Source organism: Citrobacter sp. MGH105 (assembly GCF_001037485.2).
Lineage (GTDB): Bacteria > Pseudomonadota > Gammaproteobacteria > Enterobacterales > Enterobacteriaceae > Citrobacter > Citrobacter portucalensis.
The window spans coordinates 1,374,360-1,835,732 of sequence record NZ_CP073048.1; the positions used below are offsets into that span (position 1 = coordinate 1,374,360).

Annotated in this window: 425 protein-coding genes, 8 tRNA genes, 6 pseudogenes and 1 riboswitch (2 of these 440 running past the window's edge); of the genes and pseudogenes, 272 read left to right on the top strand and 167 right to left on the bottom strand. The window is 52.2% G+C overall.

Annotated elements, in window-relative coordinates; all coding sequences use genetic code 11:
* The 4 genes in view from qseE to glnB are tightly spaced (at most 60 nt apart) and all read left to right on the top strand, a layout consistent with a single transcriptional unit that may run on beyond the window.
* Positions 1–530, top strand: the 3' end of a protein-coding gene (qseE, locus tag SK35_RS06425) for a two component system sensor histidine kinase QseE/GlrK (protein WP_103286014.1). Its footprint begins 901 nt before the window's first position; only the last 530 of its 1,431 coding nucleotides appear in the window; its start codon lies off the left edge, out of view; the stop codon is at positions 528–530.
* 22 nt (positions 531–552) lie between these two features.
* Positions 553–1,296 carry a two-component system QseEF-associated lipoprotein QseG gene (gene qseG / locus SK35_RS06430; RefSeq protein WP_032944248.1) on the top strand — a complete coding sequence of 248 codons (744 nt, stop codon included), beginning with the start codon at positions 553–555 and terminating at the stop codon, positions 1,294–1,296.
* A complete protein-coding gene (gene glrR, locus SK35_RS06435; RefSeq protein ID WP_304502732.1) occupies positions 1,296–2,630 on the top strand; it encodes a two-component system response regulator GlrR in 1,335 nt (444 codons plus the stop codon). Before qseG ends, glrR begins: the two co-directional genes overlap by 1 nt.
* A gap of 60 nt (positions 2,631–2,690) precedes the next feature.
* Positions 2,691–3,029 (top strand): nitrogen regulatory protein P-II, encoded by a 339-nt coding sequence (glnB, locus tag SK35_RS06440; RefSeq protein WP_002914032.1) that lies wholly within the window; start codon positions 2,691–2,693, stop codon positions 3,027–3,029.
* A 101-nt stretch (positions 3,030–3,130) separates the two neighbouring features.
* Here the strand turns inward: glnB and hmpA are convergent, their stop codons facing one another.
* On the bottom strand, positions 3,131–4,321 hold the full coding sequence (gene hmpA / locus SK35_RS06445; RefSeq protein WP_048215767.1) for an NO-inducible flavohemoprotein: 1,191 nt from the start codon (positions 4,319–4,321) through the stop codon (positions 3,131–3,133).
* A gap of 326 nt (positions 4,322–4,647) precedes the next feature.
* Between hmpA and glyA the strand changes: the two genes are divergently transcribed.
* Positions 4,648–5,901 (top strand): serine hydroxymethyltransferase, encoded by a 1,254-nt coding sequence (gene glyA, locus SK35_RS06450; protein WP_003835277.1) that lies wholly within the window; start codon positions 4,648–4,650, stop codon positions 5,899–5,901.
* A 92-nt stretch (positions 5,902–5,993) separates the two neighbouring features.
* On the opposite strand, the gene hcaD is transcribed toward glyA, so the two are convergent.
* The 5 genes from hcaD to hcaE are packed head-to-tail and all read right to left on the bottom strand — an operon-like array spanning position 5,994 to position 10,211.
* Entirely contained in the window at positions 5,994–7,196 is a 1,203-nt protein-coding gene (hcaD, locus tag SK35_RS06455) for a phenylpropionate dioxygenase ferredoxin reductase subunit (protein WP_048215768.1), read from the bottom strand.
* Between the two features lie 9 nt (positions 7,197–7,205).
* A complete protein-coding gene (hcaB, locus tag SK35_RS06460) occupies positions 7,206–8,018 on the bottom strand; it encodes a 3-phenylpropionate-dihydrodiol/cinnamic acid-dihydrodiol dehydrogenase (protein ID WP_048215769.1) in 813 nt (270 codons plus the stop codon).
* Positions 8,015–8,335: a 3-phenylpropionate/cinnamic acid dioxygenase ferredoxin subunit gene (hcaC, locus tag SK35_RS06465; protein ID WP_003037633.1), complete on the bottom strand. Its 321-nt coding sequence runs from the start codon at positions 8,333–8,335 to the stop codon at positions 8,015–8,017. The genes hcaB and hcaC overlap by 4 nt, the downstream gene beginning before the upstream one ends.
* Positions 8,335–8,853, bottom strand: a complete 519-nt coding sequence (gene hcaF, locus SK35_RS06470) for a 3-phenylpropionate/cinnamic acid dioxygenase subunit beta (protein WP_048215770.1) — start codon at positions 8,851–8,853, stop codon at positions 8,335–8,337. Before hcaF ends, hcaC begins: the two co-directional genes overlap by 1 nt.
* A complete protein-coding gene (gene hcaE / locus SK35_RS06475) occupies positions 8,850–10,211 on the bottom strand; it encodes a 3-phenylpropionate/cinnamic acid dioxygenase subunit alpha (RefSeq protein ID WP_048215771.1) in 1,362 nt (453 codons plus the stop codon). The genes hcaF and hcaE overlap by 4 nt, the downstream gene beginning before the upstream one ends.
* A 135-nt stretch (positions 10,212–10,346) precedes the next feature.
* On the opposite strand from hcaE, the gene hcaR reads away from it, so the two are divergent.
* On the top strand, positions 10,347–11,240 hold the full coding sequence (gene hcaR, locus SK35_RS06480; protein WP_048215772.1) for a DNA-binding transcriptional regulator HcaR: 894 nt from the start codon (positions 10,347–10,349) through the stop codon (positions 11,238–11,240).
* 3 nt (positions 11,241–11,243) lie between these two features.
* Here hcaR and SK35_RS06485 read toward each other — a convergent pair whose 3' ends face one another.
* Complete coding sequence (locus tag SK35_RS06485; protein ID WP_048215773.1) at positions 11,244–12,437, bottom strand: ROK family transcriptional regulator; 1,194 nt, start codon at positions 12,435–12,437, stop codon at positions 11,244–11,246.
* Positions 12,438–12,551: 114 nt separating this feature from the next.
* Between SK35_RS06485 and SK35_RS06490 the strand changes: the two genes are divergently transcribed.
* The 4 genes from SK35_RS06490 to SK35_RS06505 all read left to right on the top strand — a co-directional run bounded on the left by SK35_RS06490 (position 12,552) and on the right by SK35_RS06505 (position 19,409).
* On the top strand, positions 12,552–15,818 hold the full coding sequence (locus tag SK35_RS06490; RefSeq protein WP_048215774.1) for a DUF5107 domain-containing protein: 3,267 nt from the start codon (positions 12,552–12,554) through the stop codon (positions 15,816–15,818).
* Positions 15,819–15,890: 72 nt separating this feature from the next.
* Positions 15,891–17,330 (top strand): sugar porter family MFS transporter, encoded by a 1,440-nt coding sequence (locus SK35_RS06495; RefSeq protein WP_048215775.1) that lies wholly within the window; start codon positions 15,891–15,893, stop codon positions 17,328–17,330.
* On the top strand, positions 17,330–18,172 hold the full coding sequence (locus tag SK35_RS06500; RefSeq protein WP_048215776.1) for an aldose 1-epimerase: 843 nt from the start codon (positions 17,330–17,332) through the stop codon (positions 18,170–18,172). Before SK35_RS06495 ends, SK35_RS06500 begins: the two co-directional genes overlap by 1 nt.
* An 88-nt stretch (positions 18,173–18,260) precedes the next feature.
* Positions 18,261–19,409 (top strand): 3-phenylpropionate MFS transporter, encoded by a 1,149-nt coding sequence (locus SK35_RS06505; protein ID WP_048215777.1) that lies wholly within the window; start codon positions 18,261–18,263, stop codon positions 19,407–19,409.
* Here SK35_RS06505 and csiE read toward each other — a convergent pair.
* From csiE to SK35_RS06540, 7 genes are all read right to left on the bottom strand, one after another.
* Positions 19,404–20,681: a stationary phase inducible protein CsiE gene (gene csiE, locus SK35_RS06510; protein WP_032944230.1), complete on the bottom strand. Its 1,278-nt coding sequence runs from the start codon at positions 20,679–20,681 to the stop codon at positions 19,404–19,406. The two genes, SK35_RS06505 and csiE, sit on opposite strands and share 6 nt — an antisense overlap.
* Before the next feature lie 884 nt (positions 20,682–21,565).
* Positions 21,566–22,165 carry a KpsF/GutQ family sugar-phosphate isomerase gene (locus SK35_RS06515; RefSeq protein ID WP_048215778.1) on the bottom strand — a complete coding sequence of 200 codons (600 nt, stop codon included), beginning with the start codon at positions 22,163–22,165 and terminating at the stop codon, positions 21,566–21,568.
* Complete coding sequence (locus SK35_RS06520; protein ID WP_008785469.1) at positions 22,162–23,799, bottom strand: FGGY-family carbohydrate kinase; 1,638 nt, start codon at positions 23,797–23,799, stop codon at positions 22,162–22,164. The genes SK35_RS06515 and SK35_RS06520 overlap by 4 nt, the downstream gene beginning before the upstream one ends.
* A 17-nt stretch (positions 23,800–23,816) precedes the next feature.
* Positions 23,817–24,770, bottom strand: coding sequence for an ABC transporter permease (locus SK35_RS06525; RefSeq protein ID WP_003037658.1), 954 nt, complete (start codon positions 24,768–24,770; stop codon positions 23,817–23,819).
* 1 nt (position 24,771) lies between these two features.
* Positions 24,772–25,761, bottom strand: a complete 990-nt coding sequence (locus SK35_RS06530) for an ABC transporter permease (RefSeq protein ID WP_008785467.1) — start codon at positions 25,759–25,761, stop codon at positions 24,772–24,774.
* A complete protein-coding gene (locus tag SK35_RS06535) occupies positions 25,754–27,262 on the bottom strand; it encodes a sugar ABC transporter ATP-binding protein (protein ID WP_047358245.1) in 1,509 nt (502 codons plus the stop codon). The genes SK35_RS06530 and SK35_RS06535 overlap by 8 nt, the downstream gene beginning before the upstream one ends.
* Positions 27,263–27,365: 103 nt before the next feature.
* Positions 27,366–28,349, bottom strand: a complete 984-nt coding sequence (locus SK35_RS06540; RefSeq protein WP_003037665.1) for an autoinducer 2 ABC transporter substrate-binding protein — start codon at positions 28,347–28,349, stop codon at positions 27,366–27,368.
* Positions 28,350–28,769: 420 nt separating this feature from the next.
* On the opposite strand from SK35_RS06540, the gene SK35_RS06545 reads away from it, so the two are divergent.
* Entirely contained in the window at positions 28,770–29,408 is a 639-nt protein-coding gene (locus tag SK35_RS06545) for a DUF1007 family protein (RefSeq protein WP_048215779.1), read from the top strand.
* Entirely contained in the window at positions 29,399–30,379 is a 981-nt protein-coding gene (locus SK35_RS06550) for a nickel/cobalt transporter (protein WP_048215780.1), read from the top strand. The genes SK35_RS06545 and SK35_RS06550 overlap by 10 nt, the downstream gene beginning before the upstream one ends.
* Positions 30,380–30,482: 103 nt before the next feature.
* Here SK35_RS06550 and suhB read toward each other — a convergent pair whose 3' ends face one another.
* Positions 30,483–31,286, bottom strand: coding sequence for an inositol-1-monophosphatase (suhB, locus tag SK35_RS06555; RefSeq protein ID WP_003835237.1), 804 nt, complete (start codon positions 31,284–31,286; stop codon positions 30,483–30,485).
* A gap of 118 nt (positions 31,287–31,404) precedes the next feature.
* On the opposite strand from suhB, the gene trmJ reads away from it, so the two are divergent.
* The 11 genes from trmJ to sseB all read left to right on the top strand — a co-directional run bounded on the left by trmJ (position 31,405) and on the right by sseB (position 40,182).
* Complete coding sequence (trmJ, locus tag SK35_RS06560; protein ID WP_003835235.1) at positions 31,405–32,136, top strand: tRNA (cytosine(32)/uridine(32)-2'-O)-methyltransferase TrmJ; 732 nt, start codon at positions 31,405–31,407, stop codon at positions 32,134–32,136.
* A 239-nt stretch (positions 32,137–32,375) separates the two neighbouring features.
* Positions 32,376–32,867 (top strand): Fe-S cluster assembly transcriptional regulator IscR, encoded by a 492-nt coding sequence (gene iscR, locus SK35_RS06565; RefSeq protein ID WP_003037674.1) that lies wholly within the window; start codon positions 32,376–32,378, stop codon positions 32,865–32,867.
* A gap of 112 nt (positions 32,868–32,979) precedes the next feature.
* Complete coding sequence (gene iscS / locus SK35_RS06570) at positions 32,980–34,194, top strand: cysteine desulfurase (RefSeq protein ID WP_003835233.1); 1,215 nt, start codon at positions 32,980–32,982, stop codon at positions 34,192–34,194.
* 26 nt (positions 34,195–34,220) lie between these two features.
* Positions 34,221–34,607 (top strand): Fe-S cluster assembly scaffold IscU, encoded by a 387-nt coding sequence (gene iscU, locus SK35_RS06575; RefSeq protein ID WP_002913991.1) that lies wholly within the window; start codon positions 34,221–34,223, stop codon positions 34,605–34,607.
* A gap of 20 nt (positions 34,608–34,627) precedes the next feature.
* The gene (iscA, locus tag SK35_RS06580; RefSeq protein WP_003835203.1) at positions 34,628–34,951 is read left to right on the top strand and encodes an iron-sulfur cluster assembly protein IscA; all 324 of its coding nucleotides are present in this window, start codon (positions 34,628–34,630) and stop codon (positions 34,949–34,951) included.
* A gap of 108 nt (positions 34,952–35,059) precedes the next feature.
* Positions 35,060–35,575 (top strand): co-chaperone HscB, encoded by a 516-nt coding sequence (gene hscB, locus SK35_RS06585; protein ID WP_003835201.1) that lies wholly within the window; start codon positions 35,060–35,062, stop codon positions 35,573–35,575.
* A 15-nt stretch (positions 35,576–35,590) separates the two neighbouring features.
* Positions 35,591–37,441 carry a Fe-S protein assembly chaperone HscA gene (gene hscA, locus SK35_RS06590; RefSeq protein WP_003838439.1) on the top strand — a complete coding sequence of 617 codons (1,851 nt, stop codon included), beginning with the start codon at positions 35,591–35,593 and terminating at the stop codon, positions 37,439–37,441.
* 1 nt (position 37,442) lies between these two features.
* The gene (gene fdx / locus SK35_RS06595) at positions 37,443–37,778 is read left to right on the top strand and encodes an ISC system 2Fe-2S type ferredoxin (protein WP_003037690.1); all 336 of its coding nucleotides are present in this window, start codon (positions 37,443–37,445) and stop codon (positions 37,776–37,778) included.
* An 11-nt stretch (positions 37,779–37,789) separates the two neighbouring features.
* Positions 37,790–37,990, top strand: a complete 201-nt coding sequence (iscX, locus tag SK35_RS06600; RefSeq protein WP_003037694.1) for a Fe-S cluster assembly protein IscX — start codon at positions 37,790–37,792, stop codon at positions 37,988–37,990.
* A gap of 61 nt (positions 37,991–38,051) precedes the next feature.
* Complete coding sequence (gene pepB / locus SK35_RS06605) at positions 38,052–39,335, top strand: aminopeptidase PepB (protein ID WP_048215781.1); 1,284 nt, start codon at positions 38,052–38,054, stop codon at positions 39,333–39,335.
* A 70-nt stretch (positions 39,336–39,405) separates the two neighbouring features.
* Positions 39,406–40,182: an enhanced serine sensitivity protein SseB gene (gene sseB, locus SK35_RS06610; protein ID WP_016157136.1), complete on the top strand. Its 777-nt coding sequence runs from the start codon at positions 39,406–39,408 to the stop codon at positions 40,180–40,182.
* Positions 40,183–40,225: 43 nt separating this feature from the next.
* On the opposite strand, the gene sseA is transcribed toward sseB, so the two are convergent.
* Positions 40,226–41,071 (bottom strand): 3-mercaptopyruvate sulfurtransferase, encoded by an 846-nt coding sequence (gene sseA, locus SK35_RS06615; protein ID WP_048215782.1) that lies wholly within the window; start codon positions 41,069–41,071, stop codon positions 40,226–40,228.
* Positions 41,072–41,277: 206 nt separating this feature from the next.
* Between sseA and SK35_RS06620 the strand changes: the two genes are divergently transcribed.
* From SK35_RS06620 to SK35_RS06680, 13 genes are all read left to right on the top strand, one after another.
* Complete coding sequence (locus tag SK35_RS06620) at positions 41,278–46,212, top strand: alpha-2-macroglobulin family protein (RefSeq protein ID WP_048215783.1); 4,935 nt, start codon at positions 41,278–41,280, stop codon at positions 46,210–46,212.
* The gene (pbpC, locus tag SK35_RS06625) at positions 46,213–48,525 is read left to right on the top strand and encodes a peptidoglycan glycosyltransferase PbpC (RefSeq protein WP_048215784.1); all 2,313 of its coding nucleotides are present in this window, start codon (positions 46,213–46,215) and stop codon (positions 48,523–48,525) included.
* Between the two features lie 148 nt (positions 48,526–48,673).
* Positions 48,674–49,105 (top strand): nucleoside-diphosphate kinase, encoded by a 432-nt coding sequence (gene ndk / locus SK35_RS06630; RefSeq protein WP_003037710.1) that lies wholly within the window; start codon positions 48,674–48,676, stop codon positions 49,103–49,105.
* A gap of 290 nt (positions 49,106–49,395) precedes the next feature.
* Positions 49,396–50,562, top strand: a complete 1,167-nt coding sequence (locus SK35_RS06635) for a bifunctional tRNA (adenosine(37)-C2)-methyltransferase TrmG/ribosomal RNA large subunit methyltransferase RlmN (RefSeq protein ID WP_008785455.1) — start codon at positions 49,396–49,398, stop codon at positions 50,560–50,562.
* A 283-nt stretch (positions 50,563–50,845) separates the two neighbouring features.
* The gene (rodZ, locus tag SK35_RS06640) at positions 50,846–51,838 is read left to right on the top strand and encodes a cytoskeleton protein RodZ (RefSeq protein ID WP_048215785.1); all 993 of its coding nucleotides are present in this window, start codon (positions 50,846–50,848) and stop codon (positions 51,836–51,838) included.
* A 26-nt stretch (positions 51,839–51,864) separates the two neighbouring features.
* Positions 51,865–52,983: a flavodoxin-dependent (E)-4-hydroxy-3-methylbut-2-enyl-diphosphate synthase gene (ispG, locus tag SK35_RS06645; RefSeq protein WP_003037720.1), complete on the top strand. Its 1,119-nt coding sequence runs from the start codon at positions 51,865–51,867 to the stop codon at positions 52,981–52,983.
* Positions 52,984–53,093: 110 nt separating this feature from the next.
* Entirely contained in the window at positions 53,094–54,368 is a 1,275-nt protein-coding gene (gene hisS / locus SK35_RS06650) for a histidine--tRNA ligase (RefSeq protein ID WP_003835173.1), read from the top strand.
* A 13-nt stretch (positions 54,369–54,381) separates the two neighbouring features.
* Complete coding sequence (locus SK35_RS06655; protein ID WP_003835172.1) at positions 54,382–55,002, top strand: YfgM family protein; 621 nt, start codon at positions 54,382–54,384, stop codon at positions 55,000–55,002.
* A 10-nt stretch (positions 55,003–55,012) separates the two neighbouring features.
* Positions 55,013–56,191 (top strand): outer membrane protein assembly factor BamB, encoded by a 1,179-nt coding sequence (gene bamB, locus SK35_RS06660; RefSeq protein WP_008785453.1) that lies wholly within the window; start codon positions 55,013–55,015, stop codon positions 56,189–56,191.
* Positions 56,192–56,309: 118 nt separating this feature from the next.
* Positions 56,310–57,782: a ribosome biogenesis GTPase Der gene (gene der / locus SK35_RS06665; protein ID WP_003835168.1), complete on the top strand. Its 1,473-nt coding sequence runs from the start codon at positions 56,310–56,312 to the stop codon at positions 57,780–57,782.
* A 300-nt stretch (positions 57,783–58,082) separates the two neighbouring features.
* On the top strand, positions 58,083–59,624 hold the full coding sequence (locus SK35_RS06670; RefSeq protein ID WP_003835166.1) for a peptide MFS transporter: 1,542 nt from the start codon (positions 58,083–58,085) through the stop codon (positions 59,622–59,624).
* Between the two features lie 63 nt (positions 59,625–59,687).
* A complete protein-coding gene (locus tag SK35_RS06675; RefSeq protein ID WP_048215786.1) occupies positions 59,688–60,770 on the top strand; it encodes a Gfo/Idh/MocA family oxidoreductase in 1,083 nt (360 codons plus the stop codon).
* Between the two features lie 52 nt (positions 60,771–60,822).
* On the top strand, positions 60,823–61,038 hold the full coding sequence (locus SK35_RS06680) for a zinc ribbon domain-containing protein (RefSeq protein WP_048215787.1): 216 nt from the start codon (positions 60,823–60,825) through the stop codon (positions 61,036–61,038).
* Here the strand turns inward: SK35_RS06680 and xseA are convergent.
* Positions 61,035–62,408, bottom strand: coding sequence for an exodeoxyribonuclease VII large subunit (gene xseA, locus SK35_RS06685; RefSeq protein ID WP_048215788.1), 1,374 nt, complete (start codon positions 62,406–62,408; stop codon positions 61,035–61,037). The genes SK35_RS06680 and xseA overlap by 4 nt on opposite strands.
* 160 nt (positions 62,409–62,568) lie before the next feature.
* Between xseA and guaB the strand changes: the two genes are divergently transcribed.
* Both guaB and guaA read left to right on the top strand, forming a co-directional pair.
* Positions 62,569–64,035, top strand: coding sequence for an IMP dehydrogenase (gene guaB / locus SK35_RS06690; protein ID WP_003037756.1), 1,467 nt, complete (start codon positions 62,569–62,571; stop codon positions 64,033–64,035).
* A gap of 63 nt (positions 64,036–64,098) precedes the next feature.
* Positions 64,099–65,676: a glutamine-hydrolyzing GMP synthase gene (gene guaA, locus SK35_RS06695; protein WP_048216398.1), complete on the top strand. Its 1,578-nt coding sequence runs from the start codon at positions 64,099–64,101 to the stop codon at positions 65,674–65,676.
* Positions 65,677–65,793: 117 nt separating this feature from the next.
* On the opposite strand, the gene SK35_RS06700 is transcribed toward guaA, so the two are convergent.
* From SK35_RS06700 to SK35_RS06715, 4 genes are all read right to left on the bottom strand, one after another.
* Positions 65,794–66,333, bottom strand: a complete 540-nt coding sequence (locus SK35_RS06700; RefSeq protein WP_048215789.1) for a DUF5384 family protein — start codon at positions 66,331–66,333, stop codon at positions 65,794–65,796.
* A gap of 15 nt (positions 66,334–66,348) precedes the next feature.
* A complete protein-coding gene (locus SK35_RS06705) occupies positions 66,349–66,864 on the bottom strand; it encodes a glycine zipper 2TM domain-containing protein (RefSeq protein WP_048215790.1) in 516 nt (171 codons plus the stop codon).
* Positions 66,865–67,146: 282 nt separating this feature from the next.
* Positions 67,147–68,025, bottom strand: a complete 879-nt coding sequence (gene mscS, locus SK35_RS06710; RefSeq protein ID WP_032944199.1) for a small-conductance mechanosensitive channel MscS — start codon at positions 68,023–68,025, stop codon at positions 67,147–67,149.
* A 364-nt stretch (positions 68,026–68,389) separates the two neighbouring features.
* Entirely contained in the window at positions 68,390–68,593 is a 204-nt protein-coding gene (locus tag SK35_RS06715) for a YfgG family protein (RefSeq protein ID WP_071692595.1), read from the bottom strand.
* A gap of 350 nt (positions 68,594–68,943) precedes the next feature.
* On the opposite strand from SK35_RS06715, the gene SK35_RS06720 reads away from it, so the two are divergent.
* On the top strand, positions 68,944–71,214 hold the full coding sequence (locus tag SK35_RS06720) for a bifunctional diguanylate cyclase/phosphodiesterase (RefSeq protein ID WP_048215792.1): 2,271 nt from the start codon (positions 68,944–68,946) through the stop codon (positions 71,212–71,214).
* Here SK35_RS06720 and ppx read toward each other — a convergent pair.
* From ppx to purM, 4 genes are all read right to left on the bottom strand, one after another.
* Positions 71,194–72,735 carry an exopolyphosphatase gene (ppx, locus tag SK35_RS06725; RefSeq protein WP_048215793.1) on the bottom strand — a complete coding sequence of 514 codons (1,542 nt, stop codon included), beginning with the start codon at positions 72,733–72,735 and terminating at the stop codon, positions 71,194–71,196. The genes SK35_RS06720 and ppx overlap by 21 nt on opposite strands.
* Before the next feature lie 4 nt (positions 72,736–72,739).
* Positions 72,740–74,806 (bottom strand): polyphosphate kinase 1, encoded by a 2,067-nt coding sequence (gene ppk1 / locus SK35_RS06730; RefSeq protein WP_032944192.1) that lies wholly within the window; start codon positions 74,804–74,806, stop codon positions 72,740–72,742.
* Positions 74,807–75,022: 216 nt separating this feature from the next.
* Positions 75,023–75,664, bottom strand: coding sequence for a phosphoribosylglycinamide formyltransferase (purN, locus tag SK35_RS06735; protein WP_008785442.1), 642 nt, complete (start codon positions 75,662–75,664; stop codon positions 75,023–75,025).
* Positions 75,661–76,698: a phosphoribosylformylglycinamidine cyclo-ligase gene (gene purM, locus SK35_RS06740; RefSeq protein WP_020996702.1), complete on the bottom strand. Its 1,038-nt coding sequence runs from the start codon at positions 76,696–76,698 to the stop codon at positions 75,661–75,663. The genes purN and purM overlap by 4 nt, the downstream gene beginning before the upstream one ends.
* A 295-nt stretch (positions 76,699–76,993) precedes the next feature.
* Between purM and SK35_RS06745 the strand changes: the two genes are divergently transcribed.
* The 4 genes from SK35_RS06745 (at position 76,994) to SK35_RS06760 (ending at position 81,417) form a co-directional block, all read left to right on the top strand.
* Positions 76,994–78,424, top strand: a complete 1,431-nt coding sequence (locus SK35_RS06745) for a 6-phospho-beta-glucosidase (protein ID WP_048215794.1) — start codon at positions 76,994–76,996, stop codon at positions 78,422–78,424.
* A gap of 183 nt (positions 78,425–78,607) precedes the next feature.
* Positions 78,608–79,234, top strand: a complete 627-nt coding sequence (gene upp / locus SK35_RS06750; protein ID WP_003835110.1) for a uracil phosphoribosyltransferase — start codon at positions 78,608–78,610, stop codon at positions 79,232–79,234.
* 96 nt (positions 79,235–79,330) lie between these two features.
* Complete coding sequence (gene uraA / locus SK35_RS06755; protein ID WP_003835107.1) at positions 79,331–80,620, top strand: uracil permease; 1,290 nt, start codon at positions 79,331–79,333, stop codon at positions 80,618–80,620.
* 95 nt (positions 80,621–80,715) lie between these two features.
* On the top strand, positions 80,716–81,417 hold the full coding sequence (locus SK35_RS06760; RefSeq protein ID WP_211924219.1) for a DnaA inactivator Hda: 702 nt from the start codon (positions 80,716–80,718) through the stop codon (positions 81,415–81,417).
* 35 nt (positions 81,418–81,452) lie between these two features.
* Here the strand turns inward: SK35_RS06760 and arsC are convergent, their stop codons facing one another.
* Together arsC and bepA are read right to left on the bottom strand one after the other, a co-directional pair.
* Positions 81,453–81,812 carry an arsenate reductase (glutaredoxin) gene (gene arsC / locus SK35_RS06765; protein WP_048215795.1) on the bottom strand — a complete coding sequence of 120 codons (360 nt, stop codon included), beginning with the start codon at positions 81,810–81,812 and terminating at the stop codon, positions 81,453–81,455.
* Between the two features lie 123 nt (positions 81,813–81,935).
* Positions 81,936–83,399, bottom strand: a complete 1,464-nt coding sequence (gene bepA / locus SK35_RS06770) for a beta-barrel assembly-enhancing protease (protein WP_048215796.1) — start codon at positions 83,397–83,399, stop codon at positions 81,936–81,938.
* A 226-nt stretch (positions 83,400–83,625) separates the two neighbouring features.
* On the opposite strand from bepA, the gene SK35_RS06775 reads away from it, so the two are divergent.
* From SK35_RS06775 to iadA, 4 genes are all read left to right on the top strand, one after another.
* A complete protein-coding gene (locus tag SK35_RS06775) occupies positions 83,626–84,690 on the top strand; it encodes an AI-2E family transporter (protein WP_003037941.1) in 1,065 nt (354 codons plus the stop codon).
* Between the two features lie 166 nt (positions 84,691–84,856).
* Entirely contained in the window at positions 84,857–85,516 is a 660-nt protein-coding gene (locus SK35_RS06780) for a nucleoside recognition domain-containing protein (RefSeq protein ID WP_032944189.1), read from the top strand.
* A 1-nt stretch (position 85,517) separates the two neighbouring features.
* Positions 85,518–85,979: a YjiG family protein gene (locus SK35_RS06785; RefSeq protein ID WP_003835099.1), complete on the top strand. Its 462-nt coding sequence runs from the start codon at positions 85,518–85,520 to the stop codon at positions 85,977–85,979.
* Positions 85,980–85,990: 11 nt separating this feature from the next.
* Positions 85,991–87,154 (top strand): beta-aspartyl-peptidase, encoded by a 1,164-nt coding sequence (gene iadA, locus SK35_RS06790; protein ID WP_048215797.1) that lies wholly within the window; start codon positions 85,991–85,993, stop codon positions 87,152–87,154.
* Between the two features lie 107 nt (positions 87,155–87,261).
* Here iadA and bcp read toward each other — a convergent pair whose 3' ends face one another.
* Positions 87,262–87,732 carry a thioredoxin-dependent thiol peroxidase gene (bcp, locus tag SK35_RS06795; RefSeq protein ID WP_003835095.1) on the bottom strand — a complete coding sequence of 157 codons (471 nt, stop codon included), beginning with the start codon at positions 87,730–87,732 and terminating at the stop codon, positions 87,262–87,264.
* Positions 87,732–88,304, bottom strand: coding sequence for a glycine cleavage system transcriptional repressor (locus tag SK35_RS06800; protein ID WP_003037954.1), 573 nt, complete (start codon positions 88,302–88,304; stop codon positions 87,732–87,734). The genes bcp and SK35_RS06800 overlap by 1 nt, the downstream gene beginning before the upstream one ends.
* 145 nt (positions 88,305–88,449) lie before the next feature.
* Here SK35_RS06800 and dapA point away from each other — a divergent pair, with 145 nt between their 5' ends.
* From dapA to ypfH, 6 genes are all read left to right on the top strand, one after another.
* Positions 88,450–89,328 carry a 4-hydroxy-tetrahydrodipicolinate synthase gene (gene dapA, locus SK35_RS06805; RefSeq protein WP_003037957.1) on the top strand — a complete coding sequence of 293 codons (879 nt, stop codon included), beginning with the start codon at positions 88,450–88,452 and terminating at the stop codon, positions 89,326–89,328.
* 16 nt (positions 89,329–89,344) lie between these two features.
* On the top strand, positions 89,345–90,379 hold the full coding sequence (bamC, locus tag SK35_RS06810; RefSeq protein ID WP_003835088.1) for an outer membrane protein assembly factor BamC: 1,035 nt from the start codon (positions 89,345–89,347) through the stop codon (positions 90,377–90,379).
* A 111-nt stretch (positions 90,380–90,490) separates the two neighbouring features.
* Positions 90,491–91,204: a phosphoribosylaminoimidazolesuccinocarboxamide synthase gene (gene purC / locus SK35_RS06815; RefSeq protein ID WP_003835086.1), complete on the top strand. Its 714-nt coding sequence runs from the start codon at positions 90,491–90,493 to the stop codon at positions 91,202–91,204.
* Between the two features lie 128 nt (positions 91,205–91,332).
* Complete coding sequence (gene ypfJ, locus SK35_RS06820) at positions 91,333–92,199, top strand: KPN_02809 family neutral zinc metallopeptidase (protein WP_003037967.1); 867 nt, start codon at positions 91,333–91,335, stop codon at positions 92,197–92,199.
* 15 nt (positions 92,200–92,214) lie between these two features.
* Positions 92,215–94,230 carry a tRNA(Met) cytidine acetyltransferase TmcA gene (locus SK35_RS06825; protein ID WP_048215798.1) on the top strand — a complete coding sequence of 672 codons (2,016 nt, stop codon included), beginning with the start codon at positions 92,215–92,217 and terminating at the stop codon, positions 94,228–94,230.
* A 73-nt stretch (positions 94,231–94,303) separates the two neighbouring features.
* Entirely contained in the window at positions 94,304–95,002 is a 699-nt protein-coding gene (ypfH, locus tag SK35_RS06830) for an esterase (RefSeq protein WP_008785432.1), read from the top strand.
* Between the two features lie 103 nt (positions 95,003–95,105).
* Here ypfH and SK35_RS06835 read toward each other — a convergent pair whose 3' ends face one another.
* From SK35_RS06835 to SK35_RS06845, 3 genes are read right to left on the bottom strand one after another with little or no spacing between them, the layout of a single operon-like run.
* Positions 95,106–95,306 carry a YpfN family protein gene (locus SK35_RS06835; RefSeq protein ID WP_003835080.1) on the bottom strand — a complete coding sequence of 67 codons (201 nt, stop codon included), beginning with the start codon at positions 95,304–95,306 and terminating at the stop codon, positions 95,106–95,108.
* Between the two features lie 27 nt (positions 95,307–95,333).
* Complete coding sequence (dapE, locus tag SK35_RS06840; RefSeq protein ID WP_048215799.1) at positions 95,334–96,461, bottom strand: succinyl-diaminopimelate desuccinylase; 1,128 nt, start codon at positions 96,459–96,461, stop codon at positions 95,334–95,336.
* Between the two features lie 3 nt (positions 96,462–96,464).
* A complete protein-coding gene (locus SK35_RS06845) occupies positions 96,465–96,821 on the bottom strand; it encodes an ArsC family reductase (protein WP_003835078.1) in 357 nt (118 codons plus the stop codon).
* 389 nt (positions 96,822–97,210) lie between these two features.
* On the opposite strand from SK35_RS06845, the gene ypfM reads away from it, so the two are divergent.
* Entirely contained in the window at positions 97,211–97,270 is a 60-nt protein-coding gene (gene ypfM, locus SK35_RS06850) for a protein YpfM (RefSeq protein ID WP_001386977.1), read from the top strand.
* 75 nt (positions 97,271–97,345) lie between these two features.
* On the opposite strand, the gene acrD is transcribed toward ypfM, so the two are convergent.
* Together acrD and narQ are read right to left on the bottom strand one after the other, a co-directional pair.
* Positions 97,346–100,459, bottom strand: coding sequence for a multidrug efflux RND transporter permease AcrD (gene acrD / locus SK35_RS06855; protein ID WP_048215800.1), 3,114 nt, complete (start codon positions 100,457–100,459; stop codon positions 97,346–97,348).
* A gap of 184 nt (positions 100,460–100,643) precedes the next feature.
* Positions 100,644–102,341: a nitrate/nitrite two-component system sensor histidine kinase NarQ gene (gene narQ / locus SK35_RS06860; protein ID WP_048215801.1), complete on the bottom strand. Its 1,698-nt coding sequence runs from the start codon at positions 102,339–102,341 to the stop codon at positions 100,644–100,646.
* A 260-nt stretch (positions 102,342–102,601) separates the two neighbouring features.
* On the opposite strand from narQ, the gene aegA reads away from it, so the two are divergent.
* The 3 genes from aegA to SK35_RS06875 all read left to right on the top strand — a co-directional run bounded on the left by aegA (position 102,602) and on the right by SK35_RS06875 (position 106,480).
* The gene (gene aegA / locus SK35_RS06865; RefSeq protein ID WP_048215802.1) at positions 102,602–104,581 is read left to right on the top strand and encodes a formate-dependent uric acid utilization protein AegA; all 1,980 of its coding nucleotides are present in this window, start codon (positions 102,602–102,604) and stop codon (positions 104,579–104,581) included.
* Positions 104,582–104,737: 156 nt separating this feature from the next.
* On the top strand, positions 104,738–105,313 hold the full coding sequence (gene nudK, locus SK35_RS06870; RefSeq protein ID WP_008785426.1) for a GDP-mannose pyrophosphatase NudK: 576 nt from the start codon (positions 104,738–104,740) through the stop codon (positions 105,311–105,313).
* A 123-nt stretch (positions 105,314–105,436) separates the two neighbouring features.
* Complete coding sequence (locus tag SK35_RS06875; RefSeq protein ID WP_048216399.1) at positions 105,437–106,480, top strand: DUF1176 domain-containing protein; 1,044 nt, start codon at positions 105,437–105,439, stop codon at positions 106,478–106,480.
* On the opposite strand, the gene tkt is transcribed toward SK35_RS06875, so the two are convergent.
* Positions 106,470–108,464, bottom strand: a complete 1,995-nt coding sequence (gene tkt / locus SK35_RS06880) for a transketolase (protein ID WP_048215803.1) — start codon at positions 108,462–108,464, stop codon at positions 106,470–106,472. The genes SK35_RS06875 and tkt overlap by 11 nt on opposite strands.
* Before the next feature lie 280 nt (positions 108,465–108,744).
* Between tkt and maeB the strand changes: the two genes are divergently transcribed.
* The 18 genes from maeB (at position 108,745) to eutR (ending at position 126,050) form a co-directional block, all read left to right on the top strand.
* Complete coding sequence (gene maeB, locus SK35_RS06885; protein WP_003835063.1) at positions 108,745–111,024, top strand: NADP-dependent oxaloacetate-decarboxylating malate dehydrogenase; 2,280 nt, start codon at positions 108,745–108,747, stop codon at positions 111,022–111,024.
* Positions 111,025–111,184: 160 nt separating this feature from the next.
* Positions 111,185–111,520, top strand: coding sequence for an ethanolamine utilization microcompartment protein EutS (gene eutS / locus SK35_RS06890; protein WP_003037995.1), 336 nt, complete (start codon positions 111,185–111,187; stop codon positions 111,518–111,520).
* Between the two features lie 12 nt (positions 111,521–111,532).
* Positions 111,533–112,012 carry an ethanolamine utilization acetate kinase EutP gene (gene eutP, locus SK35_RS06895; RefSeq protein ID WP_003037998.1) on the top strand — a complete coding sequence of 160 codons (480 nt, stop codon included), beginning with the start codon at positions 111,533–111,535 and terminating at the stop codon, positions 112,010–112,012.
* Positions 111,990–112,688: an ethanolamine utilization acetate kinase EutQ gene (gene eutQ / locus SK35_RS06900; RefSeq protein ID WP_032944171.1), complete on the top strand. Its 699-nt coding sequence runs from the start codon at positions 111,990–111,992 to the stop codon at positions 112,686–112,688. The genes eutP and eutQ overlap by 23 nt, the downstream gene beginning before the upstream one ends.
* Before the next feature lie 9 nt (positions 112,689–112,697).
* Complete coding sequence (eutT, locus tag SK35_RS06905; protein ID WP_003835057.1) at positions 112,698–113,501, top strand: ethanolamine utilization cob(I)yrinic acid a,c-diamide adenosyltransferase EutT; 804 nt, start codon at positions 112,698–112,700, stop codon at positions 113,499–113,501.
* Positions 113,498–114,514 (top strand): phosphate acetyltransferase, encoded by a 1,017-nt coding sequence (gene pta, locus SK35_RS06910; RefSeq protein WP_008785422.1) that lies wholly within the window; start codon positions 113,498–113,500, stop codon positions 114,512–114,514. Before eutT ends, pta (SK35_RS06910) begins: the two co-directional genes overlap by 4 nt.
* A gap of 42 nt (positions 114,515–114,556) precedes the next feature.
* Positions 114,557–114,850, top strand: coding sequence for an ethanolamine utilization microcompartment protein EutM (gene eutM, locus SK35_RS06915; RefSeq protein ID WP_003835054.1), 294 nt, complete (start codon positions 114,557–114,559; stop codon positions 114,848–114,850).
* Between the two features lie 114 nt (positions 114,851–114,964).
* On the top strand, positions 114,965–115,252 hold the full coding sequence (gene eutN, locus SK35_RS06920; protein WP_003038011.1) for an ethanolamine utilization microcompartment protein EutN: 288 nt from the start codon (positions 114,965–114,967) through the stop codon (positions 115,250–115,252).
* A gap of 11 nt (positions 115,253–115,263) precedes the next feature.
* Positions 115,264–116,667, top strand: coding sequence for an aldehyde dehydrogenase family protein (locus SK35_RS06925; RefSeq protein ID WP_003835050.1), 1,404 nt, complete (start codon positions 115,264–115,266; stop codon positions 116,665–116,667).
* Positions 116,668–116,679: 12 nt separating this feature from the next.
* The gene (gene eutJ, locus SK35_RS06930; protein WP_008785421.1) at positions 116,680–117,519 is read left to right on the top strand and encodes an ethanolamine utilization protein EutJ; all 840 of its coding nucleotides are present in this window, start codon (positions 116,680–116,682) and stop codon (positions 117,517–117,519) included.
* The gene (eutG, locus tag SK35_RS06935) at positions 117,509–118,696 is read left to right on the top strand and encodes an ethanolamine utilization ethanol dehydrogenase EutG (RefSeq protein ID WP_008785420.1); all 1,188 of its coding nucleotides are present in this window, start codon (positions 117,509–117,511) and stop codon (positions 118,694–118,696) included. The genes eutJ and eutG overlap by 11 nt, the downstream gene beginning before the upstream one ends.
* Positions 118,697–118,815: 119 nt before the next feature.
* Positions 118,816–120,048 carry an ethanolamine utilization protein EutH gene (gene eutH, locus SK35_RS06940; RefSeq protein WP_003835043.1) on the top strand — a complete coding sequence of 411 codons (1,233 nt, stop codon included), beginning with the start codon at positions 118,816–118,818 and terminating at the stop codon, positions 120,046–120,048.
* A complete protein-coding gene (gene eutA, locus SK35_RS06945) occupies positions 120,045–121,448 on the top strand; it encodes an ethanolamine ammonia-lyase reactivating factor EutA (RefSeq protein WP_048215804.1) in 1,404 nt (467 codons plus the stop codon). Before eutH ends, eutA begins: the two co-directional genes overlap by 4 nt.
* 11 nt (positions 121,449–121,459) lie before the next feature.
* Positions 121,460–122,821, top strand: a complete 1,362-nt coding sequence (gene eutB / locus SK35_RS06950) for an ethanolamine ammonia-lyase subunit alpha (protein WP_003038029.1) — start codon at positions 121,460–121,462, stop codon at positions 122,819–122,821.
* A 20-nt stretch (positions 122,822–122,841) separates the two neighbouring features.
* Complete coding sequence (gene eutC / locus SK35_RS06955) at positions 122,842–123,738, top strand: ethanolamine ammonia-lyase subunit EutC (RefSeq protein WP_008785418.1); 897 nt, start codon at positions 122,842–122,844, stop codon at positions 123,736–123,738.
* A gap of 9 nt (positions 123,739–123,747) precedes the next feature.
* Complete coding sequence (gene eutL, locus SK35_RS06960; RefSeq protein ID WP_003838537.1) at positions 123,748–124,407, top strand: ethanolamine utilization microcompartment protein EutL; 660 nt, start codon at positions 123,748–123,750, stop codon at positions 124,405–124,407.
* 11 nt (positions 124,408–124,418) lie between these two features.
* Positions 124,419–124,949, top strand: a complete 531-nt coding sequence (eutK, locus tag SK35_RS06965) for an ethanolamine utilization microcompartment protein EutK (protein ID WP_048215805.1) — start codon at positions 124,419–124,421, stop codon at positions 124,947–124,949.
* 48 nt (positions 124,950–124,997) lie between these two features.
* On the top strand, positions 124,998–126,050 hold the full coding sequence (eutR, locus tag SK35_RS06970) for an HTH-type transcriptional regulator EutR (RefSeq protein WP_003835032.1): 1,053 nt from the start codon (positions 124,998–125,000) through the stop codon (positions 126,048–126,050).
* 95 nt (positions 126,051–126,145) lie between these two features.
* Here the strand turns inward: eutR and hemF are convergent, their stop codons facing one another.
* Both hemF and amiA read right to left on the bottom strand, forming a co-directional pair.
* Entirely contained in the window at positions 126,146–127,045 is a 900-nt protein-coding gene (gene hemF / locus SK35_RS06975) for an oxygen-dependent coproporphyrinogen oxidase (protein WP_048215806.1), read from the bottom strand.
* Between the two features lie 2 nt (positions 127,046–127,047).
* The gene (gene amiA / locus SK35_RS06980; RefSeq protein ID WP_003038046.1) at positions 127,048–127,917 is read right to left on the bottom strand and encodes an N-acetylmuramoyl-L-alanine amidase AmiA; all 870 of its coding nucleotides are present in this window, start codon (positions 127,915–127,917) and stop codon (positions 127,048–127,050) included.
* Positions 127,918–128,129: 212 nt separating this feature from the next.
* Here amiA and SK35_RS06985 point away from each other — a divergent pair, with 212 nt between their 5' ends.
* The 10 genes from SK35_RS06985 to cysM all read left to right on the top strand — a co-directional run bounded on the left by SK35_RS06985 (position 128,130) and on the right by cysM (position 136,532).
* Positions 128,130–128,555: a GNAT family acetyltransferase gene (locus tag SK35_RS06985; protein WP_003038048.1), complete on the top strand. Its 426-nt coding sequence runs from the start codon at positions 128,130–128,132 to the stop codon at positions 128,553–128,555.
* Entirely contained in the window at positions 128,542–128,991 is a 450-nt protein-coding gene (locus SK35_RS06990) for a DUF2919 domain-containing protein (RefSeq protein WP_008785415.1), read from the top strand. The genes SK35_RS06985 and SK35_RS06990 overlap by 14 nt, the downstream gene beginning before the upstream one ends.
* 59 nt (positions 128,992–129,050) lie before the next feature.
* On the top strand, positions 129,051–129,626 hold the full coding sequence (locus SK35_RS06995; RefSeq protein ID WP_048215807.1) for an RpoE-regulated lipoprotein: 576 nt from the start codon (positions 129,051–129,053) through the stop codon (positions 129,624–129,626).
* A 93-nt stretch (positions 129,627–129,719) separates the two neighbouring features.
* Complete coding sequence (gene yfeX, locus SK35_RS07000; RefSeq protein WP_048215808.1) at positions 129,720–130,619, top strand: porphyrinogen peroxidase; 900 nt, start codon at positions 129,720–129,722, stop codon at positions 130,617–130,619.
* 172 nt (positions 130,620–130,791) lie between these two features.
* Positions 130,792–131,583 carry an SDR family oxidoreductase UcpA gene (gene ucpA / locus SK35_RS07005; protein WP_003835020.1) on the top strand — a complete coding sequence of 264 codons (792 nt, stop codon included), beginning with the start codon at positions 130,792–130,794 and terminating at the stop codon, positions 131,581–131,583.
* Positions 131,584–131,740: 157 nt separating this feature from the next.
* Positions 131,741–132,757, top strand: a complete 1,017-nt coding sequence (gene cysP, locus SK35_RS07010; protein ID WP_003835019.1) for a thiosulfate/sulfate ABC transporter substrate-binding protein CysP — start codon at positions 131,741–131,743, stop codon at positions 132,755–132,757.
* On the top strand, positions 132,758–133,591 hold the full coding sequence (cysT, locus tag SK35_RS07015) for a sulfate/thiosulfate ABC transporter permease CysT (protein WP_003038061.1): 834 nt from the start codon (positions 132,758–132,760) through the stop codon (positions 133,589–133,591). It abuts the gene before it with no gap.
* On the top strand, positions 133,591–134,466 hold the full coding sequence (gene cysW, locus SK35_RS07020; protein ID WP_048215809.1) for a sulfate/thiosulfate ABC transporter permease CysW: 876 nt from the start codon (positions 133,591–133,593) through the stop codon (positions 134,464–134,466). Before cysT ends, cysW begins: the two co-directional genes overlap by 1 nt.
* Positions 134,456–135,553, top strand: a complete 1,098-nt coding sequence (gene cysA, locus SK35_RS07025) for a sulfate/thiosulfate ABC transporter ATP-binding protein CysA (protein WP_003038066.1) — start codon at positions 134,456–134,458, stop codon at positions 135,551–135,553. Before cysW ends, cysA begins: the two co-directional genes overlap by 11 nt.
* Positions 135,554–135,620: 67 nt before the next feature.
* Complete coding sequence (gene cysM / locus SK35_RS07030; protein WP_048215810.1) at positions 135,621–136,532, top strand: cysteine synthase CysM; 912 nt, start codon at positions 135,621–135,623, stop codon at positions 136,530–136,532.
* Positions 136,533–136,613: 81 nt separating this feature from the next.
* Here the strand turns inward: cysM and SK35_RS07035 are convergent, their stop codons facing one another.
* The gene (locus SK35_RS07035) at positions 136,614–137,330 is read right to left on the bottom strand and encodes a type 1 glutamine amidotransferase (RefSeq protein WP_048215811.1); all 717 of its coding nucleotides are present in this window, start codon (positions 137,328–137,330) and stop codon (positions 136,614–136,616) included.
* A 13-nt stretch (positions 137,331–137,343) separates the two neighbouring features.
* Positions 137,344–138,636, bottom strand: a complete 1,293-nt coding sequence (gene ptsJ / locus SK35_RS07040; RefSeq protein WP_048215812.1) for a MocR-like B6 salvage transcription factor PtsJ — start codon at positions 138,634–138,636, stop codon at positions 137,344–137,346.
* Positions 138,637–138,718: 82 nt separating this feature from the next.
* On the opposite strand from ptsJ, the gene pdxK reads away from it, so the two are divergent.
* Positions 138,719–139,585: a pyridoxine/pyridoxal/pyridoxamine kinase gene (pdxK, locus tag SK35_RS07045; protein WP_048215813.1), complete on the top strand. Its 867-nt coding sequence runs from the start codon at positions 138,719–138,721 to the stop codon at positions 139,583–139,585.
* Positions 139,582–139,821, top strand: a complete 240-nt coding sequence (locus SK35_RS07050; RefSeq protein WP_008785406.1) for a hypothetical protein — start codon at positions 139,582–139,584, stop codon at positions 139,819–139,821. Before pdxK ends, SK35_RS07050 begins: the two co-directional genes overlap by 4 nt.
* Positions 139,822–139,969: 148 nt before the next feature.
* Here SK35_RS07050 and crr read toward each other — a convergent pair whose 3' ends face one another.
* From crr to cysZ, 5 genes are all read right to left on the bottom strand, one after another.
* Entirely contained in the window at positions 139,970–140,479 is a 510-nt protein-coding gene (gene crr, locus SK35_RS07055; protein ID WP_000522253.1) for a PTS glucose transporter subunit IIA, read from the bottom strand.
* 40 nt (positions 140,480–140,519) lie between these two features.
* Positions 140,520–142,247 (bottom strand): phosphoenolpyruvate-protein phosphotransferase PtsI, encoded by a 1,728-nt coding sequence (gene ptsI, locus SK35_RS07060; RefSeq protein ID WP_008785405.1) that lies wholly within the window; start codon positions 142,245–142,247, stop codon positions 140,520–140,522.
* 45 nt (positions 142,248–142,292) lie between these two features.
* On the bottom strand, positions 142,293–142,550 hold the full coding sequence (gene ptsH, locus SK35_RS07065) for a phosphocarrier protein Hpr (protein ID WP_002913505.1): 258 nt from the start codon (positions 142,548–142,550) through the stop codon (positions 142,293–142,295).
* 383 nt (positions 142,551–142,933) lie between these two features.
* Complete coding sequence (gene cysK, locus SK35_RS07070) at positions 142,934–143,905, bottom strand: cysteine synthase A (protein WP_003038091.1); 972 nt, start codon at positions 143,903–143,905, stop codon at positions 142,934–142,936.
* Positions 143,906–144,068: 163 nt separating this feature from the next.
* Positions 144,069–144,830 carry a sulfate transporter CysZ gene (gene cysZ / locus SK35_RS07075; protein ID WP_057066948.1) on the bottom strand — a complete coding sequence of 254 codons (762 nt, stop codon included), beginning with the start codon at positions 144,828–144,830 and terminating at the stop codon, positions 144,069–144,071.
* A gap of 230 nt (positions 144,831–145,060) precedes the next feature.
* On the opposite strand from cysZ, the gene zipA reads away from it, so the two are divergent.
* From zipA to SK35_RS07090, 3 genes are all read left to right on the top strand, one after another.
* Positions 145,061–146,074: a cell division protein ZipA gene (zipA, locus tag SK35_RS07080; RefSeq protein ID WP_048215814.1), complete on the top strand. Its 1,014-nt coding sequence runs from the start codon at positions 145,061–145,063 to the stop codon at positions 146,072–146,074.
* Positions 146,075–146,145: 71 nt separating this feature from the next.
* A complete protein-coding gene (gene ligA, locus SK35_RS07085; RefSeq protein WP_048215815.1) occupies positions 146,146–148,161 on the top strand; it encodes an NAD-dependent DNA ligase LigA in 2,016 nt (671 codons plus the stop codon).
* Between the two features lies 1 nt (position 148,162).
* The gene (locus tag SK35_RS07090; protein ID WP_003038102.1) at positions 148,163–148,381 is read left to right on the top strand and encodes a DUF3820 family protein; all 219 of its coding nucleotides are present in this window, start codon (positions 148,163–148,165) and stop codon (positions 148,379–148,381) included.
* Here the strand turns inward: SK35_RS07090 and SK35_RS07095 are convergent.
* Positions 148,378–149,376 carry a bile acid:sodium symporter family protein gene (locus tag SK35_RS07095; RefSeq protein WP_003038103.1) on the bottom strand — a complete coding sequence of 333 codons (999 nt, stop codon included), beginning with the start codon at positions 149,374–149,376 and terminating at the stop codon, positions 148,378–148,380. The genes SK35_RS07090 and SK35_RS07095 overlap by 4 nt on opposite strands.
* Before the next feature lie 89 nt (positions 149,377–149,465).
* Here SK35_RS07095 and SK35_RS07100 point away from each other — a divergent pair, with 89 nt between their 5' ends.
* The 3 genes from SK35_RS07100 to SK35_RS07110 all read left to right on the top strand — a co-directional run bounded on the left by SK35_RS07100 (position 149,466) and on the right by SK35_RS07110 (position 152,385).
* On the top strand, positions 149,466–150,392 hold the full coding sequence (locus SK35_RS07100; protein WP_032944140.1) for a LysR family transcriptional regulator: 927 nt from the start codon (positions 149,466–149,468) through the stop codon (positions 150,390–150,392).
* 428 nt (positions 150,393–150,820) lie between these two features.
* Positions 150,821–151,912: a YVTN family beta-propeller repeat protein gene (locus SK35_RS07105; protein ID WP_048215816.1), complete on the top strand. Its 1,092-nt coding sequence runs from the start codon at positions 150,821–150,823 to the stop codon at positions 151,910–151,912.
* A gap of 77 nt (positions 151,913–151,989) precedes the next feature.
* Entirely contained in the window at positions 151,990–152,385 is a 396-nt protein-coding gene (locus SK35_RS07110) for a DUF302 domain-containing protein (RefSeq protein WP_048215817.1), read from the top strand.
* A 117-nt stretch (positions 152,386–152,502) separates the two neighbouring features.
* Here the strand turns inward: SK35_RS07110 and SK35_RS07115 are convergent, their stop codons facing one another.
* From SK35_RS07115 to SK35_RS07125, 3 genes are read right to left on the bottom strand one after another with little or no spacing between them, the layout of a single operon-like run.
* On the bottom strand, positions 152,503–152,841 hold the full coding sequence (locus SK35_RS07115; RefSeq protein WP_048215818.1) for an SH3-like domain-containing protein: 339 nt from the start codon (positions 152,839–152,841) through the stop codon (positions 152,503–152,505).
* The gene (nthA, locus tag SK35_RS07120; protein ID WP_048215819.1) at positions 152,838–153,473 is read right to left on the bottom strand and encodes a nitrile hydratase subunit alpha; all 636 of its coding nucleotides are present in this window, start codon (positions 153,471–153,473) and stop codon (positions 152,838–152,840) included. The genes SK35_RS07115 and nthA overlap by 4 nt, the downstream gene beginning before the upstream one ends.
* Complete coding sequence (locus tag SK35_RS07125) at positions 153,470–153,817, bottom strand: SH3-like domain-containing protein (RefSeq protein WP_053071036.1); 348 nt, start codon at positions 153,815–153,817, stop codon at positions 153,470–153,472. The genes nthA and SK35_RS07125 overlap by 4 nt, the downstream gene beginning before the upstream one ends.
* Positions 153,818–154,282: 465 nt before the next feature.
* Here SK35_RS07125 and SK35_RS07130 point away from each other — a divergent pair, with 465 nt between their 5' ends.
* Positions 154,283–154,699 (top strand): MerR family transcriptional regulator, encoded by a 417-nt coding sequence (locus SK35_RS07130; protein ID WP_048215820.1) that lies wholly within the window; start codon positions 154,283–154,285, stop codon positions 154,697–154,699.
* A 465-nt stretch (positions 154,700–155,164) separates the two neighbouring features.
* Here SK35_RS07130 and SK35_RS07135 read toward each other — a convergent pair whose 3' ends face one another.
* Positions 155,165–155,815 (bottom strand): hypothetical protein, encoded by a 651-nt coding sequence (locus SK35_RS07135; protein ID WP_048215821.1) that lies wholly within the window; start codon positions 155,813–155,815, stop codon positions 155,165–155,167.
* A gap of 205 nt (positions 155,816–156,020) precedes the next feature.
* Here SK35_RS07135 and SK35_RS07140 point away from each other — a divergent pair, with 205 nt between their 5' ends.
* From SK35_RS07140 to SK35_RS07155, 4 genes are all read left to right on the top strand, one after another.
* Positions 156,021–156,290: a YdgH/BhsA/McbA-like domain containing protein gene (locus SK35_RS07140; protein ID WP_048215822.1), complete on the top strand. Its 270-nt coding sequence runs from the start codon at positions 156,021–156,023 to the stop codon at positions 156,288–156,290.
* A 325-nt stretch (positions 156,291–156,615) separates the two neighbouring features.
* A complete protein-coding gene (gene xapA / locus SK35_RS07145) occupies positions 156,616–157,449 on the top strand; it encodes a xanthosine phosphorylase (protein ID WP_048215823.1) in 834 nt (277 codons plus the stop codon).
* A gap of 56 nt (positions 157,450–157,505) precedes the next feature.
* The gene (locus SK35_RS07150) at positions 157,506–158,762 is read left to right on the top strand and encodes a nucleoside permease (protein ID WP_048215824.1); all 1,257 of its coding nucleotides are present in this window, start codon (positions 157,506–157,508) and stop codon (positions 158,760–158,762) included.
* Positions 158,763–158,860: 98 nt separating this feature from the next.
* Positions 158,861–159,745 (top strand): LysR family transcriptional regulator, encoded by an 885-nt coding sequence (locus SK35_RS07155; protein ID WP_048215825.1) that lies wholly within the window; start codon positions 158,861–158,863, stop codon positions 159,743–159,745.
* Positions 159,746–160,354: 609 nt separating this feature from the next.
* On the opposite strand, the gene SK35_RS07160 is transcribed toward SK35_RS07155, so the two are convergent.
* The 4 genes from SK35_RS07160 to SK35_RS07175 form a co-directional block, all read right to left on the bottom strand.
* Positions 160,355–160,430, bottom strand: a tRNA-Lys gene (locus tag SK35_RS07160).
* A 4-nt stretch (positions 160,431–160,434) separates the two neighbouring features.
* Positions 160,435–160,510: transfer RNA gene (locus SK35_RS07165), tRNA-Val, on the bottom strand.
* A 47-nt stretch (positions 160,511–160,557) separates the two neighbouring features.
* Positions 160,558–160,633 (bottom strand) — tRNA-Val (locus tag SK35_RS07170).
* 46 nt (positions 160,634–160,679) lie between these two features.
* Positions 160,680–160,755: transfer RNA gene (locus tag SK35_RS07175), tRNA-Val, on the bottom strand.
* 258 nt (positions 160,756–161,013) lie between these two features.
* Between SK35_RS07175 and gltX the strand changes: the two genes are divergently transcribed.
* A complete protein-coding gene (gltX, locus tag SK35_RS07180) occupies positions 161,014–162,429 on the top strand; it encodes a glutamate--tRNA ligase (protein WP_048215827.1) in 1,416 nt (471 codons plus the stop codon).
* 56 nt (positions 162,430–162,485) lie between these two features.
* On the opposite strand, the gene SK35_RS07185 is transcribed toward gltX, so the two are convergent.
* Positions 162,486–162,878 (bottom strand): MerR family transcriptional regulator, encoded by a 393-nt coding sequence (locus SK35_RS07185; protein ID WP_003834896.1) that lies wholly within the window; start codon positions 162,876–162,878, stop codon positions 162,486–162,488.
* Position 162,879: 1 nt separating this feature from the next.
* Entirely contained in the window at positions 162,880–163,242 is a 363-nt protein-coding gene (locus SK35_RS07190; RefSeq protein WP_003028277.1) for a YfeC-like transcriptional regulator, read from the bottom strand.
* A gap of 221 nt (positions 163,243–163,463) precedes the next feature.
* Between SK35_RS07190 and SK35_RS07195 the strand changes: the two genes are divergently transcribed.
* A tRNA-Ala gene (locus SK35_RS07195) sits at positions 163,464–163,539 on the top strand.
* A 42-nt stretch (positions 163,540–163,581) separates the two neighbouring features.
* Positions 163,582–163,657, top strand: a tRNA-Ala gene (locus SK35_RS07200).
* Positions 163,658–163,807: 150 nt separating this feature from the next.
* Here SK35_RS07200 and nupC read toward each other — a convergent pair.
* Positions 163,808–165,010, bottom strand: coding sequence for a nucleoside permease NupC (nupC, locus tag SK35_RS07205; RefSeq protein ID WP_003834893.1), 1,203 nt, complete (start codon positions 165,008–165,010; stop codon positions 163,808–163,810).
* Between the two features lie 273 nt (positions 165,011–165,283).
* Between nupC and SK35_RS27110 the strand changes: the two genes are divergently transcribed.
* Together SK35_RS27110 and SK35_RS07210 are read left to right on the top strand one after the other, a co-directional pair.
* Complete coding sequence (locus tag SK35_RS27110) at positions 165,284–165,358, top strand: hypothetical protein (protein ID WP_418219455.1); 75 nt, start codon at positions 165,284–165,286, stop codon at positions 165,356–165,358.
* A complete protein-coding gene (locus SK35_RS07210) occupies positions 165,355–166,593 on the top strand; it encodes an Nramp family divalent metal transporter (RefSeq protein ID WP_008785392.1) in 1,239 nt (412 codons plus the stop codon). Before SK35_RS27110 ends, SK35_RS07210 begins: the two co-directional genes overlap by 4 nt.
* 32 nt (positions 166,594–166,625) lie before the next feature.
* On the opposite strand, the gene ypeC is transcribed toward SK35_RS07210, so the two are convergent.
* Positions 166,626–166,952, bottom strand: coding sequence for a DUF2502 domain-containing protein YpeC (gene ypeC, locus SK35_RS07215; RefSeq protein WP_003834889.1), 327 nt, complete (start codon positions 166,950–166,952; stop codon positions 166,626–166,628).
* A 137-nt stretch (positions 166,953–167,089) separates the two neighbouring features.
* A complete protein-coding gene (gene mgrA, locus SK35_RS07220; protein ID WP_048215828.1) occupies positions 167,090–168,079 on the bottom strand; it encodes an L-glyceraldehyde 3-phosphate reductase in 990 nt (329 codons plus the stop codon).
* 182 nt (positions 168,080–168,261) lie between these two features.
* Here mgrA and SK35_RS07225 point away from each other — a divergent pair, with 182 nt between their 5' ends.
* On the top strand, positions 168,262–169,914 hold the full coding sequence (locus tag SK35_RS07225; RefSeq protein ID WP_048215829.1) for an alpha-keto acid decarboxylase family protein: 1,653 nt from the start codon (positions 168,262–168,264) through the stop codon (positions 169,912–169,914).
* Here SK35_RS07225 and SK35_RS07230 read toward each other — a convergent pair whose 3' ends face one another.
* The gene (locus SK35_RS07230) at positions 169,915–171,150 is read right to left on the bottom strand and encodes an ion channel protein (RefSeq protein ID WP_032944118.1); all 1,236 of its coding nucleotides are present in this window, start codon (positions 171,148–171,150) and stop codon (positions 169,915–169,917) included.
* Between the two features lie 204 nt (positions 171,151–171,354).
* Between SK35_RS07230 and glk the strand changes: the two genes are divergently transcribed.
* On the top strand, positions 171,355–172,320 hold the full coding sequence (glk, locus tag SK35_RS07235; protein WP_003028256.1) for a glucokinase: 966 nt from the start codon (positions 171,355–171,357) through the stop codon (positions 172,318–172,320).
* 26 nt (positions 172,321–172,346) lie between these two features.
* On the opposite strand, the gene SK35_RS07240 is transcribed toward glk, so the two are convergent.
* The 3 genes from SK35_RS07240 to SK35_RS07250 all read right to left on the bottom strand — a co-directional run bounded on the left by SK35_RS07240 (position 172,347) and on the right by SK35_RS07250 (position 175,939).
* A complete protein-coding gene (locus SK35_RS07240) occupies positions 172,347–173,369 on the bottom strand; it encodes a hypothetical protein (RefSeq protein WP_048215830.1) in 1,023 nt (340 codons plus the stop codon).
* Between the two features lie 123 nt (positions 173,370–173,492).
* A complete protein-coding gene (locus SK35_RS07245) occupies positions 173,493–174,227 on the bottom strand; it encodes a LytR/AlgR family response regulator transcription factor (protein WP_003834866.1) in 735 nt (244 codons plus the stop codon).
* A 14-nt stretch (positions 174,228–174,241) separates the two neighbouring features.
* Positions 174,242–175,939 carry a sensor histidine kinase gene (locus SK35_RS07250; protein WP_008785387.1) on the bottom strand — a complete coding sequence of 566 codons (1,698 nt, stop codon included), beginning with the start codon at positions 175,937–175,939 and terminating at the stop codon, positions 174,242–174,244.
* A gap of 387 nt (positions 175,940–176,326) precedes the next feature.
* Here SK35_RS07250 and alaC point away from each other — a divergent pair, with 387 nt between their 5' ends.
* Positions 176,327–177,565: an alanine transaminase gene (gene alaC, locus SK35_RS07255; protein WP_048215831.1), complete on the top strand. Its 1,239-nt coding sequence runs from the start codon at positions 176,327–176,329 to the stop codon at positions 177,563–177,565.
* Between the two features lie 67 nt (positions 177,566–177,632).
* Here alaC and ypdK read toward each other — a convergent pair whose 3' ends face one another.
* On the bottom strand, positions 177,633–177,704 hold the full coding sequence (gene ypdK / locus SK35_RS07260) for a membrane protein YpdK (protein ID WP_010723117.1): 72 nt from the start codon (positions 177,702–177,704) through the stop codon (positions 177,633–177,635).
* Positions 177,705–178,047: 343 nt separating this feature from the next.
* On the opposite strand from ypdK, the gene SK35_RS07265 reads away from it, so the two are divergent.
* Positions 178,048–178,662 (top strand): lysozyme inhibitor LprI family protein, encoded by a 615-nt coding sequence (locus SK35_RS07265; protein ID WP_032944115.1) that lies wholly within the window; start codon positions 178,048–178,050, stop codon positions 178,660–178,662.
* Between the two features lie 41 nt (positions 178,663–178,703).
* On the opposite strand, the gene lpxP is transcribed toward SK35_RS07265, so the two are convergent.
* On the bottom strand, positions 178,704–179,624 hold the full coding sequence (gene lpxP, locus SK35_RS07270; RefSeq protein WP_048215832.1) for a kdo(2)-lipid IV(A) palmitoleoyltransferase: 921 nt from the start codon (positions 179,622–179,624) through the stop codon (positions 178,704–178,706).
* A gap of 439 nt (positions 179,625–180,063) precedes the next feature.
* On the opposite strand from lpxP, the gene SK35_RS07275 reads away from it, so the two are divergent.
* Positions 180,064–180,306: a DUF2545 family protein gene (locus SK35_RS07275; RefSeq protein ID WP_008785383.1), complete on the top strand. Its 243-nt coding sequence runs from the start codon at positions 180,064–180,066 to the stop codon at positions 180,304–180,306.
* 109 nt (positions 180,307–180,415) lie between these two features.
* On the opposite strand, the gene pgtP is transcribed toward SK35_RS07275, so the two are convergent.
* Positions 180,416–181,807, bottom strand: a complete 1,392-nt coding sequence (gene pgtP, locus SK35_RS07280) for a phosphoglycerate transporter PgtP (RefSeq protein ID WP_003834854.1) — start codon at positions 181,805–181,807, stop codon at positions 180,416–180,418.
* A gap of 414 nt (positions 181,808–182,221) precedes the next feature.
* Between pgtP and pgtC the strand changes: the two genes are divergently transcribed.
* From pgtC to pgtA, 3 genes are read left to right on the top strand one after another with little or no spacing between them, the layout of a single operon-like run.
* The gene (pgtC, locus tag SK35_RS07285; protein WP_122973797.1) at positions 182,222–183,421 is read left to right on the top strand and encodes a phosphoglycerate transport regulator PgtC; all 1,200 of its coding nucleotides are present in this window, start codon (positions 182,222–182,224) and stop codon (positions 183,419–183,421) included.
* Between the two features lie 11 nt (positions 183,422–183,432).
* Positions 183,433–185,427: a two-component system sensor histidine kinase PgtB gene (gene pgtB / locus SK35_RS07290; RefSeq protein WP_187426984.1), complete on the top strand. Its 1,995-nt coding sequence runs from the start codon at positions 183,433–183,435 to the stop codon at positions 185,425–185,427.
* A complete protein-coding gene (pgtA, locus tag SK35_RS07295) occupies positions 185,417–186,664 on the top strand; it encodes a two-component system response regulator PgtA (RefSeq protein ID WP_048215834.1) in 1,248 nt (415 codons plus the stop codon). The genes pgtB and pgtA overlap by 11 nt, the downstream gene beginning before the upstream one ends.
* A 105-nt stretch (positions 186,665–186,769) precedes the next feature.
* Here pgtA and SK35_RS07300 read toward each other — a convergent pair whose 3' ends face one another.
* A complete protein-coding gene (locus tag SK35_RS07300; protein ID WP_020996692.1) occupies positions 186,770–187,309 on the bottom strand; it encodes a DUF2058 domain-containing protein in 540 nt (179 codons plus the stop codon).
* Positions 187,310–187,680: 371 nt separating this feature from the next.
* On the opposite strand from SK35_RS07300, the gene SK35_RS07305 reads away from it, so the two are divergent.
* Both SK35_RS07305 and SK35_RS07310 read left to right on the top strand, forming a co-directional pair.
* On the top strand, positions 187,681–189,579 hold the full coding sequence (locus tag SK35_RS07305) for a methyl-accepting chemotaxis protein (protein WP_048215835.1): 1,899 nt from the start codon (positions 187,681–187,683) through the stop codon (positions 189,577–189,579).
* Between the two features lie 186 nt (positions 189,580–189,765).
* Complete coding sequence (locus tag SK35_RS07310) at positions 189,766–190,398, top strand: DNA-binding protein (RefSeq protein ID WP_048215836.1); 633 nt, start codon at positions 189,766–189,768, stop codon at positions 190,396–190,398.
* A 203-nt stretch (positions 190,399–190,601) separates the two neighbouring features.
* Here SK35_RS07310 and SK35_RS26825 read toward each other — a convergent pair.
* Positions 190,602–190,943, bottom strand: a pseudogene (locus SK35_RS26825) (GNAT family N-acetyltransferase); the annotation flags it as partial.
* 95 nt (positions 190,944–191,038) lie between these two features.
* On the opposite strand from SK35_RS26825, the pseudogene SK35_RS07315 reads away from it, so the two are divergent.
* From SK35_RS07315 to SK35_RS07330, 4 genes and pseudogenes are all read left to right on the top strand, one after another.
* Positions 191,039–191,761: pseudogene (locus SK35_RS07315) on the top strand (IS3 family transposase); the annotation flags it as partial.
* A 276-nt stretch (positions 191,762–192,037) separates the two neighbouring features.
* Positions 192,038–193,174, top strand: a complete 1,137-nt coding sequence (locus tag SK35_RS07320) for a radical SAM/SPASM domain-containing protein (protein WP_075551238.1) — start codon at positions 192,038–192,040, stop codon at positions 193,172–193,174.
* Between the two features lie 12 nt (positions 193,175–193,186).
* Positions 193,187–195,142 carry an aminotransferase class III-fold pyridoxal phosphate-dependent enzyme gene (locus SK35_RS07325; RefSeq protein WP_082193817.1) on the top strand — a complete coding sequence of 652 codons (1,956 nt, stop codon included), beginning with the start codon at positions 193,187–193,189 and terminating at the stop codon, positions 195,140–195,142.
* 155 nt (positions 195,143–195,297) lie between these two features.
* On the top strand, positions 195,298–195,852 hold the full coding sequence (locus SK35_RS07330) for a glutamate ligase domain-containing protein (RefSeq protein ID WP_156174791.1): 555 nt from the start codon (positions 195,298–195,300) through the stop codon (positions 195,850–195,852).
* Between the two features lie 35 nt (positions 195,853–195,887).
* Here SK35_RS07330 and SK35_RS07335 read toward each other — a convergent pair whose 3' ends face one another.
* The 12 genes from SK35_RS07335 to SK35_RS07390 form a co-directional block, all read right to left on the bottom strand.
* Entirely contained in the window at positions 195,888–196,061 is a 174-nt protein-coding gene (locus SK35_RS07335) for a hypothetical protein (RefSeq protein WP_156174792.1), read from the bottom strand.
* Between the two features lie 708 nt (positions 196,062–196,769).
* Entirely contained in the window at positions 196,770–197,096 is a 327-nt protein-coding gene (locus SK35_RS07340) for a TA system toxin CbtA family protein (protein WP_007869731.1), read from the bottom strand.
* A 20-nt stretch (positions 197,097–197,116) separates the two neighbouring features.
* Positions 197,117–197,434: a type IV toxin-antitoxin system YeeU family antitoxin gene (locus tag SK35_RS07345; RefSeq protein WP_007869729.1), complete on the bottom strand. Its 318-nt coding sequence runs from the start codon at positions 197,432–197,434 to the stop codon at positions 197,117–197,119.
* 13 nt (positions 197,435–197,447) lie between these two features.
* A complete protein-coding gene (locus SK35_RS07350) occupies positions 197,448–197,675 on the bottom strand; it encodes a DUF987 domain-containing protein (RefSeq protein ID WP_013098172.1) in 228 nt (75 codons plus the stop codon).
* 8 nt (positions 197,676–197,683) lie between these two features.
* Positions 197,684–198,160, bottom strand: coding sequence for a RadC family protein (radC, locus tag SK35_RS07355; protein WP_013098171.1), 477 nt, complete (start codon positions 198,158–198,160; stop codon positions 197,684–197,686).
* Positions 198,161–198,175: 15 nt separating this feature from the next.
* A complete protein-coding gene (locus tag SK35_RS07360; RefSeq protein WP_013098170.1) occupies positions 198,176–198,634 on the bottom strand; it encodes an antirestriction protein in 459 nt (152 codons plus the stop codon).
* Between the two features lie 103 nt (positions 198,635–198,737).
* On the bottom strand, positions 198,738–198,977 hold the full coding sequence (locus SK35_RS07365) for a DUF905 domain-containing protein (protein WP_007869725.1): 240 nt from the start codon (positions 198,975–198,977) through the stop codon (positions 198,738–198,740).
* 23 nt (positions 198,978–199,000) lie between these two features.
* Positions 199,001–199,822: a DUF932 domain-containing protein gene (locus SK35_RS07370; protein WP_007869723.1), complete on the bottom strand. Its 822-nt coding sequence runs from the start codon at positions 199,820–199,822 to the stop codon at positions 199,001–199,003.
* A 126-nt stretch (positions 199,823–199,948) separates the two neighbouring features.
* Positions 199,949–200,245 (bottom strand): hypothetical protein, encoded by a 297-nt coding sequence (locus SK35_RS07375; protein WP_015386464.1) that lies wholly within the window; start codon positions 200,243–200,245, stop codon positions 199,949–199,951.
* A 43-nt stretch (positions 200,246–200,288) separates the two neighbouring features.
* Entirely contained in the window at positions 200,289–200,561 is a 273-nt protein-coding gene (locus SK35_RS07380) for a hypothetical protein (RefSeq protein ID WP_007869719.1), read from the bottom strand.
* Between the two features lie 56 nt (positions 200,562–200,617).
* On the bottom strand, positions 200,618–201,355 hold the full coding sequence (locus SK35_RS07385) for a DeoR family transcriptional regulator (RefSeq protein ID WP_013098169.1): 738 nt from the start codon (positions 201,353–201,355) through the stop codon (positions 200,618–200,620).
* A 260-nt stretch (positions 201,356–201,615) separates the two neighbouring features.
* Positions 201,616–202,500 (bottom strand): GTPase family protein, encoded by an 885-nt coding sequence (locus SK35_RS07390; protein ID WP_007869717.1) that lies wholly within the window; start codon positions 202,498–202,500, stop codon positions 201,616–201,618.
* Between the two features lie 81 nt (positions 202,501–202,581).
* Here SK35_RS07390 and SK35_RS07395 point away from each other — a divergent pair, with 81 nt between their 5' ends.
* The gene (locus SK35_RS07395; RefSeq protein WP_007869714.1) at positions 202,582–203,541 is read left to right on the top strand and encodes a hypothetical protein; all 960 of its coding nucleotides are present in this window, start codon (positions 202,582–202,584) and stop codon (positions 203,539–203,541) included.
* Here SK35_RS07395 and SK35_RS07400 read toward each other — a convergent pair.
* Positions 203,538–204,536: a hypothetical protein gene (locus SK35_RS07400; RefSeq protein WP_228099692.1), complete on the bottom strand. Its 999-nt coding sequence runs from the start codon at positions 204,534–204,536 to the stop codon at positions 203,538–203,540. The two genes, SK35_RS07395 and SK35_RS07400, sit on opposite strands and share 4 nt — an antisense overlap.
* Positions 204,537–204,765: 229 nt before the next feature.
* A complete protein-coding gene (locus SK35_RS07405; protein WP_013098166.1) occupies positions 204,766–204,957 on the bottom strand; it encodes a helix-turn-helix transcriptional regulator in 192 nt (63 codons plus the stop codon).
* 560 nt (positions 204,958–205,517) lie between these two features.
* Here SK35_RS07405 and SK35_RS07410 point away from each other — a divergent pair.
* Positions 205,518–206,638, top strand: a protein-coding gene (locus SK35_RS07410; protein ID WP_085950818.1) for an IS3-like element ISSen4 family transposase whose coding sequence is annotated in 2 segments (ribosomal slippage) — positions 205,518–205,776 and positions 205,776–206,638 — 1,122 coding nt in all. Because the reading frame shifts where the segments join, the coding sequence is not laid out codon by codon here.
* A gap of 80 nt (positions 206,639–206,718) precedes the next feature.
* Here the strand turns inward: SK35_RS07410 and SK35_RS07415 are convergent.
* Together SK35_RS07415 and SK35_RS07420 are read right to left on the bottom strand one after the other, a co-directional pair.
* The gene (locus SK35_RS07415; RefSeq protein ID WP_004152118.1) at positions 206,719–207,000 is read right to left on the bottom strand and encodes a helix-turn-helix domain-containing protein; all 282 of its coding nucleotides are present in this window, start codon (positions 206,998–207,000) and stop codon (positions 206,719–206,721) included.
* A 243-nt stretch (positions 207,001–207,243) separates the two neighbouring features.
* Complete coding sequence (locus SK35_RS07420) at positions 207,244–207,507, bottom strand: hypothetical protein (RefSeq protein WP_015386469.1); 264 nt, start codon at positions 207,505–207,507, stop codon at positions 207,244–207,246.
* Between the two features lie 14 nt (positions 207,508–207,521).
* On the opposite strand from SK35_RS07420, the gene SK35_RS07425 reads away from it, so the two are divergent.
* From SK35_RS07425 to SK35_RS07510, 18 genes and pseudogenes are all read left to right on the top strand, one after another.
* Complete coding sequence (locus SK35_RS07425) at positions 207,522–207,785, top strand: transposase (protein WP_004118209.1); 264 nt, start codon at positions 207,522–207,524, stop codon at positions 207,783–207,785.
* Positions 207,742–207,846 (top strand): annotated as a pseudogene (locus SK35_RS07430) (transposase domain-containing protein); the annotation flags it as partial. The gene SK35_RS07425 and the pseudogene SK35_RS07430, both read left to right, overlap by 44 nt.
* Before the next feature lie 184 nt (positions 207,847–208,030).
* Positions 208,031–208,551: pseudogene (locus SK35_RS07435) on the top strand (IS1 family transposase); the annotation flags it as partial.
* Between the two features lie 77 nt (positions 208,552–208,628).
* Positions 208,629–209,552 carry an IS5-like element IS903B family transposase gene (locus tag SK35_RS07440; RefSeq protein WP_011787825.1) on the top strand — a complete coding sequence of 308 codons (924 nt, stop codon included), beginning with the start codon at positions 208,629–208,631 and terminating at the stop codon, positions 209,550–209,552.
* Positions 209,553–210,402: 850 nt separating this feature from the next.
* Positions 210,403–210,705 carry a propanediol utilization microcompartment protein PduA gene (pduA, locus tag SK35_RS07445; RefSeq protein WP_011918380.1) on the top strand — a complete coding sequence of 101 codons (303 nt, stop codon included), beginning with the start codon at positions 210,403–210,405 and terminating at the stop codon, positions 210,703–210,705.
* Complete coding sequence (pduB, locus tag SK35_RS07450) at positions 210,702–211,517, top strand: propanediol utilization microcompartment protein PduB (RefSeq protein ID WP_011787820.1); 816 nt, start codon at positions 210,702–210,704, stop codon at positions 211,515–211,517. Before pduA ends, pduB begins: the two co-directional genes overlap by 4 nt.
* A gap of 24 nt (positions 211,518–211,541) precedes the next feature.
* Positions 211,542–214,085, top strand: a complete 2,544-nt coding sequence (locus tag SK35_RS07455; protein ID WP_011787819.1) for a glycyl radical protein — start codon at positions 211,542–211,544, stop codon at positions 214,083–214,085.
* 138 nt (positions 214,086–214,223) lie between these two features.
* A complete protein-coding gene (locus SK35_RS07460) occupies positions 214,224–215,144 on the top strand; it encodes a glycyl-radical enzyme activating protein (RefSeq protein WP_011787818.1) in 921 nt (306 codons plus the stop codon).
* 34 nt (positions 215,145–215,178) lie between these two features.
* Positions 215,179–216,006 carry an MIP/aquaporin family protein gene (locus SK35_RS07465; protein WP_011787817.1) on the top strand — a complete coding sequence of 276 codons (828 nt, stop codon included), beginning with the start codon at positions 215,179–215,181 and terminating at the stop codon, positions 216,004–216,006.
* 71 nt (positions 216,007–216,077) lie between these two features.
* Positions 216,078–216,368, top strand: coding sequence for a BMC domain-containing protein (locus SK35_RS07470; RefSeq protein ID WP_011787816.1), 291 nt, complete (start codon positions 216,078–216,080; stop codon positions 216,366–216,368).
* Positions 216,369–216,461: 93 nt separating this feature from the next.
* Complete coding sequence (locus tag SK35_RS27115) at positions 216,462–217,262, top strand: BMC domain-containing protein (RefSeq protein ID WP_251365185.1); 801 nt, start codon at positions 216,462–216,464, stop codon at positions 217,260–217,262.
* Between the two features lie 4 nt (positions 217,263–217,266).
* On the top strand, positions 217,267–217,902 hold the full coding sequence (locus tag SK35_RS07480) for a phosphate propanoyltransferase (RefSeq protein WP_011787814.1): 636 nt from the start codon (positions 217,267–217,269) through the stop codon (positions 217,900–217,902).
* A gap of 22 nt (positions 217,903–217,924) precedes the next feature.
* Entirely contained in the window at positions 217,925–218,395 is a 471-nt protein-coding gene (pduM, locus tag SK35_RS07485) for a microcompartment protein PduM (protein WP_224326736.1), read from the top strand.
* A gap of 4 nt (positions 218,396–218,399) precedes the next feature.
* The gene (locus SK35_RS07490; RefSeq protein WP_011918378.1) at positions 218,400–218,678 is read left to right on the top strand and encodes a EutN/CcmL family microcompartment protein; all 279 of its coding nucleotides are present in this window, start codon (positions 218,400–218,402) and stop codon (positions 218,676–218,678) included.
* A 32-nt stretch (positions 218,679–218,710) separates the two neighbouring features.
* A complete protein-coding gene (locus SK35_RS07495) occupies positions 218,711–219,220 on the top strand; it encodes a heme-binding protein (RefSeq protein ID WP_011787811.1) in 510 nt (169 codons plus the stop codon).
* Positions 219,217–220,611 (top strand): aldehyde dehydrogenase family protein, encoded by a 1,395-nt coding sequence (locus tag SK35_RS07500; protein WP_011787810.1) that lies wholly within the window; start codon positions 219,217–219,219, stop codon positions 220,609–220,611. Before SK35_RS07495 ends, SK35_RS07500 begins: the two co-directional genes overlap by 4 nt.
* A 15-nt stretch (positions 220,612–220,626) precedes the next feature.
* On the top strand, positions 220,627–221,739 hold the full coding sequence (locus SK35_RS07505; RefSeq protein WP_011787809.1) for a 1-propanol dehydrogenase PduQ: 1,113 nt from the start codon (positions 220,627–220,629) through the stop codon (positions 221,737–221,739).
* A 367-nt stretch (positions 221,740–222,106) separates the two neighbouring features.
* Entirely contained in the window at positions 222,107–222,988 is an 882-nt protein-coding gene (locus tag SK35_RS07510; RefSeq protein ID WP_011787829.1) for a PocR ligand-binding domain-containing protein, read from the top strand.
* Between the two features lie 526 nt (positions 222,989–223,514).
* Here SK35_RS07510 and SK35_RS07515 read toward each other — a convergent pair.
* From SK35_RS07515 to SK35_RS07540, 6 genes and pseudogenes are all read right to left on the bottom strand, one after another.
* The gene (locus SK35_RS07515; RefSeq protein WP_011787828.1) at positions 223,515–224,546 is read right to left on the bottom strand and encodes an IS630-like element ISSpu2 family transposase; all 1,032 of its coding nucleotides are present in this window, start codon (positions 224,544–224,546) and stop codon (positions 223,515–223,517) included.
* A gap of 98 nt (positions 224,547–224,644) precedes the next feature.
* A pseudogene (locus tag SK35_RS07520) lies at positions 224,645–224,881 on the bottom strand (reverse transcriptase); the annotation flags it as partial.
* Positions 224,871–225,410: an SLATT domain-containing protein gene (locus tag SK35_RS07525; RefSeq protein ID WP_045307589.1), complete on the bottom strand. Its 540-nt coding sequence runs from the start codon at positions 225,408–225,410 to the stop codon at positions 224,871–224,873. The gene SK35_RS07525 and the pseudogene SK35_RS07520, both read right to left, overlap by 11 nt.
* A gap of 591 nt (positions 225,411–226,001) precedes the next feature.
* Complete coding sequence (locus SK35_RS07530) at positions 226,002–227,201, bottom strand: tyrosine-type recombinase/integrase (protein ID WP_007851503.1); 1,200 nt, start codon at positions 227,199–227,201, stop codon at positions 226,002–226,004.
* Between the two features lie 175 nt (positions 227,202–227,376).
* A tRNA-Arg gene (locus SK35_RS07535) sits at positions 227,377–227,451 on the bottom strand.
* Positions 227,452–227,526: 75 nt separating this feature from the next.
* On the bottom strand, positions 227,527–228,468 hold the full coding sequence (locus tag SK35_RS07540) for a formate/nitrite transporter family protein (RefSeq protein WP_048215842.1): 942 nt from the start codon (positions 228,466–228,468) through the stop codon (positions 227,527–227,529).
* A 288-nt stretch (positions 228,469–228,756) separates the two neighbouring features.
* Between SK35_RS07540 and mlaA the strand changes: the two genes are divergently transcribed.
* Positions 228,757–229,512 carry a phospholipid-binding lipoprotein MlaA gene (gene mlaA / locus SK35_RS07545; protein ID WP_003028190.1) on the top strand — a complete coding sequence of 252 codons (756 nt, stop codon included), beginning with the start codon at positions 228,757–228,759 and terminating at the stop codon, positions 229,510–229,512.
* Between the two features lie 59 nt (positions 229,513–229,571).
* Here mlaA and fadL read toward each other — a convergent pair whose 3' ends face one another.
* Complete coding sequence (gene fadL / locus SK35_RS07550) at positions 229,572–230,903, bottom strand: long-chain fatty acid transporter FadL (RefSeq protein ID WP_048215843.1); 1,332 nt, start codon at positions 230,901–230,903, stop codon at positions 229,572–229,574.
* 371 nt (positions 230,904–231,274) lie between these two features.
* Between fadL and SK35_RS07555 the strand changes: the two genes are divergently transcribed.
* From SK35_RS07555 to sixA, 4 genes are all read left to right on the top strand, one after another.
* Entirely contained in the window at positions 231,275–231,559 is a 285-nt protein-coding gene (locus tag SK35_RS07555; protein WP_003834838.1) for a YfcZ/YiiS family protein, read from the top strand.
* 178 nt (positions 231,560–231,737) lie between these two features.
* On the top strand, positions 231,738–233,048 hold the full coding sequence (gene fadI / locus SK35_RS07560; protein WP_008785369.1) for an acetyl-CoA C-acyltransferase FadI: 1,311 nt from the start codon (positions 231,738–231,740) through the stop codon (positions 233,046–233,048).
* Positions 233,048–235,195 (top strand): fatty acid oxidation complex subunit alpha FadJ, encoded by a 2,148-nt coding sequence (fadJ, locus tag SK35_RS07565; protein ID WP_048215844.1) that lies wholly within the window; start codon positions 233,048–233,050, stop codon positions 235,193–235,195. The genes fadI and fadJ overlap by 1 nt, the downstream gene beginning before the upstream one ends.
* Before the next feature lie 208 nt (positions 235,196–235,403).
* Entirely contained in the window at positions 235,404–235,889 is a 486-nt protein-coding gene (sixA, locus tag SK35_RS07570) for a phosphohistidine phosphatase SixA (protein ID WP_003028179.1), read from the top strand.
* A gap of 74 nt (positions 235,890–235,963) precedes the next feature.
* Here the strand turns inward: sixA and smrB are convergent, their stop codons facing one another.
* Positions 235,964–236,515 (bottom strand): endonuclease SmrB, encoded by a 552-nt coding sequence (smrB, locus tag SK35_RS07575; protein ID WP_003839296.1) that lies wholly within the window; start codon positions 236,513–236,515, stop codon positions 235,964–235,966.
* A 166-nt stretch (positions 236,516–236,681) separates the two neighbouring features.
* Between smrB and prmB the strand changes: the two genes are divergently transcribed.
* The 6 genes from prmB to SK35_RS07605 are packed head-to-tail and all read left to right on the top strand — an operon-like array spanning position 236,682 to position 241,232.
* A complete protein-coding gene (gene prmB / locus SK35_RS07580) occupies positions 236,682–237,614 on the top strand; it encodes a 50S ribosomal protein L3 N(5)-glutamine methyltransferase (protein ID WP_003028173.1) in 933 nt (310 codons plus the stop codon).
* 39 nt (positions 237,615–237,653) lie between these two features.
* Positions 237,654–238,739: a chorismate synthase gene (gene aroC / locus SK35_RS07585; RefSeq protein WP_003834825.1), complete on the top strand. Its 1,086-nt coding sequence runs from the start codon at positions 237,654–237,656 to the stop codon at positions 238,737–238,739.
* A gap of 3 nt (positions 238,740–238,742) precedes the next feature.
* Positions 238,743–239,567 (top strand): penicillin-insensitive murein endopeptidase, encoded by an 825-nt coding sequence (gene mepA / locus SK35_RS07590; protein WP_032944099.1) that lies wholly within the window; start codon positions 238,743–238,745, stop codon positions 239,565–239,567.
* Complete coding sequence (locus SK35_RS07595; protein WP_048215845.1) at positions 239,567–240,376, top strand: sulfite exporter TauE/SafE family protein; 810 nt, start codon at positions 239,567–239,569, stop codon at positions 240,374–240,376. The genes mepA and SK35_RS07595 overlap by 1 nt, the downstream gene beginning before the upstream one ends.
* A complete protein-coding gene (locus SK35_RS07600) occupies positions 240,376–240,924 on the top strand; it encodes an elongation factor P hydroxylase (RefSeq protein ID WP_003834819.1) in 549 nt (182 codons plus the stop codon). The genes SK35_RS07595 and SK35_RS07600 overlap by 1 nt, the downstream gene beginning before the upstream one ends.
* A gap of 32 nt (positions 240,925–240,956) precedes the next feature.
* Complete coding sequence (locus SK35_RS07605; protein WP_003028163.1) at positions 240,957–241,232, top strand: YfcL family protein; 276 nt, start codon at positions 240,957–240,959, stop codon at positions 241,230–241,232.
* A gap of 114 nt (positions 241,233–241,346) precedes the next feature.
* On the opposite strand, the gene mnmC is transcribed toward SK35_RS07605, so the two are convergent.
* A complete protein-coding gene (gene mnmC / locus SK35_RS07610; RefSeq protein WP_048215846.1) occupies positions 241,347–243,347 on the bottom strand; it encodes a bifunctional tRNA (5-methylaminomethyl-2-thiouridine)(34)-methyltransferase MnmD/FAD-dependent 5-carboxymethylaminomethyl-2-thiouridine(34) oxidoreductase MnmC in 2,001 nt (666 codons plus the stop codon).
* A gap of 159 nt (positions 243,348–243,506) precedes the next feature.
* Here mnmC and fabB point away from each other — a divergent pair, with 159 nt between their 5' ends.
* Entirely contained in the window at positions 243,507–244,727 is a 1,221-nt protein-coding gene (fabB, locus tag SK35_RS07615; RefSeq protein WP_048215847.1) for a beta-ketoacyl-ACP synthase I, read from the top strand.
* A 230-nt stretch (positions 244,728–244,957) separates the two neighbouring features.
* Positions 244,958–246,136 carry an MFS transporter gene (locus SK35_RS07620; protein ID WP_003834805.1) on the top strand — a complete coding sequence of 393 codons (1,179 nt, stop codon included), beginning with the start codon at positions 244,958–244,960 and terminating at the stop codon, positions 246,134–246,136.
* Here SK35_RS07620 and flk read toward each other — a convergent pair.
* Positions 246,133–247,134, bottom strand: a complete 1,002-nt coding sequence (flk, locus tag SK35_RS07625) for a flagella biosynthesis regulator Flk (protein ID WP_048216403.1) — start codon at positions 247,132–247,134, stop codon at positions 246,133–246,135. The two genes, SK35_RS07620 and flk, sit on opposite strands and share 4 nt — an antisense overlap.
* A gap of 108 nt (positions 247,135–247,242) precedes the next feature.
* Between flk and pdxB the strand changes: the two genes are divergently transcribed.
* The 15 genes from pdxB (at position 247,243) to hisP (ending at position 261,523) form a co-directional block, all read left to right on the top strand.
* Positions 247,243–248,379: a 4-phosphoerythronate dehydrogenase PdxB gene (gene pdxB, locus SK35_RS07630; protein WP_048215848.1), complete on the top strand. Its 1,137-nt coding sequence runs from the start codon at positions 247,243–247,245 to the stop codon at positions 248,377–248,379.
* A 68-nt stretch (positions 248,380–248,447) separates the two neighbouring features.
* Complete coding sequence (locus SK35_RS07635) at positions 248,448–249,461, top strand: aspartate-semialdehyde dehydrogenase (protein ID WP_048215849.1); 1,014 nt, start codon at positions 248,448–248,450, stop codon at positions 249,459–249,461.
* A complete protein-coding gene (truA, locus tag SK35_RS07640; RefSeq protein WP_003028142.1) occupies positions 249,461–250,273 on the top strand; it encodes a tRNA pseudouridine(38-40) synthase TruA in 813 nt (270 codons plus the stop codon). Before SK35_RS07635 ends, truA begins: the two co-directional genes overlap by 1 nt.
* 24 nt (positions 250,274–250,297) lie before the next feature.
* Complete coding sequence (locus SK35_RS07645) at positions 250,298–250,957, top strand: DedA family protein (RefSeq protein ID WP_003028140.1); 660 nt, start codon at positions 250,298–250,300, stop codon at positions 250,955–250,957.
* Between the two features lie 149 nt (positions 250,958–251,106).
* Positions 251,107–252,021, top strand: a complete 915-nt coding sequence (accD, locus tag SK35_RS07650) for an acetyl-CoA carboxylase, carboxyltransferase subunit beta (protein ID WP_003834797.1) — start codon at positions 251,107–251,109, stop codon at positions 252,019–252,021.
* 192 nt (positions 252,022–252,213) lie between these two features.
* Complete coding sequence (folC, locus tag SK35_RS07655; protein ID WP_048215850.1) at positions 252,214–253,482, top strand: bifunctional tetrahydrofolate synthase/dihydrofolate synthase; 1,269 nt, start codon at positions 252,214–252,216, stop codon at positions 253,480–253,482.
* Complete coding sequence (dedD, locus tag SK35_RS07660) at positions 253,472–254,140, top strand: cell division protein DedD (RefSeq protein ID WP_003834793.1); 669 nt, start codon at positions 253,472–253,474, stop codon at positions 254,138–254,140. The genes folC and dedD overlap by 11 nt, the downstream gene beginning before the upstream one ends.
* A gap of 213 nt (positions 254,141–254,353) precedes the next feature.
* Positions 254,354–254,842, top strand: a complete 489-nt coding sequence (cvpA, locus tag SK35_RS07665) for a colicin V production protein (RefSeq protein ID WP_048215851.1) — start codon at positions 254,354–254,356, stop codon at positions 254,840–254,842.
* Between the two features lie 33 nt (positions 254,843–254,875).
* Positions 254,876–256,393 carry an amidophosphoribosyltransferase gene (gene purF / locus SK35_RS07670; RefSeq protein WP_003028127.1) on the top strand — a complete coding sequence of 506 codons (1,518 nt, stop codon included), beginning with the start codon at positions 254,876–254,878 and terminating at the stop codon, positions 256,391–256,393.
* A gap of 96 nt (positions 256,394–256,489) precedes the next feature.
* A complete protein-coding gene (locus tag SK35_RS07675) occupies positions 256,490–257,059 on the top strand; it encodes a UbiX family flavin prenyltransferase (RefSeq protein WP_048215852.1) in 570 nt (189 codons plus the stop codon).
* 287 nt (positions 257,060–257,346) lie between these two features.
* A complete protein-coding gene (argT, locus tag SK35_RS07680) occupies positions 257,347–258,129 on the top strand; it encodes a lysine/arginine/ornithine ABC transporter substrate-binding protein ArgT (protein ID WP_006683634.1) in 783 nt (260 codons plus the stop codon).
* 247 nt (positions 258,130–258,376) lie between these two features.
* Positions 258,377–259,159: a histidine ABC transporter substrate-binding protein HisJ gene (gene hisJ, locus SK35_RS07685; protein WP_003028120.1), complete on the top strand. Its 783-nt coding sequence runs from the start codon at positions 258,377–258,379 to the stop codon at positions 259,157–259,159.
* Between the two features lie 186 nt (positions 259,160–259,345).
* Positions 259,346–260,032, top strand: a complete 687-nt coding sequence (locus SK35_RS07690) for a histidine ABC transporter permease HisQ (protein WP_003028118.1) — start codon at positions 259,346–259,348, stop codon at positions 260,030–260,032.
* On the top strand, positions 260,029–260,736 hold the full coding sequence (hisM, locus tag SK35_RS07695) for a histidine ABC transporter permease HisM (protein WP_003028116.1): 708 nt from the start codon (positions 260,029–260,031) through the stop codon (positions 260,734–260,736). The genes SK35_RS07690 and hisM overlap by 4 nt, the downstream gene beginning before the upstream one ends.
* A gap of 13 nt (positions 260,737–260,749) precedes the next feature.
* Positions 260,750–261,523, top strand: coding sequence for a histidine ABC transporter ATP-binding protein HisP (gene hisP / locus SK35_RS07700; protein WP_003028114.1), 774 nt, complete (start codon positions 260,750–260,752; stop codon positions 261,521–261,523).
* A 33-nt stretch (positions 261,524–261,556) separates the two neighbouring features.
* Here the strand turns inward: hisP and SK35_RS07705 are convergent, their stop codons facing one another.
* The 4 genes from SK35_RS07705 to yfcG form a co-directional block, all read right to left on the bottom strand.
* Positions 261,557–262,072, bottom strand: coding sequence for a GNAT family N-acetyltransferase (locus tag SK35_RS07705; RefSeq protein WP_075551241.1), 516 nt, complete (start codon positions 262,070–262,072; stop codon positions 261,557–261,559).
* A gap of 71 nt (positions 262,073–262,143) precedes the next feature.
* Positions 262,144–263,037 (bottom strand): TIGR01777 family oxidoreductase, encoded by an 894-nt coding sequence (locus tag SK35_RS07710; RefSeq protein ID WP_003834782.1) that lies wholly within the window; start codon positions 263,035–263,037, stop codon positions 262,144–262,146.
* 20 nt (positions 263,038–263,057) lie between these two features.
* A complete protein-coding gene (gene folX / locus SK35_RS07715; protein WP_003028107.1) occupies positions 263,058–263,420 on the bottom strand; it encodes a dihydroneopterin triphosphate 2'-epimerase in 363 nt (120 codons plus the stop codon).
* Positions 263,421–263,474: 54 nt separating this feature from the next.
* On the bottom strand, positions 263,475–264,110 hold the full coding sequence (yfcG, locus tag SK35_RS07720; protein ID WP_020996685.1) for a GSH-dependent disulfide bond oxidoreductase: 636 nt from the start codon (positions 264,108–264,110) through the stop codon (positions 263,475–263,477).
* Positions 264,111–264,244: 134 nt separating this feature from the next.
* On the opposite strand from yfcG, the gene yfcF reads away from it, so the two are divergent.
* Genes yfcF through yfcD form a run of 3 tightly spaced genes read left to right on the top strand, consistent with a single transcriptional unit; the run spans position 264,245 to position 266,107 of the window.
* Positions 264,245–264,889, top strand: a complete 645-nt coding sequence (gene yfcF, locus SK35_RS07725) for a glutathione transferase (protein ID WP_048215854.1) — start codon at positions 264,245–264,247, stop codon at positions 264,887–264,889.
* A gap of 55 nt (positions 264,890–264,944) precedes the next feature.
* Positions 264,945–265,496, top strand: a complete 552-nt coding sequence (gene yfcE, locus SK35_RS07730) for a phosphodiesterase (protein ID WP_048215855.1) — start codon at positions 264,945–264,947, stop codon at positions 265,494–265,496.
* Between the two features lie 56 nt (positions 265,497–265,552).
* A complete protein-coding gene (gene yfcD, locus SK35_RS07735) occupies positions 265,553–266,107 on the top strand; it encodes an NUDIX hydrolase YfcD (protein ID WP_003834775.1) in 555 nt (184 codons plus the stop codon).
* Between the two features lie 56 nt (positions 266,108–266,163).
* On the opposite strand, the pseudogene yfcC reads toward yfcD, so the two are convergent.
* The 3 genes and pseudogenes from yfcC to ackA form a co-directional block, all read right to left on the bottom strand.
* Positions 266,164–267,684: pseudogene (yfcC, locus tag SK35_RS07740) on the bottom strand (putative basic amino acid antiporter YfcC).
* Between the two features lie 199 nt (positions 267,685–267,883).
* Positions 267,884–270,025 carry a phosphate acetyltransferase gene (pta, locus tag SK35_RS07745; RefSeq protein WP_003834771.1) on the bottom strand — a complete coding sequence of 714 codons (2,142 nt, stop codon included), beginning with the start codon at positions 270,023–270,025 and terminating at the stop codon, positions 267,884–267,886.
* Positions 270,026–270,100: 75 nt separating this feature from the next.
* Positions 270,101–271,303, bottom strand: coding sequence for an acetate kinase (gene ackA, locus SK35_RS07750; RefSeq protein ID WP_003834770.1), 1,203 nt, complete (start codon positions 271,301–271,303; stop codon positions 270,101–270,103).
* Between the two features lie 339 nt (positions 271,304–271,642).
* Between ackA and yfbV the strand changes: the two genes are divergently transcribed.
* The 4 genes from yfbV (at position 271,643) to SK35_RS07770 (ending at position 275,256) form a co-directional block, all read left to right on the top strand.
* On the top strand, positions 271,643–272,098 hold the full coding sequence (gene yfbV, locus SK35_RS07755) for a terminus macrodomain insulation protein YfbV (protein ID WP_003028087.1): 456 nt from the start codon (positions 271,643–271,645) through the stop codon (positions 272,096–272,098).
* A gap of 83 nt (positions 272,099–272,181) precedes the next feature.
* The gene (locus tag SK35_RS07760) at positions 272,182–272,676 is read left to right on the top strand and encodes a YfbU family protein (protein ID WP_003028086.1); all 495 of its coding nucleotides are present in this window, start codon (positions 272,182–272,184) and stop codon (positions 272,674–272,676) included.
* Positions 272,669–273,346 (top strand): sugar phosphatase, encoded by a 678-nt coding sequence (locus SK35_RS07765; RefSeq protein WP_008785348.1) that lies wholly within the window; start codon positions 272,669–272,671, stop codon positions 273,344–273,346. The genes SK35_RS07760 and SK35_RS07765 overlap by 8 nt, the downstream gene beginning before the upstream one ends.
* Before the next feature lie 77 nt (positions 273,347–273,423).
* Positions 273,424–275,256, top strand: a complete 1,833-nt coding sequence (locus SK35_RS07770; protein ID WP_032944084.1) for an SLC13 family permease — start codon at positions 273,424–273,426, stop codon at positions 275,254–275,256.
* 63 nt (positions 275,257–275,319) lie between these two features.
* Here SK35_RS07770 and yfbR read toward each other — a convergent pair whose 3' ends face one another.
* Together yfbR and alaA are read right to left on the bottom strand one after the other, a co-directional pair.
* Positions 275,320–275,919, bottom strand: a complete 600-nt coding sequence (yfbR, locus tag SK35_RS07775) for a 5'-deoxynucleotidase (RefSeq protein ID WP_003028083.1) — start codon at positions 275,917–275,919, stop codon at positions 275,320–275,322.
* 83 nt (positions 275,920–276,002) lie between these two features.
* The gene (alaA, locus tag SK35_RS07780) at positions 276,003–277,220 is read right to left on the bottom strand and encodes an alanine transaminase AlaA (protein ID WP_003028082.1); all 1,218 of its coding nucleotides are present in this window, start codon (positions 277,218–277,220) and stop codon (positions 276,003–276,005) included.
* A gap of 927 nt (positions 277,221–278,147) precedes the next feature.
* Here alaA and lrhA point away from each other — a divergent pair.
* The 14 genes from lrhA (at position 278,148) to nuoN (ending at position 294,846) form a co-directional block, all read left to right on the top strand.
* A complete protein-coding gene (gene lrhA, locus SK35_RS07785; protein ID WP_003834760.1) occupies positions 278,148–279,086 on the top strand; it encodes a transcriptional regulator LrhA in 939 nt (312 codons plus the stop codon).
* Positions 279,087–279,713: 627 nt separating this feature from the next.
* Positions 279,714–280,157 (top strand): NADH-quinone oxidoreductase subunit NuoA, encoded by a 444-nt coding sequence (gene nuoA / locus SK35_RS07790; protein ID WP_003028077.1) that lies wholly within the window; start codon positions 279,714–279,716, stop codon positions 280,155–280,157.
* Between the two features lie 15 nt (positions 280,158–280,172).
* A complete protein-coding gene (gene nuoB / locus SK35_RS07795; RefSeq protein ID WP_003028075.1) occupies positions 280,173–280,835 on the top strand; it encodes an NADH-quinone oxidoreductase subunit NuoB in 663 nt (220 codons plus the stop codon).
* An 85-nt stretch (positions 280,836–280,920) separates the two neighbouring features.
* The gene (gene nuoC, locus SK35_RS07800) at positions 280,921–282,723 is read left to right on the top strand and encodes an NADH-quinone oxidoreductase subunit C/D (protein WP_003834757.1); all 1,803 of its coding nucleotides are present in this window, start codon (positions 280,921–280,923) and stop codon (positions 282,721–282,723) included.
* Positions 282,724–282,725: 2 nt separating this feature from the next.
* On the top strand, positions 282,726–283,226 hold the full coding sequence (gene nuoE / locus SK35_RS07805) for an NADH-quinone oxidoreductase subunit NuoE (RefSeq protein WP_003028069.1): 501 nt from the start codon (positions 282,726–282,728) through the stop codon (positions 283,224–283,226).
* A complete protein-coding gene (gene nuoF / locus SK35_RS07810; protein WP_003834753.1) occupies positions 283,223–284,560 on the top strand; it encodes an NADH-quinone oxidoreductase subunit NuoF in 1,338 nt (445 codons plus the stop codon). The genes nuoE and nuoF overlap by 4 nt, the downstream gene beginning before the upstream one ends.
* A gap of 80 nt (positions 284,561–284,640) precedes the next feature.
* Entirely contained in the window at positions 284,641–287,367 is a 2,727-nt protein-coding gene (gene nuoG, locus SK35_RS07815) for an NADH-quinone oxidoreductase subunit NuoG (protein WP_032941985.1), read from the top strand.
* Entirely contained in the window at positions 287,364–288,341 is a 978-nt protein-coding gene (gene nuoH, locus SK35_RS07820; RefSeq protein WP_048215856.1) for an NADH-quinone oxidoreductase subunit NuoH, read from the top strand. Before nuoG ends, nuoH begins: the two co-directional genes overlap by 4 nt.
* 14 nt (positions 288,342–288,355) lie before the next feature.
* Complete coding sequence (nuoI, locus tag SK35_RS07825; RefSeq protein ID WP_003028062.1) at positions 288,356–288,898, top strand: NADH-quinone oxidoreductase subunit NuoI; 543 nt, start codon at positions 288,356–288,358, stop codon at positions 288,896–288,898.
* Between the two features lie 11 nt (positions 288,899–288,909).
* Positions 288,910–289,464, top strand: coding sequence for an NADH-quinone oxidoreductase subunit J (gene nuoJ, locus SK35_RS07830; RefSeq protein ID WP_003028059.1), 555 nt, complete (start codon positions 288,910–288,912; stop codon positions 289,462–289,464).
* Positions 289,461–289,763: an NADH-quinone oxidoreductase subunit NuoK gene (gene nuoK / locus SK35_RS07835; protein WP_000612644.1), complete on the top strand. Its 303-nt coding sequence runs from the start codon at positions 289,461–289,463 to the stop codon at positions 289,761–289,763. Before nuoJ ends, nuoK begins: the two co-directional genes overlap by 4 nt.
* Positions 289,760–291,601, top strand: a complete 1,842-nt coding sequence (gene nuoL, locus SK35_RS07840) for an NADH-quinone oxidoreductase subunit L (protein ID WP_003834744.1) — start codon at positions 289,760–289,762, stop codon at positions 291,599–291,601. Before nuoK ends, nuoL begins: the two co-directional genes overlap by 4 nt.
* A 251-nt stretch (positions 291,602–291,852) precedes the next feature.
* A complete protein-coding gene (gene nuoM / locus SK35_RS07845) occupies positions 291,853–293,382 on the top strand; it encodes an NADH-quinone oxidoreductase subunit M (RefSeq protein WP_003027692.1) in 1,530 nt (509 codons plus the stop codon).
* 6 nt (positions 293,383–293,388) lie between these two features.
* Positions 293,389–294,846 carry an NADH-quinone oxidoreductase subunit NuoN gene (nuoN, locus tag SK35_RS07850; protein WP_048215857.1) on the top strand — a complete coding sequence of 486 codons (1,458 nt, stop codon included), beginning with the start codon at positions 293,389–293,391 and terminating at the stop codon, positions 294,844–294,846.
* Positions 294,847–294,904: 58 nt separating this feature from the next.
* Here the strand turns inward: nuoN and SK35_RS07855 are convergent, their stop codons facing one another.
* Positions 294,905–295,909, bottom strand: coding sequence for a chemotaxis protein (locus SK35_RS07855; protein WP_048215858.1), 1,005 nt, complete (start codon positions 295,907–295,909; stop codon positions 294,905–294,907).
* A 64-nt stretch (positions 295,910–295,973) separates the two neighbouring features.
* The gene (rbn, locus tag SK35_RS07860; protein ID WP_048215859.1) at positions 295,974–296,891 is read right to left on the bottom strand and encodes a ribonuclease BN; all 918 of its coding nucleotides are present in this window, start codon (positions 296,889–296,891) and stop codon (positions 295,974–295,976) included.
* Between the two features lie 67 nt (positions 296,892–296,958).
* Here rbn and SK35_RS07865 point away from each other — a divergent pair, with 67 nt between their 5' ends.
* The 9 genes from SK35_RS07865 (at position 296,959) to pmrD (ending at position 305,319) form a co-directional block, all read left to right on the top strand.
* Complete coding sequence (locus tag SK35_RS07865) at positions 296,959–297,420, top strand: GNAT family N-acetyltransferase (RefSeq protein WP_008785342.1); 462 nt, start codon at positions 296,959–296,961, stop codon at positions 297,418–297,420.
* Positions 297,421–297,483: 63 nt separating this feature from the next.
* The gene (gene elaB / locus SK35_RS07870) at positions 297,484–297,789 is read left to right on the top strand and encodes a stress response protein ElaB (RefSeq protein ID WP_003027683.1); all 306 of its coding nucleotides are present in this window, start codon (positions 297,484–297,486) and stop codon (positions 297,787–297,789) included.
* Between the two features lie 104 nt (positions 297,790–297,893).
* Positions 297,894–299,192 (top strand): isochorismate synthase MenF, encoded by a 1,299-nt coding sequence (gene menF / locus SK35_RS07875; RefSeq protein WP_048215860.1) that lies wholly within the window; start codon positions 297,894–297,896, stop codon positions 299,190–299,192.
* 87 nt (positions 299,193–299,279) lie between these two features.
* Positions 299,280–300,950, top strand: a complete 1,671-nt coding sequence (menD, locus tag SK35_RS07880) for a 2-succinyl-5-enolpyruvyl-6-hydroxy-3-cyclohexene-1-carboxylic-acid synthase (RefSeq protein ID WP_048215861.1) — start codon at positions 299,280–299,282, stop codon at positions 300,948–300,950.
* Positions 300,947–301,705, top strand: coding sequence for a 2-succinyl-6-hydroxy-2,4-cyclohexadiene-1-carboxylate synthase (gene menH, locus SK35_RS07885; protein WP_048215862.1), 759 nt, complete (start codon positions 300,947–300,949; stop codon positions 301,703–301,705). Before menD ends, menH begins: the two co-directional genes overlap by 4 nt.
* A gap of 14 nt (positions 301,706–301,719) precedes the next feature.
* Positions 301,720–302,577 carry a 1,4-dihydroxy-2-naphthoyl-CoA synthase gene (gene menB / locus SK35_RS07890; protein ID WP_003027671.1) on the top strand — a complete coding sequence of 286 codons (858 nt, stop codon included), beginning with the start codon at positions 301,720–301,722 and terminating at the stop codon, positions 302,575–302,577.
* Positions 302,577–303,539: an o-succinylbenzoate synthase gene (menC, locus tag SK35_RS07895; protein ID WP_048215863.1), complete on the top strand. Its 963-nt coding sequence runs from the start codon at positions 302,577–302,579 to the stop codon at positions 303,537–303,539. The genes menB and menC overlap by 1 nt, the downstream gene beginning before the upstream one ends.
* A complete protein-coding gene (menE, locus tag SK35_RS07900) occupies positions 303,536–304,960 on the top strand; it encodes an o-succinylbenzoate--CoA ligase (RefSeq protein ID WP_048215864.1) in 1,425 nt (474 codons plus the stop codon). The genes menC and menE overlap by 4 nt, the downstream gene beginning before the upstream one ends.
* A gap of 95 nt (positions 304,961–305,055) precedes the next feature.
* A complete protein-coding gene (gene pmrD, locus SK35_RS07905; RefSeq protein ID WP_048215865.1) occupies positions 305,056–305,319 on the top strand; it encodes a signal transduction protein PmrD in 264 nt (87 codons plus the stop codon).
* Between the two features lie 2 nt (positions 305,320–305,321).
* Here the strand turns inward: pmrD and arnF are convergent, their stop codons facing one another.
* The 8 genes from arnF to nudI form a co-directional block, all read right to left on the bottom strand.
* Entirely contained in the window at positions 305,322–305,708 is a 387-nt protein-coding gene (gene arnF / locus SK35_RS07910) for a 4-amino-4-deoxy-L-arabinose-phosphoundecaprenol flippase subunit ArnF (RefSeq protein WP_048215866.1), read from the bottom strand.
* Positions 305,708–306,043, bottom strand: a complete 336-nt coding sequence (arnE, locus tag SK35_RS07915) for a 4-amino-4-deoxy-L-arabinose-phosphoundecaprenol flippase subunit ArnE (RefSeq protein WP_003834709.1) — start codon at positions 306,041–306,043, stop codon at positions 305,708–305,710. Before arnE ends, arnF begins: the two co-directional genes overlap by 1 nt.
* Positions 306,040–307,698, bottom strand: coding sequence for a lipid IV(A) 4-amino-4-deoxy-L-arabinosyltransferase (arnT, locus tag SK35_RS07920; protein ID WP_048215867.1), 1,659 nt, complete (start codon positions 307,696–307,698; stop codon positions 306,040–306,042). The genes arnE and arnT overlap by 4 nt, the downstream gene beginning before the upstream one ends.
* The gene (gene arnD / locus SK35_RS07925; RefSeq protein ID WP_008785331.1) at positions 307,695–308,597 is read right to left on the bottom strand and encodes a 4-deoxy-4-formamido-L-arabinose-phosphoundecaprenol deformylase; all 903 of its coding nucleotides are present in this window, start codon (positions 308,595–308,597) and stop codon (positions 307,695–307,697) included. Before arnD ends, arnT begins: the two co-directional genes overlap by 4 nt.
* On the bottom strand, positions 308,594–310,576 hold the full coding sequence (arnA, locus tag SK35_RS07930; protein ID WP_048215868.1) for a bifunctional UDP-4-amino-4-deoxy-L-arabinose formyltransferase/UDP-glucuronic acid oxidase ArnA: 1,983 nt from the start codon (positions 310,574–310,576) through the stop codon (positions 308,594–308,596). Before arnA ends, arnD begins: the two co-directional genes overlap by 4 nt.
* Complete coding sequence (gene arnC / locus SK35_RS07935) at positions 310,573–311,556, bottom strand: undecaprenyl-phosphate 4-deoxy-4-formamido-L-arabinose transferase (protein WP_008785329.1); 984 nt, start codon at positions 311,554–311,556, stop codon at positions 310,573–310,575. Before arnC ends, arnA begins: the two co-directional genes overlap by 4 nt.
* 2 nt (positions 311,557–311,558) lie before the next feature.
* Positions 311,559–312,698 (bottom strand): UDP-4-amino-4-deoxy-L-arabinose aminotransferase, encoded by a 1,140-nt coding sequence (gene arnB / locus SK35_RS07940; protein ID WP_048215869.1) that lies wholly within the window; start codon positions 312,696–312,698, stop codon positions 311,559–311,561.
* Positions 312,699–312,982: 284 nt separating this feature from the next.
* Complete coding sequence (nudI, locus tag SK35_RS07945; protein WP_048215870.1) at positions 312,983–313,408, bottom strand: nucleoside triphosphatase NudI; 426 nt, start codon at positions 313,406–313,408, stop codon at positions 312,983–312,985.
* Positions 313,409–313,725: 317 nt separating this feature from the next.
* Between nudI and SK35_RS07950 the strand changes: the two genes are divergently transcribed.
* Both SK35_RS07950 and SK35_RS07955 read left to right on the top strand, forming a co-directional pair.
* Positions 313,726–314,268 (top strand): YfaZ family outer membrane protein, encoded by a 543-nt coding sequence (locus SK35_RS07950; RefSeq protein ID WP_048215871.1) that lies wholly within the window; start codon positions 313,726–313,728, stop codon positions 314,266–314,268.
* A 79-nt stretch (positions 314,269–314,347) separates the two neighbouring features.
* Positions 314,348–315,544, top strand: a complete 1,197-nt coding sequence (locus SK35_RS07955) for a nicotinamide mononucleotide deamidase-related protein YfaY (protein ID WP_048215872.1) — start codon at positions 314,348–314,350, stop codon at positions 315,542–315,544.
* A gap of 38 nt (positions 315,545–315,582) precedes the next feature.
* On the opposite strand, the gene SK35_RS07960 is transcribed toward SK35_RS07955, so the two are convergent.
* The 4 genes from SK35_RS07960 to glpA form a co-directional block, all read right to left on the bottom strand.
* The gene (locus tag SK35_RS07960) at positions 315,583–316,512 is read right to left on the bottom strand and encodes an Rpn family recombination-promoting nuclease/putative transposase (protein WP_048215873.1); all 930 of its coding nucleotides are present in this window, start codon (positions 316,510–316,512) and stop codon (positions 315,583–315,585) included.
* Between the two features lie 183 nt (positions 316,513–316,695).
* Complete coding sequence (glpC, locus tag SK35_RS07965; protein WP_048215874.1) at positions 316,696–317,886, bottom strand: anaerobic glycerol-3-phosphate dehydrogenase subunit GlpC; 1,191 nt, start codon at positions 317,884–317,886, stop codon at positions 316,696–316,698.
* The gene (glpB, locus tag SK35_RS07970; protein ID WP_048215875.1) at positions 317,883–319,142 is read right to left on the bottom strand and encodes a glycerol-3-phosphate dehydrogenase subunit GlpB; all 1,260 of its coding nucleotides are present in this window, start codon (positions 319,140–319,142) and stop codon (positions 317,883–317,885) included. The genes glpC and glpB overlap by 4 nt, the downstream gene beginning before the upstream one ends.
* Positions 319,132–320,760, bottom strand: coding sequence for an anaerobic glycerol-3-phosphate dehydrogenase subunit A (gene glpA / locus SK35_RS07975; protein WP_048215876.1), 1,629 nt, complete (start codon positions 320,758–320,760; stop codon positions 319,132–319,134). The genes glpB and glpA overlap by 11 nt, the downstream gene beginning before the upstream one ends.
* Before the next feature lie 270 nt (positions 320,761–321,030).
* On the opposite strand from glpA, the gene glpT reads away from it, so the two are divergent.
* Both glpT and glpQ read left to right on the top strand, forming a co-directional pair.
* The gene (gene glpT, locus SK35_RS07980) at positions 321,031–322,389 is read left to right on the top strand and encodes a glycerol-3-phosphate transporter (protein WP_048215877.1); all 1,359 of its coding nucleotides are present in this window, start codon (positions 321,031–321,033) and stop codon (positions 322,387–322,389) included.
* Positions 322,390–322,392: 3 nt separating this feature from the next.
* Entirely contained in the window at positions 322,393–323,460 is a 1,068-nt protein-coding gene (gene glpQ / locus SK35_RS07985) for a glycerophosphodiester phosphodiesterase (RefSeq protein ID WP_048215878.1), read from the top strand.
* Between the two features lie 61 nt (positions 323,461–323,521).
* Here the strand turns inward: glpQ and SK35_RS07990 are convergent, their stop codons facing one another.
* A complete protein-coding gene (locus SK35_RS07990) occupies positions 323,522–324,400 on the bottom strand; it encodes a LysR family transcriptional regulator (RefSeq protein ID WP_048215879.1) in 879 nt (292 codons plus the stop codon).
* Positions 324,401–324,560: 160 nt separating this feature from the next.
* On the opposite strand from SK35_RS07990, the gene SK35_RS07995 reads away from it, so the two are divergent.
* Positions 324,561–325,751 (top strand): MFS transporter, encoded by a 1,191-nt coding sequence (locus tag SK35_RS07995; protein WP_032944048.1) that lies wholly within the window; start codon positions 324,561–324,563, stop codon positions 325,749–325,751.
* Between the two features lie 3 nt (positions 325,752–325,754).
* Here SK35_RS07995 and yfaE read toward each other — a convergent pair whose 3' ends face one another.
* The 4 genes from yfaE to ubiG form a co-directional block, all read right to left on the bottom strand.
* On the bottom strand, positions 325,755–326,009 hold the full coding sequence (gene yfaE / locus SK35_RS08000; RefSeq protein WP_003027609.1) for a ferredoxin-like diferric-tyrosyl radical cofactor maintenance protein YfaE: 255 nt from the start codon (positions 326,007–326,009) through the stop codon (positions 325,755–325,757).
* Entirely contained in the window at positions 326,009–327,139 is a 1,131-nt protein-coding gene (nrdB, locus tag SK35_RS08005) for a class Ia ribonucleoside-diphosphate reductase subunit beta (RefSeq protein WP_003834668.1), read from the bottom strand. Before nrdB ends, yfaE begins: the two co-directional genes overlap by 1 nt.
* A 110-nt stretch (positions 327,140–327,249) precedes the next feature.
* A complete protein-coding gene (gene nrdA / locus SK35_RS08010; RefSeq protein ID WP_048215880.1) occupies positions 327,250–329,535 on the bottom strand; it encodes a class 1a ribonucleoside-diphosphate reductase subunit alpha in 2,286 nt (761 codons plus the stop codon).
* A 418-nt stretch (positions 329,536–329,953) separates the two neighbouring features.
* Positions 329,954–330,682: a bifunctional 2-polyprenyl-6-hydroxyphenol methylase/3-demethylubiquinol 3-O-methyltransferase UbiG gene (ubiG, locus tag SK35_RS08015; protein WP_008785314.1), complete on the bottom strand. Its 729-nt coding sequence runs from the start codon at positions 330,680–330,682 to the stop codon at positions 329,954–329,956.
* Between the two features lie 158 nt (positions 330,683–330,840).
* Here ubiG and gyrA point away from each other — a divergent pair, with 158 nt between their 5' ends.
* On the top strand, positions 330,841–333,480 hold the full coding sequence (gene gyrA / locus SK35_RS08020; protein WP_003834662.1) for a DNA topoisomerase (ATP-hydrolyzing) subunit A: 2,640 nt from the start codon (positions 330,841–330,843) through the stop codon (positions 333,478–333,480).
* A gap of 121 nt (positions 333,481–333,601) precedes the next feature.
* Positions 333,602–336,448 carry a two-component system sensor histidine kinase RcsC gene (rcsC, locus tag SK35_RS08025; RefSeq protein ID WP_048215881.1) on the top strand — a complete coding sequence of 949 codons (2,847 nt, stop codon included), beginning with the start codon at positions 333,602–333,604 and terminating at the stop codon, positions 336,446–336,448.
* 118 nt (positions 336,449–336,566) lie between these two features.
* Here the strand turns inward: rcsC and rcsB are convergent, their stop codons facing one another.
* Both rcsB and rcsD read right to left on the bottom strand, forming a co-directional pair.
* On the bottom strand, positions 336,567–337,217 hold the full coding sequence (gene rcsB, locus SK35_RS08030; RefSeq protein WP_003027592.1) for a response regulator transcription factor RcsB: 651 nt from the start codon (positions 337,215–337,217) through the stop codon (positions 336,567–336,569).
* Positions 337,218–337,233: 16 nt separating this feature from the next.
* The gene (gene rcsD, locus SK35_RS08035) at positions 337,234–339,903 is read right to left on the bottom strand and encodes a phosphotransferase RcsD (RefSeq protein ID WP_048215882.1); all 2,670 of its coding nucleotides are present in this window, start codon (positions 339,901–339,903) and stop codon (positions 337,234–337,236) included.
* Between the two features lie 738 nt (positions 339,904–340,641).
* Between rcsD and SK35_RS08040 the strand changes: the two genes are divergently transcribed.
* The 6 genes from SK35_RS08040 (at position 340,642) to mgtE (ending at position 347,980) form a co-directional block, all read left to right on the top strand.
* On the top strand, positions 340,642–341,757 hold the full coding sequence (locus SK35_RS08040; protein WP_048215883.1) for a porin OmpC: 1,116 nt from the start codon (positions 340,642–340,644) through the stop codon (positions 341,755–341,757).
* A gap of 114 nt (positions 341,758–341,871) precedes the next feature.
* Positions 341,872–342,924, top strand: a complete 1,053-nt coding sequence (gene apbE, locus SK35_RS08045; RefSeq protein WP_048215884.1) for an FAD:protein FMN transferase ApbE — start codon at positions 341,872–341,874, stop codon at positions 342,922–342,924.
* Positions 342,925–343,003: 79 nt separating this feature from the next.
* Complete coding sequence (ada, locus tag SK35_RS08050; RefSeq protein ID WP_048215885.1) at positions 343,004–344,068, top strand: bifunctional DNA-binding transcriptional regulator/O6-methylguanine-DNA methyltransferase Ada; 1,065 nt, start codon at positions 343,004–343,006, stop codon at positions 344,066–344,068.
* Positions 344,068–344,718: a DNA oxidative demethylase AlkB gene (alkB, locus tag SK35_RS08055; protein WP_048215886.1), complete on the top strand. Its 651-nt coding sequence runs from the start codon at positions 344,068–344,070 to the stop codon at positions 344,716–344,718. The genes ada and alkB overlap by 1 nt, the downstream gene beginning before the upstream one ends.
* Positions 344,719–344,793: 75 nt before the next feature.
* Positions 344,794–346,437: a multidrug ABC transporter permease/ATP-binding protein gene (locus tag SK35_RS08060; protein ID WP_048215887.1), complete on the top strand. Its 1,644-nt coding sequence runs from the start codon at positions 344,794–344,796 to the stop codon at positions 346,435–346,437.
* A 106-nt stretch (positions 346,438–346,543) separates the two neighbouring features.
* Complete coding sequence (gene mgtE / locus SK35_RS08065; RefSeq protein WP_008785304.1) at positions 346,544–347,980, top strand: magnesium transporter; 1,437 nt, start codon at positions 346,544–346,546, stop codon at positions 347,978–347,980.
* Here the strand turns inward: mgtE and SK35_RS08070 are convergent.
* Positions 347,943–349,190, bottom strand: coding sequence for a SulP family inorganic anion transporter (locus SK35_RS08070; protein WP_048216404.1), 1,248 nt, complete (start codon positions 349,188–349,190; stop codon positions 347,943–347,945). The genes mgtE and SK35_RS08070 overlap by 38 nt on opposite strands.
* 278 nt (positions 349,191–349,468) lie before the next feature.
* Between SK35_RS08070 and mqo the strand changes: the two genes are divergently transcribed.
* A complete protein-coding gene (mqo, locus tag SK35_RS08075; protein ID WP_003834639.1) occupies positions 349,469–351,130 on the top strand; it encodes a malate dehydrogenase (quinone) in 1,662 nt (553 codons plus the stop codon).
* Between the two features lie 96 nt (positions 351,131–351,226).
* Here mqo and eco read toward each other — a convergent pair whose 3' ends face one another.
* Positions 351,227–351,724, bottom strand: a complete 498-nt coding sequence (gene eco, locus SK35_RS08080) for a serine protease inhibitor ecotin (protein ID WP_048216405.1) — start codon at positions 351,722–351,724, stop codon at positions 351,227–351,229.
* Positions 351,725–352,137: 413 nt separating this feature from the next.
* On the opposite strand from eco, the gene napF reads away from it, so the two are divergent.
* From napF to SK35_RS08155, 15 genes are all read left to right on the top strand, one after another.
* Positions 352,138–352,629, top strand: a complete 492-nt coding sequence (napF, locus tag SK35_RS08085; protein ID WP_003027564.1) for a ferredoxin-type protein NapF — start codon at positions 352,138–352,140, stop codon at positions 352,627–352,629.
* Entirely contained in the window at positions 352,619–352,882 is a 264-nt protein-coding gene (napD, locus tag SK35_RS08090; RefSeq protein ID WP_048215888.1) for a chaperone NapD, read from the top strand. The genes napF and napD overlap by 11 nt, the downstream gene beginning before the upstream one ends.
* Positions 352,879–355,365, top strand: coding sequence for a nitrate reductase catalytic subunit NapA (gene napA / locus SK35_RS08095; protein WP_008785300.1), 2,487 nt, complete (start codon positions 352,879–352,881; stop codon positions 355,363–355,365). Before napD ends, napA begins: the two co-directional genes overlap by 4 nt.
* A gap of 6 nt (positions 355,366–355,371) precedes the next feature.
* The gene (napG, locus tag SK35_RS08100) at positions 355,372–356,067 is read left to right on the top strand and encodes a ferredoxin-type protein NapG (protein ID WP_003834629.1); all 696 of its coding nucleotides are present in this window, start codon (positions 355,372–355,374) and stop codon (positions 356,065–356,067) included.
* Positions 356,054–356,917, top strand: coding sequence for a quinol dehydrogenase ferredoxin subunit NapH (napH, locus tag SK35_RS08105; protein ID WP_003027552.1), 864 nt, complete (start codon positions 356,054–356,056; stop codon positions 356,915–356,917). The genes napG and napH overlap by 14 nt, the downstream gene beginning before the upstream one ends.
* Positions 356,914–357,363 (top strand): nitrate reductase cytochrome c-type subunit, encoded by a 450-nt coding sequence (napB, locus tag SK35_RS08110; protein WP_048215889.1) that lies wholly within the window; start codon positions 356,914–356,916, stop codon positions 357,361–357,363. The genes napH and napB overlap by 4 nt, the downstream gene beginning before the upstream one ends.
* 9 nt (positions 357,364–357,372) lie before the next feature.
* Positions 357,373–357,975, top strand: a complete 603-nt coding sequence (gene napC, locus SK35_RS08115; RefSeq protein WP_003027548.1) for a cytochrome c-type protein NapC — start codon at positions 357,373–357,375, stop codon at positions 357,973–357,975.
* Positions 357,976–357,995: 20 nt separating this feature from the next.
* A complete protein-coding gene (ccmA, locus tag SK35_RS08120) occupies positions 357,996–358,616 on the top strand; it encodes a cytochrome c biogenesis heme-transporting ATPase CcmA (RefSeq protein WP_048215890.1) in 621 nt (206 codons plus the stop codon).
* Positions 358,613–359,272 (top strand): heme exporter protein CcmB, encoded by a 660-nt coding sequence (gene ccmB, locus SK35_RS08125; RefSeq protein WP_048215891.1) that lies wholly within the window; start codon positions 358,613–358,615, stop codon positions 359,270–359,272. The genes ccmA and ccmB overlap by 4 nt, the downstream gene beginning before the upstream one ends.
* 76 nt (positions 359,273–359,348) lie before the next feature.
* Complete coding sequence (locus SK35_RS08130) at positions 359,349–360,086, top strand: heme ABC transporter permease (protein ID WP_003027538.1); 738 nt, start codon at positions 359,349–359,351, stop codon at positions 360,084–360,086.
* Entirely contained in the window at positions 360,083–360,295 is a 213-nt protein-coding gene (gene ccmD / locus SK35_RS08135) for a heme exporter protein CcmD (protein ID WP_048215892.1), read from the top strand. Before SK35_RS08130 ends, ccmD begins: the two co-directional genes overlap by 4 nt.
* Positions 360,292–360,771 (top strand): cytochrome c maturation protein CcmE, encoded by a 480-nt coding sequence (ccmE, locus tag SK35_RS08140; RefSeq protein ID WP_016150677.1) that lies wholly within the window; start codon positions 360,292–360,294, stop codon positions 360,769–360,771. Before ccmD ends, ccmE begins: the two co-directional genes overlap by 4 nt.
* Positions 360,768–362,723: a heme lyase CcmF/NrfE family subunit gene (locus tag SK35_RS08145; RefSeq protein WP_048215893.1), complete on the top strand. Its 1,956-nt coding sequence runs from the start codon at positions 360,768–360,770 to the stop codon at positions 362,721–362,723. Before ccmE ends, SK35_RS08145 begins: the two co-directional genes overlap by 4 nt.
* Positions 362,720–363,277 (top strand): thiol:disulfide interchange protein DsbE, encoded by a 558-nt coding sequence (gene dsbE, locus SK35_RS08150; RefSeq protein WP_003834613.1) that lies wholly within the window; start codon positions 362,720–362,722, stop codon positions 363,275–363,277. The genes SK35_RS08145 and dsbE overlap by 4 nt, the downstream gene beginning before the upstream one ends.
* The gene (locus SK35_RS08155) at positions 363,274–364,323 is read left to right on the top strand and encodes a cytochrome c-type biogenesis protein CcmH (RefSeq protein ID WP_048215894.1); all 1,050 of its coding nucleotides are present in this window, start codon (positions 363,274–363,276) and stop codon (positions 364,321–364,323) included. Before dsbE ends, SK35_RS08155 begins: the two co-directional genes overlap by 4 nt.
* 96 nt (positions 364,324–364,419) lie before the next feature.
* On the opposite strand, the gene narP is transcribed toward SK35_RS08155, so the two are convergent.
* The 4 genes from narP to SK35_RS08175 all read right to left on the bottom strand — a co-directional run bounded on the left by narP (position 364,420) and on the right by SK35_RS08175 (position 367,446).
* A complete protein-coding gene (gene narP / locus SK35_RS08160; RefSeq protein ID WP_003834605.1) occupies positions 364,420–365,067 on the bottom strand; it encodes a nitrate/nitrite response regulator protein NarP in 648 nt (215 codons plus the stop codon).
* Positions 365,068–365,275: 208 nt separating this feature from the next.
* Positions 365,276–365,352 (bottom strand) — tRNA-Pro (locus SK35_RS08165).
* Between the two features lie 74 nt (positions 365,353–365,426).
* The gene (gene yejM, locus SK35_RS08170; protein ID WP_048215895.1) at positions 365,427–367,187 is read right to left on the bottom strand and encodes an LPS biosynthesis-modulating metalloenzyme YejM; all 1,761 of its coding nucleotides are present in this window, start codon (positions 367,185–367,187) and stop codon (positions 365,427–365,429) included.
* A gap of 31 nt (positions 367,188–367,218) precedes the next feature.
* The gene (locus tag SK35_RS08175; protein WP_003027506.1) at positions 367,219–367,446 is read right to left on the bottom strand and encodes a YejL family protein; all 228 of its coding nucleotides are present in this window, start codon (positions 367,444–367,446) and stop codon (positions 367,219–367,221) included.
* Between the two features lie 134 nt (positions 367,447–367,580).
* Between SK35_RS08175 and yejK the strand changes: the two genes are divergently transcribed.
* Positions 367,581–368,588, top strand: coding sequence for a nucleoid-associated protein YejK (gene yejK / locus SK35_RS08180; protein ID WP_003027504.1), 1,008 nt, complete (start codon positions 367,581–367,583; stop codon positions 368,586–368,588).
* A 120-nt stretch (positions 368,589–368,708) separates the two neighbouring features.
* Here the strand turns inward: yejK and rplY are convergent, their stop codons facing one another.
* Both rplY and SK35_RS08190 read right to left on the bottom strand, forming a co-directional pair.
* Positions 368,709–368,993, bottom strand: coding sequence for a 50S ribosomal protein L25 (rplY, locus tag SK35_RS08185; RefSeq protein WP_003027502.1), 285 nt, complete (start codon positions 368,991–368,993; stop codon positions 368,709–368,711).
* A gap of 124 nt (positions 368,994–369,117) precedes the next feature.
* Positions 369,118–370,878, bottom strand: a complete 1,761-nt coding sequence (locus SK35_RS08190; protein ID WP_048216406.1) for a DEAD/DEAH box helicase — start codon at positions 370,876–370,878, stop codon at positions 369,118–369,120.
* A gap of 151 nt (positions 370,879–371,029) precedes the next feature.
* Here SK35_RS08190 and rsuA point away from each other — a divergent pair, with 151 nt between their 5' ends.
* The 3 genes from rsuA (at position 371,030) to SK35_RS08205 (ending at position 373,621) form a co-directional block, all read left to right on the top strand.
* A complete protein-coding gene (gene rsuA, locus SK35_RS08195) occupies positions 371,030–371,737 on the top strand; it encodes a 16S rRNA pseudouridine(516) synthase RsuA (protein WP_008785291.1) in 708 nt (235 codons plus the stop codon).
* Between the two features lie 15 nt (positions 371,738–371,752).
* Positions 371,753–372,943 (top strand): Bcr/CflA family multidrug efflux MFS transporter, encoded by a 1,191-nt coding sequence (locus SK35_RS08200; RefSeq protein WP_003834584.1) that lies wholly within the window; start codon positions 371,753–371,755, stop codon positions 372,941–372,943.
* 333 nt (positions 372,944–373,276) lie between these two features.
* Complete coding sequence (locus tag SK35_RS08205; protein ID WP_085951589.1) at positions 373,277–373,621, top strand: YejG family protein; 345 nt, start codon at positions 373,277–373,279, stop codon at positions 373,619–373,621.
* A 3-nt stretch (positions 373,622–373,624) separates the two neighbouring features.
* Here SK35_RS08205 and yejF read toward each other — a convergent pair whose 3' ends face one another.
* The 9 genes from yejF to SK35_RS08250 all read right to left on the bottom strand — a co-directional run bounded on the left by yejF (position 373,625) and on the right by SK35_RS08250 (position 385,280).
* Complete coding sequence (yejF, locus tag SK35_RS08210; protein ID WP_048215896.1) at positions 373,625–375,214, bottom strand: microcin C ABC transporter ATP-binding protein YejF; 1,590 nt, start codon at positions 375,212–375,214, stop codon at positions 373,625–373,627.
* Between the two features lies 1 nt (position 375,215).
* Positions 375,216–376,241 (bottom strand): ABC transporter permease, encoded by a 1,026-nt coding sequence (locus tag SK35_RS08215; RefSeq protein ID WP_003834577.1) that lies wholly within the window; start codon positions 376,239–376,241, stop codon positions 375,216–375,218.
* Positions 376,241–377,335: a microcin C ABC transporter permease YejB gene (locus tag SK35_RS08220; RefSeq protein ID WP_048215897.1), complete on the bottom strand. Its 1,095-nt coding sequence runs from the start codon at positions 377,333–377,335 to the stop codon at positions 376,241–376,243. Before SK35_RS08220 ends, SK35_RS08215 begins: the two co-directional genes overlap by 1 nt.
* A complete protein-coding gene (locus tag SK35_RS08225; RefSeq protein WP_032944024.1) occupies positions 377,336–379,150 on the bottom strand; it encodes an extracellular solute-binding protein in 1,815 nt (604 codons plus the stop codon).
* A gap of 100 nt (positions 379,151–379,250) precedes the next feature.
* The gene (locus SK35_RS08230) at positions 379,251–380,810 is read right to left on the bottom strand and encodes a cyclic di-GMP phosphodiesterase (protein ID WP_048215898.1); all 1,560 of its coding nucleotides are present in this window, start codon (positions 380,808–380,810) and stop codon (positions 379,251–379,253) included.
* Positions 380,811–380,977: 167 nt separating this feature from the next.
* On the bottom strand, positions 380,978–381,547 hold the full coding sequence (mepS, locus tag SK35_RS08235; RefSeq protein WP_003834567.1) for a bifunctional murein DD-endopeptidase/murein LD-carboxypeptidase: 570 nt from the start codon (positions 381,545–381,547) through the stop codon (positions 380,978–380,980).
* 413 nt (positions 381,548–381,960) lie between these two features.
* The gene (locus tag SK35_RS08240; protein ID WP_048215899.1) at positions 381,961–382,674 is read right to left on the bottom strand and encodes a phosphatase PAP2 family protein; all 714 of its coding nucleotides are present in this window, start codon (positions 382,672–382,674) and stop codon (positions 381,961–381,963) included.
* 33 nt (positions 382,675–382,707) lie between these two features.
* Positions 382,708–383,694, bottom strand: a complete 987-nt coding sequence (locus SK35_RS08245) for a CobW family GTP-binding protein (RefSeq protein WP_048215900.1) — start codon at positions 383,692–383,694, stop codon at positions 382,708–382,710.
* Positions 383,695–383,813: 119 nt separating this feature from the next.
* Positions 383,814–385,280 (bottom strand): mannitol dehydrogenase family protein, encoded by a 1,467-nt coding sequence (locus tag SK35_RS08250; RefSeq protein WP_008785284.1) that lies wholly within the window; start codon positions 385,278–385,280, stop codon positions 383,814–383,816.
* 202 nt (positions 385,281–385,482) lie between these two features.
* On the opposite strand from SK35_RS08250, the gene uxuA reads away from it, so the two are divergent.
* Positions 385,483–386,673 carry a mannonate dehydratase gene (uxuA, locus tag SK35_RS08255; RefSeq protein ID WP_048215901.1) on the top strand — a complete coding sequence of 397 codons (1,191 nt, stop codon included), beginning with the start codon at positions 385,483–385,485 and terminating at the stop codon, positions 386,671–386,673.
* A gap of 45 nt (positions 386,674–386,718) precedes the next feature.
* Here the strand turns inward: uxuA and pdxR are convergent, their stop codons facing one another.
* Entirely contained in the window at positions 386,719–388,191 is a 1,473-nt protein-coding gene (gene pdxR, locus SK35_RS08260; protein ID WP_048215902.1) for a MocR-like pyridoxine biosynthesis transcription factor PdxR, read from the bottom strand.
* A gap of 164 nt (positions 388,192–388,355) precedes the next feature.
* Between pdxR and torC the strand changes: the two genes are divergently transcribed.
* Genes torC through torD form a run of 3 tightly spaced genes read left to right on the top strand, consistent with a single transcriptional unit; the run spans position 388,356 to position 392,601 of the window.
* Positions 388,356–389,489: a pentaheme c-type cytochrome TorC gene (torC, locus tag SK35_RS08265; RefSeq protein WP_048215903.1), complete on the top strand. Its 1,134-nt coding sequence runs from the start codon at positions 388,356–388,358 to the stop codon at positions 389,487–389,489.
* Positions 389,490–389,498: 9 nt separating this feature from the next.
* A complete protein-coding gene (gene torA, locus SK35_RS08270; protein WP_048215904.1) occupies positions 389,499–391,997 on the top strand; it encodes a trimethylamine-N-oxide reductase TorA in 2,499 nt (832 codons plus the stop codon).
* Positions 391,987–392,601 (top strand): molecular chaperone TorD, encoded by a 615-nt coding sequence (torD, locus tag SK35_RS08275; protein ID WP_048215905.1) that lies wholly within the window; start codon positions 391,987–391,989, stop codon positions 392,599–392,601. The genes torA and torD overlap by 11 nt, the downstream gene beginning before the upstream one ends.
* Before the next feature lie 733 nt (positions 392,602–393,334).
* Here torD and yeiP read toward each other — a convergent pair.
* Positions 393,335–393,907: an elongation factor P-like protein YeiP gene (gene yeiP / locus SK35_RS08280; RefSeq protein ID WP_003027452.1), complete on the bottom strand. Its 573-nt coding sequence runs from the start codon at positions 393,905–393,907 to the stop codon at positions 393,335–393,337.
* A 157-nt stretch (positions 393,908–394,064) separates the two neighbouring features.
* Between yeiP and SK35_RS08285 the strand changes: the two genes are divergently transcribed.
* Positions 394,065–394,319 (top strand): YkgJ family cysteine cluster protein, encoded by a 255-nt coding sequence (locus tag SK35_RS08285; RefSeq protein WP_008785278.1) that lies wholly within the window; start codon positions 394,065–394,067, stop codon positions 394,317–394,319.
* Here the strand turns inward: SK35_RS08285 and setB are convergent.
* A complete protein-coding gene (gene setB / locus SK35_RS08290) occupies positions 394,316–395,497 on the bottom strand; it encodes a sugar efflux transporter SetB (RefSeq protein WP_003834548.1) in 1,182 nt (393 codons plus the stop codon). The genes SK35_RS08285 and setB overlap by 4 nt on opposite strands.
* A gap of 368 nt (positions 395,498–395,865) precedes the next feature.
* Between setB and fruB the strand changes: the two genes are divergently transcribed.
* Genes fruB through fruA form a run of 3 tightly spaced genes read left to right on the top strand, consistent with a single transcriptional unit; the run spans position 395,866 to position 399,639 of the window.
* A complete protein-coding gene (gene fruB, locus SK35_RS08295) occupies positions 395,866–396,996 on the top strand; it encodes a fused PTS fructose transporter subunit IIA/HPr protein (protein WP_048215907.1) in 1,131 nt (376 codons plus the stop codon).
* Positions 396,996–397,934, top strand: coding sequence for a 1-phosphofructokinase (gene fruK / locus SK35_RS08300; protein ID WP_003834544.1), 939 nt, complete (start codon positions 396,996–396,998; stop codon positions 397,932–397,934). The genes fruB and fruK overlap by 1 nt, the downstream gene beginning before the upstream one ends.
* A gap of 16 nt (positions 397,935–397,950) precedes the next feature.
* Positions 397,951–399,639 (top strand): PTS fructose transporter subunit IIBC, encoded by a 1,689-nt coding sequence (gene fruA / locus SK35_RS08305; RefSeq protein WP_048215908.1) that lies wholly within the window; start codon positions 397,951–397,953, stop codon positions 399,637–399,639.
* Positions 399,640–399,745: 106 nt separating this feature from the next.
* Here fruA and SK35_RS08310 read toward each other — a convergent pair whose 3' ends face one another.
* Both SK35_RS08310 and SK35_RS08315 read right to left on the bottom strand, forming a co-directional pair.
* Positions 399,746–401,044, bottom strand: a complete 1,299-nt coding sequence (locus tag SK35_RS08310; protein ID WP_008785273.1) for an anaerobic C4-dicarboxylate transporter — start codon at positions 401,042–401,044, stop codon at positions 399,746–399,748.
* 75 nt (positions 401,045–401,119) lie between these two features.
* The gene (locus SK35_RS08315; protein WP_020996671.1) at positions 401,120–401,839 is read right to left on the bottom strand and encodes an aspartate/glutamate racemase family protein; all 720 of its coding nucleotides are present in this window, start codon (positions 401,837–401,839) and stop codon (positions 401,120–401,122) included.
* Between the two features lie 97 nt (positions 401,840–401,936).
* On the opposite strand from SK35_RS08315, the gene SK35_RS08320 reads away from it, so the two are divergent.
* Complete coding sequence (locus SK35_RS08320; RefSeq protein WP_048215909.1) at positions 401,937–402,149, top strand: hypothetical protein; 213 nt, start codon at positions 401,937–401,939, stop codon at positions 402,147–402,149.
* A 43-nt stretch (positions 402,150–402,192) separates the two neighbouring features.
* On the top strand, positions 402,193–403,104 hold the full coding sequence (gene hypT / locus SK35_RS08325; RefSeq protein WP_020996669.1) for a hypochlorite stress DNA-binding transcriptional regulator HypT: 912 nt from the start codon (positions 402,193–402,195) through the stop codon (positions 403,102–403,104).
* A gap of 32 nt (positions 403,105–403,136) precedes the next feature.
* On the opposite strand, the gene nfo is transcribed toward hypT, so the two are convergent.
* Positions 403,137–403,994, bottom strand: a complete 858-nt coding sequence (gene nfo / locus SK35_RS08330; protein WP_008785270.1) for a deoxyribonuclease IV — start codon at positions 403,992–403,994, stop codon at positions 403,137–403,139.
* A 71-nt stretch (positions 403,995–404,065) separates the two neighbouring features.
* Positions 404,066–405,115, bottom strand: coding sequence for a YeiH family protein (locus tag SK35_RS08335; protein ID WP_008785269.1), 1,050 nt, complete (start codon positions 405,113–405,115; stop codon positions 404,066–404,068).
* Positions 405,116–405,430: 315 nt separating this feature from the next.
* Between SK35_RS08335 and yieE the strand changes: the two genes are divergently transcribed.
* Together yieE and lysP are read left to right on the top strand one after the other, a co-directional pair.
* Complete coding sequence (gene yieE, locus SK35_RS08340; protein WP_048215910.1) at positions 405,431–406,312, top strand: DNA-binding transcriptional regulator YeiE; 882 nt, start codon at positions 405,431–405,433, stop codon at positions 406,310–406,312.
* Positions 406,313–406,507: 195 nt separating this feature from the next.
* Positions 406,508–407,977 (top strand): lysine-specific permease, encoded by a 1,470-nt coding sequence (gene lysP / locus SK35_RS08345; protein ID WP_003834517.1) that lies wholly within the window; start codon positions 406,508–406,510, stop codon positions 407,975–407,977.
* A 65-nt stretch (positions 407,978–408,042) separates the two neighbouring features.
* Here the strand turns inward: lysP and SK35_RS08350 are convergent, their stop codons facing one another.
* The gene (locus tag SK35_RS08350; protein ID WP_048215911.1) at positions 408,043–410,028 is read right to left on the bottom strand and encodes a ligand-gated channel protein; all 1,986 of its coding nucleotides are present in this window, start codon (positions 410,026–410,028) and stop codon (positions 408,043–408,045) included.
* Positions 410,029–410,307: 279 nt separating this feature from the next.
* On the bottom strand, positions 410,308–411,144 hold the full coding sequence (gene fghA, locus SK35_RS08355) for an S-formylglutathione hydrolase (protein WP_008785267.1): 837 nt from the start codon (positions 411,142–411,144) through the stop codon (positions 410,308–410,310).
* A 322-nt stretch (positions 411,145–411,466) separates the two neighbouring features.
* Here fghA and folE point away from each other — a divergent pair, with 322 nt between their 5' ends.
* From folE to mglC, 6 genes are all read left to right on the top strand, one after another.
* Complete coding sequence (folE, locus tag SK35_RS08360) at positions 411,467–412,135, top strand: GTP cyclohydrolase I FolE (protein WP_003027410.1); 669 nt, start codon at positions 411,467–411,469, stop codon at positions 412,133–412,135.
* Between the two features lie 14 nt (positions 412,136–412,149).
* Positions 412,150–413,307 carry a DUF418 domain-containing protein YeiB gene (gene yeiB / locus SK35_RS08365; RefSeq protein ID WP_048215912.1) on the top strand — a complete coding sequence of 386 codons (1,158 nt, stop codon included), beginning with the start codon at positions 412,150–412,152 and terminating at the stop codon, positions 413,305–413,307.
* A 144-nt stretch (positions 413,308–413,451) separates the two neighbouring features.
* Positions 413,452–414,477 carry an HTH-type transcriptional regulator GalS gene (galS, locus tag SK35_RS08370; RefSeq protein ID WP_020996668.1) on the top strand — a complete coding sequence of 342 codons (1,026 nt, stop codon included), beginning with the start codon at positions 413,452–413,454 and terminating at the stop codon, positions 414,475–414,477.
* Positions 414,478–414,770: 293 nt separating this feature from the next.
* Positions 414,771–415,769, top strand: a complete 999-nt coding sequence (gene mglB, locus SK35_RS08375; protein WP_003027399.1) for a galactose/glucose ABC transporter substrate-binding protein MglB — start codon at positions 414,771–414,773, stop codon at positions 415,767–415,769.
* 71 nt (positions 415,770–415,840) lie between these two features.
* Complete coding sequence (gene mglA, locus SK35_RS08380) at positions 415,841–417,361, top strand: galactose/methyl galactoside ABC transporter ATP-binding protein MglA (protein ID WP_003027396.1); 1,521 nt, start codon at positions 415,841–415,843, stop codon at positions 417,359–417,361.
* 15 nt (positions 417,362–417,376) lie between these two features.
* Positions 417,377–418,387, top strand: a complete 1,011-nt coding sequence (gene mglC / locus SK35_RS08385) for a galactose/methyl galactoside ABC transporter permease MglC (protein ID WP_003027393.1) — start codon at positions 417,377–417,379, stop codon at positions 418,385–418,387.
* 51 nt (positions 418,388–418,438) lie between these two features.
* Here mglC and SK35_RS08390 read toward each other — a convergent pair whose 3' ends face one another.
* From SK35_RS08390 to SK35_RS08415, 6 genes are all read right to left on the bottom strand, one after another.
* Positions 418,439–418,678, bottom strand: a complete 240-nt coding sequence (locus SK35_RS08390; protein WP_003834502.1) for a DUF2542 family protein — start codon at positions 418,676–418,678, stop codon at positions 418,439–418,441.
* A gap of 2 nt (positions 418,679–418,680) precedes the next feature.
* Positions 418,681–419,400, bottom strand: a complete 720-nt coding sequence (gene sanA / locus SK35_RS08395; protein WP_003027383.1) for an outer membrane permeability protein SanA — start codon at positions 419,398–419,400, stop codon at positions 418,681–418,683.
* Between the two features lie 163 nt (positions 419,401–419,563).
* Positions 419,564–420,448, bottom strand: a complete 885-nt coding sequence (gene cdd / locus SK35_RS08400; RefSeq protein ID WP_048215913.1) for a cytidine deaminase — start codon at positions 420,446–420,448, stop codon at positions 419,564–419,566.
* Between the two features lie 148 nt (positions 420,449–420,596).
* On the bottom strand, positions 420,597–421,292 hold the full coding sequence (locus SK35_RS08405) for a CidB/LrgB family autolysis modulator (protein ID WP_003027380.1): 696 nt from the start codon (positions 421,290–421,292) through the stop codon (positions 420,597–420,599).
* Positions 421,289–421,693 carry a CidA/LrgA family protein gene (locus SK35_RS08410; protein WP_003834497.1) on the bottom strand — a complete coding sequence of 135 codons (405 nt, stop codon included), beginning with the start codon at positions 421,691–421,693 and terminating at the stop codon, positions 421,289–421,291. Before SK35_RS08410 ends, SK35_RS08405 begins: the two co-directional genes overlap by 4 nt.
* A gap of 131 nt (positions 421,694–421,824) precedes the next feature.
* Complete coding sequence (locus SK35_RS08415; protein WP_048215914.1) at positions 421,825–422,733, bottom strand: LysR substrate-binding domain-containing protein; 909 nt, start codon at positions 422,731–422,733, stop codon at positions 421,825–421,827.
* Between the two features lie 126 nt (positions 422,734–422,859).
* Here SK35_RS08415 and mhbT point away from each other — a divergent pair, with 126 nt between their 5' ends.
* The 6 genes from mhbT to dusC all read left to right on the top strand — a co-directional run bounded on the left by mhbT (position 422,860) and on the right by dusC (position 428,851).
* The gene (gene mhbT / locus SK35_RS08420) at positions 422,860–424,218 is read left to right on the top strand and encodes a 3-hydroxybenzoate transporter MhbT (protein WP_008785261.1); all 1,359 of its coding nucleotides are present in this window, start codon (positions 422,860–422,862) and stop codon (positions 424,216–424,218) included.
* 11 nt (positions 424,219–424,229) lie between these two features.
* The gene (gtdA, locus tag SK35_RS08425) at positions 424,230–425,267 is read left to right on the top strand and encodes a gentisate 1,2-dioxygenase (protein WP_048215915.1); all 1,038 of its coding nucleotides are present in this window, start codon (positions 424,230–424,232) and stop codon (positions 425,265–425,267) included.
* Between the two features lie 15 nt (positions 425,268–425,282).
* Entirely contained in the window at positions 425,283–425,984 is a 702-nt protein-coding gene (locus tag SK35_RS08430; protein ID WP_048215916.1) for a fumarylacetoacetate hydrolase family protein, read from the top strand.
* Between the two features lie 8 nt (positions 425,985–425,992).
* Positions 425,993–426,637 (top strand): maleylacetoacetate isomerase, encoded by a 645-nt coding sequence (gene maiA, locus SK35_RS08435; protein ID WP_048215917.1) that lies wholly within the window; start codon positions 425,993–425,995, stop codon positions 426,635–426,637.
* A gap of 14 nt (positions 426,638–426,651) precedes the next feature.
* Entirely contained in the window at positions 426,652–427,845 is a 1,194-nt protein-coding gene (locus SK35_RS08440) for a 3-hydroxybenzoate 6-monooxygenase (RefSeq protein ID WP_048215918.1), read from the top strand.
* Positions 427,846–427,906: 61 nt separating this feature from the next.
* A complete protein-coding gene (gene dusC, locus SK35_RS08445; RefSeq protein WP_048215919.1) occupies positions 427,907–428,851 on the top strand; it encodes a tRNA dihydrouridine(16) synthase DusC in 945 nt (314 codons plus the stop codon).
* Positions 428,852–428,954: 103 nt separating this feature from the next.
* Here dusC and yohP read toward each other — a convergent pair whose 3' ends face one another.
* On the bottom strand, positions 428,955–429,038 hold the full coding sequence (gene yohP, locus SK35_RS27120) for a small membrane protein YohP (RefSeq protein ID WP_015572324.1): 84 nt from the start codon (positions 429,036–429,038) through the stop codon (positions 428,955–428,957).
* Positions 429,039–429,108: 70 nt separating this feature from the next.
* The gene (locus SK35_RS08450) at positions 429,109–429,843 is read right to left on the bottom strand and encodes a class I SAM-dependent methyltransferase (protein ID WP_048215920.1); all 735 of its coding nucleotides are present in this window, start codon (positions 429,841–429,843) and stop codon (positions 429,109–429,111) included.
* Positions 429,844–430,012: 169 nt separating this feature from the next.
* Here SK35_RS08450 and mdtQ point away from each other — a divergent pair, with 169 nt between their 5' ends.
* Complete coding sequence (mdtQ, locus tag SK35_RS08455) at positions 430,013–431,452, top strand: multidrug resistance outer membrane protein MdtQ (protein WP_048215921.1); 1,440 nt, start codon at positions 430,013–430,015, stop codon at positions 431,450–431,452.
* 37 nt (positions 431,453–431,489) lie between these two features.
* On the opposite strand, the gene SK35_RS08460 is transcribed toward mdtQ, so the two are convergent.
* A complete protein-coding gene (locus tag SK35_RS08460) occupies positions 431,490–432,059 on the bottom strand; it encodes a DedA family protein (RefSeq protein ID WP_003834476.1) in 570 nt (189 codons plus the stop codon).
* 240 nt (positions 432,060–432,299) lie between these two features.
* Here SK35_RS08460 and SK35_RS08465 point away from each other — a divergent pair, with 240 nt between their 5' ends.
* Positions 432,300–432,887: a Yip1 family protein gene (locus SK35_RS08465; RefSeq protein ID WP_003834475.1), complete on the top strand. Its 588-nt coding sequence runs from the start codon at positions 432,300–432,302 to the stop codon at positions 432,885–432,887.
* Positions 432,888–433,067: 180 nt separating this feature from the next.
* Complete coding sequence (gene pbpG, locus SK35_RS08470) at positions 433,068–434,015, top strand: D-alanyl-D-alanine endopeptidase (RefSeq protein ID WP_048215922.1); 948 nt, start codon at positions 433,068–433,070, stop codon at positions 434,013–434,015.
* Between the two features lie 101 nt (positions 434,016–434,116).
* Here the strand turns inward: pbpG and dld are convergent, their stop codons facing one another.
* On the bottom strand, positions 434,117–435,826 hold the full coding sequence (dld, locus tag SK35_RS08475; RefSeq protein WP_048215923.1) for a D-lactate dehydrogenase: 1,710 nt from the start codon (positions 435,824–435,826) through the stop codon (positions 434,117–434,119).
* Between the two features lie 232 nt (positions 435,827–436,058).
* Here dld and bglX point away from each other — a divergent pair, with 232 nt between their 5' ends.
* The 5 genes from bglX (at position 436,059) to SK35_RS08500 (ending at position 442,343) form a co-directional block, all read left to right on the top strand.
* Positions 436,059–438,356, top strand: coding sequence for a beta-glucosidase BglX (gene bglX, locus SK35_RS08480; protein WP_075551243.1), 2,298 nt, complete (start codon positions 436,059–436,061; stop codon positions 438,354–438,356).
* A gap of 232 nt (positions 438,357–438,588) precedes the next feature.
* A complete protein-coding gene (gene osmF, locus SK35_RS08485) occupies positions 438,589–439,506 on the top strand; it encodes a glycine betaine ABC transporter substrate-binding protein OsmF (protein ID WP_048215924.1) in 918 nt (305 codons plus the stop codon).
* A 15-nt stretch (positions 439,507–439,521) separates the two neighbouring features.
* Entirely contained in the window at positions 439,522–440,688 is a 1,167-nt protein-coding gene (locus SK35_RS08490; protein WP_048216408.1) for an ABC transporter permease, read from the top strand.
* Positions 440,681–441,628 (top strand): ABC transporter ATP-binding protein, encoded by a 948-nt coding sequence (locus tag SK35_RS08495; protein ID WP_048215925.1) that lies wholly within the window; start codon positions 440,681–440,683, stop codon positions 441,626–441,628. The genes SK35_RS08490 and SK35_RS08495 overlap by 8 nt, the downstream gene beginning before the upstream one ends.
* A complete protein-coding gene (locus SK35_RS08500) occupies positions 441,612–442,343 on the top strand; it encodes an ABC transporter permease (protein WP_048215926.1) in 732 nt (243 codons plus the stop codon). Before SK35_RS08495 ends, SK35_RS08500 begins: the two co-directional genes overlap by 17 nt.
* Here the strand turns inward: SK35_RS08500 and SK35_RS08505 are convergent.
* Complete coding sequence (locus SK35_RS08505; protein ID WP_003027354.1) at positions 442,324–442,431, bottom strand: protein YohO; 108 nt, start codon at positions 442,429–442,431, stop codon at positions 442,324–442,326. The genes SK35_RS08500 and SK35_RS08505 overlap by 20 nt on opposite strands.
* 51 nt (positions 442,432–442,482) lie before the next feature.
* Positions 442,483–443,214 carry an HTH-type transcriptional regulator MlrA gene (mlrA, locus tag SK35_RS08510; RefSeq protein WP_003027351.1) on the bottom strand — a complete coding sequence of 244 codons (732 nt, stop codon included), beginning with the start codon at positions 443,212–443,214 and terminating at the stop codon, positions 442,483–442,485.
* Between the two features lie 225 nt (positions 443,215–443,439).
* Here mlrA and SK35_RS08515 point away from each other — a divergent pair, with 225 nt between their 5' ends.
* The 3 genes from SK35_RS08515 to SK35_RS08525 are packed head-to-tail and all read left to right on the top strand — an operon-like array spanning position 443,440 to position 446,358.
* Positions 443,440–445,125 carry a sensor histidine kinase gene (locus tag SK35_RS08515; RefSeq protein WP_003834458.1) on the top strand — a complete coding sequence of 562 codons (1,686 nt, stop codon included), beginning with the start codon at positions 443,440–443,442 and terminating at the stop codon, positions 445,123–445,125.
* Positions 445,122–445,841 (top strand): two-component system response regulator BtsR, encoded by a 720-nt coding sequence (gene btsR / locus SK35_RS08520; RefSeq protein WP_003840155.1) that lies wholly within the window; start codon positions 445,122–445,124, stop codon positions 445,839–445,841. The genes SK35_RS08515 and btsR overlap by 4 nt, the downstream gene beginning before the upstream one ends.
* A 46-nt stretch (positions 445,842–445,887) precedes the next feature.
* Entirely contained in the window at positions 445,888–446,358 is a 471-nt protein-coding gene (locus tag SK35_RS08525) for a DUF1456 family protein (protein WP_003834454.1), read from the top strand.
* Between the two features lie 43 nt (positions 446,359–446,401).
* On the opposite strand, the gene SK35_RS08530 is transcribed toward SK35_RS08525, so the two are convergent.
* Together SK35_RS08530 and metG are read right to left on the bottom strand one after the other, a co-directional pair.
* Positions 446,402–446,860, bottom strand: a complete 459-nt coding sequence (locus SK35_RS08530) for a YehR family lipoprotein (protein WP_032943976.1) — start codon at positions 446,858–446,860, stop codon at positions 446,402–446,404.
* Between the two features lie 205 nt (positions 446,861–447,065).
* The gene (gene metG / locus SK35_RS08535) at positions 447,066–449,099 is read right to left on the bottom strand and encodes a methionine--tRNA ligase (RefSeq protein WP_048215927.1); all 2,034 of its coding nucleotides are present in this window, start codon (positions 449,097–449,099) and stop codon (positions 447,066–447,068) included.
* A gap of 164 nt (positions 449,100–449,263) precedes the next feature.
* Here metG and apbC point away from each other — a divergent pair, with 164 nt between their 5' ends.
* The 6 genes from apbC to SK35_RS08565 all read left to right on the top strand — a co-directional run bounded on the left by apbC (position 449,264) and on the right by SK35_RS08565 (position 456,001).
* Complete coding sequence (gene apbC / locus SK35_RS08540; RefSeq protein WP_048215928.1) at positions 449,264–450,373, top strand: iron-sulfur cluster carrier protein ApbC; 1,110 nt, start codon at positions 449,264–449,266, stop codon at positions 450,371–450,373.
* Positions 450,374–450,638: 265 nt separating this feature from the next.
* Positions 450,639–450,923 (top strand): DUF2574 family protein, encoded by a 285-nt coding sequence (locus SK35_RS08545; RefSeq protein WP_048215929.1) that lies wholly within the window; start codon positions 450,639–450,641, stop codon positions 450,921–450,923.
* A gap of 272 nt (positions 450,924–451,195) precedes the next feature.
* Positions 451,196–451,774, top strand: coding sequence for a fimbrial protein (locus tag SK35_RS08550; protein WP_053071037.1), 579 nt, complete (start codon positions 451,196–451,198; stop codon positions 451,772–451,774).
* A gap of 63 nt (positions 451,775–451,837) precedes the next feature.
* On the top strand, positions 451,838–452,521 hold the full coding sequence (locus SK35_RS08555) for a fimbria/pilus periplasmic chaperone (protein WP_048215930.1): 684 nt from the start codon (positions 451,838–451,840) through the stop codon (positions 452,519–452,521).
* A gap of 14 nt (positions 452,522–452,535) precedes the next feature.
* A complete protein-coding gene (locus tag SK35_RS08560) occupies positions 452,536–455,022 on the top strand; it encodes a fimbrial biogenesis outer membrane usher protein (protein ID WP_048215931.1) in 2,487 nt (828 codons plus the stop codon).
* Positions 454,994–456,001 (top strand): fimbrial protein, encoded by a 1,008-nt coding sequence (locus SK35_RS08565; protein ID WP_131820873.1) that lies wholly within the window; start codon positions 454,994–454,996, stop codon positions 455,999–456,001. The genes SK35_RS08560 and SK35_RS08565 overlap by 29 nt, the downstream gene beginning before the upstream one ends.
* 52 nt (positions 456,002–456,053) lie before the next feature.
* Here the strand turns inward: SK35_RS08565 and SK35_RS08570 are convergent, their stop codons facing one another.
* Positions 456,054–456,380, bottom strand: a complete 327-nt coding sequence (locus tag SK35_RS08570) for an RcnB family protein (protein WP_032941982.1) — start codon at positions 456,378–456,380, stop codon at positions 456,054–456,056.
* A gap of 240 nt (positions 456,381–456,620) precedes the next feature.
* Positions 456,621–456,717: riboswitch (TPP riboswitch) on the top strand.
* A gap of 31 nt (positions 456,718–456,748) precedes the next feature.
* Here SK35_RS08570 and thiM point away from each other — a divergent pair.
* The 3 genes from thiM to SK35_RS08585 are packed head-to-tail and all read left to right on the top strand — an operon-like array spanning position 456,749 to position 459,123.
* Positions 456,749–457,537 carry a hydroxyethylthiazole kinase gene (thiM, locus tag SK35_RS08575; RefSeq protein ID WP_048215933.1) on the top strand — a complete coding sequence of 263 codons (789 nt, stop codon included), beginning with the start codon at positions 456,749–456,751 and terminating at the stop codon, positions 457,535–457,537.
* Entirely contained in the window at positions 457,534–458,334 is an 801-nt protein-coding gene (gene thiD / locus SK35_RS08580) for a bifunctional hydroxymethylpyrimidine kinase/phosphomethylpyrimidine kinase (protein WP_048215934.1), read from the top strand. The genes thiM and thiD overlap by 4 nt, the downstream gene beginning before the upstream one ends.
* Positions 458,335–458,376: 42 nt before the next feature.
* Positions 458,377–459,123: a GntR family transcriptional regulator gene (locus tag SK35_RS08585; RefSeq protein ID WP_008785236.1), complete on the top strand. Its 747-nt coding sequence runs from the start codon at positions 458,377–458,379 to the stop codon at positions 459,121–459,123.
* Here the strand turns inward: SK35_RS08585 and SK35_RS08590 are convergent.
* The 3 genes in view from SK35_RS08590 to SK35_RS08600 are tightly spaced (each overlapping or abutting the next) and all read right to left on the bottom strand, a layout consistent with a single transcriptional unit that may run on beyond the window.
* A complete protein-coding gene (locus tag SK35_RS08590) occupies positions 459,097–460,062 on the bottom strand; it encodes a PfkB family carbohydrate kinase (protein ID WP_048215935.1) in 966 nt (321 codons plus the stop codon). The genes SK35_RS08585 and SK35_RS08590 overlap by 27 nt on opposite strands.
* Positions 460,059–461,063, bottom strand: coding sequence for an ADP-ribosylglycohydrolase family protein (locus tag SK35_RS08595; protein WP_008785234.1), 1,005 nt, complete (start codon positions 461,061–461,063; stop codon positions 460,059–460,061). The genes SK35_RS08590 and SK35_RS08595 overlap by 4 nt, the downstream gene beginning before the upstream one ends.
* Positions 461,060–461,373 carry the 3' portion of a nucleoside permease gene (locus SK35_RS08600; RefSeq protein ID WP_048215936.1) on the bottom strand. The gene runs 964 nt beyond the window's last position, so 314 of the gene's 1,278 nt are visible here — the last part of the coding sequence; the start codon falls outside the window, past its right edge; it ends in the stop codon at positions 461,060–461,062. Before SK35_RS08600 ends, SK35_RS08595 begins: the two co-directional genes overlap by 4 nt.

Below are 461,373 nucleotides of genomic sequence, written 5' to 3' on the forward strand. Positions count from 1 at the left end.
TGCAAAAGCTGATTGAACAACTCCTCGATTACAACCGCAAGCTGGCGGATGACGAGGTGGAACTTGAAAGTGTGGAAATCGCGCCGCTGGTGGAAAGCGTTGTTTCTGCGCATAGCCTGCCCGCTCGCGCCAAAATGATACATACTGATGTTGCGCTTGCGGTGAACACTTGCCTGGCAGAACCGATGCTGTTGATGAGCGTGCTGGACAATCTTTATTCCAATGCGGTGCACTATGGTGCTGAATCCGGTAACATTTGGATCCGCAGCAGTTTGCATGGCTCAACGGTATACATCGATGTAATGAATACCGGCACACCGATTCCAGAAGCAGAACAGACCATGATCTTCGAGCCTTTTTTCCAGGGGAGTCATCAGCGAAAAGGGGCGGTAAAAGGAAGCGGGTTGGGGCTAAGCATTGCCAGAGATTGCATCCGCCGTATGCGGGGCAAGCTGTATCTGGTTGATGACCATGCGCAAAACGTTTGTTTTCGCATAGAACTGCCGCTAGCTGCTGCGAAAAATCACTAAAATAAACCTAAGTCTGGTGAGTATGCCATACGTTGTTGTCCGAATGCTTAAACGACATTTTCTTCGTCGCGTCATCCTCGCAAGCCTGCCGTGCCTGGCGCTGGTTGGTTGTGTCCCGAACGCGGTGAATCATATTATCGGCGATCCCTCGCAGGAGAAAATTCCGCCTAATCAACTGGCGGACTACCTTGCAACCGACTGTACGGATATCTGGTCGCTGTCTGGCCAGTCTACAGAAACCAATCCGTTGTACTGGCTGCGGGCGATGGATTGTGCCAATCGCCTGATGCCGGTGCAGGCGCGTAGTGAAGCCAGCACCCTGATGGCAGATACCTGGCAGGGCGCTTTCAGGCGTGGGATCCTGCTCGATAATGCCAACATTACGCCGCCTGAAAGGCGGGAGGCTGTTACGCGCCTCGATGCGTTAAGCCCGCAAATTCCGCCGCAGGTACGCCCGCTGTATCAGGTCTGGCGCAGCAGCCAAACGTTGCAGTTGCAGCTTGCCGAAGAGCGTATGCGCTACAGTAAACTCCAGCAGGCGTCCGACAGCGATCTCGATACGCTGCGCCAACAGCAACAGCATTTGCAGTCCCAGCTCGATCTCACGACCCGCAAGCTGGAGAATCTGACCGATATTGAGCGCCAGCTTTCCACGCGCAAACCTGGCGGTAACTACAATCCTGATGCGCTGCACGGGAACGATAAACTCACTACGCCTGATAACGAAGAAGGCGCAGCGCCGTCTGCCGATGAGGTTACGCCATGATAAGCCGTAAGCCCGCGCATCTGCTGCTGGTGGATGACGATCCGGGACTGTTGAAATTACTTGGAATGCGACTGACCAGCGAAGGCTACAGCGTCGTGACCGCGGAAAGTGGGCAGGAAGGGTTACGGGTGCTGAACCGTGAAAAAGTGGATCTGGTTATTAGCGATCTGCGCATGGATGAAATGGATGGCATGCAGCTGTTTACTGAAATCCAGAAAGTACAGCCAGGGATGCCGGTGATTATCCTGACCGCTCACGGCTCCATCCCTGACGCCGTTGCGGCGACCCAGCAAGGGGTGTTCAGTTTTCTCACTAAGCCAGTCGACAAGGACGCGTTGTATCACGCGATTGACGGGGCGCTGGAACAGTCTGCGCCCGCCACCGATGACAGCTGGCGCGAATCTATCGTTACCCGCAGCCCGCTGATGCTACGCCTGCTGGAACAGGCGCGAATGGTGGCGCAATCGGACGTTAGCGTCTTGATCAACGGTCAGAGCGGAACCGGGAAAGAAGTTTTCGCTCAGGCTATTCACAACGCCAGCCCACGCAGCCAAAAACCTTTCATTGCCATTAACTGCGGCGCGTTGCCGGAACAACTGCTGGAATCAGAACTGTTTGGTCATGCGCGCGGTGCTTTTACCGGTGCGGTGAGCAATCGTGAAGGGCTGTTTCAGGCCGCGGAAGGCGGCACGCTGTTTCTCGATGAGATTGGCGATATGCCTGCGCCGTTACAGGTGAAACTGCTGCGCGTATTGCAGGAACGAAAAGTCAGACCGTTGGGCAGTAACCGCGATATCGACATTGATGTGCGGATCGTTTCTGCGACCCACCGCGATTTACCCAAAGCGATGGCACGGGGCGAATTTCGCGAGGATTTGTACTATCGCCTCAATGTGGTGAGCCTGAAGATCCCTGCGCTGGCCGAGCGTACGGAAGATATTCCGCTGCTGGCGAACCATCTGCTGCGCCAGTCTGCTGAACGGCACAAACCGTTCGTACGCGCCTTTTCAACCGATGCCATGAAGCGGTTAATGACCGCCAGTTGGCCGGGCAACGTGCGTCAGCTGGTCAACGTAATTGAGCAGTGCGTGGCGTTGACCTCTTCGCCGGTGATCAGCGACGCGCTGGTGGAGCAGGCGCTGGAAGGGGAAAACACCGCGCTGCCGACCTTTGTTGAGGCGCGTAACCAGTTTGAGCTCAACTATCTGCGTAAGCTGCTGCAAATCACCAAGGGCAATGTGACCCACGCGGCAAGAATGGCGGGGCGCAACCGCACCGAATTCTATAAATTGCTTTCTCGGCACGAGCTGGATGCAAACGATTTCAAAGAATAAATCTGCGGATTATGTTAGCTTTATTCGATCAAAAGACAGGCGACCTTTTCAAGGAATAGCATGAAAAAGATTGATGCGATTATTAAACCCTTCAAGCTGGACGACGTCCGCGAAGCGCTGGCAGAAGTCGGCATTACCGGTATGACTGTGACAGAAGTGAAAGGTTTTGGCCGTCAGAAAGGCCATACCGAGTTGTACCGTGGCGCGGAATATATGGTGGATTTTCTGCCGAAGGTAAAAATTGAAATTGTGGTTACCGACGACATCGTCGATACCTGCGTCGACACCATTATCCGTACTGCCCAGACCGGCAAAATTGGTGACGGTAAGATTTTTGTATTCGACGTGGCACGCGTTATTCGTATTCGTACCGGTGAAGAAGACGACGCGGCAATCTAAGCCGCGCCGTTAATTTGTAGGCCTGATAAGCGTAGCGCATCAGGCAGAGTGATTGCCGGATGGCGGCGTAAACGCCTTATCCGGCCTACTCGCGTAACACATTACAAGACTTTGTGCGGACCGAAGCATTCGTAATGAATGTTCTCGTTTTTCACGCCCAGACCGACCAGCTGCTTCGCGGCGAACTGCATGAAACCAACCGGACCGCACAGATAAAACTGCATAGCCGGATCGCTGATTGCGCTTTCCAGTTTGTTCAAATCCATCAGACCTACGCTATCAAACGCACCTTTCGCGCGATCGGCTTCGGTTGGCTCACGATACCAGGTGTGTGCGCTAAAGCGTGGCAGCGTTTTGCCGAGTTCGTTGACTTCATCAGGGAAGGCATGCACGTCACCATTTTCTGCCGCGTGGAACCAGTTAACCTGCGCCGTATGCTTCGCTTTTGCCAGCGTATCCAGCATCGCCAGCATTGGGGTTTGTCCCACGCCCGCGGAGATCAGAGATACCGGGGTGTCGGTCGCGACGTCCATAAAGAAATCGCCCGCAGGTGCGGCCAGGTGAACAACGTCGCCAACATTCGCATGGTTGTGCAGCCAGGTTGAAACCTGACCACCGTCCTCACGCTTAACCGCAATACGGTAGCCTTTGCCATCGGGTTTACGGGTCAGTGAGTACTGACGAATTTCCTGATGCGGGAAACCTTCCGGCTTTAACCAGACGCCCAGATATTGCCCCGGATGATATTCAGCTACTGCGCCACCGTCGACAGGTTCAAACTCAAAGCTGGTGATAAGTGCACTGCGTGGGGTTTTTGCCACGATGCGGAAAGGACGGGTACCTTCCCAGCCGCCATTTTTATTGGCATTTTCGCTGTAAATCTGCGCTTCACGGTTGATGAAAACGTTCGCCAGCACGCCGTATGCTTTGCTCCACGCATCCAGAACTTCCTGGCCTGGGCTGAACATTTCGTCCAGCGTTGCCAGTAAATGGCCACCCACGATGTTGTACTGCTCGGGTTTAATCTGGAAGCTGGTATGCTTCTGTGCGATTTTCTCAACAGCCGGCAACAGTGCCGCCAGATTTTCGATATTGCTGGCATACGCGGCAATAGCATTAAACAGCGCTTCACGCTGATCGCCATTACGCTGATTACTCATGTTGAAGATTTCTTTCAGCTCTGGGTTATGCGTAAACATGCGGTCGTAGAAATGGGCGGTCAGCTTCGGGCCTGTTTCAACCAGCAGGGGAATGGTGGCTTTCACTGTAGCGATGGTTTGTGCGTCAAGCATACGGTCTTCCTTTATCTGAGACTTTAATGATGTATGTCAAATGCATCTTATAAAAAATACCCCTGCATTGTAAATGGTTCTTTGTAACTTTGCGTTGTAAAGGTTACATCGTGAAAAATCTGCATCACAAACCTGAAAAGAAATCCGTTGAAATTCAGCAGACCTTTGTTCTCCAAAGCCTTGCGTACCATGAAGGTAATCGTTTGCGTAAAATCCTTTGTCAAGACCTGTTATCGAAGAATGATTCGGTTATACTGTTCGCCGTTGTCCTACGGACCGCCTTTTAAGGCCGAAAATTTTATTGTTAGCTGAGTCAGGAGATGCGGATGTTAAAGCGTGAAATGAACATTGCCGATTATGATGCCGAACTGTGGCAGGCTATGGAGCAGGAAAAAGTACGTCAGGAAGAGCACATCGAACTGATCGCCTCCGAAAACTACACCAGCCCGCGTGTTATGCAGGCGCAGGGTTCTCAGCTGACCAACAAATATGCTGAAGGTTATCCGGGCAAGCGCTACTACGGCGGTTGCGAGTACGTTGATATCGTTGAGCAACTGGCTATCGATCGCGCAAAAGAGCTGTTTGGCGCTGACTACGCTAACGTACAACCGCACTCCGGCTCTCAGGCTAACTTTGCTGTTTACACCGCTCTGCTGCAACCGGGCGATACCGTTCTGGGTATGAACCTGGCACAAGGCGGCCACCTGACTCACGGCTCCCCGGTTAACTTCTCCGGCAAACTGTACAACATCATCCCTTACGGTATTGATGAGTCCGGTAAAATTGACTACGAAGACATGGCTAAGCAGGCCAAAGAGCACAAACCGAAGATGATCATCGGCGGCTTCTCTGCTTACTCCGGTGTTGTTGACTGGGCAAAAATGCGTGAAATCGCTGACAGCATCGGCGCATATCTGTTCGTCGATATGGCGCACGTTGCGGGTCTGATTGCCGCAGGCGTTTATCCGAACCCGGTTCCACACGCACACGTTGTGACCACCACCACCCACAAAACCCTGGCGGGTCCACGCGGTGGCCTGATCCTGGCGAAAGGCGGTGACGAAGAGCTGTACAAAAAACTGAACTCCGCTGTGTTCCCAAGCGCGCAGGGCGGCCCGCTGATGCACGTGATCGCGGCGAAAGCTGTGGCGCTGAAAGAAGCGATGGAGCCTGAGTTCAAGGTTTACCAACAGCAGGTTGCCAAAAATGCCAAAGCGATGGTGGAAGTGTTCCTGAACCGTGGCTACAAAGTGGTTTCTGGCGGTACTGAAAACCACCTGTTCCTGCTGGATCTGGTTGATAAAAACCTGACCGGTAAAGAAGCTGATGCCGCGCTGGGCCGTGCTAACATCACCGTTAACAAAAACAGCGTACCGAACGATCCGAAGAGCCCGTTTGTGACTTCCGGTATCCGTATCGGTTCTCCGGCTGTGACTCGCCGTGGCTTTAAAGAAGCTGAAGTGAAAGAGCTGGCTGGCTGGATGTGTGACGTTCTGGACAACATCAATGACGAAGCTGTTATCGAGCGCGTCAAAGGTAAAGTGCTGGATATCTGTGCACGTTTCCCGGTTTACGCGTAAGTCATACGGATTGCCAGATGGTGGTGTAAACACCTTTTCCGGCCTACAGGTAACTCACATGTAGGCCGGATAAACGAAGTGCCATCCGGCAGTTATATTGACTTAAGCAAGATTGTTTCATCGATTAAAGTCGCCACTGGCGGCTTTTTCTTTGCCTGAATCCATTTTCTCAATAAACGTATTTCTCGGCCCTGATTCAACGTTACTGCGCCGACAATCACGCCATCCTGTAGGTTGAACCATATTGCTTTCTGCGCATCAGGATCGCCGCGTAGGAGCCAGTTCTCACCCTGCATTTCGCCGATAAACTGTAGATTATCACGGTACTGATCGGTCCAGAACCAGCCCGGCGTTGCTGCTGGCTGCGGTTGATTGAGCATCGCGGCGGCGGCAACCTGTGCCTGAAAATTGGCGTTTTCCCAGCTTTCCACGCGTACTAACGAACCGTCAGCCTGGCGCGTTATCGCTACGTCACCGGCGGCGAAAATCGCGGGATCGGAGGTGGTGCAGGCGGCATCAACGATAATGCCGTTCACTGTCTCCAGTCCCGCTTCGCGGGCCAGCATATCGTTCGCCACGATACCGATACCATAGATCACCGCATCGGCGGTGAGAGTTTCGCCGTTTTGCAGCATGAGCGAGAGACACTCTCCCGCTTCGGCATGCTCAATAGCGCTGTTAAGCAGTACCCGCACGCCCGCAAGTTGGTGGCGGGCTAGCAGGTAGTCGCGCACCGGAGCAGGCGCGTTGCGGCCCATGACCGTTGGCGCCAGCTCCACCACTGTCACCTGACAGCCGCGTTGAGTCGCGCTGGCCGCCAGTTCCAGACCAATGGTGCCCGCACCGACAATGACAATCGACTTGCCCGGCAATAAATTGTCGCGCAGGCGCTCGGCATCGCCCGCGTGGCGCAGGGTGAAGCAACGATCGCCCAGCTTATCCAGTTGCGGAAAGGGGCGTGCCGCAGCGCCCGTTGCAATCAGTAGCCGATCCCATGGATAACTCTGCCCATTAGCCAGCACCAACTGATGGGTTTGGCGGCCGAGCGTCTGCACAGTAACCCCCAGATGCAGCTGTACGTTGTGTTCCCGCCACCAGTCAGCGGGGAGTATCGGCTGAAGTTGCGGATTGTCGTCCAGTAGCATCGCTTTGGAGAGCGGTGGGCGTTCATAGGGCAGATGATGCTCATCGGAAAATAGGTGTAATTCGCCGTCAAAACCTTGTTGGCGCAGTGCAGCGGCAGCCATAGCCGCCGCCTGACCGCCGCCGACGATAGCAATAGTTTTTGGGTTCATAACGTCTCCTCAGAGATCCAGTCCGGCGGCGACGTGACGAATACCGCGAATACCCAGACCGGCGTCGGCATTGATCATCACGCCACTTAATGTGCGGTTGTTGCGTTTTGACGCCAGCATTACATACGGGCCGGTAAAATCCGCAGGCTCAGGGAAAAACTGTAGCGGCAAAATAGCGGCGATTTTTTCCGGCGTCAGCGACTGCATAATCGATGTATCGTTTTGTCCCAGCGCCTGCGGGCCGCGTAGATCTGTCGCCATACCGCACGGACCGACACCGTTAACACGTACCTTTGGTGCCAGCTCGTAGGCCAGCTGGCGAATCAGCCCGGTAGCCGCATGTTTGCTGGCGGTATACAGCGGGCCGCCGCCGCCGGGATACCATGACGCATTGGACAGGGTAAAGATGATGCTGCCTTCGCTGGCTATAAGTGCAGGGGCACAGGCTTTCGCGCCCAGCAGATAGCCCAGCACGTTGACGTTAAACAGCTCATGAAAGCCGCTCTCCAGCGCATCCGCAGGCGTATTGACCAACGAGGCATTGTGATCCCATATCCCTGCATTTCCGATAAAACAGTCCAGCGTACCGTAATGCGTCAGGATTTGATCTACCGCGCGCTGATAGTCGGCGTAGCAGGTGACGTTGCCTTCGATTGCCAGCACATGTTCGCCAAAGCGCTGACGCAGGCTGGCAACTTTAGCTGGCGACAGCTCCAGTGTGGCGACCCGCGCACCTTCTTCGATGAAACGCTCGACCAGCGCCAGGCCAAGACCGGAGCCGCCGCCGGTGATAAAGACCACGTTATCGCGTAAATCGCTCATCTAGCGTCCTCTGGAATATCAACAAACACATCGCTACCGTCCACATATACCGCGTAGGTGGTTAGCGGATCGGTGGCGGGTAGACACAACGCCTTGCCGGTTTTCAGGCAAAAACTGGCGGCATGCAGCGGGCATTCCACCGTAGCGTCGTCTTCCAGATAGCCTTCCGACATCGAGGCGTTACCGTGGCTACAGCGATCGTTAATGGCATAGAACTCGCCGCCAACGTTGAACAGCGCGATGACGGGCGAGGTATCAAGCCGGAGCGCTTCACCCTCCGGCAAATCCCCTACGGGGCAAGCATAAACACGACTCATCAGAACAGTACACTCAGGTTATGGGAGGTGATCACCGCTTGATCCAGCACGATCTCACGCTCCAGTAAGCGCCACTCATCGCCCGGCAAACGGCGCACTTTGTCTATGCGCATGCCGACGTAAAAGGTTTCATCGCGCTCTTTTTGCGCGCGATACAGCAGATAATTAAGGCGCACGGCAAAGACGTCGGGAACTCTAGTTTCACTGACCTGGCAGTTGCTGATCAGGTGCCGGGTACGCGACGGTGGCTCTTCCGCCCAGGCCATGCCGGTTTCCAGCCGCGCGATACGACGTTCGAGCTGGTCTTTGTTGTCGTTGAAAATCCAGGTGGTCGGCGGCTGCACGCCTTTGCGACGATCGCGCGTCTGGGCATTGACCGTCGTACGCATGGTGTAGCGAATGTCTTCATCCAGTTGTGCCAGCCAGTCACGAAACTTCCAGTCATCCAGCAGGCTGGCTTCATGGTAGAGAAACTGTGTAATGCGGTGGTGTAGTTCCTGAGAAACGAAGGTGCTCATTTCATCACCTCCTGCTGGTAAGCGGCGGTTTTTTCCTGCACTTCCTGCCAGCTTTCGCTGCTGAGTAAATCGGCCCAGCGCTGATACATGCCGCGCGCGGCGGTTTCCGAAAAGATGTAGTTGGTGATCCCCGGAATGCCGTCTTCACGACGTTTCTCCTGGCCAAGCCCCATTTCCAGACACAACTTGGTGTTGCGTGCGCGATGACCCTTCAACAGTTTTTGAATTTCACACCAGTTTTCCGAGTCGTCCTGCTCCAGGAATCCGGCGGGGCCAAAGGCGCGCGTGGCGCTGTTTTCAAACGCAGCTTTCACTTCATTAGAGGCGGCTTTATCGGTAATACAGAATGCCCACACTTCAACTTGATCCGGCCCGCGCGGATGCCAGACCCTTAAGGTGGCAGTACCGTTGAGCCAGGAAAGCGTTGGGAAAATGTTGTTGTGACCGGCCAGACGCAGGGCGCGAACTTTTCCCAGACGCTGCTCGGCTTCCGCGTAGGTGTCACGGTAGTAGCTGGAGACTTCGCCGTCGACCCAGACGTTGGCATCGGGATTTTCGGTAAAGAAAAATCCGCTGCCGTGCCCATCCTGACCGAACTGTAGCGCGTCTTTGGCGGTTTCCCACACCGGGCGGGCGGTTTGTCCGTCGCCCAGGCGCTTGTCGCTGCCGTCGTCTTTTGCCCCCAGCACCTGCACGGCCGAGGCATGGCTGAACAGCGCGTGATACTGGTCGCTGGCAAACTGTTCGGCGGGGAATTTCCAGTTACAATCGATGGTCCACTTTTGTACGCCACCGACGATTTCGGTGCCGCCTTCACGACGATCCAGCACACCGTCGAGATACCAGGCGATATCGCCGAGATAATCGCGCAGCGTAGGCGCGGAGGTATCCCAGTTGCCGAAAATCAGTCCCTTGTAGCTCTCTACGCCAGAAACTTCGTTCAGCCCCCAGTGCGATTTGCACAGCCCTTGCGGGTAGGCGCGCGGTTCCAGCGGGACGTCGATCAGATCGCCGTTAATGCCGTACGACCAGCCGTGATACGGGCAGGTGAAGGCGCGGGTATTGCCGCAGTCGGCGTAGCTGACGCGCATTGCGCGGTGGCGACACTGGTTGAGAAACGCTTTGATGCTGCCGTCTTTCTGGCGAACCACCACAACTGCATCCTCGCCCATGTAGGTGTTAAAAAAATCACCGGGTTTGGGGATTTGGCTTTCGTGGGCGAGAAATAACCAGCAGCGTCCGAAGATGCGTTCTAGCTCCAGTTGGTAAATTTCAGGGTCGGTATAAATTCGTGGGGTTACGCGACCGTTTTGCGTGTCGATCAGTTGGTAGATGTCTAAATTTGAGGGTGTGGTCATATTTTTTAATCCTGAAAGCTAAGATGTATTGACCTTCTTTTTTTGTACCCTAAGGATGTTGCTGGTTAGTTATCAATCTGTGAAATAGTAAATTTCTACCAGTTGAGACATTTTTTCGATAACAAGGAGAAGGGCATGGAACTGAGGCACTTACGCTATTTCGTAGCGGTGGCGCAGGCGCTGAATTTCACCCGAGCGGCAGAAAAGCTGCATACCTCTCAGCCGTCGTTAAGCAGCCAGATCCGCGATCTGGAAACGTGCGTGGGCGTTCCGTTGCTGGTGCGGGATAAACGAAAAGTTGCGCTGACGGCGGCGGGAGAGTGCTTTTTACAAGATGCGAAGGCGATCCTCGAACAGGCGGAAAACGCTAAAGTTCGTGCCCGTAAAACGGTGCAGGAAGATAATCATTTCGCCATCGGTTTTGTCCCTTCCGCAGAGGTAAATCTGCTGCCGAAGGTGCTGCCTTTGTTTCGTTTAAAACAGCCTGATACGCACATTGAGCTGGTGAGTCTGATCACCACCGAACAGGAAGAGAAGATCCTGAGTGGAGAGCTGGATGTGGGCTTAATGCGCCACCCGGTGTACAGCCCGGATCTCGATTATCTGGAGCTGATTCATGAGCCGTTAGTAGTGGTTTTACCGGTGAATCATCCGTTAGCTAATGAGCAAGCAATCTCCGCAGAACAACTACACGGCGTGAATTTTGTCAGCACCGATCCGGCCTACTCTGGCGCGTTAGCGATGATTGTCAAAAACTGGTTTCAGCAGCAAAAAAGCCAGCCCAACATTGTGCAGGTGGCAACCAACATTCTGGTGACCATGAACCTGGTCGGCATGGGGCTGGGGGTGACTTTGATACCCGGTTATATGAATAATTTTAATACCGGACAGGTGGTTTTCCGCCCTATTGTTGGCGATGTTCCGACCATTGCGCTGTTGATGGCGTGGAAAAAAGGGCCAATCAAACCGGCGTTGACCGATTTTATCGCCACGGTACATGAACGTTTAGCGGTGAGCCTGACGGAGTAATGGCTATAACTCGCTAAGCTGTGACTCGACATACAGATAGCCAATGCCCATAAGTTGCTGGGTGCGATTAAGCTTACCGAAGCTTATCTGCGTGGCTCTGGCTCGCGGGTTATCGCCGTGATCGAATGGGTTAAACCCAGTTTGCTGCACCAGCGTATTGAGCCAGCTGTCGCCAAATGCGCAGCTACGCCCATACAACCATATTTGGTTAATATTCAGTATATTCAGAAAGTTATAAAGACTCAGCCCGATGGCGCTGGCGGCATTTTCGGCCCAGGCCTGAATGCGGACATCTCCGTGCTGCCAGGCCGCAATTAGCTGGTCAGTGGTGAGCGTTTCCGGATCGTAAAGGGATGTCGGCTGCGATTTCATCCACACCCGGGCCTGCTTTTTCAATGCGCTTAATGACGCTACGGTTTCCAGACAGCCATAGCGACCACAGTCACAGGCGACACCATCGGGATGAATGATGGTATGCCCAATCTGACCGCTGCCATACAGGCTACCGCGCCAGATGTTATCGTTAATCACAAACGATGAGCCAATACCGTAATCAACGTTAATCACGCAGAAATCACCGTTTGCCGCCGGGTTTTGCCATTTTTCCGCCAGCGCCAGCATCACGCAGTCATTGTCCAGCCGGACCTGCACGCCGAGCTTCTCCTCCAGCAGATATTTTATTTCCACCGGAGTTTTCCACGGGGCCTGGGGCATGGTTTTTGATGCACCGGTTATCGGATCAACTTGACCATGAACGCCAAGCGCCAGATTAATCGTCACATCGGGAAATTCCCGACGATACTCCCGCCAGTGTGCCGCCAGGGCTGACAGCAGCGCTTTTGGCGATTCGGGGTTGATGACTTCATGCTGCCAGTCGCCTACGGCCACCAGTCGCGCGTCCGCCAGTTGACTGGTGATGCTGGTGGGGGTGACGTTGATGCACAGCGTCCAGGCGCCTTTTTCTGGCAAATGATAGCTGCCGCTGCTCAAACCGCGCTGGCTTAAGGTTTCTCGCGAATGGCTGATTCTCCCTTCATCCATCAGTTCTTCGAGGATATTGCTGACCGCCGGGATCGACAGGCTGGTGAGCTGCGCCAGCTGTGACTTGCTGAGCTGTTTTTCCCGCCACAGGTGAGACAAAAAGATCTGTTTATTCGCCTGACGGACCCTGACGTTGTTGAACCCCGAACGCTGCATTCACTTAACTCCCTTAACTATATTGCGTGAGCATTGCGCATTTTAACGCCACCTAACTGCCGCAGAATAGCATCAAGTTGAATTTTTACTTTTGTTTATTGAGTGGAGAGCGGCATGTACGGTTCAGTTAAAGTCTGGCAGGAAACGATCACCCTCCCAACTTGGGCGGCGGGTGAAGAAGATGCCAACCCAATGTTTCTGGAAAAACGGGTGTATCAGGGATCTTCTGGAGCGGTTTACCCTTACGGCGTGATTGATACGCTGACCGGCAAACGTGAAATGCGCGACTATCAGGCGGTGTGGATGGAGAATGACTTCATTCGCATCATGCTGCTGCCGGAGTTAGGCGGGCGTATTCATCGAGCGTATGACAAAGTGCAGCAGCGCGACTTCGTCTACTACAACGAAGTGGTGAAACCCGCGCTGGTCGGTCTGCTTGGGCCGTGGATCTCCGGCGGCATCGAGTTTAACTGGCCGCAACATCATCGCCCGACCACCTTTATGCCGGTGGATTTTACTCAGCAGCAGGGTGAGCAGGGTGAATACACCGTGTGGATGGGTGAGGTTGAGCCTATGCGCGGTTTACAGGTAATGACCGGATTCACGCTGTATCCGGATCGCGCGTTGATCGAGATAACCGGGAAGGTGTTTAACGGTAACGCTACCCCGCGCCACTTCTTATGGTGGGCGAATCCGGCGGTGAAGGGCGGCGACGATCATCAGAGCGTGTTCCCTCCGGATGTGACGGCGGTATTTGACCACGGTAAGCGCGATGTCTCAGCGTTTCCAATCGCCACCGGCACATACTACAAAGTGGACTATTCGGCCGGTGTGGATATCTCACGCTACAAGAACGTACCCGTACCGACCTCCTATATGGCTGAAAAATCAGATTATGATTTTGTTGGCGCGTGGCATCACGGCGAGCGTGGTGGGTTGCTGCATGTGGCCGATCACCATGTTTCGCCGGGGAAAAAACAGTGGACCTGGGGATACGGCGACTTTGGTGTTGCCTGGGATCGTAATCTCACCGATGACAACGGTCCGTATATTGAACTGATGACCGGGGTCTTTACCGATAATCAGCCGGATTTCACCTGGCTTGCGCCGTACGAAGAGAAAGTCTTCGTGCAAAACTTCTTGCCCTACAGCGAACTGGGAATGGTGCAAAACGCCAGCACGCAGTTGGCGCTTCGTCTGGTGCGTGAGCGTAGCCAGCTTTCTGCGGGCGTTTATGCGATTGCGCCGCTACGCGATGTTCAGGTTACGCTTGCTGCGCACGGGCAGCCGTTCTATGAAAATACCCTCACCCTTGAGCCTGGACAGAGCTGGCTGGCCGATGTGTCTGACAATGGCCATGCCCGGGTGACGATGACCGTCACAAGCGTCGATGGCACTACGCTTTTGCAGTACGAAGAGCACATCGCGAAAGAATTACCGCTGCCTTCGGCGGCCGTTGCGCCAGCGCTGCCAGAAGCGCTTTCTAATACCGATGAACTCTATTTTATTGGTCAGCATCTGGAGCAGTACAACCACGCCAGCCGCTATGCCGAAGATTATTATCGCCGCGCGCTGGACGTTGATCCGCTGGACTACCGCAATAATGTGGCCCTGGGGACGCTGGCGCTAAACCGCGCCGACTGGGCGCTGGCGGCACAATGTGCTGGCAAGGCGCTGGAGCGGGCGCATAAGCTCAATAAAAATCCGCGTGATGGTGAGGCAAGTATGCTGCTGGCCGCCGCACAGGAACGTCAGGGCGATGATGACAGCGCGTGGGATAATTATTATAAGGCCAGCTGGAGCGGCAACTGCCGGGATGCAGCTTTCTGGTCGTTAGCGCGTCTGGCGATGAAGCGTCAGGACTACGCTGGCGCATTGGAAAAGGTCGAGCAGAGCCTGCGCTTTAACGGCAGTAATAACCTGGCGATGGGGCTGAAAGCGCTGGCGCTGGCAAAGCTTGATCGCAATGCGCAAGCGCTGGACTACATTCGCCAACAACTGGTTGATTATCCGCTGAGTTACACCCTGCACTATGCGCGCTGGGCTATTTGCCAGGATGAGGCCACTGCACAGGCGCTAATCTCGATTACCGGGCGGCGCGGGACCAACGCGTGTGAACTGGCAGGCTGGCTGACTTCTTTGGGGCAAAAGGATGCTGCCCGTAGCGTGCTGGAACTGCTCGACAGCCAGGAAACGCTGCCGATGCTGTGGCGCGCTTCGCTGAGCGATAATCCACAACCGTTCATTGAACGTGCTCGTGAGTGTCTGCAAAACCGCGTGCGCTTCCCCAATACGCTGGATGAAGTGCAGATGCTGCAAACTCTTGAGCAAAGTGCTTTTGCCCGCTATTTCCTCGGCTGCTTCTGGTACAGCAAACGGCGTTATGCCGAGGCGGTTTCCTGCTGGCAGTTCACGCTTGCGCAGGAAGCGGATTTCGCACCGGTACACCGTTTACTGGGAATCTATGCCTGGAACAAACTGCACGATGCACAGCAGGCGATGCAGTATTTGTCGCAGGCCGTGGCGCTGGAACCACAGAATGCTCGCTTCCTGTTTGAACTCGACTATCTCAAGAAGTTAATGGCACAACCCGCTGAGCAGCGTCTGCAGCGACTGGAAGCCAGTAAAGAGATTGTCTTCCATCGAGACGATCTGACGGTGGAACTGCTCAGCTTGTGGAATGGGGTGGGGCGCTACGACGATGCCGCCGCAGTGTTACGTGAACGCGTGTTCCATCCGTGGGAAGGTGGTGAAGGTAAAGCCACCGGGCAATATCTGCTGAATCAGATGCATCGTGCCCTTGCTGCCGTTCAGTCCGGCGACCTGCAAACCGCCATCGCGCAGCTGCAACAGGCGTTGCACTACCCACAAAACCTCGGGGAGGGGCGTCTGCCTGGGCAAACGGATAATGACATCTGGTATTTGCTGGGGCATTGCGCGCAGCTGCAAGGCCATTTCGAGGAATCCCAGCGCTACTTCTCCCGTGCGACGCGTGGCGGCAGCTCACTGGATGCCGGACGTTATTACAACGACCAGCCAGTGGACTATCTCTTCTGGCAGGGTATGGCGCAGAGAAAACTTGGCGATGACGCAGAGGCGGACGCTTTGTTCAATAGCTTCCTGCAATGGGTTGAGTCGCATCACGACAACGTGCCGGATGTCGATTTCTTCGCCGTCTCGCTACCCGACCTGGTGGTGCTGGATACCTCAGCACAAGCAAAACACCAGCAACACTGCCTGTTTATCAATGCGCTTGGGCATCTGGGGCTGGGAAATAGCGCCGCCTGTCAGCGTGAACTTGATGAACTCCTGCAACTCAATCCGGCACATGACAAGGCATTACTGCTGCGTCACGCCATTAACGTAAGGCTTTTCCAGTAACACCCGAAACGGGTGGGGGTAACCTCACCCGAAACCTACTGTACCCTGCGTTTCCCTGAAAGAGGAATCATAATGAATAACGCGCAGACACATTTAAAGATTGGTTACGTCTGGACTATCTGCCTGGTTGCGGCCTGCGGAGGTTTACTGTTTGGCTATGACTGGGTGGTGATCGGCGGGGCAAAACCCTTCTATGAAGCATATTTTTCGATTACCGATCCGGCACAATCCGGCTGGGCGATGAGTTCCGCGCTGGTTGGTTGTATCTTTGGCGCGCTGATTTCCGGCTGGTGCGCCGATAAATTTGGCCGAAAAATGCCGCTGATTCTCTCAGCGATCCTCTTTAGCGCTTCCGCCTGGGGAACCGCCGTCGCCAGTAACTTCGATATGTTTATTGTTTATCGCATCGTTGGCGGCGTGGGGATTGGTCTGGCGTCTGCGCTAAGCCCACTGTATATCGCCGAGGTTAGCCCCGCTGAAAAGCGTGGTCGCTTTGTGGCCGTTAACCAGCTCACCATCGTCATTGGCGTGCTGGCGGCGCAGCTTATCAACCTGATGATTGCCGAACCTGTTGCTACAGGCGCTACGCAGCAAGCAATTGTTGAAAGTTGGAACGGTCAGACGGGCTGGCGCTGGATGTTTGGCGCAGAATTAGTGCCCGCGGTAATTTTCCTGGTGCTGATGTTCTTTGTTCCTGAATCGCCGCGCTGGCTGGTGAAAGCGGGAAAAGCCGATCGTGCGCGCGCCATGCTGCAGCGCATTGGTTCGGCGGAATATGCCGGGCAAACGCTGAAAGAGATTGAACATACGTTGCAAAAAGATAATCACAAGGTCGCGTGGTCAACGCTGTTACAACCGCAGATCAAACCGATCGTGATTATTGGTATGGTGCTGGCAGTGTTTCAGCAGTGGTGTGGGATCAACGTTATTTTCAACTATGCGCAGGAGATCTTCGCTTCTGCCGGATTCGACATCAACGGTACGTTAAAATCGATCGTGGCGACAGGGATCATCAATCTGGTCTTTACCCTTGCCGCTCTGCCGTTAGTGGACAAAATTGGTCGTCGTAAACTGATGTTGTTCGGTGCGTCAGGATTAACGGTTATTTATGTACTGATTGCCGGGGCGTACGGGTTGGGCATTATGGGCTGGCCGGTTTTGGTTCTGGTGCTGGCGGCGATCGCTATTTATGCCCTGACGCTGGCTCCGGTGACCTGGGTGCTGCTGTCTGAAATTTTTCCTAATCGCGTTCGTGGGTTGGCGATGTCGCTGGGGACGCTGGCGCTGTGGATTGCCTGCTTCCTGCTGACCTATACCTTCCCGCTGCTCAATGCGAGTCTGGGCGCGTCGGGAAGCTTCCTGCTGTACGGTGTGATTTGCGCGATGGGCTTCATATATGTTCTGCGTAATGTACCGGAAACCAAAGGCGTGACGCTGGAAGCGCTGGAAGAACAGCTGGCGGCGCAACATACAAAAGCTGGCACATCAGCCCAGCAACGAAGCGCCCGATAATGGATGGTCTGCTGACGCTACAAAACGCACATCTGCGGATGTGCGTAGACTCGCAGGGCGGTTCGCTATTAAGTCTGGTTTCGTTACAACATCAACAGACCATTTTACGCGAAGGTCATGGTCAGCAACCCGGTGATTGCGGCCTGTTCCCGATGCTGCCGGTCGCGAATCGGGTGGCGGGAAATCGTTTTATGCTGCGCGGTGAAGAGGTGGTTTTACCTCAACATGGCGCAGATGACACCTTTTTCCTGCACGGTGACGGCTGGCTGCAACGCTGGCAGGTTATCACTGTCACCCAAAGCGGTTGTTTGCTGCAGTTGCGCAGTTGGCATCCCTGTGGCTACGACTATACGGCGCAGCTTTGCTATCAACTGGAAACCTCGAGCCTGCACGCCTCGTTGACGCTCACTCATTGCGGTGAGCAGCCAATGATTTACGGCTGCGGGTTCCATCCGTTTTTCGCCTTTGATAAGCGCAGTACGGCGCAGTTCACCGCAAGCGGCTACTGGCCTGAGGGGGAGCAGCATCTGCCGCTGGAATGGCAACGTGATATCCCTTCAGCGGCTGATTTCATGCATGCGCAATACGGTGAGGATAGCTGGCTGAATGTCGGATATTCTGGCTGGAGCGGGCGGGCCGTTATTCATCGTGATGTGATGAAAGTCACGATTTTAGCGCAAACTCCGTGGTTGATGCTGTTCAGAATGTCGGGTGAGGAGTTCCTGTGTCTGGAGCCGCAAACGCATCCGGTGAATGCCCACAACATGCAGGGGCAGCCGGGATTGCAGGTTTTAGCGCAGGGAGAACGCTGCCATTTTGCGATGCAAATTAGCATCGAATAGGGCAAAAATCATGTTATCTGCCTGTTAATGCTCTCTTGCGCCAGCCTGCGTTTGTCGCCAGACTATCGCCTCCAAACGGGAGGGATTCATGGCTTTGCATTCCACGCGCTGGCTGGCGCTCGGTTATTTCACCTACTTCTTTAGCTACGGTATCTTTCTGCCTTTCTGGAGCGTCTGGCTCGAAGGGTTAGGGCTGACGCCGGAAACCATCGGTTTACTGCTGGGGGCGGGGCTGATTGCCCGTTTTCTCGGTAGTTTGCTGATTGCGCCGCGTGTGAGCGATCCCTCTCGGCTGATCTCAGCGTTACGTATTCTGGCCCTGTTGACGCTGGTGTTTGCGCTGGCCTTCTGGGCGGGAACCAACGTGGCGTGGCTGATGGTGGTGATGGTCGGTTTTAACCTGTTTTTCTCACCGTTGGTACCGCTGACCGATGCGCTGGCCAACACCTGGCAGAAACAGATAACCATGGATTACGGTCGGGTGCGACTGTGGGGATCTGTGGCTTTTGTGATCGGCTCCGCGCTAACCGGCAAACTGGTGAGCCTGTTTGACTATCGGGTGATCCTGGTCCTGCTATCGCTTGGCGTCGCCTCGATGCTGCTGGGCATGATGATTCGCCCGAGCGTGCAGCCTGCGGGTGAAAACCGTCAGCAGGAGAGTGCGGGATGGCCCGCCTGGCGTGCGCTGATAACCCAGAGCTGGCGTTTTCTTGCTTGCGTGAGTCTGCTACAGGGTGCGCATGCTGCGTATTATGGTTTCAGCGCCATCTATTGGCAGTCTGCCGGATATTCCGCTTCGGCGGTGGGCTATTTATGGTCACTAGGTGTGGTGGCGGAGGTGATTATTTTCGCACTTAGCCACAAGCTGTTCCGTCGCTTCAGCGCCCGCGATCTGCTGCTGCTTTCCGCCGTTTGCGGGGTGGCGCGTTGGGGATTGATGGGCTGGAGCACCGAGCTGCCGTGGCTGATCGTGGTGCAAATCCTCCATTGCGGAACCTTTACCGTCTGCCACCTGGCGGCAATGCGTTATATCGCGGCACGCCAGGGGAGCGAAGTTATTCGTTTGCAGGCGGTGTATTCCGCGATAGCGATGGGCGGCAGTATCGCCATCATGACCGTATTCGCGGGCTATCTGTACCAGAATCTGGGCAGCGGCGTGTTCTGGGTGATGGCGCTGGTGGCGCTCCCGGCAATCGTTCTGCGCCCGAAGGTGGTCGCGCAGCCTGCAACGTTATGATTCGAGGATTTTGCGGATCTGCTGCTGCTGATGCGGCGTAAGCGCCAGATCCGCATGAATCAACGGGGGTGAAAATAGCGGTAACGGCGTGGTGTAAGGCGTAATAATCAGCGTTACGCCGCGCGGGGCACCCTCTTTTTGAAAGTCCTGCATCGGCATATGTTTTACGTTGAGCGGCAGCAGCGTCAGTTCGCGCAGCTGTTGCTCTATATGCACTTCAAGTTGTTCGTTACTACCGGTCAGCAGGATAATCTGCTTTTCGTGTAAATCCTTCTCCTGCATCAGCCAGGCGCCGAAAATAACGGCCACCAGCCCGATCTCTTCTTCGGAAAATTGCACATCGTATTCGGCCTCGAAGCCGTGAATCGCCTCGCGGGTAGTACGAACCAGCCGGGGATAAAGGCGGCTGAACTCCTCCGGCAGCGTGTTATCAATGCCGATGGCAAACACGCTGCGGTTCAGTGCCTGAGCCAGGTGGATATACAACTGGTCATTCAGCCCTTGCTCATCGCTGAAGCGCACATTGCCATACTCGCGAAAACGCAGCACCAGCCGCGCAATAGCAAGACGCAAGCGGCGATCCTGCTGGTGATTATCGCGGATGGGATCGGGGATGCGAAGCATTGAGAACAGCAACGCCATAAACAGCGATTCGCCCAGCGGTGCACTCTGCATGACGTGGCGCTGCCAGTGACGGCCAATTTCCTCTGCGAGAGGATATTCCGCGCAGGATTGCGCCCAGCGTTGCTGGAGTGGGTTAAACTCCGGGGTGATCCCCGCGTGGTGCTGTAGCAGGCAATACTGTAAATACAGGCGCAGGAACTGGATGTCACGACACTCAAACGGCTTCTGCAAGCGCCGGGAGCACAGATTAATGAGCGCATGCAGATTGGTGTCGTCATACAGCGTACGTGCGATCCCCCGTTGTTTTAGTTCTGCTTTTAACGCCGGGGTAAACTGCTGGGCGATAAAGGCAGGGCAAATCCGCAGGCCACGGCGCAGCCACTGCAACAGACACAGACGCTGATTTAGCGGGGTTCCTTCGATCGTATAGCCACCATTCTGCGCGGTGGCTATCGCGAGCCGGTGATAGCGCTGGATTTCGAGTCCTGCGCCAATAATATCTTCCTGAACCGTGGCATCATCGACACCGTTGAGGCTGCTGAAGGTTTGTGTAGTAGCGATTTGCCCCGGCAGGAAAAGCGTCAGCAGCACCTGGCAACGGCGCTGGGGAGCGGAAAGTACAGATGGTGGGGCAAGCGTTGACATCATCTGTAGGATCTCCCGTGAGTATGTTTGATAAGAATAGTTAAAGTTTGCGCATAGATTTGAGGAATGGAAAGCTTTACGCCAGGAATGCTGGGGAGCGTCACAGAATTTTTAACGTGCGGAACAGATAGCGGTAGTGGAACGCAGCGCGTTAATCCGCTTTTTCACTGTTTTATCTTTTGTTTAGATATGCCAGAGATGTACTGCATGTCATGTTAAACATGATGGAGAATATTTTATTCCGCTATGGGGTTCCGTTCACCCCAGCGTTATCACTTCTCTGAATCATAGATACCCGTGAACGTGCAAGGGAGGCTCACCGCCGCCTCCCTTGCATCCCAGGCTCCCGGCGGGAAAATCGTCGCGATGCGATTCATTCGTCTTATGCCGTCTGCCTGTCGGGTCGGGGACGAGCCTGCGTCCCTGCAGGCCGTCCACTCTGCCCGCATCCATGCGGGCAGACCCGGTCAGCCGTCAACGACTCATCGATTTTCAGCCGGACCGGGGTCATCGCTTCAACGCTCTGACTTCCAGTGAAACCCGTTTTGCTGTTTAAACAAAAAACGCAGATGGTCAGGTGTGGGCTGGTCCGGCTGAAAATTGCCGACGTGTTTCCGTAAGGCCGGGAGAGCCAGCATGGATGCTGGCTCAGGGCGCGCTTTGCAAGGACGCTACCTCGCGCCCGGCCCGGTAGCCTGGAGGAATAAGCGGAGGGTATTGCGTAGCAACAATTTTCCCGCCGGGAGTCGGGATTGTAAAGGGCGTGACGGAGAACGCCCTTAACACGTTCACAGGCAGTATCGTTTCAGAGAAGTGAAAAACATAAGGTGAACGTAGCAATATACCGGAGGCAACAGATTCATTACCTCCGAAACAGCTGTCTGGCGTTACTTACCACGACTCAGCGTTAATCCCACATCGCCGCCGGGATGCACCGCCAGCAGCGTCTCCTTTGAGTAGCCGCTTTCACTCATCAGACAGGCGCAGGCGGCGTCAAAGATCGCCAGTACCAGCAGAATTGAGGTCGTCGCCAGCATGTTCAGCGGGTCGGCCTCACGCTGGACGCCGGTGGAAATCACCAGCCTCGACGCTTTAGCAATGGCTGAATCGGCGTTTTCAGTCACGCTCAGAATAGGCACATTTCGCGCAGTCAGTCCGGGCAGCAGCCGGGTGAGTTCGTCCGAATTCCCCCCACGCGACAGCATAATCACCAGGTCGTTGGCGCGTAAAAAACCGAGATCGCCATGCGCCGCGTCCGTCGCGTTGAGGTAGATCGCTGGGCGTTCCACGCACGCAAGCATATGCGCCACTTTACGCGCTGCGATGCCGGAGGTACCGACGCCGGTGACGACGATTTTCCCCCGACAGCCGCGCAGCTCCGCCATCAGCGACTGCCAGAGCGGTTCAGTCAGATGCTGCCCCAGACCCGCCAGGGCATAGCTATAGAGCTGAAATACGCCGGTGGCCTGAGACCAGGAGTCGCTCATGCGTCCTCCTGCATCAACTGGCGGTATTTCATATGATCCTGATACATCTCGTGGAATACCCGATATTTGCGATCGTAATACTGCTTAATGCGATTTGTTTGCGGGGTAACTGTTTTACCAATCCGACTCATCGCCGACATCGCTTCCGGGAAGGTTTCGAATACGCCCGCGGCGATAGTTCCCATCATGGCACCACCCAGCAGCATGGCTTCGCTCTCTTCAGGCAGCAGCATCGCGCAGCCGGTGGCGTTGGCATGTTCCTGAACGAAGATTGGGTTTTTCGTCCCGCCGCCGCTGGCCATTATTGTATCGATGGTGTAGCCGCTTTGATTCATCGTTTCAATGATATGGCGGGTTCCCAGCGCAATGGCCTGGATGGTCGCAAGGTACTGTAGCGCCATATCTTCCGGCGTACGTGACAGTTTCAGTCCGGTGATGGCGCCCGTGAGCGTTGGGTTAGCGCGCGGCGAGCGGTTGCCATGGAAATAGGGTAGGATGTGCATATCGCGGGTTAAAAATGCGATATCTTCCGGTTCACCGGCCATTTTACGCAACAGCGCATTCAGCACTTCGTAAATGGTCTGCCCCTGAGATTTAGCCTGCGCCAGCAGGGTTTCGTAGCAAGGATGCGACTGAATAACGTGGTCGATTAACGCCCCGGTTGCTGACTGTCCACCTTCGTTAAGCCAGTATTCTGGCAGCACGGCTGAGTAGTAAGGGCCCCAGACGCCGCCGATAAAACGCGGCTCTTTGGAAATCGCCATGTGTCCAGTGGAAGTGCCGCCAATCAGCGCGATACGACGGTCAAAATCCGCAACCTCGCCGGAAACACCGCTTGCCCCGAGCGTGCCGAGGGTACCGGCGTGGGCATCGATGATCGAGACGCTGACAGCGGTCCCCGGAATCAGCCCCATTTCGCTGGCGGCGCGTGCGGATAGCCCGTGACCGAGCGGTTCGCCCATGGTTTTCACGTAGCGACCAATTTTGGCAGCATCATGCTCCAGCAAATCTTCCAGCCCAATCTGGCGGAAATAGCTGGCATCCCATTTGTCTTCATGGCCCATATAGGTCCATTTACACACCGTCGAACACAATGAGCGTGTGTCATCGCCCGTTGCGCGCCAGGTCAGGAAATCGGGCAGGTCAAAGTAGTATCCCGCATTGGCCCAGGTGTTGGGCATATGTTGCTTCAGCCATAGCAGTTTTGGCGTCTGCATTTCCGGGGAGATAATGCCGCCAACGTAGTCCAGCACCCGATGATGCAGGGCGTTGATGCGCTCGGCCTGAGTAATGGCGCGGTGATCCATCCACACAATGATGTTCTGTTCGCTGCGCCCGGACGGGCTAATGGTCAGCGGTTTACCTTCTTTGTCCAGCACCACCAGTGAACAGGTCGCGTCAAAGCCGAGACCTTTAACCTGGATAGGGTTGATATCCGACTGGTTAATCGCATCGCGAACCGCGTTACACACCGCCTGCCAGATGTTATCGGAAGACTGCTCAACAAAATCGGCCTGCGGGCGGTAAATCTCGATGGCCCGGCTGGCCTGACCGACCATTCTGCCGTTGAGATCAAACACGCCAGCACGGGCGCTTCCGGTTCCGACATCCACACCAATAAAGTAACTTGCCATAATTTTTTCTCCTGAAATCAGGCTTTACGATTCTGTAATGCGATAAAGAGGATCAGCACCGCGCCCCACAGCGCCATCGTCAGATAGCTGCTGACCCCCAGCAAGTTAAGGCCGCTTTCCAGCATTTGCAGCACAATCAGTGCCAGCACCAGGCCGATAATGCGCCCGAAGCCGCCATCCGGGTTGATACCGCCGAGGACGGAGGCAAGGATGGTGACCAGCAGGTAGGATTCACCGTATCCGGCTTTAGCTGAGTTGAATTTCGCCATCATCAAAATGGCGGCGACCCAGCCGAGCAGGGCAGAAATCACGTACACCGAAATTTGTACCCGTACGGTATTTACGCCGCTGTAGCGGGTAGCCTGTTCATTGGAACCAACGAGATACAGGCTACGCCCAAGCGTGGTGTGTTCCAGCAGTACCCACAGCAGGATTGCCACCAGGAAAAAGAGCAGTAGCGCCACCGGAATACCGGCAATCGTGGCGTTACCAAGGTACTGAATGGCGGTCGGGAAACCGGAAATCACCGTCCCGTTGGAAAGCAGAATATTCAGCCCGGAGATAAGCGTCATCGTGCCGAGCGTGGCGAGAATAGGCGAGACCCCGACCCAGGCAATCAGCGCACCGTTGAGCGTACCGATGGCCACTGCCACGGCAGCGCCTGCCAGCAGCGCCAGCACCAGAAACAGCGGGTTATCCGGATGGGTGACGATAATCGCCGCCATCACCAGTGAGCAGGCGTTCGCCCCGGCAATAATCGACAAGTTAATGCCGCCGGTCAGCATGGTCATGCCCATCCCGAGGGCCAGCATGCCGAGGATTGGTAGCTGTGAGCCAATCGACTGGAAGTTAGCGACGCTGAAGAAACGGCTGCCGAGCAGGGCCGAGAAGACCAGGGCGACGACCACAATAATCACGCATTGCAGGCGAATGATGGCATCACCGGGTAAAAATCTGGCGATTGTTTTCATCTCAAAGCTCCCTTGCCAGTTTGCGTTTTTCGTTCCAGGCCGTGGCGCTAATGCTGACCAGGATAATGGCGCCGCTGAACACGGTATGCCAGTAAGAGGAGACGCTGAGCAGCGTCAGGCCATTTTGTAAGAAGGCCAGCAGAACCACGCCAAGCAGGGTTCCGGTCAACGTTCCGCGCCCGCCGCTCATGCTGGTTCCGCCGAGTACTACCGCCGCCAGCACCGTCAGCTCAAAGCCGAGCAGTGAATTGGGGGCAACAGACTGGGTGATTTGCGCCTGAACCACGGCGGCAACGCCTGCCAGAATGCCCATGTAACCATAGACGTAAAAATGCAGCTTCAGCAGATTCAGCCCCAGGCGCGAGGCCGCGTCGCGGTTGCCGCCCATGGCGTAAACCTGACGGCCAAGACGGGTATAGTTCATCAGCACGGCGGTAAAGATGATAACCGCCGCCAGGCACAGCAGGGGCAGGGTCAAACCGTAGTCGTAGCCATCCGCCGCGGTGAACGAGAACCAGTTAATGCCGTTCATAAACCAGTCCGGGAAGCCGTACAGCCAGGTGCCTTTGGTGGCGTAAACCAGTAGACCGTAGTAGACGTTCAGCGTGGCGATGGTAATGATGATTGCCGGAACGCGTAGCCAATAGACCAGAAAACCGTTGATCAGCCCAAGCAGCAGCCCCACCGCAATGGCGATGATTAACGCCAGCGCGAAGTTACCGCCGTGACCGATAACCCAACTGGCCATTGCATACTGGGCTATCGCGGTCATCGCCGGAAATGAGATGTCGATCCCGCCGGAAATCAGCACCACAAACAGCCCACAGGCCAGGATGCCGAGAATCGCGTAGCTGGTGGCCACATCCGTCAGGTTCCCCAAAGACAAGAACTCGTCGGTGCTGATGCTCAGCCCAACGGCAAGGGCTACAACCAGCAGGCCCAGCCAGAACTCATGTTGCCCGATTAAACGGGAGAGATGCATCTTATTCATTGATTACCTCGACCACTTCAGCAATCTCCTCTTCACGGCATTGATGAGGATTAAATTCCGCCACCAGCTTGCCGCGACGCATTACCAGCACGCGGTGGCTGTTGTAATACGCTTCCGGGATTTCATCGCAAATCATCAGCACCGCCATACCCTGTTCCGCCAAATCGCGGGCTATCTGGTAAATGCCCTCTTTGTTGGCGATATCCACGCCGACGGTAGGCGAGTCGAGGATCAGGATGCGGGGATTGGTCGCCACCCATTTGGCAATGGCGATACGCTGGGCATTACCGCCGGAAAGGGTTTTGACCGGCAGGTGCGGATCGGACACTTTGATATTCAGTTCGCGGATCAAATCGGCGACCAACTTTTGCGCTTTACGGTGATCGAGCAGGCCGCTACCGGTGTGCAGTTGATCAAACACCGTGACGATGGTGTTGTCGTAGATCGACTGCTCCATGATCAGCCCCTGCGTCAGGCGATCTTCTGAGACATAGCCGATCCCGTGTTTGATAGCGTCATGGTTATTGCGCAGAGTAACCGGCTGACCGTTAATGCGAATCTCGCCACTTTCCGGGTGCGTCATACCAAACAGGCTCAGACAAAGCTCAGTGCGCCCGGCACCCAGCAGACCGACGATGGAGACAATCTCGCCGCCATGCAGCGACAGATTAATGTTTTGGTATTTGCCTCTGCGGCTGAGATTGCGCAGCTCAAGCAGCGGCTCTTGCTCAATCGCGGGCCTTTCCGGCAACGGGCTGTAGTGGAAGCGTTGTCCGGTCATCAGGAAGGCCAGCTCGTGGCTGTCGAGTTCGCTGGCAGGGTATGTACCCACCAGTTTGCCGTCGCGCATTACGCTGATGCGGTCAGCCACTTCCATCACCTCATCCAGACGATGGCTGACAAACACGACGCAAATTCCGGCCGCTTTTAGTTCATTAACTACTCGCAGCAGGCCATTAACCTCCTGGCGGGTTAGCGAAGCGGTGGGCTCGTCCATAATCACCAGACGCGCATCGGCGGCAATCGCCCGGCAAATGGCGACCAGCTGTCGATCAGCAATTGAGAGTTTTTCAACTTTTTTATCAGGATCGATATTCACCCCAATACGTTTCATGGCTGCCAGCGCCTGCTGCTTCATGGCACCACGACGCACCCAGATATCACCACCCGGCAGATAGCGGTTGACCGCGATATTTTCTGCGACGCTAAAGTTGGGGAACAATGACAGGTCCTGATAAATAACCTGAATGCCATAATGCGAAGAGAGCTGCGGCGTCAGGTGATGGAACAATTTGCCATCAAGTAAAATCTGCGCGCCTTTTTCCGGGTGATAAACCCCGGAGATCACTTTAATAATGGTACTTTTACCACAGCCGTTTTGACCCGCCAGACAGTGAACTTCGCCTTTTCTCAGCGTCAGATTCACGTTATCCAGCGCCAGCACGCCCGGGAATTGTTTGCTGATATTCTCAAGAGTGATAAATGCGGTGGTGTCTGCCATGGACAATACCCCTGCGCGCGTCCGGGGGGACGCTGAGTGTTAGTTTGGTTGATAGCGCCGACCAGGCGGTCGGCGTTAAGGTTCCCTGGTGTTGGCTAAAGCCTTAGAAACCAAGTGATTGTGCGTTGTCTTTGGTGACTTCGAGGATCTTGTTAAAGCGGATCACTTTCTTCTCCGTGTCGATATCGGCTTTCCCTAAACCATCGATACTCAGATCAGCGTTCACTTCTTTGCCCTGCAACAGCTGATCGGCAACAGTGACCAGCGCGTAGCCCGCGTCTTTTGGATCCCACAGCAGCGCTTTTTTGATATCACCGCGCATCAGGTAAGGTGCTGCCTGCGCTGGCATGGCGATCCCGACGACGGCGATCTTATCTTTGGCGCGTTTTTTCTGCACAGCCTGACCCGCACCGATTGGACCCAGTGAGCCGAAGCCGATAATGCCCTTCATCTGCGGGTAGGTTTTCATCAGATCCAGCGTTGTGGCGTAGGATTTATCGATGCTTTCCGCGACCGGCAGACGTGAAGTGACTTCGAACATTTCCGGATATTTTTCTTTCTGGTACTTAATTGCATAATCCGCCCACGCGTTATGCAGTGGAACCGTCAGCGAACCAACATAGATGGCATATCCGCCTTTGCCGCCCATATTTTTCGCTAACTCATCGACGTTGGCCTGTGCGTATTTTTCACTGTCGATGGTTTCGATATCCCACTGGCCAATTTGCTCATCCGGGGATTCGTGCGTCAACACCACGATGCCTTTATCGCGCGCTTTTTTCAGTACCGGCTCAAGGACCTTGGCATCATTCGGCACCACGATGATCGCATTAACGTTTTTGGCGATCAGATCCTCAATCACTTTCACCTGCTGCGCCGGGTCCGGCGTTGAAGGTCCGGTCTGGTAAGCATTCACATCCAGTTTTTTTGCTGCTTCATTTACGCCGGTTTCCATCCGGTTAAACCATGGGATCCCGGTGACTTTGGCAACCACAGCAATTTCATATTTTTCCGCCGCAAAGGACGTGCCGGACAACATGCATGCAGAAACCAGGGTTGCACTGAGTAATGCGAGTTTGAATTTCATAGTTGTACCTTTCGTAGGGGGCAGGACATGTCACGGCGTGAAGTTAACAATGAATGGAAGAGGGAATGAATCATAAGTTTTGCGAATGTGATCTATGCCCATTATTGTGAATTTATGGAAATAAAATGGTTAATAATTAGTTAAATTTGCATGGTTTTACATTCAGTCGTTCAAATTAAGTGTTAATTAAATATTAAAATGAAACCATTAATTAACATATCGTTATCATTTGGCTTAAGTTTTGACGCCGAAAAGGTGTTTGAGGGGAATTTCCCGAAGAAGAAATTATCGAAACTGAGAACTGAATCGATACCGGAAAAGGGTGCTCAATATTTTTTCGTTCAATGGTATCCTCAGCACACTTTCGCCAAACCAGGCATCATTATTTGTGGCGGTGTAGATTTTCATCGTGGAGAACTCATGCAAGGCGTTAAACGTATCATTATCACGTTGTTTCTCGCTGTCCTGTCCTTTGGCGCAGGCGCGCATCCCCACAGCTTTATCCATCTGAAAACTGAGATAGTGAGCGAGAATGACCAGTTCGTCGCGCTGAAAATGCGCTGGACGATGGATGAAATTACCTCGGCGGATCTGCTTTACGATGCGGGGAATGCCAAACCTGGTGATGAGATCTGGAAGAAACTGGCGGCGGAAGTGATGGCCAACGTTCTCGGGCAGCACTATTTCACCGAAGTGTGGCACGACGGGAAAAAGGTAAAGTTTAAAAACAGGCCGACGGAATATGGCATGGCGCGGGAGGAACACCAGGCAGTGCTGACGTTCGTTTTGCCGCTGGCCGAAGCTCAGCCGCTGAGTGGTCAAAAATATACCATTTCAACCTTCGACCCGACCTACTACGTTGATATGAGCTATGACAAAGATAGCGACGCCAGGCTGGGGCAGTCCATAAGCCAAAAATGCCGGATTTCAGTACATACGCCGACGCCGAATGAACAAACGTTGAGCTTTGCGCAGTCGCTGGATAAAGAAGACGCACCGCCGGAGGATATGGAGTTGGGTAAACAGTTTGCACAGATGGTAACGCTGCAATGTCAGTAGTGTATCAACAACGCGCAGCCAGACGTCGCTGGCTCATGCTATGGCCGCTGGCGGTGTTTTTGCTGCTGGCGGCAGGCTGCATACTGTGGCTATGGCAGGCCTGGCCGCAGGTGATGATGAAAAGTGTCGTCTGGCAGCGCGACGTTAACCAACAGATGAGCGGGTTGCTGAAAGCGGTTGCTGCCAGGCCGGCCCAGGCCGGGGGATCGCTGCTGCTATTTAGTTTTCTCTACGGCGTTCTGCACGCGCTGGGGCCGGGGCATGGAAAAGTCGTCATTACCACCTGGCTGGCAACGCACCCCTCGAAGCTGAAGTCGAGTATTGGCCTGACGCTGGCCTCATCTTTATTACAGGGGCTGGTCGCTATCGGACTGGTGGTTGTGGTGCTTACCATCTTGCAGTTGCCTGCACGACAGCTACATATGAGTAGTTTCTGGCTGGAGAAAGGAAGTTATGCGCTGGTTGGCGTGTTGGGCGTTTTATTGTGCGTCCGTGCGCTGAAGAAATTGCGCCAGCTGCTGCGCCGCCCAAAATTCACTGCCTTCACGCCGCATCATGTGCATCACGAGGGTTGCGGCTGCGGGCATCAGCATTTGCCCGATCCTGAACAGCTGCAAAGTGGTGATGATTGGCGTGCCCGGTTGATGATCGTGCTGTCTATGGGGATGCGCCCGTGCTCGGGGGCCATCATGGTTTTACTGTTCAGCAAAGTGGTTGGCGTGTTTAGCTGGGGTATGGCGTCGGCGCTGGCGATGGCGGCAGGAACATCTTTGACGATTACGTCACTGGCTCTGCTGGTACACAGTTTCCGCTCGCTGGCGGTGAAACTTAGCGGGCATAAAGCGCCGGTATTGTGGCGACAGATTGGCTGGACGACGCTGGCATTAGCCGGTGGTGCGGTGCTGATCGCTGCTGCGGTAGTGATGTGGATGAGTGCGGTGCCGGTGGGGCGAGGGATAAGACCGTTTTAGCACTGTTGTAGGATGAATGCCTGATGGCGCTTCGCCTATCAGGCCTACGGGGAATTCCCTGGTAGGCCGGATAAGGCGCTAGCCGCCATCCGGCATCAAACGATTAACGCTTCAGCGCGTCGCTCAGTTCATCACGCATGTTAGCCAGCATGGCTTTCACTACGCGCGGGTTACCTGCAACGATGTTGCCGGTCGCCATGTAGTTATGACCACCGGTAAAGTCGCAAACCAGTGCGCCAGCTTCACGGGCAATCAGCTCACCTGCGGCGAAATCCCACGGGCGCAGGCCAATTTCGAAATAACCGTCAACGCGGGCTGCGGCAACGTAGGCCAGATCCAGCGCAGCAGAACCGGTGCGGCGGAAGTCCGCGCATTCGGTAAACATGTTGCCAAGAATTTTCATGTAAGAAGCGGCGTGCTGTTTGGCTTTGAACGGGAAACCGGTGGCGATGATGGTGCCATCCAGATCGCGGGCGGTGCTGCCACGCAGACGGTAGCCGTTCAGCTGTGCGCCCTGGCCACGGGTTGCGGTGAACAGTTCGTTACGCATTGGATCGTAAACAACGGCGACTTCAGTACGGCCTTTGATGCGTACTGCGATGGATACCGCGAAGTGCGGCAGACGTTTTACGAAGTTGGTGGTGCCATCCAGTGGATCGATAACCCATTGAACATCCAAATCTTCACCAACATGTTCACCGCTTTCTTCGGTGATGATGGTGTGCTGTGGGTAAGATTTGCGAATCGTTTCGATAATAATCGCTTCGGCGGCTTTATCGACGTTAGTCACGAAATCATTGCTGCCTTTCTGGCTGGTTTCTACAGAGTCTGGGGTTTCGTAGTGTTTGGCAATTACATTACCCGCCTTGCGCGCTGCGCGCACGGCGATGGTCAGCATCGGATGCATCGGTCTCTCTCACTGGATGTTAAAGAACGGGAAAACGGCGCAGAGTATAGCAGCGAGTTCGGAATATGTCTTCGTTTTATGATAATATGCCCGAATAATCTTTAGCCGAAGAAATACAATGCTGCAAAATATTCGAATCGTGCTGGTGGAAACCTCTCACACTGGCAACATGGGCTCTGTAGCCCGCGCAATGAAAACCATGGGTTTAACCAATCTGTGGCTGGTAAATCCACTGGTTAAACCGGACTCCCAGGCCATCGCCCTGGCTGCGGGGGCCAGTGATGTGATCGGCAGCGCGCAGATCGTCGATACGCTCGATGAAGCGCTGGCGGGCTGTAGCCTGGTGGTAGGCACCAGTGCGCGTTCCCGCACGCTGCCGTGGCCGATGCTGGATCCGCGTGAATGCGGTTTAAAAAGTGTCTCTGAAGCGACGAACTCGCCGGTGGCGCTGGTCTTTGGTCGTGAACGTGTTGGTCTGACCAACGAAGAACTGCAAAAGTGCCATTATCACGTCGCCATTGCCGCGAACCCGGAATACAGTTCGCTCAACCTGGCGATGGCAGTGCAGGTCATCTCTTATGAGGTGCGCATGGCCTGGCTGGCGACGCAGGAAAGCGACAAGACCGTAGATTACGAAGAAGCAGAGTATCCGCTGGTCGATGATTTAGAGCGTTTTTACGGTCATCTGGAGCAAACACTGCTGTCGACCGGGTTTATCCGCGAAGGGCACCCGGGGCAGGTGATGAATAAACTGCGTCGTTTGTTTACGCGCGCGCGTCCAGAGAGCCAGGAGCTGAACATCCTGCGCGGGATTTTAGCTTCAATCGAGCAGCAGAATAAAAGCAAGTAACTGTACTAATGCCGGATGCGCTTCGCTTATCCGGCCTACAGGCCGCACGATTCGTAGGCCAGATAAGCGAAGCGCATCCGGCAAGTGAAAATGGCACTGAAGGTTAAATACCTGACTAAATTAGTCAAGTAAATAGTTGACTGATTTAGTCGGGAATGTCAGACTTGCCCCTGCTATGCAATACCCCCATTTTACAATAAAAAACCCCGGGCAGGGGCGAGTTTGAGGCTAAGTAAGACATGAGACTGACATCAAAAGGGCGTTACGCCGTGACCGCAATGTTGGACGTTGCGCTCAACTCCGAAACGGGCCCGGTACCGTTGGCTGATATTTCTGAACGTCAGGGAATTTCCCTGTCATATCTGGAGCAGCTGTTTTCCCGTTTGCGTAAAAACGGTCTGGTTTCCAGCGTACGTGGACCAGGCGGCGGGTATCTGCTGGGTAAAGATGCCGGCAGCATCGCAGTAGGTGAAGTGATTAGCGCTGTTGACGAGTCTGTAGATGCGACCCGTTGCCAGGGCAAAGGCGGTTGTCAGGGCGGCGATAAATGCCTGACCCACGCGCTGTGGCGCGATCTGAGCGATCGTCTGACCGGTTTCCTCAACAACATTACGTTGGGCGAACTGGTAAATAATCAGGAAGTCCTGGATGTGTCTGGTCGCCAGCATACCCATGACGCTCCACGCACTAATCGTGCTCAAGACGCGATCGACGTTAAGTTACGCGCATAATAAAAGTATTTTAGAATCAGGCCGGGGTGCTACACACCCCGTTAACTCGGTCGTACATCCAGCCGGTTGCCTGATTCCTTGCATTGAAGCGATGTACGGAGTTTATAGAGCAATGAAATTACCGATCTATCTCGATTACTCCGCAACCACGCCGGTGGACCCGCGTGTTGCCGAGAAAATGATGCAGTGTCTGACCCTGGACGGAAACTTTGGTAACCCAGCGTCTCGTTCACACCGTTTCGGCTGGCAGGCTGAAGAGGCGGTAGATATCGCCCGTAACCAGATTGCCGACCTCGTGGGCGCTGACCCGCGTGAAATCGTATTTACTTCCGGTGCGACTGAATCCGATAACCTGGCGATTAAAGGTGCAGCCAACTTTTATCAGAAAAAAGGCAAGCACATCATCACCAGCAAAACCGAACACAAAGCCGTGCTGGATACCTGTCGTCAGCTGGAGCGTGAAGGGTTTGAAGTTACCTACCTCGCCCCGCAGCGTAACGGCATTATCGACCTGAAAGAACTTGAAGCGGCAATGCGTGACGACACCATCCTCGTGTCCATCATGCATGTGAACAACGAAATCGGCGTGGTGCAGGATATCGCGACTATCGGCGAAATGTGCCGTGCTCGCGGCATCATCTATCACGTTGATGCGACCCAGAGCGTAGGCAAACTGCCTATCGATCTGAGCCAGCTGAAAGTTGACCTGATGTCCTTCTCCGGCCACAAAATCTATGGTCCGAAAGGTATCGGCGCGCTGTACGTTCGTCGTAAACCGCGTATTCGTATTGAAGCGCAGATGCACGGCGGCGGTCACGAGCGCGGTATGCGTTCCGGTACGCTGCCTGTGCACCAGATCGTCGGCATGGGTGAAGCATACCGTATCGCTAAAGAAGAGATGGAAACCGAGATGGCGCGCCTGCGCAGTCTGCGTAACCGTCTGTGGAACGGCGTGAAAGATATGGAAGAGGTGTACCTCAACGGTGACCTCGAGCAGGGCGCACCGAACATTCTCAACGTCAGCTTCAACTTTGTTGAAGGCGAGTCGCTGATTATGGCGCTGAAAGACCTGGCTGTATCCTCCGGTTCTGCATGTACTTCTGCAAGCCTGGAGCCATCCTACGTGCTGCGCGCGCTGGGGATGACCGACGAGCTGGCACACAGCTCAATTCGTTTCTCTTTAGGTCGTTTCACTACCGAAGAAGAGATTGACTATGCCATCAATCTGGTTCGCAACTCCATTGGCCGTCTGCGCGACCTTTCTCCACTGTGGGAAATGTTCAAACAGGGTGTGGATCTGAACAGCATTGAATGGTCACATCACTAATTCGGCACCGATAAGGAGAATTCAACATGGCTTACAGCGAAAAAGTTATCGATCATTACGAGAATCCACGTAACGTGGGCTCTTTTGACAACAGCGACGAGAACGTGGGCAGCGGCATGGTCGGTGCACCAGCCTGTGGCGACGTGATGAAGTTGCAGATCAAAGTCAACAATGAGGGTATCATTGAAGACGCGCGTTTCAAGACTTACGGCTGCGGTTCCGCTATTGCTTCCAGCTCTCTGGTTACCGAATGGGTAAAAGGGAAATCTCTGGACGAAGCACAGGCGATTAAAAACACCGATATCGCCGACGAGCTTGAACTGCCACCGGTGAAAATTCACTGCTCTATTCTGGCTGAAGACGCGATTAAAGCCGCGATTGCGGATTACAAAAGCAAACGTGAAGCAAAATAATTAAGAGTTGAGGTTTTATTATGTCGATTACCTTAAGCGACAGTGCAGCAGCGCGTGTAAATACCTTCCTGGCAAACCGCGGTAAAGGGTTTGGTCTGCGTCTGGGCGTGAGAACCTCCGGCTGCTCAGGTATGGCCTATGTACTGGAATTTGTTGACGAGCCGGCGGCTGAAGATACCGTGTTTGAAGACAAAGGCGTAAAAGTCGTGATCGACGGTAAGAGCCTGCAATTCCTCGACGGTACGCAGTTAGACTTCGTCAAAGAAGGTCTGAACGAAGGGTTTAAGTTCACTAACCCGAACGTGAAAGACGAATGTGGATGCGGCGAAAGCTTCCACGTGTAACGCGCTTACTGATAACCCCACCGTGGTCGCCTGCGCGTGGGGTTTGTTTTACCTGACTCTCTGGTTTTGCCTCATCGAACAACAGAGAATCGATGCCCTGAGAATGTTATGGACTACTTCACCCTCTTTGGCTTACCGGCCCGTTATCAGCTCGATACTCAGGCGCTAAGCCTACGTTTTCAGGATCTACAACGTCAGTATCATCCTGATAAATTCGCCAGCGGTTCCCAGGCGGAACAACTTGCTGCGGTTTCGCAGTCCGCCACTATCAACCAGGCCTGGCAAACGCTGCGTCATCCTTTGATGCGCGCCGAATACTTATTGTCTTTACACGGTTTTGATATCCGCAGCGAGCAGCACACGGTGCGCGATACCGCGTTCCTGATGGAGCAACTGGAGCTGCGTGAAGAGCTGGACGAGATTGAACAGGCAAAAGACAGTCAACGTTTAGATGCGTTTATGAAACGCGTCAGCGAAATGTATAACGTTCGCCATCAACTGATGGTGGAACAGCTGGATAGCGAGACGTGGGACGCAGCGGCAGATACCGTGCGTAAGCTGCGTTTTCTCGATAAACTGCGAAGCAGTGCAGAACAACTCGAAGAAAAACTGCTCGATTTTTAATTTCCGGAAGCGAAAATGGCCTTATTACAAATTAGTGAGCCTGGTCTGAGCGCCGCGCCGCACCAGCGTCGTCTGGCGGTAGGTATCGATTTAGGCACTACCAACTCCCTGGTTGCGACCGTACGCAGTGGCCAGGCCGAAACGCTGGCAGACCATGAAGGTCGCCACCTGTTGCCGTCAGTGGTTCACTATCAGCAGCAGGGCTACTCTGTCGGTTACGATGCCCGCGCCAATGCCGCGTTGGATACGGCAAACACCGTTAGCTCGGTAAAACGCATGATGGGCCGCTCTCTGGCGGATATCCAGGCGCGTTACCCGCATCTGCCATACACGTTCCAGGCGAGCGAAAACGGTCTGCCGATGATTGAAACCGCTGCCGGATTGCTTAATCCGGTGCGCGTCTCCGCTGATATTCTGAAAGCGCTGGCCGCGCGGGCTACCGAATCGCTGTCCGGCGAACTGGACGGCGTCGTGATCACCGTTCCGGCTTACTTTGACGACGCACAGCGTCAGGGGACCAAAGACGCCGCGCGTCTGGCGGGCCTGCACGTATTGCGTCTGCTGAACGAACCGACCGCAGCGGCGATCGCGTACGGTCTGGACTCCGGTCAGGAAGGCGTGATCGCAGTCTACGATCTTGGCGGCGGTACTTTTGATATTTCTATTCTGCGCCTGAGCCGCGGCGTGTTTGAAGTGCTGGCGACCGGCGGTGATTCCGCGCTCGGCGGCGACGATTTTGACCATCTGCTGGCCGATTATATTCGCGAGCAGGCGGGCGTGGCCGATCGCAGCGATAACCGCGTACAGCGTGAACTGCTGGATGCCGCGATTGCAGCGAAAATCGCACTTAGCGACGCTGATTCTGTAACGGTTAACGTGGCTGGATGGCAGGGGGAAATCACCCGTGAAACCTTTAATGAACTCATTTCCGCACTGGTCAAGCGTACGCTGCTGGCCTGCCGTCGCGCGCTGAAAGATGCGGGCGTGGAGCCGCAAGATGTGCTGGAAGTGGTGATGGTTGGCGGTTCAACGCGCGTGCCTTTGGTACGTGAACGCGTCGGTGAATTTTTTGGCCGTACGCCGCTGACCTCTATTGACCCGGACAAAGTGGTCGCTATCGGTGCGGCAATCCAGGCGGATATTCTGGTCGGAAATAAACCGGACAGCGAAATGCTGCTGCTGGACGTTATCCCTCTGTCTCTGGGACTGGAAACCATGGGCGGTCTGGTGGAGAAAGTGATCCCACGTAACACCACTATCCCAGTGGCGCGCGCGCAGGACTTTACCACCTTTAAAGATGGCCAAACCGCGATGTCCATTCACGTGATGCAGGGCGAGCGTGAGCTGGTGCAGGACTGTCGTTCACTGGCGCGTTTTGCGCTGCGCGGCATCCCGGCATTGCCAGCAGGCGGCGCGCATATCCGCGTGACCTTCCAGGTGGATGCCGATGGGCTGCTGAGCGTCACCGCCATGGAGAAATCCACAGGCGTTGAGTCCTCAATCCAGGTTAAACCGTCCTACGGTCTGACTGACAGTGAAATCGCCTCCATGATTCAGGATTCGATGAGTTTTGCCGAGCAGGACGTTAAAGCCCGTATGCTGGCAGAACAGAAAGTCGAAGCGGCACGCGTACTGGAGAGTTTATCCGGTGCGCTGAACGCTGATGCCGCGCTGTTAAGCGCCGCAGAACGTCAGGCTATCGACACCGCCGCCGCGCACTTGAGCGAGGTTGCACAGGGTGACGATGTTGACGCGATAGAACAAGCCATTAAAAACGTAGACAAACAAACCCAGGAATTCGCCGCTCGCCGCATGGACAAATCCGTCCGTAGCGCGCTGAAAGGCCATTCCGTGGACGAGGTTTAATATGCCAAAGATTGTTATTTTGCCTCATCAGGATCTCTGTCCCGATGGCGCAGTTCTGGAAGCTGAGACAGGCGAAACCATTCTCGACGTTGCCCTGCGTAACGGGATTGAGATTGAACACGCCTGTGAAAAATCCTGTGCCTGCACTACCTGCCACTGCATCGTGCGTGAAGGTTTTGATTCTTTGCCGGAAAGCACAGAAGAAGAAGACGACATGCTGGATAAAGCCTGGGGACTGGAGCCGGAGAGCCGTTTAAGCTGTCAGGCACGGGTAACCGAGGACGATTTAGTGGTCGAAATCCCACGTTACACAATCAATCATGCGCGTGAGCATTAACAGAGGGTAGTATGGGACTGAAGTGGACCGATAGCCGCGAAATCGGCGAGGCGCTGTATGACGCTTTCCCCGATCTCGATCCCAAGACCGTTCGTTTCACCGATCTGCACCAGTGGATCTGTGACCTGGAAGAGTTCGATGATGATCCTCAGGCATCGAACGAAAAAATCCTTGAGGCCATTTTGCTGGTCTGGCTGGACGAAGCCGAATAAGTCAACGGGCTGCCCACGGGTGGCCCGTTTTCCTGTATGCGCGAAAATAAGGATAAATAAAATGACAGAAGCCATGAAAATTACGCTTTCCACGCAACCCGCCGATGCCCGCTGGGGTGAAAAGGCGACATACAGCATTAATAATGACGGCATTACCCTGCACCTGAACGGAAAAGATGACCTCGGCCTTATCCAGCGTGCCGCGCGTAAAATCGACGGCCTGGGCATTAAACACGTGCAACTGGACGGTGAAGGCTGGGATACTGAACGTAGCTGGGCGTTCTGGCAGGGCTACAAGGGACCAAAAGGCACCCGCAAAGTTGAGTGGGCCGCTCTGGACGAAGCGCAGCGCAAAGAGCTGGATAGCCGTCTGAAGATTATTGACTGGGTGCGCGATACCATTAACGCCCCGGCAGAAGAGCTGGGCCCGGAACAGCTGGCGCAGCGCGCTGTTGATCTGCTGTGCTCCGTCGCGTGCGATAACGTCTCTTACCGCATCACCAAAGGCGAAGATCTGCGCGAGCAGAACTACATGGGTCTGCATACCGTGGGTCGCGGCTCTGAACGTCCTCCAGTGCTGCTGGCGCTGGACTACAACCCAACAGGCGATAAAGAAGCCCCGGTTTATGCCTGCCTGGTTGGTAAGGGAATTACTTTTGATTCCGGTGGTTACAGCATCAAGCAAAGCGCATTTATGGACTCAATGAAGTCCGACATGGGCGGTGCGGCAACGGTCACCGGTGCGTTGGCATTTGCCATCACCCGTGGTCTGAACAAGCACGTGAAGCTGTATCTGTGCTGCGCGGATAACCTGATTAGCGGCAACGCCTTTAAGCTCGGCGACATTATTCACTATCGCAACGGTAAAAAAGTTGAAGTGATGAATACCGATGCCGAAGGACGTCTGGTGCTGGCCGATGGCCTGATCGATGCCAGTGCGCAGAAACCGGAACTGATCATTGATGCTGCCACGCTGACCGGCGCGGCGAAAACCGCCCTGGGTAACGATTATCACGCGTTGTTCAGCTTTGACGACAAGCTGGCTGCTCGCCTGCTGGCAAGTGCGGCGCAAGAAAACGAACCGTTCTGGCGTCTGCCGCTGGCGGAGTTTCACCGTAGTCAGTTGCCGTCTAACTTTGCCGAACTGAATAACACCGGCAGCGCGGCTTACCCGGCTGGCGCAAGCACCGCAGCGGGCTTCCTGTCCCATTTCGTGGAAAACTACCAGCAGGGCTGGCTGCATATCGACTGCTCCGCAACCTATCGCAAAGCGCCGGTTGAGCAGTGGTCTGCGGGCGCAACCGGTCTGGGTGTGCGCACGATTGCGAATCTGCTGACCGCATAATTTATTACTGTATTGCCGGATGGCGCTACGCTTATCCGGCCTACATGTATTCATCCAATTTGTGATACTTATGTCCGAAACAAAAAACGAATTAGAAACATTGCTTGAACAAGCGGCGACAGAGCCTGCGCATCGTCCGGCATTTTTCCGTACTTTACTGGAATCCACAGTCTGGGTGCCGGGTACTGCCGCAGAAGGCGAGGCGGTGGTTGAAGACAGCGCTCTCGACCTGCAGCATTGGGAAAAAGAAGACGGCACGACCGTGATCCCGTTCTTCACTTCTCTGGAAGCCCTGCAGCAGGCGGTGGAAGATGAGCAAGCATTTGTCGTTATGCCGGTGCGTACGTTATTTGAAATGACGCTCGGCGAAACGCTCTTTCTCAACGCGAAACTGCCGACCGGCAAAGAATTTATGCCGCGTGAAATCAGCCTGCTGATGGGGGAAGAGGGGAATCCGCTCAGCACCCAGGAAGTACTGGAAGGCGGTGAATCGCTGATCCTCTCTGAAGTCGCTGAACCTCCGGCGCAGATGATTGACTCGCTGACTACGCTGTTTAAAACCATTAAGCCGGTAAAACGCGCGTTTCTCTGCTCAATCAAAGAAAGCGCGGAAGCCCAGCCGAATCTGCTGATTGGTATTGAAGCGGAAGGGGATATTGAAGAGATCATCCACGCTGCTGGCAGCGTCGCGACCGATACGCTGCCGGGCGATGAACCTATTGATATCTGCCAGGTGAAGAAGGGTGAGAAGGGCGTGAGCCACTTTATCACTGAGCATATCGCACCGTTCTACGAACGCCGCTGGGGCGGTTTCCTGCGCGACTTTAAACAGAACCGGATTATCTAAATTGTAGGCCGGATAAGCGAAGCGCTATCCGGCTTATCCAGCTTTATAATTGCGGTTCTACCGGTAAATCGTTGCGCGCTCCCCATTCGCTCCATGCGCCGTCATACAATACGACGTCAGAAACGCCCAGCGTGGCAAGTGCCAGCACGACGACGGCAGCCGTTACGCCGGAGCCGCAGCTGGCGATAATAGGGCGGTCAAAGCTCACGCCGTGGCTGAAGAAAATGGCATCCAGCTCATCGGTAGTTTTTAGTTCGCCGTCACGAACCAGCTCTGTCCACGGTACGTTAAGCGCACCGGGTACATGACCACGCTTCAGGCCAGGACGCGGCTCGTCAACTTCGCCATTAAAACGCGCAGCCGGACGGGCATCGACGATCTGCGCCGTTTTTTCATGACTGGCCAGCAGTACATCGGTAACGCGCACAACTGCGTCAGGCGTAAAGGCCACGTTAAATTCACCTTCAGGTAAATCCTCATCGCCTTCCTTGAGCATTAACTCATCGCGCTTCCAGCCTGCCAGACCGCCTGCCAGAATGGAGACATTTTCGACGCCAAATGTCCGCAGCATCCACCATGCGCGTGGCGCGGAAAACAGATTACCGTCATCGTAGATAACCAGATGCTTATCCTGATCAACGCCCAGCTCGCGCATCGCAACGGCAAAGGCTTCGGGGCGTGGCATCATATGCGGTAGCGGTGAGGTATGATCGGAAAGTGCTTCAATATCAAAAAAGACTGCGCCAGGAATATGGCCCGCACGATACTCCTCACCAACATCGCGATCTTCCTGTCCTGGAGGTGCCATCCGGGCATCAAGAATTTGTATTTCCGGGTCGTCAATGTGTTCGGCAAGCCAGTCGGCAGCGACAAAGAAGGCGGTGGTCATAGGCATCTCCATTTTTACCAGGTTTTGGCAAATTGTCGGATGTTTACCGTAAAGCGACAAGTAAAACAGGCTGATTTGTCAGGTGAATCCACATTAATCACTTAAATTAAGACAACGTTGTTCAGTTACTGACTTCCACAGCCGGAAATCTGACGCATAATAGTTGTTCTACGTAGCTAACGGGCCACTACGGCCAGGGATGAAAAATGAAACATTTACGCGTAGCGGCCTGCATGCTGATGCTGGCACTGGTCGGGTGCGATAATAATAACGAAAAATCACCGACGGCTGCGAAACCTGACTCGCCAGCTCCCCAGACTGCGCCAGTAAAAGACAAGGCCCAATTACAAAAGCTGGTGCAACAGAGCCAGGGCAAGTCGCTGACGTTGCTGGATGCCTCAGAGGTCCAGCTCGACGGTGCGGCAACGCTCGTTTTGACCTTCTCCATTCCCCTCGATCCAGAACAAGATTTTTCCCGCGTCGTGCACGTTGTTGATAAAAAAAGCGGCAAAGTGGATGGTGCCTGGGAGCTGGCGCCAAATCTGAAAGAGCTGCGCTTACGCCATCTGGAACCTAACCGGGAACTGGTGGTGACCATTGAGCGTGATTTGCTGGCGCTGAATAAAGCGACGTTCGCTATTGATTATGAAAAAAACATTACCACCCGCGATGTACAGCCAAGCGTTGGGTTTGCCAGTCGCGGCTCGCTGTTGCCGGGAAAAGTAATTGAAGGCCTGCCGGTAATGGCCCTCAACGTTAACAGTGTGGATGTGAACTTCTTTCGCGTGAAGCCTGAATCGCTCGGCGCATTTGTCAGCCAGTGGGAATACCGCAATTCGTTGACGAACTGGGAATCTGACAATCTACTGAAAATGGCGGAACTGGTGTATACCGGACGCTTTGATCTCAATCCTGCGCGTAACACCCGTGAGAAGCTGCTGCTGCCGCTGAGCGATATCAAGCCGTTGCAGCAAGCAGGTGTTTACATCGCGGTGATGAATCAGGCTGGACAATACAACTACAGTAATGCCGCTACGCTGTTCACGCTCAGCGATATTGGTGTGTCTGCACACCGTTACCATAATCAACTGGATGTCTTTACGCAGAGTCTGGAAAACGGCGCTGCGCAGCAGGGTATTGAGGTCACGTTACTCAACGAAAAAGGACAGACGCTGGCGCAGGCTACCAGCGACGCGCAGGGTCATGTCAAACTGGAGACTGATAAAGACGCGGCTTTATTGCTGGCCCGCAAAGACGGGCAAACCACGCTGCTGGATTTGAAACTCCCGGCGTTGGATCTGGCTGAATTTGATATTGCCGGTGCACCGGGATACAGCAAACAATTCTTTATGTTTGGTCCCCGTGACCTCTATCGTCCTGGCGAAACGGTGATCCTCAACGGATTACTGCGTGACAGCGACGGCAACACGTTGCCCGACCAGCCGGTGAAGCTGGAGGTCGTGAAGCCCGATGGGCAAGTGTTACGTTCGGTGGTTAGCCAGCCGGAGAACGGTCTGTATCGCTTTAGCTGGCCGCTGGACACCAACGCGCCAACCGGTATGTGGCATATTCGTGCTAATACGGGCGACAACCAGTCACGGATGTGGGATTTCCACGTCGAAGATTTTATGCCTGAGCGGATGGCGCTCAATCTCTCCGCTAATAAGATTCCGGTGGCTCCGGCTGATGAAGTGAAGTTCTCGGTAGTGGGCTACTACCTGTACGGCGCGCCCGCTAACGGCAATGCTCTGCAAGGGCAGCTTTTCCTGCGCCCGCTGCGCGAAGCGGTGCAGGCATTGCCGGGGTTCCAGTTTGGTAATATTGCCGAAGAAAACCTGTCCCGCAGCCTCGATGAAGTTCAGCTTACGCTGGATGAACACGGTCGCGGCGAAGTGACCACCAACAGCCAATGGCAGGAGACGCATTCCCCGTTACAGGTGATCCTGCAAGCCAGCCTGCTGGAGTCAGGTGGCCGCCCGGTGACGCGTCGGGCTGAACAAGCCATCTGGCCTGCGGACACGCTGCCGGGTATTCGTCCGCAGTTTGCGGCAAAAGCCGTCTATGACTACCGCACTGATACCACTGTGAATCAGCCTATCGTTGATGAAAACAGCAACGCCGCTTTCGACATTGTTTATGCCGATGCGCAGGGCGAGAAAAAAGCGGTGTCCGGTTTGCAGGTGCGTTTGATCCGCGAGCGCCGGGATTATTACTGGAACTGGTCTGAAGGCGAGGGCTGGCAATCACAGTTCGATCAAAAGGATCTGGTTGAAGGTGAGCAGACTCTGGATCTTAAGGCCGATGAAACCGGTAAAGTCAGCTTCCCGGTTGAGTGGGGTGCCTATCGTCTGGAAGTGAAAGCCCCGAATGATGCGGTGAGCAGCGTACGCTTCTGGGCAGGTTATAGCTGGCAGGATAACAGCGACGGCAGTGGGGCCGTGCGTCCCGATCGCGTGACTCTGAAACTGGACAAACCCAGCTATCGTCCTGGCGATACCATGAAGCTGCACGTTGCCGCTCCCGCTGCTGGCAAAGGTTATGCGATGGTGGAATCCAGCGAAGGCCCGCTGTGGTGGCAAGAAATAGACGTACCGGCGGATGGTCTCGATATCTCCATCCCGATCGATAAAACCTGGAATCGCCACGATTTGTATCTCAGTGCGCTGGTGGTTCGTCCTGGCGACAAGTCCCGTTCGGCAACGCCAAAACGGGCGGTTGGTTTACTGCATTTGCCGTTAGGTGATGAAAACCGTCGTCTGGCGCTGGCGCTGGAAAACCCGGCGAAAATACGTCCAAACCAGTCGTTGACCGTCAAGATTAAAGCCAGCGTCAAAAATGGCGACGTACCAAAACAGGTTAACGTGCTGGTCTCTGCCGTTGATAGCGGGGTGTTGAACATTACCGATTACGCCACGCCAGATCCGTGGCAGGCATTTTTCGGACAAAAACGCTATGGCACGGATATTTATGATATTTACGGCCAGGTGATCGAAGGGCAAGGGCGGCTGGCGGCACTGCGCTTTGGTGGTGATGGCGATGAATTAAAGCGCGGCGGTAAGCCACCGGTTAATCACGTCAATATCGTGGCGCAACAGGCGCTGCCGGTCACGCTCAACGAGCAGGGCGAAGGTACGGTGACGCTACCGATTGGTGATTTCAACGGCGAGCTACGGGTAATGGCACAGGCCTGGACGGCGGATGACTTTGGCAGCAGTGAAAGCAAGGTGATTGTTGCCGCGCCGGTAATTGCTGAACTGAATATGCCGCGTTTTCTGGCGGGAGGCGATACCTCGCGACTGACGCTGGACGTGACTAACCTGACTGACAAACCGCAAACACTGAATATTAAGCTCGCGGCCAGCGGTTTACTGGAGCTGATGGGGCAAGATCCTGCTCCATTGAATCTGGCACCAGGCGTACGGACTACGTTGTTTATTCCGGTGCGTGCGCGGGAGGGGTTTGGCGATGGCGAAATTCAGGCAGAAATTAGCGGTCTGACTTTACCGGGTGAAACGCTGCCAGTTCAGCATAAACAGTGGAAGATTGGCGTGCGTCCGGCGTTCCCGGCGCAAACCGTTAATAACGGTGTCGCACTTCAGCCGGGCGCAACCTGGCAGCTTCCGGGCGAAGAACTGACCAACTTCTCCCCTGCAACGATGCAGGGGCAACTGCTGTTCAGCGGTAAGCCGCCGCTAAATCTGGCGCGTTATATCCGCGAACTGAAGGCTTACCCTTACGGCTGCCTGGAGCAAACGGCGAGCGGGTTGTTCCCATCCTTATACACCAACGCTGCGCAATTGAAGGCGTTAGGTATTGTGGGTGATAGCGATGAAAAACGCCGTGCTGCAGTCGATATTGGGATTTCTCGTTTAGTGCAGATGCAGCGTGATAACGGCGGTTTCGCGTTGTGGGATAAAAACGGGTCGGAAGAGTACTGGCTGACCGCGTATGTCATGGATTTCCTCGTTCGGGCAAATGAACAGGGCTACAGCGTCCCGGTAGAGGTCATTAACCGTGGCAACGAGCGGCTGCTGCGCTATTTGCAGGATCCCGGAATGTTGTCGATTCGCTATACCGACGACTCTTCAGCAAGCCGGTTTGCCGTACAAGCCTACGCCGCGTTGGTTCTGGCGCGTCAGCAAAAAGCCCCGCTTGGCGCACTGCGTGAGATCTGGGAGCGCCGTGCGCAAGCGGCCTCTGGTTTACCGCTGTTACAACTGGGAATCGCGCTGAAAAATATGGGCGATGCCAACCGCAGTGAACAGGCGTTGACGCTGGCGCTGAATACGCCGCGCCGCGATACACAACAGTGGATGGCGGATTACGGCAGTGCGTTACGGGATAACGCGTTGATGCTGGCCTTGCTCGAAGAGAACAAGCTCAAACCTGACGTGCAGAATACGCTGCTGAACACGTTGTCAGAACAGGCCTTTGGGCAGCGCTGGCTCTCGACTCAGGAAAATAATGCGTTGTTCCTTGCCGCGCGTACGTTACAGGACTTGGCAGGCACATGGCAGGCGCAAACGTCACTCTCGGAGCAACCGTTAGCCGGGGAGAAATCACAGACGCGTAATCTGGATGCCGATGCGCTGTCTACGCTGAGCGTCACCAATACCGGTAATCAACCGCTGTGGCTGCGTCTGGATGTGAGCGGTTATCCGCAAACCTCACCGACGCCTGCCAGCAACGTTCTGCATATTGAGCGTCAAATTCTGGGGCTCGACGGAAACAGCAAATCGCTGGATTCTCTGCGTAGCGGCGAGCTGGTACTGGTCTGGCTGGAGGTGAAAGCCAGCCAGAACGTGCCGGATGCGCTGGTGGTCGATTTACTGCCAGCAGGACTGGAACTGGAAAACCAGAATCTGGCCAACGGCAGCGCCAGCCTGCAGGATAGCGGTAGCGAAGTGGCGAATCTGCTTAATCAGATGCAGCAGGCAGATATCCAGCACGTTGAGTTCCGTGACGATCGCTTTGTCGCTGCGGTGGCGGTCAATGAAGGACAACCGGTTACGCTGGTGTATCTGGCGCGAGCGGTAACGCCGGGGACCTACCAGGTTCCCGTCCCACAGGTGGAATCAATGTATGTTCCGCAGTGGCGCGCGACCGGTGCGACAGAGGGACTTTTGATTGTCAGACCGTAAATGATGCGCCGGTTGGGTAAACGCGGCTGCTGGCTCTGGCTGGCAGCCGTTGCGCTATTGATTGTGTCGGCAGTTTGGGCGGCAGATAAAATCTGGCCGCTGCCCTTGCGCGAAGTCGATCCGGCACGGGTCGTGGTGGCACATGATGGTACGCCACTCTGGCGCTTTGCCGATGCCGAAGGTATCTGGCGGTATCCGGTAACGATTGATGAGGTGTCGCCCCGCTACCTTGAGGCGTTAATTAACTATGAAGACCGCTGGTTCTGGAAGCATCCCGGCGTCAATCCGTTTTCAGTACTGCGCGCAGCATGGCAGGACCTCTCCTCTGGGCGTGTGGTTTCGGGCGGCAGTACGCTCACCATGCAGGTCGCACGATTACTCGATCCCCATCCGCGAACCTTCGGCGGCAAGTTTCGCCAGCTCTGGCGCGCATTGCAGCTGGAATGGCATCTCTCCAAACGCGATATCCTGACACTGTATCTCAACCGTGCGCCGTTTGGCGGTACGCTGCAGGGCGTCGGGGCGGCAAGCTGGGCCTATCTTGGTAAATCACCCGCGCATTTGAGTTACTCCGATGCCGCGCTGCTGGCTGTTTTACCACAGGCACCAAGTCGCCTGCGTCCAGATCGCTGGCCGGACCGTGCCCAAGCAGCGCGTAATAAAGTGCTCGAGCGTATGGCGAGCCAGGGTATTTGGCCTGCCAGACAGGTACAGGAGTCACGTGAAGAACCGGTCTGGCTGGCGCCCCGGCAAATGCCGCAGTTAGCGCCGTTATTCTCACGCATGATGCTGGGAAAAAGCCGGAGCGATAAAATCGTGACTACCCTTGATGCCGGATTGCAGCGTCAACTGGAAGAGCTGGCGCAGAACTGGAAGGGGCGCTTACCTGCACGCAGTTCGCTGGCAATGATTGTGGTCGATCACACCGATATGAGCGTGCGTGGTTGGGTGGGGTCGGTAGATATGAATGACGACTCCCGCTTTGGTCATGTGGATATGGTGAATGCGATCCGTTCGCCAGGCTCGGTGCTGAAGCCGTTTGTTTACGGTCTGGCGCTGGATGACGGACTCATTCATCCTGCTTCGTTGTTGCAGGATGTGCCGCGGCGAACCGGGGACTATCGACCAGGGAATTTTGACAGCGGTTTTCATGGCCCGGTGAGCATGAGCGAAGCGCTGGTAAGGTCGTTGAATTTACCCGCCGTGCAGGTACTTGAAGCCTATGGTCCGAAGCGCTTTGCCGCATCGTTACGTAATGTCGGCTTACCGCTGTATCTGCCCGCAGGGGCCGCGCCGAATCTGTCGCTGATTTTAGGTGGTGCGGGGGCAAGGCTGGAAGATATGGCCGCAGCGTACAGCGCCTTTGCCCGCCAGGGAAAAGCGGGAAAACTGCGTCTGCAGCCGGGCGACCCACTGCTTGAACGTCCGTTGATGTCGGCGGGTGCGGCGTGGATTATTCGCCGCATTATGGCCGATGAAGCGCAACCATTGCCGGATAACGCGCTGAGCAGAGTGGTTCCGCTGGCGTGGAAAACGGGCACCAGCTATGGCTATCGCGATGCCTGGGCGATTGGCGTTAACGCCCGTTATGTGATCGGTATCTGGACTGGCAGACCAGACGGAACGCCGGTGGTGGGCCAGTTTGGATTTGCCAGCGCCGTGCCGCTGCTCACTCAGGTCAACAATCTTTTGCTCTCTCGCGGGACCAATCAGCCGGAAGATCCACGTCCTGATTCCGTGCGTCGCGGCGTGGTGTGCTGGCCGGGTGGGCAATCCCTTGCCCCCGGAGACAGCAACTGCCGTCGCCGTCTGGCAACCTGGTTACTGGATGGCAGTCAGCCACCAACGTTATTATTGCCCGAGCAGGAAGGGGTTAATGGCATTCGTTTTCCTGTCTGGCTGGATGATGAAGGCAAACGTGTGGCGGCGGATTGCCCGCAGGCGCACGAGCAAACGTTAATCGTCTGGCCGTTGCCGCTGGAGCCATGGCTACCGGAATCAGAACGCCGTGGGGCGAGATTACCGCCAGTTTCTGCCACGTGTCCGCCGCTGGGGCAAGACGCTTTGCAGCCATTGCAGTTGACAGGCATTCGTGATGGCGCGATTGTGAAGCGTTTACCCGGTTCTGCTCAAGCCTCATTGCCGGTGCAAACCAGTGGTGGGAGCGGTGAACGCTGGTGGTTTCTTAACGGTGAAAGGCTGGAAGAACGTGGACGTCGTCTTACGCTACGGCTGGCGACCAAAGGGGATTATCAACTGCTGGTGATGGATGACGCTGGTCAGGTAGCGACGGTGAGATTTTCGATGCAGTAGATCAGTTGGTGACTGTTTGTTGCTAAAATTCATCTTATTTTAAAGAAATGTTACCTTCATCAATAGTCAATTGCCGGGATGCTCTTTATAATCCGCGCCAGGTCGTACATCTATATAGACAACAACAGAACACTTTACAGAGGTTATCATGGCTATTGAACGTACTTTTTCCATCATCAAACCAAACGCGGTGGCAAAAAACGTTATTGGGAGCATCTTTGCGCGCTTTGAAGCAGCAGGGTTCAAAATTGTCGGCACTAAAATGCTGCACCTGACCGTTGAGCAGGCACGTGGCTTCTATGCTGAGCACGATGGCAAACCGTTCTTTGACGGTCTGGTTGAATTTATGACCTCCGGTCCGATCGTTGTTTCTGTTCTGGAAAGCGAAAATGCCGTACAGCGTCATCGCGATCTGCTGGGCGCAACCAACCCGGCGAATGCGCTGGCCGGTACTCTGCGTGCAGACTATGCTGACAGCTTCACCGAGAACGGTACTCACGGTTCCGACTCCGTTGAGTCAGCGGCGCGCGAAATCGCCTATTTCTTTGGTGAGGGTGAGGTTTGCCCGCGCACTCGCTAATCTCCTGCGTCTTTCACGTCGCAGATGCGTTGGCAGCGTTCGTTTACCCCGATCACATAGTTTTCTATGCTCCCGGGGATGCTCGAACTTGCCGCCTTCCTGCGACGCGAAATCCTTTGGAGATGAATTAGCGATTTACATATTATTTTCGCTAATGCTTCGTGCAAACGTGGCATCCCTGCGCCAGACTTTGTACAATGCAACGCCCCGGAAGAGCAGATCGCTTGCCGGGGCGTTTCTTTTTAACCCTCCACGGGCCACAACGTGTAACAACGAGGCCGGAAAAAATTATGTCTGAATTAGTTAACACCTCTGAAGTCGTCATTCCTGCGGTTCCAAATAAAAATGGAAAAATTAACCTGCTGGATCTGAACCGTCAGCAAATGCGCGAATTCTTCAAAGAGATGGGCGAAAAACCGTTTCGTGCCGATCAGGTCATGAAGTGGATGTACCACTATTGCAGCGACAACTTTGATGACATGACTGACATCAACAAGGTGCTGCGTAACAAGCTGAAAGAAGTGGCTGAAATTCGCGCCCCGGAAGTGGTGGAAGAGCAGCGTTCTTCTGACGGTACGATCAAATGGGCTATCGCGGTTGGCGATCAGCGCGTTGAAACGGTGTATATCCCGGAAGACGATCGTGCGACCCTGTGTGTTTCTTCACAGGTCGGGTGCGCATTAGAGTGTAAATTCTGCTCTACGGCGCAACAGGGCTTTAACCGTAACCTGCGGGTATCGGAGATCATTGGTCAGGTCTGGCGCGCGGCGAAGATCGTCGGTGCGGTAAAGGCTACGGGCGTGCGTCCTATTACCAACGTGGTGATGATGGGGATGGGTGAGCCGCTGCTCAACCTGACCAACGTAGTTCCGGCGATGGAAATCATGCTTGATGACTTCGGTTTTGGGCTGTCCAAGCGTCGCGTCACGCTATCCACCTCAGGCGTTGTCCCTGCGCTGGATAAGTTGGGTGATATGATTGACGTCGCGCTGGCGATTTCTCTGCATGCGCCGAACGATGAAATTCGTGACGAAATTGTACCTATCAACAAAAAGTACAATATCGAAACATTCCTTGGCGCGGTTCGTCGTTATCTGGAGAAGTCCAACGCTAACCAGGGTCGTGTAACCATTGAGTATGTGATGTTAGATCACATCAATGATGGCACTGAACACGCGCATCAGCTGGCAGAACTGCTGAAAGATACGCCGTGTAAGATCAACCTGATCCCGTGGAACCCGTTCCCGGGCGCGCCGTATGGCCGTAGTTCTAACAGCCGTATCGATCGTTTCTCCAAAGTGTTGATGAGCTATGGTTTCACTACCATCGTGCGTAAAACACGTGGTGATGACATCGATGCAGCCTGCGGTCAGCTGGCGGGCGATGTTATCGACCGTACCAAGCGTACTCTGCGTAAGCGTATGCAGGGCGACGCTATCGAGATTAAGACCGTTTGATGTTGGCGCACTACGGTATAATTCCTGTACCGTAGTGCAACGTAAGCCATATGAGGTTTTTTGTTGTCGTCGTCAGGTCAATAATAACGGTGCGTTTTTGTCGACTTTAAGGCAGTATGTAACGGCGTAACAAGTGTTTAGCCCTCAGGTTTACGCCGTTTTGTCATTGATAGTCTGACCGTTTTATACTGTCTGACGAAGGTTAACTGACCAGATGTTTCGCGGTGTGGGTGAGCATTGTGGCTCGCCGGCATCAGAACCCAAATTTACGCAGCTGTAGCGAATGAATACTGAAGCCACGCACGACAAAAATGAAACACTATCCACCGGCGTTCGTCTGCGCAATGCCCGTGAACAACTCGGATTCAGCCAGCAGGCAGTCGCGGAGCGACTTTGCCTGAAGGTCTCCACGGTACGCGATATTGAAGAGGATAAGGCGCCAGCCGATCTTGCTTCAACATTCCTGCGCGGGTATATCCGTTCTTATGCGCGTCTGGTGCATATTCCTGAAGAAGAACTGTTGCCAGGGCTGGAAAAACAGGCTCCGATTCGACCAGCTAAGGTCGCACCGATGCAGAGCTTCTCGCTCGGTAAGCGTCGTAAGAAACGTGACGGCTGGTTAATGACCTTTACCTGGCTTGTGCTGTTTGTCGTTGTCGGACTGACAGGCGCCTGGTGGTGGCAGAACCATAAAGCGCAGCAGGAAGAGATCACCACCATGGCCGATCAATCCTCTGCTGAGCTGAATGCCGGTAAAGAGGGTGCGCAGAACGTACCGTTAGATACCAGCGCAGCAGCAGGGCAGGATACCCCTCCGGCGGCTCCTGACGATGGTGCGGTAGCGGACGCAGCGTCAACGCCAGACGTTGCTGCGACCCCGGCACCCGCCGCTGATGCGCAACAGAACGCCGTTGTTGCCCCTTCTCAGGCTAACGTCGATACCGCAACCGCAGCGCCAGCTACAGCGGCTCCTCTGCCGACCGATCAGGCAGGTGTGACTACACCTGTAGCCGATCCTAACGCGCTGGTGATGAACTTTACCGCCGATTGCTGGCTGGAAGTAACCGATGCGACCGGTAAAAAACTGTTCAGCGGGATGCAGCGTAAAGACGGCAATCTAAACCTGACCGGTCAAGCGCCGTACAAACTGAAAATTGGCGCCCCGGCGGCAGTGCAGATTCAGTTCCAGGGTAAACCTGTCGATCTGAGTCGTTTTATCAGAACTAACCAGGTTGCACGTCTGACCGTTAATGCCGAACAATCACCGGCTCAGTAACAGACGGCAATGCGGGAGATTTTTTAATGCATAACCAGGCTCCAATTCAACGTAGAAAATCGACACGCATTTACGTTGGGAACGTGCCGATCGGCGATGGTGCGCCCATCGCCGTACAGTCTATGACTAACACGCGTACCACGGATGTGGAAGCGACGGTTAATCAGATTAAAGCGCTGGAACGCGTAGGCGCAGACATTGTTCGTGTCTCCGTACCGACAATGGATGCCGCAGAAGCGTTCAAGCTTATCAAACAGCAGGTTAACGTCCCGCTGGTTGCCGATATTCACTTCGACTATCGTATCGCACTGAAGGTGGCGGAATACGGTGTTGATTGCCTGCGTATTAACCCAGGTAATATCGGTAGTGAAGAGCGTATTCGCATGGTGGTGGATTGCGCTCGTGATAAAAATATTCCAATCCGTATCGGCGTCAACGCCGGATCGCTGGAAAAAGATCTGCAGGAAAAATACGGTGAACCGACGCCGCAGGCGCTGCTGGAATCCGCTATGCGCCACGTGGATCACCTTGATCGTCTGAACTTCGATCAATTCAAAGTCAGCGTTAAAGCATCTGACGTTTTCCTCGCCGTAGAATCCTATCGCCTGCTGGCGAAACAGATCGATCAACCGCTGCATCTGGGGATCACCGAAGCCGGTGGTTTGCGTAGTGGTTCGGTGAAGTCCGCGATCGGCCTTGGCCTGCTGTTATCTGAAGGGATCGGCGATACGCTGCGTGTTTCTCTGGCAGCCGATCCGGTGGAAGAGATCAAAGTGGGTTTTGATATCCTGAAATCGCTGCGCATTCGCGCGCGCGGGATCAACTTCATCGCTTGCCCAACCTGTTCGCGTCAGGAGTTTGACGTTATTGGTACGGTTAACGCGCTGGAGCAACGCCTGGAAGATATCATTACGCCAATGGACGTTTCGATCATCGGCTGCGTGGTAAACGGTCCTGGTGAAGCGCTGGTTTCTACGCTGGGCGTGACGGGCGGTAACAAGAAAAGTGGCCTGTATGAAGACGGCGTGCGTAAGGACAGACTCGATAACGACGACATGATTACGCAGCTTGAAGCCCGCATCCGCGCTAAAGCGAGTATTCTGGACGAAGCGCGTCGTATCGACGTGCAGCAGCTTGAAAAATAACAACGTGATGGGAAGCGGCGTGCTTCCCGTGTATGATTGAACCCGCATGGCGCCCGCATTGTTCGGGTTAGCGCTGAGGGTTCATTTTTATATTCATAAAGAGAATAAACGTGGCAAAAAACATTCAAGCCATTCGCGGCATGAACGATTATCTGCCTGGCGAAACCGCCATCTGGCAGCGCATTGAAGGCACTCTCAAAAACGTGCTCGGTAGCTACGGTTACAGTGAAATCCGCTTGCCGATTGTAGAGCAGACCCCGTTATTCAAACGCGCGATCGGTGAAGTCACCGACGTGGTTGAAAAAGAGATGTATACCTTTGAGGACCGTAATGGCGACAGCCTGACGTTGCGTCCTGAAGGGACTGCGGGCTGCGTACGCGCCGGCATCGAACATGGTCTCCTGTACAATCAGGAACAGCGTCTGTGGTATATCGGGCCGATGTTCCGCCACGAACGTCCGCAGAAAGGACGCTATCGTCAATTCCATCAGCTGGGTGTCGAAGTATTTGGCCTGCAAGGCCCGGACATCGATGCGGAGCTGATTATGCTGACCGCTCGTTGGTGGCGCGCGCTGGGTATTTCTCAGCATGTTAGCCTTGAGCTGAACTCAATCGGTTCGCTTGAAGCCCGCGCTAACTACCGTGATGCGTTGGTCGCCTACCTGGAACTGCACAAAGAGAAACTGGACGAAGACTGCAAGCGTCGTATGTACACCAATCCGCTGCGCGTTCTCGACTCCAAAAACCCGGAAGTACAGGCGCTGCTTAACGACGCACCTGCACTGGGCGACTATCTTGATGACGACTCTCGCGAGCACTTCGCGGGCTTGTGCAAACTGCTGGAATCCGCAGGCATTGCCTACACCGTCAATCAGCGTCTGGTTCGTGGTCTTGATTACTACAACCGCACCGTATTTGAGTGGGTCACCAGCAGCCTGGGCTCTCAGGGCACCGTGTGTGCCGGTGGTCGTTACGACGGTCTGGTAGAGCAACTTGGCGGTCGTGCAACGCCAGCCGTGGGCTTTGCTATGGGGCTGGAACGACTTGTTTTGTTAGTTCAGGCAGTTAATCCGGAATTTAACGCAGATCCTGTTGTCGATATATACCTGGTTGCTTCAGGGGCGGACACGCAGTCGGCGGCAATGACGCTTGCAGAACGTCTGCGCGATGAAGTTCCTGGTGTGAAACTGATGACAAACCACGGTGGCGGCAACTTTAAGAAACAGTTTGCCCGTGCCGATAAGTGGGGCGCCCGCGTTGCACTGGTACTGGGCGAGTCCGAAGTGGCTGACGGTACTGTTGTAGTGAAGGATTTGCGCTCTGGTGAGCAAACGGCAGTAGCGCAGGATAGCGTTGCCGCGCATTTGCGCACTTTACTGGGCTAAGGAGAAGGACAGCGTGGAAATTTACGAGAACGAACACGACCAGGTTGATGCGGTAAAACGCTTCTTTGCTGAAAACGGCAAGGCGCTGGCTGTTGGGATCATTTTAGGGGTTGGCGCGCTGGTTGGTTGGCGTTACTGGACCAGCCATCAGACGGAGTCCGCACGCTCTGCTTCTCTGGCATATCAAAATACGGTGACTGCGGTTAGCGCGGGTAAACCGGACAGCATTCCTGCCGCTGAGAAATTTGCTGCAGAGAATAAAAATACCTACGGCGCGCTAGCTTCACTGGAACTTGCGCAGCAGTTTGTTGACCAAAATGAACTTGAGAAAGCCGCAAGTCAGCTGCAACAGGGCTTGGCTGCGACCAGCGATGAAAATCTCAAAGCGGTGATTAACCTGCGTCTGGCTCGTGTTCAGGTTCAGCTTAAACAGGCTGATACCGCGCTGAAAACACTCGACACCATTAAAGGTGAAGGGTGGACGGCCATTGTTGCCGATCTGCGCGGTGAAGCGTTGCTGAGCAAAGGCGACAAACAAGGTGCGCGTAGCGCATGGGAAGCGGGTGTGAAAAGCGATGCCTCTCCTGCTCTGAGCGAAATGATGCAGATGAAAATCAATAATTTGTCCATCTGAGAGGGACCCTATGCAATTGCGTAAATTACTTCTGCCAGGGCTGCTTTCCGTTACCCTATTGAGCGGCTGTTCACTGTTTAGTGGCGAAGAAGATGTCGTTAAGATGTCCCCATTACCGGTGGTTGAAAACCAGTTTACTCCGTCTACGGAATGGAGCACCTCTGTAGGCAACGGTATTGGTGATTTCTATTCCAATCTTCATCCTGCGCTGGCGGATAACGTTGTCTATGCAGCCGATCGCGCTGGTGTAGTGAAAGCATTGAACGCAGGCGACGGTAAAGAAGTCTGGTCTGTGAATCTGGGTGAGAAAGACGGCTGGTTCTCCCGTGCATCTGCACAGCTTTCTGGCGGTGTAACCGTGTCCGGCGGACATGTTTACATTGGCAGCGAAAAAGCACAGGTTTATGCGTTGAATACCAGCGACGGTACCACCGCATGGCAGACGAAAGTCGCCGGTGAAGCGCTGTCTCGTCCTGTTGTGAGCGATGGCGTAGTACTGATCCACACCAGCAACGGCCAGTTGCAGGCATTAAACGAAGCTGATGGCGCCATCAAATGGACCGTTAACCTCGACATGCCTTCCCTGTCTCTGCGTGGTGAATCCGCTCCGGCAACCGCCTTTGGCGCAGCTATTGTCGGCGGTGATAACGGTCGCGTGAGCGCCGTGCTGATGCAGCAAGGCCAGATGATTTGGCAGCAGCGAATCTCTCAGGCGACAGGCCCAACGGAAATCGATCGTCTGAGCGACGTTGATACCACGCCGGTTATCGTCAATGGCGTTGTTTACGCGCTGGCTTATAATGGTAACCTGACGGCGCTGGATCTGCGCAGTGGTCAAATTATGTGGAAACGCGAACTGGGCTCGGTGAATGATTTCATCGTCGACGGTAACCGTATCTACCTGGTTGACCAGAATGACCGCGTACTGGCGCTGACCACCGATGGCGGCGTGACGCTGTGGACGCAAAGCGATCTGCTGCACCGTCTGCTGACGTCCCCGGTATTGTATAATGGCAATCTGGTCGTCGGTGATAGCGAAGGCTACCTGCACTGGATTAACGTTGACGATGGTCGTTTTGTTGCCCAGCAGAAAGTCGACAGCTCAGGTTTCCTGACCGAGCCGGTCTCTGCTGATGGTAAACTGCTGATCCAGGCGAAAGACGGTACGCTGTACTCTATTACGCGTTAATCGTCCCGGCCGCTCGCTTTGAAAAACGGCTCCTGGTGCAGGGGCCGTTTTACTGTTTTTAACAACGGGGCAAAAAATGTGCCCGTTGTCTGATGATTTTTTAAATGAGGCTTTAAACATGGTACCTGTGGTCGCGCTTGTCGGGCGCCCTAACGTTGGCAAATCCACGTTATTTAACCGTCTAACTCGCACCCGAGATGCGCTGGTTGCGGATTTCCCGGGTCTGACTCGTGACCGTAAGTACGGTCGTGCGGAAATTGAAGGCCGTGAGTTTATCTGTATTGATACCGGCGGTATTGATGGCACCGAAGACGGTGTTGAAACCCGTATGGCGGAACAGTCGCTGTTGGCTATCGAAGAAGCAGACGTTGTGCTGTTCATGGTGGATGCGCGTGCTGGCCTGATGCCTGCGGATGAAGCTATTGCTAAACATCTGCGTTCGCGCCAGAAACCGACTTTCCTGGTCGCCAACAAAACTGACGGACTCGATCCTGACCAGGCGGTTGTTGATTTCTACTCATTGGGTCTGGGTGAAATTTATCCGATCGCGGCGTCCCATGGTCGTGGTGTTCTCAGCCTGCTGGAGCATGTTCTGCTACCGTGGATGGATGACGTTGCTCCTCAGGAAGAAGTGGATGAAGACGCAGAATACTGGGCGCAGCTTGAAGCCAAAGAAAACGGCGAAGAAGAGCCTGAGGACGATTTCAACCCGCAGGATTTGCCGATTAAACTGGCAATCGTCGGCCGTCCGAACGTAGGTAAGTCCACGCTTACTAACCGTATTCTCGGCGAAGACCGCGTAGTGGTTTACGACATGCCGGGAACCACGCGTGACAGTATTTATATTCCGATGCAGCGCGATGAACGCGAATATGTGCTCATCGATACCGCGGGCGTGCGTAAGCGCGGCAAAATTACCGAAGCGGTAGAAAAATTCTCAGTAATCAAAACGCTGCAGGCAATTGAAGATGCCAACGTGGTGATGCTGGTGATTGACGCGCGTGAAGGGATTTCCGATCAGGACCTGTCGCTGCTGGGCTTTATCCTCAATAGTGGGCGCTCACTTGTTATCGTAGTCAACAAGTGGGATGGCCTGACGCAGGAAGTAAAAGAGCAGGTCAAAGAGACGCTGGACTTCCGTCTGGGCTTTATTGATTTTGCGCGCGTACACTTTATCTCAGCTCTGCACGGTAGCGGCGTGGGTAACCTGTTTGAATCGGTCCGTGAAGCATACGATAGCTCTACACGTCGCGTGAGCACCGCGATGCTGACGCGCATCATGACCATGGCAGTAGAAGATCATCAGCCGCCGCTGGTGCGTGGTCGTCGTGTGAAGCTGAAATATGCCCACGCTGGTGGTTATAACCCGCCAATCGTGGTGATTCACGGCAACCAGGTCAAAGACCTGCCGGATTCCTACAAGCGCTATCTGATGAACTATTTCCGCAAGTCTTTGGACGTGATGGGGACGCCGATCCGTATTCAGTTCAAAGAAGGGGAGAACCCGTTTGCGAACAAACGTAATACATTAACGCCGACTCAGATGCGTAAGCGTAAGCGTCTGATTAAGCACATTAAAAAAAGCAAGTAACTGTTGCTGATGCAGATAAAAACCCGCGCTTGTCGCGGGTTTTTTTTCGTCTGCCCATTGCTGATCTCCCCCTGTGTAAAGTCAATCACTATTCGTTTTTTGCCAAGTTTAAATCTAAGAAAGTAGACATTTGTCGAGTTTTCATCTTAAAGTCCGGGGGCTGGTACTAGACAAAACTAGCCTTAGGTTATCAAATGGTTAAATAACTTTTCGCCGCATGTAAAAAATCGGTCAGATACGTAACTGGCTGGCGTACATCGCGGTGTTTACACGCACGACGACATAACTTTCGGGAGAATTATGCAATCCTCTGTTAATCAAAAAGAAAGCCGAACTTTCTTCGGTCATCCTTACCCGCTCGGCTCGCTGTTCTTCACAGAGATGTGGGAGCGCTTCTCGTTTTACGGCATTCGCCCGTTACTGATCCTGTTTATGGCTGCTACCGTTTATGACGGCGGCATGGGGCTGGCGCGTGAAAATGCCTCGGCGATTGTGGGTATCTTTGCCGGTACGATGTATCTCGCCGCGTTGCCTGGTGGCTGGCTGGCGGATAACTGGCTCGGCCAACAGAAAGCGGTGTGGTACGGTTCCATTTTGATTGCGCTCGGTCACTTGTCGATCGCGCTCTCGGCCATTATGGGGAACAACCTGTTCTTTATCGGCCTGATGTTTATCGTGCTCGGTTCTGGTCTGTTTAAAACCTGTATCTCAGTGATGGTTGGCACGCTGTATAAAAAAGGCGATGCGCGTCGCGACGGCGGCTTCTCGCTGTTCTATATGGGCATCAATATGGGATCGTTTATAGCGCCGCTGATCTCCGGCTGGCTGATTAAATCCCACGGTTGGCACTGGGGCTTTGGCATCGGTGGTATCGGGATGCTGGTGGCATTGATCATCTTCCGCGTGTTTGCCGTTCCATCGATGAAACGTTATGACAGCGAAGTGGGTCTGGACTCAACCTGGAACAGCCCGGTAGTGAAACGTAATGGCGTGGGCGCGTGGCTGCTGGCGCTGGCCGTCGGCGTAGCTGTTATCGTTACGCTGATTGCGCAGGGCGTGATTGTGATAAATCCGGTCGCGGTTGCCAGTATGCTGGTGTATGTGATTGCCGCCTCCGTCGCGCTCTATTTTATCTACCTGTTTGTCTTTGCTGGTCTGAACCGCAAAGAGCGCGCCAGACTGCTGGTCTGCTTTATCCTGCTGGTTTCCGCCGCGTTCTTCTGGTCTGCGTTTGAGCAGAAGCCAACCTCATTCAACCTGTTCGCTAATGACTACACTAACCGTATGATCGGCGATTTTGAAATCCCGGCGGTCTGGTTCCAGTCGATAAACGCACTGTTTATCATTCTGCTGGCACCGGTATTCAGCTGGGCGTGGCCGAAACTGGCGAGCATGAATATTCGCCCGAGCAGCATCACCAAGTTCGTTATCGGTATTCTCTGTGCCGCTGCAGGCTTTGGTCTGATGATGCTGGCAGCGCAAAACGTTCTCAGTAACGGTGGCGCAGGCGTCTCCCCATTCTGGCTGGTGGGCAGTATCCTGATGCTGACGCTTGGTGAGTTGTGCCTGAGCCCGATCGGTCTGGCGACCATGACGCTGCTGGCTCCGGAAAGAATGCGCGGGCAGATGATGGGCCTGTGGTTCTGCGCCAGTGCGCTGGGTAACCTGGCCGCAGGTCTGATTGGTGGTCATGTTAAGGCCGACCAACTGGATATGCTGCCGGATCTCTTCGCTCGCTGCTCGATTGCGTTGCTTATCTGCGCTGCGGTACTGATCGTCCTCATTGTGCCGATCCGTCGCATGCTGGAGAATACGCAAACTAAACCGGCTACTAGCGCCTGATAACACCTCGATTGTGCCGGGGCAGACGTGATGTCCCGGCCAATTCATTTACGAGGTGAGAACATGCTGTTAGGGTTTGTTGGGCTTGGCGCAGTCGTTGAAACGGCATACTTGCCCGCATTGCGTAAACTTTACGGTGATTCCCTGTGCTGTGTGGGATTTGACGTGCAACCCGCAAAACAGCCCGCTGGTGTGACACGCTGTGCATCGCTCGCTGAACTTCTTGCAACACCGCTTGATACCCTGTTTATCACCACCGCTTCTCTGCATCATCTCGATGTGCTTGAACAGGCGCTGGCCGCTCCCATCGCACGAATCGTGGTTGAAAAACCGATTGTTGCCACGCTTTCCCAAATTAAAAAACTGAAAACGCTGCTGGAGCAACCCGACGCTGCCGACCGTTTGCTGGCGCTCGACCACTGGATGGCGCGCAATGGCGCAATGCAGCTGGCATTGGGAAAACTCGGTGCGCAGTGGCAGGGCGATAACCCACAACAGGCACTTGTCTCTCACTTTTCAGACGTTGTTAAAATCGACGGTTTTTTGCAGGAGCCGAGCGGATTTAACGCTACAGGAGAGCCGATCGCGCTCAACTTTGCCACCGGTGAGCCAGATACGCGTGAGCTTCGCCACCCGGACGGTGTGATTCTGGACATTGGCACACACGTACTGGCCATGCTGCGTGAAACAGTGCGTTACCTGGGTGGTAATGACAGCATGACCCTGCAGGTGAAGAGCGCTAAAGACCGTCGGGGACGTAACATCATCCAGGGTGACCTGACCACGGCTGAAGGAGAGGCGCATCTGCAAGGACTGATTAGCGGTGTACCGTTGGATATCTGGCTGAATAAATACGCGGGGCCTGCTGGCGGACAAAAAGGTCTGCGCCTTTATCTGCGTGATGGGCGTATCATCAGCTACGACCGACGGGGTGCCGACGATGTGCTCGAATTGATTGACGGTGATGTTGTGCAACGCTGGTGTCTGCCTGGTACGATTTATGCCCATTGTCTGGCGGAACATATTCTGGGGACGCAAAGTCTGTTTGAACGCAGCCCGCAGGAGGTGAGCCGCACGACGCAGCGCAGGCTGGATGAGGTAGAACGATTACTGATCCTACAGCAACAGTTGCGTGGTTCACACTAAGCGTATCATGGTAAAATTAGCGCAGAATTGAACGCCATTTAAAGGAGTCACCATGTCGATGACCTGCCCGGATTGTCATGCAGAACTGGAACCACAAAACGGTGTGGCACACTGTGAAAACTGTAGAAAAGATATTCCGTTAGAAGCGCGCTGCCCGGAGTGTCATCAGCCACTCCAGGTGTTAAAAGCCTGCGGCGCGGTGGATTACTTCTGTCAGAATGGTCATGGTCTGATTTCGAAGAAACGTGTGGAGTTTGTGCCGGTTTAATCTGGCTTTTTCTTACGCGTTTTCTTTGCCGTCGTTACGCCTTTCACTTCGCTCTCTACCCAGCCGTCTGACAGGCGGGTAGTGAGCACATCACCGGTTTTTACCTGTTTGGTCTGCTTCAGTACTTTGCCGTCGGTCGCGGTAGTGACGCTATAGCCGCGAGCGAGCGTCGAGAGAGGACTCACCGCTTCAAGATGCGTCACCACATTACCGAAGCGTTCTCGCTGTGCACTTAAACGCGCGCGGATATTCTCTGCCAGACGGTACTCCAGTTGCTGAATACGGGTTTGCGCCCGATAAATTCGCGGCTGTGGGTTTTGCTGGCTCAGGCGTTGACTTACGCGCTGTTGGCGCTGATTGGCCTGCTTAATCTTATTCTCAAGAGCGAAATTCATCCGCTGACGCAGCCGCTCCAGCACGGTCTGCTGACGGGCCAGACGCAGTTGCGGATGTTGCTGTTGCAAACGGTGATGAAGCTGGGTAAAGCGACGAGTACGGTTGGCGATGTAGTAGTCCATCGCCATCTCCAGACGCTGCTGGCCATGCTGAATTTGACGCAGCAGTTCCAGTTGATTGCGGCTGACAATTTCCGCCGCTGCTGATGGCGTAGGCGCCCGTAAATCTGCAATAAAATCGGCAATAGTGACATCTGTTTCGTGGCCGACGGCGCTAACCACAGGAATGTGGCTGGCAAAGATTGCCCGTGCAACGCGTTCGTCGTTAAAACTCCACAAATCTTCCAGAGAACCGCCGCCGCGCCCGACGATAAGCACATCGCACTCGCCCCGCGCGTTCGCCAGCTCAATGGCGCGAACGATCTGTCCTGGCGCATCGTCGCCCTGGACCGCGGTCGGGTAGATAATAACGGGCAGGGATGGGTCACGACGCTTCAACACGTGGAGAATATCGTGCAGCGCAGCCCCGGTTTTCGAGGTAATGACCCCAACGCAGTGAGCCGGAGAGGGTAGTGATTTTTTGAACTGCTGATCGAATAGCCCTTCAGCCTGCAGTTTGGCTTTGAGTTGCTCATATTTTTGCTGCAACAAGCCTTCACCAGCTGGCTGCATGCTCTCAACAATTATCTGGTAGTCGCCACGCGGTTCGTACAACGTAATGTTGGCGCGTACCAGGACCTGCTGACCGTGCTGTGGGCGGAACGTTACCCGTCGATTGCTGTTGCGAAACATCGCGCAGCGTACCTGGGCGGTGTCATCTTTGAGCGTGAAATACCAGTGACCGGAGGACGGCTGAGTGAAATTCGAGATTTCACCGCTGATCCAAACTTGTCCCATTTCCTGCTCAAGCAGCAAACGAACCGTCTGATTTAGGCGGCTTACGGTAAAAATTGAGGTGGTCTGAGAGGATAACATGTGAGCGGGATCAAATTCTAAATCAGCAAGTTATTCAGTCGAAAGTAACATGCTCACAGAGGAGCGCAAGGTTTTTTTGCAAAAAAGTGTGGATGCAATCGGTTACGCTCTGTATAATGCCGCGGCAATATTTAATAACCTCCCAGGTGAGATATTGCCCATGCTACGTATCGCAAAAGAAGCCCTGACGTTTGACGACGTCCTCCTCGTTCCCGCTCATTCTACCGTTCTGCCGAATACTGCTGACCTCAGCACCCAGTTGACGAAAACCATTCGCCTGAACATTCCTATGCTCTCCGCAGCAATGGACACCGTGACGGAAGCGCGCCTGGCAATTGCCCTGGCCCAGGAAGGCGGCATCGGTTTTATCCACAAAAACATGTCCATCGAGCGCCAGGCTGAAGAAGTTCGCCGCGTGAAGAAACACGAATCTGGCGTGGTAACTGACCCACAGACCGTACTGCCAACCACTACTCTGCGCGAAGTGAAAGAACTGACCGAGCGTAACGGCTTTGCTGGCTACCCGGTAGTGACTGAAGATAACGAACTGGTCGGCATCATCACCGGCCGTGACGTGCGTTTTGTGACAGACCTGAACCAGCCGGTTAGCGTATATATGACGCCAAAAGAGCGTCTGGTGACCGTTCGTGAAGGCGAAGCGCGCGATGTCGTTTTTGCCAAAATGCACGAAAAACGCGTTGAGAAAGCGTTGGTTGTTGATGACAGCTTCCACCTGCTCGGCATGATCACCGTAAAAGATTTCCAGAAAGCAGAACGTAAACCTAACGCCTGTAAAGACGAGCATGGTCGTCTGCGCGTTGGTGCAGCGGTAGGTGCTGGCGCAGGTAACGAAGAGCGTGTAGACGCGCTGGTTGCCGCTGGCGTAGACGTTCTGCTGATTGACTCCTCTCACGGCCACTCTGAAGGCGTTCTGCAGCGTATCCGTGAAACTCGCGCTAAATATCCTGACCTGCAGATCATCGGCGGTAACGTTGCTACAGGCGCAGGTGCTCGCGCGCTTGCTGAAGCTGGCTGCAGCGCAGTTAAAGTGGGTATCGGCCCAGGCTCCATCTGTACTACCCGTATCGTGACCGGCGTCGGTGTTCCGCAGATCACTGCCGTTTCTGATGCCGTTGAAGCGCTGGAAGGCACCGGTATTCCGGTTATCGCCGACGGCGGTATTCGTTTCTCCGGCGACATCGCTAAAGCGATTGCTGCTGGTGCTGCCGCAGTGATGGTTGGCTCCATGCTGGCGGGTACTGAAGAATCCCCGGGCGAAATCGAACTGTACCAGGGCCGTTCTTACAAATCTTACCGCGGTATGGGTTCTCTGGGCGCGATGTCCAAAGGGTCTTCTGACCGTTACTTCCAGAGCGATAACGCTGCTGACAAACTGGTCCCGGAAGGTATCGAAGGTCGCGTTGCCTATAAAGGTCGCCTGAAAGAGATCATTCACCAGCAGATGGGCGGCCTGCGCTCCTGTATGGGTCTGACCGGCTGTGGTACTATCGACGCGCTGCGAACGAAAGCAGAGTTTGTACGCATCAGCGGTGCGGGTATTCAGGAAAGTCACGTTCACGATGTGACCATCACCAAAGAGTCCCCTAACTACCGCATGGGCTCCTGATAAGTTTCCGCGCCCGGCTATATGCCGGGCGAATTTGTTTCACTTGCCTCGGAATTAGCGTCAATGACAGACAATATTCATAAACATCGCATTCTCATCCTCGATTTCGGCTCGCAGTACACTCAGCTGGTTGCACGTCGCGTACGTGAACTGGGCGTCTACTGTGAACTGTGGGCATGGGATGTTACGGAAGCACAAATTCGCGAATTCAACCCAAGCGGTATCATTCTTTCCGGTGGTCCGGAAAGTACCACCGAAGAAAACAGCCCGCGTGCGCCGGAATACGTTTTCAATGCGGGCGTGCCGGTGTTCGGCGTGTGCTACGGCATGCAGACCATGGCAATGCAGCTCGGTGGTCATGTTGAAGGTTCTAACGAACGTGAATTCGGCTATGCGCAGGTTGAAGTTCAGACCGACAGCGCGCTTGTCCGCGGTATTGAAGACTCCCTGACCGCAGACGGCAAACCGCTGCTGGACGTGTGGATGAGCCACGGCGACAAAGTGACCGCCATTCCGGAAGGTTTCGTGACCGTTGCCAGCACCGACAACTGCCCGTTCGCTATCATGGCGCACGAAGAAAAACGCTTCTACGGCGTGCAGTTCCACCCGGAAGTTACCCACACCCGTCAGGGTATGCGCATGCTGGAGCGTTTTGTGCGCGACATCTGCCAGTGTGAAGCGCTGTGGACGCCGGCAAAAATTATCGATGACGCCGTTGCCCGCATTCGTGAGCAGGTTGGCAATGATAAAGTTATCCTCGGTCTGTCCGGCGGCGTTGACTCCTCCGTGACCGCGATGCTGCTGCACCGTGCTATCGGCAAAAACCTGACCTGCGTGTTCGTCGACAACGGTCTGCTGCGTCTCAACGAAGCTCAGCAGGTGATGGATATGTTCGGCGACCACTTTGGCCTGAACATCGTTCACGTGGAAGGCGAGCAGCGTTTCCTGGACGCGCTGAAAGGCGAGAACGACCCAGAAGCTAAACGTAAAATCATTGGCCGCGTATTCGTGGAAGTATTTGATGAAGAAGCGCTGAAGCTGGAAGACGTTAAGTGGCTGGCGCAGGGCACCATCTACCCGGACGTGATCGAATCTGCGGCATCTGCCACCGGTAAAGCGCACGTTATCAAATCTCACCACAACGTGGGCGGTTTGCCGAAAGAGATGAAGATGGGTCTGGTTGAGCCGCTGCGTGAGCTGTTCAAAGACGAAGTGCGTAAGATTGGTCTGGAGCTGGGCCTGCCGTACGACATGCTGTACCGTCACCCGTTCCCGGGACCGGGTCTGGGCGTACGTGTGCTTGGCGAAGTGAAGAAAGAGTACTGCGACCTGCTGCGTCGCGCGGATGCTATCTTCATTGAAGAGCTGCACAAAGCTGACCTGTACAACAAGGTAAGCCAGGCGTTCACAGTGTTCCTGCCGGTTCGTTCCGTTGGTGTGATGGGCGATGGCCGCAAGTACGACTGGGTTGTTTCCCTGCGTGCGGTAGAAACCATCGACTTTATGACCGCGCACTGGGCACACCTGCCGTATGACTTCTTAGGCCGCGTCTCTAACCGCATTATCAACGAAGTGAACGGTATTTCCCGCGTGGTGTATGACATCAGCGGTAAGCCGCCAGCTACGATTGAGTGGGAATAACTGCGCCATTTTTTACCTTAATTTGAATTGGTAAATACTAAAAGCCCTCTTTAATAGAGGGCTTTTGTTTAGGTTAAACAGGTTAGGGCAACGATATTGATCGGCTAAGGTAAAAAATTATTTAAACCAACTATCGGCTTTATCTTCGCGAGCTTTACCTTCACTCTTCATGAGATCGCGTCCGCCTTCAGAAATGTTTCTATTGGCATCGGCTTCAGACTGCGTCACGTCGGTTTGCGCGGCTTTACTTTTCAATTCCTGATCGATAAATTCGTTTTCCCTTTTGACCCGCGCTTCTTCCTTAGCCAGAGCCAGTTTCTGCTTCTGAATTTCCAGACTGCGAAGTTCATCTTCATAACCCTGATCTCTTTTCTTATCCTGCAAAGCTTCGGCGTCGCGCTTATCCTGTCGGGCTTGCTTTTCAGCGGCCGCGGCAGCGGCTTTTTTATTAGCGGCTGCCTGGGCACTAGCGCGCCGCTGTTTATCTTGCTGGATCTGCTTATTGCGCTCAGCTACCCAGTCGTCGTGCTGTTTTTTTTCCTCGTTAGCCCCTTGCTGTTCAGCCTGAGCGACTGCCGAAAGCTGATCCTGCAAAGACGATGAAAACGCCGCGCTGCTAAAGATACTGAGAAAGGTCGCCAGAACGATTTTTTTCATGTGTCCCCTCAATCGTTAACTTTTTTCAGGGCATTTCGCGTTTGGCTGAATTCGGGTCTCGTTGTAGTTGGTGGAGATGACTACTGCCAGACCAGTACTAAATTGGCAAGCCTTACCGACCTGCGTTGAAGTGTAAACCTTAGTACCTTCTTTATAGGTTAAAGATACGCCTTCAACTAACGTTTTATCATTGACCATTGAGCCAGCCACAGCGCCCGCTGTACCCCCAGCAACGGCACCAGTCGTAGTGTTGGTATTACTGCGTGATCCCACATTATGGCCGATGACTCCGCCTGCAACTGCGCCAAGAATAGCGCCAGTAGCCTGCGCTGCACGTTTATTTGCCGTATTGTCTACTGCCACTTTCGCGGGCAAAACCGAGATGATGTTGACCGTTTTTGTCTCTTGCTTTGAATTAAGCTGGTCGGTTTGATAAACATCCGCCGCATGCTCGTCAGCGTTAGATTGGCAGCCAGCAATTGAGAAGCAGGCAATGAGTGCTAAAGGTAGGGAGCATTTTTTAAAGTTCATTACTATTCCTTGTTAATCACATCGAAAAAACAATGCATTTAATCTTGCCCGTTAATAAAAGTAAACCTATCGTTTTTCATCAATTAAAGCCTATTTTTTTGTTATATAACAATGTGATATATGATTTTGGTTGTGTCTGTTTTTGAGAGTGCAAATGCGCTCTGTGTATTTTATAGGTGTACTTTATGATCGAGGGAGAATTGGTGGAAATGGTGGGTGGTTTTTGATTCAATCCAATTGTTGTATCAATGCTTTCTCCACTGAAATAGAGAAAGCAATAGATTAATCGACCAGTTGCAGCTGAGACTGTTGCTGAGGTGCGACATGCTGAATACGCACATCCATCTGTGGATAGGGTAGGTCGATGTGGTTGGCGTCCAGCGCCTCTTTAATGTTTTCCAGCAGATCGTAATAGGTATTCCAGTATTCGATATTGGGCACCCATACGCGCACGTAAAAATTCAACGCTGAAGCGCCCAGTTCGCCCAGACGAACGGTTACCCCACGTTGCTTATCGATGCGGCTGTCCTGCTCGATAATGTGATTAATAACTTGCTTAACCTCTGCAATCCGACTCTGATAACCCACACCAATCACCAGATCGATACGACGAAAAGGGTGACGGGAATAGTTAATGATGTTGTCAGCGATGATCTTACCGTTTGGAATCACAACTTCTTTGCTGTCCGCGGTGAGCAGGGTGGTGGAGAAGATGTGCACCTTTTCTACTGTTCCGGTGACTGCACCAATCTGCACTACTTCTCCGGCGCGAAAAGGTCGCAGGGAAACCAACAGCACGCCAGCGGCAAAGTTGGAAAGCGAGCTTTGTAACGCGAGGCCAATGGCTAGTCCGGCGGCACCGATGACGGCAATAATGGAGGATGTTTCAATACCGATGCGACCTAATGCGGCGACGACGGAAAAGGCGAGGGTAATGTAACGTACCAGCGCGGTGAAGAACTGAATGATCGTTCTGTCGACTTTACGTTTAAGCAGTAACTTTTCCAGTCCACGAGAGAGCAGACGAGCGATAAATTTACCGATAAACAATAAGATCACGGCGGCAACGATATTCCAGCCGAATTGAATGACAGCATCGCTGTGCCCGGCGATCCACTCAAGGCCGCTTCTTATTTTCGGGAATAATAAAAAACCACTCATGGTATTACCCTGTAGTATTTAAAAATGATAACAATTCAAATAACTATTTAATTTTCATGCGAAATATAAATGCTTGCGTCAGTGATATTTGCTGGTGATATTAATTAGCGTTTATTTGAGCACTGTTTGTCTTTTTATGTCCGTTAAACCGGAACGTAAAAATCAGCGCGAATGGTGCGGTGAAGTGGGATGAAAAGATTGTGCATTTGTGCGAAAAATATGGCCGATTATCTGATAATTAAGCGAGAGAGGAGGGATGTGTGTAAAGTTTCATCACTCAAATCCCTTACCGGATGGTTAAATGTCAGGCGATTAGCCATCCGGTAAGGAATCTTAATGCTGGGGGTATCACAGGCGCGAGCGATCAATGTACGTCGATTTGTGCAGAAGATGTCTGTTGCGGCTGAGTGGTCTGCTGAGATTCTTTTTTGTCCTGGTGGTGATGCCATGCACCAATGGCGGAGTAGACGAAGCGTCCGAAGAAGAAGAGAAAGCTGATAAGCAGTACGATCCGGATCATGCGACTGTTAAATCGGTGTCGTTTGCGTAGGCTGGTAACCTGGCTCACAAAAGGTTCCTTGTAGTGTACCCAACTGAGGGCGATACTCACATTAAGGCACACTGAGAGGAAATGGTCAATTCTTCCTTATGTAAAATTGCTTCGGTTGTTTTATCTTCTTATGTTATGGAAATTAATATTATTATTTGCATGAATAATGTATTAACGATAAAAAATAATGAAAAGAGTAATAATTGATGAATGAGGGGCATTTTTTTTGATATGTATCAAGCATTACACGTTGCTGACAACTAAAATCGATGAATCATTGTGATGTATTTTACTTTATCGTTTTAAAGTCAGGTGGGATGCCTGTCTGAATACCCCCTACAGGATGTGTGGGATTCTACTGAGCATCTATGAAACTCAATAAAAATTATATTGATATTAGAGATAGATGGTGGGCATTACCTCTCATCTTACCTTCTTTGTTGTTGCCTATATTGAGCACTGCCACCACCTATGCCCATATTAGTACGGGGACCGTAATTCTTTTCTACCTGCCGTTAGCGCTGATGATTAGCCTGATGCTTTTTTTTGGCTGGGCGGCATTGCCAGGTATTATCATTTCCATTATCTGGTACAAATATCCGCAGGTCGGGTTATTTGAAACACTTTCAATAATTTCGCACTTTATAGTTACAGTCGTGCTTAGCTGGGGAGGATATAAAGTATTTTCTCCCCGACGAAACAACGTTTCCCACGGCGACTCTCATCTGTTGTTTCAGCGTATGTTCTGGCAAGTCTTCTGCCCGGCTACGCTGTTTCTGATACTCTTTCAGTTTGCCGCATTTGTGGGTGTTTATGAAAGCAAATCCGGCATGGTGGGCGTTATGCCCTTCAATACAGGCACATTAATCAACTATCAGTCCATACTCGCGGGGAACCTTGTAGGTGTGCCGCTGTGTTATTTCATCATTCGAACAATTCGCAACCCCTTGCATCTGAGAGGCTATTTTTCTCAGTTAAAGCAGCAGTTTGATACCAAAGTGACTAAAACAGAGTTTGTGGTCTGGTTGATTATATTGACTGTGCTAATGGCAATGTTGTGTATGCCGCTAAATGAACAAAGCTCAATATTCAGCACGAATTATACACTGTCATTGTTACTGCCTGTCATGCTGTGGGGGGCAATGCGTTACGGTTATAAATTTATTTCGTTGATATGGGCGGTCGTACTTATTACCGCAATCCATTATTATCAGCGCTATATGCCCTGGTATTCGGGCTATGATACGCAGCTTGCTATTACCTCATCAAGTTATCTGGTTTTTTCCTTCATCGTGAATTTCATTGCTGTCCTTGCAACGCGTCAACGTTTTGTTACCCGGCGCAACCATCGCCTGGCCTTCTTTGACCCTATGGTGCATATTCCGAATTTGCGCGCTTTGAACCGGGATTTGAAAAACGCGCCATGGTCAGTGCTTTGCTTTTTGGGTGTTCCGGGCATGGAGCTGCTGGTGAAAAATTACGGCATTATGCTGCGTATCCAGTACAAGCAAAAACTGGCTCAGTGGATAACACCGTTGCTTGAACAGGATGAGCATGTCTATCAATTGTCAGGTAATGATTTAATCCTGCGTTTTAACACTGAGCTACACAAGGAACGCATTGAAGCACTGGACAGGCATATCAAGCAGTTTCGTTTTGTCTGGGACGGAATGCCTTTGCAACCGCAGGTTGGGATCAGCTTTTGCTATGTCCGTTCTCCTGTTAACCATATCTATTTGTTGCTGGGAGAGTTAAGTACCATTGCCGAATTATCGCTGGCAACCAATTCACCAGAGAATTTGCAGCGGCGTGGTGTGATGCACCTGCAACGCGACCTGAAAGATAAGGTTGCGATGATGAACCGTATTCAGCAGGCGCTGGAGAACAATCGTTTTTTCCTGAAGGCGCAGCCGATTTTTGGCGTACGTGGCGACGTTTATCACGAAATCCTGCTGCGGCTTGAGGGGGATGACGGTGAAACTATTGCCCCTGATAGTTTCTTGCCGGTAGCCCATGAGTTTGGTTTGTCCTCCCGTATCGATCTGTGGGTGATTGAAAATACGCTGAAATTTATGGCGCAGAATCGGGAAAAAATGCCCGCCCACCGGTTTGCTATTAACTTATCACCCACCTCGGTATGTCGCGCGCGCCTTCCTAATGACATCAATCAGTTACTGAATAAGTACAAGGTTGAAGCATGGCAACTTATCTTTGAAGTGACGGAAAGCAATGCCTTAACCAATGCGGAACAGGCACAGGCAACGTTGCTGCAGCTGCAATCACTGGGCTGTCAGATTGCAATTGATGATTTTGGTACTGGATATGCCAGCTATGCCCGGCTGAAAAATGTGAATGCCGATATCCTGAAAATTGACGGTAGCTTTATTCGCAATATTGTTTCGAACAGCCTCGACTACCAAATCGTGGCCTCTATTTGCCATCTGGCGCGGATGAAAAGAATGCTGGTGGTTGCGGAGTACGTCGAAAGCGAGGAAATACGCAGTGCGGTTATTTCGCTGGGGATTGATTACATGCAGGGGTATCTGATTGGTGAGCCACTGCCGTTGAATGAAACTCTGGAAAAGCAGGTGCCAGATGAACTGACACCTGCTGAGATCTTATGCGGCGATATCGGGTGAGCTCTCTTCTTCAATTTTGAGTCGCCAGCCTGTTACGGCTTCCCAGTATTGCTGCTCTTTCTCCAGATCGAGCAGCACCAGCGCATTTTGGCTAAACCAGTCATGCGGGAAGCGTAAGGTCCAGTGGCTGTCGTCGGTTATCAGGGTCAAAGTCGGCGGTGTGGTGGTCGCCTGACGCTGATTATTCAATAGCACGCCCAGGCGCAGCAGCTGAATTAACGGCAGAAACTGTTTCTTCTTAAACAGCGTAAAGCGGGGCAAGTCGTCGAGTTTAATCGCTTTGCGATGATAACGAACTAATGTTGCCATCATCAGCTGTTGTTCCTGATTGAAACCAGGTAGATCGCTGTTTTGTAAGATATACGCAGAGTGGCGATGCAGACCGCTGTGGTTGATGTTCAGCCCAACCTCATGCAGCATTGCTGCCCAACGCAGTAACGCTTCCAGTTGGGGATTGGCCAGCTTTGGCTGCTGCGTATGCCACTGGTCGTACATTTGCATCGTCGTTTCTAGTACGCGCCGGGCCTGTTCGCTGTCAATGTTGTACTGGTTCGCCAGGCTGCTGGCGGTACGGCTGCGAACGTCCTGGTGGCGAAATCGGCCTTCCATCTCGTACAGCACGCCTTCACGTAACGCACCATCAGAAAGGCGAAGTTCGCGAATAGCTAACGCGTCAAAAACGCCGCACAGAATCGCGAGTCCGGGTACAAACACTGCTTTTCTTTCTTCTGACAACCCCGGCAAGCTGAGCGCATCAAATGACGCGTGCTTCAACACTTCAGATGTCAGCTTGTCCAGACGTTCGGGGGTGATAAAACCGTCTTTTTCACCCATCTCCAGCAGCACTTCATGGGCTGCTTTAATGGTGCCCGATGCGCCCAGCGCAACGTTCCAGCCCTGAATGCGAAACTGCCAGGTTAAGGTTTCGAGCTTTTGCGCAGCCGCCATGCGGGCACGCTGGAAATTTTCACGGTTAATTACACCGCGCGGGAAGTACATCTGGGCAAAGTTGACGCAGCCCATACGGCGGCTTTCGACCAGTTTAGGCTCGAAATCTTCTCCGATCACCAGTTCTGTTGAGCCGCCGCCGATATCGATAACCAGCTTGCGACCTTTTTCCGGCTGCGTATGTTCAACGCCCATAAAGATCAATCGGGCTTCTTCGTTGCCGGAAATAATCTCAATTGGGTAGGGGATGACTTTTTCCGCTCGCTTGAGAAAATCAGTCGCATTCAGTGCCTGACGCAAAGTATGGGTTCCCACGATACATACGCTTGATGGAGGAAACCCCTGCAAACGTTCGGCGAACAGTGATAAACAGCTTAGCCCGCGCTCCATGGCCTCTTCGCTCAGCTTGTTATCTTCGCCGAGGCCATCCGCCAGATGTACGCGTTGTTTCAGTCGCCCAATAATTTGCATTGCGCCATCAACCACGCGGGCAATGACCATATGGAAACTGTTTGAACCAAGGTCGACCGCAGCAAATTCCTGCGGTCGTGGAGTCTTGTCGTGTATTGGCATATCTTTAGTCAGGTTGCTCGAGTGATTTGATGTAATCGTAAATCGCCAATTGTGACTGAACCTTACGGCGGTTTCCGCGCGGTACGTAGCGATTACTCAGTTCTTTATCAATAAAGCGGGCTTTCACCGTGTCGCTGAACAGGATATCGATAATATCCAGCACGCGTTGCTTAAGACGCGGGTCCAGCAGCGGCGTGGCGACTTCGATACGATAGTCGATATTCCTGGTCATCCAGTCTGCGGAGGAGAGATACACCTGCTTGTCACCCCCGTTCTCGAAGATATAGACCCGATCATGTTCAAGATAGCGATCAACGATGCTGATAACGCGAATATTGTCGCTGATACCTTCCAGATTCGGAATCAAAGAACACATACCACGAATCAACAAATTGACCGGCACACCTGAGCTTGAGGCCGCATAGAGGCGGTCAACCAGACCTTTATCAACCAGGTTATTCAGTTTTAGCGTAATGCCGGAAGGCAGTCCTTGCTGCGCGTTGGCGATCTCTTTGTCGATCATCGCGTACAGCAGACGGCGTGAGTTCTGCGGGGAAACCAGCAGATAATCGAACGTCACCGGGCGATACGGGTTCTCGATGAAGTTAAACACCCGGCGCACTTCGTTGGTAATGCGCGAATCGGCGGTCAGCAACGAGTAGTCGGTATACAGGCGTGCCGTTTTTTCGTTAAAGTTCCCCGTCCCGATATGCGCATAGCGCACGACTTCATCACCTTCTTTACGCGAGATAAGGAACAGTTTGGCGTGAATTTTCAGGCCTGGCGCGGAGAAGATGACATGAACGCCTGCTTCGGTAAGACGCTTGGCCCAATGGATGTTGGCTTCTTCATCGAAGCGGGCCTGCAATTCCACCACCACGGTGACTTTCTTACCGTTGTGTGCGGCATGGATCATTGAATCTATGATGCGTGAATCTTTTGCCACACGGTAGATGTTGATCTTTATAGCCAGCACGCTCGGGTCGAAAGAAGCCTGGCGAAGCAGTTCAAGAACGTGCTCAAAGGTGTGATAGGGGTAATACAGCAGCACGTCGCGTTCACGAACGGCGTCAAAGCCGTTACGAAACTTCTCGTTGTCGAACCAGATATGGCGCAGACGCGGCAGCGGTTTGTTCACCAGGTTAGCTTTGCCAACGTTAGGGAAGTTAATAAAGTCTTTGAAGTTATGGTAACGCCCGCCGGGAACAATCGAGTCGTAGCGAGAAATCGTCAGTTTTTCACGCAGTACCTCGACCAACGCATTGGGCATGTCACGCTGATAGACAAAACGTACAGGTTCTGCGGTCAGACGCTGTTTCAGGCTGGATGACATCAGCTCCATCAGGCTCGATTCCATCTCGTGCACCAAATCGTATTCGGCGTCACGGGTCATTTTCATCGAATAGGCGTTCAGTGCGTCGTAGTCAAAGAACCCTTTGAAAATGTCGTCAAGGCAGTAACGTAATATGTTGTCCAGCAGGATCATCGGTTTGCGACGGCGCGGGGTTTCCGGCGGCAGATTCACAAAACGGGGAACTTTGTCGGAAGGGATTTCCAGCAGCGCGTAGCGGATCGTATCACCACGGATAATTTCTACCGCCAGATAGGTGTAGTCATCTTTCAAAAACTGGACTAAATCCGTCTCGCGGTTAATCAGGATCGGCGTGATGTGCTGGCGAAGATATTGCTTGAAGTAATGACGCAACCAGCTTTGCTGATTGACCGACAACTGGCGTTCGTTGATTAAGAAAATCTGATTGCGCGCCATTTCCAACAGCAACTCGTTGTACAGGCCGTCAAATTCCTGATCGGCTTTTAATACGCGGGCCTGGATTTTGCCTAACAAATGGCGGGAGTGAGAGTTTGAACCCTGTTCTTCGCTAATAATGATTCGGCGCTTCAGTTCGGCAAAACGAACCTTATAAAACTCGTCGAGATTATTGGAATAGATACCTAAGAAACGCATCCGTTCGATCAACGGGTTTGATTTATCAGCAGCTTCCTGGAGTACACGTTCGTTGAACGCTAACCAGCTGAGTTCTTTCTCGATGTATAGCTTTTCCTGACCCATTACCACTTTTACTCCGTTTCATTCACGGGACACTACCGATTTATTATGGCGAGCATTGCTCTCAGATGTCCAACTGTGCCAGAAAAATATGACAATAAACCGTCTGATAGCAAAGAGAAAGGGGGAGCGTAGATGAATACCGGTGGTATTAACCGGAAAAGGTAGTTATGCCTGTAAGCCGGATGGTGACATTCGGCTTACAGGTTGGTTTTTTTATTATTCGTCGGCGGCGTAGCCTTGTGGCGGCAAACGAACGCCATCCAGCCAAGCAGCGTTATCACGCATCTTCAGGCGACCGTCGATAAACCAGCTTACCACCAGCGGGTAAATGGTATGTTCCTGAGCCTGAACCCGTGCCGTGACGTCATCTTCGCTGTCGCCTTCAAATACCGGAACCTTGGCCTGAAGAATGACCGGTCCGCCGTCCAACTCATCCGTTACGAAATGGACTGAGGTACCATGTTCTTCATCGCCGTTTTCCAGTACCTGGCGGTGCGTATGCAGGCCGGGATACTTCGGCAATAAAGACGGGTGGATATTCAGCAATCGTTCAGCATAGTGAGCGACGAACGCCGGGCTGAGGATACGCATATAACCGGCCAGCACCACGACATCGGGTGCATAGGCGTCAATCTCTTGTATCAGTTGGCGGTCGAATGCTTCGCGACTGGCAAACTGGGCGGCTTCCAGCGAGTGTGCCGGAATATTCGCTTCGCGTGCGCGCTCAAGGCCGAACGCATCGGCCTTGTTACTGAATACTGCACGTATGGTGCCATTGATTTTTTTCTGTTCGCAGGCGTCGATTATCGCCTGCAAATTGCTTCCGTTGCCGGAAATGAGCACCACAATGTTTTTCATTCAATGACCACACGCTGTTCGGAATCAGAAGCTTTGATGATACCGATTTTCCATGCGTTTTCACCTTTCTCATTGAGCAAAGCAAGGGCTTTGTCCACTTCCGGAGCTGGCAGGGCGATAACCATACCTACACCGCAGTTAAAGGTGCGATACATCTCATGCTGGCTGACGTTACCCGCCGTTTGCAGCCAGTTGAAGACGGCTGGCCACTGCCATGAAGATTCGTCGATCACTGCCTGCGTGTTGTCTGGCAGAACGCGTGGAATATTTTCCCAGAAGCCGCCGCCGGTCAGGTGGGCAATGGCGTGCACATCAACCTTCTCGATCAGTTCCAGAATGGATTTCACGTAAATGCGGGTAGGGGCCAGTAAGTGATCGGCCAGCGGCTTGCCTTCAAGCTCGGTGGTTTCTGGGTCACAACCGCTGACTTCTACAATTTTACGCACCAGAGAGTAGCCGTTGGAGTGCGGGCCGCTTGAGCCGAGCGCAATCAGTACGTCACCGTCAGCCACTTTTGAACCGTCGATAATCTCTGATTTTTCGACGACGCCAACGCAGAAACCTGCCACGTCGTAATCTTCGCCGTGGTACATCCCCGGCATTTCAGCTGTTTCCCCACCGACCAGCGCACAGCCAGACTGCAGGCAGCCTTCAGCAATCCCGTTAATGACGCTGGCTGCGGTGTCCACATCCAGTTTGCCAGTCGCATAGTAGTCGAGGAAGAACAGCGGCTCAGCGCCCTGAACCACGAGGTCGTTGACGCACATTGCGACGAGGTCAATGCCGATAGTGTCGTGGCGTTTCAGATCCATCGCCAGACGCAGTTTTGTACCAACGCCATCAGTGCCGGAAACCAGTACCGGTTCACGATATTTTTGCGGCAATGCGCACAGCGCACCGAAGCCACCCAGACCACCCATAACTTCCGGACGACGAGTTTTCTTTACTACGCCTTTGATTCGATCAACCAGAGCATTACCTGCATCAATATCAACACCGGCATCTTTGTAGCTAAGAGAGGTTTTATCGGTCACTGCCTGCTTCCCCACATGTTTACTTGCAGTAAAAGTTAAATTCGGCGCAATTCTAACAGGGAAAGCAAACGTTTGCGAGCCTGCTCTGCATCAAGTTTTATCTGCTGGTTTTTTCAGCATTTTACAATCATTTATCTATTTGTTTGAGCTGCGCCACGAAAATGAAACCGGGTACAGTCTTGTGCTTGAATCCTGTTAGGCGATTGCACAGTATCTTACTGAAACCGGTTTCTTTTTTCTGTTGCGGACCTCATCAACAGCGTTTTGCGCAGAGTCATCACGATAGGGGAAGGGTATGTCAGGATTTAAAGCAGATTTCATGTGGGGTGGTGCTGTCGCGGCTCATCAACTGGAAGGTGGCTGGCAGGAGGGCGGAAAAGGCGTCAGCGTTGCTGATGTCATGACCGCGGGAGCGCATGGGGTGGCGCGTGAAATTACCGACGGTGTGATTGCCGGTAAAAATTACCCTAACCATGAGGCCATCGATTTTTATCATCACTATAAAGACGACATAAAGCTGTTTGCCGAAATGGGGTTTAAATGTTTTCGCACCTCTATTGCCTGGACACGTATTTTCCCCTTCGGCGATGAAGAACAACCCAATGAGTCTGGCCTACAGTTCTATGATGACCTGTTTGACGAATGCCTGAAATATGGCATTGAGCCGGTGATTACGCTGTCGCATTTTGAGATGCCTTACCATCTGGTGACGGAGTACGGCGGCTGGCGCAACCGCAAGCTTATCGATTTCTTTGTCCGTTTTGCCAGGGTGGTATTCACTCGTTACCAGCACAAAGTGAAGTACTGGATGACGTTTAATGAGATTAACAACCAGGCAAATTATCACGAAGATTTCGCGCCCTTTACTAACTCAGGTCTGAAATACCAGCCAGGCGAAGACCGCGAGCCGGTCATGTACCAGGCGGCGCACTATGAGCTGGTGGCAAGCGCGCTGGCGGTAAAGGTCGCGCGTGAGATTAACCCGGAATTACAGATAGGGTGCATGATTGCCATGTGTCCAATCTATCCGCTGACCTGCGCGCCAGACGATATGATGATGGCGATGAATGCCATGCACCGGCGTTACTGGTTTACTGACGTCCATGTGCGCGGCAAATACCCGCGGCATCTTCTCAACTACTTTACCCGTCGTGGCTTTGAACTGGATATCACCGAGGAAGACCGTCAGGCGCTGACCGAGGGCTGCGTTGATTACATCGGCTTTAGCTATTATATGTCTTTCGCGACCCAGGCAACGGCGGACAACCCACAGCTGGATTACGATGAGTCGAAAAGCCTGGTTTCCAACCCGTACGTGCAGAAATCTGACTGGGGCTGGCAGATTGATCCGGTTGGCCTTCGTTATTCACTGAACTGGTTCTGGGATCATTATCAGCTGCCACTATTTATTGTGGAGAATGGGTTTGGCGCCATTGATGTGCGCGAGGACGATGGTACAGTTAACGACCAGTACCGTATCGACTACCTTGCCGCCCACATACGTGAGATGAAAAAAGCGGTGGTGGAAGATGGCGTGGATCTGATGGGATATACCCCGTGGGGCTGCATTGATTTAGTCTCTGCCGGGACAGGGGAGATGAAAAAACGCTACGGATTTATCTATGTCGATAAAAATAATGACGGTAGCGGGACATTAACGCGCTCACCTAAAAAATCTTTTTCGTGGTATCAAAAAGTCATTCAGGCCAATGCTGAATATCTTTAAAATTCATAGCATTGACAGCAAGCCCCGCCATCAGTGCGGGGCTTGTTTTATACTCATCATTCAGACGCAAATGACTTTGGTTGATCCATATCAAGCGTATGCAGTGTTGCGCCAGAGAGGAAAAGCGGTATAATCCGGCGATTTTTTTTGTGGTTGCCATTCGTCTGAGGAAAGGAGAAGAGTATGAAGATCGTGGAAGTCAAACACCCACTCGTCAAACACAAGCTGGGACTGATGCGTGAAAACGACATCAGCACTAAACGCTTTCGTGAACTCGCCTCGGAAGTTGGCAGTCTGCTGACTTATGAAGCAACCGCTGGTCTGGAAACCGAAAAGGTGACCATTGAAGGCTGGAACGGTCCAGTTGAAGTTGACCAAATCAAAGGCAAAAAAATCACCGTTGTGCCTATCCTGCGTGCGGGCCTGGGCATGATGGAAGGCGTTCTGGAAAACGTTCCGAGCGCGCGTATCAGCGTTGTTGGTATGTACCGTAACGAAGAGACGCTGGAGCCGGTTCCGTATTTCCAGAAGCTGGTTTCTAACATCGATGAGCGTATGGCGCTGATCGTTGACCCAATGCTGGCAACCGGCGGCTCTGTTATCGCCACTATCGATCTGCTGAAAAATGCAGGCTGCACCAGCATTAAAGTGCTGGTCCTGGTTGCGGCACCGGAAGGTATCGCGGCACTGGAAAAAGCGCACCCGGATGTGGAGCTGTACACCGCCTCCATCGATCAGGGACTGAACGAGCACGGATACATTATTCCGGGGCTCGGCGATGCCGGCGATAAGATTTTTGGTACTAAGTAAACGAATAAGTGAAAAGAAGCCGACTTTAAGAGTCGGCTTTTTTTTGAATAAAACAACCCAATGGCTAATAACAAACAACACTCAGAGGAAAACACTATGACGCGCCGTGCTATCGGGGTGAGTGAAAGACCGCCGCTTTTACAGACAATCCCGCTTAGTTTGCAGCACCTGTTCGCCATGTTTGGCGCAACGGTACTGGTGCCAGTCCTGTTCCACATCAACCCGGCTACCGTTCTGCTGTTTAACGGCATTGGTACGTTGCTGTATCTCTTTATTTGTAAGGGTAAAATTCCCGCATATCTGGGTTCAAGCTTTGCCTTTATTTCCCCGGTACTGCTGCTGCTGCCGTTAGGGTATGAAGTGGCGCTGGGCGGTTTCATTATGTGTGGCGTCCTGTTCTGCCTGGTTTCTTTCATTGTTAAGAAGGCAGGAACCGGCTGGCTGGATGTCATGTTCCCGCCTGCGGCGATGGGCGCAATCGTTGCCGTCATCGGTCTGGAGCTGGCTGGCGTTGCTGCGGGTATGGCGGGGTTACTGCCTGCTGAGGGGCAATTACCGGATTCAAAAACCATCATCATTTCTATGGTGACGCTGGCGGTAACGGTCTTTGGTTCAGTATTGTTCCGCGGTTTTATGGCGATTATCCCGATTCTGATCGGGGTGCTGGCCGGTTATGCGCTCTCCTTCGTGATGGGTGTTGTGGACACTACGCCGATTGCGCAGGCCCACTGGTTCGCGCTGCCGACGTTCTACACGCCGCGTTTTGAATGGGTTGCCATTCTGACCATCCTGCCAGCGGCGCTGGTGGTCATCGCCGAACACGTTGGACACCTGGTGGTGACGGCGAATATCGTGAAAAAAGATTTGATTCGCGATCCTGGCTTGCATCGTTCTATGTTTGCCAACGGTCTGTCTACGGTAATCTCTGGTTTCTTCGGCTCTACGCCGAACACCACGTACGGCGAAAACATCGGCGTAATGGCGATCACCCGCGTTTACAGTACCTGGGTTATCGGTGGTGCGGCAATTTTCGCCATTCTGCTCTCCTGCGTGGGTAAACTGGCGGCGGCGATCCAAATTATCCCACTGCCGGTTATGGGCGGCGTATCACTGCTGCTGTACGGTGTGATTGGCGCTTCTGGTATTCGCGTACTGATCGAGTCGAAGGTTGACTATAACAAGGCGCAGAACCTGATCCTGACCTCGGTTATTTTGATCATCGGCGTAAGTGGCGCGAAAGTTCACATCGGTGCCGCAGAGCTGAAAGGCATGGCGCTGGCGACCATCGTTGGTGTCTGTCTGAGCCTGATTTTCAAAGTTATCAGCCTGCTGCGTCCGGAAGAAGTCGTGCTTGACGCGAAAGATGCAGACAGTCCGCAACAGTAAATCTCTGACCGGGCGGCAGCGCTGCCCGGTTCTATCGCGACGTATTTCTGTGTTAAACTCAACGCGATTTTATGAAATCCTGGGTTGAGGTATCTCTGAACACACCGGCACAGCTCTCTTTGCCACTTTATCTTCCTGACGACGAAACTTTCGCAAGTTTCTGGCCGGGGGATAACTCCTCTTTACTGGCTGCACTGCAAAACGTGCTGCGTCAGGAACATAGCGGGTATATTTATCTCTGGTCGCGTGAAGGCGCTGGCCGTAGTCATTTGCTGCATGCAGCCTGTGCGGAACTGTCCGCGCGCGGCGATGCGGTAGGCTACGTGCCGCTCGACAAACGCACCTGGTTCGTCCCCGAGGTGCTCGACGGGATGGAGCATTTATCGCTGGTATGCATCGATAACATCGAATGTGTGGCCGGTGATTCGCTGTGGGAAATGGCGATCTTTGATCTCTACAACCGTATCCTGGAGTCGGGGAAAACGCGCTTGCTGATCACCGGCGATCGTCCGCCAAGACAGCTGAATCTGGGGTTGCCGGATCTCGCCTCACGCCTGGACTGGGGGCAAATCTACAAGCTACAGCCGCTTTCCGATGAAGATAAGCTGCAGGCGTTGCAATTACGCGCCAGACTTCGTGGATTTGAACTGCCGGAAGATGTGGGACGTTTTCTGCTAAAGCGTCTGGATCGTGAAATGCGAACGCTGTTTATGACGTTGGATCAGTTAGATCATGCGTCGATCACCGCCCAGCGTAAGCTGACCATTCCGTTCGTAAAAGAAATTCTGAAGCTGTAAGCGCCGCAGCCGAGAAGACTGCGGCAGGTTGCAGGTTAACCGACGATTTCCAGTACCTGCTCAGGCGGACGTCCAATTCGAGCCTGACCTTTGGCAACCACAATCGGGCGCTCCATCAGTTTCGGGTTTTCCACCATTGCCTGAATCAGCGCATCTTCACTCAGATTTTTGTCCGCCAGGTTAAGCGATTTATAGAGATCCTCTTTCTGGCGCATCAGTTCACGCGCGCTGGCCATACCGAGCATTTGCAGCAGTTCGCGCAGGGTTGCTGCGTCAGCTGGCGTTTCCAGATACAACACCACTTCCGGGTCCACGCCGTTGGACTTCAGTAATTCCAGCGTTTCACGGCTCTTGGAGCAGCGTGGGTTATGGTAGATTTTAATCGCGTCTGACATGACTTCTCCTTGCATAACAATACTGCCGGATGGCGGCCAAAAGACCTTATCCGGCCTACATATCGCGTCTGACGTAGGCCGGATAAGACGCGACAGCGTCGCCATCCGGCAAAGGTTCGATAATTACATCTTCGTGTACGGTTTAAAGCGTTCTTGCAGCTGGCGTAGCTGGTCAATACGGGCATCGTATCTGGCCTGCTGCTGGCTACCCAGTTTCACCTGAGAGCTTGCGCTGCTGAGCATCGAAATAGCCTGATCCAGACGTCCCGCGAGGGCATACCCCTCCGCGCGCGCCGCCAGCTCCTGATCGCGGTTGCTCAGGTTGGCTTCCGTTTGCGCTAACAGATCCCAGCCGTTAGGGTCATCTTTATGGTTAAACGTATAGCGATTCAGGATGGTCGCCGCCTCTTTGGCTTGTCCACCTTGTAAATAGGCATTCGCCAGGTTGAGCTGCAGAACCGGGTTAGTGCGCAGGTCGCGGGCGTTTTTCAGGCGGTTAATGGCATCACTGGTTTTCTTCTGGCCGAGATCGATATCCGTTGCCAGGTCGAGATACCAGGCATTGTTAGGATCTGCCGCCAGCAGTGGTTGCAGCGCTTTACGCGCCTCGTCGTATTTACTGGCTTCCATCGCCTGCAATGCCCGGCCATACTGCGCCGCACGTTGCTCACGTACGTTGCCTTTCGACCAGCTACTCAGCAGGTCATCGGTCAACTGGTTACGACCAGAGTTGTACATGCCTAAGGTTCGTGCCTTAGCCAGATAAAAATCTTCTGACGACTGGACGACCACCGGGTGCATCTGGTTGGCGCGGTTACGGGCATCAGACAGACGGCTTTCCGGCAGGGGGTGAGTCAGCAAAATTTCCGGCGGACGCGAAGAGTAACGAGCCTGGTCGAGCAGTTTTTCCAGGAACGTTGGCATGGCCTGGGGATCGAATCCCGAGCGTTGCAGCACCTGAATACCGATGCGGTCTGCTTCCTGTTCGTTTTGCTGCGTAAAGCTGATCATTCCCTGACGTGTACCCGCCAGCGTACCGGTCAGCGCCGCCATACCCGCCTGCGGGCTGGCCATTGCTAATAAAATTGAACCTAATGCGCCAACCCACGTTAGCGGTGCGCTACGTTTCTGGTCTTCCATGGCACGCGCCAGGTGGCGTTGCGTGACGTGGGAAATTTCGTGCGCCATAACCGATGCCAGCTGGCTTTCGTTGTCGGAATAGCGGAATAGTGCGGAGTGCAGGACAACGTTGCCGCCAAAGAAAGCAAAGGCGTTGATTTCATCGTTGTTAATCAAAAAGAAGGTGAAGGGCGTTTTTACCGAGTCGGCGTGCGAGACCAGACGCATCCCCAGCGCATTAATGTATTGAGTGAGCAATGGATCGTTAATTAATGGCGCACTGCCGCGCAGTTGGCGTACGTAATAATCGCCCATCTGCATTTCCTGTCCTATGGAAAGCGTACTGCCTGCCGACGTTCCCATATCAGGCAGGGTGTCCGCAGTATCAGCAAATGCTGGCGCAACCTGACCGATAGTCAGTGCGGCAATGAGGGTAGCAACCAGGTTTTTTTTCAACTGCCTGAACATAACCTCTGTCCTGTATTCTTTTTTGAGATAGCCATTTGACCGATGCTGTGAAGTATCGTTCACACTCCGCAAGCTTACGGAGTGTAACTGCGAAACCTGACGATGAACACCCAGGAAAAATGTCTTTTCACTTTGCGTAATCAGCCATAAAAAGCGAAGTCTTTTTTGTGACATTTCGATACAATTCGGGATCGCAATCCCGCTATTGGGTTCATGGAAGGGTTTTATGCTCGAAATGTTGATGCAATGGTATCGTCGCCGCTTTAGCGACCCCGAAGCCATCGCCCTGCTGATTATTCTTGTTGCCGGTTTTGGCATCCTGTTTTTCTTTAGCGGTCTTTTGGCGCCGCTGCTGGTCGCCATTGTGCTGGCGTACCTGCTTGAATGGCCGACAGTGCGGCTGGAACATATTGGGTGTTCACGGCGTTGGGCGACATCGATTGTGCTGGTGGTGTTTGTCGGTATTTTACTGCTGATGGCCTTTGTGGTGATGCCCGTTGCGTGGCAGCAGGGAATTTACCTGATCCGCGACATGCCTGGCATGCTCAATAAATTGTCTGATTTTGCCGCCACCTTGCCACGACGTTACCCGGCGCTGATGGATGCGGGCATCATTGATGCGATGGCGGAAAATATGCGCTCGCGAATGCTCACCATGGGCGATTCGGTGGTGAAATATTCGTTAGCCTCCCTGGTCGGATTACTCACGCTGGCGGTTTATCTGGTGCTTGTCCCGTTGATGGTGTTCTTCCTGATCAAAGATAAAGGCCAGATGCTGAACGCCGTGCGCCGGGTGCTACCGCGTAATCGCGGGCTGGCGGGACAGGTATGGAAAGAGATGAACCAGCAAATCACCAACTATATCCGCGGGAAGGTGCTGGAAATGGTGGTGGTCGGCGTAGCGACCTGGCTCGGCTTCCTGCTGTTTGGTCTCAACTATTCGCTGTTGCTGGCGGTGCTGGTCGGGTTCTCTGTGCTGATCCCGTATATCGGCGCTTTTGTGGTGACGATTCCGGTGGTTGGCGTGGCGCTGTTCCAGTTCGGGCTTGGCACCGAGTTCTGGAGCTGTTTTGCTGTGTACCTGATAATCCAGGCACTGGACGGCAATTTGCTGGTTCCCGTGCTGTTCTCCGAGGCGGTCAATCTGCATCCACTGGTGATTATTCTCTCCGTGGTGATTTTCGGCGGTCTGTGGGGATTCTGGGGCGTATTCTTTGCGATTCCTCTGGCGACGTTAATCAAAGCGGTAATGCATGCCTGGCCGGATGGTCAGGTCGTTGACGAACCCTAATCTGCAAGATCCGGCGATATCATGTCGCCGGATCTGAACTTGTCTGACCTCTATCCACTCTTTCTGAATAATCTCCTCTGGTGTCGTTTTTCTCCACGTTTGTCTTTAACTTGACCATCGTGATGTCTTTTAGTCACACAAGGATTAAGGCCAACAGGAGAACAAAATGGGTCACAGCACACACACGCAGCAAAAGGTGGGATGGGGCGGTTATCTCGCTTTTTTTATTACGATTATTCTTTTTTCCGGCATGTTTGCGAAAAGTACCGAATGGTGGCGGGTCTTTGACTTCACCGTCCTCAACGGTGCGTTTGGGCAGATTAATGCTGCGGGCGACACGGCGGTCTCTTTTCGTGGCACAGGGGGGATGGGGGCAAAAGACGGCTTCTTATTCGCGCTTGAGCTGGCGCCTTCCGTCATTCTTTCGCTCGGGATTATTTCTGTCACCGAAGGGCTGGGTGGGTTGCGCGCGGCACAACAGCTGATGACGCCGGTCCTGCGTCCGTTACTGGGCATTCCGGGTATTTGTTCGCTGGCGTTGATTGCGAATTTGCAAAATACCGATGCCGCGGCCGGGATGACCAAAGAAATGGCGGAAGAGGGCATTATCACAGAGCAGGAACGCGCTATTTTTGCCTGCTGGCAAACCAGCGGCAGCGCATGCATTACCAACTATTTTTCTTCTGGCGCAGCGCTGTTTACGATGGTGACCGTTCCGGTGATTACGCCGCTGGCGGTGATCCTTGTCTTCAAATTTGTGGGCGCGAACCTGTTGCGTGTGTGGATCGCGCAGCTGGAAAATCGCCGTATGCAGCAGGAGGCGTGAGATGACAACGCAGGTACGTAAAAACGTCATGGATATGTTTATCGATGGCGCACGGCGCGGGTTTACCATTGCAACAACCAGTCTGTTGCCTAACGTGGTGATGGCGTTTGTGATTATTCAGGCGCTGAAGGTGACAGGGCTGCTCGAGGTTGTAGGACGGGTATGCGAGCCGGTAATGGCTCTGTGGGGGCTGCCGGGGGAATCTGCCACTGTGCTGCTGGCAGCGGTGATGAGTATGGGAGGCGGCGTTGGCGTGTGCGCCAGCCTGGTTGTCGCCGGTACGCTTTCGGGACATGATGCCACGGTGTTGTTGCCGGCTATCTACCTGATGGGAAATCCGGTGCAAAATGTGGGCCGTTGTCTGGGGACCGCGGGGGTTCATCCTCGTTATTACCCGCTAATTATTGCGGTATGCGTCATTAATGCGCTGCTCTCTATTTGGGTTATGCAGGTTATTGCCTGACAAGGAAGGTTATGAACTGTTCAATTCTTGATTTGACGTTGTTCCAGCAGGGACACGTGTATGCGCCTGAAGATTTAGGGCTACAGGATATACTGGTCTCTGGCAGCAAAATTGTTGCCATCGCCCCGTCAATTTCTCCTGAAGACTTTCCCGGTTGCGAGTGTATCAATCTTGACGGCGCGATTGTGTGCCCAGGATTTATCGATCAACACGTCCATCTTATTGGCGGCGGCGGGGAGGCGGGGCCGCATACCCGCACGCCGGAAGTGCGCTTGTCACGGCTGGTTGAAGCTGGCGTCACGTCGGTGGTGGGTTTGCTGGGTACCGATGGCATTACCCGTCACCCGGAATCGCTGCTGGCAAAAACCCGCGCGCTGGAGTTTGAAGGCATCAGCGCATGGATGCTGACCGGGGCGTATTCTCTGCCTTCCCCGACTATCACCGGCAGCATCGATCGCGACGTGGCGCTGATCGATAAAGTGATTGGCGTGAAGTGTGCGGTTTCGGACCATCGTTCTTCAGCCCCGGATACCTCGGCGCTGGCAAATATGGCGGCGCAGTCGCGTGTCGGCGGATTGTTAGGGCGCAAACCGGGGATCAGCGTTTTCCATATGGGCGACAGCCAGCGCATGCTGGAACCGTTGTACCAGATCCTTGACTGTTGCGATGTGCCGATTACTAAACTGTTGCCGACACACGTTAACCGTGCGGAACCGCTGTTCCAGGCGGCGCTGGAGTATGCCCGTAAAGGCGGTTATATCGACATTACCAGCAGCATTGATGAGCCCGTCGACCCGGCCACGGCTATCGCCACGGCGCTGCGCCAGAACGTGCCGCTGTCGCGCATTACCCTTAGCTCAGATGGCAATGGCAGCCAGCCGGAATTTGATGAGCTTGGCAATCTCACCGGCATCGGTGTCGCGGGGTTTGAATCACTGGCTGAGACGGTGCGCCAGTTGGTGAAGGTTCATGCCATACCGCTGGAACAGGCGCTGTGTCCGCTGACGCGTACGGTCGCAGAATTTTTGGCACTGGAGCATAAAGGGCGTCTGGCGGTGGGATGCGATGCGGACATTCTGGTGCTCAACGACGCGCTGAAAGTTCATCACCTGTGGGCGAAGGGAAAAGCCGTAGTCAGGGAGCAGAAAGCGTGTGTGAAAGGGACGTTTGAGTAACCGGGCGGTCATCTGCCGGATGTCGACGCTAACGCGTCTTATCCGGCCTACGTGCGTGCATTTGTAGGCCGGATAAGGCGTTCATGCCGCCATCCGGCATTTCACGGTCAGGCGTTCTCTTTCAGCCAATTCATTACCACGTCGTGGTGGTTGCTGGTTTTGAAGTCATCAAACACATGCTCAATTTTCCCTTCGGCATCAATCAGGAAGCTGATGCGGTGGATGCCATCGTAGGTTTTGCCCATAAATGACTTCTCACCCCAGACGCCGAACTGCTCGCAAACCTGATGATCTTCATCGGACAGGAGCGTGAAATTCAGGACTTCTTTCTCCGCGAATCGGGAAAGCTTCTCTGGTTTGTCGGTGCTGATCCCCAGCACTTCAACACCCGCTTTTTTTAACTCATCCATGTTATCGCGCAGGCCGCAGGCCTGTACGGTACAGCCGGGTGTCATGGCTTTCGGGTAAAAATAAACCAGAACACGCTGTCCCTGGAAGTCGGTTAAATTTACTTGTTCTCCGTCTTGATCCGGCAAGCTAAATTTCGGTGCGATATCACCGGCTTTCAGTGGGTTCATTACTTAACTCCATCCTGTTCATCATGCTGTGAGTAATTGACGACGTTAATACTGCCTTGCGCATTGAGTTCTGTACAGAGTGCTTTAAACGCATCTTCAATATTTGCCGAATCATGTGACGCAGGACTATGTGCGGTAATTTGAATAAACAACTGCGCCGCCTTTCCATTCTCAGCCGGTTGCGTGCGTGAAACCAGTTCCGCAATATTCATTTGGTGGCTGTCAAACAGAGCGGTGAAGCGTTCAATCAAATGGGGAGAATCAGGGACATCGACCTGCACCCATACCGTAGCAGGCATTGCCGGACGGGGGCGCGCGGTCGTGCGCTTCATCACAATGAGTAAATCCAGCTCTGCGCCTTTTAATGGCAGGGTTGATTCAATCAGGGTGATGGCATTCCAGGTGCCCGACAGCAACATGATAAACGTGAACTCATCACCCAGCATGGCCAGTCGGCTGTCTTCGATATTACAGCCGCAACTGCTGACATGACGCGTGATGGTGTTCACAATTCCTGGGCGATCGGCACCCAGCGCAGTAATGACCAGATAGTGTTGCGATGACGATGTCAAACCTGTTCTTCCTTTGAGCGGTGAGGTAATCATAAGGAAAGCATAAAAAAAACATGCATACAACAATCAGAACGGCTCTGGTCGCTTGCTTTTATTGTCGTACCAAACGTACCATTGAGACACTTGTTTGCACAGAGGATGGCCCATGTTCACGGGAAGTATTGTCGCGCTTGTTACGCCGATGGATGAGAAAGGTAAAGTCTGCCGGTCGAGCCTGAAAAAACTGATTGATTATCATGTCGCCAGCGGCACCTCGGCGATCGTTTCTGTTGGCACCACCGGTGAGTCCGCCACCCTGAGTCATGATGAACATGGCGATGTGGTGATGATGACGCTGGAACTGGCTGACGGGCGTATTCCGGTGATTGCCGGAACCGGCGCCAATGCGACCGCGGAAGCCATTAGTCTGACGCAGCGTTTCAACGACAGCGGTGTTGTCGGCTGCCTGACGGTGACGCCTTACTACAACCGCCCAACCCAGGAAGGTTTGTTCCAGCATTTCAAAGCCATCGCTGAGCATACTGACCTGCCGCAAATTCTGTATAATGTGCCGTCCCGTACTGGCTGCGATATGCTGCCGGAAACCGTGGGTCGTCTGGCGAAAGTTAAAAATATTATCGCTATTAAAGAGGCCACGGGGAACTTAAGTCGCGTTCACCAGATCAAAGAGCTGGTTTCGGACGACTTTATTCTGCTCAGCGGTGATGACGCGACCGGACTGGATTTTATGCAGCTCGGTGGTCATGGCGTGATTTCCGTAACGTCTAACGTTGCGGCACGTGATATGGCTGAAATGTGCAAACTGGCGGCAGCCGGGCAATTTGCCGAGGCGCGGGTGATTAACCAGCGTCTGATGCCGTTACACAACAAACTATTTGTCGAACCCAATCCTATCCCCGTGAAATGGGCGTGTAAGGAGTTGGGACTTGTGGCGACCGATACGCTACGTCTGCCGATGACGCCAATCACGGACAATGCTCGTGAAATCGTCAAAGCGGCGCTTAAGCATGCCGGTTTGCTGTAAAGTTTAGGGAGATTTGATGGCTTACTCAGTACAAAAGTCGCGCCTGGCCAAGGTTGCGGGTGTTTCGCTTGTTATGTTGCTCGCGGCCTGTAGCTCTGACTCGCGCTATAAGCGCCAGGTGAGCGGTGATGAATCCTATCTGGAGGCCGCACCGCTTGCTGAGCTTCATGCTCCAGCTGGGATGATTTTGCCGGTTATGTCGGGCGACTATAATATCCCGGTAACCAACGGCAGTGGTGCCGTGGGTAAAGCGCTGGATATTCGTCCACCGGCTCAGCCGTTAGCATTAGTCACCGGTGCTCGCACACAGATCGCGGGTGATACGTCGACATTACTGGTGGAAAACGGTCGTGGCAACACACTGTGGCCGCAGGTCGTTAGCGTCATTCAGTCTAAAAACTACACGATCACCAAACGTGATGATGCCAGCCAGACGTTGACCACCGACTGGGTTGACTGGAACCGTCTGGATGAAGACGAGCAGTACCGTGGACGTTATCAAATCTCGGTTAAACCGCAGGGCTATCAGCAAGCGGTAACGGTGAAACTGGTCAACCTCGAGCAGGCGGGTAAACCCGTAGCCGATGCGGCATCAATGCAGCGTTACAGCGCTGAGATGATGAACGTTATCTCTGCTGGTCTGGATAAGAACGCCACCGACGCCGCGAATGCCGCGCAGAACCGCTCTGCAGCCACCATGGATGTTCAGAGCGCCGCCGATGACACCGGTTTACCAATGCTGGTGGTACGTGGACCGTTCAACGTGGTGTGGCAGCGTCTGCCGGCAGCGCTTGAGAAAGTGGGGATGAAGGTAACCGACAGCACCCGTTCTCAGGGCAGCATCGCGGTGACCTACAAACCACTGTCCGATAGCAACTGGCAGGAGTTGGGCGCAAGCGATCCGGGTCTGGTATCCGGCGACTATAAACTGCAGGTCGGTGATTTAGACAACCGCAGCAGCTTGCAGTTTATCGATCCGAAGGGGCATACCCTGACGCAAAGCCAGAACGACGCGCTGGTCGCCGTCTTCCAGGCAGCGTTCAGTAAGTAAAAATAAAGGGCTGGATAACTCCAGCCCTTTTTTTCTGATATGATACGCAAACGTGTGCGTCGGCAGAAAAACGCAATATTTATCGTTAATTCACACCCAGGAGTAATAAAGATGCAAAAGCAAGCTGAGTTGTATCGTGGTAAAGCGAAGACCGTATACAGCACGGAAAACCCGGACCTGTTGGTGCTCGAATTCCGCAATGATACGTCAGCAGGGGATGGCGCGCGCATTGAACAGTTTGACCGTAAAGGCATGGTGAACAACAAATTCAACCATTTCATTATGACTAAACTGCAAGAAGCGGGTATTCCTACCCAGATGGAGCGACTGCTTTCTGATACCGAATGTCTGGTGAAAAAACTGGAGATGGTACCGGTTGAATGTGTGGTACGTAACCGCGCGGCAGGCTCTCTGGTTAAGCGTTTAGGCGTTGAGGAAGGTATTGAGCTGAATCCGCCGCTGTTTGATCTGTTCCTGAAAAACGATGCTATGCACGATCCAATGATTAACGATTCCTATTGCGAAACTTTTGGTTGGGTGAGCAAAGAGAATCTGGCACGTATGAAAGAGCTGACCTACAAAGCTAACGACGTGCTGAAAAAGATGTTTGATGATGCTGGTCTGATTCTGGTCGACTTCAAACTTGAGTTTGGTTTGTATAAAGGTGAAGTGGTCCTGGGTGATGAATTCTCACCGGACGGTAGCCGCCTGTGGGACAAAGAAACGCTGGATAAAATGGACAAAGATCGCTTCCGCCAGAGTCTGGGCGGCCTGATCGAAGCCTATGAAGCCGTCGCGCATCGCCTGGGTGTGAAGTTAGACTAATCTTCCCCTGAGCCGGCGATCGCTCTCCGGCTCATTAACCCCACCTGATTTGATTACTATTTCTTATGGTAATCCTGTTCCGAACCGCCTACGATCATCATCATAATGAATAAAAAGTTGAGGTGATTATGCGCTGGCAAGGGCGTCGTGAAAGTGACAATGTGGAAGACAGACGAAACAGCTCTGGCGGCGGCCCCTCTATGGGTGGGCCCGGTTTTCGTCTGCCCAGTGGTAAAGGCGGCATCATCCTGCTGATTGTGGTGCTGGTGGCGGGTTATTATGGCGTGGATCTCACCGGGCTAATGACTGGCCAGCCGGTCTCCCAACAGCAATCATCACGCTCCATCAGCCCAAACGATGATGAAGCGGCAAAATTTACCTCGGTGATTCTGGCTACAACAGAAGATACTTGGGGACAGCAGTTTGAAAAAATGGGCCGCACCTACCAACAGCCGAAGCTGGTGATGTACCGGGGCGCGACGCGTACCGGCTGCGGTGCGGGTCAGTCCGTGATGGGGCCGTTTTATTGCCCGGCAGATGGTACGGTTTACATCGACCTTTCATTCTATGACGACATGAAAAACAAGCTGGGCGCTGATGGTGATTTTGCTCAGGGCTATGTTATCGCCCATGAAGTGGGTCATCACGTGCAGAAACTGCTGGGCATTGAACCTAAAGTTCGTCAGATGCAGCAGAATGCCTCACAGGCAGAAGTGAACCGTCTTTCCGTTCGAATGGAACTGCAGGCAGACTGCTTTGCCGGTGTCTGGGGCCACAGCATGCAGCAGCAGGGCGTACTGGAGTCTGGTGACCTGGAAGAGGCACTGAACGCCGCACAGGCCATTGGTGACGATCGTCTGCAACAGCAGGGACAAGGACGCGTAGTACCGGACAGCTTTACTCACGGAACCTCTGAACAGCGTTTTACCTGGTTCAAACGCGGTTTTGACAGTGGCGATCCGGGGCAATGTAATACTTTTGGTAAAGGTATTTAAGACTCTGTGGCAGGGATGTCCGATAACACGGCGCTGAGCGCGTTAACCGAACAAATGACCCACGAAGGGATCCGTCGTCTGCTGATTATCAGCGGCGAGGATAACTGGTGTCAGGAACAGGCATTAGCGCTACGTAGCACGTTACCCGGCGACTGGCTGTGGGTAGGGGAGCAAGCCCCTACCGAGCCGTGCTGTACGCCGCAGGCGCTAAAAATATTATTAGGGCGCGAGTTTCGTCATGCGATTTTTGACGCCAGGCAAGGTTTTGACGCTGCGGCGTTTGCCGCCTTAAGCGGCACACTGCTTGCTGGCAGTTGGCTGGTATTGCTGACCCCACCCTGGCATTCCTGGCACACACATCCAGACGCGGATTCACTACGCTGGAGCGATTGTGCTGAACCGATCCCTACACCGCACTTTATTGAGCACGTCAAACGGGTGATTTCCCGCGATAGACAGGCTCTGCACTGGCAACAGCATCAGCCGGTTGCCTGTCCGCATTTTCCTGCTCGCGCAGCCTGGCATGCGGCAACCGGCGAACCCCAGCCAGAACAGGCGATGATATTAAATCATTTGCTGGCTATGCCTCCCGGTGTGGTTGCGGTGACGGCCGCACGGGGTCGGGGCAAGTCTGCTCTGGCAGGGCAACTCATAGCGCGGATTAACGGCACTGCGATTGTGACAGCGCCTGCCAAAGCGGCAACCGATGTGCTGGCGCAATTTGCCGGAGAGCGTTACCGTTTTATGGCCCCGGATGCGCTGTTAAGCAGTTCTGCAATCGCAGACTGGCTAATTGTGGATGAAGCCGCCGCGATCCCCGCGCCGCTGCTGCACCAACTGGTGGCGCGTTTTCCTCGTACGCTGTTAACCACTACAGTACAAGGCTACGAGGGTACGGGGAGAGGCTTCTTGCTGAAATTCTGTGCTCGCTTCCCCAATCTTCAACGCTATGAGTTGCAGCAACCGGTACGCTGGGCGCAGGGATGTCCGCTGGAGCAAATCGTCAGCGATGCGCTGGTGTTTGATGATGAAACGTTCACGCATGCCCCATTGGGGGAGCTTCACTTCTCGGCATTTGAGCAACAGTCCTGGCATGCTAACCCGGCGCTGCCGTTAGCGGTATACCAGCTGCTTTCCGGAGCGCATTATCGCACCTCGCCATTGGACCTGCGGCGAATGATGGACGCGCCTGGTCAGCATTTTCTTCAGGCATCAACCGCTGACTCCGTAGCGGGAGCCGTCTGGTTGGTCGATGAAGGGGGACTATCCGCGGAATTAAGCCAGGCCGTCTGGGCCGGATATCGTCGACCGAGAGGGAATCTGGTTGCGCAGTCGCTGGCGGCGCACGGTGGTGACCCGTTGGCGGCGACGCTCGTCGGGAGACGGGTCAGTCGAATTGCGGTTCATCCTGCGCGCCAAAGAGAAGGTATTGGGCAACAGCTGATTATGCTGGCCTACCGCTATTCCACATCGTGTGACTATCTGTCGGTCAGTTTTGGGTATACGGCTGAACTATGGCGTTTCTGGCAACGTTGCGGTTTTGTGCTGGTGCGAATGGGAAATCATCGGGAAGCCAGCAGCGGCTGTTATACCGCCATGGCGTTACTTCCCATTAGCGAAGCGGGGAAACGCCTTACCGAGCGGGAGCACCAGCATTTGCGCCGTGATGCGGAAATCCTTGCTCGATGGAACGGTGAGAGCATTCCGCTGGTCCCGCTGAAAGAGACTACGCTTAATGAGGATGACTGGGCTGAGCTGGCCGGGTTTGCCTTCGCGCATCGGCCATTATTGACGTCGCTAGGCTGTCTGAGTCGTCTGCTTGAGCACAGTGAGTTACCTCTTCCGGCCTTGCGCGGACGCATCCAGGCTAAACGTAGCGACGCCGAATTGTGTCAACAGCTCAAGATTTCTGGTCGTAAAGCGTTGCTGGTCATTCAGCGCGCCGAAGCGGCGCAGGCATTAAATCAGCTGGATGCAGAGCGTGAACAGCGGCTACATAATCGCATTATGCAATGGCAATTTTTTCACTAACTTCTTCAATTTCCTGGCATGGTCATTGCGGTTAAGCGGCGTAGAATGATTCTCATCAGTTAAGGAGATCGCCATGAAACATGACCATTTTGTTGTTCAAAGTCCCGATAAACCCGCTCAACAGCTACTGCTGCTGTTTCATGGCGTCGGCGATAACCCGGTTGCCATGGGCGAAATCGGCTCCTGGTTTGCGCCGCTGTTTCCGGATGCGCTAATCGTTAGCATTGGTGGAGCAGAGCCTTACGGAACGACGTCCGGACGTCAGTGGTTTTCGGTGCAGGGCGTAACAGAAGAGAATCGTCAGGAACGTGTTGACGCCATTATGCCGGTGTTTATCGAAACCGTGCGCTACTGGCAGAAGCAAAGCGGCGTTTCGCCGCAGGCAACCGCGCTGATTGGTTTTTCTCAGGGTTCAATTATGTCACTTGAGAGCATCAAAGCTGAGCCGGGGCTGGCATCGCGGGTCATCGCCTTCAATGGCCGCTATGCCACCTTGCCAGAGGCTGCAACCACCGCGACGACGGTGCATTTGATTCACGGTGGTGAAGACCGGGTAATTGAGTTATCTCATGCTGTTGCCGCGCAGGAAGCGTTAATTCGCGCTGGTGGGGATGTGACGCTGGATATCGTCGAAAATCTGGGGCACGCCATTGATGAACGCAGCATGCAGTTTGCGCTCGATCATCTGCGTTTTACCGTACCGAAGCACTACTTTGATGAAGCGCTGAGCGGCGGTAAGCCTCACGATGATGATGTGATTACCATGATCTGATTGATCACCGTAGGCCGGATAAAACGCGAAGCGTTGCCATCCGGCACGTAATGCCCGGTGGCGCTAACGCTTACCGGGCCTACGGGACTTATCGGCCTACTAATTATTTCTTCGGTTGGTCCTTATTCGGCCAATCGTCGTCGTCGTCCCATTTATCGTTAAAGTCACGATGCGGGGGAAGCTCCGGCTTGTTGGCAAGAAATTTCTTGTGATCGACGCGCTTGAGATCTTTAATCACGTTCAGCAGCACGCCTACCAGAAACACCAACACCAGAATCCACCAATATTTTGCCAGCCAGTCCATGCTCATTTCCTCTTACAGGAACACTCATCAGGCGACGAGTTGCTCCATGATACGTTGATACATACGGGCAAGCAGCTGCAGGTCGGCGGCATTAACACATTCATTAATTTTATGAATAGTGGCGTTGACCGGCCCAAGTTCTACTACCTGCGCCCCCATGCGGGCAATAAAACGCCCGTCGGACGTCCCGCCTGTAGTCAGTAACTGCGGTTTAATCTCATTATAGTGCTCAATGGCGTTCACCACTGCATCCACCAGTTTACCGCGTTCGGTCAGGAACGGCTGACCGGAAAGCCACCAGTCGACGGTATAACGCAGCTGATGTTTCTCCAGCAGCGCGTGAACCCGTGCTTTAATCATCTCATCGGTCAGCTCAGTGCTGAAACGGAAGTTGAACTGGATAAACAGTTCTCCAGGGATAACGTTGTTGCTTCCGGTTCCAGCCTGGATATTGGCAATCTGCATGCTGGTCGCCGGGAAGAATTCGTTACCCTGATCCCACTCGATCGCCACCAGTTCGTTGAGCATGGGGGCCGCGCGGTGTACCGGGTTATCGGCCAGATGCGGATAGGCTACGTGGCCCTGCACGCCGTGAATGGTCAGGTTGCAGGTCAGTGAACCACGACGTCCATTTTTCACCACGTCGCCAACGATTTCCGTGCTGGATGGCTCACCCACCAGGCAATAATCCAGTCGTTCATTACGCGACATCAGCGCTTCAACCACCTTCACGGTGCCGTTTTTGGCGCTGGCTTCTTCGTCAGACGTTATCAAAAAGGCCAGACGACCCTGATGGTTTGGATGCTGGGCGACAAAACGTTCTGCGGCCACGACCATCGCCGCCAGTGAACCCTTCATATCGGCAGCGCCACGCCCGAACAACATGCCATCGCGAATGGTCGGTTCGAACGGTGGATTGATCCAGCGGTCGACATCGCCGGCAGGCACTACGTCGGTGTGACCGGCAAATGCCAGGGTCTCACCTTTACCGCGCCATGCCCAAAAATTCTGTGTGTCACCAAAGTCCATTCGCTCAACGGTAAAACCTACCGCGCGCAGGCGTTCAATCATTAACGCCTGGCACCCGGCATCATCCGGGCTCAGGGAAGGACGGCGAATAAGCTGCTGTGTCAGCTCAATGACCGGGCACGACATAGACTACACCTCATTAAAAAACAGAGTATAACTGGATTCACTGAAACCAAGCAGCATAGGCTTACCCGGCGCGCAGAGCAATGGGCGTTTGATAATTGCTGGCATTTCAATCATCAACGCGGCGGCGGAAGCCGCATCGGTGATTTGACTGCGCGTAGATTCATCGAGTTTACGCCAGGTGGTTCCACGCGTATTGAGCAGCGCCTCCCAACCTAATTCGCTGATAAAGGACTGTAATAGCGTGTTGTCCAGACCGTCGACGCGATAATCATGAAAGCGGTAGTCAATACCTTGAGCCTCCAACCAGCGTCTGGCTTTTTTAATCGTGTCGCAATTCTTAATGCCGTAAAGGGTGATCATTTGAATCCTTATTGACGTAACTTGAATATTTATTCTTTTATTCTGTGGCAATGAATAATACATATTGTCATTCAATCGTTATAGAAAAATATAACATTGTTGAACAACAGTGAATAATGATTCCTGAAAGCTCCAAAAAATACCGTATAACTAGAAATCAGAATCTGCCTGTTTGCATCAGCCTGTTTTTCCATCAGAATTGCAAAAGTAGTAGATGATGTATGAATATTTCAAAATATTGCAGTAAGTCACATAAAATTTATGGGTATAGCGCATAGTGATCACATAAACCCCAAACACTGGAGGAATCAATCGCAACCATCGGTTAAATTGCCTTCTTTTAATGATGATGATTTCGTAGAATGCCCATAATAATAAGAGAGGTTGTTATGATTGAACGTGAACTGGGGAACTGGAAAGATTTTATCGAAGTGATGCTTCGTAAATAATTTTCTGGAAGAAATTCATGTCCTGTAAAGGATAAAAAAAGGCGACTCAACGTAAGTCGCCTTTTTTGTGTCCGATTATTCTGGGCGTGGCTTCAATGGGAAGCGTCTGCGCACCAGCACAAAGAACAGGGGAACGAAGTAAATCGCCAGGATAGTGGCTGAAATCATCCCGCCCATTACGCCAGTCCCCACCGCATGTTGACCGCCGGAGCCAGCGCCACTGCTGATGGTCATCGGCAGCACCCCGAAGATAAACGCCAGTGACGTCATCAGAATTGGGCGTAAACGTTGGCGACAAGCATGGAGCGTGGCGTCGAGCAGATCGTGTCCTTTCTCGTTCATCTCATTGGCGAATTCAACAATCAATATTGCGTTCTTCGCCGATAGCCCGATAACGGTAAGTAACCCGACCTGGAAATACACATCGTTTTCCAGGCCGCGCATCCAGGTCGCCAGTAGCGCACCAATGACCCCCAACGGCACGACCAACATGACGGAGAAGGGTACCGACCAGCTTTCGTACAGTGCCGCCAGACACAGGAACACGACCAGCAGAGAAATGGCGTACAGGGCAGGGGCCTGAGAGCCAGATAGCCGTTCCTGATAAGACATCGCAGTCCATTCGAGGCCAAACCCTGTCGGTAACTGGCGCACCAGCGATTCCATTATGTCCATTGCCGTACCGGTACTGACGCCAGGCGCGGCTTCGCCGACAATCTCGACCGCGGAGTAGCCGTTATAGCGCTCCAGACGTGGTGAACCGGTTTCCCAGCGTGAAGTCGCAAAGGCCGAGAAAGGCACCATGCCACCGTTGTTATTGCGGACGTACCACAAGTTAATGTCGTCCGGGAGCATGCGATATTTTGCTGCCGCCTGCACGTAAACCTTCTTCACGCGACCCCGGTCCATAAAGTCATTGACGTAGCTGGAACCCCAGGCCGTTTGCAATGTGTCGTTGATGTCGTCGATGGAAACGCCCAGCGCCTGGGCTTTGCGCTGATCGATATCAATTTGCAACTGTGGGCTGTCGTCCAGACCGTTATGACGAACGCGGGTCAGGGACGTGTCTTTCCCTGCCAGCTCAATGAGTTTGTCGCGCGCGGCCATTAACGCATCATGGCCCGCACCGGCGTGATCCTGCAGCTCCATATCGAAACCGGCAGAGCTTCCGAGGCCGCTGATAGCCGGAGGGCTGCTGGCGAAGACGCGGGCTTCTTTAATCTTATTAAAGGCTTTGGTCGCACGTTCGATGATGGCGAAAGAGGTCCCGGTAGTGGTGTCGCGCTCATCCCAGTCTTTTAAGCGGACAAACATACGTGCCACGTTTTGACCGTTCCCGCCAGGGCCAGAACCGACCGTGGAAAAGACTGACATAATGTTGTCTTTCTCATGGGTGAAGTAATACTTCTCCACTTCCTCAACCACTTTCAATGTTTGCTGCTGTGTGGAGCCGCTGGGCAACTGTACCGAGGTGGTAAACATGCCGCGGTCTTCCAGTGGCAGGAAGGAGGTTGGCAGGCGCAGGAACAGGAAAACCATTCCGCCGAGCAGCAGGCCGTAGATCAGTATCCAGCGCAGGCTGCGGTGCAGAATTCTGGCGACGCCTTTTTCGTAGCGCTCGGCGTTGCGATTAAACATCCGGTTAAACCAGCCGAAGAAACCGGTTTGTCCGTGATGCTCGCCCTTATGCAGCGGTTTGAGCAGGGTGGCGCACAGAGCGGGGGTCAGGATCATCGCCACCAGAACAGACAGCACCATCGCGGAAACAATAGTAATCGAGAACTGGCGGTAAATAGCCCCGGTAGTGCCGCCGAAGAAGGCCATCGGGATAAACACCGCTGACAGCACCATGGCGATACCGACCAGCGCACCCTGGATTTGTCCCATCGATTTCCGTGTCGCTTCCCGCGGTGAGAGTCCTTCCTCACTCATAATACGCTCGACGTTTTCCACAACCACAATGGCGTCATCGACCAGCAGACCGATCGCCAGCACCATCGCAAACATCGTCAAGGTGTTAACGCTATAGCCAAAGGCGTAAAGCACGGAGAAGGTACCCATCAGGACGACGGGAACGGCGATGGTGGGAATCAGCGTGGCGCGGAAGTTTTGCAGGAACAGGTACATCACGAGGAATACCAGTGCAATAGCTTCCAGCAGGGTTTTTACCACGTCGATGATTGAGGCTTTAACAAAGGAGGTGGTTTCATACGCCACCTTATATTCCAGCCCGTGCGGAAAATATTGTGACAGCTCGTTCAGACGGTTAATGACCAGCGTTGCTGTCGCCATTTCATTGGCGCCTGAAGCCAGCTTCACGCCCAGGCCAGAGGCAGGATTTCCATTAAAGCGGCTGAGATAATCATACTTTTCAGCCCCCATTTCGACCGTTGCCACATCGCCCAGTTTAACTTCTGAACCATCCTGGTTGACGCGTAGCGTAATGGCGCGGAATTCATCCGGAGTCTGCAGTAGCGACTGGGCGTTGATCGTCGCGTTCAGCGCCTGCTTGTCCACCGAAGGCGTACCGCCAAGTTGTCCGACGGCAATCTGCGCATTCTGTGACTCGATAGCATCGGTCACATCTTTAGCGGTCATCTGGAAACTGTTCAGTTTGGCCGGGTCAAGCCAGATACGCATGGAGTACTGTGAGCCGTAAGCGTCAATATCCCCCACGCCGTTAATACGGCTGAGCGGATCCTGAATGTTACTGGCGACGTAGTCGGCGATGTCCTGCTTATCCATTGAGCCATCGGTGGAGACAAAGGCGATAGTCAGAATATTGGTGTCCCCGGTCTTACGCACCGTAACTCCCTGATCCTGTACCGCCTGCGGCAGTTTACGCATTGCCGATTGCAGCTGGTTTTGCACCTGCTGGACTGCCTCGTCAGGATCGGTTCCGGCAACAAAGCTCAACGTAACCGTAGCCTGACCTGTCCCGCTGCTCTGCGATGACATGTACATCAGGTTATCGAGACCGGTCATGTTCTGCTCGATAACCTGGGTGACGGTGTTTTCCAGAGTCTGAGCCGAGGCGCCAGGATAGTTGGCGGTGACCCGCACGTTTGGCGGTGCCAGATCGGGATATTGTTCAACGGGCAGTGAAAAAATAGCCAGGGCTCCTGTCAGGCACAACAGGATAGCTAACACCCAGGCAAAAATGGGGCGATCGATGAAAAAATTCGCCATTAAAAGAGGACCTCGTGTTTCTGCGTATCGTTATGGGTATGGCTTGCTTCACTTTAGCGGCAAGGTACGGGTCAAACGTGGAGAAAAAAAGAAGATAATGTAAATTATCATGCCCGTTTACAGCATACCTTTCGTGCCAACGCCGTCAGGCCTGGATCCAGACCCGACGGCGCTTTGCGGTTCTTTACGTTAGCTCACTGTCTGATTCAGCCGAACGAAAACTGATGCTCACCAACGTTCCCCCTCCAGAAGGTTGAGAGAAGGTCAACGTGCCGCTTAGTCTTTCCGCCCGCTCACGCATAATATTTAGTCCATAGTGCCCTGTAGGCTCATGCGGCTCGCCAATGCCGATGCCGTTATCGCGGATATAAACCGTGTGGTTGCCGTCCGGAGCCGTTACGCAACTGACAGCAATTTCGCTCGCACTGGCATGCTTAATGGCGTTCAGCACCGCTTCGCGGATGATCTGCAACAGATGCACCTGCATTTGCGCATCCAGCGCAAGCGTAGGCAACCGACAATCGAGTGTGAGTTTAGCTGAGGTCTGATTTTGCAGTGTTTCCAGCATTTCATGCAGGGCGGAGGGTAAATCGGCCTGCTGTAAGGTCAGACGGAAGGTGGTCAGCAGCTCGCGCAATTGACGATAGGCATCATTCAGCGCCTGAGAGAAATCCGCCATAATGCTTTGCGCCGGAGCGTTATCCTCTGGAATCGAGCGCTTCAGCAGCGTGAGCTGAATGCGTAAATAAGAGAGCACCTGCGCCAGCGAGTCGTGCAGCTCGCGTGCAATGGTCGCGCGCTCTTCCATTAACAACAGCTGCTGAAAATGTTTTTGCGCCTGGTTGAAGTACAACCCGCGTCCCAGCATCGAGGAGACGCTGTTGAGCAGCGGAGTAGAAGCGTTGACGTTTGGACTTTGCCAGTGCAGTTCGCCGTAGACGGTTTCCTGCATGGTGACTGGCAGGATTTGCATTGGCAGCTCGAGGCTTTTAGTCCCTTCGCTAATCCGCCAGTTATCACCGACGGTGAGCTCAAGGAAATACGCGGCGTCATGTTCGCGGACGATCTGTAAAATATGGCGGAAGCAGTGCACGTCAATCTGGCTGGTATTTAACGCTTGGGAGCACTGATACAACACCTCCAGACGGCGATTGGCTTCGTGGAGATCGTGGGTTTTCTCTGCGACCGAGGCTTCTAGCGAGCGGTACAGCTTGTGTAATTCACTCGACATCTGGCTAAACGTTTTGCCCAGCAATCCCAGTTCATTGGGCAAACCGGTATCCAGCGGTGGGATATCAAACTGACCGTGTTCAATTTGCTGACTGGCCATCACCAGTTTATTCAGTGGACGCACCACCTGCTGGCGAATGCGCCGCAGGGTAAAGAAGACGAGGGTGAATATGCCTATCCCGCCCGCCAGCGAGATGCCAAATACCAGCATCACTTTGCGTTCGGCATAATGCTGCAACGCCAGCACGAAGAGATCGATCTGATCGACGTAGTTGTTGATGTTGGCCTGGTACCATTTTAAATCGCCGTCGATCAGGCGGGCGTTCATTTCCAGCCAGTTAGCATGCAGACGTCCATAGCGGCTTTTTACCGCTTGTGGCACATACCACGCGTTCAGATTCTGTAGTGCTGGCGAGTTTAGCGCCTGCTGGAAAAGCTGGCGGTGGGCGTTAAGCTGCGGGCTCTGGCTTTGTAGATCGTAACCCAGACGGTAGCTTTGCATGCGCAATGAGCCAGCAACGTTGATGGCTTCGGCATCTCGCAAGCTGCTGGTCAGCGTGAGCAGCGCAATACCCGTTGAGAGAATTGACAGCAGCACTATGTAGAAAAAAGCTTTAGCCAGACTGGCCGAAACCGGACGCTTTACCGTCACTTGTGCATCCTCACACAATACACGTCGCGCCTGAAAACAGCGTGAACGATGCGGTGTATTTGATAAATGTTAATAAAACGCCATGAAACTGGATGGTAACTGAAACACAATTTCATATGCGATGAAATAAATTGATCTGCCACAGGTTCTGGATAAATAGTTGTGCTTCCTGGGCAAATGAACATTGCCGCTTCCTTCCGTGTCGGTTAATAACACTCTTATAAAGAATAAGGTTTTTGCAACCAAAAAAGAAGGAAGCCATGAATCGTTTTATTATGGTCAATAGCCAGCAGTGCCTGGGATGCCATGCCTGTGAGGTCGCCTGCGTCATGGCTCACAATGGCGAACAGCATGTCCTGAACCAACGGCATTTTCAGCCCCGAATTACCGTCATTAAGCATCAGCAGCAGCGCAGCGCGGTGACCTGCCACCACTGCGAAGATGCACCCTGCGCCAGAAGCTGCCCAAACGGGGCAATTAGCCATGATAACGACAGCGTTCAGGTGAACCCGCAAAAGTGTATTGGCTGTAAATCGTGCGTTGTAGCCTGTCCTTTCGGCACGATGCAGATCGTACTCACTCCCGTCGCCAAAGGGAAGGTGAAAGCTACCGCGCACAAATGCGATCTGTGCCAGGGGCGTGAACAGGGACCCGCCTGCGTAGAAAACTGTCCGGCGCAGGCGTTACAGCTGGTGACGGAAAATTCGCTTACCGGTCTGTCAAAAGCGCGCAGGCTGCGTACCGCAAGTCTGGAAAGCCAGCCATGGCATGCCAGCACTACCGATTTTGTTCCACATGTCATCACTAAACGTGAGCAAATGCAGGCGACGCCTGCGCGCGGGGAGCCGGATAAACTGGCGATTGAGGCCCGGAAAACCAGCTTTGAAGAGATCTATCTGCCGTTTCGTACGGCGCAGGCGGAGCGCGAGGCCTCTCGCTGCCTCAAATGCGGCGACCACAGTATTTGCGAATGGACCTGTCCACTGCATAACCACATTCCGCAGTGGATTGAACTGGTCAAAGCCGGGAATATCGACGCGGCGGTTGAGCTTTCTCACCAGACCAACTGCCTGCCGGAGGTGACCGGACGTGTATGCCCGCAGGATCGACTCTGCGAAGGGGCATGCACGGTGCGTAGCGAGCATGGCGCAGTCACCATCGGTAATATTGAGCGTTACATCTCCGATCGGGCGCTGAGTAAAGGATGGCGACCGGACTTAAGCCATGTGCAGAAAGTGGACAAACGTGTTGCCATCATCGGTGCGGGTCCGGCGGGTCTGGCCTGTGCGGATGTGCTGGCGCGCAGCGGTATCAGCGCCACCGTCTACGATCGCCATCCCGAAATTGGCGGTTTGCTGACGTTCGGTATTCCGGCCTTCAAGCTGGACAAATCGCTGCTGGCGCGCCGCCGTGAAATCTTCAGCGCCATGGGTATTCATTTTGAACTTAACTGTGAAGTGGGTAAGGATGTCGCGCTTGAAAAGCTGCTGGAGGATTACGATGCCGTGTTCGTGGGCGTAGGAACCTATCGTTCCATGAAGGCGGACCTGCCAAATGAAGACGCGCCAGGCGTGTATGATGCGCTGCCGTTCCTGATTGCCAACACCAAGCAGGTGATGGGGCTGGAGGAACTGCCTGAAGAACCGTTTATCGACACCGCCGGACTAAACGTGGTTGTGCTGGGCGGAGGCGATACGGCAATGGACTGTGTGCGAACCGCCCTGCGTCATGGCGCAAGCCAGGTGACCTGCGCCTATCGTCGTGATGAAGCCAACATGCCCGGCTCGAAAAAAGAGGTGAAGAACGCCCGGGAAGAGGGGGCAAATTTCGAGTTTAACGTTCAGCCGGTTGAGCTGGTGTTGCATGCCGATGGGCGAGTCAGCGGTGTGCGTTTCTTACGTACCCAACTTGGCGAACCTGATGCGCAGGGCCGTCGTCGCCCGGTTCCCATTGCCGGGAGTGAGTTTGTCATGCCCGCAGATGCGGTGATTATGGCGTTTGGTTTTCACCCACACGGCATGCCGTGGCTGGAGTCGCATGGCGTTAAGGTCGATAACTGGGGGCGCATTGCCGCCGATGTTGAAAGTGCATACCGTTATCAAACCAGTAACCCGAAAATCTTTGCCGGTGGCGATGCGGTACGCGGTGCAGACCTGGTGGTGACGGCCATGGCGGAAGGGCGGCACGCCGCCCAGGGGATCGTCGACTGGCTGGGCGTAAAATCAGTCAAATCTCATTAATCGGCGAGTAGGCCGGATAAAACGCGTTAGCGTTGCCATCCGGCAATGTGCCGCATGCATGCCTGATGGCGCTTTGCTTATCAGGCCTACATTGTTCCAAGACAAACCCGGTTTCACGGCGTAGTATTATTTCTCACTTCTTGCTGTGGAGCCGGTATGTCGCAAAAAATTACCCTCATCAAAGATAAAGTCCTCTCCGATAACTACTTCGTCCTGCGCAATATCACTTATGACCTGACCCGTAAGAATGGAGAGGTGATCCGTCACAAACGTGAGGTTTACGATCGTGGTAACGGCGCCACAATCCTGCTGTATAACCCGGAGAAGAAAACGGTGGTGCTCATCCGCCAGTTTCGCGTTGCGACATGGGTCAACGGTAACGAAGACGGTCAACTGATTGAAACCTGCGCCGGGCTGCTGGATAACGACGAACCGGAAGCATGTATTCGAAAAGAGGCGATTGAAGAGACCGGCTTTGAAGTGGGTGAAGTACGTAAACTGTTTGAGCTATACATGTCGCCGGGCGGTGTGACGGAAATAATCCACTTCTTCATCGCGCAATACCGTGACAGTCAGCGGACAAACGCGGGGGGCGGCGTGGAAGATGAAGATATTGAAGTTCTGGAACTGCCGTTCACACAGGCGCTGGAAATGATCAAAACGGGTGAGATCCGTGACGGTAAAACGGTGCTATTGCTGAACTATTTGCAGTCATCGCATCTCATGGACTAATGCGCGGGATTTATATTTCTTTACAAATTTACGGCCAATCCGACGATTCTTATTGAGCCACATCAGTCGCGCAAGGAAGATACCGCTTAGGCTGTGTGTTTTGACTTCGGGGTTGTACCGTCCATGCGCTATCGCGTTATTCTCCTTTTCCTGCTCGGGTTGCTACCCGCCCGATTGCTGTGGGCTGCGCCCGCGCAACAGGCGTTTTCTGACTGGCAGGTAACGTGTAATAACCAAAATTTTTGCGTGGCGCGTAATACCGGTGAGCACCACGGCCTGGTCATGACCTTGAGCCGCAGCGCTGGGGCACATACTGACGCCGTGTTGCGTATTGAGCTGGGCGGGCTGGAATCGTCCAGCGTCAAAGAGAGTGATATTGCGCCGCGTCTGCTGTTGGATGGTGCGCCACTCTCGCTGAGCGGCGAGCACTGGCGCATAACTCCCTGGCAGCTGACGACCGATGATCCCGCCACCATCAGCGCATTTTTACAAACCGTACAGGACGCGAAGGCGATTACCCTGCAAAAAGGTGCGCAAAACCTTTCGCTGGCCGGGCTAAAAGCCGCGTTGTTGTTTATCGACGCCCAGCAAAAACGGGTGGGGAGCGAAACTGCATGGATTGAAAAAGGTGACGAGCCTCCGCTCAGCGTACCTCCGGCCCCCGCGCTGAAAGGTGTAGCGGTCATTAATCCAACGCCAACGCCTCTCACGCAGCAGGAGCGCAGTGAACTGCTGGACTATGGTAACTGGCGGATCAACGGTATTCGCTGCTCTATCGATCCGCTGCGTCGCGAGATGCGCGTCACGGCCCTAACGGATGATAAAGCGCTGCTGATGATTGGTTGTGAGGCCGGGGCGTATAACACCATCGATCTGGCGTGGCTGGTTTCACGTACGACTCCGTTGACTTCACGCGCGGTACGGTTAAGCCTGCCGTTTAAAACGGATGCAGAAAGTCGCGATATGGAGCTGACCAACGCTACGTTTGACGAGAAGTCGCGGGAGCTGGTCACCCTCGCTAAAGGACGAGGGTTGGCAGATTGCGGTATCCAGACCCGCTGGCGCTACGACGGTCAAAGTTTTCGCCTGGTGCGCTATGCCCAGGAGCCAAGCTGCGATAACTGGCATGGGCCAGATGCCTGGCCCACACTGTGGATCACGCGTTAAGCACCTTGTGCGCTTTGTCGACGATGTTATCTACCGTAAAGCCGAAGAACGGGAACAATTTGTCCGCTGGAGCCGACTCTCCATAACCCGTCATCCCAACAATTGCCCCTTTCAGCCCGACATATTTGTACCAGTAGTCAGCAATTCCTGCTTCTACCGCCACGCGAGCGCTGACGTTTGCTGGCAGGACCGATTCCCGGTACGCCTCATCCTGGGCGTCGAAGATATCGGTTGAGGGCAGAGAAACCACTCGCACGTTACGACCTTCTCCGGTCAGTTTTTCCGCTGCCAGCAGCGTGATTTCCATTTCTGAACCGGTAGCAATCAAAATAACATCCGGCTTACCGCCGCCATCCTTCAGCACATAGCCGCCGCGGGCAATTTGCTGCACCTGCTCAGGCGTGCGCTCAACCTGTGCCAGATTCTGCCGCGAGAGGATCAGCGCCGTTGGCCCGTCATGACGTTCGACTGCCAGCTTCCAGCCTACCGCCGCCTCAACCTGATCGCACGGTCGCCAGGTACTGAAATTAGGCGTCAGGCGCAGGCTAGCGAGCTGTTCAACGGCCTGGTGCGTAGGACCATCTTCCCCCAGGCCAATCGAGTCGTGGGTATAAACCATGATTTGTCGGGCTTTCATCAGTGCCGCCATACGCGCGGCATTTCGGGCATATTCGACAAACATCAGGAACGTAGCGGTGTACGGAACGAAGCCCCCGTGATGGGCGATACCGTTGGCAATCGCGGTCATGCCAAATTCCCGCACGCCGTAGTGGATGTAGTTTCCTGCATGATCCTCTTTAAGAGAGGAAGAGCCTTTCCAGATGGTCAGGTTGCTGGGGGCCAAATCCGCCGATCCGCCAAGCAGCTCAGGCAGTATAGGCCCGTAAACGTTGAGGGTATTTTGCGAGGCCTTGCGGGTGGCGATTTTGGCCGGATTGGCCTGCAGCTCGGTAATATATTTCTGGGTTGTTTCTTCCCACTTTTCCGGCAGCCCACCGCTCATCCGGCGAGTAAACTCTGCCGCCAGTTCCGGGTAGGCTTGTTGGTAAGCTGCGAATTTCTCCTTCCAGCCCTGTTGCGCTTTTTCGCCTTTCTCGCGTGCGTCCCACGCCCGGTAAATCTCTTTGGGGATCTCAAAAGCAGGATGATGCCACCCCAGCTTCTGCCGGGTCAGTGCCACCTCTTCTTCGCCCAGCGCAGCGCCGTGCGCTTCCTCTTTCCCTGCTTTATTTGGTGATCCAAAACCGATCACCGTGCGGCAGATAATCAGCGATGGTTTATCGGTAACAGCCTGCGCTTCCTGAATGGCTTTTTTCACCGCCTCTGGGTCATGGCCGTCAATGTCGTGCACCACATGCCAGTGATAAGCCTCAAAGCGTTTTGCAGTATCGTCGGTAAACCAGCCGTCGGTTTCACCGTCAATTGAGATGCCGTTATGATCGTAGAAGCCGATGAGTTTGCCAAGCCCCAGCGTGCCCGCCAGCGAACAAGCCTCGTGTGAAATACCCTCCATCAGACAGCCGTCGCCCATAAAGACCCAGGTAAAGTGGTTAACAATCTCATGGTCCGGCTGGTTAAACTGCGCTGCCAGCGTACGCTCGGCAATGGCCATACCGACGGCGTTGGCTAAACCCTGACCCAGCGGTCCTGTCGTGGTTTCCACGCCCGGCGTGTAGCCAATTTCCGGGTGCCCTGGCGTCTTCGAATGGAGCTGACGGAAGTTCTTTAATTCTTCGATCGGCAGGTCGTAACCGGAAAGATGCAACAGGCTGTAAAGCAGCATTGAGGCGTGGCCGTTGGACAGAATAAACCGGTCACGATCGTACCAGGTGGGATCGGTCGGGTTATGGCGTAGAAAATCGTTCCACAGAACTTCGGCGATATCGGCCATCCCCATTGGTGCTCCAGGGTGGCCGGAGTTAGCTTTTTGGACGGCATCCATACTTAGCGCACGAATGGCATTGGCAAGCTCTTTACGGGTCATAGGAAATACTCCTTGAAAAGTAAAGTGTTAGATGCGTGTTGTGATTCACACTTTTGGGAAAATTGCGGGCGTTGTCAGCAAAAAGCATAGCAGACAGGCATGGTATTGCTGGATTAAGCAGGTAACATGGTTGTTATAAATTGATAACAAATTCTTTCTTTGAATGGTGAGAGTTTGGGGACCTTCAAAGTTTGTACCGTTGACTGAGGTGATAATGTGCGGCTCAGTAGAATGGTTACCCGCGCCACTTTTTTGATAGATACGTGAAAGGAACAACAAGATGGATGACCAGTTAAAACAAAGCGCCCTCGATTTCCACGAATTTCCGGTACCCGGTAAAATCCAGGTTTCTCCGACCAAGCCTCTGGCAACGCAGCGCGACCTGGCGCTGGCCTACTCGCCGGGCGTGGCTGCACCGTGTCTTGAAATTGAAAAGGATCCGCTGGCAGCCTACAAATATACCGCGCGCGGCAACCTGGTTGCGGTTATTTCCAACGGCACAGCGGTGCTGGGTCTCGGCAACATTGGCGCGTTGGCCGGCAAACCGGTGATGGAAGGTAAAGGCGTTCTGTTTAAGAAATTCGCCGGGATCGACGTGTTCGACATTGAAGTCGATGAACTCGATCCGGATAAGTTTATCAATGTGGTTGCGGCCCTGGAGCCCACGTTTGGCGGTATCAACCTCGAAGATATTAAAGCGCCGGAGTGCTTCTACATTGAGCAAAAACTGCGCGAGCGCATGAATATTCCGGTCTTCCACGATGATCAGCACGGTACGGCAATCATTAGTACAGCCGCTATTCTGAACGGTCTGCGGGTGGTTGAGAAAAATATCTCTGACGTGCGCATGGTGGTGTCTGGTGCAGGTGCGGCGGCGATTGCCTGTATGAACCTGCTGGTAGCGCTGGGTATGCAGAAACACAATATTGTGGTCTGTGACTCCAAAGGTGTGATTTACAAAGACCGCGAACCGAACATGGCGGAAACCAAAGCGGCTTACGCGGTGGTGGATGACGGTAAGCGTACGCTGGATGATGTCATTGACGGCGCAGATATTTTCCTCGGCTGCTCGGGCCCGAAAGTGCTGACGCAGGAAATGGTTAAGAAGATGGCGCGTGCGCCAATGATTCTGGCACTCGCCAACCCGGAGCCGGAAATCCTGCCGCCGCTGGCAAAAGAGGTGCGTTCCGACGCCATCATCTGTACCGGTCGTTCAGACTACCCGAACCAGGTTAACAACGTCCTGTGCTTCCCGTTCATCTTCCGCGGTGCGCTGGACGTTGGTGCGACGGCCATCAACGAAGAGATGAAACTGGCGGCGGTGCACGCGATTGCTGAGCTGGCGCATGCTGAGCAGAGTGAAGTGGTGGCCTCTGCTTATGGCGATCAGGACCTGAGCTTCGGCCCGGAATACATCATTCCGAAACCGTTCGACCCGCGTCTGATCGTCAAAATCGCCCCCGCGGTGGCGAAAGCGGCGATGGACTCCGGCGTGGCAACGCGTCCGATTGCCGACTTTGACGCTTACATCGATAAGCTGACTGAATTCGTCTACAAAACCAACCTGTTCATGAAGCCGATTTTCTCCCTGGCACGCAAAGCGCCGAAGCGCGTGGTGCTGACCGAAGGGGAAGAAGCGCGCGTACTGCACGCTACCCAGGAGCTGATCACGTTAGGGCTGGCAAAACCGATCCTGATAGGTCGTCCAAGCGTTATTGAAATGCGTATCCAGAAACTGGGTCTGCAGATCAAAGCGGGCGTCGATTTTGAAATCGTCAACAATGAGTCCGATCCGCGCTTTAAAGAGTACTGGAGCGAGTACTACCAGATTATGAAGCGTCGTGGGATTACCCAGGAGCAGGCGCAGCGTGCGGTGATTGCCAACACTACGGTGATTGGCGCAATCATGGTACAGCGCGGCGAAGCGGATGCGATGATCTGCGGTACGATTGGCGACTATCATGAGCACTTCAGTGTGGTAAAAGAGGTATTTGGCCATCGCGACGGCGTGCATACTGCCGGGGCGATGAACGCCTTGCTGCTGCCAAGCGGTAACACCTTTATCGCCGATACCTACGTCAACGACGATCCTACGCCTGAGCAACTGGCGGAAATCGCCGTGATGGCGGCAGAGACCGTGCGTCGCTTTGGTATCGAACCGAAGGTGGCGTTGCTGTCGCACTCCAACTTTGGTTCCTCTAACTGTCCGTCGGCCAGCAAAATGCGCGACGCGCTGGAGCTGATTAAGGCGCGCGCGCCAGAGTTGATGATTGACGGCGAAATGCACGGCGACGCCGCGCTGGTGGAAAGCATCCGTAATGACCGCATGCCGGACAGTCCGTTGAAAGGCTCAGCGAATATTCTGGTGATGCCAAATATGGAAGCGGCCCGTATTAGTTACAACTTACTACGCGTTTCCAGTTCTGAAGGCGTTACGGTTGGCCCAGTGCTGATGGGGGTTGCGAAACCGGTTCACGTATTAACGCCGATCGCCTCTGTTCGTCGTATCGTTAATATGGTGGCGCTGGCGGTTGTAGAAGCCCAAACGCAGCCGCTGTAATTTCACTTTAATTTATTTCCGGCGCGGGTTTCTCCCGCGCCTTTTTATTTTCCCTTTCTTAGTGATCTACTTCACCTTTTAAACCTGGTTGCCGAATTTTGTTATTTACTCTGACAAAAAATTGCCACGATGAGGGCAGTTTTAGCGGAGGCGGTGAGCAATGGAAAAAGAACGCATTATTCAGGAATTTGTGCCGGGGAAACAGGTCACGCTGGCGCATCTCATTGCGCACCCCGGCGAGGAATTAGCGAAAAAGATCGGCGTTCCCGAAGCGGGCGCTATCGGCATCATGACGCTGACGCCAGGCGAAACCGCGATGATTGCCGGTGACTTAGCCATGAAGGCGGCGGATGTACATATCGGTTTTCTCGATAGATTCAGCGGCGCACTGGTGATCTACGGTTCGGTAGGCGCAGTAGAAGAAGCGTTATTACAGACGGTAAGCGGTCTGGGTCGATTATTAAATTTCACTTTGTGCAACCTGACAAAAAGTTAATCAGAGGCGGCGATGAAACGTATTGCATTTGTCGGTACGGTGGGGGCGGGGAAAACAACGCTCTTTAATGCGCTACAGGGGAATTATTCCCTCGCCAGAAAAACACAGGCCGTGGAGTTTAATGAAAATGGCGATATCGATACGCCAGGGGAATATTTTAGCCATCCGCGTTGGTATCACGCCTTAATTACCACGCTGCAGGATGTCGATACGTTGATTTATATACACGCGGCAAATGATAAAGAAAGTCGCTTACCTGCCGGGCTGTTGGATATCGGCGCCAGTAAACGACAAATCGCCGTTATCAGTAAAACGGACATGCCGGATGCCGACGTCGCCGCAACGCGACAACTACTTCGCGGGATGGGGTTTCAGGAGCCGATTTTTGAGCTCAATAGCCATGACCCGCGCAGCGTGCAGCACCTGGTGGATTATCTGACTGAGCTCAGCCAAAAGGAGGAAAGGGCAGGTGAAAAAACTCATCACAGCTAACGATATTCGTGCGGCCCACGCACGCGGCGAACAGGAAATGTCGGTTGTTCTGCGCGCCAGCATCATTACCCCGGAGGCGCGCGAAGTTGCGGAGCTGCTGGGCGTTACCATCAGTGAATGCGATGAATCCGCGCCAACTGCTGCTGTACCGGCGGCGGTTGATGATGGCAAAACGGAAAGCCAGCGCATTCGCGAAACCATCATTGCGCAGTTACCGGAAGGGCAGTTTACCGAAAGCCTGGTCGCCCAGCTGATGGACAAAGTTATGAAGGAGAAGCAGTCGCTGGAGCAGGGCGGAATGCAGCCGAGTTTTAACTCGGTAACCGGCAAAGGCGGCGTCAAAGTCATCGACGGCAGCAGCGTGAAGTTTGGTCGTTTTGACGGCGCGCAGCCGCACTGCGTGGGCTTAACCGATCTGGTGACCGACCAGGACGGTAGCAGCATGGCCGCCGGGTTTATGCAGTGGGATAACGCCTTTTTCCCATGGACGCTGAACTACGACGAAATCGACATGATTCTGGAAGGCGAGCTGCACGTTCGCCACGAAGGCGAAACCATGATTGCAAAAGCCGGGGACGTAATGTTTATCCCGAAAGGTTCCAGCATCGAATTTGGTACGCCATCGACGGTGAAGTTTCTGTATGTGGCCTGGCCTGCGAACTGGCAGTCCTGCTAAGGCGGATGTATGAAGGATTTCATTACCGAAGCATGGCTCAGAGCGAATCATACGCTTAGCGAAGGGGCTGAAATTCATCTCCCCGCTGACGCTCGCCTGACGCCGTCTGCCCGGGAATTACTGGAAAGCCGACATCTGCGTATTAAGTTTATCGACGAGCAGGGCAGCCTGTTTATTGATGATGAAGAACAGCAGCCGCAGCCGGTGCATGGGTTAACCAGCAGTGATACGCATCCACAGGCCAGCTGCGAACTGTGCCATCAACCGGTGGCGAAGAAACCGGACACCCTGACGCATCTGACGGCGGACAAGATGGTCGCCAAAAGTGACCCTCGGCTGGGATTTCGCGCCGCGCTGGACAGCACCATCGCCCTGGCTGTGTGGTTGCAGATTGAGATGGCAGAACCGTGGCAGCCGTGGCTGGCGGATATCCGCTCGCGCCTGGGCAATATTATGCGCGCTGACGCCATGGATGAGCCGCTGGCAGCACAAGCTGTCGTGGGGTTAAGTGACGAAGATTTACACCGTCTTTCGCATCAACCGCTGCGCTATCTGGACCACGACCATCTGGTGCCTGAAGCCAGCCACGGACGTGATTGCGCGCTGCTTAATCTGCTGCGTACCAAAGTCCGTGAAACGGAGACGGTGGCGGCCCAGGTGTTCATCACTCGCAGTTTTGAGGTTATGCGACCGGACATTATGCAGGCGCTCAACCGCCTTTCCAGTACGGTCTACGTGATGATGATTCTGAGCGTTGCGAAGCATCCGCTGACGGTTAACCAAATTCAACAGCGACTGGGGGAGAAGCAATGATCATTGAACGTGCTCGTCAACTCGCCCAACGCTCACCGGCACGGGTGGTGTTCCCGGATGCGCTGGATGTCCGGGTGCTGAAGGCGGCGAATTACCTGCACCAGCACGGTCTGGCACATCCCATTCTCGTTGCCAGTCCGTTTGCGCTGCGCCAGTTTGCCCTCAGTCACCGGGTGGCAATGGATGGTATTCAGGTTATCGATCCGCAAAGCAATCAGCCAATGCGCGAAGAGTTTGCGCTGCGCTGGCTGGCCCGCGCGGGAGATAAAACGCCTGCGGATGCGCTGGAAAAACTCAACGATCCGCTGATGTTCGCCGCTGCAATGGTTAGCGCGGGTAAAGCTGACGTCTGTATTGCGGGCAATCTCTCATCAACAGCGAACGTGCTGCGTGCCGGATTACGCATTATCGGGCTACAGCCTGGCTGTAAAACGCTGTCGTCAATTTTCCTGATGCTGCCGCAGTACCTTGGTCCGTCATTAGGTTTTGCCGATTGCAGCGTCGTGCCGCAGCCCACCGCCGCACAGCTTGCGGATATTGCGATTGCCAGCGCGCAGACATGGCAGGCGATCACAGGTGAAGAGCCGCGCGTGGCTATGCTGTCGTTTTCAAGTAATGGCAGTGCTCGCCATCCTAACGTCGCTAACGTGCAGCAGGCGACCGAGATCGTTCGTGAGCGTGCCCCGCAGCTTACCGTGGACGGAGAACTGCAATTTGATGCCGCCTTTGTTCCGGATGTCGCCGCGCAAAAAGCGCCCGCCAGTCCGTTAAAGGGCAATGCCAATGTGATGGTCTTCCCATCGCTGGAGGCAGGCAATATTGGCTACAAAATAGCTCAGCGTCTGGGAGGATATCGCGCAGTAGGTCCGTTGATTCAAGGGCTTGCCGCACCGCTTCATGATCTCTCTCGTGGCTGTAGCGTACAGGAAATTATCGAACTGGCGTTGGTGGCAGCAGTGCCTCGCCAGACTGACGTGAGTCGTGAAAACGCCTCGCACACACTGGTTGTATAAGGTCCCGTTCTGGACCCCCCTTTGACTTAAGAGGAAAGCATAATGGAAGCATTAGGAATGATTGAAACCCGGGGCCTGGTTGCACTGATTGAGGCTTCTGACGCAATGGTTAAAGCGGCACGCGTGAAACTGGTTGGCGTGAAGCAGATCGGTGGCGGTCTGGTCACTGCCATGGTCCGTGGCGATGTAGCGGCATGTAAAGCTGCAACGGACGCAGGTGCTGCGGCAGCACAGCGTATTGGCGAGCTGGTTTCAGTACACGTGATCCCACGTCCGCACGGCGATCTGGAAGAAGTGTTCCCGATCAGCTTTAAAGGCGACAGCAACGACATGTAAGTCGTCCATGTGACGCCACAGACTTCATTGCTGGCGTCACCCTCTCTCCTTTTCACATTACCTTCTGCGGAGGGTAGGGGGAGGTTTTACCTGAAATATGCCACGGAGGCGCGTATGAAACTGGCAATCGTTACAGGACAAATTGTTTGTACCGTACGCCATCAGGGGCTCGCGCACGACAAGTTGCTGATGGTGGAAATGATTGACGCCCAGGGAAATCCCGACGGGCAATGTGCTGTTGCTATCGACAGCATCGGGGCGGGAACCGGAGAGTGGGTGCTGCTGGTCAGCGGAAGCTCCGCCCGTCAGGCGCACCGGAATGAATCATCGCCTGTCGATCTGTGCGTGATTGGCATTGTCGATGAAGTGGTGGCAGGTGGTCAGGTGATCTTCCATAAATAAGGCAGAAAATCATGAATCAACAGGATATTGAACAGGTCGTGAAAGCGGTACTGCTGAAAATGAAAGACAGCAGCCAACCCGTCAGTGCCGTTCAAGAAATGGGCGTTTTTGCCTCCCTGGATGACGCAGTGGCGGCAGCAAAACTGGCCCAGCAGGGGTTGAAAAGCGTCGCTATGCGCCAACTGGCTATCACGGCTCTACGTGAGGCGGGCGAAAAGCACGCCAGAGAATTAGCGGAACTTGCCGTCACTGAAACCGGCATGGGACGCGTCGAAGATAAATTTGCCAAAAACGTGGCGCAGGCGCGCGGCACGCCGGGTGTGGAATGCCTGTCTCCACAGGTTCTGACCGGCGATAACGGTCTGACGCTGATTGAAAACGCACCGTGGGGCGTGGTGGCCTCGGTAACCCCATCCACCAACCCGGCCGCGACCGTCATTAACAACGCCATCAGCCTGATTGCCGCTGGTAACAGCGTGGTCTTCGCACCGCATCCGGCGGCGAAAAAAGTCTCTCAGCGCGCTATCACTCTGCTTAACCAGGCGGTGGTTGCCGCAGGCGGTCCGGCAAACCTGCTGGTCACCGTTGCCAACCCGGATATCGAGACTGCCCAGCGTCTGTTCAAGTACCCAGGTATCGGCCTGCTGGTGGTGACCGGTGGTGAAGCCGTAGTAGACGCCGCGCGTAAGCACACCAACAAACGTCTGATTGCCGCTGGTGCGGGTAATCCACCAGTGGTGGTTGATGAAACGGCTGACCTGGCACGCGCGGCGCAGTCGATAGTCAAAGGTGCATCGTTTGATAACAACATCATCTGCGCCGACGAAAAAGTGCTGATCGTGGTCGATAGCGTCGCTGATGAACTGATGCGTCTGATGGAAAGCCAGCATGCGGTGAAACTGACCGCGGCTCAGGCCGAACAGCTGCAGCCGGTGCTGCTGAAAAATATCGATGAGCGCGGTAAAGGCACAGTCAGTCGTGACTGGGTCGGGCGCGATGCCGGAAAAATCGCTGCGGCGATTGGTCTGAACGTACCGGAGCAAACCCGTCTGTTATTCGTCGAAACCTCCGCGACGCATCCGTTTGCCGTTACCGAACTGATGATGCCGGTGCTGCCGGTCGTGCGGGTTGCTAACGTCGATGAAGCCATTGAACTGGCGGTCAAGCTGGAAGGCGGCTGCCACCATACGGCGGCGATGCACTCACGCAATATCGAAAATATGAACCGTATGGCAAACGCCATTGATACCAGCATCTTCGTTAAGAACGGACCGTGCATTGCCGGTCTTGGACTGGGCGGTGAAGGCTGGACCACGATGACCATTACCACACCAACCGGGGAAGGGGTGACCAGTGCGCGTACGTTTGTGCGTCTGCGTCGCTGTGTGTTGGTAGACGCCTTCAGAATTGTATAAGGAGTAAATGAGATGGCGCACGACGAACAACGTTGGTTGACACCCAGACTGCTAAAAGCGGCAACGCTATGTAACCAGACGCCTGTAAAGAGCGATTCACCGCTGTGGTTGGGCATTGATTTGGGAACGTGTGATGTGGTGTCGATGGTTGTGGACAGTGACGGACAGCCGGTCGCGGTTTGCCTGGACTGGGCCGATGTCGTGCGCGATGGCATCGTCTGGGATTTCTTTGGTGCGGTGACCATCGTTCGTCGCCATCTCGATACGCTCGAACAACAACTGGGTTGCCGTTTTACCCATGCGGCAACCTCGTTTCCACCGGGAACTGACCCACGCATCTCTATTAACGTGCTGGAGTCTGCCGGGCTTGAAGTGAGCCATGTCCTCGACGAACCAACCGCGGTGGCGGATCTGTTGCAGCTTGATAACGCCGGCGTGGTGGATATTGGTGGTGGCACTACCGGGATTGCGATTGTTAAACAGGGCAAAGTGACTTACTCCGCTGATGAAGCGACCGGCGGGCACCATATCTCTCTGACGCTGGCCGGGAACCGTCGTATCCAGTTGGAAGAAGCCGAGCAGTACAAGCGCAGCAATGGCAAAGAAATCTGGCCGGTGGTGAAGCCTGTCTACGAAAAGATGGCGGAAATCGTGGCGCACCATATTGCCGGACAGGGTGTCGCTGATTTGTGGCTGGCGGGTGGCTCCTGTATGCAGCCAGGCGTTGATGAACTGTTCCGTAAGCGTTTCCCGGAACTGCAGGTGCATTTACCCCAGCACAGCCTGTTTATGACTCCGCTGGCGATTGCCAACAGCGGAAAAGAAAAAGCGGAAGGAATCTATGCAAGCTGAATTGCAGACCGCGCTCTTTCAGGCATTCGATACCCTGAATCTGCAACGCGTAAAAACGTTTAGCGTTCCCCCGGTTACGTTATGTGGACTGGGAGCGCTCAGTACCTGCGGACAGGAAGCACAAACGCGCGGACTGACGCATATGTTCGTCATGGTTGACAGCTTTCTGCATCAGGCTGGGATGACCGCGGCACTGGAGCGCAGCCTGGCGATGAAAGGTGTGGCAATGACGCTGTGGCCATGTCCGGTAGGTGAACCGTGCATTACGGACGTCTGCGCGGCAGTCGCGCAACTGCGTGAATCAAAGTGCGACGGTGTCGTGGCTTTCGGCGGCGGTTCCGTGCTGGATGCCGCTAAGGCAGTGGCGTTGCTGGTGACCAATCCTACCCAGACGCTGGCTGACATGGACGAGCGTAGCGTGTTACGCCCGCGTCTGCCGCTGATTGCCGTACCGACTACCGCCGGAACGGGCTCAGAAACCACGAACGTCACGGTGATTATCGACGCCGCGACCGGACTCAAAAAAGTGCTGGCCCACGCAACCCTGATGCCGGATGTGGCGATCCTTGACGCCGCATTGACGGAAGGCGTGCCTGCGCACGTAACGGCGATGACCGGGATTGATGCACTGACGCACGCCGTTGAAGCGTATAGCGCCCTGAACGCGACGCCGTTTACCGACAGCCTGGCGATTGGCGCGATAGCGATGATCGGTAAATCGCTGCCTAAGGCCGTCGGCTACGGTCAGGATCTGGCGGCGCGCGAAAGCATGCTGCTGGCTTCCTGTATGGCCGGGATGGCGTTTTCCAGCGCTGGGCTTGGCCTGTGCCATGCGATGGCGCACCAGCCGGGGGCGACGTTGCACATTCCACACGGACAGGCTAACGCCATGCTGCTTCCCACGGTAATGGGGTTCAACCGCATGGTGTGTCGTGAGCGCTTTAGCCATATCGGACGCGCGTTAACCAACAAGAAATCGGACGATCGTGATGCTATCAACGCGGTCAGCGAGTTGATTAGCGAAGTGGGCCAGACCAAACGACTCTCTGACGTTGGGGCAAAGCCCGAGCAGTACAGCGCATGGGCTCACGCCGCGCTGGAGGATATTTGTATTCGCAGTAACCCACGGACCGCCACGCAGGCACAGATCATCGACCTGTACGCGGCTGCCGGGTAATGCCTGTAGGCCGGATAAGGTGCTTGCACCGCCATCCGGCAATAACACGGCGTTAATGCCGGAGGCGACGTAAACGTCTTATCCGGCCTACAAATCACAAATGACAGGGAGTAGGGGCTATGGGAATTAACGAAATCATCATGTACATCATGATGTTCTTTATGCTGATTGCCGCCGTGGACAGGATCCTGTCGCAGTTCGGCGGTTCGGCACGCTTCCTCGGTAAGTTTGGTAAGAGTATTGAGGGATCGGGCGGCCAGTTTGAAGAAGGTTTTATGGCGATGGGCGCGCTGGGTCTGGCGATGGTCGGTATGACCGCGCTGGCACCGGTTCTGGCGCATGTGCTCGGGCCGGTGATTATTCCGCTGTATGAAATGCTGGGCGCGAACCCGTCGATGTTTGCCGGAACGCTGCTGGCGTGCGATATGGGCGGCTTCTTCCTGGCGAAAGAGCTGGCGGGCGGCGACGTTGCGGCGTGGCTGTACTCTGGCCTGATCCTCGGGGCGATGATGGGGCCGACGCTGGTCTTCTCCATTCCGGTTGCGCTGGGGATTATTGAACCGTCTGACCGTCGTTATCTGGCGCTGGGCGTGCTGGCGGGTATTGTCACCATTCCGATTGGTTGTATTGCGGGCGGTTTGATTGCGATGTACTCCGGCGTCGAAATCAACGGACAGCCGGTGGAATTCACCTTCGCGCTGATCCTGATGAATATGATCCCGGTGCTGATCGTGGCTGTGCTGGTGGCGCTGGGACTGAAATTCATCCCGGAAAAAATGATCAACGGCTTCCAGATCTTCGCGAAATTCCTGGTAGCGCTGATCACCATCGGCCTGGCAGCAGCAGTGGTCAAATTCCTGCTCGGCTGGGAGCTGATTCCGGGTCTTGATCCCATCTTTATGGCGCCGGGCGACAAGCCGGGTGAAGTGATGCGCGCCATCGAAGTTATCGGTTCTATCTCCTGCGTGCTGCTTGGTGCGTACCCGATGGTGCTGCTGCTGACCCGCTGGTTTGAAAAACCGCTGATGAGCGTCGGTAACCTGTTAAAAATCAATAATATTGCGGCTGCCGGTATGGTTGCGACGCTGGCGAACAACATCCCAATGTTCGGCATGATGAAGAATATGGATACCCGCGGCAAAGTGATCAACTGCGCCTTTGCGGTCTCCGCGGCCTTTGCACTGGGTGACCACTTAGGCTTCGCCGCTGCCAACATGAACGCGATGATCTTCCCGATGATTGTCGGCAAGTTGATTGGCGGCGTGACGGCGATTGGTGTGGCTATGCTGTTGGTACCGAAAGATGAAGATGTGCCAGCAGAAGTAGAAACCAACCCGGAGGCGCAATCGTGAATACTCGCCAGCTACTGAGCGTCGGTATCGATATCGGCACCACTACCACTCAGGTGATTTTCTCGCGCCTTGAGTTAGTCAACCGTGCGGCAGTGTCGCAGGTGCCGCGCTACGAATTCATCAAACGCGAAATTAGCTGGCAAAGCCCGGTGTTCTTTACCCCCGTTGATAAGCAGGGCGGGTTGAAAGAGGCCGAACTTAAGGCGCTGATCCTCGCCCAGTATCAGGCGGCGGGTATTGCGCCTGAGACTGTCGATTCCGGCGCGATCATCATCACCGGAGAAAGTGCCAAAACCCGTAATGCGCGTCCGGCGGTGATGACGCTCTCTCAGTCGCTGGGGGATTTTGTTGTGGCCAGCGCCGGTCCGCATCTGGAATCGGTGATTGCCGGTCACGGTGCGGGGGCACAAACCCTGTCCGAGCAGAAGTTGTGCCGCGTACTGAACATCGATATCGGTGGCGGTACGTCGAACTACGTTCTGTTTGATGCCGGAAAGGTCAGCGGTTCGGCTTGCCTCAACGTCGGCGGGCGACTGCTGGAAACTGACGGCCAGGGGCGAGTAGTACATGCGCATCAGCCGGGGCAGATGATTGTTGATGACGTATTTGGTCCGGGCACCGACGCCCGAACCCTCAATGCGGCGCAGCTTGTTCAGGTAGCCCGACGGATGGCGGCGCTGATTGTGGAGGTGATTGACGGCACGTTATCACCGCTGGCGCAGGCGCTGATGCAAACCGGCCTGTTACCGGCGGGCGTGAAACCGGAAGTGATTACGTTGTCCGGCGGGGTGGGCGAGTGCTACCGCAACCAACCAGCCGATCCGTTCTGTTTTTCCGATATTGGCCCGCTGTTAGCGACGGCGCTGCATGAACATCCGCGCCTGCGTGAGATGAATGTGCAGTTCCCGGCGCAAACCGTGCGCGCCACGGTGATTGGCGCCGGTGCGCATACGCTGTCGCTTTCGGGCAGCACCATCTGGCTGGAAGGCGTGGCGCTTCCGCTGCGCAATCTGCCGGTGGCGATTCCGGTTAATGAGGCTGATTTGGTGGCCGCCTGGCAACAGGCGCTAATGCAGCTCGATCTGGACCCGCAAACGGACGCCTACGTGCTGGCGCTGCCCGGTTCGCTGCCGGTGCGCTATGCCGCGCTGTTAACGGTGATTGATGCGCTGCTGGCCTTTGTCGCGCGCTATCCGAATCCGCATCCCCTGCTGGTGGTAGCCGAGCAGGATTTTGGTAAGGCCCTGGGCATGCTGTTACGCCCACAGTTACAGCAACACCCGCTGGCAGTCATCGATGAGGTGGTTGTCCGGGCGGGGGACTATATCGACATTGGTACGCCTCTTTTTGGCGGATCGGTTGTGCCGGTGACGGTGAAATCACTCGCATTTCCTTCCTGAGGGAACGACTTATGAAACTAAAGACCACATTGTTCGGCAATGTTTATCAGTTTAAGGATGTTAAAGAGGTGCTGGCAAAAGCCAACGAACTGCGTTCGGGGGATGTGCTGGCAGGAGTGGCCGCAACCAGTTCGCAGGAGCGCGTGGCGGCCAAGCAGGTACTGTCGGAAATGACGGTGGCGGATATCCGCAATAACCCGGTGATTTCCTATGAAGAGGACTGTGTTACTCGTCTGATTCAGGATGACGTCAACGAGACGGCCTATAACCGTATCAAAAACTGGAGTATCAGCGAGCTGCGCGAGTACGTGCTGAGCGATGAAACCTCCGTTGATGACATTGCGTTTACGCGCAAAGGGTTAACGTCGGAAGTGGTCGCTGCGGTAGCAAAAATCTGCTCTAACGCGGACCTGATCTACGGCGGTAAGAAAATGCCGGTGATCAAAAAGGCCAATACCACCATCGGTCTGCCGGGCACCTTCAGCTGCCGTTTGCAGCCGAACGACACCCGTGATGACGTGCAGAGTATTGCCGCACAAATCTACGAAGGGCTGTCCTTCGGAGCGGGCGATGCGGTGATTGGTGTTAACCCGGTAACGGATGACGTGGAAAACTTAAGCCGCGTACTGGATACCGTGTACGGCGTTATCGACAAATTCAACATCCCGACCCAGGGCTGCGTACTGGCACACGTGACTACCCAGATCGAAGCGATTCGTCGCGGTGCGCCGGGCGGGTTGATTTTCCAGAGTATCTGCGGTAGCGAAAAAGGCTTAAAAGAGTTTGGCGTTGAGCTGGCAATGCTGGATGAAGCGCGCGCAGTGGGCGCTGAGTTCAACCGTATCGCCGGGGAAAACTGCCTGTACTTCGAAACCGGGCAAGGGTCTGCGCTTTCCGCGGGCGCGAACTTCGGTGCCGATCAGGTGACGATGGAAGCGCGTAACTACGGGCTGGCACGTCACTACGATCCGTTCCTGGTGAACACCGTGGTGGGCTTTATCGGGCCAGAGTATCTCTACAACGACCGTCAGATTATTCGCGCGGGTCTGGAAGATCACTTTATGGGCAAGCTGAGCGGCATCTCGATGGGCTGCGACTGCTGCTACACCAACCATGCTGATGCTGACCAGAACCTTAACGAAAACCTGATGATTCTGCTCGCCACCGCTGGCTGCAACTACATCATGGGCATGCCGCTCGGTGACGACATCATGCTCAACTATCAGACCACCGCCTTCCATGACACCGCGACCGTGCGTCAGCTGCTGAACCTGCGTCCGTCGCCGGAGTTTGAACGCTGGCTGGAAACCATGGGCATTATGGCAAACGGTCGCCTGACCAAACGGGCGGGCGATCCGTCACTGTTCTTCTGATGACGCGGGGATGACACACGATGGATCAAAAACAGATTGAAGAAATTGTACGCAGCGTAATGGCGTCAATGGGTGAGTCTCAACCGCAGGCTCAAGAACCGTCAGCACCAGCAAAATGCAGCACCACGCAGTGCGCCGCGCCGACCGGTGAAAGCTGCGCGATGGACTTAGGCTCAGCCGAAGCCAAAGCATGGATTGGCGTTGAGAATCCGCACCGTGCAGAGGTGTTGACTGAACTTCGCCGTAGCACCGCTGCGCGTGTATGTACTGGTCGTGCCGGTCCTCGTCCGCGTACCCAGGCGCTGCTGCGTTTCCTGGCTGACCACTCGCGTTCGAAAGATACGGTATTGAAAGAAGTGCCGGAAGAGTGGGTAAAAGCCCAGGGGCTGCTGGAAGTGCGCTCGGAAATCAGCGACAAAAACCTGTATCTGACGCGTCCGGATATGGGGCGTCGTCTGAGTGCGGAAGCCATTGAAGCACTGAAATCACAGTGTGTAATGAATCCGGATGTGCAGGTGATTATTTCTGATGGCCTGTCTACCGACGCGATTACCGCTAACTATGAAGAGATCCTGCCGCCGCTGTTGTCGGGCTTAAAACAGGCCGGATTGAAGGTCGGGACGCCGTTCTTTGTTCGCTATGGGCGCGTGAAAATCGAAGATCAGATCGGCGAACTGCTGGGTGCAAAAGCGGTGATCCTGCTGGTTGGTGAACGTCCGGGCCTCGGCCAGTCGGAAAGTCTTTCTTGCTATGCCGTCTATTCGCCGCGTGTGGCGACCACCGTTGAGGCTGATCGTACCTGTATCTCGAACATTCACCAGGGCGGTACGCCACCGGTTGAAGCGGCGGCGGTGATTGTGGATTTGGCCAAGCGCATGCTGGAGCAAAAAGCATCCGGCATCAATATGACCCGTTAAGGAGGCATCATGCCAGCATTAGATTTAATTAGACCTTCAGTCACCGCAATGCGTGTGATTGCCTCGGTAAATGACGGTTTTGCCCGCGAACTTAAATTACCGCCACATATACGTAGCCTCGGACTCATCACAGCAGATTCTGATGACGTGGCGTATATTGCCGCAGACGAAGCGACAAAACAGGCAATGGTCGAAGTGGTTTATGGCCGCTCGCTGTATGCCGGTGCGGCGCATAGTCCCTCTCCAACCTCGGGCGAAGTACTGATTATGCTCGGTGGACCAAACCCGGCCGAAGTTCGCGCGGGTCTGGACGCGATGGTGGCCAATATTGAAAGCGGGGCGGCATTCCAGTGGGCGAATGACGCAGAAGATACCGCCTTCCTGGCGCATGTGGTTTCGCGTACCGGTTCGTATCTCTCCGCAACCGCGGGATGCCGACTGGGCGATCCGATGGCGTATCTGGTAGCACCGCCGCTGGAAGCGACATTTGGTATTGATGCCGCGCTGAAATCTGCCGATGTACAACTGGTGACCTATGTACCACCGCCGTCAGAAACTAACTATTCAGCCGCGTTTTTGACCGGTAGCCAGGCCGCTTGTAAAGCCGCATGTAACGCCTTTGCCGATGCCGTTCTGGATATTGCCCGTAATCCAATCCAGCGCGCGTAAGAGAGGTAGTGATGATCAATGCACTGGGATTACTGGAAGTGGATGGCATGGTGGCTGCCGTGGACGCGGCCGATGCCATGCTGAAAGCCGCGAACGTGCGTCTGCTTAGCCACGAAGTGCTCGATCCTGGTCGGCTGACGCTGGTGGTGGAAGGCGATCTGGCGGCATGCCGCGCAGCGCTGGATGCTGGCAGTGCAGCCGCAGCGCGTACGGGCCGTGTTATCAGCCGTAAGGAAATAGGCCGGCCGGACGATGACACCCAGTGGCTGATCGGCGGTTTTAAACGCCAGCCGAAGAAACCTGAACGGAAGCCAGAAGCGAAAACAGAAGTGAAACCAGAGAAGACACAGGACGCCCCAGTGACATCTGAATCCTCTGCCCAACTTCTGACGCTGTTAGCATCGGTCCGTCAAGGAATGACGGCAGGGGAAGTGGCGGCCCACTTTGGCTGGTCACTTGATGAAGCCAGAAATGCGCTGGAACAGCTCTTTTCTGATGGAGCGTTGCGTAAACGCAGTAGTCGCTACCGCTTAAAAAATTAACCTGTCGGAGGGCCGGGGGCTTCGTTGAAGCTTCCGGCTTAAAAGATCATGAAAAAGAACCGTACTGCAAACTTGCACCATCTTTATCATGAAGTATTACCCGAAGACGTTAAACTGACGCCGAAAGTGGAAGTGGACAACGTTCACCAACGGCGAACAACGGATGTGTATGAGCACGCGCTGACGATTACCGCCTGGCAGCAGATCTACGACCAACTGCATCCGGGAAAATTTCATGGCGAGTTCACGGAAATCCTGCTCGATGATATTCAGGTGTTCCGTGAATACACCGGACTGGCGCTGCGTCAGTCGTGCCTTGTCTGGCCAAACTCATTTTGGTTTGGCATTCCGGCCACGCGCGGCGAGCAGGGATTTATTGGTACCCAGTGTTTGGGTAGCGCTGAAATTGCCACCCGCCCAGGCGGGACGGAGTTTGAACTGAGTACCCCGGATGATTACACCATTTTGGGTGTCGTCATTTCGGAAGAGGCCATTGCTCGTCAGGCCAACTTCCTGCATAACCCGGAAAGGGTGTTGCATATGCTGCGCAATCAGTCGGCGCTGGAAGTTAAAGAACAACACAAAGCCGCGCTATGGGGCTTTGTGCAGCAGGCGCTGGCGACGTTTAGTGAGAATCCTGAAAACCTTCACCAACCCGCGGTGCGTAAAGTGTTGGGGGATAACCTGCTGCTGGCGATGGGCACCATGCTGGAAGAAGCGCAGCCGATTATGACTGCGGAGAGCATCAGCCATCAGAGCTATCGTCGCTTGCTGTCACGTGCGCGCGAATATGTGCTGGAAAATATGTCAGAGCCGCTGACCGTGCTCGACTTATGCAATCAGCTGCACGTTAGCCGCCGGACGTTGCAAAACGCCTTTCACGCGATCCTCGGTATTGGCCCGAATGCCTGGTTGAAACGTATTCGCCTGAACGCCGTGCGCCGTGAGTTGATAAGCCCATGGTCGCAGAGTGCGACGGTGAAAGACGCCGCCATGCAGTGGGGATTCTGGCATTTAGGGCAGTTTGCCACCGACTACCAGCAGCTGTTTGCGGAGAAACCGTCGTTGACGCTGCATCAGCGTATGCGCCAGTGGGCATGATGAGATTATTGTGCCGGATGCGACGCTAACGCGTTTTATCCGGCCTACGGGTTTGCCGTTGTTGCAGGCCTGATAAGCGTAGCGTCATCAGGCAATTACACCCAGTCGCGGACCTGAATAAACTCGCTAAGGGCAGCTTCCGGGCTGTTCGCTTCCGGCTGCCAGTCATACTCCCAGCGTACCAGCGGCGGCATCGACATCAGAATCGACTCCGTGCGCCCGCCGGTTTGTAAACCGAACAACGTGCCGCGATCCCACACCAGATTAAATTCCACATAGCGCCCACGACGATAAAGCTGGAAATTACGCTCGCGCTCGCCCCAGCTCATCATTTTACGGCGTTCGACGATGGGCAGATACGCCTCGGTGTATCCTTGACCTACCGCCTGCATAAAAGCGAAGCAGTGGTCGAAATCAGGGGTATTCAAATCATCGAAAAACAGCCCGCCAATGCCGCGCTGCTCGTTGCGGTGCTTGAGGAAGAAGTAGTCATCGCACCACTTTTTGTAACGTGGATAAACGTCATCGCCAAACGGCTGGCACAGGTCCCGCGCCGTGCGATGCCAGTGAACCGCATCCTCATCAAAGCCGTAGTAGGGCGTTAAGTCAAAGCCACCGCCAAACCACCACACGGGATCGGCCCCCGGTTTTTCCGCGATAAAAAACCGTACGTTGGCATGACTGGTTGGAATGTAGGGATTCTGCGGGTGCACCACCAACGAGACACCCATGGCTTCAAAACTGCGCCCGGCAAGCTCCGGGCGATGCGCGGTAGCCGAGGCCGGCATTGCATCGCCGTGGACGTGGGAGAAGTTAACGCCTGCTTGCTCGAAAATACCGCCGTTACGCAACACCCGACTGCGCCCGCCGCCGCCCGCTTCGCGTTGCCAGTTATCCTCAACAAATTCGCTGCCGTCTAAGGTGGATAACTGCTGACAAATTTCATCCTGCAGGCTGAGCAGGAACTGTTTTACGCGCTGTGCATCGGGCTTCATGGTTAACGTTTCTTCGAGTGTGCTTTCTGGTTATCAAACCAGTGGAAATAGCTGATGATGCCATTGGCGATAGCGGTGGCGATTTTCTGACGAAACGCCGCCGTACCCAGCAATCGTTCTTCTTCCGGGTTGGTGATGAACGAGGTTTCGACCAGGACCGACGGAATCGAAGGTGATTTTAGCACCACGAAGGCGGCCTGTTCCGTGCTGCGACTGTGCAGACGGTGTACCGGCTTGATCTTCTTAAGAATATGCGAGCCTAACGTCAGGCTGTTTTTTATGGTGTCAGTTTGCACCAGATCGAACAGCACCTGCTGCAACAAATGATCTTTGTCAGTGGCCTTCTTTCCGGCGACTTCATCGGCCCGGTTTTCACGATCGGACAGATATTTCGCCATGGCGCTACTGGCGCCGCGATTGGATAAGGCAAAGACCGAAGCGCCCGCAGCGCTCGGATTGGTAAAACCGTCGGCGTGGATCGACATGAACAGATCGGCACCATGTTTGTGGGCGATCTCGACGCGATCGTAGAGCGGAATAAACGTATCGCCGGAGCGGGTCAGGCGTGCATCAATCCCTTGGTTACGTAGGATCGAGCGCACGTTTTTGGCAATCGCCAGTACCACGTGCTTTTCTTTCGACCCGTTGCGACCAATTGCGCCGGTATCAATCCCTCCGTGCCCCGGATCAAGGACAACAACGCGCTTAGCACCGGATTTTTTCGCTTTCGGTTTGCTGTGTCCATTGCTGGTCTTTAGCGCTTCTTCTTTAGCGATGGCTTGTGACATGCCTGACAGCGTCAGGGCGGCCAGCCCGGCTTTCAGCACCTGGCGGCGCGATGTGAGTGTTTTTAGTGGTTTAAAAGTGCTCATACGGCCTGAGTTGTAAAAAAAAGGTTCTAAACGTTATATCGTATCGCGTAGTCCGTTGCGACGGATCGAGATAAGAATTGTTTTACTTTTCATTTCAATACGTGACAGTTCCGTATTATGCCATTTTTTCCGCCGCTTCGCGTCAGATATTGGCTAAATCAGCCGTTCGCGCCATAATCGCTTTTTAACGTCCTGAAAAGGTACCCAATACCATGGAAATACGCGTTTTTCGCCAGGAAGATTTCGAAGAGGTGATCACCCTCTGGGAGCGTTGTGATTTGCTGCGTCCATGGAACGACCCTGAAATGGACATCGAACGTAAAGTCAATCATGACGTCAGCTTGTTCCTCGTTGCTGAAGTGAACGGCGAGGTGGTCGGTACGGTGATGGGCGGATACGACGGGCATCGCGGTTCCGCCTATTACCTGGGCGTGCATCCTGAGTTTCGCGGTCGCGGCATCGCCAATGCGCTGCTCAACCGGCTGGAGAAAAAGCTCATTGCCCGCGGTTGTCCGAAGATTCAAATCATGGTGCGTGACGATAACGACGTCGTACAGGGCATGTATGAACGTTTGGGCTATGAACATGCGGATGTACTCAATCTGGGCAAGCGTTTGATCGAAGATGAAGAGTACTGAGTTTCATCCGGCCGACTATGACGGTCATGGGCGTCTGCGCCTGCCTTTTCTCTTCTGGTGCGTACTGCTGTTGCAGGCACGCACCTGGGTATTGTTTGTGATTGCCGGTTCTTCCCGTGAGCAGGGCAACACCTTGCTGAATCTGTTTTATCCCGATCATGACGCATTCTGGCTGGGGTTGCTTCCCGGCGTTCCCGCCGTGTTGGCGTTTTTACTCAGTGGGCGACGCTTTGCGTTTCCGGTGCTCTGGCGCTGGCTGCGCGGATTATTGATTCTCGCTCAACTGGTGCTGCTGTGCTGGCAGCCGGTGATGTGGCTGGCAGGCGATCCTCTCAATGGCGTCGGGCTGGCGCTGCTGGTGGCGGATATTGTCGCGCTGATCTGGCTGTTAACCAATCAACGTCTGCGCGCCTGTTTTTCCCTTGAGAAAGAATAACGGCACTTTTTGGGGAAGCCGGACTCCAAGCAACGTTGATAAATAAGGAAGGAAGTGAAATGAAATCACTGCGTTTGACTTTATGCGCGATGCCGCTGCTACTGGCCGGGTGTTCAACGTTGTCCTCGGTGAACTGGTCTGCCGCCAATCCGTGGAACTGGTTTGGTTCTTCAACGCAGGTCACAGAGCAGGGCGTAGGAGCGTTAACGGGCGCTACGCCGCTGGATGAAAAAGCCATTGCTGATGCGCTGGACGGTGATTACCGCCTGCGTAGCGGAATGAAGACCGATAACGGTAATGTGGTGCGCTTCTATGAAGCGATGAAAGACGACAAGCTGGCGATAGTCATCAACGGCAGCCAGGGAACCATCAGTCGTATTGATGTATTAGATCACGATATTTCGTCAGCCGCGGGTGTCGAAATCGGTACACCGTTTAGCGACCTTTACACTAAAGCTTTCGGCAATTGCCAAAAAGCAACCGGCGATGACAGCGCGGGCGTTGAGTGTAAAGCTGAGGGAAGTCAACATATTAGCTATATTTTTTCCGGCGAATGGAGTGGGCCTGAGGATATAATGCCGTCTGACGACACGCTGAAAGCGTGGAAAGTAAGCAAAATTATCTGGCGGCGTTAATTTGCGTCTGAACAAATCGGCTTGTTAAAAAAACAGGTAGAATAGCGCCCATCAATGCCACGATGTCGTGGCATCTTTTTTTCAGGAGGAACAATGTCTCAGGTTCAGAGTGGCATTTTGCCAGAACATTGCCGTGCGGCGATTTGGATTGAAGCCAATGTTAAAGGCGACGTTGATGCCCTGCGTGCGGCCAGCAAAACCTTCGCCGATAAGCTGGCGACCTTTGAAGCTAAGTTCCCGGATGCGCATCTGGGCGCGGTTGTCGCTTTTGGCAACAACACCTGGCGTGCATTGAGTGGCGGCGTCGGTGCTGAAGAGTTAAAAGACTTTATCCCTTACGGTAAAGGTCTGGCACCAGCAACCCAATATGACGTGTTGATCCACATTCTCTCTTTGCGTCATGACGTGAATTTCTCCGTTGCGCAGGCGGCAATGGAAGCATTTGGCGACTGTATTGAAGTTAAAGAAGAAATCCACGGTTTCCGTTGGGTCGAAGAGCGCGATCTCAGCGGCTTTGTTGACGGTACGGAAAACCCGGCAGGCGAAGAAACGCGCCGTGAAGTTGCTGTTATCAAAGATGGCGTGGATGCCGGTGGCAGCTATGTGTTTGTGCAGCGTTGGGAACATAACCTGAAGCAGCTTAATCGCATGAGCATCCATGACCAGGAAATGATGATTGGTCGCACCAAGGAAGCCAACGAAGAGATCGACGGTGATGACCGTCCGGTCACCTCTCACCTGAGCCGTGTTGACCTAAAAGAAGACGGTAAAGGGCTGAAAATTGTGCGCCAGAGCCTGCCATACGGTACTGCCAGCGGCACGCATGGTCTCTATTTCTGCGCCTACTGCGCTCGTCTGTACAACATTGAACAACAATTGCTGAGCATGTTTGGTGACACTGACGGTAAGCGTGATGCGATGCTGCGCTTCACCAAACCGGTAACCGGCGGCTATTACTTTGCACCGTCGCTGGACCGTTTAATGGCGCTGTAATGGTGAGCTGATCCTGTTATCGGCCACGAAATAGACATCCCCGCATCGTCGGGGATTTTTTTTACCTGAGATTAACCTGATTTAGTGAGCTATTCCTCAGCACTAATTTGTTATTGCTGTATCTTCTGCGTGAATGAAGCGAAGGCTTCATATTCAAAAGGAGAATATTGAAATGGGAAAACTCACGGGCAAAACAGCATTGATTACGGGCGCATCTCAGGGTATTGGTGAGGGTATCGCCAGAACGTTTGCCCGCCATGGTGCGAACTTAATCCTGCTGGATATCTCCGATGAGATTGAAAAACTGGCGGATGAGTTGGCTGGGCGTGGGCACCGTTGCACAGCCGTTCACGCTGACGTCAGAGATTTTGCGTCGGTCAAGGAAGCGGTGACGCGCGCGAAGCAGATTGAAGGCAAAATCGATATTCTGGTGAACAATGCCGGCGTATGCCGCCTCGGCAACTTCCTTGATATGAGCGATGAAGATCGCGATTTTCACATTGATATCAACATTAAAGGCGTCTGGAACGTGACGAAAGCCGTTCTGCCGGAGATGATTGCGCGCAAAGATGGGCGCATCGTGATGATGTCATCGGTGACCGGCGATATGGTTGCTGACCCGGGCGAAACGGCCTACGCGCTGTCGAAAGCCGCGATCATCGGTTTGACCAAATCCCTGGCGGTAGAATATGCGCAGTCCGGCATTCGCGTGAACGCCATTTGCCCTGGCTACGTTCGTACGCCAATGGCGGAAAGCATTGCGCGTCAGTCTAACCCGGAAGATCCTGAATCCGTTTTAGTCGAAATGGCGAAAGCGATCCCGATGCGTCGTCTGGCCTGCCCGCTTGAGGTCGGTGAACTGGCGGCGTTCCTGGCATCGGATGAGTCCAGTTATTTAACTGGCACGCAAAACGTGATTGATGGCGGCAGTACCCTGCCTGAAAGCGTTAGCGTCGGCGTCTGATTGATGCCGGTCTCCTCCCCATGTGCTGGGGAGGAGGTACCCCTTATTCTCTTTTCAACTTTCAAATCATCAAACGGTATATAAAACCGTTACTCCTTTAGCACTGGTTATAAATATGATGACCATAAGAAAGTCATTTAATTTATAAGGGTGCGCAATGGCCGTTAACTTACTGAAAAAAAGAACACTGACGCTGGCAGCCATGCTGTTGCTGGTGGGGCAAGCGCAGGCAACGGAACTGCTGAACAGTTCATACGATGTTTCCCGCGAGCTGTTTGCTGCCCTTAATCCGCCGTTTGAACAGCAATGGGCGAAGGATAACGGCGGCGACAAACTGACGATTAAACAATCTCATGCCGGGTCATCAAAACAGGCGTTGGCGATTTTGCAGGGGCTGAAAGCTGACGTCGTGACCTATAACCAGGTGACCGACGTGCAGATCCTGCATGACAAAGGCAAGCTGATCCCTGCCGACTGGCAAAGCCGCCTGCCGAATAACAGTTCGCCATTCTATTCCACCATGGCGTTTTTGGTGCGTAAAGGCAACCCGAAGAATATCCACGAATGGAACGATCTGGTTCGCCCGGACGTGAAGCTAATTTTCCCTAACCCGAAGACTTCCGGTAACGCGCGTTATACCTATCTGGCTGCGTGGGGCGCGGCAGATAAAGCTGACGGTGGTGATAAAGCCAAAACCGAACAGTTTATGACCCAGTTTCTGAAAAACGTGGAAGTGTTTGATACCGGCGGTCGCGGTGCAACGACCACCTTTGTTGAACGCGGTCTGGGTGATGTGCTGATCACGTTTGAATCGGAAGTGAACAACATCCGTAAACAGTATGAAGACCAGGGCTTCGAAGTGGTGGTGCCGAAGGTCAACATTCTGGCGGAGTTCCCGGTGGCCTGGGTAGATAAAAATGTGCAGGCCAACGGTACTGAAAAAGCGGCGAAAGCTTACCTGAACTGGCTGTACAGCCCGCAGGCGCAAACCATCATTACCGATTTCTACTACCGCGTGAATAACCCGCAGGTAATGGACAAGCTGAAAGATAAATTCCCGCAGACCGAATTGTTCCGTGTGGAAGATAAGTTTGGCTCGTGGCCTGAAGTGATGAAAACGCACTTTGTCAGCGGCGGTGAGCTGGACAAACTGCTGGCGGCGGGGCGTAAGTAAATGTTTGCTGTTTCTTCCCGACGTGTGCTGCCCGGCTTCACTTTGAGCCTGGGCACCAGCTTACTGTTTGTCTGCCTGATATTGCTGCTGCCGCTGAGCGCGCTGGTGATGCAACTGGCGCAAATGAGCTGGGCGCAATACTGGGATGTGATTACCAATCCGCAGGTGGTGGCGGCTTATAAAGTGACGCTGCTGTCGGCGTTTGTGGCGTCGATTTTTAACGGCGTGTTCGGTTTGCTGATGGCGTGGATCTTAACACGCTATCGCTTTCCGGGCCGTACGCTGCTGGATGCGCTGATGGACCTGCCGTTTGCACTGCCTACGGCGGTGGCAGGTCTGACGCTGGCGTCACTGTTTTCGGTTAATGGCTTCTACGGCGAGTGGCTGGCGAAGCTGGATATCAAGGTGACCTACACCTGGCTCGGTATCGCGGTAGCGATGGCCTTTACCAGCATTCCGTTTGTGGTGCGTACCGTGCAACCGGTACTGGAAGAGTTAGGCCCGGAATATGAAGAAGCAGCAGAAACGCTCGGTGCTACGCGCTGGCAGAGTTTCCGTAAAGTAGTGCTGCCGGAGCTGTCTCCTGCGCTGGTGGCGGGCGTTGCGCTGTCGTTTACCCGCAGCCTTGGTGAGTTTGGCGCGGTTATTTTTATCGCCGGAAACATCGCATGGAAAACGGAAGTGACCTCGCTGATGATTTTTGTTCGCTTGCAGGAGTTTGACTACCCGGCCGCCAGCGCGATTGCTTCTGTGATCCTCGGGGCGTCGTTGTTGCTGCTGTTTTCAATTAACACTCTGCAAAGTCGCTTTGGTCGACGTGTGGTAGGTCACTGATGGCAGACATTACCCAATTGAAACGCTATGGTGCACCCCGCATCAACTGGGGGAAATGGTTTCTGATCGGCACGGGCATGCTGGTCTCCGCGTTTATTTTGCTGGTGCCGATGATTTACATCTTCGTGCAGGCGTTCAGCAAGGGATTAATGCCGGTATTACAGAACCTGGCGGATCCGGACATGCTGCATGCCATCTGGCTGACGGTGCTGATTGCGCTAATTGCGGTGCCGGTGAACCTGGTGTTTGGTGTGTTGCTGGCCTGGCTGGTGACCCGTTTTAACTTCCCCGGACGCCAACTACTACTAACGTTACTGGATATTCCATTTGCTGTCTCGCCGGTGGTCGCCGGTCTGGTCTATCTGCTGTTTTACGGCTCTAACGGCCCGCTTGGTGGGTGGCTGGATGAGCATAACCTGCAAATTATGTTTGCCTGGCCGGGGATGGTGCTGGTGACAGTGTTCGTGACCTGTCCGTTTGTGGTGCGTGAGCTGGTGCCGGTGATGTTAAGCCAAGGAAGCAATGAAGATGAAGCGGCTGTGTTGCTGGGTGCATCCGGCTGGCAGATGTTCCACCGCGTCACGCTGCCGAATATCCGTTGGGCATTGCTGTACGGTGTGGTATTGACCAACGCCCGTGCGATAGGCGAATTCGGCGCAGTGTCGGTGGTTTCCGGCTCGATTCGCGGCGAAACCCTATCGCTGCCGCTACAGATTGAATTACTGGAGCAGGACTACAACACGGTCGGCTCCTTTACCGCCGCGGCGCTATTAACGCTGATGGCGATTATTACCCTGTTTTTGAAGAGCATGTTGCAATGGCGTCTGGAGAACCAGGAAAAACGCGCGCAGCAGGAGGAAAATCATGAGCATTGAGATTGCCAATATTAAGAAGTCTTTTGGTCGCACCCAGGTGCTGAACGATATCTCGCTGGATATTCCTTCAGGTCAGATGGTCGCGCTGCTGGGGCCATCCGGCTCGGGCAAAACCACGCTGCTGCGCATTATTGCCGGGCTGGAGCATCAGTCCAGCGGGCATATCCGTTTTCACGGTACCGACGTCAGCCGATTGCACGCCCGCGACCGTAAGGTGGGGTTCGTGTTCCAGCACTATGCGCTGTTTCGTCATATGACCGTTTTCGACAATATCGCGTTTGGTCTGACGGTCCTGCCACGGCGTGAGCGCCCGAATGCGGCGGCCATCAAAGCAAAAGTGACCAAACTTCTGGAAATGGTTCAACTGGCTCATCTGGCGGACCGTTTCCCGGCACAGCTCTCCGGCGGACAAAAGCAGCGCGTGGCATTGGCGCGTGCGCTGGCGGTAGAGCCACAGATCCTGCTGCTCGACGAACCGTTTGGCGCGCTTGATGCGCAGGTGCGCAAAGAGCTGCGTCGCTGGCTGCGTCAGTTGCATGAAGAGCTGAAATTTACCAGCGTGTTTGTCACCCATGATCAGGAAGAAGCGACGGAAGTTGCGGATCGCGTGGTGGTGATGAGCCAGGGCCATATTGAACAGGCCGATGCGCCGGATCAGGTCTGGCGCGAACCGGCCACCCGTTTTGTGCTGGAGTTTATGGGCGAGGTTAACCGCCTGCAGGGGACGATTCGTGGCGGACAGTTCCACGTGGGCGCACACCGCTGGCCGTTGGGCTATACACCTGGCTACCAGGGACCGGTCGATCTGTTCCTGCGTCCATGGGAAGTGGATGTGAGCCGCCGTACCAGCCTGGATTCGCCGCTGCCGGTGCAGGTGCTGGAAGCTAGTCCGAAGGGGCACTACACCCAATTAGTTGTACAACCCCTCGGGTGGTACAACGAACCGCTGACGGTCATCATGCAAGGCGATGATTCCCCGAGCCGCGGTGAACGGCTGTTTGTCGGGCTGCAAAATGCACGTTTGTATAACGGCGACCAGCGTATTGAAACGCGTGAAGAGGAACTTGCCCTGGCGCAATCAGCCTGATAGGTTAATTTGCATAGTTATCGCCCGGTGGCGCTACGCTTACCGGGCTTTTTTACGAGCTGATAACGTGAACACATTAGAAAAAACAATTGGCAATACGCCTCTGGTGAAATTACAACGTCTGGCGCCGGATAACGGTAGTGAAATTTGGGTCAAGCTGGAAGGCAATAATCCCGCAGGTTCGGTGAAAGACCGCGCCGCGTTGTCGATGATCGTCGAAGCGGAAAAGCGCGGAGAAATTAAGCCAGGCGACGTGCTGATTGAGGCTACCAGCGGTAATACCGGAATTGCGCTGGCAATGATCGCCGCGCTGAAGGGCTACCGCATGAAGCTGTTGATGCCAGACAACATGAGTCAGGAGCGCCGTGCGGCGATGCGCGCCTATGGTGCCGAGCTGATTCTGGTCACCAAAGAGCAGGGGATGGAAGGCGCGCGCGATTTAGCTCTTGAAATGGCGCAGCGTGGAGAAGGTAAGTTGCTGGATCAGTTTAATAATCCGGATAACCCGTACGCGCATTACACCACCACCGGACCGGAAATCTGGCAGCAGACGTCAGGTCGTATTACCCACTTTGTCTCCAGTATGGGAACGACAGGCACCATTACCGGTGTGTCGCGTTTTCTGCGTGAGCAAGAAAAAGCGGTCACTATCGTTGGCCTGCAGCCGGAAGAGGGCAGTAGTATTCCGGGAATTCGCCGCTGGCCTGCGGAATATATGCCGGGCATTTTTAACGCCTCGCTGGTGGATGAGGTGCTGGATATTCATCAGAATGATGCCGAAAATACCATGCGTGAACTGGCCGTGCGTGAAGGAATTTTCTGCGGTGTCAGCTCTGGCGGCGCGGTCGCGGGCGCGTTACGCGTTGCACGTGCTACGCCCGGCGCGGTAGTTGTGGCGATCATCTGCGATCGCGGCGATCGCTACCTTTCGACCGGCGTCTTTGGTGAAGAGCACTTTAATCAGGGGCTGGGAATTTAACTTTTTGGCCTGATAAGCGCAGCGCCATCAGGTAACTGCCTGGCACGATGGCCGGATAATGTTTTATCCGGCCAGGGATGATTAATCGTTACGTTTTTCCACAAGCTTATCAAGGAATTGCCACAGCTTCTCATTCATTTGCTGGTAGTCCCAGGCGCGCATCTCTTCAACCGGGCGGATGAAGCGTTTCCCTTCAGCTTCAGCCAACTCTTGCTCTGAGTGCTGAATTAATCCTTCAATCGCGTCAGCAGTGAACTCCATATGGCACTGGAAACCATAGACGAAATTACCGTATTGCACGATTTGTCGTGGGCAGCCTTCGCTGGCAGCAAGAATGGTCGCCTGGTCGGTTATTCCTGGCATGTCGTTGTGCCAGTGACCGACGGTAAGCGGTGAGCCGAAATGGCTGAACAGCGGGTGCTGTTGACCGGCTTCGGTCAGAACGATGGGGTAGTGACCAATTTCTTTTTCCGGACTCTGGCACACCTTCGCACCCAGCGCTTCGCCGATTAACTGTGAACCCAGGCAGATCCCCACCACAATTTTACGTGCCGCAATCGCCTGGTTGATCAGATGCTGCTCGGCCTGAGAATCAAAGTACGGGCACTCTGCCAGCGTGGTTCGTGGTGACTGTGGACCGCCAAACACCACCAACATATCGAAATCATCGGCGTTCGCAGGGACTGCTTCTCCGGCATAAACGCGCGACCAACTGACGCTATAGCCGCGTGATTCGGCCCACGGCAGATACGCGCCAGCAGATTCAAAAGACTCATGAATAACAAAATGAACTCGCACTTTTTCTCTCCTGTTAGCGCTTTAGCGCCTGATGAATATCAACCGCCAGCTTATCAATGTCGCTGTCTTCTAATGTTGACAGCGTAATGCGTAAACCGTGTGCAGGCGTATTGACGCCGAACACTTCGCCTTCCCGCACCAGCCAGCCGGACTTTGCCAGCGCAAAAGCGATCTCCTGACTGTGATCTGCCAGCGGTAACCACAGATTCAGACCGTCACCGACGGGCAGTTCAATGCCATGTTGGCGCAGAGCCGAATTCAGCTTTTGCTGCTGGACGGCGTAAAACTGCTGCGTTTGTGCCAGTGTGTGTTGATATGTCTCGTCACTCAGGCACGCGCAGGCTAAATCCTGCAGCAGATGGCTGACCCACTGACTACCGGAGTTGAGCCGTAAACGCAGTTTCCCGGATGTGACGGGATCGCTGGCTACGATGGCCAGGCGTAAATCCGGGCCTAAGGTTTTCGACATCGAACGGACAATCGCCCAATGCGTGGTTTCCTTCGCAATCACCGGATACCAGTGGCAAGCAGATAGCAGCGCAAAGTGGTCGTCGACGATCACCAGCGTCTGCGGATAGCGGGCCAGGATTTCCTGCAATTGCGCCGCGCGTGAGGCGCTCAGGCTGCATCCTGTGGGGTTATGCGCGCGCGGTGTCAGAATTACCGCCCGCGCGCCTTTCTGTAGCGCGAGTTCCAGTTGGTCCGGCAGCATGCCTTCGTGGTCAACATTGGCCGGACTGGCGGAGAAACCAGCATAACGCAGCATGTTGATGCTGCTCAAAAAGCATGGATCTTCTACGACAACGCTATCACCAGGCAGTAAATGGGCGCACAGTAGCCGTTCGATAGCATCAATAGCGCCGCTGGTGATATCAATTTCCCCTTTGCCGGGCATTGCATTTTGCATCCATTGTGATGCCCATACCTTAAGCCCTGGTGACACAGCGGCATCGCCGTACAAACGCGGATTCTTATTTACCTTTGCGAAATAACTACTCAGGTCAGGAAGACGCGAGGGCGCTGGATTCCCGCCGGAAAGATCGACAAGCGGGGTATCCGGATTACCACCTTCCAGCGCAACCGGGGCATTAATCCCCTTAATCACCGTGCCGTTGCGTCCCAGGCTCTGCGCCAACCCGGAGGTGACCAGGCGTTTGTAAGCCGCCGCGACAGTATTGCGGTTCACGTTTAATTCCGTTGCCAGTTCCCGCACTGGTGGCAACGTTTCTCCCGCTGCCAGCGTGCCTGTAGCGACATGTTGACGGATACTGTCAAAAATTTCGTTAGCGGTTTTTCCGTCGATCATTATTGACCTATGACAAAATGAATTTTAGCATATGACGATAATAGTGAGGCGTAAGCGCGCTGTCCAGCGAGAGGAGAAATTTATGGAGCAGGGGAGTGATATTCAGTCAGTGCTCTTCGACGATAAGCATCGGGCATTACAGACCGATATTGTCGCCGTCCAGTCACAGGTGGTATATGGCAGCGTAGGCAACAGTATCGCTGTTCCGGCTATTAAAGCGCAGGGATTACGCGTGACGGCAGTACCCACGGTACTGTTCAGTAACACCCCGCATTATGAAACCTTTTATGGCGGCGTTATTCCGGCCGAGTGGTTTAGCGGTTATCTCCGCGCCTTAAATGAGCGTGATGCTCTGCGCGAGCTGAAGGCGGTGACTACAGGATACATGGGCAGCGCAGAGCAAATCGCCTTGCTGGCACAGTGGCTGGAAACCGTTCGGGCAACGCATCCGGACCTGTGCATTTTGGTCGACCCCGTGATTGGCGATACGGATAGCGGTATGTATGTCAAAGCCGAAATCCCGGAGGCTTATCGTCAGCACCTGCTGCCGCTGGCGCAGGGGCTGACGCCGAACGTGTTCGAGCTGCAAATGCTGAGCGGAAAGCCGTGTCGAACGCTTGATGAAGCCATTACGGCGGCACAATCACTGCTCACTGACACCCTGAAATGGGTGGTAATTACCAGCGCGCCGGGGGATACCGAAGAGATTATTAACGTTGCGGTGGTGACGGCTGAAACGGTTGAGGTGTTCGCTCACCCGCGGGTGAAGACGGATTTAAAAGGCACCGGCGATCTGTTCTGTGCTGAACTGGCGAGCGGCATTGTGCTGGGGAAAGCGCTGACTACGGCAGCATACGATGCCGCGCAGCGCGTACTGGACGTAATGAGCTGGACGCATCAGTGCGGTTGTGATGAATTAATTCTGCCACCGGCAGGGGAGGCGCGATGAAGAGTTACCGGCTGGTAGTTCGCCAGAATGGGCGTATGGTTGGACATTTTGACACCAACGGGGCAGCAGCGCTGGAAGATATCTGTGTAGCGCGGGCCATGTTTGGTATTGCGGGTGGCTACGACTGTGAATTGTTAGTGGCAGACTCGGAGCGACGGATGCTGGAAAGCGGGCCGGAAGGGATGAAGATTCTGATGCGCGAGGCGTGTTACCGACCGGTCACCTCACAGATTTAATGCCGGATGGCGACGAGAACGTCTTATCCGGCCTACGTTACGGAGTTTGCTGTAGGCCGGATAAGCGTAGCGCCATCCGGCAGGGTTTTGATATCCATCAGATAAAAAAAATGGCGCCTGATGGCGCCATCTTTCTCTGCAAAAAGAATTACTTCTTGATGCGGATAACCGGAGTCTCACCCACTGTCACGCTACCGGACAGTTTGATCAGCTCTTTGATTTCGTCCATGTTGGAGATAACAACCGGAGTCAGGGTAGACTTGGCTTTTTCTTCCAGCAGCGGCAGATCGAATTCAATAACCGGGTCGCCCACTTTCACGCGCTGACCTTCTTCAGCGATGCGTTTGAAGCCTTCGCCTTTCAGTTCAACGGTATCAATACCGAAGTGAACAAACAGCTCAATGCCGCTGTCGGATTCGATAGAGAAAGCGTGGTTGGTTTCAAAGATTTTGCCGATGGTGCCATCAACAGGGGCAACCATTTTGTTACCGGTTGGTTTGATAGCAATGCCATCACCAACGATTTTTTCAGCAAAAACTACATCCGGCACGTCTTCGATGTTGACGATCTCGCCAGAGAGCGGAGCAACGATCTCAATAGTTCCGGTGTCTTTCTTATCATCAGAAACCAGAGATTTCAGTTTATCGAACAAACCCATGATCTTCTCCTAAGCAGTAAATTGGGCCGCATCTCGTGGATTAGCAGATTGTTTTTTCTTCAATGAACTTGTTAACCAGCGTCATTAACTCGTCCGTTGTCGGTTGAGCAAGAGCCTGCTCTGCTAACACCTTCGCATCTTCGAAGTTCGTGTTACGGATAATCTTCTTAATGCGCGGGATAGAAATGGCGCTCATAGAGAATTCGTCCAGACCCATCCCCAGCAACAGAAGTGTAGCACGTTCGTCGCCTGCAAGCTCACCACACATGCCAGTCCATTTGCCTTCAGCATGAGAAGCATCAATAACTTGCTTGATCAGCGTCAGCACAGATGGCGACATCGGTTGGTAAAGGTGTGAAATCATATCATTACCACGGTCAACTGCCAGGGTGTACTGCGTTAAATCATTGGTGCCGATACTAAAGAAATCAACTTCTTTGGCTAAATGACGCGCAATTGTTGCCGCAGCTGGTGTTTCCACCATCACGCCAATCTCAATGCTTTCGTCAAATGCTTTACCTTCGTCGCGCAGTTCCTGTTTGTAGATTTCGATCTCTTTGCGCAGTGCACGCACTTCTTCAACAGAGATGATCATTGGGAACATGATGCGCAGTTTGCCGAAAGCAGAGGCGCGCAGAATAGCGCGAACCTGGTCACGCAGGATCTCTTTACGATCCATGGCGATACGCACAGCTCGCCAGCCCAGGAACGGGTTCTCTTCTTTCGGGAAGTTCATGTACGGCAGCTCTTTATCGCCGCCGATGTCCATGGTACGGACGATGACCGCCTGAGAGCCACAGGCTTCAGCAACGGCTTTATACGCAGCAAACTGTTCTTCTTCAGTTGGCAGCGACTCACGGTCCATGAACAGGAATTCGGTGCGGTACAGACCCACACCTTCAGCGCCGTTACGCTCGGCGCCTTCAACGTCACGAACGGTACCGATGTTGGCGCAAACTTCAACCTGGTGACCGTCCAGCGTGATAGCCGGCAGATCTTTCAGCTTAGCGAGTTCCGCTTTCTCGGTTGCAACCTGCTCCTGAACGGCACGCAGTTGCTCAATAACGTCGTTGGTCGGATTGACGTAAACCTGATTGTTTACGGCATCCAGAATCAGATAGTCGTCGTTTTTCACCTGAGAGGTTACGCTACCCGTACCTACGATAGCAGGCAGTTCCAGAGAACGCGCCATGATAGAGGTATGGGAAGTACGTCCGCCCGCGTCAGTGATGAAACCCAGCACCTTGTTCAGGTTCAGCTGTGCGGTTTCTGACGGGGTCAGGTCTGCGGCAACCAGGATAACTTCGTCCTGGATAGCGCTTAGGTCGATAATTGCCAGACCCAGAATGTTACGCAGCAGGCGTTTACCGATGTCACGTACGTCAGCCGCACGTTCTTTCAGGTATTCATCATCCAGCTCTTCCAGGGCTGTGGCCTGACCTTCGATAACTTCATGCGCAGCTGCATCAGCCGTCATGTGCTTATCTTTAATCAGGGCTATGATTTCCTGCTCCAGCTCCTCATCTTCGAGCAGCATGATATGCCCTTCAAAGATGGCTTCTTTTTCTTCACCGAACGTTTCACCAGCTTTGGTTTTGATCGCTTCCAGTTGCGCAGATGCCTTGGCACGACCGCTCAGAAAACGTTCAACTTCCTGATCAACCTTGTCGGCAGAAATTTTTTTCCGGTCAATGACGATCTCGTCTTCTTTCAGCAGCAATGCTTTACCGAAAGCGATACCCGGGGATGCTAAAATGCCTGAAATCATAACCCTACCTTACTTGTGACTGATATTTAAAAGAACTCGTTGAACTTACTCGAGTTCAGCCATCAGTTTAACCAGATGCTCAACTGCTTTCTGCTCGTCTTCACCTTCTGCGGACAGGGTGACAACGGTACCCTGAGTCAGGCCCAGAGTCTGCAGTTTAAACAGGCTTTTGGCGCTAGCGCTTTTGCCGTTGGAAGTCACAGTAATTTCAGAAGTAAAGCCTTTTGCTTCTTTAACAAACTGAGCAGCAGGGCGAGTATGCAGACCGTTCGGAGCGGTAATGGTAACTTCTTGCTGGAACATTATATTTCCCCAACTTATAGGTTTAGTGTTGTGGAACTAAAGTCTAGCCTGGCGGCTCAACTTTAGCCTGTATTGTTAGCATCGGCGTAAACTGGACGCGACACAAAAGGAGTTCGGTGCAATCCGTTGCTGGCAACTTCTTGCCGCTGACGTTTCGTTCGTCATTAAACATTATGCAGCGAAAGGAAGAGTTGAACCAAATCATAAAATCGATTCAGCTAGCGCTTTTCCTGTAACGATTAATTTCGCGCATCAAAATAATTAGCTTGGTTAAATACCAGTTCCGGCGGGTTGAATCAATGCCAGGAGAGTTGAAACTTTGAAGCAGGCCACAAAAAAGCACCCAAAAGGGTGCTTTTTTACGCGTTTTTAACATGCTGGCACTACTGTTGCAGTTCTTTCTCTGTAAAGAGATCGGCAAACAGTGCAGTGCTCAGATAACGCTCACCCGATGACGGTAGAATAACCACTATATTCTTATTGGTAAAGGTTTCATCTTCCTGGAGCTTAAGCGCGGCAGCAACCGCAGCACCGGAAGAGATCCCAGCCAGAATACCTTCTTCTTCCATCAGACGACGCGCAGTAGAAATAGCTTCATCATTAGTGATGGCAACGACTTTATCGATAAGCTTCAGATCAAGGTTGCCCGGAATAAAGCCTGCGCCAATGCCCTGAATTTTATGCGGGCCTGGTTTGAGTTCTTCACCTGCCAGCGCCTGGGCGATAACCGGGGAGTCGGTAGGTTCAACCGCGACGGTGATCAGATCGGTTTTGCCTTTAGTGCCTTTAATGTAACGGGTCACACCAGTCAACGTACCGCCGGTACCGACGCCGGAAATAAAGACATCAACCTGGCCATCGGTATCTTCCCAGATTTCCGGGCCGGTAGTTTTTTCGTGGATTTCCGGGTTTGCCGGGTTGCTGAACTGCTGCAGCAGCAGGAATTTTTCCGGATCGCTGGCCACAATTTCTTCCGCTTTCTGAATCGCGCCCTTCATACCTTTTGCGCCTTCGGTCAGCACCAGGTTCGCGCCCAGCGCTTTTAAGAGCTTGCGGCGCTCAATGCTCATGGTTTCAGGCATGGTCAGAGTCAGTTTGTAGCCGCGAGCTGCGGCAACGTAGGCCAGCGCAATCCCTGTGTTGCCGCTGGTTGGTTCGACCAGCTCTACACCCGGTTTCAGTACACCACGTTTTTCGGCATCCCAAATCATGTTGGCACCGATACGGCATTTGACGCTAAAGCTTGGGTTGCGTGATTCCACCTTCGCCAGAATGCGTCCGTTACCGATACGGTTCAGTCGAACCAGCGGCGTATGACCGATAGTCAGCGAGTTGTCTTCAAAAATCTTACTCATGGCCTGTCCTTAACTGTATGAAATTGGGATACCGCTTCAGCATACCTGTTGAGCAAGTATGGGGAAGTAAGGAATTCGTATATCTATATGCCACCAGGAAATAATGCGTTGCAGTATGGAATAAGAGCGGGCATAAGCCAGCCCGCTTTTACACATTTTTGCATTACTTCCATAACGCGTGCTTAGCACGATAGCAGTCTACCCACATCGCCGTGGCACCACAAACCGCGACCGGCATGATGAACAGATTGAGCACCGGAATCATGGTGAACAGGCTGGTCAATGCGCCAAATTGCATATTGGTGACCTTGCGTGTGCGCAGCGCGACGCGCATCTCCTTAAAAGGCACCTTATGGTTATCAAACGGATAATCGCAGTACTGAATGGCCAGCATCCACGCGCTGAACAGGAACCACAGCACTGGGGCGACGGTCTGACCAATACCCGGAATAAAATAGAGGATCAGCAACACGACGGCGCGCGGGAGATACCACGCCAGCTTTTGCCATTCACGTTTCATGATACGGGGAACATCTTTCATGATGCCGAGAACGCCGGTATCAGGCGGTGTTGCGCCCGTTAAGCGTGCTTCCAGTTGTTCAGCCAGCAGACCGTTAAACGGCGCGGCAATCCAGTTGGCTATGGTGGAAAACAGGTAGCCGAACACCAGTAGTACGGAGATAGTGACAATCGGCCACAGCAAGTAGCTGAGCCACTGAAGCCAGTCAGGGACGTGACTCATCAGCGCGGGGATCCAGCTATCGAGTTGTGTGAATAGCCACCAGAATGCGCCGCCCATCAGCAGGATATTCACCAGCAAAGGCAGGATGACAAAGCGACGAATGCCCGGTTGGGTGATGAGCTTCCATCCCTGTGAAAAGTAATAAAGGCCGCTGCGAGGTACGACTGCAGATGATGAAACCATGGTCAGGACATACTCCTTGTTATATAAGCTCTGGTAAACTTTGCGTATCTTACCGGGTTGTTGAGCGTTAAGCTGTTCAGAAATGTTCGAAAAAACAGCAAAAAGCACAATTTTGTTCATCTTTATGCCGTGAAAGCCAAGAGTGCACTTGCACTTGGCGTAATCGACAAATACTCTTAGTGAGTAAATGTTTGCCGTGGTGGCAAGGTGTTAGAACAACAGAGAATATAATGATGCAGGATTTGCGTCTGATATTAATCATTGTTGGCGCGATCGCCATAATCGCTTTACTGGTACATGGTTTTTGGACTAGCCGTAAAGAGCGGTCTTCTATATTCCGCGATCGCCCACTGAAACGCATGAAGTCTAAACGTGAAGACGAGGATTCGTTCGACGACAACGTCGAGGAAGACGAAGGCGTGGGCGAAGTTCGCGTTCATCGTGTGAATCATGCTCCCGGTAACGCGCAGGAACATGGTGTTCCTCCTCAGTCGCCGCAACACCAGTACCAGCCGCCTTATGCGTCTGCTCAGCCGCGTCAACCCGCGCCGCAGCCTGCACAAGCGCCGGTACCGCCGCCGCATGCTCAGCAGCAGCCGCAGCCTGTACAACCGCAGCAGCCGGTGCAGCATCAGCCTGTTCAGCAACAACCTGTGCAGCAGCCGATGCAGCATCAGCCCGTTGCTCCGCAGGTTCAGCAGCCCGTGCAGCAAGCACCGCAACCTGCGCCGCAGGCTTTCCAGCCCGCAGAGCCTGCCGTTGAACATCAACCGCAGCCTGAGCCGGTAGTTGAAGAAGCGCCTGTTGCTGAAAAACCGCAGCGTAAAGAAGCGGTCATTATTATGAACGTTGCGGCGCATCACGGTAGTGAGCTCAACGGTGAAGTGCTGCTCAACAGCATTCAGCAAGCCGGTTTTAAATTTGGCGATATGAATATTTTCCATCGTCATTTGAGCCCGGATGGCAGCGGTCCTTCGCTGTTCAGCCTTGCCAATATGGTTAACCCAGGAACGTTTGACCCCGAAATGACGGGTGATTTCAGCACCCCTGGCGTGACTATTTTTATGCAGGTTCCGTCCTACGGTGACGAGCTGCAAAACTTTAAGCTGATGCTGCAGTCCGCACAGCACATTGCCGATGAAGTGGGTGGTGTGGTGCTCGACGATCAACGTCGCATGATGACGCCGCAGAAACTGCGCGAGTATCAGGACCGCATCCGCGAAGTTAAAGAATCTCGCGCCTGATTTTCCTCTGGCGTGACATCTCCTTGCTAAACCCCCGCCTGTCGGGGGTTTTTTATCATTGATGGTGCGATATGGAATCAATCGAACAACAACTGACAGAACTGCGAACCACGCTTCGCCATCATGAGTATCTCTACCATGTGATGGATGCGCCGGAAATTCCCGATGCGGAATATGATCGCCTGATGCGTGAACTGCGCGAGCTGGAAGCGCAGCATCCGGAACTTATCACCCCCGACTCGCCAACCCAGCGTGTTGGCGCCGCCCCGTTAGCAGCGTTCAGCCAGATTCGCCATGAAGTGCCAATGCTGTCGCTGGATAACGTGTTTGATGAAGAGAGTTTTCTCGCCTTCAACAAGCGCGTGCAGGACAGACTGAAGAGTACGGACAAACTAACCTGGTGCTGCGAACTGAAGCTGGACGGGCTGGCGGTCAGTATCCTGTATGAAAACGGAGTGCTGGTCAGTGCCGCAACGCGTGGTGATGGTACCACGGGGGAGGACATTACCTCGAACGTGCGCACCATCCGTGCGATCCCATTAAAACTGCGAGGCGATAACATTCCGACGCGTCTGGAAGTGCGCGGTGAAGTGTTCCTGCCGCAGGCCGGATTTGAAAAAATTAACGAAGAGGCCCGCCGTACTGGCAATAAAGTGTTTGCTAACCCACGTAACGCAGCGGCCGGGTCATTGCGCCAGCTCGATCCACGTATTACAGCGAAGCGACCGCTTACTTTCTTCTGCTATGGCGTTGGTGTGCTGGAAGGTGGCGTGCTGCCTGATACTCACCTGGGCCGTCTGCTGCAATTTAAAGAGTGGGGACTGCCGGTAAGCGACAGGGTAGCGCTGTGTGACTCGCCGGAGGAAGTACTCGCTTACTATCACAAGGTTGAAGAAGACCGACCGATGTTGGGCTTCGATATTGACGGCGTGGTGATTAAAGTCAACTCTATGGCGTTGCAGGAGCAACTTGGTTTTGTCGCTCGCGCGCCGCGCTGGGCGGTGGCCTTTAAGTTCCCGGCGCAAGAGCAGATGACCTTTGTTCGCGATGTTGAGTTTCAGGTCGGACGTACCGGGGCGATTACGCCCGTCGCTCGTCTTGAGCCGGTTCAGGTTGCCGGGGTTCTGGTCAGTAACGCCACTCTGCATAATGCCGATGAAATCGATCGTCTGGGGTTGCGTATTGGCGATAAAGTCGTTATTCGCCGGGCGGGCGATGTGATCCCGCAGGTCGTCAACGTGGTGCTTTCCGAGCGCCCGGAAGAGACGCGTGAAATTGTGTTTCCACAGCATTGTCCGGTGTGCGGGTCTGATGTTGAACGTGTGGAAGGCGAAGCGGTCGCTCGCTGTACTGGCGGCCTGATCTGCGGGGCACAGCGTAAGGAGTCGTTGAAACACTTTGTTTCTCGCCGCGCGCTCGATGTTGACGGTATGGGCGACAAAATTATCGATCAACTGGTCGAGAAAGAGTATGTCCATACGCCAGCAGATCTCTTCACCCTGACGGCAGGCAAGCTGACCGGTCTTGATCGTATGGGGCCGAAATCGGCGCAAAATGTGGTGAATGCGCTGGAAAAAGCGAAAGAAACGACGTTTGCCCGTTTCCTCTACGCGCTGGGCATTCGTGAAGTCGGCGAGGCCACAGCCGCAGGTCTGGCGGCGTATTTCGGCACGCTTGAAGCGCTGGAAGCGGCCTCTATTGACGAGCTGCAAAAAGTGCCGGATGTCGGCATTGTGGTGGCGACGCACGTGTTTAATTTCTTTGCCGAAGAGAGCAACCGCGAGGTGATAGGCCAGTTACTGGCGCAGGGCATTCACTGGCCTGCGCCGGTGGTCATCAACGCTGACGAAATCGACAGCCCCTTCGCGGGCAAAACGGTGGTGCTGACCGGAAGCCTGAGCCTGATGTCGCGTGATGACGCCAAAGCACGGTTGACCGAACTGGGCGCGAAAGTAGCCGGTAGCGTGTCGAAGAAAACCGATCTGGTTATTGCCGGCGAAGCGGCGGGTTCGAAACTGGCAAAAGCGCAGGAACTGGGTATTGCCGTGATCGATGAAGCTGAAATGATCCGCTTACTGGGTGCCTGAGATGGAAAAAGAGCAGCTGGTTGAAATCGCCAACACCGTGATGCCCTTTGGCAAATATAAAGGGCGTCGGCTGATTGATGTCCCGGAAGAGTATCTGCTGTGGTTTGCCCGTAAGGATGAATTCCCGCCGGGTAAACTGGGCGAGCTGATGCAAATCACGCTGCTGATTAAAACTGAAGGGCTGACGCAACTGGTGCAGCCCCTGAAACGCCCGCTCTAAGCCTTTGCGGCGCGGCTTTTCTGCTGCGCCTGCAATGCGTCTGTTTGTTGCTTGTAGCGACGTGCCAGCACGGCACACACCATCAGCTGAATTTGATGGAAGATCATCAACGGCAGCACCATCATTCCTATCACTGACGTCGGGAACAGAATATTTGCCATTGGGATCCCATTCGCCAGGCTCTTTTTCGATCCGCAAAAGACAATGGTGATCTCATCGGCTTTGTTGAAGCCGCATTTCCGCGCAACAAAGACGTTGATGCCAATCACGATTGCAAGCAATACGATGCTGACCACCACGATAAACAGCAGCGAACCAATCCCCACTTTGTGCCAGATCCCGTTAACCACGGCTTCACTGAAGGCGGAGTACACCACCAGCAAGATGGAGGATTGGTCCGTTTTGGCGATCCATTTTTTATGTCGGGACACCCAGTTACCAATCCACGGACGTGAAAGATGTCCCAGTACGAACGGCAGCAGCAGCTGCAGCATGATTTTCCCCACCTGCTCCAGACTGCCTTCTGCGCCATGCATATTCATTACTAGGCCAACCAGCAACGGCGAGAGAAAAATACCCAGCAGGCTGGAGGCCGAAGCGGAACACACGGCGGCAGCAACGTTACCCCCCGCCAGCGACGTAAAAGCGATTGCCGACTGCACCGTGGCCGGCAAAATACACAGGTACAGGAAACCGGTGTACAGCATCGGGTCAACATTTACCGGTGCCCACCAGGCGAACAGAACGCCCAGCACCGGGAAAACAACAAACGTGCTGCACATCACCCACAGATGTAAACGCCAGTGACTACCGCCGGCAATAATGGCTTCACGCGAAAGCTTCGCCCCGTGCATAAAAAACAGTAGGGCAATGGCAGCGGTGGTTAAGCCTTCAAAGAAAGGTACAAAGCCACCTTCGGCCGGGAAAAAGGACGCCAGTAAAACGACCGTAATCAACGTTATCGTGAACGGATCAAGGATACGAAAAAGTTTCATAAAAGCTCCTGAAATTCGGTAGGAACATTTTGCGTTTTTCTGTTTGAGAAATAAAATTGATTTATTGCATCCATATATGAATCGAATAGATGAATTACTCTCTGCGTCAGCTCCGTATCTTTGTTACCGTCGCTCAGGCCAAAAGCTTTAGCCGGGCGGGGGATATCATTGGCTTAAGCCAGTCTGCGGTCAGCCACAGCGTTAAAGAGCTGGAAGGGCAGACGGGTGTGCGGTTGTTAGATAGAACAACGCGGGAAGTGGTGCTGACAGAAGCAGGGCACCAGTTGGCGGCGCGGCTGGAACGTATTCTGGATGAACTGCACAGCACGCTGCGTGAAGCAGGCCAGGTGGGAACGCAGTTAACCGGAACGGTGCGCGTTGCCGCCAGCCAGACAATATCTGCTCACCTTATTCCACAGTGTATTGCCCAGAGTAATCAGCTTTATCCAGCAATCGATTTTGTGCTGCACGATCGTCCGCAACAGTGGGTGCTGGAGAGTATTCGTCAGGGCGAGGTAGATTTTGGCATTGTGATAGATCCAGGTGCTGTGACCGATCTGCAGTGTGAAGCGGTGTTATCCGAACCGTTCCTGCTGTTGTGTCGAGGGGATCATCCGCTAGCCCAACGCGAATGGGTAAATTGGCAGGATTTATATCATGAGCGCCTGGTATTACAGGATTACGCTTCCGGCAGTCGACCGTTGATTGATGCGGCGCTGGCTCACTTTTCCATTGAGGCCAATATCGTTCAAGAGATAGGTCACCCTGCCACGCTTTTCCCGATGGTTGAGGCGGGGATTGGTATCAGCGTGCTGCCTGCGCTGGCGCTTCCTCTGCCACAGGGCAGCCATTTGCAGGTTAAACGCCTGACGCCGGTTGTGGAACGACAATTGATGCTGGCACGACGTAAAAATCGTTCTTTATCGACTGCGGCTCAGGCGCTGTGGGACGTAGTACGGATGCAGGCCAGTGAATTAACCGCCGGTCGGGCACGGGATCCTTTGTACCAGCTTTAACGATATGGCTGGTGTTTGTCATGTCGTTAAGTTTGGCTTTCAGTATCGATGAACTGATCGTTAACTTTTATATTTTTACCCGGCACCGGACTACCTCTTTATATTTATAAATTCTCCTGCGATATTCTTAGGCAATTGCTCAGCTTGCGGATTTGTAAGGCTATTTTAAATTATTACTTTTTTTCTTGACCTTCCACTTGCTGGAAGGTTGATACTCTTTATACGCAAGTACGGATAGCAGTATCTAATACAATGATGTATGGCGATTGATTAATGAAATGACTAAGCAATTTATACAGTAACTCGTTATAGGTAGAATTAACACGATCCCGATGGAGTAATATTAGTGACATGTTAAATAATCCTACAATAGCTGGTTGCTGAAACTAATCCGGTAAATATATTTAACTAATGGGGTATTGGCGGCGATGATAAGCAAAAATAAAATTTTAATTGCAATGCAAATTAGTATGCTGGCATGGTCTGGTTATACGTTTGCAGCAGACAGAGTGTATGTAGCAAATGAAGGTGCAGATTCAGTTAATGTACTTGATGCTGCGTCTTTAAAGACTGTAGATAAAGTACATGTTGGTAAAATGCCGCATAACGTTCAGGTGTCACCAGACAATAAAACAGTTTGGGTAACCAACCTTGGTGCTAACGGGACACATTCATCAGGCTCTGAACATATGGATATGAGTAAAGATACCCATTCTGAGAAGATGGACATGGGCAAAGATTCTCATGCAGGCAAAAAGGAACATGGCGAAGTTTGGGTTATTAATGCCGAGAATGATACAGTTATTGCAAAACTTCAGGTTGGCGCACACCCTGCGCATGTTGTCGTCACCCCTGATGGGAAAATGGCGTATATCTCAAATAGTGCAGATAACACCATCAGCGTGATTGATGCAGAGCATTTGAAAAATCTAACGACAATTAATGTAGGTAAGTTCCCTCATGGCCTCAGAGTGAGTCCTGACGGTAAAGAAGTTTATATCGCGAATATGAAAGGGGGCTCGGTATCCGTTGTTGATACAGCCAGTAATAAAGAAGTCGCGCAGATCCCATTAGGTAAAATGCCAGCCCAGGTAGGTTTCTCACCGGACGGAAAACTGGTGTTTGTTTCCCTGTCTGGTGAAGACGCTGTAGCGGTGATTGATACAGCAACGCGTAAAGTTGTGAAGAAAATTAATGTCGGTACCGTACCAATCCAGCTGTTTGGCACTCCGGATGGTAAAAGCATGCTGGTAACCAATCAGGGCTCGAAGAGCAAGCCGGGTAACACAATAAACATGATTGATATCGCAAGCCTTACGGTAGCGAAAACTATCACTACTGGCAATGGGGCCCATGGCGTGGTTGTCGATAAAAATGGCAAATATGCTTACGTAACTAACTCATTTGCAAACTCTGTCTCGATGATTGACATTAATGAGCGTAAGGTAGTGAACACGCTCCCGGTAGACAACAACCCAAATGGTATTAGCTGGGGCTCTGTTGACGTGACGCCTAAATAACTGTGCTAGCATTTATCAATACCCGTCATTCGCTGGCGGGTATTTTCATAAATATTCTATAAATAAAGGAACGACAGATGAGAAAGCCGGAGCGGACAAAAACGCTGCCTAGTAAGTTCAATTTTGATGATACTGTAAACAGACTCGTCAGCGTATTGAATGCTAAAAATATTCGTATTTTTGTGCAGGTTGATCAACAGCAAGCGGCAACAGATGTAGGTCTTGCTCTGCGACCGACGATGTTATTTCTGTTTGGTAACCCAAAGGGTGGTACTCCTGCCATGCAAGCAAATCCTCATGCGGCAATAGAGTTACCCCTACGGGTGGTTATTTGGCAGGATGATAATGGTGATACCCATATAGATTATCAGGATGCAAGTACTGTTCTGGAGATTGATTATGGTGTTGCACATAATGTTGTTGCTCCAGTTAGCATCCTGGCAACCCTTCTTAACGAAGTAGCCGGTAATTAATTGCAAATAACACTAAGTACCTCGTGGATATTTAGTGTTATTTTATATTCGCGATCTTATGCCGTTGAAGCATCTTCAATGTTATTATGAAACGTCGCCTCAACATAAAGTGATAAATTAGCAGGAATGTGTCCCGGAAAATCTATCTTTTACCGCATCCATTTTGATTGCCAACTCTTCAGGCGTTAAGATTTGTTTTTCAAAGCAGATGTTTGAGAATGCAACTATCCAACGCTCATAATAACTCAGTTCAGTTATCATCTGCGCGCCGAGAGCTTCAACGCCGCGACGTTTCTCTTCGGTATTGATTATTTTATGGAAATCAAGAACATCGGCTAAAGCATGACAACGTTTTTCCCAGGGTTCAAGTTCATGTTCTGTCTGAACGATTGGTCCGGCAGATTCTCCACCAATATCATTAGGAAGTTTTTGGACCAGGTGTGCTGTTTTTGTCATGACACTTTCCTTTGTTCAGGTGTAATTGCATGGACAACGCCAATCATTGAATCACGTGTTACCAGAGCGGCAAGTTCATCATTGCTGTATTTCTCTGTTCCTGCAGGCCGTTGAGGAATAACGAGAAAGCGAACCATTGCCGTCGAATCACTGACCCGAATTTCAACATCATCCGGGATCTGTGTACCAAATTCGGCTAACACGGCCCGGGGCTCGCTTACTGCTCGCGCTCGATAAGGTTTCTGTTTATACCAGTCAGGAGGCAATCCAAGCAGAGGACGTGGGTAGCAAGAGCAAAGCGTGCAAACGATAAGGTTGTGAACCTTTGCTGTATTCTCCAGCGCAATGAGCTGTGTGTCGTCATAGAAGCTAATACCCATTTCTTCGCAGGCGCTACGTCCATTTTCGAGCAATCTTTTTTTGAAATCAGGATCGGTCCATGCTCGCACAATAACTTTTGAACCGAGCGCTGGAGTGCGTGAATCCAGGACTTCAATCTGGCGTCGTATTTCGTCAGCCCCGATGTAACCTTTTTCAGTCAATAGCTCTCTAATAGCAATTTCCATTACTTCATAAAAATTAGGCTCACCAGCCTCAGTGATTTCATCATGGGAATGTTCATGTAAACTCATAACTCAGTATCCTCAAGCCATGTTTCGTAAACTTCTATTCTTAATCCATCGTTTTGCGAGCCGGTGTAATTTGGCCAGATTGCTGCTAAGGGAAATGCAATACGATAATAGTGACGCTTTGCCCCTGCATTACGACCAAAGCCTTCTTGCTCATTGTTGATAGCGACTGGTTCGAGTACCGTTTCTATCGTTCCCACTTTGCCGCGAATATATCTGGGGACTCGGTAGTGACCTACTGGTTGTCTTGTCGCTATTCTGACTTTGTCACCAACCCTGAATATGGGTTGCTCTCCCTGAGCAAAAATGACCTCCGTTGTAGGTATATTCCATGGTTTAACCGACATTGCCTTACTCCTCTTTTACAGAAAAAGTGGCTATCTAGAGTTCGTCTTCATTAATCGGGGGTGTAATACATCTACACTGTAATAATATATAAAGGAAATGATTTTGTTACTGATAAAAAGGACGCCAAAAAAGTGTAGACGTGAAAATTAAACTGAACAAGTAAGCATAAGTCATTTTTTAACTTTTTGTTTTTACTGGAGTTACTCTCTTGAAAGTTAAGTGGTATATATCATTCCACTTATGAGTAGAAAAAATAAAACGCTAATTGATTGATTTACATGTATAAAAAATAGCTTAATAGTTTAGTTATATCTTTAGGCAATAAATGTTTTAGCTAATTTCCACTATAAAAAATCAGCAACTATACTCCGAAGTATAGTCTGCAGTTTGTAAGAGTTTAGGGTTTTAAGAACTGGATGAAATAGTTAATGTGCTAATTAATAGAACGGGAATGAAGGGTAGGCATGAACATCAGCTATGTAGCAAAAATAACTGGCTTAACAAGTAAAACAATCCGTTTCTATGAACAGAAAGGGTTGTTGACACCACCTGTACGAAAAGAGAATGGCTATCGTAGTTACTCACAAAAAAATCTTGATGAGCTGATGTTACTAAGTCAAATGCGAAGCATGGGGTTTACCCTGGAGGAATGTGGGAAATTCATAGACCTTTACAATAGTAGGGACTTTTGTACTGCAGATCTGGTACTACAAGCGCTGCAAAAAATGCATGATATAGAAAAGCAAATGCAGGCTTTGAAAAAAGTATATAGTAATCTTAATGAAGTGGTTGATTTATTCTCCCTTAATGGGGGGGCGACAATTAACACATCAGATTATTTCATGAGTATTTTACAAGGAAGAAGTAACTTGAATAATTAGGCCGGTTTTAATATATAGTCTACGACGTTATGTATGTTCAAAAAAAAAGGGGAGGGGACTCCCCTAAAAGTTGCTACGAAGTTTACGATGTAATCGTATTAAAATAATATTGATGTAGCAAGCTGAACTGATCAGATTCACATTAATTCAGAATACTCATATTAGAAATGATTGGCTTTTTAGGTGGTTTATCCAGCTTTATGCAAAGTATGGAATTTACCAGTGACAAATCCTAAATTTATTGTTTTGTCGTCAATGTTGTTGCGTGATAATGTTTTTTATAGATAATTGTATTCCCAATAGATACATTTATATTATTTTAACTATTGGAGTGAAATGTTATTTTTATGGAGGTGTCACTGCCTCCTTTTTTTTGGGGTGTTCGGCATTTTGGTTTGAAGAGGTATTCTCACTGGCTGCACTGCTCGATGTGAACTTCCTTGAGTATTAATCAGTTTCTGTGCGTTATAAATCCCATTTATATGTTGTAAAGATCATTGTTTTTAAGTAGTTTGTTCTCACCAGACATTTTATCTCACTAAATTTTATCTCCGCGAATTTACTCGTGCGATCTAACGCTTTTATTATATTGTATGAGTCAATGCTATAATTTAACCCAAGTGTTTTAAGTGCGTTATTACAATAGTTATAGGATGTTTTATACCCTAAATTTAAATATTCACTAATCGTAACGATCTTTTCTTCACGAAAATACATCCTGATGGCAATGTTTTCCTTTAATGTTAATAATGCCTTGCATGACAATTGCTCTTCAGTCATTTGGCTGCAAAATACTCTTTTGCTTAATGATAGTGAGATTAATGTTAATTCATCTAATATCATGTTGACATGTGACGTCAGCAGGATGAACTTTATCGGGAAGGGGAGGTTAAAGTACTGAAGCGAGTTTGCTTCACTTTCTTTATTTATGAAGACTACTGCGGCACAGAATAGTGTGAAATCTATATCCTTGTTGGCAAGCAATTCTATAGAGGATATGTCCATAATCATTACTGTTGGATTGCAATGCTCATTTGCATACTCTTTGATATTTGAGGTTATCTCTTGAATACCCAGTGAGAGGTATGTATTGTTACTGTATATAACATACTTCATTTACTCCTCCTTTGTAGTATTAAAATATAATTAAAAGCAGTTCAACCTGATTATTATATGGATGGTTTTAGTGTTTACACTGCTCATGAATCTTTAATTCTTGTCGGTTCGTCTATTTTATAAATAGAAGGATTTTTGTTTGCAATATTATGTGAAGAGTATATCTTGACGCTCAAATATTAATATGTAAGTTATGAGGATAGTTATGAAAAAGACATTAGTCACATCATTGGCCGCTTCTTTATGTTTTCTCAGTCTGTCTGCCCTTGCTGCTACAGAAATCTCGCAACAAGAAGCTAATAGTTTAAAGCATGTCAAGTCAATCACCGTAACGGAAAATACGGTGAATCAATGTATGCACAAAATTTCGAAAATGGCAGATAAAGAAGGTGCTGATTTCTTTGTTATTAAGAACTTCTCTTCTATAGGCAATGGTTCTCAGGCTGTAGTGACCAGCGAACTCTATAAGAAGTAAACAGCAGTTTCCCCCATTTAAATTATTGATTAGCGAAAGCACGTTGTTGTACCTGCTTTCGCTTATTAATAATCAACAAATGTTTGTCAGTCATTCTCAGGGCGGGTTTTGTCAGCCCACTCGTCTGACGAATTCCAGATATGTTGGTACTCCTTGCCATTTCTGGCAGAAAAAAAATGTGAGTTCAGGCCGATTTAGCACATGCCATCTATACCGATTTACTATCGGTTATCGGGATAAACGGTATTGGTAATCGATTGCGTAGTCTCGCTATAACAATGCGGTACGCTACGTTATTTCGATTACTCAGTATTAAGGACATCTCATGAGCCACTCTCTTTTCTCGCAAAATCCTTGGTATAGCGCTGATATCATTCGTGGTTACAAACCGGATTTTACGCCGCGCGTAGCCTTTATCCTCGGCTCTGGCCTGGGGGCGTTGGCGGATCAAATTGAGGATGCGGTTGCCATCTCTTACGAGAAACTACCAGGGTTCCCGGTGAGTACCGTACGCGGCCATGCTGGTGAACTGGTGTTGGGAAATCTGGCGGGAATTCCGGTGGCCTGTATGAAAGGACGTGGACATTTCTATGAAGGTCGCGGTATGACGGTGATGACGGATGCCATTCGTACGCTGAAACTGCTGGGCTGTGAGCTGCTGTTTTGCACCAATGCCGCAGGCTCTTTGCGTCCCGAAGTCGGACCGGGTAGCCTCGTTGCGCTTAGCGATCACATCAATACGATGCCGGGTACGCCGATGGTAGGGCCAAACGATGAGCGTTTTGGTGAGCGATTCTTTTCACTGGCGAATGCCTATGATGCTGACTACCGTGCGATCCTGCAAACTGTTGCCGCTGAGGAAGGGTTCCCGCTGAGTGAAGGGGTTTTTGTCTCGTATCCGGGGCCGAACTTTGAAACCGCGGCAGAAATCCGCATGATGCAAATTATCGGTGGTGACGTGGTGGGGATGTCGGTGGTGCCTGAAGTTATCTCTGCGCGCCACTGCGGTTTGAAAGTGGTTGCGGTGGCGGCCATCACCAACCTGGCGGAAGGTCTGGGTGATGTTAAATTATCTCATGCGCAGACGCTGGCTGCGGCGGAACTCTCCCGGCAGAATTTCATCAATTTGATCTGCGGATTCTTGCGCAAACTGGCCTGAATAACTAAAAAATGACCCCGCTTGCGGGGTCTTACTTTATGGCAAGGAACGGAAAAATGGGTATCGCATCTCGCTTAAAGCTCATGTCGTTTTTGCAATATTTCATCTGGGGAAGCTGGTTGGTAACCCTGGGTTCCTACATGATTAATACCCTGGATTTTACCGGCGCGAACGTCGGTATGATTTACAGTTCGAAAGGGCTGGCGGCGATTATCATGCCGGGCATTATGGGCATCATTGCCGATAAATGGCTACGCGCCGAGCGCGCCTATATGCTTTGTCATCTGGTGTGTGCGGGCGTGTTGCTATATGCCACAACCGTTACCGATCCGCAGACTATGTTTTGGGTGATGCTGGTTAACGCAATGGCGTATATGCCGACGATTGCGTTATCGAATAGCGTCTCATACTCGTGCCTGGCACAATCGGGTCAGGATCCGGTCACCGCGTTCCCGCCAATTCGTGTGTTTGGCACCATTGGGTTTATTGTGGCGATGTGGACTGTCAGCTTGATGGGACTGGAACTGAGCAGCGCGCAGTTGTATATCGCTTCAGGCGCATCGCTGCTGCTGGCTCTGTATGCGCTTACGTTGCCGAAAATCCCGGTTGCTGAGAAGAAAGCAAACACCACGCTTGCCAGCAAGCTCGGTCTGGACGCCTTTGTTCTGTTTAAAAAACCGCAGATGGCAATCTTCTTTTTGTTTGCGATGATGCTGGGGGCGGTGTTGCAAATCACCAACGTCTTTGGCAATCCGTTCCTGCATGATTTTGCCCGTAACCCGGAATTTGCCGACAGCTTTGTGGTGAAGTACCCCTCCATATTGCTTTCCGTTTCACAGATGGCGGAGGTGGGCTTTATTCTCACTATTCCGTACTTCCTTAAACGCTTTGGCATTAAAACGGTGATGCTGATGAGCATGCTGGCATGGACGCTGCGCTTTGGCTTCTTTGCCTTTGGCGATCCGTCGCCGTTTGGTTTTGTGCTGCTGCTGATGTCGATGATCGTCTACGGCTGTGCGTTTGATTTCTTCAATATCTCGGGATCGGTATTTGTCGAGCAGGAGGTTAGCTCTAACATTCGCGCCAGCGCGCAGGGGCTATTTATGACGATGGTCAACGGCGTGGGCGCTTGGGTGGGTTCAATCCTGAGCGGGATGGCGGTAGATTACTTCTCTGTCGATGGCGTTAAGGATTGGCAAACCATCTGGCTGGTGTTTGCCGCGTATGCGTTAGCACTTGCGGTTATCTTTGCATTGTTCTTTAAGTACAGGCATGAGCCTGAACGACTGGCACAGAAATCACCGGCACATTAACACTCCATTGGCGGCGGGTTCTGATACCCGCCGTTTCATTATCTGCGAGGCAATGTGGTAACTTTGCGCATTATCCTTATTTCAGGAGCGCATTATCCATGGAACGCACGCACCGTATCGATCTGAAGTTACTGCGTTATTTTCTTGCTGTCGCAGAAGAACTGCATTTTGGACGCGCTGCTGCTCGCCTGAATATGTCGCAACCGCCGCTCAGTACCCATATTAAAGAGCTGGAGCAACAGCTCGGCACTTTGCTATTTATCCGTCATTCCCGCAGCGTGGCGTTAACTCATGCGGGAAAGATATTGATGGAAGAGTCGCGCCGACTGTTATCCAGTGCTAATCAGGCGCTGGCGAGAGTGGAGCAAATTGGTCGTGGTGAGGCAGGGCGAATTGAGCTTGGCGTTATCGGTACAGCGATGTGGGGAAAAATGCGTCCGGTGATGCGGCGTTTTATGAAGGATAATCCCAATGTTGAGGTGCTGTTTCGCGAGAACATGCCCGCGATGCAGATGACGATGCTGGAACGGCGTGAGCTGGATGCGGGAATTTGGCGGATGGCTACGGAGCTTTCTCCCGGGTTTACCAGTTTGCGTTTGCATGAGTCCTCTTTTCTGGTTGCCATGCCGGAAGAACATCCTCTTACTGCCAGTGAGTCCATACCGCTGGAGGCGCTGAGAAATGAATATTTTGTCACAATGCCTTCCATTCATACTGACTGGGCATTTTTGCAGCGAGTTTGCCTGAGTGCTGGATTTTCCCCGATGATTATTCGTGAGGTGAGGGAGCCGCAAACGGTGCTGGCGATGATCAGCATGGGGATTGGTATTACGTTAATTGCTGACAGCTATGCGCAGATGAATTGGCCTGGCGTGGTATTTCGACCGTTAGAGGAACGTATTCCGGCGGATTTGTATATTGTGTATGACCAACTGCAGGCGACACCCGCGCTGGAGAAACTGGTAGCGGCATTGACGATGTGATGTCTGTGCCGGATGGCGACTGACGTCTTATCCGGCCTACGTGTGTAGTGTTGTCTGTGCCGGATGGCGACTGACGTCTTATCCGGCCTACGTGTGTAGTGTTGTCTATGCCGGATGGCGACTGACGTCTTATCCGGCCTACGCGTGTTGTGTTGTCTGTGCCGGATGGCGACTGACGTCTTATCCGGCCTACGTGTGTAGTGTTGTCTGTGCCGGATGGCGACTAACGTCTTATCCGGCCTACGTGTGTAGTGTTGTCTATGCCGGATGGCGACTGACGTCTTATCCGGCCTACGCGTGTTGTGTTGTCTGTGCCGGATGGCGACTGACGTCTTATCCGGCCTACGTGTGTAGTGTTGTCTGTGCCGGATGGCGACTAACGTCTTATCCGGCCTACGTGTGTAGTGTTGTCTGTGCCGGATGGCGACTGACGTCTTATCCGGCCTACGTGTGTAGTGTTGTCTATGCCGGATAGCGACTAACGTCTTATCCGGCCTACGCGTGCGGTATTGTCTGTAGGCCTGATAAGCGTAGCGCATCAGGCGATGCAGGTTCGAATCTTATAAATCGCAGATAGCAAAAAGGCGCCTTTAGGGCGCCTTTTTACATTGGTGGGTCGTGCAGGATTCGAACCTGCGACCAATTGATTAAAAGTCAACTGCTCTACCAACTGAGCTAACGACCCGAAGTGGTGGGTGATGACGGGATCGAACCGCCGACCCCCTCCTTGTAAGGGAGGTGCTCTCCCAGCTGAGCTAATCACCCACTTCGGTACTTCAATTTTATCGTAAGAAATCCAGCTGGAGAGAAAGTGGTGGGTGATGACGGGATCGAACCGCCGACCCCCTCCTTGTAAGGGAGGTGCTCTCCCAGCTGAGCTAATCACCCACTTCTCAATTTCTTACTCTACACGGCGGAGACTACATAAAGTAGTTGGTGGGTGATGACGGGTTCGAACCGCCGACCCCCTCCTTGTAAGGGAGGTGCTCTCCCAGCTGAGCTAATCACCCCCGCTGTGTGGAGTCGCATTATAGGGAGAGTTGAAAATGAGTCAACGCATTTTCTAAAGAATTTGTTCGTTCGTCGTAAATTTAAACAAAACGATCGCAAATCAATCCATGCAGCATGATTTGTATACGAAAATGGCAAAGCGTGATGTTCCAACCTGAACAACATTGAGGAATCAGGCCACAGTGATAGAATACGAGCCTGATAATCTTCCCAGGATTTGCCGGTTGTCGGCATCTTTATAAACGTAAGGCCATTTCATGAAAATCAAAACTCGCTTCGCGCCAAGCCCGACAGGTTACCTGCATGTCGGTGGTGCGCGTACTGCTCTATATTCCTGGCTTTTTGCACGTAACCATGACGGTGAGTTTGTGCTGCGTATTGAAGACACCGATCTTGAACGCTCCACTCCGGAAGCTATTGAAGCCATTATGGATGGCATGAACTGGCTGAATCTGGAATGGGATGAAGGCCCGTACTTCCAGACCAAACGTTTTGATCGCTACAACGCCGTGATTGATGAGATGCTGGAAGCCGGTACCGCGTATAAATGCTACTGCTCCAAAGAGCGTCTGGACGCACTGCGCGAAGAGCAGATGGCAAACGGTGAGAAGCCACGTTACGACGGTCGCTGCCGCCACGGCCATGAACATCATGCTGCTGATGAACCCTGCGTGGTGCGTTTTGCCAACCCGCAGGATGGATCCGTTATTTTTGACGACCAGATCCGTGGGCCGATCGAATTCAGCAACCAGGAGCTGGACGATCTGATCATCCGCCGTACTGACGGTTCCCCGACCTACAACTTCTGTGTTGTTGTCGACGACTGGGATATGGAAATCACCCACGTTATTCGTGGTGAAGACCATATCAACAACACTCCGCGTCAGATTAACATCCTGAAAGCGCTGAATGCGCCGGTGCCGGTTTATGCACACGTGTCGATGATCAACGGCGACGACGGTAAAAAACTCTCTAAACGTCACGGTGCGGTCAGCGTTATGCAGTATCGCGACGACGGTTACCTGCCGGAAGCGCTGCTGAACTATCTGGTGCGTCTGGGCTGGTCCAGCGGCGATCAGGAAATCTTCACCCGTGAAGAGATGATCAAACTGTTCTCCCTTGGTGCGGTGAGCAAGTCTGCCAGTGCGTTCAACACCGAAAAACTGCAGTGGCTGAACCATCACTACATTAATTCGCTGGCACCTGAATATGTGGCAACGCATCTGCAATGGCACATTGAGCAGGAAAATATCGATACTCGCGTCGGCCCGCAGCTGTCTGAGCTGGTTAAACTGCTGGGTGAGCGCTGCAAAACGCTGAAAGAGATGGCGCAGAGCTGCCGCTACTTCTACGAAGACTTTGCTGAGTTCGACGCGGATGCAGCTAAGAAACACTTGCGTCCGGTAGCGCGTCAGCCGCTGGAAGTGGTTCGCGATAAGCTGGCTGCTATCAGCGAGTGGACGTCAGAAAACGTGCACCACGCGATTCAGGCAACCGCTGATGAGCTGGAAGTGGGTATGGGTAAAGTTGGGATGCCGCTGCGCGTAGCCGTAACCGGCGCGGGTCAGTCTCCGGCGTTAGACGTAACGGTGCATGCGATTGGTAAATCCCGCAGCATTGAGCGTATTAATAAAGCGCTGGCGTTTATTGCTGAGCGTGAAAGCCAGCAGTAAGACCGGTTGAGCGATGAAACAACGGCAGGAGCGCATCCTGCCGTTTTTTTTGCCTGTTATTCAGACTCATCAATACCCAGACGGGTAAGGAAAGTGCGAATACCTTCGCGCGAAATATACATTGCCAGCTTTTCTTGTTCCGTTGGGGACATGTTGTCCAGTGCGCTAATTATCTGGCGACAGGCGTGGCTACGCACCACGTGGGTGTATTCTGCCAGCGGTTCCTCAGCCTGATAAATTTCAGGGACTTTGCGAAAAGCCGGAATATTGAGCAGAAACGTACGGACGCTGGAGTCGATATGGATCAGCCTTGCACGACCCCCTTTAACGCCGGGAAACTTTTCGGTGGTCCAGTTTTGTTCTCTGATCCAACGATTGACGGTTTGTTTGGCAACCCCGAGACATTCCGCCAGTTCTTCGGTCGTCATTTTGCTGCGTAATTTTTTCATATTATTTGTTGTCGCGGATCCCTAAGCGTTGTAACAAACCCGTAATGCCTTCACGCAGGATCAGTGACGTAAACATTTTTTGTTCTGACGGAGTCATCTCTTTGGCGAGCCTAATCAGTAGAGCTTCGATAGAGGTATCGCCGGATAACGATAAATTATCTGATAAACCTTCGGCTGAACGCTCAGCACTGCGAATGTATTCACGAACTTGTTCGGTGACGTGAACCAGACGCGCTTTACCGCCCTGTACGCCTGGTTTTGGTGATGTAGCCCAACCCTCCTTGCGCACCCATTTATTGATGGTCTGTCGGCTGTATCCGGTCAGATTAGCAAGTTCTTCTGGCGTCATCCGTTCCTTGAACATAACGATTCCCTGAATAGTCGTGGGGTTAATTAGTGGCTCATTTTATAGCACCATTTTAGTAGAAACCGTGACGCGTTTAACTACTGAATGCGAGTTGTTACGCAATGTTCTTCATTTGACTGCTTTTTCAGCGATTGAATTCTATGAGTTAATTTTGCCGTTGACACACGCGAAGGGAATTCATATGATGCCGCCCGTCAACTCGACAAGCTTTACGTAATGGGGCTATAGCTCAGCTGGGAGAGCGCTTGCATGGCATGCAAGAGGTCAGCGGTTCGATCCCGCTTAGCTCCACCAAATTTAATCCCAATGAATTTGGTATGTACGTAATAGCATCGTGGGGCTATAGCTCAGCTGGGAGAGCGCTTGCATGGCATGCAAGAGGTCAGCGGTTCGATCCCGCTTAGCTCCACCAAAATTTAAACCCTCGCTGAAAAGCGGGGGTTTTTTGTTTCTGTATCCTACCTGTTCTTACCCTGTATCTCTTCGGTTTGCTGAATAGCAGGCATAAAAAAACCGGGGAGAAGAATCTCCCCGGTCTTATCAATACGACGTTATCTTACGCTTACAGCACCAGTGCGGCGATAGATGCAGACAGTACGCTCACCAGCGTAGAGCCGTACACCAGCTTCAGACCGAAGCGGGAAACCACGTTACCTTGCTCTTCGTTCAGACCTTTAATCGCACCGGCGATAATACCGATGGAAGAGAAGTTAGCGAAGGAGACCAGGAACACGGACAGGATACCTTCTGCACGCGGAGAGAGCGTGGCGGCAATTTTCTGCAGATCCATCATCGCGACGAATTCGTTGGAAACCAGTTTGGTTGCCATGATACTGCCCACCTGCAGCGCTTCGCTGGACGGCACACCCATTACCCATGCAACCGGGTAGAAGATGTAGCCCAGGATGCCCTGGAAGGAGATGCTGTAGCCAAACCAGCCGGTCACGGTGGCGAACAGGGCGTTCAGGGCTGCGATTAGCGCGATGAAACCAATCAGCATCGCCGCAACGATAATTGCCACTTTGAAACCTGCCAGGATGTATTCACCCAGCATTTCGAAGAAGCTCTGGCCTTCGTGCAGGTTAGACATCTGAATGTTTTCTTCGCTGGCATCAACGGTGTACGGGTTGATCAGCGACAGCACGATAAAGGTGCTGAACATGTTCAGAACCAGCGCTGCAACCACGTACTTCGGCTCCAGCATGGTCATGTACGCGCCGACGATAGACATGGAAACGGTCGACATCGCCGTTGCAGCCATGGTGTACATACGGTTGCGAGACATTTTGCCGAGAATATCTTTATAGGCGATAAAGTTCTCGGACTGACCCAGGATCAGGGAGCTGACGGCGTTGAAGGATTCCAGCTTGCCCATACCGTTCACTTTGGATAACAGGAAACCAATCGCGCGGATGATAACCGGCAGAACGCGGATATGCTGCAAAATACCGATAAGAGCGGAAATGAAGACGATTGGGCACAGCACTTTCAGGAAGAAGAATGCCAGGCCTTTGTCGTTCATACTGCCGAAGACAAAGTTTGTCCCTTCATTAGCGAATCCGAGGAGTTTTTCAAACATCTCGGAGAAGCCTCTCACGAAGCCCAGACCGACATCAGAGTTCAGGAAGAACCATGCCAGTAACACTTCAATAACAAGCAATTGAATAACATAACGAATGCGGATTTTTTTACGGTCACTGCTTACCAGCAGTGCGAGTACCGCAACCACGGCAAGGGCCAGGACGAAATGAAGAACGCGGTCCATATTTGCTCCAAATATGAGGCAGGTTTAGTTTTCGTGCACATTCTATGTAACAACCATAAAGAAAACGAGATCAAACACACACTATAATAAGGACCTGTGACGAGATTCAAAATTAGTGATCGGTGATACACTTCTGTTATGTTTAGTATGGAAGTGAAAAGTTATGTCATTGTGCTAATCTCATAACAATAATTAAACATCTCACCGGTATTTCCAGAATCCTTATCGATCCATAGACAAACGCTATCAGAGAAATCAACTTCACCCATTAAAATGAATTTGATAATCATTCTCAATAGGCGTAGCTTGAAACATAGCAAAGGCTATGTTTCTGAGGCACTAAAATGACTAACGATCGCGTTGAGAGTAGCAGTGGACGGGCAGCGCGCAAGTTGAAGCTCGCATTAATGGGACCTGCGTTCATCGCGGCGATCGGCTACATCGATCCGGGCAACTTCGCCACCAACATCCAGGCAGGGGCCAGCTTTGGCTATAAACTGTTGTGGGTGGTGGTCTGGGCAAATCTGATGGCGATGCTGATTCAGGTGCTGTCGGCAAAGCTGGGTATTGCCACGGGTAAAAACCTGGCGGAGCAAATTCGCGATCACTATCCTCGTCCGGTGGTGTGGTTCTACTGGGTGCAGGCCGAAATTATCGCCATGGCGACAGACCTTGCTGAATTCATTGGTGCCGCGATTGGTTTCAAATTGATCCTCGGCGTGTCGTTATTGCAGGGGGCCGTGCTCACCGGTATCGCGACTTTTTTGATTCTGATGTTGCAGCGCCGTGGGCAAAAACCGCTGGAAAAAGTGATTGGCGGCTTGCTGCTGTTTGTGGCTGCGGCTTACATTGTGGAACTGATCTTTTCCCAGCCGAACTTCGCGCAACTTAGCAAGGGAATGGTTATCCCGAGCCTGCCTAATTCCGAAGCGGTGTTCCTGGCGGCTGGCGTGCTGGGCGCGACTATCATGCCACACGTCATTTATCTGCACTCTTCCTTAACTCAGCATCTGCACGGCGGAACACGTCAACAGCGCTATGCGGCCACGAAATGGGATGTGGCAATCGCCATGACGATTGCTGGATTTGTCAATCTTGCGATGATGGCGACGGCTGCCGCTGCATTTCACTTTAGCGGGCATACCGGTATTGCCGATCTCGATCAAGCGTATCTGACACTTGAACCGCTGTTGAGTCACGCTGCGGCGACGGTATTCGGTTTAAGCCTGGTGGCTGCGGGACTTTCTTCTACCGTGGTCGGTACGTTGGCCGGGCAGGTGGTGATGCAAGGGTTTATCCGCTTTCACATTCCGCTTTGGGTACGCCGTACCGTCACCATGATGCCATCATTTATTGTGATTTTGATGGGACTGGATCCGACGCGTATTCTGGTGATGAGCCAGGTATTGCTCAGTTTTGGTATTGCACTGGCGCTGGTGCCGCTACTGATCTTTACCAGTGACGGTAAGCTGATGGGCGATTTGGTGAATACCCGTTGGGTAAAACAGGTAGGTTGGGTGATTGTTGTGCTGGTGGTGGCGCTCAATATCTGGCTGTTGGTAGGAACCGCACTCGGTTTGTAAAAACAAAAGGGCCTGTTGGCCCTTTTGTTACATTAATGATGATGTTTGTGGCCACGCCCGCGACCGCGGTGGTCGTCACGATCGTTCCAGCCTTCACGATAACCACGCTCATAAGCTTTGCGTTTGTCCCAGCCACGATGGTAGCCGTTGTCATGACGCCACCAGCGATTTTTGCGCCACTCATAGTTATGGTGCCAGTAATCCCGGTCGCGCCAGCGGCCGCCATCCCAGTAGTTACCGTAGTTATCGCGATCGCCAATTTGTAATTTTATTGATGGCAGCAGGGTGATTTCGCCAGCGTTCGCGGCCAGCGGTGTAAAAGCCAATAAGACTGCCGCCAGAATCAGTGACCTGAACATGTTTTCTCTCCTTCACGATCGAGCCGTAGCCGGCCTGTTAACGTAATATTACGGGGCAGTAAAGCCCCGTTTCATCGCCTTAACTCTTAAATCGCAAGTGAGAGCACTTTTTGTTAATAAATGTGTCTTTATTTCAATCAACTCAGGATAGCATCAATCTCCGCGCACTCTTCAGACGTAAAGTGACGGTTTGCCAGCATACCGACAGCGTCTTCAATCTGCGCCGTTTTACTCGCGCCAATCAGCACGGACGTGACTTTGTCATCCCGTAACACCCACGCGAGCGCCATCTGAGAAAGTTTTTGTCCCCGACGTTCTGCCAGCGCGTTCAGCGCACGGACCTTTTCCAGTTTTTGTGGCGTTAACTGGTCCGGGTTAAGAAAACGGCTGGAGCTTGCCGCGCGCGAGTCCGCAGGAATACCGTTCAGGTAGCGGTCGGTTAATTGCCCACCCGCCAGTGGCGAGAAGGCGATACTGCCAACCCCCTTTTCCTGTAATAGCGACAGCAGGCCACTTTCGACCCAACGTTCAAACAGGGAATATTTGGGCTGGTGAATAAGGCATGGCGTACCTAAATCGTCGAGTATTTCAATCGCCTGCCTGGCAAGATCTGCTGGATAGTTAGACAACCCGACGTACAGCGCTTTGCCCTGACGGACGATGTGATCCAGCGCGCGCATGGTTTCTCTGAGCGGTGTTTCAGGGTCGGGGCGATGGTGGTAGAAGATATCGACATACTCCAGCCCCAGACGCTTCAGGCTTTGATCGAGACTGGCAATCAGATATTTGCGTGAACCCCAATCACCGTAGGGACCTTCCCACATGGTGTAGCCCGCTTTTGTGGAGATAATAAGCTCATCTCGCCACGGTAAAAAATCTTCCTGCAGGATCCGACCAAAATTCCGTTCTGCCGAACCCGGCGGTGGACCATAGTTATTTGCCAGATCAAAATGGTTAATCCCCAGATCGAATGCGCGCTGTAACAATGCGCGACTGTTCTCGACCTGCGTGGTATCGCCAAAATTGTGCCACAAACCCAGAGAGACAATCGGGAGCTTAAGGCCGCTTTGACCGCAGCGGCGGTACTCCATTGTCTGATAACGATTTTCATCTGCGTGATAAACCATGTCACCTCCCTTCCACAATGCGTGTGTCTTTCAGTGTATACGGTTACACCGTCGATTCTTCAATGAATTTTAACCGCCAAAACTGTAAATCCTGCTTTCCACCCTTTCACAGCGACTTTCCTGGACAGTCATCACAGTTCTTCGATACTCAACATGAGGTTACCGTCAGAAGGATAGCTGTCATGCAAACCCCGTATTCCGTTGCTGATTATCTGCTGGACAGGCTGGCAGGCTGTGGCGTCGGCCATCTCTTTGGTGTGCCGGGCGATTATAATTTGCAGTTTCTTGACCGCGTGATTGAACATCCCAACGTATGTTGGGTCGGGTGTGCGAATGAATTGAATGCGGCTTATGCGGCAGATGGCTATGCCCGGGTATCCGGGGTTGGGGCGCTGCTCACCACGTTTGGTGTGGGGGAGTTAAGCGCAATTAACGGTATCGCGGGTAGCTTCGCGGAATATGTTCCTGTTTTGCATATTGTCGGCGCACCCTGTCGCGGCGCGCAGCGTCGCGGAGAGTTGATGCATCACACTTTGGGTGACGGTGACTTTCAGCATTTTTACCGCATGCAGCAGGCAGTAACAACGGCCAGCGCGATACTGGATGAACAAAATGCCTGCTATGAAATTGACCGTGTGTTGCGAATGATGCTCAGCGAGCGCAGGCCGGGCTATCTGATGCTGCCTGCTGATGTGGCTAAACAGCCTGCTACGCCACCGAATGATATTATGATTGTTCCTCTGAGCGAGCCGGAAAGCAGCGTGATAGAGGCGTTTCGCTACCATGCCCGTGAACGATTGCTGGACAGCCCACGCGTAGCGTTGCTGGCCGACTTCCTCGCGCTGCGTTTTGGCCTGCAGCCGGTTTTACAGCGCTGGATGGTGGAAACGCCGATGGCTCATGCCACGTTGTTGATGGGCAAAGGACTGTTTGATGAGCGTCACCCGGCTTTTGTTGGCACGTACAGCGCTGGAGCCAGCAGCGATTATGTACGTCAGGCGATAGAAGATGCCGATACGATAATGTGTGTCGGCACACAATTTGTCGACACCCTCACTGCTGGGTTTACACAACAGCTACCGCAGGATCGCACCATTGACGTTCAGCCCCATGCATCACGAATTGGATCCCACTGGTTTAACATCCCGATGGAGCAGGCGGTCACCACATTACGTGAGCTGTGCCTGGAAATGTCGTTTTCTCTACCGCCAGAACGTCCGCCAATTAGGCGTGTTCAGGTTGAGAAGGGCCCACTGACGCAGGAAAACTTCTGGCACACGGTGCAGCAGTTTCTGAAGCCTGATGACATTATCCTCGTCGATCAGGGAACCGCCGCCTTTGGCGCGGCTGCGCTCTCACTACCTTGCGGGGCGGAAGTACTGGTTCAACCGTTGTGGGGATCTATCGGCTACGCGCTCCCGGCGGCATTCGGTGCGCAAACGGCCTGTCCGGACCGTCGGGTGATCCTGATTATTGGTGATGGCGCGGCGCAGCTCACCATTCAGGAGCTGGGCTCTATGCTCAGAGACGGGCAATCGCCGGTTATTTTACTGCTCAACAATGACGGATATACCGTGGAGCGGGCCATACATGGGGCAAATCAGCGCTATAACGACATCGCCGCCTGGAGCTGGACGTCGGTGCCGCAGGCGTTTAGCCGTGAATGTCAGGCCGAATGTTGGCGGGTGAAGCAGGCGGTACAGCTGGAAGAGGTGCTGGCCCGGTTGTCCCATCCGCAACGACTGTCGTTAATTGAGGTGGTGCTACCGAAAGCCGATCTTCCTGAATTATTGCGCACGGTGACCCGTGCGCTGGAATCTCGCAACGGCGGATAGCTATTTATCAGGGCGCTCAGCGACCATCATCGGTTTGCCTGCCAGCAGCAGCCAGGCGGGCAGCATGACGATGCACAGCAGCGGCAGCAGTGTGGAATCTGGCACCACCACTGCTGCCATAAACAGGCTCAGCCAGGCGTCACGGGTGACGACCAGCACCAGCCCGAGAATAGAGCAAGAAACCGTGATGGCAGCCGGCACAGCTTCAACATGGGCGTGCAGCATCAGGCCAAGCGCGACGCCAACGAATACCGCCGGGAAGATTCGTCCGCCGCGAAAACCACTCGCCGCTGCTACCACCAATGCCGTTAGTTTGATCACGGCGAGCATGAAATAATCTGATGTCCCCAGCGTTTGGCTAAACGCCATCTGCTGCATTTCGTCCAGTCCCTTAAACAAGGTAAGCGGCCCGCCGATTACACCCAAAATACCAAGGATAAAACCGCCTGCCCCGAGGATCAGCACCGGGTGTCTTAATCGATGCATTAAATGGTGCAAACGCGGCAGACACCAGACGGCAACCATCCCAGCGGCAATGGCGATGGCAGCAACAACCGCGCCGCTGAGGATATCGATCAAGTGCATCTGCGTGTAGTGCGCGATGGGCAGTGAAAAATGGGGGTGAAAAAACAGGCTGGTGGTTAGCGAACCCGCGGCGGCAGCCATTAACGGTGCAAACAGGCGATCCCACAAGGGCACATCGTTTGAGCTATTTAGCGTTTGCGAAAATATCAGCGCGGCGGCAACGGGGGTACCAAATAGCGCGCCGATGGTGCCGGCAGAGGCGAGAATGGTCCAGTCCAGCTTGGCAATGCGCGGAAACATGCGGCTACCAAGTGCCACTGCCAGTGCGATATTCACGGTCATGATGGGGTGTTCCGGACCCAGACTGACGCCACCCGCGAGGCCGAGGATTAGCGCTGCCAGCAGGCCCGGTATTGCTGACGTTGGCACCGGCATACCAATTAACGGTTCACAGGCCGGATCCGGGCCTGCGTGGCCATGGCTGTAACGGATAACTAACCCGACCATGATCCCCGTGAGTGTCAGCATACCGATAATCCAGACCGGAGAGTCCTGGGCTATACCGATGCTAACAGGCAGACGTTCCCACAAAAACTGCTGTAAAACGGAAGCCACTTTCATCACAACGATCAACACCAGGCTGGACGCTATGCCAATGATTAGCGCTGGGGTTGATAGCAAGAGCATCGTTCTGGCTCGCGGATGGAGCATTTTCTATTCCTTAAAACAGAGTCATAGACATAGTTTGCACAGCCTGCCTGACGACATCGCTGCAAATGGTGCTGAAACGATAAAGTAATTGTGTGATCTGGATCGATTTTCCACGGGCATCAGCCTTCAGACCGTTGTTGTTATGTCCCCATGAATTTACAGTGTGGCAAAGATTTATTCTGACTTTAGCGGAGCAGTGGAAGAATGACAAAATATGCTTTAGTAGGGGATGTTGGCGGCACCAACGCGCGTCTTGCTCTGTGCGATATTGCAAGTGGCGAGATTTCGCAGGCAAAAACCTATTCCGGGTTGGATTATCCAAGTCTGGAGGCGGTGGTGCGCGTGTACCTGGATGAGCATAGCGTTAGCGTTGAAGATGGTTGTATTGCCATTGCCTGTCCGATAACCGGCGACTGGGTGGCAATGACCAACCATACCTGGGCGTTCTCTATTGCTGAGATGAAAAAAAACCTGGGCTTCAGCCATCTGGAAATCATCAATGATTTCACCGCTGTGTCGATGGCGATCCCGATGCTGAAAAAAGAGCATTTAATCCAGTTTGGTGGCGCGGAACCTGTTGAAGGTAAACCTATTGCTGTTTATGGCGCAGGAACCGGGCTCGGCGTGGCGCATCTGGTCCACGTGGATAAACGCTGGGTAAGCCTCCCTGGTGAAGGCGGCCACGTGGATTTTGCGCCTAACAGCGAGGAAGAGGGAATTATCCTTGAGGTTCTGCGCGCGGAAATAGGTCACGTGTCCGCAGAACGCGTGCTGTCTGGTCCGGGACTGGTGAATCTGTATCGCGCGATCGTTAAATCTGACGGACGCCTGCCGGAAAATCTGCAGCCGAAGGATATCACCGCACGGGCGCTGGAAGATTCCTGCATTGACTGTCGTCGTGCGCTGTCGCTGTTCTGCGTCATCATGGGACGTTTTGGTGGCGATCTGGCGTTAACGCTGGGCACATTTGGCGGTGTGTACATCGCCGGCGGCATTGTGCCGCGCTTCCTCGACTTTTTTAAAGCGTCGGGCTTCCGCGGTGGTTTTGAAGATAAAGGTCGTTTTAAAGCCTACGTGCAGGATATTCCGGTGTATCTGATCGTGCACGATAATCCAGGACTACTTGGCGCTGGTGCGCATTTACGTCAGACGCTGGGCCACATTTTGTAAGGTCAGGGCCGGATGGCGCTCAGCGCTTATCCGGCCTTGTCGTTCTGGCTGTTCATATTTTCTAAAATTATCTTGATCATCTGTTGTTCAAATAAATCGGCATGCAGGTATCTTGTGTTTTTATATTTTTTATCGGTATCCAGATAGGGTTGATGCAAACAACATTCTGGCGGCGTGCATGAGATCAGGGTGTTAATAAGGTCAATTGGTTTAGGGTATTCAACAAATAGCGGGCCATGGCGATAGTTATTTTTATTTTGCCATTCCGCCAGATCGTCCATGAAACACTCTGCGGTTGGTTTTGGCATCGCGCTGGCTTTATCTTTGCCCAATACAATATAAGCCATGTTGTATAACCCGTGCGCGTATGGCCAGAACATTTTATGGAGCTTAGTGAGTCCCGGTTCTCTCAATGCAGATACGCTTTTACAATATAAATCGAGTTGTGTCCCTGCTTCTGTCATATCCTCATCCAGGAGCGCCATCAGGTAGCGGAGGATGAACATATCGCTTGCTGTCTGCTTCGTGGCCAGTACCTTTTGCGCTCTTTTTCTGGCATCCACTGCAAAGTCTGCACGTTTGTACCACACCGCCATCATTAAATTCGTCATGGCCAGGTTAACAGGGTGACCGTTATCACTCATGCCCAATTTTTCAGGCAATAAGAGCGGTACTCGGTCAAATAAACCCGCGGCAAGAATCTCCAGTGTCGTCCATACATTAATACTGTGATCGCAGCCTGAGTCCACACCCTGCGTCACATGTTTAATCATCGCAGACTGTCGCAGGGATAAGTGCAGAGATTCCATATCATTTGACTGTATCGCGGTTTTATATCCTAATAAATCCGGGCTGCGCTTCATGCGCAGCATAAAAAGCCATGAACTCAGCTGTTGTTGCAGTGAATAATCCAGATGGCATTGTTCATGAATATCCAGGCACTCAGCAAAATAATCGTCCGTACTTATCCATATCAGGGCATTTTTTTCCGCTTCTTTTGCGTATTCGCGTAGATATGTACGTTGATATTTTTCGCTCAGCTTTGCCATGACATCACCTGTAAAAAATAGAGTGACGACCAATATACTACAAACTTAGTTCCGCTATCCTGTTAGTCGCGGAAACGACTGAAAGCGCGCGCTGTACTCTCCATTCGTCACGCTTTTTCAGCACTATAAATGCATTAATTGTCTGAATTCTTTCACTTTGCTCCGACTAACCGGGATTTCAAATTCCAGATCCTTTAAACGCAGAATATAAGTGTTGTTAAACCAGGGTTCGATCTCGCGGATTTTATTCAGATTTACGCAGAACGAGCGGTGGCAGCGGAAGAAATGCGAAGCCGGCAGTTTGCTGCAGAATTCACTGATGTTCATCGGCATGACGTATGATTCTCGTCGCGTATAGACGAACGTCATCTTTTCATGCGCTTCAGCGTAGTAGATGTCGTTGATTGGGGTCACGATGATCCGCTCATCCTTGATCAGGTTGATCGTATCGTTTTCGCGGGCCACCGGACTTACAGGAGACGTTCCCGTTTGCTGTTGCTGCCAGGCGGCTTCTAGCTTTTGCAGCATACTGACAATGCGTGATTCCTGGTACGGCTTCAGAATGTAGTCAAAAGCTTCCAGTTCGAAGGCTTCAACAGCATGCTCTTTCCATGCGGTAATAAACACAATAAAGGGTTTATGCGCGAACTGGCTGATATTTTGTGCCAGCAATACGCCGTCCAGCGAGGGAATATTAATATCCAGAAAAATGGCGTCAACGCGGTTGTGCTGGAGATATTTCAGCACGTCCAGACCATCGTCAAACGTGCCGACAATCTCCATCTGGCTGTGCTCTTTTATCAGCCAGCTCAGTTCCTGTTGGGCCAGGAATTCATCTTCAACAATGATGACTTTCACGACTTCACTCCTGGTTAAAGCAATAATGTAGTTGGCGCGGCTGCGGGCGAGTGCACATTAGGTACATAAAAGGCAATCTCTGTGCCTGGCTCCAGACGGCGGATATGTAATCCCTCACCGTAGAGCAGCTTAACGCGATGGTGCACATTCAATAGACCAATTTTATTGCCCGGCATTTCATTGGACTCGACCCGTTCAATCACTTTTGGGTCGATACCATGACCCGTATCTCGTACGGCAATCCGTACCCGGTTGCCGCACTCCGCAACGCTGATGGTGACCACACCTTTCCCTTTGCAGGGCTGGATCCCATGGACGATAGCGTTCTCGACCAACGGCTGAATCAGCAGGCTGGGAATAAAACAGCTTACCTCTTCATCGATATCATAAATAACGGTCAGCTTGTCGCCAAAGCGGGCCTGTTCGATGGTGATGTAATCCTTGATTTGATACAGCTCTTTCTTGATGTCGATCTGCTCATCGTCTTTTAATTCAATATTATAGCGAAGATAGCGCGACAAATTAAAAATGAGCTGACGTGCGGTGTCCGGGTTAAGCCGCACCGACGATGAAATCGCGTTCAGGGCATTAAACAGAAAATGGGGATTTATTTTGCTTTGCAGCGCGCGTAGCTCTGCCTTATTTGCCATTTCTCGTAGTTGCTCTGCGCGGGAGACTTCAAGCTGGGTGGAGATGATTTGCGACAGACCGATCGCCATTTCCTGTAACGAGGAAGTGATTTGATGAGCGTGACAGTAGTAGATCTTCAGCGTGCCGGTCACGACGCCTTTCTCCCAAAGCGGGATCACCAGCATAGAATGAATTTCCGGGGTGCGATGCGCTTCATCATTGTTTTTTATGATTATTTTACCGTGATTTATGGCCTCCTGCGTGGTGGGGCTGACGAAGTCATCGTTATCGCGGTAGTTGATCTCTCCAACGCCAACATAGGCCAGAACGTGCTGAGTATTGGTGATGGCAACCGCGTCAGCGTGGATATCGTGGCGAATAATTTCGCACACCTGGCGTAACGACTCGCTGTTGACCTGACGAAAGAGCGGCAGCGTTTTGTTGGCGATATCCAGCGCTAGCTTGGCCTGTTTTGCAGCGCTGGCTTCTTTCTCACCTTCAACGCTTTGTACCAGCATCACGATAAAACCAATACAGACGCTGCCGAGGATCATCGGGATACCGATTTTTGAGACAATATCCAGCCCCAGTTCGGTGGTGGGTGCCCAGGCGACGACGAGGATCATGGTCAGTGATTCGCACAGCATTCCGCCTAAAATACCCGCGCGCCAGTGCTGCGCTTTGGGGATCTTACGGTTGATCCACCCGGCAATGCAGCCAGCCAGAATGCTGGTAATAAAGCAGGGTAGGGCAGTTACGCCGCCAATATCGATCAGGTAACGGTGGGTGCCTGCGATCAGCCCCGTAATAATGCCAACCCATGGACCGAACAGGATCCCTCCTGACATGACCGCGATAATACGCACATTGACCAGAGAACCTTCTACCGGTACGCCTGACCAGGTACTGAATAGGGCAAACATGGAGAAAATCGCGGTAACGGCGAGCAGCTCTTTTGGGGAGTGGGCTGACTTGTGCAACAGTTCGCGAAACAGGCGGATACGAATCAGGAAAAACAGACAGAACAGCATCAGTGCTGCCCGGTCAAATACCGCCAGCAGCATATTGAATATTTCGTGCACGGGTGACTCTTGCGCAAGGGTTAAACCACTATGATAGGTAACCTGAGGCAGGATGACCAGCATCCCCGCAGTTCAGAGCTAATGGGGAAAAACCATAATATTAAAAGGGGATTGTTGCATGATTGTTGTATTTACAATACCTGTCCTGTGAGCACTGCGTTCAAGGTAATGTATTTAACAACAAAATGTTAAATGATGGTAATTTTTGGCGGGTTGTGAAAATGGTTATTTCCTCATTTTACTCAGCTGTTCCTCTTTTTCGTCAGGAAAAAATATTTTGTTTTGCCTCTCGACAGAAGGAAATTATTCAGGCTATTTTCTAAACGTGCCACCATCGTGGCAGCGTCGCTCGGACGGTCCGGGCGCTAACGTTAATCTGAGGATATTATGGCTGACTCCCGCCCTGAACGTCGCTTTACGCGTATTGATCGCCTTCCCCCGTACGTTTTTAACATCACCGCTGAACTGAAGATGGCTGCGCGTCGGCGCGGCGAAGATATTATCGATTTCAGTATGGGGAACCCGGATGGGGCCACGCCTCCTCACATTGTCGAAAAACTGTGTACCGTGGCGCAGCGCCCGGATACTCACGGTTACTCCACCTCACGCGGCATTCCGCGTTTGCGTCGGGCGATTTCCCGCTGGTACCAGGAACGCTATGACGTTGAGATCGATCCTGAATCCGAAGCCATTGTGACCATCGGTTCCAAAGAGGGGCTGGCGCACCTGATGCTGGCAACGCTCGATCACGGTGATACGGTCCTCGTGCCCAACCCAAGTTATCCCATCCATATCTATGGCGCGGTGATTGCAGGCGCGCAGGTGCGTTCAGTGCCGCTGGTTGAGGGTGTCGACTTCTTTAATGAGCTGGAACGCGCAATACGCGAAAGTTACCCGAAGCCGAAGATGATGATCTTAGGTTTCCCATCCAACCCGACCGCGCAGTGCGTCGAGCTGGAATTCTTTGAGAAAGTGGTGGCCCTGGCTAAACGCTATGACGTGTTGGTGGTTCACGACCTGGCCTACGCTGATATTGTTTATGACGGCTGGAAGGCGCCATCGATTATGCAGGTACCCGGCGCTCGCGACGTCGCTGTTGAATTTTTCACCCTTTCGAAAAGCTACAACATGGCGGGATGGCGTATCGGGTTTATGGTGGGCAACAAAACGCTGGTGAACGCGCTGGCGCGAATCAAGAGCTATCACGATTACGGGACCTTTACGCCACTGCAGGTTGCGGCAATTGCCGCGCTGGAAGGCGATCAGCAATGTGTGCGGGATATCGCTGAGCAATATAAACGTCGTCGTGATGTGCTGGTCAAAGGACTGCATGAAGCAGGCTGGATGGTCGAGATGCCAAAGGCCTCAATGTACGTTTGGGCGAAAATTCCAGAGCAATACGCTGGGATGGGGTCACTTGAGTTTGCCAAGAAGCTGCTGAACGAAGCGAAGGTATGCGTTTCGCCAGGGATTGGGTTTGGTGATTATGGTGATACGCATGTGCGATTTGCGTTGATTGAAAACCGTGACCGTACCCGCCAGGCTATTCGCGGCATCAAGGCGATGTTTCGCGCAGATGGCCTGTTACCGACCAGTGCAAAACCGGCTTCTGAAAGTATCGACTGATAGAATGTTTCCCCAAAATGCAAAACAGGAGCCTGATGGCTCCTGTTTTTTTGCTGCGTCTTTTAATTTAGATCATCAGGGCGAAAGTACCGGCCCAAACGATGACCATAAAAGAAATGCCCATAAAGAAATATTTCACTTTTCATCTCTCCGCGTACCTGGGGTACGTCTAAATGAACATATGCTTACCTGACATAGAGCTGATGCACTCGCGAACGAAAGGGAGAATCCCCCTCATTTGCTTGGCTGCATCACCTCAGAATTCTGAGCTTTAATGCTCCAGACGGCGCTAATGTACGCCTAAAAATGAGGAGAGACAAGAGGCATTTTTTTATTTAATTTTAATAACTTACAACTGTCGTGATTCGGCGACAGTTTAATTTCTGCCGGTAATAAATTGCTATTGAGCGACGTAATGGTTACTCGGAGAATTCTCATATCGCCATGATGTTAATGCGGTTAATTTTTCGCGGAATGAGATAATGAAAAGGTTAAAAATGACCAGATTAATGATGTTAGCACTCGTTTTTACGCCATTGACGTCGATGGCGGCCTCACCGTTGGCGTTTAATTTCAGCTGCGCAAGTATTGGTGGCGTGAATAGTGATGGCAAAGGCAATGTTTGGATTGATGGCTCGAAGGCGACGGTGAAGGCCTTCAATGAAAATTACTGGGAAGCCAAAAGCGGGAACAATACGGTTTCTATTTCTCGTAAAGATGACGGAAATCCGGACGTTTCCTGGAGTGGGCCGAATCGAAAGCACGGGGTATGCCTGCCTGAAGATAATATTGACTTTTCTGGGGCCAAAAAATCGACCAGCACTGGACCCTCTTTTTCCTGCGCTGCGGTTGCAAAGGGCAGTATCGAAGAGATTATCTGCCAGAGTCCTTCGCTCTCAGAAATGGATTTAGCGTTAAACGGGGCCTACAAGCAGGCGCTGGTTAAATCGAGCAATAACCCGACGCTGAAAGCAGAGCAGCGCGGTTGGGTGAAAGGGCGTAACGAGTGCTGGAAGGAACAGGATAAATCAGCCTGCATCGCCCGCAATTACAACGAGCGAATGGCTGAGCTGCACAGCAAATGGGGCGTTAAGTAATTCAACCGTAGAAAAAAAGAAAGGCCTTACGGCCTTTCTTTTTAGATATACAACGAAGCTTCACCCATCGGGCGAGTTTTGAAGCGACGGTGGATCCAGAGATACTGCTCGGGTGCACGCATGATCTCTTTTTCGATAATTTTGTTCATATACGCCGCAGCCTGGCTTTCATCTGCCGGGTAACCTTCCATTTCTGGGGTAATGAACAGGCGGTAACCGGTGTTATCTGCTTTTCTCACCATGGTTACGGTCAGCATTGCTGCGCCCGATAATCGTGACAGCACGTAGGTACCGTTGGTGGTCGCCACGTCTTTGACTGCGAAGAAGGGGGCGAAAGAACTCCCTTTACGACCATAGTCTTGATCGGGGGCAAACCACACTGCCTCGCCTTTTTTCAGGGCGCCGACAATACCACGCAGATTATTTCTGCCGATCATTGCCTTGTTGGAGCGCATACGACCGCGGGTTTGGATCCACTCCATCAACTTATTATTGTGCGGGCGATAGGTTGCCATCATTGGCTGGCAAAGCCCCATTACGCGACCACCCAACTCGAGCGACATAAAGTGTACGCCAACGACCATCACGCCACGATTTTGCATCTGAGCGCGCTTCAGGTTGTCCAGCCCTTCTACATCAAACCATTTGCGCACCCGGCGGTCCGGCCAGAACCAGGCCATACCTGTTTCAAGCAGCCCCATGCCGAGCGAACGGAAATTCTCATCGACCAGTTTGTCTCTTTCTTCCTGTGACAGATTTGGGAAACAGAGTTCGAGATTTTTACGAGCAATAGATTCACGGCGTTTTAAAAATGGACGAGCCAGCGTTCCTGTACGGGTACCAAGACAACACAATACGGGATAGGGAAGCTGTACCAGTAACCAGAGCACACCAACACCAAACCATGTGAGCCAGTAGCGCGGATGCAAAAACGCGCGTGAAAATTTACATTGGGGGAACATAAGCACCTGTTGTTGATACGAAATAGATGTATCGCGAAGATTCTTTGCCTGTCGCTTTATACTCTGCACTGATCGTTAGGCCGCCATGAACGACATTGGTTCCTGTAAAGAGTGTAAAACTGAGTCAGGACAAAACCACGAGGGGGCATGAATGATCGGACGCACAATGTACACCCGAAAATTAATGTCAGCCAGAAATAATTACTCAAGATTCGTAAATGTTTTTAGGGCGATTAAGGGCAAAATTTCGCCTATATATAATTCGTTGTTTTTATGATGATTAAATAAACGACGGAGAACAGTGTAATAGTAAGCGGTCGAATGATTTTTGTGAATAAAATGTTGCTCAAATTGCAAGCGGATAGGAATTGTCTTAGAATATAAAGTTAAGGGAGTGTAAGGACTTACGTTAAGTTTACGGCAGACAGGAGGTATCGCTATGCTCTATTTCTGGACCTTTCTCATACTGAGCATTCTGTGCGTCAGTTGCTATATCTGGCAGGTTATAGGCGCTGCGGCGTCAATTAGCGCTTTTCTCGGCATGGCCATCCTTACGGCATTAATTTACGTTTTTACTATGCGGCTGACCAATGGTAACGAAATGGTAACTGGATTATTCCTGTTTCTTGCCCCGACATGTGGTTTGATCATTCGCTTTATGGTCGCGGATGGTAAGCAATAATTTGGAATGTTACGTTTAGCAATAAATTATCACCTTGAGTTATTTATTATTTATCTGAGTTTATTGAAGTGCCAGCATCGCTGGCACTTTTTTGTGAGGCCGAAATGAATTACCGGGCATCCGCCAACTGGAGTGATGCTTCCTCTTGCTGAGCATTTTTTCGCTGTTGCTCAAGTTCCAGCGCACCGCGATGAGAGAGGTAGCAGAACAGGATGCAGCAAACAATACCCCCCATCAGCAGATAGAAGCCGCCGTGCCACCCCATTTTGTCGACCATTACGCCAAACAGACTGGTGCCCAGCGATGCGCCAAAAATGTAGCTCATAAATCCGCGCAGTCCTACTGCAGAACCTACTGCGAAGCTGGGAACGATTTCCATCGTCTGAACAGAAGCGAGGAACTGTGGAACATAGATCAGGCAACCCACAATGGCGGCAAAAATAGTGACCATCAGCAGGGATTCACTTTTCCAGTAGCCGATCAAACAGACGAAAATCAGCGCCATACAAATCATGGCCAGCGGCATGCGACGGCCTTTAAACAGTTTATCGGTAAGCCAGCCCGCCAGTAATGTGGAAGGGATTGCCGCCCATTCAAAAAACAGAAAAGCGATGCTCATTTGCTCTTTCGAGAAATGTTTTTCGGTTAACAGATAAATAGGCAACCAGCTAATCATGCCAAAACGCACCATATAGACGAAGACATCTACCAGTGAAACATACCAGGCATTCTTATTACGCAGCACATAGGTGCAGAAAATCTGGAAGGCACTCATATTTTCTGGTGCCTGGACAGCGTGTCGGGAATTTAATACTACTTTTTCTTCCGGCATCATTTGTTCCAGAGCCGGTAAGCCTTCCTGGCGCGGTGAACCTTTCCCCAGCATCAGCACAATAAAAGCAAACAGTACGGCAACACCGGCCGGGACAATATAGCTGGCGCTTTGCCAGTGCTCGCTCCCTAAAATGGCAAAGGCGGCACCAACAATCGGAGCGACAATACCACCGCCAACGTTGTGAGAAATATTCCAGAATGCGCCGACGCGTCCACGTTCTTTACGCGGAAACCAGTTGGCGATAGTAATAAATGAAGGGCCAACACCCATACCCTGGAACAAACCGTTGAAAACGACCAGAGCGGCAAAAATCCAGAATCCGGTACTGAATCCTAAACCGACGTTTACGATGGCGCACAGAACCAGGCCGCATGCCATAAAGACCTTAGGGCTGGCCTTGTCTGCCAGACTACTCATAATGCCTTTACTGATCCCATAGGCAATAAGCATACAACTGCTGAGTAGACCAATTTGCGTGGCACTGAGATCCAGATGTTCTTTCAGGTAAGGTGTTGAGAGCGTGAAGTTATTACGCACAATATAGTACGCAAGATAGCCAAGAAATACGCTGAGTAATGCCTGAATGCGGTATCGGCCATAAGTTTCCTGGACTTTCTCCGCCGGGACTTTATTTGCTGAAGGCCCTGCCTTAAATATGGATAACATATCATCACCTAAATTTATATTGATGTGAATATCAGGATTTTTCGTAGTGAAGAGTGAAATAGGCGGGCGAGAAATTCAAATAGATGAAATGTGTCACTATTGACTCAATTTTTAGATGGTGTGGCTTATTTTGACTCTTTTTAAATAATGGCTTTTCAATTCTATTCTTTTACGGACGCTTTTATCATCGGCGTGTGCGGATATTAACAAATTCAGACTGCATTTTCGGGTATTCTTTACCGATGTCGTCACTTTCCGTTTGGTTATTCTACGAATAACCTTATTCTTCCCCCAGTCGGTGATAAACGGGTAAGTTTTGTCTCAATATTTTTTTTGCATATGTTGGTATTTATGAACGGGATCACAAACAGACTTTTGGGCCGGGGGCGTTGTTGGGCGTTCTCGCTCTGTTTTATGTCGTTGTCGGTGAGTTGCCTGGCGCAGGGTAAAGAGCTGGTAATGGCGACAACCTTTTCCCCTGGGGCAACGGCCTGGATTATTCAGCGTTGGCAGACTGAACCGGGGTCGGTGATGATTCGCACGTTAAACCGGACCAGCAGTTCATTGGAGCAACTGCTGGATACCGCGAATGCGGAAAATGTTGATCTGATTTTGACCTCATCCCCTATGCTGTTACAGCATCTGCAGGAGCATCAGAAGCTGGCGCCCTTCGAAAATGCGTTGCCGGAAAGCCAGCGGCTGGTGCCAGACTCTATCCGTTCGACCTCCGTGGCAGTGGCGATATCTGGTTTTGGTCTGTTGATTAATCGTTCTGCGCTGGTGGCACGACATCTGTCGCCTCCTGCCGACTGGGGGGATTTAACGCTGCCCAAATATCAGAACGCGCTGTTGATGAGTAGCCCATCGCGTTCGGATACCAACCATCTGATGGTTGAGTCATTGCTACAGCAAAAAGGGTGGGAAGCGGGGTGGGCGACGCTGCTGGCGAGTGCTGGAAATCTGGTGACGATTTCATCACGCAGTTTTGGCGTAGCCGACAAAATTAAGAGTGGCCTGGGCGTGGCGGGGCCGGTCATTGATAACTATGCCAACCTGTTGCTTAACGATCCTCACCTGGCTTTTACCTATTTTCCACGCTCGGCGGTATCGCCAACCTATGTTGCTGTTCTCAAGAACAGCCAGCACCCCAATGAAGCGCGTCGTTTTATCCGCTATTTGTTAAGCCCGGAGGGACAGCGGATCCTTGCTGATGCGAATACGGGGAAATATCCGGTAACGCAGCTCGCATCTGATAATCCCCGCGCTGCTCAGCAGGCTATTTTAATGAACCAGCCTCCGCTTAATTATCGGCTGATCCTTAAGCGACAACAGTTAGTGCAGCGGATGTTTGATACCGCCATCAGTTTCCGTCTTGCGCAACTGAAGGATGCATGGCGGGCACTATACAGTGCGGAAGCACGCCTGAAACGCCCGCTACCCGAAATCAGAGCCTTACTGACCAGCGTTCCGATAGATGCCAAAAGTAGTGAAGATGAAGCCTGGCTTGCGCAGTTTGATAATAAAAGCGTTGCCGAACAGCAGATGATGGAGTGGCAGCTCTGGTTTCTTAAAAACCAGCGTCAGGCGATATCAAAACTGGAAGAATTAAAATGAAAGGTGGATCGATACTGCAACGCCTTCGCCAACTCAGCATCAGCAGCAGCCTGCGGGGAGCCTTTCTAACGGGCGCATTACTGACGTTGAGCGTAAGCTGCGTCAGTTTATACTCCTGGCATGAGCAGAGCTCGCAGATACGCTATTCGCTTGATGATTACTTCCCGCGCGTGCATTCCGCTTTTTTGATTGAAGGGAATCTCAATCTGGTTGTGGACCAGCTTAATGAATTCCTGCTGGCTCCCAATACGACGGTTAGGCTGCAACTGCGCAATCAGATAATCTCGCATCTGGATAAAATCGAAGTGCTGAGCAGGGGGTTGCAACCAGCAGAACAGCAGCAACTGGCGGTGATTTTGCAGGACAGCCGGGCGCTGATGGCGGAACTGGACCGGGTGCTCTACAACATGTTCCTTGTCCGCGAAAAAGTGAGCGAACTTTCCGCGCGCATTGATTGGCTACATGATGATTTTACTACTGAGCTGAATTCACTGGTGCAGGATTTTACCTGGCAGCAGGGGACGTTGCTGGATCAAATCGAGGCCAAAAATGGTGATGCGGCGCTGTATCTCAAACGTGCCCGAGAGGTGCAAAACGAGCAGCAGCAGGTCTACACCCTGGCAAGAATTGAAAACCAGATCGTTGATGATTTACGCGACAGACTCAATGAACTGAAATCGGGTAGCGACGATGGCATGCTGGTGGAGAATCACATCCGCTACCTGGAAAATCTGAAGAAAACGGCGGATGAAAATATCCGCACCCTCGATGACTGGCCCAGCACTATCACACTGCGACAAACTATCGATGAGCTGCTGGAAATCGGGATGATGAAAAATAAAATGCCCGATACGATGCGCGATTATGTCGCAGCGCAAAAAGCGCTGGTTGATGCCAGCCATGCCAGAGAGGCTACGCTTGGGCGCTTTCGAACACTGCTGGAAGCGCAACTGGGGAGTAGCCATCAGCAAATGCAGACGTTTAACCAGCGGCTGGAACAAATTGTTCGCGTCAGCGGTGGACTTATCCTGCTGGCGACGCTGCTGGCGCTACTTCTCGCCTGGGGGCTTAACCACTACTTCATTCGCTCGCGTCTGGTGAAGCGTTTTACTGCGCTCAACCAGGCCGTGGTGCAAATTGGTCTTGGCAGAACGGATGCCTCTATCCCGGTGTATGGGCGCGATGAACTGGGGCGTATCGCAGGCTTGCTGCGTCATACCCTGGGCCAGTTGAGTGCGCAAAAAAACCAGCTGGAGCAGGAAGTGACCGAACGTAAGGAGATTGAATCCGATCTTCGTGCAACGCAAGATGAGCTGATCCAGACGGCAAAACTGGCGGTGGTCGGCCAGACTATGACCACGCTGGCGCACGAGATTAATCAACCGCTGAATGCGCTGTCGATGTACCTGTTTACGGCGGGGAGGGCAATCGAACAGGGGCAACCCGCTCAGGCCAGAAGCACATTAACCAAAGCGGAAGGGCTGATTACTCGCATCGATGCCATTATCCGTTCACTGCGTCAGTTTGCGCGCCGGGCCGAGCCTGGCACGCCTCTGCATCCGGTAGATCTACGACAAACGTTCAACGCTGCCTGGGAACTGTTGGCCATGCGACACAAGCCACAGCAGGGTACGCTGACGCTCCCAGACCGGGGCGTGTGGGTGGCTGGTGATGAAGTGCGTATCCAGCAGGTGCTGGTAAACGTCCTGGCAAATGCGCTGGATGCCTGTCCGGTTGTGGCGAAAATAGAGGTTCACTGGCAGACCGAAGGCAGCCGGTTGTGCGTATTTATCAGTGATAACGGCCCCGGCTGGCCTGGGGCATTATTACCATCACTGTTAAAACCGTTTACCACCAGTAAGGATGTTGGCCTCGGTATTGGCTTATCGATTTGTGTATCGTTAATGATGCAAATGAACGGCGAACTGCGCCTGGCGTCGACACCAGGGCGCAATGCCTGCGTCGTTCTGCAATTTAATCTGACGGATGTAAACGATGTTGAGTGATGAATATTCTGTTCTGCTTATTGATGATGATGCCGATGTTCTTGACGCTTACACCCTGTTGCTTGAACAGGAGGGATATCATGTATTCGCATGCAGTAACCCTTTTGATGCCCGAAATTGGCTGCAGGCCGACTGGCCAGGGATTGTCCTGAGCGACGTGTGTATGCCTGGCTGTAATGGAATTGACCTGATGACGTTGTTTCATCAGGATGACAATCAGCTTCCGATCCTGTTGATCACCGGACATGGAGATGTCCCGATGGCGGTGGACGCGGTGAAGAAAGGTGCGTGGGATTTTCTGCAAAAACCGGTTGATCCAGGCAAACTGCTGGTGTTGGTAGAGGATGCGTTGCGGCAGAGAAAATCTGTGATCGCTCGTCGTCACTATTGCCAGCAAAAGCTCCAGGTTGAACTGGTCGGCTACAGTGACTGGGTTAATCAGTACCGCCAGCGCTTACGGCAACTGGCTGAAACGGATATTGCCGTCTGGTTTTATGGCGAGCCGGAAACGGGGCGTATGACCGGAGTCCGTTATTTGCATCAGCTTGGGCGCAGCGCTGAAGGACCGTTTATCCGCGGGGAATTGACGTTAGAGAATGCGGGGCAACTCAATGACCTTATTGCCCAGGCGCAAGGGGGAACGCTGGTCCTGAGCCATATTGAGTGCCTTACGCGCGAACAGCAGCACCAGCTGGTGCATTTGCAAAGCCAGGAGCGGCGTCCGTTTCGCTTAATTGGCATTGGCGCCACTTCGTTGGTGGAACTGGCGGCAACTAATCAGATTGTGGCCGAACTTTATTACTGTTTTGCGATGACGCAAATTGGTTGCCAGCCGCTGTCTCAGCGCCCGGATGATATTGAGCCGCTGTTTCGCCATTATCTGCAGAAAGCCTGTCTGCGCCTGAACCATCCAGTGCCCGAGGTTGACGGGGAATTACTAAAAGGAATGCGGCGACGCGTTTGGTTAAGCAATGTTCGGGAGCTGGCCAATGCCGCCGAGCTTTTTGCCGTGGGGTTATTGCCACTGGCTGAAACCGCGAATCCACAGCTGCATTTGCCTGAACCGACACCGCTCGATCGTCGGGTTGACGAGTACGAGCGACAGATCATTACCGAAGCGCTTAATATTCATCAGGGGCGTATTAATGAAGTGGCGGAGTATTTACAAATTCCGCGTAAGAAACTGTATTTGCGCATGAGAAAATACGGACTGAGCAAGGAACACTATAAGTTTTAGCAGATGGCGTGTGGGGAAGAAGAGAGGTTGACGGTATTTCGGTGGCGGCGCTAGCGTTCACCGAAATACGCGACGAAACTCTGGGTGATTATCAGGGTGTTTTTCTTACCACATCAAATCATCAGGAATGACAAAATCAGCATACGGATCGTCTTCGTCCTTCGCTTCCTGGCTCAGTTCGCAATTTAGAACAATATAGCTTGCATCGCGCTGGGCAATCTTGTCGGCGACAACAGCCGGGATAATGGCGTATTCGCTCTCGCTGCTGCTTTCAGCTGTCAGGCGGGCAATGGCCAGACGGCCCTTGATCAACTGAGACTGGGTTACCTTATCAACATAAACTTTTTTGATCAGGTTATTGTCAGTGAAGTTGTAACCAATATCGCCACGGGAAATGGTGATTTTGTTCATCTCGATCAGCTGCTTGATCTGCGCTTTGTATTCTTTAGACAATGCGGCCTGCTTCTGCTGTTCGCTGAGCTGCTTATCACGCTCGACCTGTGCTTTTTTATTTTCTTCAACCGCTTCTCTGGCTTCACGAGCCTGAACGCGCGATTTTTTCGCCGTTCTCTGCACTTTCGCCATTTTTTTGCTGCTGACCAGACCCGCTTTAAGCATCTGTTCTTGTAGGGTAAGTTTTGTCATTGTCGCTTCTAATCCAAAAAATCGTTGTAAGGATTATAACCTTAACGTTCGACGGGACGCCAGAATGATGGCCGCGCCATGGCTGTTATCTCGGGCTGCTGTCACTGTCCTGTGCTTCTCTCTCTTTTGAATCAGTTAATGATTACCTGATTTTTTAATAAAAAATAATATGCCAAATAAGTTAATAAAATGGACTATAGGTTTACAAATCCGTATTAGTCAGGGTTTTATTCTGATTGAAGTAATTAAATAGAGTTATTCTGGCAAGAATTTAATCTAAAAAACAAACGGTTGCCCATTGTTCAAATTTAAAGAGCCGCTTCTTTACGCCGATAACCATAATGAAGATATGGATAATGGAGGGAAGTGGCATGTGGTGGGTTTATCGAATGCCGATGAAAATGAAGTTAATAATTGCGCTACAACCATTATTACTGGCGTTATGTTGGTTTGCTGGTTCAGGAATATTAACGCGCATTGAGACAGAACGGCAGATGGAGAATATTGCCCAACTGACAGCGCTCGCACGCAGTGCCGGAAATGTAGTGCATGAATTGCAAAAAGAACGCGGCATGAGTGTCGGGTTTCTGGGGGCTGAAGGGAAGACGTTCAAAGATGAGTTAAACGCACAGCGGGCTTTGACCGATCGCGAGATCGAGGTATTTGTGCGGTCACTGTCCGATACTGCCTTACCGGAAGGGGATGTCGCCACTTCTGTCGCTGCGTTTAAGAAAAATATTCTTTCGCTCGCTACCATCCGCGAAAACGTCACGCAGTTGGGGCTTCCAGCATCAGATGTGGTTAAGTTTTATACCAATGTCATTGCTGATGTGCTGAATTTTGTGGGTAGATTGGGGCAGTTGACGGATTCAGGCGAGATGGCAAACGCATTCGCCGCCTACTACAACCTGCTGAATTTGAAAGAACAGGCGGGTATTGAACGGGCGCTGTTATCAAATATCTTTTCCTCCGGCCATTTCGCCGACGGACAGTTACATCAACTCAGTGATGTCGTCAGTAAACAGAACGTTTGGTTGGCAGAATCGTTACGCCTGAGTTCACCGGAACAGGCGGCCATGTTGAAAAGCCGCTTACAGTCAGCAGAAGCGTCTAAAGCCCTCGCATTTCGCGAGATCGCGTTTAACCATGTCGAGAACGGTGGATTTGGTGTCGATCCTACTACCTGGTTTAAAGTACAAACCCAGCGTATTGAAGTGATGCGGCAGATAGAAAATGTGACGGCGAATCGTCTGTTGGCGAATGCAGAAAAACTCGCGCAGGATGCACGAAAAAACTGGCAAATATATATGGCTGTTAGCCTGTTAGCGCTCCTGGCATCATTGACGTTCGCTGGGGCCATCGCAATCAATATGCACCGTCAGTTTAGTGACACGCTACGCAAGATTGCGGGTATGAATGGCGATCTGACTCAACGTCTGGCGACCCCGGGCAAAGATGAGCTTTCCTCACTTAATCGTGCCTATAACACGATGCTGGAAAGTATTCAGCATATCGTACAGGAGATTAAGCAAGGCTCCGTGGTTTTGTCCGATGCCAGTAGCAGTATTACGGCGGGAAATCAGGATCTGGCTCAACGTACAGATGAACAGGCTGCATCAATAGTAGAAGCTGTGGCCAGTATGGAGCAGTTATCAACTGCGATTACGCAAACGGCGGATAATGCCCGCGAAGCGGAGCATCTGACAATCAGACTGGAAAAAGAGGTCCGACAGGCCAGTAACGTTGCCAGTGCGGCGAACCAGAGCATGGGGGATATTCGCGCTTCCAGTGAGAAAATCTCGAATATTGTGACCTCGATTGATGATATTTCGTTTCAGACTAATTTACTGGCGCTGAATGCGGCAGTGGAAGCTGCTCGGGCAGGAGAGATGGGCAGGGGGTTTGCTGTCGTAGCTAGTGAAGTGAGAAATCTTTCGCAGCGTTGCGCCAAAGAGGCTAACCAAATCCGTGAGTTGGTCGCGCAGAATATGGTCAAAATTAGTGAGGGCGTTGAGCGGGTTACTGCATCTGCTACCGCGCTGGAAGCCGCGGCGGATAATACCACCAGTATGAAGCAATATATTGCGGATATCGCTCGTGTGGCGACGGAGCAGTCACAAGGGGTAACCCAGATAAACCTGGCATTGCGACCGATGGAACAGGTCACACAGCAAAATGCGGCGTTGGTATCTCAGGCTGCGAGCGACAGCCAGCGGCTGGACAATCTGTCGGCAACCATGAAGGATCTGGTTAACCGTTTTGTTGTCTGACGTGGCGCCGTTTAACCGACCCGGAAAACATACCGGGTCGGTTAGTTGTCGTATCCTCATGGTGAGGATACGAGGGAAGATTGGTCAGGCACTTTCAGTGGGTTAGAAAAAGATTTCTGACACAGGGATGTCGTCGCTGGTAAAGTGAGCAACCAATACCGAGATCTGGCCAGAAGGGAATTCAGTGTGACCGAGCGTATTGATTATCAGGCTGAAAAATATAGTTTTACTGAGGCGACAGAGTGTTCCCGTCTTACCGGCCAGTGGGCTGATGTTATTGCTGAATGCCGGGAAATGAAGGCGGGGCCCCAAGAACGTCTGCGTATTGCTTTATTGAATGTGGACTATGTGACCAGCTTTGAGCTGCCTTTCCGCTTGTTATTACTCCGTACTCCACAACTGATTGCCAGCGTGCGTGAAGAGCTGCAGCTTAGTCAGAAAAACGTCATCTTTAACGGCAAACGCTTTGGTTGTGTTTACAGCCTGAAAGCGAGTCTCGGTGGGATACCGGATGAATTTCAGTACCGCCTGTCACATCGTATCCGGCGCATTAGTCCTGCAGGTTCAAGCGAAGCGCCATATCAGCAGATTGCTAAAACAGTAAAAGCGCCGCGTGAACGTCTGAAGCTGGCACTGGAATCGGGCCTTGATGTCACTGCACTGGACGGGCTTTTCTGGTTTGGCAGCCAGCGTATTGCCGCTGATGTGTTGAGGCTGAGAAAAGCAGGGATGCGGATAGCGACAAAGCAGACAATGGTGTCCGACAATCTTACTGCAACAGTGAGGAATGTGCCTTTTTATCGCCTGGCCCAGGGATGAACTGACTGGTAAATGAAAGGATTATAACGGGGAGCATAAGAATTCATGGTGTCCCCTGCAGGAATCATGATGCATTTTAACGTGCTGATTTAAATGTGTATTTTATGGTTATAACATCGGGGGGGGGGGGATACTGCGAGGGATACACTGTTTGTGGAGGGCTGGTAGCGATATTCATGTTACCAGCAGCTAAGTTTTGCTTACTATGTTTCAAACAGCTTTTTGATGGTCTTCGTCGGATAAAAAAGCGAGTTTGCGTTATTTCCCGTAAGGGCGATAAAGCCGAGTTTTAGGTAGAACTGTTTTGCCTGCTCATTAAGAGCGTCAACAAACATGCCATGTACACCAACCGCCTGCTATGCCAGATAAACTACTGTCATAGCATGTTTAACCAGTGTTGTTCCCCATGCTTGTCCATGAAGGCTTTTGTGAATTGCCAGACGGCCCAATGTGACACTTGGCACATTGGCATAAGGTACTTTCCGTTTCTGTGTATTCGACGGAAGTGTTTCTTTTTCGAAGCAGCTACCAGAAAGTGTGTAGTGAAGTGGTCTACTGAATTTGGCTACCTGAACAGAGGTGATATGCTCACCTCAGAACAACACAGGTGCACCAATGAAAAGAAGAATTACGCAGTTAGGTACTTGAGTTGCATGGCATCAGCCACGGTTCGGCCGGAGCAAGAAGCATCGCCACTATGGTGACCCAGAGAGGCTATCAGATGGGGCGCTGGCTTGCCGGCAGGCTCATGAAAGAGCTGGGGCTGGTAGTTGCCAGCAGCCGATTCACCGGTATAAACGTGGCGGTTATGAGCACGTTGCCATCTCGAATTATTTGAGCGACAGTTCGCCGTAACGGAGCCAAACCAGGTGTGGTGCGGTGATGTGACCTATATCTGGACGGGTAAGTGCTGGGTGTACCTCGCCGTTGTTCTCGATCTGTTCGCAAGAAAACCAGTGGGCTGGGCAATGCGGACAGCAGGCTCACCATGAAAGCGCTGGAAATGGCATGGGAAACGCGTGGTAAGCCCGTCGGAGTGAAGTTCCACAGCGATCAAGGCAGTCATTATACGAGCAGGCAGTTCCGGCGGTTACTGTGGAAATACCGGATCAAGCAGAGTATGAGTCGGCGTGGAAACTGCTGGGATAACAGCCCAATGGAGCGTTTCTTCAGAAGTCTGAAGAACGAATGGGTGCCGGTGACGGGCTATGTAAGCTTCAGCGATGCAGCTCACGCAATAACGGACTATATCGTTGGATATTACAGCGTGCTAAGACCGCACGAGTATAATGGTGGGTTACCACCAAACGAATCGGAAAACCGATACTGGAAAAACTCTAACGCGGTGGCCAGTTTTTGTTGACCACTTCATACCAACCGATGACTTTATCGTGTATTTCTTCGAGTTGGAAGGTCTTCAGGCAGTACTTACAGCAATAGCGCTGGGCGCCTGATACTTAATTACCGTTACATCGAACACCGCAATTTGCCATGTACTGCATCCAAAAGTCAAAGCATACAAAATTAATAAATCTGTGCCATATCCAAAAATATAGGCTATACAATAAATAGCGTCTGGCTCTTCACTTTATACAATAAAGCGAAATGCTATGTGTGGATTGATTTAAAGGAGATGGTAATGATAGATAAGTATTGTGATGATATGAGCATCTCGCCCATTAGTACGAGAGAAACAGATGGATATTTAGCTCTAAATGTTAGTGTGACAAAACGTATAATTGCTCATTTCCCTCGAGAAAGTAGTGCGTTATTACAACCTATTACTGTGGAAATTCACCCTACATTACATTGCAATGCAAAATGTGGTTTTTGTTTTTATTCATCTGATTTCGCATCAAAAAAATTAATACCTTCAGATAGTTTGTTAAACCTAGCTGCAGATTTATGTCAATTAAAAGTTAAGTCTATTGTTATTTCAGGTGGAGGTGAACCAACTATTCATCCAAGATTACACGATTTTATTGATATATGCCTTGCAGGCTCGATAGAGATTGGCATGATCACAAATGGTCTTAGAATTAATTGTGATTTAATGTCCCGGATTGAAAAAATTTCGTGGGTAAAGTTTTCTATGCACGGAAGCAATAAGGATATGCATTCAAAAGCTTTTGGTGTAAGTGGTTCGAATTTTAAGCGAGTTATTGAAAATATAAAACATCTAACATCTTTAGTCCATGGTCCAATTGTATCAATAGGGTATGTGGTTAATCCATTCACTGTTTTACCGTCTGATTTGCTTAACTTCTTAATGTTTGGAATTCAAGAGCTAAAGATTGATTATGTATTATATCGACCATTGATGAAAGTTTCTGGTTTGGTTCCCATTGAAGTTATAAAAGAATTTGTTGCAATAGAGATGGATATAAATAAATTGGCACAGAACAATAATGTTTTCACTAATTATAGCGCATTTGTCAGAGATACAATGGCTTCTAGGGTTTATACTAATGGACAATGTCCAATTGTAACGCAAGGGCTTATTTGTTTCATTGATGGCAATGGTGATTTTTATCCGTGCCTTCCTCTAGGGCAATCCGCAATGGAAAAAGAAAAAAACTCTTTGGGCAATATAAAAATAAATAGGCTTGATTCATTATGGGGAAGCGAACGACATCTTGAATGGATCAAAAACATGAATATGCAAAGGTGTCCTACATGCAAATATGAGAAAATGTTCAGTTATATTGAAGGTATTAAAAATGGGGAAATATATATAAAAGATATTCCAAATGATCCGCATGTTAATTTTTTGTGAGAGAGGTATTATATGCTGAATGATGGAAATAAAGTATCTTGTTACGATTACCCTCATGATTTATGTGCTACTGCTAATGGTTCGCATGTAATGCTTACATCGGGAGAATGTGTAATTGATGCATGCTGTGGTCTGACAGGTGCATTATTGGGATATTCACATTCAACAGTAATAGAAGCAATGCATGCACAATTATCTCATGGTGTAACATCACTTCCAGGGTATTTGAAGTGTGATGCCCAAGATAACGCTTTAAATAGTCTTAAAAAAATATCTCCAAAATACATTAGAAAAATCCATATTAAAGGTAGTTCGGGAGGAAGTACCTCTGTGGAGCAGGGAATAAAGCATATGTTAGCTGAAAGCTCAGCAGAGTATATATTGACATTAGATGTAGGCCACTTTGGTCAAACGATAGCAACAAATATGTTATCAAATGATATGAGAGAGTCTGAATCTATAATAAAAACGTTCTCACTTAAAAAAATCACAATTATTACTAGTGGTTGTAATAACTGTCCTTTCAGAAAGGTACCCGATACTTGTTCGGCTGAGTGTCTATCTTCTGAGTTATCAAGGATTGATTATTTACGCACAAAAGAAAATAAAAGAATAGCCATTTTTTTATTTGAACCAATAAGTGGTGCAACGGGATGTCACTCTTGGCCTCATCAATTTTGGCATACATTGCAAGAATGGTGTCATAATAGAGGCATATATATGATTGCGGATGAATCACAGACATTTGGTCGGTTGGGTGGTTTTTTTGCGGTAGATTATTTTGGTTTGGAGGTGGATGCAATATGTCTCGCAAAGGGCATTAGTGGTATCGGAATACCTGGATGCGGAGCGTTGCTTTTGGCTAGTGATTCAGCTTCAATTAATCGATATCAACGCAGTTTAACATGGGGAGGAAGCCCGATTTCTTGTGCAGCCATTCATTCGACAATAATGGAAATGTCCCAAGATGGTTTTTTTGAAGCTGCAAGTGATGCTGCAATAAAATTAAATGAATTGTTGTTGAAAATCGTTGAAAAAAACAAAGATATATTTGTTTGCGTCAAAGGCTTAGGGTTCATGTTAGGACTGCAACTTATATCAAGTGTTGTTACTGCTGGTTTGGGGATAGATTTGATTCTTGAGGCTAGGAGGAATGGTCTGTATTTAAGGCTATGCCCCCTTGGCGCTGAAGATGTTATAGAATTTCGTCCTAGAGTAAATATTTCAAGCCAAGAGATTTATGAAGTAATTCAACGGTTAACTATCTCCATTCGCTCAATCAAAAAAAATATGGATATATATATGAATAGTGCTAATAGACCGATAAAAATTCATTGCATTGGTATTGGGGGGGAAGGTGTAGGGGCGTTAGGTATGTTTTTATCATATATGGGGATTGATGTTACAGGAAGTGATAATAATCTTTCCCTTGTGCAGAAATTAAATTTATCAAAGGCGAATCTAACTCAGGTTTTTGATAGTCATTCCCCAGATAATCTTCTTGATCGTAGTGCAGTAATCTTTGGTAGCGCAATTACATATGGAAACTGTGAGTTATCTACAGCATGTAGGCTAGGTCTGGAATTAATTCCGAGAGCAAAGCTTCTGGGTTCTATATCTAAATCATTTGCTAAATGTACTGCTATAGTTGGAACTCATGGGAAAAGTAGTACAACTATTTTTTTTACACAACTTATAGAGGAATTGTTGGGTATCTCTGCACACACTTTATTAGGAGGGCAGTGCCCTCAATTTGAGTTTATGTCTTACAAACCGGGCCTGGGAATCGGTGCTGAATGGTTAATTGCGGAGGTTACTGAAACTGATCGGGATTTTGGAGGTTTTCAGGCGGACCTGATCCTCTGTCCTTCCTTAAGTTGGGATCATTTCGATAATTTTCCAACGCGAAAAATATATTTTGATTTTTATTTCAATTTTTTTCATCTCAATCAAAAAACACTTCCATAATATATTTTAACGAAAATGATTATGTTGACCAGAAATTAAAATCTTTATCATGCAAAGCTATTTCCATTGGCAGTGAGTTCGAAGGTGACTATCTATTTGAAAGCATAGATATGTATTCATTCAATTTGTTTAGTAACATTAATTCAAAGTGTAATTTGATTGCTACTTTTGAAAGAAATGATTTTCCTGGGGAACAATATTCAAGAAACTTAGCAGTTGCAATAGTTGGCATTATCGAGAGGTTTAATTGGTATCCCATTGATAAGTTATTTAAATATAATCCATGGAGACTTCATCGTAGATTTTCTAAAGAACAAATAGGTGAATATAACGTCATAATAGACAATGCCCACCACTGGGAGGCACTGGATGAAAATTATCAAACGCTCAGAAGTATTTACCCAGGAAAAAAATTGATTATTTTTTATCGTCCAGCTCACGGGTATATGTTGAAAAAATATGCACAATCTCTTTCTCGGTTTGATAGTATATATTTATGCTCAAATAGTGATAATTCTGATTCGAAGGAGTGGTGCATGAGTCTTGGACTGTTTCTTGGAGAGTTAGATAAAACCTTTAATATTTATTCGGAGGAAAATATTTTAAATGAAATAAATAATTTGAAGATGGAAGGAGTGATATTCATAGCAGGGGCTAGAGAACAACCAAAACTAAGATCGCTATTCAATTATGGTGATCCTTCAGGTTAGTATTGGTGTGTAAATCTCTAGCAACCCCGTGTATGTTATTTATCTAATTTCTTATTATTTGATTTACTAGCCAATATTTGCCTATCTAGAGCTTTTGTTATTAACTCTAAAGCTATATCTCCACTTGGCTTGTTTTCTTTTGCTGCCATATTACGAAGTTCTTTCCATTGCTCTGGAGTAAGCATGGTTGGACTCATTCTCATTGCCATATCTAGTATCCTTCTTTGTTTCGTATCTATTGCTATAGATTCATGACTTTTGTCAACTGAATCATCACTACTAAAACGTTACTTTAACAGTGTAGATACAAAGAAAAGAATTCTCCAATGATGCAGTCCTGCTGAGATTGATGTTATCATTCTGTTAAAAAGAACCATTCGCTTTTAGATATCTTCCGGTGTACTCACTCAGCCAATGAAAGGAGATCGCTAACGGAAACGCCATAGCTTAGAGCCGTTGGGTTTTACAATCATGAACAGGCGGAGGCGTCTGTCAGGGTGTAATCCGTTTCTTTGGGGGCTGCATTTTTAATCTGAAGTGTAGTAAGTGCTACGGAGTATCTCTCCCGAAGTTCTAACAGAGTGAGAGTAACAAAAAGAGATACCTTTGATTGTAGCTTGAGGTGTGACTCGCTGGAAATGGTTGGACATACAATTCGGCTATAAGCCTTGTCTGGTGCGGTTTTGATGGAGTTGTGAAGAAGGGGGGTATTCACGTTCGGATTGTCCCCTGCAGACTTCGAATATGTATGGTTTATTTGTTGATAGTTAAGGTTTATTTGTTGTTAATAAAGTTAAGGGGCCCCCAATAAGGCCCCCAAAAGTTATTTTGACAGAATTCATTGAATAATAACTAACCGTCTTTGGTTCGATTCCGCTTAATAGATATCGTACTCGAAAACTTCATCTTACCATATCTCAATGAGATCCTCGTAAAAGACCTATTGCCTGTCTTGCCCTCAGAATATCGACAGCCCGAAGGTAAGGGGATTGTTCCTGCCAGCGAAATCCCTTCCTGTCGATACGGACCAGTTCGTATTTTTCCACCAGAAAATTCACGGCATCTGACAGGGTGATACCGGCATCGATATGTTGCTGTATAACAACTTCATCGCTGAATGGGGTGTCGTTTATTGTCAGACCGTAGTGCTGTTCCAGCAAACGCGCCAGTAACATTTGCCAGACAGCCACGGGTGACAGGCAGGGCTTCGCTGCCCGCTGAGTTGTTGCAGGTAAAGTTTTCATGTTTGCTCTCGTGAAGGTAATTAACGCTGAGTGGGATAAATGGCGATGTATACGTAGCCGCAACTGCCAAGGGTGTCGGCTTCACAGGTAAAACCGTTGTGGTACAGGGTGACGCAGTGGGCATGTTGGGGGCTGAGTTCACCGGTGGTCAGCATCGATTCCATCTGGCGGATAAAGTGTGGGAATGTGTCATCCAGCTTCCGGCATTCGGCGTCACTGAACATACCGGTGATGCTGGCCCGGTCAGCCAGGTAGTGCAGCCGGTTGCCCTCCTGTACCAGACGGGCTCCCAGGCGCGGCGTGATAGCCCGCTGCAGGCCCCAGATGATGTGGGTCATGGGGGCTCTCCTTTTATTGTAAGTTCAGGGTAATACTCATCAGGCAGGCATAAGGCCCGTTGCGGTCCTGGCGGCGTTCGGCGTATACCGCGAGGACTCCGGTGATATCCGGAACGTCCCTGCCGGTGTAATGACAGACGCTGCCGTGCCACTGATATTTTCCGCTGCTGTAGCGAAAGATCCGGGACTCAGGATGCTGGCGGTATATCGTCATTGCCCGGCGTTTACTGATAATTTTCATGTCATACCTCACAACAGACCGTGTTCTGCGAACGAATATATTTGCCTGCCGCCAACAATCAGGTGGTCAGGGACGCGGATATCCACCAGCTGAAGCACCTGCACCAGTCGCTGCGTGAGGGCTTTGTCAGCCTGGCTGGGTGTTGTCTCACCGGAAGGATGGTTATGCGCCAGTATCACCGCCGCCGCGTTGAAATGCAGAGCACGTTTGACCACTTCCCGGGGATGGACTTCAGTGCGGTTAATCGTGCCGGTGAAGAGCGTTTCATGGGCAATCAACTGATTCTGGTTGTCCAGATACAGCACCCGGAACGCTTCCCGCTCAAGTGCGGCCATATGCAGTCGCAGCCATTCACGGACAGCATGGGTGGAGGTGAAGGCCACGCCGGGCTCATGCAGGTGCCGGTCCAGCGCCCTGAGCGCCCGCTGGATGAGACGCCGGTCGTGTGGCGTCATCTCGCCGGGTAAAAAGGAAAGCTGTTTCATTCGTTGTTCCTCCGGTCAGTCGATGATACGCAGAATGGCGTGGGCTTCAGGATGCTGCAGGGCGTAGTCCCGCAGGCGGTAGAAGTGTGCGGTCATTGCATCGCATTCGGTGCGACAGGCATGGTGGCTGTATTCAATCAGGCAGACCGCGATACCGGCGGCTTCTGCACTCATATCTGCATCGTTGCCATTCAGACAGTTAAACAGATGCCATTTATCGTCACTGTCATACTCGGGGGCCATAAATGCCCCGCTGTTGCTCAGGGTGTGGAACGACCAGATACCACCGCCGTAGGTCGTACAGAAGCGGTCCATCCAGGCGAAGATATGCGGCTCCAAGGTTAGCCACTGCGGTATGCTGCCGAAGTGTTGCGGCCAGAAATCGATACGCTGTTCATCGGGGACTGGCGTGACGGTCAGTTCAAATTCGGGTTGGTTAGCGGGTGCGAGGTCGTACTGCGTCTGCGTTGTCATGGATATGTCTCCGTCAATAAAAAACGCCAGCGGCGAGGGCTGGCGTATGGGGTTAACAAAGCGTGTTCGGGAAGGTGAGATGTCGCGGGTAAATGCTTCGGGGTCAGCGGGTAACGGTGTCTTTGTGGATGCCATACTGCCGGATGTAGCCGTTAAGACCTTCACCGGCATCCGGTTCAAAGTTCCATGCCCGCCAGACCGTCCGGCCTTCGGTGTCGCGAACCACCAGGCGGAAGTGACTGCCCTGGTCGTCTTCAATGGTGATATTACGGTACAGACGGATAAGGGTTTCGGCCTGCTGACGTGAGAACGAACCGGGAGGCAGGGTTAACGATTCAGTCATGGTGACTCCGGATAGTCAGCGTGTCAGGACGCTAGGTGCAGCATATTCTCCGCCATGACCCAGAGCGCCCGGTTGAGCTTCACGTCCCCGTCAATCCCCTTTACCGCACGGGTATGAGCTCGCTTGCCTTTGGTCGTTCTGCCCGGCAGACCGCCCTTAATCAGATTCTCCTGAATGCGCTGGTAGGTGGTCCACAGGTCGTTACTCTCATCCTGCCAGCGGCGTGGGGAAAGTATCTGTGATTCCGTCACCGGCTGGTGGTCTTCGCGAAAGCGGTACGTGAGCGCCGCTTTGGCCAGTGCCTGCTGTGCTGGTGGCGGTAACAAAAGCGATTGCATGGCATCGCGCTTCTCCTCCACACGGTCGAATATCCCCAGTACTTCGTAAGCCCCTTCAATGACTTTCTCCACCACATTGCCTTTATGTGGCACACGTACCTCACCAAAACTCTCACCGCAAATCAGCCCGTTCTGGCAGACTGCACGAAACAGCCCCGGCAGCATCTGGTATGAGCTGGAGCCGTCATGACTGTTAAGCAGGATGATTTCAGGGACCTGTTTGCCAGTGATCTGGCCTTCGCGACGCAGGCGCAGCATGTGTTTGGTGTGCTCTCGCTTGCTCTGGTCCCTAACCCGGGTCTGGCAGGCAAAAAATGGCTGGAAGCCTTCGCGCTGAAGGTTATCGAGAAGGGTAATGGTCGGAATACAGGTATAACGATCACTTCGGGACTCATGCTTGTCTTCGCTGAACACACTCGGTACATAATGCATTAACTCCTCACGGGTTAACGGACGGTCACGGCGAATAAGATTTACCGCACCAAAGCGGCTGGCTAATCGGGTCATGGCGAGACTCCTGTGAGAAAAAAACAAACGAAAACGGCCTGCTCAACTGAGCAGGCCGTGGTAGGGGGTTAAACAGCAAAGTGTGCGGAAGGGGGAATACCCGTCGTTGAGTTTGTCGCGGGAGGCTCAGGCCCGGATACCCAGTATGCTCATGGCGACCATAAATCCGATGAACCAGCCAATAAACTGGGGCAATACCGCCCAGAGCAGACGGGCCTGAATGACGGCACCGGTACTTCCGTAAACCGCATCCGGCATGATCCATTTTCGGATGAGATTACCCAGCCAGACGCCCAGGCCCGGCAGGACACACTGCAGCACGGCGGCCCATGCTGAATACCCGAACCCGACAATACGGGTATCAACAACCGTGATAATCAGCCCCACTAGGGTTGACAGGCTGAGACAAAGGCTCAAAGGCATAGCAGCCCTCCTTAAACATGGCAATTTCCATAAACTCAGTGAGTTAGTTTGTTCTGTCGTAAAACAGCCCGTCGTTCCGGTTGCGAAACATCATGCCTTGGCAGGTATAGGGCATGTCCAACTGGACATATTTTCGGGTGACCATACTCTGATACGTGCAGATTTTCTGTGCCCCGCCCGCGGCGCTGTTCTCCGTTCTGACCAGACGGAATGCCTCGTAATCACTGTATCCAGCCTGGGCTACGGTGGGGATAAAAAGACTGACACTGCTGAGGGCCAGGGCGCTGGCAATCATGCGACGATAACGCGGATGCATACGGTGTTTCCTTATTAAGTAGGTAATAGACAACAATGAAAGGGATGGCCTGATGGTCACCCCGTCGTGTTAGTTGCAGCAGGGCTCTTCTCCTCTGTTAAAGGTGGCGCAGAATGGGATGCAGCCATCACGTCGTGCATGACCGGGAAATGAGGCAGCGCCCGGATGAAGGCCACCTGACGGGTGAGTTGACATACCGTATCACGACGCTCGAAGCCCTCACTCAGGACGGTGATGGCGGTGATCCCGGACAGCGGCAGAACAACGATCCTTCCGTGCTGCTCACCGACCAGATACAACGCTCCCTCAAGGAAAATAAGCCGGTACGGTGCCAGGTGTTCAGCCCGCACACCGTCAGCCAGTTCCCGGATGCACTGCTGCTGAATGATGGTATCGACCAGTCGGGAAAAGAGACCGGGGCGGACGGGGGCGCTTTCGGCGTCCTCCTGCCAGACCAGACAGGATGAGATATCCTCACTGTCCGTTAGCGTGTTTACCAAGCGAAGGTCCGTTTCTGGAAACACCTGCTGAAGCCCAACATTGCGCATAAAGCACAGGGTTCCCGGGGCACGCTGTGCCATACCGGGATCTGACAACAATCGGCAGTGCCCATGACGGTACTCAAGGTTCAGATATATCAGCCGCTCACGAAAATCGCGGCGCAGGGTGCGTACCGAGACACCAAACTCGACTGCCAGTGTCTTCACGCTCAGTGTTTCGCCTGCCAGCAGACGACTGATAATGAGAGACAGTCTGACCGCCAGTCGGTCATAGCGGTGCTCAGTCTGTGACATGGCATGTTCTCCATCGTGATGAACGTATTGAAAAAGATGTGATTACTGTAAACAGGGGGAGGGTCAGGGTATGGACAGGGCGAAAAATATTTTTATCACCCGTCAGTACCGTACGGGCTGCGGCACTGACTGTATTCAGTCTGTTTTTTAACCGGATACACCACACCTAAAATGGACAGGGTGTGTCCGGCAAACGGAGAGCGAATGCAAGGTGCACACATAGTGGTGCATTTGCTCACGGGATAACGGCATTTCAGCCGTCAGAAGAAAAACCGCCAGACACTGCGGGCAACAGAGACCACCGCACTAATCACGGTACTGACCACCGCATTCACTGCGGAGGGAAGGGACAGCTCCGACAGGGTGTGTGTCATCACGTCGCTGACCGTATCGCCAAAATCCTGTTGCGCCTGCGCCTCAATTTTTTGCGTGCGGTATTGTGGTCTGATGACCGAACTGACGGCACTGCTGGCGCGGGCAGGCAGTGAGCGAAACAGCACCTCCACCAGCTCAGGCAGATGCCAGCCAGTGGCTGCTGATACGGTGATCACCGGGAGTGCCGGGTGGTTGAATAACGAGCACACCGCGCGCTGCTTTTCCTTCAGGTGTTTTAACTGTTGCTCTGAAGGTTGATTAAGAAAGCCGCTCCATTCACGGGAAGGCTCGATTTTATCGGCTTGGGTCAGGACAAACAGCACCTTATCCCTCCCAGCACTGCCTGGTGACAGCATCCGAAAATAAAAATCACAGTCGGGGGTCAGTGCCCGGTCATCGGCTTTAATCAGCCAGAGCACCAGGTCCAGCTCCGGCCAGATACGTTGATACAGTGCCTGATACTCTTCATCCCGCTCCGGGCTTTCGCCCACCCCGGGCAGATCAATCAGCGTCACCTGGCGTTCACCTGCCTGCAGCGTAAAACGCTGTGGCTCACGGGTACACGCAGTGGTATGACTGACGGCCGAGACCGTGCTGCGAAACAGTGCGTTACACAAACTCGACTTCCCAGCACCAGTCTTTCCCATTATGCCGATGATGGGCTGGTAATGAATAATGTCGTGCAGACGTTTAGTGACTTCCTCTGCAACATTGCTGGGCAGCAGACTAAGTGGCGAATACAGCTGATTTAATTCTTTATTGCATTTCATTATGTCACCTTATCAATTGATTAAGAATGCATCGCTTGCCTCTGTCAATCTGGTGATATATATTTAAAGAAAATTTAAATCGTGAATAAAAAAATGAAAAGTCACAATCAAGAAAAAGCAAAAAAAGAAGTTCTGGAATTCATTAAAAAGAACAAAGCACTATACTCCAGGCGTATATCAACCTATAAAAAAGAAGAGTTAATGAATGCATTCTACTGCAGAGAGTTATTCTTTAACTGTGAAAGAGCAATCAAACGCATGGAAATAAACAGCATGGAGTTTGATAATAAAAAGCTTTCTGACAGCCAAAAGAGAACTCTGCGAAACAAATTCATGCAAAACGATTCAAATAAGGAAAAGTTAAAAACGTTGTCAACACGCATCGAAAACCTTGATATTTTAAAGCAAGACAATGTGGATTTAATTATCTGGAAACAAAACCCCAGACAGGCTGTGCAAAAACTTACCTTTGAAAGGATTTTTAATGAATCCAGAAATGCACATCCCAGTATAAAGGAGCACATGCGTTTTCTTGAAGCATGCCATGCATGCTTCCCCTTCACTCCTAATGATTACCCTAATGCCCGAAGCGCCAATCCTGAGTTAAGCTCTGTTTTTAATAAAATCAATCATCTGACCAGCCAAATCATTCCAGATAATTATCCTTACTCAACTGAAATGGCCTCTTTATCTAATTTATGGATTACAATTGATCTTCGTTACTCTGATTATATTCTCTCCAGCCAAATTGCAGGCATCATCAAACTCGAAAGGCAGTCATATCCAAAACAAGTGCAAAATGATATAGATAATTGGCTGAGTTTTGAAACAATAAAAAGGAAATTGCTCACACTTGACACATTCGTTATCATCGATGCTTTAATATTGAGCGCAGCTAAAGGCGTAATCTTAAAAAACACTGAAATAAACAACTCACTTAATTCCTCAGGCACTGAGTTGCGTAATATCAAGAACGCGATCGATTATTTCATGGATATACTTAGCGATGAACTTGATAATAATGAATTCACACCTCACTAGCATTTGCGAATCCACCTCGGATAGCCCTCATCGGAAATGTAGGAGGGTTTAACCGCAAAAAACTTCGCATAAATGTCTAATATACTCTCTTTAGCAGACGCAGGATCGCTAACAGATATTGACAGGTGTTTTTTACAATACCGCCTAAACAGAGATAGTGAAGAAAAAAGCGCACGTACCCTTAACATTGTTTTCTTCCCATTTTCCATTACCCACACGAACCTCTTAATTCTGGATAAAAAGCGTTCAGGATCGCCTCGCAAATAAGCATGAAAGAAAGCAAGTGCAATCATATCAAAGTAGCAGGTAATAAAAGTGACACGCTTACCTTTAAACTTAATTATTTTGTTTCGAAAAAGCTTACATATGTATTTCAGACAATAAAGGATGGTTCTTTCTTTTAAGCGAATCAGTTCCGCATTCAATAGATCAAAAATAAAAACCTGGTTGAAAACTGCGTCAGCATTTAAACATCTGCTTTGTCCATTTTTTATTCTTGGCAGCTTGCCAATTTTACAAAACAATGCATTAACTTCATCGTCTGAATAATTTCTAACGATAGAATTGATGAGACTATGCGGCATATCCTTCCTTTTCTTACTTAGAGAATGACCATTAAACATCTCAAAAGCATCATTTTCAGGGATTTTATCTTTATTCATTTTGTTTATAAATGAAGGTGCAATCATAATGTTCTCTGGTACATTCATCCCTCCTTTTGAATTTGGATACTTATGACTTAAATCCAGCTTAATAAATGGAGTTAGTTTGTGTTCATTTTTTTTGCAGTTGCCTCGTATTTTCTTTTTCAAAAAATGGCTACATGGAATCTGTAATCGGGATTTAATTCGGTATAGTGAAATGATGTTGGCGATATCCTCAAGACCGTTAATTGAATTCAATTGCAATGGATTGTTTTTAATAAACCCCTCTGTGTTAAGCCAGTACGAGTGATTATGGATTTCAGTTTTATCAGAATCCTTAAGGGTTCTCATACCAATCCCTTTGCATTTATTTGAGCAAAATTTATTATTTCTCGTTTCAGAGAAATTAGCACCACAAACTTTACAGCGAATGTCTTTCTTTACATTCCTTTTTCGGCTCAATTCCTTCCGTCTATTAAAGTGGATATAACAAAGCCTGACACCATATTCATAGCTAATAGATGCTATATTCTCTTTGCACCCTTTTCTGCAACATATTGCCATTACATACCGTCCATGTTCACTTCACGCGGTTTTCCAACCATTCGTGTATGTCACTTAGCCTCCAACGAGAACTTCTGCCAAGTTTTATTGGCTTCATAAATTTTCCGTCCTGAATTTGCTTATAAATCCATTTATCAGTGACTTTCAGCGTTGCTGCGATCCACTTCATATCTACAAGTTGCATGTCATTGTTTTCACTTCTTTCCACACTGTTCTCCTGATGTGCCGCCCTTTCGCAAGATACTGGCTGTATAGGGCCACAAAGTGCAGGCAAAAGATCGCTCTAGAAATTGTCTTGACAATTCACTTCAGTTGCGAACTAGAGGGGAGGAAACGATTGATGGTGTAGTCTTTGTAAGATGCTCCGATAAAACCGCCTAAGTTGATCATGCAAAATGATCAAATGAGACCTGCCATTAAAGTAAAAATGGTAAGATTCAGGTTGCTACCCACGCAGCATTTACTAGTATTTAAATCTTACAAACAGATCAAGATTGGAATATAAATTCAAACATTAATTAAAAACCCAGCCAATCAAACCAAATAAATAAAAATTAAAGATATATTTAAAGTCAGCGTAACCGATATATGGACAGCTATATCAAACAACATCTTGCTGCAGATTGCTGAACATTGATTGCATGTTGAATGGAAGGCATCAGCTATACCACCGCAGTAAGTTGCGACAGGTGTTACCTGACCTGCTCCCCGTTGATTAGTACACCCCGATGTTAGTAATGTCTTCATAAGCCACATGAGGACATCCCCATGAAGAAGCGTTTTTCCGACGAACAGATCATCAGTATTCTCCGCGAAGCCGAAGCTGGGGTACCCGCCCGTGAACTCTGCCGCAAGCATGCCATTTCCGATGCCACGTTTTACACCTGGCGTAAGAAGTATGGCGGTATGGAGGTGCCTGAAGTTAAGCGCCTGAAGTCGCTTGAGGAAGAGAACACCAGACTCAAGAAGCTGCTTGCCGAAGCCATGCTGGATAAAGAGGCGCTTCAGGTGGCTCTTGGGCGAAAGTACTGACGACAGACCAGAAGCGGGAAGCCGTGATGTTGATGTGTGATGCGACCGGTCTGTCGCAACGTCGTGCCTGCAGGCTTACAGGTTTATCCCTGTCGACCTGCCGCTATGAGGCTCACCGTCCGGCTGCTGATGCGCATTTATCAGGGCGCATCACTGAGCTGGCACTGGAGCGCAGGCGTTTTGGCTACCGTCGTATTTGGCAGTTGCTGCGCCGTGAAGGGCTTCATGTTAATCATAAGCGCGTGTACCGGCTTTATCACCTCAGTGGCCTGGGCGTAAAACGCAGAAGACGTCGTAAAGGGCTGGCAACAGAACGTCTGCCGCTGCTCCGTCCGGCGGCGCCCAATCTGACCTGGTCGATGGATTTCGTCATGGACGCACTTTCCACCGGTCGCAGGATCAAGTGTCTTACCTGCGTCGATGATTTCACAAAGGAATGCCTGACGGTCACTGTTGCCTTTGGGATTTCAGGCGTTCAGGTCACGCGTATTCTGGACAGCATTGCACTGTTTCGAGGCTATCCGGCGACGATAAGAACTGACCAGGGGCCGGAGTTCACTTGCCGTGCACTGGATCAATGGGCCTTTGAGCATGGTGTTGAGTTGCGCTTAATCCAGCCGGGCAAGCCAACGCAGAACGGATTTATTGAGAGCTTTAACGGACGATTTCGCGATGAATGTTTGAATGAGCACTGGTTCAGCGATATCGTTCATGCCAGGAAAATTATTAATGACTGGCGGCAGGATTATAACGAATGCCGCCCGCACTCCACGCTGAATTATCAGACACCGTCTGAATTTGCAGCGGGCTGGAGAAAGGGTCATTCTGAGAATGAAGATTCCGACGTTACTAACTGAGTGTTGTATCTAATCGTGGGGGCAGGTCATTGAAATCGATGTCCATGTCATACCTCCAGAAAAATTGGAAAACGAGTTACTCAAGCCCTTTGCCTGCTGTGACGGGCAGTGCGCCCAGGCGACACGGGCTGCTCGGATGACTTCTGCTGTTCACGCTTGCGCATCACCTCCTTCTTTGCTGCGGCTCGGGTCTGATCATTGATCCACTGATCGATTTCACTTTGAGGAAACCGCCACGTCCCGCCCACCTTGAAAGCCGGAATTTCCCCGTGCGCGGCGAGCCGATAAAGCGTCCGCTTGCCGACTTTCAAGTACGCAGCCAATTCATCGAGCGTGAAAATCACCTGTAGGTGCGCTTTCATCCCTGTAGGTGCGCTTTCATCTCACCCTCTCCAATCGCGTCGCTTTGCGGTTCCGGCCAAGGAAATCCTTGTAATACTTTGTAAGATATTACGCTTACCATGACAGCCTTCAAGAGTCAATGTACAGCGTTCTCCCGCCCCATTGATGCAGGTCAACTGCTCAGGCAAGGCGCAGCGGGGCGGTCTGATCAGGCAATGGACAGCGCCTGGCTCGTCAGCCTGCGTGTACCACAGGCGCCTCGATCAAACACCGATCCTCACGTTGTAGCCGAGTGCCCGCAGCCCCTTGCTCGTCTGCATGTTCCTTGACGGAAACTCGTCTGGGCGCGCCCAGACGACGATTTCCCCGAGGCTGCTCAGGCTAACGTGCGGAATTGCCCAGTCGTCGCTGCGGATCGCGTTCCAGAGTCGGGCCGAAACACTTCCGTTGCCCCAGACAACGTAGTTCAACAGTATCCGTCCGGCCAACACACCTTCCCGACACCGCCGCCGAAGGCCATGGCCCATCAAGCGGATTTTCCATGCGCCCTCAGCGCCGTACCTACAGCAAATCTTTCAAGGCTCAGGTCATTCAGGAGTGTTCTGAACCCGGTGCCTCCATCGCAAACATCGCCTTGGGCTACAGCCTCAATGCCAACCTCGATCACAAATGGATTCGGCTGCCTACCCAGAAAACCACGGCTATCCAGCCAGCGTTCATCCCGTTGCCTTCTCAAATGCTCGGCGTGGGTTCGCATACTCAAGCGCGCTGCTGCGATCATGAGTTTGATCCAGTCGGCCCGTAATAATGGGCACGATCCGTATGCCTATCTCAAGGATGTGCTGACACGGTTGCCGTCCCTGTAACAGCCTGAAGTTGACCTGGGTAATCAAATACCGGTGTAGTGATTAGGAAACAGGGCTCGGATAACATCATGGCGCAGGTCACCCTGATCTTGACCCTCCATCTCCGAACAGCTTTTGTATCTTAAGTTAACGATGTCCGCTGCCGGTATTCCCTCGGGGAGTGATATCCCAGCGCGCTGTGCGGGTGGCTTCCATTTCCATCAGATGTCCTTCCTGCTCCGCTACTGAAGGCGTGGTGCGTAACGGCAAAAGCACTGCCGGACATCAGCGCTATCTCTGCTCTCACTGCCGTAAAACATGGCAGCTCCAGTTCACTTACACCGCTTCTCAGCCCGGTACACACCAGAAAATTATTGATATGGCCATGAATGGTGTCGGATGTCGCGCCACCGCACGCATTATGGGCGTTGGCCTCAACACGGTTTTACGTCATTTAAAAAACTCAGGCCGCAGTCAGTAACCTCCCGGATACAGCCGGGCAGTGATGTCATTGTCTGTGCGGAGATGGACGAGCAATGGGGCTACGTCGGGGCAAAATCACGGCAGCGCTGGCTGTTTTACGCGTATGACAGGATACGCAGAACGGTGGTGGCGCATGTCTTTGGTGAACGCACCATGGCTACGCTGGAACGTCTTCTTGGCCTGCTGTCGGCCTTTGAGGTGGTGGTATGGATGACGGACGGATGGCCGCTGTATGAGTCACGCGGCTTTGTTGAATAAATCGAACTTTTGCTGAGTTGAAGGATCAGATCACGTATCTTCCCGACAACGCAGACCGTTCCGTGGCAAAGCAAAAGTTCAAAATCACCAACTGGCCCACCTACAATAAAGCCCTCATCAACCGTGGCTCCATAACTTTCTGGCTGGATGATGAAGCTATTCAGGCCTGGTATGAGTCAGCAACACCTTCTTCACGAGGCAGACCTCAGCGCTATTCTGACCTTGCCATCACGACTGTGCTGGTCATTAAACGCGTATTCAGGCTGACCCTGCGCGCTGCGCAGGGTTTTATTGATTCCATTTTTACACTGATGAATGTTCCGTTGCGCTGCCCGGATTACACCAGTGTCAGCAGGCGCGCAAAGTCGGTTAATGTCAGTTTCAAAACGTTCACCCGAGGTGAAATCGCGCATCTGGTGATTGATTCCACCGGGCTGAAGGTCTTTGGTGAAGGCGAATGGAAAGTCAAAAAACATGGCCAGGAACGCCGTCGTATATGGCGAAAGTTGCATCTGGCAGTTGACAGCAACACACATGAAATCATCTGTGCAGACCTGTCGCTGAACAATGTGACGGACTCAGAAGCCTTCCCGGGTCTTATCCGGCAGACTCACAGAAAAATCAGGGCAGCAGCGGCAGACGGCGCTTACGACACCCGGCTCTGTCACGATGAACTGCGGCGTAAGAAAATCAGCGCGCTTATCCCTCCCCGAAAAGGTGCAGGTTACTGGCCCGGTGAATATGCAGACCGTAACCGTGCAGTGGCTAATCAGCGAATGACCGGGAGTAATGCGCGGTGGAAATGGACAACAGATTACAACCGTCGCTCGATAGCGGAAACGGCGATGTACCGGGTAAAACAGCTGTTCGGGGGTTCACTGACGCTGCGTGACTACGATGGTCAGGTTGCGGAGGCTATGGCCCTGGTACGAGCGCTGAACAAAATGACGAAAGCAGGTATGCCTGAAAGCGTGCGTATTGCCTGAAAACACAACCCGCTACGGGGGAGACTTACCCGAAATCTGATTTATTCAACAAAGCCCCGCAAAACATAAAAAAGCATGAATTGGAATTCCAGACTGAATTCAGACCTACCCACAGACGATTTTTATATAATACCAAAAAGTATTTCTATTTCTTAGAAAACCCCCATCACCTTAATATACACACATCCTCAGCAGCAGTATTTTGACACGCGGCCATTATTATATTTTATTTAACATTAAACACTCATGAAAATTAAATATTGAGAAACGATCCTGGGGGTACATTTATTTAATAAGAATAAATTTTGACGCTGCTATAAAATTAAATCATTAGATATCAATGGAATACCGCGCATATCACGCATCCATTATCTTGTCTCATGACTTTACCTAAATTTGGTATTACCTCTAAGATTATATATATTCATTTTTTGATATTTGTATCCTCCTGTCGCCTCACTATTCGCAAGTAAGGTTGGTCATAATACAATCATGAAAAAGAGAAGGTCTGGCAATATCACCATCTACGAAATAATCAGAGACCTCTTTTCTATGCTAAACCGCGGACATACAAGCTCTGCCTCGTGGGCAGAAGCAACCACACTCGACAACATAATGCAACAAATAAATTAAAATTATTTTCTTCGCCAACGCAAGAACACACCATCAGTTAAATATTATTTAATTTAAAAAACAATCACATACATTAAAAAATGGCAAATCAACACCTGAAAACGCAATAATGATGCTTCAAAAAAAAAGATCCCCGCAATTATTTTAAAATCCAATCCCTTACCCTTTCCGGGTGAATTATCCCCCACAGACGATTTCCTCCCGGAAGGAGAACAATATGCAACAAGAAGCGTTAGGTATGGTCGAGACCAAAGGTCTGACTGCAGCAATAGAAGCTGCTGATGCGATGGTCAAATCAGCCAATGTCGTGCTCATTGGTTACGAAAAAATTGGTTCTGGTCTGATAACAGTGCTCGTACGCGGAGATGTGGGTGCAGTCAAAGCCGCCACCGATGCCGGTTGTGCCTCTGCTCGTCAGATCGGCGATGTCATCGCTACCCATGTCATTCCACGTCCGCATTCTGATGTTGAAAAACTCCTGCCAGCAGGCCTTAAACCATCTGAAGGAGTTAAACAATGAGTAGCGATAACCTCGTAGAAAATATTATCGCCGAGGTGCTCGGAAAAGTCGGGGATTTGAAAACCCCGTCCGCCGCATCCCAGCCGGGGATATCTCAGCAGGAGCCCGCTATCCCAAGAAAACTTTGCGGTTTAACCGAGTTCGTCGGGACGGCAACGGGCGACAGTATCGGCCTTGTAATTGCCAACGTTGACAGCGCCTTGCTGGATGCCATGCATCTGGAGAAGAAATACCGTTCAATAGGCATCCTTGGTGCACGTACTGGTGCGGGCCCACAGATCATGGCGGCTGATGAAGCTGTCAAAGCCACAAATACTGAAGTCGTTGCAATTGAACTGGCCCGCGACACTAAAGGCGGCGCAGGACACGGTTCACTGGTGCTGTTCGGTGGTCAGGATGTTTCCGATGTGAAACGGGCTGTGGAAGTGGCGCTAGGCGAACTTGAGCGTACTTTCGGTGACATTTACGCCAACGCAGCAGGTCATGTGGAACTCCAGTACACCGCACGCGCCAGCTACGCTCTGGAAAAAGCATTTGGCGCCCCCCTTGGACGCGCCTGTGGCGTGATTGTCGGTGCCCCGGCAGCGATTGGTGTGCTGATGGCAGACACGGCGATCAAATCTGCCAATGTGGATGTGGTGGCTTACAACTCCCCGGCAAAAGGCACCAGCTTTACTAACGAAGTTATTCTGATTGTTTCCGGTGACTCCGGTGCTGTGCGCCAGGCGGTGCGTTCTGCACGTGATGTAGGTCTGACTCTGCTGGAAACAATGGGTGGCAAAGCGCCTTCAGCCACAACCCCCTATATCTGATTTCCATGTAGTGGAGAACAAGAAATGAGCCAATTATCACAGGCTTTTGGTGAACCAACTGACCGAATTCGTGCCTTACGGGAACAAATCCTTGATACGACCCCCTGCATTGAGACGGATCGTGCCCGCCTGATCACCGAGTCCTATAAGGAAACGGAATCCCTGCCCATGATCATCCGTCGCGCCAAAGCGCTTGAGAAGATCCTTGCGGAATTGCCGGTCACCATCCGGGCAGGTGAACTAATCGTTGGTAGTCTGACAGTCACTCCTCATTCCACACAAATTTACCCGGAGTACTCAAATCGCTGGCTTCAGGATGAATTCGATCGTCTGAATCTGCGTAAAGGCGACCGTTTTACCATAACCGATGAAGCGAAACAGCAGCTGGATAGCGTATTTGGCTACTGGGAAGGGAAAACAACGAATGAACTGGCTACATCCTATATGTTGCCTGAAACGCTTGATTGCATGGCAGAAAATGTCTTCACTGTCGGCAACTATTACTTTAATGGCGTCGGTCATATAGCCGTGGACTACGCGCGTGTTCTCGCTCGTGGATACAAAGGCATCATCCAGGATGTTGTTGCAGCAATGGCCAGCGCTGATAAAAAAGACCCCGCTTTTCTGAAAAAAGAATCGTTCTACAAGGCGGTCATTATTTCTTGTAACGCAGCAATCAATTTTGCTCATCGTTACGCGGTTAAAGCTCGTACTCTCGCGGAACAGGCCTCACCAGTCCGTAAAAAAGAGCTGCTGAAAATTGCTGAAATCTGTGACAAAGTACCTGAAAATGGTGCAAGTAATTTCTATGAAGCCTGCCAGTCATTCTGGTTTGCCCATGCCATTATTCAACTTGAATCCAACGGGCATTCTATCTCCCCGGCGCGTTTCGATCAGTACATGTACCCTTACCTGGAAAAGGACAGCTCCCTGAGCGAGGAACAGGCGCAGGAATTGCTGGATTGTCTGTGGCTCAAGTTCAACGACGTTAACAAGGTTCGTGATGAAGGCTCGACCAAAGGTTTTGGTGGCTATCCGATGTTCCAGAACCTGATCGTTGGCGGTCAAACCAGCGGCGGACAGGACGCCACTAACAGACTGTCCTTTATGGCCATGACGGCTACCGCCCATGTTCGTCTGCATGAACCTTCACTGTCAGTACGTGTCTGGTCAAAATCTCCGGACGATTTGTTACTGAAAGCCTGTGAAGTCAGTCGTCTTGGTATGGGGATCCCGGCCTATTACAACGATGAAGTTGTTATCCCTGCATTGATTAACCGCGGCCTGACCCTGGAAGATGCGCGGGAATACGGCATCATCGGCTGCGTCGAACCTCAACGTCCGGGAAAAACAGAAGGCTGGCACGACGCCGCGTTCTATAACATGAGTAAGGTACTGGAAATAACCCTGAACAACGGACGCTGCGGGGATAAACAACTCGGCCCCAAAACTGGTGAGCTGGATTCATTCCAGAGTATTGAAGACATCATTGAAGCTTATCGTAAACAGAACGAATATTTTGTCTATCATCTGGCAATGGCCGATAACAGTGTTGACCTTGCTCATATGGAACGGGCCCCCCTGCCGTTCCTGTCCTGTATGGTGGATGACTGTATCAGTCGCGGTAAAAGCGTTCAGGAAGGCGGTGCCCATTATAACTTCACGGGTCCGCAAGGTGTCGGCGTTGCCAATGTGGGCGACTCGCTGATGGCTATCAAACGTCTGGTATTTGAAGAAGGCCAATTATCGCTGGGTCATCTGAAAGAAGCACTGGATGCCAATTTCGGTGTATCTGGCGGGATAGAGAAACCTGACACTATAGCCACTGAAAGTACGCCGAAACAGGATGCAACCTATGAACTAGTCCTTGAGGCCGTGAAGAAAGTGCTGGGCGAAAGCGGCGCACTTGCACTCACCTCACTCAATAGCAACCCACCGGAGCCTGTCAAAGGGGCTAATGCCGGGCTGACAGCAGTGCGTCAGTTACTCATTAATGGCGCCCCCAAGTTCGGTAATGACATTGACGAAGTGGATATGCTGGCCCGTACCGGTGCTGAAATTTACTGTCGCGAGGTAGAAAAATACACCAACCCACGTGGCGGTTTATTCCAGGCTGGCTTATATCCGGTATCCGCTAATGTGGCTCTCGGTGAGAGCGTCGGGGCAACTCCAGATGGACGTCTGGCCGGCCAGCCGCTTCCCGATGGGGTGTCGCCCAGCAGGGGCATGGATACAAAAGGTCCAACCGCTGCCGCCAACTCAGTAGCCAAGCTGGATCACTTCCTGGCCTCAAATGGCACGCTGTTTAATCAGAAATTCCATCCGGCAGCTCTGAAAGGCGATGAGGGATTATACCATCTGGCGGCCTTACTGCGTGGTTATTTCGATCAGAAAGGCATGCATGTTCAGTTCAATGTGATCGACCGTAATACACTGCTGGCAGCACAAAAAGAACCAGAAAAATATCGTGATCTGGTTGTGCGTGTGGCGGGTTACAGTGCGCAATTTGTCTCACTGGATAAAAGCGTACAGGACGATATTATCCTGCGAACCGAACATGTCTTTTAATTGACAGTCGGCCGGATTTCTCAACATAAGGATATTATCTTCTGATGATTGTTTTCCTTGTTTTTACAGACAAGGAAAACACATCCGGCCAATAACATGCTGAATATCAGCATGAAGAAAAGAAATAAAGGTATTGACATGGCGGAAATTGATTACGCGCAGACTGGCACCGTATTTAATATACAAAAATTCTCCTTACATGATGGCCCGGGAATACGCACCATTGTATTCCTGAAAGGCTGTTATCTGGCATGTAAATGGTGCAGTAATCCGGAATCACAGCACACTGAACCGGAAATATTTTACTACGATCGCAATTGTATCCATTGCGGACGCTGCGTATCCGCCTGCCCCGTTGGGGCTATCGATGCCTCACGTCAAGGGCTTATTGACCGGAATGCCTGTATTCATTGTGGAGCTTGCGCTGAGGTCTGCCCGGCTGGCGCGATGGTTCAGTCAGGTAAGAGAATGTCGGTGGTGGAGGTTATAGACGAACTGCGTAAAGATGAGACGCATTATCGCCGCTCCGGTGGAGGTATTACATTGTCCGGTGGCGAAGCACTGGCTCAGCCTGCATTTGCAGCAGCATTGCTGGCCGCCTGCAAAGCCAGAGGATGGCATACAGCGATGGAAACCACCGGAATAGCCTCCCGGGCCGTGCTGGAAAAGGTTATCCCATTGCTTGATATCGTATTGCTCGACATCAAAACCTTTTATAGTGAACGGCATAAGGAATTTACGGGACATCCGAATGAGACGGTTTTACGTAATGCACTGACAATTTCAGAACTGGCAAAGAATGTCGCCGTTCGGATCCCGGTAATTCCTGGATTTAATGATGATGAACAAAGTATCGAAGCTATTGCCAGATTTGTTACGCACATGAAAAATGTATCGCGATTACATTTATTGCCCTATCACAACTATGGCCAGAATAAATATAACCTGCTTGGCAGAACGTACGACATGATTGAAATAAAACCACCGGAAGAAAGTCGTATGCATAAATATAAAGATATTGTGACATCCCTTGGAATCGACTGCGTCATCGGTGGGTAACCGGTAGTTTTTTAAACTTTTGCAGGAAACGATTATGAACACAACCTTACCGACATTAAAGCAGGAGTGCCTTGCCGAATTTCTGGGCACCGGACTCTTTCTGTTTCTTGGTATCAGTTGCCTCGCAGCGATGAAACTGGCTGCCGCCAGTTTCGGTTTGTGGGAGATCTGTATTGTCTGGGGACTGAGTGTCGCACTCGGTGTTTACCTCACTGCGGGAATATCCGGAGGGCATCTTAATCCGGCAGTCACTATCGCATTGTGGCTTTTCGGCAATTTCAGTGCCCATAAGGTCTTACCTTACATCCTGTGCCAGATTATGGGCGCTTTTGGCGGCGCCATGGTGGTCTACCTGCTTTACCACAATCTGTTTATTGATTATGAGCTGGCACACCATATTCAACGCGGCAGCATGGACAGCCTTGCACAGGCGGGTATTTTCACGACGTTTCCCCATCCGGAAATTAATCTGCTTCAGGCTTTTGCCAGTGAAACCATCGGAACGCTGACGCTGATGTGCCTGATCATGGCGCTGACCGACGACGGCAACGGTGTTCCTCGCGGTCCGCTGGCGCCGCTACTGATTGGGATTTCCGTGGCCCTGATTGGGGTTGCCATCGGTGCACTGACGGGTTTTGCGCTGAATCCGGCAAGGGATTTAGGTCCCCGTCTGTTCAGCTATCTGGCTGGCTGGGGTAGTAATGCTTTAACAGGCGGACGTGCATTCCCCTACTTCATTATACCACTCGTCGCACCGATCTTCGGAGCCTGCCTTGGCGCCGCGCTGTATCGCGGTCTGACCAGGTTACCACTTCTGCCGGGCAAGGGGGGCCAGGGAAAAAGTCTGTCGCTGCCGGAATAATTATCTCCCGTCCCGTCAGGGACAGGAGCTGAAGATGAACTTTACACAAGAAACTCAGGAGTAAAAGAGAAATGAACAATGCGCTTGGAATGATCGAAACCTATGGACTGATTGGCGCCATCGTAGGTGCAGATGCCATGGTCAAATCGGCAAACGTCCAGTTGGTGGGTTACGAAAAAATTGGTTCCGGCCTGGTTACCGTCATGGTACGAGGTGATGTCGGTGCGGTAAAAGCTTCGGTGGAGGCGGGCTCCGCAGCTGCAGCCGGTGTGGGCCAGGTGAAATCAACTCACGTCATCCCACGTCCTCATAATGAGGTGGAAACGCTGTTGCCGGTTTATCAGACCGCAACAGCCGAGTGAAAAATTAACAAGGAAAAGGGGGAGCTTGTGCAACATTCTCTTGGCCTTATCGAAGTCTCGGGTATGTCTCTGGCGATAACTGTTGCTGATGTGATGGCGAAAACCGCCCAGATCAGACTGATCGGCGTGGAAAGAACCATCGGGTCTGGCTGGATGCTGGTGAAAATTGCAGGCGATGTTGCTGCAGTGCGTACGGCTCTATCGGCCGGAGAAGAAACAGCCAGAGCACACCAGGGATTTGTTGCCTGCACCACAATCGCCCGGCCAGCGAAAGGAACCGGTGAACTGGTTTCAACAACTAAACCGCCCCGAGCTGAGCCTGTTCAGAAGATAACCGTTCTCCCGGCCGTTGCCCTCACGGCATCCGCCGCCCATACCACAACCGGACCTGAATCCGTTCAGGAGGATCCGGACGCAGAAAAGGCAGTCCCCCCGATCAGGGAGGCTGTCGAGGGAAGCACAGGCAATATCATTCAGGTCGATGCTATCAATGATCCTGTGGAAACGGCCAGGGAAATCAGTAAACCAAACGCTTCAGCAAAGTCTCCTCCTGCTGAATATGGTGAAAAACAATCTGTGGCGACGGTCAAAGCATTTCCGGTCATGGGAGATATCGCTACTGACCTCGATATTCCGACAGCGTCAGCGAGATCCGTTGCCGTTGCGCAGCAGGTTAAACCCGGAATATCTCTGCATCAGTTTCATTATCAGGAAAAACCTGATGATGAAACTGCAGATGCGGGTAGCCAACAGACAGGTGAAACAAAACAGGCTGTCGCCATATCAGCAAAATTACTGGTGACATGCAAAATCTGTGGAGATCCTTCATGTCCGCGACATAAGGGCCAGCCACGCAGTAGATGTATTCACAATCAGAAATCGGTATTGAGGTAAATCAATGGATCACGATCTGATCACAAAACTGACCGGTCAGGTAATTGCGCAGATGCGGCAACGAACGATTCCGCTGGGTATATCAAACCGGCATGTTCATTTGTCGGCAAAAGATTACCAGAGTCTGTTTCCCGGACAGACTCTGAAAATTAAAAAGCCCCTTGGTCAGCCCGGGCAATTTGCGGCAGAGCAGACCGTTTCCTTAATCGGTCCAAGAGGTCAGTTGAAAAACGTACGGATACTGGGGCCGTTGCGGGGACAAACACAGGTGGAAATCTCGTACACCGATGCCAGGCAAATTGGCCTGACGGCGCCACTCCGCCTGTCAGGTGATCTGACCGGAAGTGTCTCTGTCACACTCAAAAGCGAGGCCGGAGAAATTAATCTCACCGAGGGAGTAATCATCGCTCGCAGACATATTCACATGTCGCCACTGGACGCTGCGATATTTGGCGTAACACAAGGAGAAACGGTGAAAGTCGGGATTGAGGGCACCGATCGAAAACTGATTTTTGATGATGTCTGTATCCGGGTTGCTGAGGATATGCGTCTTGAAATGCATATTGATACTGATGAAGCGAATGCTGCCGGTATTGATGGAGGCCAGGCAGTGGCAAGACTTCTCCTGACAAAACGCTAATGCAGGTGTGCCTATGCTGGACATGATCGTCTCAAGGGTCATTACACTTTTACAGGGAAGGGAAAGCCGGAGTTTACGGGTGACCCAGGCCGAGCTGGCGGCAGGCTTATCAAAAACGGTTTATTTGCATAATGCACAACTGATATTGCCCTTACCTGATCTGGCTTTTATTCAGAGTCTGGTTGCCTATGATCACCACCACCCGGCAGTGTCGACTGTCCTGGAAGCATGGGCATATGGCGTAAGGTTACACCTTCAGATCCACCAGCAATTACTGACCGCACTGCCACTGCGAGAGTTACGCCGCCTTCCGGTCACACTCACTGACCATATGAGTACACCGGTGAAACTGGCAGCTGCAGCTGGCCTCAGCTATGCCAGCGTTATTCACTGGCACGATTGCTGGGTTTTACTGGAAAAGCAGACGCTGATTACCGCCCTCGCCCGGGAAGTAATGGAAAGACAGAACATCAAACTAATATGGCAGGAGTAATGCAATGCAACTGGCGAAAGTCGTAGGGTCAGTGGTGTCGACGCAAAAATCTGCGTCCCTGACAGGTAAAAAATTGATGGTCGTTACTTTAGTTAATCTGGACGGCTCCACACCGCTTTTCCAGGAAAACACCCAGGAGGTTGCTGTGGATTCTATGGGAGCAGGTGAAGGTGAGCTGGTTCTGGTCAGCCGTGGCTCTTCAGCCAGAAAGATCTTTCCGGAACCAAATCAGGCCATTGATCTTGCCATCGTCGGCATCGTCGATACCATCGACCGGTTTTAGCCCCGGTCGGCTGTTACAGGAGAAACAGAGCTATGCCAGAACAGGATATAGCATCCCTTATCAGCGAGCATCGCATATTGCTGGAGGAGGCCGTCCGCGAAGTTATCCGTCGGTACCCGCAGTCACTTTCGCCATCGGAAAACTTCAGTAAGCACATTTTCAGTTCAGAGCAGTTGAAAAACATTATCGATACTGTTCTGGCAGAGGCGTGGCAGCAAAGCGCCATGGTAGTTATCACCTTGTGTGACGAAAAAGGCGAATGTGTTCTGACTTACCGCATGCCAGGTACATCGGCAGAAGATATTGCTGTCGCCGGGCGTGCAGCCGAAGCCGCGGTAAGTTTCGCTAAAGAAAATAAACAGATCATTGACCCCACACTACATAACGTTATTGGCGGGATTGATACCTCCCGCGGAGGCTGTGTCGTGTATTGTGCGGGGAAAGTGATCGGCGGGATCGGAATTAGCGGCGCATCCGCTGAAAAAAATCATCTTATTGCATTACGGGCTGTCGACAGCCTTAAATCAGGGAGTCAAAAATGAATACCACTGAACTGGAGAATATGATCCGCAATATTCTTGCTGATAATCTGAAAGGGACCGCTACTGCCCCTGGAAACATTCAGCACACTATCTTCGCTCGTGTGGAAGATGCTATCACTGCCAGCTACGATGCCTATAAAAAATACATGGCAGAACCTCTGGCACTTCGAACCAGGATCATTACAGCCCTGAAGGAAGAGCTGGCACCCTGGATCAAAGAGATGTCCGAACGCGCCGCAGAAGAAACCGGCATGGGTAATGCACCCGACAAAATCAGTAAAAACACTGCGGCACTGAATAATACTCCGGGGATTGAGGATTTGACCACAAGCGCCCTGACTGGTGATGGTGGCATGGTTTTATTCGAACTATCTCCCTTCGGAGTCATTGGCGCTATCGCCCCCAGCACCAATCCGACCGAAACTATCATTAACAACACCATCAGTATGCTGGCCGCTGGTAATGCTGTCTACTTCAGCCCCCATCCGGGCGCAAAAAAGGTATCCTTGTGGCTTATTGAAAAAATCGAAGACATCATTTATCGGGTAAGCGGGATCCGCAATCTGGTTACCACCGTAGCAGAGCCCACCTTTGACGCTACTCGCGAAATGATGTCAGATCCGCGCATTGCTCTGCTTGCGGTTACAGGTGGTCCGGCAATTGTCAATATGGCCATGAAAACCGGTAAAAAAGTTATCGGTGCTGGCCCTGGTAACCCCCCTGTACTGGTGGATGAGACTGCCTGTCCGGTCAAGGCTGCCAAAGATATCGTTGATGGTGCCTCTTTCGATCATAACGTCCTTTGTATCGCCGAAAAATGCGTCATCGTAGTAGATAGCATCGCCGATCGCCTCATGGATAATATGCAGAAAAACGATGCCTTTCTGGTAAAAACGCCCGGTGATATTGCCAGACTGCGCAAGGTCGTTATCAATGACAAAGGAGAAGCAAACAAGAAACTGGTAGGTAAAAGTCCGGCAGTGATCCTGCAGGCTGCTGATCTGAACACATCAACAGCACCGCGACTGATTATTGTAGAAGTGGAGCAGGACGATCCGCTGGTGATGGTCGAACAATTAATGCCAGTTCTGCCTGTTGTACGGGTCAGTGATTTCGAGACAGGACTGGCACTGGCTCTGAAGGTGGAAAACGAGCAGCACCATACCGCCATAATGCATTCTCAGAATGTTACCCGTCTGAACCTGGCTGCGAAGACCATGCAGACTTCAATATTTGTGAAAAATGGCCCTTCCTATGCCGGACTGGGCATAGGTGCCGAGGGTTTTACCACCTTTACTATTGCGACACCCACTGGCGAAGGGACAACATCAGCACGGAGCTTCGCCCGTAAACGCCGTTGTGTGCTGACCAATGGATTTTCCATCCGCTAAGTGGAGGATGTGAAGATGTCCCTGTTCACGGTAAAAACGCGGGTATATAGCGGAGCCGACAGTTTAACCTGGCTCAGAACGCTCCACGGTAAAAAGATCTGGATTGTCTGCGATGGTTTTCTGGCTGGCAGCCCCAATCTGAAAATGGTCACCGACAATATCCACGAGGACAACACTGTCGGTCTGTTTAGCGATATCATCCCCGATCCGCCTGTCGCTACAGTGGCGGCTGGTATTGAGGCTATGAGTGCGATACAGCCGGATGTAGTGATCGGTTTCGGCGGTGGGTCGGCACTGGATTCAGCAAAGGCGATAATTTTCTTTGGCCGCAAGCTTGGCATTATGGTTGAGAACTTCGTTGCAATCCCCACTACCAGTGGTACGGGTTCTGAAGTCACCAGCGCCAGTGTTATCAGCGATCCGGCCAGCAGAATAAAATACCCGTTGTTTGATGACAGTCTTTACCCTGATATAGCGCTTCTTGAACCGCGACTGGTGCTAAGCGTACCACCGGCAGTAACAGCCAATACCGGGCTTGACGTACTGACGCATGCACTTGAGGCATATGTGGCCAAAGGCGCAACGGACTTTACTGATGCACTGGCAGAAAAAGCAGCACAACTGGTCATCAGTTTCCTGCCCGTCGTATATCGGGACGGTAATGAACTGGAAGCTCGAACCCGGATGCATAATGCTTCCACGCTGGCCGGTATCGCCTTCAGCCAGGCCGGGCTGGGAATGAACCATGCCATTGCTCATCAACTGGGTGGTCAACTGCACATACCCCATGGACTTGCCAACGCGCTGTTGCTGTGCCACGTGATCCGGTTCAACAGTCGTGATTTAGCCGTTCGTGCAAAATATGCACGGTTAAGTAAACTGTGTGGCCTGGCAAACTTCCAGTCGGCGGATGAGTATTGTGTCGCGAGTCTAATCACCCATCTGCACAATCTCATGAAGCAGGTTAATGTCGCAGACAACCTTAGCGCATTAAACATCACTCGCGAACAGGTAACGACTGCTGAAAATGCCATGATTACAGCCGCTTTACAAGATGCCTGTCTATCCACCAATCCGGTAACCGTATCGGATACGGATATACGTGCTATTCTTAGAGCGATTATATAGAGTCAGGATCAGAAAATTTAAGCCGGAAAAAACTGTTAAGTTACGTGATTTTTTCCGGCTTCTTTTTTAATTTTCAATCCCCCGAACATGTTATATAAATCATATCCGTTTCCTGGATACTGGATTACCATTACAGAATAATCCCCTTTAAATCAATCCAACCAAATGATGGTCATTCAATGAAAATGACTCAGATCAAGAAATTAATACTTTAAAGCTCAGGCAAGAAAATGTGATGTAGCACAATTTACAACGATTTTAAAAAGAGTATAATTTTCATATGATATAGTCACGAATGTAATGGATTTATCTTTGTGAAAAACCAAGAATAACTAACGGATTACAACTTTTATTGCCAGGTAAAAAAATGAGAAACGCCCACGATATACTTGACAATATTGTATATGATTTTGCCAATGCCACAGGTCTGGGTTCTGTTGCCGTAGATCTGAATGGCAAAGAGATATCCCCATGGTATAATTTTACTTCTTTCTGCCAGCAGGTCAGGCAAATCGCAGCTTACCATCCCTATTGCCAACAATGCGATCGCTGTGGTGGTTTTGAAAGTACGAAAGCAAAACAGATTCAATGTTATCGCTGTCACGCAGGACTCGTAGATTTTTCCATTCCTATTTTCATTAACGGTAATCTGACAGGGTTTGTTTCTTGTGGACAAGCACGTGTTGCAGAAAACTTACCATTACCAAAAATAGTGGAAAACGATAAAAACTTACCAACAGAATCAAAACTTATCGAACTATATCATGAGGTGCCTGAACTGAGCCTGATGAAAATAAAGTCTGCTGCACAGCTCCTGAACCTTATTATAGAGAACTACCTTAGTAAGGAATATAATTTACGTATAGTAAAAAATGTCAGTCCTGTTAAAAATCAGAAACTGGAGACATTGGGTCGACATCAGGCAACAATGGAAATGATACTCAATCACATAAATCAGAATTTCTCTGACAATCTCAATCTTGAACAAATGGCCAGCAAAGCCAACCTGAGTATGTTTTATTTTTCCAGAACGTTTAAGGAGTTGACAGGCACAGGCTTCACTGCTTATTTAATAAATAAAAGAATGACGGAAGCTCATTGTCTCCTTGAACAAACAAACTGGAGCATTGAAAAAATAGCACGAAGTGTCGGTTATAATGATGTCCATTATTTTTCCCGTCTCTTTAAGAAAACGTTCAATAGGTCTCCATCAGAATTCCGAAATCATTCTTCAGGCTTTTCCATGTAAATATCTCGCTTAATCTGTCCATTCACTTTTGAGATCTTCCAACATGTTAATTATGTCTCCTGAGGATATGATTCACCGAATATCAGCTCAGCCCCTCCACCTACCCTAAGTACTTCACTCCCAGTACACCGCATTTCCGTTCAGTTACTTTTGGAAGTTCAAAAGCAACAGGGATGTGAGGAACTCATCCATAACATTCTTAACTCCGATGAAACGATACTTCAGAACCAGAAAAAGACTCAGAAACATGCTGATACTGAATAGACAGTACGACCATGCTTGCGCTTGCGAATCTGCCCACCTACTGCCTGTTCCATTACTTAACATCCCCAGATGGAAGATGTTACTATCGAAACCAGCCGGACGGGGCATTCCTGTCAACCGGGGGCGGTTTGTTTTTGATGTCCCGTTTCGGCTCTGTCAGTTTCAATTTATCGGGTTCCTGTGTTGATCATCCACTATCAGAAGAAATGATTAATCTGTAGCAAGTATCGTGGCTTGTCCTAAATAACTGATCCTAATACCGCTACACTTTAGCCAGCCCGTGTTTTCCACCGGGGAATGGGCTGACGGTATCCATAAAGTGATGAACCTTTTTCAACAGTTGCCACATTGAACGGCACTGGTGATTTCGGGTTATTGTCTCATGAAGCGCCTGCCACAACCGTTCGACATGATTGACCCATGGCGAGTAAACCGGCTGATAAATGACCCTGAACTTCTGGTTTGCTTTCAGCCAGCGCAACGTTTCACGGCTTTTGTGGATAATGTAGTTATCGACAATGAGCGTAATCGTTTTTGCCCGCCGGTATGTCGCCTTAAGATGTTTTAACAGTCTGATAAATAAAGATGAACCTTTACTGTTTCCACCTACGTAGCTGACTTTTCCCGTACCGCTGTGCAGCGCACCGGCAAGATAGTACTTTTCATTCTGGCCCGGTGTGACAACACGTTTTTGCTGCCCGCGTAACTGCCAGTCAGCACCGATTTTCGGGTTGAGATGAATATCCACTTCATCTTCGGAAAACACGGGATTTTCCGCACTGCATTTCGCCAGTGCTTCATGGATAGCGACCATTTTTTCTTCTTTGTGTGGGTCACGGATACGCAGTGTCGGCGCTGCTCTGCGCCATACCAGCCCGGCAGCAGGTAACCATCTCCGGATGGTTGAGGCATGTAGCGGACAACCGGTGACATCACGGATTTTTATCGCCAGCAGTTCGGTACTCCAGCGGGAACGCTGATAACCGAAATCGCCGGGAGAATGCTTCACAAGCTCACGCAGCAATGCGCAAATATGTTCGAACGGCCAGCGCCTGCCACGTCCTGACGGTAATGACTTCAGGCCTTCAGCACCAGACAGAGTGAACCAGTTAATCCAGCGACCAATCGATGAGCGGGCACAGCAGAGTGTTCTGGCCACATGACTGACGCGCTCTCCCCGGTGCAACATCAGCATGGCGGTCAGTCTGCGGGCATAATTTTTATCACGCGTTTTATGGATAGCTTTCTGCATCAGGCGTCGTTCGTCACGGGGAATTGGTGCTATGATCGGCATCGCTCAGTCCGGTTGGTGATTTGGGATATTCAGCGATTGATCAGATCGCACAATTCGGGCTGAGTTCCCTCAAAGTGATCTACTATTCCGAACAGTTATTTAGGGTTAGAGTTAGCCCCTTTAGATATTAACTTTTCTTTGTAGGCTGTGAATTTGTAATTACCAGAGTGAACTTTTTTAGAGATAAATTTTATTTCGTTTTTTATTGTTAAGTCGAGTTTAGATGGGCGGACTCGGTCGATGCCAATGGCACCGGAATCTTTTATTTTTTCCTTATATACTTTAAGGAGATTTCTTTCTGAAAAAGATTTTTTAAATATTCTGCTAGCAGTCATAGTCTATCCAAACAAATATGATCGGGAGTAGATAAAATGAATAAGTAAATATTAACCGCTTTATTTTCCAAAATAGGACTGTTCGTTTTTCTTTATTGGTAGGGATTCTTGTTGTTAGTCCTAACTGGGCTACACGTGCCGCTTTATCATCTATATCAAGATGATTTTCAACTTCATCGAGCAATTCATGATATTTTTTTCGTTGTTCAGGCGTTAATCGTTGCTCAGTGGTAGTATCAGAATAAAGCCGCTGTAGTGCAAGATAATTCCTCCTCATGGATATTGACCTGCCGCGGAAGTCCAGATTTGAGACTACAAGTGAAATGCCTAGTAAGGCCACCGAAAGTATTGCGGCAAGAATATCGGTATTGTCCCCGAGTATTTTTGGAAATCGTAATGTTATGATTGAAAGCACTGCACTAAATAAGGCATACCAAACGAGGATAAACTGAGAGTGTTTTTCAAGCCACTCCAGGCGATGATGTGCATTAATACGTGCTTTATATGTAAACCAGATATTGTCCCGCATGAAAACTCCCTTTTATTTTTGGGATATGGAAGGGGCAGGAAAGATTGGAACCGTTGAACACCCTGCAAGCAGGATCAGTGAGCCTAAGCTCAACAGCTAAATATCGCTGTTCATTATCAGAGCCGCCCTTACAAAAAGCAAGAGGAAGAACCTGCCCCGTCCTTTTGGAGTATGACAACTTCATAAGATTAAAGTCAAGCACATGGCCTATGATACACAGTAGGTAAACTTACGTTATCGAAGGACTTGTCCTTTACCGTCATTTAGCTGGCAGGCCAGCCACCAATGATACGCATAGGCAAAGTTAGCAACGTCGGCTTCACGCACACACCAGCCCCTCCACCTTCCAGAACTCAACCTCTTCTAACGACTCACATTACTCTAAACCGTATACCGCTTTAAATCGAACTTCCGATATACGGATCAGTATCCGGCATCATGCGATATACCAACAGATACCATCAGACATTAGGAGAACAAAAAAAGAACAGCCACCAAGATATCCAATTGATTTAAGACAAAAAAAAGCCACCCTCAGGTGACTTAGTTTTTGCATATGGTGCCGAAGGCCGAACTCGAATCGGCTCTTCATTAACTAACTCTGGCAACGTTTCCATCCAATCGCAATCCATCCAAATAGTCCCCATACCACTGCATCATCTCTTTCCTCCCTTCAAGATACTGCGCATGGTTATAGGTCCCGCGAATCGCGTTCTTGTCCACATGCGCGAGCTGGGTCTCAATCCAAGCAGTGTTGAATCCTTCCTCATGCAAGATTGTGCTCATGGTGTGACGAAAACCATGTCCGGTTGCTCTCTTATCGTAACCAATCCTTTTAATAACCATATTGATGCTGGCTTCGCTCATTGGTTTATTAACATCGTTTCGACCTGCAAAGATAAACTGGTAAGTACCGGTCAATTGCTTTAGTTGCCGAAGTGCTGCTAAGGATTGAGCAGAAAGGGGCACTATGTGGGGTCGCCTCATCTTCATTCTACTTTTCGGTATTTCCCAGATATGGTTTTCGAAGTCGATTTCACTCCATTCTGCCATACGTAATTCGACGGTTCGTAAGCCCGTAAGCATGAGTAGTCGGGTCGCCAGAAGCGTTACTAGACTGCCGGTGTATTGTGAAAGCTTTTGTAAAAACTCGGGTAGCTCAGCAGCAGTAAGAAAGGGATAATGTTGTTTCTCGTACCCCTGTAAAGCACTACCAAGATCAGCCGCAGGGTTGTACTCGGCTCGGCCAGTAACAATAGCGTAACGGAACACTTCGCTACAACGTTGGCGCACTTTACTGGCAAGCTCCGGCGCACCTCGCTTTTCCATACGCTGCAATACAGACAGAAGCTCCAGTGGCTTTATCTCATTAACCGGCTGCGATCCAACAAAGGGAAATACATTGTTTTTGAAGGCCCGGTTAACATAGTCAGCGTAGTTTTTTGACCAGCCAGAAACTTTTGCGTTGTACCACTCAACCGCTATCGCTTCAAAAGTATTCGTAACCGATAGTTTTTGGGCAAGTAGTTCGGCTTTTTTAACTTCACCGGGATCTTTATCATTTGCCAATGTTTTTCTCGCTTCATCGCGCTTAGTGCGGGCTTCCGCAAGTGAGATGTCAGGATAGGTTCCGAACGAGAGTTTTTTCTCTTTACCGGCAAATCGATACTTCATTCGCCAGTACTTTGAACCGTTAGTATTGACCATGAGATAGAGCCCTCCGCCATCAGCGAGTTTATAGGCTTTATCTCTGGGCTTTGCAGTCTCGACCTGACGAGCATTCAGTGGCATTTGGGGGCCTCATTTTCCGTTGAACAGGATAAGCCCCCACTTAGGCCCCCAAACGTTTATTGATTCACGTAGATATGGGTAGACTTCAGTTGACGTCGCATAGCCTGAGAAGAGGGGTTATGGCTGATTATAAAAGGTTTTTATTGAATTCGGTAGACATCAGGAGAGTTATATCTGGTGTCCCCTGCAGGAATCGAACCTGCAACTAGCCCTTAGGAGGGGCTCGTTATATCCATTTAACTAAGGGGACGAAGCGGCACGAGTATAGCGTTTTTTACTCACAACGGTAAGTCTCAGGCCGCCCGACTGCTCAAACAGTCACCATTCAGGCCTGTTTTTTCTGGTTTTTCTGCGTTTGCTCATCACGCTTTGCTTGCAACCGGGCTTCTTCCTTACGTTTGTTGCTCATATCATTGCGGATCTGCGCATGGCTCATCAGCGCGAAAATAAATGTTCCGCCACAGATATTCCCGGCGAGCGTTGGTAGCGCGAAGGGCCAGAAAAAATCACTCCAGTGTAAAGTGCCATTAAAAACCAGATAGAGAATTTCCACCGAGCCGACGACGATATGCGTGGTATCGCCTAACGCAATCAGCCAGGTCATCAGAATAATGACCACTATTTTTGCTGCTCCGGCGGCGGGGAACATCCACACCATCGTGGCAATTAACCAGCCAGAAATGATGGCGTTGGAGAACATCTCTGTTGGCGTATTTTTCATCACATCCATACCAATTTTGACAAAAGCATCACGGGTCTCTTCATCAAAAATCGGCATATGTTCAAACGCCCATGCTGCAACCCCGGTGCCAATAATATTACCCAGCAGTACCACGCTCCACAGGCGCATCAACAGGCCAAAATTGCCGAGGGTAGGGTTTTGCATCACCGGAAGTACGGCGGTGACGGTATTTTCGGTAAAGAGTTGCTGGCGGGCCATAATGACAATAATAAAACCGAAGGTATAACCGAGGTTCTCGAGTAAAAATCCCCCTGGCACGCCTTCCAGCTGTACGTGAAAAATCCCTTTAGCCAGTAGCGAGGCGCCCATCGACAGTCCTGCTGCGATGGCTGACCACAGTAGGGCCATCGCGTCGCGCTCCATCTCTTTCTCCCCATCCTGGCGAATATGTTCATGGATTGCCATGGCGCGGGAGGGGAGTCTGTCCTCATCAAGCTCTATCTTTTTCCCTGTTAGCTTTTCATCGCTTTCCACCTCGAGTTCGTCGCTGTGTCGATCAATTTTATCTTTCTTGATGTCATTCATGGCCGAATCCTGAATAAGCACGTATTGCTAAAGCGTAGCGGCTTTTGTCTGAAAATCAGCGGGAGAAAGTCTGAGATAGCAAAAATAGTAACGTTTGTTTTTATCGGGTTAGTTAGAATAGAACCGCCGCGGAGTGCGCATTACCAGGCTATGATCAAATCAGTAAGACAGGGTATATAGACATCATTTGACGTGCTGTTACAATCGCTCACATCTAAGCAGGCGGATACGTCATCGTTCCGTCATGGATGGCAATCAGCGATAGCCATAAAACACAGGGAGACACTTATGAAGCTTCGCCTGTCGGCGCTTGCGCTGGGAACCACACTTTTGGTGGGGTGTGCGAGCTCCGGTACTGAACAGCAGGGGCGTTCGGACCCATTTGAAGGGTTCAACCGTACCATGTACAACTTCAACTTTAATGTTTTAGATCCATACGTTGTAAGACCCGTAGCTGTTGCCTGGCGTGACTATGTTCCGCAGCCGGCGCGTAATGGTTTAAGCAACTTTACGGGGAACCTTGAAGAGCCGGCCGTCATGGTCAACTATTTCCTGCAAGGCGATCCTTATCAGGGGATGGTGCACTTTACCCGTTTCTTCCTGAATACCCTGTTAGGTATGGGCGGCTTTATCGATGTGGCAGGTATGGCTAATCCGAAGTTGCAGCGCGTTGAACCACACCGCTTTGGCAGTACGTTAGGCCACTATGATGTTGGTTACGGGCCGTATATGCAGCTTCCGTTCTACGGTAGTTTCACGCTGCGTGATGACGGCGGCGATATGGTCGATACGCTGTATCCGGTACTGTCCTGGCTGACCTGGCCGTTGTCGATAGGCAAATGGACGGTTGAAGGGATTGAAACTCGTGCGCAATTGCTCGACTCTGATGGTCTGCTGCGTCAGTCTTCCGATCCTTACATCATGGTGCGTGAAGCTTACTTCCAGCGTCATGACTTTATTGCGAACGGCGGGAAACTCAAACCAGAAGAAAACCCGAACGCGAAAGATATTCAGGATGATTTAAAAGAGATCGATTCTGAGTAAGGAATTGGGCAAATAAAAAGGTGAGCTAAAAAGCTCACCTTTTTTACGTCTGAAGAAAATCAGAATGCGTAGTTCAAGTTCATACCGTACAACCAGGCTTTCCCTTCAGATTCAAAGGAGTATGGGCCTTCTTCGAATTTCACTTTCTGACCGTGCATATAAGAGATACCAACATCCAACGATGCATCCTTATTAAAGGCGTAGGTTGTACCCGCGCTCAGCCAGAAGCGGTCCTGATCCGGAATAGAGATGGAACGACGGTTTGCCGGAACCGGGCTATCATCAAAGGCGATACCGGTACGGAACGTCCAGGTATCATCATAGTAATAGGTAGTACCGAGCGCGATGCGATAGGAGTCTTTGAAGCCTTCTTCTTTATAGAACAAGGTTTGGCCGTTGTTGCCTTTTGCTTTCAGCTCCTGGAACTGACTCCAGCTGGTATAAGCCATGCTGTAGTGAACCGCCCACTGTGGTGCAACGCGGTTATAACCTGAAAACTCCCACATTTCTGGCAGGTTCAGATCAAGTGAACCATCGATCGTACTGCCGTTGGTTCCTGCTGGCAGGCTCGCGAACACCGGACGCAACTGCGCAGGAATACGGTCCATTGATGGCAGATTGCTGCGGTAATCACCGTTGAAGTCAATTTTTACTTCAGAACGGTAGGTGAAACCGTAGCGGTTATCTTTATCTACTTCATAAAGAAGGCCAGCATTCCAACCGAAGCCCCACTCGTCACCTTTCAGGCGCGCAATCTGTGTATCTGCCGGATATTGCGCGGCCAGTGATGGAGGAATTCTGCCCCCGGAGCCTGCAACGATCTGCTGTGGTAAATCGCCAGCATAGCGTTCAAGCTTCGCTTTTGCATAGACGGCGTTTAAACCGAGACCGAAGCTAAAATGATTGTTCAGGCGATAAGCACCGCTCAGGTTTAGATTGAGCGTTTCCAGATCGGTTTTCCCGCCCATCGAACCAGCTGTGTAATCATTGTTAAACTCCGTAGCCAGGCCGTAGTTAGAGGTGACGGAGGCCCCCCAACCAAACTGATCGTTAATTGGAGCAACAAAATGCACGTTCGGTATCCAGGCTGTTGGGGCGATATTATCCTGGCTGGCGTCATTGCCAATACGCGAGCGACCGGAAATATCTACATCTGGGTCAACGAAAATTGCACCTGCTGAAAAAGTAGGGCGATCGAACATCATAATCAATGCCGGGTTACGACTGGCGTTACCTGCATCATCTGCAATTGCGCCTTCACCCGAATATGCCCGGCCAAGGCCAGAGGAAGAAAATTCGTTTAACTGAAAGCCTGCAGACCAGGCCTGTGTGGAGATAATTGCCACTGCGACTGCGAGAGCAGACTTTGTAAACAGGGTTTTCTGGCTCATGACCATAACCTCATAGATTTATTTTTATACAAACAATGTTACATGCCGTAACAGGAGCGCGAAGTGTAGGGTCTGAGGTACGACTTAGAAATCAGACCAGTGGCGTGAGTATAGGTCGGACCAGCTGGAATGTTGCAAGTATGTTTATAAATATTTTCAAATTTGATCAGAGAAACGCGATCCAGCTGGCAAAATTGCGGGGGTGCGCACTCACCTGTTTGGGCGATTTTTGTTTTAGATCATTTTTAAGTGTGATTTCGGTCACTTATCGCATTTCATACAATTAACGACTGGAGAGGCGAATAATCGGAGCGTAAAATATCCCTATCGTTTATCTGGCACCTCAGGTGCGAATACAGAGGAAATCTACAATGAGTAAATGCAGTGCTGATGAAACCCCGGTTTGCTGCTGTATGGATGTTGGCACCATCATGGACAACTCCGATTGCACCGCGTCCTACAGCCGTGTGTTCGCGAACCGCGCAGAGGCAGAAGAAACGCTGGCCGCTCTGACCGAAAAGGCGCGTGGCGTGGAATCTGAGCCTTGCCAAATCACCTCGACCTTTACTGAAGAGTCAGAAGGTGTGCGTCTGGATATCGACTTTGTTTTTGCCTGTGAAGCTGAAACGCTGATCTTCCAGCTGGGCCTGCGTTAATCTCCCCCTCTGCAAAAGCCCTTGCTATCGGATAGCAAGGGCTTTTTCGTAACTGTCAGTGATTATTCACTGTGTCTTAGCTCCCACTTTCTTTTCTCTCCGCTTGGCTAAATGTAAAAAATTGGTTAAGACTATGATCAGGTCAGACCACTTATTTTATTTTTTACAGGGGAGTGTTATGAGTCAGGCTTTACCGCTGGTTACCCGCCAGGGCGACCGTATTGCCATTGTAAGTGGGTTGCGTACGCCATTTGCTCGTCAGGCTACCGCGTTTCATGGCATTCCCGCCGTTGATTTAGGAAAAATGGTCGTCGGTGAGCTGCTGGCGCGCAGCGAAATACCTGCTGATGTGATTGAGCAACTGGTTTTTGGTCAGGTGGTGCAAATGCCTGAAGCGCCAAATATTGCTCGTGAAATCGTGCTGGGAACCGGCATGAATGTGCATACGGATGCCTATAGCGTAAGCCGAGCCTGCGCGACCAGTTTTCAGGCAGTGGCGAATGTCGCGGAAAGCCTGATGGCGGGGTCTATTCGTGCGGGAATTGCGGGTGGTGCGGACTCCTCGTCAGTCTTGCCTATTGGCGTTAGTAAAAAGCTGGCGCGGGTGCTGGTGGATGTCAATAAGGCCCGGACTACCGGTCAGCGCCTTAAACTCTTTTCCCGACTGCGTTTACGTGACCTGATGCCTGTGCCGCCAGCCGTCGCCGAGTATTCCACCGGTTTGCGTATGGGGGATACGGCTGAGCAAATGGCCAAAACCTATGGTATTACCCGAGAACAGCAGGATGCTCTGGCGCACCGCTCTCATCAGCGTGCCGCTCAGGCGTGGGCTGAAGGAAAGCTGGCAGATGAGGTAATGACTACCTACGCGCCACCGTTTAAAGATCCTTTTTCAGAAGATAACAATATTCGCGGTAACTCTACGCTGGCCGATTACGCCAAACTACGTCCGGCGTTTGACCGCAAGCACGGCACTGTCACCGCAGCAAACAGTACCCCGCTGACGGACGGTGCAGCCGCCGTGATTATGATGACGGAGTCGCGTGCGAAAGAGCTGGGGCTGGTGCCGCTGGGATACCTGCGTAGTTTTGCTTTTACCGCCATCGATGTCTGGCAGGACATGCTGCTAGGACCTGCGTGGTCAACGCCGCTTGCCCTGGAGAGAGCGGGTCTGACGATGGCAGATTTAACGCTGATCGACATGCATGAAGCCTTTGCCGCTCAAACGCTGGCGAATATTCAGTTGCTGGGTAGCGAACGTTTTGCCCGCGACGTGCTGGGCAGAGCACATGCCACTGGCGAAGTTGATGACAGTAAATTTAACGTGCTGGGTGGATCGATTGCCTATGGGCACCCCTTCGCCGCTACCGGTGCGCGCATGATTACCCAAACCCTCCATGAGTTACGACGTCGTGGCGGTGGTTTTGGTTTAGTGACCGCCTGTGCAGCTGGTGGTTTGGGTGCAGCCATGGTTCTGGAGGCGGAATAATGGAAATGGCATCGGCTTTTACACTAAACGTACGTCTGGATAACGTTGCTGTTGTCACCATTGATGTGCCCGGAGAGAAAATGAACACCCTGAAAGCGGAGTTTGCTTCTCAGGTACGGGCCATTCTGAAGCATATCCGCGATAACAAAGCATTGCGCGGCGTGGTGTTTATTTCGGCTAAACCCGATAACTTCATTGCCGGGGCGGATATCAACATGATTGGTAGCTGTCGTAGCGCGCAGGAAGCCGAAACGCTGGCCCGTCAGGGGCAGCAGATGATGGCGGAAATTAATGCCTTGCCGATCCCGGTTATCGCCGCGATTCATGGCGCATGCCTCGGCGGTGGCCTGGAGATGGCGCTGGCGTGCCACAACCGTATTTGTACCGATGATGCTAAAACCGTTCTGGGTTTACCGGAAGTACAACTTGGCTTGTTGCCCGGCTCCGGTGGTACGCAGCGGCTGCCGCGCCTGATTGGCGTCAGTACCGCACTGGATATGATCCTCACCGGAAAACAATTACGCGCAAAACAGGCGCTGAAAGTTGGTTTAGTGGATGAAGTTGTACCGCATTCCATTTTGCTGGAAGCGGCCGTTGAACTGGCTAAACAGGACAGTTCTGTGCATCGAACACTGCCCGTGAGAGAGCGAGTGTTGGCGGGGCCGCTGGGGCGGGCGCTGTTGTTCCGCATGGCCAGTAAAAAGACGGCGCAAAAAACGCAAGGTAACTACCCTGCAACAGAACGTATCCTTGAGGTTATAGAAACCGGGCTAGCGCAAGGCAGCAGTAGCGGTTACGACGCTGAGGCCCGTGCGTTTGGTGAACTGGCGATGACATCCCAGTCTCAGGCGCTACGGCACATCTTTTTTGCCAACACCGATGTGAAAAAAGATCCCGGAAGTGATGCGAAACCTGGCCCGCTAAACAGCGTAGGTATTTTGGGGGGCGGTCTGATGGGCGGGGGTATTGCCTACGTGACGGCCTGTAAAGGCGGCTTGCCTGTGCGCATCAAAGATATAAACGCTAAGGGAATCAACCACGCGCTGAAGTACAGCTGGGATCAGCTTGAAACGAAGGTTCGCCGCCGTCATATCAAAGCCAGCGAACGCGATAAACAACTGGCGCTGATTTCGGGATCAATCGACTACCGTGGCTTTGCGCATCGCGATCTAATTATTGAAGCCGTGTTTGAAGATCTGTCGCTAAAACAACGGATGGTGGCAGAAGTTGAGCAAAATTGCGCACCTCATACCATTTTTGCTTCTAACACCTCATCTTTGCCCATTGGCGATATTGCTGCGAACGCTGCAAGGCCCGAACAAGTGATTGGTTTACACTTTTTTAGTCCGGTGGAAAAAATGCCGTTGGTCGAAGTGATCCCGCATGCCACGACCTCTGAGCAGACAATTGCAACTACCGTTAAGTTAGCGAAAAAACAGGGCAAAACGCCGATAGTGGTCAGAGATAAGGCCGGCTTTTACGTTAACCGCATTTTAGCGCCTTATATTAACGAAGCGATTCGTATGTTGACCGAAGGCGAGCGGGTCGAAACCATAGACGCCGCGCTGGTTAAGTTTGGTTTTCCAGTTGGGCCAATCCAACTTTTGGATGAGGTCGGAATTGATACGGGCACTAAAATTATACCAGTGCTTGAGGCTGCATATGGAGAACGTTTTAGCGCGCCTGCAAATGTTGTTGCTTCAATTTTGAATGACGATCGCAAAGGTAGAAAAAATGGTCGGGGTTTCTATCTTTATGGTGCGAAAGGGCGTAAAAGCAAAAAACAGGTCGACCCTGCAATTTATACGCTTATTGGCGTCCAGGGTCAGGGCCGACTTACCGCTGCGCAGATAGCAGAGCGGTGCGTTATGTTAATGCTCAATGAAGCAGCCCGTTGTTTCGACGAGAAGATAGTCCGCAGCGCACGTGATGGCGACATCGGCGCTGTATTTGGTATTGGTTTTCCGCCATTCCTCGGCGGCCCGTTCCGGTATATGGATTCTCTCGGCGCGGGTGAAGTGGTTGCGGTTCTGCAACGGCTGACCACGCAGTACGGCTCGCGGTTTACACCGTGTGAGCAGTTATTGCAGATGGCGGAACGCAGTGAAAGATTCTGGAATATTGGGGAAACTGACCTGAATTCATGAGGTCAAAGGTAGGATGAATCCGCACTGAATGTATGGGTCGCGCTCAAAATGTAAACAGAGATTGACTATACTTACGCCGTTAAGGTAAAAAACAGCGTTTCATTCGGTGAATGGATAAGGCACAATGCCGGCCACCATATCGTTACCACAGCCAATAGGGGCTGTGAATAAAGGTAGTGGTGATTCTGGTTAACAAAAGCGGTGCAATATGCAAGTTTTTATCATGCGTCACGGCGACGCGGCCCTCGATGCCGCCAGTGATTCGGTTCGTCCCTTAACCTCCTGTGGTTGTGACGAATCTCGCCTGATGGCGAACTGGCTGAAAGGTCAAAAAGTGGATATCGAACGTGTTCTGGTGAGCCCGTTCCTACGAGCCGAACAAACGCTGGATGTGGTGGGGGAGTGTATGAATCTGCCAACCGGTGTTGATGTTTTGCCGGAGCTGACTCCCTGCGGCGATGTCGGTCTGGTCAGCGCCTATTTACAGGCTCTGGCCAATGAAGGTATCGCCACGGCACTGGTTATCTCTCACTTGCCTTTAGTGGGATATCTGGTGTCTGAGCTTTGCCCAGGTGAAACACCGCCGATGTTTACCACATCAGCGATTGCCAGCGTTACGCTTGATGAGAGCGGGAAGGGTACTTTTAACTGGCAGATGAGCCCGTGTAACCTGAAAATGGCAAAAGCGATTTAAACAGGCCGGATAAGGCGCAGCCGCCACCCGGAAAATCAAAGAGCCGCAAATGCGGCTCTTTTTGTTTTTCTGCATCACGGAAGTTCGGGCGGTAGCCACTCTTCCACTTCAATCAGCACCAGCAGGGCGGCGTCGCCACCGTACTCTTTCGGTGCCTGATGAAAGGCCATTACGTGCGGATGCTGGGCCAGCCAGAGCGGCGTCTGCTGTTTCAGAATATGTTTTCCGTGGCCATGCATCACGCAGGCGCAAAATACATGCTCACGGCGACAGGCGGCAATCAGCGCGCCTAACTCTTGTTTGGCCTGTTGCTGGGTCAGCCCATGCAGATCGAGAAACAGCTCCGGAGAGTAATCGCCACGGCGCATTTTCTTCAGCTCGAAATGGCTGACGTCGGCGCGCAGGTATCTTACCGGGCCGTCCGTATTCAGCAGCGGCTGAAACTCATCCGAGAAATAGTGGCTGGCATCAGCCTGCTCCTGTAGCAGTCTTTTAACCGGAACCTCGGCAATTTTTTTACGTGGAGGTCGGTGAACGATGGTGTCCTGTTTAATTTTACGCGTGCCGGTCATCAGCTGGCGAAACAGCGTCTGATCCTCCTCGCTGAGCGATGTTTTCTTTTTCATTCGAGAGTCTCAACTTTTATTTTCCGTTAGTTTAACCCGACTCGGCGGGCATCCGATCGCTTAAAACGCAATTTTCGCGTTCAGGCCCCGTGTGAATGCTGATTTATCGCCGTCTTCGTGGCAAACTAGCCGCCGAAATTAATACGAGCATGCCCTGGAGGAATACGTGGATAAAATTTTCGTCGATGAAGCAGTGAGTGAACTGCATACCATTCAGGACATGTTGCGTTGGGCGGTCAGCCGTTTTAGCGCGGCGAACATCTGGTATGGCCATGGCACGGATAACCCATGGGACGAGGCCGTACAACTGGTGCTGCCGTCACTTTATTTGCCGTTGGATATTCCAGAAGATATGCGTACCGCGCGTCTGACCTCCAGCGAGCGTCATCGTATTGTTGAACGCGTGATTCGCCGCGTCAACGAGCGCATTCCGGTTGCTTATCTGACCAACAAAGCCTGGTTCTGCGGGCATGAGTTTTATGTTGATGAACGCGTGCTGGTTCCGCGTTCACCGATTGGCGAGCTTATCAATAACCGCTTTGCGGGCCTTATTAATGAGCAACCACAGCATATCCTCGATATGTGTACTGGCAGCGGCTGTATTGCCATTGCCTGCGCGTATGCCTTCCCGGAAGCCGAAGTGGATGCGGTGGATATTTCCACTGACGCGCTGGCGGTGACCGAACACAATATTGAAGAACACGGCCTGATTCATCACGTCACGCCGATCCGTTCCGATCTGTTCCGCGATCTGCTGAAAGTCCAGTATGACCTGATTGTGACCAACCCGCCGTATGTCGATGCAGAAGATATGTCCGATCTGCCAAACGAATATCGTCACGAACCTGAACTGGGTCTGGCGTCCGGCAGCGATGGGCTGAAACTTACCCGCCGCATTCTGGGGAACGCCCCGGACTACCTGTCAGATAACGGTATTCTGATTTGTGAAGTCGGAAACAGCATGGTACATCTGATAGAGCAATATCCGGATGTACCGTTCACCTGGCTGGAGTTCGACAACGGCGGTGACGGCGTATTCATGCTGACCAAAGAGCAGTTAGTTGCTGCTCGCGAGCACTTCAGCATTTATAAAGACTAATTACACGCGCACATACACAACACGCATAACGGAGCCGTGATGGCAGGAAATACAATTGGGCAACTCTTTCGCGTAACCACTTTCGGCGAATCACACGGGCTGGCGCTCGGTTGTATTGTCGATGGTGTTCCGCCGGGCATTTCTCTGACAGAAGCTGACCTGCAGCACGATCTCGACAGACGCCGTCCGGGCACATCGCGCTACACTACGCAGCGTCGTGAGCCGGATCAGGTGAAAATCCTCTCCGGGGTGTTCGAGGGCGTTACCACAGGCACCAGCATTGGCCTGCTGATCGAAAATACCGATCAGCGTTCACAGGATTACGGCGCGATTAAGGACGTTTTTCGTCCGGGACACGCCGACTATACCTATGAGCAAAAATATGGCCTGCGCGACTACCGTGGCGGCGGACGTTCATCCGCACGTGAAACGGCGATGCGCGTGGCGGCCGGAGCGATAGCCAAAAAATATCTGGCGGAAAAATTCGGCGTTGAGATCCGCGGCTGCCTGACGCAGATGGGTGATATTCCGCTGGAGATCAAAGACTGGTCCCAGGTGGAACTTAACCCGTTCTTTTGCCCGGACCCGGATAAACTCGAAGCGCTGGACGAACTGATGCGCGGGCTGAAGAAAGAAGGTGACTCAATCGGAGCGAAGGTGACCGTTGTTGCACGCGGTGTACCTGCGGGTCTCGGCGAACCTGTATTCGACCGCCTGGATGCTGACATCGCCCATGCGCTGATGAGCATTAACGCCGTTAAGGGCGTTGAGATTGGCGATGGATTTGACGTTGTTGCGCTGCGCGGCAGTCAGAACCGTGACGAAATCACCAAAGAAGGTTTCCAGAGTAACCATGCGGGCGGCATTCTGGGCGGGATCAGCAGCGGGCAGCAAATCATTGCTCATATGGCGCTGAAACCGACGTCCAGTATTACCGTTCCTGGGCGCACTATTAACCGCTTTGGAGAAGAAGTCGAAATGATCACTAAAGGTCGCCACGATCCGTGCGTAGGGATCCGCGCCGTACCGATCGCCGAGGCGATGCTGGCGATCGTATTGATGGATCACCTGCTGCGTCAGCGGGCGCAAAATGCGGACGTGAAGACCGATATTCCACGCTGGTAAGAGATGAAAAAAACGGCACTTGCGGCGCTGGCTCTGTTTGCCAGTACCGCCTGTCTGGCGGCGACGCCCTGGCAGAAAATTACCCATCCGGTTGCAGGAAGTGCGCAGTCTATCGGCGCGTTTTCCAATGGCTGTATTGTTGGCGCTGATACGCTGCCTGTACAGTCAGAACATTATCAGGTGATGCGTACCGATCAGCGTCGTTACTTTGGCCATCCGGATCTGGTGAGGTTTATCCAGCGTCTGAGTTATCAGGCCAATAGTCAGGGACTGGGCACGGTGTTAATCGGCGATATGGGGATGCCGGCCGGTGGGCGTTTCAATGGCGGTCACGCCAGCCACCAGACGGGACTGGATGTGGATATTTTCCTGCAACTGCCGAAAACGCGCTGGACCCAGTCGCAACTGCTGCGGCCGCAGGCGTTAGATCTGGTCTCACAGGATGGCAAACGTGTTGTGCCGTCACTGTGGAAACCGGAGATTTTCAGCCTGATCAGGCTGGCTGCAAAAGATAATGAAGTAACGCGTATTTTCGTGAATCCGGCGATTAAGCAACAACTTTGCCTGGATGCAGGGACCGACAGGGACTGGTTGCGTAAAGTGCGGCCGTGGTTCCAGCATCGTGCGCATATGCACGTGCGGTTACGTTGCCCTGCCGACAGCCTTGAGTGCGAAGATCAACCGTTACCGCCACCGGGTGACGGCTGTGGCGCAGAGCTGCAAAGCTGGTTCGAACCTCCAAAACCTGGAACCACCAAGCCTGAGAAGAAGACACCGCCGCCGTTGCCGCCTTCCTGCCAGGCGCTACTGGACGAGCATGTACTCTAATGGATCATTTTGCCTCTCTGTTTATGGTGTCGCCACTGCTGTTAGGTGTGCTTTTTTTTGTGGCGATGCTGGCAGGTTTTATTGATTCTCTGGCCGGAGGTGGTGGTCTACTCACCATCCCGGCATTGATGGCGGCCGGGATGCCACCTGCGCAAGCGCTGGCGACCAATAAGCTGCAAGCCTGCGGGGGATCTATCTCTTCCTCCCTCTATTTTATTCGTCGGGGTGTGGTTAATCTGGCGGATCAGAAACTCAATATCTTCATGACCTTTATCGGTTCAATGAGTGGCGCGCTGTTGGTTCAGCACCTGCAGTCAGATGTTCTGCGCCAGATCCTGCCAGTATTGGTTATCTGTATTGGCCTTTACTTTCTGTTGATGCCGAAAATCGGGGAAGAGGATCGACAGCGCCGACTGCACGGTTTGCCTTTCGCGCTGGTGGCCGGGGGCTGCGTCGGCTTTTACGATGGCTTTTTTGGTCCGGCGGCGGGGTCGTTCTACGCGCTGGCTTTTGTCATGCTGTGCGGATACAACCTGGCGAAATCGACGGCCCACGCCAAAGTATTAAATGCCACATCGAATATCGGTGGGTTGTTGCTGTTTGCCCTCGGCGGCAAAGTGATTTGGGCGACAGGTTTTGTGATGCTCATTGGCCAGTTTATTGGCGCACGGATGGGCTCTCGACTGGTACTCAGCAAAGGACAAAAACTCATTCGGCCAATGATCGTTATTGTCTCCGCCGTGATGAGCGCCAAGCTACTTTATGATAATCATGGACAGGAGATTCTCCACTGGCTGGGGATGAACTAATGAATAATACGCATCACTACGAACAGTTAATTGAGATTTTTAACGGCTGCTTTGCCGATGAATTTAATACCCGTCTGATTAAAGGCGACGACGAACCGATCTATCTTCCAGCGGATGCGGAATTACCGTATCACCGTATCGTTTTTGCGCATGGTTATTACGCCAGTGCGTTACACGAAATTTCACACTGGTGCATCGCCGGTAAAGCCCGTCGTGAACTGGTCGATTTCGGTTACTGGTACTGCCCGGACGGACGCGACGCGAAGACACAATGCCAGTTTGAAGATGTGGAAGTGAAGCCGCAGGCGTTTGACTGGTTGTTTTGCATGGCGGCGGGCTACCCGTTTAACGTCAGTTGCGACAATCTGGAAGGAGACTTTGAACCGGATCGCGTGGTATTCCAGCGCCGTGTTCATGCTCAGGTGATGGAGTACCTGGAAAAGGGGATCCCTGAACGTCCGGCGCGTTTCATTAACGCGTTACAGAATTATTATCACACGCCTGAACTTACGGCGGAACAATTCCCGTGGCCCGAAGCGCTCAACTGAAGCCGCTGCCACGTTTACAATGAGGAAATAAGATGATCGCGGAGTTTGAATCACGCATTCTGGCATTAATCGACGATATGGTAGAGCACGCCAGCGATGATGAGTTGTTTGCCAGTGGCTATTTGCGTGGGCACCTGACGCTGGCTGTGGCTGAGCTGGATGCTGGCGAGGACCATTCCGCTGAGGCATTGTACGCCAATGTGACCAGCAGCCTGGAAAAAGCCATCAGCGCAGGCGAACTCTCGCCGCGTGACCAGGCGTTAGTGAAAGAGATGTGGGACACACTGTTCCAGAAGGCAACGCAATAATAATTGCAGTGGATTGTGCCGGATGGCGACGCGAAGGCGTCTTATCCGGCCTACGCGGACGAGGGTTGTAGGCCGGATAAGCGTAGCGCCATCAGGCAATGGCGAGATGGTATCTTATTTCACCGCTTTACCCTTCAATAACTTCCTTACCCACAGACGATTCGGATTCAGCGCTGCCAGCGTGTTGGCATCCATTGGTATGGGTTCATTGCTCATTTGCGATGCCAGAATTTCTGCACACAGCGGGGCAGTACACAGCCCGCGCGAGCCCAGCGCACCCAACATAAATAAATCGGAATTCACCGGGGCGTTTACGGCGTGCTCTTTGTCTTCGGCAAGAGTGGCATACTGGCTGAGCGTGGCGTCATAATCCGCGACGTTGCCAACCATCGGCATGTGATCGCGCGTGGCGCAGCGCACTCCACAACGGGCGGCATTGCCACTAACGTCTACTTCTTTTGCCCATGCGGCATTCGGGAAACAATCTATTAAGCGCTGACGGTTTTGCTGCTGATCGTCCGCACGATACACCGTTTCTTCACTTCCGCGATGATAGCTGGCGCCAATGCAGTGCTGCTGGTTTTGCGGGTTGTGCGGCGTGAGGTAGCCGTCATAGCACAGCACCTGGCGCAGCGCTGAAAGCGAAGGCGTAGTAGGAATGTGACTCACCTGACCGCCTACGGAGTACACTGGTAGCGACTGCGTTTGCTCAACGCCGTTAATGCGATGCCCGTTAGCCAGAACTACAGCAGCGTGAGTGGCGGTTTCGCCACTGGCAAACGTCAATTGCCAGTGTTCTGTCTGGCGAGACAGCGAGGCCAGCGTATGTTGATACCGCGTGCGTAATCCCAGCGTTGCGGCGTAGTCGAATACGGCGGCGGTTAACTGTGCCGGACACAGCCATCCTCCGGCAGGGTACTGAATCCCGCCGCATCCGGTTTCGACGCCGGTCGTTTGTAAAACCTGCTCTGCGTTAACGCTGACGGCGAGCGCATCAGGCAATTCAAGGGACAGCATTTGGTCGATTTTTTGCTGGCTTTTTTCATCCCACGCCAGTTGCGTCACACCGCACCAGTCATGCGCGAACTCAACGGGGAGGGCGTCATACAGTCGACGAGCGAAGGTAAACGCGGTGGGGAAAAAGAGATTAATGGCCGCGTCATGCTTGCTGAGTAGCGGATAAAGCGCGCCCTGGCGATTGCCGGAGGCACCCCCGGCTGGATTATCGTCGGCGCAATAGAGTGTGACCTGCCAACCGCGACGCAGTAACGCCAACGACAGCAATGCGCTGGCAATCCCCCCGCCAATAATGGCGGCTTCGCGTTTATCTGTTCCGGAACGTGTAAACCAGGGAGCCGATGAAGGGAGCGTCAGCGTCTGTTCCATTACGCCACAGAGCATTTCACGTTTGCGACCAAAGCCTTTGCATTTTTGCATCGTAAACCCGGCTTCCTGCAACCCCCGACGCACAAAGCCCGCTGAGGTGAAGGTCGCCAGCGTACCGCCGGGACGAGCCAGACGGGCCATTGCGTTAAACAGCGTTGGCGTCCACATATCCGGATTTTTTGCCGGTGCGAAACCGTCCAGAAACCAGGCGTCCACTTTTTGATTCAGGGAGTCATCGAGCTTACTGGTCAGTTCGTTAATATCGCCAAACCACAGATCCAGCGTGACGCGTCCTTCATCAAGGAGCAGGCGATGGCATCCCGCCAGTGGCAGCGGCCATTGCTCTTGCAGCGCCGTGGCCCACGGGGCAAGTTCTGGCCAGTGCTGATGGGCTAAGGTGAGATCTTCGCGCGTTAGCGGATATTTTTCAAAACTGATGAAATGTAATCTTTCCAGGGTAGCTTCAGGATGGGTATCGCGAAAACCGGTAAATGCCTGCCAGAGCGTCAGGAAGTTAAGTCCGGTGCCAAACCCGCTTTCTGCCACCACGAAGAGGGGACGTGAATGCGCGGGGAATCGCTGGGCGAGATGATTCCCGCCGAGAAAGACGTAACGTGTCTCTTCCAGCCCGTTATCATTAGAAAAATAGACATCGTCAAAATCTCGGGAAACAGGTGTACCCTCAGCGTTGAATTCAAGGTTTGCAGGTTGTATAGCGTATTGTTTCACGTAAGTTACTCGTCTGGCAGGCTGTGCCCCGATCTTAGCGATGAGTGCCTGGCTGCGCAAATTTCCACATTAAATGGCTGATCGGACTTGTTCGGCGTACAAGTGTACGCTATTGTGCCACTCGAAACTTTAAAATAGTGCGACTTACAGAGGTATTGAATGAAACGTGCAGTGATTACTGGCTTGGGCATCGTTTCCAGCATCGGTAATAACCAGCAGGAAGTCCTGGCATCTCTGCGTGAAGGACGTTCAGGGATCACTTTCTCTCAGGAGCTGAAGGACTCCGGCATGCGTAGCCACGTTTGGGGCAACGTAAAACTGGATACCACTGGCCTCATTGACCGCAAAGTAGTGCGCTTTATGAGCGACGCATCCATCTATGCATTCCTTTCTATGGAACAGGCAGTGGCTGATGCCGGCCTTGCAGCAGAAGATTACCAGAACAACCCGCGCGTTGGCCTGATTGCAGGTTCCGGCGGCGGCTCCCCGCGTTTTCAGGTGTTCGGTGCTGACGCAATGCGTAGCCCGCGTGGTCTGAAAGCGGTTGGCCCGTATGTGGTCACCAAAGCGATGGCGTCCGGCGTTTCTGCCTGCCTCGCAACGCCGTTCAAAATTCACGGCGTAAACTACTCTATCAGCTCTGCCTGTGCGACATCCGCGCACTGTATCGGTAACGCGGTAGAACAAATTCAGCTGGGCAAACAGGACATCGTTTTTGCTGGCGGCGGCGAAGAGCTGTGCTGGGAAATGGCGTGTGAATTCGACGCCATGGGCGCGCTGTCTACTAAATACAACGATGCACCGGAAAAAGCTTCCCGTACCTATGACGCAAACCGTGACGGTTTCGTTATCGCAGGCGGCGGCGGTATGGTCGTGGTTGAAGAGCTGGAACACGCGCTGGCACGTGGCGCGCATATCTACGCGGAAATCGTCGGTTACGGCGCAACGTCCGATGGCGCAGACATGGTTGCTCCGTCTGGTGAAGGCGCAGTACGTTGCATGCAAATGGCGATGCACGGTGTAGACACCCCGATCGACTACCTGAACTCTCACGGTACCTCTACCCCGGTAGGCGACGTGAAAGAGCTGGGTGCAATTCGTGAAGTGTTTGGCGACAACAGCCCGGCAATCTCTGCGACTAAAGCCATGACCGGCCACTCCCTGGGCGCAGCTGGCGTACAGGAAGCTATCTACTCTCTGCTGATGCTGGAACACGGCTTTATTGCGCCGAGCATCAACATTGAAGAGCTGGATGAGCAAGCGGCAGGTCTGAACATCGTGACCAAACCGACCGAGCAGGCGCTGACTACCGTGATGTCCAACAGCTTCGGCTTTGGCGGCACTAACGCAACGCTGGTTATGCGTAAGCTGAAAGCATAAGACAGTGTGCCGGATCTTATATCCGGCTCATGCTGTACAGTAAAGGGAGCCGTCAGGCTCCCTTTTTTATATCGTTGACAATCGATCGGGTTTACAGGCAGACTCCAGCTTCAACATTATCCTCTTGATAATGCGTAAGCGTTTAACGTTATCCAACGCACCTTAATCCTGATAGTCAGGTAGAGGGGGCGTGGGCATTCCTCGCCTTACTCTGCATTTTGGAGTAACGCATGACAGCTGTAACCCAACAAGAAAAAACACCTTCGGCGAACTTTTCGCTGTTTCGTATCGCTTTTGCAGTTTTCCTGACCTATATGACGGTCGGTCTCCCTTTGCCCGTGATTCCTCTGTTTGTGCATCAGGAACTGGGCTATGGCAACACCATGGTCGGTATCGCCGTAGGTGTACAGTTTCTGGCGACGGTATTAACGCGCGGCTACGCCGGGCGCTTAGCCGATCAATATGGTGCTAAACGCTCGGCGCTACAGGGGATGTTTGCCTGTGGGCTGGCAGGCGCGGCGTGGCTTTTAGCCGCGCTATTGCCTGTTTCTGTTCCCGTAAAATTTGCGTTGTTAATCGTCGGGCGTTTGATCCTCGGCTTTGGCGAAAGCCAACTGCTCACCGGTACGCTGACCTGGGGGTTGGGGCTGGTCGGCCCAACACGCTCCGGTAAGGTGATGTCGTGGAACGGAATGGCGATTTACGGCGCGCTGGCCGCCGGTGCACCGTTGGGCCTGTTGATCCACAGCCACTTTGGCTTCGCGGCGCTGGCGGGAACGACGATGGTATTACCGTTGCTGGCATGGGCATTCAACGGCACCGTGCGCAAAGTGCCTGCGCATGCAGGAGAACGTCCTTCTTTATGGAGCGTAGTCGGGCTTATATGGAAACCGGGCCTGGGCCTGGCGCTGCAGGGCGTTGGCTTTGCGGTGATCGGTACCTTTATTTCACTCTATTTTGTCAGCAACGGCTGGACGATGGCGGGGTTCACCCTGACTGCGTTTGGTGGGGCGTTTGTGCTGATGCGCATTCTGTTTGGCTGGATGCCGGACCGTTTCGGCGGCGTGAAGGTTGCCGTTGTCTCTTTGCTGGTGGAAACAGCGGGGCTGATTTTGCTGTGGCAGGCCCCATCGGCCTGGATTGCGCTGCTCGGGGCGGCATTAACCGGGGCCGGGTGTTCGCTTATCTTCCCGGCATTGGGCGTCGAAGTGGTGAAGCGAGTGCCCGCGCAGGTTCGCGGTACGGCGCTGGGCGGTTACGCCGCGTTTCAGGATATCTCCTACGGCATAAGCGGTCCGGTAGCCGGGGTGCTGGCCACCGCGTACGGTTATCCCTCAGTGTTCCTTGCCGGGGCGATATCCGCCGTGGTGGGGATTATTGTAACGTTGCTTACGCTGCGTAAAGGTTAAGCGACCAGCCAGAAAATGGCTAACGCAATCATCAACGCAACAAACAGCAGTCCCGGTCGTGCCGACAGAGATTTAACCGTTTCAATCATCGGCGCGAACGGGCTGTAAATGGGCTGCAGATGACGCGGATCGATGAGCTCACGTTCTCGTTCCACGCGACGCAGGAAAATTTGATTGAGCAAGTCCTGCACCTGCACCGTGGTCAGAATCGATTGTGGTTGGATCTGATACGTCTGCTGTGCGTATTCTTTTATCGCTGTCAGCTCATTCGGCTCTAATGGCAGCTTCAGCGCCGCCTGGAGCGTTTGTAGCGTAGGGGCGCTTTGCAGGCTGAGCGTCTGGCGCGCCTGCAGCCAGGTGACCAGGTGCGTAAACTGTTTGGCAGGGATCAGCTCACCGCTTTTTACGCCAGACAGCTCCAGCATCGACTGCCAGATCATCTTCCCGGATTCTCCCGTGGCCGCCGCCAGTTTGGTAACTAACTGGTTCAGCGTATTGTGCTCTGCGGGGAGCAACGGGCGATCGGTAGCAGGGCGCTGCTGCGGCTGCGGTATCGATAGCTGTCCTTGTTGCAGCAGCGTGAGCACGTTCTTCAACTGCTCAGGCGTGAGCTGGCTGAGCGCCGTTTGCCCATACTGCTGACGGATAAAATCACTCACCGCCTGGCGATTATTTCCCTGGCTCAGTAATTCAGTGAGCTGCGAAAGCACCTGACGATTAACATGATTTTGCTGAGCAACCCCCAGTCGTTGGTTAAGGTTTTGCTCAGCGGCAGGAAAGTGACGTGACTGCAGCGGCGTATCACTTTTGACGCCCAGATCGTGCTTCATTCCGGCCCACACCTCAGCGCTTTGCTGCTGGGTGAGTGAAATCAAACGGGTAATTAGCCGTTCCAGCACAGTACGTTGTTGCGTGGATAACGGTTGTTCACCCGCAGCGGAAGGGGCATTTTGGCCTTCGCCGGGAGGGCGTGCGGGCGTACCTGAAATGGGCTGCATCATCTCTGTTCCTTAAATCTGTGCTGACCAGGTCTCGCAGTATGCCTGGCGGCGAGATTATGGCACACTTGCCCGGTTAACTCTCGTTCTCAAACAGGTGCGAAAGACGTGAAAATCCTCGTTGATGAAAATATGCCCTATGCCTGCGAACTGTTCAGTCGTTTGGGGGAGGTCAAAGCGGTTCCCGGTCGTCCGATTCCCGTTGCTGAACTGGATGATGCGGATGCTTTAATGGTGCGCTCGGTGACGAAAGTAAATGAATCACTGCTTGGCGGAAAACCGGTTAAATTTGTCGGTACGGCAACCGCTGGCACAGACCATGTGGATGACGCCTGGCTTGCGCAGGCGGGGATCGGTTTTTCCGCCGCGCCCGGTTGTAACGCAATAGCGGTCGTAGAATATGTTTTTTCAGCGTTGCTGATGCTGGCGGAGCGCGACGGGTTTGCGTTACGCGATCGCACCGTAGGCATTGTGGGTGTGGGCAACGTGGGCGGGCGTTTGCAGGCGCGTCTGGAAGCGCTGGGGATCCGCACGCTGCTGTGCGATCCACCGCGAGCCGATCGCGGTGACGAAGGCAATTTCTGCTCGCTGGATGAACTGGTTGAGCAAGCCGATGTGCTGACTTTCCATACCCCGCTGTTTAAAGACGGGCCGTACAAAACGCTGCACATGGCGGATGACGCGCTGATTAGCCGGTTGAAGCTGGGCACTATTCTGATCAACGCCTGCCGTGGGCCGGTCATCGACAATACGGCATTGCTGAACCGGTTGAATGCCGGTCAGTCGCTGAGCGTTGTGCTGGATGTCTGGGAAGGAGAGCCGGATCTCAATGTGGCGTTGCTGGAGAAAGCCGATATCGGCACGGCGCACATTGCCGGGTATACCCTCGAAGGAAAAGCGCGTGGCACCACGCAGGTCTTTGAGGCCTATAGTAAGTTTATTGGTCACGAGCAGCACGTTGCGCTCAGTACCCTGTTACCCGCGCCGGAATTTGGTCGTATCACCCTGCACGGCCCGTTAGATCAGCCAACGCTGAAAAGGCTGGTGCATTTAGTGTATGATGTGCGCCGCGATGATGCGCCGCTGCGTAAAGTCGCTGGAATTCCGGGTGAGTTTGATAAACTGCGTAAAAATTACCTTGAGCGTCGTGAATGGTCGTCTTTATATGTGATGTGTGACGACGCAACGGCTGCTGCCTTATTGTGTAAGCTGGGTTTTAACGCTGTTCATCATCCGGCACATTAATGTCTTCTTAATGCTCCCTGTCGAATAATGCGACAGGGACGCTTACGTATTTCTTGGAGTAAATCACCATGTCTGAAGGCTGGAATATTGCCATTCTGGGCGCAACGGGCGCCGTAGGCGAAGCCCTGCTCGATACGCTGGCTGAACGCCAGTTCCCGGTCGGTGAAATTTATGCGCTGGCGCGTAATGAAAGCGCCGGTGAACATCTGCGTTTTAACGGTAAATCGGTCATAGTACAGGACGTTGCAGACTTTGACTGGACGCAGGCACAGTTGGCATTTTTTGTTGCGGGCGCTGAAGCCACCGCCGCATGGGTAGAAGAAGCCACTAATGCGGGTTGCCTGGTGATCGACAGCAGCGGTCTGTTCGCGCTTGAGCCAGACGTTCCGCTGGTGGTTTCGGACGTTAACCCGTTCGTGCTGGCGGATTACCGTAACCGCAATGTGATTGCAGTGCCTAACAGTCTGACCAGCCAACTGCTGTCTGCGCTGAAACCGTTGATTGATGACGGTGGGCTTTCGCGTATTACGGTGACCAATATTATCTCAGCTTCCGCTCATGGCAAAAAAGCGGTGGATGCGCTGGCCGGACAGAGTGCGAAACTGCTTAATGGCATCCCGATTGACGAAGATGATTTCTTTGGCCGTCAGTTGGCATTCAACATGCTGCCGCTGCTGCCCGATCGTGAAGGTAGCGTGCGTGAAGAGCGTCGTATCGTCGATGAAGTGCGCAAAATTATGCAGGATGACGGTCTGCTCATCTCTGCCAGCATCGTGCAGTCCCCGGTATTTTATGGCCACGCGCAGATGGTAAATTTTGAGGCCCTGCGCCCGTTGGCGGCGGAAGAAGCGCGCGATGCGTTTTCACGCGGTGAAGACGTGGTGTTGTCGGAAGAGACCGACTTCCCGACCCAGGTTGGCGATGCATCGGGCACGCCGCACCTTTCTATTGGCTGCGTGCATAATGATTACGGTATGCCAGAGCAGGTTCAGTTCTGGTCTGTGGCGGACAACGTACGCTTTGGCGGCGCGTTAATGGCGGTGAAAATTGCGGAAAAACTGGTGCAGGAGTACCTGTACTAATGTCTGACCAGCAACAGCCGTCAACCCATAAAATTGCGCTGGGCATTGAGTATGACGGCAGCAAATATTATGGCTGGCAGCGCCAGAACGAAGTGCGTAGCGTTCAGGAAAAACTGGAAAAAGCGCTCTCTCAGGTGGCGAATGAACGCATCAATGTTTTTTGTGCAGGACGCACGGATGCGGGCGTTCATGGCACTGGGCAGGTCGTGCATTTTGAAACCACTGCCCAGCGTAAAGATGCGGCCTGGACACTGGGGGTAAATGCGAATTTACCTGGTGACATCGCCGTGCGCTGGGTTAAAGCTGTACCCGATGATTTTCATGCCCGATTTAGCGCCACGGCTCGCCGTTATCGCTACATCATCTACAATCATCGGTTGCGCCCTGCGGTTTTGGGTAAAGGGGTAACCCATTACTATGAACCGCTGGACGCTGAGCGTATGCATCGTGCGGCCCAGTGTCTGATTGGCGAAAATGATTTTACCTCGTTTCGCGCGGTGCAGTGTCAGTCGCGCACGCCGTGGCGAAACGTGATGCACATTAACGTCGAACGTTTCGGTGCATATGTGGTGGTGGATATTAAAGCGAATGCCTTTGTACATCATATGGTCAGGAATATTGTCGGCAGCCTGATGGAAGTTGGCGCCAACAACCAGCCGGAGAGCTGGATAGCAGAACTGTTAGCGGCAAAGGACAGAACGCTGGCAGCGGCAACGGCGAAAGCGGAAGGATTGTATCTGGTTGCGGTAGATTACCCGGACCGGTTCGACCTGCCAAAACCGCCTATGGGCCCGCTATTTCTGGCGGACTAATTTGAGTCGTATAAAGGCAAAACTATGGACCTGATTTACTTTCTTATCGATTTTATCCTGCACATTGATGTGCACCTGGCGGAGCTGGTTGCGGAATACGGTATCTGGGTATACGCCATTCTGTTTCTGATCCTGTTCTGTGAAACCGGGCTGGTGGTGACACCATTCCTGCCAGGGGATTCGCTGCTGTTTGTTGCGGGTGCGCTTTCTGCGCTGCCAACCAACGATCTCAATGTTCATCTGATGGTGGCACTGATGATTGTGGCGGCGATTGTGGGCGATGCGGTGAACTACACGATTGGCAGATTGTTCGGGGAAAAACTTTTCAGTAACCCGAACTCCAAAATTTTCCGCCGCAGCTACCTGGATAAAACCCATGCGTTCTACGAGCGTCATGGCGGTAAGACGATTATCCTGGCGCGTTTCGTGCCAATCGTGCGTACATTTGCGCCGTTTGTTGCCGGTATGGGACATATGTCCTACCGTCACTTTGCGATGTATAACGTCGTAGGCGCATTGCTGTGGGTATTGTTGTTCACCTACGCAGGCTACCTGTTCGGCGATCTGCCGATCGTCCAGGAAAACCTGAAATTATTGATTGTGGCGATTATCGTCCTTTCCGTATTGCCGGGGGTGATTGAAGTAATTCGCCATAAGCGTGCTGCGTCACGGGCTGCAAAATAGAAAGTAACTCAGCGGTTCGACCACTTTTTTATCCAAAGTTTCGGGCTGTTATGTTTTAATGTGCAACATTCATGGTCTGTTAGGGGCAAAAATGGCATTATGCGCCCCTTATAACAAAGCTGACTAGGGTTCAGGCAGAAAGGTCACCAATGAGCTGGATTGAACGAATTAAAAGCAACATTACTCCCACCCGCAAGGCAAGCATTCCTGAAGGGGTGTGGACCAAGTGTGATAGCTGCGGTCAGGTTTTATACCGTGCTGAGCTGGAACGTAATCTTGAGGTCTGTCCGAAGTGTGACCATCATATGCGCATGTCGGCGCGCAATCGCCTGCATAGCCTGTTAGATGAAGGTTCTCTTGTGGAACTGGGTAGCGAGCTTGAGCCGAAAGACGTGCTGAAGTTTCGTGACTCCAAAAAATACAAAGACAGACTGGCTTCTGCGCAGAAAGAAACCGGCGAGAAAGATGCGCTGGTGGTGATGAAAGGCACACTTCACGGTATGCCGGTCGTTGCTGCGGCATTCGAGTTCGCGTTTATGGGCGGCTCCATGGGCTCTGTGGTCGGCGCGCGTTTTGTCCGTGCCGTTGAGCAGGCGCTGGAAGACAACTGTCCGCTGATCTGCTTCTCCGCTTCTGGCGGGGCGCGTATGCAGGAAGCGCTGATGTCTTTGATGCAGATGGCGAAAACCTCTGCTGCGCTGGCGAAAATGCAGGAACGCGGTTTACCGTATATTTCTGTACTGACCGACCCAACAATGGGTGGTGTTTCCGCAAGCTTTGCGATGCTGGGCGATCTCAACATTGCCGAACCGAAAGCATTGATCGGCTTCGCTGGTCCGCGTGTTATCGAGCAAACCGTACGTGAGAAACTGCCGCCGGGATTCCAGCGCAGCGAGTTCCTGATTGAAAAAGGCGCTATCGATATGATCGTCCGCCGTCCGGAAATGCGCCTGAAACTGGCAAGCATCCTGGCGAAGCTGATGAATCTTCCTGCGCCGAATCCGGATGAGCCGCGTGAAGGCGAAGTGGTACCTCCGGTTCCCGATCAGGAACCAGAGGCCTGATAGTTTACGCTATGGGTTTCGGGTTGCAGGCAGGCGACAAGAGTGTTAATCCCGATGAACTTACACCGTTAAGTGATTCGGGAGAGCGAGTACAGCCAACACATCTGCAACGTGGAAAACGACGTGTAAAAAAGGGCAGGCCGGTTGGCGCTGCCCTTTTGCTTTTCTCAACGTAAAGAATCTACAGGCATCATGGACAATAAACGTATCCCTCAAGCCGCGTCGCCCCTGGCGTCGTGGCTTTCTTATCTTGAAAACCTGCACAGTAAAACCATCGATCTGGGCCTTGAACGCGTCAGCCAGGTGGCGCGTAAACTGGGTGTGTTGAAACCTGCGCCATTTGTTTTTACGGTGGCAGGAACCAATGGGAAAGGCACAACCTGTCGTACGCTGGAATCTGTGCTGACTGCGGCAGGCTATAAAGTTGGGGTGTACAGTTCGCCTCATCTGGTGCGCTACACGGAACGCGTGCGCGTGCAGGGGCGTGAACTGCCGGAATCAGCTCATACCGCCTCGTTTGCTGAGATTGAAGACTCACGTGGTGACATTTCCCTGACTTACTTTGAATACGGTACGTTATCGGCACTCTGGCTGTTTAAACAGGCCCAACTGGATGTTGTTATTCTGGAAGTGGGGTTAGGCGGCCGCCTTGACGCCACCAATATCGTCGATGCCGATGTCGCAGTAGTCACCAGTATTGCGCTTGACCATACTGACTGGCTGGGCCCGGATCGCGAAAGTATTGGTCGTGAGAAGGCAGGGATTTTCCGCGCAGAGAAACCGGCCATCGTCGGCGAACCGGAAATGCCTTACACCATCGCGGATGTCGCTCAGGAGAGCGGGGCGATTTTGCAACGTTGTGGTGTGGACTGGCGCTATGCAGTCACGGAGAACGACTGGTCGTTTACTGATGCTCATGGAACGCTGGCGCACCTGCCGTTGCCGCAGGTGCCACAACCTAATGCTGCAACCGCACTGGCTGCACTGCGCGCAAGCGGTCTTAACGTCAGCGAGCAGGCCATTCGTGACGGTATCGAACAAGCGATTTTACCGGGACGCTTCCAGATTGTGAGCGAGTCGCCGCGGGTTATTTTTGATGTTGCCCATAACCCGCATGCGGCGGAGTATCTGACCGGACGTCTGAAAAAGTTAGTGAAAAGCGGGCGTGTACTTGCGGTTATCGGTATGCTACATGATAAAGATATTGCCGGTACGTTGGCTTGGCTGAAAAGTGTGGTTGACGACTGGTACTGTGCGCCCCTGGAAGGGCCGCGTGGTGCAACGGCAGAACAGCTGCTGGAGCACCTGGGCAAAGGCAACGCTTATGACAGCGTGGCGCAGGCATGGACTGCGGCACTTGCTGAGGCGAAGCCAGAAGATACCGTGTTGGTGTGTGGATCGTTTCACACTGTCGCACATGTCATGGAAGTAATAGACGTGGGGAGAAGCGGTGGCGAGTAAGTTTCAGAATCGATTAGTCGGCACAATTGTGCTGGTCGCGCTCGGGGTGATTGTGCTTCCCGGGCTGCTTGACGGCCAGAAAAAGCATTATCAGGATGAATTTGCAGCGATCCCACTGGTACCTAAACCCGGCGATCGCGATGAACCAGACATGATGCCTGCAGCAACGCAGGCGCTGCCGACTCAGCCGCCGGAAGGGGCGGCAGAAGAGGTGCGTGCGGGTGATGCTGCCGCGCCATCGTTGGATCCATCACGTTTGACGACGGCAAACAGCGCGGAGTTAGATCCTGTCCCTGCGCCTGTGGAACCACCGAAACCTAAACCGAAACCGCAGCCTGTTGCCGTCGCCCCGACACCAACACCGGCACCGACTCCAGCGCCGAAACCGGCCGCTGAGGAAGCGCCAGCGCCAACCGGCAAAGCGTACGTTGTACAACTCGGTGCGCTGAAAAACGCGGATAAGGTCAATGAGATCGTGGGTAAACTTCGTGGCGCGGGCTTCCGGGTATATACTTCCCCGTCAACGCCGGTGCAGGGTAAAATAACCCGCATTCTCGTAGGGCCTGACGCCTCCAAAGATAAGCTGAAGAACTCGCTGGGCGAGCTGCAGAAGATCTCTGGTTTGAGCGGGGTGGTGATGGGGTATACCCCTAACTAAGGGATTGCGTTACGTTGCTCTGATGTAGGCCGGACAAGGTGTTTACACCGCCATCCGGCAGTGTCCGAAGAGGCATAAAATCGTATGGCGTTGAAGATTTTTTCAGCGCCATTTTTATTTACGCGTGGAAAGGAAATCCCTACGCAAACGTTTTCTTTTTCTGTTAGAATGCGCCCCGAACAGGACGACAGGGCGTAAAATCGTGGGACACATATGGTCTGGATTGATTACGCCATTATCGCGGTGATTGGTTTTTCCTGTCTGGTTAGCCTGATCCGTGGCTTTGTTCGTGAAGCATTATCGTTGGTGACTTGGGGTTGTGCTTTCTTTGTCGCCAGCCATTACTACACTTACCTGTCTGTCTGGTTTACGGGCTTTGAAGACGAACTGGTTCGAAATGGGATTGCTATCGCGATACTGTTCATCGCGACACTTATCGTCGGCGCTATCGTTAACTTTGTGATAGGCCAACTGGTAGAGAAAACAGGACTGTCGGGTACCGACAGGGTGTTGGGGATCTGCTTCGGTGCTTTGCGTGGAGCGTTGATCGTCGCCGCCATACTGTTCTTTCTCGATAGCTTTACCGGTCTGTCGAAAAGTGAAGACTGGGGTAAGTCACAGCTGATCCCGCAGTTCAGTTTCATCATCAGATGGTTCTTTGACTATCTGCAAAGCTCGTCAAGTTTCTTGCCCAAAGTATAAACTTTGGGTCGTTGCTGAACGAGGAAAAGACGTATGTGCGGTATTGTCGGTATCGCCGGTGTTATGCCGGTAAACCAGTCGATTTATGACGCGTTAACGGTGCTCCAGCATCGTGGTCAGGATGCTGCGGGCATCATCACCATTGATGCCAACAACTGCTTCCGCTTGCGTAAAGCAAACGGAATGGTGAGCGATATTTTTGAAGCGCGCCATATGCAGCGTTTGCAGGGCAATATGGGCATCGGTCATGTGCGTTACCCAACGGCTGGCAGCTCCAGCGCCTCCGAAGCTCAACCTTTTTACGTCAACTCACCGTATGGCATTACGCTTGCCCACAATGGCAACCTGACCAATGCGCATGAGTTGCGTAAAAAGCTGTTTGAAGAAAAGCGCCGCCACATCAATACCACTTCAGATTCTGAAATTCTGCTGAATATTTTCGCCAGCGAGCTGGATAACTTCCGCCATTACCCGCTGGAAGCCGACAATATTTTTGCGGCCATTGCGGCAACCAACCGCCAGATTCGCGGCGCCTATGCCTGCGTGGCGATGATTATCGGTCACGGTATGGTTGCCTTCCGCGACCCTAACGGTATCCGTCCGCTGGTGATGGGCAAACGCGATATTGGCGATGGCCGTACCGAGTACATGGTGGCGTCTGAGAGCGTAGCGCTGGATACGCTGGGCTTTGAATTCCTGCGCGACGTAGCACCTGGCGAAGCGGTGTACATCACCGAAAAAGGCCAGCTGTTTACCCGTCAGTGTGCCGATAACCCGGTGAGCAATCCATGTCTGTTTGAATACGTTTACTTCGCACGTCCTGACTCCTTTATCGACAAGATTTCCGTCTACAGCGCCCGTGTGAATATGGGGACTAAGCTTGGCGAAAAAATTGCCCGTGAGTGGGAAGATCTGGACATCGACGTAGTAATCCCAATCCCGGAAACCTCCTGTGATATCGCGCTGGAAATTGCTCGTATTCTCGGTAAGCCGTACCGCCAGGGGTTTGTGAAAAACCGCTATGTGGGCCGTACCTTTATCATGCCGGGCCAGCAGTTGCGTCGTAAATCTGTGCGCCGTAAGCTGAATGCTAACCGTGCGGAATTCCGTGATAAAAACGTGCTGCTGGTGGATGACTCCATCGTGCGTGGCACCACCTCAGAACAGATTATCGAGATGGCGCGTGAAGCTGGCGCGAAAAAGGTGTATCTGGCCTCTGCCGCCCCGGAAATTCGCTTCCCGAACGTTTATGGCATCGATATGCCTACGGCGACGGAGTTGATTGCGCATGGTCGTGAAGTGGACGAGATTCGCCAGATAATCGGCGCAGATGGTCTGATCTTCCAGGATCTGAACGATCTGATTGAAGCTGTCCGTGCTGAGAACCCGGATATTCAGCAGTTTGAATGTTCAGTGTTTAACGGCGTGTACGTTACCAAAGACGTCGACCAGCAATATCTCGATTTCCTCGACTCCCTGCGTAATGACGATGCCAAAGCGGTGTTGCGTCAGAACGAAGCGGAAAACCTTGAGATGCACAACGAAGGTTAATGTTTGCTCGCAAGCAAGGGCGCAACCTGCGCCCTTGCTTGCAACTCACCGTAATTTCCTGCAAAGTCGGCCCTGAGCAAGTAAGGGCGATTACACATGAAACGATTCATCATTGGTATTTCTGGTGCAAGCGGGGCAATTTACGGCGTGCGCCTGTTGCAGGTATTGCGTGACGTCACTGATGTGGAAACCCACCTGGTGATGAGTGCCGCTGCCCGGCAGACGCTGGCGCTGGAAACGGACCTCTCTGTGCGCGACGTGCAGGCGCTGGCAAATGTGAATCATGATAGCCGTGATATCGCCGCCAGTATCTCCTCCGGCTCTTTTCAGACCGCTGGAATGGTTATCCTGCCTTGTTCAATCAAAACGCTTTCTGGCATCGTCCACAGTTACACCGATGGGTTGCTTACCCGTGCGGCAGATGTGGTGTTGAAAGAACGTCGTCCGTTGGTGCTGTGTGTACGCGAAACGCCGCTGCATCTGGGGCATTTGCGATTGATGACGCAGGCGGCAGAAATTGGGGCGGTAATTATGCCACCTGTCCCGGCGTTTTATCATCGTCCGCAAACGCTCGATGATGTGATTAATCAAACGGTTAATCGCGTGCTTGACCAGTTTGATATTACCCTTCCGCAGGACCTGTTCACCCGCTGGCAAGGGGCGTAAGCCGTTCCATCAGCGTGCAAAGAATCATCCGTTGCCCTGTTTCAGGGCAATTTTGTAACCGCGATCATATCCTCAACATTTAATTCGTTAAAACTCAACGAAACGCTGCGGTTCAACCGCCAGACCTGCTATCTTCAAAATCAGGACATTATTGCAACGTTTTATTAACATATTTAACGTCGAATATCCTCATCGACGCGAAAATGGCATAAGACCTGCATGAAAAAGTCTGCAAACACACAACACAACGTAAAACATAATAAAATTACGCCACTTGAGGGTTATGTATGAAGAAGACGGTTCTTGCTTTGTCTTTGCTGGTAGGACTCTCCGCCACCGCGGCCAGCTACGCAGCACTTCCGCAGACGGTTCGTATTGGTACAGATACAACGTACGCTCCTTTTTCCTCTAAAGATGCCAAAGGCGACTTTGTCGGCTTCGATATCGATCTGGGAAATGAGATGTGTAAGCGCATGCAGATCAAATGCACCTGGGTTGCCAGTGACTTTGATGCGCTGATCCCATCGCTGAAAGCGAAAAAAATTGATGCCATCATCTCCTCGCTTTCTATCACCGAAAAGCGTCAGCAAGAGATTGCGTTCTCAGACAAACTTTACGCTGCAGACTCACGTCTGATCGCCGCGAAAGGCTCCCCAATTCAGCCGACTCTGGATTCCCTCAAAGGTAAACACGTTGGCGTCCTGCAAGGCTCTACTCAGGAAGCCTATGCCAATGACAACTGGCGCAGCAAAGGCGTGGACGTGGTGGCCTATGCGAACCAGGACCTCATCTATTCTGACCTGACGGCAGGCCGTCTGGACGCGGCATTGCAAGATGAAGTCGCGGCCAGCGAAGGCTTCCTGAAGCAGCCTGCTGGTAAGGATTACGCTTTTGCCGGTCCGTCGGTGAAAGATAAAAAATACTTTGGTGACGGAACCGGGATTGGCTTGCGCAAAGATGATGCAGAGCTGAAAGCCGCTTTCGACAAAGCGCTGGGCGAACTGCGTAAAGACGGCACCTACGACAAAATGGCGAGCAAATATTTTAATTTTAATGTCTACGGCGATTAATACAGCGGCGTGGGGAATTGACTGCACCATTGCGGGTAACCATTTCGGTGCATAATAAATTCAGTGCACTGTTTTGGTGCTTTTATCGCTGACTTAATAAGCATGAGTGCATACTTAAGCGCTTTTCATGCAAATAAATACCGCCGACAGGGTAGAATGCTTTGCCTTGTCGGCCTGATTAATGGCACGATAACTGCACCTGGTCCTGTAAAGATCCCCTATAAAAGACAGTCTGTTGAGGATAGTTATGAAAAAACTGGTGTTGTCTCTTTCTCTGGTTCTGGCTTTCTCCAGTGCTACCGCAGCATTTGCAGCCATTCCGCAAAAAATTCGTATCGGTACCGATCCTACTTATGCGCCGTTCGAATCGAAGAATGCGCAGGGTGAATTAGTCGGTTTTGATATCGATCTGGCTAAAGAGCTGTGCAAACGTATCAATACGCAATGTACCTTCGTGGAAAACCCGCTGGACGCGCTGATCCCTTCGCTAAAAGCGAAGAAAATCGATGCCATCATGTCCTCGCTTTCCATTACTGAAAAACGTCAGCAGGAAATCGCATTTACCGACAAGCTTTATGCAGCCGATTCGCGTCTGGTTGTCGCTAAAGATTCTGCTATTCAGCCGACCATTGAGTCGCTGAAAGGCAAACGTGTTGGTGTGCTGCAGGGCACTACCCAGGAAACGTTCGGCAACGAACACTGGGCGCCAAAAGGTATTGAGATTGTCTCTTATCAGGGGCAGGACAATATCTATTCTGACCTGACTGCCGGGCGTATTGACGCAGCGTTCCAGGATGAAGTTGCGGCCAGCGAAGGCTTCCTGAAACAGCCAGTCGGTAAAGATTACAAATTCGGCGGCCCGTCTGTGAAAGACGAGAAGTTGTTCGGCGTGGGTACCGGTATGGGGCTGCGCAAAGACGATAATGAACTGCGCGAAGCGCTGAATAAAGCCTTTGCCGAAATGCGAGCTGACGGTACTTACGAGAAGCTGGCGAAAAAGTACTTCGATTTTGATGTTTACGGCGGTTAATTACCGCAGGTGCTGATAAAGCCCGTAGATTTTTGACGCGTTGAATTTATGCCCGATGGCACCGCGCTTATCCGGCCTACGGTGATTTTGTAGGCCGGATAAGGCAAGGCCGCCATCCGGCATTTAACGGTTAGTCTGAAATCAAAAGAGGCTTACTACTCCACCACACACGACAGGACAGGCAGCATGTTGTATGGCTTTTCAGGTGTTATTTTACAGGGCGCAATTGTTACGCTGGAGCTGGCACTCAGCTCGGTGGTACTGGCGGTTCTGATAGGTCTTGTCGGCGCAGCAGCAAAGCTGTCGCAAAGCCGGGCAATGGGACTTATTTTCGAAGGGTACACAACGCTAATCCGCGGCGTGCCCGATCTGGTCTTAATGCTGCTCATCTTCTACGGATTACAAATCGCGCTGAACACCATTACCGATGCCATCGGTATCGGCCAGATTGATATTGATCCGATGGTTGCGGGCATTATCACCCTTGGATTCATCTACGGCGCCTATTTTACCGAAACTTTTCGCGGTGCGTTTATGGCTGTACCAAAAGGCCATATTGAAGCCGCGACGGCGTTTGGCTTTACCAGCTCACAAATATTTCGTCGCATTATGTTCCCGGCGATGATGCGTTATGCCTTACCGGGAATCGGCAATAACTGGCAGGTTATTCTTAAGGCTACGGCGCTGGTATCGTTGCTTGGACTTGAAGACGTGGTGAAAGCGACTCAGCTTGCCGGGAAGAGTACCTGGGAGCCGTTCTATTTTGCCGTCGTGTGCGGGGTCATCTATCTGGTGTTTACCACTGTTTCTAATGGTGTGCTGCTGTACCTTGAGCGCCGCTATTCCGTGGGTGTGAAGAGGGCTGACCTGTGATCGAGATTATTCAGGAATACTGGAAGTCCCTGCTGTGGACCGACGGATATCGCTACACTGGCGTCGCTATCACCCTGTGGCTTTTGATTTCGTCAGTAGTGATGGGCGGAATACTGGCACTCTTTTTGGCGATTGGTCGCGTTTCCAGTAATAAATTTATCCAGTTTCCCATCTGGCTGTTCACCTATATTTTTCGTGGGACGCCGCTGTACGTTCAGTTACTGGTGTTTTATTCCGGGATGTATACGCTGGAAATAGTTAAAGGCACGGACTTCCTCAACGCGTTTTTCCGCAGCGGGCTGAATTGCACCGTGCTGGCGCTGACGCTGAATACCTGCGCCTATACAACGGAGATTTTCGCCGGGGCTATTCGTTCCGTGCCTCACGGTGAGATTGAGGCTGCGCGCGCATACGGTTTCTCGTCATTCAAACTGTATCGATGCATTATTTTACCTTCCGCGCTGCGTATTGCGCTGCCGGCATACAGTAATGAAGTCATTTTAATGCTGCACTCCACGGCGCTGGCATTTACGGCCACGGTGCCAGATTTGTTGAAAATCGCTCGCGATATCAACTCGGCAACGTATCAGCCGTTTACCGCCTTCGGTATTGCCGCTGTGCTGTATTTGATTATTTCGTATGTCCTGATCAGTCTGTTCCGTAAAGCGGAAAAACGCTGGTTGCAGCATGTATCCTCTAAATGATTCGAGTAACACGATGTCTGAAAATAAATTAAACGTTATCGATTTACATAAGCACTACGGCGAACATGAAGTGCTGAAAGGGGTATCGCTGCAGGCCAACGCGGGTGATGTTATCAGCATTATTGGCTCGTCAGGTTCCGGTAAAAGTACCTTCCTGCGCTGCATTAACTTTCTCGAGAAACCGAGTGCCGGGTCGATTGTCGTCAGCGGTCAGAACATTGGTCTGGTGCGCGACAAAGACGGCCAGTTGAAGGTTGCGGACAAAAATCAGCTACGCCTGCTGCGTACGCGTCTGACGATGGTCTTTCAGCACTTTAATCTGTGGAGTCACATGACAGTGCTGGAAAACGTCATGGAAGCGCCGATTCAGGTGTTGGGGCTGAGCAAGCAGGAAGCTCGCGACCGTGCGGTGAAGTATCTGGCTAAAGTGGGCATTGATGAGCGCGCACAGGGAAAATATCCGGTGCACCTGTCCGGTGGTCAGCAGCAGCGTGTTTCCATTGCCCGTGCGCTGGCGATGGAACCGGAAGTGTTGCTGTTTGATGAACCTACGTCGGCGCTTGATCCTGAGCTGGTGGGTGAAGTGCTGCGCATTATGCAACAGCTGGCTGAAGAGGGGAAAACCATGGTGGTGGTGACCCACGAAATGGGGTTTGCCCGTCATGTTTCCACGCACGTGATTTTCCTGCATCAGGGGAAAATTGAGGAAGAGGGTGACCCGGAGCAGGTATTTGGTAATCCGCAAAGCCCGCGTTTGCAGCAGTTCCTTAAAGGATCGCTGAAGTAAGTCAACAGCCCGGAGGCGCTACGCTTTCCGGGCTTACAATTTTAGCGCGTCGCGCTCCAGCCGAAACACCCAGTCGTTGTAGGCGATGCCGTCAATCTCATACGCCTTTTCCAGTACCTGCGTACGTACAAAGCCTGTCTTTTCCAGAATACGGATTGAACCCTTGTTATCCGCCAGCGCGTATGCGTTTATCGCCGTCACACCTGCATGCTCGAAGGCATACTGGCACACCGCGCGCACGGCTTCGCTGGCAATACCTTTCCCCTGAGCCTGTGGCATGATGGCGTAGCCGAGGTCGGCTTCCTGCGGGTAAAGATGGCTGATTTGCAGACCAATATCGCCAAGTGGCGTCGGGCTGTTATGTTCGCGGATGACGAAAGTGTGCTGTGCGGCCAGACGTCTGGCGAATAACAGCCGCGTATCTTTCGCCGGGGCGATGTTGCCCATATAGCGCATGACTTCAGGACATTCACGGAGTTTCTGGAAAAATGACCAGTCAGAAAATTGAAACAAAGAGAGGGTAAGTCGGGGAGTCGATATTATCGCCATAACGTCGCCATTGCGGAAATCTGGTCTATAACCTTACCACCACAACGGCGACTGTGAATAGTGCATAGGGGTTATCGGATGACATCCGCCAGCGCTTCTTCTAAATCGTACCAGCGAAACGTAAAACCGGAAGCTTCCAGGCGTTTGGGCAATGCGCGTTGTCCACCAAGGACCAGTACTGACGATTCCCCCATCAGCAGTCGCATAGCGGTGGCGGGAACGCGCAGAATTGCAGGGCGGTTCAGAGCGTGACCCAGCGCGTGGGCAAACTGCTCATTGTGCACCGGGTATGGCGAAACCATATTGAAGGGACCGCGTAGATCGTTATTCAGCAGCCAGATAATTCCGTTGACCATATCATCAACATGGATCCAGGCCATATACTGGCGTCCGTTACCGATCGGGCCGCCTAAGCCAAGACGAAACGGCGGGACCATTTTTGCCAGAATGCCGCCTGCTGAGGCCAGTACCACGCCGGTACGCAGCATACATACGCGGGTTTTGTCGCTTTGCGCAGTGCTGGCAATTTGCTCCCAGCGGGCGCACAGCTTGTGGGTAAATTCGTTATGCGGTGGCTCTTCTTCCGTAACCACAACTTCGCCCAAATCGCCGTAGTAACCGGTAGCGGAACCGGAGATTAACACGGAGGGCGGCGTCTCGCTGGCATTGATTAAATCGACCAGTTTCTGCGTAATGCCCCAACGGCTCTGGCACAAGCGTTCCTTTTGCTGTGCGCTCCAGCGCTTATCTGCGATAGGTTCTCCGGCAAGGTTAATCACGGCATCAATATTATTGAGATGTTGCCGCTCTTCCAGTCCTTTCCATAACGTGACCCGAGAGTCGAGAATCTGACGAGCCTTATCAGGGGTACGTGTCACTACGATTATCTGATGCCCCAGTTCCAGCAGGCAGGGGATCAGATGACGTCCAATCAGGCCAGTACCGCCGGTAATCAGAATCTGCATGTCGCCTCCCGGGTTACGTTTTAGCGCTGCCAGCTCAGCGTCATTGATACTGAGTCGGCGTAACGCAATGCGTGAAGTTTATCTATCTCCACTTCAGCATAAGTGACCCAGTGATGTTCGCGTGCGATATCGAGCACATCTTGAGTTAATTTTTCTAACAATGAGAAGCGGTTACCCTCCACGTGGGCAATGATGCTTTTGGTTATAGTGCGATAATTCAGCGCGTCGTTGATATCTTCGCTGGTACGGGCTTTGTCTGCCGGATAGTGAATGGCAATGTTGATGACGATATCCTGGCGATTAAGGATCTCCTCTTCTTTGATGCCGATAAAGGTGCGCAGACGAAGGTTTTTTATACGAATAATGGCGTCAGGTTGTGACATTGCAGGTTTCCTCCATGTATGAACCTCTGCATGATACACGAGAACCGAATTGCGTCACCGCTTCTCACTCAGTGCTTGCTGCATGGCGCGTTCCGTGGCGGGACGCGTACGGATGCGTTCGTGCCAGTTATTGACCGCCGGGTAATTGTCGAGGTCGATGCGCTGACGCTGATGGGCGTGGATCCACGGCCAGCAGGCAATGTCAGCAATGCTGTAATGATCGCCTCCCAGCCAGGGTGATGTTTCCAGACGTTTATTCATCACGTTGTACAGGCGCTGGGTTTCAACCTGGTATCTTTCAATAGCGTAAGGGATCGTTTGCGGAGCGTAATGACTGAAATGATGATTCTGCCCCAGCATGGGACCCAGACCGCTGACCTGCCAGAACAGCCACTGCAGCGTGGTGTGGCGTTCGCGTAATTCACCGCTAAGCAGCTTACCGCTCTTCTCCGCCAGATAGAGTAAAATTTCTCCGGACTCAAACAAGCTGATGGGCCTTCCGCCATCTTCCGGCGCATGATCGATAATGGCCGGGATTTTATTGTTCGGCGAGATCAGTAGAAAATCGGGGCGAAACTGGCTGCCTTTGCTGATATCGACATGAATCAGACGGTATTGCAGCTGTGCCTCTTCAAGAAACAGCGTGATTTTGTGACCGTTTGGCGATGGCGTGTAATAGAGATCGATCATTTTCAGCATCCGTTTTGTCATGAACCGGGTCATTACAAGTATAGAGCCTGTTGGCGTGCGTGAGTTTTCATCAAGTGACAGCGAGAGAAAGACTCTATATTTTGAAAGCAAGCCAATACACTTCAGAGGACATTATGAGCAAATCTGCAATTACGCTGTGGTCAGATGCCAATTTTTTCTCCCCTTACGTGCTGTCTGTTTATGTTGCTCTGCAAGAGAAAGGGCTACCTTTTACGCTGAAAACCGTTGATCTCAATAGTGGTGAACACTTGCATCCTTCATGGCAAGGTTACGCCTTGACGCGCCGCGTACCGGTTCTTGAGATCGATGGTTTTGAACTAAGCGAATCATCAGCGATTACGGAATTCCTGGAAGAGAGCTTTGCACCGCCACAGTGGGAGCGTATCTACCCACACGATGTACAAAAGCGCGCTCGGGCGCGCCAGGTTCAGGCGTGGATCCGCAGCGATTTAATGCCTATCCGTGAGGAACGATCAACAGATGTCGTTTTTGCTGACGTAAAGAAAGGACCGTTAAGCGAAGCGGGAAAAGCCAGTGCGGAAAAACTGTTCGCTACTGCGAGCAGTTTACTGAGCCACGGTAAGCAGAATTTATTTGGCGAATGGTGTATCGCTGACTGTGATTTAGCGCTAATGCTTAATCGCCTGGTCCTGAATGGTGATGAGGTTCCAGAAGCGCTTGCGGAATACGCCACCTTCCAGTGGCAGCGCGCTTCAGTCCAGCGTTTTATCGCGCTTTCAGCGAAGCGTTCCTGCTGAAAAACGGGCCGTAATCCAGTATCATTACAAGGTAATTTTCAGCGAGGAGTGAGTGATGAAACTGATGTTCGCATCGGACATTCATGGTTCGTTGCCAGCCACGGAACGCGTACTCGAGCGGTTTGCTGCAAGCGGCGCGCAATGGCTGGTGATATTGGGTGATGTTTTAAACCACGGACCGCGTAATGCGCTTCCAGAAGGCTATGCACCTGCGCAGGTTGCTGAACGGCTGAATGAGCTGGCATCGCGAATTATTGCGGTGCGTGGTAATTGCGACAGCGAAGTGGATCAGATGCTCCTGCATTTTCCGATGACTGCGCCGTGGCAGCAAATTCTGACAGAAAACCAGCGACTCTTTTTGACGCACGGACATCTTTTTGGCCCGCAAAATTTGCCGGCGCTCAATGCGGGCGATGTTCTGGTTTATGGGCATACTCATCTGCCGGTTGCTGAGCGGCGCGAGGGTATCTATCATTTCAATCCCGGCTCGGTAAGCATCCCGAAAGGGGGCTTTGCGGCAAGTTACGGGATTCTGGATGATAATGTTCTCAGCGTAATGGCACTCAATGATCAAAGTGTTATTGCACAGGTCGAGATTAATCCGTAATTTACCCCACAAACATAAACGCGCCGTAAGAGCGCCAGAAAAAAGAAGGTTTCCTGATGGTGGAACAGCGTCGTTTGGCAAGTACTGAATGGGTGGATATTGTGAATGAAGACAATGAAGTCATTGCACAGTCCAGCCGGGAACAAATGCGGGCGCAACGCTTACGCCATCGTGCAACGTATATCGTTGTGCATGATGGTATGGGCAAAATTCTGGTTCAACGTCGCACTGAGACAAAAGATTTTTTGCCCGGCATGCTGGATGCCACCGCAGGCGGTGTGGTTCAGGCTGACGAGCAGATGCTGGAATCAGCGCGTCGTGAAGCAGAAGAGGAACTGGGGATTGCGGGCGTGCCGTTTGCCGAGCATGGTCAGTTTTACTTTGAAGACCAGAACTGTCGCGTATGGGGTGGGTTGTTTAGCTGCGTTTCCCACGGACCGTTTGCGCTTCAGGAAGATGAGGTCAGTGAAGTTTGCTGGTTGACGCCGGAAGAAATTACCGCGCGCTGCGACGAATTTACACCGGACTCCCTGAAAGCCCTGGCGCTGTGGATGACCCGCAACGCCAAGAATGAAGGGGCGAAAGCCGAAAAGCAGGAAGAAGCTGAGTAAACTCTGTTCATCCGGCCTACTGCGTCGAGAAATCGAGTAGGCCGGACGCACACTTTTTAATGGTAACCCATCATCTGCGCGCCAATCACCACCACGCTGGACATAATAAACAGCAGTCCCAACAGCGTAGCACCTACCTTCAGCCAGTTACGAAAATCCACCCGACAAACGCCTAACGTAGCCATCAGAGATGCTGACGTCGGATAGATAATATGACTGAATCCGTCGCCAAACTGGAAGGCCAGGACTGTGACCTGACGGTTTACGCCAACCAGATCGCCCAGCGGTGCCAGTAGCGGCATGGTTAACGCAGCCTGACCAGAGCCGGAAGTGACGAAGAAATTAAAAACAGCCTGGAACAACAGCATAAACCACGCCGCGATGGCGTTATCCAGCCCGCTGATGCCATTGGCAATGCTGTGCAGCAGAGTGTTTAACACGCTGGCTTCACCCGCCTATCCATTACCGACCAGTAGTAAAATGCCTTTGGCAAAACCAACCAGCAGGGCAGGGGCAATCATCATTCGTGCACCCTCAGTGAATGAGGAGGCCATGATGTTGACCGTCATGCCGTTGAGCCGAAACACGACGCCGATAATGCCAATCACCAGACCCATCGTGAAGAACTGACTGGCGATCTCAGGAATAAACCACGCGTTGACGATAACGCCCCAGACAACCCAAATCATCACCGCGGTCAGCACCAGTAGCACTAACCAGTCTCCCAGCGTGAAGCGTCGTTCCACGACCTCGTCCTGCTGCTCGCGAAAGAAGCTGTCGGATTCATGTACCCGGGACAAAAGCGGATTCTTTTTGATACGCGCCGCATAGGCCAGCGTGAAGGTCAGCCCGATTAGTGTAGCGATCACCCAGACCACGATGCGTAGCCCGGAACCAGAGAGCACCGGTACCCCCGCAATACCTTGCGCGACCACCACGCAAAATGGGTTCATCCATGAGCTGGCGAAACCAATCTGAGTCGCGATATAGGTAACCAGCACGGTGGTGATACTGTCGTAACCTAGCCGTACCATCAAAGGCGCGATGATAATGGCAAAGGCAACAGCCTCTTCCCCCATGCCAAACACCGCACCGCCTAAGGAGAAGAGAATAAACAGCACTGGGATAAACAGGACCTCGTTGCCCCGCGTATGGCGAATGAGCGCCAGGATGCCGTTATCAATGGTGCCGGTACGCATAACGATGCCGAATGCGCCGCCAATGACCAGCATAAACATAATGATGCCGACAGCAGTGCCGAATTTCGAGCCGGAGGTTAATCCTTCAAACGGGAAATTCATCAGGCCTGGGCGTTCATCTCCGGTGGTGAATAACTGCACCCGGTGATACTGCTCTTCACCTTCGTCGTTGGTCAGAATACGAAAGGAATGGGGGTCAACCACCTTACGGGTTTTGGTTTGTCCATCAACCTGATACTGAACTTCCTGGCTGTCGAACATCCCGACGGGAACAACCCATGTTGCCAGACTGGTTAAAATGGCGACGAAAAAAATAATCACCAGCGTGTCGGGCATCGCCCATTTTTTAGCTGGCTGTGATTCTGTTACTGCTGACATGAAAGACTATCCCTGTTGCAACGCAAAAGAGAGTAAGTATGCGAACAGAAGAATAGTTATTCATTGATGCAGCGCATCCAGGCAAATGTTTCAGATTATGCCAAAGGGGAAAAAGACATAAAAAAACCGGAAATATCAGCTATTTCCGGTTTGATAAGCAGATGTGTTGCCGGATAAAAGATCCGGCACACTCGGCAGATTACTGCTGCTGGGAAGACTGGATCGCGGTCAGTGCGATGGTGTAGACGATATCGTCTACCAGCGCGCCACGAGACAGGTCGTTCACCGGCTTGCGCATACCCTGCAGCATTGGCCCGATGGAGATCAGGTCGGCAGAACGCTGTACCGCTTTGTAAGTGGTGTTACCGGTGTTCAGATCCGGGAAGATGAACACGGTAGCGCGACCTGCAACCGGAGAGTTCGGCGCTTTGGATTTCGCTACGTCAGCCATAACGGCGGCGTCGTACTGCAGCGGACCGTCGATCATCAGGTCAGGACGTTTTTCCTGTGCCAGACGGGTTGCTTCGCGAACTTTCTCTACGTCACTACCTGCACCAGAAGTACCGGTGGAGTAGGAGAGCATCGCTACGCGCGGTTCGATACCGAAGGCAATTGCGGAATCAGCGGACTGAATCGCGATTTCTGCCAGCTGCTCTGCAGTCGGATCCGGGTTGATCGCGCAGTCGCCGTAAACGTAAACCTGATCCGGCAGCAGCATGAAGAACACGGAAGACACCAGAGAGCTACCCGGTGCAGTTTTGATCAGCTGCAGCGGCGGACGGATGGTGTTCGCGGTGGTGTGTACTGCACCAGAAACCAGACCGTCAACATCGTCCTGTTCCAGCATCAGGGTACCGAGAACCACGTTGTCTTCCAGCTGTTCGCGGGCAACGGTTTCGGTCATACCTTTGTTTTTACGCAGTTCGACCAGGCGAGCAACGTAGCTTTCGCGAACCACATCTGGATCAACGATTTCTACACCAGCACCCAGTTCAACGCCCTGAGAGGCTGCAACGCGGGTGATCTCATCCGGGTTACCCAGCAGTACGCAGGTTGCGATACCACGTTCAGCACAGATAGCAGCCGCTTTAACGGTACGCGGTTCGTCGCCTTCCGGCAGAACAACGCGTTTGCCCGCTTTGCGCGCCAGCTCGGTCAACTGATAACGGAACGCTGGCGGAGACAGACGACGGCTACGCTCAGAGGTTGCAGTCAGGGATTCAATCCAGTCAGCATTGATGTAGTTAGCAACGTATTCCTGAACTTTCTCAATGCGCTCGTGATCGTCAACCGGAACTTCCAGGTTGAAGCTCTGCAGGCTCAGAGAGGTCTGCCAGGTGTTGGTGTTTACCATGAATACCGGCAGGCCAGTTTCAAATGCACGTTCGCACAGTTTAGTGATGCGCGCATCCATTTCGTAGCCGCCAGTCAGCAGCAGGGCACCGATTTCCACGCCGTTCATAGCAGCCAGACATGCTGCAACCAGCACGTCAGGACGGTCGGCAGAAGTCACCAGCAGAGAACCTGCGCGGAAGTGCTCCAGCATGTGCGGAATGCTGCGTGCGCAGAAAGTCACAGACTTCACGCGACGGGTGTTGATATCGCCTTCGTTAACGATGGTGGCGTTCAGGTGACGCGCCATATCGATTGCACGAGTAGCGATCAGATCGAAGCTCCATGGCACCGCGCCCAGAACCGGCAGCGGACTGGATTCTTGCAGTTTAGCCGGATCAACTTTGATCACTTTCGCTTTGGAAGAGTCGTCGAAAATCTCGGACAGATCCGGGCGAGTACGGCCCTGCTCATCAACCGGTGCGTTCAGTTTGTTAACGATTACGCCGGTGATGTTGGTGTTTTTCGCGCCGCCGAAGCTGCTGCGAGTCAGTTCAATACGCTCGTTCAGCTGTTCCGGGGTGTCGGTACCCTGAGACATAACGAAGACGATTTCCGCGTTCAGCGTTTTCGCGATTTCGTAGTTCAGAGACTGCGCGAACTGATGTTTACGGGTTGGGACCAGGCCTTCAACCAGTACGACTTCAGCGTCTTTGGTGTTCGCGTGGTAGTTCGCGATGATCTCTTCCATCAGCACATCTTTCTGATTGCTGGACAGTAAAGATTCAACGTGGCTCATCTTCAGCGGCTCAGCGGCTGGCAGAGAAGAGTTAGCACGGACGATGCTGGTAGTCTGGTCTGGCGCATCGCCACCGGCACGCGGTTGAGCGATCGGCTTAAAGACGCTCAGACGAACGCCTTTGCGTTCCATTGCGCGGATCACGCCAAGGCTGACGCTGGTCAGGCCGACGCTGGTTCCGGTAGGGATCAGCATAATAATACGGGACACGGTTTATCCTCTTTCGTTACCGCCAATTTAGACGGGTTACAAAACAGCACCGCCAGCTAGGCTGGCGGTGTGAAATCAGGCAGTCAGACGGCTCGCGTCTTGCGCGATAACCAGTTCTTCGTTGGTTGGGATAACCAGCGCAGGACGGGTACCTTCTTTGTTGATGAAACCAGATTTGCCGAAACGTGCGGCCAGGTTACGTTCGTGGTCAACTTCAAAGCCCAGAACGCCCAGTTTGCCCAGAGACAGTTCACGAACCATCGCTGCGTTTTCACCGATACCACCGGTGAAGACAACTGCATCCAGACGACCATCCATCAGCGCAGTGTAAGAACCGATGTATTTCGCCAGACGGTGGCAGTAAACGTCCATTGCACGTTTAGCGTCTTCTTTAGTAGCGTAGTTATCTTCAACATAACGGCAGTCGCTGGTGACTTCGGTCAGACCCAGCAGGCCGGACTCTTTGGTCAGCATTTTGTTGATCTGGTCAACGCTCATGCCCAGGGTATCGTGCAGGTGGAAGATGATCGCCGGGTCGATGTCACCGGAACGCGTACCCATCACCAGACCTTCCAGCGGGGTCAGACCCATGGAGGTATCAACACATTTACCGTTACGGATAGCAGATACAGAACCGCCATTGCCCAAGTGGCAAGTGATGATGTTCAGCTCTTCAACCGGTTTGTTCAGCACTTTTGCCGCTTCCTGTGTGACGAAGAAGTGGCTGGTACCGTGCGCGCCGTAACGACGAACGCCGTGTTCTTTGTACAGGCTGTACGGCAGAGCATAGAGGTAAGACTCTTCCGGCATAGTCTGATGGAACGCGGTGTCGAATACAGCCACGTTTTTGTCTTTCAGATTAGGGAAGGATTTCAGCGCTTCTGCGATACCGATCAGGTGAGCCGGGTTATGCAGCGGTGCGAAAGAGGCAGAATCTTTGATGCCCTGAATAACGGAATCATCGATAACCACGGAGCTGGTGTACTTCTCGCCGCCGTGTACGATACGGTGACCAATAGCGGTCAATTGCGCAGACAATTCTGGTTTTTGTGCCAGAATAGTGTTAACGATAAAGTTCAGCGCTTCACTGTGAGCGGCGCCTGCACCTAAAGCCGCTTCTTGTTTACCGCCGTCCATTTTCCACTTGATACGTGCTTCTGGGAGATGGAAACATTCGGCTAAACCAGAGAGGTATTCTTCACCGTTTACTGCATCGATGATGGCAAATTTCAGTGAGGAGCTACCGCAGTTCAGAACCAGTACTAACTTACTCGACATGGAAGTACCTATTTATGATACGTGGCTAAAAAAACGTCAGGGAGTCATAGAGCGTAGCGCATGATGACACCGACGTTTATGATTAACATCATGCGCCATAGTCTTTTTGGGCACGATGGAATAAATACCTTTGAGTCTATGTCATTTTGCGTATTTTTCAGGCAATGGCATAATGTATGCCAATTTGACGACTCAATGATTTTGGACTACAGGCCTTACAGGCCGGCACAGGATACCTGAATGTGGGTATCAAAGACAAAATGTTTTGAACGATGTCCCTTGTAGTTGTTGTTTTGCACAAATTTTTTAATTTTTATATGTGAAGTTGAGGTAACCGCCATGTCGACACCGGATAATCGCTCCGTCAATTTTTTTAGCTTGTTTCGCCGGGGGCAGCACTATGCAAAGACGTGGCCAATGGAAAAGCGCCTTGCGCCCGTGTTTGTTGAGAACCGCGTGATCCGCATGACGCGTTACGCGATTCGTTTTATGCCGCCTATCGCCGTCTTCACCTTATGTTGGCAAATTGCGTTAGGGGGGCAGTTGGGCCCGGCCGTGGCGACTGCTCTGTTTGCGCTTAGCCTGCCGATGCAGGGGATGTGGTGGCTGGGAAAACGTTCCGTAACGCCGCTGCCGCCTTCAATTCTCAATTGGTTCTACGAAGTTCGGGGTAAATTGCAAGAAGCTGGGCAGGCGCTCTCTCCGGTGGAAGGAAAGCCGGATTACCAGGCGTTGGCTGACACGCTTAAGCGCGCCTTCAAACAACTGGATAAAACTTTCCTTGATGATTTGTAATTGACCCCTGATTACGCATATAAAAGAAGGCACAAGATGCCTTCTTTTTTTTCATCGCAGTAGTAGTGATACAGGAGTCCCAAATGGAAATGACCAACGCTCAACGTCTGATTTTGTCGAATCAGTACAAAATGATGACTATGCTCGATCCAACTAACGCCGAGCGTTATCGTCGTTTGCAGACGATTATTGAACGCGGTTACGGCTTGCAGATGCGTGAGCTGGATCGTGAGTTTGGTGAACTGACGGAAGAAACCTGTCGTACGATTATCGATATTATGGAGATGTATCACGCATTACATGTGTCCTGGACTAATCTTAAGGATGCGCAGGCTATTGATGAGCGTCGCGTGACCTTCCTCGGTTTTGACGCCGCAACGGAAGCCCGTTTCCTCGGGTATGTTCGTTTTATGGTCAATGTGGAAGGTCGTTACACCCACTTTGATGCGGGTACGCATGGCTTCAACGCCCAGACCCCAATGTGGGAAAAATATCAGCGTATGCTGAATGTTTGGCACTCTTGCCCGCGTCAATATCACCTGAGCGCGAATGAAATTAACCAAATCATTAATGCCTGAGGGGGCGAGCGTGCAGTGCAAAGGTTTTCTGTTTGATCTGGATGGAACGCTGGTCGATTCCTTACCCGCAGTAGAGCGTGCGTGGTGCAACTGGGCCGATCGCTTCGGCCTCGATCACGCCGAGGTACTCGGCTTTATTCATGGCAAGCAGGCCATTACCTCCCTGCGACACTTTATGGTGGGCAAGTCTGAGGCAGAGATCGCCGCGGAATTTACCCGTCTGGAGCAGATCGAAGCGACGGAAACCGCCGGGATCACCGCGCTGCCGGGGGCAGTTGATTTACTCAACCATCTCAATAAAGCGGGTATTCCATGGGCGATTGTGACCTCCGGCTCCATGCCGGTCGCACGGGCGCGCCATCGTGTTGCTGGGCTTCCTGCTCCAGAAGTGTTTGTCACCGCTGAGCGGGTAAAAAGAGGGAAGCCAGAGCCAGACGCGTATCTGTTAGGCGCTCAACTTCTGGGTCTGGCGCCGCAGGAATGTGCAGTGGTGGAAGATGCCCCCGCCGGGGTGCTCTCAGGATTGGCTGCTGGGTGTCATGTCATCGCGGTTAACGCGCCAGCGGATACGCCGCGTCTGGACGAGGTTGATTTTTCGCTGACCAGTCTGGAACATATTTCTGTGACCAAACAACCCAACGGAAATGTGGTCGTTATAAGAAATACCTGATCATGATTTAGCCCCAGATTGTTGGGGCTTTTTTATGGCAGAATCAGCCCATCCCTCTCATTTAACAAGGATATGTTGTGAACGGTGAATTGATATGGGTTCTCTCATTGCTGGCGATTGCCGTCGTCTTGTTTGCAACTGGCAGAGTGCGTATGGACGCGGTCGCTTTGCTGGTCATTATTGCCTTTGTTCTGAGCGGAACATTGAGCATCACAGAGGCTTTTTCCGGGTTCAGCGATCCTAACGTTATTTTGATAGCGGCTTTATTCATTATCGGCGACGGCCTGGTGCGTACCGGCGTGGCGACGGTAATGGGTGCCTGGCTGGTGAAGGTCGCTGGCAGCAGTGAAGTTAAAATGCTGGTGTTGCTGATGATAACCGTAGCCGGACTCGGTGCCTTCATGAGTTCGACCGGTGTGGTCGCCATCTTTATTCCGGTTGTCTTAAGCGTTTCCATGCGCATGCAAATCTCCCCCTCACGCCTGATGATGCCATTGAGCTTTGCCGGATTGATAAGCGGCATGATGACGCTGGTGGCAACGCCGCCGAACCTGGTCGTCAACAGTGAATTGTTACGTGAAGGACTTAACGGTTTTAGCTTTTTTAGCGTAACCCCACTGGGACTGGTGGTGTTGGTACTCGGCATAATTTATATGCTGGTGATGCGTTTTATGCTGAAAGGTGAAGACTCCGGGCAGCCGGGAGACGGCTGGAAGCGCCGGACCTTTCGCGATCTGATCAAAGAATATCGCCTGACAGGGCGTGCCCGTCGCCTGGCGATTCGCCCGGGTTCTCCCATGATTGGCCAACGTCTGGATGACCTGAAATTGCGTGAGCGCTACGGGGCAAACGTGATTGGTGTTGAACGCTGGCGGCGTTTTCGCCGCGTGATAGTCGATGTTAACGGGGTTTCTGAGTTCCGTGCCCGTGACGTATTGCTGATCGATATGTCAGCGGCCGACGTTGACCTGCGTGAGTTTTGCAGCGAGCAACTGTTGGAGCCGATGGTGCTGCGTGGTGAATACTTCTCCGAGCAGGCGCTTGATGTGGGTATGGCCGAGATTTCATTGATTCCTGAATCGGAATTGATCGGTAAAACGGTGCGGGAAATCGCCTTTCGTACGCGTTATGGGCTTAATGTCGTCGGACTGAAGCGTGATGGTACGGCACTGGCCGGAGCGGTGGTGGATGAACCACTACTGATGGGCGATATCATTCTGGTGGTGGGCAACTGGAAACTCATCACTTTGTTGGGGCAAAAAGGGCGCGATTTCGTGGTGCTGAATATGCCCGTGGAAGTCAGTGAAGCTTCTCCGGCGCACAGCCAGGCGCCGCATGCGATTTTCTGTCTGGTGCTGATGGTCGCGTTAATGCTCACCGATGAAATCCCTAATACAGTTGCCGCGATTATCGCCTGTTTGCTGATGGGAAAATTCCGCTGCATCGATGCCGAAAGCGCCTACAAAGCCATTCACTGGCCAAGTATTATTTTGATTGTCGGAATGATGCCTTTTGCGCTGGCATTACAAAAAACGGGCGGCGTCGATCTGGTGGTTAAAGGGCTAATGGACGTTGGTGGAGGGTACGGCCCGTATATGATGCTGGGCTGTCTGTTCGTGCTGTGCGCGACCATTGGGTTATTTATCTCTAACACTGCGACGGCGGTACTGATGGCGCCGATTGCGCTGGCGGCAGCAAAGTCGATGGGCGTTTCGCCGTATCCTTTTGCAATGGTGATTGCGATGGCGGCTTCCGCAGCCTTTATGACGCCAGTTTCTTCACCGGTAAACACACTGGTACTCGGGCCGGGTAACTACAGCTTTAGCGATTTCGTAAAAATTGGCGTGCCGTTTACCATCATTGTGATGGTGGTGTGCGTGGTGATGATCCCGATGCTGTTTCCGTTTTGATTTTTATGTGCCGGATGGCGGCTAACACCTCATCCGGCCTACAAAGGCAATGTCGCCGCAAACTTACAATGGAGAATCCTGACTGATTTCATCTAATGAGAGGTGAAAACTCGGGACGAATACGTCCATAAAGTAGTCCATCTCTTCGCTGCGTCGTGACTCCAGCGTTTTTTCCAGACGTGTTTTCGCCAGCAGAAATTCGTTGTTACCGGCAGAGAGTTCTTCCAGGCACTTCAGATACGCGCACAGGGCATCGGCCTGTTTAACAATCGACCTCTCTTCTTCACTTAAGGCATGTTCATCAATGAGCGGCGCAAAAATATCGCGCAGCTCATCGGGAACCATATCGACCAGTTTTTGTTGGGCAATTTTCTCTATCGCTTTATATTCTTGGGCAATCTGCGAGTTGAAATATTTCACTGGGGTAGGGAGATCGCCGGTTAACACCTCTGACGCATCGTGATACATCGCCAGCAGGGCAATACGCTCAGCATTAACCTGACCACCAAATTTACGGTTTTTAATTGCGGCCAGCGCATGGGCAACCATGGCAACCTGCAGACTGTGTTCGGACACGTTTTCGGTGCGCACGTTGCGCATCAGCGGCCAGCGGTTAATGAGTTTCAGACGGGAGAGGTGGGCAAAAAAGTGGCTCTGCTTCATAACGACCCTTACTCAGTGACTTCAGTAACGGTATTTTGCGCAGAGAGTGCTACCGGATGCAAACCCGGCAGCACTTTGCGTGGTTACAGCTGGCGATACCCTGACAGGAAACGCTCAAATTTACTCAGCGACATTTCGATATCGTCAATGCGCGGTAGCGTGACGATGCGGAAATGATCCGGCCACGGCCAGTTGAATGCCGTCCCCTGGACCAGCAGTACTTTTTCCTGCAACAGGAAGTCGAGTACCATTTTCTGGTCGTCATGAATATTGAAGCGTTTAGCATCAATTTTCGGGAACATATACAGCGCACCGCGCGGTTTTACGCAAGAGACGCCGGGGATGTCATTAAGCAGTTCCCAGGCGCGGTTACGTTGCTCATACAGACGCCCGCCTGGCATGATGAATTCGCTGATGCTCTGATATCCACCCAGTGCGGTCTGAATGGCATGTTGTGCCGGAACGTTGGCGCACAGGCGCATAGAAGCCAGCATCTCAAGGCCTTCGATATACCCTTTGGCATGTTTCTTCGGTCCGTTCAGTACCATCCAGCCCTGGCGGAAACCGGCAACACGATAGGTTTTTGACAGGCCGTTAAAGGTAATAGTCAGCAGGTCAGGGGCCATTGCCGCAATCGAGTGGTGCTCGGCGTCATCGTAAAGAATTTTGTCGTAAATCTCGTCCGCAAAGATGATGAGATTGTTTTGGCGGGCAATCTCAACAATCTCCATCAGCAGCTCTTTAGAATACACCGCGCCAGTAGGGTTGTTTGGGTTGATGATGACGATCCCACGGGTACGCGGCGTAATTTTGGCGCGGATATCATCCAGGTCCGGGAACCAGTCTGACGATTCGTCACACAGGTAGTGCACGGCATTACCACCAGAGAGCGAAACCGCCGCCGTCCACAGTGGATAATCAGGTGCAGGAACCAGCATTTCGTCCCCACTGTTTAGCAATGCCTGCATGGCCTGCACAATCAATTCAGATACGCCGTTACCGATATAGATATCTTCCACGGTTACGTCGCGCATCCCACGGGCCTGGTAATGCTGCATGATTGCTTTGCGGGCTGAATAAAGGCCTTTGGAATCGCAATATCCTTGCGCAGTTGGCAAATTGCGGATCACATCCACCAAAATTTCATCTGGCGCTTCAAACCCGAAAGGCGCAGGGTTGCCGATGTTCAGTTTCAGAACTTTGTTGCCTTCTTCTTCCAGGCGCTTTGCTTCCTTCAGAACCGGGCCGCGAATGTCATAACAGACGTTTTCTAATTTGCTGGATTTTTCAATGGGGGACATGAACGTTGACCTTTTTAGCTGTGAATGCCACTCCCTGCCGTGGAAGTCAGCCCAGCACAATGTACTCCCACGACGGTAAGTTTTGAAGGGTCTTTAGTAGAAGATTTTGGAAAGCAGGAGGATTATAATTCACCGTTAATAACTAAATAATGTGATTTTTGTAGAGTAATAATCTGGATTGTTGTGTTTTTTGTGGTTTATATTTTGCTTTGTTAGTGTGGGTGTGGTGATTTGTCTGGTCAAAAAAAGTTAGACCTGTAAAGAAAAAGGTAGCCGAGATCTCAGCTGAATGGCGTAATTCGAAAATACTGAGGTTTTGCCTGCGAAATCTGTTATCGGTCTGATCCCTGCGTGATGCGGTGTGAATCCATTGTTAAGCATAATTAATGAATTGAGAGATTCTTAATTAATTATTATTTATTATTTAAACGACATCAAATTGAGTGGGCCAATAATACGAAAACCGTTGCGCTGACATAACACCAATTTGCCCGGAATTATTCGCGATAACACTTATAAATATAGTGGTTTTAGGTTAAGATAACTCCTATGAAATGGTGTGTAGTACGAATTTTACAATAATTCAAATGTTTGTTGGTTGTTCCTAACATCCTGAAAAGTTAGTTTTTAATGTGTAAATTATTGTTCGTTAACTATTTTTTAAATTTACAAAATTTACATGTTTCCCATTAGTCAGAATCATCCAGCAGCTAAAAATACGGCTCTTTCTCGTTGCTATATTCCGATGAATATCACGGGTATTAAAATAGCTCAGAAAGAGAATTGTTTCGTTTGTTAAACCAAATACATCCTTATTTTCACTTGGTTACACTAAGCGAAACTGAAGGGAGGCACATTACAAATGGAGTTGTTTGATTCTGAATGCACAGCATTAACCCGGTATGACCCGCGAGTAAGTGAAAAACTATGATAAATGCAAATCGTCCGATAATTAACCTCGACCTCGATCTGCTGAGAACCTTTGTTGCTGTTGCCGACCTGAATACCTTTGCGGCTGCGGCAGCTGCGGTATGTCGAACTCAGTCTGCGGTAAGTCAGCAAATGCAGCGTCTTGAACAACTTGTGGGGAAAGAGTTGTTCGCGCGCCATGGACGCAACAAACTGCTGACCGAACATGGTATCCAGCTGTTGGGTTACGCCAGGAAAATACTGCGATTTAATGATGAGGCATGCTCATCATTGATGTTTAACAATCTTCAGGGGGTGTTAACTATCGGTGCTTCTGATGAATCCGCCGATACCATACTCCCTTTTCTGCTTAACCGTATAAGTTCGGTTTATCCGAAACTTGCACTGGATGTCAGAGTGAAACGCAACGCCTACATGGTGGAGATGCTTAAGTCGCAAGAAGTGGATTTAGTGGTCACCACTAACCGACCTGGCGATTTTGAGTGCCTGAATTTGCGGACTTCACCGACGCACTGGTATTGCGCAGCCGAATATATCCTGCAAAAAGGGGAACCGGTGCCGTTAGTTCTGCTGGACGATCCCAGCCCGTTTCGCGATATCGTGCTGGCGACGTTGAATGCAGCACAGATCCCGTGGCGTCTGGCTTATGTCGCTTCAACATTGCCTGCGGTCCGCGCGGCGGTAAAAGCAGGGCTGGGCGTTACTGCCCGTCCTGTCGAAATGATGAGCCCGGATTTACGCGTACTGGGTGCGGCAGACGGATTGCCACCTCTGCCTGATACCGAGTATCTGCTGTGCAGCGATCCGGCCACGCAAAATGAATTAGCTCAGGTTATCTTTAAGTCGATGCAGACATATCAAAATCCTTGGCAATACAATCAGTTTACCCCTGAAGGGGGAGATGACTCGCTGATTGTTGAAGGCGACTTTGAGTAAAGCGTCACAAAAAAACGTTTTAAAATGTAAGTGTAAAAAAGAGCCACTGATGATGAAAAAACATCCAGTGGCTCTTTTTTTATGCGAATATTACTGCTTTCTGTTCATTGATATACTAAAACTTAACAAAATCAGCAGGTAAAAAAACAGACTGACAATAGGGTGAAAAATAATCAGCTGAGTTACTAAATGTTTCCATGTTAAAAAACTAGAGAAATTGTTGCTGTTTTTTATGGTGAATTAACAAAAGCGTGTCACAGATCAAGAAAATACTCCCATTTAGGGGGAGGCATCTGGGTGAATTCCTGTCAAAATAGACGTGTATTATCTTTTTTACTTCACTACGGACACGATTCAACAACATTAAAAATGACCGATGATGCAATCGAAGTGGGTCTAAAGAGCACTTTATGTTAATGAAGTTGGAACAGTGTAAAATAATGTGAGGAAACTTTTGTTAAAGTTGACAAAAGGTTATAGAAAGGAGTAAAAAACCCCATCAATTAGCTGTCTAAAATGATTTTTCACAGTGATTGTAAGGTTTTTTTTATTCCTCCCCATGAATCGATGTGGCGTTCATCTGCCGAAAAGAGCAGAGAATTTGGCGCTACTTTTGATGAGTAAGCAATGAGTATGTCAACATCCACTGAAATCATCGCTCATCACTGGGCATTCGCTATCTTTCTTATCGTTGCCATTGGCCTGTGCTGCCTGATGCTCGTCGGCGGCTGGTTTTTAGGGGGTCGCGCACGCGCGAGATCTAAAAACGTGCCGTTTGAATCAGGTATCGACTCGGTCGGCACCGCCCGCCTGCGCCTGTCTGCCAAGTTTTATCTGGTAGCCATGTTCTTCGTTATCTTCGACGTTGAAGCGCTGTATCTGTTCGCATGGTCAACTTCTATTCGTGAAAGCGGTTGGATTGGCTTTGTGGAAGCTGCAATTTTTATTTTTGTGTTACTGGCAGGTCTGGTTTATCTGGTGCGTATTGGCGCGCTGGACTGGACGCCCGCGCGTTCACGCCGCGAGCGTATGAACCCGGAAACGAACAGTATCGCTAATCGTCAACGCTAACCGCGAGGCATTAAGATGGATTATACGCTCACCCGCATAGATCCTAACGGTGAGAACGACCGTTACCCCCTGCAAAAACAGGAGATCGTAACCGACCCCCTGGAACAAGAAGTTAACAAAAACGTGTTCATGGGCAAACTGCATGACATGGTTAACTGGGGCCGTAAAAACTCAATTTGGCCATATAACTTTGGCCTTTCCTGCTGCTACGTTGAGATGGTGACCTCGTTTACCGCCGTGCACGATGTGGCCCGTTTTGGTGCGGAAGTACTGCGTGCATCGCCGCGTCAGGCTGACCTGATGGTCGTAGCCGGAACCTGCTTTACCAAAATGGCACCAGTTATTCAGCGCCTCTACGATCAGATGCTGGAACCGAAATGGGTTATTTCCATGGGCGCATGCGCCAACTCCGGCGGTATGTACGACATCTATTCTGTGGTGCAGGGCGTTGATAAATTTATTCCGGTCGATGTGTACATCCCGGGATGTCCGCCGCGCCCAGAAGCGTATATGCAGGCTCTGATGCTGCTGCAAGATTCCATTGGCAAAGAACGCCGTCCGCTCTCCTGGGTGGTTGGCGATCAGGGCGTTTATCGCGCCAATATGCAGTCAGAACGCGAGCGTAAACGCGGCGAACGTATTGCTGTAACGAATCTTCGTACACCAGACGAGATTTAATTTGCGCCTGTCGGCAGCAGCACTTCCTTCGCTTATCACTACATAAATAGCGCGAAGCACTGCCGACCACCACGGACCATTTGCAATGGTGAACAATATGACCGACTTAACCGCGCAAGACGCCGTATGGCAAACACGGGATCACCTTGATGACCCGGTCATTGGCGAACTGCGCAACCGTTTTGGGCCGGATGCCTTTACCGTTCAGGCGACTCGCACCGGGGTACCCGTTGTTTGGGTCAAGCGTGAACAATTACTGGAAGTTGGCGATTTCTTAAAGAGACTGCCGAAACCTTACGTCATGCTGTTTGACTTACACGGCATGGACGAACGTCTGCGTACGCACCGCGAAGGGTTACCTGCCGCGGATTTTTCCGTTTTCTATCACCTGATCTCCATTGAACGCAATCGCGATATCATGCTCAAGGTGGCTTTGTCTGAAAACGATCTGCGCGTACCGACTTTCACCAAACTGTTCCCGAACGCCAACTGGTATGAGCGTGAAACCTGGGAAATGTTTGGCATCGATATCGAAGGTCACCCGCACCTGACGCGTCTGCTGATGCCGCATACCTGGGAAGGTCATCCGCTGCGTAAAGACTACCCGGCGCGTGCGACCGAATTTGATCCGTTTGAGCTGACTAAAGCCAAACAGGATCTGGAAATGGAAGCGCTGACCTTCAAACCAGAAGATTGGGGTATGAAGCGTAGCACCGAAAATGAGGACTTCATGTTCCTCAACCTCGGTCCTAACCACCCGTCTTCTCACGGTGCTTTCCGTATTGTGCTGCAGCTTGATGGCGAAGAAATCGTCGACTGCGTACCTGACATCGGCTACCACCACCGTGGCGCTGAAAAGATGGGTGAACGTCAGTCCTGGCACAGCTACATTCCGTACACCGACCGTATTGAGTACCTCGGCGGCTGCGTAAACGAAATGCCTTACGTTTTGGCCGTTGAGAAGCTGGCTGGTATCACCACGCCGGATCGCGTCAACGTGATTCGCGTGATGTTGTCCGAACTGTTCCGTATCAACAGCCACCTGCTGTACATCTCCACGTTCATTCAGGACGTCGGCGCGATGACCCCGGTCTTCTTCGCCTTTACCGACCGTCAGAAAATCTATGACGTGGTGGAAGCGATCACCGGTTTCCGTATGCACCCGGCCTGGTTCCGTATCGGCGGTGTGGCACACGATCTGCCGCGCGGTTGGGACAAGCTGCTGCGTGACTTCCTCGACTGGATGCCAAAACGTCTGGATTCTTACGAGAAAGCCGCACTGCGTAACACCATCCTGAAAGGCCGTTCGCAGGGCGTTGCCGCTTACGGTAAGAAAGAAGCGCTGGACTGGGGTTGTACCGGTGCTGCGCTGCGCGCGACCGGTATTGATTTCGACGTGCGTAAAGCGCGTCCGTACTCTGGCTACGAAAACTTTGACTTTGAAGTCCCGGTTGGCGGCGGCGTTTCTGACTGCTATACCCGCGTGATGCTGAAAGTTGAAGAGCTGCGCCAGAGTCTGCGCATCCTTGAGCAGTGCCTCAATAACATGCCGGAAGGCCCGTTCAAAGCGGATCACCCGCTGACGACGCCGCCGCCGAAAGAGCGCACGCTGCAACATATCGAAACCCTTATCACCCACTTCCTGCAGGTTTCGTGGGGTCCGGTTATGCCGGCAAACGAGTCCTTCCAGATGGTGGAAGCGACCAAGGGTATCAACAGTTACTACCTGACCAGCGATGGCAGCACCATGAGTTACCGTACCCGTATCCGTACCCCGAGCTATGCGCACCTGCAGCAGATCCCGGTAGCGGTACGTGGCAGCCTGGTGTCCGACTTAATCGTCCATCTGGGTAGTATCGATTTTGTTATGTCAGATGTGGACCGCTAATTATGCACGAGAATCAACAACCACAAACCGAGGCTTTTGAGCTGAGTGCGGCTGAGCGTGAAGCGATTGAGCACGAGAAGCACCACTACGAAGACCCGCGTGCGGCGTCCATTGAAGCGCTGAAAATCGTTCAGAAACAGCGTGGCTGGGTGCCGGATGGGGCGATCTATGCGATCGCTGATGTGCTGGGTATTCCGGCAAGCGACGTAGAAGGTGTTGCTACGTTTTATAGCCAGATCTTCCGCCAGCCGGTAGGTCGCCACGTGATCCGCTATTGCGACAGCGTGGTGTGCCATATCAACGGCTACCAGGGGATCCAGGCCGCGCTTGAGAAAAAACTCAACATCAAGCCGGGGCAGACGACCTTTGATGGTCGCTTTACGCTGCTGCCGACCTGTTGCCTGGGGAACTGCGATAAAGGGCCAAACATGATGATCGATGAGGATACTCACGCTCACCTGACCCCGGAAGGCATTCCCGAACTACTGGAGCGGTATAAATGAAAGACATTATCCGTACTCCCGAAACCCATCCGCTGACCTGGCGTCTGCGTGATGACAAACAGCCGGTCTGGCTGGACGAATACCGTAGCAAGAACGGCTACGAAGGTGCGCGTAAGGCCCTGACCGGGCTGTCACCGGACGAAATCGTTAATCAGGTAAAAGACGCTGGCCTGAAAGGGCGCGGCGGCGCGGGCTTTTCCACCGGTCTGAAGTGGAGCCTGATGCCGAAAGACGAATCCATGAACATCCGTTACCTGCTGTGTAACGCCGATGAAATGGAGCCGGGCACCTATAAAGACCGTCTGCTGATGGAACAGCTGCCGCACCTGCTGGTGGAAGGCATGCTGATTTCCGCGTTTGCGCTGAAAGCGTACCGTGGTTACATCTTCCTGCGCGGTGAATATATCGAAGCCGCCGTACATCTGCGTCGCGCGATTGCCGAAGCGACCGAAGCCGGTCTGCTTGGCAAAAACATCATGGGCACTGGTTTCGACTTCGAACTGTTTGTCCACACTGGGGCAGGGCGTTACATCTGCGGTGAAGAAACCGCGCTGATCAACTCCCTCGAAGGTCGCCGTGCTAACCCACGTTCCAAGCCGCCGTTCCCGGCAAGCTCTGGCGCATGGGGCAAACCGACCTGCGTAAACAACGTCGAAACCCTGTGTAACGTACCGGCTATCCTCGCGAACGGCGTGGAGTGGTACCAGAACATTTCGAAGAGCAAAGACGCGGGCACCAAGCTGATGGGCTTCTCTGGTCGCGTGAAGAATCCTGGCCTGTGGGAACTGCCTTTCGGTACTACCGCGCGTGAGATCCTCGAAGATTACGCGGGCGGCATGCGCGATGGACTGAAGTTTAAAGCCTGGCAGCCAGGCGGTGCAGGGACTGACTTCCTGACCGAAGCACACCTCGATCTGCCGATGGAATTCGAAAGCATTGGTAAAGCAGGTAGCCGTCTGGGCACTGCGCTGGCCATGGCTGTTGATCACGAGATTGGCATGGTTCCTTTGGTGCGTAACCTCGAAGAGTTCTTTGCCCGCGAGTCTTGCGGCTGGTGTACGCCGTGCCGTGACGGTCTGCCGTGGAGTGTGAAAATTCTGCGCGCGCTAGAGCGTGGCGAAGGCCAGCCTGGGGATATCGAGACACTTGAGCAACTGTGTCGTTTCCTCGGCCCGGGTAAAACCTTCTGTGCACACGCACCGGGTGCAGTGGAACCGCTGCAGAGCGCCATTAAATATTTCCGCGAAGAATTCGAAGCTGGCATCAAGCAGTCCTTCAGCAATACCCATCAGATTGGTGGTATTCAGCCGAACCTGCTGAAAGAGCGCTGGTGATTACAGGGTTAGCCCTGTGTCGCGATAAGAAATTCGATTAACGCTCGGTTACGACCGAGCCAACTGGAAGCATGCTGACTATGGCTACGATTCATGTAGACGGCAAAGAATATGAGGTCAACGGAGCGGACAACCTGCTGGAAGCTTGTCTGTCTCTCGGCCTTGATATTCCGTACTTTTGCTGGCACCCGGCGCTGGGAAGCGTCGGTGCTTGCCGCCAGTGTGCGGTGAAGCAATATCAAAACGCGGAAGACACGCGTGGTCGCCTGGTGATGTCTTGTATGACACCGGCCACCGAAGGCACCTTTATTTCTATTGATGACGAAGAAGCGAAACAGTTCCGCGAAAGCGTCGTGGAGTGGTTGATGACTAACCACCCGCACGACTGTCCGGTCTGTGAAGAGGGCGGCAACTGCCACCTGCAGGATATGACCGTCATGACCGGTCACAGCTTCCGTCGCTACCGCTTCACGAAGCGTACTCACCGTAACCAGGACCTGGGGCCGTTCATCTCTCACGAAATGAACCGCTGCATCGCCTGCTATCGCTGCGTACGTTACTACAAAGATTACGCCGATGGCGCGGATCTGGGCGTCTATGGCGCACATGACAACGTCTACTTCGGTCGCCCGGAAGACGGTACGCTCGAAAGCGAGTTCTCTGGTAACCTGGTAGAAATTTGCCCGACCGGCGTCTTCACTGATAAAACGCACTCCGAGCGTTATAACCGTAAATGGGACATGCAGTTTGCGCCGAGCATCTGCCAGCAGTGTTCCATCGGCTGTAACACCAGCCCGGGCGAACGCTACGGTGAACTGCGTCGTATCGAAAACCGTTATAACGGTACCGTTAACCACTACTTCCTCTGCGACCGTGGTCGTTTTGGCTATGGTTACGTGAACCTGAAAGACCGTCCGCGTCAGCCGGTACAGCGTCGTGGCGATGACCTGATCACGCTCAACGCCGAGCAGGCGATGCAGGGCGCGGCAGATATTCTGCGTCAGTCGAAGAAAGTAATTGGTATCGGCTCCCCGCGCGCCAGCGTTGAAAGTAACTTCGCGCTGCGTGAACTGGTGGGTGCGGATAACTTCTATACCGGTATCGCCCAGGGCGAGCAGGAACGTCTGCAACTGGCACTGAGCGTGCTGCGTGACGGCGGGATCCATACTCCGGCACTGCGCGAAATCGAATCTTATGATGCGGTTCTGGTGCTGGGCGAAGATGTCACCCAGACCGGCGCACGCGTTGCGCTGGCAGTGCGTCAGGCGGTGAAAGGTAAAGCGCGTGAAATGGCGGCGGCACAGAAAGTGGCTGACTGGCAGATCGCAGCAATCCTTAACATCGGCCAGCGTGCTAAGCACCCGCTGTTCGTTACCAACGTCGATAACACCCGTCTGGATGACATCGCCGCATGGACCTATCGTGCACCGGTTGAAGATCAGGCGCGTTTAGGTTTCGCTATCGCTCATGCGCTGGATAACAACGCTCCGGCGGTTGACGGTATCGACCGTGACCTGCAAAACAAAATTGACGTTATCGTTCAGGCACTGGCCGGGGCGAAGAAACCACTGATTATTTCCGGCACCAACGCCGGTAGCGCCGAAGTGATTCAGGCGGCTGCCAACGTGGCGAAGGCGCTGAAAGGCCGTGGCGCAGACGTCGGCATCACCATGATTGCTCGCTCTGTTAACAGCATGGGCCTGGGTATGATTGGCGGTGGTTCCCTTGACGATGCGCTGACCGAGCTGGAAACAGGTCGTGCTGACGCCGTTGTGGTGCTGGAGAATGACCTGCATCGCCATGCTTCAGCAACGCGTGTGAACGCAGCGCTGGCGAAAGCGCCGCTGGTACTGGTCATTGACCATCAGCGTACGGCAATTATGGAAAACGCTCATCTGGTGCTTTCCGCCGCAAGTTTCGCCGAAAGCGATGGTACGGTGATTAACAACGAAGGCCGCGCTCAGCGTTTCTTCCAGGTCTACGACCCGTCCTACTACGACAGTAACACCGTGATGCTGGAAAGCTGGCGCTGGCTGCACTCGCTGCACAGCACCGTGCAGAGCCGCGAAGTGGATTGGACGCAGCTCGACCACGTTATCGACGCGGTCGTTGAGAAGCTGCCGCAACTGGCGGGTATCAAAGATGCCGCTCCGGACGCAAGCTTCCGTATCCGTGGACAGAAATTGGCTCGTGAACCGCACCGCTACAGCGGTCGTACCGCAATGCGCGCCAACATCAGCGTACACGAACCGCGCCAGCCGCAGGACAAAGACACAATGTTCGCCTTCTCTATGGAAGGGAACAACCAACCGTCTGCGCCGCGTTCACAAATTCCGTTTGCCTGGGCTCCGGGCTGGAACTCCCCACAGGCGTGGAACAAGTTCCAGGATGAAGTGGGCGGTAAACTGCGTCATGGCGATCCGGGCGTGCGTCTGATCGAAGCTTCTGCAGATGGTATGGATTACTTCACTACCGTTCCGGCGAGCTTCCAGGCTCAGGATGGTCAGTGGCGTATAGCGCCGTACTACCATCTGTTTGGCAGTGACGAAATGTCCCAGCGTGCGCCAGTCTTCCAGACCCGTATGCCGCAGCCGTACATCAAACTCAACCCGGCTGATGCCGCGAAGTTGGGTGTTAATGCCGGTACGCGCGTTTCTTTCAGCTACGATGGCAACACGGTTACGCTGCCGGTTGAAATCGCTGAAGGATTAACGGCAGGGCAGGTTGGTTTGCCGATGGGTATGCCTGGCATCGCGCCGGTTCTGGCAGGTGCGCGTCTTGAGGATCTGCAGGAGGCACAACAATGAGTTGGATTACACCCGATCTGATTGAGATCCTGCTGAGCATTCTCAAAGCGGTCGTGATCCTGCTGGTGGTGGTCACCTGCGGGGCATTCATGAGCTTTGGCGAACGTCGTCTGCTGGGTCTGTTTCAGAACCGTTACGGACCGAACCGTGTTGGCTGGGGCGGTTCGCTCCAGCTGGTTGCGGACATGATCAAGATGTTCTTTAAAGAAGACTGGATCCCGAAATTCTCGGATCGCGTCATCTTTACCCTGGCACCGATGATCGCCTTCACCTCGCTGCTGCTGGCTTTCGCCATCGTGCCGGTGAGTCCGAACTGGGTGGTTGCTGACCTGAACATCGGGATCCTGTTCTTCCTGATGATGGCGGGCCTCGCGGTATACGCGGTGCTGTTCGCTGGCTGGTCCAGTAACAACAAATACTCCCTGCTCGGTGCGATGCGTGCTTCTGCGCAGACGCTGAGCTACGAAGTGTTCCTCGGGCTTTCCCTGATGGGCGTGGTGGCGCAGGCCGGTTCATTTAACATGACCGACATCGTCAACAACCAGGCTGATATCTGGAACGTTATTCCGCAGTTCTTTGGTTTTGTCAACTTTGCCATCGCGGGCGTGGCGGTGTGCCACCGTCACCCGTTTGACCAGCCAGAAGCCGAGCAGGAACTGGCCGACGGTTACCACATTGAATATTCCGGTATGAAATTCGGTTTGTTCTTCGTGGGTGAATACATCGGCATCGTCACCATTTCTGCACTGATGGTTACCCTGTTCTTCGGTGGCTGGCATGGCCCGTTCTTACCGCCATTCGTCTGGTTCGCGCTGAAAACCGCGTTCTTCATGATGATGTTCATTTTGATTCGTGCGTCGTTACCGCGTCCTCGTTATGACCAGGTAATGTCCTTCGGCTGGAAAGTCTGTCTGCCGCTGACGCTCGTCAACTTGCTGGTAACGGCGGCTGTCATTCTCTGGCAGGCGCAATAAGGGACACAAAGACCATGACCTTAAAAGAATTGTTCGTAGGTTTCGGCACCCAGGTACGTAGTATCTGGATGATCGGCCTGCATGCGTTCGCGAAACGCGAAACGCAGATGTATCCGGAAGAGCCGGTCTATCTACCGCCCCGTTTTCGTGGTCGTATCGTTCTGACTCGTGATCCAGACGGTGAAGAGCGCTGCGTTGCCTGTAACCTGTGTGCGGTAGCGTGTCCGGTAGGCTGTATTTCTCTGCAAAAAGCAGAGACCAAAGACGGCCGCTGGTATCCGGAGTTTTTCCGCATTAACTTCTCACGCTGCATTTTCTGCGGCCTGTGCGAAGAAGCCTGTCCGACTACGGCTATTCAGCTGACTCCAGATTTCGAGCTGGGTGAGTACAAGCGCCAGGACCTGGTTTACGAGAAAGAGGATCTGCTGATCTCCGGTCCGGGCAAATACCCGGAATATAACTTCTACCGGATGGCAGGTATGGCAATCGACGGCAAAGATAAGGGCGAAGCAGAGAACGAAGCTAAGCCTATCGACGTCAAGAGCCTGTTACCGTAAGGAGAGGGGCAATGGAGTTCGCTTTTTATATCTGTGGCCTGATAGCCATTCTCGCAACCTTGCGGGTGATCACCCACACCAATCCGGTACACGCGTTGCTGTACCTGATTATTTCGCTGCTGGCGATTTCTGGGGTGTTCTTCTCGTTAGGCGCTTACTTCGCCGGTGCGCTGGAAATTATCGTCTACGCGGGCGCCATCATGGTGCTGTTCGTGTTCGTGGTGATGATGCTCAACCTTGGTGGTTCTGAAATTGAACAGGAACGTCAGTGGCTGAAACCGCAGGTGTGGATTGGTCCGGCGATTCTGTCGGCCATTATGCTGGTGGTTATTGTTTACGCCATTCTGGGCGTTAACGATCAGGGCATCGACGGCACGCCAATTAGCGCGAAAGCAGTCGGTATTTCCCTGTTCGGACCGTATGTACTGGCGGTTGAACTGGCTTCGATGCTGCTGCTGGCGGGTCTGGTTGTGGCCTTCCACGTGGGGCGCGAAGAGCGTTCTGGTGAAGTGCTGAGCAATCGCACCGATGACCGCGCGAAAAGAAAAACGGAGGAGCACGCATGATCCCCTTACAACATGGACTGATCCTCGCTGCGATCTTATTCGTGCTGGGCTTAACCGGTCTGGTTATCCGCCGCAATCTGCTGTTTATGCTGATCGGACTGGAAATCATGATTAACGCCTCCGCGCTGGCCTTTGTGGTCGCCGGAAGCTACTGGGGCCAGACCGATGGTCAGGTGATGTATATTCTCGCCATCAGCCTTGCGGCTGCCGAAGCGAGCATTGGGCTTGCGCTGTTGCTGCAACTTCATCGCCGTCGCCAGAACCTGAACATCGATTCAGTAAGTGAGATGCGTGGATGAACATGCTTGCCTTAACCATTATTCTGCCATTTATTGGCTTTGTATTACTGGCGTTTTCTCGTGGTCGTTGGTCAGAAAATCTGTCCGCTACCGTGGGTGTCGGGTCGATCGGTCTGGCCGCGCTGGTGACTGCGTTTGTTGGCGTTGATTTCTTTGCCAATGGCCAGCAGGCTTACAGCCAGCCGCTGTGGACGTGGATGTCAGTCGGCGACTTCAACATCGGTTTTAACCTGGTGCTGGACGGCCTGTCGCTGACCATGCTCTCCGTGGTGACCGGCGTTGGTTTCCTGATCCACATGTTCGCCTCCTGGTATATGCGCGGAGAAGAGGGCTATTCTCGTTTCTTCGCCTACACCAACCTGTTTATCGCCAGCATGGTGGTTCTGGTGCTGGCGGATAACCTGCTGCTGATGTACCTCGGCTGGGAAGGCGTGGGCCTGTGCTCCTATCTGCTGATTGGTTTCTACTACACCGATCCGAAGAATGGCGCTGCGGCAATGAAAGCCTTCGTGGTAACCCGCGTTGGTGACGTATTCCTGGCGTTCGCGCTGTTCATCCTCTACAACGAGCTGGGCACGCTGAACTTCCGCGAAATGGTGGAACTGGCGCCTGCGCACTTTGCAGACGGTAACAACATGCTGATGTGGGCAACCCTGATGCTGCTGGGCGGTGCGGTCGGTAAATCTGCACAGCTGCCGTTGCAGACCTGGCTTGCTGATGCGATGGCCGGCCCGACGCCTGTCTCCGCGTTGATCCACGCCGCGACGATGGTTACCGCTGGTGTCTACCTGATAGCACGTACGCACGGCCTGTTCCTGATGACGCCTGAAATCCTGCACCTGGTGGGGATTATCGGTGCGATCACGCTGGTGCTGGCGGGTTTTGCTGCGCTGGTACAGACCGACATCAAACGCGTTCTTGCGTACTCCACCATGAGCCAGATTGGTTATATGTTCCTGGCTCTCGGCGTACAGGCGTGGGATGCGGCGATTTTCCACCTGATGACGCACGCCTTCTTTAAAGCGCTGCTGTTCCTGGCATCCGGCTCGGTTATCCTGGCTTGCCACCACGAACAGAACATCTTCAAGATGGGCGGGCTGCGTAAGTCAATTCCGCTGGTGTATCTCTGCTTCCTGATCGGTGGCGCGGCGCTGTCGGCTCTGCCGCTGATTACCGCTGGCTTCTTCAGTAAGGATGAGATTCTGGCCGGTGCAATGGCGAATGGTCATATTAATCTGATGGTTGCAGGTCTGGTCGGTGCATTCATGACCTCTCTGTACACCTTCCGTATGATTTTCATCGTGTTCCACGGTAAAGAACAAATTCACGCCCACGCAGGGAAGGGGATTACCCATCATCTGCCGCTGATTGTGCTGATGATCCTGTCCACCTTCGTTGGCGCGCTGATTGTGCCGCCGCTGCAGGGTGTACTGCCTGCGACGACCGAGCTTGAGCATGGTCGCGTCATGACGCTGGAAATTACCTCCGGTATCGTAGCGATTGCGGGCATCCTGATCGCAGCATGGCTGTGGCTGGGTAAACGCACACTGGTGACGTCGATTGCGAACAGTGCGCCGGGCCGCCTGCTGGGTACCTGGTGGTATAACGCCTGGGGCTTCGACTGGCTGTACGACAAAGTGTTCGTTAAGCCGTTCCTGGGTGTTGCCTGGTTGCTGAAACGCGATCCGCTCAACTCAATGATGAACATTCCGGCGATCCTTTCCCGCTTTGCAGGTAAAGGCCTGCTGTTGAGCGAGAACGGTTATCTGCGCTGGTATGTTGCATCAATGAGCATCGGCGCCGTCGTTGTGCTGGCACTGTTGATGGTACTGCGTTGAGTTTGTTGGCTGGATGAACGATTGCCGGATGGCGCTGCGCTTATCCGGCCTACAAACCCAAAAATAATTTTTAGAATTCGTTGAAAATCTGTTCCTGATGTACAGGCGTCATCGACGAAGTCAGACCGGAGACCGCCAGCGCAGAGCAACCGGAGCGTACTGAAGTACGTGAAGATTGCGAGCACTGCCGGGATTTGGGCTGACGAGTGAGATAGCCTGAGCAGGAGTAAATATAAGGGACATACTTAGCTATGTTATTACCCTGGTTGATATTAATTCCCTTTATCGGTGGCTTCCTGTGCTGGCAGACCGAACGCTTTGGCGTGAAGGTGCCGCGCTGGATCGCGCTGATTACCATGGGATTGACGCTGGCGCTTGGCCTGCAACTGTGGTTGCAGGGCGGCTATTCACTGACGCAATCCGCTGGCATTCCGCAGTGGCAGTCTGAATTTGTCCTGCCGTGGATCCCACGTTTTGGCATCTCTATTCATCTGGCTATCGACGGTCTGTCGCTGCTGATGGTAGTGCTGACCGGTCTGCTCGGTGTTCTGGCGGTACTTTGCTCCTGGAATGAAATCGAAAAATACCAGGGCTTCTTCCATCTGAACCTGATGTGGATCTTAGGCGGCGTGATCGGCGTGTTCCTTGCCATCGACATGTTCCTGTTCTTCTTCTTCTGGGAAATGATGCTGGTGCCGATGTACTTCCTGATCGCGTTGTGGGGCCATAAAGCCTCTGACGGTAAAACGCGTATCACTGCGGCGACCAAGTTCTTCATTTATACCCAGGCGAGTGGTCTGGTGATGTTGATTGCCATCCTGGCGCTGGTGTTTGTGCACTATAAAGCGACCGGTGTGTGGACCTTCAACTATGAAGAGCTGCTGAATACCCCGATGTCCCACGGTGTGGAATATCTGTTGATGCTGGGCTTCTTCATCGCCTTCGCGGTGAAAATGCCGGTAGTTCCGCTGCACGGCTGGTTGCCGGATGCGCACTCCCAGGCGCCGACCGCAGGTTCCGTTGACCTGGCGGGGATCTTGCTGAAAACCGCGGCTTACGGTCTGCTGCGCTTCTCTCTGCCGCTGTTCCCGAACGCGTCGGCTGAGTTTGCACCTATCGCAATGTGGCTGGGCGTTATCGGTATCTTCTACGGCGCGTGGATGGCCTTTAATCAGTACGACATCAAACGTCTGATCGCTTACACCTCCGTATCGCACATGGGCTTCGTACTGATTGCTATCTACACCGGCAGCCAGCTGGCGTACCAGGGTGCTGTTATCCAGATGATTGCGCACGGTCTGTCCGCAGCCGGTCTGTTCATTCTGTGTGGTCAGCTGTACGAACGTCTGCACACGCGTGATATGCGTATGATGGGCGGCCTGTGGGGCAAAATGAAATGGTTGCCTGCGCTGTCGATGTTCTTCGCAGTGTGTACGCTGGGTATGCCGGGTACAGGTAACTTCGTTGGCGAATTTATGATTCTGTTCGGCAGCTACCAGGTGGTTCCGGTCATTACCGTGATCTCGACCTTTGGTCTGGTGTTTGCCTCTGTTTACTCGCTGGCGATGCTGCATCGCGCTTACTTCGGTAAAGCGAAGAGCCAGATTGCCAGTGTTGAACTGCCAGGGATGTCGCTGCGTGAGCTGTTTATCATCCTGTTGCTGGTCGTGCTTCTGGTACTGCTTGGCTTCTATCCGCAGCCGATTCTGGATACCTCGCATTCTGCGATGAGCAACATCCAGCAGTGGTTTGTTAATTCCGTTACTACTACAAGGCCGTAAATCGCCATGACAATAACTCCACAACACCTGATTGCGCTGCTACCGCTGCTGATCGTCGGCTTGACGGTGGTGGTTGTGATGCTCTCCATTGCGTGGCGACGCAATCACTTCCTCAATGCCACGCTGTCGGTCATTGGGCTTAACGCCGCGCTTGTTTCGCTCTGGTTTGTTGGCCAGGCGGGCGCCATGGACGTCACCCCGCTGATGCGGGTTGACGGTTTCGCCATGCTCTACACCGGGCTGGTGCTGCTGGCGAGTCTTGCCACCTGTACCTTTGCTTACCCGTGGCTGGAAGGCTACGATGACAACCGGGAAGAGTTCTACCTGTTGGTGCTGATTGCCGCACTTGGCGGTATTCTGCTGGCTAACGCTAACCATCTGGCGGCGCTGTTCCTTGGTATTGAGCTTATCTCTCTGCCGCTGTTTGGTCTGGTTGGCTATGCGTTCCGTCAGAAACGTTCGCTGGAAGCCAGTATCAAATACACCATTCTGTCTGCCGCAGCGTCTTCCTTCCTGCTGTTCGGTATGGCGCTGGTGTACGCGCAGTCTGGTAATCTGTCGTTTGTTGCGCTCGGTAAGAGCCTCGGCGACGGCATGCTGCACGAACCGCTGCTGCTGGCGGGCTTCGGTCTGATGATTGTTGGCCTCGGCTTTAAACTCTCGCTGGTTCCGTTCCACCTGTGGACGCCAGACGTATACCAGGGCGCTCCTGCTCCGGTTTCCACTTTCCTGGCGACGGCGAGCAAAATCGCTATCTTCGGCGTGGTGATGCGTCTGTTCCTGTACGCACCGGTAGGGGATAGCGAAGCGGTACGTATCGTACTGGGCGTGATTGCCTTTGCTTCCATCATCTTCGGTAACCTGATGGCGCTGAGCCAGACCAATATTAAACGTCTGCTCGGTTACTCTTCTATCTCTCACCTCGGCTACCTGCTGGTGGCGCTGATTGCTCTGCAGAGCGGCGAGATGTCGATGGAAGCGGTTGGCGTTTACCTGGCCGGTTACCTGTTCAGCAGCCTCGGCGCGTTCGGTGTGGTCAGCCTGATGTCCAGCCCGTACCGCGGCCCGGATGCGGACTCTCTGTTCTCCTACCGTGGTCTGTTCTGGCATCGTCCGATCCTCGCGGCAGTGATGACGGTGATGATGCTGTCTCTGGCAGGTATCCCGATGACGCTGGGCTTTATCGGTAAGTTCTATGTACTGGCCGTCGGTGTGCAGGCTAACCTGTGGTGGCTGGTTGCCGCCGTGGTGGTCGGTTCCACGATTGGTTTGTACTACTACCTGCGCGTTGCCGTGAGCCTGTACCTGAGCGCACCGCAGCAGCTGAACCGTGATGCGCCGTCTAACTGGCAGTACAGCGCGGGCGGTATCGTGGTGCTGATTTCTGCTCTGCTGGTACTGGTGCTGGGTATTTACCCGCAACCGCTGATCAGCATTGTGCAGTTAGCGACTCCGCTGATGTAAAAGAAATACGGAAACGAAAAAACCCGCCTTGGCGGGTTTTTTTATGCGTGAAATACGGTCAGTTTAATAGCTGACGGCTCACCAGCGGACCGCTGATGCCTTTCGCTGTGCGATCCATCACTTCCTGGATCACTGAAGAAAGCTCATTGACTTCGAATTTGGCCACGTAGCCATCTGCTTTTACTCGGCGAACGTGATCTTCGTTCGCGCTACCGGAAAGCGAAGAGTGGATAACGACCGGGATTTTCTTCATACGTTCGTCGGTTTTTATCTTACGGGTAAGCGTAAAACCGTCCATCTCCGGCATTTCGAGATCGGTGAGAACCAGAGCGATCTTCTCACTGACAGGCTTGCCCTCCGCCAGCGCTTCTGCGGAAAGCTGCTGTATTTTTTCCCACGCATCCTGACCTGTTACATGCATCAGATGCGGGATCTCCATGGCGTTAAGCCCTTTTTCCAGCATTGCGCGGGCCACTTTGGAATCATCAGCCACAATCGCCACCGCACCCGGCGTGATGTTGAATTTATTGGTTTTCAGATCGGTTGCGCGCAGGTCGTGGTTCGCCGGTACGATGTCGTACAGGATCTGCTCAACGTCGAGTACCAGCGCCAGGTTGTTGGTCTCTTTGTTGTCGTCCAGGCAAGCGATACTGGTGATATAGCGACCATTGACGGCTTTCTCGGCGGTATGCACCTGTTGCCAGTCCAGGCGCATAATATTTTCCACTGACTCCACCGCAAAAGCCTGGACGCTGCGGGCATATTCTGTGATCAACAGAATATTGAGTCCGGTCTCTGGCTTACAGCCCGCGACGGCGGGCAGGTCAATCACCGGGATCACCTGATCGCGAATGTTAACCATACCCAGTAACGGGGCCTTCATACCCGCCGGACGCGTAAAGGTCGGCATCGGCACGATTTCACGCAGCTTGAATACGTTGATGCCAAACAGCTCTGATTTCTGCTCCTCAACAGATTTGCCGAGGCGAAACAGCAGCAGTTCAAAACGGTTAGACAGGGTTAGGTTTGTCCTGTCATCAATATCTTTCTGGAAATTGTTCATCCTGTCCTCAGTGTGAAAGCCAGCCTTTCCACTGTTATCGGCACTGAGGCGGAAAAATAGAGCGTTAAACGGTGAAAATGGCGAAATCGTGAGCCAGTGCCGTGTCTGGAAATATTGCTTTGCACTCTTCGAGTAATCGCTGGCAGCCTTTTTCATCGTAGCGTGAGCTAACGTGGGTCATTATCAGACGTCCCACTCCGGCATCCAGCGCCAGCTGTGCGGCTTGTCGGGTCGAGCTGTGCCCGCGACTGTTGGCTTTTTCCTCCATTGAAGCGTCCAGCGTGGTTTCGTGTACCATGACATCTACACCTCGAGCCAGTTCAATGGCGGACGCGCAGGGTCCTGTGTCACCGAAAATAGCGACTGATTTTCCCCTGGTGGGCGGGGAAAGAAAATCGGCACCGTTAATCGCTCGACCATCCTCCAGCACGATGGTTTTTCCGGCTTTCAAATCCTGAAACCACGGGCCCGCTTTAACGTCTGCCGCCTTCAGGGCGCTAGCGTCAAGCGCACCCGGTTTGTCGTGCTCTTGAATGCGAAAACCGTAGCATTCCAGCGGATGCGCCAGCGGGTAAGCCGTTACTTTTCGCAGGCCGTCATCCACAATCTCTCCCGCGGTGATTTCTACAATATCCAGCGGATAATCGGTCCAGGAGCCGCTCAGACGCAATGCGGTTTCGGTAAACTCTCGCAACCCTTTTGGCCCGTAGAGCGTCAGAGGCTGGACATTGCCGGCCATTGAGCGACTGCACAGTAGCCCCGGTAAACCAAACAGGTGATCGCCGTGCAGATGGCTGAAAAAAATACGATCGAGTTTTCCTGGATTGAAAGGCGTGGTGAGCATCTGATGCTGTGTCCCTTCGCCGCAATCAAAAAGCCACAGCCCCGCCTGAGTCGGGTGTTGCAGATTCAGTAAAATTGCCGTTACATTGCGTGAGCGCGTGGGGACTCCCGCAGACGTGCCTAAAAATAGTAATTCCATCTTTGCGTTACACTTTTCGCCATCAATAAGGCAGGGTGTTCAGGTTATCACAACATAGGGGCAGACAATGATTCACTGGCAAGATCTCCACCATGCAAAGCTGAGTACCCAACAACTGTACGCACTACTTCAGCTACGATGCGCGGTGTTTGTAGTTGAGCAACAGTGTCCGTACCAGGATGTGGATGGCGATGACCTGGCTGGAGAGAATCGGCATATTCTGGGCTGGCATAACGATGAGCTGGTGGCGTATGCGAGGATTCTGAAAAGCGATGACGAGCTGGAGCCGGTAGTGATTGGTCGGGTGATTGTAAGCGAAGCGCTGCGTGGTGAAAAACTGGGGCAACAGCTAATGGCCCAGACGCTGGCATCCTGCGCGCAACACTGGCCGCACAAGGCGTTGTATCTGGGCGCGCAGGCGCATCTGCAATCATTCTATGCACGCTTTGGCTTTGTTCCGGTTACGGATATCTATGACGAAGATGGTATTCCACACGTCGGAATGGCGCGGGAAGCACATCAGGCGTAAACAGGCGCAATCAGTCCAGGTTGTCTATAGTTAGCGGGTACGTCAATAGAAAGGGAGAATATAATGTCTTTTCATTCTTATGAATCACGTATCGATGATGATCTGGAATTATTAAGTGAAACGCTGGAAGAGGTGCTGCGTTCTTCTGGCGACCCTGCAGATCAAAAATACCTTGAGTTAAAAGCGCGGGCAGAGCGGGCGTTAGAAGAGGTGAGAAATCGCGTCAGCCATGCTTCTGACAGCTACTATTACCGTGCGAAAAAAGCCGTTTGTCGGGCGGATGACTATGTGCACGAAAAACCCTGGCGAGGAATCGGCGTTGGCGCCACGGTCGGTTTAGTGATGGGATTATTGTTAGCGCGGCGATAAATTCCGTTCTGTCATCGCATTTGTACGTACTCCCTAACTGGGGGTACTGCTTTTTCTGCTCAGTACCCCGTATAATGAGAGGTTTTTAACAGGGAGAGGTCCGCGTGCATTCAATCACTACTGCGCTGGAAAGTCTGATGCGTCATTTATCGCAAGAGATGCCAGCAGCACCTGGAATTCGTATTTACGATATACCTTTCCCACTGAATGATGCGTTTGACGCTTTAGGATGGCTGGCCAGTCAACCCGTCTGGCCCCAGTTTTACTGGCAGCAGCGTAACGGCGATGAAGAAGCCGCCGTATTAGGGACCGTCGCCGCATTTTCCTCGCTGGAATCAGCCCAGCAATTTTTACATCAGCATGATAATCATCCCGACCTGCGCATCTGGGGCCTGAATGCCTTTGAGCCTCAGCGTGGCAATTTACTGCTGCCGCGGCTGGAGTGGCGACGTTGCGCCGGAGTGGCGAGCTTACGCTTACATCTCTATAGCGACGTGTCGCTACGTGAAGACGCTACACAAGCGATCGCCTTCATCTCATCGCTTGCTCCCGTAAAACCGCTCCCTGCATTGCGTTTGAGTTTGACGGGAGAACAGCACTGGCCGGAGAAAGCTGGCTGGATAGACCTGATAAAACTCGCCACTCAAACGATCGCAGGAGAAGACCTCGATAAGGTCGTGCTGGCGCGGGCGACCGATTTACAATTTTCTCAGTCAGTTAATGCCGCTGCCGTGATGGCTTCCAGCCGTCGCTTAAATCTGAACTGCTACCATTTCTTTATGGCATTCTCCGCCGACACCGCTTTTCTTGGCTCTTCTCCTGAACGTCTGTATCGACGACGTGATACGGCGCTGCGCACCGAGGCGCTGGCCGGAACCGTGGCCAATCACCCTGAGGATCATCGGGCCTGGCAATTGGGCGACTGGCTAATGAAAGATGATAAAAACCAGCGCGAGAATATGCTGGTGGTCGAAGATATTTGCCAGCGTCTGCAAGGCTGTACGCAAACTCTCGATGTGCTGCCACCGCAGGTGCTCAGGCTGCGTAAAGTGCAGCACCTGCGCCGTTGCATCTGGACGGAACTGAATCAGGCCGACGATATGCTTTGCCTGATGCAGCTTCAGCCCACGGCGGCAGTTGCCGGTATTCCGCGTGAGCTGGCGCGTGAATTCATCCAACAAAATGAACCCTTTGAACGCGAGTGGTATGCCGGTTCAGCGGGTTATCTTTCTTTGCGCCAAAGCGAGTTTTGTGTGTCATTGCGTTCAGCGAAAATTAGCGCAAACGTGGTACGCCTGTATGCCGGGGCAGGGATTGTACGTGGCTCAGATCCTGAGCAGGAATGGCAAGAAATAGACAATAAAGCGGCAGGGTTACGTACTTTATTACAGATGGAAGGATAGTGATTTCGTGTATATTTCCGATTCATATCAAAAATCCATTTATTCGATTCTCTATACTGTGTCGCAATATTGATACCGGACAATCTCATGTCAGTAAGCGCATTTAACCGACGCTGGGCGGCGGTCATTCTGGAAGCACTCACTCGCCACGGCGTCAGGCATGTCTGCATTGCCCCTGGCTCTCGTTCTACACCGTTGACGCTGGCGGCAGCGGAAAACCCCGCATTCATCCACCACACCCATTTTGACGAGCGCGGTCTTGGGCATCTGGCTTTAGGTCTGGCAAAAGTCAGCCGGCAGCCTGTCGCCGTGATTGTGACGTCCGGTACCGCGGTGGCGAATTTGTATCCCGCGTTGATCGAAGCGGGCCTCACCGGTGAAAAACTGATTTTACTTACCGCGGACAGACCGCCAGAGCTTATCGACTGTGGCGCGAATCAGGCGATTCGTCAGGCCGGTATGTTTGCCTCGCATCCATCGCAAACGCTCTCTTTACCGCGTCCGACTCAGGACATTCCGGCAAGCTGGCTGGTGTCCACGATTGATAATGCGTTAGCTGCCCTGCATAGCGGGGCGGTTCATATCAATTGCCCGTTTGCGGAACCGCTGTATGGCGATATGGACGAAACGGGGATTGCCTGGCAGCAGCGCCTCGGCGACTGGTGGCAGGACGATAAACCCTGGCTGCGAGAAGCGCGTCGGCTGGAAAGCGACAAACAACGCGACTGGTTTATCTGGCGACAAAAACGCGGCGTAGTCATTGCGGGCCGCATGAGCGCGGAAGAAGGTAAGAAGGTTGCGCAGTGGGCGCAGACGTTAGGCTGGCCGCTGATTGGTGATGTTCTGTCGCAAACCGGACAACCGCTGCCGTGCGCCGACCTGTGGCTGGGAAATGCGAAAGCGGTAGCTGAATTGCAGCAGGCGCAGATTGTGGTGCAGCTTGGTAGCAGCCTGACCGGAAAACGTCTGCTGCAATGGCAGGTCAGCTGCGATCCGCAGGAATACTGGATTGTCGATAATATCGAAGGCCGCCTCGATCCGGCCCATCATCGCGGCCGCAGGTTGGTGGCGAAAGTTGGCGACTGGCTGGAGCTGCATCCGGCGGAGAAACGTCAGCCTTGGTGTATTGAGATCCCTCGTCTGGCGCAACAGGCCTGGCAGGCGGTAGAAGCCCGTCGTGAGGCGTTTGGTGAAGCGCAACTAGCCCACCGTATCCGCGACTATTTGCCGGAGCAGGGCCAGCTGTTTGTGGGTAACAGTCTGGTGGTGCGCCTGATTGATGCGCTGTCGCAGCTTCCGGCTGGTTACCCGGTCTATAGCAACCGTGGCGCGAGCGGTATTGACGGCCTGCTGTCAACGGCAGCAGGTGTACAGCGTGCCAGCGCGAAATCGACGCTGGCGATTGTTGGCGATTTATCTGCATTGTATGACCTGAATGCGCTGGCGTTATTGCGCCAGGTTTCTGCACCGTTTGTCCTGATAGTGGTCAATAATAACGGCGGGCAGATTTTTTCCCTGCTGCCGACGCCAGCCAGCGAACGCGAACGGTTCTATCTGATGCCGCAGAATGTACATTTCGAGCATGCTGCCGCCATGTTTAACCTTAAATACCAGCGCCCGGAAAACTGGGAGCAGCTGGAGAGCGCGTTGACTAACGCGTGGCGTACACCTGCGGCCACGGTGATTGAGCTGGTGGTGAACGAAACTGACGGGGCGCAAACCTTGCAGCAACTGCTGGCGCAGGTAAGTCATCTATGATCCTGCATGCGCAGGCGAAAGAGGGCCAAACGGGATTTCCCTGGCTGGTTTTCCTGCACGGTTTCTCTGGCGATTGCCGGGAATGGCAGACGATCGGCGAAGCGTTTCAGGATTATTCGCGGCTATACATCGACCTGCCGGGACACGGTGGCTCCGCTGACATCAGCGTGAGCGGGTTCGATGACGTAAACGTTTTGCTGCGTAACACCCTGCTTAGTTACAACATACTTAACTTTTGGTTGGTGGGATACTCTCTTGGCGGCAGAGTCGCGATGATGGCGGCCAGTCAGGAGATGCCAGGGCTTTGTGGTCTGGTGGTTGAAGGTGGACATCCCGGCTTGCAAAGCGAGGAGGCGCGCGTGCAACGCCGTCTCTCGGATGGCTGCTGGGCTGCACGATTTCGCGCAGATCCGCTACGTGAGGTGTTTAATGACTGGTATCAACAGCCCGTTTTTTCCTCGCTGAACGCGAAACAAAGAGAGGCGCTGGTCGCACTGCGTAGCCAGAATAATGGGCAAACGCTGGCGGCAATGCTGGAGGCCACCTCGCTTGCCGTACAACCTGATTTACGTGCGCAACTCACGACGCGCACATTTCCGTTTTATTATTTATGTGGTGAACGTGACGAAAAATTCCGTGCTCTGGCGGCGGAAATATCAGTACCAAACCATGTGATTCGTAATGCCGGACACAACGCGCATCGGGACAACCCCGCGGGTGTAGTGGACTGTCTGGCTCAGATTCTGCGTCGCTGACTATAGGACATTTTATGATCTATCCTGATGAAACAATGCTTTACGCACCGGTAGAATGGCACGATTGCTCTGAAGGCTATACCGACATTCTTTACGAGAAATCCACCGACGGTATCGCAAAAATCACCATTAATCGTCCACAGGTACGCAATGCCTTCCGTCCGGTCACCGTGAAAGAGATGATCCAGGCGCTGGCGGATGCCCGCTATGATGACAACATCGGCGTAATTATTCTGACCGGTGCTGGCGACAAAGCGTTCTGCGCAGGCGGCGATCAGAAAGTGCGTGGTGACTACGGCGGATACCAGGATGACTCCGGTGTGCATCACCTGAACGTACTGGACTTCCAGCGCCAGATTCGTACCTGTCCGAAACCGGTAGTAGCGATGGTTGCAGGTTTCTCCATTGGCGGTGGCCATGTGCTGCATATGATGTGTGACCTGACCATTGCGGCTGAAAACGCCATCTTTGGTCAGACCGGCCCGAAAGTCGGTTCTTTCGACGGCGGTTGGGGCGCTTCCTACATGGCGCGCATCGTCGGTCAGAAAAAAGCGCGTGAAATCTGGTTCCTGTGCCGTCAGTACGATGCGAAACAGGCGCTGGATATGGGTCTGGTCAACACCGTGGTTCCGCTGGCGGATCTGGAAAAAGAGACCGTACGCTGGTGCCGTGAAATGCTGCAAAACAGCCCAATGGCGCTGCGCTGCCTGAAAGCCGCACTGAACGCCGACTGTGATGGTCAGGCTGGTCTGCAGGAGCTGGCAGGTAACGCCACTATGCTGTTCTACATGACGGAAGAAGGTCAGGAAGGCCGTAACGCCTTTAACCAAAAACGTCAGCCTGATTTCAGCAAATTCAAACGGAATCCGTAATGCGTAGCGCGCAGGTATACCGCTGGCAGATCCCCATGGACGCGGGGGTGATTCTGCGCGACAGGCGGTTAAAAACGCGTGACGGGCTGTACGTTTGTCTTCGTGACGGCGAGCGCGAAGGGTGGGGAGAGATCTCCCCGCTGCCGGGCTTTAGTCAGGAAAGCTGGGAAGAGGCGCAAACCGAGCTGCTGGCCTGGGTGAAAGGCTGGTTGCAAGGGGATGACTCCTTACCGCAACTGCCTTCGGTCGCCTTTGGCGTAAGCTGTGCGCTGGCCGAACTGGCTGGCGTATTGCCGCAGGACGCGGACTATCGTGCTGCGCCGCTGTGTACCGGCGATCCTGACGATCTGGTGCTACAACTGGCGGATATGCCGGGCGAAAAAGTGGCGAAGATCAAGGTCGGTCTGTATGAAGCGGTCCGCGACGGCATGGTAGCCAATCTGCTGCTTGAGGCGATCCCGGAGCTGCATTTGCGACTTGACGCCAACCGGGCCTGGACGCCGTTGAAAGCACAGCAGTTCGCGAAATACGTTAATCCGGAATATCGCGGACGCATTGCCTTCCTCGAAGAACCGTGCAAAACCCGCGACGACTCCCGTGCCTTCGCGCGTGAAACAGGTATTGCCATCGCCTGGGATGAAAGCCTGCGTGAAGCGGATTTCACCTTCGAAGCCGAAGAAGGCGTCAAGGCCGTGGTTATCAAACCTACGCTGACTGGCAGTCTCGATAAAGTCCGTGAACAGGTGGCTGCGGCGCATGCGCTTGGTCTTACTGCCGTTATTAGTTCGTCAATTGAGTCGAGTCTGGGCTTAACCCAGTTGGCGAGAATTGCCGCCTGGTTAACGCCGCAGACCATTCCGGGTCTGGATACCCTGAGTCTGATGCAGTGCCAGCAGGTTCGCACCTGGCCGGGTAGCACGTTGCCGTGTATCGACGTTGATGCGCTGGAACGTCTGCTATGACCCAGCAGGAAATGCCCGATAGCGTGAGCTTATCGGGCCTGGTGCAGTTCAGTGACTGGCCGTGGCGTCACTGGCGACAGGTTCGTGCGAAGGCGCCAGCCTTACGCCTCAACGATGAGGTATTAAGCTGGAGCGATCTCTGCACACGTGTAGATCATCTGGCCTGCGGTTTTGCCGCTCAGGGCGTGGAAGAGGGCGATGGTGTTCTGCTTCGCGCCTGGAATCATCCGCGCGCTTTGCTGGCCTGGCTCGCGCTGCTGCAATGTGGGGCGCGGGTTTTACCTGTGAACCCACAGTTGCCTCAGCCGCTGCTTGATGCGCTTATCCCGGACTTAACGCTACGTTTTGCGCTGGATCTGGAGGCCGCTATCGCACTTCCGGAACTCAGTCCGTTACAGATGCAGTCGTTGCCAGGCGATCACGCTGAGGCGTGGTTGCCTGAACGTTTGAGCACGATGACGTTAACTTCAGGTTCTACCGGATTGCCAAAAGCGGCTGTTCATACCTGTCAGGCGCATCTGGCAAGCGCGCAGGGGGTGCTGTCATTAATGCCGTTTGGCGCTGAAGATGACTGGCTGCTTTCATTGCCGCTGTTTCATGTTTCCGGCCAGGGTATTTTATGGCGCTGGTTGTTTGCCGGAGCGCGAATGACCGTGCGCGACAAGCAGCCGCTGGAGAAAATGCTGGTCGGCTGCACCCATGCCTCGTTGGTCCCTACACAGTTGTGGCGCTTGTTGGTCAATAAAACGCCGGTCACGCTCAAAGCGGTGCTGCTGGGCGGCGCGGCTATTCCTGTTGAGTTGACGGAGCAGGCGCACGAGCAGGGGATTCGCTGCTGGTGCGGTTATGGACTGACGGAATTCGCTTCTACGGTCTGTGCGAAAGAGGCGGATGGTCTGGCAGATGTGGGTTCCCCTCTGGTAGGCAGAGAAGTCAGAATCGTTGATGATGAAGTCTGGTTACGGGCTGCCAGCATGGCGCAAGGTTACTGGCGTAACGGACAGCTTATTCCTTTAGTGAACGCGGAAGGCTGGTTTGCTACCCGCGATCGTGGGGTGTTAAAGGACGGCAAGTTAACTATTATCGGTCGTATGGACAATCTGTTTTTTAGCGGTGGGGAAGGCATACAGCCAGAAGAAGTGGAACGCGTGATTGCAGCGCATCCGCAGGTTCTGCAGGCCTTTATTGTCCCGTTAGAAGATAAAGAGTTTGGTCATCGTCCGGTGGCGGTCGTTGAGTATGACACCAACGCTGGCGATGCCAATCTTGCAGAGTGGGTTAAAGATAAGCTGGCCCGTTTTCAGCAACCGGTATGTTGGCTGACGTTGCCACCTGAACTCAAAGCCGGAGGGATTAAAATCTCTCGTCGCGTGTTGGCGGATTGGGTAAGTGCTTCATCATTAACATTAAGAAAACATTAATTACATTTCTCATTTTTGCCATTCTGCAGCTATTGTCCTTTTGTTTATCTGCTAAAGTGTAACCTGATGTGAAATTCATTAACAAAAGGTGCGCTATGGAATGGCATGTGAAGAAGTCTTGCTGTCACAAGAAAGCAGGGAGGCTCTATATCGTACTTTGCGATAGCGGTGGTTCTCTTAAGATGCTTGCTGAGGCGCAATCTTCCGAGCGGGTTAAGCCCGGCGATCTCCTTTCACCGCTGAAGGATGCGCAGTATTGTATTAACCGCGATACATCTCGTGTCATTAAGGTAATTGATGCCAGACAGTACATCTGTGATGAATGGGAACGTCTGTTACGACTGTCTGAAGATAAGTAATCTCAGGGCTGGTGTTTGCGTGAAGGCAGAAAAATCGTCATTAGCCCTGCCATGATGCACAGTACCCCTGCCAGCGCTTTCACTGAAAATGTTCCCTGCCAGCCGGGCAGGATCATTGAGGCAACCCACACCAGCACATAGCTCAGGCTGAGTAGGGCATAGGCTTTGCTCAGCGCGAGTTGGTGTAGGGCTTTATGCCAGCAAATAACCGACAGCAAATACCCTGCCAGCCCGGCATATAAAGCAAACGCACCAATACTGACAGAGAATACGGCGGAGATGAACGCCAGCGGCTGCAGCATTGGCGGCAGATTATCCATCGCAAAGCCGAGGCTCAACTGGGCGATGGAAGTGATCATCACGCTACATAATCCCCAAAATACGCCCATTACACTGCGCTCCCAAGAATAAATATGCCGGTAATGATCAGCCCAACGCCCAGCCAGTGGCGGGTTGTGACGGGTTCGCGCCAGATTTTCCATGCCGCGAGAGTTACCCATACAAAGTTAAGACTCAGCATGGGATAGGCAATACCGACAGGAATGTTTTGTAAAACCGCCAGCCATAGCAGCATGGCCAGACCGAGGCTTGCCAGAGCAAGCCCAATCCATTGCGTAATGTAGCGTTTTCGCGCACGAACAGACACCGGTCGGGTCGCCTGCTTCTGGCATAGCTGGCCGCAGACGCTGAGCAGGCTGGCGAGGACTAAGGCTATCCAGATCATTTGGGCCGATACTGAATCAGGACCAGACGCCCCTGATTATCAATGTAGTCAGCGGGAGGGATGGCAAGCTGATTAATATCTTCATCCTTACCGACAGAGAGCACGAGCGTAATGTTTCCTTGTTGACGATGTTGTGCTAACCAGTCGGCAAAATTCTCCCGACTGACAAAGCAGCCTTGAGCATCCGGGTAGTTGAGACCGTATTTTAACTCGCCCGTTTGTCCGTACATCATGATGTCGTCGCGCTTCAGGCTCCAGGCCAGTCCCGCAGCGACGCCAACGCTGTCGGTGAGAATATAACGGCTCGGCTCCAGCGATTCTTTGGTCATCTCGACAAAAAACTGCGGCTGTTTAGATTCCATCACCCGGTCAGGAATGGAGAAGCCAAATAACAGCGCCAGCCCTAATGGGCATAGTGCTGCGAATTTCCAGTTCTTCTCGCGGTTATTTAGCGTATACCAGCCAAAAATCGTCCAGATGATAAAGATGCCCCAGGCACAAAAAACCTTATACGTTTCGATATGCGACCAGACCGGCGTCTTCAATGGTCCCAGCGTGGAAACAATAAACGTAGCGACGATGCCGACGACACCAAATAGCACGTTGATCCAGCCATTGATGCGCAGGGATGTTGAGTCTTTTTCCGCAGCCTGCAGGCCGAAGCGCGCCGTTAATATCGCCAGCGGCGCGAAGCAGGAAAGAATATAGGTCGGCAGTTTTCCTTTCGCGATGCTGAAAAACAGGATTGGCATAATAATCCAGCTTAACAGGTACAGAGCACTGCGCGGAACATCCCGCTCACGCCAGCCCGTACGCAGCGCGCCGGGAAGCAGACCGAGCCACGGTAATGTGCCTGCCACAAATATCGGGATGTAGTACCAGATAGGAGCCTTATGCTGGGCATCATCCTGCGCAAAGCGCTGAATATGTTCAACCCAGAAGAAGTAATGCCAGAAATCCGGCTCGCGTTGTGCAATCGCTATACCCCACGGTAGTACGATCGCGATGCAGCCGATCACCGCCAGCAGACCGTAGAGAATGAGGTCTTTCCAACGCTTTTGGGCAAAAACCCAGGGTAATACGCTAAGCACAGGGACGGCGAGTGCCAGAAAACCTTTGGTCATTACACCCATACCGCAGGTCAGCCCAAGCAACAAAAAAGCGATGATTTTGCGTGTTCTGGTGGTGGCCTGCATGCCTTCCCAAAAACAGCACATGCCCGCCATCAGCCAAAGCGCTATGATGGGATCAAGTACCGCGTAGGTGCCGATGCTGTAAACCGAAAAAAACGTTAAAAAGATAGCGGAGGAGAGTACGGCGGTACGCTTATCATGCCACAGTCGCATGGCAAGCCAGGCTACCAGTAATGCGGTCAACAAAGTGGCAAAAATAGCACCCGCTCTGACGCCAAAATTGTTTGCGCCAAACAGCCATTGCCCAATGCTGTTCAACCAGTATCCGGCAATTGGTTTTTCAAAATAACGCAGCCCTAAAAAGTGTGGAACTATCCAGTCACCAGAGTTGAGCATTTCCCGGCTGATTTCAGCATAGCGCGTTTCATCAGGCTGCCAGAGCATACGGCTGTTGATAGGTAAAATAAAATACAGTGCGATTAAAGCGATAAATGCCAGAGTGTAGCGGGCAGCAGGTTTCATGGTGTCACACTCACCGGTTGTTGGCAGCCGAGCCATCCCTCTCTGCCGGGTATTTTTCCACGTACTATCTGTCCTAACGGCAGCGTACTGATGTCGTCAGGTAACAGCTCGCCAAGCGGGCAGAATGTCATCCCCATATCGGCAGCACGAATGAGCAACTCGTCAAAATTCTGATGAAAGGCGATACCTTCAACTTCCGCATGAATGGTGTACACCGGTGTTCCTCTGCTCATCTGGATGTGGGAGAGAATATAGGAGTTGAAGTCCACCGCCTGGACCTCCTGACCAACCACTTCATCCCATGTTGGTAGGGTGACGGGAATTTGTGGCGTCCCCGTTTTCCCGGATTCCAGCACCGGACGAAATAACGACGTTCCCCGACAGTCACTGTTATAGCGCAGATGGAATGCTTCTTTGGCATGGACGACACGGTTGTCGGCACGCCATCCGGCAACGGCAGAGCAGGTGACTGGCTGACCGATGATGGCTTCAAGTGCGGTGATGCCTTGCGAAATATCATCAATCAGCTGTTTGTCATTCCAGTTTCCGCTTCGCGCCTGCCAGGCGTGATGATCCCAGGCATGCAAACCGGTTTCATGAATCTGGGCGGTTTGTGCAATGATTGCCGCGTTGGCCTGGCCAATCTCTTTTCCCGGCCATGCGGTTCCCGCCAATAAAATATCCCATCCGTAGAGTGATGCTGCGTTTGAACGCAGCATCTTCCACAGAAATTGTGGCTTCACAAGACGCCAGAGATGGCGCCCCATGTTGTCAGGTCCAACGCTAAAGAAAAAACTTGCCCGAACGTTATGTCGGTTTAATGTCTCCAGCAGGCGGGGCACGCCTTCGCGCGTCCCCCTGAATGTATCGACATCAATGCGCAAGCCTACTTTGGTCATGATGTGTGTTCCGTGATATCCACACTGCGTAAGAAGAAGTCCAGCGTCTCTTCTACCGTTTCCTGCATCTCAATGGTCGGTTCCCAGTTCAGGCAGCGTTTTGCATTGCGAATGTTAGGTTTACGATGCTCAACGTCTTGATAACCTTTACCGTAGTAGCTGCTGCTTTCGACGTCACGGAAACCGGCAAACGGCGGGAAGTGGTTACGCAACGGATGTTTTTCAAAGCAGGAAAGCAGCATTTCTGCCAGTTCCTGAATACTTGCTTCGTTCTGTGGATTACCGATGTTGATAATCTCGCCGTCACAGCGGCCGTCTTCGTTTTCAATGATGCGGTACAGAGCTTCGATACCATCGCGAATGTCGGTAAAGCAGCGCTTTTGTTTGCCGCCTTCAATCAGCTTAATCGGTGAACCTTCCACCAGGTTGAGGATCAGTTGGGTAATGGCGCGTGAGCTGCCGATACGCGCGGCGTTAAGACTGTCCAGGCGCGGTCCCATCCAGTTAAACGGGCGGAACAGGGTGAAGCGCAATCCCTCTTTTTCGCCGTACGCCCAGATAACACGGTCCAGCAACTGCTTGGATACGGAGTAGATCCAGCGTGGTTTATTGACCGGACCGACGATCAGATTCGAACTGTCTTCATCAAAGACTTTGTCGGTACACATGCCGTAGACTTCGGATGTTGACGGGAAAATGATGCGCTTGCGGTATTTCACGCAGTAACGAATGATTTTCAGGTTCTCTTCAAAATCGAGCTCAAATACGCGCAACGGGTTGCGGGTATATTCGATTGGCGTTGCGATCGCCACCAGCGGCAGCACAACGTCGCATTTTTTCACATGATATTCAATCCATTCAGAGTGAATGCTGATATCACCTTCGACGAAATGGAATCGCGGATGTTGCAGTAAACGCCCAATGGCGTCGCTGCCAATATCGAGTCCATACACTTCGTAATTATCTTCTTGCAGCAGGCGCTCGGTCAGATGGTTACCAATGAAGCCGTTAACGCCGAGGATCAGCACGCGAGTACGGCGTTTGCTGGTGGTCACTGACTGGCTGTTCAGACGAGAACCTGGCACCAGACCCAGAACTTGCGCCAGTTGTGAACCCTGCATTGCAATACCATCGCCAGCTTGTCCGGTAATAATCTCCAGTGCGCCATCGACACAGGCGATCAGTAAAGGAGACACGGAGATGACGGTGCCCGGCTGGGCCGCAATGTCGTTTGTGCAAACGCGCGATGACCAGACGGTGAACTTTTGCGTGCCGACATAGCTAAATGCACCCGGCCATGGATCGCTGACGGCACGGACCTGGTTATGTAATTCCGCAGTAGGCTTGTTCCAGTCGAGGAAGCTATCTTCCGGTGTGCGGCGACCAAAACAGGTCGCCTCTGCTTCCTGTTGGGAGAGTTCTGCATAATCTCCCGTTTTAATCGCGGGCAGCGCCTCTTCCAGCAGGTGACGCGCAGCCTGGCACAGCTTATGGTGCAGCGTTAACGCCACATCATCCGGTGAAATAGCGACACGCTTCTGGGCAACTATGGCACCAGCATCCGCGCGTTTGACCATGCGGTGAAGCGTGACGCCGGTTTCGGTTTCACCATTGACCAATACCCAGTTCAATGGCGCGCGACCACGGTATTTCGGCAGCAGCGAGCCGTGCAGATTAAATGCACCCTTAGGGGCAAGACTGAGGATCTCATCACTCAGTAAATGGCGATAGTAGAACGAGAAGATAACATCGGGTGCCAGTTGGCTAATGCGCTCAATCCACAGGGGATGATTAACCTCGTCTGGGGCGTAAACCGGAATACCGGCGCTGGCCGCGAGGCGGGAAACAGATCCAAAAAACGCTTTTTCACCCGGGTTGTCGGTGTGCGTAAAAATGGCAGCGATTTCATAACCTGCATCCATCAAGGCCTGGATACCCTGACATCCCATATCGTGATAGGCAAATACGACGGCTTTCATGCGCGGTTTTCCTCGGTTGACTGCGTAGTTTGTGGGCGGATAACGTGTTGAACAAAATAGCGGGGGCGGGCGCGGACATCGTTATAGATGCGACCGATATATTCGCCGAGTAAACCCATGCCAATAAACTGTGCGCCGATAAAGGTAAACAGGACGGCAAACAGCATGAATACCCCTTCTGCTGCCCACTGTGGGCCGAGCGTCAGGCGCAGAACAACAAGCAGGACTGATAAGGTAAAGCCCGTGGCAGCGATCACGCTGCCCAGCAGGCTCAACATGCGAAGCGGTGTTGTGGTAAGGCAAGTCACCAGGTCATACATCAGGTTGATCAGACGCATGAAGCTGTATTTGGAGTCACCAAATTCACGCTCTGCATGATGTACCGGGATCTCCGTGGCGCGACGGGCAAAAATGTTGGCCAGAATAGGGATAAAGGTGCTGCGCTCCTGGCAATGCAGCATGGCATCGACGATGTGACGGCGATAGGCGCGTAGCATGCAGCCGTAGTCGCCCATTGCTTTACCGGTGGTTCGTTGGATCAGATGGTTGATCATTCGTGAGGCGGTCTTACGAAATACGCTATCCTGACGGTTCTGGCGTACCGTGCCTACCACATCGAAACCCTCATCTGCAGTGGCGACCAACCGTGGGATCTCCTCCGGCGGGTTTTGCAAATCAGCATCCAGCGTGATGATCAAGTCTCCGGTGACATGGCTGAAACCGGCCATAATCGCCGAGTGCTGTCCGTAATTACGATTCAGTAAAATAGAGACAATATGGCTGTTCGGTGCCTGAGAGGCGTCCATCATCAACTGAGCGGAACGGTCGCTGCTGCCGTCGTCGATTAGCAGAATTTCATAGTCTTTGCCCAATTTCTCGCAGGCGTCGCTGGTGCGTCTGATTAACTCTGGCAGGCTTTCCTGTTCATTAAAAACGGGAATAACAACCGAGACTTTTTTAATCGGTGTGGCTTCAAACATGCTCATTGTCCTGCTATCTCGCGAAGCGCCGTAATGACCCGCTGAGTGTCATCGTCGGTCATGTCGGGGAATAACGGCAGCGAACAGATGCGTGCGCTATTCCATTCTGTATTTGGGAGCGAAAGGGTAGTGAAGCGTTCGCGATAATATTTTTGCGTATGGGCTGCACGAAAATGCAGGCCGGTGCCGATATCTTTGGCCTTTAGCGCTTCCATCAGCGCATCTCTGCTCAGGCCACAGCGCGCTTCGTCAACGCGAATGATGAACAGATGCCAGGCATGAACGTGCGACCACTGCGGTAGGCCCAGCGGTTGAAATGACGTATCAGCCAGCGCTTTTTGATAGTGCTGGGCAATTTGCGCCCGGCGTGAGTTCAGTTGCTCCAGCTTATTGAGCTGTACCAGCGCAATAGCGGCATTGATATCCGTCAGGTTGTATTTGTATCCAGGTGCAAGCACTTCGGCCTGCGGTGCCCGACCATAGGTTTGTCGATCAAAAGCATCAACGCCCAGACCGTGAAACTTCAGACTGCGAAGCCGCTGAGCAAGCTGGCTGTCGTCGGTAACGATCAGTCCACCTTCCGCACAGGTGATATTTTTAATAGCGTGAAACGAGAAGATTGCCGTGCCGCGAGCACCGACATGACGGCCCTTATACAATGTCCCTACGGCATGGGCTGCGTCTTCTATTACCGGGATTCCATAACGCTCGCCAATGGCATAAATTGCGTCGAGGTCGGCGGGGGCGCCAGCATAATGTACTGGAACAATGGCTTTGGTTCGTGGGGTAATAGCAGCTTCAATTTGCTCAGGTGTCACCATAAGCGTATCGCGGTCGACATCGATCATCACTGGCGTCGCCCCCAGCAAAACAATCATGTTGAGGGTAGAAACCCACGTCATCGACGGCGTAATGACCTCGTCGCCCGCACCAATGCCCAGCGCCATCAGCGTAATGTGCATTCCTGCAGTGGCGGAGCAAACGGCGACGGCATGCTTATTCCCCGTGAGCTGGCAAAAAGCCTCTTCCAACTGTTGATTTTTCGGGCCGGTGGTTATCCATCCAGAGTCCAGAACCGCCTTCACTGCGGCAAGTTCTTCAGCGCCCATGGCCGGGCGAGAGAAAGGCAAAAAGTCAGACATCATTATTCCTTCAAGCCATTTAACGCCACCGAAGTTTTATTTTTAGTGATAAACAGGGGCGTCGTTAATTATTTCATCAGGCTACAAAGGTTAATGACTGAAGGTTAATTTATCCTTAAGAGTTTAAGGTTTGGGAACGATAGCTAAATAGAGGTGTTTTTATGTTTATCTTAATGAAATTAAGTGTTTTTTTAGGTTTTTGCGACATTGCTGTTTGCTATAAGTTGATGAGTGCAATGCCGCTATTCAGAATGTTAATTATATGCCGTTATTAAAATGATAACCTACAGTAACCCTTTTAAGGTTAACGTTTTACGCGTGGCGATATTTAAATCGTAGGCACTGAGATCTTCCGGTTTAACCCAGGCGAATGCCTGGAACTCTTCGTTAATCTTCACTTCACGATTCGCCGCGACACAATCGAAGATAAGATAAATCATGTAAATCTCTTCCTGACTGCCATCAGCATAGGTTTTAGTGCGAATATCATCACTGAAGGTCCAGGGGGTAATTTCTGATAACACCAGTTGCTCGCCCAGCTCTTCCCTCACTTCACGGCGCAGAGCTTCTTCAATACGTTCACCCGGTTCAACACCGCCGCCAGAAAGCGCCCACTGACCGGGAAACACACCGCGGTCATCAGCCATTTTGCAGAGTAAATAACAGCCATCGTTTTGAATTAATGGGCAAACAATCGTTCTTTGGCGCATCAGTCGAGTCCTTGTTGGGGAGGTAGAGAAAATTCCGTCATGCACGCATCTTACCTTTTGCTGGCGGCAGAAAAAATGTTTCATCGGTGATTAAGAGCGCTTTGGCAGGGAAAACAGGATGTTTGTTGAAAATGACGTTCTGGGACGTCCAACTGTGTAATTGGCACAAGAATTTAACCTTAAATAAATCTTGTGAGTAGTATTTAGTTACAATATGTCATTGCATCGCTTTTTTAGCTCATTGATTCCTCGCCATCTGACAGTACAATTCATCGGTTTTGGGGCTATGTTTTGATTCTTGCTGGAAAGGATAGAAAATGAAAAAAAGTTTAATGTTGGGTTTTGCCGGAATGCTGTTTGTTTCCGCGTCGGCGAGCGCGATTAGCATCAGCGGCCAGGCTGGCGAAGACTACACCAACCTGGGATTCGGTATGGGCACTGAGAGTACTGGTCTGGCCGTCAGCGGTAACTGGATGCATAACGATGACGACGGTGATGTTGCCGGGCTGGGTTTAGGTTTGAATATCCCACTGGGGCCGCTGATGGCGACCGTTGGTGGTAAAGGTGTTTATACTAATCCAAACGATGGCGATGAAGGCTATGCTGCTGCTGTCGGTGGTGGTTTACAATGGCCAATTGGCGATAGCTTCCGTCTGTTTGGTGAGTATTATTACTCTCCTGATTCACTTTCCAGCGGTATCGACAGCTATGAAGAAGCGAATGCCGGTGCGCGTCTGACCATTATGCGTCCGCTGAGCATCGAAGCCGGTTATCGTTACCTGAACCTGGCAGGCAAAGACGGCAACCGTGATAACGCGATTGCTGATGGCCCGTACGTTGGGGTTAACGCCAGCTTCTAACATTTCTGGCGCGGCGTTCAGTCGCGCCTTCCCCCCTCCATGCGTTATAGTGTTTTCATCATAAAAGCAGGAGAACACGATGTTAAACGTGGAGATGCTATCCACAGGGGATGAAGTGTTGCACGGACAAATCGTCGACACCAATGCCGCCTGGCTGGCCGATTTTTTCTTTAATCAGGGTTTACCGCTAACACGCCGCAACACGGTAGGTGACAATCTTAACGATTTGGTCGCCGTTTTGCGTGAGCGTAGCGAGCACGCCGATGTACTGATCGTTAATGGCGGTCTGGGACCTACCAGCGATGATTTGAGCGCGCTGGCAGCGGCAACGGCAAAAGGCGAAGGGCTGGTGCTGCATGAAGCATGGCTGGCCGAGATGGAGCGATATTTCCGCGATCGTGGCCGCGTGATGGCGCCGAGCAACCGCAAACAGGCTGAACTTCCGGCCAGCGCTGAGTTTATCAATAATCCGGTGGGTACCGCGTGCGGGTTCGCCCTGAAGCTTAACCGCTGCCTGATGTTCTTTACACCGGGTGTACCGTCAGAATTCAAAGTCATGGTGGAGCATGAGATCCTGCCCCGTTTGCGTGAGCGTTTCTCTTTGGCTCAGCCCCCGTTATGCCTGCGATTAACCACCTTTGGCCGTTCTGAAAGCGATCTGGCGCAGAGCCTGGATCCGCTCCCGTTGCCTCCGGGAGTAACAATGGGTTATCGCTCCTCAATGCCAATTATTGAGCTGAAGCTGACCGGGCCGGACTCCCAACGGGAAGCGATGCTGGCGCTGTGGCCAGAAGTTAAGCGGGTTGCCGGGCAGAATATGATTTTTGAAGGTACGGAAGGCTTACCCGCGCAAATCGCCCGCACGTTGCAAGAACGGCAATTCAGCCTGACGCTGAGCGAACAATTCACCGGTGGTCTGGTGGCATTGCAGCTTTCTCGTTCGAATGCGCCACTGTTGGCGAGTGAAGTGGTTCCGCCTCAGGAAGAAACTCTGGCGCAAACGGCGCATTGGATAACCGAGCGACGCAGCAAGCATTATGCTGGATTAGCACTCGCGATATCGGCTTTCGAAAACGAACATATTAACTTTGCGCTGGCCACGGCTGATGGGACACACGCCTTGCGCGTACGGCTGAATGCAAATCGCTACAGCCTGGCGATTCGTCAGGAAGTGTGCGCGATGATGGCGCTAAATATGCTGCGCCGCTGGCTTAACAATCTGGAAATCGCTAGCGAACACGGCTGGATCGAAGTGGTTGAGTCGTTGACGATTTAATCACAGATTGGGAAGGCTAAATGCCTTCCCAATCTGGCTCATGCGGTGGTATCGCCAGGCAATAGCCCGGTAATTAACTGAACTAAATCACGATCAATACCTTGTTCCAGCATTATGTGAGCGATACGTAAGGCTTCTTCTTGCGTACCTTTTTGCACCCCTTGTTCTAACCCTTGCTGTATCCCTTCTTGCAGTCCATTTTGGTGGCCTTCCTGCCTGAGCCTCTCTGCAATTGTCATCAGCTTCTCCTTGTGATGGGGGGATCGTTCGGCAACTTCGCGGATAAACTCACTGACGCGAGAAACGTCGCCGTACCGTATCAGGTAATTAAATAGCGTTTGTAGCTGGCTGTCATTAGCAGTGCTTGTAATTAATAGCGAGACCAGGCGGTCCACTAACCCCATTAAATCACGATCGCGGATATGTTTTTGCATCAACTCAAGCAGCGCAACCCCGCGATGCTGCGCGATTTCATCGTCAGGTATTACGGTAATGTCGACCAGCGGAAAAGCCTCTGAATACAGTTGTCGTGCCAGTTGCGGATTTTCAAATTCATCCAGCCAGTTGAGCGACCAGGGATAGGGACTTTGTTGACCGTGATAAAACAACATGGGGATCACCAGCGGCAGCGTTTTATTCCCGGCATCAAGATGATGCTGCATCGCCGCGGTGGCATAACGCATCAGGCGAAATGCCATATGCGGTACCGCGGTACTCTGATGTTCAATAACACAATAAATATAGCCCTGACCTTCGCGGGTTTTTAGTGACCACACTACGTCGGAGTAGTATGCGCGGAGATCCTGCTCGATAAAACTGGTGGACTCCAGCTTCAGCGTTTGTAAATCACATATCTCACGTAATGCGATGGGAAGGTGTATATCCAGAAAATCCCGAGCCATCTCAGGGTAAGACATTATCTTTTTAAAAACGGCATCATGCGGTATAGATGTAGTGGATTTAGCCATGGTAGTCCGTCACCAGAAAGAGAAGATGGCGTGACGGTATCCACTTTTAATATGCGCTGCATGCGGGAAATGTGTTCTTTGCGTGGGTGAATCAGAGATAAATACGTCCGACTGCAACATATTCAATTAAGCGGAACGGACTACGCAAAAATGCCCGGTAGCAAATGCTACCGGGCAACAGAGTTAACCCAACGCTTTGGCAAGCAGGGTGATAGGATGTTCGCAGCTTTTGCTTGTAGACATCTCAATCTGCCATTTACAGGTTTCGCAGTCGGTGACGACGATATCAGCGCCGCTTTCTTCAATTTGGCGGAATAACGGTGCGCCAATAGACTGTGACGTCGGATAGTTTTCCTTTTTAAAGCCGTAAGTCCCGGCAATCCCGCAACACTGAGAATCCAGCACCGTCAGCTCCAGCCCTGGAATTTGTCGCAGTAGCTCCAGCGTATAGAGCGTCCAGCCCATTTTCTCCATGTGACATGGCGTGTGATAGACCACCTTCAGCGGCAGCGTTTTCAGCGGCAGCGTTTTACCTTCATCCAGCTTGCGCCATAGCCAGCGGGTTGCCAGTTCAATGTGTTCACGCAGGCCTGAGTTGTCGACATCCAGCACTTCCGGATATTCATCACGTAGCGCAAAGGTACAGGTTGATGAGGTGGCGATCACCGGAATGCCTTTGCCATCAATCGCCTCTCTGAGTGAGGCCACGTTGCTTACTGCCTGCTTACGCGCTTTATCGGTAAAACCGTTGGCAATCAGCGGCACGCCGCAGCATTTCTCTTTACTCAGCAGTTGCACGCCAGTACCCATCGCATTCAACACCTTGATCAGGTCTTTGCCGAGCTGGGGATGGTTGTAATTCACAAAACAGCCGTGGAAAAAGGCGACCTGATCCTGATACTGCGCCTGCTGTGCGGCAACGCTGCGATACCAGCGGCGGAAGGTGCCAAAGGAGTACTTCGGCAGCGTACGGCGATGATCGATTTTTAGCGCGTAATCCAGCAGTTGACGCACCGGTTTTAAAGAGGTGGCGGTATTCACTATTGGGGCGAAGGGGGTGGATACGCTACCCATTAAATCGGTATGGCTTAAGACAAAGTTACGCAACGATGGGCGCGTCGTGTCGTATTTGGCGCGCGCGCGCTGGATAATATCGCCGATTTTCACGTCTGACGGACAGGCCACTTCGCAGCGTTTACAGTTGATGCAGTATTTCAGCGCGTCGTCATATAGCGCGCCATCTTTCAGGCGCAGACGTTCACCGTCCGGGCCGGCCTGCTTAGGACCCGGGTAGCTCGGATTGACGCGGCTTACCGGGCAGGAGGTGGTGCACACCGTACATTTGATACAACTTTCAAAACGTGTGTCGCTCATTGCTGTCCTCCTGCACGTTTCGCAATATGATGCGCGGCATGTAAGGCGCTAACTGCGCACACGCCGCCTCCGCAACCCTGGGCGATAGGGTCGAATCCGCCGAGGACGGAACCAATGGCATACATGTTTTCTATCGTTTTTCCCGCCAGTGATGGACGCAACGCGGTATCGGTTGTTACGCCAAACTGTTGCCACGGTTGTGGATCGAAAACATCACGCTGATACCACTCGGCGCGGGTAGCTGTTTGCTGTACATCCAGTCCCAGGATTGGTTCGTAGATTGCCTCACGCGTGGCGACCAGCCCGCTGCTGAAGAAACTGCCGCTGGCGAGCACGGCGAAACGTGGCCGCAAGGGGATATCGGCATGATTTCGGGTCCAGATTTCGCTGACCACGCCATCCTGACAGGTGATTTTTTTCACTTCATCACCCGGCATCCACACACCGCCCTGGCGCACAAACTGGCGCTGCAATTTGTTGTGCAAACGCATGCCCAGTACCGAAGGTGGTAGGGTCGGTAACAGTGTCAGAGAGCAGGGGAGGCGCTCGTTAAGCCACTGCCAGAGCCGCTCATCTGCCAGACCAAAGCATGCCGGCATGATTATCATGTCGCAGGTTTTTGCCATTGGCAGCAATGCGTCATAGAGCAGCGACCATTTATCTTCGTTATCCAGCAGGCGCGCAATATTAACGGCGCGAAACTCGGTTGGGTTATCACGCAGGACATCCAGCTCCGGTAGCTCGATTTCTGCTGTCTCGACGCTGAGATTGCGTTGGCGTAATGACGCCGCGGCGAGATGCGCCTGAAAATCCAGTAACCCGCTAATCCCTACAACGCAGATACGCTGTGCGGACAGAGGCCAGACCGGCACTTCCGGGGAACTTAACCAGGTTGAGCGCAGGGTGCCCAGCGGGGTAACACGTTGATGCGCCTGATGCACTTTGCCCTGCAAATGTGTTCCGCATTCTTCCAGCAAATTTTGCGCCTGCTGGGCCAGTTCCAGAACGTTCTGCGTTCCGATGGTGCTATACGGATGTGCGGGTGCCTGAGTGCGCAGCGCATTCAAACCCGCTTCTATATCCGTCACCGGTTGACCATCGGGTAAGCTGCTGAGCAAATCCAGTGAGCCGGAGGAAAAATGCAGGGCGCTTTGGCCGCGGGTAACAATCGTGCAGCGCAGTCCGCTTTTTTGCAGTTGCAGGCCACATAGCAGTCCGGCGAGGCCGCCGCCGATAATGACGGTATCAAATTTCATCCTGGTGCTCCTTTTCCAGACCACACAACCCTTGATAAACCCAGCGCGTGAATTCGCTTTCGCGCAGCGCATCTCCCCAGGCGATAGGCTGCACGCCTTTCCAGCGTTCGTTGAGGAAATCGGAAAGCTGGGTAATGGACTGCGCTGCGGTAGTGACATTAAAACGTTGCAGCAAACCTGCGGCGCGGCAGGCACACAATTCGCCCTGGCAGGTCCCCATTCCAACACGGGTACGGCGACGCAAATCGAGCAGGCTGTTGACGGTTAAATTCTCGACGGCGTATTGCACTTCGCCTGCGGTGACTGCTTCGCATTCGCAGACCAGGCTGCGGTGCTGACGGCCTTCGCTAAGCCACGCAGGGGTGCGATCGCCGTGACGGTAGACCGCCGAGCCGCGTAGTGGCGCGGGCAATGAGATCACGCGTTTAAGCGTATGCTCGGTAGATTCCTGTGAGCCAGGCAGCGCGGTGTCTGCCGTTGTGCAAGGCTGGGTATTGCCCAGCTTACGGCAAACGGCATCGGTGGCCCATTCCGCCATCAGGCGGTAGGTCATCAGTTTGCCGCCGGTAATGGTGATAAACCCTTCCAGTCCGTCACGTTCAGCGTGATCGAACAGTACAATCCCACGGCTGACGTTACGACCGCTTGGGTCGTCGTCGCTGGCCACCAGCGGGCGTACGCCGGAGTAGGCGCGTAAAATGCGCGTTTTCGCCATAATCGGCGCCAGCTTCTCGCCTTCACGCAGCAGAATATCGACCTCTTCTGCGGTGACGCGGTTGCTGTCGATATCGTCGTAATCAATGTGCTGTGAGGTGGTACCGATCAGTGAAATGGTATCGCCAGGCACCAGAATATCGGCGTCAGAAGGCTTACGGCAGCGGTTAATGACATGCTGGTTAATGCGATGATCCATAATCAGCAACGAACCTTTGGCCGGGAACATACGGATGCTCAGATCGGCATATTCCGCAATGCGTTGACCCCAGATCCCAGCGGCGTTGACGACAACCGGTGCATGCAGGGACTGCATTTCGCCTGTCAGATGATTGCGCACGTTAACGCCGCAAACCGTTGCGCCTTTGCGGATCAGTCCCGTCACTTCATGCGCCGTTAAGATAACCGCGCCATTCTCACGCGCATCCAGCATGTTAGCTGCTGTTAAGCGGAAAGGATCGACCGTGCCGTCTGGTACTTTTACTGCACCAATCAGCTGTGGATTCACAGAAGGTTCGATAATACGTGCCTGCTGAGGGTCAATCGCTTCTGCGCGAATCCCTGTCTCTTCACATGCGCGAATAAAGGTGGCCTGGAAGGACAGCTCATCCTCCGGCAGAGTAATAAACAGACCGTCCGTTGGCTCAACGCAATGACGGGCGATACGTTTCAGAATTTGGTTTTCGCTGATGCACTCACGGGCAGATTCAGCGTCGGTGACGGCGTAGCGTGCACCGCTGTGCAGCAGACCGTGGTTGCGCCCGGTCGCACCTGTGGCGATATCATGGCGTTCCACTAAGATGACGCGCAACCCGCGCAGCGCACAGTCACGTGCGATCCCTGCACCTGTTGCTCCTCCACCAATGATAATCACGTCACTTGTTTGCGAGTCGCGAGTTTTCATTGTTTTTCCTCACAGTTCGTTTTTTATCATTTAGCCACATAAAAAACATGGATTGTTTGATTTCGCGCATAATCGCTCATTATTCGAAAATGAAACGTGATTCCGTGCGCCTTTATGAACATTTGTCATAAATCTGTAACAATATGTGCTGCGTTTCACATTTTTGTTAGGTATCTTTCCTTAACATCGCGGCCACACTGGAAGCGGTAGGGTAGTAATGACGAACTGCAGTGTTTACTTCGAATGAAAGACGGCCACGGAGGCTACACTATGTTGAGTATTTTTAAACCAGCGCCACATAAGGCGCGTTTGCCTGCTACGGAGATCGATCCGACATATCGTCGATTGCGTTGGCAGATTTTCCTGGGGATTTTCTTTGGTTATGCCGCGTACTATCTGGTACGTAAGAACTTCGCCCTGGCGATGCCATATCTGGTTGAGCAGGGTTTCTCTCGCGGCGATCTGGGTTTTGCGTTGTCCGGTATCTCCATCGCTTACGGATTTTCGAAATTCATCATGGGGTCCGTTTCGGATCGCTCGAATCCGCGCGTTTTCCTGCCAGCAGGTTTGATTCTGGCTGCCGCAGTGATGTTGTTTATGGGCTTTGTGCCGTGGGCGACATCGAGCATTGCGATAATGTTTGTGCTGCTGTTCCTCTGCGGATGGTTCCAGGGGATGGGGTGGCCGCCGTGTGGTCGTACCATGGTGCACTGGTGGTCGCAGAAAGAACGTGGCGGTATTGTTTCCGTCTGGAACTGTGCGCACAACGTGGGCGGCGGTCTGCCTCCTCTGCTGTTCCTGCTCGGTATGGCCTGGTTCAATGACTGGAAAGCGGCGCTGTATATGCCTGCTTTCGGTGCGATTGTGGTTGCGCTGTTCGCCTTTGCGATGATGCGTGATACGCCGCAGTCCTGCGGCCTGCCGCCTATCGAAGAGTATAAGAACGACTATCCGGACGATTACAACGAGAAAGCGGAAGAAGAGCTGACTGCGAAGCAGATCTTCATGCAGTATGTACTGCCAAACAAACTGTTGTGGTACATCGCTATCGCCAACGTGTTTGTTTATCTGCTGCGCTACGGCATCCTGGACTGGTCACCGACCTACCTGAAAGAAGTGAAGCATTTCGCACTCGATAAATCATCCTGGGCCTACTTCCTGTATGAGTATGCGGGTATTCCGGGCACGCTGCTGTGCGGCTGGATGTCGGATAAAGTCTTCCGTGGTAACCGTGGTGCGACCGGCGTGTTCTTTATGACGCTGGTAACTATTGCGACCATCGTTTACTGGATGAACCCGGCAGGCAACCCGAACGTGGATATGGCTTGTATGATCATCATCGGCTTCTTGATCTACGGCCCGGTAATGTTGATTGGTCTGCACGCGCTGGAACTGGCACCGAAAAAAGCGGCGGGTACGGCAGCTGGCTTTACCGGTCTGTTCGGTTATCTCGGCGGTTCTGTGGCTGCGAGCGCCATTGTTGGCTACACCGTTGACTTCTTCGGTTGGGACGGCGGCTTTATGGTGATGATTGGCGGTAGCGTGCTGGCGGTTATCCTGCTGGTGGTCGTCATGATTGGCGAAAAACGCCATCACGAAGAGATGCAACTGAAACGTAACGGGGGCTAATAGATGAAAACTACATTGAAAAGTCTCAGCGTGGCGCTGATGCTCACAGGTATGGTGGTCAGTAGCGCGGCGGTTGCCGCAGATAAAATCGTGATTGCGCACCGTGGTGCGAGCGGTTATCTACCGGAGCATACGCTGCCAGCGAAAGCGATGGCCTATGCCCAGGGTGCGGATTATCTGGAGCAGGATTTGGTGATGACCAAGGATGACCATCTGGTCGTCCTGCATGATCATTATCTTGACCGCGTCACCGATGTTGCCGAGCGTTTCCCGGATCGGGCGCGTAAAGACGGGCGTTACTACGCTATCGACTTTACGCTGGATGAAATTAAATCGCTGAAATTTACCGAAGGCTTCGATATCGAAAATGGCAAAAAGGTCCAGACCTACCCAGGGCGCTTCCCGATGGGTAAATCTGATTTCCGCGTGCACACGTTCGAAGAAGAGATTGAGTTTGTTCAGGGATTAAATCATTCCACCGGTAAAAACATCGGTATTTACCCGGAAATGAAAGCGCCGTGGTTCCATCACCAGGAAGGGAAGGATATTGCGGCTAAGACGCTGGAAGTGCTGAAAAAGTACGGGTATACCGACAAGAACGACAAGGTCTATCTGCAATGTTTTGATGTTGCAGAGTTAAAGCGCATTAAGAATGAACTGGAACCGAAGATGGGGATGGATCTCAATCTGGTACAGTTGATTGCGTACACCGACTGGAATGAAACTCAGGAGAAAAAGCCGGACGGTAGTTGGGTTAATTACAACTACGACTGGATGTTTAAGCCGGGTGCCATGAAGCAGGTTGCGCAGTATGCGGACGGCATTGGGCCGGACTACCACATGCTGATTGATGAGAAGTCGAAGAAGGGCAATATCTCGTTAACTGGCATGGTGCAGGACGCACATCAGAACAAGATGGTGGTGCATCCTTATACCGTTCGCGCCGATCGACTGCCGGATTACACCACTGACGTAAACCAGCTGTATGACATTCTTTATAACAAGGCGGGCGTTGACGGGCTGTTCACCGACTTCCCCGACAAAGCAGTGAAATTCTTGAATAAAGAGTGATGGCGTAAGGCCTGTGATGCACCTCCGGTCACAGGCCTAAATGGATGAAACGTTTTAACTGCTAGATAAGGCCGTCTGCTGTCAACGTTTCCATACATGCCTGCAGGAGAAATAAAGGGCTGCCGTCCACCGGCGGCTCTTTTGCCAGTAAGGATATCTGTCGATAGAACGTCGGTTCCAGCGCGACTGAGCGTACTTTCCCACCAACCGCCTTCAGCGTTAATTCCGGTAATAACGCTATACCCAGCCCCTGACGAATAAAGCTCATCGCGGTATCCGGATGGTTAAACTCGTATTTAATGACCGGTTCAATTCCCTTCTCTTTAAATAGCGCCATGATGCTTAATTCATAGCGACCTTTGCTGATAATGAGCGGTTCTCCAACCAGTTGTTCCACTGAAATTGTGCTATTGGCCGCCAGCGGATGGCTTTCAGGAACTACAACGGTAAATTTGTCGCGATACACCGGTACGCAGTACATGCCATTTACCGGGAAATGCACAAATCCCGCATCGATGTCCCCACTGCGCAGGGAATCAACGATTGCCGTGCTGTTTTCTTCATAAGGGATAATTTTGATGTGCGGGTGATGCTGCTCGAAGTGGTGGATGATACCGGGCAAAATACAGGCACAGGCGCTGGGAAAGCAGCCGATTCGCAGGGTTCTGGCCGGGTTTTGTCGCTCTTGCTCGGCAATCTCTTTCACCGCGTTGGTTTCAGACACGATCGTCCGCAGGTGTGAAACGATCCGACTCCCGGCCGGACTAAGTTGAATGTCTTTGCGGCGTTCGCGGATAAGAATATCAACCCCTAGTTCTTCCTCTAGCGCTGAAATTGCCTGGCTAACGGCGGATTGGGTCATGTACAGCCGCTTGCTGGCTTCGGTAAAACCACTGTACTCAAGTACGGCAAGCAGGGCGTGGATCTGGGTTAGTGTCATTAGTTCCTTCTAATCAACAATATTAAAACGATTAATTTCTCTAATATAATGGACCTGTTTATACTTGCGGTCTACCGTAAAATCACACTTCGACGCACCTGTCCGTAGTTCAGTTGAGCTGAGCGTTGCCTGCGTGCGCCGTCTGGACAGGTTGTCGAATATGAAAGAAAAACTGTGGACGAAAGATTTTTGGGCAATAACGATAATCAGCTTTATTATATTTTTTGTTTTTTATGTCCTGCTCACGCTGTTACCGATCTATATTTCGGATCGCCTGCATGCCACTCCAGATAAGGCCGGATTATTAGTCACCTTCTTTTTGGGGGCCGCAATTGTTGTGCGCCCGTTTGCGGGACAATGGGTAGGAAAATATTCGAATAAAACAATTCTGGTGCTCTCTTCTCTGGCCTTTTTGGTGGTCACTGCGCTGTATCCTGTTTGCCACTCAATTGAATCACTGCTGTTGATTCGGGTGCTTCATGGTGTAACGTTTGGCGTTATTACCACGGTAAAAGGAACGATTTCCGCGCGGTTGATACCGGCCTCCCGACGTGGGGAGGGCATCAGTTTTTTCTCGTTAGCCATGGGACTGGCAATGGTTGTGGGGCCGTGGGTAGGGTTGAACATGGCACGCTGGGAAGCTTTTACCACTGCATTCTGGCTGTGTAGCGCGGTTGCCGTACTGGGTATTATCCTGTCATTGATTGTCGCCGTACCGCCGGTTATCCGTCATGCTGACGGCTCAAAACCGAAGCTGGGATTTGCTGCAATGTTTGATCGCGCCGCACTGCCTTTCGCGATGGTGACGTTTTTCATGACATTTTCCTACGCGGGCGTTTCCGCTTTTCTTGCACTGTATGCGCGCGAGCTCGATCTGATGGCCGCCGCCAGTAATTTCCTGCTGTGCTACGCCATTTGCCTGATGATCTGTCGAACCTTTACCGGCAATATTTGTGATAAAAAAGGGCCGAAATACGTGGTCTATCCGTGTTTGCTGGCCTTCACCGTCGGACTGGTGGCGCTTGGCTATACTAACGGCAGCATTATGATGATTATTTCCGGTGGATTAATTGGCATCGGTTATGGTTCGGTCACACCCGTATTTCAGACACAAATTATTAGTTCGGTGGAACCCCATAAAATTGGTATCGCCAATTCGCTGTTTTTCAATGCGATGGATGCAGGAATGGCAATCGGCGCGTTTATCATGGGGATGATGGTCGAGGGGGTGGGATATCGGGCGATTTATCTGGTGGGTGCGCTGCTGGTGGTACTGGCCGGGGCGCTGTATATCATGCAGATGAAAAAACGCGGAGACGTGGTACTGGTCTCCGCGCATGAAGTTCACTAAACACTATAACTCTATTTCAATATCGCCTTTTGCCCGGCAACAGCACGGCAATATTTCACCGGGCTGAATGAAGGCCAGCGGTTCTGCAATCCAGTCAACCTGTCCCGCCACCAGGCGGGTACGGCAGGAGCCGCAGTATCCTTCACGACACTGATATTCGACTTCAACATCGTGCGACTCGAGCGCGGCAAGCAGGGAAGGGTGTTCATCCTGGCACAGCAACTGCGTGCCAGAGATGCGCAGAGTCACGCGGCCCATCAGAGCTGGAAGTTACTCAGATCGTCAGTATCGACTTCGGCATCGATCTGGCCGACCAGATAAGAGCTGACTTCCACTTCCTGCGGCGCAACCTGGACGTTATCGGACACCAGCCAGGTGTTGATCCACGGGATCGGGTTAGAACGTGTCTGGAATGGCAGATCGAGCCCAACAGCCTGCATACGGATGTTGGTGATGTACTCAACGTACTGGCACAGAATGTCTTTGTTCAGGCCAATCATTGAGCCATCACGGAACAGATAATCTGCCCACTCTTTTTCCTGCAGCGCGGCCTGTACGAACAGGTCGTAGCATTCTTGTTTGCACTCCTCGGCAATTTCCGCCATCTCCGGATCGTCCACGCCGCTGCGCAGCAGGTTCAGCATATGCTGAGTACCGGTCAGGTGCAGGGCTTCGTCGCGGGCGATCAGACGAATAATTTTCGCGTTGCCTTCCATCAGTTCACGTTCGGCGAAGGCGAAAGAGCAGGCGAAGCTGACATAAAAGCGGATCGCTTCCAGCGCGTTCACGCTCATCAGGCACAGATACAGCTTCTTCTTCAGCTCACGCAGGTTTACGACAACCGTTTTACCATTAACGGTATGCGTACCTTCACCGAGCAAATGCCAGTAGCTGGTCATCTCGATCAATTCGTCGTAGTAGCTGGAGATGCCTTCTGCGCGTTTCTGGATTTGCTCGTTGGTGACGATATCGTCAAACACCACCGCCGGATCGTTAACGATATTACGGATGATGTGGGTATAAGAGCGGGAGTGGATCGTTTCAGAAAACGCCCACGTTTCCACCCAGGTTTCCAGTTCAGGGATCGAGATTAACGGCAGCAGCGCGACGTTAGGACTACGTCCCTGAATGGAGTCCAGCAGCGTCTGATACTTCAGGTTGCTGATGAAGATATGTTTTTCATGTTCCGGCAATGCCTGGAAGTCGATACGATCGCGAGAAACATCGACTTCTTCCGGACGCCAGAAGAAAGAGAGCTGCTTTTCGATCAGTTTTTCAAAGATGTCATATTTTTGCTGATCGTAGCGGGCGACGTTCACCGGCTGGCCGAAGAACATCGGTTCCAGAAGCTGATCATTTTTCGTCTGTGAAAAAGTGGTGTATGCCATTGATGTGAATCCTGTCTGGAATGTACTGCCGGATGCGCTTTGCTTATCCGGCCTACAATACCGCGAATTAATTTGTAGGCCGGGTAAGCGCTACGCCACCCGGCAAAAGATTAAATCTTACATGCGCCGCTTTCGCAGCCATCGTCCTGAATGGACGGTACCAGATCGTCCTGAGAGTCTTCCGCACCGTCACGGGTGTTCTGATAATACAGCGTTTTGACACCAAATTTGTAGGCGGTGAGCAGGTCTTTCAGCAACTGCTGCATCGGTACTTTTCCGGACGGGAAGCGCGACGGATCGTAGTTGGTGTTGGCGGAAATCGATTGATCGATAAATTTCTGCATGATGCCTACCAGCTGCAGATAGCCGTCGTTGTTTGGCATTTCCCACAGCAGTTCGTATGCGTCGTGCAGGTGTTCGTAGTCCGGCACGACCTGACGCAGAATTCCATCTTTCGATGCTTTGATGCTCACGTAACCGCGTGGCGGTTCAATGCCGTTGGTGGCGTTGGAGATCTGCGAAGAGGTCTCGGACGGCATCAGGGCTGACAGCGTGGAGTTACGCAGACCGTGAGTTTTAATTGATTCGCGCAGGCTTTCCCAGTCGTAATGCAGGGACTCGCTGACGATAGCATCCAGGTCTTTTTTATAGGTATCAATCGGCAGAATGCCTTTCGCATAGGTAGTTTCGTTAAACCACGGGCATGCGCCTTGCTCTTTTGCCAGCTCGTTAGAAGCCTTCAGCAGGTAATACTGAATCGCTTCAAAGGTTTTGTGAGTCAGGTTATTGGCGCTGCCGTCAGAGTAGCGTTTACCGTTTTTCGCCAGCCAGTAAGCGTAGTTGATCACGCCAATGCCCAGCGTACGACGACCCATCGCACCGCGTTTGGCGGCCGGAATCGGATAATCCTGGTAATCGAGCAGCGCATCCAACGCACGTACCGCCAGTACGGCCAGCTCTTCCAGTTCGTCCAGGCTTTCGATAGCGCCCAGGTTAAATGCGGACAGCGTACACAGCGCAATTTCGCCGTTTTCATCGTTAACGTCGGTCAGCGGTTTGGTCGGCAGGGCGATTTCCAGGCACAGGTTGGACTGGCGTACCGGCGCGACAACCGGATCAAACGGGCTGTGGGTGTTGCAGTGGTCAACGTTCTGAATGTAGATACGACCGGTCGAGGCACGTTCCTGCATCATCAGTGAGAACAGCTCAACTGCTTTCACGCGCTGTTTGCGGATGCTGTCGTCGTTTTCATATTGGGTGTACAGACGCTCGAACTCATCCTGATCGGCGAAGAACGCGTCATACAGACCCGGGACGTCGGACGGGCTGAACAGGGTGATGTCGCCGCCTTTCAGCAGACGGGTGTACATCAGTTTGTTGATCTGCACGCCGTAGTCCATGTGACGTACGCGGTTGCCTTCTACGCCACGGTTGTTTTTCAGGACCAGCAGGCTTTCAACTTCCAGGTGCCACATTGGGTAGAACAGCGTGGCTGCACCACCGCGTACGCCACCCTGAGAGCAGGATTTCACTGCAGTCTGGAAATGCTTGTAGAACGGAATACAGCCGGTGTGGAACGCTTCACCGCCGCGAATCGGGCTACCCAGCGCACGGATGCGACCAGCGTTAATGCCGATACCGGCACGCTGAGAAACGTATTTCACAATTGCGCTGGAGGTTGCGTTGATGGAGTCCAGGCTGTCGCCGCACTCGATTAGTACGCAGGAGCTGAACTGACGCGTTGGGGTACGCACGCCGGACATAATTGGCGTCGGCAGCGAGATTTTGAACGTAGAAACGGCGTCGTAGAAACGTTTTACATATTGCAGACGTGTTTCACGCGGATAGTTAGAGAACAGGCAAGCCGCTACCAGAATGTAGAGGAACTGTGCGCTTTCATAGATCTCACCGGTAACACGGTTTTGCACCAGATATTTACCTTCCAACTGCTTCACCGCAGCGTAGGAGAAGGTCATATCACGGTCGTGTACGATGAACGAGTCCATCTGCTTGAACTCTTCTTCCGTGTAGTCTTCCAGCAGATGATTGTCGTATTTGCCCATTTCAACCATTTTCACGACATGGTCGAACAGCTTTGGCGGTTCAAACTCACCGTACGCTTTTTTACGCAGGTGGAAAATCGCCAGACGGGCAGCCAGATACTGATAATCCGGCGCTTCGCGGGAGATCAGGTCGGCGGCTGCTTTGATGATTGTTTCATGGATGTCGGAGGTCTTGATTCCGTCATAAAACTGAATGTGGGAGCGCAGCTCGACCTGAGAAATCGATACGTTATTCAGTCCTTCTGCCGCCCAATCCAGAACTCGGTGGATTTTGTCGAGATTGATGCGCTCTGTACTACCATCACGCTTTGTCACCAGCAGACTCTGATTCATGTGGTTTTTTACCTGTCCGTGAAAGAAAAAATATCCCCATATTATCCACAGAGTCATGTTGTGACTAAGTCTGTGGATAAATACTATATGTAGGGGTTGTTTGATAAAATAGACGCTATATGGTGAGTATTCTAGTAGGGATTCTTTTCAGCACAAGAGTTGATTTTGAGGTTAAATTGAGGTTGCAAAAGGGTGATAATCGCTAAGTGCGCGTCTTATAAGGCCTGGCGGGGATGTCAATAATTGAGAAAAAAAATAGAAAATTTGATCGAGTGCTGATTTCTTCATCTAAGGCAAGGAAAGTTCTTATGATCTGGCACAGGATTTGTAGGCCTGATAAGCGAAACGTCATCAGGCATGGTTCAAGTAAGCATGCCGGATGGCGGCGTTGCACGCTTTATCCGGCCTACAGGAGCGGTTAATCAACCTTGGCGGTGGTATGTACCATATAGTTCACATCAACGCCCGGGCCAAGTTTGAAGGTGTTGGTGATGGGGTTGTAATGCAGGCCGGTCATATGACGCTCTTTCAGCACGGTCTGGTCTACCCACTCTAATAATTCAGCAGGCTTAATAAACTTTTTCACATCGTGCGTGCCTTTCGGCACCATGCGCAGAATATATTCCGCTCCGACCACCGCCATCAGCCAGGATTTGCCGTTGCGGTTAAGCGTGGAGAAAAATACTTCGCCACCCGGTTTGACCAGCCTGGCGCAAGCTCTGACCACTGACTGTGGGTCTGGCACGTGTTCCAGCATTTCCATGCAGGTGACAACGTCATACTGATGTGCATGCTTTTCCGCATGCTCTTCGACGGTTTCTTGTACGTACTCTACCTGGATACCGCTTTCCAGTGCATGCAGTTTTGCTACCTGCAGCGGTTCAAAACCCATGTCCAGTCCGGTGACGGTGGCACCTTCGCGCGCCATACTCTCCGCCAGAATACCGCCGCCGCATCCGACGTCGAGTACCTTTTTACCAAACAGGCCGCCTGAGCGCTCAGTAATATAGCCCAGACGCAGTGGGTTAATGCGGTGCAGCGGCTTAAATTCACCCTCAAGATCCCACCAGCGTGACGCGACTGCTTCAAACTTGGCAATTTCTTCATGGTCAACGTTGTGAGCTACCGGAGGTTTTTCGGCATTCATTGGGGCTTCTACTCCTAAATTTGCGATGCAAATGAGTATATCAGCCTGACGGGATGAATAAAGCCTCTGTCAGGGGGAATCCATTTACCTGAATCTGCACGGATGTGTTATAATTTGCGACCTTTGAATCCGGGATACAGTAGAGGGATAGCGGTTAGATGAGCGACCTTGCGAGAGAAATTACACCGGTCAACATTGAGGAAGAGCTGAAGAGCTCCTATCTGGATTATGCGATGTCGGTCATTGTTGGCCGTGCGCTGCCGGACGTCCGAGATGGCCTGAAACCGGTTCACCGTCGCGTACTTTACGCCATGAACGTATTGGGCAACGACTGGAATAAAGCCTATAAAAAATCTGCCCGTGTCGTTGGTGACGTAATCGGTAAATACCACCCTCATGGTGATACCGCCGTTTACGACACCATTGTTCGTATGGCGCAGCCATTCTCCTTGCGCTACATGCTGGTAGATGGTCAGGGTAACTTTGGTTCTGTCGATGGCGACTCCGCAGCGGCGATGCGTTATACGGAAATCCGTATGTCGAAAATCGCCCATGAGCTGATGGCTGACCTGGAAAAAGAAACGGTTGATTTCGTCGACAACTATGACGGCACCGAACAAATTCCTGACGTCATGCCGACCAAAATTCCTAACCTGCTGGTGAACGGTTCGTCCGGTATCGCGGTAGGTATGGCGACCAACATTCCGCCGCACAACCTGACCGAAGTGATCAACGGCTGTCTGGCATATATTGACGATGAAGACATCAGCATTGAAGGGCTGATGGAACATATTCCGGGTCCGGACTTCCCGACTGCCGCGATCATCAACGGTCGTCGTGGTATCGAAGAAGCCTACCGTACCGGTCGTGGCAAAGTGTACATTCGCGCACGCGCGGAAGTCGAAGCGGATGCCAAAACGGGTCGTGAAACCATCATCGTTCACGAAATTCCGTATCAGGTAAACAAAGCGCGCCTGATTGAGAAAATCGCCGAGCTGGTAAAAGACAAACGCGTTGAAGGCATCAGCGCGCTGCGTGACGAGTCTGACAAAGACGGTATGCGCATCGTGATTGAAGTGAAACGTGATGCGGTCGGGGAAGTGGTTCTGAACAACCTCTATTCCCAGACCCAACTGCAGGTTTCCTTCGGTATCAACATGGTTGCATTGCACCATGGCCAGCCGAAGATCATGAACCTGAAAGATATTATTGCCGCGTTCGTACGTCACCGCCGTGAAGTCGTAACCCGTCGTACTATCTTTGAACTGCGTAAAGCCCGCGACCGTGCGCACATCCTTGAAGCGCTGGCGATTGCGCTGGCGAACATCGATCCGATCATCGAACTGATCCGCCGCGCGCCGACCCCGGCTGAAGCGAAAGCTGCGCTGGTTGCGCGTTCGTGGGAACTGGGCAACGTTTCCGCCATGCTGGAACGTGCCGGTGATGACGCCGCGCGTCCTGAATGGCTGGAGCCGGAATTTGGCGTGCGTGACGGTCAGTACTATCTGACTGAACAGCAGGCCCAGGCTATTCTGGATCTGCGTTTGCAGAAACTGACCGGCCTTGAGCACGAAAAACTGCTCGACGAATACAAAGAGCTGCTGGAACAGATCGCCGAACTGCTGCACATTCTGGGCAGCGCCGATCGTCTGATGGAAGTTATCCGTGAAGAGATGGAGCTGATTCGTGAACAGTTCGGTGACGCTCGTCGTACTGAAATCACCGCGAACAGCGCTGACATCAACATCGAAGATCTGATTAGCCAGGAAGATGTTGTCGTAACCTTGTCTCATCAGGGCTACGTGAAATATCAGCCGTTAACCGATTACGAAGCACAGCGACGTGGCGGTAAAGGTAAATCAGCAGCACGCATTAAAGAAGAAGACTTTATTGACCGCCTGCTGGTGGCCAACACCCATGACACGATCCTCTGCTTCTCCAGCCGTGGTCGTTTGTACTGGATGAAGGTCTATCAGTTGCCGGAAGCAAGCCGTGGCGCACGTGGACGTCCAATCGTCAACCTGCTGCCGCTGGAAGCTAACGAACGTATTACCGCAATTCTACCAGTACGTGAGTACGAAGAGGGCGTGAACGTCTTCATGGCAACCGCTAGCGGTACCGTGAAGAAAACGGCGCTGACCGAGTTCAGCCGTCCGCGTTCTGCCGGTATTATTGCGGTTAACCTGAACGAAGGCGACGAACTGATTGGTGTAGATCTGACGTCCGGCAGTGACGAAGTCATGTTGTTCTCTGCGGCTGGTAAAGTGGTGCGCTTTAAAGAAGATGCTGTCCGTGCAATGGGTCGTACCGCGACCGGTGTACGCGGTATCAAGCTGGCGGAAAAAGATAGCGTGGTATCGCTGATCGTTCCGCGCGGTGAAGGTGCGATCCTGACCGTTACTCAGAACGGTTACGGTAAACGTACGGCGGCGGAAGAGTATCCGACCAAGTCTCGTGCGACCCAGGGCGTTATCTCCATCAAGGTTACCGAGCGCAACGGTTCCGTTGTTGGCGCTGTGCAGGTTGAAGATACCGACCAGATCATGATGATCACCGACGCAGGTACGCTGGTACGTACTCGCGTGTCGGAAATCAGCGTGGTAGGGCGTAATACCCAGGGCGTTATCCTTATCCGTACTGCGGAAGACGAAAACGTCGTGGGTCTGCAACGCGTTGCTGAACCGGTTGATGATGAAGAGCTCGACTCCATCGACGGAAGTGCAGCTGAAGGTGACGAGGATATCGCACCTGAAGCGGAAAGCGATGACGATGCTGCAGCGGATGACGCTGACGAGTAATTAAGACGCTATAAAAAGGGCCGGAGAAATCCGGCCCTTTTTTTAATGGCATTGCGACAAAAGACATTTACCGCTACCTTAACCACACTCTATTAATGCCCTGAGGCGGAGCTTCGCCCCTTTGAAATACCTTGCTTCCGTTCATTCAACCCTAAAAGTCTCACGCTACCTGTTCAGAGCGTTGGCGCTCGTCATCTGGTGTCTGATTGCGTTCGCCTCCGTGTTCTACATTGTGAATGCGCTGCACCAGCGAGAGTCTGAGATCCATCAGGAACTTAATCTCAGCTCCGATCAGGCCCAGCGCTACATTCAGCGCACATCTGATGTCATTAAAGAGCTTAAATATATTGCCGAGAATCGCTTAACGGCGGAAAACGGTGTGATGTCGCTGCGGGCGCGAGATGATAAAACCGTCGTGCCTAATTTTGAGCCGCTGTTTGCCGACTCCGACTGTTCTGTCATGGGCAATGCCTGGCGAGGTTCTCTGGAATCACTGGCATGGTTTATGCGCTACTGGCGCGACAACTTTTCCGCCGCCTATGATTTAAATCGAGTGTTCCTGATCGGCAGCGACAACCTCTGTATGGCCAATTTCGGCTTGCGTGATATGCCCGTCGAACGTGACGAGGCCCTGAAGGCGTTGCATGAGCGCATTATTAAGTATCGCAATGCTACGCAAGACGAAAACGGCAACAACCTGTTCTGGATCAGCCAGGGGCCGCGTCCGGGAGTAGGGTATTTCTATGCGCTGACGCCGGTTTACCTCGCCAACCGCCTCCAGGCGCTGTTGGGCGTAGAGCAGCCTATTCGCATGGAGAATTTCTTCACGCCGGGTAGTTTACCGATGGGCGTGACCATCCTCGACGAAAATGGGCATGCGCTAATTTCTCTCACCGGCCCTGAAGGGAATATTAAGGCTGAGCCTCACTGGATGCAGGAGCGCTCCTGGTTTGGCTACACGCCGGGTTTCCGCGAGCTGGTATTGAAGAAGAATCTGCCTCCGTCCTCCCTGAGCATCGTGTACTCCGTTCCGGTCGATCTGGTGCTGGAACGGATCCGCATGATGATCCTGAACGCTATCTTGTTGAACGTGCTGGTTGGCGCGGCATTGTTTATGCTCACGCGCATGTATGAACGGCGCATTTTTATTCCGGCGGAAAGTGATGCTCAGCGGCTGGAAGAACATGAGCAGTTTAACCGTAAAATCGTAGCTTCTGCGCCGGTGGGTATTTGTATTCTGCGCACGATGGATGGGATTAACATCCTGAGTAACGAACTGGCACACACCTATCTGAACATGTTGACGCATGAAGACCGTCAGCGGCTAACGCAAATTATTTGCGGCCAACAGGTCAATTTTGTTGATGTGCTAACCAGCAACAATACCAATCTGCAAATCAGCTTTGTGCACTCGCGCTATCGCAATGAAAACGTGGCAATTTGTGTCCTGGTTGATGTCAGTGCGCGCGTTAAAATGGAAGAGTCGTTGCAGGAGATGGCGCAGGCGGCGGAACAGGCCAGCCAGTCCAAATCGATGTTCCTTGCGACGGTGAGCCATGAGCTACGTACACCGCTATATGGCATTATCGGTAATCTTGATTTGTTGCAAACCAAAGAGTTACCGAGTGGGGTGGATCGTCTGGTAACGGCGATGAATAACTCTTCCAGCCTGCTGCTGAAAATTATCAGCGATATTCTCGACTTCTCAAAAATTGAATCTGAACAGCTGAAGATTGAGCCGCGAGAGTTTTCACCGCGTGAAGTCATGAACCATATTACGGCTAACTATTTGCCGCTGGTGGTCCGCAAGCAGTTGGGGTTGTACTGCTTTATCGACCCGGATGTGCCCGTGGCGCTGAATGGCGATCCGATGCGTTTACAACAGGTGATTTCTAATCTGCTGAGTAACGCAATCAAGTTTACCGATACCGGTTGTATTGTGCTGCACGTGCAGTGCAGCGGCGACTACCTGAGCATTCGAGTGCGTGATACCGGTGTAGGGATCCCTGCCAAAGAGGTGGTTCGGTTGTTCGATCCTTTCTTCCAGGTTGGGACTGGCGTTCAGCGTAATTTCCAGGGAACGGGGCTCGGTTTAGCTATTTGTGAAAAACTGATCAGCATGATGGATGGGGATATTTCCGTCGATTCCGAGCCGGGAATGGGGAGTCAGTTTACGCTGCGTATTCCGCTTTATGGCGCACAGTATCCGCTGAAAAAGGGGGGTGAAGGATTGGCAGGCACGCGTTGCTGGCTGGCAGTACGTAATGCGTCACTGTACCAATTTCTCGAATCCAGCCTGACGCGTAACGGGATGACGGTGCTGCGATATGAGGGACAACAGCCCGATGCGGATGACCTGCTGGTGGCTGACGATGTGCTGGAACAGGCCTGGCAGGGACGGGCAGCGGTAATTTTCTGCCGCCGCCATATTGGCATTCCGCTGGAAAGAGAGCCTGGAGAATGGGTACACAGCGTGGCGTCACCGCACGAACTGCCTGCGCTGTTGGCGCATATCTACAGTGTAGAGCTGGGGAGTGAAGATCTCTCCACGGCGCTGCCAGCCCCGGATAAAGCCGGTGCGACGAACGATGACATGATGATCCTGGTTGTTGACGATCACCCTATCAACCGGCGCTTACTGGCCGATCAGCTGGGATCGTTGGGATATCAGTGTAAAACGGCGAATGACGGTGTGGATGCGCTCAATGTACTCAGCAAAAACCATATCGATATCGTGCTGAGTGACGTCAACATGCCAAATATGGATGGTTATCGCCTGACGCAGCGTATCCGCCAGCTAGGGTTAACGCTGCCTGTTGTGGGGGTAACGGCAAACGCGCTGGCCGAAGAGAAGCAGCGTTGTCTGGAATCAGGTATGGATAGCTGTCTGTCCAAGCCGGTGACCTTAGACGTATTGAAGCAAACGCTGGCGGTCTATGCGGAAAGAGTGAGAAAAACGCGGGGATAGGGGATAAAAAAGCCGGATGGCGGCGTTAGTCTTATCCGACCTACGAAACGTGCACGATGCTGTTTATTCGTAGGCCTGATAAACGCAGCGCCATCAGGCATTTTGACGTGATAAAGAATTACTCTTTGTCTGACGGACTCAGCGTCACGGAGGAGAGGTAATTCAGCAGTGCGATATCGTTTTCCACACCAAGCTTCATCATTGCCGATTTTTTCTGGCTACTGATGGTTTTAATGCTGCGGTTGAGCTTTTTGGCGATCTCAGTAACCAGGAAACCTTCGGCAAACAAGCGCAGAACTTCACTCTCTTTCGGTGACAGACGTTTGTCGCCATAGCCGCTGGCGCTGATTTTCTCCAGCAGACGAGACACGCTTTCCGGGGTAAATTTCTTACCTTTCTGCAGCGCGGCCAGCGCTTTTGGCAGGTCGGTTGGCGCGCCTTGCTTCAGTACGATCCCTTCGATATCGAGATCCAGTACCGCGCTCAGGATAGCCGGATTGTTGTTCATGGTCAGAACGATAATCGACAGGCTTGGGAAATGACGCTTGATATATTTAATTAACGTGATCCCATCACCGTATTTATCTCCCGGCATGGAGAGGTCGGTAATCAACACATGCGCATCCAACTTAGGCAAATTGTTGATCAGTGCAGTGGAGTCTTCAAATTCGCCGACAACATTTACCCACTCGATTTGCTCAAGTGATTTACGAATACCGAACAGTACAATCGGGTGGTCATCGGCAATAATTACGTTCATAGTGTTCATGTATTGGGCTACCTTGCTACAGCAAGCTCTTGACGTAAACGTCAATGTCGCTGATGTATTTTTCTATACCTGGAGCATCTTTCTCTTGAATAAGATGTTCCAGCGCTTCACATAACTGCTTGCCGGGTACCAGATTAAGCATGGCAAACACGCCTTTCAGGCGATGGGCCGTTTGGGCTAATGCAGCGAAATCGCTGATAGCCGCCTCAGTATACAACCTCTTAACATCATCCGGTACTGTGTCTACAAAGAGTGCGTAGTAACCACTGGCATGAAGTTCGGCGTTTTCATCTCCGCCGAGGGGGAGTTCCTGGAACTCTTCTTGTGCCAGCTGCTCTTCAATCAGCTCAAGGACAGCTTCCTGCATAGCATTGCTCATATTAAAGTTGACGCGCAGTTGGCCTGGGCCAATTTTCCGTACGCCAGACTCATCATCGCTTAAAAGTAGGCCTGAGGCAGTAAGATTAGACGGATTATCCGTTAAAAAGAGATCATATTCTTGACTATTCAACCGTTCATCGGGCGTGATGCAGGTTGCCCCCCAGTTTTCCAGCTGACGTAATACAATGCTACGTACGTCATTTGAGGTGACATCAACCATTACGCAGACGTCATCCAACAGGCGCTCTTCACTATCAGCATGTTGATCGTGCAGCGGCATTTTAACATGGACGATGTAACGTGTTCCAAGTTCTTCCCGTGCTTTAATATTCAGGTGTCCGCCAAGTTTGCGGGCTAACTGATCGCACAGCCAGAACGTCAGCGGGTTGGCTTTGCCATACCGATCGCCCTGCGTGTCATTAATGAATGGGAAATGGAGATTATCAACTTCATTTAATGTGACGCCTTCCCCGGTATCCAGAATGCGGAAGGTCAGGCGTTCGGCCTCTGACTCATCCTGGTCGACTTCCAGCGTGATTTTACCAATCTGCGTGGTGGTTACCGCATATTGGATCAACAGCAGCAAAATACGGCGCAAGGCATCGCGATCGCCACGGCGTTCGTCATGGGCGCTTAAGTGATTTTTAATCAGCAGCTGCAGCCCTTTACGCTTAATGGCCGGCAGAACCTCCGGAACCACGTCGTCAATTAATGCCTGCACGGAAAACAGTGTGGATTCACCTTTCCAGGCATCGTTCTCCAGCAGGTTGGCTAGCTGGATTTCGTCCACCATGCGCACCAGAACGTCGGCCTGATTGGCCAGTTTCTGGCTGTCTGGTGTATTGAGAGCGGCGGCATTAGCAGCCAGCGTTTTCGCGGGGTCTTTCAGCGCGCTGCCAATATTCTGCATAAAGGCCGCGCGGGCCTGCTGGTTTTTCTCATACAGCCGCTGTGCTTGTTTCAGTTTCTTATTGACCAGCACCTCGCGGTCCTGGTCACGAATGATAAAGATCTGCGTTCTCGGGGAGATCTGGCTGCGAAACAGTCTGATCTCATACAGTTCATTATTGATGGTGGCCTGAATCACTCCCTGATGCTGCTCTGCCATATTGGTAATGTTTTGCAGATTTAAATGCGGCAGCAGGTGGTCGGCAATTTTATTGCTGATAACCGTGCGGTTTGCTTCCTGATCGTGTACCAGTAATCCCAGCGGCAGAAGGGAAACAATCTCTTCATTGATTGCGCGCAGAACACGCAGTTCGTTATTTGCCGCAAGGTTTGGCGCCACTTCAGTCGAACGGGCAGGGAGGTGGCGAAAGGTGGTATAGCCAAACAGCGCCAGAGCCAGTAACGCAATGTTCAGCAAAAGCGGTAGCAGAATGCTTTGCAATGTGTCGAGCAGCAATGAGCCAAACGGAACCTGCCACACCAGCCGCATATCCGTTGAGTTTAGCGCCGAAGAGATCTCAATTTTACTGTTGTTGAAATTAATGCTGACGCTGTCAGGCGACTCTTTTTCATTCAGGTGCTCGGTCGTTGAGGTGGCATCAGGTTCCAGATGGAAACTGTCCAACGGCATCCCGGGAGGGATCAAGTCATTAATCGGCAGGTCAAAGGCGACAACCGTTGCCAGATGTCCTGGCTGATTAAAGGTCGTGCGTAGCGTGAAGTAATGCCCGTTTTGCCAGGCCAGACGGCGCAGTGAAGAGAAGCTTTCACGTTCATCCAGCGCATTAGCCTGTTGCAGCATCTCAGCGCGCCGAGAATCCACAATATTCCCAATCGTCGATTCTTTAAAACCAGAGGTCAGATCTTTCAGAGGTAACGTCGAGATTAGGATCAGGCTGTTGTCCTGACCATTCAGGTAATACATTGACCATGGGACATTCTCCGCGCCCCACAACGTGTCCAGATACGTTGAAATACGCTGGGTCATTTCCAGTGTAGAACTGTCATGCGAGCCGAAAATCAGCGCTTCAGTCTTTCTGCGGGGTTTCTCAAGATAATAGATATCTTGTTTCAGACGCGTTTCCTGTAGCCCATCTGCGCCTGGTGAACTGGTTGTAGCGGCAATATTGTCATAGATTTGCCAGGTCACGTATCGCCAGGTATCGACCCTTTTATGAATGGCATGGGTAATATCGACAATCTGATAACTCTTATCCTTTAGCCAGGTGTTGACGGCGCTCTGGACCATAACACCCATCATCACCAACAGCACAACGATCAGTAATAAGAAGAAACGGGTAATACTTCCTGGTAACAGGGAGAATCGGGTGGAAACCGTTGTGTCAGACTGACTCATTCGTGTTTATGACCTGTTAAACGACGCGAAAGATGAAGGGGCAGTATAAAGGGTAATGTATGAATTACCACACTTACACCGCGCGGCATAGCTTGCATTTTTTACGCCTCATTTTGTTGCAGCCATGACGGTGCAAAGGTGTACAGTGGATAAAGGCGGGTACAAATATTTGTACGGAAAGTATACATTTAGCATTAAATAACAAGAAATTATTTATCAAATTTATATCTGATCACAACGCTACGAGATAGTTAATAGTCGTTATAGTTTTGCATCGGTAGCACAGAAAGGTAAGTTTTGTGTAAAGAAGGGTAAAAAAAAACCGAACGCTGAGCATTCGGCTGAAATAGGGGTAAACAGACATTCATAAATGAATGACGGTAATAAATAAAGTTAATGATGATAGCGGGTCTATTTTAGTTGCGAGTGAAGATTTTGTTTTGTCATTCAGTGCTATAAGATTTTTTTGTGTAACGCATTGATTTTAAAGAGTATTGAAATGATTCTTGATTATTTGTGCTTATTTCGACTGTTTTTTGATTTTAAAAAAGTTCCCTCGCATTAACATTTGGAAACATCTATGCCGATAAATGAAACACCTTAAAAGTTTTAGTATCATATTCGTGTTGGATTATTCTGTGTTTTTGCGGAGAATGAAGTTGCCGACTGGTTAATGACCTTAATCAGTATGCAGTGGCATAAAAAAGCAATAAAGGCATATAACAGAGGGTTAATAACATGAAAGTTAAAGTACTGTCCCTCCTGGTACCAGCACTGCTGGTAGCAGGCGCAGCGAATGCGGCTGAAATTTATAACAAAGACGGCAACAAATTAGATCTGTACGGTAAAGTCGATGGTCTGCACTATTTCTCCGACAACAAAGGTGATGATGGTGACAAGACTTACATGCGTATCGGCTTCAAAGGCGAAACTCAGGTTAACGACCAACTGACCGGTTACGGCCAGTGGGAATACCAGATTCAGGGTAATGCGGCTGAAAGTGAAAACAACGCCTGGACCCGTGTAGCGTTTGCGGGTCTGAAATTCGCTGACGTAGGTTCTTTCGACTACGGTCGTAACTACGGCGTAGTTTACGACGTAACGTCCTGGACCGACGTTCTGCCGGAATTCGGCGGCGATACTTACGGTGCTGACAACTTCATGCAGCAGCGTGGTAACGGCTTCGCGACCTACCGTAACACCGACTTCTTCGGTTTGGTTGATGGCCTGAACTTTGCCATTCAGTATCAGGGTAAAAACGGTAGCGTAAGCGGCGAAGACGAGAACGGCAGAACGTTCACTGGCGTGACCAACAACGGTCGTGACGCGCTGCGTCAAAACGGCGACGGCGTTGGCGGATCTATCACTTATGATATCGGTGAAGGCTTCGCACTGGGTACTGCTGTCACCAGCTCCAAACGTACTGACGAGCAGAACCGTTTGAACTTCGGTACTGGCGACCGTGCTGAAACCTACACTGGTGGTCTGAAATACGACGCGAACAACGTGTACCTGGCAGCACAGTACACCCAGACCTACAACGCAACGCGTGCGGGCTCTCTGGGCTGGGCTAACAAAGCACAGAACTTCGAAGCCGTTGCTCAGTACCAGTTCGACTTCGGTCTGCGTCCGTCCGTGGCTTACCTGCAGTCCAAAGGTAAAGACCTGGGCCGCGGCTATGGCGACGAAGATATCCTGAAATATGTTGATGTTGGCGCGACTTACTACTTCAACAAAAACATGTCCACCTATGTTGATTACAAAATCAACCTGCTGGATGACAACCAGTTCACTCGTGATGCTGGCATCAGCACCGATGACATCGTAGCACTGGGCCTGGTTTACCAGTTCTAATCTACATTATGTCTATCAAAGGCCCTGCGGGGCCTTTTTTAATGCCGTTTTTTCGCCGTACAAACAACGATTTTTGGTGTACTCTTGCGCCCGTTCGCATGAGGATAATTACGTATGGAAATGAATTTTTATCGCGCAGCACTGCTGGCTGTGGCGATCTTTTTTGTCGGGTGCGATGAGGCCCCGAAACCTGCTCAGACCACAACACCTGCCATCGTTCTGGAAGGTAAAACGATGGGCACTTTCTGGCGGGTCAGTGCGGTAGGCGTAGATGCCAAACGCGCCAGGGAACTGCAGGCCAAGATCCAGACCCAGCTTGATGCCGATGATCAACTGCTCTCCACCTATAAAAACGATTCTGCGTTAATGCGCTTTAACCTGTCGAAAAGTCTGTCGCCGTGGCCGGTTAACGACGCCATGGCGGATATCGTGACTTCGGCGCTACGCATTGGTGCAAAAACCGATGGGGCCATGGATATCACCGTGGGGCCGTTAGTCAACCTGTGGGGCTTTGGCCCGGATCAGCAACCGTTGCATATTCCCACCCAAGGGCAAATTGACGCTGCAAAAGCGCAAACCGGGCTTTCTCATCTGAAAGTCGTGAATGAAGCGCATCAGAACTACCTGCAAAAAGACTTGCCGGATCTGTATGTGGATCTCTCTACCGTTGGTGAAGGGTACGCCGCCGATCATCTGGCTCGATTGATGGAGCAAGAAGGGATCGCCCGTTATCTGGTTTCCGTTGGTGGTGCACTGAACAGCAGAGGAATGAATGCTGAAGGGCATCCGTGGCGAGTGGCGATCCAGAAACCGACCGATCGCGAAAACGCTGTGCAGGCGATTGTCGACATTAACGGGCACGGCATTAGCACCTCCGGCAGCTACCGGAACTATTATGAGCTGGACGGTAAGCGCCTTTCCCATGTTATCGACCCGCAAACCGGTCGCCCGATCGAACATAATTTGGTGTCCGTAACGGTGATTGCGCCAACGGCGCTGGAGGCCGATGGCTGGGATACCGGATTGATGGTGCTCGGCCCGGAAAAGGCCAAAGAAGTCGTGCGTCGTGAAGGGTTGGCGGTCTATATGATTGTGAAAGAGGGCGAGGGGTTTAAAACCTGGATGTCGCCGCAGTTTAATAGCTTTCTGGTCAGCGAAAAAAATTAAAAAGCAAGATTGCGGGTTTTTATGCCCGACGATGGGGACACACTGAGGCTAAGCGCTATGCTTAACAAAGGAGTCCGAAATGAAAAATCGTTTATGCATCACTGACGATGACCGTTGGCAGTCCGTTGTGGATCGCGACGTTGACGCCGACGGTCAGTTTGTTTTTGCCGTCCAGACCACCGGTATTTTCTGCCGTCCGTCCTGTCGGGCAAAACATGCGCTGCGCAAAAATGTCCGTTTTTATGCCGATGCCCAGCAGGCACAGGATGCCGGGTTTCGCCCCTGTAAGCGCTGCCAGCCGGATAAAGACAGCGCGCAACAGCATCGGCTGGACAAAATTGCCCGCGCCTGTCAGTTGTTGGAGCAAGAGTCACCTCTTACGCTGGACGAGCTGGCACAGCAGGTGGCAATGAGCCCGTATCACTTGCATCGTCTGTTCAAAGCCACGACGGGCATGACCCCGAAAGTGTGGCAACAATCATGGCGTGCTCGCCGTCTGCGCGATGCCCTGGCGAAAGGTGTTCCGGTTACACAGGCGATTCTCAACGCCGGATTCCCCGACAGCAGCAGCTACTATCGCAAAGCCGATCAAGCATTAGGCATGACGGCAAAGCAATTTCGTAAAGGTGGCGACAACGTTTCTGTACGCTATACCCTCGCAGATTGCGCTCTGGGTCGCTGTCTGGTGGCGGAAAGCGAGCGGGGTATCTGCGCGATCTTGCTTGGCGATGATGACGCTACGTTGGTTGCGGATCTTCATGCGCTGTTTCCCGCCGCGCAGGATGTCACTGCAGATGCCAATTTTCAGCAGCGCGTGCGCGAAGTGATCGTAGCGATCAATTCGCGTGACGCGTCGCTATCGCTACCCCTAGATATCCGGGGCACCGCATTTCAGCAGCAGGTGTGGCAGGCGCTGCGCACAATTCCGTGCGGCGAAACAGTGAGCTACCAACAGCTGGCCAGCGCCATCGGCAAACCGAAGGCGGTGCGCGCGGTGGCCAGTGCCTGTGGGGCCAACAAACTGGCGATTGTTATCCCGTGTCACCGGGTGATCCGTGGCGATGGCGCACTTTCGGGCTACCGATGGGGTATTGCGCGCAAGGCGCAGTTACTGCAACGGGAAACTACTGGCGAGGAAACATAATGCTCGATCTCTTTGCGGATGCGAAACCCTGGCAGGAGCCGCTGGCGTCAGGTGCGGTTATTCTGCGACGTTTCGCTTTTGACTCTGGGCCCTCTTTACTGCAGGCGATAGCGGCTGTCGCCAAACAGTCGCCGTTTCGCCAGATGGTGACGCCCGGCGGCTATACGATGTCGGTGGCGATGACCAACTGCGGCCATCTGGGCTGGACGACGGATCAGCATGGCTATCTTTATTCTCCGTTTGATCCACTCACCGGCACGCACTGGCCGCCGCTACCGGATGCGTTCGCTGATTTGTGCCAACAGGCGGCGACGGCGGCGGGCTATGCTGATTTTCAACCCGATGCCTGCCTGATTAACCGCTACACGCCAGGGGCAAAACTGTCCTTACATCAGGATAAAGACGAGCCCGACCTGCGGGCGCCAATTGTATCTGTATCGCTGGGGCTACCAGCCATCTTTCAATTTGGCGGCTTGCGCCGTAATGACCCTTTAAAGCGTTTACTGCTGGAACACGGCGATGTCGTGGTGTGGGGCGGTAATTCGCGGCTGTTTTATCATGGGATCCAGCCGCTTAAGACGGGCTATCATCCGTTGACCGGAGACTGTCGTTACAATCTGACTTTTCGCCAGGCAGGTAAAAAAGAATAAAAATAAGAATTATTATTGCTGTCAGCGAAGAGATGTTTAAACTGCGGGCTGTTATTACTTGTCCGGGTTGTGTGCATGGAACTTTTACTTCTTGTCTGGCGGCAGTATCGCTGGCCATTTATCAGCGTGATGGCGCTCAGCCTCGCCAGCGCCGCGTTGGGGATTGGGCTGATTGCGTTTATCAACCAGCGCTTGATCGAAACGGTCGACACCACGCTGATGGTGCTTCCGGAGTTTCTTGGCCTGCTGCTGTTGTTGATGGTTGTCACCCTCGGTTCTCAGCTGGCGTTGACCACGCTGGGTCACCACTTTGTCTACCGCCTGCGTAGCGAATTTATCAAACGAATTCTGGATACTCACGTCGAGCGTATTGAACAGCTTGGCAGCGCCTCGTTGCTGGCCGGTTTAACCAGTGATATCCGCAACATCACCATCGCCTTTGTTCGTCTACCTGAGCTGGTGCAGGGGATTATCCTGACCATAGGATCGGCGGCGTATCTGGCGATGCTGTCGACCAAAATGCTACTGGTAACGGCAATCTGGATGGCAATCACCATCTGGGGCGGATTTGTGCTGGTGGCGCGGGTGTATAAACACATGGCCACCTTGCGCGAAACTGAAGACAAGTTGTACAACGATTATCAGACGGTGCTGGAAGGGCGCAAAGAGCTGACGCTTAACCGCGAGCGCGCCGAGCATATCTTTAATCAGATGTACGTCCCGGATGCCAAAGAGTATCGCCACCATATTATCCGTGCCGATACCTTCCACCTGAGCGCGGTTAACTGGTCGAACATTATGATGCTGGGTGCCATTGGCCTGGTGTTCTGGATGGCTAACAGTCTGGGATGGGCTGATACCGCCGTGGCAGCGACCTATTCTCTGACGCTGTTATTCCTGCGAACACCGTTGCTCTCTGCCGTTGGCGCGCTGCCGACGCTGCTTACCGCGCAGGTGGCGTTCAACAAGCTGAATAAATTCGCACTGGCACCTTTTAAGGCCGAATTCCCACGCCCAACCGCGTTTCCCAACTGGCAAACGCTGGAGCTGCGCAACGTGGTTTTCCACTATCAGGATAATGCGTTTTCCGTAGGGCCGGTGAATCTGACGATTCATCGCGGTGAACTGATCTTTCTGATTGGCGGTAACGGTAGCGGAAAATCTACGCTGGCGATGTTACTGACCGGTCTATACCAGCCGCAGTCAGGCGAAATATTGCTTGATGGTAAGGCCGTTGCCGTTGAAAAACCAGAAGACTACCGCAAGCTATTCTCCGCCGTGTTTACCGACGTCTGGCTGTTCGACAAACTGCTGGGGCCGGAAGGTAAAGAGGCTAATCGGCAACTGGTCGCGAAGTGGCTGGAACATCTGAAGATGGGTCATAAGCTGGAGCTGAGCGATGGTCGTATCCTCAATCTGAAGCTGTCGAAAGGGCAGAAGAAACGCGTGGCGCTGCTGCTGGCCCTGGCGGAGGAGCGCGACATCATTCTGCTGGATGAATGGGCTGCCGATCAGGATCCCCATTTCCGCCGGGAGTTCTATCAGGTGCTATTGCCTTTGATGCAGGAAATGGGGAAAACCATTTTCGCCATCAGCCACGACGATCACTATTTTATTCACGCCGATCGTCTACTGGAAATGCGTAACGGACAGTTGAGTGAACTGTTGGGCGATGAACGTGACGCCGCCTCGCGCGACGCGGTGGCTCGCACAGCCTGATCCTTCAGTGCCGCCGGTTTTTTAGCCACCCGGCGGCACTGTTTATTGTTATTTACATAAATCGGCATCATGATTAATGATATTTCATATCATGGATTTATGATTAATGTCCGTAATAAACAAAAACAGCGCCAGACTGCGTGATGAAGAGCGTGCGCGCCTCATCTGGCTGCTGACCACTGATAAAGCCATTATTTCAACGCTGTTGGGCAAGCTTACCCTGGCTGAGCAATATGACGTCGGTACGTTAGCCGACGATATTGCTGAGGTAGGGGCGCTGGTGGCCCACCTGCCACCGCCTGACCTCGCCGATACCCTCGAAGCTTTGCCCTCTGAAGAGCGCCACGCCCTGTGGCGACTGGTCGAAAATGAAAAGCGCGGTAACGTCTTGCTTGAGGCGTCTGAAAACGTCTGGGACGACCTGATCGATGAGATGAGCGACCGCGAGCTGCTGGATGCGCTGCAATATCTCGATATCGATGAACAGATTTACCTGGTGCAGCATTTGCCTCGTAACCTTACCGGTCGTCTGCTGGCGACGTTACCGGCAGAGGAGCGGACGCGCGTCCGCCAGGTGCTGCACTACGAGAAAAATAGCGTCGGCGCGATCATGGAGTTCGAGGTCATCACTGTGCGTCCGGACGTGACGCTGGAAGTGGTGCAACGCTACCTGCGGCGGCTGGGGAAAATGCCGGAGAATACCGATAAACTTTTCGTGACCGATCGCAATAAAGTTCTGGTTGGCGAACTGACGCTAACCTGCATTTTACTCAATGATGTGCAGCGAAAAGTCAGCGAGGTGATGGAAGATGACCCACTCACCTTTTCTCCTGAAGATATCGCCGAAAACGCTGCGCGTACCTTCGAACGCGACAACCTGGTCAGCGCCGCGGTGGTTGACCCTTCCGGTAAACTGATGGGCCGTTTAACCATCGATGAGATCGTCGACGTTGTCTATGAAGAAACCGACACCGATCTGCGTCGAATGGGGGGCTTAAGCGCCGAAGAGGACGTGTTTGCGCCTGTTACCAAAGCGGTAAAAACCCGCTGGGCGTGGTTGGCCGTTAACCTCTGTACCGCCTTTATCGCCTCGCGGGTGATCGACGGTTTTGAACATACGATTTCGCAACTGGTGGCGCTGGCCTCGTTGATGCCGATTGTGGCGGGTATCGGCGGCAATACCGGGAATCAAACTATCACTATGATCGTCCGCGCGCTGGCGCTGCAAAATATTCAGCCGGGGAACCTGACGTTTCTCATCCTGCGCGAGATGGGCGTGGCGCTAATCAACGGCCTCGTGTGGGGCGGGATTATGGGCGGCATTACCTGGTGGCTGTACGATGATATGGCGCTCGGTGGTGTGATGACTCTGGCGATGATGCTCAATCTGCTGATGGCGGCGTTGATGGGGGTTATCATTCCGATGACGATGGTGAAGCTCGGGCGCGACCCGGCGGTCGGCTCGAGCGTCATGATAACCGCTATCACTGATACTGGTGGTTTCTTTATTTTTCTCGGTCTGGCAACGCTGTTTCTGATGTAGTCGCCCGTTTGCGTCTGACGATACGCGGTAGAATAAGCATCGTCATCACCCCGACAACCACGCCAATCGCCAGGTTGCCGGTAGAAACCGTGGCAGCGACGGTCACCAGCATCACCAGCGTTTCAGTGACGGGCAGTTTCGTCAGCGTGGCGGGCTGGATGCTGTGCCAACTGAAGGTTTTCACCGCCACAATCACCATAATCCCCGCCAGCACCGACATGGGTATTTTCGCCATCACTTCGCTTAACGCGGTGACCAGCAGCAACAGCACCAGTCCGGCGGCAAACGTCGAGACGCGGCTGCGTCCTTTACCCATCTCGACGTTAACGATGGTTTGACCAATCATTGCGCACCCGGCAATACCGCCATAAAATCCGGCCAAAATATTGGCAATCCCCAGTCCGGTGCTTTCGCGATTCTTATTCGACGGCGTCACCGTCAGGTCATCCACCAGACGGGCGGTTAACAGCGACTCCATCAAACCAACAAAAGCGATGCTCAGCGCGCAGGGCCAGATAATCGCCAGCGTGTGCAGGTTGAGCGGTACGAGTAACTGCGTTAATCCTGGCAGACCGCCGCTCATTGAACCTTCATCACCGACGGTCGGTAACAGTTGCCCGCTGGTGACAGTGAACACGGTCAGCAGCACGATGGCGATAAGCGGTGCGGGAATTGCTTTAATAAACCGCGGAACCCACAGCACAATCAGCAGCGTCAGGACAAACAACCCCCAGATGAGCGGGCTTTTGCCCCAGAAATGCGGGACTTGGGCAAAGAAAATCAATATACCCAGCGCGTTAACAAAGCCGGTCATCACGGCCGTAGGGATGAATCGCATCAGACGTGCCATTCCCAATACACCAAACAGGATCTGAATCATCCCGGCCAGCACCACTGCAGGCAGGATGTATTGCACGCCGTGTTGATGCACCATCGGACCAATCACCAGCGCGACCGATCCTGCAGCGGCGGTAACCATTGCGGGACGACCGCCTAAAAAAGACATCGCCAGGCACAGTACGACGGAGGCGATCAAACTGACTTTAGGATCAACGCCTGCGATCACGGAAAACGAGATTACTTCCGGGATCAGCGCCAGGGCGGTTACCACACCGGCCAGCGTTTCGCGCACCAGCAGACGGGGTTGGCGGAGCACGGCGCGGGTCGTGTGTTCCGAGACTGTGGCAGAGGAATGTTGAGTTGCAGACATAGTTACACTCAGGTCAAAAATGGCCTGATACAGCAGACCGACAGGCATCCGTGCGGTGAATAGCAAAGCGCAGCATAGTACCCGTCAGATGGACCGGTTTCCAGAAATAATTGTCAATAACCGCATAAGCTATCAACGTATTAATAACATTTTTAAAAATTAAATATAATTTATAAACTTTATTTAATTATTTTTACTTAAGTGTTACCGTTGGTGCCGCTCGATTTTCACCTGCATTAAAAGCAAAAAAGCGATACTAAAAGTAAGGCATTAACATTATGAAAAAAGTGACTGCCATGCTCTTCACCATGGCCGTTGGGCTGAATGTTGTCTCGATGGCGGCAAAAGCGAAAGCGGCGGAAGAGCAGGAAACGGATGTACTGTTGATTGGCGGCGGCATCATGAGCGCCACGCTGGGAACCTATTTACAGGAGCTGGAGCCGCAATGGTCAATGACCATGGTTGAGCGACTGGATGGTGTAGCGCAGGAAAGCTCAAACGGCTGGAATAACGCCGGAACCGGCCACTCCGCACTGATGGAGCTGAACTACACGCCTAAAAAGGCCGACGGTAGCATCAGCATTGAAAAGGCAGTCGAAATTAACGAAGCCTTCCAGATTTCCCGCCAGTTTTGGGCCTATCAGGTCAATAATGGCGTAATGCATGAACCACGCTCGTTTATCACCACCGTTCCGCACATGAGTTTTGTCTGGGGTGACGAGAACGTGAACTTCCTTCGTGCCCGTTACACCGCACTGCAGCAGAGCACGCTGTTCCGTGGTATGCGCTATTCAGAAGACCACGCGCAGATCAAAGAGTGGGCGCCGCTGGTCATGGAAGGTCGCGATCCGCAGCAGAAAGTCGCGGCAACGCGTACCGAGATTGGTACTGACGTGAATTACGGCGAAATCACCCGCCAACTGATTACCTCATTGCAGAAAAAGCCCAACTTTGCGCTGCAGTTGAGCACCGAAGTGCGTGGCTTTAAGCGTAATGCCGATAATAGCTGGACTGTCACAGTCGCCGATCTGAAAAATAACGAAGCGGAACACGATATCAAGGCGAAATTTGTCTTTATCGGTGCCGGTGGCGCTGCGCTGAAGCTGTTGCAGGAAACCGACATTCCGGAAGCGAAAGGCTATGCCGGATTCCCGGTGGGCGGGCAGTTCCTGGTTGCAGAAAATCCGGATGTGGTCAATCGCCACCTGGCGAAAGTGTACGGTCAGGCCTCCGTTGGCGCGCCGCCGATGTCTGTACCGCATATCGACACCCGTATCCTTGATGGCAAGCGCGTTGTGCTGTTTGGGCCATTCGCGACATTCTCCACCAAGTTCCTGAAGAATGGTTCATTGTGGGATCTGCTCAGCTCGACCACCACCTCAAACTTTATGCCGATGGTCAACGTGGGTCTGGATAACTTCGATCTGGTGAAATATCTGGTGAGCCAGGTGATGCTCAGCGACGACGACCGTTTTGCTGCGCTGCAAGAGTACTATCCGCAGGCGAAAAAAGAAGACTGGCGTTTATGGCAGGCTGGCCAGCGTGTGCAGATCATCAAAAGCGATGCGGAGAAGGGCGGCGTGCTGCGTCTGGGCACTGAAGTCGTCAGCGATAAAGAAGGCACGATTGCAGCGCTGCTGGGAGCTTCTCCGGGCGCATCAACTGCGGCACCGATCATGCTGCATCTGATGGAAAAAGTGTTTAAAGATAAAGTAGCCAGCCCCGAGTGGCAGGCGAAGCTGAAAACCATTATTCCGTCTTATGGTACTAAGCTGAACGGTAACGTTGAGGCTACGGAACAAGAGCTGCAGTACACCAGTGAGGTTCTGGGTCTGAAATATGACAAGCCGCAGGTTGCTGATGAAGCGCCGAAACCACAGCTGAAACCTCAGGCACAACCTCAGCCTGAACAGAAAGCCGTCGCGGATATCGCGCTGTAAAATAAAATGCCGGATGGCGCTGCTGCGCTTATCCGGCATTGTTTATGCGTCTGTAGGCCGGATAAGGCGGTACGCTGCCATCCGGCACATTCTCACTTAGCGCGCGACTGCGTCCTGAATTTTGTCTTCCGCTTTCCAGATACGGTATTTAACGTCCACGTTTTCCGGGGTATAGACCACAATCGGCAACTTGCTGTTGTAACGCAGCATGCCGTCATCACCCAGATGCGCAGTAATGAATTTCTTCTCTTTCTTACCGTCCGGGCAGGCCATCATGGTTGAAACCGGAGACGTAACTTTGTCAAAGACATAGTAGTCATATCCCCAACCCTCCAGCGTTTTGCTGTCCAGTTCTCCGCCCAGGCGGTGTTGGTTACAGTCAACTTCCAGCGTTTGTCCGATCAGCAGTTCTACTTTCAGAGTAGATTCATCTTTCTCAGGGGTAAGCTGGATAACCTGGCGCTTCATACCCTTTTCCGCCTTGGGATAAGGGGCGACTTTTTCCAGCGGCTGAGCGGCGGTATCGTTACTGGCAGCCCATGCAGAGGTGCTGGCAAAGGCGGCGAAAAGTACGGCAGGGACAATTGTCTTCATCTTATTGTTCACAGTGTTTCCTTTCTTCTGTCTTATGAACGAGTCTGTAGCAGGTTAACATATTTGGATAATCTATTAATCTGGATTTACTTATATTTAAAGTGTATTAGGTAGCGTTTCGTTGCCATGGTAGCGATATATCCTAGGAATTATCCTAATATTGAGATCTTTTTCTTTTTGAGTAAGTCGTTATATACATTGTTATATAACTCATTGAAATGTGAGCAAAAGCGCATTTTTTCCCGCCAACTCAACACTCCTTTGATCCGGCAACAGCATTTACCCCAATTGGGGTATGCACCTCTAACACATCCTGAAATATCTTACGGCTAAAAATAACTACTCATAAATAGTGCAGTTTTTTATGTCGTTCAACCCGCCGAGGGAGGGCGTCATTATGGAAGGACAATGTCATGGTTGATTTATCCCGTCGAGGCATGTTGACAGGCAGTTGGCGAAACGCCAGCGCAGGGATTCGTCCGCCGTGGAGCAAGGAAGACTCTCACTTTCTGGCCCATTGCCTCCGTTGTGACGCCTGCATCCAGGCGTGCGAAACCGACATCCTGCAGCGAGGCCAGGGTGGTTACCCGAGCGTAAATTTCAAACACGGCGAGTGCAGCTTTTGCTATGCCTGCGCAGAAGCCTGTCCCGAATCACTTTTTCTTCCGCGCCACACCAGGGCATGGGATCTGAATTTTACGATTGGGGAAAACTGTCTCGCACATCAGTCCGTTGAATGTCACCGCTGTCAGGATAGCTGTGAGCCCATGGCAATAACCTTTCGCCCCACGCTTTCCGGCATTTATCAGCCGCAGCTCGACAATCAGGACTGTAACGGATGTGGCGCCTGTGTCGCTATCTGCCCGGTATCAGCCATTAACGCGGAGTACAACCATGGACAATAACTGGCAGGTCTGCAGCCTGGTCGTTCAGGCCAAAAGCCAGCATATCAACGATATCGCCACGCAGTTGCGTTCCTTTTCCGGTTGCGAAGTTGCACTCAGCGATGTGGAAAGTGGTCAGTTGATTGTGGTGGTGGAAGCTGAGCAAAGTGAAACGCTAATGAAAACAATTGAGTCAGTACGCAACGTTGCGGGCGTACTGGCGGTGTCGCTGGTTTATCACCAGCAGGATGAGCAAGGTGAGGAAACACCATGAAACTCAGTCGTCGTAGCTTTATGAAAGCTAACGCCGTTGCGGCCGCTGCGGCGGCTGCCGGGTTAAGCGTGCCGGGCGTTGCCCGCGCGGTAGTCGGTCAGCAAGAAGCCATCAAATGGGACAAAGCCCCGTGCCGTTTTTGCGGGACGGGCTGTGGCGTATTGGTCGGAACGCAGCAAGGGCGTGTTGTGGCATGCCAGGGCGATCCGGATGCGCCGGTTAACCGTGGGCTTAACTGCATCAAAGGTTACTTCCTGCCGAAAATCATGTACGGAAAAGACCGTTTAACGCAGCCGATGCTGCGCATGAAAGACGGCAAGTATCACAAAGAAGGCGAGTTCACCCCGATTAGCTGGGACCAGGCCTTTGACGTGATGGAAGAGAAATTCAAAACGTCGATGAAAGAGAAAGGCCCGGAGTCTATCGGTATGTTCGGCTCTGGCCAGTGGACGATTTGGGAAGGTTATGCCGCTGCCAAATTGTTTAAAGCGGGTTTCCGTTCCAATAACATCGACCCGAACGCACGTCACTGCATGGCCTCAGCGGTAGTCGGTTTTATGCGTACCTTCGGTATGGATGAACCGATGGGCTGCTATGACGATATCGAACATGCGGATGCCTTCGTCCTGTGGGGCGCGAATATGGCAGAGATGCACCCGATCCTGTGGTCGCGCATCACCAACCGTCGTCTGTCCGATCCTAATGTTAACGTCGCGGTTCTTTCCACCTTCCAGCACCGCAGCTTTGAGCTGGCGGATAACGGTATGGTCTTCACGCCGCAAACCGATCTGGTGATCCTCAACTACATCGCGAACTACATTATTCAAAACAATGCGATTAACCAGGATTTCTTTAGCAAGCACGTTAACCTGCGTAAAGGCGTGACGGACATCGGCTACGGTCTGCGTCCAACCCATCCGCTGGAAAAAGCGGCGAAAAACCCGGGATCCGATGCTTCTGAACCGATGAGCTTTGAGGATTACAAAGCCTTCGTTGCTGAGTACACGCTGGATAAAACCGCCGAAATGACCGGTGTGCCGAAAGATCAGCTGGAACAGCTGGCGCAGCTGTATGCCGATCCGAAGAAAAAAGTCATCTCCTACTGGACGATGGGCTTTAACCAGCACACCCGCGGCGTGTGGGCCAACAACTTGGTCTATAACCTGCACTTGCTGACTGGCAAAATCTCCCAGCCAGGCTGCGGCCCGTTCTCTCTGACCGGCCAGCCTTCAGCGTGCGGCACCGCGCGTGAAGTCGGTACGTTCTCCCACCGTCTGCCTGCGGACATGGTGGTAACGAACGAAAAACACCGCGATATCTGTGAGAAGCACTGGAATATTCCGTCAGGGACCATTCCGGCAAAAGTTGGTCTGCACGCCGTGGCGCAAGATCGCGCGCTGAAAGATGGCAAGCTCAACGTCTACTGGGCGATGTGTACTAACAACATGCAGGCCGGTCCGAACATCAACGAAGAGCGTATGCCGGGCTGGCGCGATCCGCGTAACTTCATCATCGTCTCCGATCCGTACCCGACGATCAGCGCCCTGTCGGCTGACCTGATCCTGCCGACCGCGATGTGGGTAGAGAAAGAAGGCGCCTACGGGAACGCGGAACGCCGTACACAGTTCTGGCGTCAGCAAATTAAAGCGCCGGGCGAATCGAAATCGGATCTGTGGCAACTGGTGCAATTCTCTCGTCGCTTCAAAACAGAAGAAGTATGGCCGGAAGAGCTGCTGGCACAAAAACCGGAACTGCGCGGTAAAACGCTGTATGACGTGCTGTTTGCTACGCCAGCAGTAACGAAATTCCCAGTGACTGAACTGGCTGAAGATCAACTGAACGATGAATCCCGCGAGCTGGGCTTCTATCTGCAAAAAGGCTTGTTCGAAGAGTACGCCTGGTTTGGCCGCGGTCACGGGCACGATCTTGCGCCATTTGACGATTACCACAAAGCGCGCGGTTTACGCTGGCCGGTCGTTGAGGGTAAAGAGACCCAGTGGCGCTACAGCGAAGGCAACGACCCTTACGTGAAAGCAGGTGAAAGCTACAAGTTCTACGGTAAACCGGACGGTAAAGCGGTTATCTTCGCGCTGCCATTTGAACCTGCTGCTGAAGCGCCGGATAAAGAATATGACCTGTGGCTGTCTACCGGACGTGTGCTGGAACACTGGCATACCGGCAGTATGACGCGTCGTGTGCCTGAACTACACCGTGCTTTCCCGGAAGCCGTGCTGTTTATCCACCCGCTGGATGCAAAAGCACGCGATCTGCGCCGTGGCGATAAGGTCAAAGTGATTTCCCGTCGTGGCGAAGTGATTTCGATTGTTGAAACACGCGGTCGTAACCGTCCGCCGCAGGGGCTGGTGTATATGCCGTTCTTCGATGCCGCACAGCTGGTGAACAACCTGACGCTGGATGCGACGGATCCGCTCTCCAAAGAGACGGATTTCAAGAAGTGCGCCGTGAAACTGGCGAAGGTGTAACGCGTTATGTCCCGGTCAGCAAAACCCCAAAATGGCCGCCGCCGCTTTCTACGCGATATGGTTCGCGCAGCGGGCGGGCTGGCCGTCGTTGGCGTGGCGCTGGGGTTGCAACAACAAACCGCACGTGCAACCGGCGTGCGGTTACGCCCGCCTGGCGCACTGAGCGAGGAGGCATTCGCCAGCGCCTGTGTGCGCTGCGGTCAGTGCGTTCAGGCATGCCCGTATGACACGCTGAAGCTGGCAACGCTGGCCTCCGGGCTGGCGGCCGGTACGCCATATTTTGTCGCCCGTGATATTCCCTGCGAAATGTGTGAGGACATTCCGTGTGCCAAAGTCTGCCCGAGCGGCGCGTTGGACAGGGAAATTGAATCCATTGACGATTCGCGTATGGGGCTGGCGGTACTGCTGGATCACGAAAACTGCCTCAACTATCAGGGATTACGCTGCGACGTTTGCTATCGCGAGTGCCCGAAAATTGATGAGGCGATCACCCTGGAGCTGGACCGCAACATGCGTACCGGCAAGCATGCGCGGTTTATTCCGACCGTGCACAGCGATGCCTGTACCGGCTGTGGGAAATGCGAAAAAGTCTGCGTACTGGAACAGCCAGCAATAAAAGTGCTGCCGCTGTCGCTGGCGAAAGGGGAGTTAGGACACCATTACCGCTTCGGTTGGCTGGAGGGGAACAATGGCAAATCGTAAACGTGATGCGGGGCGTGAAGCGCAGGCAAAAAAAGGATGGTGGAAGAGTCATCGCTGGCTGCTGCTGCGTCGTTTGAGCCAGTTTCTGATACTGGCGATGTTCCTCAGCGGCCCGTGGCTTGGCGTATGGATCCTGCATGGCAACTACAGTAGCAGCCTGTTGCTGGACGCTATCCCGTTCACCGATCCGCTGATTACTCTGCAAAGCCTGGCCAGCGGGCATCTGCCGGCGACGGTGGCGTTAACGGGAGCAGCTATCATCACGGTGCTGTATGCCCTGGCCGGTAAGCGGCTGTTTTGTAGCTGGGTTTGTCCCATGAACCCGGTTACCGATTTAGCCAGTTGGTTGCGCAGAAGGTTTGACCTGAATCAGTCCGCAACCCTGCCGCGCCATATACGGTACGTCCTGCTGGTGGTTATCCTGGTCGGTTCCGCCCTGACCGGTACGCTGTTGTGGGAGTGGATAAATCCAGTCTCTCTGCTTGGACGGAGCCTGGTAATGGGATTCGGTAGCGGAGCGTTGCTGATCCTCGCGCTGTTTTTATTTGATTTACTGGTCGTTGAGCATGGCTGGTGCGGGCATCTTTGCCCACTGGGTGCGCTGTATAGCGTGGTGGGAAGCAAAGGGGCATTAACCGTTTCGGCAAAAGAACGTAACAGATGTAACCGCTGTATGGATTGTTTTCATGTTTGCCCGGAACCGCATGTGCTACGTGCGCCGGTGCTGGATGAGCAAAGTCCGGTGCAGGTAACCAGCCGCGATTGCATGGCCTGCGGTCGCTGCGTGGATGTCTGTTCTGAGGATGTTTTTACAATAACAACACGATGGAGTTCGGGAGCGAAATCATGAAAAGCCATGACCTGATTAAGACGCTGTGTCAATGGACGGCCCTGCTTGCCCTGGTCGTCAGTGGGGCCGTTTGGGCTGCAAATGGAGTGGATCTGAGCCAGTCACCGGAAGTCTCAGGAACACAAGAAGGGGCGATTCGCATGCCGAAAGAGCAAGAGCGCATGCCGCTGAACTATGTGAATCAGCCGCCGATGATTCCGCATAGCGTTGAAGGGTATCAGGTAACGACTAACACTAACCGCTGCCTGCAATGCCACGGTGTGGAAAGCTATCGCACCACCGGTGCGCCGCGCATCAGTCCGACGCACTTTATGGACAGCGACGGCAAGGTATTGGCTGAAGTTGCGCCGCGTCGTTATTTCTGCCTGCAATGTCACGTTCCGCAGGCTGACGCCGCGCCGATTGTTGAAAATACCTTCACCCCCTCGAAAGGTTACGGGAAATAAGAGGTCATTATGGAAAATTCTAACCGTAAACCAGGCTGGATTAAGCGCGTCTGGCAATGGTGGCGTCGCCCCAGCCGTCTGGCGCTCGGCACGCTGTTGTTAATCGGCTTTGTGGGCGGCATTATTTTCTGGGGCGGCTTTAATACCGGTATGGAAAAGGCCAATACAGAAGAGTTCTGCATTAGCTGTCACGAAATGCGCAATACGGTATACCAGGAATACATGGAAACCGTACACTACAACAACCGCAGTGGTGTGCGAGCGACTTGCCCTGATTGTCACGTCCCCCATGAGTGGGGCCCGAAAATGATCCGTAAGATCAAGGCCAGTAAAGAGCTGTACGCGAAAGCACTGGGGCTGATAGATACACCGCAGAAATTTGAAGACCATCGTCTGACGATGGCGCAAAATGAGTGGCGGCGTATGAAAGATAATAATTCGCAAGAGTGCCGAAACTGTCACAACTTCGAGTTTATGGATTTAACCGCCCAGAAAGGCGTTGCGGCCAAAATGCACGACCAGGCCGTGAAAGACGGGCAAACCTGTATTGACTGTCATAAAGGGATAGCGCACAAACTGCCTGATATGCGCGAAGTCAAACCGGGCTTTTAACAGGATGTAGATAACCAGGTATGCTTGAAGCCAGAGAATTACTTTGCGAGCGAGATGACAGAATTCTGTTCAGCAATCTGTCATTTCGCGTCAACGCAGGGGAATGGGTACAAATTACCGGCAGCAACGGCGCAGGGAAAACCACTCTGCTGCGGTTGCTTACCGGGCTGGCGCGTCCCGATGCAGGGGAGGTTTGCTGGCAAGAGCAGCCGGTGCATCACGTGCGGGACAGCTACCATCAGCAACTGCTGTGGATCGGACATCAGCCGGGGATAAAAACCCGGCTTTCGGCGTTGGAGAACCTGCGTTTCTTTCATCATGACGGCGACATTGCACAGTGTCTGGCTGCGCTGGCGCAGGCGGGACTTGCTGGATATGAAGATATCCCGGTGAACCAGCTCTCCGCCGGACAACAGCGGCGCGTAGCGCTGGCCCGTTTGTGGCTGACCCGCGCCCGGCTGTGGATCCTCGATGAACCCTTTACCGCCATTGATGTGAACGGCGTTGAGCGACTGACTCAGCGTATGGCGCAGCATACGGAGCAGGGCGGTATTGTTATTCTCACCACCCACCAACCGCTCAATGTCGAAACCGATAAAGTGCGACGTATTGCGCTGACCAGCGAGAGGGCAACGCAATGATGTGGCGAATCTTCCGTTTAGAACTGCGAGTTGCGTTTCGTCATAGTGCGGAAATCGCCAATCCTTTATGGTTCTTCCTGATTGTTATTACGCTGTTCCCCCTGAGCATTGGGCCGGAGCCGCAGCTTCTGGCGCGCATTGCGCCGGGCATCATTTGGGTTGCGGCGCTGCTGGCGTCATTGCTGGCGCTGGAACGCCTGTTTCGTGATGATCTGCAGGACGGCAGCCTTGAGCAACTGATGCTGCTGCCGTTACCGCTACCGGCCGTGGTGCTGGCGAAAGTGATGGCGCACTGGGTCGTGACCGGCCTGCCGCTGTTGATCCTCTCGCCGCTAGTGGCGCTGCTGCTGGGCATGGATATGTACAGCTGGAAAATTATGGCGCTGACGTTGTTACTCGGAACGCCGACGCTGGGCTTCCTCGGTGCGCCGGGTGTGGGGCTGACGGTGGGCTTAAAGCGCGGCGGCGTGTTGTTAAGCGTGCTGGTGCTCCCGCTCACCATACCCTTACTGATTTTTGCAACCGCCGCGATGGATGCGGCTTCTATGCACTTACCGGTTGAAGGGTACATGGCAATTCTGGGCGCGTTGCTGGTCGGCAGCGCCACGTTAAGCCCGTTTGCCACAGCCGCGGCGTTACGGATAAGCGTGCAGTAACGAGAATTAGATGTGTAGGCCGGGCAAGGCGCTCTGGCACAACGGATTTTAATTTATGGAGTCTGGTGACTGAACTATGTGGAAAACACTTCATCAATTGGCGATGCCCCCTCGGCTCTATCAGATCTGTGGCTGGTTTATCCCGTGGCTGGCGATTGCCAGCGCGGTGGTACTGATAACGGGATGGGTCTGGGGCTTTGGTTTTGCGCCTGCGGATTATCAGCAGGGGCAGAGCTATCGCATTATTTATCTGCACGTTCCGGCGGCAATCTGGTCGATGGGCATTTATGCCTCGATGGCTGTTGCCGCGTTTATCGGCCTGGTCTGGCAGATGAAAATGGCCAATTTGGCGCTGGCTGCGATGGCGCCGATTGGTGCAGTGTTTACCTTTATTGCGCTGGTGACCGGCTCCGCATGGGGCAAACCGATGTGGGGAACCTGGTGGGTCTGGGATGCTCGACTCACCTCTGAACTGGTACTGTTGTTTCTCTACGTGGGTGCCATTGCGCTGTGGCATGCCTTTGACGACCGCCGTCTGGCAGGTCGTGCCGCCGGTATTCTGGTGCTGATTGGCGTGGTCAACTTACCGATTATCCACTACTCGGTTGAGTGGTGGAATACGCTGCATCAGGGTTCTACCCGCATGCAGCAAAGCATCGATCCGGCGATGCGTACGCCGCTGCGTCTGGCAATCGTCGGCTATCTGTTACTGTTTGTCACGCTGGCGCTGATGCGCATGCGTAACCTGATTTTGATGATGGAAAAACGCCGCCCGTGGGTGAGCGAACTGATCTTAAAAAGAGGCCGCCAATGACCCCTGCATTTGCATCATGGAGTGATTTTTTCGCGATGGGCGGCTACGCCTTGTATGTCTGGCTTGCCGTAGCGATGAGCGTTATCCCGCTGGTGGTGCTGGTACTGCATTCCACGTTACAACATCGCGCAATTTTACGCGGTGTAGCGCAGCAGCGGGCGAGAGAAGCGCGTATGCGTGCGGCGCAAGTGCAACGGGAGGCGGCGTGAATATTCGACGTAAAAATCGGTTATGGATAGCCTGTGCGGTACTGGCGGGTCTGGCGTTGACCATTACGCTGGTGCTTTATGCGCTGCGTTCTAATATTGACCTGTTCTATACGCCGGGAGAGATACTCTACGGTAAGCGCGAAACGCAGCAGATGCCCGAAGTCGGTCAGCGCCTGCGCGTGGGCGGAATGGTGATGCCCGGTAGCGTAAAGCGCGATCCGCAGTCGTTGAAGGTGAATTTCAGTATCTATGACGCCGAAGGTGTGGTGGATGTCACCTACGAAGGCATTCTGCCGGATCTGTTCCGCGAAGGGCAGGGTGTTGTTGTTCAGGGCGAACTGAACGAAGGAAATCATGTGCAGGCCAAAGAGGTTCTTGCCAAACATGATGAGAATTACACCCCGCCGGAAGTCGAAAAAGCGATGCAGGAAAACCATCGTCGCCCGGAAAGTGTTTATAAGGATAAAACGTCATGATGCCTGAAATTGGCAATGCGCTGTTGTGCCTTGCGCTCGGCGTGGCGTTACTACTGTCAGTCTTTCCGCTGTGGGGCGTAGCGCGCGGCGACGTGCGAATGATGGCCTCCGCGCGGCCTTTTGCCTGGGTTCTTTTTATCTGCGTGATGGGGGCGTTCCTGATTCTGGTCAACGCCTTCGTGGTTAATGACTTTACTGTCACCTACGTTGCCAGCAACTCCAATACCCAACTTCCGGTCTGGTATCGGGTCGCGGCAACCTGGGGGGCTCATGAAGGCTCGCTGTTGCTATGGGTGCTGCTGATGAGCGGCTGGACGTTCGCCGTTGCGGCGTTCAGCCAGCGTATGCCGCTGGACATCGTTGCCCGCGTGCTGGCGGTGATGGGGATGGTAAGCGTTGGCTTTCTGCTGTTTATTCTGTTTACCTCCAACCCGTTTGCCCGTACGTTGCCCAACTTCCCTATTGAAGGGCGCGACCTGAACCCGCTGTTGCAGGATCCGGGACTGATTTTCCATCCGCCGTTGCTGTACATGGGGTATGTCGGCTTCTCCGTGGCCTTCGCGTTTGCGATTGCCGCGCTGATGAGCGGACGACTGGACAGTACCTTCGCCCGTTTTTCGCGTCCGTGGACGCTGGCGGCATGGGTGTTCCTGACGCTGGGTATTGTACTCGGTTCGGCCTGGGCCTATTACGAGCTGGGCTGGGGCGGTTGGTGGTTCTGGGATCCGGTTGAGAACGCCTCGTTTATGCCATGGCTGGTGGGAACGGCGCTGATGCACTCGCTGTCGGTAACCGAACAGCGTGCCAGCTTTAAAGCCTGGACGCTGCTGCTGTCAATCTGCGCATTCTCGCTGTGCCTATTGGGTACTTTCCTGGTACGCTCCGGCGTGCTGGTATCGGTGCATGCCTTCGCCTCCGATCCGTCGCGCGGGATGTTTATTCTGGCCTTTATGGTATTGGTGATTGGCGGCTCCCTGTTGCTGTTTGCGGTGCGCGGTCACAAGGTCCGCTCACGGGTGAACAACGCGCTGTGGTCGCGTGAATCTCTGCTGTTGGGCAACAACGTTCTGCTGATTGCCGCCATGCTGGTGGTGCTTTTGGGCACGCTGCTGCCGCTGGTGCACAAACAACTGGGTCTGGGCAGTATTTCGATTGGCGAACCGTTCTTCAACACCATGTTTACCTGGCTGATGGCGCCGTTCGCGCTGTTGCTGGGTATTGGGCCATTAGTGCGCTGGGGCCGTGACCGACCGCGTAAACTGAAAACGTTACTGATTATCGCGTTTGTCACCACGCTTGTTCTGTCGCTGCTGCTGCCGTGGTTGTTTGAGGATCGCATTGCCGCTATGACGGTGGTTGGGCTGGCGATGGCATGCTGGATATTCGTGCTGGCGATGTCCGAAGCATTCCTGCGTGTTTCCCGCGGAACGAAGTTAACACCAAGCTATTGGGGCATGGTGTCGGGCCACGTTGGGCTGGCGATAACTATTGTCGGTATTGCCTTTAGCCAGAACTACAGCGTTGAACGCGATGTGCGTATGAAAGCAGGTGATAGCGTCAGTATCCATAGCTATCAGTTCACGTTCCGCGAAGTGAAAGATATTACCGGACCTAACTACCGGGGCGGTGTCGCCATTATTGGCGTTACCCGAGATGGTAAACCGGAAGCCACGCTGCATGCGGAAAAACGCTTCTATAACAGCACCAGTTCGATGATGACCGAAGCGGCAATTGACGGCGGATTCACGCGCGATCTGTACGCCGCGCTGGGTGAAGAACTGGATAACGGCACATGGGCTGTGCGTCTGTACTACAAACCGTTTATTCGCTGGATTTGGGCCGGAGGATTGCTGATGGCGCTGGGCGGATTGTTCTGCCTGTTTGATCCACGCTATCGTCAGCGCGCGCGTCCTCGCGCCGCGGTGCAAAAAAATGCGTCGGAGGCTGTATGAAGCGCAACGCACTGTTAATTCCGTTTATTATTTTTCTGATCATTGCTGCGGCGCTGCTGTGGCAGCTGGCGCGTAACGCTCAGGGAGACGATCCCACGAATCTGGAATCGGCGCTGATCGGCAAACCCGTTCCGACATTCCGCCTGGAGTCGCTGGAGAATCCGGGTCAGCATTATCAGGCCGATGTGCTGACCCAGGGCAAACCGGTACTGCTGAACGTCTGGGCGACCTGGTGCCCGACCTGTCGCGCTGAACATCAGTATCTGAACCAGCTATCTGCACAAGGCGTGCGGGTGGTGGGTCTGAACTATAAAGACGATCGTCAGAAAGCCATTGTCTGGCTGAAAGAGCTGGGCAATCCTTACTCATTAAGCCTGTTTGACGGCGACGGTATGCTCGGTCTGGATCTTGGCGTGTACGGCGCGCCGGAAACGTTCCTGATCGACGGTAAAGGTATTATTCGCTATCGCCATGCCGGTGATTTGAATGCCAGGGTGTGGGAGAGCGAGATCAAACCGTTGTGGGATAAGTACAGTAAGGAGGCTGCGCAATGAGATTTTTACTGGGCCTGCTGATGCTGGTTATCTCGGGATCAGCGCTGGCGACCATCGATGTGATGCAGTTTAAGGATGAAGCGCAGGAGCAGCAGTTCCGTCAGCTTACCGAACAGCTGCGCTGTCCTAAATGTCAGAACAACAGTATCGCCGATTCTAACTCGATGATTGCCACCGACCTGCGCCAGAAAGTGTACGAACTGATGCAGGAAGGGAAAAGCCAGAAAGAAATTGTCGACTACATGGTGGCGCGCTACGGCAACTTTGTCACTTACGATCCGCCGTTGACGCCGCTTACTGTGCTTTTGTGGGTGATGCCGGTGGTAGCGATTGGTCTGGGCGGCTGGATTATTTTTGCCCGTTCTCGCCGACGCGTCCGGGTGAAGCTTGAAGAGTTTCCTGACGACGTTATCCCGGATGGCAAGCGCGGTGGATTTGGGTTGTTTGTGCCCGGCATCGTGGTGGCGCTGATCGTTGGCGCGGTGAGCTATTATGAAACCGGCAGCTATAAGCAGGTTCAGGTCTGGCAGCAGGCCACCGCTCAGGCTCCGGCGCTGCTGGAACGCGCGTTGGATCCGAAAGCTGACCCGCTCAATGAAGAAGATATGACACGTCTGGCGCTGGGACTGCGCACGCGTTTACAAGCCGATCCTACAAACGTTGAAGGTTGGATCATGCTTGGGCGTATTGGCATGGTACTCGGTAACGCCAGTACGGCCACTGAAGCCTATGCCAATGCCTATCGACTGGATCCTAAAAACAGCGATGCGGCGCTGGGTTATGCGGAAGCACTGACCCGTTCATCCGATCCTGACGATAATCGCAGGGGAGGGGAGCTGTTACGCCAGCTGGTGCGCGGCGAGCATGCCAACGTGCGGGTTCTCAGCATGTACGCGTTTAACGCTTTTGAACAGCAGCGCTTTGGTGAGGCGGTTGCGGCATGGGAGATGATGCTGAAATTATTACCGGCCAATGATACCCGTCGGGCGGTGATAGAACGCAGCATTAAGCAGGCGATGGAGCAGCTAACGCCGCAGGAGAAGTAAGAGTCCAGATTGCCCGAAGGCGTGCTGCTTTCGGGCCTGTGCGAGCTTTGTAGGCCGGATAAGACGCTGTTGCGTCGACATCCGGCATCTCATTGATTACTGCATGCCGCGTGTTTGCAAAAACAGGATGGTGGCAGCAACGCGAGAACGCACGTTGAGTTTGCGCAGCAGGTTACGAATATGCACCTTCACCGTCTGTTCGGAAATATTCAGTACCGACGCAATCTGTTTATTCGACAGCCCCTGAGCCAGCTCGTGTAACACATCCAGTTCGCGTTCGGTGAGAATGCTGAATGGATCTTCCTGCGCACCAAACAGGTCACGTTCGCGCAGATATTCGCTAACACGAGCGCTAAACGCTTTACCACCTTTGGCGCCGTTACGAATGGCTTCCAGCAAGACTTCGGGATCGCTATCTTTCAGTAAATAACCATCCGCGCCGGCATCAATTAAGGCGTACACATCGCTGGCGGCATCCGATACGGTAAGAATAATAATTTGCGCGGTGACGCCGTCCCGACGCAGCGCATTCAGGGTGTCCAGCCCGCTCATACCTTTCATATTGAGATCCAGCAGGATCACATCAAGGTCCAGACGGTTTGCCAGATCGATAGCACTTGCGCCGTCGCCTGCTTCAGCGACTACGTCAAATGCGGGATCCAGTTGCAATAATTGACTAATTCCCCGCCGCATGAGTGGGTGGTCGTCGACAATCAGCACCCGAAAAGGCGTTACTTCAGGCATACTATTCTCCTGAGCTTTTATTAGTATCATTATTGTTTTCAGCGCATCAATCGTCCAGATTCATCGCGCTGATGAGAGGATGAATTTTACCCCAATTTGTGCATGGGTAAGTAGTAAAACCTGTGCTGAAGGCTGCTGTAAAACTCAGGAATGCGGAATCGCAGACATAAAAAAACCAACCGCAAGGGTTGGTTTTTTTGGGGATTTTTGGTCGGCACGAGAGGATTTGAACCTCCGACCCCCGACACCCCATGACGGTGCGCTACCAGGCTGCGCTACGTGCCGACGCTATGGCTGCTAATACTACTGCTTTCCGCTACGAATGCAAGAGGATGCCTCACTAACTGATTTATAATTAATCAGTTAGCAATAAATCGTTTCTCATCCGTCAGAACCTGTAGCAGCAGGCTGAGCTGCGGTTTCTGATCTTTTATTTTCTCGCCACGTAAATCATAGGTCTGATAATTTCCGTTGTTGTTCAGCACCAGCGTCATCTCTGGCGTAGTCACTGCCATCGTGCTGCCGTCGGCGGCGGTCACCCAGTAATGGCGACGTGTAGCATTGAACAAATCCTGCCCCTGCGAGTATTCGTTAGCCGGCGTGCTGACATGCAGCAGGCGCTGCATCAGCGTCGTCATCAGGTCTGTATGATCGGTCAGGCTATTGATACGCTGGGCAGGTGTTCCCGGCCAGTGAATCACCAGAGGAACCTGCAGATGACCGCGCGACCAGGCAAAGTTGTTCTCTTCCTGAGTCAGCGGCACACCGCGACCCGCGGTAATAATCACCACCGTGTTGTCCAGTTTACCCGAGTCGCGCAGGGCGCCAAGAACACGGTTAATATTGGCATCCACATCCTGAGCGGCGCTGGCGTAGCGTTTGGCAAAGTTCTTCTGGTTACTGTCATCAAGGTTTGTCCCGTTAAAGGAGACCCAGGAGAACCAGCGATTATCTTCCTGCGCGTAGCGTCCCAGCCAGTTAATCCATTGGCTTGCGGTTTGTTCGTCTGATTGCGTTTGCACGCTCGGCATGGAGAAATCTGACAGTAGCGCCTGACGATAAAGCGGGCTGGTAAAGCCATCCGAGGAGAATAGCCCTAACTGATAACCCTGCTGGTTCAGTGCAGAGATCAGCGCCGCAGGCGTTCGGGTCGACAAAATGCCATCCATGTAGCTTGGTGATACGCCATAGAACAGGCCAAAGATCCCGTTATCCGTGGTGTTGCCTGAGCTCATGTGACGCGTAAAGGAGATATTCTGCCCGGCAAACTCAGCCAGCGCAGGCATCTGTTTTTCAAAGCGTGAGTAGTTCAGGCCGTCTACGGTGATCAGCAGAACGTTCTGGCCGGTGCCCATATCGCGATAGTGCAGTTCGCTGAGCGGGTACTGCACGGAAACCGCTTCCGGATTGCCCTGTTCGATCAGGCGACGCTGATACTCTTGCGCATCCAGCAGGCCATGTTTTTCCAGAAACTTACGCGCCGTCATCGGGTAAGAGAGTGGCAGGTTTGCGCGCTGCATGGTAATCGGGCGATAGAAATTGGCATCTGCCCAGATATACACCACATGCGAGGCGATAAAAGAAACGAAGAAGAATGCCGCTAACGGTTTGGCGAAATGGCGACGACGCGTCAGGCTGCGCAGCTTTTGCCAGCTCCAGGTCGCAAACAACATTTCTATTAACAGGATAACCGGCACGCTGATAAACAACAGTTGCCAGTCACGCGCCGCTTCATTCTGGTCAGGGTTAATGACCAGTTCCCAGACGATCGGGTTGAGGTGCAGGTGGAAGCGAGTGAAAACTTCGCTGTCGATTAACAACAGCGTCATGCCAGCCGTCGCCAGAATAGCTGATAAGAATCGCATCAGCCTCTGGGACATGACGATAAACGTCAGGGGAAACAGGATTAGCAGATAGGTGGCAAACACCAGAAAGCTAAAATGCCCGACAACGCTCAGGTAGGAATATACACGACCTGCAAGGGTTGTCGGCCAGTCGGCGACAAACAGGTAACGGCTACCGAGAACCATGGCCAACAGAATGTTGAACAAGGCAAACCAGTGCCCCCAGCTAACCATCTGGGAGACTTTCTCACGGTAGCGCTGACGATGAGTTACCATAAACTGTTGTTCGTTTCCCCGGAGCAGGCTCTTAATGCGCTTGGTCGTCGTTTACCGAAGACTGCAATGCGCGGGCAAAAGAGTTGGCAATCGCCTGGCGCTGGGCCGGTGCGATGCTTGTATTGATAAGGTTAGTCACCATGTTTCCCAGAACCATCAGGGAAAGGTCGGTCGGCGCCTTATGTTTTTCCAGTACGTTGAGCATCTCATTCAGCAGTTGTTCAACGTGTTCGTCACTATAGCGGGAAATTTGTGGCATAAATCGAAATCAGTCTGTTCATGAAAGGGCAACATATTACCGTACGGACAGTTTTTTTTCTGCTTTTTTATCTTCTATTGCGTCACTGCCCGGCAGGTGGTTGAATACCGCCCGGTCTAAAAGGAGAGTTTATCATGAGTCTGGATATCAACCAGATTGCCCTGCACCAGCTTATCAAACGTGACGAGCAGAACCTTGAGCTGGTCTTGCGCGATTCATTACTGGAACCGACAGCGACGGTTGTCGATATGATGGCTGAGTTGCATCGGGTGTATAGCGCCAAGAATAAAGCCTATGGCCTGTTTAGCGAAGAGAGTGAACTGGCGCAAACGCTGCGTTTACAGCGTCAGGGTGAAGAGGATTTTCTGGCATTTAGTCGTGCAGCGACCGGACGCTTGCGGGACGAGCTGGCGAAATATCCTTTTGCCGACGGCGGTATTGTCCTGTTCTGCCATTACCGCTATCTGGCGGTAGAGTATCTGCTGGTCGCCGTGCTGAACAATTTAAGCAGCATGCGCGTCAATGAAAATCTGGATATCAATCCGACGCACTATCTGGATATCAATCATGCGGACATCGTGGCGCGTATTGATTTAACCGAGTGGGAAACCAATCCGGAGTCCACGCGCTATCTGACGTTCCTGAAAGGGCGGGTCGGGCGTAAAGTCGCCGATTTCTTTATGGATTTCCTCGGTGCCAGCGAAGGTCTGAACGCCAAAGCGCAAAACCGTGGCCTGCTGCAGGCGGTCGATGACTTTACCGCCGAGGCGCAACTCGATAAAGCCGAACGCCAGAACGTGCGTCAGCAGGTGTACAGCTACTGTAACGAGCAGCTGCAGGCTGGTGAAGAGATCGAACTGGAGTCGCTGTCTAAAGAGCTTTCCGGCGTCAGTGAAGTCAGCTTCAGCGAATTTACCGCTGATAAAGGCTACGAGCTGGAAGAGAGCTTCCCTGCGGATCGCAGCACGCTGCGTCAGTTAACCAAATTTGCCGGCAGCGGCGGTGGGTTAACCATTAACTTCGACGCTATGTTACTGGGTGAACGTATTTTCTGGGATCCGGCGACGGACACCTTGACCATCAAAGGTACGCCGCCGAACCTGCGCGACCAGCTGCAGCGCCGCACGTCTGGCGGGAAATAAAACCGTGTGCCGGGTGAGAGCGTTAACGCCTTATCCGGTCGACGAGAACCATCAGTATCGATGACAAAATCCCATAAAAAAACCCCGCCTTGGCGGGGTTTTTCTTCAACTTGTTTGCGATTACGCGCGAACGAAGTCGATGTGGGACAGCTTCGGCTTGAACGGGTGACGCTGTACGGCCTGAGCTTTAACTTTAACTTCTTTACCGTCAACAACGATGGTCAGAACTTCGCTGTAGAATTCAGCTTTAGCTTGCATGTTCATAACTGCATCGTGATCCAGTTCGATAGCAATCGGGGCTTCTGCGCCACCGTAGATGATTGCCGGGAACTTGTTAGCGGCACGCAGGCGGCGGCTCGCACCCTTACCCTGCTCTTTACGTACTTCAGCGTTGATAGTAAACATTTAAATCTCTCTTTAATAATTCCTGCTACAGGCGACCCAGCAACAGGTAAGTGATCTGCTTTGCGTATGCAAAAGCGGGCGAGATTCTATACTCAAACGGCTGGTACATCAATCAAAAGTACGATTAACCGCGTAATTCATGTGCCCGACGAAAGCGACCTTCATAATCGAAGATCTTTTCACGGACCTGCCAGTACTGACCTTTCATACGCGCCACCACGAAATCAGGATGCCGTAACAACGCCTGCTGATTGAGGATATCGGCGGCGGTTATCCAGCGTAAGGGTATCCCGGGTGTTCGGGTGTGCGGGCGAATAAACAGTTGTTCGAAGGCCGTACGCTGCGCGGGAGTGTGCAGGCGAAAGCGTTCGCTGACGTCAGCGCCGTCTTCATCGTAATAGGTGATTTTCAGCCATTCGCCTTTATCATCCTGCCCGTTTTGTAACACCATACCGCTACAGCGCAGGACCAGCGCATCTTTGAGCCTGAGCGCGGCTTTCAGCATGTCATCCGGGTCAACCAGCACCGTGTCGCACTCGCGACAACGGCGGGCGGCGATGTCATTTTCCGCGTTGCACTGTGGGCAGTTTTTAAAACGGAAACGAAAATCGCACTGTTCGCGATGGCCGTCATCATCTTCAAACCATCCCTGGCAGCGGCGGCCAAAATGTTCAATCAGCGTGCCGTCTGCCGTGGTTTTGCCCCAGAAGGTGTTTGCAAATCCGCAGGCAGGACAGAACACCTGTACCGGAACGTTGTCGCTTTTCCTTTTCGGTGCACCCACTTCCGGTGCGTACAGATCGTGCGGGTTGCCGGCATAATCGAGGATCAGACAGTCGGTTTTACCCGGTGCAAGGCGCAACCCACGACCAACAATTTGTTGGTAAAGGCTAACTGACTCTGTTGGGCGCAGAATGGCGATAAGGTCGACGTGCGGGGCATCGAATCCGGTGGTCAGGACCGATACATTCACCAGATAGCGAAAACGCTGGGCTTTGAACTCTTCAATCAGCACGTCGCGCTCAGCGCCTGGCGTATCTCCAGTGATTAGCGCGGCGTCGTCAGCGGGCAGCAGGCCCTGAATTTCTTTGGCGTGCTCAACGGTGGCGGCGAAAATCATCACCCCTTTGCGGGTTTGGGCAAACTCGATAATCTGGCTGATGATATGTGGCGTTATTCGCTGCTGCTTTTTCAGCTCCTGATTCAGATCCGCTTCGCTAAACAGGCCGTTACTCTGCGCCTGCAGGCGACTAAAGTCATACTGCACGACCGGCATGTCGAGGCGTTCTGGCGGCGTCAGGTAGCCGTGTTTAATCATGTAGCGCAGCGGTAATTCATAAATGCAGTCGCGAAACAGCGCTTTTTCATCGCCGCGCACCATACCGTGATAATGAAAATGATAAATCCAGCCTTTGCCCAAACGAAAAGGCGTGGCGGTAAGCCCGAGCAGGCGTAAGTGGGGATTTACTTTAGTCAGGTGAGTGAGGATTTGCTGATACTGACTCTCTTCATCATCGCCAATACGGTGGCATTCATCGACGATCAGCAGTGAGAATTCACCCTGAAAGGCCTCCAGATTACGCGCTACCGACTGTACGCTGCCAAAGACTACTTTCCCGTGGCTCTCTTTACGCTTCAGGCCTGCGGCAAAAATATCGGCTTCAAGCCCCAGCGCACAATATTTGGCATGGTTTTGTGCGACCAGTTCTTTGACGTGCGCCAGTACCAGTACGCGACCACGTGCCACGCGGGCCAGTTCAGCAATCACCAGACTTTTGCCCGCGCCGGTTGGCAGGACGATAACCGCCGGGGTGCGGTGGTGGCGAAAATGGTTGAGCGTGGCGTCCACGGCTTCTTTTTGGTACGGGCGAAGAGTAAAAATCATGAGCTCATTAAGATAAACAGCAACAATGTATAGTATGCCATGAATCATTTCCCTTGAGGGATGGTGTAACACCGCTATACTGGGCGGATAATAGTCCCACTTTTCGGGCGTAAACCCGCTTCTCGTATTTTTACAGGCAAAAATCACACTCATGCGACTTGATAAATTTATCGCTCAGCAACTCGGCGTCAGCCGCGCTATTGCCGGGCGTGAGATCCGTGCTAACCGCGTTACCGTCGACGGTGAAATCGTTAAAAACAGTGCCTTTAAGCTGCTACCAGAACACGACGTCGAATATGACGGTAATTCCCTGGTTCAACAAAATGGCCCGCGCTATTTTATGCTGAATAAGCCTCAGGGTTATGTTTGCTCAACGGATGACCCGGATCATCCGACGGTGCTCTATTTCCTTGATGAACCGGTTGCCTACAAATTGCATGCGGCAGGGCGTCTGGATATCGACACCACCGGACTGGTACTGATGACCGATGACGGACAGTGGTCGCATCGTATCACCTCTCCTCGTCACCATTGCGAGAAAACCTATCTGGTGACGCTGGAGTCGCCAGTGGCAGACGATACCGCCGAGCAGTTTGCCCATGGCGTACAGTTGCATAATGAGAAAGACCTGACCAAACCGGCTGTTCTGGAGGTCATTACGCCAACTCAGGTGCGATTGACCATCAGCGAAGGGCGTTATCATCAAGTAAAACGTATGTTTGCCGCGGTGGGTAACCACGTTGTGGAACTGCACCGTGAACGAATTGGTGACATCAGGCTTGATGACGATCTGGAGCCGGGTGAATACCGTCCATTGACCGAAGAAGAAATCGCCAGCGTTAACTTAACCCCGCGTTAATTTCAGGAGCTAAATGTGACCACCCGGCAGAACTCGTCAATTGCCATAGTCTTTATCCTTGGCTTGTTAGCCATGCTGATGCCGTTGTCGATTGATATGTATCTTCCGGCGCTACCTGTTATCTCAGAACAGTTTGGTGTGCCTGCGGGTAGCGCGCAGATGACCCTCAGTACCTATATTCTGGGGTTTGCAGTGGGGCAGTTGCTCTATGGCCCAATGGCTGACAGCATTGGGCGCAAGCCGGTTATTCTGGGCGGAACGCTGGTGTTTGCGGCGGCGGCAGTGGCCTGCGCCCTGGCGCAAACTATCGATCAACTGATCGTGATGCGTTTCTTCCACGGTCTGGCTGCTGCGGCGGCGAGCGTGGTAATCAACGCCCTGATGCGCGATATCTATCCAAAGGAAGAGTTCTCGCGCATGATGTCATTCGTCATGTTGGTCACCACGATAGCGCCATTACTGGCACCTATCGTGGGTGGTTGGGTGCTGGTATGGCTGAGCTGGCACTATATCTTTTGGATCCTCGCCATGGCGGCTGTTCTGGCGTCGGTGATGATCTTTACGCTGATCAAAGAGACCCTGCCTGTAGAGCGTCGCCAGCCGTTTCGCCTGCGTACCACTATTGGCAACTTTGCCTCGCTGTTTCGTCATAAACGAGTGCTGAGCTATATGCTGGCCAGTGGGTTCAGCTTTGCCGGGATGTTCTCGTTTCTGAGCGCCGGACCCTTTGTTTACATTGAGATCAACCACGTTTCACCGCAGCATTTCGGTTATTACTTCGCATTGAACATCGTATTCCTGTTCGTGATGACTATCATCAACAGCCGCTTTGTGCGTCGGGTTGGGGCATTGAATATGTTCCGTACCGGTCTGTGGATCCAGTTCGTGATGGCGGGATGGATGGTCTTTAGCGCACTGTTTGGGCTGGGGTTCTGGGCTCTGGTCGTGGGCGTTGCGGCGTTTGTTGGCTGTGTATCGATGGTGTCATCAAACGCCATGGCGGTTATTCTGGATGAATTTCCGCATATGGCGGGAACGGCGTCATCGCTGGCTGGGACATTCCGCTTTGGCATTGGCGCCATTGTCGGGGCCCTGTTGTCTCTGGCGACCTTTAACTCGGCCTGGCCAATGATATGGTCGATCGCATTTTGCGCTACCTGCTCAATTCTCTTCTATCTTTACGCCAGTCGCGCTCAAAAACGGTGATCTATTACACAACCTGGGGGCCATAAGGTCTCCAGAGTTGATGTACATCAACCGCAAATCTATCATTTCCCCCGCTTATGTTTATTTTATGTAAAATAAATTTATGTAAAAAGTCACATCATTGTAGTTAAAAAGGTTGAGTTAGATCGCAGAAACGAGTACATATAGCCCGGAAATATGCCAGAACCGTTGAATAAATTTAATTACTGGGTTCTGTAAGCAGCATAAGTACTGGATGTAAACGTTTACCAACTGTCTAAAGACGTATTGTCAATGATGTGTTAATATTGATGTAAAATAATTGTGAAGTGATTGTGCTTCCAGGGAAAGAAAGTGATGACATTACAACTCTCAATCGTTCATCGTCTGCCGCAGAGCTATCGTTGGTCGGTGGGTTTCGCAGGTTCGAAAGTTGAACCGATTCCGCAAAACGGTCAGAGTAATGAGAACAGCCTGGTGGCACTCAAATTGCTCAGTCCTGATGGTGACAGCGCGTGGTCAGTCATGCATAAGCTCAGCCAGGCCCTCAGTGATATCGAGGTTCCTTGTTCCGTACTGGAATGTGAAGGAGAGCCGTGCCTGTTTGTGAATCGTCAGGACGAATTTGCCGCGACCTGCAGACTGAAAAACTTCGGCGTGGCTATCGCAGAACCGTTTTCAAACAACAATCCTTTTTGAGCGTCAGCTTAGCGCGAGCAGCTGACGCGTATAGGCCTGCTGTGGTGCGTTAAAGACGTGCTCGCATTGCCCTTGCTCCACGACCTCTCCCTGACGTAGCACAATAACCTGATGGCATAATGCGCGTACTACGTGCAAATCATGGCTGATAAAAATATAAGCCAGCCGATGCTTTTCCTGTAAGGATTTTAACAACGTCAGGATTTGCGCCTGTACGGTCCTGTCGAGCGACGATGTTGGTTCATCCAGAATGATCAGGGAAGGTTTGAGAATCAATGCTCTGGCAATAGCAATGCGTTGGCGTTGTCCGCCAGAAAACTCCGCAGGATAACGATGTCGCGTTTCGCTATCCAATCCCACTTCCGCCATTACCGCTTTCACCTGTGCTTCGCGCTGTTCAGCTGACAGGGTTGGCTGATGAACGCGCAGCCCCTCCTCGATAATCTGTAGCACGCTCAGGCGTGGGTTCAGCGAGGAGTTGGGATCCTGAAATACCACCTGAATACGGTGACGGACCGGCAACAGCTGGCGTCGATTTAAGGTATGCAGTGCCAGGCCATCGAACACAATGCTTCCCTGCGAGGTGATTAACCGCAGAAGCGCCAGTCCGGTGGTACTTTTTCCCGAGCCTGATTCTCCGACCAGACCCAGCGTTTCACCGGGCCGGAGGGAAAAACTGACGTCGTTAACGACGACGTTGTGGTCCACCACGCGCTTCAGGATACCTTTGCGGATAGGAAAGGCGACGCGGAGTTTTTCCACTTCCAGCAACGGAGCTTGCCCGACAGGCAAAGGTACCGGATTGCCGGAAGGTTCGCTGTTTAACAATTTCTGCGTGTAGGGATGCGTTGGCGCAGTGAGCAACTGTGCGGCACGATTTTGCTCAACACACTGACCGTTTTGCATGACCGCCACGGTATCGGCCAGTTTTTTCACAATGCTCAGGTTGTGGGTGATGAACAGTAATCCCATGTTCAGCTCGCGCTGTAGTTCCCTCAGCAGTTGCAGGATCTGTGCCTGGACGGAAACGTCCAGCGCGGTAGTCGGTTCATCGGCAATAAGCAGCTCCGGTCGTGTTAGCAACGCCATGGCGATCATCACGCGCTGGCGTTCACCGCCGGACAGTTGGTGCGGGTAATCTGCGAGACGTTTGGCTGCCTGACGGATGCCTACGCGATCCAGGCAGGTCAGGATTTCTGCCCGCGCCGCCTCCCGACGCATTCCCCTATGCAGCGACAGCACTTCATAAAGCTGTTTTTCCAGATTGTGGAGCGGGTTCAGTGACACCATCGGCTCCTGGAAAATCATGGCGATTTTATTCCCCCGTACGCCGCGAAGCGTCTGCTCGTTGGCGTGAAGTAATGATTCACCATGAAAACGGATGTCCCCGGAAGGGTAAACTACCGGAGGGGACGGTAACAACCGTAGGATAGAAAGCGCGGTCACGCTTTTCCCCGAGCCAGACTCGCCCACCAGCGCTAGCGTTTGTCCGGCATCAACCCGTAGTGAGAGGGCATTGACTACGGTGCGCACGGTCTCTTGTTGACGAAAACCTACCGATAAATTTTCAATGGCTAACAGAGGTTGTGTCATTTTAAATCGCCTTGTTGGGATCAAACGCATCGCGTACCGCTTCACCAATAAAGATCAGTAGCGATAGTAGCAGGGCAACGGAGATGAACGCGGTGATGCCAAGCCACGGTGCCTGCAGGTTGTTTTTACCCTGCAACAGGAGTTCTCCCAGTGATGGCGAGCCAAGCGGTAAACCGAACCCAAGAAAATCCAGTGAGGTCAGGGTGGTTATCGAGGCGCATAAAATAAACGGTAAAAAAGTCAGGGCCGCGACCATCGCGTTGGGCAGCATATGACGCAGAATAATACTGCGATCGCTTACGCCTAGCGCTTGAGCGGCTCGAATGTAATCAAAGTTTCGGGTACGTAAAAATTCCGCGCGCACCACGCCAACCAGGCTCATCCAGCCAAACAGTACGGTAATGCCCAGCAGCCACCAGAAGTTAGGCTGGACCACGCTCGACAATAGGATGATGAGAAACAGCGTTGGCATTCCTGACCAAACTTCAATGAATCGTTGCCCCCACAGGTCCACCTTGCCGCCATAATAGCCCTGAATTGCGCCAGCCATAATGCCCATCACGCTCGAACAGAGGGTGAGCATTAGACCAAACAAGACAGAAATACGTGTGCCGTAGAGGATGCGCGCCAGTACATCACCGCCGTTGGCGTCTGTTCCCAGCCAGTTTTGTGCGGAAGGCGGGGAAGGGAAGGGCTTATCGGTGGCAAAGTTAATGCTGGTGGCCCCAAAGCGTATTGGTGCCCACAGGATCCAGCCCTGGTTTTCCAGGCGCTGTTGTAGCCACGGGTCCTGATAATCAGCCTGAGTCGCCAGCGGTCCGCCGAAGTCGCTTTCACTGTAGTTTTTGAACAGGGGGAAATACCAGCTATTGTCGTAGCGCACCAGTAGTGGCTTATCATTGGCAATCAGTTCTGAACACAGGCTAAGACCGAACAGCACCAGAAAAATCCACAGCGACCAGTAGCCGCGACGGTTGTGGCGAAAGCGCGCCCAGCGGGCCTGATTTACAGGGCTTAATCGCGACATTAGCGTCCCTCAAAATCAATACGAGGATCGACCAGCGTATAGCTGATGTCGCTGAGGATATTCAGCAGCAGACCGATCAGGGTGAAGATATAAAGCGTGCCAAACATTACCGGGTAGTCGCGTGATACGGTGGATTCATAACCCAGCAATCCCAGGCCGTTAAGTGAGAACATCACTTCAATCAGCAGTGAGCCGGTAAAAAACATGCTGATAAACGTTGCCGGGAAGCCGGCGATCACCAGCAACATGGCATTGCGAAACACATGTTTCCACAGAATATTTTTCTCGCTGACCCCTTTAGCGCGTGCGGTGACGACATATTGTTTGCGCACCTCATCCAGAAATGAGTTCTTGGTCAGCATAGTCAGTGCGGCAAACCCACCAACCACCGTCGCCAGCACCGGCAGGGTAATATGCCAAAGGTAGTCGGTTACTTTCTGATACCAGGGCAGGGAGTCAAAATTGGCGGAAACCAGCCCGCGTAGCGGGAACAGATCGTAATAGCTTCCCCCGGCAAAAAAGACGATCAGCAAAATCGCAAACAGAAATGCCGGGATGGCATAGCCGATAATAATAAATGCGCTGCTCCAGACATCAAACCGGCTGCCGTTATGCACCGCTTTGCGGATCCCAAGCGGTATCGACACCATGTAGATGATGAGCGTACTCCACAGCCCCAGCGTGATGGAAACAGGCAGGCTGTCTTTGATAAGCGTCAGCACCGAGGCGCTACGAAACAGGCTGTCACCGAAATCGAAACGAATGTAATCCCAGAGCATTTTGAAGTAACGCTCATGAATGGGCTTATCGAACCCATAGCGGCGAGTGATTTCGGCGATCACTTCCGGGTCCAGACCCCGGCCACCTCGATAATTACTGTCGCTGATGTTACCAACGCCGGTTTGCGCGTGGCTGGCGCGAACGCCTTCGCTACCCGCGCCGGGTAATGCCCCGTTTTGCCCGAACTCAATGGCGGCGACGGCCTGTTCAACCGGGCCGCCTGGGGCAATTTGCACGATAAAAAAGTTGATGGTGATGATGGCCCAAAGCGTTGGGATCACCAGCAGTAGACGTCGAATCAGATACGCGCCCATTTATTCTCCCTGTCGTCTGGCAGCGGGCAGTTTCGCCGCTTTGTTGACGTCATACCACCAGTTGTCGAGGCCAATGGTGTAAATTGGGCGAATAGCAGGATGTGAAAATTTATCCCACCAGGCGATGCGATCCTCTGCCATAAACCACATCGGCAACATGTAGTAGTTCCAGGTTAGTACCCTGTCCAGTGCCCGGCCCAGTGGGATCAATTTGGCTTTATCACCTTGCGCCGCGATGATTTGGTCGATCAGTTTATCAATCACCGGGCTTTGTACGCCGGGGGCGTTGTAGCTGGAATCAATATATTGAGAGGCCCACAGAATTTGCAGGTCTGAACTCGGCCACGGCATCGCGCGATACAACCTCGGCATCATGTCATAGTCGCGACTGCGCAGGCGGTTCGTGATTTGTGAGTTATCCACCTGGCGGATATTCATGGTAATACCTAAGCGCTGCAGGTTGTGCTGGAACGGCAGCACCCATTGACTGTTGCTGCCCGCCGGGAGCAACAGTTCAAAGCTCAGAGGTTTACCGCTGGCGCTGTTTACGCGCTGCTGACCCTTTAGTACCCACCCGGCCTGCTCCAGTAAGGTATCGGCTTTCAACAGGTTGTCGCGATCGTAGCCATCGCCTTTTGATTTTGGCGGCTGATAGATTTGGCTAAAGACCTCAGGGGGGAGATCTTTTTTCAAGGGCGCGAGTATCACCAGTTCATCAGCGTCGGGGTATTTTGTCGCGGCATATTCGGTATTCTGAAAATAGCTGTTGGTCCGGCTCCAGGCATTATAGAACAGCGCTTTATTCATCCATTCAAAATCAAAGGCCAGCGTGATGGCTTCCCGTACCCGTCGGTCGCTGAATACCGGACGCTGAATATTAAATGCCAGCCAGCGGGTATCCTGCGCGGATTCGTTTTTTTGTTCATCTTTGATGATGTAGTGATTCGCGAAATTTTTCCCGGTATAACGCGTCGCCCAGTTTTTGGCATCATTTTCAAGACGCAGATCAAACGCACCGGCCTTAAACGCTTCAAAGGCGACGTTATCATCCAGATAGTAGTCGTAGCGGATGGTATCAAAGTTCCAGCGTCCACGATTGACTGGCAGATTAGCGGCCCAATAATCTTTGACGCGCGAATAGACAATATACTGGCCCATCTTCCATTTCGTAATGCGATAAGGGCCGCTGGCGAGCGGCGGCGATGATAAGGGATCGCTGAGCTTATGATCTTTCCAGTACTTCTCTGGCATCACGGGTAATGAAAACAGGCTGAGCATGTCCTCTTTACCCGGTTTGGCTAATTCAATGCGTACGGTTAATGGCGCGATGGCTTTTACCGTTGTTCCCTTGTAGACCAGACGAAACTGCGGCACGCCTTCAGTCATAAATTTGTGGAAGGTGAATGCGACGTCGCGGGCGGTAATGGGTGAGCCATCGTGAAAACGCGCTCGTGGATTAATGGCAATTTCTACCCAGGAATAGTCGTCAGCGTAGCGCGCGCTGTCGGCAATGAGCGGGTAATAGCTACCAGGTTCATCGTCAGAGGTCGTAAACAACGTATCGTAAAGCGTTTCGGTACGTGCGCCGGGGTTACCGCGCATCGCGTAGCGGTTAAAGTTGTCAAATGTGCCAATGGCGGACAGGGTGATTTGACCCCCTTTAGGGGCTGCGGGATTCACATAATCGAAGTGATTAAAGTTAAATGCGTACTTCGGTTCACCCAGTACGGCAAAAGCATAGCTTTCTTTGATGGATTGCGCCTGGGCGCTAAACCCGATGAGGGTAATAAACAGAAGCAGTACGCGAGGGATCATATAAAAGCGATTTCCTTTTCCTGCCACAACCCGACGGGCATCATGCCTGAAAGATAAGGGATGTAGCGGCGAGTGAGAGTATATGAATCGCATACTGCGATCACCACGTCGGCTTATTGGGCTGTGCCATCCAACGCACAAAATCAGCAAGCTTTAATGGTCGGCTAATCCAGTATCCCTGGAAAAAATGCACCCCACGATCGCGCAGCCAACGGGCTTGCTCAGGAGTTTCTACCCCTTCCGCAACCGTCAGCATATTAAGACGTTTAGAAAGTGTCAACACGGCGTCCAGAACCGGAGAGGTCAGGGTTTCCGTCCCGATGGCGTTAATAAATCCGCGATCGATTTTCAGGTAGTCAACGGTAAAGCGTTCCAGATAAATAAGCGCGCTATGGCCGGTGCCAAAATCATCAATCGCAATTTCAAAACCTGCGGAATGCAGCCATTCAAATAGCTTTGTGGCCTCGTGCTGATTGAGCATATCTCGTTCAGTGATTTCCAGCACTATCTGAAAATAGTTTGCGGGAAGTGAAGCGTGCAGGTGCCGGATGTCGTCTTTAAATGTCTCGCCATGCAGATGCGATGGCGCGATATTGATCCCCAATTTTGCGCCAGCGGGTAACACTTTTTGCAGCGCCGGGGCATCCTGGGCGATCAACTTAAAGAGATGCTGAGTCAGCGGGACAATCATTTTCTGTGATTCAGCATAATGAATAAAGGCATCCGGTGGGATCTCGCCCGTTGTTGGGTGATTCCAACGTAACAGGACCTCGACGCCTTTCACTTCCAGCGTTTGCATCTCTACGACGGGCTGGTACACCACATAAAACTGGTTATGCTTGATGGCGTTGAGGATATCTTTGCCTGGGCGTAAACGGATGCTGTAGATGTAGTACCAGAGGAGAAGGGCGGCAATAATCCCGGCCATACATCCCAACAAAATAGAATACCAGACGTCGGTATAGTTCCACTCTTGTGCGTATAAGCGAATTTTAAGCGGGATCCCTTCAAGAGTGGCCTGCCGCCAGGAGGTATGAGGAAGAGCGGAGACATCGATGATTCGCGATGAGAATGTCGAAATTGCGGTATTACCGACGATAATCGCAATACCGTCAAAATCATCCTGCCGGGCGGTATAGAGCAGATAAGGTGCCAGATTGATATTCAGTGAGGTAAATACGCCGCTATCGTTGAACGACGCGTTTCGGTGCCAAATCATGATCGCTGGTTTGTCCGGCATCATGGGCGTACCGGGAAGTAATTCCACATCAATATTTCTGCTGATATCGAGGTTCGGGATCAAATCTAAAATCGGAGTGAACATGGAACCTGTTGCGGAAGAGCAGAAAGCGATACCGTCTTTTACCAGTAAGAAAGCGCGAACGTTCAGGCTAAAGGCTGCACTGGAGGTCAGTTTAGCGCCAACTTGTTGGCAACTGTTGGCAACCAGCGGCTGAAGGGCATCGGTGGTGGTTTTGAGGTCGGTAAAGTAGCTGCTGACGTAATTCTGGATATCGGCAAGGAGCGTGTCGTACTTAACTTCTCGTTTATGCCAGGTGACGAAAAACTGCAGGGTACTCACGAGTATTGCGACGATAAGCCCCGTTAACATACAGGAAAGCAGGATTTTCCGACCGGATGAAGAAGAGCGTCTGAACATAGATCCTTATTTTACCTGATTTAACCGCTTACTCTGTATGAATATAACCTGAAATGACTCATGTTGTGAGATTTTTCTTAGTCGCAGGGGGAAACAAAAAAGCACCGCCGAAGCAGTGCTTTTGGAATGTCTCATCAGGATAGCCAAGGGATAGCTGCCAAACGAAACTAACTGCGGCTCAGAACCCGGCGAGCTTCGTTGTAACGTTTTTTCCAGTAAGGCTCGTTCATGCTGGAAATGATAACGCCACTGCTGGTCGAGGCATGTACAAACTGGTTGTTACCGATATAAATACCGACGTGACGGCCAGTAGAACCAGCACGGAACAGAACCAGATCGCCTGTGCGCAGATTAGTGCGCGAAACGGATTTTCCCGTTTCCTGTTGTTCATAGGTTGAGCGCGGAAGCTCTAAACCAAATTGCTCGCGGAATGTACGCTGCACGAAGCTTGAGCAATCAATACCTTTTTTGGTGCTGCCGCCAAGGCGGTAACGCACGCCTTTCCAGTCAGCATATTGGTCCATAATACGTGATTTAACATCGATATTACGTACCATATTTTCAAATTCATCCTGAGAGGCTTGCAGTGAAGAGTTATCTCCATTGCCCACAGCATGCGTCTCAGAATGCATATTCTTGGCGGTGTTCGTTGTGCTACATGCAGAAAGCAGAACCGCAACTGCTATCGCGGGTATGCCCCGCAAGATATATCTCAAAATCGGTTGAGATTTGACCATTTTGTTTGTTTTCCCTTGAAGTCCTTAACGATAAATATCGTTATAAAAAATGCCAAACGTGACGAGACTAATTACCATCGCACGATGAGACAATTCCTTAAGGTCAAATCTGTGGCAGAACGCACAAATTTATTCTGAAAGGGAATAATTATCCCGCGAGGCAAAACGAGTTCGAGATTACCCGATCGTTCCGGTCAATGCGAGTGATTTTACGTGATTTCTTATAAGAAAAATTGATACAGAAAGTGAATAAACGGCATTGTCTAAATTAAGAACAATCAGGGTAAAAAATACGCAACCCACTCATTTTAAACATGAATAAGATGACAGGAGAATGACAATCAGAATGATGAAATATTGCCCGGCATCATCAGGGAATCAGAAGTATCCCTGATGATGTTAATTACTCTGCGTTATTTGTTTAAAAATTGTTTGTTTTTGCCGGGTAGATAATTCACGAACAGAGTGACTAATCGGTCGCTTAATGGCGTCATTAGCCACCAGGGAAGGCCAATCAAGACCACCGTCATGGAACCAACCACGATATCGGTGAGCCAGTGGGCGCCAATCATTACGCGCGGGAAGGCAAAAACCACAGCAATAATAAGGCCGATTATTCCTGCGACTTTTCCGAAATAACGCAGCATGAATGCGGAAAAAATAAGCAGCATCATGCCGTGATCGCCAGGAAAACTGTCTTTCGACGCATCTTTGGTCGGAATATGCAGCAGTTCGCTGACGCGATAAATATTATCCAGCATAAGCGTGGGACTGGCGCGTTTAACGGGAATAAGCGCCTGGCCCAGCTGGTTTAATACCACTGCAGTGAGCAGCATAACCAAACCAATTGCCACAATGCGTCGGCGACCTTCCGACGTCTCTTTGAGCCAAAAGTGCAGCATCAATGCGCCCATAGCCAGCAATGAGCAGCCATCAAATGCCCGATTATTGGTGATAGCAACAACCCATAAGAACAGTGGGCTTTCAATCAATTTGTGATTAAAAAATCGGAAGACGCCCGTATCGAGTGAAGACCAGAACCCATGCCCGGCTGGAATATACCAGGACAGAAACAGTGCCAGGCCCGCAATATTAAGCAGGAGGATTAAAGGGTATCGGGTTTTCATCGTCGTTTACCATTGCTAAAAACGAAGGCAACCTTACGCGCTAGCGTCTAAACGAAGTCTCAACAACGCGCTCTGTAACGCATTCCAGTCGGTCTCGGTATCGGCGATGAGTTCAATACGGCTATCCGGTGGAGCGACGTTTTGCGTTTCTATATGCCAGTCGTCTCCCTGGCGGTTAATGCGTACCAGTCCTTCTTTAATACGCATTACCCCCTTCACGCGCCCAACCGGGGCAAGACGCGACCATTCCAGCAGACCGATGGTATCGAACACCGTATCGGCGTCAAAAATCCAACCGCAGGCCTGATGGCCCTGACCGCTGTTCAGGCTACGACGCCAGCGCTGCTGTGCGGGTAAGCTCAACGCTGCCAGCCCCTTTTTGTTGGCATGGCTATGGTCGTGCTCCGCGCTTGCAGGAAGCTCCGCCAGGTTTAGTCGGGGTAAATCCAGTAGCTGTCCGTCAATTTGCCCATGGTCGGCATGAACCAACTGTCGATTACCGCCGTAGTGTTGCCACCAGCTTTGCAGGGCGTTTTCGCTTTCCGTCGTGGCACGGTCGGTTTTGTTGGCAACAATGATATCAGCGGCGGCCAGCTGATCGCGGAAATTGTCATTGGCGACGCTTTTCTCATCCAGTAACAGGCGAGGATCAAGGATACAAAGGGTTGCGCGCAGATCGATCCACGGCTCATAAACCGGTGCGGTGAGTAAATCCAGAATCTGTTTGGGATGCCCGAGGCCGGTGGGTTCAATCAGCAGGCGGTCGGGTTTCCCCTGACGCAGCAGCGTATTGAGGCCAACCTGCATTGGCAGACCGTTAACACAGCACATACAGCCGCCAGGGATCTCTTTTAGCAGCGCACCGCTGTCGGCCAGCAACGCGCCATCAATGCCAACTTCGCCAAACTCATTAACCAGCACGGCCCACTTCTCAGCAGGGTCTTTGTTTGCCAACAAATGAAGAATAGAGGTGGTTTTGCCACTGCCGAGAAAACCGGTGATGAGATTGGTTTTAGTCACATTTACTCCAGAATCATAAATTACCGTAATGGCATTTAACAATCCTGGCGAAAAACGGGGAAAAAGAGAAGGGGTGAGAGGACGAAGAGGCGCTTCGTCCTGCTTAATGGCAGAAATCGTTAACTTTTTAACGTCTCAATGACAGCCTGATGCGCACCGTATTGGGCAATGCGTTGCCAGGCCTGCTGAATGGCCGCGACAAACTGCGGATTCTGTACGAGATCGGTGGCGAAAATCTCGCGCAGCGAAAGCAGGGCGTTGACGCGTTCTGACTCTGTGCTCTGTTTAACCAGAGCGGCAATTTTTTCACTCAACGGGTCACGAACATCAATAGCGGTGCCTGAATCATCCACGCCGCTCACATAACGCATCCAGCCTGCGACGCCGAGCGCCAGCAGTGGCCACTCACTTTGGCGGGCTAAATGTACGCGGATCCCTTCCAACATGCGCTGGGGTAATTTCTGGCTACCGTCCATCGCGATTTGCCAGGTTTTATGTTTCAACGCTGGGTTGGCAAAACGCTCCAACAGGCTTAGGGCATACTGGTCTAAATCCACATCGGTAATTTGCAGCGTAGGTGCCTGTTCGTTGAGCATCAGGCGGTAAGCGGCTTCACGAAATGCGCTGTCCTGCATACAGTCGCTGATGTGCTGGAACCCGGCCAGATAGCCGAGATAAGCGAGAAACGAATGACTGCCGTTCAGCATCCGCAGTTTCATTTGTTCCCACGGCAACACATTTTCGACCATCTGGACGCCCGCCGTTTCCCATTGTGGGCGGCCACACACAAAATTATCTTCAATCACCCACTGGATAAACGGTTCGCAGCTGATTGCGCAAGGATCGGCAACCCCCAGCTCGCGGGCAATTTCAGCCAGTGACTCTTCAGTGGCGGCAGGGACAATGCGGTCGACCATGGTGCCAGGGAAACTGACATGCTCCTGAATCCAGGTTGCCAGTTCCGGTGAACGTTTCTCCGCCATTCCAAGGACGGCGTTTTTTACCACATGACCATTGTCCGGGATGTTATCGCAAGAGAGGACGGTAAACGGCTGTAGCCCGCGTTCACGTCGACGGTGTAGGGCTTCAACAATAATTCCGGGGGCAGAGTGCGGTTCAGTCGGTGTTTGCAGATCGTGAGCAATACGTGGATTACTGAGGTCTAGCGAGCCTGTCGCCGGATCGATGCAGTAGCCTTTTTCTGTGATGGTTAGCGAGACAATAGCCACCTGAGGTTCGCAGAATTTTTCGATAATGGCCGCCAGCGAATCCAGCCTGGCGTTGAGACATTCGTTGACGGCGCCGATAACAATTGGCTGGTTGCCGTTGGCCCCTTTTTCCAGCACGGTAAATAAATGATCCTGTTCGCGCAGTTGGCTCATCAGTCGATCGCCGCTGAACAGACTGATCTCACAAATACCCCAGTCTCCACCCTGCGCATTCAGCACCCTGTCGGTTAGTAACGCCTGATGGGCGCGGTGAAAAGCACCGAAACCAAAATGCACAATCCGCGTTTTTAATTGCTGGCGGTCGTATTGCGGCATCATGACATTTTCCGCCAGTGGCGCTGAGGCAATAGTTTTCATTTAATACACCTGATTAACCATAAATTAACAATGGCAGTATAAAGTTATATGACAACAAATTGAATTGGTGTGCCTCATTTATCCGGGGAATGTGAGCTTGATCAACCAATCATCGGCAATGTGTTGATCAGTTGACGGATGCCTGTATGGTAGTCGTCATTAAGATGATTTAATTTGGTATAACAACTTGTGAGGTGAAACAATGGAACAAACCTGGCGTTGGTACGGACCTAACGATCCGGTATCGCTTGATGATGTGCGTCAGGCTGGCGCAACGGGTGTTGTGACCGCCTTGCACCATATTCCTAACGGTGAAGTGTGGCCGGTAGAAGAAATTCAGCAGCGTCAGGCCATTCTGGCTGAAAAAGGGCTGACCTGGTCGGTAGTGGAAAGTATCCCTGTCCACGAAGATATCAAAACGCGTTCAGGTCAATATCAAACGTGGATTGCCAACTATCAGCAGAGTATCCGTAATCTGGCGACCTGTGGTATCGATACGGTGTGCTATAACTTCATGCCGATCCTCGACTGGACGCGTACCGACCTCGAATATCAACTGCCGGATGGTTCCAAAGCGCTGCGTTTTGACCAGATTGCTTTTGCGGCCTTCGAACTTCACATTCTGCAACGCCCGGGAGCTGAAGCGGATTATACCGCCGAAGAACAACGCCAGGCGCTGGACTACTTCAATGCCATGAGCGATGCAGAAATTGAAAAGCTGACCCGCAATATCATTGCTGGCCTGCCTGGTGCAGAAGAGGGCTATACGCTGGATCAGTTCCGTGCGCGTCTCGCTGAATATGACGGCATCAGTAAGGATGATCTGCGCGATAATATGGCGGTATTCCTGCGGGCGATTGTGCCAGTGGCAGAAGAAGTCGGCGTGCGTCTGGCCGTGCATCCTGACGATCCGCCGCGCCCGATCCTTGGCCTGCCGCGTATCGTTTCGACTATCGAAGATATGCAGTGGCTGAAAGAAACGGTCGATAGCATTAATAACGGTTTCACCATGTGTACCGGTTCTTACGGCGTGCGCGCTGATAACGATCTGGTGAAAATGATCGAAACCTTTGGCGATCGAATCCACTTCACGCACCTGCGCTCAACCTGTCGTGAAGATAACCCGAAAACCTTCCATGAAGGTGCGCACCTGCAGGGCGATGTGGATATGGTATCGGTGGTGGCTGCCATTTTGAGCGAAGAGCAGCGGCGTAAAAAAGCGGGCGACCTGCGTCCTATCCCGATGCGTCCGGATCATGGACACCAGATGCTTGACGATCTGCACAAGAAAACCAACCCGGGCTACTCTGCGATTGGTCGCCTGAAAGGCCTGGCAGAAGTCCGTGGCGTTGAGCTGGCGCTGAAACAAACGCAGTTCCGCGATCTGCTGTAAGTCTAACAACAGGGATTGCGCGACAGGCGCGATCCCTGTTTTTCATCAAGGCTGCGCGAGCGCCTGCTCCAGCACTGTCAGCACTTTATTGATCTGCTGTATCTGCAATCCACCAAATCCAAAAAACATAACAGCATCGCTGTTCTCTTTGCACCATGCGGCTTCTGATCCATTTTCTATATCCGGCAGAGTGTCGAAACGGATCCCGGCCAACAGGCAGCATTGTTGTAACCTGGTGATGAATTCTGCTTGTCTGTCAATGCGTAACGAGAGGTGCAGACCTGCCGTTGCGCCAGCGATTTTCCCTTCGGGAAACAGAGTGGAAAGGCCATCGCGTAACAGGGTGAGGCGCGTCGCATAGCTGCAGGCCAGCTTGCTGATATGCGTATAGAACACCTGGTTTTGCATCAGTTCGGCCAAAAATTGCTGCAACAACCACTGACTGCCGTTGTTATTGAGCGCTTTCATATTCTGTACCGCCGGAAGCAGTTCATCGGGGCAAATAAGATAGCCAAGCCGTGCGCCTGGCCCCAGCGTTTTAGAAAATGTCCCCATGTAGATAACCCGGTTGTGATAATCCATGGCTTTCAGCGCGGGAAGGGGATTTTCCCCATAGGTAAAAACGGCATCGTAATCATCTTCAATGATGTAAGCGCCGACGCGTTGCGCCCACGTTAATAATGACTGACGGCGCTCCAGTGAAAGCACGCTTCCCATCGGATACTGATGCGCTGGAGTAACATAACAAAGCTGGGTTTCATACTCGGGTAAATTATCTGTTTGCAGCCCGTGGTTATCTACGGCAATTGACGTAATGTCTGCACCGTAATAATTAAAAAGATGCCATGCGCCAGAATAACAAGGGGATTCCGTCACAATATGGCACTTTTTTTGCTGACTGACAGCATGATGAATAATAAATATTTGGCTAAGCAGTGATAATCCTTCCTGAATCCCGTTGGTAATGATGATGTTCTCTGCTCGGGTATTAATTCCGCGGGATAAATTAAGGTATCTGACCAATTGCTCACGCAGTGAAAATAATCCACTTGGTGAATGGTATCGGGTAAATAATTGTTCTTTAAGTATGCTTGGAGCATTATTCCATTTCCGCCAGCTTGACCAGGGAAAAGCGTTGGGATCGGGGACGCCCATCCGACAGTAGCACTCTCGTCCAGGCTCGGCGTAAACATCGGTTGAGACTCCGGCAGCTTTAGGTTTTGTCGGCGGAGAACCCTGGGTAACGGGCACATGTGTTGGTGTTATACGTACAGGCGTGGTGAATATCACTTCATAGCCAATGCCGTGTCGGCTCTTGATTAACCCTGCAGCCATAAGCTTATCATAGGCCATCACTACCGTTATTTTGGCTACGTTCAATACCTGAGCCTGCTCGCGAATAGAGGGAAGCTTATCGCCACAAAGCAAATCTCCCCGCTGAATAGCCTGGAAATAAAATTGGAAAATTTGCAATTGCAGCGGAGTGCGGAGTTCTCTATTGAGCGTTAATGTAAGCATGAGTAATTCCTTATTAATATATGGCCACTATATTACGAATTTCTCGTTTTTACTATTTGATACACCTCATGGAGTAGCAGCTGTTCCTATAGCTTGCTATCGCTGTCTCTATTTTTGATTTTTATTATCCCTTAGCGTGTCGCTATTAAAAAATGGAGGCAAGCATGTCGTGGATAAGAAAGAACGCATTGTGGTGCTTATTGGCTGGGGCGGTGGCAATGGCCCTGGCTATTTGGGGAACGTGGCAAGGCGTTCATTACACCAGTACCACCGAATTTTGTTTATCGTGTCACTCGATGCGCACGGCTGGAGAGGAATATAAAACCAGCGTGCATTTTCGTAACGCATCTGGCGTGCGGGCTGAGTGTAAGGATTGTCATATTCCCCCGGGCGTTGTTCCAACGCTTGTTCGTAAAACTGAAGCCTTAAACGACCTTTATCACACCTTTATTTCTCCTTCTATCGATACTCCTGAAAAGTTTGCTGCCAAACGCCCGGAGCTGGCTCAGCGGGAGTGGGCACGCATGAGCGCGAATAATTCAGCGGCGTGTAAATCCTGCCATAGCTATGAGGCAATGGATCATGGCAAGCAATCGGCAAACGCGGCTGCGAAAATGACCGCAGCGGCAGCAAAAGACAGTAACTGTATCGATTGTCACAAAGGAATAGCCCATCACAAACCCGATATGAGCAGCGGTTTTCGCGATCGCTATAAGCAGCTACAGCGTCAAGGAGATACGCCAACGGATGCGACCACACTGTTTTCATTAAGCGAAAAATCACTGGCGGCAACGGCAGGGAGTCCGGTCGGGAAGGCGCTGTTATTTCCTGCTACCGAGGTCAAGGTGCTGAAAAAAGAAGGCAGTAACGTGCAGCTCGAAATCACGGGCTGGCGAGAAAGCAAAGGGCGTGGACGGGTGATCACTCAGTATATGGGGAAACGCGTTTTCTCCGCCGTTCTCGATGAGCCCCTGATGGCGAACGTAAAAGTGCTACAAACCCAGGTCGATCCTGACTCACATCAGGAATGGCAGCATGTGAGCGTCACCGCCTGGACCACCGATCAGGACTTTATCAACACGCTTGCGCCAATCTGGGAATACTCAGATCAAATGCTGCAATCCACCTGTAGTGCCTGTCATAGCACTCCTCCTACAACCCGATATACCGCTAACGGCTGGATCGCCGGACTGAAAGCCATGTCGACCTATTACCGGCTTAATCCGGTGGAGGAACGTACGTTGTTGAAATACCTCCAGACCCACGCCAGCGATGTGTCTGAAACCAACAAAAAGTAAGGATAATGTATGGATATTCATGACTTTAATCCGTCCCGCCGCCGTTTTCTCAACGGAATGCTGGCGGTGGGGGCTGCCAGCGCACTGGCGCCTAATCCGCTGATATCAAAAGTGTGGGCGGCGGGGGAAAATCCCGAGCAGTGGATCCAATCTGGTTCGCACTATGGCGCTTTTGAAGCCAAAGTGGTCAACGGTGAGTGGACCGAAACCCGTCCGTTCAAACATGACAAATACCCCTGCGATATGCTGAACGCGGTGCGTGAAGTGGTCTACAACCCGTCGCGGGTACGCTACCCGATGGTGCGTCTTGACTGGCTGCGTAAGCGTGAGAAGTCAGATCGCAGTCAGCGCGGAGATAACCGTTTTGTTCGGGTCAGTTGGGATCAGGCGCTGGATCTGTTTTACGAAGAGCTGGAGCGGGTGCAAAAAACCTATGGCTCATCAGGCGTATTTACCGGGCTTGCCGACTGGCAAATGGTGGGCAAATACCATAAAGCGGGCGGGGCGATGGATCGGGGACTTGGCCTGCATGGTAGCTATGTGACAACCGTCGGCGACTATTCTGCGGCAGCGGCACAGGTCATTTTACCGCATGTGATTGGTTCGCTGGAAGTTTATGAGCAGCAGACGTCGCTTCCGCTGGTGATTCAAAACAGCAATACCATCGTGCTGTGGGGCTGCGATCCGATCAAGAACTTGCAGATCGAGTTTTTGGTTCCCGATCACGATGCGTTTGGCTACTGGCAGCAGATTAAAGAGGCGGTAGCGCAGGGTAAGATGCGCGTTATCAGTGTTGATCCGGTGCGGAGCAAGTCGCAAAACTATCTTGGCTGCGAGCAGTTGGCGTTGCGGCCACAAACCGATGTCGCGTTAATGCTGGCGCTGGCGCATACCTTGTACGAAGAAAAACTGTACGACACGGCGTTTATTACCGATTACACCGTCGGCTTTGAGCAGTTTTTGCCGTATCTGCTGGGCGAAACCGATAAACAGCCGAAAAATGCCGAATGGGCGGCAGAAATCTGCGGCCTGACGGCAGAGCAGATCCGAGACTTCGCCCGCCTGTTGGTGAAAGGGCGGACACAGTTTATGGGCGGTTGGTGCGTACAACGCATGCACCATGGTGAGCAGTATCCGTGGATGTTGGTGGTGCTGGCCAGCATGGTCGGTCAAATTGGTTTGCCCGGCGGCGGGGTAGGATTTGGCTGGCACTACAACGGTGGCGGTACGGTAACATCCGCCGGGCCTGTGCTTTCTGGACTGGGAGGGATCACGAATCCCCCGCAGGCAAAGTACAACGCGGATTTTCGCGGCGCATCGGAGCATATCCCCACTTCGCGTATCGTTGACTGCCTGCTTGAGCCGGGCAAAAAGGTTGCCTTTAACGGCGAGACGTTAACCTGGCCTGACATCAAAATGGCGATCTACAGCGCGGCGAATCCATTTCATGCGCAGCAGGACAGGAATCGCATGATCGACGCGTGGAAGAAGCTGGAAACCGTGGTGGTGTTGGATCACCAATGGACCGCGTCGTGCCGTTTTGCCGATATCGTCCTGCCCGTTACCACCCGCTTTGAACGTAACGATATTGAGCAGTTCGGTACGCATTCGAATAAAGGGTTGATGGCGTTGCATCAGATCGTCAAACCGCAATATGAAGCGCGACATGATTTTGATGTATTTGCCGGGCTGTGTAAGCGCTTTGACAAAGAAGCGGTGTACCGTGAAAACCGTGATGAAATGCAGTGGATACAGGCGCTTTATGAAGAAGGCGTGAAGATGGGGGCATCGCTCGGCGTCTCATTACCGGATTTCACAACGTTCTGGCAGGGTGACGGATATATTGAATATCCGCCGGGGCAGCCGTGGGTACGTCACGGTGAGTTTCGCGACCAGCCAGACCTGAATCCGCTGGGAACGCCGTCAGGTCTGATTGAAATCTACAGCAAAACCATCGCGGGCTTTGCCTATGAGGATTGTCCGGGGCATCCGGTGTGGATGGAACCCTTTGAGCGTACCCATAGCGGCAAAAAAGATAAATACCCACTGCATCTGCAATCCTGCCATCCGGATAAACGTCTGCATTCCCAACTGTGCTCTAGCGAGGCGTTTCGTAACACCTATGCGGTTGCCGGAAGAGAGCCGCTTTATATCAGTGAACAGGATGCCACCGCTCGTGGCTTAAAAGCCGGTGATATCGCCCGCGTCTTCAACGCTCGTGGTCAGGTACTGGCTGGCGTAGTTGTCAGTCCGGATTTTTCCCCTGGCGTGATTCGTATTCATGAAGGCGCGTGGTACTCCCCGCAGGAAGGGGGGAAAGCCGGGACATTATGCACCTATGGCGACCCGAACGTGCTAAGCGCGGATATAGGTACTTCACAATTGGCCCAGGGGCCTTCAGCGCATACCGTGCTGGTGGAGGTCGAGCGTTATCAGCAGAAAGCCCCGCAGGTGACGGCATTCGGTGGTCCGCAGATTGTGAAAGAGGAGGGGACCAGTGCAGCATAAGCAAATTCATCAGCAGCGGGCAGCTGTGTACCAGTGGTTTTCGCAACTGTTATTTCGTGAGCTGGATGAAAAACAGCTCGCCAGTCTGGAAAACGGCGATAGCCAGGCTTGGATTGTCTCACTGGCGGCGGTTCCTGGAGTGTCTGCCGAGGTTAAACGTTTTGAGCGTAGCCTGGGCCGGGTTTTGCGGCGCGACTCCCGACAGCTGGAGCTGGCAGCAGATTTTGCCTCGCTGTTTCTGCTGGCCCCGCCAGCTAGTGTTTCTCCCTACGCAGGGCACTATCCACACACGACAGCGGCAGAAGAACGTCGGCAAATGAATGTGCTGCTGATTGAGCAAGGTCTGGCAGCGCGAGAGAATGAACCCTCCGATCATATTGCTGTGCAGTTGGCATTAATGGCGAGGATGGTTGCTAAAGAGGAGAGGCTATCGGCGCAATATTACTTTTTGCATCATCATATTCTGTGCTGGGCACCGTTATTTCGCGACGCTTGTCTGGTGCGGGATAACGAGGGGTTTTATCCTCAGACGGTGAATCTGATAGTGCGTTTTATGCAAGAGGATGAACAGTATCTGGAGTCATTGCTGATGGATGATTTTTAATTCAGCAGCCAGCGCTGAAAATGAAAAAAGGGACAGCCTGCGTTGTAATGCCAGTCAGTTAAGCATTATGGAGCATATTTTATTGCGGCATAGGGTTCCGTTCACCTCAGCGGAGTCATTTCTCTGAAGCGCAGATACCCGTGAACGTGCAAGGGAGGCTCACCGCCGCCTCCCTTGCAACCCTGGCTCCCGGCAGGAAAATCGTCGCGATGCAATTCATTCGGCTCATGCCGTCTGCCTGTCGGGTCGGGGCCGAGCCTGCGTCCCTGCAGGCCGTCCCCTCTGCCCGCATCCCTGCGGGCAGACCCGGTCAGCCGTCAACGCCTCATCGATTTTCAGCCGGACCGGGGTCATCGCTTCAACTCTCTGATTTCCAGTTAAATCTGTTTTGCTGTTTAAACAAAAAAAGTAGATGGTCAGGTGTGGCTGGTCCGGCTGAAAATTGCCGACGTGTTTCCGTAAGGCCGGGAGAACCCGCAGGGATGCGGGTTCAGGGCGCGCTTTGCAGGGACGCTACCTCGCGCCCGGCCCGATAGCCTGAAGGAAAAAGCGGAGGGTATTGCGTAGCAACAATTTTCCCGACGGGAGCCGGGATTGTTAAGGGTACGGCGATAGTACCCTTAACACGTTCACAGGCAGTATCGTTTCAGAGAAGTGATATCACTAAAGTGAACGGAACATTTTGCCAGAGACAACATGTCATTATCTTTGGTTCACCTGTAACGACAGGAGCTTAATCTGCACGGCCCATATAGCGACGTTCTTCGATATGAATACGGATTTTTTCACCCGCACTCAGATACTCAGGAACCTGGATCACCAGACCAGTGCTCAGGGTAGCTGGCTTGTTGCGCGCACTCGCTGAAGCACCTTTAATACCCGGTGAGGTTTCAACGATTTCCAGGTCTACAGTCTGCGGCAGTTCAAGCGCCAGCAGTTGGCCGTCCCAGGTCAGTACCTGCATATCCGGCATACCGCCTTCCGGCATGAACAGCAGCTCTTCTTCAATCTGGTCTTTGGTGAAGGTATACGGGGTATAGTCTTCTTTATCCATAAAGATGTATTCGTTGCCATCGACGTAGGAAAAATCAACGCCACGACGGCTCAGAGTGACGGTATCCACGATATCGTCGCCTTTGAAGCGCTCTTCAACTTTCAGACCGGTACGCACATCAGAAAAACGCATTTTGTACAGCGTGGCAGCACCACGTGCAGACGGTGATTGAATATCGATATCTTTTACAATCAGCAGTTTGCCGTTGTAGTTCAGTACCATACCTTTTTTAATTTCGTTCGCTCTTGGCATCGAAAAAATCCTGTAGTGAGGAGTGTCTAAAATATCGCGTAAAACTACTCGCGCCGGGGCATTCAGGCAAGCGGAATTCATGCTTTTGCTGGTGCAAAAAAGGTGGTACTGTGCCCTTTCCGCACAATCCGATGGTTTACGATAAAGAGAGTACTATATGGAATGCCGTCCGGATTGTGGTGCATGCTGCACCGCGCCTTCAATCTCCAGTCCCATCCCCGGTATGCCTGATGGCAAGCCCGCTAATACGCCATGCGTTCAGTTGGATGAATCCCTGCGTTGCAAAATTTTTGCGTCGCCGCTACGACCAAAGGTGTGCGGCGGTTTACAGCCTAGTGCGGAAATGTGCGGGCGGACGACGCACCAGGCCATGGTTTATCTCATCGAGCTTGAAGCGCTAACCGCGCCTTAAACGTCCTTGATGCGTGCCAGGCACGCGACGGTGGCGACGATCATCACCAGTGCAAACCAGAACACCGCGTGATAGTTCCAAATTTCAGCGGCAATCCCCGCCAGCGATCCAGCAATAATCCAGCCCACGCGAATGGTATTCGTATAGAGGGTGGTGGCTGAACCCGCCTGTCCCGGCATCAGGTCCTGGAAATAGAGCATACCAATCCCGCCGAGAATACCGATGTAAATCGCGTTCAGCAGCTGTAAGCCAAGCAATATCGCCGGAGAGTGAGCCAGCAGCATACCAGCATAAAAGAAGAATCCGGCAACGACGGCAATTCTCATCAACAGACGTTTACCCAGACGCTTTGCAAAATAGCCAGCAATCAACATGGTTGGGATTTCCAGTCCGGCTGCGGTACCCATCATGATGCCCGCCAGTTTTTCCGGCAGATGCAGTTCGTTGATGATAAACAGCGGCATATTAATGATATAGAGACTATTGGTTCCCCACATTAATGTGCAGATAACAAACAGCAGCAACGTGTCGCGTCGATTGCGGCGCGGGGCCTCAACTGCGCCTGTCGCGAGAGGCACGTTTTTACTCATTGAGGGTAAAAACAGCCAGACCATTACGCCGCAGACAACAAACGCCACCGCCGCGCTGAGATACATCACCGTAAAGCTGAATCCCATGGCCAGCGCGTAGGCCAGCGGCGGGCCAATTACCCAGGCTAGCGAAACCTGCGCACGTAATATTGAGCTGAACATGACGGCTTCCCGACCTGTGCGGTCGGCGTGTTCACGGGCGAGAGCAAACATTTGCGGGTTGGCGGTCGATCCAAAGCTGCTGAGGAATACCCCGACAAACAGCAAGATAAAATAATTACGGTTCCAGGCGAACAGCACGCAGGCCAGCATCCCCAGCACGCAGCAAAACACAATCAGGTTCTTGCGATCGCCTTTTCTATCTGAACGTCCGGCCAGAAACTGACTTACCAGAATACCGATCACAGCGCTACCGGTAAAAAAGAACCCGACCATGCCGGGACGGGCGTGGACTTCATCCGTCAGAAAAAGGCTGAGCGTTGGCGTCTGCAACGCACCGGCGATACCCGTCAGAAATGCGACAAGCAGGAACGCCGAAGACGTTAAATCAAACGCCTTGGGTGTGGCGGCTACGGGGGTGTTATGCATGTTTTGATATCAATGATGTGAAGAGACGCGGAGTTTACGCCGCTTGTCAGAAAATAAACAGGGAGCCAAATCAAAATCGGCATCAAAAATCAAAATAGCATTTCAGTCAAAGACTGCTGTTTGCTGACGTTGCTGAATCTGACAAGCTGACGGCGTTTTTGCGTCAGCATTTTTTTCTCCTTCGCAGAGAAAATGTGCGTTATCTCTAAATTCAGCAAGTAATTTGTCAACTTTACTTGTGTGCTGAAGAAAAAAGAGCAAGACTTCTTGAAACGTTTCAGCGTCATCTTGCCTTAACTGATGGAGTCGGGTGACGCCTTTTTTCTTATGTTGGCTGAATCGTTTCAATTCAGCGGGAGAGGAGAATCATGTTCCAGTTATCTGTTCAGGATATTCACCCGGGCGAACAGGCCGGGAATAAAGAAGAGGCTATTCGCCAGGTTGCCGCTGCCTTAGTGCAGGCGGGTAACGTCGCGGAAGGCTACGTCGATGGCATGCTGGCGCGCGAAAAACAGACGTCCACGTTCCTCGGCAACGGTATTGCGATTCCTCACGGTACGACGGACACGCGCGATCAGGTACTGAAAACCGGTGTGCAGGTATTTCAGTTTCCGCAAGGCGTGACCTGGGGCGAAGGGCAGGTTGCTTATGTGGCAATCGGTATAGCCGCAAGCTCTGATGAACACCTCGGTTTACTGCGTCAGCTGACACACGTGCTGAGCGATGACTCCGTCGCTGAACAGCTGAAATCTGCGACCACGGCGGAAGAACTGCGTGCGCTGCTGATGGGTGAAAAGCAAAGTGAACAGCTGAAGCTTGATAACGAAACGCTGTCGCTGGATGTCGTGGCCAACTCGCTGGTGACGCTGCAGGCACTCAACGCGGCACGGCTGAAAGAAGTCGGTGCGGTTGACGCCACCTTTGTGGCCAGAGCAATCAATGAGCAGCCGATGAATCTTGGTCAGGGGATCTGGCTGAATGACTGTGCTGAAGGTAACGTGCGTAGCGCCGTTGCGGTCAGCCGTGCAGCAACAGCGTTCGATGTACAAGGTGAAGTTGCCGCCCTGTTGGTGACCGTCGCCATGAATGACGATCAACCGGTTGCGGTGCTGAAGCGCCTTGGCGATCTGCTGCTGAATAATAAAGCTGACCGTTTGTTGAAAGCTGATGCGGCAACGGTGCTGGCGCTGCTGACCAGCGATGATGCCTTAACTGATGATGTACTGAGCGCCGAATTTATTGTGCGCAATGAGCATGGTTTACATGCCCGCCCGGGCACCATGCTGGTGAATACGATTAAACAATTTAACAGTGAAATTACCGTGACAAATCTTGATGGAACCGGCAAGCCGGCGAATGGACGCAGTCTGATGAAAGTTGTGGCGTTAGGCGTGAAGAAAGGACATCACCTGCGCTTTACTGCACAGGGCGAAGATGCTGAACAGGCGCTGAAGGCGATTGGCGAAGCCATCGCGGCAGGTCTTGGGGAGGGCGCGTAATGAGCAGACGTGTTGCTACTATCACCCTTAACCCGGCCTACGACCTGGTGGGCTTCTGCCCGGAAATTGAACGCGGTGAAGTGAACCTGGTTAAAACCACCGGTCTGCATGCGGCAGGGAAAGGGATCAACGTCGCTAAGGTTTTGAAGGATTTAGGTATCGATGTCACTGTGGGCGGCTTCCTGGGCAAAGACAACCAGGATGGTTTTCAGCAGTTGTTCAGCGAGCTGGGCATTGCCAACCGTTTTCAGGTCGTGCAGGGCCGTACCCGTATTAACGTCAAGCTGACCGAAAAAGACGGTGAAGTATCTGACTTCAACTTCTCCGGCTTTGAAGTCACCCCGGCTGACTGGGAACGCTTTGTGAATGATTCGCTGAGCTGGCTGGGCCAGTTCGACATGGTGTGCGTCAGCGGCAGTTTGCCAACCGGCGTGAGCCCGGAAGCCTTCACCGACTGGATGACGCGCCTGCGTAGTCAGTGTCCTTGCATTATCTTTGATAGTAGTCGTGAAGCGTTGGTAGCAGGTCTGAAAGCGGCACCATGGCTGGTGAAGCCAAACCGTCGCGAACTGGAAATCTGGGCCGGTCGTAAGCTGCCGGAAATGAAAGATGTGATTGAAGCGGCGCATGCGCTGCGTGAACAGGGGATCGCTCATGTGGTGATTTCACTCGGCGCAGAAGGTGCGCTGTGGGTTAACGCCTCAGGTGAGTGGATTGCTAAACCGCCGTCAGTTGAGGTGGTCAGCACCGTCGGCGCGGGTGATTCAATGGTTGGCGGTCTGATTTACGGTCTGCTGATGCGTGAGTCCAGCGAACATACCCTGCGTCTGGCGACGGCTGTTGCCGCCCTGGCGGTAAGCCAAAGTAATGTAGGCATTACCGATCGTCCTCAGTTGGCCGCAATGATGGCGCGTGTCGACTTAAAACCGTTTAACTGACAGCAGGAGAGGCATAATGAAAACGCTGCTGATTATTGACGCTAATCTCGGCCAGGCTCGCGCTTACATGGCGAAAACCCTGCTTGGAGCGGCGGCACAGAAAGCACATCTGGAAATTATTGATAATCCGAATGATGCCGAACTGGCAATTGTTCTGGGCGATACGCTTCCTGCCGACAGTTCGCTGAACGGCAAAAAAGTCTGGCTGGGCGACATTGGTCGTGCGGTTGCGCATCCTGAACTCTTCCTCAGCGAAGCTAAAGGCCATGCAAAACCCTACAGCGCCCCGGTTGCAACAGCACCTGTGGCCAGCAGTGGTCCAAAACGCGTGGTGGCGGTGACGGCGTGTCCGACCGGTGTTGCTCATACGTTTATGGCCGCTGAAGCGATTGAAACTGAAGCGAAAAAACGTGGCTGGTGGGTGAAGGTTGAAACCCGAGGTTCTGTTGGCGCAGGTAATGCCATTACGCCGGAAGAAGTGGCTCAGGCTGATCTGGTGATTGTGGCCGCTGACATTGAAGTTGATCTGGCGAAGTTTGCCGGCAAACCGATGTACCGCACCTCTACCGGTCTTGCGTTGAAGAAAACCAAGCAGGAGCTGGACAAAGCGCTGGAAGAAGCAACACCGTACCAGCCAACCGGTAAAGCGCAGACTTCAGCAACCGAAAGTAAGAAAGAGAGCGCGGGGGCGTATCGTCACCTGCTGACGGGCGTCTCTTACATGCTGCCGATGGTGGTTGCTGGCGGTCTGTGTATTGCACTCTCGTTCGCTTTTGGTATCGAAGCGTTTAAAGAGCAGGGGACGCTGGCGGCGGCGCTGATGCAGATTGGCGGTGGTTCAGCCTTCGCGCTGATGGTGCCGGTACTGGCAGGTTATATCGCGTTTTCCATCGCTGATCGTCCGGGTCTGACGCCGGGTCTTATCGGAGGTATGCTGGCGGTAAGCACCGGTTCCGGATTTATTGGCGGGATTATTGCTGGTTTCCTTGCCGGTTATGTGGCGAAGCTTATCAGCACGAAGCTGAAACTCCCGCAGAGTATGGAAGCGCTGAAACCGATCCTGATCATTCCGCTGTTCTCAAGCCTGGTGGTTGGTCTGGCCATGATTTACCTGATCGGCAAACCGGTGGCGGGTATTCTGGAAGGTTTGACTCACTGGCTGCAAACCATGGGTACGGCCAATGCGGTGCTGCTTGGCGCGATTCTTGGCGGCATGATGTGTACCGACATGGGTGGTCCGGTTAACAAGGCGGCGTATGCTTTCGGTGTGGGTCTGCTGAGTACGCAAACTTATGCGCCGATGGCGGCCATCATGGCTGCGGGTATGGTACCTCCGCTGGCCCTGGGTCTGGCAACGCTGGTTGCGCGTCGTAAGTTCGACAAAGCGCAGCAGGAAGGCGGCAAAGCTGCCCTGGTACTGGGCCTGTGCTTTATCACCGAAGGGGCAATCCCGTTCGCTGCCCGTGACCCAATGCGCGTTCTGCCTTGCTGTATCGTTGGTGGTGCGATTACCGGGGCTATCTCGATGGCGGTGGGTGCGAAGCTGATGGCGCCACACGGCGGGCTGTTTGTCCTGTTAATCCCAGGCGCAATCACGCCGGTGTTGGGATACCTGCTGGCAATTATTGCTGGTACGTTGGTAGCCGGTCTCTCCTACGCGGTGCTGAAGCGCCCGGAAGCTGAGGTTGTGGCAAAGGCGGCCTGATTTAACGTCAATACCAGGGGCAGAGAATTCTCTGCCCCTTTTTTATGCATTTACCTACACCGTTGCAGCATCGCCACAATAATCCATCCAGCCTTAATAAAACGGGTCAGGCAATCATTGGCGCGATGATAAAACCAAAGGCAACGCCAGCAATGATCCCACCCAGACCTGGCAGCATAAACGGATGGTTTAAGACATACTTGCCCACGCGCGTTGTCCCTGTGGTGTCGAACTCCATTGCCGCCAGCGAAGTCGGGTATGTTGGTAGAACAAACACCCCGGTTACCGCCACATAGGAGGCCAGAATTGCCCATGTAGGCACGCCGAGCGCAACGGCCAGAGGGATGATCAGCGGCGTGGTGGCGCCTTGCGAGTAAAGAAGCGCGCAGGTACCAAACAACACCAGTGCCAACAGCATGGGGTAAGCCCGTAGAATATCGCCTGCGATATCTTTAATCTCCGCTAAGTGGGCATCAATAAAGGTCGTTCCCAGTGTAACAATCCCGAGAATGACCGCCAGTGAACTCATCCCCGATCGAAACGTGGATGTCAGGACAATAGCATCGGTTGATGTTTTGCATAACACCACCATCAGGCAAGCGGCAGCCAGCATACAGATAATGATGATATCCCGGGTATTCATTGGGTTGCCTGCATCGAATCCAGGGCGTAGCTGCGGGCAGGCGGCAAGAATAACGATGACGACCGTTGCCAGCATAAACAGGGCGACTGAGAGTTTGGCACCTGGCGTAGTGCTGTTTTGCCCTTCATATTTACGCACTAATCCTTTTTGCAGGCGTTCCAGATAGACTTCATCATCCTGTAGCTCGCATCCCTGACGTGAGGCGATAAAAGCGGCAACCATCGCGGCGACAAACGAAGCTGGCAGACATACAGCCATGACCTGAATAAAAGTGATACCGTTGCCTTCCATAATGGTCAGCATAGCCGCCATTGCGGCACTGATCGGCGAACCGGATATCGCCACCTGGGAAGCGACTACGGATCCGGCGAGCGTACGAGAAGGGCGGATACCGGACTCTTTGGCGACTTCGGCAATCACTGGCAGGGTAGAAAATACAATGAACCCTGTTCCGGCCATAATGGTCATCGACCAGGTGATAATCGGTGCAATAATATTGATATATTTAGGGTTACGCCGCATGAAATTACCGGCAACGCGAACCAGATAATCCATACCTCCTGCGGCCTGTAGCGCCGATGCTGCCACGACAACTGTCATAATAATGAGGATAACGTCAACGGGTGGCGAGCCAATTTGCAGATCAAATCCCAACGTTAAAATAGCCAGCCCCAGACCACCGCATAAACCGATACCTATTCCGCCGAGGCGGATACCAAAAAATATTGCACCCAACACGACGATAATTTCTAACCAAACCATAATGGCCTCCGCCAGAGAATAATTTGTTATTAAAATAAGTGGTTGTTTAATGCTTTATTAATCTGGTGACGGCTGTTATTGCGCCAGAAGATGATGTTTGCCAACTCGTTTTTCGTACCATTTAATACCGGCGCGAACTAATGATCCGGTTGAGTCAATATATTTATCTGGAGACTTTCTGACTGCGTCGGCAAGAATGACGGGGACTTCAGTACATCCCAGTACAATGATTTGTGCGCCGCGTGAGAAGAGCACTTCAGCCTGTTCATTCATCAGCGTTTGTGCCCGCTTAAGGTCGCCGGCTTTTAAGCAATAAATACTTTCCATGACCTTTTCCTGACCGGATGAATCAGGACTGATGCAGGTTAAACCAAGAGATTCTATGCCTTTTTGGTAGAGTCCCATGTAAAGGGTGGCGTTAGTAGCAAGTAAACCGATACGTGATTTTCCGCAGTTTTTGACCTCATTCATGGTTGTTTCAACGATACTGAGTAACTCTGTATGACAGCACTCTTTTAATTCATTAAACCAAAAGTGGGCGGTATTACAGGGGATCACAATACACTCCGCACCAGCATCTTCCAGTTTGTGCATATAATCACGCATTGCCGGAAGTGGGGAATGACCATGATGCATTAACGCATCAGTTCGGTCTGGAATATCAGGGATGGATGAAATAATTAATGGGATATGTTCCTGATCGCGTTGCGCTGCGGTAAAGGTGACGAATTTATTAAAAAGATCGACGGTTGCAGCAGGCCCCATACCACCAAGTACGCCAATTAAACCTTTCACGATATATACCTCTAATTTACCGATATTTAATATTCAGAGCTGGTGTCTATCTGGTGCTTATGTTTAACAGCAGAGTGTCGTGAGGAGAAATGCAATAATGTTTGGTTCAATGCAAAAAACGCATGAGCGTGATGTCTTTTACCACCTCGGCAGGCCGGTAATCAGCCAGAGGCCCGTCATTCAGCGGTGGATGAGCGGTCGTGGTCGATGGGTAAAGAAACATGTTAATGTCAAAAACGAAGGTATTATGCAAAAAACGAATCACCAGATGCTGATGTTGAATATCATCTCCGGGAATATTCAGGCATGATGCTTAAGACTAATCGACATATTTAAACATCCGCGTGACAGGCATGAAAAATATCGAGACAAAATGGTTATATGATTTTCTGACGCTGGAAGCGTGTCGTCATTTTTCTCAGGCCGCAGAGGAGCGCAACCTATCCCAACCGGCATTTAGTCGGCGGATCAAGGCGCTAGAATCCGCTGTTGGGGTGCTGCTGTTTGACCGTACGACAAGTCCACTGCAGCTGACGGAGGAGGGTAAGTTATTTCATTCGCAGACCCGTAGCCTGCTACAACAGCTGGAATGCAATTTAGATGAGCTAAGTGGTCACAACCTGCTTGGCGTTCCCAATATCAAAATAGCGGCGGCACATTCTCTGTCGCTGACGATGTTGCCCAGATTAGTACATTCAATGTCGGCATGGGGCGAAGAATTTGTTTACCACGTCGAAGCGATTGATGTAGTCCAGGCGGTGAATACGCTGCGCGAGGGGAAAAGTGATTTTATTATCTCCTTTCGCGATGAAGACTTAATGCAGTCGCCTTTCTGCGGCTTGAAGGTTTTTGAGTCTGAGCTGTATCCCGTCTGTGCTGCGGATGCACAGGGTAAGGCGTTGTTTGATATCTATCAGCCGCAGGTGCCGATTCTGAACTATACCAGCACTTCCTACATGGGAAGATTGGTTAACCGTCACCTGGCGGAGGTGGGCAGTATTTCAGCGCGTACGCTGTTTATGTCTTCGATGAGTGAGCTATTGAAGAATATGGCATTGGATGGTCATGGTATCGCCTGGCTGCCAGCGTGGACGATCGTGAACGAACTACGGGATAAGCGCCTGGTTTGTCTGGACACGCCGGAGTTGATGGTGCCAATTCAGGCCTATATTTACCGAATGGATACCCGTTTGAATAAAACGGCAGAGCATTTCTGGCGGATTTTGTACAACCATATGCCAGAGGATCTGGTTACGCTCACTTGATACGCGCCAGCTTGTCTGGCGCGCGGAGATCGTTACGCCACTGCTTTTTCTGTTTGCTGGGCTTTCAGCCAGGCGATCTCTTCGGCCCATATATCCGGATTAATGGTTTCCAGTACCAGCGGAATACCGTCAAAACGATTATCCTTCATAATCCAACGGAAGGCATCATGGCCAATATTACCTTCACCCAGGCTGTGATGACGGTCAACGCGACTGCCAAACGCGCTCTTGGCGTCGTTCAGGTGCATACCGCGTAGATACTTGAAACCGACAATGCGTTCAAATTCCGCAAACGTCTTTTCGCACTCTTCTGCGGAACGCAAATCGTAACCCGCCGCGAAAGCGTGGCAAGTATCAATACAAACGCCAACACGGGACTTATCTTCGACGCCGTCGATAATGGCGGCCAGGTGCTCAAACTTGAATCCCAGATTACTACCTTGTCCGGCGGTATTTTCGATAACTGCCGTAACGCCCTGAGTCTGAGCGAGGACGATGTTGATGGATTCGGCAATGCGCGCCAGACATTCATCTTCCGGGATCTGCATCAAATGGCTGCCGGGGTGAAAGTTCAGCAGGGATAAGCCCAGCAGTTCACAGCGCTGCATTTCATCAAGAAACGCATCACGTGATTTTTCCAGCGCATCGCTGACCGGGTGACCGAGGTTAATCAGATAACTGTCGTGAGGCAGGATTTGTGCGGAGGTGTAGTGGTACTTCTCGCAGGCAGATTTGAAATCATCAATGATTTCGGTGGTTAGCGGCGCAGCACGCCACTGGCGCTGATTCTTGGTGAACAGGGCGAATGCGGTCGCTTCGATTTCTGCGGCTCGAATAGCGGCGTTAGCCAGACCGCCAGCGGCGCTTACGTGCGCTCCGATGTATTTCATAAATTTAACCCGCCATACTCAAATACAAAAAGGGAGAGTATAGCGGGTTAATGGAGGTGAGTCGTGATCGTTTATGCCATCAGGGCGTGGACAGCGACGTTAATCGCACCACCACCGACAATCAGCCAGACAAACAGCAGCAGGGCCATCAGTAACGGTTTGGCACCGGCTTTTTTCAGTGCGCTAACGTGAGTGGTTAACCCCAGTGCAGCCATCGCCATTGCCAGCAAAATGGTATCCAGCGTTACCAGCATGTTCACAACCGACTGCGGCAGCAGGTGGAACGAGTTAAAAATCGCGACCACAATGAACAGGATGGCAAACCATGGAATAGTGATTTTGCTTTTCTCACCGCCCGTAGCCGGAGACAACTGTTTAACGCGTGCGGCCAGGAGGATGAGGAACGGTGCCAGCATCATGACACGCAGCATTTTGGCAATAACCGCGGCGTTTTCTGCATCCGGGTTAATGGCGTGCCCGGCAGCCACTACCTGTGCTACTTCATGCATGGTGGAACCAATGTAAATGCCGTAGGTTTCTGGGCTAAACCAGTGTGCCAGCAGCGGATACATTGCCGGATACAGGAAGATAGCGATGGTACCGAAGATCACCACGGTGGCGACAGCGACGGTTACCTTACTGGCTTCCGCTTTCACTACCGGCTCGGTTGCCAGCACGGCGGCGGCCCCACAAATGCTGCTCCCCGCACCAATCAGCCAACTGGTGTGGCGGTCCAGACCAAACACTTTCTGCCCCAGGAAGCAGGCAATCAAAAAGGTACTGCTCAGCGTTAACACATCAATCACGATACCGCTGACGCCGACGTCAGCAATTTGCGCGAAGGTGAGGCGGAAGCCGTAGAGGATGATCCCCAGACGTAATAAATGTTGTTTAGCAAACAGCACGCCGCCGTCACAGCTTTTCCAGATGTGCGGATAGACGGTGTTGCCGAGGACCATCCCCAACAAGATTGCTAAGGTGAGGGCGCTGAACCCGGCACCTGCGACGGCGGGAATGGATCCACCCCATAAGGCGACCCCAGTGATAACTGCACTTAGGGCAAGCCCCGGAATAAAATGCCACGCTGTACGACGATGAGTCTGCAAGGTGAGTTCTGTCATATCCTTCTCCTTTATCTGGGTAAAAGAGTACGGCGAAGTGGTTTAAAAATAAAATTGATTATATATTTATAATTAATCTATATAAGTGGTATACCCGTCATACTTCAAGTTGCATGTGCGTTGGCTGCGCTCGTTCACCCCAGTCACGTACTTAAGTACGCTCCCGGGGATTAATGAGGGACATCCATGTCCCTCACCAGAGGCCAGCCTTTGGCTGGTCAAATTCGTTCCTGACGAATTTGTCTCTCTCTTGCCACCTTCCTGCAACTCGAATTATTTAGGGTATAAGTAACGGATATCCGGTGGAAAACGACTATGCATATCACCTTGCGGCAACTTGAAGTGTTTGCTGAGGTACTAAAAAGCGGTTCAACGACCCAGGCGTCTGTCATGCTGGCATTGTCGCAATCGGCGGTGAGTGCGGCACTTACCGATCTGGAAGGGCAACTCGGCGTGCAACTGTTTGACCGCGTCGGCAAACGGCTAGTGGTCAATGAGCACGGGCGTTTGCTCTACCCACGAGCGTTGGCGTTACTTGAGCAAACGACCGAAATCGAGCAGCTTTTTCGTGAAGATAATGGTGCCATTCGGGTCTATGCCAGTAGCACCATTGGTAACTATATCTTGCCTGCTATGATCGCCCGCTATCGGCAGGATTTTCCTGATTTGCCGCTCGAGCTGAGCGTGGGTAACAGTCAGGATGTGATCAATGCTGTGCTTGATTTTCGGGTAGACATTGGGCTGATCGAAGGGCCGTGTCACAGTACTGAAATTATCTCTGAACCGTGGCTGGAAGACGAGCTGGTGGTGTTTGCCGCACCGTCGTCACCGCTCACAAAGGGGCCTGTTACGCTGGAACAGCTGGCGGCTTCGCCGTGGATCCTGCGTGAGCGAGGATCCGGTACGCGTGAACTGGTGGATTACCTGCTGTTGTCTCATCTGCCGAGATTCCAGATGGCAATGGAGTTGGGTAACTCAGAGGCCATTAAGCATGCGGTACGTCATGGTCTCGGGATCAGCTGCTTGTCGCGTCGGGTCATTGCGGAGCAGCTGCAGGCGGGAACACTGAGCGAAGTTCCCGTGCCGCTGCCGCGTTTAGTCCGTACTCTCTGGCGCGTGCATCACAGGCAAAAACACATCTCCAATGCCATTACGCGATTTTTGCATTACAGCGACCAGATCGAGCTGGGCGAATAGGGCGCTTACTGTCGTAAGGTCATCTCTTTATAGAACGGCGGTTATATCTTAACCGCTGTGCGCCGCATATTTTCTGCTTTACTTATAATCCGCGGCCAGTCATGAAGGTCTCTTATAACAGCGTATTTGTGCCGGAAGAATGCCATTTCGTCTGCTACAATCGCGCCTCATTTTTTGGATGGATAGCATTTTCACATGGTTTCCGAAACTAAAACCACAGAAGCGCCCACGCTACGTCGTGAACTGAAGGCGCGTCACCTGACGATGATTGCCATTGGAGGCTCCATCGGTACAGGTCTTTTCGTTGCATCTGGTGCAACTATTTCTGCAGCGGGTCCAGGCGGCGCGTTGTTCTCTTATATTCTGATCGGTCTGATGGTGTACTTCCTGATGACCAGCCTCGGTGAACTGGCTGCCTATATGCCGGTTTCCGGCTCGTTTTCCACCTACGGTCAGAACTACGTAGAAGAGGGCTTTGGCTTCGCGCTGGGCTGGAACTACTGGTACAACTGGGCGGTAACGATTGCCGTTGACCTGGTGGCCGCACAGCTGGTGATGAGCTGGTGGTTCCCGGACACGCCGGGCTGGATCTGGAGTGCGCTGTTCCTCGGCGTTATTTTCCTGCTGAACTACATTTCCGTTCGCGGATTTGGTGAAGCGGAATATTGGTTCTCGCTGATCAAAGTTACCACCGTCATTATCTTCATCGTGGTTGGCGTGATGATGATTTTCGGTATCTTCAAAGGCGCTCAGCCGGTGGGCTGGAGCAACTGGACGACCGGTGATGCACCGTTTGCCGGTGGTTTTGCTGCGATGATTGGCGTGGCGATGATAGTCGGCTTCTCCTTCCAGGGGACAGAGCTTATCGGTATCGCGGCTGGCGAATCTGAAGATCCTGAAAAGAACATTCCACGTGCGGTACGTCAGGTATTCTGGCGAATCCTGCTGTTCTATGTGTTCGCGATTTTGATTATCAGCCTGATCATTCCGTACACCGATCCAAGCCTGCTGCGTAACGATGTAAAAGACATCAGCGTTAGCCCGTTCACGCTGGTATTCCAGCATGCGGGTCTGCTGTCTGCGGCAGCGGTGATGAACGCAGTTATCCTGACGGCGGTGCTGTCGGCAGGTAACTCCGGGATGTACGCCTCCACGCGTATGCTTTATACCCTGGCATGTGACGGTAAAGCACCGCGTATTTTCGGTAAACTGTCTCGTGGCGGCGTACCGCGTAACGCGCTGTATGCGACCACCGTGGTGGCGGGGCTGTGCTTCCTGACTTCAATGTTTGGCAACCAGACCGTGTATCTGTGGCTGCTGAATACTTCCGGGATGACGGGCTTTATCGCCTGGCTGGGGATTGCTATTAGCCACTATCGCTTCCGTCGCGGTTATGTGCTGCAGGGTCACGATGTGAAGGATCTGCCGTACCGTTCTGGCTTCTTCCCGCTGGGTCCGATCTTCGCCTTTGTGCTGTGCCTGATTATCACCCTGGGTCAGAACTACGAAGCGTTCCTGAAAGACAGCATTGACTGGGGCGGCGTGATGGCTACCTATATCGGTATCCCGCTGTTCCTGATTATCTGGTTTGGCTATAAGCTGACCAAAGGAACCCGTTTTGTTCGCTACAGCGAAATGAAATTCCCGGGTCGCGTGAAGAAGTAACAGTATAAAAAAGCATAACAAAAACCCCGGCATGATGAGTACCGGGGTTTTTTATTGCGTCAGACTTAGAAGCTGTAAGTCATGCCAACCGTGTAACGACGTCCATCAAGGACGGTGTCGTAGGTATCGTAATCGATTTGTTTATCCAGCACGTTATACACGCCAGCGGTCATCAAAAGATCCTTGGTAGCATAGTAACGTAAACCAACGTCGACCTGAGTATAGGACGGGGTGCCCTGTGCCATTGAGGTACGGCTCAGGTATTCAGACGTTTTCCCGCGCAGATTCAGACGGCTCCAGAAACCGAGATCCTGCGTAGCCTGCCAGTCCAGCGTCGTGTTAAACATATGCTTCGGCATTTTGTTCAACGGCTGGCCAGAGAACTGACCGCTTTTCTGCTCAGATTCCGTGTAGGTGTAGTTCGCGGTCCAGTTGACGTCGGAGGTTATTTTCCAGCCGAAGGTGGATTCTACGCCGCGCATATTGGCTTTATCGACGTTAACGCGATCGCTGACGAAGTCATAAGTCGTATTGCCGATGGTGCAGGCCGGATCGGAACTGCTGTTACAACGGCGAACTTCGGTGATTTTGTTTTTAAAGTCGGTATTGAACAATGTAACGCCTGCGTTGAGGTTGTTGCCGTTATCCCACAGTAAACCGATCTCTTCGCTGAGGCTTTTCTCCGGCTTCAGATCCGGGTTGCCGACAATGATTCCGTTCAGACGACCACCGCCGGTAACCTGTCCCCAACTGGCAGAAGACTGGCGCAGATCCGGTGCACGATAGCCCGCGGAAACGCCACCTTTTAAGGTCCACTGATCGCTCAGATGCCATACGCCATAGCCGCGTGGCGTCCAGTTGTCACCGTAGTTTTCATCCTTATCCATACGCAGACCGCCGGTCAGCGTGAAGGTATCGGTTACGGCCCATTCATCTTCAGCAAACAGCGCCCAGCTCCAGCGAGTTAGTTTGTTAAGCCCATCAGCCGCTTGCAGCTGGTTACCGTTATCGCGCAGTTTTTCATAACGGTATTGCCCGCCTAGCGTCAGGGTGTGTGCCCCAAGGAAGACCTGGTTCTGGTTATTGAAAATCGTGTTGTAAGACTTCATCTGGCGACCAGGGTTGTCGGTCTCTTCCTGCTGGACATAGCTGGTGGAGTTGAAGTCGTCGTAATAGCCGCTATGGGTGAGTGAATATGTGGTGTGCACATACTTGCTTTCGCTTTTACTGTTGGGCTTACAGCTTCCGTTGCGGCAGTTTTCCTCTGCCATGGATTTGCCTGGCGTACTGTCGCGATCCTGCAATTCACGTGCGTAATCGAAATCGATGTCGTTTTTATCATCTGGCGTAAAGTTCAGGGTTAATCCCCCGCTACGCATACGCTGTTCATTGTAGCCATTTACGATTTCATCTTCTGCGCGGTGGGAGAATAATCCGGTCACCTTCGCGCCAAGTAATCCGTCAATCAGTGGTCCAGACGCATAGGCGTTGGTCTGGTAAATATCGCCGGAGTCTCTGTCTTCCTGGAAAGTGGCATCGCCGTGCAAAGAGCCGGTCCAGGCTTTAGTATTCGACACTTTTTTGGTGATGACGTTAATAACGCCACCCATCGCATCGGAGCCGTAAAGCGATGACATTGGGCCACGGATGACTTCGATACGCTCGATGGATTCCAGCGGCGGTAACCAGCCTTGTTCAATACCTGAGTTATCGCTGTTAGGTCGTGTACCGCGGGTGCTGATGCGTTTACCGTTGACCAGGAAGAGCGTGTATTGCGAAGCCATACCGCGAATACTGATATCGCTGCTGCTCCCCCCGCCAGTGACGACGACGCCAGGGACATCTTTTAGCGCATCGGTGACATCTCGATAGGCTTTGTCCTCAATCTGCTGCTTGGTAATAACAGATATTGAAGCCGGGGCATCCTGAATTTTCTGCTCGAAACCGGTAGCGGTAACGACCACGGTGTCTTGTTCAGCGGCATGGCCGAGTGATGGGAGGCAGGCGACGCATACTGCGGCAGCTACAGCCTTAACGTGAGGTATAGTCATTTGTATCATTCCATTTAAATGAATCAAACTGCGCGTCATGTGAAAGGCCATGACAATTGTATGTATTTGTCTTTTAAGGACTCTTTTCAGTAAAGAAGCGGGGGGATTGTACAAAAGTATGAATATTTGTAAACACAAATGATAATAGAAATCATTTGTGTTTGATATGGTTTGGAGTGAAATGCTTTTTTAATCAATAAGATAGTGGGGGAAGAAAAAAGGAGAAAAAGTGAAGGAATGATGGAGAAATGAAGAGGGCTTCCGCCCTCAACTCAGGAATTACTTCAGCAAATACTGGGCGTGGAAGCGCAGGTGATCCTCAATAAACGACGCAATAAAGTAATAGCTGTGGTCGTAACCAGGCTGGATGCGTAGCGTCATTGGCCATGCGGTCTGACGGGCAGTTTCGGCCAGTACCGCGGGCTGCAACTGATCGGCAAGAAACTGATCGCTGTCTCCCTGATCGATTAACGTCGGAATCGCGTCTGCGGGTTTGCTGGCCAGCATTAACGCGCAGCTATCCCACTCTGCCCACTGTGTTTTATCTTCGCCCAGATAAGCGCTAAAAGCCTTCTCACCCCACGGAACACGACAAGGGTTTACGATCGGCGCAAAGGCGGAAACGCTGGTGTATCTCCCGGGATTTTTCAGCGCCATAATTAATGCGCCGTGGCCGCCCATGGAGTGTCCGCTGATGGCGCAGCGATCGCTGACGTTAAACTGCGACTGAATCAGTGCCGGAAGCTCATCACGCAGATAGTCATACATACGAAAATGCGTTGCCCACGGCTGCTGGGTGGCATTGAGGTAAAATCCGGCCCCTTGACCTAAATCGTAGCCATCATCGTTGGCAACCTGCTCGCCGCGCGGGCTGGTGTCCGGCATCACGAGAACAATACCCAGCTCAGCTGCAATGCGCTGCGCGCCTGCTTTGGTGGTGAAGTTTTCATCATTACAGGTCAGGCCCGACAGCCAGTACAGCACCGGAGGCGCGGCGTTATCACGGGGTGGTGGAAGAAAAATACTGAAGGTCATGGCGCAATTTAACGTGGCGGAGTCGTGACGCCAGCGTTGCTGCCAGCCTTCAAAACAGCGGTGCTCTTCAAGCATTTCCATGCGTGGCTCCTTGTTGTGTTGAACCTGAATGTGTTTGCGAACTCATCATAATACAGATTATTCATAGCACTGTGAGTAACTTTCACTTCCGCATTGAGCAAACATACTTCATCATCTATATAACTTTACATTAACACTCGACGTCACCGGGCTGAACGACAAGTGAAATCCGCAACGCTGAAAGGCTGTGCCAATTTCAATAATTATCACGGTGAATACTGGATTATGTGCGCCGCCTCACGCACAATGTTCTGGCTGTGACACAGCCTAAAAACTTTGCCCCATGCAGGGCAGAGGCGCCCCACCTGCAGGAGAAGAAGAAATGTCATCACTCAGTAAAGAAGCGGCACTGGTTCATGAAGCGCTGGTTGCGCGTGGTCTCGAAACCCCGCTGCGCCCGCCCGTGCAAGAGATGGATAACGAAACACGCAAACGTCTTATCTCTGGCCATATGACCGAGATTATGCAATTGCTCAATCTCGATTTGAGCGATGACAGTCTGATGGAAACTCCGCATCGCATTGCGAAAATGTATGTCGATGAGATTTTCTCCGGCCTCGATTACGCCAACTTCCCGAAAATCACCGTCATTGAAAACAAAATGAAGGTGGACGAGATGGTCACGGTTCGCGATATCACGCTGACCAGCACCTGCGAACACCACTTTGTCACTATCGATGGCAAAGCGACGGTGGCGTATATTCCGAAAGATTCGGTCATTGGTCTGTCGAAGATTAACCGCATTGTGCAGTTCTTTGCGCAGCGTCCGCAGGTACAGGAACGTCTGACCCAGCAAATTCTCACCGCGCTGCAAACGCTGCTCGGGACGAATAATGTGGCGGTATCGATTGATGCGGTGCATTACTGTGTGAAAGCGCGCGGCATTCGTGATGCGACCAGTGCGACCACCACCACTTCTCTTGGCGGATTGTTTAAGTCCAGCCAGAACACGCGTCAGGAATTTCTGCGCGCAGTACGTCATCACAACTGATTAGGACAGGAACCATGGAGCGTAATGTCACGCTGGATTTTATTCGTGGCGTTGCCATTCTTGGTATCCTGCTTCTCAATATTAGCGCCTTTGGCTTGCCGAAGGCGGCATATCTCAACCCCGCCTGGTATGGCGACATTACCTTATCTGACGCCTGGACCTGGGCGCTGCTCGATCTCTTCGCGCAGGTAAAATTCCTCACGCTGTTTGCTCTGCTGTTTGGTGCTGGTCTGCAAATGCTGCTCCCGCGTGGTAAACGCTGGATCCAGTCGCGGCTTACGTTGCTGGTGCTGTTGGGATTTATTCACGGTTTACTCTTCTGGGATGGCGATATCCTGCTGGCATATGGCTTGATCGGCCTGATTTGCTGGCGGCTGATCCGGGATGCGCCGTCGGTGAAAAGCTTGTTTAACACCGGCGTGGTGCTTTATTTGGCGGGCGTTGGTGTATTGCTGCTGTTGGGTGTGATCTCCGGGAGCGAAACCAGCCGGGCCTGGACGCCGGATGCTTCAGCGCTGCTGTATGAAAAATACTGGAAAGTGAACGGCGGAATGGAAGCAATCAGCAATCGCGTGGATATGATGTCCAATAGCTTGCTGGCGTTAGGCGCGCAATATGGCTGGCAACTGGCGGGGATGATGCTGCTCGGCGCGGCATTAATGCGTAGCGGCTGGCTAAAAGGGCAGTACAGTTTGCAGCATTATCGACGCACTGGCGTTCTGCTGGTTATTATCGGCATGGCGATTAACCTGCCTGCTATCATCGCTCAGTGGCATCTGGACTGGGCCTACCGCTGGTGTGCCTTCCTGTTACAAGCCCCGCGAGAGCTGGGGGCGCCTTTGCAAACCATTGGTTATGCTGCGCTGATGTTTGGTTTCTGGCCACAGCTTAGTCGCTTCAAATGGGTCATTGCTATCGCCTGTGTGGGGCGCATGGCATTAACCAACTATCTGTTACAAACCTTAATCTGCACCACGTTGTTTTATCAGGCCGGTTTATTTATGAAATTTGACCGGCTGGAGCTGCTGTTTTTCGTCATCCCTGTCTGGGCGATTAACTTACTTTTCTCTGTCATATGGCTGCGTTTCTACCGGCAGGGCCCGGTGGAATGGCTGTGGCGTCAATTAACCCTGCGTGCTGCGGGGACATCATTACCGCGAACATCCAGATAACGATCTGGATCACATTCATTAACAAAATGGATGTAAGCGCTTTCATTCCTGTGACATCACTCACGCAGTCCGTTTCATTGTGCTGACAAAATACCCAGCCTGGGGTGTCTGCGGGCAGCCGCAATCTAAAACAGGGCAGTGAATATGGTAACCATTCGTGATGTGGCACGGCAGTCTGGCGTTTCTGTAGCGACCGTTTCCCGCGTACTGAACAACAGTGCGCTGGTGAGTCCCGATACGCGTGAAGCGGTAATGAAGGCAGTCACTCAGCTTGGCTATCGACCTAATGCCAACGCACAAGCACTGGCGACGCAGGTAAGCGACACGATTGGTGTTGTCGTCATGGATGTATCAGATGCGTTTTTTGGCGCGCTGGTAAAAGCCGTGGATATGGTTGCCCAGCAGCATCAGAAGTATGTCCTGATTGGCAACAGCTACCATGAGGCGGAAAAAGAACGTCATGCCATTGAGGTGTTGATTCGCCAACGCTGTAACGCGCTGATTGTACACTCTAAAGCGCTGAGCGATCGGGAACTGGCCGAGTTTATGGATCAAATCCCCGGCATGGTACTGATCAACCGCCTTGTTCCGGGTTATGCTCACCGTTGCGTCTGCCTGGATAACATCAGCGGTGCCAAAATGGCTACCCGAATGCTGCTAAATAATGGTCATCAACGCATAGGTTATCTGGCATCAAGCCACCGCATTGAAGATGACGCCATGCGCAAAGAAGGGTGGTTAACTGCCCTGCAAGAGCAGGGGATTGTTGCGGCAGAAAGCTGGGTCGGCACCGGTTCGCCCGATATGCAGGGCGGAGAGTCCGCGATGGTGGAATTGCTGGGGCGTAACTTACAACTGACGGCGGTCTTCGCTTATAACGACAATATGGCAGCAGGCGCACTGACCGCGCTAAAAGATAACGGCATCGCTATTCCATTACACCTTTCTATCATTGGCTTCGATGATATTCCCATCGCACGTTACACCGATCCGCAGCTAACCACTGTGCGCTATCCCATTGCCTCAATGGCAAAAATGGCGACGGAGCTTGCGCTACAGGGGGCGGCTGGCACGTTGGATCCGCAGGCGTCGCATTGTTTTATGCCAACGCTGGTGCGTCGTCATTCAGTAGCGCTGCGGCAGAATGCGGCACCGATCACTAACTCATAACGTTGCGCGATGTAACCGCTTTCAATATGTGAGTAAATTCACAGTATATTAACAATGCGATAGCTATGATGACACTGTTTGTTGCGCTGTAACTACTATGTAACGGTGAATAATCACTTTCATCGAGGTATAGGTGCCTTAAACAAAAATTAAAGCCTGTTTTTGGAGCGTTGCCAGACACGGAAGAAATATTTTTTAAAAGTGAGCTTCGGCGTTCAGTAACACTTCAGTAACGTTCTGCCTGCCGAGCATTTATCTCAAGTACTACCCTGCATAATAAAACCGGAGATACCATGAATAAGAAGGTGTTGACCCTGTCTGCTGTAATGGCAAGCATGTTATTCGGCGCGGCTGCGCACGCTGCTGATACCCGCATTGGTGTGACTATCTATAAGTATGACGATAACTTTATGTCTGTAGTACGTAAGGCTATTGAAAAAGATGCCAAAGCGGCACCAGATGTACAGTTGCTGATGAACGACTCGCAGAACGACCAGTCCAAACAAAACGATCAGATCGACGTGCTGCTGGCAAAAGGCGTTAAAGCACTGGCGATTAACCTGGTTGACCCGGCAGCTGCTGGCACGGTCATTGAAAAAGCACGCGGACAGAACGTACCGATCGTATTCTTCAACAAAGAACCTTCTCGTAAAGCGCTGGACAGCTATGACAAAGCGTATTACGTCGGTACCGACTCTAAAGAGTCCGGCATTATTCAGGGTGATTTGATTGCCAAACACTGGGCAGCTAACCCGAACTGGGACCTGAACAAAGACGGCAAAATTCAGTTTGTTCTGCTGAAAGGCGAACCGGGACACCCGGATGCTGAAGCACGTACCACTTACGTGATTAAAGAGCTGAACGACAAAGGCATTAAAACTGAGCAGCTGCAGTTAGATACTGCAATGTGGGATACCGCTCAGGCGAAAGATAAGATGGATGCGTGGATGTCTGGTCCAAACGCGAACAAAATTGAAGTGGTTATCGCTAACAACGATGCGATGGCAATGGGTGCAGTTGAAGCGCTGAAAGCGCACAACAAAACCAGCGTACCAGTATTTGGTGTGGATGCGCTGCCTGAAGCGCTGGCTCTGGTGAAATCTGGCGCCATGGCCGGTACCGTCCTGAACGATGCCAACAACCAGGCGAAAGCCACCTTCGATCTGGCGAAAAACCTGGCTGACGGCAAAGGTGCGGCAGATGGCACTAACTGGAAAATTGAGAACAAGATTGTTCGCGTTCCGTACGTAGGTGTCGATAAAGATAATCTGGCAGAGTTCACCAACAAATAAATACTCCGTATGTGGGCGCAATTTCATTGCGCCCTTAATAACGCACTCTGCAAGGCCAACAAGGTATAATTATGGTCAGCACACATACTCAGTCGTCAGGCGAATACTTGTTGGAAATGACCGGCATCAACAAGTCCTTCCCCGGCGTTAAGGCGCTTGATAATGTCAATTTAAAAGTCCGCCCGCATTCTATTCACGCCCTAATGGGAGAGAATGGCGCGGGGAAATCAACATTATTGAAATGTCTTTTCGGCATCTATCAAAAAGATTCCGGCAGTATTTTATTTCAGGGTAAAGAAATCGATTTTCATTCTGCGAAAGAAGCGCTTGAAAATGGTATTTCGATGGTACACCAGGAATTAAACCTGGTATTACAACGTTCTGTAATGGACAACATGTGGCTGGGACGCTATCCCACCAAGGGCATGTTTGTCGATCAGGAAAAAATGTACCGTGATACCAAAGCGATATTTGATGAACTGGATATTGATATCGATCCGCGTGCGCGTGTCGGCACATTATCTGTTTCACAAATGCAGATGATTGAAATTGCGAAAGCATTCTCCTATGACGCCAAAATCGTCATCATGGATGAGCCAACTTCATCGTTAACTGAAAAAGAAGTTAACCATCTGTTCACCATCATCCGTAAGCTGAAAGAGCGTGGATGCGGTATTGTTTATATCTCTCACAAAATGGAAGAAATCTTCCAGCTGTGCGATGAAATTACCGTTCTGCGCGATGGCCAGTGGATTGCGACCCAGCCGCTGGAAGGGCTGGATATGGATAAGATCATCGCCATGATGGTCGGACGTTCACTGAACCAACGTTTTCCGGATAAAGAAAACAAACCTGGTGAAGTCATTCTGCAAGTGCGTAACCTGACCTCGCTGCGCCAGCCGTCGATTCGTGATATCTCGTTTGATTTGCACAAAGGGGAGATTCTTGGGATTGCAGGTCTGGTAGGCGCAAAACGCACGGATATCGTTGAAACGCTTTTTGGTATTCGTGAGAAATCATCAGGTACGATTACGCTACACGGCAAAAAAATTAATAACCACAGTGCAAATGAAGCCATCAACCATGGTTTTGCACTGGTCACGGAAGAGCGCCGTTCAACCGGTATTTATGCGTATCTGGACATTGGTTTTAACTCGTTAATTTCCAATATCCAAAACTATAAAAACAAAGTTGGTCTGTTGGATAATTCCCGCATGAAGAGTGATACCCAGTGGGTAATTGACTCCATGAGGGTAAAAACACCGGGTCATCGTACGCAAATCGGTTCACTTTCTGGCGGTAATCAGCAAAAGGTGGTTATTGGTCGTTGGTTATTAACCCAGCCAGAAATTCTGATGCTGGATGAACCGACACGTGGAATCGATGTTGGCGCGAAATTTGAAATTTATCAGTTGATTGCCGAACTCGCGAAAAAGGATAAGGGGATTATTATTATTTCCTCTGAAATGCCGGAGCTGCTGGGTATTACCGATCGTATTCTGGTGATGAGCAATGGTCTCGTTGCTGGAATTGTTGACACTAAAACAACAACGCAAAACGAAATCCTCCGTCTTGCGTCTTTGCACCTTTAAGATTAGGGGCTCCTCATGAGTGCGTTAAATAAGAAAAGTTTTCTTACTTACCTGAAAGAAGGCGGAATTTACGTTGTTCTTTTGGTTTTGCTGGCGATTATTATTTTCCAGGATCCCACTTTCTTAAGCTTACTGAACCTGAGTAATATTCTCACGCAATCCTCGGTGCGTATTATTATCGCATTGGGTGTGGCTGGACTGATTGTTACCCAAGGGACCGACCTGTCGGCGGGGCGTCAGGTTGGCCTGGCGGCAGTGGTGGCGGCAACTCTGTTGCAGTCGATGGAGAATGCCAACAAGGTGTTCCCGGAAATGGCGACGATGCCGATCATTGTAGTGGTGCTGATTGTCTGCGTGATTGGCGCCATTATCGGTCTGGTGAACGGTATTATCATTGCTTATCTGAACGTAACGCCGTTTATTACCACACTGGGTACGATGATTATCGTTTACGGGATCAACTCCCTGTACTACGACTTCGTCGGTGCATCGCCAATTTCTGGCTTTGACAGCGGATTCTCAACCTTTGCGCAGGGCTTTATTGCACTGGGCAGTTTCCGACTCTCCTACATCACTTTCTATGCGCTGATTGCGGTGGCCTTTGTGTGGGTGCTGTGGAACAAGACTCGCTTCGGTAAAAACATTTTCGCCATCGGCGGAAACCCGGAAGCTGCGAAAGTGTCCGGTGTAAACGTTGCGCTGAACCTGCTGATTATCTATGCGTTGTCTGGCGTATTCTATGCCTTCGGTGGTTTGCTGGAAGCCGGACGTATCGGCTCAGCGACCAACAACCTCGGCTTTATGTATGAGCTGGATGCGATTGCGGCGTGCGTGGTTGGCGGCGTGTCGTTCAGCGGCGGGGTAGGTACCGTGTTTGGCGTAGTGACTGGTGTGATTATCTTCACCGTCATCAACTACGGTTTGACCTACATCGGCGTGAACCCATACTGGCAGTATATTATCAAGGGCGGCATTATTATCTTCGCGGTCGCGCTGGACTCACTGAAGTACGCGCGTAAGAAGTAATCTGGGAAGAGAAAAATAAAACCGGTGCAGAGGCGTTCTGCATCGGTTTTTTTATTTGATAAAGAGTAACCAGATACCAGTGAACAATGCACCAATGGCCATACCGAAATAAACGATGATATAGCTCCAGTAAGTGCTGGGTTCTTTAGCGCGAGAAATGATCATTGGCGTCTGCGAACCTTTCACTGTTTTCTCGACGATACCGGAACGTAGTCCCTTCAGGCCTTCTCTGCACGTCCAGAGAACAATCATCAGTACGCCAATAACGATAAAGATCGTTTTTCCTTCCATGCTTATTTTCCTTGTTTCTTTTGTAATTCGAGTAATTGTTCAGGCGTGACCGCCGGATACCCCTGCGCATCGTCCGGTACCTGATGCATGGTAGGGATGGGCACCAGTGGACCTAAAAAACGGGGCTCACGTTTGAAAATGTAGAGATCGGCGAGTGCGCCAAAACGCGCGCCAAATTCACGAACCCGCACGGTGAGCATATCTTTTGGCGAAGGTACGGCGTAGCACTGGGCCTGGATACCCATATGCAGCGCAATAAACAAGGCGCGCTCACAGTGGAATCGTTGAGTAATAATGATGAAATCGTTGGTATCGAACACCTTGCGGGTACGCACGATGGAGTCAAGCGTCCGAAACCCGGCGTAATCAAGCACGATGTCAGCGGGATCGACGCCGGCGGCAATCAGATCCTTACGCATCGTCATGGGTTCGTTATAGCTTTGCTGGGCATTGTCGCCGCTTAACAGCAGATAGTTTACCTTCCCGCTGTTATAGGCGTTCAATGCGCCCTGAATACGGTAGCGGTAATACTGATTGATGACGCCGGTGCGGTAATACTTCGCCGTGCCCAGAACCACACCGACCTGGCGGTAGGGCAAATCCTGCAGTTCGTCGTAAATGTAGGGAGCCGTCTTCCAGCTCATCCAGCGATCGAGTCCAAGCACAGTCAAAAGCAGCAAGCCTAGCAGGACTAACAGGCTGTAAAACACGCGCTTTAACATGCAGAAAACTCGTTATTTGGATGGAATTTCAATCAGGCTACTGTACCGGAAGACGTAGCGCAAGAAACAGCAGTCTGATTGAGGGGATTTTAGGCATTCTGCATAGTGCCGGATAGCGGTGTAAACACCTTATCCGGCCTACGAACCGGCGTTATTGAGTCGATTAACCCAGGAGAACGCGCTCAATATTATTGCAGCCCAGTGCTTTCAGCGTGGCGGAGGTCGCATCCCACTGAATCAACGGCGCGTCGGCTTTTTCAGCCAGCACGGCGCGTTGGATATCTGGATAATCATAACCGTTCAGATTCAACAGGTTTAACGCGCCTTGCAGCGGTGGCAGGGTCGGGTTAAAGGCGGCATTTTCAGCATAGCTGCCGCTAAAAATACGGCCATCTTTACACTCCAGCGCCACGCCGCTTGGGGATTTGCTGTACGGCATATGACATCTGTTGGCAGCAGTGATTGCCGCTTGGGTCAACGCTTCGCCCTGCAGCGCGAAGCCGTGATCCTGATCGTCCATCAGCAGCGTTTTAATCTCCAGATCTTTCGGGCCGAAGGCATCTGGCAGGTAATCACGCAGCACGTGTGGTGCACGTCCCGGCAGATGAATCCGTAAATCCAGTCCGCTGTTCAGTTCGTTCATAAACTGGCGACAGTGGCCGCACGGCGTGTAGTTGACGGTGATGGCGGCGAGCCCTTTTTCACCGCGCAGCCAGGCATGGCTGATAGCGCTTTGCTCGGCATGAACAGTTTGCTGCATGGTCGCGCCCAGGAACTCCATGTTCCCACCGAAGTACCAGTTGCCGCTGATGCCGCGAGAAATTGCCCCAACGTTGAAGTTGGACAGCGGAGTACGTGCGCAGGCCGCAGCCAGCGGCAGCAGAGCGAATGCCAGCGCGTCTTCGTCCAGTCCCGATTCGCGTTTTAGCAAAGAGACCTGCTCAGCAGTCAGCATGGCGGGGAAATGTGCATCCGCCAGAACAGGGGCCAGGGCTGATTGCAAGTTATCCGCGAGTTGGGCAAAAGCAGTTTGAAAACGTGGATGCATGGCGATGCCTCATAACAATGTAATGGAATCGTAGTTTACGGGCCTGTTATGGCTTTATATGTGATCCAAATCTCATTGTGTGTGCAACTTATGAAACTTAAATGAAAAATGTGCAACGCATCGCAAATAAATAGCTAAAAAATGAAGATTAACCCACCACTGCCAGAATAATCGGGAACAGGAACGGGGCTACCAGCGAGGTAATAATGCCGCAGATGACCAGCGCCAGTGAGCTAAACGCACCTTCCTGATAGTCCAGTTCCGCACAGCGTGCGGTGCCCAGGGCGTGCGACGCGGTGCCCATTGCCAACCCACGTGCGGCCTTAGTGCGGATACGCATCGCATTAAGCAACGTATGACCAAACACTGCCCCCAGGATACCGACAAAGATGACGCATACGGCGCTGATCGCCGGAATGCCGCCAATACTGCCACCCACCGCCATAGCGATAGGTGTAGTGACCGATTTTGGCATAATAGACGCGGCAATTTGCGGTGATGCGCCCATCAACAAGGCGATTGTTGTACCTGTTACCATCGCCACAACGCTCCCGGCAAAACAGATAGCAATGATTGATTTCCAGCGGGCGCGAATCTGGTGCAACTGTTCGTATAACGGATAGGCCAGCGCGACCACGGCGGGTTGCAGCAAATCGTTCAGCACTTCGCTGCCTTTGAAATAGTGATCGTAGGGAATACCGGTCAGCAGCAGAATGGGAATGATCACCACCATGGCAACAAGCAGCGGATTCAGCAAAGGCATTTTAAAGCGAGCTGCCAGCTTACGTGCGCCAAAAAATACCGCCAGCGTAAGAGGTAACGACCACCAGATATACGACATCATTTTTTTGCTTTAGCCTCTTTTTGCCCAACGATTTTGCGCTCACCGTGCACAATGTGCGAGCTCCAACTCACCACCAGGAAAACGACCAGCGTACTGATGGTACAAGACACCACCACCGGACCAAATTGCGCGCGCAGCAGGTCAAAGTACTGCATGATCCCCACGCCAATCGGGACAAACAACAGGGCCATATAGCGAATCAGCACGTAGCAGCCGGGGTTAACCCATTTTGCCGGTAACACCTGCAAAGCCAGTAAGACAAACAGAATCAGCATGCCGATAATGCTGCCCGGAATGGTGATGGGGAGTAGCGATGCAAGAAAAATACCTGCATAGAGGCAGGCATAAATCAGGACGAATGCGCGCAAATATTGCCAGATAACGTTCAGTGCTTTGCTCATAGTTGAAACCCTTGACGAGATTCATTCATCATACAATTAAACTTAAAAACGTGCTACCGATCACATCATGAATTCTAAGCATAGAGGAAATAGATATCTGGAACATCGGGCGATGGCCCTAACTCTCCGCGCTAAACCTGTGCCAGGTAGTACAGAAAACGATTCAGGGCGGTAGTCGGCGTTTCGTTGTTGCGCCAGAATACGCCGACGCTGCCTTTTTGTTCAATCTTCGGCAGATTCAGGATAGCCAGTTGTCCCTGGGCGGCATACCGTTGTGCCAGGCGCAAAGAAAGAATAGAGATCATGTCGCTACTTTGCAGCAGGTTGGTACTGACGTTGATTGATGCCGATTCAATGATGTTTTCCGGCAACATTACGCCGTTATCAACCAGCGCGTTATCAATGCTTATCCGGATAGGGGTTCCTGTCGGCCAGACAATCCAGCGCCAGTTAGACAGATCGTGCCAGGTTAGCAGGGGATATTTTGCTAAGGGATGGTCGGGGCGGGCGACGAAACAGACCGGCTCGGTATACAGCACCTGATAATTGAGCGGCAACTGAAGCGCCCGACCGCCGACCCGACCGACGACGACATCCACCGAACCCGCGAGCAGATCGTGCAACAGCGGGGTCATCACTTTCTCTTCAATATTAAGATGCAGGGTTGGCAGTTCTGTGAGCAAACCCAGTATTGCCTGTGAAACACAGTCGGTCGCTACCGGCGAACAGCCAATCTTCAGACTCCCTACAAGTCCGCCTTGCTTAAAACGGGCGATTTCATACTGCGAACGCTCCATATCATTGATCAGGCGTTGGGCATGTTGCAGTAGCAACTTGCCGCCTTCGGAAGGGCGCAAGCCTTTACTGTGACGTTCAAAGAGCGTGATTCCAATCTCATCTTCGAGCTGTGATAACCATTTCGACAATGCGGGCTGGGTGATATTCATCATCCGGGCGACGTGCGTCAGATTTCCCTGTTCGCCCAGCGCGATAAGCGTTTGCAGGTGTTGCAACTTCAGTTTCTGCGCCCAGTTTGCCATTTGCTATAACCTCCAGGTTATGCCTCTGCATGAAAAGCCATTGTACATTTCATCTCCAAACATACAAAGTCGCAACATACCTAAAACAAAACAGACATCTACTCTACCTGCACTGAGGCATTCACTATGACTCAACAACGTGATCTACAAGCACTGATCGATTCCGCCCCCGTCGGTAAGACCCAGTGGCGCGTTATCATCTGCTGTTTTCTGGTTGTCATGCTCGACGGATTTGATACCGCGGCGATTGGTTTTATCGCACCCGACATTCGCACTCACTGGCAGCTGACTGCCGGCGATCTGGCACCGCTGTTTGGCGCAGGTCTGCTGGGGCTGACCGCTGGCGCGCTGCTCTGTGGCCCGCTGTCCGACCGTTTTGGCCGCAAACGGGTGATAGAACTCTGCGTGGCGCTGTTCGGTGCACTGAGCCTGCTCTCGGCTTTTTCACCCGATCTGCAAACGCTGGTTATTTTGCGCTTTCTTACCGGCTTAGGGCTGGGCGGCGCGATGCCGAATACCATTACTATGACCTCGGAATACCTGCCCGCGCGTCGGCGTGGCGCACTGGTCACCATGATGTTCTGTGGCTTTACTCTGGGATCGGCAATGGGCGGTATCGTCAGCGCGCAGCTGGTGCCGGTGATTGGTTGGCACGGCATTCTGGTGCTGGGAGGCGTTCTACCGCTAATGCTGTTTGTTGCTCTGCTGTTTGCGCTACCGGAATCCCCGCGCTGGCAGGTTCGTCGTCAGTTGCCGCAAAACGTGATTGCCAGAACCGTTAGCGCCATCACCCGGGAACGTTATGACAATACCCATTTTTATCTCAACGAAGGTGCCGCGATAGCTAAAGGCAGCATTCGCCAGCTGTTCGTTGGGCGACAGCTGCCTATTACTCTGATGCTATGGGTAGTGTTCTTTATGAGCCTGCTGATTATTTATCTGCTCTCCAGCTGGATGCCAACGCTGCTTAACCATCGTGGAATTGATCTGCAGCATGCCTCCTGGGTAACTGCCGCCTTCCAGATTGGAGGAACTCTGGGGGCACTGGCGCTGGGCGTGCTGATGGACAAATACAATCCTTTCCGCGTGCTGGCCGTGAGTTATGCGCTGGGCGCAGTGTGCATCGTCATGATTGGCCTGAGCGAAAACGGTCTGTGGCTGATGGCACTGGCTATTTTTGGCACCGGCATCGGCATCAGCGGTTCTCAGGTTGGTCTTAATGCGTTAACCGCTACGCTTTATCCGACACAAAGCCGGGCGACGGGCGTCAGCTGGTCTAATGCAGTGGGGCGCTGCGGCGCGATTGTCGGCTCGCTTTCCGGCGGGGTGATGATGGCGATGAATTTCTCATTCGATAACCTGTTTTTCATTATTGCCGTCCCGGCGGCCATCAGCGCGGTAATGCTTACGCTGCTGACGGTTGTTATCCGCCAGTCGGCCTCTGCCTCAAATACTCTGCCACGCGCAGGTGTTGTGAATGAATAAGGAGAATCCCTATGTCTGAACTGAATCAGGACGTTAAGAACAGCCGTCAGCAGTTTTACCAGCATATTTCCGGGCAGAATCTGACCCCGCTGTGGGAGTCGCTGCACCGCCTGGTGCCGCCAACACCGAACGCACATTGCGCGCCTGCGTACTGGAACTATCAGGAGATCCGCCCGCTGCTGCTGGAAAGTGGCGATCTGATTGGCGCGAAAGAGGCGATTCGCCGCGTGCTGGTGCTGGAAAACCCAATGCTGCGTGGACAGTCTTCAATCACCCCAACGCTGTACGCGGGATTGCAGTTAATTATGCCGGGCGAGGTTGCGCCGAGTCATCGTCATAATCAGTCTGCACTGCGCTTTATTGTCGAAGGGAAAGGCGCATTTACCGCCGTGGACGGTGAGCGCACCCAAATGCATGAAGGCGATTTTATTCTGACGCCGCAGTGGCGCTGGCACGATCACGGCAACCCGGGCAGTGAACCGGTGGTGTGGCTGGACGGTCTGGACCTGCCGTTGGTGAACCTGCTGGGCTGTGGCTTTGCGGAAGACTACCCGGAAGATCAGCAGCCGGTCACGCGCAAGGAAGGGGATTACTTACCGCGCTACGCGGCCAATATGCTGCCGCTGCGTCATCAGAAAGGTAACTCATCGCCTATTTTTAACTATCGCTACGATCGCAGCCGTGAAGCACTGCATGACCTGACCCGCATGGGCGACGCCGATGAGTGGGACGGTTACAAGATGCGTTACGTCAACCCGGTAACCGGCGGTTATCCCATGCCTTCGATGGGAACCTTCCTGCAACTGTTGCCGCAGGGCTTTTCCTCACGGATGGCGCGTACCACCGACAGCACTATCTACCACGTGGTGGAAGGAAGTGGGCAGGTCACCATCGGCAATGAGACCTTCAACTTTTCGCCAAAAGATATCTTTGTGGTGCCGACCTGGCACGGCGTGTCGTTCCAGACCCGCGAAGATACCGTCTTATTCAGTTTTTCGGACAGACCGGTTCAGGAAGCACTGGGGTTGTTCCGCGAAGCACGCTATTAATTTGGGAGAGAGAAAATGACGCAATACGTATTTGAACCACAAGCGCCTGTTACCGTTCCGGTTGTTGGCTGTGATGAACAATTTCCTGTGCGCCGTGTTTACTGTGTGGGCCGTAACTATGCCGCTCATGCCCGTGAAATGGGCTTTGATCCGGATCGTGAACCACCGTTCTTCTTCTGTAAACCTGCCGATGCGGTAGTCCCGGTGGCGGCTGGTCAGATCCTCGAACTGCCGTACCCATCGCAAACCGATAACTATCACTATGAGATAGAGCTGGTGGTGGCGATTGGCAAAAAGGGCAGTGATATTCCGCTGGAAAAAGCGCACGAATATATCTGGGGCTATGCCACCGGTCTGGATATGACTCGCCGTGATCGGCAGATGGAGATGCGCCAGATGGGGCGTCCGTGGGAAATTGGCAAAGCGTTTGATCTCTCTGCGCCCATCGCGCCGCTGCATAAAGCCAGCGAAAGTGTGGATGTTAACCATGCGCCAATCTGGTTGCAGGTCAACGGCGACGATCATCAGCGGAGCGATATTCGCCATCTCATCTGGTCTGTGAATGAAACCATCAGCTATCTGTCAGGCTTTTTCGAACTGCAGCCGGGCGATCTGATCTACACCGGTACACCCGAAGGCGTAGGGGCGGTAGTGAAAGGGGATGTGATCACCGGAAACGTAGGCGGTTTAACCCCCATCGCCGTGAAGATTGTCTGAGGTGGATGATGAAGCTGTACAGTTTCTTTAATAGCTCGGCGTCATATCGGGTGCGCATTGCGCTGGCGCTGAAGGGGCTGGATTACCAGACGGTGGGTGTCAACATTCGCATCGGTCAGCAGAACGAACTGGCCTACCGACGGATGAACCCGGTGGGACTGGTGCCGACTCTGGTGACCGATGACGGAGAATCACTTGGGCAGTCGCTGGCAATAATTGACTGGCTGGATAGCCACTTTCCGCAGTCGCCGCTGCTGCCTGCTGACTTTCCGATGCGCAGTAAGGTGCTGGAAATAGTCTATGCCATCGCCTGTGATATCCACCCGGTGAATAACATGCGGGTACTGCGCTACCTGAGCGAAGAGTTAAAGGTCAGTGAAGAAGATATAAAACGCTGGTATGCACACTGGATCCAGCAAGGGTTAAGCGCGGTGGAACAGATGCTGCGCCAGAGCCATTCGGGGACGTTCTGCGTGGGTGATGCGCCAACGCTGGCGGATTGCTGTCTGATCCCACAGTGGGCGAACGCGTTACGTATGGGCTGCGATCTGAGCGGATATCCGCGCTGTAAGGCGGTATATGATGCCTGTACTCAGCTTCCGGCGTTTATCGCAGCCGCGCCCGAGAATCAACAAGATAAAATTCCAGCCTGATAAGGAGAACGACAATGGCTAAAGTGACACGCGCAATTATCGTGGGTGGCGGGATTGGCGGCGCGGCGACCGCGCTATCGCTGGCCCGTCAGGGCATTAAAGTGATGTTGCTGGAGAAAGCGCACGAGATTGGTGAAATTGGCGCGGGTATTCAGCTCGGGCCGAATGCATTCTCTGCTCTGGACAGCCTTGGCGTGGGAGAAGTCGCCCGTCAGCGTGCCGTTTTTACCGACCACATCACGATGATGGATGCGGTAAATGCGAAAGAGGTGGTCCGCATTGAAACCGGCCAGGCGTTCCGCGATCACTTTGGCGGTCCTTATGCGGTTATCCATCGGGTTGATATTCACGCCAGCGTTTGGGAAGCGGCGCTGGTGCATCCTAACGTTGAGTATCGCACTTCAACTAACGTGGTTGATATCCGCCAGACAGAGAATGACGTGACGGTATTTGATGAGCACGGCAACAGCTGGACGGCAGATATTTTGGTGGGCTGTGACGGTGTGAAGTCGGTTGTCCGCCAGTCTCTGATTGGCGATGCGCCACGGGTTACCGGACACGTGGTCTATCGCGCCGTGATTGATTGCGATGATATGCCGGAAGATTTACGCATTAACGCACCGGTTCTGTGGGCCGGACCACACTGTCACCTGGTGCACTATCCGCTGCGCGGCGGTAAGCAATATAACCTGGTGGTGACCTTCCACAGTCGTCAGCAGGAAGAGTGGGGCGTGAAGGATGGCAGCAAAGAGGAAGTGCTCTCCTATTTTGCGGGTATCCATCCGCGCCCGCGCCAGATGCTGGATAAACCGACATCATGGCGGCGCTGGTCCACTGCCGACCGTGAGCCGGTAGAAAAATGGGGAACCGACCGCATCACGCTGGTGGGAGACGCCGCGCACCCGGTTGCGCAATATATGGCGCAGGGTGCCTGTATGGCGTTGGAAGACGCGGTAACGCTCGGTAAAGCGCTACAGCAGTGTGGTGGCGATGCGGCTGATGCCTTTGCGTTGTATGAGTCGGTGCGTATTCCGCGTACCGCACGCATCGTCTGGTCAACGCGTGAAATGGGCCGTGTCTACCACGCCGCAGGCGTCGAGCGTCAGGTACGTAATCTGCTGTGGAAAGACAAATCGCAGGCAGAGTTTTATCGCGGTATGGAATGGCTGTACGGTTGGAAAGAAGATAACTGTCTGTTGCCGCGCTGAGCCTCTTTAATCTCCCGAACGGAGGCGCTACCATAGCGCCTCTTTTTTTGCGGGTGACGATATGCGTGTTTTACTGGCGCCGATGGAAGGCGTGCTCGACTCACTGGTGCGCGAGCTGCTGACTGAAGTGAATGATTACGATCTGTGCATCACCGAGTTTGTGCGCGTGGTGGATCAGCTCCTGCCGGCAAAAGTATTTCATCGACTCTGCCCGGAACTGCATAACAACAGCCGGACGCCATCCGGCACGTTGGTTCGCATTCAGCTGTTAGGACAGTATCCGCAGTGGCTGGCGGAGAATGCCGCACGCGCGGTAGAACTGGGCTCGTACGGTGTCGATCTAAACTGTGGCTGTCCATCGAAGCTGGTGAACGGTAGCGGCGGTGGCGCAACATTATTGAAAGATCCTGAGCTTATCTACCGGGGCGCAAAAGCTATGCGCGAGGCGGTCCCGGCTCATCTTCCGGTGACGGTGAAAGTTCGTCTGGGCTGGGACAACAGCGACCGGCAGTTTGAAATTGCCGATGCCGTCCAGCAGGCTGGTGCCAGCGAACTGGCGGTGCATGGCCGAACCAAAGAGCAGGGCTACAAGGCGGAACATATCAACTGGCAGGCGATTGGCGAGATCCGCCAGCGGCTGTCCATTCCGGTTATTGCGAATGGCGAAATCTGGGACTGGCAGAGCGCCCAGGATTGTATGGCCATCAGCGGATGCGATGCGGTGATGATCGGACGTGGCGCATTAAATATTCCGAACCTGAGCCGCGTGGTGAAATACAACGAGCCGCGTATGCCGTGGCCTGAAGTCGTGACGCTGTTGCAAAAATATACCCGCCTTGAAAAGCAGGGGGACACCGGGCTGTATCATGTAGCGCGGATTAAGCAGTGGCTAGGGTATTTGCGCAAAGAATATTCAGAGGCAACAGAACTGTTTCAGGAAATTCGTGCGTTAAATAATTCGCCGGATATCGCACGTGCGATTCAGGCTATCGAGATTACTGCCTGATCTCAGTTCCAGTAGGCCGGATAAGGCGTTTACGCCGCCATCCGGCATCAGAGAGAAGAATAGCCTGAGATTTCTGCTTTCAGGCCTGGGCGAAATGACGACATCAGAAAATCATCTTAAACACGCCTGTTACCACCAATAGCCCAATCAGAAAAATAATCAGAATTACCCACAGCAGAATTTTCATTAACTTTCCTTTTTTTGGTAAGTTCAGATTGAGTATAGGAAAGTATCAATCATTCTGCCTGGAGGCGTTGTTATGCAGGTTTACGTGCGCTGAGCAGAAACACCATCGGCCGCTCTTTTTCTTCATCTAAAGCCGGGTTTTCAGCAATCTGTTGCGCGGACGGTCCCCATTCATCGACACAAACGATCTCGAATCCGGCGGCAATCAGCGCATTAATCCAGGTCGCCAGCTTACGGTGCTGTTTTTTGACGCCTTCAGCAAACCAGTTACTGATGCGCTCACCTTCCTGCTGATAATGATTAACCGGCCAGGACAGCTGCCCAGTTTTATCTTTTATCCAACCCTGACTAAGCGGTGCGGTATAAATTGGATGCTCGGCAGAGAAAACTAACATACCGCCTGGTGTTAATGACTGGTAAATGGTTACGAATAATCGTTCTATATCGTGCAAATAGTGCAGGGCAAGCGAGCTATAAACCAGGTCAAAAGAATTTGGGGACAGGGTTAGCGTTTCGAGATCTTCACGCTGATAAACGATGCCATTACCCTGCGTCATACTGTGTGCCTGGGTTAACATCTTTTGTGAAATATCCAGTCCCATTACACTGGCTGCCTGATTATCGCGCGCGTAGCGGCAAAACCAACCATATCCACAGCCCAAATCAAGAATATTTTTGCCTTGAAGAGAGGGGAGCATCGCTTGTATTGTCGGCCATTCTGGCGCGCCGTCGAGTCCCTTTACTGAACGATCCAGCGTGGCATATCCGGCAAAGAACTCAGGATTGTCATAGATATTCTGTGACATAACATCTCCATCCATTAATTATTAAAATTATTTAATCTATATTATTCACTAGGTGTATATTTTGCTGATTATATATTTTTATTGCCAAAGATGTATTGCCACGCGTAACTAAAAAAGCAACAGCGACAAGTCGTAATCTCTGCACATCTTTTCTTACCTGTATATCTCCATGAATCGTAATTCTGTGTTTGTCACGACGGCATTGTTGCCGCTTTTTGTTCTGATGTCTGGCTGCGCGCCGATGCATGATGACCGCCAGTCTCTGTCACAGCAGACGCCTGCCGCAAATGTCGATACCACATTGCCTGCCGCGTTAAAAAATGGCTGGCCGGACAGCCAGTGGTGGAAGGCATATCACGACCCCCAGCTTAATGCGTTGATTGACAGCACGTTGCGAAATTCTCCTGATATGCAGGTCGCGGAACAGCGCATTCAACTGGCGGAGGCGCAGGCTAAGGCCGTGGAAGCACAAGATGGCCCGGAGATTGACTTCTCCGCAGACGTTGAGCGTCAGAAAATGTCAGCTGAGGGGCTGATGGGACCTTTCGCCATAACCGATCCCGCAGCAGGAACCACGGGGCCGTGGTACACCAATGGAACCTTTGGTTTAACCGCCGGCTGGAATCTGGATCTGTGGGGTAAGAATCGGGCCGAAGTGACTGCGCGTATAGGGGCCGTTAAGGCACGTGAGGCTGAGCGCGAGCAAACCCGGCAGCTGCTGGCGAGCGGTGTCTCCCGTCTTTACTGGGAATGGCAGACGCAGGCGGCGCTGAAAACCGTGTTGACGCAAATCGAAACTGAGCAGCAAAACGTGATTACCGTCGATCGTCAACTGTATCAAAATGGCCTCACTTCTTCGGTAGAAGGTGTCGAAACCGATATCGATTCCAGCAAAACAGAGCAGCAGCTGAATGATGTCAGCGGTAAAATGAAGGTGATTGAGGCGCGCCTAAGCGCGTTGAGCAACTCGCAGTCCGTTGCCCTGAAGCTCCATTCGACCAAACTGCCCGTGGTTGAAAGTCAGCTTCCGTCCCAGCTAGGTTATTCGCTGCTGGCCCGTCGACCAGATTTGCAGGCAGCACACTGGTACATTGAGTCATCGCTGAGCAATATTGATGCGGCGAAAGCGGCGTTTTATCCCGATGTGAATCTGATGGCATTTTTACAACAGGATGCGTTACATCTGAGTGACCTGTTCCGCCATTCCGCGCAGCAAATGGGCGTAACCACCGGGTTGACGCTGCCTATCTTTGACAGTGGCAGACTGAATGCGAATCTCGATATTACGAAAGCGCAAAGTAATCTGACGGTGGCGAATTACAACAAAGCTGTGGTGGATGCGGTGAATGACGTGGCACGTGCGGCATCGCAGGTAGAAACACTGGCGCAGAAAAATCAGCATCAGCAGCAGATTGAACATGACGCTCAGCGCGTAGTGGGGCTGGCACAGGCGCGCTTTAATGCGGGTATTATTGCGGGCTCCAGGGTTAGCGAGGCAAAGATCCCGGCATTACGTGAGCAGTGCAACGGTCTGCTTTTGCAAGGCCAGTGGCTGGATGCATCAATCCAGTTGACCAGCGCGCTGGGCGGCGGTTATCACGCATCCTGATTGTTCGGCCCGCCGGTGTTCCGCTGTCGGGCCATCTTCATTGCGCTTTACGCGTGCTTCGGCGTTTCATCCACCAGCGAACGCCCGCGACTATCCCAATAACCAGCACCAGCCAGATGCCATGCTTGATATGCTGGTCGAGGCTGTGCAGCCACGGTGCAATCACTTCACCACCGACGTAGCCAAGGGTGGTAAATAGCAATGCCCAGACAAACGCGCCAAGAATATTCAGCGGTAAAAAGATCTTCGGCGGCAGGTGACTGGCGCCAATCAGTAAGGGACCAATAACGCGAAAGCCGTACATAAAGCGCGTACCGACCACAAACAGGTAAGGACGTCGTTGGATCATTTTCTGCGCATAATGAATTTTCGCCTGATGGCGCGAGAAACGACGCAGAATTTTGCCGCCAAAACGACGTCCGAGTAAATAGAGCAACTGATCGCCAATCATCCCACCTAGTGCGACCGAGAGTACCACCAGCGGGAATTTCAGGACTCCCTGATGCGCCACGACGCCGCCTAACAGGGTAATGGTTTCACCTTCCGCCAGGCTGCCGATGATTAACGCAGCATAGCCGTACTGCGCAACATAATGCGTTATATCCATACGTTGTATGACCTCCACTGGTCATAGCATACACCCTATGATTATTTGATGCCGGAAAAGCCGCGTAGTAGCGCTTAACGTCGTTCAGTTCCCTAATGCCTGATGGCGCTTCGCTTATCAAGCCTACGGCTTACACACTTTTTACCCGGCGCTTCGGTATTTTCTCTGTGTACATAAAATAATCAAAAGCTGAATTATAATTGAAGTGTTGAGGTCCGGAGCTGACAAGAAGGGGGCGGTATGAACCATGTCTGGGGGCTGTTTTCCCATCCCGATCGTGAAATGCACGTGATCAACAGCGAAAACGAAAGTGTTTCGCATCACTATACCCACCATGTACTGCTGATGGCGGCAATCCCGGTTGTTTGCGCGTTTATCGGTACCACGCAAATCGGCTGGAATTTTGGCGATGGAAATATCCTGAAGTTATCTCTGTTGACCGGATTTGCGATGGCAATTCTGTTCTACGGGGTCATGCTGGCAGGCGTCGCCGTCATGGGCCGGGTTATTTGGTGGATGGCGCGTAATTATCCGCAACGTCCGTCGCTGGCGCATTGTATGGTGTTTGCCGGATATGTCGCGACGCCGCTGTTTTTAAGCGGGCTGGTCGCACTTTATCCGCTGGTCTGGCTGTGCGCATTGGTGGGGACCATTGCGCTGTTTTACACCGGTTATTTACTCTATCTCGGCATTCCGACGTTCCTGAATATCTCTAAAGAGGAAGGCCTGAGCTTTTCCAGTTCGACGCTGGCGATCGGTGTTCTGGTGCTGGAAGTTCTGCTGGCGATTACGGTAATCCTGTGGGGTTACGGCTATCGGTTATTCTGACGGATAAACCTGTCTGCGCTGCGTTGTTGACGTAAAAGTCAGCAACGCAGCATTTCGAGACGATTCTCCTGTGGCGGCAAACCTGCCGGATCGCTATGATGCCTGAGCTAGCTTGAGATAATACTTAGTCTCTGGCGGTGTGCGTTGTGACGTGCGTGAACCATTATCAGAAATCTCATCATGCTGAAATTCCGAGTTTCATTATTAAGCCTTGCCCTGGTGCTGGCCGTTCCTTTTGCACCCCAAGCCGTGGCTAAAACGGCACCTACTGTAGCAGCTTCTCAGCCTGAGATAGCGTCCGGTAGCGCGATGATTGTTGATCTGAATACCAACAAAGTTATCTATTCGAACCACCCGGATCTGGTGCGTCCGATTGCGTCGATTACCAAATTAATGACCGCGATGGTGGTGCTTGATGCACGACTGCCGTTGGATGAGAAGCTGAAAGTTGATATCAGTCAGACGCCGGAAATGAAAGGCATCTACTCTCGTGTGCGACTGAACAGTGAAATTAGCCGTAAAGACATGCTGCTGCTAGCGCTGATGTCATCAGAAAACCGTGCGGCGGCGAGCCTGGCGCATCATTACCCTGGCGGTTATAACGCGTTTATTAAGGCCATGAATGCCAAAGCGAAAGCGCTCGGCATGACTCAGACTCGCTTTGTGGAACCAACCGGCTTATCGATTCATAACGTCTCGACCGCCCGTGATTTAACCAAGCTGCTGATCGCCAGCAAACAGTATCCGCTGATTGGTCAGTTAAGCACCACGCGTGAAGATATGGCGACTTTTGCCAACCCGGCTTATACGCTGCCATTCCGTAACACTAACCATCTGGTATACCGCGATAACTGGAATATTCAGTTAACCAAAACCGGGTTTACCAATGCGGCAGGCCACTGTCTGGTGATGCGCACCGTGATCAATAACAAACCGGTGGCGCTGGTGGTGATGGATGCGTTCGGTAAATATACCCACTTTGCTGATGCCAGCCGTTTACGTACCTGGATCGAAACGGGCAAGGTGATGCCGGTTCCGGCAGCGGCGCTGAGCTATAAAAAGCAAAAAGCGGCGCAGATGGCAGCGGCGGGTTCAGTGACGAGCGAGCAAACTGCACAGAACGATTAAATAAGACAACTTATCCGGCATACACATAGCTAATGTAGCGGTAGTCCGGGCAAGCGAAGCGCCCCCGGCAACATGCCCGGTGGCGCTTATCTTTTTCTGGTTTACGACTCTTTCCAGAACTTTTGCTTACTCGTTTTACCAATCCCCGGATTCATACTGTTGGTGGGGTCATTCTCGCGGTAAAAACGGGTTAATGTTTCCGGTGCTTTATACAGATGTCCGACGTTATGCTCTGCTGGATACTGTGCTCCGCGCTCGTGCAGAAGCTCCAGCATCTGCTCTTTCAGCGCATGCGCATCCACGCCTTTTTTCACGATGTAATCCTGGTGGAAGACGTAGCACATAAAGTGGCCGTAATAGAGTTTGTGCACCAGTTGGCTGTCGATCTCTGCGGGCAGATGCTCGTACCATTCGGTGTCGTTACGGCGCAGCGCGATATCCAGCGCCAGAATATCTTCCACTTCATCGGCATGTACGGCCTGATAACGAATCGCCGCGCCAGCCGCCGCAAAGCGATGCAAAAACGCTTTGCTGCCTTCTTCCGGCGTACAGGCAAAGAAGTCGCCTTCAGCGGTTTTGAAAAACTCGCTTAGCCAGTTTTGCGCTTCAGCCACGCCGCCACCGGCCATTTTTAATAGCAGGTGATGTTCGTACTTATCGCGCCAGCTTTTCATGCGCGCGGGTAAGTGGCTGGGGAACAAATGGCCAAATTTCTGCATAGCCCGATCGGTGAAATGTGGACGGAAAATTTTCACTTTTTCCAGCATCGCATCGGTGCGACCTTTCAGGGTGAAGAAGAAGGGCATTTTGTCGGTGCCGAGCTTGTCGATCATCAGAAACGTATCTTTGCCGTATTGCTCAGCGATGTCATAAATATCGCGGTGCATATATTCACCGGCGACCGGCAGATGCTCAAATTTTGCCAGAATATGACGGCGAATCTCCGTCAGTACCTCTGGCTGGTTGGTACCGATGTAAAAGACCTGCTGGTTTTTTTCGGCTTCGAAGGTGTCCAGACGCACCGCAAAAACCGCGAGCTTGCCTGCACAACCGGATGATTCAAACAACCGATCCGGGTCGGCGTTATAGCGAGCGGGCGTGTCCGCCTCAATATCTCTGACGCGGGTAACGTAGTCGTGATCGTGTGCATAACGTCCATCGTGGCGCACATCGTCATCTTTGATACGCTCGTCATCAAGTTTGCTAAGGATCTGTTCTGGGGTCTGGCCCAGTTCGATACCCAGATGGTTAACCAGCTGTAATTTACCCTGCTCGTCAATACGCGCAAACAGCGACATCTCCGTATATGCCGGACCGCGCTGAACCAGCGAGCCGCCGGAGTTGTTACAAATACCGCCAATCACTGAAGCGCCGATACAGGAAGATCCGATCACCGAATGCGGCTCACGGCCAAACGGTTTGAGCGCTTTTTCCAGTGAATAAAGCGTGGTGCCGGGATAGGCCAGCACCTGTTCGCCTTTGCCGATGACGTGCAGCTTATCAAGGCGCAGGGTGCTGATAATGACAATCTCGCGGTCGTAATCATTACCGCTCGGCGTAGAGCCTTCGGTCAGGCCAGTGTTGGCGGCCTGCATCAGGATAATTTTATCTGCGGCGACGCAAGCGTTGAGGACGCGCCACAGTTCTAAAAGCGAGCCAGGGAACACCACGGCGAGTGCATCGCCCTGACCGGAACGGAATCCCTTGCGATAGCGGGCGGTTTTAGCAGGGTCTGTGAGCAGGTGTGAATGACCTACCAGACGGGTCAGTTCATTCAGAAAAGCTTTATTATCTGTTGTAATGGAAGACATTCTCCACTCCTTGTGGTGGGACTCAATATCAGGAACAAGCATAGCGCTTTGTATGACAATACGCTTTCTCATTCACATTGTCTCTGGGTTGTCCTCCACTGAGTCGCGTTGGTTTCGAAAATTAGGAGAATAACCTTAGCTTTCTTTATCGCTCCCGTTTAGTCTTACGGCAAACTGCGGTTTTTGTTATATTTTCGCTGCCTCGTCGGGAAAAAATAAAGAGAGAATCATCATGAAATGGCTATGTTCTGTAGGTGTCGCGGTGAGTCTGGCGTTGCAACCAGCGCTGGCGGACACGCTGTTTGGTAACCATCCTCTGACGCCAGAAGCGCGGGATGCATTCGTTACCGATTTACTTAAACAGATGACAGTGGATGAGAAAATTGGGCAACTACGCTTGATAAGCGTAGGGCCTGATAACCCGAAAGAAGCCATCCGCGAGATGATCAAAGACGGGCAGGTTGGGGCAATTTTTAACACCGTCACGCGCCAGGATATCCGCAAAATGCAGGATCAGGTGATGGAGCTCAGCCGCCTGAAAATTCCTCTCTTTTTTGCCTACGACGTATTGCACGGCCAGCGTACCGTGTTCCCGATAAGTCTCGGCTTGGCGTCCTCTTTTAATCTCGATGCGGTCAGAACCGTTGGCCGTATTTCCGCGTATGAAGCTGCCGATGATGGTCTGAATATGACCTGGGCGCCAATGGTCGATGTCTCTCGCGATCCGCGCTGGGGCCGTGCTTCAGAAGGTTTTGGTGAAGACACGTATTTAACGGCTACGATGGGTAAAACCATGGTGGAAGCGATGCAGGGGAAAAGCCCGGCTGACCGCTATTCGGTGATGACCAGCGTCAAGCACTTCGCCGCCTATGGCGCGGTTGAAGGTGGCAAGGAATATAACACCGTCGATATGAGCCCACAGCGTCTGTTCAACGACTATATGCCGCCGTATAAAGCCGGGCTGGACGCCGGTAGCGGTGCGGTGATGGTGGGTCTTAATTCGCTGAACGGTACACCAGCAACCTCAGATGCATGGCTGCTAAAAGACGTGCTGCGAGATGAATGGGGCTTTAAGGGGATTACCGTTTCCGATCACGGCGCGATTAAGGAACTGATTAAGCACGGTACCGCCTCTGATCCTGAAGATGCGGTGCGTGTGGCGATCAAGTCCGGCATCAACATGAGTATGAGCGATGAGTATTACAGCAAATATCTGCCGGGCTTGATTAAATCCGGCAAAGTGACGATGGCGGAGCTGGACGACGCCGCGCGTCATGTGCTGAACGTGAAATATGATATGGGGTTGTTTAACGATCCGTACAGCCATCTGGGGGCCAAAGAATCTGACCCACAGGACACCAACGCAGAAAGCCGTTTGCATCGCAAAGAGGCGCGTGAAGTGGCGCGCGAAAGCCTGGTGTTGCTGAAAAACCGTCTGGAAACGTTGCCGCTGAAAAAATCCGCCACCGTGGCGGTTGTCGGACCGCTGGCCGACAGCAAGCGTGATGTAATGGGCAGTTGGTCCGCCGCCGGTGTTGCCGATCAGTCGGTAACGGTGCTGACGGGGATTAAAAATGCCGTCGGCGAACAAGGCAAAGTGCTGTACGCCAAAGGGGCGAATATCACCAACGACAAAGGCATTGTCGATTTCCTCAACCTGTATGAAGAAGCGGTGAAGGTTGATCCGCGTTCGCCGCAGGCGATGATCGATGAAGCCGTTAACGCCGCGAAGCAATCTGATGTGGTTGTCGCGGTAGTCGGTGAAGCGCAGGGCATGGCGCATGAAGCCTCCAGCCGCACCGATATCACCATTCCGCAAAGTCAGCGTGACCTGATTGCTGCGCTGAAAGCCACGGGTAAACCTCTGGTTCTGGTGTTGATGAACGGTCGTCCGCTGGCGCTGGTGAAGGAAGATCAACAAGCCGATGCGATCCTCGAAACCTGGTTTGCCGGGACGGAAGGCGGTAACGCCATCGCCGATGTGCTGTTTGGTGATTACAATCCGTCAGGCAAGCTGCCGATGTCTTTCCCGCGCTCTGTTGGACAGATCCCGGTCTATTACAGCCATCTCAATACCGGCCGTCCGTATAACGCCGATAAGCCGAACAAGTACACGTCGCGCTACTTTGATGAAGCCAATGGTCCGTTGTATCCCTTTGGTTATGGCCTGAGCTACACCACGTTTACGGTTTCTGATGTGAAGCTCTCTTCTCCGACGATGAAGCGTGACGGAACCGTGACGGCCAGCGTGCAGGTGACCAACACCGGCAAACGCGAAGGTGCAACGGTGATTCAGATGTATTTACAGGATGTGACCGCCTCCATGAGTCGTCCGGTAAAACAGCTGAAAGGTTTTGAAAAAGTGAATCTTAAGCCTGGTGAAACCCAGACCGTCAGCTTCCCGATTGATATTGAAGCGCTCAAATTCTGGAACCAGCAGATGAAATACGATGCAGAACCTGGCAAATTTAACGTTTTCATCGGCGTGGATTCCGCCAGAGTGAAGCAGGGCGAATTTGAACTGCTGTAATAGATGAATAAAGTCATGCAGCATGCCTGATGGCTCTACGCTTATCAGGCTGACAAAGTCGTATAATCCGGCAAATTCACATTGGGTTTGCCGGATTTTTTTTATTTTATTATCGCCTTACCGCTAATAACTCTCAACGTTACCACCCAATTGCCAGGTTAAGGCTTGATTTTTCGACTATGCTTTTTCCTCAAGTCTCTGAAAAGGGCCGTAAAAGGATGAGGAGTACAGCATGATAATCTCAAAAGTATCGGTGGGTTCGCTGGTGCTGTTAGCCGCGATAAGCCTACCCTTACAGGCCGCGTCACCCGTCACGGTTGGTTCAAAAATAGATACCGAAGGGGCGCTGCTCGGCAACATTATTTTGCAGGTGCTCGAAAGCCATGGCGTGAAAACTGTCAATAAAGTACAGCTGGGTACCACCCCAGTAGTGCGTGGGGCAATCACCTCCGGTGAGCTGGATATTTATCCGGAATATACTGGTAATGGCGCATTCTTTTTTAAAGATGAAAATGATCCCGCGTGGAAAAATGCTCAGGCCGGTTTCGATAAAGTGAAAAAGCTGGATGCAGAGCAAAATAAGCTGGTCTGGCTAACACCTGCACCCGCCAATAATACCTGGACCATTGCGGTACGCCAGGATGTCGCGCAAAAGAACAAGCTTGAGTCCCTTGCTGATTTAGGCCGCTACCTGAAAGACGGGGGAACGTTCAAACTTGCTGCCTCTGCTGAATTTATCGAACGGGCTGACGCGTTGCCTGCGTTTGAAAAAGCCTATGATTTCAAACTAAATCAAAATCAGCTGTTGTCGCTAGCTGGGGGAGATACCGCGGTGACGATTAAAGCAGCGGCGCAGCAGACTTCTGGCGTCAATGCGGCGATGGCTTATGGCACAGATGGCCCGGTTGCGGCGCTCGGTCTGCAAACTTTAAGCGATCCAAAAGGTGTCCAGCCCATTTATGCGCCAGCACCCGTCGTACGTGAATCGGTGCTGAAAGACTACCCGCAAATGGGAGAATGGCTACAACCAGTTTTTGCCAGCCTGGATGAAAAAACGTTGCAGCAGCTGAATGCCAGTATTGCCGTGGAGGGGCTGGATGCGAAAAAAGTTGCAGCAGACTACCTGAAGCAAAAAGGATGGGTGAAGTAACGGAGTTTGCAGCAGGTGGGTGTTTTGTCAAAGATTTCAGTTAATCGGGTGCTGTTGTTACTGGTACTTCTTACCTTCGCGGCGGCAGCGCTGCCTTTCATTAGCTATGCGCCTAATCGCCTGGTCTCCGGTGAGGGGCGCCAACTCTGGGATATCCGGCCCGACATGGCGTGGGGATTGGCAGTAGCCTGTTTGCTGCTGTTTCTTCTATGCTTTGTACCGGGAAAGCCCGGCAATATATTGACCCTTGTTATTAGCCAGTTGCTGGTTATTGCAGCGCTGGTAACCGCAGGAACAACGGCAACGTATCTGGCCCAGACGGGAAGTCCACTGGCCAGAACCAGCCTGGGCAGCGGGTTCTGGTTGGGGCTAGGACTAATGTTGCTGGCCGCCAGTGACGCTATTCGTCGCATAACCGAGCTGGCATCATGGCGTTGGCTGTTACACGCGCAAATGTTTATTTTTCCGCTGGTGCTTTTGTTCTCCGGCACGTTTAACGATCTTTCCCTGCTTAAAGAATATGCCAACCGTCAGGATGTCTTCAACGACGCCCTGACGCAGCATCTGACAATTCTGTTCGCTACCGTGGTGCCCGCGCTGCTTATTGGTGTGCCGTTGGGCATCTGGTGTGCTTTCTCTGTCTCCCGTCAGGGGCCGGTTTTTGCGGTACTGAATATCATCCAAACCATTCCCTCAGTCGCGCTGTTTGGCCTGTTAATTGCGCCCCTTGCCGGGTTGGTGAAGCACTTTCCTTTGTTGGGTTCGCTCGGCGTCGCCGGAACCGGCCTGACGCCTGCGCTTATTGCGTTAGTGCTGTATGCGCTGTTACCGCTGGTTCGTGGCGTTGTGGCTGGGTTGAATCAGGTGCCGCAGGATGTACTGGAAAGCGCCCGAGCGATGGGGATGAACACTTTCCAGCGGTTTGTCTCGGTGCAGTTCCCGCTGGCATTGCCGGTCTTCTTGCGCAGTTTACGGGTAGTGATGGTGCAAACGGTGGGAATGGCGGTGATTGCTGCGCTGATTGGCGCAGGGGGATTTGGCGCGCTGGTCTTTCAGGGATTGCTCAGTAGCGCCGTCGATTTAGTGTTGCTGGGCGTGATCCCCGTTGTGGTACTGGCAGTATTGATTGATGCGCTGTTTGATTTAGGGCTCGCGCTGTTGAAGGTAACAAACAATGATTGAATTTCGCCATGTCAGTAAAACCTATGGTCAGCAAACAGCCGTTGACGACCTTAACCTGCGGTTGGGGGAGGGCAGCTTTTCGGTGTTAATTGGCACGTCAGGTTCCGGGAAATCCACCACGCTGAAAATGATCAATCGGCTGGTTGAACATGACAGCGGACAGATTCGCTTTGCCGGGGAAGAGATCCGCAGCCTGCCGGTGCTGGAGTTAAGGCGGCGCATGGGATACGCGATTCAGTCGATTGGCTTGTTTCCCCACTGGACAGTCGCGCAGAACATCGCCACGGTGCCGCAGCTACAAAAGTGGTCGCGTTCTCGTATTGATGACCGAACAGACGAACTGATGGCGCTGCTGGGTCTTGAGGACAGTTTGCGCCATCGTTATCCGCATCAGCTGTCTGGCGGGCAACAGCAGCGGGTCGGAGTGGCGCGTGCCCTGGCGGCAGATCCGCAGGTACTGCTGATGGATGAGCCTTTTGGCGCGCTGGATCCGGTCACACGTGGTGCGCTGCAGCAGGAGATGACGCGTATTCATCGTCTGCTCGGGCGTACCATTGTGCTGGTGACGCATGATATCGACGAGGCGCTAAGGCTGGCGGAGCATCTGGTTCTGATGGATGCAGGAAAGGTAGTACAGCAGGGCACGCCGCTGTCGATGCTGACAGCACCGGCGAACGAATTCGTGCAAACATTCTTTGGCCGTAGTGAACTGGGCGTACGTCTGTTGTCGCTTCGCACGGTAGGGGATTTTATCCGTCGCGGTGAACACACAGCCGGTGAACCGTTGGTAGATGAAATGACGCTGCGTGATGCGTTGTCGGTGTTCGTAGCACGCGGTTGCGACGTCTTGCCGGTCGTGACCCCGCAGGGGTTGTCCTGCGGGACGCTTCATTTTCGTGATTTGCTTTCGGAGATGCCGACCCGTGAAACGTCTTGCTGATCCGTTGTTATGGCTTATTGTCCTGTTTCTGGTCCTGTTAGTTGGGTTGCCTCATAGTCAGGCCTTGTTCAGTGCGCTATTTCCGGCGCTACCGCGTCCCGTGTATCAGCAGGAAAGTTTTGCGGCGCTGGCACTGAGCCATTTTTGCCTGGTGGGGATTTCAAGCCTGATTGCCGTACTCATTGGCACCGGGGCCGGTATAGCGGTAACCCGGCCCTGGGGCGCGGAATTCCGGCCGATGGTGGAAACCATTGCCGCCGTGGGGCAGACCTTTCCGCCAGTTGCGGTGTTGGCGATAGCTGTACCGGTGATGGGATTTGGTCCTGAACCGGCAATTATCGCGTTGATCCTGTATGGTGTATTACCGATCTTGCAGGCAACGCTGGCCGGACTCGGAGGAATTTCACCCAGCGTGATGGATATTGCCAGCGGAATGGGCATGAGTCAGGGGCAGCGGCTGCGTAAAGTCGAGTTGCCGCTGGCGGCCCCGGTGATTCTGGCCGGGATTCGCACGTCGGTGATTATTAATATCGGCACCGCAACCATCGCCTCAACCGTTGGGGCGAACACGCTGGGTACGCCGATTATTATCGGGCTGAGTGGGTTCAATACCGCCTATGTGATTCAGGGGGCGCTGCTGGTCGCGCTGGCGGCGGTAATTGTTGACCGCGGGTTTGATAAATTAGCGAGACATCTTACCCGGCACGTAAAATAAAGGTATAGCCTGCCAGCATGACACCGCCGATACCGCCGATGGCCATCAGCAAGAAGAGGGTAATGACACCGATTTTAGCTGCGCTCATTATGCACTCCTTATGTGAATTCAAGGATTGTACACGTTTGTTAATAGAATATTAAATGCCGAGTGGATAAATATCGTGACCCAACGCGCGCCATTCATTCAGCTGTTGCTGCTGAGCGGGCGTTTGGTTCTCGCCGCACCAGACAAGCAAGGTGCGACCTTCAAACAGCTCCGGTCGCAGTTGGTTCAGCGAATGGGCAAGGACGTCAATGCGCCATCCCTGCTGGCTGGCGACCCAACCCTCCAGCCATAAACGGGTCGTATCCTGAATGTTCCAGCCAACCACCAGAGCATCTTTCCCCTGTTTCTTACGTGCTGAGGCCAGACAAATCGCGATATAGTTGATCAGTACGCCGTCGAGGATCCCCAGTAACGCCTGCAGGATCGGCTGTTGGCATTGCAAACGTCGGCGCAACGGAATGAACAAATGGGTGTTGAGCGTTTGCGCGGGATAATCCTGGCCGCGCTCTTTGATCCACAGTCTGAGGCTATGCAGATTATTACTTTGCAAATAGCTCAACAGCGTCTCTTGTTGTTCACGCCAACCGTTATGCACATCAATGCTCTCATTGCTGAGCAACATTTTAACCTTGCTGACCTGAACACCGTTGTTTATCCAGCGTTTTATCTCGCGGATCCGGTCGATATCCGCATCGTTAAACAGGCGATGCCCGCCGTCTGTCCGCTGCGGTTTAAGTAATCCGTAACGCCTCTGCCACGCGCGTAAAGTGACAGGGTTGATATCACAAAGCAAAGCCACTTCACCTATTGTGTAAAGCGCCATCGTCGTCTCACTCTTGCTCGCGAGGTCCCAGTTTTACTTTAGACGCTCTTTTGCGAACCAGGTAGTTTTGTCTGTTTTTTGATCTATGAATGGGTGAATTTGTAACCATGCTCGCGCTTTCGAGTGATCGTTCTCACAAATTCGTCTTTTTTTGCAACACTTCAAAGAAAGTTATACGCAGCCCATGTATGTTACGCGCTTTTAAGTGATGTGTGGTTGGCGGGTATGTACGAGTTTAATCTGGTGTTGCTGCTGCTTCAGCAGATGTGTGTGTTCCTCGTTATCGCGTGGCTCATGAGCAAAACGCGTTTGTTTATCCCGCTGATGCAGGTGACTATCCGACTCCCGCACAAACTGCTTTGCTATGTTACTTTTTCCATTTTCTGCATTTTAGGCACCTATTTCGGGCTGCATATCGATGACTCTATTGCTAACACTCGCGCTATTGGCGCGGTGATGGGCGGGCTGCTTGGCGGCCCGGTGGTTGGCGGTTTAGTTGGTCTTACCGGCGGTTTGCATCGTTATTCGATGGGGGGGATGACTGCGCTTAGCTGCATGATCTCGACCATTGTGGAAGGGTTGCTCGGCGGGCTGGTGCACAGCGTGCTTACCCGTCGTGGTCGTACCGATAAAGTCTTTAGTCCGCTGACCGCGGGGGCGATTACCTTTGTTGCCGAACTGGTGCAGATGCTGATCATCTTATTAATTGCGCGTCCGTTCGATGATGCGTTTCGGTTGGTCAGCAATATTGCCGCGCCGATGATGGTGACCAATACCGTGGGCGCCGCATTATTTATGCGTATTTTGCTCGATAAACGGGCGATGTTTGAAAAATATACCTCCGCTTTTTCCGCCACAGCACTCAAAGTTGCCGCCTCAACGGAAGGTATTTTGCGCCAGGGATTCAACGAGGTTAACAGCATGAAGGTTGCTCAGGTGCTGTATGAAGAGCTGGATATCGGTGCGGTGGCGATTACCGATCGTGAGAAACTGCTGGCATTTACCGGTATTGGTGACGATCACCATCTACCCGGAAAACCTATTTCATCGTCATATACCCAACGCGCGATTGAAACCGGAGAGGTGGTGTATGCCGATGGGAATGAAGTTCCTTACCGTTGCTCTTTGCACCCGCAATGCAAATTAGGCTCGACGCTGGTGATCCCCCTGCGAGGTGAAAACCAGCGGGTAATGGGGACCATCAAACTTTATGAAGCCAAAAACCGCCTCTTTAGTTCGATCAACCGTACGCTGGGGGAAGGGATCGCCCAACTGCTTTCGGCGCAAATTCTGGCCGGGCAGTATGAGCGGCAAAAAGCGATGCTCACGCAGTCGGAAATAAAACTCCTGCACGCCCAGGTCAATCCCCATTTTCTGTTTAATGCTCTCAACACCATCAAAGCTGTGATCCGACGCGATAGCGAGCAGGCCAGCCAACTGGTGCAGTATCTGTCGACGTTCTTTCGTAAAAATTTAAAACGCCCGTCGGAAATTGTGACGCTGGCAGATGAAATTGAACACGTTAATGCTTATCTGCAAATTGAAAAGGCACGATTCCAGTCACGTCTTCAGGTGACCTTGACGGTGCCAGAAGAACTTTCGCATCAGCAATTACCCGCCTTTACTCTGCAACCCATCGTGGAGAATGCCATTAAACACGGTACTTCTCAGTTACTGGATACCGGTGAAGTATCGATTACCGCCCGTCGCGAAGGGCAATATCTGATGCTGGATATCGAAGACAATGCCGGGCTGTATCAGCCAACCTCAGAAGCCAGTGGACTGGGTATGAATCTGGTCGATAAACGACTGCGCGAGCGGTTTGGCGATGATTTTGGCATCAGCGTAGCGTGTGAACCTGACCGCTTTACCCGAATCACTTTACGACTTCCTCTGGAGGAACTGGCATGATCAAAGTGCTGATTGTCGATGACGAACCGTTAGCCCGGGAGAATCTGCGGATCCTGTTGCAAGAGCAAAGCGACATCGAGATTGTCGGTGAATGTTCGAATGCGGTGGAAGCCATTGGCGCGGTGCATAAATTGCGTCCGGATGTTCTGTTCCTTGATATTCAGATGCCGCGTATCAGCGGCCTGGAAATGGTTGGCATGCTTGATCCCGAGCATCGTCCGTACATTGTTTTTCTGACCGCCTTTGATGAGTATGCGGTGAAAGCCTTCGAAGAACATGCGTTTGATTATCTGCTCAAGCCGATTGAAGAAGCACGGCTGGAAAAAACGCTGATCCGTTTGCGTCAGGAGCGCACCAAGCAGGATGTGTCGCTGCTGCCAGAAAATCAGCAGGCGCTGAAGTTTATTCCGTGCAGCGGCCATAGTCGGATTTATTTGCTGCAAATGGATGATGTGGCGTTTATCAGCAGTCGCATGAGTGGTGTGTATGTGACGAGCAGCGATGGTAAAGAAGGCTTCACTGAGTTGACGCTCAGGACGCTGGAGAGCCGTACTCCTCTGCTGCGTTGTCATCGGCAATATCTGGTAAATATGGCGCAATTGCAGGAGATCCGTCTGGAAGACAACGGTCAGGCGGAACTGATTTTGCGTAACGGACTGACCGTTCCGGTGAGTCGTCGTTATCTTAAAAGTCTAAAAGAGGCGATTGGACTGTAAAACTGATACACTGCGCGCCATTGCATCACCGACAGTTGAAGGCTCTATGCTAAGTAACGATATTCTTCGTAGCCTGCGCTACACCCTGAAAGCGAACAATAACGACATGGTGCGTATTCTTGCGCTTGCTGACATGGAATCCACCTCCGCAGGTTTCGATACCTGGATGACAAAAGAAGATGAGGCTGGGTTTGTTCGTTGCCCGGATATCATTCTCTCCGGTTTTTTAAACGGCCTGATTTATCATCTGCGTGGTAAAGATGATTCTGCACCGGAACTGGCGCTGGAGCGTCGTGTTAATAACAATACGGTGCTGAAAAAGCTGCGTATCGCCTTTTCGCTGAAAACCGACGATATTCTGGCTATTATGACCGAGCAGAAATTCCGTGTGTCGATGCCGGAAATTACCGCCATGATGCGTGCCCCTGATCATAAGAACTATCGCGAATGCGGCGATCAGTTCCTGCGTTATTTTCTGCGTGGTTTGACATCACGGGTACATAACGCGAAACCATAAAGAAAAAATGGGCGACACCGATTAACATCGGGTCGCCGATGGTTTACTTCACTTCTTTAAAACCCGCCGATTCCATTACCGTTTGCATTTGCTTCATGCTGATGTTTTTATCGGCGTTTTCAGAGAGTTTCATCCCTGAAATGGCCTGCAACGCTTTTATATCAACTTTTTCCATATCGATAGTGACATTTTCTTGCGCGTAGGTATCTGAATAGGTGAGTTTTTCTTCTATGCCAGTAATGTTTTGATATTTGGCGCTTAATGCGTCGAATACTTTTGCTGCTTCCTCTTTATTGCTGGCACCGACTGACGCATAGCTAATTTTACTTTCGGAGATTTGCTTCAGGACCTTATCACCTTTATAGGTGTAAGAGACGGTGATATCAGAACCATTAATGTTGGCATTGAATGTTTTTGTCTCTTCTTTATCACCACATCCCGCCAGGGAAAAAACCACAATCGATGCCACGGCGAGAGAAAATAATTTTTGTAACGCTTTCATGTAAAACTCCATTTCATGAATATCGAATGTTAAATAATAACGTCCACGAATCTGGTGAGCCCGGACTACCTTGATACCAGAGCAGTATAGAATAAATCTAATATTAACAACGAAGCAGTCCGAAAATGGAGCAGGGGTTAAGATTAGAGGAAGTACTTGCGTAGCAAAAAAAAGCGCTGCGGTTGCAGCGCTTGAGATGTTTGATTTACTTCACCTGTTGGCCTGGTTTTGCACCTTCGTCCGGGCTTAACAGGAAGATATCTTTCCCGCCAGGACCTGCGGCCATCACCATCCCTTCGGAAATGCCGAAGCGCATCTTACGTGGTGCCAGGTTGGCAACCATAATGGTCTGGCGGCCAATCAGGACCTGCGGATCTGGATACGCAGAACGAATACCAGAGAAGACGTTACGTTTCTCACCACCGAGATCCAGCGTCAGACGCAGCAGTTTGTCGGAACCTTCCACGAACTCGGCGTTTTCAATCAGCGCTACACGCAGGTCAACTTTGGCGAAATCGTCAAAGGTGATGGTTTCCTGAATCGGGTCATCAGCCAGCGGGCCGGTAACCGGTGCAGCAGCTGCTTTCACTTCTTCTTTCGACGCCTCAACCAGCGCTTCAACTTGTTTCATGTCGATGCGATTGTAGAGCGCTTTAAAGGTGTTGACCTTGTGGCCGAGCAGTGGCTGCTCAATGGCATCCCAGCTCAGTTCGCTGTTCAGGAAAGCTTCAACACGTTCAGCAAGCGTTGGCAGAACCGGTTTCAGGTAGGTCATCAGCACGCGGAACAGGTTGATACCCATGGAGCAGATCGCCTGCAGGTCGGCATCGCGGCCTTCCTGTTTAGCCACCACCCACGGGGCCTGTTCGTCAACGTAGCGGTTTGCCACGTCGGCCAGCGCCATGATTTCACGGATAGCTTTACCAAATTCACGGCTTTCCCATGCTTCGCCAATCACCGCTGCGGCGTCGGTGAAGGTTTTATACAGAGCCGGGTCGGCCAGCTCAGCCGCCAGAATGCCGTCAAAACGCTTAGCAATAAAGCCAGCGTTACGGGATGCCAGGTTGACTACTTTGTTGACGATATCGGCGTTAACGCGTTGGACAAAGTCTTCCAGGTTCAGGTCGATGTCATCAATACGTGAAGAAAGCTTCGCGGTGTAGTAGTAGCGCAGGCTGTCGGCATCGAAGTGCTTCAGCCAGGTGCTGGCCTTAATGAAGGTGCCGCGAGATTTGGACATCTTCGCGCCGTTCACCGTCACATAACCGTGTACAAACAGGTTGGTCGGTTTACGGAAGTTGCTGCCTTCCAGCATGGCAGGCCAGAACAGGCTGTGGAAGTAAACGATATCTTTACCGATGAAGTGATACAGCTCGGCGTCGGAATCTTTCTTCCAGTATTCGTCAAAGCTGGTGGTGTCACCGCGCTTATCGCACAGGTTTTTGAATGAACCCATATAGCCAATTGGCGCGTCCAGCCAGACATAGAAGTACTTGCCAGGCGCATTCGGGATTTCAAAACCGAAGTACGGGGAATCGCGAGAGATATCCCACTGTTGCAGGCCGGATTCGAACCATTCCTGCATTTTGTTGGCGACCTGCTCCTGTAACGCGCCGCTGCGCGTCCACGCCTGCAGCATTTCGCTGAATGACGGCAGATCAAAGAAGAAGTGTTCGGAGTCACGCATCACCGGCGTTGCGCCAGACACGACGGATTTCGGCTCGATAAGTTCGGTCGGGCTGTAGGTTGCGCCGCAGACTTCACAGTTATCGCCGTACTGATCCGGAGACTTACATTTCGGGCAGGTGCCTTTAACGAAACGGTCCGGCAGGAACATGCCTTTTTCCGGATCGTAAAGCTGGGAGATTGTGCGGTTCTTAATAAAACCGTTCTCCTTCAGGCGAGTATAAATCAGCTCAGACAACTCACGGTTCTCTTCGCTGTGCGTCGAGTGGTAGTTGTCGTAGCTGATGTCAAAACCTGCAAAATCAGTCTGATGCTCCTGACTCATTTCACCGATCATCTGCTCTGGCGTGATCCCAAGCTGCTGTGCTTTCAGCATGATTGGCGTACCGTGTGCGTCGTCCGCGCAGATGAAGTTAACCTGGTGGCCGCGCATTCGCTGGTAACGGACCCAGACATCAGCCTGGATGTGCTCCAGCATATGGCCGAGGTGGATTGAGCCGTTGGCGTACGGCAGCGCGCACGTTACCAGAATTTTCTTCGCGACTTGAGTCATAGTGGGCAATTACTTCTTTTGTAGTGAAAAGGGCTTTGATAGTACCAAAATGGTAATTACTGCGCCAAGCGATAAGGGCATTTATCCGTAAATGAATAATTGTTGCGGTTGGAGTAAACTACCTGGTGACTATTGTATATTCAGAACAACAAAAAGGAGTCGGGATGAACGCACAATCCCAGGCCAAATCACCAGAGACCCTGCGCGCCATGGTTGCCGGGACGCTGGCGAATTTTCAGCATTCAACCCTGAAGCATAATCTGACGACGCTTAAAGCGTTGCACCACGTCGCCTGGATGGATGACACGCTGCACGTTGAGTTGGTCATGCCGTTTGTCTGGCATAGCGCGTTTGAGGACTTAAAAGAGCAATGTAGCGCCGATCTGCTGCGTATTACCGGTGCGAAAGCGATCGACTGGAAACTGTCGCATAACATCGCGACGTTGAAGCGTGTGAAAAACCAGCCGGGTATTAATGGTGTGAAAAACATCATCGCCGTCAGTTCAGGTAAAGGTGGCGTGGGTAAATCCTCTACCGCCGTGAACCTGGCGCTGGCGCTGGCTGCAGAAGGGGCGAAGGTAGGGATTCTGGACGCCGATATTTATGGTCCGTCTATCCCGACAATGCTTGGCGCGGAAAACCAGCGTCCAACCTCGCCAGATGGTACCCACATGGCACCGATCATGTCTCATGGTCTGGCAACGAACTCCATTGGTTATCTGGTCACTGACGATAACGCGATGGTATGGCGCGGCCCAATGGCCAGCAAAGCGCTGCTGCAGATGTTGCAGGAAACTTTATGGCCGGATCTTGATTATCTGGTACTGGATATGCCGCCGGGCACCGGTGACATCCAGCTGACGCTGGCACAGAACATTCCGGTAACGGGCGCGGTTGTTGTCACTACGCCGCAGGATATCGCGCTGATCGATGCGAAAAAGGGCATCGTGATGTTCGAAAAAGTCGAAGTGCCGGTACTGGGTATTGTTGAGAATATGAGTATGCATATTTGCAGCAACTGCGGTCACCATGAACCGATCTTCGGTACCGGTGGGGCACAGAAGTTGGCCGAGCAGTATCACACTCAACTGCTGGGACAGATGCCGCTGCATATTTCTCTGCGTGAGGACCTCGATCGTGGTACGCCGACGGTGATTAGCCGTCCTGAAAGCGAATTTACTGCTATTTACCGCGACCTGGCAGGACGAGTGGCTGCACAGCTCTACTGGCAGGGAGAGGTTATTCCGGGCGAAATTGCCTTCCGCGCGGTGTAATTTATAGCGTTACAGATATTCACCGCATCAATGTATTATTGATGCGGTGAATATATTAAATTTAAAAATCTCACGATATTGTTCATTCTGCGTTTATAATTCATGCCTTTTTCCGAATAAATCACCTCAATGCATCATTACAATTGATCAAATCTATCCCATTAATCTACAATTTCAATTGGTTCAAATAGGGGAGTTAACTGATAATACTCAGTGCAGGCGGCTTGTACGCTGTTTCCCACCCATTACAGGAATAATGAACACAATGAAGAAAAGTTTATTCTTGGGAGTTATTACTCTGGCTTATGGAATGAGTTTGCAGGCTTTGGCTTCTGATACAATCGATGGAAAGTTAACAATCATCGGGCATGTTGTTGAGTCCACCTGCCATATCGATATGACAGGTGGCGAGCCTCAAAATGATTGCCAGGCAGATGCGGTTCGATTGACGGTTGGAAGCGACAAACCAAACTACCGGGGTGTCAATACGCAACGTGTGATGTTACCGGGTGATACGACACGGCAAATAGTGCTCAATACCTACGATTAATGACCTCAGAATGAATCTTGTCAAACGGCAGTTTTACCCAGCGTAATACTGCCGTCTCTTTAATTTTCCCTTCTATTACATTTGCTTTCCGTTATTTATTATTATCGTGAATTACTTAAATAAGTATTATCTTATGCTTAAATAATGCTTAGTGAAATTTGCGTTAAATCAAATAAAACATCATTTCATATTGCGTCAAAATTATTCTCGTGACATTTTGATTTCGAAGTTGTTAAAAGGATGTGTTTATTAAAATTAATAAGGAATGACCTATGAAAAGATCCATTATTTCTTTTGCGATGTTACCATTTTTATCTTTCGGTATGGCGCATGCTGCTGAAATTACTGATGAGGGACAGTTAATCATTCAAGCGACAGTAGAAGGGTCATCTTGTCATTTTAATTCCAATGGTGGTGACTCTGCAATTATTGACATGGGTACAATTTCAACTTCTGATGTGTATAAAATTGGTATCGGCGCTGTTAGCAGTACAAAAGTGTGGAATACCGATGCAGATTCAATTGAAATTATTTGTCCGTCTACGGTAGAGTTGAAAAATATTACCTTTTCACCAACTAAATTCTCGGAACATCCGGGATTATTACAGGATGATGGTGGCGATACTACCGGCGTAGGGTTCGCTGTTGATTTTTATAACACCGCCACGAGTTTCGTTAATATCAACGAGAACGACCAGGTTGTGGATGTTAGCGGGTTGAAAGGTGAGTCCATTGGAAATGAAGGTGTCAAGTACACCTTGAAATTTGATGCGCGATGGGCGCGACTGGCTCAGGTTGTTAAAGCTGGCGATGTAAAATCTACGATAAAATTTACAGTTGAAACTGATTAATTCTAAATGGCTATATTGTCGGGATGACTCGACAATATAGCGCTATCAATAAGGTAGTGTATTATGAAACGGATTTTACTTTCAGGCCTGATAGCACTGACGCTCCCGGCACACGCTGATATCGTGATTTATGGCACCCGTGTTATTTATCCGGCTGATCAAAAAGAAATTGTCGTTCAGTTGATGAATGAGAGTACCAGGGCATCACTGGTACAATCCTGGATTGATGATGGCGATACTACATTACCTCCGGAAAAAATAGATGTACCATTTTTGCTGACTCCGCCGGTTATCCGTGTTAAAGGTAATTCAGGTCAGCAAATAAAAATCAAAAAAATCGCCAATAACTTACCAAATGATAAAGAAAGTCTTTTTTATTTTAATGTGCTGGATATACCCCCAAATACAAATAATCAAGATGGGAAGAATACGCTAAAATTTGCCATGCAGAACAGATTAAAAATGCTGTACCGACCTAAGGGTATTGAGTCGGTCACACAAAATAGCATTAAAAAGTTAAGTTTTTCTCGCGGCAATGGCGGGTTAAATTTAAATAATGCTACTGCGAACTGGATTACCATCCCCAAGATTGAAGCGAACAAAGTTCAGTTAAATGGTAAAACTATTTTATTGCCACCATTATCCAGTCAACTTCTCCAACTGAGAAACAATGGCAGCAATCAGTATGTTGTGACTATTATTGATGATCGCGGTAATTATGTTAGCGATACGATCAGAGTTAAATAATATGAGGTGTGGCCATGTTAAGGATAACTCCACTTGCTTCCGCGATATTTTTTCTGTTGTTCTCGGGTCAACTATTTGCTGAAGAAGAAACATTTGATACCCATTTTATGATGGGGGGATTAAAGGGGGAAAAGGTCAGTGACTTTAGATTTGATGGTGAAAAACCGATTTCCGGAACCTATGATCTAGATATTTATCTTAACAACCAATGGCGTGGGAAATATGAATTGAATGTCAAAGATGAACCTGATGACACGTGTTTGACGTGGGATCTCGTTCATCGTCTTGGGATTAAGTCTGAAGGGATTAAAGTCGATAAAGATGCACAATGTGTACCTTTAAAAACTGCACTTCAGGGGGGAGGGGCGACTTTTGATGTGAGCCGATTTCGCCTTGATCTCAATGTCCCGCAGGCTTTCGTCAATGAACTTGAATACGGTTACGTCGAGCCTGAAAACTGGGATCGGGGGATTAATGCGCTGTATACGTCCTATTATGTGAGCCAATACTATAGCGATTATAAAGACTCCGGTAACAGTAAAAATACTTTTGCTCGTTTTAATAGCGGATTGAATTTATTAGGTTGGCAACTACATTCTGATGCCAGTTACAATAAGACTGATGATAGTAATGGTGAGTGGAAGAGTAATACTCTCTATTTGGAGCGCGGGATCCCGGAAATTTTGGGCACATTGCGCGCGGGCGATATGTACACATCATCAGATATTTTTGATACCGTGCGGTTTCGCGGGGTACGCTTATATCGTGATATGCAGATGCTCCCAAACTCAAAACAGAATTTTACGCCGTTAGTTCAAGGGATTGCACAAAGTAATGCCCTTGTCACTATTGAACAAAATGGTTTTGTTGTCTATCAAAAAGAGGTACCGCCGGGCCCCTTCTCAATTGCCGATTTGCAGTTAGCAGGCGGTGGGTCGGACCTCGACGTTAGCGTGAAAGAAGCGGATGGTACCGTTACGACCTATCTGGTTCCTTATTCGTCTGTACCCAATATGTTGCAGCCTGGTGTGTCAAAGTATGATTTTGTCGCGGGTCGCAGCCATATTGAAGGTGCCAGCAACCAAAGTGATTTCGTTCAGGCCAGTTATCAGTATGGCTTTAATAATCTATTAACGCTGTATGGCGGCACAATGCTAGGGGATAACTATAATGCCTTTACGCTGGGAACAGGCTGGAATACGCGCATTGGCGCTGTTTCTTTTGACGCCACGCAGTCACATAGTAAACAGGATAATGGTGACGTTTTTGATGGCCAGAGTTACCAGGTTGCGTGGAATAAATATCTTACGCAGACAGGGACGCGATTTGGTTTAGCGGCATACCGATATTCTTCTCGTGACTATCGTACATTTAACGATCACGTATGGGCGAATAATAAAAACAGTTATCATCGTGATGAAAATGATGTCTACGATATTGCTGATTATTATCAGTATGATTTCGGTCGTAAAAACAGTTTTACAGCCAACATCAATCAATCGCTTCCTGAGGGGTGGGGATCCGTATCATTAAGCACATTATGGCGTGACTACTGGGGACGTAGCGGTAGTAATAAAGATTATCAACTGAGCTACACCAATAGTTGGCAACGGATTAGCTATACGCTTTCTGCTAGCCAAACCTACGATGAAGATCATAATGAAGATAAACGTTTCAACATCTTTATCTCCATACCCTTTAACTGGGGAGATGGTATATCCACGCCACGGCGACAGGTATATCTCTCTAACTCGACCACATTTGATGATGATGGTTTTGCATCAAATAATACCGGTATTAGTGGGATCGCAGGCGATCGCGATCAATTTAACTATGGTGTAAACCTGAGCCATCAACGACAAGACAGCGAAACCAGCGCAGGGGCAAATGTGACGTGGCGTGCTCCTGTTGCAACGGTTAACGGTAGTTATAGTCAATCCACAAAATATAAACAAAGCAGTGGCAGTATCTCCGGTGGGATTGTGGCATGGGCTGGCGGTATAAACCTGGCAAACCACCTTTCTGAGACTTTCGCCATCGTAGACGCCCCCGGACTTGAAGGCGCTTATATCAATGGGCAGAAATATCGGGAGACAAACAGTAAAGGTACGGTGGTATATGATGGTATGAGTGCGTACCGTGAGAATATGCTGACACTGGATGTCTCTAATACCAATAGCGAAACAGAATTACAGGGTAACCGTAAAAGTGTTGCTCCATATCGTGGGGCAGTGGTCAAAGCGCAATTTGATACCGACCAGCGTAAACCCTGGTACTTTAAAGCATTGCGCTCGGATGGATCACCATTAACCTTTGGTTATGAGGTCGAAAGCGAACAGGGCGAAAACATTGGTCTGGTTGGGCAAGGCAGTATGTTGTTTATTCGTACTAATGACGTGCCTGCAAAAATCAAAGTTGCCATTGATAAACAACAAGGACGTTACTGCACAATCTCCTTCAATCAGGAAATTGATGCCAGTAAGACATACTCATGCCAGTAAAAGGATAATGATGATGAGATGGATACTGTTAACGGTATTAACATTATGCTCTTTTTGGGCACAGGCTGATAAATGTGATTTTGTTCCTCCACCAAATATTACGGGAGCATATTCTTTCACCCCAGATGCGATGTCCGGTGTACTTGATGGTGGTGTTTTTGCTTCTGGCCAGGATGGCACTGTTGTACTGGACTGTAAGTCACAGGAGAAGGCATGGTTGAAGGCCGCAATGGCCATCTTGCATAGCAGTGAATATGCTTTTAAGGTAGGCAGTAAATATTACATTGTTTCCTTTTCTGTGAGTTATCAAGCAAAGGATATTGTTGCAAATAAAGCAAAGTATACATTGTCAGATTTTTTTGATATGGCGGGTTTAGTTCTGAACTATTCAATTGTTGAGGCCCCAGACCGCGGGGCCGCAACGATCATCGCCCCTGGTGCGACGATCCCTCTCGTTACTGAGTTGAGCCTTGAATACTGTCAGGGAAATGAGAATAACTGTAGTTCAAAAAAATTAAATTATAATTTAAATGTCACGATTATGGTCGATATCACAACCTGCTATTTTGGTAATCAGGAAATTGATCTGGGAAGGATAAATATTAATGATCTTGATAAGAAAAAATTTGAGCTTCACCCGGTAATATTCACCTGTCAGGCCAGTGGGGCTGGAAATCTGAAGTTTACGCCTGATAATCTGTTATTTTATTTTGAACCGATGAGTCCATTGGCGGAGGATTCAATGACCCTGACCAACGATTATGGTACTGCGGCGAATAGCGCAGGGTCGGTAGGATTTCAGTTATCAATGGACGGTTCAACGAGTATTGGTTATGGCAGAAGTAACCTGTATCGATCTGGCGATGTGAAAGCGAATATAGTACCAATCAATATTTACGCCCGCACCAGAACGTATGCAGGGAAAGTCACTGCGGGAGAAACAATGAGTCGGGTAAAGGTCGTTATTGACTATAATTAAAAAGTAAGTAAAGCAAGAAATTTACGCACCCAACTATACTGGGTGCGTTTTTTTACCGATGATAAAAAATCTCGCCATCGTAGGCTTTAATGATCTTAGCATCGGCATCATTGACCAACACATACGCGCCGCCCATGTAGGTCCAATGGGTGCCTGCGGTCGGTGCGGGCAGGTTGCGCAGATTCCACTGTTTAATGGTGTATTCTTCGGTGAGATACAGTGGTGGCACTTTGTCACCGGGTTTGAAATGGGTAAAATCGGCAATAAAACTTTTTAGCTCATATTGATCAATACCCTTTGCGGCAGCAGTAGCTGTAGGCGCGGCCCAGACGGTGCTGGTTACGAGCAACAGCGCGCCCAGCAACATTTTCTTCTTCATACCCATCCTCTCTACCTGTTCGGGTCATCAAAATCAGTCATGTATGATTCTTGGCTAACAGGACATCTGACAAGCATTATTTTGTGATCACTCCAGTAATTTCGTAAAAAGTGTAACTGAAAGTACAGAAATCCGGCAATCGTCACCAGTAGATTCACTGCGCGAGTGCGGAGTGCGCCATTTTACATCGTTAAGCGCAGGCAGTATCCTGTTGCTGAAACCTGAATATTATATTTGTGTTTCAACGACTCGGGGTGCCCTTCCTGGTGAAGGCTGAGAAATACCCGTACCACCTGATCTGGATAATGCCAGCGTAGGGAAGTCTGACACTGCTCGTGTCCCTTCTTCGCGCGGGCAGGAGCTGAACCATGCAGCCTGACCTGCACAGCCGCGCGCTCGCGGCTCACACCTTGTACCAATTTAGAATCTTATCCCCGCTCACACACTGTATGACCAATGAGGTCGTGCAAAGCTTTACTGCCAATACATTACTGGCGCTGGGCGCATCGCCTGCGATGGTTATCGAGCCTGAAGAAGCCAGCCGATTCGCCGCCATTGCCAGTGCGTTGCTGGTTAATGTCGGCACCTTAACTCGGGAGCGGGCCGCGGCGATGCGTGCCGCAGTTGAGCATGCTCAGAATGCTAAAACCCCGTGGACGCTCGATCCCGTTGCCGTAGGTGCGCTTGAGTTTCGCCGCCGCTTCTGCCTGGAATTATTGTCACTACAGCCTGCTGCTATTCGTGGCAACGCTTCGGAAATACTTGCTCTGGCCGGCATGAACGGTGGGGGACGCGGCGTGGATACAACCGATACGGCTGTCGCTGCGCTTCCGGCAGCGCAGGCGCTGGCTCGTCAGATTGGGACCATTGTCGTGGTGACCGGCGAAGTGGATTACGTCACCGATGGTCAGCGTACCGTTTGCGTGGACGGTGGTGACCCGTTGATGACTCGCGTGGTGGGCACCGGATGTGCTCTTTCAGCGGTTGTTGCGGCCAGTTGCGCTTTACGTGGTGACCGACTTGATAACGTCGCCTCCGCCTGTAGCTGGATGAAACAGGCCGGGCAAATCGCCACCGGGCAATCAAACGGACCGGGTAGCTTTGTCCCGGCATTTCTCGACGCCCTCTATAACCTGAAAGCCCAGGAGCAAGCATGAAACGGATTAACGCATTAACGATCGCCGGAACCGACCCAAGCGGTGGCGCGGGTATTCAGGCTGATTTAAAAACCTTCTCGGCGCTGGGCGCTTACGGCTGTTCCGTTATCACGGCGCTGGTGGCGCAAAATACGCGTGGGGTGCAGTCGGTGTATCGCATTGAACCTGATTTTGTCGCCGCGCAGTTGGATTCTGTGTTCAATGATGTGCGTATTGATACGACTAAAATCGGTATGTTGGCTGAGACGGACATTGTCGAAGCTGTTGCCGAACGTTTACGTCGCCATCGGGTACAAAATGTGGTGCTGGACACGGTGATGTTGGCGAAAAGCGGCGATCCGTTGCTGTCGCCCTCGGCGGTAGAAACGTTGCGTACCCGTTTGTTGCCGCAGGTTTCGATTATCACCCCTAATTTACCCGAAGCTGCTGCACTGCTCGGGGCATCGCATGCGCAAACTGAGCAGGAGATGTTAGAGCAGGGAAGGGCGCTACGGGCGCTGGGCTGCGAGGCAGTGTTGATGAAGGGCGGTCATCTGGATGATGCGCAAAGCCCCGACTGGCTCTTTACGCGCGATGGTGAGCAGCGTTTTACCGCACCAAGGGTGATGACCAAAAACACCCATGGCACCGGTTGTACGCTATCGGCGGCGTTGGCAGCCCTGCGTCCGCGCCATAACAGCTGGGCCGATACCGTACAGGAAGCCAAAATGTGGCTTTCAGCGGCGCTGGCACAGGCCGACACGCTGGAAGTTGGCGAAGGAATCGGTCCGGTGCATCATTTCCACGCGTGGTGGTAATGGGTATACTGGCTGCAGAAACGGCGGCCAGGAAAAAGATAAATGGAACAAGCGCATACCCAGCTTATCGCACAACTGAATGAACGTATTTCAGCGGCGGATAACACGCCGCTGTATATGAAATTTGCGCAGACGGTGAAGAATGCTGTGCGCAGTGGGATCCTGGAGCACGGCAATATCCTGCCCGGCGAGCGCGACCTCAGCCAGTTGACCGGCGTTTCTCGGATTACGGTACGTAAGGCGATGCAGGCCCTGGAAGAAGAAGGTGTAGTAACACGTGCCCGCGGTTACGGAACGCAAATTAACAATATCTTCGAGTATTCGCTTAAAGAAGCGCGCGGTTTTTCTCAGCAGGTGGTGTTGCGCGGTAAAAAACCGGATACGTTGTGGGTTAACAAAAGAATTGTGCCTTGCCCGGAAGAGGTGGCACAGCAGTTGGCTGTTGTCGCAGGGAGTGATGTTTTCCTGCTCAAACGCATTCGTTACGTTGACGAAGACGCAGTCTCTATTGAAGAGTCCTGGGTACCCGCACATCTAATTCATGACGTGGATGCCATCGGTGTTTCGCTGTATGACTATTTTCGTAGCCAGCATATTTTCCCGCAGCGTACGCGCTCACGTGTTAGCGCCAGAATGCCTGACGCAGAGTTCCAGGCGCACATCCAAATGGATAGCAAAGTGCCGGTACTGGTGATCAAGCAGGTAGCGCTTGACCAGCAGCAACGGCCTATTGAATACAGCATCAGTTACTGTCGTAGCGATCTATACGTTTTTGTGTGCGAGGAGTAGCTCCTCGCGTGACGGGGCGCAATCGCCGCCGCGATGCCCAACTACCCAGGACGCCACCGCGTTACCTAACAGCACTGAGTCGGCCAGCGTCCAGCCAGACGCCAGCCCAGCCAGCATGCCGCCAGCGTGGCTGTCACCTGCGCCGATAGTATCAACGACCGCCGTTGCAAATGCCGGTACGCAGCCGGATGTCTGTGCGCTGAAATACCATGCGCCGTCTTTATCGTGCCGCACGACCACCGGTGCGGTGAAACGCTGCACCCATTCTGCGCCAAAACCTTTCACATCCTGACTCAATGCAAACCGCTCGGCAGCAATTTCCGCCTCCTGGCGATTGAGGGAAACCAGCGGACGACAGGCCATAATTCTTGCCAGTAAGGGCTCGGGAATGTCGCCGATGCGCGGGCCAAAATCGATAAATGGTGTCACCTCTTCCAGACCTTCCAGCCACTGCACCAGCAATTCACCGCACGGGGACGCTAGCTGATAACCCGAAAAATACACCAGGCTATGACGTGGGATATCCAGCTGTGCCAGCCAGGCGGCATTCCACTGATTCTCAACGCCGCTAAAAGACATAAAGGTACGCTCGCCATCCGGCTCCACCAGCGCCAGACACCAGCCGTTATCGCCTTCGGCATTGTCGATCCGGCTGTGCAGTCCCTCTTTTGCCATCCGGTTGCGGATAATATCGGCCCACACTCCCTGGCCCAGTGGTAGAGCATTGCAGGCATCGATACCTAAACGTTTAAGCGTGACGGCGATATTGAGTGCGCAGCCGCCAACGTTAACACCTTGCTGCTTGAGCTCGATGTCACAGCCGCGCCAGGGGAGGGCATACGCATCGGCAATGACATCAATCACCGCCGCACCCACCACCGTTACTGGCCGCTGTGTACGTAACTGCGAGAGAAGTTGTTGCAGATGCGTGTTGCTCATAGCGCCTCCCGCTGCTCGCGCAGTCGCATTAACCCGTTGGCGTAGTGGGTAAAGTCCAGCTGATTCACCGCATCCAACTCCTGCTTCAATGCTGGGTTGATCGCGCTCACGCCGTGTAATGCACCACAAATGGCGGTTGCCATCGCCCCGATGGTGTCGGTATCGCCGCCGAGGTTAGCGCACAAAATGGCGCAGCGGTTAGGATCGGTCTGTGCCAGCTCAACCATGGCGATAGCGCAAGGAACGGACTCAATGGTGCTGGTTCCTGCCCCCACAACCTGATACAACTGCTCGCTGGCGGACTCGACGCCGTCGGCGTTACGGACGATTTTCAGCGCCAGTTCAAGGCGTGCACAAAGCGATGCGCTAAAGGTGGTGATTCGTTTTTGCTGCGCATGCAGGGCAATGGCAGGTAGCGCGTCGGCAATCTCTGACCATTTTCCTCCGTCGATGGCGCGCGATACCGCCCACGCGACGACAACGGCTCCCGCGATAGCCAGATCCGATTTATGCGTTGGGCTGGAGGCCAGTGCCACATCATCGATAAAGGCATCAAGATCGCGGGCGGGCAGCAGGCATCCCAGCGGGGAAACGCGCATTGCCGCGCCATTGGTCACGCCGTTGTTTTCCAGTTCGGCGACCGGTTTACCGTCACGAATAGCTTTCAACGCAATTTTCGAGGTCGGGCCGAGCACGTTTTTATTAAAAGCATCAAACTGCTCGGCCCAGGCCAGAATATTGCGACCAATAACGTCTGGCACAATTTCGCCGTCGCACTCAAGCAGGGCATCTGCCAGACACAGTGCCATGGACGTGTCATCAGTGAACTCCGCCTGGTTAAAATAGCAGGCGGCATTATTTTCCGCAGGGCCGGGCAAAAAACGGTCGATCCAACCGAAGTGTGCTTTAACCCGGGTTCTTGGCCACAGTTCCGACGGCATGCCCATCGCATCCCCTAACGCCTGCCCATAAAGAGCACCGAGAATACGTTCTGCTTTCATTTTACTTCCCCTTGTTTCAACGCTACATCGCGATCGTCCACCTTAATGGCGGTGATTTCTTTGTCTGATTCGCGAAAGAAAATCATAAACATCACGGCAATGACGGCAATCATGACCGCGCCAAATCCCCACATGCCAGCCCAGTTAAAGGTGAGACCATTAACCGGTTCCTGATAAGCAAACATTTTTTCCATCATTACGCCGCCCAGACGGTAACCGAGCAGGCTGCCGAACCCCTGACAGCAGAGGGTGATAAGCCCTTGCGCTGCGGTGCGCATGTGGACCGGCGCTTTTTTATCGACATAGATGT

What these genes read in the sequence shown, in the direction of transcription:
- SK35_RS07275 (WP_008785383.1), top strand. Translation starts at nt 180,064, where the DNA reads ATGCTCTATTTCTGGACCTTTCTCATACTGAGCATTCTGTGCGTCAGT.
- SK35_RS08590 (WP_048215935.1), bottom strand. Translation starts at nt 460,062, where the DNA reads ATGAGCAACACGCATCTGCAACAACTTCTCTCGCAGTTACGTACACAG.
- SK35_RS08320 (WP_048215909.1), top strand. Translation starts at nt 401,937, where the DNA reads ATGTTTGGTTCAATGCAAAAAACGCATGAGCGTGATGTCTTTTACCAC.
- dusC (WP_048215919.1), top strand. Translation starts at nt 427,907, where the DNA reads ATGCGTGTTTTACTGGCGCCGATGGAAGGCGTGCTCGACTCACTGGTG.
- SK35_RS07095 (WP_003038103.1), bottom strand. Translation starts at nt 149,376, where the DNA reads ATGAAACTTTTTCGTATCCTTGATCCGTTCACGATAACGTTGATTACG.
- der (WP_003835168.1), top strand. Translation starts at nt 56,310, where the DNA reads ATGGTACCTGTGGTCGCGCTTGTCGGGCGCCCTAACGTTGGCAAATCC.
- SK35_RS06495 (WP_048215775.1), top strand. Translation starts at nt 15,891, where the DNA reads ATGAATAACGCGCAGACACATTTAAAGATTGGTTACGTCTGGACTATC.
- alaC (WP_048215831.1), top strand. Translation starts at nt 176,327, where the DNA reads ATGGCTGACTCCCGCCCTGAACGTCGCTTTACGCGTATTGATCGCCTT.
- cysK (WP_003038091.1), bottom strand. Translation starts at nt 143,905, where the DNA reads ATGAGTAAGATTTTTGAAGACAACTCGCTGACTATCGGTCATACGCCG.
- hcaF (WP_048215770.1), bottom strand. Translation starts at nt 8,853, where the DNA reads ATGAGCACCTTCGTTTCTCAGGAACTACACCACCGCATTACACAGTTT.
- SK35_RS07620 (WP_003834805.1), top strand. Translation starts at nt 244,958, where the DNA reads ATGACAGCTGTAACCCAACAAGAAAAAACACCTTCGGCGAACTTTTCG.
- SK35_RS07125 (WP_053071036.1), bottom strand. Translation starts at nt 153,817, where the DNA reads ATGTCGGTTAAACCATGGAATATACCTACAACGGAGGTCATTTTTGCT.
- pgtA (WP_048215834.1), top strand. Translation starts at nt 185,417, where the DNA reads ATGTTGAGTGATGAATATTCTGTTCTGCTTATTGATGATGATGCCGAT.
- SK35_RS07605 (WP_003028163.1), top strand. Translation starts at nt 240,957, where the DNA reads ATGATCGCGGAGTTTGAATCACGCATTCTGGCATTAATCGACGATATG.
- lrhA (WP_003834760.1), top strand. Translation starts at nt 278,148, where the DNA reads ATGATAAATGCAAATCGTCCGATAATTAACCTCGACCTCGATCTGCTG.
- alkB (WP_048215886.1), top strand. Translation starts at nt 344,068, where the DNA reads ATGCTCGATCTCTTTGCGGATGCGAAACCCTGGCAGGAGCCGCTGGCG.
- eutG (WP_008785420.1), top strand. Translation starts at nt 117,509, where the DNA reads ATGCAAGCTGAATTGCAGACCGCGCTCTTTCAGGCATTCGATACCCTG.
- pta (WP_008785422.1), top strand. Translation starts at nt 113,498, where the DNA reads ATGATCATTGAACGTGCTCGTCAACTCGCCCAACGCTCACCGGCACGG.
- nudI (WP_048215870.1), bottom strand. Translation starts at nt 313,408, where the DNA reads ATGCGCCAAAGAACGATTGTTTGCCCATTAATTCAAAACGATGGCTGT.
- folC (WP_048215850.1), top strand. Translation starts at nt 252,214, where the DNA reads ATGGACAATAAACGTATCCCTCAAGCCGCGTCGCCCCTGGCGTCGTGG.
- SK35_RS08220 (WP_048215897.1), bottom strand. Translation starts at nt 377,335, where the DNA reads ATGGGCGCGTATCTGATTCGACGTCTACTGCTGGTGATCCCAACGCTT.
- nupC (WP_003834893.1), bottom strand. Translation starts at nt 165,010, where the DNA reads ATGGACCGCGTTCTTCATTTCGTCCTGGCCCTTGCCGTGGTTGCGGTA.
- SK35_RS07865 (WP_008785342.1), top strand. Translation starts at nt 296,959, where the DNA reads ATGATTCACTGGCAAGATCTCCACCATGCAAAGCTGAGTACCCAACAA.
- setB (WP_003834548.1), bottom strand. Translation starts at nt 395,497, where the DNA reads ATGCATAACACCCCCGTAGCCGCCACACCCAAGGCGTTTGATTTAACG.
- SK35_RS08585 (WP_008785236.1), top strand. Translation starts at nt 458,377, where the DNA reads ATGGAACAAGCGCATACCCAGCTTATCGCACAACTGAATGAACGTATT.
- eutB (WP_003038029.1), top strand. Translation starts at nt 121,460, where the DNA reads ATGAAACTAAAGACCACATTGTTCGGCAATGTTTATCAGTTTAAGGAT.
- hisJ (WP_003028120.1), top strand. Translation starts at nt 258,377, where the DNA reads ATGAAAAAACTGGTGTTGTCTCTTTCTCTGGTTCTGGCTTTCTCCAGT.
- yfcG (WP_020996685.1), bottom strand. Translation starts at nt 264,110, where the DNA reads ATGATCGATCTCTATTACACGCCATCGCCAAACGGTCACAAAATCACG.
- bamC (WP_003835088.1), top strand. Translation starts at nt 89,345, where the DNA reads ATGGCTTACTCAGTACAAAAGTCGCGCCTGGCCAAGGTTGCGGGTGTT.
- purN (WP_008785442.1), bottom strand. Translation starts at nt 75,664, where the DNA reads ATGAAAAACATTGTGGTGCTCATTTCCGGCAACGGAAGCAATTTGCAG.
- nuoM (WP_003027692.1), top strand. Translation starts at nt 291,853, where the DNA reads ATGTTATTACCCTGGTTGATATTAATTCCCTTTATCGGTGGCTTCCTG.
- SK35_RS08555 (WP_048215930.1), top strand. Translation starts at nt 451,838, where the DNA reads ATGAAACGGATTTTACTTTCAGGCCTGATAGCACTGACGCTCCCGGCA.
- elaB (WP_003027683.1), top strand. Translation starts at nt 297,484, where the DNA reads ATGTCTTTTCATTCTTATGAATCACGTATCGATGATGATCTGGAATTA.
- acrD (WP_048215800.1), bottom strand. Translation starts at nt 100,459, where the DNA reads ATGGCGAATTTTTTCATCGATCGCCCCATTTTTGCCTGGGTGTTAGCT.
- hmpA (WP_048215767.1), bottom strand. Translation starts at nt 4,321, where the DNA reads ATGCTTGACGCACAAACCATCGCTACAGTGAAAGCCACCATTCCCCTG.
- yieE (WP_048215910.1), top strand. Translation starts at nt 405,431, where the DNA reads ATGCATATCACCTTGCGGCAACTTGAAGTGTTTGCTGAGGTACTAAAA.
- SK35_RS07300 (WP_020996692.1), bottom strand. Translation starts at nt 187,309, where the DNA reads ATGACAAAACTTACCCTACAAGAACAGATGCTTAAAGCGGGTCTGGTC.
- maeB (WP_003835063.1), top strand. Translation starts at nt 108,745, where the DNA reads ATGGATGACCAGTTAAAACAAAGCGCCCTCGATTTCCACGAATTTCCG.
- cysZ (WP_057066948.1), bottom strand. Translation starts at nt 144,830, where the DNA reads ATGGTTTCATCATCTGCAGTCGTACCTCGCAGCGGCCTTTATTACTTT.
- cysA (WP_003038066.1), top strand. Translation starts at nt 134,456, where the DNA reads ATGAGCATTGAGATTGCCAATATTAAGAAGTCTTTTGGTCGCACCCAG.
- SK35_RS07500 (WP_011787810.1), top strand. Translation starts at nt 219,217, where the DNA reads ATGAATACCACTGAACTGGAGAATATGATCCGCAATATTCTTGCTGAT.
- SK35_RS07600 (WP_003834819.1), top strand. Translation starts at nt 240,376, where the DNA reads ATGAATAATACGCATCACTACGAACAGTTAATTGAGATTTTTAACGGC.
- iscX (WP_003037694.1), top strand. Translation starts at nt 37,790, where the DNA reads ATGGGACTGAAGTGGACCGATAGCCGCGAAATCGGCGAGGCGCTGTAT.
- alaA (WP_003028082.1), bottom strand. Translation starts at nt 277,220, where the DNA reads ATGTCCCCCATTGAAAAATCCAGCAAATTAGAAAACGTCTGTTATGAC.
- ccmD (WP_048215892.1), top strand. Translation starts at nt 360,083, where the DNA reads ATGACCCCTGCATTTGCATCATGGAGTGATTTTTTCGCGATGGGCGGC.
- nuoE (WP_003028069.1), top strand. Translation starts at nt 282,726, where the DNA reads ATGCACGAGAATCAACAACCACAAACCGAGGCTTTTGAGCTGAGTGCG.
- nuoB (WP_003028075.1), top strand. Translation starts at nt 280,173, where the DNA reads ATGGATTATACGCTCACCCGCATAGATCCTAACGGTGAGAACGACCGT.
- menE (WP_048215864.1), top strand. Translation starts at nt 303,536, where the DNA reads ATGACCCAGCAGGAAATGCCCGATAGCGTGAGCTTATCGGGCCTGGTG.
- SK35_RS07675 (WP_048215852.1), top strand. Translation starts at nt 256,490, where the DNA reads ATGAAACGATTCATCATTGGTATTTCTGGTGCAAGCGGGGCAATTTAC.
- SK35_RS06775 (WP_003037941.1), top strand. Translation starts at nt 83,626, where the DNA reads ATGCTCGAAATGTTGATGCAATGGTATCGTCGCCGCTTTAGCGACCCC.
- guaA (WP_048216398.1), top strand. Translation starts at nt 64,099, where the DNA reads ATGACAGACAATATTCATAAACATCGCATTCTCATCCTCGATTTCGGC.
- ada (WP_048215885.1), top strand. Translation starts at nt 343,004, where the DNA reads ATGAAAAATCGTTTATGCATCACTGACGATGACCGTTGGCAGTCCGTT.
- napH (WP_003027552.1), top strand. Translation starts at nt 356,054, where the DNA reads ATGGCAAATCGTAAACGTGATGCGGGGCGTGAAGCGCAGGCAAAAAAA.
- glk (WP_003028256.1), top strand. Translation starts at nt 171,355, where the DNA reads ATGACAAAATATGCTTTAGTAGGGGATGTTGGCGGCACCAACGCGCGT.
- SK35_RS06545 (WP_048215779.1), top strand. Translation starts at nt 28,770, where the DNA reads ATGCAAGGCGTTAAACGTATCATTATCACGTTGTTTCTCGCTGTCCTG.
- SK35_RS06990 (WP_008785415.1), top strand. Translation starts at nt 128,542, where the DNA reads ATGAAGAGTACTGAGTTTCATCCGGCCGACTATGACGGTCATGGGCGT.
- SK35_RS06550 (WP_048215780.1), top strand. Translation starts at nt 29,399, where the DNA reads ATGTCAGTAGTGTATCAACAACGCGCAGCCAGACGTCGCTGGCTCATG.
- SK35_RS08545 (WP_048215929.1), top strand. Translation starts at nt 450,639, where the DNA reads ATGAAGAAAAGTTTATTCTTGGGAGTTATTACTCTGGCTTATGGAATG.
- SK35_RS07420 (WP_015386469.1), bottom strand. Translation starts at nt 207,507, where the DNA reads ATGGGCCATGGCCTTCGGCGGCGGTGTCGGGAAGGTGTGTTGGCCGGA.
- nuoC (WP_003834757.1), top strand. Translation starts at nt 280,921, where the DNA reads ATGGTGAACAATATGACCGACTTAACCGCGCAAGACGCCGTATGGCAA.
- fdx (WP_003037690.1), top strand. Translation starts at nt 37,443, where the DNA reads ATGCCAAAGATTGTTATTTTGCCTCATCAGGATCTCTGTCCCGATGGC.
- SK35_RS06540 (WP_003037665.1), bottom strand. Translation starts at nt 28,349, where the DNA reads ATGAAATTCAAACTCGCATTACTCAGTGCAACCCTGGTTTCTGCATGC.
- SK35_RS07155 (WP_048215825.1), top strand. Translation starts at nt 158,861, where the DNA reads ATGGAACGCACGCACCGTATCGATCTGAAGTTACTGCGTTATTTTCTT.
- SK35_RS06490 (WP_048215774.1), top strand. Translation starts at nt 12,552, where the DNA reads ATGTACGGTTCAGTTAAAGTCTGGCAGGAAACGATCACCCTCCCAACT.
- SK35_RS07390 (WP_007869717.1), bottom strand. Translation starts at nt 202,500, where the DNA reads ATGAAATGCAATAAAGAATTAAATCAGCTGTATTCGCCACTTAGTCTG.
- SK35_RS07375 (WP_015386464.1), bottom strand. Translation starts at nt 200,245, where the DNA reads ATGCCTTTGAGCCTTTGTCTCAGCCTGTCAACCCTAGTGGGGCTGATT.
- fruK (WP_003834544.1), top strand. Translation starts at nt 396,996, where the DNA reads ATGAGCAGACGTGTTGCTACTATCACCCTTAACCCGGCCTACGACCTG.
- pgtC (WP_122973797.1), top strand. Translation starts at nt 182,222, where the DNA reads ATGTCGTTGTCGGTGAGTTGCCTGGCGCAGGGTAAAGAGCTGGTAATG.
- folE (WP_003027410.1), top strand. Translation starts at nt 411,467, where the DNA reads ATGTCATCACTCAGTAAAGAAGCGGCACTGGTTCATGAAGCGCTGGTT.
- SK35_RS06985 (WP_003038048.1), top strand. Translation starts at nt 128,130, where the DNA reads ATGGAAATACGCGTTTTTCGCCAGGAAGATTTCGAAGAGGTGATCACC.
- SK35_RS06700 (WP_048215789.1), bottom strand. Translation starts at nt 66,333, where the DNA reads ATGAAAAAAATCGTTCTGGCGACCTTTCTCAGTATCTTTAGCAGCGCG.
- SK35_RS08560 (WP_048215931.1), top strand. Translation starts at nt 452,536, where the DNA reads ATGTTAAGGATAACTCCACTTGCTTCCGCGATATTTTTTCTGTTGTTC.
- rsuA (WP_008785291.1), top strand. Translation starts at nt 371,030, where the DNA reads ATGCGACTTGATAAATTTATCGCTCAGCAACTCGGCGTCAGCCGCGCT.
- SK35_RS07140 (WP_048215822.1), top strand. Translation starts at nt 156,021, where the DNA reads ATGAAAAAGACATTAGTCACATCATTGGCCGCTTCTTTATGTTTTCTC.
- ypfJ (WP_003037967.1), top strand. Translation starts at nt 91,333, where the DNA reads ATGCGCTGGCAAGGGCGTCGTGAAAGTGACAATGTGGAAGACAGACGA.
- SK35_RS08440 (WP_048215918.1), top strand. Translation starts at nt 426,652, where the DNA reads ATGGCTAAAGTGACACGCGCAATTATCGTGGGTGGCGGGATTGGCGGC.
- ligA (WP_048215815.1), top strand. Translation starts at nt 146,146, where the DNA reads ATGGAATCAATCGAACAACAACTGACAGAACTGCGAACCACGCTTCGC.
- SK35_RS08550 (WP_053071037.1), top strand. Translation starts at nt 451,196, where the DNA reads ATGAAAAGATCCATTATTTCTTTTGCGATGTTACCATTTTTATCTTTC.
- SK35_RS07230 (WP_032944118.1), bottom strand. Translation starts at nt 171,150, where the DNA reads ATGCTCCATCCGCGAGCCAGAACGATGCTCTTGCTATCAACCCCAGCG.
- iscA (WP_003835203.1), top strand. Translation starts at nt 34,628, where the DNA reads ATGTCGATTACCTTAAGCGACAGTGCAGCAGCGCGTGTAAATACCTTC.
- SK35_RS06520 (WP_008785469.1), bottom strand. Translation starts at nt 23,799, where the DNA reads ATGGCAAGTTACTTTATTGGTGTGGATGTCGGAACCGGAAGCGCCCGT.
- yfcD (WP_003834775.1), top strand. Translation starts at nt 265,553, where the DNA reads ATGGTGGAACAGCGTCGTTTGGCAAGTACTGAATGGGTGGATATTGTG.
- SK35_RS07240 (WP_048215830.1), bottom strand. Translation starts at nt 173,369, where the DNA reads ATGGCAAAGCTGAGCGAAAAATATCAACGTACATATCTACGCGAATAC.
- arnC (WP_008785329.1), bottom strand. Translation starts at nt 311,556, where the DNA reads ATGTTTGAAGCCACACCGATTAAAAAAGTCTCGGTTGTTATTCCCGTT.
- SK35_RS07645 (WP_003028140.1), top strand. Translation starts at nt 250,298, where the DNA reads ATGGACCTGATTTACTTTCTTATCGATTTTATCCTGCACATTGATGTG.
- ubiG (WP_008785314.1), bottom strand. Translation starts at nt 330,682, where the DNA reads ATGAATGCCGAAAAACCTCCGGTAGCTCACAACGTTGACCATGAAGAA.
- SK35_RS08310 (WP_008785273.1), bottom strand. Translation starts at nt 401,044, where the DNA reads ATGGTTTGGTTAGAAATTATCGTCGTGTTGGGTGCAATATTTTTTGGT.
- napB (WP_048215889.1), top strand. Translation starts at nt 356,914, where the DNA reads ATGAAAAGCCATGACCTGATTAAGACGCTGTGTCAATGGACGGCCCTG.
- SK35_RS08410 (WP_003834497.1), bottom strand. Translation starts at nt 421,693, where the DNA reads ATGAGCAAAGCACTGAACGTTATCTGGCAATATTTGCGCGCATTCGTC.
- nuoI (WP_003028062.1), top strand. Translation starts at nt 288,356, where the DNA reads ATGACCTTAAAAGAATTGTTCGTAGGTTTCGGCACCCAGGTACGTAGT.
- dapE (WP_048215799.1), bottom strand. Translation starts at nt 96,461, where the DNA reads ATGTCGTGCCCGGTCATTGAGCTGACACAGCAGCTTATTCGCCGTCCT.
- hcaC (WP_003037633.1), bottom strand. Translation starts at nt 8,335, where the DNA reads ATGAGTCGTGTTTATGCTTGCCCCGTAGGGGATTTGCCGGAGGGTGAA.
- yeiP (WP_003027452.1), bottom strand. Translation starts at nt 393,907, where the DNA reads ATGCCAAGAGCGAACGAAATTAAAAAAGGTATGGTACTGAACTACAAC.
- SK35_RS07505 (WP_011787809.1), top strand. Translation starts at nt 220,627, where the DNA reads ATGTCCCTGTTCACGGTAAAAACGCGGGTATATAGCGGAGCCGACAGT.
- fadL (WP_048215843.1), bottom strand. Translation starts at nt 230,903, where the DNA reads ATGAGCCAGAAAACCCTGTTTACAAAGTCTGCTCTCGCAGTCGCAGTG.
- arnD (WP_008785331.1), bottom strand. Translation starts at nt 308,597, where the DNA reads ATGACCAAAGTAGGCTTGCGCATTGATGTCGATACATTCAGGGGGACG.
- mgtE (WP_008785304.1), top strand. Translation starts at nt 346,544, where the DNA reads ATGTCCGTAATAAACAAAAACAGCGCCAGACTGCGTGATGAAGAGCGT.
- napA (WP_008785300.1), top strand. Translation starts at nt 352,879, where the DNA reads ATGAAACTCAGTCGTCGTAGCTTTATGAAAGCTAACGCCGTTGCGGCC.
- ndk (WP_003037710.1), top strand. Translation starts at nt 48,674, where the DNA reads ATGGCTATTGAACGTACTTTTTCCATCATCAAACCAAACGCGGTGGCA.
- SK35_RS07540 (WP_048215842.1), bottom strand. Translation starts at nt 228,468, where the DNA reads ATGAATGACATCAAGAAAGATAAAATTGATCGACACAGCGACGAACTC.
- aroC (WP_003834825.1), top strand. Translation starts at nt 237,654, where the DNA reads ATGGCAGGAAATACAATTGGGCAACTCTTTCGCGTAACCACTTTCGGC.
- aegA (WP_048215802.1), top strand. Translation starts at nt 102,602, where the DNA reads ATGAATCGTTTTATTATGGTCAATAGCCAGCAGTGCCTGGGATGCCAT.
- menD (WP_048215861.1), top strand. Translation starts at nt 299,280, where the DNA reads ATGTCAGTAAGCGCATTTAACCGACGCTGGGCGGCGGTCATTCTGGAA.
- SK35_RS07415 (WP_004152118.1), bottom strand. Translation starts at nt 207,000, where the DNA reads ATGAAAGCGCACCTACAGGTGATTTTCACGCTCGATGAATTGGCTGCG.
- SK35_RS08070 (WP_048216404.1), bottom strand. Translation starts at nt 349,190, where the DNA reads ATGTCTGCAACTCAACATTCCTCTGCCACAGTCTCGGAACACACGACC.
- hisP (WP_003028114.1), top strand. Translation starts at nt 260,750, where the DNA reads ATGTCTGAAAATAAATTAAACGTTATCGATTTACATAAGCACTACGGC.
- SK35_RS07705 (WP_075551241.1), bottom strand. Translation starts at nt 262,072, where the DNA reads ATGGCGATAATATCGACTCCCCGACTTACCCTCTCTTTGTTTCAATTT.
- SK35_RS06485 (WP_048215773.1), bottom strand. Translation starts at nt 12,437, where the DNA reads ATGCAGCGTTCGGGGTTCAACAACGTCAGGGTCCGTCAGGCGAATAAA.
- SK35_RS07510 (WP_011787829.1), top strand. Translation starts at nt 222,107, where the DNA reads ATGAGAAACGCCCACGATATACTTGACAATATTGTATATGATTTTGCC.
- SK35_RS07480 (WP_011787814.1), top strand. Translation starts at nt 217,267, where the DNA reads ATGGATCACGATCTGATCACAAAACTGACCGGTCAGGTAATTGCGCAG.
- SK35_RS06925 (WP_003835050.1), top strand. Translation starts at nt 115,264, where the DNA reads ATGAATCAACAGGATATTGAACAGGTCGTGAAAGCGGTACTGCTGAAA.
- bepA (WP_048215796.1), bottom strand. Translation starts at nt 83,399, where the DNA reads ATGTTCAGGCAGTTGAAAAAAAACCTGGTTGCTACCCTCATTGCCGCA.
- fadI (WP_008785369.1), top strand. Translation starts at nt 231,738, where the DNA reads ATGAGTCAGGCTTTACCGCTGGTTACCCGCCAGGGCGACCGTATTGCC.
- uraA (WP_003835107.1), top strand. Translation starts at nt 79,331, where the DNA reads ATGACGCGCCGTGCTATCGGGGTGAGTGAAAGACCGCCGCTTTTACAG.
- bamB (WP_008785453.1), top strand. Translation starts at nt 55,013, where the DNA reads ATGCAATTGCGTAAATTACTTCTGCCAGGGCTGCTTTCCGTTACCCTA.
- SK35_RS07555 (WP_003834838.1), top strand. Translation starts at nt 231,275, where the DNA reads ATGAGTAAATGCAGTGCTGATGAAACCCCGGTTTGCTGCTGTATGGAT.
- csiE (WP_032944230.1), bottom strand. Translation starts at nt 20,681, where the DNA reads ATGATGTCAACGCTTGCCCCACCATCTGTACTTTCCGCTCCCCAGCGC.
- SK35_RS08225 (WP_032944024.1), bottom strand. Translation starts at nt 379,150, where the DNA reads ATGATCCCTCGCGTACTGCTTCTGTTTATTACCCTCATCGGGTTTAGC.
- SK35_RS07385 (WP_013098169.1), bottom strand. Translation starts at nt 201,355, where the DNA reads ATGTCACAGACTGAGCACCGCTATGACCGACTGGCGGTCAGACTGTCT.
- SK35_RS06835 (WP_003835080.1), bottom strand. Translation starts at nt 95,306, where the DNA reads ATGGACTGGCTGGCAAAATATTGGTGGATTCTGGTGTTGGTGTTTCTG.
- SK35_RS08570 (WP_032941982.1), bottom strand. Translation starts at nt 456,380, where the DNA reads ATGAAGAAGAAAATGTTGCTGGGCGCGCTGTTGCTCGTAACCAGCACC.
- glpC (WP_048215874.1), bottom strand. Translation starts at nt 317,886, where the DNA reads ATGAGCGACACACGTTTTGAAAGTTGTATCAAATGTACGGTGTGCACC.
- hcaD (WP_048215768.1), bottom strand. Translation starts at nt 7,196, where the DNA reads ATGAACCCAAAAACTATTGCTATCGTCGGCGGCGGTCAGGCGGCGGCT.
- nfo (WP_008785270.1), bottom strand. Translation starts at nt 403,994, where the DNA reads ATGAAATACATCGGAGCGCACGTAAGCGCCGCTGGCGGTCTGGCTAAC.
- SK35_RS07465 (WP_011787817.1), top strand. Translation starts at nt 215,179, where the DNA reads ATGAACACAACCTTACCGACATTAAAGCAGGAGTGCCTTGCCGAATTT.
- SK35_RS07365 (WP_007869725.1), bottom strand. Translation starts at nt 198,977, where the DNA reads ATGACTGAATCGTTAACCCTGCCTCCCGGTTCGTTCTCACGTCAGCAG.
- cdd (WP_048215913.1), bottom strand. Translation starts at nt 420,448, where the DNA reads ATGCATCCACGTTTTCAAACTGCTTTTGCCCAACTCGCGGATAACTTG.
- SK35_RS27115 (WP_251365185.1), top strand. Translation starts at nt 216,462, where the DNA reads ATGGCGAAAACCGCCCAGATCAGACTGATCGGCGTGGAAAGAACCATC.
- torC (WP_048215903.1), top strand. Translation starts at nt 388,356, where the DNA reads ATGTCGTGGATAAGAAAGAACGCATTGTGGTGCTTATTGGCTGGGGCG.
- nrdB (WP_003834668.1), bottom strand. Translation starts at nt 327,139, where the DNA reads ATGGCATACACCACTTTTTCACAGACGAAAAATGATCAGCTTCTGGAA.
- cysP (WP_003835019.1), top strand. Translation starts at nt 131,741, where the DNA reads ATGGCCGTTAACTTACTGAAAAAAAGAACACTGACGCTGGCAGCCATG.
- SK35_RS07115 (WP_048215818.1), bottom strand. Translation starts at nt 152,841, where the DNA reads ATGACAAAAACAGCACACCTGGTCCAAAAACTTCCTAATGATATTGGT.
- SK35_RS08145 (WP_048215893.1), top strand. Translation starts at nt 360,768, where the DNA reads ATGATGCCTGAAATTGGCAATGCGCTGTTGTGCCTTGCGCTCGGCGTG.
- SK35_RS08060 (WP_048215887.1), top strand. Translation starts at nt 344,794, where the DNA reads ATGGAACTTTTACTTCTTGTCTGGCGGCAGTATCGCTGGCCATTTATC.
- yfbR (WP_003028083.1), bottom strand. Translation starts at nt 275,919, where the DNA reads ATGAAGCAGAGCCACTTTTTTGCCCACCTCTCCCGTCTGAAACTCATT.
- torA (WP_048215904.1), top strand. Translation starts at nt 389,499, where the DNA reads ATGGATATTCATGACTTTAATCCGTCCCGCCGCCGTTTTCTCAACGGA.
- flk (WP_048216403.1), bottom strand. Translation starts at nt 247,134, where the DNA reads ATGCAGCCCATTTCAGGTACGCCCGCACGCCCTCCCGGCGAAGGCCAA.
- eutP (WP_003037998.1), top strand. Translation starts at nt 111,533, where the DNA reads ATGAAACGTATTGCATTTGTCGGTACGGTGGGGGCGGGGAAAACAACG.
- nudK (WP_008785426.1), top strand. Translation starts at nt 104,738, where the DNA reads ATGTCGCAAAAAATTACCCTCATCAAAGATAAAGTCCTCTCCGATAAC.
- ispG (WP_003037720.1), top strand. Translation starts at nt 51,865, where the DNA reads ATGCATAACCAGGCTCCAATTCAACGTAGAAAATCGACACGCATTTAC.
- SK35_RS08415 (WP_048215914.1), bottom strand. Translation starts at nt 422,733, where the DNA reads ATGGCAAACTGGGCGCAGAAACTGAAGTTGCAACACCTGCAAACGCTT.
- iscS (WP_003835233.1), top strand. Translation starts at nt 32,980, where the DNA reads ATGAAATTACCGATCTATCTCGATTACTCCGCAACCACGCCGGTGGAC.
- yfaE (WP_003027609.1), bottom strand. Translation starts at nt 326,009, where the DNA reads ATGGGCCGCGTGACTCTGCGCATCTCTGGCACGCAGTTGCTGTGCCAG.
- SK35_RS07455 (WP_011787819.1), top strand. Translation starts at nt 211,542, where the DNA reads ATGAGCCAATTATCACAGGCTTTTGGTGAACCAACTGACCGAATTCGT.
- SK35_RS07515 (WP_011787828.1), bottom strand. Translation starts at nt 224,546, where the DNA reads ATGCCGATCATAGCACCAATTCCCCGTGACGAACGACGCCTGATGCAG.
- SK35_RS07635 (WP_048215849.1), top strand. Translation starts at nt 248,448, where the DNA reads ATGTCTGAAGGCTGGAATATTGCCATTCTGGGCGCAACGGGCGCCGTA.
- iscR (WP_003037674.1), top strand. Translation starts at nt 32,376, where the DNA reads ATGAGACTGACATCAAAAGGGCGTTACGCCGTGACCGCAATGTTGGAC.
- xseA (WP_048215788.1), bottom strand. Translation starts at nt 62,408, where the DNA reads ATGTTATCCTCTCAGACCACCTCAATTTTTACCGTAAGCCGCCTAAAT.
- glpT (WP_048215877.1), top strand. Translation starts at nt 321,031, where the DNA reads ATGTTGAGTATTTTTAAACCAGCGCCACATAAGGCGCGTTTGCCTGCT.
- SK35_RS07190 (WP_003028277.1), bottom strand. Translation starts at nt 163,242, where the DNA reads ATGTTCAAGGAACGGATGACGCCAGAAGAACTTGCTAATCTGACCGGA.
- SK35_RS07955 (WP_048215872.1), top strand. Translation starts at nt 314,348, where the DNA reads ATGTTAAACGTGGAGATGCTATCCACAGGGGATGAAGTGTTGCACGGA.
- nuoA (WP_003028077.1), top strand. Translation starts at nt 279,714, where the DNA reads ATGAGTATGTCAACATCCACTGAAATCATCGCTCATCACTGGGCATTC.
- SK35_RS07210 (WP_008785392.1), top strand. Translation starts at nt 165,355, where the DNA reads ATGACTAACGATCGCGTTGAGAGTAGCAGTGGACGGGCAGCGCGCAAG.
- SK35_RS06635 (WP_008785455.1), top strand. Translation starts at nt 49,396, where the DNA reads ATGTCTGAATTAGTTAACACCTCTGAAGTCGTCATTCCTGCGGTTCCA.
- sanA (WP_003027383.1), bottom strand. Translation starts at nt 419,400, where the DNA reads ATGTTAAAGCGCGTGTTTTACAGCCTGTTAGTCCTGCTAGGCTTGCTG.
- ptsH (WP_002913505.1), bottom strand. Translation starts at nt 142,550, where the DNA reads ATGTTCCAGCAAGAAGTTACCATTACCGCTCCGAACGGTCTGCATACT.
- nuoG (WP_032941985.1), top strand. Translation starts at nt 284,641, where the DNA reads ATGGCTACGATTCATGTAGACGGCAAAGAATATGAGGTCAACGGAGCG.
- guaB (WP_003037756.1), top strand. Translation starts at nt 62,569, where the DNA reads ATGCTACGTATCGCAAAAGAAGCCCTGACGTTTGACGACGTCCTCCTC.
- glpB (WP_048215875.1), bottom strand. Translation starts at nt 319,142, where the DNA reads ATGAAATTTGATACCGTCATTATCGGCGGCGGCCTCGCCGGACTGCTA.
- SK35_RS07320 (WP_075551238.1), top strand. Translation starts at nt 192,038, where the DNA reads ATGATAGATAAGTATTGTGATGATATGAGCATCTCGCCCATTAGTACG.
- SK35_RS06845 (WP_003835078.1), bottom strand. Translation starts at nt 96,821, where the DNA reads ATGATCACCCTTTACGGCATTAAGAATTGCGACACGATTAAAAAAGCC.
- ppx (WP_048215793.1), bottom strand. Translation starts at nt 72,735, where the DNA reads ATGCCAATACACGACAAGACTCCACGACCGCAGGAATTTGCTGCGGTC.
- fghA (WP_008785267.1), bottom strand. Translation starts at nt 411,144, where the DNA reads ATGGAAATGCTTGAAGAGCACCGCTGTTTTGAAGGCTGGCAGCAACGC.
- SK35_RS06530 (WP_008785467.1), bottom strand. Translation starts at nt 25,761, where the DNA reads ATGAATAAGATGCATCTCTCCCGTTTAATCGGGCAACATGAGTTCTGG.
- xapA (WP_048215823.1), top strand. Translation starts at nt 156,616, where the DNA reads ATGAGCCACTCTCTTTTCTCGCAAAATCCTTGGTATAGCGCTGATATC.
- glnB (WP_002914032.1), top strand. Translation starts at nt 2,691, where the DNA reads ATGAAAAAGATTGATGCGATTATTAAACCCTTCAAGCTGGACGACGTC.
- SK35_RS06785 (WP_003835099.1), top strand. Translation starts at nt 85,518, where the DNA reads ATGACAACGCAGGTACGTAAAAACGTCATGGATATGTTTATCGATGGC.
- yfbV (WP_003028087.1), top strand. Translation starts at nt 271,643, where the DNA reads ATGTCGACACCGGATAATCGCTCCGTCAATTTTTTTAGCTTGTTTCGC.
- mqo (WP_003834639.1), top strand. Translation starts at nt 349,469, where the DNA reads ATGAAAAAAGTGACTGCCATGCTCTTCACCATGGCCGTTGGGCTGAAT.
- tkt (WP_048215803.1), bottom strand. Translation starts at nt 108,464, where the DNA reads ATGACCCGTAAAGAGCTTGCCAATGCCATTCGTGCGCTAAGTATGGAT.
- eutC (WP_008785418.1), top strand. Translation starts at nt 122,842, where the DNA reads ATGGATCAAAAACAGATTGAAGAAATTGTACGCAGCGTAATGGCGTCA.
- cysW (WP_048215809.1), top strand. Translation starts at nt 133,591, where the DNA reads ATGGCAGACATTACCCAATTGAAACGCTATGGTGCACCCCGCATCAAC.
- SK35_RS07425 (WP_004118209.1), top strand. Translation starts at nt 207,522, where the DNA reads ATGCGCCCTCAGCGCCGTACCTACAGCAAATCTTTCAAGGCTCAGGTC.
- cvpA (WP_048215851.1), top strand. Translation starts at nt 254,354, where the DNA reads ATGGTCTGGATTGATTACGCCATTATCGCGGTGATTGGTTTTTCCTGT.
- eutN (WP_003038011.1), top strand. Translation starts at nt 114,965, where the DNA reads ATGAAACTGGCAATCGTTACAGGACAAATTGTTTGTACCGTACGCCAT.
- pduB (WP_011787820.1), top strand. Translation starts at nt 210,702, where the DNA reads ATGAGTAGCGATAACCTCGTAGAAAATATTATCGCCGAGGTGCTCGGA.
- eutH (WP_003835043.1), top strand. Translation starts at nt 118,816, where the DNA reads ATGGGAATTAACGAAATCATCATGTACATCATGATGTTCTTTATGCTG.
- eutR (WP_003835032.1), top strand. Translation starts at nt 124,998, where the DNA reads ATGAAAAAGAACCGTACTGCAAACTTGCACCATCTTTATCATGAAGTA.
- SK35_RS08190 (WP_048216406.1), bottom strand. Translation starts at nt 370,878, where the DNA reads ATGATTTTTACTCTTCGCCCGTACCAAAAAGAAGCCGTGGACGCCACG.
- SK35_RS06525 (WP_003037658.1), bottom strand. Translation starts at nt 24,770, where the DNA reads ATGAAAACAATCGCCAGATTTTTACCCGGTGATGCCATCATTCGCCTG.
- dld (WP_048215923.1), bottom strand. Translation starts at nt 435,826, where the DNA reads ATGTCTTCCATTACAACAGATAATAAAGCTTTTCTGAATGAACTGACC.
- nrdA (WP_048215880.1), bottom strand. Translation starts at nt 329,535, where the DNA reads ATGAATCAGAGTCTGCTGGTGACAAAGCGTGATGGTAGTACAGAGCGC.
- SK35_RS06995 (WP_048215807.1), top strand. Translation starts at nt 129,051, where the DNA reads ATGAAATCACTGCGTTTGACTTTATGCGCGATGCCGCTGCTACTGGCC.
- nuoH (WP_048215856.1), top strand. Translation starts at nt 287,364, where the DNA reads ATGAGTTGGATTACACCCGATCTGATTGAGATCCTGCTGAGCATTCTC.
- yfcF (WP_048215854.1), top strand. Translation starts at nt 264,245, where the DNA reads ATGAGCAAATCTGCAATTACGCTGTGGTCAGATGCCAATTTTTTCTCC.
- SK35_RS07460 (WP_011787818.1), top strand. Translation starts at nt 214,224, where the DNA reads ATGGCGGAAATTGATTACGCGCAGACTGGCACCGTATTTAATATACAA.
- SK35_RS08595 (WP_008785234.1), bottom strand. Translation starts at nt 461,063, where the DNA reads ATGAAAGCAGAACGTATTCTCGGTGCTCTTTATGGGCAGGCGTTAGGG.
- yeiB (WP_048215912.1), top strand. Translation starts at nt 412,150, where the DNA reads ATGGAGCGTAATGTCACGCTGGATTTTATTCGTGGCGTTGCCATTCTT.
- hscB (WP_003835201.1), top strand. Translation starts at nt 35,060, where the DNA reads ATGGACTACTTCACCCTCTTTGGCTTACCGGCCCGTTATCAGCTCGAT.
- bglX (WP_075551243.1), top strand. Translation starts at nt 436,059, where the DNA reads ATGAAATGGCTATGTTCTGTAGGTGTCGCGGTGAGTCTGGCGTTGCAA.
- lysP (WP_003834517.1), top strand. Translation starts at nt 406,508, where the DNA reads ATGGTTTCCGAAACTAAAACCACAGAAGCGCCCACGCTACGTCGTGAA.
- SK35_RS06505 (WP_048215777.1), top strand. Translation starts at nt 18,261, where the DNA reads ATGGCTTTGCATTCCACGCGCTGGCTGGCGCTCGGTTATTTCACCTAC.
- SK35_RS07950 (WP_048215871.1), top strand. Translation starts at nt 313,726, where the DNA reads ATGAAAAAAAGTTTAATGTTGGGTTTTGCCGGAATGCTGTTTGTTTCC.
- yfeX (WP_048215808.1), top strand. Translation starts at nt 129,720, where the DNA reads ATGTCTCAGGTTCAGAGTGGCATTTTGCCAGAACATTGCCGTGCGGCG.
- eco (WP_048216405.1), bottom strand. Translation starts at nt 351,724, where the DNA reads ATGAAGACAATTGTCCCTGCCGTACTTTTCGCCGCCTTTGCCAGCACC.
- accD (WP_003834797.1), top strand. Translation starts at nt 251,107, where the DNA reads ATGAGCTGGATTGAACGAATTAAAAGCAACATTACTCCCACCCGCAAG.
- suhB (WP_003835237.1), bottom strand. Translation starts at nt 31,286, where the DNA reads ATGCATCCGATGCTGACCATCGCCGTGCGCGCAGCGCGCAAGGCGGGT.
- SK35_RS07150 (WP_048215824.1), top strand. Translation starts at nt 157,506, where the DNA reads ATGGGTATCGCATCTCGCTTAAAGCTCATGTCGTTTTTGCAATATTTC.
- iadA (WP_048215797.1), top strand. Translation starts at nt 85,991, where the DNA reads ATGAACTGTTCAATTCTTGATTTGACGTTGTTCCAGCAGGGACACGTG.
- radC (WP_013098171.1), bottom strand. Translation starts at nt 198,160, where the DNA reads ATGAAACAGCTTTCCTTTTTACCCGGCGAGATGACGCCACACGACCGG.
- SK35_RS07325 (WP_082193817.1), top strand. Translation starts at nt 193,187, where the DNA reads ATGCTGAATGATGGAAATAAAGTATCTTGTTACGATTACCCTCATGAT.
- amiA (WP_003038046.1), bottom strand. Translation starts at nt 127,917, where the DNA reads ATGAGCACTTTTAAACCACTAAAAACACTCACATCGCGCCGCCAGGTG.
- upp (WP_003835110.1), top strand. Translation starts at nt 78,608, where the DNA reads ATGAAGATCGTGGAAGTCAAACACCCACTCGTCAAACACAAGCTGGGA.
- SK35_RS06825 (WP_048215798.1), top strand. Translation starts at nt 92,215, where the DNA reads ATGTCCGATAACACGGCGCTGAGCGCGTTAACCGAACAAATGACCCAC.
- mglB (WP_003027399.1), top strand. Translation starts at nt 414,771, where the DNA reads ATGAATAAGAAGGTGTTGACCCTGTCTGCTGTAATGGCAAGCATGTTA.
- mepA (WP_032944099.1), top strand. Translation starts at nt 238,743, where the DNA reads ATGAAAAAAACGGCACTTGCGGCGCTGGCTCTGTTTGCCAGTACCGCC.
- SK35_RS07530 (WP_007851503.1), bottom strand. Translation starts at nt 227,201, where the DNA reads ATGCCACTGAATGCTCGTCAGGTCGAGACTGCAAAGCCCAGAGATAAA.
- SK35_RS07960 (WP_048215873.1), bottom strand. Translation starts at nt 316,512, where the DNA reads ATGGCTAAATCCACTACATCTATACCGCATGATGCCGTTTTTAAAAAG.
- eutM (WP_003835054.1), top strand. Translation starts at nt 114,557, where the DNA reads ATGGAAGCATTAGGAATGATTGAAACCCGGGGCCTGGTTGCACTGATT.
- yfcE (WP_048215855.1), top strand. Translation starts at nt 264,945, where the DNA reads ATGAAACTGATGTTCGCATCGGACATTCATGGTTCGTTGCCAGCCACG.
- napG (WP_003834629.1), top strand. Translation starts at nt 355,372, where the DNA reads ATGTCCCGGTCAGCAAAACCCCAAAATGGCCGCCGCCGCTTTCTACGC.
- SK35_RS08430 (WP_048215916.1), top strand. Translation starts at nt 425,283, where the DNA reads ATGACGCAATACGTATTTGAACCACAAGCGCCTGTTACCGTTCCGGTT.
- ypfH (WP_008785432.1), top strand. Translation starts at nt 94,304, where the DNA reads ATGAAACATGACCATTTTGTTGTTCAAAGTCCCGATAAACCCGCTCAA.
- napF (WP_003027564.1), top strand. Translation starts at nt 352,138, where the DNA reads ATGGTTGATTTATCCCGTCGAGGCATGTTGACAGGCAGTTGGCGAAAC.
- ptsI (WP_008785405.1), bottom strand. Translation starts at nt 142,247, where the DNA reads ATGATTTCAGGCATTTTAGCATCCCCGGGTATCGCTTTCGGTAAAGCA.
- zipA (WP_048215814.1), top strand. Translation starts at nt 145,061, where the DNA reads ATGATGCAGGATTTGCGTCTGATATTAATCATTGTTGGCGCGATCGCC.
- SK35_RS06720 (WP_048215792.1), top strand. Translation starts at nt 68,944, where the DNA reads ATGAAACTCAATAAAAATTATATTGATATTAGAGATAGATGGTGGGCA.
- SK35_RS07360 (WP_013098170.1), bottom strand. Translation starts at nt 198,634, where the DNA reads ATGACAACGCAGACGCAGTACGACCTCGCACCCGCTAACCAACCCGAA.
- SK35_RS07100 (WP_032944140.1), top strand. Translation starts at nt 149,466, where the DNA reads ATGAATTACTCTCTGCGTCAGCTCCGTATCTTTGTTACCGTCGCTCAG.
- mglC (WP_003027393.1), top strand. Translation starts at nt 417,377, where the DNA reads ATGAGTGCGTTAAATAAGAAAAGTTTTCTTACTTACCTGAAAGAAGGC.
- menC (WP_048215863.1), top strand. Translation starts at nt 302,577, where the DNA reads ATGCGTAGCGCGCAGGTATACCGCTGGCAGATCCCCATGGACGCGGGG.
- SK35_RS07990 (WP_048215879.1), bottom strand. Translation starts at nt 324,400, where the DNA reads ATGACACTAACCCAGATCCACGCCCTGCTTGCCGTACTTGAGTACAGT.
- hcaB (WP_048215769.1), bottom strand. Translation starts at nt 8,018, where the DNA reads ATGAGCGATTTACGCGATAACGTGGTCTTTATCACCGGCGGCGGCTCC.
- SK35_RS07050 (WP_008785406.1), top strand. Translation starts at nt 139,582, where the DNA reads ATGAAGAGTTACCGGCTGGTAGTTCGCCAGAATGGGCGTATGGTTGGA.
- ccmA (WP_048215890.1), top strand. Translation starts at nt 357,996, where the DNA reads ATGCTTGAAGCCAGAGAATTACTTTGCGAGCGAGATGACAGAATTCTG.
- mepS (WP_003834567.1), bottom strand. Translation starts at nt 381,547, where the DNA reads ATGGTCAAATCTCAACCGATTTTGAGATATATCTTGCGGGGCATACCC.
- SK35_RS08460 (WP_003834476.1), bottom strand. Translation starts at nt 432,059, where the DNA reads ATGGATATAACGCATTATGTTGCGCAGTACGGCTATGCTGCGTTAATC.
- arnE (WP_003834709.1), bottom strand. Translation starts at nt 306,043, where the DNA reads ATGATCTGGATAGCCTTAGTCCTCGCCAGCCTGCTCAGCGTCTGCGGC.
- pepB (WP_048215781.1), top strand. Translation starts at nt 38,052, where the DNA reads ATGACAGAAGCCATGAAAATTACGCTTTCCACGCAACCCGCCGATGCC.
- pduA (WP_011918380.1), top strand. Translation starts at nt 210,403, where the DNA reads ATGCAACAAGAAGCGTTAGGTATGGTCGAGACCAAAGGTCTGACTGCA.
- ccmB (WP_048215891.1), top strand. Translation starts at nt 358,613, where the DNA reads ATGATGTGGCGAATCTTCCGTTTAGAACTGCGAGTTGCGTTTCGTCAT.
- glpQ (WP_048215878.1), top strand. Translation starts at nt 322,393, where the DNA reads ATGAAAACTACATTGAAAAGTCTCAGCGTGGCGCTGATGCTCACAGGT.
- truA (WP_003028142.1), top strand. Translation starts at nt 249,461, where the DNA reads ATGTCTGACCAGCAACAGCCGTCAACCCATAAAATTGCGCTGGGCATT.
- rcsB (WP_003027592.1), bottom strand. Translation starts at nt 337,217, where the DNA reads ATGAACACTATGAACGTAATTATTGCCGATGACCACCCGATTGTACTG.
- SK35_RS08240 (WP_048215899.1), bottom strand. Translation starts at nt 382,674, where the DNA reads ATGAAAACCCGATACCCTTTAATCCTCCTGCTTAATATTGCGGGCCTG.
- SK35_RS08230 (WP_048215898.1), bottom strand. Translation starts at nt 380,810, where the DNA reads ATGTTCAGACGCTCTTCTTCATCCGGTCGGAAAATCCTGCTTTCCTGT.
- nuoF (WP_003834753.1), top strand. Translation starts at nt 283,223, where the DNA reads ATGAAAGACATTATCCGTACTCCCGAAACCCATCCGCTGACCTGGCGT.
- apbC (WP_048215928.1), top strand. Translation starts at nt 449,264, where the DNA reads ATGAACGCACAATCCCAGGCCAAATCACCAGAGACCCTGCGCGCCATG.
- galS (WP_020996668.1), top strand. Translation starts at nt 413,452, where the DNA reads ATGGTAACCATTCGTGATGTGGCACGGCAGTCTGGCGTTTCTGTAGCG.
- pbpG (WP_048215922.1), top strand. Translation starts at nt 433,068, where the DNA reads ATGCTGAAATTCCGAGTTTCATTATTAAGCCTTGCCCTGGTGCTGGCC.
- SK35_RS06620 (WP_048215783.1), top strand. Translation starts at nt 41,278, where the DNA reads ATGAAACATTTACGCGTAGCGGCCTGCATGCTGATGCTGGCACTGGTC.
- thiD (WP_048215934.1), top strand. Translation starts at nt 457,534, where the DNA reads ATGAAACGGATTAACGCATTAACGATCGCCGGAACCGACCCAAGCGGT.
- SK35_RS07340 (WP_007869731.1), bottom strand. Translation starts at nt 197,096, where the DNA reads ATGAAAACTTTACCTGCAACAACTCAGCGGGCAGCGAAGCCCTGCCTG.
- SK35_RS07265 (WP_032944115.1), top strand. Translation starts at nt 178,048, where the DNA reads ATGAAAAGGTTAAAAATGACCAGATTAATGATGTTAGCACTCGTTTTT.
- ppk1 (WP_032944192.1), bottom strand. Translation starts at nt 74,806, where the DNA reads ATGGGTCAGGAAAAGCTATACATCGAGAAAGAACTCAGCTGGTTAGCG.
- metG (WP_048215927.1), bottom strand. Translation starts at nt 449,099, where the DNA reads ATGACTCAAGTCGCGAAGAAAATTCTGGTAACGTGCGCGCTGCCGTAC.
- SK35_RS07105 (WP_048215816.1), top strand. Translation starts at nt 150,821, where the DNA reads ATGATAAGCAAAAATAAAATTTTAATTGCAATGCAAATTAGTATGCTG.
- SK35_RS08350 (WP_048215911.1), bottom strand. Translation starts at nt 410,028, where the DNA reads ATGACTATACCTCACGTTAAGGCTGTAGCTGCCGCAGTATGCGTCGCC.
- pdxK (WP_048215813.1), top strand. Translation starts at nt 138,719, where the DNA reads ATGGAGCAGGGGAGTGATATTCAGTCAGTGCTCTTCGACGATAAGCAT.
- gtdA (WP_048215915.1), top strand. Translation starts at nt 424,230, where the DNA reads ATGTCTGAACTGAATCAGGACGTTAAGAACAGCCGTCAGCAGTTTTAC.
- SK35_RS06745 (WP_048215794.1), top strand. Translation starts at nt 76,994, where the DNA reads ATGTCAGGATTTAAAGCAGATTTCATGTGGGGTGGTGCTGTCGCGGCT.
- SK35_RS07135 (WP_048215821.1), bottom strand. Translation starts at nt 155,815, where the DNA reads ATGAAGTATGTTATATACAGTAACAATACATACCTCTCACTGGGTATT.
- SK35_RS06875 (WP_048216399.1), top strand. Translation starts at nt 105,437, where the DNA reads ATGCGCTATCGCGTTATTCTCCTTTTCCTGCTCGGGTTGCTACCCGCC.
- maiA (WP_048215917.1), top strand. Translation starts at nt 425,993, where the DNA reads ATGAAGCTGTACAGTTTCTTTAATAGCTCGGCGTCATATCGGGTGCGC.
- argT (WP_006683634.1), top strand. Translation starts at nt 257,347, where the DNA reads ATGAAGAAGACGGTTCTTGCTTTGTCTTTGCTGGTAGGACTCTCCGCC.
- eutT (WP_003835057.1), top strand. Translation starts at nt 112,698, where the DNA reads ATGAAGGATTTCATTACCGAAGCATGGCTCAGAGCGAATCATACGCTT.
- arnA (WP_048215868.1), bottom strand. Translation starts at nt 310,576, where the DNA reads ATGAAAGCCGTCGTATTTGCCTATCACGATATGGGATGTCAGGGTATC.
- purC (WP_003835086.1), top strand. Translation starts at nt 90,491, where the DNA reads ATGCAAAAGCAAGCTGAGTTGTATCGTGGTAAAGCGAAGACCGTATAC.
- pmrD (WP_048215865.1), top strand. Translation starts at nt 305,056, where the DNA reads ATGGAATGGCATGTGAAGAAGTCTTGCTGTCACAAGAAAGCAGGGAGG.
- SK35_RS08465 (WP_003834475.1), top strand. Translation starts at nt 432,300, where the DNA reads ATGAACCATGTCTGGGGGCTGTTTTCCCATCCCGATCGTGAAATGCAC.
- SK35_RS08565 (WP_131820873.1), top strand. Translation starts at nt 454,994, where the DNA reads ATGCCAGTAAGACATACTCATGCCAGTAAAAGGATAATGATGATGAGA.
- SK35_RS07470 (WP_011787816.1), top strand. Translation starts at nt 216,078, where the DNA reads ATGAACAATGCGCTTGGAATGATCGAAACCTATGGACTGATTGGCGCC.
- SK35_RS07495 (WP_011787811.1), top strand. Translation starts at nt 218,711, where the DNA reads ATGCCAGAACAGGATATAGCATCCCTTATCAGCGAGCATCGCATATTG.
- nuoN (WP_048215857.1), top strand. Translation starts at nt 293,389, where the DNA reads ATGACAATAACTCCACAACACCTGATTGCGCTGCTACCGCTGCTGATC.
- SK35_RS07370 (WP_007869723.1), bottom strand. Translation starts at nt 199,822, where the DNA reads ATGACCCGATTAGCCAGCCGCTTTGGTGCGGTAAATCTTATTCGCCGT.
- menB (WP_003027671.1), top strand. Translation starts at nt 301,720, where the DNA reads ATGATCTATCCTGATGAAACAATGCTTTACGCACCGGTAGAATGGCAC.
- mhbT (WP_008785261.1), top strand. Translation starts at nt 422,860, where the DNA reads ATGACTCAACAACGTGATCTACAAGCACTGATCGATTCCGCCCCCGTC.
- ackA (WP_003834770.1), bottom strand. Translation starts at nt 271,303, where the DNA reads ATGTCGAGTAAGTTAGTACTGGTTCTGAACTGCGGTAGCTCCTCACTG.
- smrB (WP_003839296.1), bottom strand. Translation starts at nt 236,515, where the DNA reads ATGAAAAAGAAAACATCGCTCAGCGAGGAGGATCAGACGCTGTTTCGC.
- SK35_RS07110 (WP_048215817.1), top strand. Translation starts at nt 151,990, where the DNA reads ATGAGAAAGCCGGAGCGGACAAAAACGCTGCCTAGTAAGTTCAATTTT.
- eutJ (WP_008785421.1), top strand. Translation starts at nt 116,680, where the DNA reads ATGGCGCACGACGAACAACGTTGGTTGACACCCAGACTGCTAAAAGCG.
- SK35_RS08405 (WP_003027380.1), bottom strand. Translation starts at nt 421,292, where the DNA reads ATGATGTCGTATATCTGGTGGTCGTTACCTCTTACGCTGGCGGTATTT.
- sseA (WP_048215782.1), bottom strand. Translation starts at nt 41,071, where the DNA reads ATGACCACCGCCTTCTTTGTCGCTGCCGACTGGCTTGCCGAACACATT.
- crr (WP_000522253.1), bottom strand. Translation starts at nt 140,479, where the DNA reads ATGGGTTTGTTCGATAAACTGAAATCTCTGGTTTCTGATGATAAGAAA.
- ucpA (WP_003835020.1), top strand. Translation starts at nt 130,792, where the DNA reads ATGGGAAAACTCACGGGCAAAACAGCATTGATTACGGGCGCATCTCAG.
- hscA (WP_003838439.1), top strand. Translation starts at nt 35,591, where the DNA reads ATGGCCTTATTACAAATTAGTGAGCCTGGTCTGAGCGCCGCGCCGCAC.
- yejM (WP_048215895.1), bottom strand. Translation starts at nt 367,187, where the DNA reads ATGGTAACTCATCGTCAGCGCTACCGTGAGAAAGTCTCCCAGATGGTT.
- btsR (WP_003840155.1), top strand. Translation starts at nt 445,122, where the DNA reads ATGATCAAAGTGCTGATTGTCGATGACGAACCGTTAGCCCGGGAGAAT.
- SK35_RS07350 (WP_013098172.1), bottom strand. Translation starts at nt 197,675, where the DNA reads ATGAAAATTATCAGTAAACGCCGGGCAATGACGATATACCGCCAGCAT.
- SK35_RS06780 (WP_032944189.1), top strand. Translation starts at nt 84,857, where the DNA reads ATGGGTCACAGCACACACACGCAGCAAAAGGTGGGATGGGGCGGTTAT.
- gltX (WP_048215827.1), top strand. Translation starts at nt 161,014, where the DNA reads ATGAAAATCAAAACTCGCTTCGCGCCAAGCCCGACAGGTTACCTGCAT.
- mglA (WP_003027396.1), top strand. Translation starts at nt 415,841, where the DNA reads ATGGTCAGCACACATACTCAGTCGTCAGGCGAATACTTGTTGGAAATG.
- SK35_RS06670 (WP_003835166.1), top strand. Translation starts at nt 58,083, where the DNA reads ATGCAATCCTCTGTTAATCAAAAAGAAAGCCGAACTTTCTTCGGTCAT.
- nuoL (WP_003834744.1), top strand. Translation starts at nt 289,760, where the DNA reads ATGAACATGCTTGCCTTAACCATTATTCTGCCATTTATTGGCTTTGTA.
- SK35_RS07345 (WP_007869729.1), bottom strand. Translation starts at nt 197,434, where the DNA reads ATGACCCACATCATCTGGGGCCTGCAGCGGGCTATCACGCCGCGCCTG.
- rodZ (WP_048215785.1), top strand. Translation starts at nt 50,846, where the DNA reads ATGAATACTGAAGCCACGCACGACAAAAATGAAACACTATCCACCGGC.
- dapA (WP_003037957.1), top strand. Translation starts at nt 88,450, where the DNA reads ATGTTCACGGGAAGTATTGTCGCGCTTGTTACGCCGATGGATGAGAAA.
- purF (WP_003028127.1), top strand. Translation starts at nt 254,876, where the DNA reads ATGTGCGGTATTGTCGGTATCGCCGGTGTTATGCCGGTAAACCAGTCG.
- SK35_RS07525 (WP_045307589.1), bottom strand. Translation starts at nt 225,410, where the DNA reads ATGCGGGACAATATCTGGTTTACATATAAAGCACGTATTAATGCACAT.
- SK35_RS07690 (WP_003028118.1), top strand. Translation starts at nt 259,346, where the DNA reads ATGTTGTATGGCTTTTCAGGTGTTATTTTACAGGGCGCAATTGTTACG.
- mscS (WP_032944199.1), bottom strand. Translation starts at nt 68,025, where the DNA reads ATGAGTGGTTTTTTATTATTCCCGAAAATAAGAAGCGGCCTTGAGTGG.
- SK35_RS06675 (WP_048215786.1), top strand. Translation starts at nt 59,688, where the DNA reads ATGCTGTTAGGGTTTGTTGGGCTTGGCGCAGTCGTTGAAACGGCATAC.
- napD (WP_048215888.1), top strand. Translation starts at nt 352,619, where the DNA reads ATGGACAATAACTGGCAGGTCTGCAGCCTGGTCGTTCAGGCCAAAAGC.
- eutK (WP_048215805.1), top strand. Translation starts at nt 124,419, where the DNA reads ATGATCAATGCACTGGGATTACTGGAAGTGGATGGCATGGTGGCTGCC.
- dsbE (WP_003834613.1), top strand. Translation starts at nt 362,720, where the DNA reads ATGAAGCGCAACGCACTGTTAATTCCGTTTATTATTTTTCTGATCATT.
- SK35_RS08175 (WP_003027506.1), bottom strand. Translation starts at nt 367,446, where the DNA reads ATGCCACAAATTTCCCGCTATAGTGACGAACACGTTGAACAACTGCTG.
- narP (WP_003834605.1), bottom strand. Translation starts at nt 365,067, where the DNA reads ATGCCTGAAGTAACGCCTTTTCGGGTGCTGATTGTCGACGACCACCCA.
- SK35_RS08250 (WP_008785284.1), bottom strand. Translation starts at nt 385,280, where the DNA reads ATGAAAACTATTGCCTCAGCGCCACTGGCGGAAAATGTCATGATGCCG.
- cysT (WP_003038061.1), top strand. Translation starts at nt 132,758, where the DNA reads ATGTTTGCTGTTTCTTCCCGACGTGTGCTGCCCGGCTTCACTTTGAGC.
- rbn (WP_048215859.1), bottom strand. Translation starts at nt 296,891, where the DNA reads ATGGAATTACTATTTTTAGGCACGTCTGCGGGAGTCCCCACGCGCTCA.
- SK35_RS08530 (WP_032943976.1), bottom strand. Translation starts at nt 446,860, where the DNA reads ATGAAAGCGTTACAAAAATTATTTTCTCTCGCCGTGGCATCGATTGTG.
- SK35_RS08285 (WP_008785278.1), top strand. Translation starts at nt 394,065, where the DNA reads ATGGAATGCCGTCCGGATTGTGGTGCATGCTGCACCGCGCCTTCAATC.
- mgrA (WP_048215828.1), bottom strand. Translation starts at nt 168,079, where the DNA reads ATGGTTTATCACGCAGATGAAAATCGTTATCAGACAATGGAGTACCGC.
- SK35_RS06500 (WP_048215776.1), top strand. Translation starts at nt 17,330, where the DNA reads ATGGATGGTCTGCTGACGCTACAAAACGCACATCTGCGGATGTGCGTA.
- SK35_RS08450 (WP_048215920.1), bottom strand. Translation starts at nt 429,843, where the DNA reads ATGTCACAGAATATCTATGACAATCCTGAGTTCTTTGCCGGATATGCC.
- SK35_RS07225 (WP_048215829.1), top strand. Translation starts at nt 168,262, where the DNA reads ATGCAAACCCCGTATTCCGTTGCTGATTATCTGCTGGACAGGCTGGCA.
- SK35_RS07765 (WP_008785348.1), top strand. Translation starts at nt 272,669, where the DNA reads ATGCCTGAGGGGGCGAGCGTGCAGTGCAAAGGTTTTCTGTTTGATCTG.
- sixA (WP_003028179.1), top strand. Translation starts at nt 235,404, where the DNA reads ATGCAAGTTTTTATCATGCGTCACGGCGACGCGGCCCTCGATGCCGCC.
- gyrA (WP_003834662.1), top strand. Translation starts at nt 330,841, where the DNA reads ATGAGCGACCTTGCGAGAGAAATTACACCGGTCAACATTGAGGAAGAG.
- SK35_RS07490 (WP_011918378.1), top strand. Translation starts at nt 218,400, where the DNA reads ATGCAACTGGCGAAAGTCGTAGGGTCAGTGGTGTCGACGCAAAAATCT.
- mlaA (WP_003028190.1), top strand. Translation starts at nt 228,757, where the DNA reads ATGAAGCTTCGCCTGTCGGCGCTTGCGCTGGGAACCACACTTTTGGTG.
- glpA (WP_048215876.1), bottom strand. Translation starts at nt 320,760, where the DNA reads ATGAAAACTCGCGACTCGCAAACAAGTGACGTGATTATCATTGGTGGA.
- nuoJ (WP_003028059.1), top strand. Translation starts at nt 288,910, where the DNA reads ATGGAGTTCGCTTTTTATATCTGTGGCCTGATAGCCATTCTCGCAACC.
- SK35_RS07760 (WP_003028086.1), top strand. Translation starts at nt 272,182, where the DNA reads ATGGAAATGACCAACGCTCAACGTCTGATTTTGTCGAATCAGTACAAA.
- nuoK (WP_000612644.1), top strand. Translation starts at nt 289,461, where the DNA reads ATGATCCCCTTACAACATGGACTGATCCTCGCTGCGATCTTATTCGTG.
- yejK (WP_003027504.1), top strand. Translation starts at nt 367,581, where the DNA reads ATGAGTCTGGATATCAACCAGATTGCCCTGCACCAGCTTATCAAACGT.
- arnF (WP_048215866.1), bottom strand. Translation starts at nt 305,708, where the DNA reads ATGGGCGTATTTTGGGGATTATGTAGCGTGATGATCACTTCCATCGCC.
- SK35_RS07130 (WP_048215820.1), top strand. Translation starts at nt 154,283, where the DNA reads ATGAACATCAGCTATGTAGCAAAAATAACTGGCTTAACAAGTAAAACA.
- sseB (WP_016157136.1), top strand. Translation starts at nt 39,406, where the DNA reads ATGTCCGAAACAAAAAACGAATTAGAAACATTGCTTGAACAAGCGGCG.
- nthA (WP_048215819.1), bottom strand. Translation starts at nt 153,473, where the DNA reads ATGAGTTTACATGAACATTCCCATGATGAAATCACTGAGGCTGGTGAG.
- pdxR (WP_048215902.1), bottom strand. Translation starts at nt 388,191, where the DNA reads ATGCTTACATTAACGCTCAATAGAGAACTCCGCACTCCGCTGCAATTG.
- lpxP (WP_048215832.1), bottom strand. Translation starts at nt 179,624, where the DNA reads ATGTTCCCCCAATGTAAATTTTCACGCGCGTTTTTGCATCCGCGCTAC.
- SK35_RS08525 (WP_003834454.1), top strand. Translation starts at nt 445,888, where the DNA reads ATGCTAAGTAACGATATTCTTCGTAGCCTGCGCTACACCCTGAAAGCG.
- pgtP (WP_003834854.1), bottom strand. Translation starts at nt 181,807, where the DNA reads ATGTTATCCATATTTAAGGCAGGGCCTTCAGCAAATAAAGTCCCGGCG.
- glyA (WP_003835277.1), top strand. Translation starts at nt 4,648, where the DNA reads ATGTTAAAGCGTGAAATGAACATTGCCGATTATGATGCCGAACTGTGG.
- fruB (WP_048215907.1), top strand. Translation starts at nt 395,866, where the DNA reads ATGTTCCAGTTATCTGTTCAGGATATTCACCCGGGCGAACAGGCCGGG.
- uxuA (WP_048215901.1), top strand. Translation starts at nt 385,483, where the DNA reads ATGGAACAAACCTGGCGTTGGTACGGACCTAACGATCCGGTATCGCTT.
- SK35_RS08515 (WP_003834458.1), top strand. Translation starts at nt 443,440, where the DNA reads ATGTACGAGTTTAATCTGGTGTTGCTGCTGCTTCAGCAGATGTGTGTG.
- hypT (WP_020996669.1), top strand. Translation starts at nt 402,193, where the DNA reads ATGAAAAATATCGAGACAAAATGGTTATATGATTTTCTGACGCTGGAA.
- iscU (WP_002913991.1), top strand. Translation starts at nt 34,221, where the DNA reads ATGGCTTACAGCGAAAAAGTTATCGATCATTACGAGAATCCACGTAAC.
- yohP (WP_015572324.1), bottom strand. Translation starts at nt 429,038, where the DNA reads ATGAAAATTCTGCTGTGGGTAATTCTGATTATTTTTCTGATTGGGCTA.
- pbpC (WP_048215784.1), top strand. Translation starts at nt 46,213, where the DNA reads ATGATGCGCCGGTTGGGTAAACGCGGCTGCTGGCTCTGGCTGGCAGCC.
- hemF (WP_048215806.1), bottom strand. Translation starts at nt 127,045, where the DNA reads ATGAAGCCCGATGCACAGCGCGTAAAACAGTTCCTGCTCAGCCTGCAG.
- SK35_RS08390 (WP_003834502.1), bottom strand. Translation starts at nt 418,678, where the DNA reads ATGGAAGGAAAAACGATCTTTATCGTTATTGGCGTACTGATGATTGTT.
- SK35_RS08155 (WP_048215894.1), top strand. Translation starts at nt 363,274, where the DNA reads ATGAGATTTTTACTGGGCCTGCTGATGCTGGTTATCTCGGGATCAGCG.
- ypeC (WP_003834889.1), bottom strand. Translation starts at nt 166,952, where the DNA reads ATGTTCAGGTCACTGATTCTGGCGGCAGTCTTATTGGCTTTTACACCG.
- fruA (WP_048215908.1), top strand. Translation starts at nt 397,951, where the DNA reads ATGAAAACGCTGCTGATTATTGACGCTAATCTCGGCCAGGCTCGCGCT.
- SK35_RS08215 (WP_003834577.1), bottom strand. Translation starts at nt 376,241, where the DNA reads ATGTCGCGATTAAGCCCTGTAAATCAGGCCCGCTGGGCGCGCTTTCGC.
- SK35_RS08130 (WP_003027538.1), top strand. Translation starts at nt 359,349, where the DNA reads ATGTGGAAAACACTTCATCAATTGGCGATGCCCCCTCGGCTCTATCAG.
- SK35_RS06535 (WP_047358245.1), bottom strand. Translation starts at nt 27,262, where the DNA reads ATGGCAGACACCACCGCATTTATCACTCTTGAGAATATCAGCAAACAA.
- napC (WP_003027548.1), top strand. Translation starts at nt 357,373, where the DNA reads ATGGAAAATTCTAACCGTAAACCAGGCTGGATTAAGCGCGTCTGGCAA.
- SK35_RS08495 (WP_048215925.1), top strand. Translation starts at nt 440,681, where the DNA reads ATGATTGAATTTCGCCATGTCAGTAAAACCTATGGTCAGCAAACAGCC.
- thiM (WP_048215933.1), top strand. Translation starts at nt 456,749, where the DNA reads ATGCAGCCTGACCTGCACAGCCGCGCGCTCGCGGCTCACACCTTGTAC.
- trmJ (WP_003835235.1), top strand. Translation starts at nt 31,405, where the DNA reads ATGCTGCAAAATATTCGAATCGTGCTGGTGGAAACCTCTCACACTGGC.
- eutL (WP_003838537.1), top strand. Translation starts at nt 123,748, where the DNA reads ATGCCAGCATTAGATTTAATTAGACCTTCAGTCACCGCAATGCGTGTG.
- mlrA (WP_003027351.1), bottom strand. Translation starts at nt 443,214, where the DNA reads ATGGCGCTTTACACAATAGGTGAAGTGGCTTTGCTTTGTGATATCAAC.
- osmF (WP_048215924.1), top strand. Translation starts at nt 438,589, where the DNA reads ATGATAATCTCAAAAGTATCGGTGGGTTCGCTGGTGCTGTTAGCCGCG.
- arnT (WP_048215867.1), bottom strand. Translation starts at nt 307,698, where the DNA reads ATGAAACCTGCTGCCCGCTACACTCTGGCATTTATCGCTTTAATCGCA.
- hcaE (WP_048215771.1), bottom strand. Translation starts at nt 10,211, where the DNA reads ATGACCACACCCTCAAATTTAGACATCTACCAACTGATCGACACGCAA.
- SK35_RS07335 (WP_156174792.1), bottom strand. Translation starts at nt 196,061, where the DNA reads ATGGCAATGAGAATGAGTCCAACCATGCTTACTCCAGAGCAATGGAAA.
- pduM (WP_224326736.1), top strand. Translation starts at nt 217,925, where the DNA reads ATGATCGTCTCAAGGGTCATTACACTTTTACAGGGAAGGGAAAGCCGG.
- rplY (WP_003027502.1), bottom strand. Translation starts at nt 368,993, where the DNA reads ATGTTTACTATCAACGCTGAAGTACGTAAAGAGCAGGGTAAGGGTGCG.
- SK35_RS08335 (WP_008785269.1), bottom strand. Translation starts at nt 405,115, where the DNA reads ATGACAGAACTCACCTTGCAGACTCATCGTCGTACAGCGTGGCATTTT.
- arnB (WP_048215869.1), bottom strand. Translation starts at nt 312,698, where the DNA reads ATGTCTGACTTTTTGCCTTTCTCTCGCCCGGCCATGGGCGCTGAAGAA.
- SK35_RS07855 (WP_048215858.1), bottom strand. Translation starts at nt 295,909, where the DNA reads ATGAACAATTTCCAGAAAGATATTGATGACAGGACAAACCTAACCCTG.
- SK35_RS07710 (WP_003834782.1), bottom strand. Translation starts at nt 263,037, where the DNA reads ATGCAGATTCTGATTACCGGCGGTACTGGCCTGATTGGACGTCATCTG.
- SK35_RS07090 (WP_003038102.1), top strand. Translation starts at nt 148,163, where the DNA reads ATGGAAAAAGAGCAGCTGGTTGAAATCGCCAACACCGTGATGCCCTTT.
- arsC (WP_048215795.1), bottom strand. Translation starts at nt 81,812, where the DNA reads ATGTCAGACGCGATTAAAATCTACCATAACCCACGCTGCTCCAAGAGC.
- yejF (WP_048215896.1), bottom strand. Translation starts at nt 375,214, where the DNA reads ATGACACAACCTCTGTTAGCCATTGAAAATTTATCGGTAGGTTTTCGT.
- SK35_RS07305 (WP_048215835.1), top strand. Translation starts at nt 187,681, where the DNA reads ATGTGGTGGGTTTATCGAATGCCGATGAAAATGAAGTTAATAATTGCG.
- SK35_RS07995 (WP_032944048.1), top strand. Translation starts at nt 324,561, where the DNA reads ATGAAAGAAAAACTGTGGACGAAAGATTTTTGGGCAATAACGATAATC.
- SK35_RS06705 (WP_048215790.1), bottom strand. Translation starts at nt 66,864, where the DNA reads ATGAACTTTAAAAAATGCTCCCTACCTTTAGCACTCATTGCCTGCTTC.
- SK35_RS08505 (WP_003027354.1), bottom strand. Translation starts at nt 442,431, where the DNA reads ATGAGCGCAGCTAAAATCGGTGTCATTACCCTCTTCTTGCTGATGGCC.
- qseG (WP_032944248.1), top strand. Translation starts at nt 553, where the DNA reads ATGCCATACGTTGTTGTCCGAATGCTTAAACGACATTTTCTTCGTCGC.
- SK35_RS06680 (WP_048215787.1), top strand. Translation starts at nt 60,823, where the DNA reads ATGTCGATGACCTGCCCGGATTGTCATGCAGAACTGGAACCACAAAAC.
- SK35_RS07185 (WP_003834896.1), bottom strand. Translation starts at nt 162,878, where the DNA reads ATGAAAAAATTACGCAGCAAAATGACGACCGAAGAACTGGCGGAATGT.
- SK35_RS08040 (WP_048215883.1), top strand. Translation starts at nt 340,642, where the DNA reads ATGAAAGTTAAAGTACTGTCCCTCCTGGTACCAGCACTGCTGGTAGCA.
- rcsD (WP_048215882.1), bottom strand. Translation starts at nt 339,903, where the DNA reads ATGAGTCAGTCTGACACAACGGTTTCCACCCGATTCTCCCTGTTACCA.
- SK35_RS06515 (WP_048215778.1), bottom strand. Translation starts at nt 22,165, where the DNA reads ATGAGCGACTCCTGGTCTCAGGCCACCGGCGTATTTCAGCTCTATAGC.
- mdtQ (WP_048215921.1), top strand. Translation starts at nt 430,013, where the DNA reads ATGAATCGTAATTCTGTGTTTGTCACGACGGCATTGTTGCCGCTTTTT.
- eutS (WP_003037995.1), top strand. Translation starts at nt 111,185, where the DNA reads ATGGAAAAAGAACGCATTATTCAGGAATTTGTGCCGGGGAAACAGGTC.
- folX (WP_003028107.1), bottom strand. Translation starts at nt 263,420, where the DNA reads ATGTCACAACCTGACGCCATTATTCGTATAAAAAACCTTCGTCTGCGC.
- ptsJ (WP_048215812.1), bottom strand. Translation starts at nt 138,636, where the DNA reads ATGATCGACGGAAAAACCGCTAACGAAATTTTTGACAGTATCCGTCAA.
- menH (WP_048215862.1), top strand. Translation starts at nt 300,947, where the DNA reads ATGATCCTGCATGCGCAGGCGAAAGAGGGCCAAACGGGATTTCCCTGG.
- bcp (WP_003835095.1), bottom strand. Translation starts at nt 87,732, where the DNA reads ATGAACCCACTGAAAGCCGGTGATATCGCACCGAAATTTAGCTTGCCG.
- apbE (WP_048215884.1), top strand. Translation starts at nt 341,872, where the DNA reads ATGGAAATGAATTTTTATCGCGCAGCACTGCTGGCTGTGGCGATCTTT.
- fabB (WP_048215847.1), top strand. Translation starts at nt 243,507, where the DNA reads ATGAAACGTGCAGTGATTACTGGCTTGGGCATCGTTTCCAGCATCGGT.
- SK35_RS07380 (WP_007869719.1), bottom strand. Translation starts at nt 200,561, where the DNA reads ATGCATCCGCGTTATCGTCGCATGATTGCCAGCGCCCTGGCCCTCAGC.
- hcaR (WP_048215772.1), top strand. Translation starts at nt 10,347, where the DNA reads ATGGAACTGAGGCACTTACGCTATTTCGTAGCGGTGGCGCAGGCGCTG.
- SK35_RS07400 (WP_228099692.1), bottom strand. Translation starts at nt 204,536, where the DNA reads ATGAGAACCCTTAAGGATTCTGATAAAACTGAAATCCATAATCACTCG.
- fadJ (WP_048215844.1), top strand. Translation starts at nt 233,048, where the DNA reads ATGGAAATGGCATCGGCTTTTACACTAAACGTACGTCTGGATAACGTT.
- SK35_RS07595 (WP_048215845.1), top strand. Translation starts at nt 239,567, where the DNA reads ATGGATCATTTTGCCTCTCTGTTTATGGTGTCGCCACTGCTGTTAGGT.